General features: G+C 64.8%; 381 protein-coding genes and 6 pseudogenes (1 of these 387 only partly in view). 167 read left to right on the top strand and 220 right to left on the bottom strand.

The annotated features are described in order from the left end of the window. Positions 1–813 carry the 3' portion of an ABC transporter ATP-binding protein gene (locus tag PST29_RS15200; RefSeq protein WP_060843565.1) on the top strand. It extends 333 nt beyond the left edge of the window, so the window shows 813 of its 1,146 coding nt (coding positions 334–1,146); its start codon lies beyond the left edge, outside the window; its stop codon occupies positions 811–813. A 211-nt stretch (positions 814–1,024) separates the two neighbouring features. Here the strand turns inward: PST29_RS15200 and PST29_RS15195 are convergent, their stop codons facing one another. Together PST29_RS15195 and PST29_RS32185 are read right to left on the bottom strand one after the other, a co-directional pair. Further along, on the bottom strand, positions 1,025–1,606 hold the full coding sequence (locus tag PST29_RS15195; protein ID WP_232513246.1) for a GGDEF domain-containing protein: 582 nt from the start codon (positions 1,604–1,606) through the stop codon (positions 1,025–1,027). 20 nt (positions 1,607–1,626) lie between these two features. Further along, positions 1,627–1,782: a hypothetical protein gene (locus tag PST29_RS32185; protein ID WP_162492863.1), complete on the bottom strand. Its 156-nt coding sequence runs from the start codon at positions 1,780–1,782 to the stop codon at positions 1,627–1,629. 234 nt (positions 1,783–2,016) lie between these two features. On the opposite strand from PST29_RS32185, the gene PST29_RS15190 reads away from it, so the two are divergent. After that, entirely contained in the window at positions 2,017–2,997 is a 981-nt protein-coding gene (locus PST29_RS15190) for a response regulator (RefSeq protein WP_060839237.1), read from the top strand. Between the two features lie 20 nt (positions 2,998–3,017). Then, positions 3,018–3,935, top strand: a complete 918-nt coding sequence (locus PST29_RS15185) for a LysR family transcriptional regulator (protein WP_060839236.1) — start codon at positions 3,018–3,020, stop codon at positions 3,933–3,935. Here the strand turns inward: PST29_RS15185 and PST29_RS15180 are convergent. From PST29_RS15180 to PST29_RS15155, 6 genes are all read right to left on the bottom strand, one after another. Beyond that, entirely contained in the window at positions 3,932–7,153 is a 3,222-nt protein-coding gene (locus PST29_RS15180) for an ATP-binding protein (RefSeq protein WP_060843564.1), read from the bottom strand. The two genes, PST29_RS15185 and PST29_RS15180, sit on opposite strands and share 4 nt — an antisense overlap. Positions 7,154–7,231: 78 nt before the next feature. Beyond that, the gene (locus tag PST29_RS15175) at positions 7,232–8,677 is read right to left on the bottom strand and encodes a TolC family outer membrane protein (RefSeq protein WP_060843563.1); all 1,446 of its coding nucleotides are present in this window, start codon (positions 8,675–8,677) and stop codon (positions 7,232–7,234) included. 82 nt (positions 8,678–8,759) lie between these two features. Next, positions 8,760–17,738, bottom strand: coding sequence for a TcdA/TcdB pore-forming domain-containing protein (locus tag PST29_RS15170; RefSeq protein ID WP_060843562.1), 8,979 nt, complete (start codon positions 17,736–17,738; stop codon positions 8,760–8,762). A gap of 114 nt (positions 17,739–17,852) precedes the next feature. Then, complete coding sequence (locus tag PST29_RS15165) at positions 17,853–20,000, bottom strand: type I secretion system permease/ATPase (protein WP_060843561.1); 2,148 nt, start codon at positions 19,998–20,000, stop codon at positions 17,853–17,855. A 2-nt stretch (positions 20,001–20,002) separates the two neighbouring features. After that, complete coding sequence (locus PST29_RS15160) at positions 20,003–21,391, bottom strand: HlyD family type I secretion periplasmic adaptor subunit (protein WP_060843560.1); 1,389 nt, start codon at positions 21,389–21,391, stop codon at positions 20,003–20,005. After that, the gene (locus PST29_RS15155) at positions 21,388–23,529 is read right to left on the bottom strand and encodes a type I secretion system permease/ATPase (RefSeq protein WP_060843559.1); all 2,142 of its coding nucleotides are present in this window, start codon (positions 23,527–23,529) and stop codon (positions 21,388–21,390) included. The genes PST29_RS15160 and PST29_RS15155 overlap by 4 nt, the downstream gene beginning before the upstream one ends. 498 nt (positions 23,530–24,027) lie before the next feature. Between PST29_RS15155 and PST29_RS15150 the strand changes: the two genes are divergently transcribed. Continuing rightward, positions 24,028–24,795, top strand: a complete 768-nt coding sequence (locus tag PST29_RS15150) for a substrate-binding periplasmic protein (protein WP_060839230.1) — start codon at positions 24,028–24,030, stop codon at positions 24,793–24,795. 257 nt (positions 24,796–25,052) lie between these two features. On the opposite strand, the gene PST29_RS15145 is transcribed toward PST29_RS15150, so the two are convergent. Beyond that, positions 25,053–26,744 carry a SulP family inorganic anion transporter gene (locus tag PST29_RS15145; protein WP_060843558.1) on the bottom strand — a complete coding sequence of 564 codons (1,692 nt, stop codon included), beginning with the start codon at positions 26,742–26,744 and terminating at the stop codon, positions 25,053–25,055. A 261-nt stretch (positions 26,745–27,005) separates the two neighbouring features. Between PST29_RS15145 and PST29_RS31805 the strand changes: the two genes are divergently transcribed. After that, positions 27,006–27,215 carry a hypothetical protein gene (locus tag PST29_RS31805; RefSeq protein ID WP_148659639.1) on the top strand — a complete coding sequence of 70 codons (210 nt, stop codon included), beginning with the start codon at positions 27,006–27,008 and terminating at the stop codon, positions 27,213–27,215. Between the two features lie 88 nt (positions 27,216–27,303). Here the strand turns inward: PST29_RS31805 and pelG are convergent, their stop codons facing one another. The 8 genes from pelG to PST29_RS15100 all read right to left on the bottom strand — a co-directional run bounded on the left by pelG (position 27,304) and on the right by PST29_RS15100 (position 40,490). Next, entirely contained in the window at positions 27,304–28,674 is a 1,371-nt protein-coding gene (pelG, locus tag PST29_RS15135; protein ID WP_060839227.1) for an exopolysaccharide Pel transporter PelG, read from the bottom strand. Then, complete coding sequence (gene pelF, locus PST29_RS15130) at positions 28,675–30,207, bottom strand: GT4 family glycosyltransferase PelF (protein WP_060843556.1); 1,533 nt, start codon at positions 30,205–30,207, stop codon at positions 28,675–28,677. It abuts the gene before it with no gap. After that, positions 30,204–31,193: a HEAT repeat domain-containing protein gene (locus PST29_RS15125; RefSeq protein WP_060839225.1), complete on the bottom strand. Its 990-nt coding sequence runs from the start codon at positions 31,191–31,193 to the stop codon at positions 30,204–30,206. The genes pelF and PST29_RS15125 overlap by 4 nt, the downstream gene beginning before the upstream one ends. Next, positions 31,171–32,541 (bottom strand): PelD GGDEF domain-containing protein, encoded by a 1,371-nt coding sequence (locus tag PST29_RS15120; RefSeq protein ID WP_060843555.1) that lies wholly within the window; start codon positions 32,539–32,541, stop codon positions 31,171–31,173. Before PST29_RS15120 ends, PST29_RS15125 begins: the two co-directional genes overlap by 23 nt. Before the next feature lie 5 nt (positions 32,542–32,546). Continuing rightward, a complete protein-coding gene (locus PST29_RS15115) occupies positions 32,547–33,068 on the bottom strand; it encodes a hypothetical protein (RefSeq protein WP_060839223.1) in 522 nt (173 codons plus the stop codon). A gap of 28 nt (positions 33,069–33,096) precedes the next feature. Then, a complete protein-coding gene (locus PST29_RS15110) occupies positions 33,097–36,690 on the bottom strand; it encodes a tetratricopeptide repeat protein (protein ID WP_060843554.1) in 3,594 nt (1,197 codons plus the stop codon). Continuing rightward, positions 36,668–39,478, bottom strand: coding sequence for a bifunctional glycoside hydrolase 114/ polysaccharide deacetylase family protein (locus PST29_RS15105; protein ID WP_060839221.1), 2,811 nt, complete (start codon positions 39,476–39,478; stop codon positions 36,668–36,670). Before PST29_RS15105 ends, PST29_RS15110 begins: the two co-directional genes overlap by 23 nt. Before the next feature lie 79 nt (positions 39,479–39,557). Then, positions 39,558–40,490, bottom strand: a complete 933-nt coding sequence (locus tag PST29_RS15100) for an NAD-dependent epimerase/dehydratase family protein (protein ID WP_060843553.1) — start codon at positions 40,488–40,490, stop codon at positions 39,558–39,560. Between the two features lie 594 nt (positions 40,491–41,084). Between PST29_RS15100 and PST29_RS15095 the strand changes: the two genes are divergently transcribed. Both PST29_RS15095 and copC read left to right on the top strand, forming a co-directional pair. Continuing rightward, entirely contained in the window at positions 41,085–43,175 is a 2,091-nt protein-coding gene (locus PST29_RS15095; protein WP_082729246.1) for a TonB-dependent receptor, read from the top strand. A gap of 62 nt (positions 43,176–43,237) precedes the next feature. Then, complete coding sequence (copC, locus tag PST29_RS15090) at positions 43,238–43,627, top strand: copper homeostasis periplasmic binding protein CopC (RefSeq protein WP_060845129.1); 390 nt, start codon at positions 43,238–43,240, stop codon at positions 43,625–43,627. On the opposite strand, the gene mbnM is transcribed toward copC, so the two are convergent. From mbnM to PST29_RS15055, 8 genes are all read right to left on the bottom strand, one after another. Further along, positions 43,603–44,976: a hypothetical protein gene (gene mbnM / locus PST29_RS15085; protein WP_148659638.1), complete on the bottom strand. Its 1,374-nt coding sequence runs from the start codon at positions 44,974–44,976 to the stop codon at positions 43,603–43,605. The genes copC and mbnM overlap by 25 nt on opposite strands. After that, positions 44,963–45,541: a methanobactin biosynthesis protein MbnC gene (gene mbnC, locus PST29_RS15080; protein WP_082729245.1), complete on the bottom strand. Its 579-nt coding sequence runs from the start codon at positions 45,539–45,541 to the stop codon at positions 44,963–44,965. The genes mbnM and mbnC overlap by 14 nt, the downstream gene beginning before the upstream one ends. After that, on the bottom strand, positions 45,538–46,350 hold the full coding sequence (gene mbnB, locus PST29_RS15075) for a methanobactin biosynthesis protein MbnB (protein ID WP_060843551.1): 813 nt from the start codon (positions 46,348–46,350) through the stop codon (positions 45,538–45,540). Before mbnB ends, mbnC begins: the two co-directional genes overlap by 4 nt. A 62-nt stretch (positions 46,351–46,412) precedes the next feature. Further along, entirely contained in the window at positions 46,413–46,508 is a 96-nt protein-coding gene (gene mbnA, locus PST29_RS31035) for a methanobactin (RefSeq protein WP_016963189.1), read from the bottom strand. Positions 46,509–46,653: 145 nt separating this feature from the next. Next, complete coding sequence (locus tag PST29_RS15070; protein WP_060843550.1) at positions 46,654–47,790, bottom strand: methanobactin export MATE transporter MbnM; 1,137 nt, start codon at positions 47,788–47,790, stop codon at positions 46,654–46,656. Beyond that, positions 47,787–48,683: an MbnP family copper-binding protein gene (locus PST29_RS15065; RefSeq protein WP_060843549.1), complete on the bottom strand. Its 897-nt coding sequence runs from the start codon at positions 48,681–48,683 to the stop codon at positions 47,787–47,789. Before PST29_RS15065 ends, PST29_RS15070 begins: the two co-directional genes overlap by 4 nt. 16 nt (positions 48,684–48,699) lie before the next feature. Further along, entirely contained in the window at positions 48,700–50,781 is a 2,082-nt protein-coding gene (locus tag PST29_RS15060; RefSeq protein ID WP_232513243.1) for a TonB-dependent hemoglobin/transferrin/lactoferrin family receptor, read from the bottom strand. 126 nt (positions 50,782–50,907) lie between these two features. Continuing rightward, positions 50,908–51,339: a DUF2946 family protein gene (locus PST29_RS15055; RefSeq protein WP_060843547.1), complete on the bottom strand. Its 432-nt coding sequence runs from the start codon at positions 51,337–51,339 to the stop codon at positions 50,908–50,910. A 404-nt stretch (positions 51,340–51,743) separates the two neighbouring features. Between PST29_RS15055 and PST29_RS15050 the strand changes: the two genes are divergently transcribed. Both PST29_RS15050 and PST29_RS15045 read left to right on the top strand, forming a co-directional pair. Next, positions 51,744–52,031: a c-type cytochrome gene (locus tag PST29_RS15050; protein WP_082729244.1), complete on the top strand. Its 288-nt coding sequence runs from the start codon at positions 51,744–51,746 to the stop codon at positions 52,029–52,031. Positions 52,032–52,204: 173 nt separating this feature from the next. After that, the gene (locus PST29_RS15045) at positions 52,205–52,768 is read left to right on the top strand and encodes a fasciclin domain-containing protein (protein WP_060843546.1); all 564 of its coding nucleotides are present in this window, start codon (positions 52,205–52,207) and stop codon (positions 52,766–52,768) included. 59 nt (positions 52,769–52,827) lie between these two features. Here the strand turns inward: PST29_RS15045 and PST29_RS15040 are convergent, their stop codons facing one another. From PST29_RS15040 to PST29_RS15025, 4 genes are all read right to left on the bottom strand, one after another. Next, entirely contained in the window at positions 52,828–53,409 is a 582-nt protein-coding gene (locus PST29_RS15040) for a putative natural product biosynthesis protein (RefSeq protein WP_060843545.1), read from the bottom strand. A 159-nt stretch (positions 53,410–53,568) separates the two neighbouring features. After that, complete coding sequence (locus PST29_RS15035) at positions 53,569–53,964, bottom strand: DUF2946 family protein (RefSeq protein WP_060843544.1); 396 nt, start codon at positions 53,962–53,964, stop codon at positions 53,569–53,571. Positions 53,965–54,145: 181 nt separating this feature from the next. After that, positions 54,146–54,529 carry a DUF2946 domain-containing protein gene (locus PST29_RS15030; RefSeq protein ID WP_060843543.1) on the bottom strand — a complete coding sequence of 128 codons (384 nt, stop codon included), beginning with the start codon at positions 54,527–54,529 and terminating at the stop codon, positions 54,146–54,148. Between the two features lie 100 nt (positions 54,530–54,629). Next, positions 54,630–57,134: a phosphoketolase family protein gene (locus PST29_RS15025; protein WP_060843542.1), complete on the bottom strand. Its 2,505-nt coding sequence runs from the start codon at positions 57,132–57,134 to the stop codon at positions 54,630–54,632. 635 nt (positions 57,135–57,769) lie between these two features. Here PST29_RS15025 and gltS point away from each other — a divergent pair. Beyond that, entirely contained in the window at positions 57,770–58,981 is a 1,212-nt protein-coding gene (gltS, locus tag PST29_RS15020) for a sodium/glutamate symporter (RefSeq protein ID WP_060843541.1), read from the top strand. A 96-nt stretch (positions 58,982–59,077) separates the two neighbouring features. On the opposite strand, the gene PST29_RS32145 is transcribed toward gltS, so the two are convergent. Further along, positions 59,078–59,221, bottom strand: coding sequence for a hypothetical protein (locus PST29_RS32145; RefSeq protein WP_159426282.1), 144 nt, complete (start codon positions 59,219–59,221; stop codon positions 59,078–59,080). A 176-nt stretch (positions 59,222–59,397) separates the two neighbouring features. Between PST29_RS32145 and PST29_RS15015 the strand changes: the two genes are divergently transcribed. Genes PST29_RS15015 through PST29_RS31030 form a run of 3 tightly spaced genes read left to right on the top strand, consistent with a single transcriptional unit; the run spans position 59,398 to position 61,789 of the window. Next, entirely contained in the window at positions 59,398–60,108 is a 711-nt protein-coding gene (locus PST29_RS15015) for an SDR family oxidoreductase (RefSeq protein WP_060843540.1), read from the top strand. Beyond that, on the top strand, positions 60,102–61,649 hold the full coding sequence (locus PST29_RS15010; protein ID WP_060843539.1) for a cryptochrome/photolyase family protein: 1,548 nt from the start codon (positions 60,102–60,104) through the stop codon (positions 61,647–61,649). The genes PST29_RS15015 and PST29_RS15010 overlap by 7 nt, the downstream gene beginning before the upstream one ends. Next, complete coding sequence (locus PST29_RS31030; RefSeq protein ID WP_082729243.1) at positions 61,646–61,789, top strand: DUF2256 domain-containing protein; 144 nt, start codon at positions 61,646–61,648, stop codon at positions 61,787–61,789. The genes PST29_RS15010 and PST29_RS31030 overlap by 4 nt, the downstream gene beginning before the upstream one ends. 12 nt (positions 61,790–61,801) lie before the next feature. Here the strand turns inward: PST29_RS31030 and PST29_RS15005 are convergent, their stop codons facing one another. Continuing rightward, complete coding sequence (locus tag PST29_RS15005; RefSeq protein ID WP_060839211.1) at positions 61,802–62,143, bottom strand: hypothetical protein; 342 nt, start codon at positions 62,141–62,143, stop codon at positions 61,802–61,804. A 199-nt stretch (positions 62,144–62,342) separates the two neighbouring features. Here PST29_RS15005 and PST29_RS15000 point away from each other — a divergent pair, with 199 nt between their 5' ends. Beyond that, positions 62,343–62,606 carry a hypothetical protein gene (locus tag PST29_RS15000; RefSeq protein WP_060839210.1) on the top strand — a complete coding sequence of 88 codons (264 nt, stop codon included), beginning with the start codon at positions 62,343–62,345 and terminating at the stop codon, positions 62,604–62,606. Positions 62,607–62,633: 27 nt separating this feature from the next. Here the strand turns inward: PST29_RS15000 and PST29_RS14995 are convergent, their stop codons facing one another. Then, complete coding sequence (locus tag PST29_RS14995; protein WP_148659636.1) at positions 62,634–66,062, bottom strand: NACHT domain-containing protein; 3,429 nt, start codon at positions 66,060–66,062, stop codon at positions 62,634–62,636. A 218-nt stretch (positions 66,063–66,280) separates the two neighbouring features. Here PST29_RS14995 and PST29_RS14990 point away from each other — a divergent pair, with 218 nt between their 5' ends. Both PST29_RS14990 and PST29_RS14985 read left to right on the top strand, forming a co-directional pair. Beyond that, positions 66,281–66,661: a RidA family protein gene (locus PST29_RS14990; RefSeq protein ID WP_060839208.1), complete on the top strand. Its 381-nt coding sequence runs from the start codon at positions 66,281–66,283 to the stop codon at positions 66,659–66,661. Positions 66,662–66,785: 124 nt separating this feature from the next. Then, entirely contained in the window at positions 66,786–68,789 is a 2,004-nt protein-coding gene (locus PST29_RS14985) for a peptidase U32 family protein (RefSeq protein WP_060843537.1), read from the top strand. A 19-nt stretch (positions 68,790–68,808) separates the two neighbouring features. Here PST29_RS14985 and PST29_RS14980 read toward each other — a convergent pair whose 3' ends face one another. After that, positions 68,809–69,690 carry a LysR family transcriptional regulator gene (locus PST29_RS14980; RefSeq protein WP_060843536.1) on the bottom strand — a complete coding sequence of 294 codons (882 nt, stop codon included), beginning with the start codon at positions 69,688–69,690 and terminating at the stop codon, positions 68,809–68,811. 180 nt (positions 69,691–69,870) lie between these two features. Here PST29_RS14980 and PST29_RS14975 point away from each other — a divergent pair, with 180 nt between their 5' ends. The 3 genes from PST29_RS14975 to PST29_RS14965 all read left to right on the top strand — a co-directional run bounded on the left by PST29_RS14975 (position 69,871) and on the right by PST29_RS14965 (position 72,376). Continuing rightward, a complete protein-coding gene (locus PST29_RS14975) occupies positions 69,871–70,935 on the top strand; it encodes an SDR family oxidoreductase (RefSeq protein WP_060841941.1) in 1,065 nt (354 codons plus the stop codon). Positions 70,936–70,952: 17 nt separating this feature from the next. Further along, entirely contained in the window at positions 70,953–71,489 is a 537-nt protein-coding gene (locus PST29_RS14970) for a histidine phosphatase family protein (protein ID WP_173664435.1), read from the top strand. Positions 71,490–71,665: 176 nt separating this feature from the next. After that, positions 71,666–72,376 carry a peptidoglycan DD-metalloendopeptidase family protein gene (locus PST29_RS14965; protein WP_173664410.1) on the top strand — a complete coding sequence of 237 codons (711 nt, stop codon included), beginning with the start codon at positions 71,666–71,668 and terminating at the stop codon, positions 72,374–72,376. A 91-nt stretch (positions 72,377–72,467) separates the two neighbouring features. On the opposite strand, the gene PST29_RS14960 is transcribed toward PST29_RS14965, so the two are convergent. Next, on the bottom strand, positions 72,468–74,747 hold the full coding sequence (locus tag PST29_RS14960) for a KAP family P-loop NTPase fold protein (protein ID WP_060843534.1): 2,280 nt from the start codon (positions 74,745–74,747) through the stop codon (positions 72,468–72,470). Positions 74,748–74,759: 12 nt separating this feature from the next. After that, the gene (locus tag PST29_RS14955; RefSeq protein WP_060843533.1) at positions 74,760–76,169 is read right to left on the bottom strand and encodes a hypothetical protein; all 1,410 of its coding nucleotides are present in this window, start codon (positions 76,167–76,169) and stop codon (positions 74,760–74,762) included. A 177-nt stretch (positions 76,170–76,346) separates the two neighbouring features. On the opposite strand from PST29_RS14955, the gene fnr reads away from it, so the two are divergent. Next, positions 76,347–77,099, top strand: a complete 753-nt coding sequence (gene fnr, locus PST29_RS14950) for a fumarate/nitrate reduction transcriptional regulator Fnr (RefSeq protein WP_060843532.1) — start codon at positions 76,347–76,349, stop codon at positions 77,097–77,099. Here the strand turns inward: fnr and PST29_RS14945 are convergent. Then, positions 77,096–78,469: an MBL fold metallo-hydrolase RNA specificity domain-containing protein gene (locus PST29_RS14945; RefSeq protein WP_060843531.1), complete on the bottom strand. Its 1,374-nt coding sequence runs from the start codon at positions 78,467–78,469 to the stop codon at positions 77,096–77,098. The two genes, fnr and PST29_RS14945, sit on opposite strands and share 4 nt — an antisense overlap. 46 nt (positions 78,470–78,515) lie before the next feature. Continuing rightward, a complete protein-coding gene (locus PST29_RS14940; protein WP_060843530.1) occupies positions 78,516–79,427 on the bottom strand; it encodes a universal stress protein in 912 nt (303 codons plus the stop codon). Between the two features lie 256 nt (positions 79,428–79,683). Between PST29_RS14940 and PST29_RS14935 the strand changes: the two genes are divergently transcribed. After that, a complete protein-coding gene (locus PST29_RS14935; RefSeq protein WP_060843529.1) occupies positions 79,684–80,247 on the top strand; it encodes a GNAT family N-acetyltransferase in 564 nt (187 codons plus the stop codon). A gap of 24 nt (positions 80,248–80,271) precedes the next feature. Here the strand turns inward: PST29_RS14935 and PST29_RS14930 are convergent, their stop codons facing one another. The 3 genes from PST29_RS14930 to PST29_RS14920 form a co-directional block, all read right to left on the bottom strand. Beyond that, entirely contained in the window at positions 80,272–81,195 is a 924-nt protein-coding gene (locus PST29_RS14930; RefSeq protein ID WP_060843528.1) for a universal stress protein, read from the bottom strand. A gap of 121 nt (positions 81,196–81,316) precedes the next feature. Further along, entirely contained in the window at positions 81,317–82,555 is a 1,239-nt protein-coding gene (locus tag PST29_RS14925) for an MgtC/SapB family protein (protein WP_060839197.1), read from the bottom strand. A 169-nt stretch (positions 82,556–82,724) separates the two neighbouring features. Continuing rightward, on the bottom strand, positions 82,725–83,630 hold the full coding sequence (locus tag PST29_RS14920; RefSeq protein ID WP_060843527.1) for a helix-turn-helix domain-containing protein: 906 nt from the start codon (positions 83,628–83,630) through the stop codon (positions 82,725–82,727). Between the two features lie 163 nt (positions 83,631–83,793). On the opposite strand from PST29_RS14920, the gene PST29_RS14915 reads away from it, so the two are divergent. Genes PST29_RS14915 through PST29_RS14905 form a run of 3 tightly spaced genes read left to right on the top strand, consistent with a single transcriptional unit; the run spans position 83,794 to position 87,598 of the window. Further along, positions 83,794–85,152: a glutamine synthetase family protein gene (locus PST29_RS14915; RefSeq protein WP_060839195.1), complete on the top strand. Its 1,359-nt coding sequence runs from the start codon at positions 83,794–83,796 to the stop codon at positions 85,150–85,152. Between the two features lie 47 nt (positions 85,153–85,199). Further along, positions 85,200–86,288, top strand: a complete 1,089-nt coding sequence (locus tag PST29_RS14910) for a polyamine ABC transporter substrate-binding protein (protein WP_060843526.1) — start codon at positions 85,200–85,202, stop codon at positions 86,286–86,288. Then, the gene (locus tag PST29_RS14905; RefSeq protein ID WP_060843525.1) at positions 86,285–87,598 is read left to right on the top strand and encodes an NAD(P)/FAD-dependent oxidoreductase; all 1,314 of its coding nucleotides are present in this window, start codon (positions 86,285–86,287) and stop codon (positions 87,596–87,598) included. Before PST29_RS14910 ends, PST29_RS14905 begins: the two co-directional genes overlap by 4 nt. A 126-nt stretch (positions 87,599–87,724) precedes the next feature. Here PST29_RS14905 and PST29_RS14900 read toward each other — a convergent pair whose 3' ends face one another. Both PST29_RS14900 and PST29_RS14895 read right to left on the bottom strand, forming a co-directional pair. Next, positions 87,725–88,672 carry an alpha/beta fold hydrolase gene (locus PST29_RS14900; protein ID WP_060843524.1) on the bottom strand — a complete coding sequence of 316 codons (948 nt, stop codon included), beginning with the start codon at positions 88,670–88,672 and terminating at the stop codon, positions 87,725–87,727. A 133-nt stretch (positions 88,673–88,805) separates the two neighbouring features. Further along, positions 88,806–89,561, bottom strand: a complete 756-nt coding sequence (locus PST29_RS14895) for a TetR/AcrR family transcriptional regulator (protein ID WP_060839191.1) — start codon at positions 89,559–89,561, stop codon at positions 88,806–88,808. 364 nt (positions 89,562–89,925) lie between these two features. On the opposite strand from PST29_RS14895, the gene PST29_RS14890 reads away from it, so the two are divergent. The 4 genes from PST29_RS14890 to PST29_RS14875 are packed head-to-tail and all read left to right on the top strand — an operon-like array spanning position 89,926 to position 94,594. Next, the gene (locus tag PST29_RS14890) at positions 89,926–90,630 is read left to right on the top strand and encodes an ABC transporter ATP-binding protein (RefSeq protein ID WP_060839190.1); all 705 of its coding nucleotides are present in this window, start codon (positions 89,926–89,928) and stop codon (positions 90,628–90,630) included. Beyond that, positions 90,627–91,826 carry an ABC transporter permease gene (locus PST29_RS14885; RefSeq protein WP_060843523.1) on the top strand — a complete coding sequence of 400 codons (1,200 nt, stop codon included), beginning with the start codon at positions 90,627–90,629 and terminating at the stop codon, positions 91,824–91,826. Before PST29_RS14890 ends, PST29_RS14885 begins: the two co-directional genes overlap by 4 nt. Continuing rightward, positions 91,819–93,318, top strand: coding sequence for a TolC family protein (locus tag PST29_RS14880; RefSeq protein WP_060839188.1), 1,500 nt, complete (start codon positions 91,819–91,821; stop codon positions 93,316–93,318). Before PST29_RS14885 ends, PST29_RS14880 begins: the two co-directional genes overlap by 8 nt. Beyond that, positions 93,299–94,594, top strand: a complete 1,296-nt coding sequence (locus PST29_RS14875) for an efflux RND transporter periplasmic adaptor subunit (RefSeq protein WP_060843522.1) — start codon at positions 93,299–93,301, stop codon at positions 94,592–94,594. The genes PST29_RS14880 and PST29_RS14875 overlap by 20 nt, the downstream gene beginning before the upstream one ends. Before the next feature lie 199 nt (positions 94,595–94,793). On the opposite strand, the gene PST29_RS14870 is transcribed toward PST29_RS14875, so the two are convergent. The 10 genes from PST29_RS14870 to PST29_RS14825 all read right to left on the bottom strand — a co-directional run bounded on the left by PST29_RS14870 (position 94,794) and on the right by PST29_RS14825 (position 108,380). After that, a complete protein-coding gene (locus PST29_RS14870; protein ID WP_060839186.1) occupies positions 94,794–96,497 on the bottom strand; it encodes an AMP-binding protein in 1,704 nt (567 codons plus the stop codon). A 19-nt stretch (positions 96,498–96,516) separates the two neighbouring features. Further along, positions 96,517–97,815, bottom strand: coding sequence for an acetyl-CoA C-acetyltransferase (locus PST29_RS14865; RefSeq protein WP_060843521.1), 1,299 nt, complete (start codon positions 97,813–97,815; stop codon positions 96,517–96,519). Then, positions 97,812–98,705, bottom strand: coding sequence for a MaoC family dehydratase (locus PST29_RS14860; protein WP_060843520.1), 894 nt, complete (start codon positions 98,703–98,705; stop codon positions 97,812–97,814). The genes PST29_RS14865 and PST29_RS14860 overlap by 4 nt, the downstream gene beginning before the upstream one ends. Before the next feature lie 3 nt (positions 98,706–98,708). Continuing rightward, entirely contained in the window at positions 98,709–100,061 is a 1,353-nt protein-coding gene (locus PST29_RS14855) for a 3-oxoacyl-ACP reductase (protein ID WP_060843519.1), read from the bottom strand. A gap of 30 nt (positions 100,062–100,091) precedes the next feature. Continuing rightward, a complete protein-coding gene (locus PST29_RS14850; protein ID WP_060843518.1) occupies positions 100,092–102,641 on the bottom strand; it encodes an acyl-CoA dehydrogenase in 2,550 nt (849 codons plus the stop codon). A 277-nt stretch (positions 102,642–102,918) separates the two neighbouring features. Continuing rightward, on the bottom strand, positions 102,919–104,355 hold the full coding sequence (locus PST29_RS14845) for an outer membrane protein transport protein (RefSeq protein WP_060843517.1): 1,437 nt from the start codon (positions 104,353–104,355) through the stop codon (positions 102,919–102,921). A 124-nt stretch (positions 104,356–104,479) separates the two neighbouring features. Next, complete coding sequence (praB, locus tag PST29_RS14840) at positions 104,480–104,971, bottom strand: alkane oxidation protein activator PraB (RefSeq protein ID WP_060839180.1); 492 nt, start codon at positions 104,969–104,971, stop codon at positions 104,480–104,482. Positions 104,972–105,176: 205 nt separating this feature from the next. Then, positions 105,177–105,668, bottom strand: coding sequence for an alkane oxidation protein activator PraA (praA, locus tag PST29_RS14835; protein WP_060843516.1), 492 nt, complete (start codon positions 105,666–105,668; stop codon positions 105,177–105,179). A gap of 129 nt (positions 105,669–105,797) precedes the next feature. Beyond that, entirely contained in the window at positions 105,798–107,090 is a 1,293-nt protein-coding gene (locus tag PST29_RS14830; protein ID WP_060843515.1) for an alkane 1-monooxygenase, read from the bottom strand. Between the two features lie 294 nt (positions 107,091–107,384). Continuing rightward, positions 107,385–108,380, bottom strand: a complete 996-nt coding sequence (locus tag PST29_RS14825) for an alpha/beta fold hydrolase (RefSeq protein WP_060839177.1) — start codon at positions 108,378–108,380, stop codon at positions 107,385–107,387. 267 nt (positions 108,381–108,647) lie between these two features. Between PST29_RS14825 and PST29_RS14820 the strand changes: the two genes are divergently transcribed. Genes PST29_RS14820 through PST29_RS14810 form a run of 3 tightly spaced genes read left to right on the top strand, consistent with a single transcriptional unit; the run spans position 108,648 to position 111,985 of the window. Then, complete coding sequence (locus PST29_RS14820) at positions 108,648–110,207, top strand: flavin-containing monooxygenase (protein WP_060843514.1); 1,560 nt, start codon at positions 108,648–108,650, stop codon at positions 110,205–110,207. Further along, positions 110,204–111,103 (top strand): SDR family NAD(P)-dependent oxidoreductase, encoded by a 900-nt coding sequence (locus PST29_RS14815; protein ID WP_060843513.1) that lies wholly within the window; start codon positions 110,204–110,206, stop codon positions 111,101–111,103. Before PST29_RS14820 ends, PST29_RS14815 begins: the two co-directional genes overlap by 4 nt. A gap of 42 nt (positions 111,104–111,145) precedes the next feature. After that, positions 111,146–111,985 (top strand): metal-dependent hydrolase, encoded by an 840-nt coding sequence (locus PST29_RS14810; RefSeq protein WP_060839174.1) that lies wholly within the window; start codon positions 111,146–111,148, stop codon positions 111,983–111,985. Between the two features lie 31 nt (positions 111,986–112,016). Here the strand turns inward: PST29_RS14810 and PST29_RS14805 are convergent, their stop codons facing one another. Further along, positions 112,017–112,790 (bottom strand): AraC family transcriptional regulator, encoded by a 774-nt coding sequence (locus tag PST29_RS14805; protein WP_060843512.1) that lies wholly within the window; start codon positions 112,788–112,790, stop codon positions 112,017–112,019. Positions 112,791–112,941: 151 nt separating this feature from the next. On the opposite strand from PST29_RS14805, the gene PST29_RS14800 reads away from it, so the two are divergent. Together PST29_RS14800 and PST29_RS14795 are read left to right on the top strand one after the other, a co-directional pair. After that, entirely contained in the window at positions 112,942–113,340 is a 399-nt protein-coding gene (locus PST29_RS14800; RefSeq protein ID WP_060839172.1) for a DUF3224 domain-containing protein, read from the top strand. Between the two features lie 35 nt (positions 113,341–113,375). Beyond that, on the top strand, positions 113,376–114,155 hold the full coding sequence (locus tag PST29_RS14795; RefSeq protein ID WP_060843511.1) for a type 1 glutamine amidotransferase domain-containing protein: 780 nt from the start codon (positions 113,376–113,378) through the stop codon (positions 114,153–114,155). A gap of 69 nt (positions 114,156–114,224) precedes the next feature. Here PST29_RS14795 and PST29_RS14790 read toward each other — a convergent pair whose 3' ends face one another. The 5 genes from PST29_RS14790 to PST29_RS14770 are packed head-to-tail and all read right to left on the bottom strand — an operon-like array spanning position 114,225 to position 118,666. Beyond that, positions 114,225–114,989: an ABC transporter permease gene (locus PST29_RS14790; protein WP_060843510.1), complete on the bottom strand. Its 765-nt coding sequence runs from the start codon at positions 114,987–114,989 to the stop codon at positions 114,225–114,227. Continuing rightward, positions 114,989–116,188 (bottom strand): ABC transporter substrate-binding protein, encoded by a 1,200-nt coding sequence (locus PST29_RS14785; RefSeq protein ID WP_060843509.1) that lies wholly within the window; start codon positions 116,186–116,188, stop codon positions 114,989–114,991. Before PST29_RS14785 ends, PST29_RS14790 begins: the two co-directional genes overlap by 1 nt. Further along, positions 116,154–116,993, bottom strand: coding sequence for an ABC transporter ATP-binding protein (locus PST29_RS14780; RefSeq protein WP_060839168.1), 840 nt, complete (start codon positions 116,991–116,993; stop codon positions 116,154–116,156). Before PST29_RS14780 ends, PST29_RS14785 begins: the two co-directional genes overlap by 35 nt. Further along, the gene (locus PST29_RS14775) at positions 116,990–118,057 is read right to left on the bottom strand and encodes an acyl-CoA dehydrogenase family protein (RefSeq protein WP_060843508.1); all 1,068 of its coding nucleotides are present in this window, start codon (positions 118,055–118,057) and stop codon (positions 116,990–116,992) included. Before PST29_RS14775 ends, PST29_RS14780 begins: the two co-directional genes overlap by 4 nt. Positions 118,058–118,105: 48 nt before the next feature. Next, positions 118,106–118,666, bottom strand: coding sequence for a carboxymuconolactone decarboxylase family protein (locus PST29_RS14770; RefSeq protein ID WP_060843507.1), 561 nt, complete (start codon positions 118,664–118,666; stop codon positions 118,106–118,108). Positions 118,667–118,770: 104 nt separating this feature from the next. On the opposite strand from PST29_RS14770, the gene PST29_RS14765 reads away from it, so the two are divergent. Next, a complete protein-coding gene (locus PST29_RS14765; RefSeq protein WP_060843506.1) occupies positions 118,771–119,682 on the top strand; it encodes an AraC family transcriptional regulator in 912 nt (303 codons plus the stop codon). 20 nt (positions 119,683–119,702) lie between these two features. On the opposite strand, the gene PST29_RS14760 is transcribed toward PST29_RS14765, so the two are convergent. The 5 genes from PST29_RS14760 to PST29_RS14740 are packed head-to-tail and all read right to left on the bottom strand — an operon-like array spanning position 119,703 to position 123,479. Further along, the gene (locus PST29_RS14760) at positions 119,703–120,374 is read right to left on the bottom strand and encodes a methionine ABC transporter permease (RefSeq protein ID WP_060843505.1); all 672 of its coding nucleotides are present in this window, start codon (positions 120,372–120,374) and stop codon (positions 119,703–119,705) included. Further along, positions 120,371–121,348: a methionine ABC transporter ATP-binding protein gene (locus PST29_RS14755; protein ID WP_060843504.1), complete on the bottom strand. Its 978-nt coding sequence runs from the start codon at positions 121,346–121,348 to the stop codon at positions 120,371–120,373. Before PST29_RS14755 ends, PST29_RS14760 begins: the two co-directional genes overlap by 4 nt. After that, a complete protein-coding gene (locus PST29_RS14750) occupies positions 121,345–122,154 on the bottom strand; it encodes a MetQ/NlpA family ABC transporter substrate-binding protein (protein ID WP_060843503.1) in 810 nt (269 codons plus the stop codon). The genes PST29_RS14755 and PST29_RS14750 overlap by 4 nt, the downstream gene beginning before the upstream one ends. A 30-nt stretch (positions 122,155–122,184) precedes the next feature. Then, the gene (locus tag PST29_RS14745; protein WP_060843502.1) at positions 122,185–123,222 is read right to left on the bottom strand and encodes an isopenicillin N synthase family dioxygenase; all 1,038 of its coding nucleotides are present in this window, start codon (positions 123,220–123,222) and stop codon (positions 122,185–122,187) included. Between the two features lie 41 nt (positions 123,223–123,263). Beyond that, entirely contained in the window at positions 123,264–123,479 is a 216-nt protein-coding gene (locus tag PST29_RS14740; protein ID WP_011061476.1) for a TOBE domain-containing protein, read from the bottom strand. Positions 123,480–123,723: 244 nt separating this feature from the next. Here PST29_RS14740 and PST29_RS14735 point away from each other — a divergent pair, with 244 nt between their 5' ends. From PST29_RS14735 to PST29_RS14710, 6 genes are all read left to right on the top strand, one after another. Continuing rightward, positions 123,724–124,545: an aldo/keto reductase gene (locus PST29_RS14735; RefSeq protein WP_060843501.1), complete on the top strand. Its 822-nt coding sequence runs from the start codon at positions 123,724–123,726 to the stop codon at positions 124,543–124,545. A 202-nt stretch (positions 124,546–124,747) separates the two neighbouring features. Then, a complete protein-coding gene (locus PST29_RS14730) occupies positions 124,748–127,582 on the top strand; it encodes an ATP-binding protein (protein WP_060839159.1) in 2,835 nt (944 codons plus the stop codon). After that, positions 127,569–128,759 (top strand): EAL domain-containing response regulator, encoded by a 1,191-nt coding sequence (locus PST29_RS14725; protein ID WP_060839158.1) that lies wholly within the window; start codon positions 127,569–127,571, stop codon positions 128,757–128,759. Before PST29_RS14730 ends, PST29_RS14725 begins: the two co-directional genes overlap by 14 nt. 109 nt (positions 128,760–128,868) lie before the next feature. After that, the gene (locus tag PST29_RS14720) at positions 128,869–132,072 is read left to right on the top strand and encodes a hybrid sensor histidine kinase/response regulator (protein ID WP_060843500.1); all 3,204 of its coding nucleotides are present in this window, start codon (positions 128,869–128,871) and stop codon (positions 132,070–132,072) included. Between the two features lie 74 nt (positions 132,073–132,146). Further along, the gene (locus PST29_RS14715) at positions 132,147–132,794 is read left to right on the top strand and encodes a response regulator (protein WP_060839156.1); all 648 of its coding nucleotides are present in this window, start codon (positions 132,147–132,149) and stop codon (positions 132,792–132,794) included. A 23-nt stretch (positions 132,795–132,817) separates the two neighbouring features. Next, on the top strand, positions 132,818–133,231 hold the full coding sequence (locus tag PST29_RS14710; RefSeq protein WP_060843499.1) for a TIGR03067 domain-containing protein: 414 nt from the start codon (positions 132,818–132,820) through the stop codon (positions 133,229–133,231). A 26-nt stretch (positions 133,232–133,257) separates the two neighbouring features. Here the strand turns inward: PST29_RS14710 and PST29_RS14705 are convergent, their stop codons facing one another. Together PST29_RS14705 and PST29_RS14700 are read right to left on the bottom strand one after the other, a co-directional pair. Continuing rightward, the gene (locus tag PST29_RS14705; protein ID WP_060843498.1) at positions 133,258–135,570 is read right to left on the bottom strand and encodes an ATP-dependent DNA helicase; all 2,313 of its coding nucleotides are present in this window, start codon (positions 135,568–135,570) and stop codon (positions 133,258–133,260) included. Beyond that, positions 135,567–137,219 carry a VRR-NUC domain-containing protein gene (locus tag PST29_RS14700; RefSeq protein ID WP_060843497.1) on the bottom strand — a complete coding sequence of 551 codons (1,653 nt, stop codon included), beginning with the start codon at positions 137,217–137,219 and terminating at the stop codon, positions 135,567–135,569. Before PST29_RS14700 ends, PST29_RS14705 begins: the two co-directional genes overlap by 4 nt. 202 nt (positions 137,220–137,421) lie before the next feature. Here PST29_RS14700 and PST29_RS14695 point away from each other — a divergent pair, with 202 nt between their 5' ends. Continuing rightward, positions 137,422–137,646: a YgdI/YgdR family lipoprotein gene (locus tag PST29_RS14695; RefSeq protein ID WP_060839152.1), complete on the top strand. Its 225-nt coding sequence runs from the start codon at positions 137,422–137,424 to the stop codon at positions 137,644–137,646. A gap of 15 nt (positions 137,647–137,661) precedes the next feature. Here the strand turns inward: PST29_RS14695 and PST29_RS14690 are convergent, their stop codons facing one another. The 11 genes and pseudogenes from PST29_RS14690 to PST29_RS14640 all read right to left on the bottom strand — a co-directional run bounded on the left by PST29_RS14690 (position 137,662) and on the right by PST29_RS14640 (position 154,908). Next, a complete protein-coding gene (locus tag PST29_RS14690; protein WP_060843496.1) occupies positions 137,662–138,045 on the bottom strand; it encodes a hypothetical protein in 384 nt (127 codons plus the stop codon). A gap of 186 nt (positions 138,046–138,231) precedes the next feature. Next, the gene (locus PST29_RS14685; RefSeq protein WP_060843495.1) at positions 138,232–140,085 is read right to left on the bottom strand and encodes a polyurethane esterase; all 1,854 of its coding nucleotides are present in this window, start codon (positions 140,083–140,085) and stop codon (positions 138,232–138,234) included. Positions 140,086–140,193: 108 nt separating this feature from the next. Beyond that, positions 140,194–143,286, bottom strand: a complete 3,093-nt coding sequence (locus PST29_RS14680; protein WP_232513241.1) for an autotransporter serine protease — start codon at positions 143,284–143,286, stop codon at positions 140,194–140,196. Positions 143,287–143,808: 522 nt separating this feature from the next. Further along, entirely contained in the window at positions 143,809–145,491 is a 1,683-nt protein-coding gene (locus PST29_RS14675) for a polyurethane esterase (protein WP_060843494.1), read from the bottom strand. A gap of 30 nt (positions 145,492–145,521) precedes the next feature. Continuing rightward, positions 145,522–146,883: a TolC family outer membrane protein gene (locus PST29_RS14670; RefSeq protein ID WP_060839148.1), complete on the bottom strand. Its 1,362-nt coding sequence runs from the start codon at positions 146,881–146,883 to the stop codon at positions 145,522–145,524. A gap of 2 nt (positions 146,884–146,885) precedes the next feature. Further along, positions 146,886–148,202 (bottom strand): annotated as a pseudogene (locus PST29_RS14665) (HlyD family type I secretion periplasmic adaptor subunit). A 14-nt stretch (positions 148,203–148,216) separates the two neighbouring features. Further along, positions 148,217–149,998 carry a type I secretion system permease/ATPase gene (locus PST29_RS14660; protein WP_060845124.1) on the bottom strand — a complete coding sequence of 594 codons (1,782 nt, stop codon included), beginning with the start codon at positions 149,996–149,998 and terminating at the stop codon, positions 148,217–148,219. A 209-nt stretch (positions 149,999–150,207) separates the two neighbouring features. After that, entirely contained in the window at positions 150,208–150,591 is a 384-nt protein-coding gene (locus tag PST29_RS14655; RefSeq protein ID WP_060843493.1) for an AprI/Inh family metalloprotease inhibitor, read from the bottom strand. Between the two features lie 94 nt (positions 150,592–150,685). Further along, the gene (locus PST29_RS14650) at positions 150,686–152,134 is read right to left on the bottom strand and encodes a serralysin family metalloprotease (protein WP_060839144.1); all 1,449 of its coding nucleotides are present in this window, start codon (positions 152,132–152,134) and stop codon (positions 150,686–150,688) included. Between the two features lie 299 nt (positions 152,135–152,433). Next, entirely contained in the window at positions 152,434–153,534 is a 1,101-nt protein-coding gene (locus tag PST29_RS14645) for a DmpA family aminopeptidase (RefSeq protein WP_060839143.1), read from the bottom strand. A gap of 9 nt (positions 153,535–153,543) precedes the next feature. Further along, positions 153,544–154,908: an APC family permease gene (locus PST29_RS14640; RefSeq protein WP_060839142.1), complete on the bottom strand. Its 1,365-nt coding sequence runs from the start codon at positions 154,906–154,908 to the stop codon at positions 153,544–153,546. A 205-nt stretch (positions 154,909–155,113) separates the two neighbouring features. On the opposite strand from PST29_RS14640, the gene PST29_RS14635 reads away from it, so the two are divergent. Continuing rightward, positions 155,114–155,917 (top strand): helix-turn-helix transcriptional regulator, encoded by an 804-nt coding sequence (locus PST29_RS14635; RefSeq protein WP_060839141.1) that lies wholly within the window; start codon positions 155,114–155,116, stop codon positions 155,915–155,917. A 175-nt stretch (positions 155,918–156,092) separates the two neighbouring features. Here the strand turns inward: PST29_RS14635 and feaR are convergent, their stop codons facing one another. The 4 genes from feaR to PST29_RS14615 form a co-directional block, all read right to left on the bottom strand. Then, positions 156,093–157,031, bottom strand: coding sequence for a transcriptional regulator FeaR (gene feaR / locus PST29_RS14630; protein WP_060839140.1), 939 nt, complete (start codon positions 157,029–157,031; stop codon positions 156,093–156,095). Between the two features lie 150 nt (positions 157,032–157,181). Then, positions 157,182–157,775 (bottom strand): DUF3156 family protein, encoded by a 594-nt coding sequence (locus PST29_RS14625; protein WP_060843492.1) that lies wholly within the window; start codon positions 157,773–157,775, stop codon positions 157,182–157,184. Next, the gene (locus PST29_RS14620; RefSeq protein WP_060843491.1) at positions 157,741–159,261 is read right to left on the bottom strand and encodes an APC family permease; all 1,521 of its coding nucleotides are present in this window, start codon (positions 159,259–159,261) and stop codon (positions 157,741–157,743) included. Before PST29_RS14620 ends, PST29_RS14625 begins: the two co-directional genes overlap by 35 nt. A 210-nt stretch (positions 159,262–159,471) precedes the next feature. Then, positions 159,472–160,959, bottom strand: coding sequence for an aldehyde dehydrogenase family protein (locus PST29_RS14615; RefSeq protein ID WP_060843490.1), 1,488 nt, complete (start codon positions 160,957–160,959; stop codon positions 159,472–159,474). 225 nt (positions 160,960–161,184) lie between these two features. Between PST29_RS14615 and PST29_RS14610 the strand changes: the two genes are divergently transcribed. From PST29_RS14610 to PST29_RS14590, 5 genes are all read left to right on the top strand, one after another. Next, entirely contained in the window at positions 161,185–162,519 is a 1,335-nt protein-coding gene (locus tag PST29_RS14610) for an aspartate aminotransferase family protein (RefSeq protein ID WP_060843489.1), read from the top strand. Positions 162,520–162,687: 168 nt separating this feature from the next. Continuing rightward, positions 162,688–163,362 carry a helix-turn-helix transcriptional regulator gene (locus tag PST29_RS14605; RefSeq protein WP_060843488.1) on the top strand — a complete coding sequence of 225 codons (675 nt, stop codon included), beginning with the start codon at positions 162,688–162,690 and terminating at the stop codon, positions 163,360–163,362. 87 nt (positions 163,363–163,449) lie between these two features. Beyond that, positions 163,450–164,265, top strand: a complete 816-nt coding sequence (locus PST29_RS14600) for a molybdenum cofactor biosynthesis F family protein (protein ID WP_060843487.1) — start codon at positions 163,450–163,452, stop codon at positions 164,263–164,265. 75 nt (positions 164,266–164,340) lie between these two features. Continuing rightward, positions 164,341–165,723 (top strand): aspartate aminotransferase family protein, encoded by a 1,383-nt coding sequence (locus PST29_RS14595; protein WP_060843486.1) that lies wholly within the window; start codon positions 164,341–164,343, stop codon positions 165,721–165,723. Next, entirely contained in the window at positions 165,720–166,481 is a 762-nt protein-coding gene (locus PST29_RS14590; RefSeq protein ID WP_060843485.1) for an SDR family oxidoreductase, read from the top strand. The genes PST29_RS14595 and PST29_RS14590 overlap by 4 nt, the downstream gene beginning before the upstream one ends. A 220-nt stretch (positions 166,482–166,701) precedes the next feature. On the opposite strand, the gene PST29_RS14585 is transcribed toward PST29_RS14590, so the two are convergent. Genes PST29_RS14585 through PST29_RS14570 form a run of 4 tightly spaced genes read right to left on the bottom strand, consistent with a single transcriptional unit; the run spans position 166,702 to position 170,516 of the window. Further along, positions 166,702–167,796: a polyamine ABC transporter substrate-binding protein gene (locus tag PST29_RS14585; protein ID WP_060843484.1), complete on the bottom strand. Its 1,095-nt coding sequence runs from the start codon at positions 167,794–167,796 to the stop codon at positions 166,702–166,704. Positions 167,797–167,844: 48 nt separating this feature from the next. After that, positions 167,845–168,186 (bottom strand): cupin domain-containing protein, encoded by a 342-nt coding sequence (locus PST29_RS14580; RefSeq protein WP_060839130.1) that lies wholly within the window; start codon positions 168,184–168,186, stop codon positions 167,845–167,847. A 56-nt stretch (positions 168,187–168,242) separates the two neighbouring features. After that, complete coding sequence (locus PST29_RS14575; protein ID WP_060843483.1) at positions 168,243–169,649, bottom strand: NAD(P)/FAD-dependent oxidoreductase; 1,407 nt, start codon at positions 169,647–169,649, stop codon at positions 168,243–168,245. A gap of 51 nt (positions 169,650–169,700) precedes the next feature. Further along, on the bottom strand, positions 169,701–170,516 hold the full coding sequence (locus PST29_RS14570) for a helix-turn-helix transcriptional regulator (RefSeq protein WP_060845123.1): 816 nt from the start codon (positions 170,514–170,516) through the stop codon (positions 169,701–169,703). A gap of 278 nt (positions 170,517–170,794) precedes the next feature. On the opposite strand from PST29_RS14570, the gene PST29_RS14565 reads away from it, so the two are divergent. Continuing rightward, a complete protein-coding gene (locus PST29_RS14565) occupies positions 170,795–171,064 on the top strand; it encodes a DUF1652 domain-containing protein (RefSeq protein ID WP_042941150.1) in 270 nt (89 codons plus the stop codon). A 44-nt stretch (positions 171,065–171,108) separates the two neighbouring features. Here PST29_RS14565 and PST29_RS14560 read toward each other — a convergent pair whose 3' ends face one another. Beyond that, on the bottom strand, positions 171,109–173,574 hold the full coding sequence (locus tag PST29_RS14560) for a UvrD-helicase domain-containing protein (protein WP_060843482.1): 2,466 nt from the start codon (positions 173,572–173,574) through the stop codon (positions 171,109–171,111). A gap of 274 nt (positions 173,575–173,848) precedes the next feature. Here PST29_RS14560 and PST29_RS14555 point away from each other — a divergent pair, with 274 nt between their 5' ends. After that, positions 173,849–174,544, top strand: coding sequence for a pirin family protein (locus PST29_RS14555; protein ID WP_060843481.1), 696 nt, complete (start codon positions 173,849–173,851; stop codon positions 174,542–174,544). Positions 174,545–174,639: 95 nt separating this feature from the next. Here PST29_RS14555 and pgm read toward each other — a convergent pair whose 3' ends face one another. Continuing rightward, positions 174,640–176,286: a phosphoglucomutase (alpha-D-glucose-1,6-bisphosphate-dependent) gene (gene pgm / locus PST29_RS14550; RefSeq protein WP_060843480.1), complete on the bottom strand. Its 1,647-nt coding sequence runs from the start codon at positions 176,284–176,286 to the stop codon at positions 174,640–174,642. A 226-nt stretch (positions 176,287–176,512) separates the two neighbouring features. Continuing rightward, entirely contained in the window at positions 176,513–177,535 is a 1,023-nt protein-coding gene (locus PST29_RS14545; protein ID WP_060839125.1) for a zinc-dependent alcohol dehydrogenase family protein, read from the bottom strand. 270 nt (positions 177,536–177,805) lie between these two features. On the opposite strand from PST29_RS14545, the gene PST29_RS14540 reads away from it, so the two are divergent. After that, positions 177,806–178,720: a LysR family transcriptional regulator gene (locus tag PST29_RS14540; RefSeq protein WP_060839124.1), complete on the top strand. Its 915-nt coding sequence runs from the start codon at positions 177,806–177,808 to the stop codon at positions 178,718–178,720. A gap of 397 nt (positions 178,721–179,117) precedes the next feature. Here the strand turns inward: PST29_RS14540 and PST29_RS14535 are convergent, their stop codons facing one another. After that, entirely contained in the window at positions 179,118–181,244 is a 2,127-nt protein-coding gene (locus PST29_RS14535) for a TonB-dependent siderophore receptor (RefSeq protein ID WP_060843479.1), read from the bottom strand. Between the two features lie 277 nt (positions 181,245–181,521). Between PST29_RS14535 and PST29_RS14530 the strand changes: the two genes are divergently transcribed. The 3 genes from PST29_RS14530 to PST29_RS14520 all read left to right on the top strand — a co-directional run bounded on the left by PST29_RS14530 (position 181,522) and on the right by PST29_RS14520 (position 185,398). After that, a complete protein-coding gene (locus tag PST29_RS14530; RefSeq protein ID WP_060843478.1) occupies positions 181,522–182,412 on the top strand; it encodes an amidohydrolase family protein in 891 nt (296 codons plus the stop codon). 47 nt (positions 182,413–182,459) lie between these two features. Further along, a complete protein-coding gene (locus PST29_RS14525) occupies positions 182,460–183,689 on the top strand; it encodes an MFS transporter (RefSeq protein ID WP_060839121.1) in 1,230 nt (409 codons plus the stop codon). A 98-nt stretch (positions 183,690–183,787) separates the two neighbouring features. After that, positions 183,788–185,398, top strand: a complete 1,611-nt coding sequence (locus PST29_RS14520; RefSeq protein WP_060843477.1) for an amidohydrolase family protein — start codon at positions 183,788–183,790, stop codon at positions 185,396–185,398. Between the two features lie 91 nt (positions 185,399–185,489). Here the strand turns inward: PST29_RS14520 and ydiJ are convergent, their stop codons facing one another. Continuing rightward, positions 185,490–188,555, bottom strand: coding sequence for a D-2-hydroxyglutarate dehydrogenase YdiJ (gene ydiJ / locus PST29_RS14515; protein WP_060843476.1), 3,066 nt, complete (start codon positions 188,553–188,555; stop codon positions 185,490–185,492). 159 nt (positions 188,556–188,714) lie between these two features. Between ydiJ and PST29_RS14510 the strand changes: the two genes are divergently transcribed. Then, entirely contained in the window at positions 188,715–189,608 is an 894-nt protein-coding gene (locus tag PST29_RS14510; RefSeq protein ID WP_060843475.1) for a LysR substrate-binding domain-containing protein, read from the top strand. 60 nt (positions 189,609–189,668) lie between these two features. Here PST29_RS14510 and PST29_RS14505 read toward each other — a convergent pair whose 3' ends face one another. From PST29_RS14505 to PST29_RS14485, 5 genes are all read right to left on the bottom strand, one after another. After that, entirely contained in the window at positions 189,669–190,325 is a 657-nt protein-coding gene (locus tag PST29_RS14505; RefSeq protein WP_060843474.1) for a VOC family protein, read from the bottom strand. Between the two features lie 232 nt (positions 190,326–190,557). Further along, positions 190,558–190,929: a DUF4156 domain-containing protein gene (locus tag PST29_RS14500; protein ID WP_060839116.1), complete on the bottom strand. Its 372-nt coding sequence runs from the start codon at positions 190,927–190,929 to the stop codon at positions 190,558–190,560. Positions 190,930–191,138: 209 nt separating this feature from the next. Further along, complete coding sequence (locus PST29_RS14495; protein WP_060843473.1) at positions 191,139–192,137, bottom strand: LacI family DNA-binding transcriptional regulator; 999 nt, start codon at positions 192,135–192,137, stop codon at positions 191,139–191,141. A 101-nt stretch (positions 192,138–192,238) separates the two neighbouring features. Then, on the bottom strand, positions 192,239–193,714 hold the full coding sequence (locus tag PST29_RS14490) for a glycoside hydrolase family 32 protein (RefSeq protein ID WP_060843472.1): 1,476 nt from the start codon (positions 193,712–193,714) through the stop codon (positions 192,239–192,241). 13 nt (positions 193,715–193,727) lie between these two features. Then, positions 193,728–195,017 (bottom strand): MFS transporter, encoded by a 1,290-nt coding sequence (locus PST29_RS14485; RefSeq protein ID WP_060843471.1) that lies wholly within the window; start codon positions 195,015–195,017, stop codon positions 193,728–193,730. Between the two features lie 377 nt (positions 195,018–195,394). Between PST29_RS14485 and mexE the strand changes: the two genes are divergently transcribed. The 7 genes from mexE to PST29_RS14450 all read left to right on the top strand — a co-directional run bounded on the left by mexE (position 195,395) and on the right by PST29_RS14450 (position 207,408). Then, entirely contained in the window at positions 195,395–196,642 is a 1,248-nt protein-coding gene (gene mexE, locus PST29_RS14480) for a multidrug efflux RND transporter periplasmic adaptor subunit MexE (RefSeq protein ID WP_060839112.1), read from the top strand. Between the two features lie 15 nt (positions 196,643–196,657). Continuing rightward, positions 196,658–199,837, top strand: a complete 3,180-nt coding sequence (locus PST29_RS14475; RefSeq protein WP_060839111.1) for an efflux RND transporter permease subunit — start codon at positions 196,658–196,660, stop codon at positions 199,835–199,837. After that, positions 199,834–201,255 carry an efflux transporter outer membrane subunit gene (locus PST29_RS14470; protein ID WP_060843470.1) on the top strand — a complete coding sequence of 474 codons (1,422 nt, stop codon included), beginning with the start codon at positions 199,834–199,836 and terminating at the stop codon, positions 201,253–201,255. Before PST29_RS14475 ends, PST29_RS14470 begins: the two co-directional genes overlap by 4 nt. A gap of 700 nt (positions 201,256–201,955) precedes the next feature. Next, a complete protein-coding gene (locus tag PST29_RS14465) occupies positions 201,956–202,855 on the top strand; it encodes a bestrophin family protein (protein WP_060839109.1) in 900 nt (299 codons plus the stop codon). 74 nt (positions 202,856–202,929) lie between these two features. After that, positions 202,930–203,985, top strand: coding sequence for a HEAT repeat domain-containing protein (locus PST29_RS14460; protein ID WP_060839108.1), 1,056 nt, complete (start codon positions 202,930–202,932; stop codon positions 203,983–203,985). Positions 203,986–204,238: 253 nt separating this feature from the next. Beyond that, on the top strand, positions 204,239–205,741 hold the full coding sequence (locus PST29_RS14455; RefSeq protein WP_060843469.1) for an ATPase domain-containing protein: 1,503 nt from the start codon (positions 204,239–204,241) through the stop codon (positions 205,739–205,741). Continuing rightward, positions 205,738–207,408 carry an ATP-binding protein gene (locus tag PST29_RS14450; RefSeq protein WP_060843468.1) on the top strand — a complete coding sequence of 557 codons (1,671 nt, stop codon included), beginning with the start codon at positions 205,738–205,740 and terminating at the stop codon, positions 207,406–207,408. Before PST29_RS14455 ends, PST29_RS14450 begins: the two co-directional genes overlap by 4 nt. Positions 207,409–207,416: 8 nt before the next feature. Here the strand turns inward: PST29_RS14450 and PST29_RS14445 are convergent, their stop codons facing one another. The 5 genes from PST29_RS14445 to PST29_RS14425 form a co-directional block, all read right to left on the bottom strand. Beyond that, positions 207,417–207,794 carry a response regulator gene (locus PST29_RS14445; RefSeq protein ID WP_060839105.1) on the bottom strand — a complete coding sequence of 126 codons (378 nt, stop codon included), beginning with the start codon at positions 207,792–207,794 and terminating at the stop codon, positions 207,417–207,419. Positions 207,795–208,038: 244 nt separating this feature from the next. Beyond that, a complete protein-coding gene (locus tag PST29_RS14440; RefSeq protein WP_060839104.1) occupies positions 208,039–209,220 on the bottom strand; it encodes a hybrid sensor histidine kinase/response regulator in 1,182 nt (393 codons plus the stop codon). Beyond that, positions 209,214–209,819, bottom strand: coding sequence for a chemotaxis protein CheB (locus PST29_RS14435; protein WP_060839103.1), 606 nt, complete (start codon positions 209,817–209,819; stop codon positions 209,214–209,216). The genes PST29_RS14440 and PST29_RS14435 overlap by 7 nt, the downstream gene beginning before the upstream one ends. Then, entirely contained in the window at positions 209,816–210,631 is an 816-nt protein-coding gene (locus PST29_RS14430) for a CheR family methyltransferase (protein WP_016964143.1), read from the bottom strand. Before PST29_RS14430 ends, PST29_RS14435 begins: the two co-directional genes overlap by 4 nt. After that, on the bottom strand, positions 210,631–214,125 hold the full coding sequence (locus tag PST29_RS14425; protein WP_060839102.1) for a response regulator: 3,495 nt from the start codon (positions 214,123–214,125) through the stop codon (positions 210,631–210,633). Before PST29_RS14425 ends, PST29_RS14430 begins: the two co-directional genes overlap by 1 nt. Positions 214,126–214,379: 254 nt before the next feature. Between PST29_RS14425 and PST29_RS14420 the strand changes: the two genes are divergently transcribed. The 8 genes from PST29_RS14420 (at position 214,380) to PST29_RS14385 (ending at position 223,096) form a co-directional block, all read left to right on the top strand. After that, positions 214,380–214,739 (top strand): response regulator, encoded by a 360-nt coding sequence (locus PST29_RS14420; protein ID WP_060839101.1) that lies wholly within the window; start codon positions 214,380–214,382, stop codon positions 214,737–214,739. A 68-nt stretch (positions 214,740–214,807) separates the two neighbouring features. Continuing rightward, entirely contained in the window at positions 214,808–216,106 is a 1,299-nt protein-coding gene (locus PST29_RS14415) for a glycosyltransferase (protein WP_060839100.1), read from the top strand. A gap of 164 nt (positions 216,107–216,270) precedes the next feature. Further along, positions 216,271–217,176, top strand: coding sequence for an AraC family transcriptional regulator (locus PST29_RS14410; RefSeq protein ID WP_060841937.1), 906 nt, complete (start codon positions 216,271–216,273; stop codon positions 217,174–217,176). A 263-nt stretch (positions 217,177–217,439) separates the two neighbouring features. Then, positions 217,440–218,288 carry an iron uptake transporter permease EfeU gene (efeU, locus tag PST29_RS14405; protein WP_060843467.1) on the top strand — a complete coding sequence of 283 codons (849 nt, stop codon included), beginning with the start codon at positions 217,440–217,442 and terminating at the stop codon, positions 218,286–218,288. Between the two features lie 9 nt (positions 218,289–218,297). Continuing rightward, positions 218,298–219,497, top strand: a complete 1,200-nt coding sequence (gene efeO, locus PST29_RS14400; RefSeq protein WP_060843466.1) for an iron uptake system protein EfeO — start codon at positions 218,298–218,300, stop codon at positions 219,495–219,497. Positions 219,498–219,512: 15 nt separating this feature from the next. Next, on the top strand, positions 219,513–220,823 hold the full coding sequence (efeB, locus tag PST29_RS14395) for an iron uptake transporter deferrochelatase/peroxidase subunit (RefSeq protein WP_060843465.1): 1,311 nt from the start codon (positions 219,513–219,515) through the stop codon (positions 220,821–220,823). Between the two features lie 34 nt (positions 220,824–220,857). Then, the gene (gene efeO / locus PST29_RS14390) at positions 220,858–221,682 is read left to right on the top strand and encodes an iron uptake system protein EfeO (protein WP_060839096.1); all 825 of its coding nucleotides are present in this window, start codon (positions 220,858–220,860) and stop codon (positions 221,680–221,682) included. Between the two features lie 214 nt (positions 221,683–221,896). Next, positions 221,897–223,096, top strand: a complete 1,200-nt coding sequence (locus PST29_RS14385) for an MFS transporter (RefSeq protein ID WP_060843464.1) — start codon at positions 221,897–221,899, stop codon at positions 223,094–223,096. A 120-nt stretch (positions 223,097–223,216) separates the two neighbouring features. Here the strand turns inward: PST29_RS14385 and pssA are convergent, their stop codons facing one another. Beyond that, a complete protein-coding gene (pssA, locus tag PST29_RS14380) occupies positions 223,217–224,560 on the bottom strand; it encodes a CDP-diacylglycerol--serine O-phosphatidyltransferase (RefSeq protein WP_060843463.1) in 1,344 nt (447 codons plus the stop codon). A gap of 322 nt (positions 224,561–224,882) precedes the next feature. On the opposite strand from pssA, the gene PST29_RS14375 reads away from it, so the two are divergent. Together PST29_RS14375 and PST29_RS14370 are read left to right on the top strand one after the other, a co-directional pair. After that, positions 224,883–225,446 carry a TetR/AcrR family transcriptional regulator gene (locus PST29_RS14375; protein WP_060839093.1) on the top strand — a complete coding sequence of 188 codons (564 nt, stop codon included), beginning with the start codon at positions 224,883–224,885 and terminating at the stop codon, positions 225,444–225,446. 58 nt (positions 225,447–225,504) lie between these two features. Beyond that, complete coding sequence (locus PST29_RS14370) at positions 225,505–225,984, top strand: nuclear transport factor 2 family protein (RefSeq protein WP_060843462.1); 480 nt, start codon at positions 225,505–225,507, stop codon at positions 225,982–225,984. A gap of 438 nt (positions 225,985–226,422) precedes the next feature. Here PST29_RS14370 and sfnG read toward each other — a convergent pair whose 3' ends face one another. Next, on the bottom strand, positions 226,423–227,517 hold the full coding sequence (gene sfnG, locus PST29_RS14365) for a dimethylsulfone monooxygenase SfnG (protein WP_060843461.1): 1,095 nt from the start codon (positions 227,515–227,517) through the stop codon (positions 226,423–226,425). Positions 227,518–227,896: 379 nt separating this feature from the next. Here sfnG and PST29_RS14360 point away from each other — a divergent pair, with 379 nt between their 5' ends. Continuing rightward, a complete protein-coding gene (locus PST29_RS14360) occupies positions 227,897–229,132 on the top strand; it encodes an acyl-CoA dehydrogenase family protein (RefSeq protein WP_060843460.1) in 1,236 nt (411 codons plus the stop codon). Positions 229,133–229,661: 529 nt separating this feature from the next. Next, positions 229,662–230,441 (top strand): TSUP family transporter, encoded by a 780-nt coding sequence (locus tag PST29_RS14355; RefSeq protein ID WP_060839089.1) that lies wholly within the window; start codon positions 229,662–229,664, stop codon positions 230,439–230,441. On the opposite strand, the gene nudC is transcribed toward PST29_RS14355, so the two are convergent. The 4 genes from nudC to PST29_RS14335 form a co-directional block, all read right to left on the bottom strand. Then, a complete protein-coding gene (nudC, locus tag PST29_RS14350) occupies positions 230,409–231,239 on the bottom strand; it encodes an NAD(+) diphosphatase (RefSeq protein WP_060843459.1) in 831 nt (276 codons plus the stop codon). The genes PST29_RS14355 and nudC overlap by 33 nt on opposite strands. Positions 231,240–231,245: 6 nt before the next feature. Then, on the bottom strand, positions 231,246–232,058 hold the full coding sequence (locus PST29_RS14345; RefSeq protein WP_060843458.1) for a crotonase/enoyl-CoA hydratase family protein: 813 nt from the start codon (positions 232,056–232,058) through the stop codon (positions 231,246–231,248). 273 nt (positions 232,059–232,331) lie between these two features. Next, on the bottom strand, positions 232,332–233,636 hold the full coding sequence (locus tag PST29_RS14340; protein ID WP_060843457.1) for an ATP-binding protein: 1,305 nt from the start codon (positions 233,634–233,636) through the stop codon (positions 232,332–232,334). Positions 233,637–233,640: 4 nt separating this feature from the next. Then, complete coding sequence (locus tag PST29_RS14335; protein ID WP_060839085.1) at positions 233,641–234,342, bottom strand: response regulator transcription factor; 702 nt, start codon at positions 234,340–234,342, stop codon at positions 233,641–233,643. A 202-nt stretch (positions 234,343–234,544) separates the two neighbouring features. On the opposite strand from PST29_RS14335, the gene PST29_RS14330 reads away from it, so the two are divergent. Together PST29_RS14330 and PST29_RS14325 are read left to right on the top strand one after the other, a co-directional pair. Then, positions 234,545–235,699, top strand: a complete 1,155-nt coding sequence (locus tag PST29_RS14330) for an efflux RND transporter periplasmic adaptor subunit (protein ID WP_060839084.1) — start codon at positions 234,545–234,547, stop codon at positions 235,697–235,699. 10 nt (positions 235,700–235,709) lie between these two features. Beyond that, positions 235,710–238,808, top strand: a complete 3,099-nt coding sequence (locus PST29_RS14325) for an efflux RND transporter permease subunit (RefSeq protein ID WP_060843456.1) — start codon at positions 235,710–235,712, stop codon at positions 238,806–238,808. A gap of 68 nt (positions 238,809–238,876) precedes the next feature. Here the strand turns inward: PST29_RS14325 and PST29_RS32525 are convergent, their stop codons facing one another. Further along, positions 238,877–239,002 (bottom strand): hypothetical protein, encoded by a 126-nt coding sequence (locus PST29_RS32525; RefSeq protein WP_258230278.1) that lies wholly within the window; start codon positions 239,000–239,002, stop codon positions 238,877–238,879. Between the two features lie 258 nt (positions 239,003–239,260). Next, positions 239,261–239,722: a DUF6196 family protein gene (locus PST29_RS14320; protein ID WP_060839082.1), complete on the bottom strand. Its 462-nt coding sequence runs from the start codon at positions 239,720–239,722 to the stop codon at positions 239,261–239,263. A gap of 124 nt (positions 239,723–239,846) precedes the next feature. Between PST29_RS14320 and PST29_RS14315 the strand changes: the two genes are divergently transcribed. Beyond that, entirely contained in the window at positions 239,847–240,755 is a 909-nt protein-coding gene (locus tag PST29_RS14315) for a LysR family transcriptional regulator (protein WP_060843455.1), read from the top strand. A 115-nt stretch (positions 240,756–240,870) separates the two neighbouring features. Next, positions 240,871–241,410, top strand: coding sequence for an AAA family ATPase (locus PST29_RS14310; RefSeq protein WP_060843454.1), 540 nt, complete (start codon positions 240,871–240,873; stop codon positions 241,408–241,410). Between the two features lie 188 nt (positions 241,411–241,598). Here PST29_RS14310 and PST29_RS14305 read toward each other — a convergent pair whose 3' ends face one another. From PST29_RS14305 to PST29_RS14285, 5 genes are all read right to left on the bottom strand, one after another. Beyond that, on the bottom strand, positions 241,599–241,778 hold the full coding sequence (locus PST29_RS14305) for a hypothetical protein (protein WP_060839079.1): 180 nt from the start codon (positions 241,776–241,778) through the stop codon (positions 241,599–241,601). A 155-nt stretch (positions 241,779–241,933) separates the two neighbouring features. Next, positions 241,934–243,109, bottom strand: a complete 1,176-nt coding sequence (locus PST29_RS14300) for a lactonase family protein (protein WP_060839078.1) — start codon at positions 243,107–243,109, stop codon at positions 241,934–241,936. Next, on the bottom strand, positions 243,096–243,389 hold the full coding sequence (locus PST29_RS14295) for a DUF5629 family protein (RefSeq protein WP_060839077.1): 294 nt from the start codon (positions 243,387–243,389) through the stop codon (positions 243,096–243,098). The genes PST29_RS14300 and PST29_RS14295 overlap by 14 nt, the downstream gene beginning before the upstream one ends. Positions 243,390–243,604: 215 nt before the next feature. Next, positions 243,605–245,980, bottom strand: coding sequence for an efflux RND transporter permease subunit (locus PST29_RS14290; RefSeq protein WP_060839076.1), 2,376 nt, complete (start codon positions 245,978–245,980; stop codon positions 243,605–243,607). A 32-nt stretch (positions 245,981–246,012) separates the two neighbouring features. Continuing rightward, a complete protein-coding gene (locus PST29_RS14285; protein WP_060843453.1) occupies positions 246,013–247,062 on the bottom strand; it encodes a WD40/YVTN/BNR-like repeat-containing protein in 1,050 nt (349 codons plus the stop codon). A gap of 423 nt (positions 247,063–247,485) precedes the next feature. Between PST29_RS14285 and PST29_RS14280 the strand changes: the two genes are divergently transcribed. After that, positions 247,486–249,117: a SulP family inorganic anion transporter gene (locus PST29_RS14280; protein WP_060845122.1), complete on the top strand. Its 1,632-nt coding sequence runs from the start codon at positions 247,486–247,488 to the stop codon at positions 249,115–249,117. Positions 249,118–249,279: 162 nt separating this feature from the next. Here PST29_RS14280 and pepN read toward each other — a convergent pair whose 3' ends face one another. From pepN to PST29_RS14250, 6 genes are read right to left on the bottom strand one after another with little or no spacing between them, the layout of a single operon-like run. After that, positions 249,280–251,937, bottom strand: a complete 2,658-nt coding sequence (gene pepN, locus PST29_RS14275; RefSeq protein ID WP_060839073.1) for an aminopeptidase N — start codon at positions 251,935–251,937, stop codon at positions 249,280–249,282. Between the two features lie 12 nt (positions 251,938–251,949). Beyond that, positions 251,950–252,780 carry a DUF2797 domain-containing protein gene (locus PST29_RS14270; protein WP_060843452.1) on the bottom strand — a complete coding sequence of 277 codons (831 nt, stop codon included), beginning with the start codon at positions 252,778–252,780 and terminating at the stop codon, positions 251,950–251,952. Next, entirely contained in the window at positions 252,777–253,037 is a 261-nt protein-coding gene (locus PST29_RS14265; RefSeq protein WP_060839071.1) for a YeaC family protein, read from the bottom strand. Before PST29_RS14265 ends, PST29_RS14270 begins: the two co-directional genes overlap by 4 nt. A 15-nt stretch (positions 253,038–253,052) precedes the next feature. After that, positions 253,053–253,922, bottom strand: coding sequence for a rhomboid family intramembrane serine protease (locus PST29_RS14260; RefSeq protein WP_060839070.1), 870 nt, complete (start codon positions 253,920–253,922; stop codon positions 253,053–253,055). Then, positions 253,919–254,893, bottom strand: coding sequence for a metallophosphoesterase (locus tag PST29_RS14255; RefSeq protein ID WP_173655942.1), 975 nt, complete (start codon positions 254,891–254,893; stop codon positions 253,919–253,921). Before PST29_RS14255 ends, PST29_RS14260 begins: the two co-directional genes overlap by 4 nt. Further along, complete coding sequence (locus PST29_RS14250) at positions 254,890–255,780, bottom strand: NAD(+) kinase (RefSeq protein ID WP_007920913.1); 891 nt, start codon at positions 255,778–255,780, stop codon at positions 254,890–254,892. The genes PST29_RS14255 and PST29_RS14250 overlap by 4 nt, the downstream gene beginning before the upstream one ends. Before the next feature lie 162 nt (positions 255,781–255,942). On the opposite strand from PST29_RS14250, the gene PST29_RS14245 reads away from it, so the two are divergent. Then, positions 255,943–256,920: a DUF1853 family protein gene (locus tag PST29_RS14245; protein WP_173664409.1), complete on the top strand. Its 978-nt coding sequence runs from the start codon at positions 255,943–255,945 to the stop codon at positions 256,918–256,920. 90 nt (positions 256,921–257,010) lie between these two features. Here PST29_RS14245 and PST29_RS14240 read toward each other — a convergent pair whose 3' ends face one another. Both PST29_RS14240 and PST29_RS14235 read right to left on the bottom strand, forming a co-directional pair. After that, the gene (locus PST29_RS14240) at positions 257,011–258,297 is read right to left on the bottom strand and encodes an arsenic transporter (RefSeq protein ID WP_060843450.1); all 1,287 of its coding nucleotides are present in this window, start codon (positions 258,295–258,297) and stop codon (positions 257,011–257,013) included. A gap of 148 nt (positions 258,298–258,445) precedes the next feature. Next, on the bottom strand, positions 258,446–259,003 hold the full coding sequence (locus tag PST29_RS14235) for an NADPH-dependent FMN reductase (protein WP_060843449.1): 558 nt from the start codon (positions 259,001–259,003) through the stop codon (positions 258,446–258,448). Positions 259,004–259,219: 216 nt separating this feature from the next. Here PST29_RS14235 and PST29_RS14230 point away from each other — a divergent pair, with 216 nt between their 5' ends. Both PST29_RS14230 and PST29_RS14225 read left to right on the top strand, forming a co-directional pair. Beyond that, on the top strand, positions 259,220–259,456 hold the full coding sequence (locus PST29_RS14230) for a hypothetical protein (RefSeq protein ID WP_060839066.1): 237 nt from the start codon (positions 259,220–259,222) through the stop codon (positions 259,454–259,456). A gap of 116 nt (positions 259,457–259,572) precedes the next feature. Continuing rightward, positions 259,573–260,466 (top strand): LysR substrate-binding domain-containing protein, encoded by an 894-nt coding sequence (locus PST29_RS14225; RefSeq protein ID WP_060843448.1) that lies wholly within the window; start codon positions 259,573–259,575, stop codon positions 260,464–260,466. On the opposite strand, the gene PST29_RS14220 is transcribed toward PST29_RS14225, so the two are convergent. The 3 genes from PST29_RS14220 to dnaQ all read right to left on the bottom strand — a co-directional run bounded on the left by PST29_RS14220 (position 260,463) and on the right by dnaQ (position 264,515). After that, positions 260,463–261,050 (bottom strand): GNAT family N-acetyltransferase, encoded by a 588-nt coding sequence (locus PST29_RS14220; RefSeq protein ID WP_060843447.1) that lies wholly within the window; start codon positions 261,048–261,050, stop codon positions 260,463–260,465. The two genes, PST29_RS14225 and PST29_RS14220, sit on opposite strands and share 4 nt — an antisense overlap. 14 nt (positions 261,051–261,064) lie before the next feature. Beyond that, positions 261,065–263,320, bottom strand: coding sequence for an Orn/Lys/Arg decarboxylase N-terminal domain-containing protein (locus PST29_RS14215; protein WP_060843446.1), 2,256 nt, complete (start codon positions 263,318–263,320; stop codon positions 261,065–261,067). Positions 263,321–263,762: 442 nt separating this feature from the next. Beyond that, positions 263,763–264,515 (bottom strand): DNA polymerase III subunit epsilon, encoded by a 753-nt coding sequence (dnaQ, locus tag PST29_RS14210; protein ID WP_060839062.1) that lies wholly within the window; start codon positions 264,513–264,515, stop codon positions 263,763–263,765. A 181-nt stretch (positions 264,516–264,696) separates the two neighbouring features. Between dnaQ and PST29_RS14205 the strand changes: the two genes are divergently transcribed. Continuing rightward, positions 264,697–265,032 carry a DUF2388 domain-containing protein gene (locus PST29_RS14205; RefSeq protein WP_060843445.1) on the top strand — a complete coding sequence of 112 codons (336 nt, stop codon included), beginning with the start codon at positions 264,697–264,699 and terminating at the stop codon, positions 265,030–265,032. Between the two features lie 5 nt (positions 265,033–265,037). On the opposite strand, the gene rnhA is transcribed toward PST29_RS14205, so the two are convergent. Further along, on the bottom strand, positions 265,038–265,487 hold the full coding sequence (rnhA, locus tag PST29_RS14200; RefSeq protein ID WP_016964267.1) for a ribonuclease HI: 450 nt from the start codon (positions 265,485–265,487) through the stop codon (positions 265,038–265,040). Between the two features lie 108 nt (positions 265,488–265,595). Beyond that, positions 265,596–266,354: a methyltransferase domain-containing protein gene (locus PST29_RS14195; RefSeq protein ID WP_060843444.1), complete on the bottom strand. Its 759-nt coding sequence runs from the start codon at positions 266,352–266,354 to the stop codon at positions 265,596–265,598. A 65-nt stretch (positions 266,355–266,419) separates the two neighbouring features. Here PST29_RS14195 and gloB point away from each other — a divergent pair, with 65 nt between their 5' ends. The 9 genes from gloB to PST29_RS14150 all read left to right on the top strand — a co-directional run bounded on the left by gloB (position 266,420) and on the right by PST29_RS14150 (position 278,137). Next, positions 266,420–267,187, top strand: a complete 768-nt coding sequence (gene gloB, locus PST29_RS14190) for a hydroxyacylglutathione hydrolase (protein ID WP_060845121.1) — start codon at positions 266,420–266,422, stop codon at positions 267,185–267,187. A 99-nt stretch (positions 267,188–267,286) separates the two neighbouring features. Beyond that, positions 267,287–268,717 carry a transglycosylase SLT domain-containing protein gene (locus tag PST29_RS14185; protein WP_060839059.1) on the top strand — a complete coding sequence of 477 codons (1,431 nt, stop codon included), beginning with the start codon at positions 267,287–267,289 and terminating at the stop codon, positions 268,715–268,717. Between the two features lie 172 nt (positions 268,718–268,889). Continuing rightward, positions 268,890–270,719, top strand: a complete 1,830-nt coding sequence (locus tag PST29_RS14180; RefSeq protein WP_060839058.1) for an extracellular solute-binding protein — start codon at positions 268,890–268,892, stop codon at positions 270,717–270,719. Continuing rightward, positions 270,716–272,566 carry an extracellular solute-binding protein gene (locus PST29_RS14175; protein WP_060843443.1) on the top strand — a complete coding sequence of 617 codons (1,851 nt, stop codon included), beginning with the start codon at positions 270,716–270,718 and terminating at the stop codon, positions 272,564–272,566. Before PST29_RS14180 ends, PST29_RS14175 begins: the two co-directional genes overlap by 4 nt. A gap of 1 nt (position 272,567) precedes the next feature. Then, entirely contained in the window at positions 272,568–273,641 is a 1,074-nt protein-coding gene (locus tag PST29_RS14170) for a microcin C ABC transporter permease YejB (protein WP_060839056.1), read from the top strand. A gap of 1 nt (position 273,642) precedes the next feature. Next, positions 273,643–274,662, top strand: coding sequence for an ABC transporter permease (locus tag PST29_RS14165; RefSeq protein WP_060843442.1), 1,020 nt, complete (start codon positions 273,643–273,645; stop codon positions 274,660–274,662). A gap of 1 nt (position 274,663) precedes the next feature. Then, positions 274,664–276,274, top strand: coding sequence for an ABC transporter ATP-binding protein (locus PST29_RS14160; RefSeq protein WP_060843441.1), 1,611 nt, complete (start codon positions 274,664–274,666; stop codon positions 276,272–276,274). A 22-nt stretch (positions 276,275–276,296) separates the two neighbouring features. Next, positions 276,297–277,091, top strand: a complete 795-nt coding sequence (fabI, locus tag PST29_RS14155) for an enoyl-ACP reductase FabI (protein ID WP_060839053.1) — start codon at positions 276,297–276,299, stop codon at positions 277,089–277,091. 113 nt (positions 277,092–277,204) lie between these two features. After that, positions 277,205–278,137, top strand: a complete 933-nt coding sequence (locus PST29_RS14150) for a hypothetical protein (RefSeq protein WP_232513240.1) — start codon at positions 277,205–277,207, stop codon at positions 278,135–278,137. Positions 278,138–278,199: 62 nt separating this feature from the next. Here the strand turns inward: PST29_RS14150 and PST29_RS14145 are convergent, their stop codons facing one another. Both PST29_RS14145 and PST29_RS14140 read right to left on the bottom strand, forming a co-directional pair. Continuing rightward, positions 278,200–279,168: a GGDEF domain-containing protein gene (locus PST29_RS14145; protein WP_060843440.1), complete on the bottom strand. Its 969-nt coding sequence runs from the start codon at positions 279,166–279,168 to the stop codon at positions 278,200–278,202. Between the two features lie 92 nt (positions 279,169–279,260). Then, a complete protein-coding gene (locus PST29_RS14140) occupies positions 279,261–280,439 on the bottom strand; it encodes an NnrS family protein (RefSeq protein WP_173664408.1) in 1,179 nt (392 codons plus the stop codon). 275 nt (positions 280,440–280,714) lie between these two features. Between PST29_RS14140 and PST29_RS32520 the strand changes: the two genes are divergently transcribed. Further along, the gene (locus tag PST29_RS32520; RefSeq protein WP_060843439.1) at positions 280,715–283,159 is read left to right on the top strand and encodes a sulfite exporter TauE/SafE family protein; all 2,445 of its coding nucleotides are present in this window, start codon (positions 280,715–280,717) and stop codon (positions 283,157–283,159) included. Positions 283,160–283,168: 9 nt separating this feature from the next. On the opposite strand, the gene PST29_RS14130 is transcribed toward PST29_RS32520, so the two are convergent. Next, a complete protein-coding gene (locus tag PST29_RS14130; RefSeq protein ID WP_060843438.1) occupies positions 283,169–285,256 on the bottom strand; it encodes an EAL domain-containing protein in 2,088 nt (695 codons plus the stop codon). 331 nt (positions 285,257–285,587) lie between these two features. Between PST29_RS14130 and PST29_RS14125 the strand changes: the two genes are divergently transcribed. The 5 genes from PST29_RS14125 (at position 285,588) to PST29_RS14105 (ending at position 291,147) form a co-directional block, all read left to right on the top strand. Then, the gene (locus PST29_RS14125) at positions 285,588–286,112 is read left to right on the top strand and encodes a sigma-70 family RNA polymerase sigma factor (RefSeq protein ID WP_060843437.1); all 525 of its coding nucleotides are present in this window, start codon (positions 285,588–285,590) and stop codon (positions 286,110–286,112) included. 6 nt (positions 286,113–286,118) lie between these two features. Continuing rightward, positions 286,119–287,096 (top strand): FecR domain-containing protein, encoded by a 978-nt coding sequence (locus tag PST29_RS14120; RefSeq protein WP_060843436.1) that lies wholly within the window; start codon positions 286,119–286,121, stop codon positions 287,094–287,096. 113 nt (positions 287,097–287,209) lie between these two features. Beyond that, complete coding sequence (locus PST29_RS14115; RefSeq protein WP_060839046.1) at positions 287,210–289,690, top strand: TonB-dependent siderophore receptor; 2,481 nt, start codon at positions 287,210–287,212, stop codon at positions 289,688–289,690. A gap of 83 nt (positions 289,691–289,773) precedes the next feature. Next, positions 289,774–290,277, top strand: a complete 504-nt coding sequence (locus PST29_RS14110; protein ID WP_060841934.1) for a VOC family protein — start codon at positions 289,774–289,776, stop codon at positions 290,275–290,277. 36 nt (positions 290,278–290,313) lie between these two features. After that, complete coding sequence (locus PST29_RS14105; RefSeq protein ID WP_060839045.1) at positions 290,314–291,147, top strand: AraC family transcriptional regulator; 834 nt, start codon at positions 290,314–290,316, stop codon at positions 291,145–291,147. On the opposite strand, the gene PST29_RS14100 is transcribed toward PST29_RS14105, so the two are convergent. From PST29_RS14100 to PST29_RS14075, 7 genes and pseudogenes are all read right to left on the bottom strand, one after another. After that, entirely contained in the window at positions 291,144–291,728 is a 585-nt protein-coding gene (locus tag PST29_RS14100; protein ID WP_060843435.1) for a LysE family translocator, read from the bottom strand. The genes PST29_RS14105 and PST29_RS14100 overlap by 4 nt on opposite strands. 92 nt (positions 291,729–291,820) lie before the next feature. Next, on the bottom strand, positions 291,821–292,150 hold the full coding sequence (locus PST29_RS14095; protein WP_060839043.1) for a DUF6388 family protein: 330 nt from the start codon (positions 292,148–292,150) through the stop codon (positions 291,821–291,823). A gap of 61 nt (positions 292,151–292,211) precedes the next feature. Continuing rightward, a complete protein-coding gene (locus tag PST29_RS14090) occupies positions 292,212–293,144 on the bottom strand; it encodes a chemotaxis protein CheV (RefSeq protein WP_060839042.1) in 933 nt (310 codons plus the stop codon). 69 nt (positions 293,145–293,213) lie between these two features. After that, the gene (locus tag PST29_RS14085) at positions 293,214–294,383 is read right to left on the bottom strand and encodes a methyl-accepting chemotaxis protein (protein WP_442963170.1); all 1,170 of its coding nucleotides are present in this window, start codon (positions 294,381–294,383) and stop codon (positions 293,214–293,216) included. Between the two features lie 81 nt (positions 294,384–294,464). Next, positions 294,465–294,779, bottom strand: a pseudogene (locus PST29_RS32775) (PAS domain-containing protein); the annotation flags it as partial. A gap of 279 nt (positions 294,780–295,058) precedes the next feature. Further along, a complete protein-coding gene (locus tag PST29_RS14080) occupies positions 295,059–299,507 on the bottom strand; it encodes a PAS domain-containing hybrid sensor histidine kinase/response regulator (protein ID WP_060843433.1) in 4,449 nt (1,482 codons plus the stop codon). A 52-nt stretch (positions 299,508–299,559) separates the two neighbouring features. After that, entirely contained in the window at positions 299,560–301,251 is a 1,692-nt protein-coding gene (locus PST29_RS14075; RefSeq protein ID WP_060843432.1) for a putative bifunctional diguanylate cyclase/phosphodiesterase, read from the bottom strand. 231 nt (positions 301,252–301,482) lie between these two features. Here PST29_RS14075 and PST29_RS14070 point away from each other — a divergent pair, with 231 nt between their 5' ends. From PST29_RS14070 to dapA, 6 genes are all read left to right on the top strand, one after another. After that, a complete protein-coding gene (locus PST29_RS14070; RefSeq protein ID WP_060843431.1) occupies positions 301,483–301,956 on the top strand; it encodes a GNAT family N-acetyltransferase in 474 nt (157 codons plus the stop codon). Positions 301,957–302,136: 180 nt separating this feature from the next. After that, positions 302,137–302,682: a GNAT family N-acetyltransferase gene (locus PST29_RS14065; protein WP_060843430.1), complete on the top strand. Its 546-nt coding sequence runs from the start codon at positions 302,137–302,139 to the stop codon at positions 302,680–302,682. Between the two features lie 113 nt (positions 302,683–302,795). Further along, positions 302,796–303,335, top strand: a complete 540-nt coding sequence (locus PST29_RS14060) for a DUF3455 domain-containing protein (RefSeq protein ID WP_060843429.1) — start codon at positions 302,796–302,798, stop codon at positions 303,333–303,335. Positions 303,336–303,442: 107 nt separating this feature from the next. Then, positions 303,443–304,000: a sigma-70 family RNA polymerase sigma factor gene (locus PST29_RS14055; protein ID WP_060843428.1), complete on the top strand. Its 558-nt coding sequence runs from the start codon at positions 303,443–303,445 to the stop codon at positions 303,998–304,000. Beyond that, positions 303,997–304,716: an anti-sigma factor gene (locus PST29_RS14050; protein ID WP_060843427.1), complete on the top strand. Its 720-nt coding sequence runs from the start codon at positions 303,997–303,999 to the stop codon at positions 304,714–304,716. Before PST29_RS14055 ends, PST29_RS14050 begins: the two co-directional genes overlap by 4 nt. A gap of 349 nt (positions 304,717–305,065) precedes the next feature. Continuing rightward, positions 305,066–305,929 (top strand): 4-hydroxy-tetrahydrodipicolinate synthase, encoded by an 864-nt coding sequence (dapA, locus tag PST29_RS14045; RefSeq protein ID WP_060839033.1) that lies wholly within the window; start codon positions 305,066–305,068, stop codon positions 305,927–305,929. A gap of 200 nt (positions 305,930–306,129) precedes the next feature. Here dapA and PST29_RS14040 read toward each other — a convergent pair whose 3' ends face one another. Next, positions 306,130–306,786: a ribonuclease T2 family protein gene (locus PST29_RS14040; RefSeq protein WP_060839032.1), complete on the bottom strand. Its 657-nt coding sequence runs from the start codon at positions 306,784–306,786 to the stop codon at positions 306,130–306,132. 180 nt (positions 306,787–306,966) lie between these two features. Further along, positions 306,967–308,322, bottom strand: coding sequence for an HD domain-containing phosphohydrolase (locus PST29_RS14035; protein WP_060839031.1), 1,356 nt, complete (start codon positions 308,320–308,322; stop codon positions 306,967–306,969). A gap of 199 nt (positions 308,323–308,521) precedes the next feature. Here PST29_RS14035 and PST29_RS14030 point away from each other — a divergent pair, with 199 nt between their 5' ends. Genes PST29_RS14030 through PST29_RS14015 form a run of 4 tightly spaced genes read left to right on the top strand, consistent with a single transcriptional unit; the run spans position 308,522 to position 314,638 of the window. Further along, positions 308,522–310,438, top strand: coding sequence for a GGDEF/EAL domain-containing response regulator (locus PST29_RS14030; RefSeq protein ID WP_060839030.1), 1,917 nt, complete (start codon positions 308,522–308,524; stop codon positions 310,436–310,438). Further along, a complete protein-coding gene (locus PST29_RS14025) occupies positions 310,435–311,421 on the top strand; it encodes a cytochrome-c peroxidase (RefSeq protein WP_060843426.1) in 987 nt (328 codons plus the stop codon). The genes PST29_RS14030 and PST29_RS14025 overlap by 4 nt, the downstream gene beginning before the upstream one ends. Continuing rightward, the gene (locus PST29_RS14020) at positions 311,418–313,232 is read left to right on the top strand and encodes a DAHL domain-containing protein (RefSeq protein WP_060843425.1); all 1,815 of its coding nucleotides are present in this window, start codon (positions 311,418–311,420) and stop codon (positions 313,230–313,232) included. Before PST29_RS14025 ends, PST29_RS14020 begins: the two co-directional genes overlap by 4 nt. Next, positions 313,220–314,638: an ATP-binding protein gene (locus PST29_RS14015; protein WP_060839027.1), complete on the top strand. Its 1,419-nt coding sequence runs from the start codon at positions 313,220–313,222 to the stop codon at positions 314,636–314,638. The genes PST29_RS14020 and PST29_RS14015 overlap by 13 nt, the downstream gene beginning before the upstream one ends. Before the next feature lie 43 nt (positions 314,639–314,681). On the opposite strand, the gene PST29_RS14010 is transcribed toward PST29_RS14015, so the two are convergent. The 7 genes from PST29_RS14010 to PST29_RS13980 all read right to left on the bottom strand — a co-directional run bounded on the left by PST29_RS14010 (position 314,682) and on the right by PST29_RS13980 (position 323,409). Continuing rightward, positions 314,682–317,252: a bifunctional diguanylate cyclase/phosphodiesterase gene (locus tag PST29_RS14010; RefSeq protein WP_060843424.1), complete on the bottom strand. Its 2,571-nt coding sequence runs from the start codon at positions 317,250–317,252 to the stop codon at positions 314,682–314,684. 219 nt (positions 317,253–317,471) lie between these two features. Then, positions 317,472–318,431: a GDP-mannose pyrophosphatase NudK gene (nudK, locus tag PST29_RS14005; RefSeq protein ID WP_060839025.1), complete on the bottom strand. Its 960-nt coding sequence runs from the start codon at positions 318,429–318,431 to the stop codon at positions 317,472–317,474. Then, positions 318,428–319,417 (bottom strand): SMI1/KNR4 family protein, encoded by a 990-nt coding sequence (locus tag PST29_RS14000; protein WP_060843423.1) that lies wholly within the window; start codon positions 319,415–319,417, stop codon positions 318,428–318,430. The genes nudK and PST29_RS14000 overlap by 4 nt, the downstream gene beginning before the upstream one ends. Before the next feature lie 67 nt (positions 319,418–319,484). Continuing rightward, positions 319,485–319,796 (bottom strand): AzlD domain-containing protein, encoded by a 312-nt coding sequence (locus PST29_RS13995; protein WP_164990737.1) that lies wholly within the window; start codon positions 319,794–319,796, stop codon positions 319,485–319,487. Next, positions 319,796–320,494, bottom strand: coding sequence for an AzlC family ABC transporter permease (locus tag PST29_RS13990; RefSeq protein ID WP_060839022.1), 699 nt, complete (start codon positions 320,492–320,494; stop codon positions 319,796–319,798). Before PST29_RS13990 ends, PST29_RS13995 begins: the two co-directional genes overlap by 1 nt. Positions 320,495–320,903: 409 nt before the next feature. Continuing rightward, positions 320,904–322,100: an enoyl-ACP reductase FabV gene (gene fabV / locus PST29_RS13985; protein ID WP_060839021.1), complete on the bottom strand. Its 1,197-nt coding sequence runs from the start codon at positions 322,098–322,100 to the stop codon at positions 320,904–320,906. A 277-nt stretch (positions 322,101–322,377) separates the two neighbouring features. Beyond that, positions 322,378–323,409: a lysozyme inhibitor LprI family protein gene (locus tag PST29_RS13980; protein ID WP_060843422.1), complete on the bottom strand. Its 1,032-nt coding sequence runs from the start codon at positions 323,407–323,409 to the stop codon at positions 322,378–322,380. 173 nt (positions 323,410–323,582) lie between these two features. Here PST29_RS13980 and PST29_RS13975 point away from each other — a divergent pair, with 173 nt between their 5' ends. From PST29_RS13975 to PST29_RS13960, 4 genes are all read left to right on the top strand, one after another. Further along, a complete protein-coding gene (locus PST29_RS13975; RefSeq protein ID WP_060839019.1) occupies positions 323,583–324,332 on the top strand; it encodes a substrate-binding periplasmic protein in 750 nt (249 codons plus the stop codon). After that, positions 324,329–324,922 (top strand): hypothetical protein, encoded by a 594-nt coding sequence (locus PST29_RS32420; protein ID WP_060843421.1) that lies wholly within the window; start codon positions 324,329–324,331, stop codon positions 324,920–324,922. Before PST29_RS13975 ends, PST29_RS32420 begins: the two co-directional genes overlap by 4 nt. 22 nt (positions 324,923–324,944) lie before the next feature. Then, a complete protein-coding gene (locus PST29_RS13965; protein ID WP_060839017.1) occupies positions 324,945–325,214 on the top strand; it encodes a hypothetical protein in 270 nt (89 codons plus the stop codon). 138 nt (positions 325,215–325,352) lie between these two features. Continuing rightward, positions 325,353–326,165: a DeoR/GlpR family DNA-binding transcription regulator gene (locus PST29_RS13960; protein ID WP_060839016.1), complete on the top strand. Its 813-nt coding sequence runs from the start codon at positions 325,353–325,355 to the stop codon at positions 326,163–326,165. Between the two features lie 179 nt (positions 326,166–326,344). Here the strand turns inward: PST29_RS13960 and PST29_RS13955 are convergent, their stop codons facing one another. The 6 genes from PST29_RS13955 to ltnD form a co-directional block, all read right to left on the bottom strand. Then, a complete protein-coding gene (locus PST29_RS13955) occupies positions 326,345–327,412 on the bottom strand; it encodes an alpha/beta fold hydrolase (RefSeq protein WP_060843420.1) in 1,068 nt (355 codons plus the stop codon). Positions 327,413–328,010: 598 nt separating this feature from the next. After that, positions 328,011–328,808 (bottom strand): 2-oxo-tetronate isomerase, encoded by a 798-nt coding sequence (gene otnI / locus PST29_RS13950; protein ID WP_060843419.1) that lies wholly within the window; start codon positions 328,806–328,808, stop codon positions 328,011–328,013. 21 nt (positions 328,809–328,829) lie between these two features. Further along, positions 328,830–330,293 carry a GntT/GntP/DsdX family permease gene (locus PST29_RS13945; RefSeq protein WP_060843418.1) on the bottom strand — a complete coding sequence of 488 codons (1,464 nt, stop codon included), beginning with the start codon at positions 330,291–330,293 and terminating at the stop codon, positions 328,830–328,832. 186 nt (positions 330,294–330,479) lie between these two features. Next, positions 330,480–331,118 carry a 3-oxo-tetronate 4-phosphate decarboxylase gene (gene otnC, locus PST29_RS13940; RefSeq protein WP_060839012.1) on the bottom strand — a complete coding sequence of 213 codons (639 nt, stop codon included), beginning with the start codon at positions 331,116–331,118 and terminating at the stop codon, positions 330,480–330,482. Next, the gene (otnK, locus tag PST29_RS13935) at positions 331,115–332,407 is read right to left on the bottom strand and encodes a 3-oxo-tetronate kinase (RefSeq protein WP_060839011.1); all 1,293 of its coding nucleotides are present in this window, start codon (positions 332,405–332,407) and stop codon (positions 331,115–331,117) included. The genes otnC and otnK overlap by 4 nt, the downstream gene beginning before the upstream one ends. 10 nt (positions 332,408–332,417) lie before the next feature. After that, positions 332,418–333,323, bottom strand: coding sequence for an L-threonate dehydrogenase (gene ltnD / locus PST29_RS13930; RefSeq protein ID WP_060843417.1), 906 nt, complete (start codon positions 333,321–333,323; stop codon positions 332,418–332,420). 559 nt (positions 333,324–333,882) lie between these two features. Here ltnD and PST29_RS13925 point away from each other — a divergent pair. From PST29_RS13925 to PST29_RS13890, 7 genes are all read left to right on the top strand, one after another. Next, entirely contained in the window at positions 333,883–334,233 is a 351-nt protein-coding gene (locus PST29_RS13925; protein WP_060839009.1) for a hypothetical protein, read from the top strand. Positions 334,234–334,640: 407 nt separating this feature from the next. Then, entirely contained in the window at positions 334,641–334,928 is a 288-nt protein-coding gene (locus PST29_RS13915) for a hypothetical protein (protein ID WP_060843416.1), read from the top strand. A 285-nt stretch (positions 334,929–335,213) separates the two neighbouring features. After that, on the top strand, positions 335,214–337,925 hold the full coding sequence (mgtA, locus tag PST29_RS13910) for a magnesium-translocating P-type ATPase (protein ID WP_060843415.1): 2,712 nt from the start codon (positions 335,214–335,216) through the stop codon (positions 337,923–337,925). A gap of 124 nt (positions 337,926–338,049) precedes the next feature. Next, positions 338,050–338,250, top strand: coding sequence for a hypothetical protein (locus PST29_RS13905; RefSeq protein WP_060839005.1), 201 nt, complete (start codon positions 338,050–338,052; stop codon positions 338,248–338,250). A 27-nt stretch (positions 338,251–338,277) separates the two neighbouring features. Further along, the gene (locus PST29_RS13900) at positions 338,278–339,993 is read left to right on the top strand and encodes a Na/Pi cotransporter family protein (RefSeq protein WP_060843414.1); all 1,716 of its coding nucleotides are present in this window, start codon (positions 338,278–338,280) and stop codon (positions 339,991–339,993) included. Further along, positions 339,981–340,331, top strand: a complete 351-nt coding sequence (locus tag PST29_RS13895; protein ID WP_060839003.1) for a DUF2493 domain-containing protein — start codon at positions 339,981–339,983, stop codon at positions 340,329–340,331. The genes PST29_RS13900 and PST29_RS13895 overlap by 13 nt, the downstream gene beginning before the upstream one ends. Positions 340,332–340,405: 74 nt before the next feature. Next, the gene (locus tag PST29_RS13890; RefSeq protein WP_060843413.1) at positions 340,406–341,191 is read left to right on the top strand and encodes a hypothetical protein; all 786 of its coding nucleotides are present in this window, start codon (positions 340,406–340,408) and stop codon (positions 341,189–341,191) included. 603 nt (positions 341,192–341,794) lie between these two features. Here the strand turns inward: PST29_RS13890 and PST29_RS13885 are convergent. The 13 genes from PST29_RS13885 to PST29_RS13825 all read right to left on the bottom strand — a co-directional run bounded on the left by PST29_RS13885 (position 341,795) and on the right by PST29_RS13825 (position 359,589). Next, positions 341,795–342,499, bottom strand: a complete 705-nt coding sequence (locus tag PST29_RS13885) for an NAD(P)H-dependent oxidoreductase (RefSeq protein WP_060843412.1) — start codon at positions 342,497–342,499, stop codon at positions 341,795–341,797. Between the two features lie 9 nt (positions 342,500–342,508). Continuing rightward, positions 342,509–343,717, bottom strand: coding sequence for a pyridoxal phosphate-dependent aminotransferase (locus PST29_RS13880; protein ID WP_060843411.1), 1,209 nt, complete (start codon positions 343,715–343,717; stop codon positions 342,509–342,511). Between the two features lie 27 nt (positions 343,718–343,744). Beyond that, a complete protein-coding gene (locus PST29_RS13875) occupies positions 343,745–345,352 on the bottom strand; it encodes a 5-guanidino-2-oxopentanoate decarboxylase (RefSeq protein ID WP_060843410.1) in 1,608 nt (535 codons plus the stop codon). 10 nt (positions 345,353–345,362) lie between these two features. Then, positions 345,363–347,462, bottom strand: coding sequence for an acetate--CoA ligase family protein (locus PST29_RS13870; RefSeq protein WP_060843409.1), 2,100 nt, complete (start codon positions 347,460–347,462; stop codon positions 345,363–345,365). Positions 347,463–347,483: 21 nt separating this feature from the next. After that, on the bottom strand, positions 347,484–348,644 hold the full coding sequence (locus tag PST29_RS13865; protein WP_060843408.1) for an acyl-CoA dehydrogenase family protein: 1,161 nt from the start codon (positions 348,642–348,644) through the stop codon (positions 347,484–347,486). A 217-nt stretch (positions 348,645–348,861) separates the two neighbouring features. After that, entirely contained in the window at positions 348,862–349,653 is a 792-nt protein-coding gene (locus PST29_RS13860) for an enoyl-CoA hydratase/isomerase family protein (RefSeq protein ID WP_060843407.1), read from the bottom strand. Between the two features lie 1,441 nt (positions 349,654–351,094). Continuing rightward, positions 351,095–352,498 carry an amino acid permease gene (locus tag PST29_RS13855; protein WP_060843406.1) on the bottom strand — a complete coding sequence of 468 codons (1,404 nt, stop codon included), beginning with the start codon at positions 352,496–352,498 and terminating at the stop codon, positions 351,095–351,097. Positions 352,499–352,706: 208 nt separating this feature from the next. Continuing rightward, positions 352,707–354,962, bottom strand: a complete 2,256-nt coding sequence (locus tag PST29_RS13850; protein WP_060843405.1) for a hybrid sensor histidine kinase/response regulator — start codon at positions 354,960–354,962, stop codon at positions 352,707–352,709. Further along, on the bottom strand, positions 354,959–355,756 hold the full coding sequence (locus PST29_RS13845) for a substrate-binding periplasmic protein (RefSeq protein ID WP_060843404.1): 798 nt from the start codon (positions 355,754–355,756) through the stop codon (positions 354,959–354,961). The genes PST29_RS13850 and PST29_RS13845 overlap by 4 nt, the downstream gene beginning before the upstream one ends. Before the next feature lies 1 nt (position 355,757). Continuing rightward, on the bottom strand, positions 355,758–356,474 hold the full coding sequence (locus tag PST29_RS13840; protein WP_060838992.1) for a response regulator: 717 nt from the start codon (positions 356,472–356,474) through the stop codon (positions 355,758–355,760). Between the two features lie 82 nt (positions 356,475–356,556). Continuing rightward, a complete protein-coding gene (gene betI / locus PST29_RS13835; protein ID WP_060843403.1) occupies positions 356,557–357,195 on the bottom strand; it encodes a transcriptional regulator BetI in 639 nt (212 codons plus the stop codon). 450 nt (positions 357,196–357,645) lie between these two features. After that, complete coding sequence (locus tag PST29_RS13830) at positions 357,646–358,440, bottom strand: class II aldolase/adducin family protein (RefSeq protein ID WP_060843402.1); 795 nt, start codon at positions 358,438–358,440, stop codon at positions 357,646–357,648. A gap of 87 nt (positions 358,441–358,527) precedes the next feature. Beyond that, the gene (locus tag PST29_RS13825; protein WP_060843401.1) at positions 358,528–359,589 is read right to left on the bottom strand and encodes an ABC transporter substrate-binding protein; all 1,062 of its coding nucleotides are present in this window, start codon (positions 359,587–359,589) and stop codon (positions 358,528–358,530) included. 215 nt (positions 359,590–359,804) lie between these two features. On the opposite strand from PST29_RS13825, the gene PST29_RS13820 reads away from it, so the two are divergent. Both PST29_RS13820 and PST29_RS13815 read left to right on the top strand, forming a co-directional pair. Further along, on the top strand, positions 359,805–361,757 hold the full coding sequence (locus PST29_RS13820; protein ID WP_060843400.1) for an oxidoreductase: 1,953 nt from the start codon (positions 359,805–359,807) through the stop codon (positions 361,755–361,757). Between the two features lie 73 nt (positions 361,758–361,830). Continuing rightward, entirely contained in the window at positions 361,831–362,463 is a 633-nt protein-coding gene (locus tag PST29_RS13815) for a cupin domain-containing protein (RefSeq protein WP_060843399.1), read from the top strand. A gap of 153 nt (positions 362,464–362,616) precedes the next feature. Here PST29_RS13815 and PST29_RS13810 read toward each other — a convergent pair whose 3' ends face one another. Beyond that, the gene (locus tag PST29_RS13810) at positions 362,617–363,393 is read right to left on the bottom strand and encodes a hypothetical protein (protein ID WP_232513239.1); all 777 of its coding nucleotides are present in this window, start codon (positions 363,391–363,393) and stop codon (positions 362,617–362,619) included. A gap of 192 nt (positions 363,394–363,585) precedes the next feature. Beyond that, positions 363,586–364,041: an SMI1/KNR4 family protein gene (locus PST29_RS13805; protein WP_060843397.1), complete on the bottom strand. Its 456-nt coding sequence runs from the start codon at positions 364,039–364,041 to the stop codon at positions 363,586–363,588. Positions 364,042–364,253: 212 nt separating this feature from the next. Here PST29_RS13805 and PST29_RS13800 point away from each other — a divergent pair. Then, positions 364,254–364,664 (top strand): annotated as a pseudogene (locus PST29_RS13800) (cupin domain-containing protein); the annotation flags it as partial. Positions 364,665–364,974: 310 nt separating this feature from the next. Here the strand turns inward: PST29_RS13800 and PST29_RS31795 are convergent. From PST29_RS31795 to PST29_RS13795, 5 genes are all read right to left on the bottom strand, one after another. Continuing rightward, a complete protein-coding gene (locus tag PST29_RS31795; RefSeq protein ID WP_148659634.1) occupies positions 364,975–365,397 on the bottom strand; it encodes a hypothetical protein in 423 nt (140 codons plus the stop codon). Beyond that, positions 365,394–366,104 (bottom strand): sensor histidine kinase, encoded by a 711-nt coding sequence (locus tag PST29_RS31020; protein WP_082729240.1) that lies wholly within the window; start codon positions 366,102–366,104, stop codon positions 365,394–365,396. Before PST29_RS31020 ends, PST29_RS31795 begins: the two co-directional genes overlap by 4 nt. After that, a complete protein-coding gene (locus tag PST29_RS31015) occupies positions 366,105–367,001 on the bottom strand; it encodes a restriction endonuclease (RefSeq protein WP_148659633.1) in 897 nt (298 codons plus the stop codon). A 149-nt stretch (positions 367,002–367,150) separates the two neighbouring features. Further along, a complete protein-coding gene (locus PST29_RS31010) occupies positions 367,151–368,500 on the bottom strand; it encodes an SIR2 family protein (protein ID WP_082729238.1) in 1,350 nt (449 codons plus the stop codon). Positions 368,501–368,847: 347 nt separating this feature from the next. Beyond that, entirely contained in the window at positions 368,848–369,141 is a 294-nt protein-coding gene (locus tag PST29_RS13795) for a DUF3077 domain-containing protein (protein ID WP_060843396.1), read from the bottom strand. Positions 369,142–369,571: 430 nt separating this feature from the next. On the opposite strand from PST29_RS13795, the gene PST29_RS13790 reads away from it, so the two are divergent. Continuing rightward, a complete protein-coding gene (locus PST29_RS13790) occupies positions 369,572–370,240 on the top strand; it encodes a phytanoyl-CoA dioxygenase family protein (RefSeq protein ID WP_060843395.1) in 669 nt (222 codons plus the stop codon). 47 nt (positions 370,241–370,287) lie between these two features. Here the strand turns inward: PST29_RS13790 and PST29_RS13785 are convergent, their stop codons facing one another. Both PST29_RS13785 and PST29_RS13780 read right to left on the bottom strand, forming a co-directional pair. Continuing rightward, on the bottom strand, positions 370,288–370,476 hold the full coding sequence (locus tag PST29_RS13785; RefSeq protein ID WP_232512107.1) for a DUF6360 family protein: 189 nt from the start codon (positions 370,474–370,476) through the stop codon (positions 370,288–370,290). A 2-nt stretch (positions 370,477–370,478) separates the two neighbouring features. After that, on the bottom strand, positions 370,479–370,742 hold the full coding sequence (locus PST29_RS13780) for a hypothetical protein (RefSeq protein WP_060843394.1): 264 nt from the start codon (positions 370,740–370,742) through the stop codon (positions 370,479–370,481). A gap of 214 nt (positions 370,743–370,956) precedes the next feature. Here PST29_RS13780 and PST29_RS32770 point away from each other — a divergent pair, with 214 nt between their 5' ends. Beyond that, positions 370,957–371,085: a transposase gene (locus tag PST29_RS32770; RefSeq protein ID WP_082729237.1), complete on the top strand. Its 129-nt coding sequence runs from the start codon at positions 370,957–370,959 to the stop codon at positions 371,083–371,085. 95 nt (positions 371,086–371,180) lie between these two features. Beyond that, positions 371,181–371,846, top strand: a complete 666-nt coding sequence (locus PST29_RS32415; protein ID WP_060843393.1) for a DUF7716 domain-containing protein — start codon at positions 371,181–371,183, stop codon at positions 371,844–371,846. 41 nt (positions 371,847–371,887) lie between these two features. Here PST29_RS32415 and tnpB read toward each other — a convergent pair. Both tnpB and PST29_RS13770 read right to left on the bottom strand, forming a co-directional pair. Further along, a pseudogene (gene tnpB / locus PST29_RS32410) lies at positions 371,888–372,142 on the bottom strand (IS66 family insertion sequence element accessory protein TnpB); the annotation flags it as partial. Between the two features lie 49 nt (positions 372,143–372,191). Then, positions 372,192–373,106 (bottom strand): SGNH/GDSL hydrolase family protein, encoded by a 915-nt coding sequence (locus PST29_RS13770; protein ID WP_060843392.1) that lies wholly within the window; start codon positions 373,104–373,106, stop codon positions 372,192–372,194. Between the two features lie 234 nt (positions 373,107–373,340). On the opposite strand from PST29_RS13770, the gene PST29_RS13765 reads away from it, so the two are divergent. Then, complete coding sequence (locus tag PST29_RS13765) at positions 373,341–373,769, top strand: hypothetical protein (RefSeq protein ID WP_060843391.1); 429 nt, start codon at positions 373,341–373,343, stop codon at positions 373,767–373,769. 134 nt (positions 373,770–373,903) lie between these two features. Here the strand turns inward: PST29_RS13765 and PST29_RS32245 are convergent, their stop codons facing one another. The 3 genes from PST29_RS32245 to PST29_RS13750 all read right to left on the bottom strand — a co-directional run bounded on the left by PST29_RS32245 (position 373,904) and on the right by PST29_RS13750 (position 375,842). Next, positions 373,904–374,476, bottom strand: a complete 573-nt coding sequence (locus PST29_RS32245) for a DUF1963 domain-containing protein (protein ID WP_198419651.1) — start codon at positions 374,474–374,476, stop codon at positions 373,904–373,906. A 121-nt stretch (positions 374,477–374,597) separates the two neighbouring features. Next, complete coding sequence (locus tag PST29_RS13755; protein ID WP_060838979.1) at positions 374,598–374,861, bottom strand: hypothetical protein; 264 nt, start codon at positions 374,859–374,861, stop codon at positions 374,598–374,600. A 36-nt stretch (positions 374,862–374,897) separates the two neighbouring features. Next, positions 374,898–375,842 carry a helix-turn-helix transcriptional regulator gene (locus PST29_RS13750; RefSeq protein WP_060843390.1) on the bottom strand — a complete coding sequence of 315 codons (945 nt, stop codon included), beginning with the start codon at positions 375,840–375,842 and terminating at the stop codon, positions 374,898–374,900. A gap of 178 nt (positions 375,843–376,020) precedes the next feature. Between PST29_RS13750 and PST29_RS13745 the strand changes: the two genes are divergently transcribed. The 3 genes from PST29_RS13745 to PST29_RS13735 all read left to right on the top strand — a co-directional run bounded on the left by PST29_RS13745 (position 376,021) and on the right by PST29_RS13735 (position 377,782). After that, positions 376,021–376,449, top strand: a complete 429-nt coding sequence (locus PST29_RS13745) for a hypothetical protein (protein ID WP_060838977.1) — start codon at positions 376,021–376,023, stop codon at positions 376,447–376,449. A gap of 66 nt (positions 376,450–376,515) precedes the next feature. Beyond that, positions 376,516–377,136, top strand: coding sequence for a hypothetical protein (locus PST29_RS13740; protein WP_060838976.1), 621 nt, complete (start codon positions 376,516–376,518; stop codon positions 377,134–377,136). Then, the gene (locus PST29_RS13735) at positions 377,129–377,782 is read left to right on the top strand and encodes a hypothetical protein (RefSeq protein WP_231979031.1); all 654 of its coding nucleotides are present in this window, start codon (positions 377,129–377,131) and stop codon (positions 377,780–377,782) included. Before PST29_RS13740 ends, PST29_RS13735 begins: the two co-directional genes overlap by 8 nt. Positions 377,783–377,843: 61 nt before the next feature. Here the strand turns inward: PST29_RS13735 and katG are convergent, their stop codons facing one another. The 3 genes from katG to PST29_RS13720 form a co-directional block, all read right to left on the bottom strand. Further along, positions 377,844–380,024 carry a catalase/peroxidase HPI gene (gene katG / locus PST29_RS13730; RefSeq protein WP_060843389.1) on the bottom strand — a complete coding sequence of 727 codons (2,181 nt, stop codon included), beginning with the start codon at positions 380,022–380,024 and terminating at the stop codon, positions 377,844–377,846. Between the two features lie 256 nt (positions 380,025–380,280). Next, positions 380,281–380,853 carry an HD domain-containing protein gene (locus tag PST29_RS13725; RefSeq protein ID WP_060843388.1) on the bottom strand — a complete coding sequence of 191 codons (573 nt, stop codon included), beginning with the start codon at positions 380,851–380,853 and terminating at the stop codon, positions 380,281–380,283. Positions 380,854–380,978: 125 nt separating this feature from the next. Next, positions 380,979–381,536: a helix-turn-helix domain-containing protein gene (locus tag PST29_RS13720; protein WP_060843387.1), complete on the bottom strand. Its 558-nt coding sequence runs from the start codon at positions 381,534–381,536 to the stop codon at positions 380,979–380,981. Positions 381,537–381,725: 189 nt separating this feature from the next. On the opposite strand from PST29_RS13720, the gene PST29_RS13715 reads away from it, so the two are divergent. Continuing rightward, positions 381,726–382,067 (top strand): low molecular weight protein tyrosine phosphatase family protein, encoded by a 342-nt coding sequence (locus tag PST29_RS13715; protein ID WP_060845117.1) that lies wholly within the window; start codon positions 381,726–381,728, stop codon positions 382,065–382,067. A 426-nt stretch (positions 382,068–382,493) separates the two neighbouring features. Here PST29_RS13715 and PST29_RS13710 read toward each other — a convergent pair whose 3' ends face one another. Further along, on the bottom strand, positions 382,494–383,690 hold the full coding sequence (locus PST29_RS13710) for a PrpF domain-containing protein (RefSeq protein ID WP_060843386.1): 1,197 nt from the start codon (positions 383,688–383,690) through the stop codon (positions 382,494–382,496). 232 nt (positions 383,691–383,922) lie between these two features. Here PST29_RS13710 and PST29_RS13705 point away from each other — a divergent pair, with 232 nt between their 5' ends. The 5 genes from PST29_RS13705 (at position 383,923) to PST29_RS13690 (ending at position 386,529) form a co-directional block, all read left to right on the top strand. Beyond that, the gene (locus tag PST29_RS13705) at positions 383,923–384,552 is read left to right on the top strand and encodes an alpha/beta fold hydrolase (RefSeq protein ID WP_060843385.1); all 630 of its coding nucleotides are present in this window, start codon (positions 383,923–383,925) and stop codon (positions 384,550–384,552) included. A gap of 50 nt (positions 384,553–384,602) precedes the next feature. Further along, the gene (locus PST29_RS32140) at positions 384,603–384,755 is read left to right on the top strand and encodes a hypothetical protein (protein WP_159426281.1); all 153 of its coding nucleotides are present in this window, start codon (positions 384,603–384,605) and stop codon (positions 384,753–384,755) included. A gap of 21 nt (positions 384,756–384,776) precedes the next feature. Continuing rightward, complete coding sequence (locus PST29_RS13700; protein WP_060843384.1) at positions 384,777–385,349, top strand: AidA/PixA family protein; 573 nt, start codon at positions 384,777–384,779, stop codon at positions 385,347–385,349. A gap of 170 nt (positions 385,350–385,519) precedes the next feature. After that, on the top strand, positions 385,520–386,140 hold the full coding sequence (locus PST29_RS13695; RefSeq protein WP_060843383.1) for a LysE family translocator: 621 nt from the start codon (positions 385,520–385,522) through the stop codon (positions 386,138–386,140). A 107-nt stretch (positions 386,141–386,247) separates the two neighbouring features. Beyond that, positions 386,248–386,529 carry a ribbon-helix-helix domain-containing protein gene (locus PST29_RS13690; protein WP_060843382.1) on the top strand — a complete coding sequence of 94 codons (282 nt, stop codon included), beginning with the start codon at positions 386,248–386,250 and terminating at the stop codon, positions 386,527–386,529. 151 nt (positions 386,530–386,680) lie between these two features. Here PST29_RS13690 and PST29_RS13685 read toward each other — a convergent pair whose 3' ends face one another. After that, positions 386,681–387,394 carry an RNA polymerase sigma factor gene (locus PST29_RS13685; RefSeq protein ID WP_442966404.1) on the bottom strand — a complete coding sequence of 238 codons (714 nt, stop codon included), beginning with the start codon at positions 387,392–387,394 and terminating at the stop codon, positions 386,681–386,683. Between the two features lie 116 nt (positions 387,395–387,510). On the opposite strand from PST29_RS13685, the gene PST29_RS13680 reads away from it, so the two are divergent. The 3 genes from PST29_RS13680 (at position 387,511) to PST29_RS13670 (ending at position 389,348) form a co-directional block, all read left to right on the top strand. Continuing rightward, a complete protein-coding gene (locus tag PST29_RS13680) occupies positions 387,511–387,912 on the top strand; it encodes a hypothetical protein (protein WP_060843381.1) in 402 nt (133 codons plus the stop codon). Positions 387,913–388,007: 95 nt separating this feature from the next. Then, positions 388,008–388,562, top strand: coding sequence for a UPF0149 family protein (locus PST29_RS13675; protein ID WP_060838964.1), 555 nt, complete (start codon positions 388,008–388,010; stop codon positions 388,560–388,562). Between the two features lie 99 nt (positions 388,563–388,661). Then, positions 388,662–389,348, top strand: coding sequence for a hypothetical protein (locus tag PST29_RS13670; protein ID WP_060843380.1), 687 nt, complete (start codon positions 388,662–388,664; stop codon positions 389,346–389,348). A 57-nt stretch (positions 389,349–389,405) separates the two neighbouring features. On the opposite strand, the gene PST29_RS13665 is transcribed toward PST29_RS13670, so the two are convergent. The 5 genes from PST29_RS13665 to PST29_RS13645 form a co-directional block, all read right to left on the bottom strand. Further along, positions 389,406–391,013 (bottom strand): alpha/beta hydrolase, encoded by a 1,608-nt coding sequence (locus PST29_RS13665; RefSeq protein ID WP_060843379.1) that lies wholly within the window; start codon positions 391,011–391,013, stop codon positions 389,406–389,408. A gap of 473 nt (positions 391,014–391,486) precedes the next feature. After that, a complete protein-coding gene (locus PST29_RS13660) occupies positions 391,487–392,074 on the bottom strand; it encodes a hypothetical protein (protein WP_060843378.1) in 588 nt (195 codons plus the stop codon). 10 nt (positions 392,075–392,084) lie between these two features. Next, positions 392,085–392,696, bottom strand: coding sequence for a hypothetical protein (locus PST29_RS13655; protein ID WP_041117820.1), 612 nt, complete (start codon positions 392,694–392,696; stop codon positions 392,085–392,087). Between the two features lie 107 nt (positions 392,697–392,803). Next, entirely contained in the window at positions 392,804–393,154 is a 351-nt protein-coding gene (locus PST29_RS13650) for a hypothetical protein (RefSeq protein WP_060843377.1), read from the bottom strand. Between the two features lie 39 nt (positions 393,155–393,193). Beyond that, a complete protein-coding gene (locus PST29_RS13645) occupies positions 393,194–393,487 on the bottom strand; it encodes a hypothetical protein (RefSeq protein ID WP_060843376.1) in 294 nt (97 codons plus the stop codon). 89 nt (positions 393,488–393,576) lie between these two features. Between PST29_RS13645 and PST29_RS13640 the strand changes: the two genes are divergently transcribed. After that, a complete protein-coding gene (locus PST29_RS13640; protein ID WP_173655894.1) occupies positions 393,577–394,005 on the top strand; it encodes an N-acetyltransferase in 429 nt (142 codons plus the stop codon). A gap of 10 nt (positions 394,006–394,015) precedes the next feature. Here PST29_RS13640 and PST29_RS13635 read toward each other — a convergent pair whose 3' ends face one another. From PST29_RS13635 to PST29_RS13620, 4 genes are all read right to left on the bottom strand, one after another. Next, positions 394,016–394,486 carry a surface-adhesin E family protein gene (locus PST29_RS13635; RefSeq protein WP_060838959.1) on the bottom strand — a complete coding sequence of 157 codons (471 nt, stop codon included), beginning with the start codon at positions 394,484–394,486 and terminating at the stop codon, positions 394,016–394,018. After that, positions 394,483–395,130, bottom strand: coding sequence for a hypothetical protein (locus PST29_RS13630; protein ID WP_060843375.1), 648 nt, complete (start codon positions 395,128–395,130; stop codon positions 394,483–394,485). The genes PST29_RS13635 and PST29_RS13630 overlap by 4 nt, the downstream gene beginning before the upstream one ends. A gap of 112 nt (positions 395,131–395,242) precedes the next feature. After that, positions 395,243–396,028 carry a PhzF family phenazine biosynthesis protein gene (locus tag PST29_RS13625; RefSeq protein WP_060845116.1) on the bottom strand — a complete coding sequence of 262 codons (786 nt, stop codon included), beginning with the start codon at positions 396,026–396,028 and terminating at the stop codon, positions 395,243–395,245. Between the two features lie 5 nt (positions 396,029–396,033). Further along, positions 396,034–396,729 (bottom strand): helix-turn-helix transcriptional regulator, encoded by a 696-nt coding sequence (locus PST29_RS13620; protein ID WP_060838957.1) that lies wholly within the window; start codon positions 396,727–396,729, stop codon positions 396,034–396,036. Between the two features lie 181 nt (positions 396,730–396,910). Here PST29_RS13620 and PST29_RS13615 point away from each other — a divergent pair, with 181 nt between their 5' ends. From PST29_RS13615 to PST29_RS13595, 5 genes are all read left to right on the top strand, one after another. Continuing rightward, entirely contained in the window at positions 396,911–397,603 is a 693-nt protein-coding gene (locus PST29_RS13615) for a response regulator transcription factor (protein ID WP_060843374.1), read from the top strand. Beyond that, positions 397,603–398,940: a HAMP domain-containing sensor histidine kinase gene (locus PST29_RS13610; protein WP_060843373.1), complete on the top strand. Its 1,338-nt coding sequence runs from the start codon at positions 397,603–397,605 to the stop codon at positions 398,938–398,940. The genes PST29_RS13615 and PST29_RS13610 overlap by 1 nt, the downstream gene beginning before the upstream one ends. 110 nt (positions 398,941–399,050) lie before the next feature. Beyond that, entirely contained in the window at positions 399,051–401,285 is a 2,235-nt protein-coding gene (locus tag PST29_RS13605; protein ID WP_442966411.1) for a TonB-dependent siderophore receptor, read from the top strand. A gap of 20 nt (positions 401,286–401,305) precedes the next feature. Beyond that, positions 401,306–402,220 (top strand): alpha/beta hydrolase, encoded by a 915-nt coding sequence (locus PST29_RS13600; protein ID WP_060843371.1) that lies wholly within the window; start codon positions 401,306–401,308, stop codon positions 402,218–402,220. Between the two features lie 115 nt (positions 402,221–402,335). Continuing rightward, positions 402,336–402,953 carry a DNA-3-methyladenine glycosylase family protein gene (locus PST29_RS13595; RefSeq protein WP_060843370.1) on the top strand — a complete coding sequence of 206 codons (618 nt, stop codon included), beginning with the start codon at positions 402,336–402,338 and terminating at the stop codon, positions 402,951–402,953. 258 nt (positions 402,954–403,211) lie between these two features. Here PST29_RS13595 and PST29_RS32765 read toward each other — a convergent pair. After that, positions 403,212–403,451, bottom strand: a pseudogene (locus PST29_RS32765) (TRAP transporter large permease subunit); the annotation flags it as partial. A gap of 70 nt (positions 403,452–403,521) precedes the next feature. On the opposite strand from PST29_RS32765, the gene PST29_RS13585 reads away from it, so the two are divergent. From PST29_RS13585 to PST29_RS13570, 4 genes are all read left to right on the top strand, one after another. Beyond that, positions 403,522–404,553, top strand: a complete 1,032-nt coding sequence (locus PST29_RS13585) for an AraC family transcriptional regulator (RefSeq protein ID WP_060838950.1) — start codon at positions 403,522–403,524, stop codon at positions 404,551–404,553. A 106-nt stretch (positions 404,554–404,659) separates the two neighbouring features. Next, entirely contained in the window at positions 404,660–405,781 is a 1,122-nt protein-coding gene (locus PST29_RS13580; RefSeq protein WP_060843368.1) for a polyamine ABC transporter substrate-binding protein, read from the top strand. A gap of 105 nt (positions 405,782–405,886) precedes the next feature. Further along, complete coding sequence (locus PST29_RS13575) at positions 405,887–407,344, top strand: amidase (protein ID WP_060843367.1); 1,458 nt, start codon at positions 405,887–405,889, stop codon at positions 407,342–407,344. Positions 407,345–407,397: 53 nt separating this feature from the next. After that, positions 407,398–407,727: a hypothetical protein gene (locus tag PST29_RS13570; RefSeq protein ID WP_060843366.1), complete on the top strand. Its 330-nt coding sequence runs from the start codon at positions 407,398–407,400 to the stop codon at positions 407,725–407,727. Positions 407,728–407,763: 36 nt separating this feature from the next. On the opposite strand, the gene PST29_RS13565 is transcribed toward PST29_RS13570, so the two are convergent. Continuing rightward, the gene (locus PST29_RS13565; RefSeq protein WP_060838946.1) at positions 407,764–408,195 is read right to left on the bottom strand and encodes an HD domain-containing protein; all 432 of its coding nucleotides are present in this window, start codon (positions 408,193–408,195) and stop codon (positions 407,764–407,766) included. 273 nt (positions 408,196–408,468) lie between these two features. Here PST29_RS13565 and PST29_RS13560 point away from each other — a divergent pair, with 273 nt between their 5' ends. After that, positions 408,469–409,035, top strand: a complete 567-nt coding sequence (locus PST29_RS13560; RefSeq protein WP_060838945.1) for a GNAT family N-acetyltransferase — start codon at positions 408,469–408,471, stop codon at positions 409,033–409,035. Positions 409,036–409,162: 127 nt separating this feature from the next. Here the strand turns inward: PST29_RS13560 and PST29_RS13555 are convergent, their stop codons facing one another. The 4 genes from PST29_RS13555 to PST29_RS13540 are packed head-to-tail and all read right to left on the bottom strand — an operon-like array spanning position 409,163 to position 415,535. Further along, positions 409,163–412,171 (bottom strand): bpX6 domain-containing protein, encoded by a 3,009-nt coding sequence (locus PST29_RS13555; RefSeq protein ID WP_060843365.1) that lies wholly within the window; start codon positions 412,169–412,171, stop codon positions 409,163–409,165. Beyond that, positions 412,164–414,008 (bottom strand): hypothetical protein, encoded by a 1,845-nt coding sequence (locus PST29_RS13550; RefSeq protein ID WP_148659631.1) that lies wholly within the window; start codon positions 414,006–414,008, stop codon positions 412,164–412,166. The genes PST29_RS13555 and PST29_RS13550 overlap by 8 nt, the downstream gene beginning before the upstream one ends. After that, entirely contained in the window at positions 413,983–414,420 is a 438-nt protein-coding gene (locus PST29_RS13545; RefSeq protein WP_060843363.1) for a bpX5 domain-containing protein, read from the bottom strand. The genes PST29_RS13550 and PST29_RS13545 overlap by 26 nt, the downstream gene beginning before the upstream one ends. After that, the gene (locus PST29_RS13540) at positions 414,417–415,535 is read right to left on the bottom strand and encodes an AAA family ATPase (RefSeq protein ID WP_060843362.1); all 1,119 of its coding nucleotides are present in this window, start codon (positions 415,533–415,535) and stop codon (positions 414,417–414,419) included. The genes PST29_RS13545 and PST29_RS13540 overlap by 4 nt, the downstream gene beginning before the upstream one ends. 174 nt (positions 415,536–415,709) lie before the next feature. Between PST29_RS13540 and PST29_RS13535 the strand changes: the two genes are divergently transcribed. Further along, complete coding sequence (locus tag PST29_RS13535) at positions 415,710–417,530, top strand: serine hydrolase domain-containing protein (RefSeq protein ID WP_060843361.1); 1,821 nt, start codon at positions 415,710–415,712, stop codon at positions 417,528–417,530. A gap of 6 nt (positions 417,531–417,536) precedes the next feature. After that, positions 417,537–418,337 (top strand): MipA/OmpV family protein, encoded by an 801-nt coding sequence (locus PST29_RS13530; protein WP_060838943.1) that lies wholly within the window; start codon positions 417,537–417,539, stop codon positions 418,335–418,337. Positions 418,338–418,413: 76 nt separating this feature from the next. Here PST29_RS13530 and PST29_RS13525 read toward each other — a convergent pair whose 3' ends face one another. The 3 genes from PST29_RS13525 to PST29_RS13515 form a co-directional block, all read right to left on the bottom strand. Continuing rightward, positions 418,414–419,703 (bottom strand): ATP-binding protein, encoded by a 1,290-nt coding sequence (locus PST29_RS13525; RefSeq protein ID WP_060838942.1) that lies wholly within the window; start codon positions 419,701–419,703, stop codon positions 418,414–418,416. Further along, positions 419,704–420,414, bottom strand: a complete 711-nt coding sequence (locus tag PST29_RS13520; protein WP_060838941.1) for a winged helix-turn-helix domain-containing protein — start codon at positions 420,412–420,414, stop codon at positions 419,704–419,706. Positions 420,415–420,585: 171 nt separating this feature from the next. After that, complete coding sequence (locus PST29_RS13515; protein WP_060838940.1) at positions 420,586–421,191, bottom strand: tRNA-(ms[2]io[6]A)-hydroxylase; 606 nt, start codon at positions 421,189–421,191, stop codon at positions 420,586–420,588. Between the two features lie 291 nt (positions 421,192–421,482). Between PST29_RS13515 and PST29_RS13510 the strand changes: the two genes are divergently transcribed. Beyond that, a complete protein-coding gene (locus PST29_RS13510) occupies positions 421,483–422,346 on the top strand; it encodes a universal stress protein (protein ID WP_060838939.1) in 864 nt (287 codons plus the stop codon). A gap of 93 nt (positions 422,347–422,439) precedes the next feature. Here PST29_RS13510 and PST29_RS13505 read toward each other — a convergent pair whose 3' ends face one another. After that, positions 422,440–422,907, bottom strand: a complete 468-nt coding sequence (locus tag PST29_RS13505) for a DUF1289 domain-containing protein (RefSeq protein WP_060838938.1) — start codon at positions 422,905–422,907, stop codon at positions 422,440–422,442. A gap of 409 nt (positions 422,908–423,316) precedes the next feature. On the opposite strand from PST29_RS13505, the gene acnB reads away from it, so the two are divergent. Then, a complete protein-coding gene (gene acnB, locus PST29_RS13500) occupies positions 423,317–425,917 on the top strand; it encodes a bifunctional aconitate hydratase 2/2-methylisocitrate dehydratase (protein ID WP_060838937.1) in 2,601 nt (866 codons plus the stop codon). 147 nt (positions 425,918–426,064) lie between these two features. Here acnB and PST29_RS13495 read toward each other — a convergent pair whose 3' ends face one another. From PST29_RS13495 to PST29_RS13485, 3 genes are all read right to left on the bottom strand, one after another. Continuing rightward, positions 426,065–427,747, bottom strand: coding sequence for a SulP family inorganic anion transporter (locus PST29_RS13495; protein ID WP_060838936.1), 1,683 nt, complete (start codon positions 427,745–427,747; stop codon positions 426,065–426,067). Next, positions 427,737–428,354, bottom strand: coding sequence for a ParB-like protein (locus PST29_RS13490; RefSeq protein ID WP_060838935.1), 618 nt, complete (start codon positions 428,352–428,354; stop codon positions 427,737–427,739). The genes PST29_RS13495 and PST29_RS13490 overlap by 11 nt, the downstream gene beginning before the upstream one ends. 189 nt (positions 428,355–428,543) lie before the next feature. Further along, positions 428,544–429,824: a serine/threonine transporter gene (locus tag PST29_RS13485; protein WP_060843360.1), complete on the bottom strand. Its 1,281-nt coding sequence runs from the start codon at positions 429,822–429,824 to the stop codon at positions 428,544–428,546. Between the two features lie 511 nt (positions 429,825–430,335). Here PST29_RS13485 and PST29_RS13480 point away from each other — a divergent pair. From PST29_RS13480 to PST29_RS13455, 6 genes are all read left to right on the top strand, one after another. After that, on the top strand, positions 430,336–430,875 hold the full coding sequence (locus tag PST29_RS13480; protein ID WP_060838933.1) for a cysteine hydrolase family protein: 540 nt from the start codon (positions 430,336–430,338) through the stop codon (positions 430,873–430,875). A gap of 133 nt (positions 430,876–431,008) precedes the next feature. After that, positions 431,009–431,404 carry a VOC family protein gene (locus tag PST29_RS13475; RefSeq protein ID WP_060843359.1) on the top strand — a complete coding sequence of 132 codons (396 nt, stop codon included), beginning with the start codon at positions 431,009–431,011 and terminating at the stop codon, positions 431,402–431,404. A gap of 17 nt (positions 431,405–431,421) precedes the next feature. Next, a complete protein-coding gene (locus PST29_RS13470) occupies positions 431,422–432,372 on the top strand; it encodes a 2-hydroxyacid dehydrogenase (protein WP_060843358.1) in 951 nt (316 codons plus the stop codon). 254 nt (positions 432,373–432,626) lie between these two features. Beyond that, entirely contained in the window at positions 432,627–433,694 is a 1,068-nt protein-coding gene (locus PST29_RS13465; RefSeq protein ID WP_060843357.1) for a phosphotransferase family protein, read from the top strand. Between the two features lie 39 nt (positions 433,695–433,733). After that, positions 433,734–434,501, top strand: a complete 768-nt coding sequence (locus PST29_RS13460; RefSeq protein WP_060838929.1) for an SDR family oxidoreductase — start codon at positions 433,734–433,736, stop codon at positions 434,499–434,501. Between the two features lie 231 nt (positions 434,502–434,732). After that, positions 434,733–435,842, top strand: coding sequence for a Gfo/Idh/MocA family protein (locus tag PST29_RS13455; protein ID WP_060843356.1), 1,110 nt, complete (start codon positions 434,733–434,735; stop codon positions 435,840–435,842). A 436-nt stretch (positions 435,843–436,278) separates the two neighbouring features. On the opposite strand, the gene PST29_RS13450 is transcribed toward PST29_RS13455, so the two are convergent. The 11 genes from PST29_RS13450 to PST29_RS13400 all read right to left on the bottom strand — a co-directional run bounded on the left by PST29_RS13450 (position 436,279) and on the right by PST29_RS13400 (position 447,941). Further along, a complete protein-coding gene (locus tag PST29_RS13450) occupies positions 436,279–437,715 on the bottom strand; it encodes an FAD/NAD(P)-binding protein (protein ID WP_060843355.1) in 1,437 nt (478 codons plus the stop codon). A 13-nt stretch (positions 437,716–437,728) separates the two neighbouring features. Next, a complete protein-coding gene (locus PST29_RS13445) occupies positions 437,729–438,496 on the bottom strand; it encodes an ABC transporter ATP-binding protein (RefSeq protein ID WP_060838926.1) in 768 nt (255 codons plus the stop codon). Between the two features lie 3 nt (positions 438,497–438,499). Continuing rightward, complete coding sequence (locus PST29_RS13440; protein WP_060843354.1) at positions 438,500–439,834, bottom strand: ABC transporter substrate-binding protein; 1,335 nt, start codon at positions 439,832–439,834, stop codon at positions 438,500–438,502. Between the two features lie 28 nt (positions 439,835–439,862). Beyond that, a complete protein-coding gene (locus tag PST29_RS13435) occupies positions 439,863–440,912 on the bottom strand; it encodes a branched-chain amino acid ABC transporter permease (protein ID WP_060845115.1) in 1,050 nt (349 codons plus the stop codon). A 4-nt stretch (positions 440,913–440,916) separates the two neighbouring features. Beyond that, the gene (locus tag PST29_RS13430) at positions 440,917–441,798 is read right to left on the bottom strand and encodes a branched-chain amino acid ABC transporter permease (protein ID WP_060838924.1); all 882 of its coding nucleotides are present in this window, start codon (positions 441,796–441,798) and stop codon (positions 440,917–440,919) included. Then, complete coding sequence (locus PST29_RS13425) at positions 441,798–442,574, bottom strand: ABC transporter ATP-binding protein (protein WP_060843353.1); 777 nt, start codon at positions 442,572–442,574, stop codon at positions 441,798–441,800. The genes PST29_RS13430 and PST29_RS13425 overlap by 1 nt, the downstream gene beginning before the upstream one ends. After that, entirely contained in the window at positions 442,571–443,560 is a 990-nt protein-coding gene (locus PST29_RS13420) for an AMP-binding protein (protein ID WP_060843352.1), read from the bottom strand. Before PST29_RS13420 ends, PST29_RS13425 begins: the two co-directional genes overlap by 4 nt. A 533-nt stretch (positions 443,561–444,093) precedes the next feature. Beyond that, positions 444,094–445,497, bottom strand: coding sequence for an LLM class flavin-dependent oxidoreductase (locus PST29_RS13415; protein WP_060843351.1), 1,404 nt, complete (start codon positions 445,495–445,497; stop codon positions 444,094–444,096). Continuing rightward, entirely contained in the window at positions 445,497–445,961 is a 465-nt protein-coding gene (locus PST29_RS13410) for an acyl-CoA dehydrogenase (protein WP_060843350.1), read from the bottom strand. The genes PST29_RS13415 and PST29_RS13410 overlap by 1 nt, the downstream gene beginning before the upstream one ends. A gap of 12 nt (positions 445,962–445,973) precedes the next feature. Next, positions 445,974–447,176, bottom strand: a complete 1,203-nt coding sequence (locus tag PST29_RS13405; protein WP_060843349.1) for an SfnB family sulfur acquisition oxidoreductase — start codon at positions 447,174–447,176, stop codon at positions 445,974–445,976. Between the two features lie 201 nt (positions 447,177–447,377). Further along, positions 447,378–447,941: a helix-turn-helix domain-containing protein gene (locus PST29_RS13400; RefSeq protein WP_060843348.1), complete on the bottom strand. Its 564-nt coding sequence runs from the start codon at positions 447,939–447,941 to the stop codon at positions 447,378–447,380. On the opposite strand from PST29_RS13400, the pseudogene PST29_RS13395 reads away from it, so the two are divergent. Beyond that, positions 447,936–448,950: pseudogene (locus PST29_RS13395) on the top strand (DMT family transporter). The gene PST29_RS13400 and the pseudogene PST29_RS13395 overlap by 6 nt on opposite strands. Before the next feature lie 145 nt (positions 448,951–449,095). Here the strand turns inward: PST29_RS13395 and PST29_RS13390 are convergent. After that, on the bottom strand, positions 449,096–449,437 hold the full coding sequence (locus tag PST29_RS13390) for a hypothetical protein (RefSeq protein ID WP_060838916.1): 342 nt from the start codon (positions 449,435–449,437) through the stop codon (positions 449,096–449,098). Between the two features lie 223 nt (positions 449,438–449,660). Here PST29_RS13390 and PST29_RS13385 point away from each other — a divergent pair, with 223 nt between their 5' ends. The 6 genes from PST29_RS13385 to PST29_RS13360 are packed head-to-tail and all read left to right on the top strand — an operon-like array spanning position 449,661 to position 455,733. After that, entirely contained in the window at positions 449,661–452,579 is a 2,919-nt protein-coding gene (locus tag PST29_RS13385; RefSeq protein ID WP_060838915.1) for a monovalent cation/H+ antiporter subunit A, read from the top strand. Beyond that, positions 452,579–452,923, top strand: a complete 345-nt coding sequence (locus tag PST29_RS13380; protein ID WP_011060906.1) for a Na+/H+ antiporter subunit C — start codon at positions 452,579–452,581, stop codon at positions 452,921–452,923. Before PST29_RS13385 ends, PST29_RS13380 begins: the two co-directional genes overlap by 1 nt. Beyond that, positions 452,920–454,608 (top strand): monovalent cation/H+ antiporter subunit D, encoded by a 1,689-nt coding sequence (locus PST29_RS13375; protein WP_060843347.1) that lies wholly within the window; start codon positions 452,920–452,922, stop codon positions 454,606–454,608. Before PST29_RS13380 ends, PST29_RS13375 begins: the two co-directional genes overlap by 4 nt. Further along, on the top strand, positions 454,605–455,093 hold the full coding sequence (locus PST29_RS13370) for a Na+/H+ antiporter subunit E (RefSeq protein ID WP_060838913.1): 489 nt from the start codon (positions 454,605–454,607) through the stop codon (positions 455,091–455,093). The genes PST29_RS13375 and PST29_RS13370 overlap by 4 nt, the downstream gene beginning before the upstream one ends. Further along, positions 455,090–455,368, top strand: coding sequence for a K+/H+ antiporter subunit F (locus PST29_RS13365; RefSeq protein WP_016962858.1), 279 nt, complete (start codon positions 455,090–455,092; stop codon positions 455,366–455,368). The genes PST29_RS13370 and PST29_RS13365 overlap by 4 nt, the downstream gene beginning before the upstream one ends. After that, complete coding sequence (locus PST29_RS13360; protein ID WP_060838912.1) at positions 455,365–455,733, top strand: Na+/H+ antiporter subunit G; 369 nt, start codon at positions 455,365–455,367, stop codon at positions 455,731–455,733. Before PST29_RS13365 ends, PST29_RS13360 begins: the two co-directional genes overlap by 4 nt. Positions 455,734–455,863: 130 nt before the next feature. On the opposite strand, the gene PST29_RS13355 is transcribed toward PST29_RS13360, so the two are convergent. Next, positions 455,864–456,301 (bottom strand): DUF3995 domain-containing protein, encoded by a 438-nt coding sequence (locus tag PST29_RS13355; protein WP_060838911.1) that lies wholly within the window; start codon positions 456,299–456,301, stop codon positions 455,864–455,866. A 96-nt stretch (positions 456,302–456,397) separates the two neighbouring features. Here PST29_RS13355 and PST29_RS13350 point away from each other — a divergent pair, with 96 nt between their 5' ends. Both PST29_RS13350 and PST29_RS13345 read left to right on the top strand, forming a co-directional pair. Then, complete coding sequence (locus PST29_RS13350) at positions 456,398–456,784, top strand: DUF2946 domain-containing protein (RefSeq protein WP_173655893.1); 387 nt, start codon at positions 456,398–456,400, stop codon at positions 456,782–456,784. An 88-nt stretch (positions 456,785–456,872) separates the two neighbouring features. Next, positions 456,873–459,008, top strand: a complete 2,136-nt coding sequence (locus PST29_RS13345; protein WP_060843346.1) for a TonB-dependent receptor — start codon at positions 456,873–456,875, stop codon at positions 459,006–459,008. Between the two features lie 145 nt (positions 459,009–459,153). Here PST29_RS13345 and PST29_RS13340 read toward each other — a convergent pair whose 3' ends face one another. The 3 genes from PST29_RS13340 to PST29_RS13330 all read right to left on the bottom strand — a co-directional run bounded on the left by PST29_RS13340 (position 459,154) and on the right by PST29_RS13330 (position 460,978). Next, positions 459,154–460,167 (bottom strand): ABC transporter substrate-binding protein, encoded by a 1,014-nt coding sequence (locus tag PST29_RS13340; RefSeq protein WP_060843345.1) that lies wholly within the window; start codon positions 460,165–460,167, stop codon positions 459,154–459,156. A gap of 137 nt (positions 460,168–460,304) precedes the next feature. Beyond that, on the bottom strand, positions 460,305–460,508 hold the full coding sequence (locus tag PST29_RS13335; RefSeq protein ID WP_016962864.1) for a hypothetical protein: 204 nt from the start codon (positions 460,506–460,508) through the stop codon (positions 460,305–460,307). Continuing rightward, a complete protein-coding gene (locus tag PST29_RS13330) occupies positions 460,508–460,978 on the bottom strand; it encodes a hypothetical protein (protein ID WP_082729236.1) in 471 nt (156 codons plus the stop codon). The genes PST29_RS13335 and PST29_RS13330 overlap by 1 nt, the downstream gene beginning before the upstream one ends. Between the last annotated feature and the right edge of the window lie 395 nt (positions 460,979–461,373).

The raw sequence follows: 461,373 nt of genomic DNA, 5'->3' as shown, positions 1-461,373 counted from the left end.
GAGCGGGTGCTGAAAACGGCGCAAATCCTGCAGTTGGACAAACTGCTGCAACGCAAGCCAAAGGAACTCTCCGGAGGGCAGCGTCAGCGTGTGGCCATGGGCAGGGCCATGGCGCGGGAGCCGGACATCTTGTTGTTCGATGAGCCGCTGTCAAACCTGGACGCGTCCTTGCGGGTGCAGATGCGCAACGAAATCGCCCGGCTGCACGCTCGACTCAGCTCAACCATCATCTACGTCACCCACGATCAGGTGGAGGCCATGACCCTGGCCGACAAGATTGTCGTGCTCAATGGCGGTCACGTGGAGCAGGTCGGCTCGCCTCGCGAACTCTACGAACGCCCGGCCAGCCGCTTCGTCGGCGGTTTTCTCGGCTCGCCCAGAATGAACTTTCTGGCGGCGCGCCTGCACGCTCCCGGCGAAACCAGCCGGGTGGAGACCTCGGTGCTGGGCATGACCGCCCTGCCCTTCGACAGCTCGAACCTGACGGCCGGCACGCCCCTGAGCTTGGGGGTTCGCCCGGAGCACATGTCGCTCAAGGCCGCGCAAGGAACCGGCGGCCTTGTCGTGGCCGGGGTCGAGTACCTGGGGAGCGAAACCTACGCGCACCTCGAAACCGATCAGGACGAGCCGCTGGTCTGTCGCTGCGAGGTCAACGCCGGATGGCAGGCAGGTGATCGAGTCGAGCTGCAGCTGGAAATCGACAACCTGCATCTGTTCGATGCCGACGGCACGGCCTTGAAGCGGCACCCGCAGGCCATTGAGAACCTGCCGAATGACCGCTCTCGACGCTCTGCCCAAGCACGCGCCCTATGACCTGGCGACCCGATGCCTGCTTCTCCGGACCTTGCGCGGCGCACTGAGTGACGGCCTCATCCAGGCTCATCCACCCGGCGATCATATTGCTCCACCAGCAGGCTGATCGCCTTGCACTGCAGCGACCCTGGTCGTCAAGCCACCCTGCTTTAGGTTGCCGGGGCGCTGCGGCCTCTGGTGCCTGATCCTGGTCGCCCGGGCTGCCGAGCGTCTAGCGGTCGGCCGCCTGGACTTGGTCCCGGCCCATTGCTTTTGCACGGTACATCGCGGTATCGGCACGCCGAATGAAGGAGTCGAACGACTCTGACGCAATCCATGTGGCAACGCCGAAGCTGCAAGTCACCCGGCCACTATCCTCAAAGGGCTGGGTGTTTATCAGCGCCCGAAGCTTTTCTGCCAGCAGCCTTGTATGGTCCAGCTCGCTATCCGGGCAGATCAACGCAAACTCCTCTCCGCCTGTTCTGCACAGCAGATCGGTTTGCCGTGTTGCCGAACCTATTCGGGCGCACAACGCCTGCAGAACCTTATCGCCACATTGATGGCCCCAGCGGTCGTTGATGTGCTTGAAGTGATCAACGTCAAACATGATCAGCGACAGCGGGCGGTGTTGCACGTTCGCCTCGACGAGCAGGCGCGCCATCAACTCTTCGAAGTATCGGCGGTTATAAACTCCGGTCAGGTGATCGGTGATGTTCAGCACGCGCAGGTCTTGCGTGCGTTCATCCACCAGCGACAGGGCGCGGGCGCGCTGGGTAATCAGCAAGTACACCATCAAGGTCAACAGCAGCGACAACCCTGTTCCGAACACGACAATCAGGCTGACTCCAGTTGAAAGGCAACGCTGACGGTACGCTGCTCTGCCCCGACAAACAGGATCAACACCAATAGCGTGATGGCCACCCCAGCCAGGCACACCAGGGCGCAAAGGGTCACGTCCGATGCTTTGAGCACATTCCCACGAGTAGACATTCGTTTGTGTTCCTTGCTCATCGCCAAAAACAGCATGCCGTGACCTGAAGTACTGTCGAAGTATCGGCATGCTTGTCGTGATCTTTATCAATCTGGCGTGAGAGCAAGGGGCTTACACCTGGAATAAGGCCCCGGGCCGGCCGCGGCCGCGGCCGTGACCTTGCCGGCGGCGCGCTAGGCCTGGATCGGCCAAATACGCTAGACTGCCGGCCTCTTTTTTCCAGGCCCCTCGTCATGCCCGCAGAGCATGCTCCCAAGCCCTATACCCTCCTGGCGATCGACGACGATCCGCAATCGTTGATCCTGCTGTCCAATGCCTTGACCAGTGAATACGAGGTGCTGCTGGCCAAGGACAGCCAGCGCGGCCTGGCCCTGGCGCGCAGTGCCAGCCCCGACCTGATCATCCTCGATATCCTGATGCCCGAAATGGACGGTTTCCAGGTGCTCAGCGAGCTCAAGAGCCACCCGGCGACCGCCGCCATCCCGGTGATTTTCCTGACCTCGCGCAGCAGTGTCGAAGACGAGCGCCTGGGCCTGCTACTGGGGGCCGCCGACTACATTGCCAAGCCGATTTCGCCGCCGGTGGTGCTGGCCCGGGTCGCCACGCAACTGGGATACCGCAACAAGCCCCTGCATGGCCCGCAAGCGGGCAGCGGCCCCTCGGCCGGCACCGACATGCGCGACGGGTTCATCGGCGCGCTGGCCCTGCAACTGGCCGACAACCGGCAGATCCACCTTGAGGCGCTGCTTGAGACCCTGGCGATCGTGCTGGACAGCAGTGTGACCCAGAGCGACCCCGCGGCCTTTCGCAGTGCCGCCTGCCTGGCGCTGATGGGCCTCAACCCGCCCGGCAGCGCGATCGATCAGGCCCTGGTGCGCAGCCGCTTGCTGATCGAGGAGATTCTCGCCCAAGCCGAGCCCGAGGACCCGATCCTCAACCTGGCCTGGCAACTCACCCACGCCGATGCACTGCTGCGCGGCTCCGCCAGCCAGGACAGCACGGAGCCGCTGCCCCTGGCGGCCCGGCTGTTCGCCCTGGCGCTGGACTACCACCTGAGCCTGCTCCAGGCCAGTGCCGAAGCCCTCCCCGCGCGGCACGCCCGGGCCATGGCGCGGATGCTCCGGCAACCGGGGTTCGAGCCGTGCATCGCCGGTGATCCGCAAGCGCTTTCGGCGGCCTTGCTGAATGCGGCACAGACCTTTCATGCCCCTTGAACGGACTGTGACCCTCGCCCATGCCTAACTTCGCAGACCTGGAGCTGTTCATTCTGATTGCCGAGCTGGAGGGCCTGTCCCCCGCCGCTCGCGTCCTGTCGATCACTCCGGCGGCCGCCAGCCTGGGGCTCAAGCGCCTGGAGAACCGACTCGGCGTGCGCCTGTTCACCCGCTCGACCCGGACCATGAAGCTCACCCCCGAAGGCGCCCGCTACCTGGAAAGCGCCCAGCACGCCCTGAAGATTCTCGCCGCCGGCAAGCGCTCCCTGAGCCACGACGACGGCATGCTGGAACTCACGGTGTCCTCCGACCTGGGGCGCAACCTGCTGCTGGAGATGCTGGCCCGGCTCAAGCAGGAGCGGCCGCAGATGTACATCAAGCTGGCGCTGAGCGACAAGGAAGAAGACCTGCTCAAGGGCCGTTTCGACGCCGCATTGCGCTACGGCAAGAGCCTGGCGCTGGACCTGGTGGAATTGCCGGTGCTCAAGCAGCACTCGTTCATCGCCTGCGCCGCGCCCGCCTACCTGGCGGAACATGGCGCGCCCACCTCGCCGCAACAGCTGAGCGAACACGAATGCATCATCTGCCACAGCATCGGCCGGCCGGAAAGTCGTTGGCGCTTCCATGCCCACGGCAGCGTCGAGGACGTCCCGGTGCAGGGACACTTCTGCTGTGATGACGGCGACGTGGCGCGGCGCTGGGCGCTGGCCGGCCAGGGCGTGGTCAACCTGCCGCTGCTCAATGTGGTCGAAGACCTGCTCGCCGGTCGCCTGCGCCCGCTGTTGCCCGGCTGGCAGTCCGATGCCGCGCCGCTGAGCCTGGTGGTTTCGCACCGCTCGCACATCACCGCGTCGCTGCGCGCCTTGCATCAGTGCCTGGTCGAGCACTGCAGCGACCGCATGGCCCGCTATCAGGCCCTGACCCGGGACGCGGGCTAGGCCCGGGTAGCGCGCCAGTCCAGCAGCAGGTCATGGGCCTGCTGGAACTCCAGCCGGTAGATCTGCTCCTGAATCGCCTGCAAGCCGCTGCCCGGGTGCTGCGCGCACAGCGCATCGATCAGCGCCAGGGCCTGGGCATTGTGCTCGCGCAGCACGCTGGCCAGCCGCTCCACCTGCAGAAGTTGCTCGGCGCTCAGCGCCTGATGGGGCGGTGCCGGCTGACCGTCGGAAACGGGCGGCAGCTCCTGCAGGTCGGCCAGTAGCGGTGCCAGGCACTGCGCCAGGTGCTCGATCGGCGGTCGAAGGTCGGCCCGTGCCGCGCACTGCTCCTCCAGTTGCCGGGCGGCGTGCCTGACCGCCGTAGCGCCGATGCTGCCGGCCGACCCTTGCAGGCTGTGGGCCAAAAAGCCGATGGCTTGCCAGTCCCCGGCCGCCTCGGCAAGCCGCAGGCGTTCGATGATCGACTGCTGGCTGTGGCGAAAACCGGCCAGCAGCTTGTGCTGCAGCGCCAGGTCCTGGTTCACCAGCGCCAGTCCCAGCACCGGGTCGACGCCTCGATAGACCCGCCCCGGGCCGTTGTCGGGCAGACGGGCCGGGGGTGGCGCCGGCGGCAGGTCCAGCTGCCTGATCCAGCGCACCAGCGTGCGATAGAGTTCGTCGACGTCCAGCGGCTTGCTCAGCAGGTCGTTCATTCCCGCCGCCAGCGCCCTGCCCTGCACATCGGCCGGACTGCAGGCGGTCACGGCAATGATCGGCAGCGCCTGCCAGTGCGGACAATCGCGGATCTGCTGCGCAGTGCCGAAGCCGTCCATGACCGGCATCTGGCAGTCCATCAGCACCGCGTCGAAGTGCGGCGCGGCGCGCAACAGGCGCAAGGCTTCGGCGCCGTTGGCTGCCAGCACCGCCTGCACCCCCACCTGCCGCAGCAGGCCCTGCAACACATCCCGGTTCAACGGGTTGTCCTCCACCACCAGCACCCGGCTGCCCGCCAGCAGCCGGGCATGTTCACTGACCGGGCGCGCTCCCGGTGCGCGGCTGGGCGCGCCATTGCTACCGGCCAGCGGTGCCTGGGGCAACTGCAACTGCACGGTGAAGTGGAACGCCGCGCCCTGCCCCAGCTGGCTCTTGACCTCGATATCGCCCTGCATCATCTGCACGATTTTCTTCGCGATGTTCAGCCCCAGGCCGCTGCCGCCGTAGCGTCGGCTGATGGAGCGGTCAGCCTGGACAAAGGCATTGAACAGCCGGGCCTGCTGCTCGTCGCTCAATCCCACCCCGGTGTCGGTGACGCTCAGGCGCAGCAGCACCCGGTCGTCCCACTGGCGCATCAGGCACACGCCGATACAGACCTGGCCTGCCTCGGTGAACTTGATCGCGTTGTCCACCAGGTTGGTCAGCACCTGGGCCAGGCGCAGCGGGTCACCAAGGTAATGGCTGGGCAGCGCCGGGGGGATCTCCAGCAGCAAGCGCAGGCCCTTGTCCGCGGCGCGCTGGCGCACCAGCAGCAGCACGTCATCCACCAGTTCCCGCAGGTTGAAGCCGACTTGCTCCAGGCTCAGCTTGCCGGCTTCGATCTTCGACAGGTCGAGCACGCCGTTGATGGTGCCCACCAGCTTTTTGGCCGCCCGGTCGATCTTCTCCAGGTAGTCCCGGGGCTGGCGTTCCAGGGGCAGGTCCAGGGCCAGATGGGCCATGCCGATGATGGCGTTCAGCGGGGTGCGGATCTCGTGGGACATGCAGTCGAGAAACTCCGACTTGGCCTGGGTCGCCAGCTCGGCGTCGCGGCGGGACTGCTGGATCTGGGTTTCCACGGCCTTGCGCTCGCTGATGTCGTGCAGCACCCCGGTGACCCGCGCCGGGGCACCGTGGGCGTCACGCTGCATGATCTTGCCGATGTCCAGCACCCACAGCCATTGGCCGTTCTTGTGGCGCATGCGGTATTCGGCGCGGTACTCGCCGACTTCATCGTTGAGGTGGGCCTGGAGCCGGGCCATGACCGGCCCATAGTCGTCCGGATGCACCAGGCACACCCAGCGCTCCAGGCCATGGCCGAAGGTCTGCTGCATTTCCTGCTTGCTGTAGCCGAGAATCTGCAGCCACACATCGTTATTGATCACCGTCCCCTGGCTGATGTTCCAGTCCCACAGCCCCAGCGCGCCGCTTTGCAGGGCCATGTCCAGGCGCTGTTCGCTCTCTTCGATCTGCGCCACGTCGCGCTTGTGCCGCCGGGCATCGGCCAGCCGCCGCAGGCCGCCCCAAAGCAACAGCAGGAACACCAGGGTGCTCAAGGCTTCGAGCAGCAGCACCTGTTCCACCGGCAACAGCGCATCCAGGTCGCCCAGGGAGATCAGGCTCCAGGGGCCGCTGGGGTCGTTCCAGTCGAACTCCACCCGGGACAGGCCGTAGCGCCGGCCGTCCAGCGTGACCACGCGCTGCCGGGCATCGAAGGGCAAGCGTTCGGGCACGCCGTTGGCAAACGGATAGTCGCTGAACTGGCGGCGGATCTCGCCGGTGAAGCAGTTCCACGGCCAGGCCCGGTCGGACTTGAGCACCAGGGCCGGGGCGCTGGCGGCCAGCACCACGCCGCTGGGCGAGAGGATCATCTTCAGGTCGTCGCTGTGGGGCTTGCCCAGGCTGTCATCGAGCATCTCGCCGTCAAAGCGCGCCACCAGCACGCCGATCACCTGGTCCTGTCGGGTGCGCGACTCGAAGATCGGCACCGCCATGTAGAACATGCGGGTGCCGGTGGTCACGCTGATTGCCCCGTAGACACTGGTGCCGCCCTTGAGGGCCACCTTGAAGTAGGGCCGGAAGGCCACGTTCTGCCCCAGCGGCAGGCGCCCCTGATGATCATGGGCCGCCACCACCACCCCGTCCCGGTTGAGCACGAACGCGTGGTTGGCCCCCACCACCATGGACAGGGTCTTGAGGGGAATGCTGGCCCGCTCCATCAGCTCGGCCGAGGGCCGGGGCTCCAGCACCACCCGCTTCAGCGCCGGGTTGTGACGGCCCAGGATCGACAGCGCGCCAATGGCAAAACCGCTGGATTTCCATTGCTCCAGGTCCTGGGCGCGCTCCCTTGTCTGCAACTGCAGGCTGGCCTGGTAGACGTCCTCGACCTGCAGCCGGTAGTAGTTGCCCAGCGCCACTGCCGCAGCCACCGCGAGCACCACGCCCAGGGCGTAGCAGCACCGTCGGTGACCGTCGAAGAACTCCAATAACCTGTACAACCGCTTGCCCCTTTGACTGCTGAATCCCTGTGCGTCGACGCTGGCCCGGCCTGCTGCCCTGCCCCTTCAGCGTCTTGCCAGCCGGCGTGGAAACTCCGGCGGCAGAAAATCGCGGTCCGGATCGTAGTCGGCCTTGAGGTAATCACCAAGCGCCTTGAGGTCCTGGGGCGACAGGGTGCCCACCGCTTGCTTGAGCCGCAGGGTGTCGAGGATGTAGTCATAGCGGCTGTCGTTGTACTGGCGCACGGCGTTGTACAGCTGGCGCTGCGCCTCCAGCACGTCGACGATGTTGCGGGTGCCGACCTGAAAGCCCAACTGCGAGGCCAGCACCGCGCCCTGGTTGGAGATGATCGACTGGCGTCGCGCCTGGACCTGATCCACCGCGCTGTTGAGGCCGCGATGCAGGTTGCGGGTCTGCTCCACCACCTGACGCTGCAAGTTGTCGTTGAGGTACTCGCGCTGATTCATCCGCTGGTGGGCTTCGCGCACCTGGGAGCGGGTCTGGCCGCCACTGAACAACGGAATATTCAACTGCAGCCCGACACTGCGCTGCTGCACCGTGCCGCCATAGCCGTTACCGCGAATGTCGCTGTTGCCGTAGCCCAGGCTGTCGTTGTCGCCGGTCTGGTAGCGCACCACCGCGTCCAGGGTCGGGGCGTGCCCGGCCTTGCGCGCGCGCAGGGTCTGCAGGGTCGCGTCCAGGGCGTGCTGGCTGGCCAGCAGGGTCAGGTTCTGGCGCACCGCGGTGTCGACCCAGCGCCGCGCCTCGTTGGGCTCGGGCAAGAGCACCGGCATGTCGTGCCGCACGCCCTGGATCGCCTGGTACTGCTGGTGCGTCAGGGTGTCCAGGGCTTCGAAGGCATCGTCGGTGTGCTTTTGCGCGACGATCCGATTGGCCCGCGCCGTGTCATGCCCGGCCTGGGCCTGGAGCACATCGGTACGGTCCGACAGGCCCAGTTGCAGGCCCCGCTCGGCCAGTTGCTGCTGGCGCTTGAGCGCTGCTTCCTCGGCCTTGGCCGCCGCCAGGGCGTCCTGGGCCTTGAGCAGGCCGAAATAGGCCTGGGCGCTGTCGAGCATGAGTTTCTGCTCGGCCGCGGCCAGCTCCAGCCGGGCCTGCCGGTCTTCGGCTTGGGCCGCCTTGAAGGTGAACCAGCGATCGACGCGAAACACCGGCTGGTTGAGCACCGCCTGATAGCTGGTGCTGCTGCGCTGGGTGTCCTGCCGCGGTTGTTGCAGGGAGGAGCTGGTGCTGTTGAGGTCGGCGCTGGCCGACAGCGTCGGCAGCAGCCCGGCCCGGGCCTGGGGCAGCGCCTCGGCGCGGGCGGCCTGGTCGGCCCGGGCCGCCGCCAGTTCACTGTTGTTCTGCCGAGCATCCAGGTACACCCGCCACAGGTCGCTGGGCAGCGCCTGGGGCGGCGGTTGAACGGCCTGGGCCGGGGCAACGGCCAACAGCACCAAGATAGGCAGCCAGCCGGCAAGGGCGCGCTGCCGCGAAATCATCGGATTGATCATGGTGGGTTCTACATAGGGAAGTGATTCGGAGGCCGGGAGACAGGAGAGGCTGGGCGCCCCTCCTGTGGTAACTCCCCTGCGGTCAGCTCAACGGTGGCACCAGCACCGCCTGCGCCGCCTGGCGATCATGCGGCAGCGGCTCACGGGCACCGCCGGTGTCGGCAAAGGCCGCCATGGCCCCGCTCAGCTTGGCCAGGCTGGGGCCTTCGACGGTCGCCAGTGCGGCGTTTGCAGCCTTGTCCGGCACGGGCTGGCGCTCGCGCGAGGACAGCTCGAACACAGCGTCCTGGGACAGCCCCGCCTGGGCAAAGCCCTTCAACAGATAATCGACACTGATCACCGATGAATCGCCTTGCAGCTCGATCTGCAGGTGCCGGTGCGCCGCGCCCTGCTCGCCCAGCACCTGACGCAGCACCAGGGCATTGCCGTTGTCGACGTCGGTCAGCAGCACATCCTGGCCCCGGCGGCTGACCAGGACTTTGCCGGCGTCGGCCACCGGCAGGATCAGGCGGTCCAGGGCCTGGCCGGGGTCCTCGTTGTCGACCACCACCGTGCGGTAGTGCGCCCACATCGCCGGGCTCAGGCGATAGGTGTCGTCAGCGCCGCCGCCGTGCAGCACCAGGCTGTCGACCCCGGCCAGCAATGGCGGCGCCAGTTCATCCCGGCGAGCACCGCCCCCGCCCTGCAGCAGCAGCGAGCTGCCGATACGCTGGACATTGCCGTAATGGCCGAGCTTCTGCGCCGCCCCGCCCTTGACCTTGTACAGCGCCTGCTCCGTGGGACTGAAGACGTAGGCCGAGCGCGACGACTCAGCCGCAACGCCGATAAACCGCAGCTCGCTGGCGTTGGCAATGCCGCTGCTGGCGAACACCTGGCCGCTGGCGATATCGAACCAGCCCTGGGCGCCGCGGTCCTGCAAGGTCAACACGCCCTGGGCGCCCCAGTGTCCGGCGACTGCCGCCAGCGCCTGGGGCAGCGTGGCCAGGTGCGCCTGCTGCCAGCCCTTGTCGAGCGCCACCAGTTGCACCTTGCCATCGTGGCCGCGCAAGAGGATTTCCCCCTGCACCGTGGTCAGGCGCAAGCCGGCATCCACCTGCACCGCCGAGCGCAGCGGCACCTCGGGCATCAGCCGCGTGGCCGCCGGCAGTTGCGCCGCGGCCTCCAGCACCTGGTCGCCGGCAAAGGCCGACGCCAGCGCTTGCGGACTCATCGGCGCCTGCAGGTACAGCGAGCCGCTCTCGGGCTCGAACAGCCGCGCACTGCCACTTGTGCTGTCGAAGCCGAGGAACTGCAGCGGCTTGCCTTGCAGCGCGGCCTCGGCCACCACCACCTGGCCGTTGTGGTACCACACCGCCAATGCCGTCTTGCCGTCCGCGGCCTTGACCCCGAACACCGCCAGGGTGGCGTTGCGGCCGTTGACAGTGGCCAGCTCCTGCCACCAGTTGGCGTGGTTCTTGAGCCAATGCTCGTTGACCGCTTCATAGCTCAGGCGTCCCGTGGCCTCGATCCGTGCCACCCGCCCATCCTCGGTCACGGCCAGCAGATGGCCGTTGAGCTGCAGCACATTGGCCAGGGTCGGCGTGGCCAGGCGCAAGGCGCTCGGCTGGCTGGCGTCGAGGACCTTCTGCCCCGGCCCTTCCTGGCGGAACAGCGCCTTGTGCTGCTGGCTGTAGAAGAAGAACACTTCCTGGCCAGCGCTCTGCATCAGGCTGCCGGCGAACACCAGGTCCGCCGGGATCGGCCAGGCGCTCCGGGGTTTGCCCTGGGCATCCAGCAGCGGCTCCTGAGCGGACGGCGGTGTCAGGTTCGGCTTGATCAGGGTGCCGTCGCTGGTGCGGACCCAATAGCGGTGCGCGACCTTGTCCTGGTCGAGGCCAAACAGCGTCACCAGCGCCGCGGGGCTCGGGTCCGTCAGTGGCGCGCCAAGGCTGTATACCGGGGTGTCGCGCTCCGTGGCCTGTGCCTTGTAGCCCTGCAACAGGGTCGTGAGAGGGTCGCCATGCTGGTCGGTGCGGGCCGAGAGCTGCAGCAGCGCTTCATCGCCCACCACCCCCACCAGTTCCATGCGGTCGCCGAGGATGCGGAAGTTCAGCTCGGCCTCGCGCTCCTTGAGCTGATAACGCCGGGCCAGATAGACCGCGTCGCCCTCCTGCCAGAAGCGGCTGATCCGCCCGGCGCTGTGGTTGAACGGCGGGTTGAACTGGACATCGACCTTGCCCGTGGCGATCTCCACCCGCCAGGCCGCGGCGTTCTCGGCGTCGACGAAGTAGGCGTGCTCGCCGATCACCGCGCCCAACTGGGCGTTGCGGGCCTGTTCCAGCGCCGTGTCGGTGAACAGCATGCGGTCCTTGGCCACGTCGTAGTAGGCCCGGCCGACGTTGCGCCCGGCATGGCTGTAATTGTCCACGACCACGTACTGGCCGTGCAGTTGATGGGCCTTGGCCAGCTCGCTCAGGTGCTGCTCGATGCGCTGGCCGGGCAACTGCCAGTGCTTCGCGTCTTCTTCCACCACCTGGGCCGTCATGCCGACGAAGTCCACCTCGCGCACTTCGCCCCTGGCGTTGACCACCAGCACCTGGCCATTGCTCGCCGGGTCGAGCTTGACCACCACCCCGCCGACCGTCAGTTGGTCCTTGGACACGCTGATGGTTTCGCTCTGCAGCTGGCTGCTGTCGATGATCCAGCGCGACGGCGTGCTGCCGGCCTCGCTGGCAAGCTCGACCCGGGTGCCCTCGTTGAGCCCCACCAGATAGCGCCCGCCAGCGCCCTTGATCTGGTAGTTGAGGTAGCCGTACAGCTCCTTGGGCAGCTCCGGGATCACCAGTTGCCGGTCATGGCCATCGAGCAGTACCTGGACCGGGGTGTCGACGTATTCCTGGTGAATGCGCCGGATCGTCTCCTCGCTGGGGAAGATGTAGAAGTCGTAGTCGAAGCGCCGGTCGTTCTCCAGCCGGCGGATCACGTCGAAGCCGGTGTCATGCCGGGTGGTGGCCCCCGGCAGGATCATGTACTCGTAGCTGATGTAGGACTTGGGCGTGCCCGGCAGAATCACCGCCGAGCTTTCGCCATGGGCCAGGGCCTGCGACGCCTGGGGGTAGCCGATGCCGCTGCGCACCTCGATCGCCTGGCTGCGGTCGTGGATCATCCGCGGGAAATCCCCGGCCCAGAAGAAGTAGTTGATCGCCCCGGAACCGGTGGAACCGTGGTGGGTACGGTAGATGTACTGGCTGTCGAAAGCGATCTGGTTGTTGCGCAGGTCCAGGGTCTTGACCACCGCGCCGGCCAGGGGCACCAGCACCTGTTTGTCGGCGTCGTAACGGTAGCCGTTGCCCTTGTAGGCCTGATCCAGCGTGTCGAAGTAGCGCCCCACCGCCTTGGCGTCTTCGGCCACCGCGCCAAAGGCCTGGGCCAGCGCGGTGAAACCCACCGCCAGGCCGCCGAGGATCACCCCCGCGCCGCCCAGCACCGCGGCCGCCGTCGAGGCCCCGAGCAGGCCGGCGCCGACCCCGGCCGCGCCGGTGACGAAACTGGCCGAGTCGAACGCCAGCTGGGTGCCGAACACGGCCTTTTGCACGTCGTTCTCGGCATGGGCCAGTTCATAAGCGTCCAGGCCCACCATGGCCCCGCCAAACAGCAGGCCGGCGCCTTCGTTGACCGTATGCCCCAGGGTCGAGGCAAAGTCCTTGAGGGAGGTTTCGGCGGCCAGGGCCTCGCCGCGCAACGCGGTCTGCACCAGCTCGGTGACCTTGGCCACATCCTGCACGGTGCCATGGCCGATCTGCACCAGGCCCAGGTAGCTGTGGATCTTCAACGCCGTGGCCAAATCCGCCGAAGTGCTGCCCTGGGCCGCGTCCTGGCGGTGCTTGTCGGCAAACCACTGGATCAGCGTCTGCACCGCGAAGCCGGCGTTCAGGCCGTCCACCGCCGGCGCCTCGCCGACCCCGGCCCGCGGCCGGATCTGGCCGTGCTCCAGGGTGAAGTGTTCGGTGAATACGCGCATGTGCTCATCGACGAAACGGCGGAACTCGACAAAGGTGCCGTCGTCGGTGCTCAGCCAGCGGGTGTGCTCGGGCTGGTCGCGGTTGATGAATTGCACCCGATAGCCGCCCTCCTTCCGCTCCTCGGTGGTGGCGATGATCGGTATCCACTGGCTGCCCAGCTGGTGCTCCCGGGCCAGCCGGCTGCTGGCGGCGTCGAAGCGCGCGCCCCACTGCTCGGCGTCGAAGGTGGTGAGTGCCGCGCCCAGGCGCAGGTCGTCACTGATGCGCTGCCGGGCGTCCAGCGCCTGCTCGACCTGACGGCGCTGGCCGATGACCCCGGCCAGTTCCTCGGGACGGGACAGGTCGGCGACGTTCAGGCCGTTGCCCACCGGCACCTCGGCCATCTTGCCGGTGTCGATCTCGATCAGGTTGAAGGCCGGCAGCGACTGGCTGCCAAACGCGCCGTAGTGGGCGGCCAGCTTGCGCTTCACCAGGTGCTGTTGCATGGCCTGGGACAGGCCCTGGGTGGAATCGAAGGCAAAGATCCCCACGTTGGGGTCATAGAAGTAGTAGCGCTGCCCCTCTGCGGTCGTGGTGCTGCCCACCATCATCGAGTGGTTCTGGGTATTGAGGGCGAACATCGCCGGGCCCTTGCTGGCGGCCAGCCGCGCCACCACCTCGGTCAGTTTGAGCTGCCCCAGCGGCGTCGACGCCTGCACCGCCTCGACGTTGGAGTGCAGGCGGATCAGGCTGTTCTTGAGCAGGGTCGAGCTGCCCGCCTGCGGGTCGGCGGAGGCCAGGAACAGCTTCTGCACCAGGCTGTTGACCCCCGCCTCGCCGCCATTGGCCAGGGCCACGGCCATGGCCCGCACCAGCGGGTAGCAACGGCCGCCGGAGCGGTCCCCCACCAGGGACAGGTAGAAATCCTGGGGCGCCAGCTGGCCGAAGACGCTGCCGGCGCTCTGGAAGTCTTCGCTGAACACCGCGGTCTGGCGCAGCACCTTGTCGATGTACTCGGCCTGGGCGGTCTCGCTGATGCGGCCACTCAGGGCACCCCGTTGCTGGGGCGTGAGCGAGCCGTCGAGGAACAACCGCTTCATGTCCAGTGAGGACATCTTGTCGTCCACCCCGGGAATCTTGATCTGGCGAAAATCCCGCAGGCCGTCGCTGAAGGCCGTGCCCCGCGCGCCGCGCTGGTAGGCCTCGGCCGTGGCATAGCGCTCGCCGATGCTGCTGGCTCGCTCCTCGCCACCGCCCTGGATGGCCGTGTCGTCGGTGCGCACCACGGCGGCGCTGCCCTCCTTGGCCCTGATCTGCTGCCAGAGCCAGGTCTTTTCCACCGAGCCGGCTTCGCGCAGCACCGGCTCGTACTGCGCCCGGTAGTAGTCCTGGGTCAGGTTGATCTGCCGGATCTGCTGGTCGATCAGCGCCTTGTCGCCGGCGGTGCGTCGCTGCTCCTGCAATTGGTAGCGCCGGTCGCTCAGGTGCTGGATATCGGCGTTGACCCGGGCCTGCACGGCTTCACGCAGCTGATTCCAGGCGGCGATCGCCGGATGCTCGGGAGAGAAGGCGCCACTGTCGTAGACACCATCAGCCACCCCGTCGACCGGCACCCCGAACTGGGCCGCGACCTTTTTCAGGTTCTGCTGCACCTGCTCGCGGTAGGCGGCGAACTCGGCCCGGTTGCGTTCCATCACCTGGGTGTCGGCGGTCTGGATCGCCAGGGGCTCGGCGCCATCGCGCAACTTCGGCCAGACCATCGGCCCTTGGCGCTGGTACTCCTGGCGCTGGAACACCAGCTGCCACTGGCCATCGACGTACTGCATGTAGGCCGCGGCCAGGCCCTCGGCGGTGCCGGCGACCTGATAGTCCTTGTAGTCCACCGCCATCACCACGTTGTCGTACAGCAGCGAGCTGTTGACCCGGCCGTCGTGATAGACCCGGTAGGTGTTGGCGTCCAGGCTGGTCACCACCAGCGAGCAGCCCGACAGGGTGCCGGTGAACAGGAAGCTGCCCGCGGCCCCGTGCTTGGGAATGTCCACGTAGGCCGGCGCGGCATTGGCCTGGTTGGGGCCGTTGTAGCCGAGGAAATACGCCGGCGCGCTGTTGCCGGCCACCTCATTGGCGCCGCGCTCGGTGTATTCGAGCTCGTACAGGTCCGGCGCGACCTTGACCAGTTGCACTCGGCCCTGGGCCGGCAGGCGCCCCGACTTGACCAAGGCCTCGGCACTCAGGGTGTGGCTGCGGGCGAACTGCACCGGGTCGGCGACGAATTGGCGGATGTCGGCGCTGCCCTGGCGCGCTTCAAAACCGGCCCCCTGCAACGCCAGCCCCCCCTTGAGCTGCCGATCCTGCAGCGCCTGTCCCTGCAATGCGGGCAGCGGGCCGACGCTGGTGAAGCGTGGCGGATGGAACTCCTCGCTCGCCGCCCGGCCCTGATTGACGATGGGCAGGACCCGGGCCATCACCCCGTCGTACAGCTTGCCGTGCAATGCCTCCCGGCTGCCCTCGGTGCGGTAGCGGTCGAACATCTGCAGCAACTGCGGGCCGATGCTGCCCGGGCCCTGGGGTTCATAGCGGGCGGCGACATACAGGGTCTCGAAGAACGAGTGATAGCCGTTGCGGATCATGAACGCCGCATTGGCCATCTGGAACTGCCAGTACTGCTTGACGCTCAGCCCTTGGCCGAACAGTTCCGGCAAGGCATTGCTGACGGTCTGGGTGGTTCCGGAAATGCCGCCCACGAACGGCGTGTCCAGGTCATTCATGTAGCGCGTGGCGGAATTGTCCGGGTCGGGACGGAACTGGCTGTAGCTGCGGTACTTGTCGTCCGCGATCAGCAACGGCGCATCGGCCTGGGCCCGCTCCGGCTGGGTGTTGAGGATCAGGTAGGGGTCGGGCTGATTCAGCCGATTGTTGATCACCAGCTTGTTGGCGCCATCGGGCGATGCCAGTGCGGCGTGGCCATTGACCGGCACCGCGGCCTTCGAAAGGCTGTCGGCCACCGGGCGCAGGGCATGGAACAGCGCCTGCTTGCGCAGGCTGCGGCCCTGGTCGCTGGACAGCTGCGCCTCGACGCTGGGGCGCAGGGCGGCATCGCCCGGCTGCAGCCCGGCGGGGCCGCGCAGCAGCAGGTTCAGCAGCTGGCTGTCCAGGGAGCGCTCCACGGCCACGTGATCGAAGGTGTGCCGCTTCGGGTTGCTCGAATGCAGGGCGGCGTTGGCGTTGGCGACCCGCTGGTTTTCCGCCGTGACCGCCTGCTCCCGCCATTGCTCGTAGAGCGGCGCCAGCAGCAGCTTGGCCTGGGCAATGTCGCTCTGCAGGTAACCGCCCTGCAGGACCCTGGCCAGCGCCGGGCTGTGCACCAGTTGGTCGGCCAGGCCGAACAGCAAGGCATCGTTGTCCCGGCTCTGCCACACCGACGCGGCAAAGGCCTGTTCCCAGAGCACCTTGTTCAGGTTGTTGCCCTTGATATCCCGCAGGCTGTCGCGGCTGTGCTGTGGCAGCAGTATCCCGGCCGGGGTCAGGTGGTTGCGTTGCAGCAGGCGGGTCAGTTGCTGCACGAAGGTGGCGCGCTCGCGGCTGCCTTCGAACAGGCGGCTGGCTTTGATGCCGTCGTTGCGCAGCTGTTCCAGGGTGTCGAAGAACGCCGCGTTGTACTGGTACAAGGCGGCGGTCTGGGCCTTGCTCAGGTGGCTGCTGCTGACCTTGTCGCCCTCGACGGTCATCAGCGCAAACGGCGTGGCCGCGCGGAACTCCCCGCCCTGGGGCATCTCCAGCAGGTACTGGCGCTCGGCAAAGCCCACTGCCCGCTCCAGTTCGTGGATGTTGACGAACACCCCATCGCGGTCCGGCTGGTAGCTGTTGTGCCGGAAGTCTTCCAGGCCGATGGTCTGGAAGCTGGTGATGTCGGCGTTCTGGTTGATCAGTTCGCCCAAGGCACTGCCCAGGGGCACTTCGCGGGGCACGCTGGTGCTGGGCGACTGGCCCGAGACCTGGATCCCGATCTGGTTGGGCACCTTGCGATCGACGTTGGTCAGCAGCAACCGGTGGCCGTCATTCAGCAACTGGGCCTTGAAGCCTTCGCGCAGGTCGCTTTCCGACACCAGGTGGTGGGCGAAGTACTGTTCGACGAAGCCGGTCTTGACCAGCACCGAGCGGATCGGCGCATAGGTCGGCGAGCGCATGGACGGCGGCTCGCTCTTGAGCCGGTACTGCTGCTGCCAGGCCAGGGAGCGGGCCGCGGTGCCGAAGGAGAAGTTCAGCACGCCGTCGGTGGGCACCACCAGCCGGCCGTGGTCCAGGTAGAAGTCCTTGAAGCGCCCGTCGGTGCTGGCATTGACCAGCGCCACGTTCATGCGGATGTAGCCGGGGCGCTCCTCCATCATCAACAGGGAAATGTTCAGCGGCAGGTCGTCGGAGGCCCGGGGCGCCTTGGCCAGCGCCCCCAGGCTCGCGGCCTGCTGCTTGGGCCCGGCCTTGAGCAAGGCGTCGTAGCGGCTGCTGACCTCCTTGTAGGCCTGCAACTCGGCGAACAGCGTGACGTAGGCCTGGTTGAAGGTGGAGTCGGCCACCTGGGCGCTCAGTTGCTGCTCCAGACGCTTGATCCGCCCGCCAAGCTTGTCCTGCTTGGCCAGCGCATCGGCCTTCAGGCCCTTGACGTCCAACGGCTGGGCGCCATTGGGGCTGAGCATGTTCAGCGCCTTGCTCCAGGTCTTGTCATAGTGGCTGAGCGCCGCGTCCTGGCGCCTGTACAACAGGATGTCCCGGTCCAGTTGCTGCTTGTAGGCGCTGGTGGCCGGGGTGTCGGGGACCGCGTCCATCTCTTTGCGCCGCTGTTGCAGGGTCTGCAACTGGTCGGCGACCGACACCGGGTTGTCCTGCATCTGGAAGTGCTGGGCGGCCAGCACGCTCAGGGTGCTCTGCTGCATCTCCAGCAGGCGGTCGCCGACCTGGGCGAGGTAGGAGGCGCGCTCGTCGGCGCTCATGTTGAACCATTCGGTTTGCCGGCCTGAAGCCTGGATCTGTTGATCGATCAGGGAGTTGAGCAGGCGCGTGAAATCCTTGGACAGGAAAGCCATTGCAGTGATCCTTTGTCTGTGTTGCGCGAAGCCCTTCGCGTTGCGAAAGGCCGCCTGGGGGAATGCGGGGTGGGAGACGTGACGGGTGGGCGGGTCCTCCTGCCGTGGGTGGGGTCAATCCTTCATCTGCAGGGCCCACTGCCGGGCATACAGCCCGTCAAGGTCGAGCAGCTGTTGGTGTGTGCCTTGTTCCAGCACCCGCCCCTGGTCGATGACCAGGATCCGGTCGGCATGACGCAGGGTGTTGAGGCGATGGGCGACGCTGATCACCGTGCGGCCCCGAGCGATGTCCTGCAGGTTGGCCATCACCGCCGCCTCCGACTCGTAGTCCAGGGCGCTGGTGGCCTCATCCAGCAGGAGGATTCCGGGGTTGCAGAGCAGCGCCCGGGCCAGGGCAATGCGCTGGCGCTGGCCGCCGGAAAGCTGGCCGCCGCGCTCGCCCACCTGGGTTTCGTAGCCCTGGGCCAGGGCCTCGATAAAGGACGCCGCCCCCGCCAGGCGGGCGGCGTCCTGCACCTCGGCATCGCTGGCCTGGGGCCGGCACAGGCGGATGTTCTGCGCCACGCTGCCGGCGAACAGCACGCTTTCCTGCAGCACCACGCTCATGTTGCGGCGCAGGGCCACCGGGTCGGCGATGGCCAGGTCGATGCCGTCCACCATGACCTGGCCGTGCTGCGGTACGTAGAGGCGTTGCAGCAGGCGGGTCAGGGTCGACTTGCCGGAACCTGAGGGCCCGGTAATGCCGACGAACTCCCCCGGGCGGATCTCCAGGTCAAGCTGGCGCAGCACCTCCTGGCCGTCTTCGGCGTAGCGAAAGCGCACCCCCTGGAAGCTCACCCCGCCCTGCAGCGCCGGCACCGAGGCCAGGCCGCTGCTGCCGCTTTCACACTCGGTGTCGAGGATGTCGCCCAGGCGCCGCAGGGAAATCAGGGTGTGCTGGAAGTCCTGCCAGACCTGGGCCAGACGCAGGATCGGCTCCACCACATGCCCGGCCAGCATGTTGAAGGCCACCAGCTGGCCGGGGCTCAACTGGCCGTCCAGCACCAGCATCACCCCCCACCACAGCAGCAGCGCCGCGGTGAGTTTCTGGATCAGGCCGATGCCCTGCCCGGCCCAGATGCCGACGATGCGGGTGTGGAACGCCGCGCGCACATAGGCCGCCAGCTGGCGCTGCCACTGCTGCTGGAAGCCGTTTTCGATGGCCCCGGTCTTGATCGTCTCGATGCCGGTCACCGCCTCGGTGAGAAAAGCGGTGTTGGCCGCGTTCAACTCGTACTCGCGCAGGGCGCGGCTGCGCAGCAAGGGCCCCACACAGAGCCAGAACAGGAAGTACAGGGCCAGGGAGCCCACCACCACCCAGGTCAGCAACGGCGCGTAGCTGTACATCACGGCGATGAACAGCCCGCAGAAGGCCAGGTCCAGTACCAGGGTCAGGGCCGAGCCGGTGAGGAACTGGCGGATCTGCTGCATCTCGCCGACCCGGGCGATGATCTCGCCGGTCTGGCGCCCCTGGAAATACCCCAGGGGCAGCTGGATCAGGTGCTGGTACAGGCGGGCTGACAACTCGGCGTTGATCTTGCTCGCCACGTTGCTGAACAACCAGGAACGCACCAGGCCGAACAGCGGTTCGAACAGGGCCAGGGCCAGCATGGCCATGCCCAGCACCTGCAGGCTCGACAGGCCGCGGCTGACCAGCACCCGGTCGATGATGTTCTCGAACAGCAACGGGGTCACCAGGGCCACCCCTTGCAGCATCAGCGACACCAGCAGCACGCTGCGAAACTGCCGCCCGTGCTTGAGGATCGACGGCAGGAACCAGCCCACCCCGAAGCCCCGGGCCTTGGGCTGCACATGCTGCTCGGCCAGCAACAGCACCTGGCCCCGGGCCGGCCAGCACAAGGCCAGTTCCGCGCGGGTCAGGGTCTGGCATTGGCCCTGCAGCGGCCAGTAGATGCGCAACTGGTCGCCGTCCACCGCGTCCAGCACCGCCCAGCCCTGGGTGGTCTCCAGCAGGGCCGGCAACGGCAGGTGTTGCAGGCGCTGCACCTGGCTGTGCACGGCCCGGGCGCGCAGGCCGATCCAGCCGGCGCAGCGGCGCAGGTCCAGGCTGTCGGCCAGGCCCTCGACCCGCCCCAGGCGGTGCGCCAGCTGCGCCACGCTGATGCTCAGGTCAAAGCGCCGGGCGGCCCAGGCCAGGGCGTGCAGGCCGCTGTCGAGCAGGGTCGGCGAGGGTTCGCCGGTCAGGTGGCAGGCTGTGGTCATGCTCAACGCTCCCGCAACGCTTCGGACTGATACTCACGGATCGGGCTCAGCAGGTAATTGATCACCCGCCGCTCGCCGGTGCGGATCTCGCCGGTCACGCTCATGCCGGCCTGCAAGGGCATCCAGCCCTGCCCCGCGGCGATCGCCGCCCGTTCCAGGCGGATACGGGTGGGGAACACCAGCCCCAACTGCTCATCCTTGATCGCATCCCCGGAGACATGGGCCACCGTGCCGCGCAAGGTGCCGTAGCGGGTATAGGGAAAGGCATCCACCTTGATCTCCACGGGCTGGCCGGCGCGAACGAAGCCCACGTCCTTGTTCAGCACCATGACCTCGGCATCCAGCTCGGCGCCCTCGGGGACGATCACCAGCAACTGCTGCGCCGCCTGCACCGCGCCGCCCAGGGTGTGCACCGCCAGTTGCTGGACCACCCCGTCCACCGGTGCCAGCAGGGTCTGCAGGCGCTGGCGATCACGGCCGCGAATCAGTTGCTGCTCCAGCACGGCGATGTCCTGCTGGCTGCGGTTGAGCACTTCATGCTGTTCACGCTGGGTGCGGGCCAGGAAGCTGTCGCGCTGCTCGCGGCGGTTGTTGGCCTGGGCCTTGAGCACTTGCAGCTCGGCCTGTTGCTGGGCCAGTGAACGCTCCACCTCCAGTTGCTCCTTTTCCTGCTCAAGCAATTCGACCAGGGGCATCAATTGCTCGGCGGCCATTGCCCGGCGCGCATGCAGCCGTTTGCGCACGTTGTTGGCCAGCTTGCCCAGGGCACTGATCTCGCTGCCCCGAGCACGCTGGCTGGCCTGATTGATGGCGATTTCGGCGTTGAGGCTGTCGAGGTTGGCGCTGATTTCCTTCCAGGTGCTGCGCAGCTGTTCCAGGGCCGCCTCGGCCTGCTCGGCGTCCAGGCCCGGCGGCGCCTGGTAGCTGAGCAGCGGCTGCGGGGTCAGCAGCGCCCGGGCCCGGGCCAGTTCCAGGCGCTTGAAGGCCAACTGCGCCCGCAGCTCGCTCAACTCGGCCTCGATGCCGATCGGGTTCAGCGCCACCAGCACCTCGCCGGCCTTGACCCGCTGGCCGTCGCGCACATGGATCGCCCGCACTTCGCCCGCCTCGTGGGCCTGGATCACCTTGGTGTAGCTGGAGACCATCAGGCGCCCGGCGGCGCTGGCATGGATGTCGAGAAAACCGAGGGTGGCCCAGCCCAGGGCCAGCAGGATGCTGAAGATCAGCAGCAGCGCGGTGGCCCGGGCCCAGGGCGCCGGTGGACGCTCGACAATCTCCAGGTAGCCGGGCTGGAACTCGTATTCGTCGCGATTGCGCTTGAGCCGTGCCGGGGCTTCGCCCAGGCGCTGACGGGCACGACGCAAGGCGGACAGCAATGAACCGAACATCATGCGTCCTCCTTGCGCAGCGCCTGTTGCAAGGCCCACAGCCGCGCGTAGCAACCGCCGTTGGTCAACAGTTGCTGATGGCTGCCCGATTCGCTGATGCGCCCCTGCTCCAGGGCGATGATCCGCTGGCAATGGCGCACCGCCGACAGGCGATGGGCAATGATGATCACCGTGCGACCCAGGGCGATGCGCGCCATGTTGTCCTGGATCAGCGCCTGGGATTCGTCATCCAGGGCGCTGGTGGCTTCGTCGAAGATCAGCAGGCGCGGGTCGCCCATCAGCGCCCGGGCGATGGCGATGCGTTGCCGCTGGCCACCGGACAGCGAGCTGCCGGCTTCGGCCAGTACCGTGTCGTAGCCCAGGGGCAGGCGCAGGATGAAGTCGTGGGCCCCGGCCAGGCGCGCCGCGTCGATCACGCTTTCCAGGGACGCCGTGGGATGGCGCAGGGCGATGTTGTGCCGCACGCTGCGGTTGAACAGGTAGTTTTCCTGCAGCACCACGCCGATCTGGCTGCGCAACCAGGCCGGCGGCAACTGCGCCAGGGGCACGCCGTCGATCAGGATGCGCCCGGCATCCGGGGTGTAGAGCTTCTGCAACAGGCGGGTCAGGGTGCTCTTGCCCGAGCCGGACGGCCCGACGATGCCCAGGGTCTGCCCGGCGGCGATGTGCAGGTCCAGGCCGCGCAGCACCAGCGCCAGCTCCGGGCGGTAGCGGAAGGCCAACCGCTCGATGCGCACCTCGCCGCGCAACGGCTGCTGCGGGCGCTGATCGTCCTCGGCCTGTTCCACCGGCAGGTTGAGCATGTCCCCCAGCTTGTCCACCGATACCCGCACTCGCACGAACTGCTGCCAGACCTCGATCAGCTTGGCGATGGGCTGGCTGACGTGGGACAGCATCATGTTGAAGGCGATCAATTGGCCGATGGTCATCTGCAGTTCGATGACACGGCTCGCGCCCCAGCAGATCACCGCCACCGCGGTGATTTTCTGCAGCAGCGTCACGCCCTGGCTGATGGCGCTGCCCAGGGTCTGGCTGGCAAACCCGGCCTCGACCATTTCCGCGGTCTGGGATTCCCAGCGCCGCTGCATGCGTGGCTCCACCGCCAGGCTCTTGATGGTTTCGCTGCTGCTCACGCTTTCATTGAGAAAGGCGGTGTTGCGCGCCGCGCTCTGGAACTGGTGCTCGATGCGCTGCTCCAGCGGCCCGCTGCTGCACCAGGCCAGCAGCCCGTAAAGCGGCAGGGTCAGCAGCACCAGCAGGGTCAGGGGCCAGGAGATCCAGGCCATGACCGCGAAGAACACCAGGGTGAAGGCCACGTCCACGCACAGGGTCAGCAGGGAACCGGTGAGGAACTCGCGGATGCTGTCCAGCTCCTGGACCCGGGTGATGATCGCCCCCACCTGCCGCTGCTTGAAGTACAGCAGCGGCAGGCCCAGCAGATGGCGGAACAGCTTGACCCCCAGGCCAATGTCGATGCGGTTGGCGGTGTGCGCCGAGAGGTATTCGCGCAGGCCCTTGAGCAGCACCTCGAACAGCCCTACCAGCACCAGGGTCATCACCAGCACATCCAGGGTCGACAGCGCCCGGTGGACCATGACCTTGTCCATCACCGCCTGGAAGAACAGCGGCGTCGCCAGGGCCAGCACCTGCAGCAACAGCGAGCACAGCAGCACCTCGCCGAGGATCCGCCGGTGGCGCAACAGCTCCGGAATGAACCAGGACAGGTCGAAGCGCAGGCCGCCCTGGCGCAGGCGGATCACCTCCCCGCTCCACTGTTCGGCCAACTGCCGGCGATCGAGCATGTCCGGGGTCGGCATTGAGGGGCGCTGCACCAGCGCCTGGGTGTCCGAGAGCCGCGCCAGCAGCCTGAAATCGCCGCACTGGCTGCGCCAGACCAGCGGCAGCATCTTCGGGGTCAGTCGGGCCAAGGCCAGGCGCTCCAGACGCAGATCAACGCCGGCGTTGCGCCCATAGTCCCTGAGGGCCTGGCGCAGGTCCTGCGAGGGGGACGGGGCCCGGGATGGCGGCTGCGCCGTTGGCGCAACGCGCTCCCCAGTCAGTTGCAGCAGCAGATGGCAACAGGCCAAGGCCGAGTGAACGGCCGTACCGGCCGCGGATGAGGTGGCAGACAGCGTCGTCATAGCGGCGCGTCCGCTGAAGACAGGCTGCGGGAGGGTGCAATATTGACTGGCATAAACCGCTCGTTGCTGGCTCCGGGGAGCGTGGAGGCACGAACGCAGTCTGAGTCAGCCAATTGCGAATGATAATCAGCAGTTTGATTAAAGCGTTTTAACTAAAACTTAAGGCTGTCCCGCAAATGCCCCGCAGGCCCGGGCCGCGCTTGCAGCGGGAACGGGGCTCGGGCAGGACAAGCCGGGGGGCGATGGATGGGGCGCTGCCCACGGCTGTGCAACCCGAGTGTCAGCGCCTGCCCGTCGCGGCCCTCACCGCTGGCGTCGGGCCTGAACGGTGATGGCGATCAGCGGTCAAAATAATCCGGCAAATCCGTCCATCTCTGCACATAACCCTCTAATCTTGGCGGCACGTTTTGCAGGTCGTTGCGGGTCGGTCTTTGCAGGTGTCGAATACGCAGCGTTAATCCGAGAGCATGAAATGCCACTGTTTGTTGAGTTACTGCCATGACTCAAGTGAGTCAATCGTTGCGCCAGTGGGGGGCGCTGATCCTGACGACGCTGCTCGCGGCGGTGGTCTGGATGCCCTCGGTGTCTGGCGCAGAGCCCCGTAGCGTCGACCTGTACTTTGCCGAAGCGCCGCCTTTATCGATGCTGGACCAGTCCGGCCTGCATGGCATCGTCGGCGACGTGACACTGAAAGCGGCGACCCGGGCCGGATATGCGCTGAACTTTGTGCAAGTGCCTTGGGCACGGGCCCAGCAAAGCGTGCGCAAGGGCGTCGACAAGCTGATCATTCCCCTGACCCGCACGCCGGAAAGAGAGGCCGATTACACCTGGATCGCGCCCATCATGACCATGGACCGCGCCTTCTTCAGCCTCCACAAGCGCGTGGAAACCCTGCAGCAGGCGCGGGAAACCTATGCCCGGATCGCCGTTGGCCGTGGCAGCGCCCAAGAGCAGAAGCTCCGGGCCGAAGGCTTCAGCGACAACCAGATCTATCCGTTTGAAATTGGCGAGAACCCGGCGCAATTGCTGCTGATGGGACGGGTCGACGCCTGGTTCAACGGCATTCCCGAAACCCAAAGCATCTGGCGCAAGGTGTCAACTCAACCGCTGCAGGTCAGTCCGGCCTTCATGAGCAGCGATCTGTACCTGGCCTGCTCCCGAGACTGCGACGCGGCCTTGGTGCGCAAGCTGAGCGCGGCGGTCGAGGCGCTGCGCAAGGACGGCTCGCTGGAGAGAATACGAAAATCCTACTTCGACGCGCCCTGACCCACGGCCGCCCTCTTCTCCCTTGAATCTGGCGCATGCCCGCAGAGCCGGTTTCCCGGTCCTGCCCGCTTCTGGCAACCGCCGCAGCGTGCGGTAGCCCGGGGGGCAGCAGCGAATGGGCCGGGCCGACCCGGGTCGCCATCGGGGGGGCAGGCCTTACGGCGCCCAGGTGGCGCTGAGCGTCAATTGCCAGGCCCTGCGCTTCGGCGCCATCGGCACGCCGGCGGTGGCCTGCGTGCCGCTCAGCGTCCTCTGCTTCATTGCTTGCCGCGCATGCTGTTGCGCCATATGCGGTAGGTCCTGATCCCCGAACGCACCGAACCGAACAGCAATTGGCTGTCCATTTCCCGGGTCATCCCCGAGCGTTCCAGCATCGCCAGGAAAGTGCCGCGAGCACGGGCGATCGCGAAGTAGATGCCTTGGGCGGCCAGGGTCTCGCGGATTTCCCGCAGCACCGCGATGCCGCTGACATCGATATCGGTCACCGCCTCGGCATCGAACAACACCACCTCGGCTTCGCTCTCGCGCTGCACGGTGTCGAGCAGGCGCATCTTGAAGTAGTCGGCGTTGAAGAACAGGATCGCGTCGTCGAAGCGATACACCACCAGGCCGGGCACCGTGCGCGCTTGCGGGTATTGCCTGATATCCACCTGGCCTTCGATGCCCGGCATCCAGCCCAGCACCGCGTCGGTGGGTTGGTAGATGCTGTACAGCAGGCGCAGGATGGCCAGGGTCACGGCGAACATGATGCCCGGCAGCACGCCCAGCCCCAGCACGCTGACGGTGGTCAGCAGGCACAGCCAGAACTCGAAGCGGCTGAGCCGATAGATTTGCTTCAGGGACTTGACGTCGAGCAAGCCCCAGCCCGCCATCAACAACACCGCGCCCAGGGCCGGCTGCGGAATCCACGCCATGGGCGCGGTGAAAAACAGCAGAATCAGCGCGATCGCCAGGGCGGCGATGATGCCCACCAACTGGCTCTTGCCTCCGGCCATGTCATTGACCGCGGTACGCGAATCCGCGCCGCTGATGGCAAAGCCCTGGGAGGCGCCGGCCGCCAGGTTGCTCAGGCCCAGGGCGATGAACTCATGATTGGCGTTGATCGCGTAGCCATGGCGCGCGGCGAAGCTGCGGGCAGTGAGCATGGCGCTGCAAAAGCTCACGGTGGCGATGCCCAGCGCGTCGCGCAGCAGGCTCTTGCTTTCCTCCAGGCTGGTCTTGGGCCAGGACAACTCGGGAATCCCGGCCGGCACATGCCCGAGGATCGCCACTCCGAGGCGGTCGAAGCCCAATAGCCCGGCCAGCAAGGTGAACAGCGCCACCGTCAGCAGCGCCGCCGGCAGCCGCGGGTAACGTCGCGGCAGCCAGATCAGAAGGCCCAGGCTGGCCAGGCCAACGGCCAGGGTCAGGCCGTGGATTTCCCCCAGACGCTGGAGAAAGTCCGCCAGCCCGAGAATGAAGCCGTCGCCTTCGATCTTGAAGCCCACCACCTTGCCCATTTGCCCGGCGATCAGGCTCAGACCGATACCGTTGAGGTAGCCGATGAGGATCGGCCGCGAGAAGAAGCTGGCGATAAAACCCGCCCGGGCGATCCCGGCGGCGATCAGCATCAGGCCCACCAGCACGGTGACGATCATCGACAATTCGACGGTTCGCTGCAGATCGCCCATGGCCAAAGGCGCCACGGCCCCGCCGAGCATGGCGCAGGTGGCGGCATCGGGACCGACCATCAGTTGCCGCGAGCTGCCGATCAAGGCATAGACGATCATCGGCAGCACACAGGCGTACAGCCCGTACTGCGGCGGCAGGCCGACAATCTGCGCATAGGCGATGGCGATCGGGATCTGGATTGCCGCCACGGACAACCCGGCCCGCAGGTCGGCGCGGAACCATTCGCGGCGGTAGTGCAACAAGTTGGACAGGCCAGATAGACAGCGCGATAACGACATGCCGAGTCCTTTCGAAATAGTGCGTTGTATGTTTGGGCTGCGCTCTGGCGACCCTCTATTGTTTGGCCAGGCGACGCGAGGGCGCGTATTCAAGCGAATCGAGCCGCTGATCGCCATGAGCTGGAGCAGCTTTTGCGTCGATCGAAGGGGTTATGTACTTTCGCCAGTCATTTCCCCCCCTAGGTAGGCTCCGTTTTTTATTGCCGACCACTGATACCGGAGAGCCAGCCCACGCCTTTGCTGCGCAGGCGCGGGCATAGGGTGCACGAATACCTCGGACGCTCGCCGTTGCGCTGCGACCTGGCGATCAGTGAGGCCAATGGCGAACAGTTCAGCCTCGGCGCGCTGCTGGACAGTGACGCGGCGGCCGCGGCCAATGCGGGTGAGCCTTGGCAGATCCTTGTTCATCACCCTTGCTCAGCGCCCCGCTGGCAGGTCGCGGGCTCTCCAGCACGCGAAAGCACCGGGTGAGAAGCTAGCGCTGGCCAGGGATCCAGGCCGGTGACTCAAAGGCCTCACGCCGCGGTGGGGAGTGGCGCCGGCCCTGCTCTGCCGAGCCTCAACGCGAGAGCATGAAGGTCTCGTACTCCAGGTCATCCAGCGCCGTCGACAACCGCGCCAGTCCCAGCAGCACGCAGACCAGCAGCGACAAGGTGAAGCCATAGCCGAAGTAGCTCGGCCCCAGGTGCAGGCTGAGCAGGGTCAACCCGGCGTTGAGGGCGACGAAGAACAGGCACAGCTCCAGCACGATCGCCCGTTTGTCGAGGTAGAAGAACACGTTGAGGATCGCCATGAACACCACCTGGATGCTCACCCCGATCAGGTCGATGTAGAACAGCGGCAGGTAGTAGCTGGACATCCCCAGCCACTCCAGCAGGCGCGGCCCGAAGAGAAACAGCAGGACCACGGTCAGGCCCTGGACCTTGCAGATTTCCAGCAGGCCCTGGCGGATCGAGAAGGTCATCTCGGCTTTCAGCGAACCGATGTGCTGCAGGGTTTCGCCGTCGCGCACGGCGCGAAACAGCCGGTCGTACCACTCGGCGAAGTCGGTTTCGATCCGCACCAGGAACACCGCCATGCCGGGAATGATCGCCAGGTAGGCGAGGAAGATCGGCAGGTCATACAGGATCGACGCCCGCAGCGGCCCGATCACCTGGCTGGAGGTGTCCGGGTTGAACCAGAAGATGAACTTGTCGATCCAGATCCCCAGGTTGTAGCAAAGCCCGGTCAGCAGCAGGCTGACAAACACCTGGCGGCGGTCGAGGAAGTCGAAGGCCACCAGCTTTTCCGCGCGGTACTCGCGCAGGATGTCGTACAGGAACAGGAACAGCAGCGAGCTGTGCCCCAGTAACAACGCCAGCAGCAGCCCTTCCATGCCCATGTGCCGCAGGAAGAACGCGCTGCCCACCATCAGTGCGTAGCCCGCCAGCATCACCAGCAGGATGCGGTTATAGGCCTTCATCCCCGAGAGGAAGATGATCACCAGCCACAGATTGCACAGCACCACGAAGTTGGCCAGGGTCATCAGGCGGTAGATCAGCGGCTGGTCGAACAGGGTGACCAGCAGCAGGATGCCCAGCACGCCGGAGCCCAGGGTCACCAGCAACAGCACACCGATCAGGTTCGGCAGGATCTGCTCGTACTTGCGCTCGAACAGGCGGTCGGAGACGAAACGGGTGAAAAACAGCTGCAAGCCGCCGGTGAGGATCAGCGAGGTGGCCATCAGGTAGGTCACGGTGATCAGAAACTGGCGGATCAGCACCTCCGGCACCACCAGCCCGAGGCTGATCACCCCCACCAGCATCACGCTGAGAATCGACAGCACCCAGGGCCCGGAACTGATCAGGCCGGCGTAGACATAGGCATGCAGGGTCGCGGTGTAGGAGTCGCGGGAGAGAATCTTGCGCAGTTCGAAACCGATGCCGGCCATTTACCCAGCCTCCTTGTGTGTGGCGCCCATGGCGTTGTCATACAGCGTGCGATAGCGCTCGATCATCAGGGTTTCGCTGTAGTAGCGGTGCACCCGTGCCAGGCCGGCGGCCTGGGCCGACTGCCAGCGTTCGGGGCTGCGCAGCAGATCGATGATCGCCTGGGACGTGGCCTGGGGATCGGCGATCGCCACCACCTCCCCGGCCAGCCCCAGATCGCGGTCGGCCGCTGCGCCGCCCTCGATCAGCTCCCGGCAGGAGCCGACGTCGCTGCTGACCACCGGCGTGCCGGCGGCCCAGGCTTCGAGAATCACCAGCGGCTGGGCCTCGCTGATGGAGGTCAGGACCATCAGGCCCAGTTGCGGCAGGATGTCCTGGATTTTCTGGAAGCCGAGGAACAGCACCTTCTGTTCCAGGCCGAGACTGGCCACCAGGCTGCGACACTCGGCGACGTACTCCGGGTCTTCCTCTTCCGGGCCGACGATCCAGCCCTCCACCTGGGGCATGACGCTGACCACGCCGCGCATGGCCCGCAGGAAGGTCTTCACGTCCTTGATCGGCACCACCCGGCCGATCAGCCCGACCACCGGCGCGATGCCGGCGGCACGGGACTCAAGGGCCTGGGTCCAGAGCTGCAGGTTGATGCCGTTGGGAATCACCTGGGTGCGCTCCGGCGGCGCGCCGTCCTTGATCTGCCGTTGGCGATTGCCGTCGTACAGGGCAATGATCTGGTCGGTGCTCTCGTAGACCAGATGACCGATGCGCTCGAAAAAGCGCACCCAGAGCATGCGGATATAGCCCGAACCGCTGTCCATGCTGTCGTTGAGCGCCTGATTGCTGCTTTCGGCGATCCAGCTGGCCTGGGCCAGGTCGATCTTGCGTTCCTTGGTGTAGATGCCGTGCTCGCTGAGCAGGAACTGGCAGCCCCACAGCTGCTTGAGCAGGCAGCCCACCAGCCCGGCGTAGCCGGTGGAAATCGAGTGCAGGACCCGGGCCCGCGGCATGCGCCGGGCCGCGGCGGCCAGCATCAGCAGCGGCGATTGCATGGTGCGCAGGGTCCAGAAGTAATTGACGAAGGACGGATCGGCGCAATGCTGCTCGTAGCCTTCGGTCAGCGCCTCCCAGCTGGGGCGGCTGTAGAGCACGTCGTCCAGGGTGATCCGCGCCTGGGCCAGGGAATCGAGCACGCGGATGCCCAGCTCGGCGGGCGGTTTCTCCGGGTTGTGCAGGTACCGGTAAAGGTTGCTCAGCTCTTCCAGCGAGGCGCTGTGGGCCACGCGCTTGTGCCTGGGGTTGCGCCACGCCTCCTCCAGGTAGACCTCCTCGATGTGCACCACGTTGGCCGGAATCTCATAGCGGCGCTGGCCATAGGCTTCACGCTGGCCACCGATGAACAGCACGGAAAAGGTCAACTGCGGCAGGCCGAGGATCATCTGGTGGATCCAGCTGGAGACGCCACCGCGCACATAGGGCCAGGTGCCTTCGAGGAGCAGGCAGACATCGGCAATGGGGGTCGGGTCGACGGCGCTTTTCATGTCCAGGTCCTTACCAGCCCGGCAAAGGGCGGACGTTGCTGCATTTGCGGCGGCAGGCTCTTCAACAGCCCGGGAATCTCGGCATAGTTGCCACTTTCAAAGGCGATCTCGGCCTGGAACGGCAAGACCTTGCCCGGGTCCATGCCCGCCTCCTGGGCCTGGTGCATGTGCAGCCGGGCCTTGCCGATATCGCCGCGTTCAAGGGCGATGCGTCCGGCCAGCAACAGCAGTTCGCCGCCCTCGCCCGCCTGCAGCGCCAGTTCGGCATGTTCACCGGCCTGGCCCAGCACGTGCTGCTGCACGCTGCCCTGGGCCAGCCCCAGGTAAGCCAGCTCCCAGTACCAGCGCGCCAGGGTCGCGTGCAAGGCGCCAGCCTTCTTCGGCGCCGCGCCGGGCAACTGCGCAAGCGACGCCTGGATCCGCTGGTTGATGTCGGTTTCCTGTTTGTCGAGCATCGAATACGCCAGCAGGCGCACATCGTCGCTGGGGTCGCCCAGGGCCAGCTTGAGAATCGGCACCGCTTCCTTGCCCGGCATCCTGCGGGTGGCGAGCAACGCCGCCAGGCGCTGGTCGGGGTCCGGGGCGTGGCGCAGCACATCCTGCAAGCCGCTGTCGCCGAAGGTCGGCGAATGCAATTGGGTCTGGGCGCGAAACGGCAGGTCGGGAATGCCCACCGCCTGCCACATCTGCACCTCGCGCTTGCGCGGCAAGTACAACGCCGGAAAGATCGCCGCGATCACCCCGACCGAACCCAGCAGCGGAACAAAGAACGCCAGGCTGAAAATGAACAGCGGGCTCCAGGGCAACGGCCGCCGATAACGCGCCGGCAGCAGCAGCCAGACCGCCGCGGTGAGCAGCGCGCAGGCGATGGCGTGACTCATTGCATACAGCAGCGCGACCTGCAGGTCGGGCAACTGCGCCGTCAGGCTGGCCCAGCTCCCGACCTCGAAAAACAGCGCTCCGCTAAACAGCCACTTGCTGATCATTCAGGCCACACTCGTTGTACAGAAAGTTACGCAGTCCATCCCGTTGCCGGGCCGACTCCAGGTCATAAGGCAACACCTTGACCCCCAGGCTCGCCAGTTCCACGCTCATGCCGAAGTGCTCGTGCACCAGCTTGCCCAGGCGCGCCAGATAACCCTGGGCGCCCTCGCTGCTGGTCAGGGGCAGGAGCACCAGCAGCAGCCCGTGCCCGCGGTCGTTGACCAGGCTCAGGTGCAGGTCCAGTCCGCGCTGACTGCGTTCGAACAGCCGCGTCAGTTCGTCGTTGGGCTGGATCAGTTCGAAGGCATAGAGGCAGCCGGACAGGCCGTGGCGCTCGACATCCACCAGCGAACGCTTGAGCTGGCGCGTGAACTGCTGACTGTCGGCGTCCTGCAGTTGCAACACCTGGGAATCGGCGTGCAGCAAGTCGGCGATGTGCCCGGCCAGCAGGGCCAGCAGGCTGAGGGTGCGCTCCTGGAAGGCGAAGAACGGCATCTGCCGCACCGCCAGCACCGCCAGCACCTGCCCCTGGGTGTCCACCAGCGGGATGCAGGCCTGCAACGATGACACCGAGGCTTGTCCGCCGCTGTCGAGCAGCTCCTCGCGCACGCTCACCAGCTCCTCGCGCTCCAGGCATAGGCGCACCAACAGGTCCTTGTCGTCCAGGGCGGGCATGGTGCCGATGGAGGCCAGCAGGCTCAGCTGGGGAGCCGCGCTGGCGCCCTGTTGCACCCGGTACAGCCCGGCGACCCGCAACGAACCGTACTGGCCCAGCAGGGTCAGCACCGGCTCGGCCAGCAGGGTCAGGGCATCGTCGCCATTGGGCGCCGCCCGCAGCCGCTCACGCAGCCCCAGCAACGAGCTGCGCAGGCTCTGGTCGCTGCCGGCCAGGCGCTGCTCCAGGCGATCGTGAGACACCCGCAGAATCTGATGGGCCCGGGTGAAGTCGTCGAGCCGGTACTGGCGATACTCGTTGGCCATCTGCAAGCGCAGCAGCCGCCGCTCCCACAGGTCGCGCACCTCGCCCACCAGCATGCCGCAGACCAGCACGCCGACGATGTAGGACGGCGCGATCTGGGCGTAGCCCGGCAGTCCGTTCTGACGCAGGACGAAAAATGCCGCCACCAGCAGGCTGGCGCTGATCAGACCGCGGACAAAGCCGTAGCGCACCCCCAGCAACAGCGGCGCCAGCACCGACCAGGGAAACTCGCCCTGCACCTGCAGCGGGTCCTGGGGCGCCAGCCACAGGCCGACGCCGATGACCAGGGCGGTCACCAGGAAGGTTTCCAGCCATGACGCCGGACCGCTGGCCCGGGGCGCCAGCGCGTAGTCCATGTGTGGAGAGTTCATGGCCGTCACTCGATCCGCAGGCCGCCGACCAGTTTGTCGAGGACCTTCTGCGCCGCACCGGCCAGGCTCTCGCGCGACCAGCCGGCACGGGCGCCGCTGTTGCTCCACAGCACCTTGCCCGTGCCCGCCTCGACGACCCGCAGGCTGATGCCCACTGCCGGTTCGCCGTCCAGGCCGTTCTTGTACTGCCACTCTTCGACACTGCCGGACACCACATAGTCGAGCTTCTGCTCGCGGGCCCAGTCCATGGCCCCGGCCAGACGTTCGCTATCGTCCAGCAGGGCCGGCTCGCCCTGCCCCGGCGCGCCGCTGTAGACCTGGGGTTGCAGGCCACGACTGCTGAGCACGCTGAGCAGGATCTGCTCACTGCGCTCGCCGGCCTGGGGCGTCTGCGAATAGTTGACCAGCGGCAACACGCCCCAGCGGGCATTTTTCGACAGTTCCGGGCTGCTTTGACCGGTAAAGCTGGTGCACCCGGCCATCAGCAAGGCGGCCATCGCCAGACTCACGCAACGAAGGGATTGCATAAGGTTCACTCCTCTTTGAATTCCATGATCAGCGTCCAAAACGCACGCTGTAGCTGACACCTGCAGTGCCGCCGGATTTGCCGGTTCCGCCTTGCGGCGCCGACTGGTAACCGAAGGTCACTGCCAATTCGTCATCCCCTATCACCTCGGTGCCGATACCGGTACTGATGGCGTAGTTGATGGTGTTGTCGGTCCACTGCCAGCCGGAGCTGACGTCCACCAGCCAGGTGTACTGCCCGCGCGTGCGGTTCAGCGCCCCAGGGAAGCCGCGGCGCCAGGCGCTGCCGAAGAACAGCTGGCCATAGCGTTTCTGCAGCAGGGTCTGGCTGTTGATCTGGTTCGGGTCGTCGAGCTGGATGCCGGCCAGATCGATGCCTCCGCCCAGGGTATTGGCCAGGTTGGGCAGCGCCCGGTTGTTCAGGCTGTTCTGCTGGTAGTCGATGCCGCTGCGCAGTTCCCAGTTCGGACCTTCGAACTGCAGGGTGTGGTCGAACTCGATCTTCAGTGCCTGACCGCTGCCCAGGTCATCGCCGCCGCGGGTCGAGAACCAGCGCTGGGCCAGGTTCCAGGACAGCTGGTCGCGGGCCGAGTAGCGATGCCGGCCACCGACCCAGAGATCGTCCTGCTGGCCGAAGGCACGCATCAGGCCGCTGTCTTCGTTCTTGCGGTGCCAGTCGGCGCCCAGGTCCAGCTCGTTGCCGCTGTCCACCTGCCAGCTGCGACTGATGCCCAGGCCGTTGCGGTCATCGTCCTTGCGCAGGCTGCTGTCGACAATCAGCTTGTAGTTGCCGTTCTCCACCTGACGCTGCAGGGTCAGCTCGGTATTGGTCTCGTTGCCCAGGCGCGCGGTATCGAGGGTGTCGCCACTGTAGCGGCCCTGCTCCAGCACCAGCTTGGCGTACCAGTTGTCGTTGAGGTAACGCGCGGCAGTCAGCCGCGGGCCGTTGAACACCAGTCCGCCGTAGTCCTGGCGCTCCCAGGCCAGTTGCACGCCCTGGGGCGTGCGCTCGGTCATCTCGATGGTCTGGCGCCGCAGTTGCTCACGCAGGGATGCCGGCTGGTCGTCACCCAGCGCCGACAGCCCGGTGGCCAACGCTTCGCCGCCGCGCCCGAGGCTGTTCAGGGCCTCGACCTGCTGCGCCGGATCAAGGCTGCCGCCGGCCACCAGACGCTCCAGGGCCTGGCGGTTACTGCCGCGCAAGGCTTCCTGGATCTGTTCGTAGCTGCTGATCTTCAGGCCCCGGCTGCGGGCCCAGGCCAGCCACTCGTCCTTCTGCGCCGACTGATTGAGGTCATCCAGGCGCGCAAGGAACTGATCGAACCACAGCTGCAGCATCGGCTTGGAACCGTCCTGCCATTGCATGGCCTTGTTCTGCGCCTTGCGCGACGAATAGCTGCTGGCCAGCAGGCGCAGCCAGGTGGCATAGCCCTGTGGCGTGGCGCGGATCTGCTCCGCGGTCACCTGGCGATCGAGCTTGAGCCGCAGGCGCTGGGCCGAGTCGGCATAACCTGCACTTTCCAGGGCATCGGCATAGGCAGCCTGGACCATCCAGTCCTGCGAGTTGCCCTGCAGGTACAGGCGATACCAGGCCAGGGCCTCGGTATTGCGCCCCACCAGCTGGCTGGCGGCGGCAAATGGCAGCCACAAGGTGCTGTCGCTGCGGGCCAGGGAGCGCCATTGCTGCAACAGCGGCTTGATCTCGGCACTGCGCCCCAGGTCGACATACAGCCACAGCAGGCGTTCGCGGAAGGTGTTGTCATCCGGGAACCGGCTCAAGCCCAGGCGATACAGGCGCAACGCCTCGTCGCTGTTGCCCTGCTGCACCGCCAGGGCGCCGCGGGCGGCCAGCACCTGGGACTGATCGGCGGCGTCCGGGTACTGCTCGGCTTCCTTGAGCAGGTCGACCACCAGCGGCCAGTCCTGAAGCTCCTGGGCCAGTTGCAGGGCGGCCACCAGACGCTGGGGATTGTGCCCCTGGCGCCAGCTGTCGACGGTCAACTGCAGGGCCTTGCGCGGATCGCGGGTGCGATACAGGGCGATCAGCTGACTCTCGTCACCGCTGTTGAGCGAGCCCTTGATCGCTAGCATCCTCTCCAGCGCCAGCTGCAGCTCATCGTCCAGCTCCAGGTCCCAGGCCAGGGAGGCGCGGGACTGCCAGTAGTTGAGGTCGTCGATCTTGTTGCCATCGACCGCGGTGATCACCTTCCACGCCGACTGGCTGTCAAACAGCTTGAGGTAGTTGTTGGCCCAGTCCACCCGTTCGGTGCTGGTCAGCGGATACCGCTTGGCGAAGTTCTTCCAGACCGCCAGGCGCTCCGGGTACTGCTCGGTGTTTTCCAGGTTCTGCAACAGACGCACCCAGGCCAGCCGGTGCTTGGGGTACTTGGCGACGTAGCGGCGCAGCCATGCTTCCGCCTGCTCGGGGGTGCCGCGGGACTCTTCGGCGTACACCAGGGCGTCGAGCTCGACGTTACTCAGGGCCCGGGTGTCCATGATCCCGGCCAGCAACGGAATGCCACGGTCGAAGTCGTAGGTCTGCATGGCCAGGCGCCAGGTGTGTTCGAACTGCGCCGGGTCGTGACGCAGCTTGCTCAGGCTGATCCAGTAGCCCAGCGCCGAGGCCGAATCGCCCTGCCACTCGGCGAGATGGGCCATCTGCTCCAGCAGTGCCGGATCCTCCGGGCGCAGTTCCAGCAGTTGCACGCCTACCGCATGGGCGCCGTTGAGGTCGCCAAAGGCCAGGCGCTGCTTGAACTCCTTGGCCAGGACCTCCGGGCTGTCGGGCTGCAACTTGCGCCAGGCGCTGAAGAACTGCTCGGCCAGGTCCGCACGGTTGTGGGCAATCGCCACATCGACGCCCTGGTCCAGCAGTCCGGCATCGAATTCAGCCTCGGGCTGGGTCGCCAGTTCCCGGGCCAGCAGCTCGGCGGCCTGATCGCCACGATCCGCCGCCACCAGGGTGGTGAAGGCTTGCTGCAGGAGCTGGCGGCGCACGTCGGGGGCCTGGCTGGCATCGAGCAGTTGCACATAAAGGTCGGCGGCGCGTCCGGGCTGTTCGCTGGCCTGGTACCAGCGCGCCGCCTCGGGCAGCCAGTGCTGCCCCTGCTTGGGATCGCGACGCGCCAGCTCGGCGTAGGCATCCGCTGCCAGCCCCGGGGCCTGGGCCGCCAGGGCCAGGGAAGCCAGGCGCTCCAGCTGCGGGCTGGGCAAGGAACGGTAATCGAAGGCCTTGAAGCGCTCGGCCAGGGCCTGCAAGGCGGCGCTGTCGGTGCTGTTGTTCAGCGCCAGGGCATCGAGCTGCAAACGGTAGTAGGCCTTGAGCGCCGGGTCGGGTTGCGGCCACTCGGCCAGGTGTTTTTCCGCCTTGGAGTAGTCGCCCAGCTGGATCAGCAGATCCAGCAGCTGGGTGCGCAATTCGCTGTTTTCCGGGTGCGCGGCCAGCAGCACTTCGGCATAACTGGCGGAAACCTCGTCCGGTTGCCCGCCCTTGGGCCGGAAGGCGTCTTCGTTGCGATAGGTCGCCCACAGCAGCACGCCGACGGCAATCGCCACCAGCAGCAAGGCCCAGGGATTGAGCAGCCGCGCCCGCGGGGCCTTGTCAGTTGCAGAAGAGTTGGCCATCACTCACCTGCTTCAAAGGAAGTTGGAAATGCCACAGGCCCTGTTCGGACTTGCCGGCGTAACGTTGCCCCTGGACCTCGACCCGGCAGGCGCTGGCCGACCGCACCGAGAACTCCAGGTTGAACTGGCCGGCAAAGGAGAACGTCACTTGCCGGTCATTCACATAACGCCAGTCGCGCAGGGGAATGTTCGCCAGCTCCAGGGCCGGACGCGGATCACGCTCGGGACGCAGGGCCAGCAACGGATGATCGCTGCTCAAGGCCACATAGCGCCCCTGGGGCAGATCACGGACCCCGGCCACGCCTCGGGAGCGACCCAGATCCGGCCAGCCGAGCTCAGGGTCCAGGCGCAGGGTGCGCAAGCCATCCAGGCCGCGCACCTGCCAGTCGCCTTCGGCGGTACGGGCCAGGCTGGCCTGGTACAGACCGTGGACCCGGTCCAGGTAGTCGCTCATCCACAAGGACAGCGGCTGCTGGCCACGCATGAACCGGTAGATGTCGGTCATGGCCTTGATCGAGGCCTGCTTGGTGCCCGAATAGAAGTGGTAGTACAGGTGAATGCCGCGCAGGCGCCGCGGGCTGTCGGTCAGCTCGAAGGTGTCGATCACATCGCGGAAACCGTAGTACGGGCCCTTCCAGAGGTTGGTGTACATGTTCTCGTTGATCACCGGCGCGTAGTACTGCAGGCCGCCTTCAGTGGGACGCAGCAAGGGATAGAGGCCGGTCAGCGACGGGTTGGCCTTGGTCAGGATGGTCTGTCCGCCGTTGACGTTTTTCAGCCCGGCGGCGTAGGCCATCTTGATGGTGTCGGCGCTGGGCAGCGCGTCCCCCGGCCAGAAGATCAGCTTCACCGGCTTCTGCGCGGTGGTCAGACGGCTGTTGATGTAGTCCCGCGAGCCGTAGATCTCGCGCTTGTAGTCCAGGGTCTTGTACCCCGGGATGTTCAGGCGCAGGCCGTATTCGGCGTGGAAGTCCTCGTCCTTCTTGGCCTTGTCCGGCTGCATGTAGAACGGGTGGCTGTAGGTGTGGGTGGCCACCTCGACCTTGGGATCGGCAAAGATCTCCTGGGCGATCGGCTCCAGTTCCCGGGCGAGGAACGGCGACATGCCCTTGGGCCCGATCTCCCCTTCGATGATCGACACCGAGGTCAGGTACGGGTTGGGCCGGATGTAGTCATCCAGCACCTGGCGCCCGGAATACGGGGTGCCGCGCACTTCGGCGTGGGACGGAAAGCCGTCGCCGTCGATGTGCACCGTGGCGATCCGCCGGCCGTTCTCGGTGGTGGTGTCCGGGCGCGGTTGCGCCGGCAGGCGCAGGGCCTTCTGGATAAAGGCGAACGGGTCGAGCATCCAGCGGCTGCGCTCGACATTGGCCTCCACCACATAAGGGGCCAGGGCCATGCCGCCCCAGGTGCCGATGACCACGGGGGCATATTTGCCGCCCTTGTCGTCCCCCAGCAGCAAGGCCGGTTTCGGTCCGTCGGGCAGCAGCGTGACCCGGGTCAGTTCACGGGTCCGCGCCACCACCGGTGCTTCAAAGGCACCGATCAGGCTCTTGTCCTGGCTCAGCACCTGCAGGTTTCCACGGGTTCCCGGCGCCGCCAGGCCCAGTCCCAGGCGCTTGAGCAGTGCACGGTCTTCGATCGGCAGGCCGGCCATGATGGCCAGTGGCACCTGTTCGTCCAGGCGCTGGCCGATCCAGTGGCTGAAGGCGCGGCTGTCCTGGGGCGGGCCGCTGGTCATCCACACCACCACCCCGGCGTACAGCCCGGCGAAGCTGTAGGACGGCAGGCTGTCGTCGGCCGGCAGGTAGTCCACGCGGTAGCCCAGGTATTCCAGCAGACCGCCGAGCATCCGATGCCCGGCGTGATCGTAGAGTTCGCCTTCACGCGGGTCGTAGAGCATGGCGATGCGCCGCGGCTGCACTTCCACGGTGCTCAGGCCGATGGCGTTGAGGTCCGGGGTGGTGACCACCGGGATAAAGCCTTCCTGACTCAGTTGGCGGGCCAGCTTGCGCGCTTCTTCGCGGCGGTTGGGTGGCAAGTAGTCGATGGCCACCAGGGGAATGTTTTTGGCCCGCAGTGGCTTGAGTTCACCTTCGAGCCAGTTGCGATCGGACTCGGAAACCGGCCGATAACGCTTGGCCGCGGCATCCCAGCCGGCATGGATCGATTCGACGGCCACGGCCGCGGCCACGCCGTCCAGCTCCCCCAGCACCTCGAAGCCACGGTTGAAGAACAGCTTGAGGTTGGGCAGACGGCTGTGCAGCTCCCGCAGGAACGAGGCCAGGGCCTGGCGTTGCGCTTCGCGCTGGGCTTCAGGCAGCAGCTGGAAACTGTCCAGGGTATCGAGGAACAGGCCGGCATAGCCCTGGTCCTGCAAGGCCTTGGCGCGCTTGAACAGGTGTTCGCGCCAGGCCGGGGTGGCGATGTCCATCACCTGGCTGTCCCAGGCCTTGTTGCGGATGGCGCTGGCGCCCTGGGTCAGGGCCTGCTTGTCCAGCGCCGCGCGGTCACCGTCGAACTCGCCCACCGACAGGTAGGCGAACGGCTGGCTGCCCAGCTTGCGCAAGGTGGCGACATCCGCAGTGCTCATATGACCAGGCTCGACCACCGCCCACTCGTACTGCGCCAACTCCTCCAGCGGAGGTCGTTCGGCGTACCAGAAGCCGACGCTGGCAGGCGCCGCCGGCGCGGCCTGTACCAGCGAAGGGGTTGCACACAAGGCCAATGCGGTAAACAGGCGCCGAACCATGTTGAAGACACGCCCCCTGCGAAACTCGATGTCCATAACTCACTCTTCAGTAGATCAATCGGCACACCATCAGGCTGTCGAGCTCCGGCTCGCCGGAACGCTCAAGGCCAGGAAGCTAGAGACTGCGGTACAGCTGCGCCAGGCCCTCCCCGAGGCGGGTCGGCGTCCCCAGATCGAAGCGCTCGCGCAAACGTCGGTTGTCGGCCTTCGAATGGCGGATATCACCGGATCGCGCCGCGGCATGATTCACCTTCAGCGGCTGGCCGCTGATCTGTTGCAGGGTCGCGATCAGGTCGTTGAGGCTGGTCACGCCACCCAGGCCGACGTTGGTGGCATCGATCGCGGGCGCAGGTTGCTCCAGACCCTGGACCAGGATCTTCACCAGGTCGGCGACATAGACGAAATCCCGGGTCTGCCCGCCATCGCCGAACAGGGTGATCGGCTGCTGGCTCCTGGCCCGTTCGCTGAAGATGCTGATCACCCCGGAGTACGGCGAGGAAGGGTCCTGGCGCGGTCCGAAGATGTTGAAAAAGCGCAGGATCACCGGCTCCAGGCCATGCTGACGGCGGTAGAAATCCAGGTAGTACTCGCTGGCGAGCTTGTCCGCTGCGTAGGGCGTGAGGGGCGACTTGGGCGTGTCCTCGCCAATCGCGGTGCCCTCGCCGTTGTTGCCGTACACCGCCGCGCTGGAAGCGAACACCACCCGGCGGATGCCCGCCGCGACCATGGCCTCGCAGACCCGCAGCGTGCCGATGAAGTTGCTCTGGTGGGTGCGTACCGGGTCTTCGACCGAGGCCTGCACCGAAGCCACCGCCGCCAGGTGCACCACCGCGTCGCAGCCGCTCATGGCCGTGGCCAGGAGCGTGGCATCGGCGACATCACCGACCGTGAGTTTCAGGCCGTGATGGGTCAGCGGCAGATTGCTGGTCTTGCCGGTGGACAGATCATCCAGAACATGAACGGCATAGCCTTTGGCCAACAACGCATCGACCAAGTGGGAACCAATGAAACCGGCGCCACCCGTAACCAGTATCCGTTCAGAAGACATAGATCATCCCAAGGAAAATTTCGTCGCTACGCCGATTCAAGCTAGCACACCGGTTGAAAACACCCTGGCTAATAGCTGCCATGGGCGTCATTTTCCGGGGAGCTGTGGTTTGCCGAAGGCTCTAGCGCCTTGGCCCGAGCCGATCCAATGATGTTGGCGTCAAAAAAACATCAATAAAATCAATTGCTCAGCGAGCGCATACTGGGGTGAAAAAGCCATTACGTCAATATTACGTCTAGTTCTGGCCATTTCTAAAAAACAACGAACTTTTAGCCAATATGTTGACGTAGAGCCTCGGCAGCCCTCCCCGACCATTGAGCGCGGAAAACCACGCCTGCGACATTCTGCCGCAGCGCCAGTGGCCCGGGTCCGCGGGCCAGAACGGCGAGCACCAACGCGGCGGGCTCCAGGCGGCCAACGCCCAACCGGGCCACATACTGCGTCAGCCTGTCGCAGGCAGGCCGCGCCGCCCCTGGCGAGACTTTCGTTTCATGCCTGCGGAAAATACGTCTCCCTTACCCCTATCTCCCTTCCCCAAGGGGCCCGGCGGGCCGGCGATGGCCTCGGGGCATCCTGGCTGTCTGGAAGTTGCCTATGCCTGTTCTTGTCACTTTGCTCCGGGCAAAGAATCTGTACCCCTCCCCTGCCCTGTGGCCATTGCTGGGCTGCGGCCTGCTCGTCCTGGGTCCGTCGTCCGTGGCCCTGGCCGAAATCGCCCCGGTCGAGAGTTCGACCCTGACCCTGGGCACCGTTACCGTCCAGGGTGGTGATGCCGCCGGCAGCGGCCCCTTGAGTACCCGCAGCGTGCTCAGTTCGGTGGACATCCTCGGCGGCGACATTCTGGAAAAGATGCCGGTCAACTACAGCTGGGAACTGTTCAGTCGCGCGCCGGGGGTGATGCTCACCGAGTTCAACCAGGGCACGACGTCCGGCAAGATCTCCTTTCGCGGGTTCAACGGCGAGGGCGAAGTCAATGCGGTCAAGCTGCTGATCGACGGCATTCCGAGCAACAGCAACGACGGCAACATGCCGTTCATGGACATGATCTTCCCCATGGAGCTGGACAGCATCGAAGTGGTGCGCGGCACCAGCGATGCCCGTTACGGCCTGAACAACATCGCCGGCAACGTCAATATGCTCACGCGCAGCGGCGGCGACTACACCAAGGCCCGCCTGCGCTACGGCAGTTTCAATACCCAGGAAACCCAGCTGGCCAAGGGCATCGAAGGCAGCAACTGGACCCAGAACTATTTCTTCGCCTACCAGAAGGCCGATGGCTATCGCGACCATGCCCAAGCGGACAAATTCTCCCTGTCCGGTAAATGGTTCTACGCACCGGACGACGGCCGCTACCGCCTGGGCCTGATTGCCCGGCACTACGAAACCGAGGCCCAGGAGCCGGGTTACCTGAGCCAGAGCGATGCTCGCCAGCACCCGACCATGAGCAACAGCTACAACGCCACGGACAAAGGCACGCGGCGCATGAACCAGCTCAGCCTGCATCTGGACACGGACCTGGCCGACACCCTGGCCTGGTCGGCCAAGACCTACGTCAACACCTTTGATGACCGGCGCTGGACCCAGTACTGGCGCACCAGCTCGCAGCAGGAGCGCGACACCTACGAGACCCAGTACGGCGCCCTCACCTCCCTGACCTGGCGCCCGCAAGTCAGCTGGCTCTACGCTTTTGCGCTGGAAGGCGGCGCGGATGTGCAACAGCAGCAAAACCGCAGCGAGCGTTACCGCACCCAGAACCGCGCCCGCCTGGCCCAGACCCGGGATCAGCAGTTCGACTTCGACACCTACGGCGCTTACCTGCAGGCCGAGATCAAGCCGTTCGAGTCGCTGAAGATCGTGCCGGCGTATCGCGTCGACAAGATCCAGGGCGATTTCACCAACCAAATGACCGGCCTGGACTACGACATCAACGACTATGGGCTGATCAAGCAACCCAAACTCAGCGTGGTGTATTCGCCCTGGACCGTGGCCAGCCTGTACGCCAACTGGGGCCGCACCTTTCAAGTCGGCACCGGCGCGGCGGCTTACAAGATCCCGCCCCGCGACACAGACCTGGCGCCGTCGATCAACGAAGGCTGGGAAACCGGGGTCAAGTTCACCCCAACCGATTGGGTTGACGGCCGAGTGGCTTACTGGCGGCAGGATGCCAGTGGCGAAGTCAGCCGCCGGCTCAACGACCCCAGTGGCGAGTCGGACAACGTCGGCGAAACCCGGCGCTGGGGCTACGACCTGCAACTCAACCTGCACCCCGACGAACGTACCGACCTGTGGCTGGCGTACTCCTGGCAGTACTCGAAAATCCTCAAGCCCAGTGCCACCCTGCCCAACAGCCAGGGCCAGGAAATCGACCACATTCCCCATCACCTGTACAACGCGGGGGTCAGCTACCACCTGACCCCAGCCCTGCAACTGACCGCCTGGATGAACGGCCAGACCCACTACTACCTGGAGCGGGAAAACACCCAGGGCACCTATGGCGGTTACGTGCTGATGAACCTCGGCGCCACTTACAAGGTCACTGAGTCAGTGAGTGTCGACCTGCAGTTGAAGAACCTCACCAACCGCTACTACGAATACGTCTGGTACGACCCGGACGGCGCCAAGGCCTCGCTGCACTCGCCGGGCGACGGCCGCGCACTCTATACCGGTATCACCCTGGACTTCTGATGAACCACCCTGCCCGGGCGCAGGTCGCCCGGGTCAAGTCGCCCATTTGTACCCACCCCTTGATGAGAGGCACCGCCCATGACCGCCTACGGTTCAAAAAAATCCTCACCACCCTGGCCCTGCTGGCTTCCCTGACCAGCGCCGGTTCGGCGTTCGCCCATGCTCATCTGAAGAGCGAAACCCCGGCCGCCGACACCACCGTCAGCGCGCCGAAGGAATTGCGCCTGGTGTTTTCCGAAGGTGTCGAAGCGCAGTTCACCCAGGTCAAGGTCAGCACCGCGGGCACGGACGTGGCGATCAAGAGCATTGCCAACGCTGCGGGGGATCAAAAAACCCTGATCGTCACCCCACAACAGCCACTGGCCCCCGGCGAGTACAAGGTGCAGTGGCATGCGGTGTCGGTCGATACCCACAAGAGTGATGGCGCCTACGGTTTCACCGTCGGCAACTGAGCCTGACCGTCGCCCATGGCTGCAGTGAGCCCGCCCGGTTGCGGGCTCGTTGCGCGGATGCACTGAATGCGCCTGGCCAGCCAAAGCAGGGCCAGCACTTCCGGCACCAGCACATAACCATAGGCAACGACGGGTATGTCCAGGCGCAACCCGAGCACCAGGAGCGGCAGGCCAACCGCCCATCCCAGCAGCGCATCCACTTTGGCAATGGCGACAAATTCACCCAGGCTCTGCAAAGCCGCGCGCAACGCATTGGTGGCCAAACGGACCGGCAGCGACACCCCCAGCATCAGCAGAAAGCTGCTCCACCACCTGCCCTGCTGGGCATACACCCATTGCCCCAACCAGGGGCCGAGCAGAATCAGTAGTCCACCCAGCAATGCCATGCCCGGTATGCCCAGGCGCAACAGCTGCTTGAGCAGTCGCGACACCTCGTGCGGGGCCAGGCCGGCAAAGCGCATGGCCAGAAAGCGGATCAGCGCCACCAACGGCGCAAACACCAACAGGGCCAGAAAGCTTGCGGCCGCGAAGGCATCCAGACGCTGGGTATCGACCGGGGCAATCTGCGGCGCCGCGAACAGCACCAGGGTCATCAGCCCCAGCAGTTGCATGGACAGTAGTCGCAACCCTTCCCAGGCACTCTGACGCAGCACCGCTCTGGCCCAGTCCGCTGCGGGCAGCCAGCGCCCCCACCCCATCAGCGGCTGCAAGCGCCGTAGCACCCAGGCGCAGGAACCCAGGTGCATCAGCAGCGATGCCTTGAAGCAACCGGCGAAGCCAAACCCCAGACACTCGATGAACAACAGGTTGAGCACCACCTTGGCCAGCAGCTCCCAGAGTTTCCAGCGCACCACCAACGACCCCTGTTGCGAGGCGTGCAGGATGAACGCCGCGCAGCCATTGAGCAGGCGCAACGGCGCCGTCGCCGCGAACCAGGGAATGGCGCTGAGCAGCAATGCTCGCAGTGCGGCATCGTCAGCGCTGAGGCTGGCCGCCAGCGGCGGATAGGCCAGCAAGCCGACAAGGCTCAGTAGCCCCCCGAGGGTTGCCGCCAGCGTCAATGCACCACGTATCACCGGCCCCGCTCGCCCCTCGCGGAGCGCTCGGGCGACCCGGACCGAAACCACCGATCCCAGCGCCATGCTGACCAGCAGATCGAGCAGCGCCAGACGCGCCAGCATCACGTAGGCCGCCGGCATGCCCGGGGCCTGGTGCGCCAGCATGCCGAGGTCGATCTGGGCCAGCATCTGCGCCACCGCGAAGGCCAGCACCAGGGCCGCAAAGCCGGCCCAGAACGCCCGGCCATGCACCGTCAGCGCTGTCCTGTCCTGTTGTTCAACGCGGGACATCGGTCCAACCGGGAAAGCCGTCTTGCAGATGCCGGCTGTGCACCGTGAAATAGCCAAAGGCGGCCTCTGGTGCCGGCAGTGGTTCGGCCAGCTCGATCTGCTCGATGTCCCTGGCGCCCTCCAGGGTCTGGGTTTTCCAGCCACAGACCAGATCCGGCAGGTCCGCGGCGGCGAGGAAGATGCCGTTGGCCTCGCTGCGGTCACCGGTGGCCCAGCGCGCCGCCGAGGCGCCCATCAGCTGGTAGCGCAAGGCCGGAGTCACTTGCCGGGCAAAGGCCGAATGCTGCAACCAGACATCCAGCCACAGGTAATAGGTCCAGTTCAGCGATAGCCGCTGCTGCGCCGCCCAGCTCATGAACGGGCGAAAGATCGCCAGCCCGTCGGGCCCGGACAGCTCCAGCAAGCCCGGGCAGATATCGAACAGGGTGTGCCAGTAGACCCGCAGGCTGCTGTCGATGCGCACGAAGGCTCGGGAGTCACGGGGGTAATCGCCCTGGCGTTGCGGCACGCTCAAGGCATGCAGCAGTTGGCTGTCGGTCCTGGGCAATGGGTGCTCGGTCTTCATGTCCGCGGCTCCACAGGCGAGGAGGGAAAAATGCCCCGCAGCCGTTGCAGGTCGCCGATGATTTCGGCCTCGTCGAAACGGCCGTCGCGTTCGTAGGTCAGGGTTGCCTCGGGACCGTCGAACAGCCCGCGATAGCGTTGCAAAAACCCCAGGGTTGCCTCGGAAAGCACCTGGTCGTGGGTGTCGAGAATCAAATGCGGCTGCAGGATCGACAGGTTGTAGCCGGCGGTATGAAAGTGCGATGAGTGTTCAATCACGCCCTCCCAGGCCTCCAGGGGCACGCCGCAGTTGAGGTGGGCACAGACTGCGTTGGAGGCGTCGAACAACACCCCGGCGCCGGTATCGCGATAGAGCCGCTCATGAAAGGCCGGTGCGTCGTGGCCACCGTCCATGATCGACGGGTAGTTCTCCAGCAGCAGCTGACAACCCAATTGCTGCTGCCACCAGTCGACGCGCTCGCGCACCTGCGGGTAATCGCCCACATAGTCGATTTCCGCCAGGTGATACAGCTGACGCCCGTCATGACTGAACCGCGCCACGTGATCGGACACATACAGCGGCCGCAAGCGCTCGATCAGCTCGCGCAAACGCCGGGCCAGGCTTTCAAGGGCCGGCGTGTCGTTTTCAATGAACTTGGAAAACATGATGTGAAAGCCCACCGGCGCGGCAAAGCCAGCCTCCAGTTCGTCGATGGGCACGGTCAGAAAGTTGTCGATCAGCAGCTCGACATAGTCGATGTGACCGGCCTCCAGCAGCTTTCGTACCAGGGGCGCGGTGTCTCCCAGGGTGTAGTTGAAGCCGATACGCATGGTCCTGCACCTCCTTGCTCAAGACCCGCCACGCCCGCCGTGCGGGCGTGGCGGGAAGGCTTTTAGTTGACCCCTACCGGAGCGCAGCACGAGGCGCAGCAGGCACCGGCGCGACCGGCGATGTGCAGGGTGTGTTTTTTAGCGATCTTGATGCTCATGGGTATTGCTCCTTGCTTGATTGAATGGGCGCAGGCGCCCGGGGTTTGGCGAATTCGCCGTTGAGGTAACGCGGTGCAGCGGATGGTTTTCTTAAGAGCAGCCTCCTTGCTCCCGACGGGAACACGCGTGGTGATGGGGATCGGATCAAGGCCGGCGCTTCCACGGGTCTTGCCAGCGCGGGTCGTGGAGCAGCGAGTCGTCGGTCAGGGCCTTGAGAAAGGCCAGCAGGTCGCGTTTTTCTTGCGCGGTGAAATCGATGCGCGCAATCAGCCCGCTCTTGTACGGATTCAAGCGGCCATCGCCGCGCTGCGGGCCGCTGGCGATCAGGCGGCCGCCCTCGGAGTAGAAGTCGATGACCGCTTCCAGCGTGGCCAGGCTGCCGTCGTGCATATAGGGCCCGGTGACCGCGACGTTGCGCAGGCTCGGGGCGCGAAAGGCGCCCATGTCCTCGGGCTTGCCGGTGCTTTCATAGAGCCCGCGATTGGGGAAGGGAAAGCCGCCGGCGCCGTCGATGTTGTACAGCCCGGTGTTGTGAAACGGGGTGTCCACCACCCGGCTGCGGGCATGCACCACCTGATCGTTGAAGTTGAAGCTGCCGTGACAGTGATGGCATTCGGCACGCTCGCCAAAGAACAGCGCCATGCCCCGCTGCTCGCTCTCGCTCAGTTGCTCGCGGCCCTGCAGGTAGCGGTCATAACGGCTGTCCACCGAGACGATGGAACGCTCGAAGGCCGAGATCGCCAGGATCACCGAGGCCATGCTCAACGGCTGCGGCTGATCGGCGAAGGCCTGGCGGAACAGCAGCGGGTACAGCGGATCGGCCGCCAAGCGCGCGAGGATCTGCTGGCGATTGCCATCATTGACCCCCATCTCGATCGGGTCGTCGCCAAACAGCGGCACCTCCATCTGCCGCTCCAGGCTGACGATGGCCGGCGCCGCCCAGTTATAGGTGGCGTTCCAGGCGCTGTTGGCCAGTCCGGGCGCATTACGGTGGGTCAGTTCACCGGTGGCGCCCACCGCCAGCGCGCGACCGTCGCTGAAGGCCCGCTCCTGCAGGTGGCAGGAGCTGCAGGAGCGGTTGCCCGTGGCCGACAGTCGCGGGTCGTAGAACAGCCGCCGGCCCAATTCGACCTTGACCGCCGACATCGGGTTATCCTCAGGCACCCGCGGCTGCGGCACATGGGACGGCAACTGCCAGGCCCACTCCTGAGCCACCGCGGCCCCGGCCAGAACCGCGCTCAACAGCAGCCCCGCAGCCCGCAACAGTCCCAGGCCGCTCATGGCTTGGGCCGTGCGGCGAAGGCCGGCGAATACCCGGGTTGCAGCGGCTGGCCACTGTTCAAATCCAGGCCCAGGCGCGGGAACAGGGTCACGCACTCCGGATCGCTGGGGCCGCTCATGCAGCCCACTGCCGCGCCCTGGTCTGCGCCCAAGGCGCTGTCCTGGAACAACGCCGTCAGGTCCAGGGCCACCTGCTGCCTGGCCGGGTCGAAGTCCGGCAGCGTCAGGGCAATGCGGTTGGCCCGCTGGCACGCCACCGTCTCACCGGTCACCGGGTTGCCGTTGCAGCCAGTGGCGCCCAGGTGCAGGTACCAGGTGTTGGCCCTGGCGCCGTCGGCCTTGGTCACGCCGCCGACAGGATCGACCTCGACCTTGATGAACTTGCGCCCGGCCTGCCAGCTCCAGCCCATGGCGGCCAGGTCCAGGGGCGCGCCCTGCAGTTCGGTGCTGGTGTGGTTCAACGCCTCCGGCACGCCCAGGGTCAGGCTCAGCCCCCGGTAGTGCCCCGGCGGTACGTGGCCGGATACCTGGGTGTGGGTGCCTGGCGTGCCACCTGCGCAATGCCCGCTGCCGTCTTCGAAGTCGAGCAAGGCCACCTGAGCGTCCTGCCAGTCATTGATATCCAGGCGTAGGGGCACCTGCTGGCCCGCCGCGTCGATCAGCGCCACCTCCTGTACATAGAAGCGCGCATCGTGCAGCGCCAGCCTCTTGCGGTCGCGGCCCAGTGGGCCAAAGGGTTGGCCGCAGTTCACCGGCTGAGCGCCGGCCACCAGGGCGAAATCCACGGTGACCGCCTGCTCGGCAGGGGGCACCGGCTCTTTCGCGGCGCACCCGGCCAGGCCGGCCAGGGCGATCAGGGCGATCAGGGCAAGGCGTGAAGTCAAATAACCCATCGTGAAGCTCCCGAGGTCAGAAACGCGCGCTCAGCGTGAGGTTCACGCTGCGGCCTTCTTCATAGGTAAAGGTGTTGGCCAACGACTGCTGATAGGTGCTGTAGGCCTTGTCGAACAGGTTGCTGACGCCCAGGTCGGCGCGGTATTGGCGGTACTCGAAAGCACCTCCGATGTCGTGGATCACATAGCCCTTGCGCCGCCGCAGCAGGGTGGCGTCGTAGTCCTGGGCCAAGACGTACTGGCCCTGGTAGTTCAGGGACCAGTGCTCATCCAGGCGGTACTGGCCGCCGAGCACCAACTTGTCCGGCGGTGCATACAACTGCGCCCCGGTGTCGGCATTGCGCGAACGCAGCCGCGAATAGCCGGCGCCCACGGACAGGCGCTGCCATTGGTAGCTCAGTTGCGCCTCACCGCCATGGCGCTCGGCCTGGGCCACGTTGACCCGCTGGAAAATCATCCCGGTGCCGGCAAACGGCGCCTGGCGCGCATAGCGGCCGACCACCTGCTGATCGATCAGGTCGTCGACGTCCTCGCGAAAGTAGGTGAGCTTGGCCTGCAGGCTGTCACCACCGGCCAGCAGATCATTGAACGCCAGCGTGGTGCCGACCTCACGGGTCTTGCTGGTTTCCGGCTTGAGGCCGGGATTGGGGCGAAAATTGAACAGCGCCCGGCGAGTGTTCAGGTTGCCGAACATCTCGGTCATGGTGGGCGCGCGGAACGCCTCGCCGTAGCTGACGAACACCCCGAGGAATTCCCAGGGCTGATACTTGAGCGCCACCTTGGGCGAAAGCCGGCTGTGGCTGGAGTCGTCCTGGCCGGGGGATGTCAGGCGATAGTCGTCATGGCGCAGGGCGGCAATCAGGGTCCAGTCGTCGAGAAAGGCCATCTCATCCTGAACAAAGCCACCCAGGGCGCGCATGTGCCCATTGGGCAGGACACTGTTGGACTGACCGTCGGAGGCGTTTTCGTTGCTGTCGCGGTAGCCGTCCACGCCGTAGGTCAAACGGTGGGCTCCGGCGTTTCCAGCCTCGATCCGGCTGGTGTTCTGCAGGCTGGCACCCAGGGTCTTGGTCTGGGTCGCCGTGGTGGGTTGACGTGGCACCGAGCGGCTATCGCCGTCGAGGGTGAAGCGCGTCTGGTAAACCGCCAGCTTGCCGTCCAGCAAACGCTGCTCGGCATCCTCGAAGGCCCAGCTGGCGTTGTACTGCTCCTGTTCGCGCTGGAGCTTCTGCGAGAACGGAAACAGCAGGTTGCCGCCAGGGTTGGTCGGGCCGACCATCACGTCGGCAAAGCGCTGGTAGCCCAGTTCGAAATGGTTCAGCTCGTTGGGCGAAAAACGACTCTTGAGCAGGCCGCTCTGCAGATGGCCATCGTTGGGGTACTGGGCATCGCTGCCGCTGGCCCCGGTGTGAATGGTGCCGTAGTCACGGTAGGTGCCGCTGGCCAGAATGTCCGAACGCTCGCCCCGCGCGGCCAGGATCAGGTTGCTCGACGACTCGCGGTTGGCACTGCGATAGCCGGCCTTGATCCGGCCACCACTGCTTTGGCTCGGGTCGAGAATATCGTCTGCATTGAGCGTCTCGATGGCCATCACCCCGCCCAGCCCGCCGCTGCCATAGGCGGCGGACATTGGCCCGCGGACCACATCGATCTGCCGGATCAGGTCCGGATCAATCAGCAACGGTGTGTTGACCCCGCCATCATTGTTGCGCCGCGCGCCATCCACCGTGAGGATGATCCGCGGTCCTTGCAGGCCGCGGATCGCCGGGCTTTGCGCGGCGGCCCGCGGGCCACCGCCGTAGTTAACGTTGGGCAGGGTGCGCAGCGCCGTGGACAGGGTATTGGCCTGGGCTTCATCCAACTGCTGACGCTCAACAATGGACACCGAGGCCGGCAGTTCAAAGCTGCTGTTGGCGGTACGGGTGGCGGTGACGGTGGTGGTGTCCAGGGCGAAAGGCGACGCGGCCTGGTCCGCGGCGGAGGCTTGTCCATAAGCACTGTTGATGGCCAGCGCGCAGGCAATCGTCAGCAGCGACAATGGCCAGCGGCGCCGGCCCGGCCCGCCATGGGCGGCGCCAGTGTGATGAAAAGAATGCACGGAAAAAGGTTCGGCAACGCGTAAGGCGGCCGCTACCGGGGTCATAGCAGGCATGACAGGACGTCCAAAGGTGATCACGAAAGTGCACCAGGCCCAGAACTTCAGGGCTGGCGTGATGACAGGCGTTCAGCCGATGGCCGGCGGCGCCCTGGCCTGGGGCGTGTCGGCGCTATCGCTGACGGGGGGACGAGTGTTTTCAGGGGCGCCAGGGACCTCATGGCCGACGCTGGCTGTCGACAACCAGGGCCAGGCCGGCGGCAGCGCCACACCGCCGACAAAGGGGCACAGGGCGCAGCCTTGCGCAGCCCCGTGCCCCTGGCTGTCGTCTTGATCCTGATCCTGATTCTGATTCTGGCCAGCACGGGCCTGGAACTCGGCAAGAGACACCCGCTGCATGCCCTGTGCGGTGCACACCAGCAGCCACTCACCGGTGGCGCTGGAGCCCGAGGTGGGCATCGGCATGCTGGCCCAGGTCACCGCCTGCAAGACCATGGCCAACAGGCAGACCAGCAGGTCGAGCGTGGGCCGAGCGTGTCGCCGGTGCCGGTTGAAGATCATGCAAGAGTCCCTGCCGTTTGGGTGTATCAGCGATGCCCGGTGAAGGGGCATGTTCCGTGCTTGAGTGCCTGATCGTTGGCGTCGATGCCTGCAAGGCGCGCCCCGTGAAATCTGTAAAAGAGTGCCGGGCTCCTCGCGAAACACCGGCACTCAGTGACGTGATGTAACCCTGCCTGGAGAAAGCATCCCGTCGGCCGGCAATCTAGCACGCAGGCTTTGCCGGCCTGATGTGCGACAACCTGCCACAGATTGCCCGCCGCCGGCCGGTGGATCGCCTAACTCAGCGCTGGCGGCCGGCACCTGCGGCGGGCGGTCGCAGTGGGGGTGTAAAAACCCCCTCCCTACACTGCGTCGATCGCGCCCGTGCGCGACAACCTGATGATAAGAACACGATGAGGACCATCATGAAGACGCTACTGGCTGCCGCCTGTTTACTCGCATTCACCAGCGCCCACGCCGCCCAGGACCCGGAGGCGGTGTTCAACCGCGCCTGCACCGCCTGCCACAGCGGGCAGTTGCCCATGGCGCCGAAAAAGGGCGATCAGCAGGCCTGGAAACCGCGCCTGGCGCAAGGCACTGACCTATTGGTCAAGCACGTGACCGAAGGCTTCAATGCCATGCCGCCCCGGGGCCTGTGCATGGATTGCAGCGCCGAGGACTACAAGGCGGTGATCGATTGGATGTCGAAGTAAGGCGCCGCGCGCCCTGCCCTGTTCTGCCCTTGCAGTGCAGGCCGGGCAGCCACTGCCGAGTCGCTTGAGCGAGCGCTGCCGAGAAAAATCGACCAGCGCCGCATCCGTTTGCCGATGGGCCCCGTACATTCAGCACCCTCATCAGGAGGGCCGAATAATCGAGGAGCTGCATCATGCACACGTTTAGCAAGCGCCTGGCCGCTGTCTGCTTTGCCGTATTCTCCGTCACTGCCCCGCTCAGCGGATTCGCCGCTGATTCGGTGATGGTCGGCGGCGCTGCGATGTACCCGAGCAAAACCATCGTGGAGAACGCGGTCAACTCCAAGGACCACACCACCCTGGTCGCGGCGGTCAAGGCCGCGGGGCTGGTGGACACCCTCAACAGCAAAGGCCCGTTCACCGTGTTTGCCCCCACCAACGAGGCGTTCGCCAAGCTGCCGGCCGGCACCGTCGACACCCTGCTCAAGCCTGAGCACAAGGCCGATCTGAGCAAGGTCCTGACCTACCATGTGGTGCCCGGAACCCACACCGCCGGGCAACTGCTGATCGAGGCCAAGCAACATGGCGGACAGGTCATGCTCAAGACCGTCCAGGGTGAAGCCCTGACGGTCAAACCCTATGAAGGCAAGCTCTGGGTCATCGACGCAAAAGGCGGCAAATCCGCGATCAGCATCGCCGATGTCATGCAGTCCAATGGGGTGATTCACGTGGTGGACAGCGTGCTGCTGCCGCGGTAACCCAAGGTGCCCGGCAGACCCTGGGTCTGCCGGGCATCAGCCCTGGGCGGATAGCCGTCTCAGGGAATCGGCAACCAACGACGAAAGCCCGCGCCGCCCTTGGCGCTCAACGGGCACCAGGCAAAGTCCCAGGGCACCGGCGGGTACTCCTCCGGCCCGCCCTCGGCCTGCGGCACCAGACGCGGCGCCACCTTCCAGTCGAACACCCAGTCCGCAGATTCGCGCCAGGCCAGTACCAGCCCACGGGCCTGACTGTCATCGGTGTTGATCCAGCGCGCGGCCGCGGCGCTCATGAACGCCTCGATATGCTCCGCATTGATCCGCGCTGCGTAGCGCGACCCCAGCAGCCAGCGGCACAGGCTCAGGTAATAGGTCCAGTTCAGCGGCGGATGATTGCGGTAGGCCCAGGTCATGAAGCCACGAAAGATGTTCAAGCCGTCCGGCGGATCGAGCTTGAGCAGCCCCGGGCAGACATCGAACAAGGTGTGCCAGTACGGCAGCAGGCGCGCATCCAGGTGCACGAAGCTGCGAGCGTTGCTCGGGTAATCGGGAAACGGCAGCAGAAAGTCGCCGTGGTTGGGGCCCCGCGTGCTTTTACTCAGCAGACGGCTGACGCCAGAGGGGATCGCTAGTGCGCGCATGCCAGCCTCCGGCGACCCTTGTCCAGATTGGCGGCTACGGGCCGTGGCGGCTGTCGCCGGCCGTGAATGATTCGAGCCATGTGGTGCTCCTTTGCATCTTTGCAATAACCATGAACACGTCCTCGGCCACCGGCCGTGGGGACGCGCGAATGACAACGGTCATGCATCAGCGTGGGGAGAAGCCCGGGGATTGATCGACGGCCAGCGTTGGCGAGGCGTCAGCCTCAGCGGCCGGCCGCTCGGCAGGCGCGGTGCCAGGCCGAGGAAGACCGGCAAGACCGGGGAAGACGCCCCCAGCGGCGCAGCGCCGATCGACTGTGAGCAGCAGCAATGGGCCGAATCGCCCTGCACCGCCGAACTGGCCGGCTCTTTGTCCAGGGCCACGGCAAGCCGCACGCCGCCGGACGAACAGAAACTGCCCGCCAGCAGTTGCTCCAGGCTCAGGGTGCCCATGGCACTGGCCATGGGCAGCGCCGTGATCTTCAGCACAATGGCCAGGAACGCGGCGACCCAGGCGTTCTGCCGGCTGGCATTGCGCAGCCCGCACCCGAACATCAGCGGCGCGCGCCCAGGTCAGGGAGCCCGCGTTGAAAAGCGTTCATGCCACGCCCTCCACATCTTGAGAATCGAACGGCCTGCATTCAGCCACGCAGCCACGGCCGCGAACGGCAGCCAGAGGCAGGAGGGATACAGGCTACCGGCGGTCAGCGGCGAAGGCGGCTGTCCGCTTGCGAGCTCAGATCAGCGGGGAGGCTCGGGGATTGGCCGAGGGCCAGGAGTAGCGCGGGGGCGCCTTGCAGCGCGGTTCAAGGCTATGGCGCCGGAACTGGCCGATACGCAGCAGCCAGCTCAGGCAGAACAGCAGGACCAGACTCAGGGCCGCTCCCGAACAGACCGGGCAGGAGAAGCTGCCGGCCCAGGTGCTGGCGCTCTGGTCGCTGAAGTCGGACTGCTGCAGCGGGGCCTTGCTGCCCAGGGAGGAGCAGAACTGCCCGCCCACACCGTTGAGGGCCAAGCCCATCATCTGGCCGTGCCCCAAGCCGCAGGCGAACACATTGAACAGGACGCAAAAATACAGGGTCCAGGCAATCAGCGAGCGGTCGGGGCGGGACAATTTCATGGGGCGCGACTTTAACACCGAACAACCCGGCGGATGAAGCGTGACCTGGCTGCTGGCAGCGGGCCCTGCGCCCGGGTCAAGAACCTCGGGCGCAGCGCACTCAGGTGTCGCTGTACGCTGGCCCCCTGAGCTGCCCTTGAGCCAGCGGCGGCGGGCTGTGCCGCTCGCTGAAATCCGCGGTCCAGCTCCAGTTGCGGATTTCCGGCAGGTCTTCGAAATGCTCGCGGATCCACAGCTGGTGGCGGCGCAGCTGGCTCTGGAAATGCTCCACCGCCGGCCGCGCCTGCTCCTGCAGGCGCGGCACATGGGTCAAGGCGTCCAGCGCCAGTTGATAGCGGCTCATGTTGTTCAGCACCACCATGTCGAAAGGCGTGGTGGTGCTGCCGCGATCGCTGAAGCCGCGTACATGGAAGCGCGCTTCGTTGGCCCGGCCATGGACCATGGAGTGGATCACCCAGGTCGAACCATGAAAGGCGAACATCACCGGCACATCGCCGGTGAACAGCGCTTCGAACGCCAGATGGTCCATGCCGTGGGGCCGGTCCTGGGGCGCGGCGAGAATGCCCAGGTCCACCACATTGACCAGCCTGACGCGGATGCCCGGGACATGCTTCTGCAGCAGCCAGCTGGCCGCCACCGCTTCCGCCGTGGGCACATCGCCGGCGCAGGCCAGGACCACATCGGGCCGCTGCCCGTGGTCATTGCTGGCGAACGCCCAGATCGAAGCGCCCTGGGAGCAGTGCTGCAGCGCCGTAGCGAAATCCAGCCACTGAAAATCCGGCTGTTTGCCGCAGGTCACCACGTTGATGCAGTCGCGGCTGCGCAGGCAGTGATCAAACACATTCAGCAGGCAATTGGCGTCCGGCGGGTAGTACACCCGTACCACGTCGGATCGGCGCTGCAGCACATTGTCGACAAACCCGGTGGACTGATGGCTGAAGCCGTTGTGGTCGTTGCGCCAGGCATGACTGGTGATCAGGATGTTCAGCGACGCCAAGGGGCGCCGCCAGGCAAACTCCTTGCTCTGCTGCAGCCATTTGGCGTGCTGGGTGACCATTGAATCCACCACCTGGGCGAAGGCCTCGTAGGTCGACCACATGCCGTGGCGACCGGTCAGCAGATAGCCCTCCAGCCAGCCTTCGCACAGGTGCTCGCTGAGCACCTCCATGACCCGGCCGTCCGGCGCCAGCCGATCGTCGATCGACAGGCACGGGCCGCAGGCGGTGCGCCGGTCGGCTTCGAATACCGCATTGAGGCGGTTGGAGTTGGTTTCATCGGGGCCGAACACACGAAAGTTGCGCGGGTTGTTGCGCATCACGTCCCGCAGGTACTCGCCGAGCTTGCGCGGTGCCTCGGCAATCACCTGCCCGGGGCCTGGGACCTGCAGCCCGTAGTGGGCGAAATCCGGCAGCTCCAGGGCGATCAGCCGCCGGCCGCCATTCACATGGGGCACCGCGCCCATGCGCAACTCGGCCGGTGGCGTCAGGGCCTGGAGTTCGGGCAGCAACGCCCCGCTGTCACTGAACAAGGTGGCCGGCGCATAACTGCGCATCCAGCTCTCCAGCTGCTGCAGGTGCTCGGGATTGTCGCGGACATTGGCCAGGGGCACCTGATGCGCGCGGAAGGTGCCCTCCACGGGCAGGCCGTCCACCACTTTCGGACCGGTCCAGCCCTTGGGGCTGCGCAGGATGATCAGCGGCCAGCGCGCCCGTACCGGCGAGCCGAGGGTCCTGGCCTGCGCCTGGATCGACAGGATCTGGTCGTGACAGTCATTGAGCGCCGCGGCGAAGCGTTGATGCATCCCGGGCGGATCGTCACCGGCGACGATCTGCGGCTGATAACCGCGCCCGCGATACAGCTCCAGCAAGTCTTCATCGGCCAGGCGCGCCTCCACCGTCGGCCCGGAAATCTTGTAGCCGTTGAGGTGCAGGATCGGCAGCACGGCGCCGTCACGCCGCGGGTCCAGAAAGTGCACGCTCTTCCAACTGCCCTCCAGCGGGCAGGTCTCGGCTTCGCCGTCACCGACGACACAGGCCACCAGCAAGTCCGGGTTGTCGAACACCGCACCGAAGGCGTGCAACAGCGAATAGCCCAGCTCGCCGCCTTCGTGCAGTGAATTGGGGGTGTGCGGCCCGCAGTGGCTGGGTATGCCACCGGGGGTGGAGAAGCTGCGAAACAGCCGCAGCATGCCGGCTTCGTCCTGAGTGACGTCGGCGTGCACCTCGCTGTAGGTGCCCTCCAGCCAGGCGCAGGCGTTGAGCGTGGGGCCGCCATGGCCCGGCCCGGAAATGAAGACGGTCTGCACGCCGCGCTCGCTGATCAGCCGGTTCAGGTGCACGTAGATGAAACTCTGCCCGACCGATGTCCCCCAGTGCCCCAGCAGCCGCGGCTTGATGTGCTCGGGGCGCAAGGGTTCACGCAGCAAGGCGTTGGCCTGCAGGTAGATCTGGCCGACGCACAGGTAGTTGGCCGCGTCCCAGTAGCGCTGCAGGCGTAGCAGCAGTTCGGGCGCCAGCGGCCCGGCTGGCTCGGCAGCGCCGGCCTGGACCGGCAACGGGGTATCGACCAGCTCAGCGCTGGAAAGCCGTGCATTGAAGCGATACATAGCGACTCCACTGAATGCGTTGCCAGCCAGGTGGTGGCTGGCGAAACGGGGCTTGAGGCGCTGGACACTCGCAACAGAATGAGCCGCGCGGCCTCTTCCCTATGCCCTTATGCGCCCGGTATTGACAGATTTGAGTCCGGCGCCCGTCAGTCTGGGCGTCGCTGAGTCGAATGTGCTGATCTGGATCAGAAAGCACCGACCTGGATGGAGGAAAAGACCGGCGCTACCCGGCGGCTCTTTAGGACATTTCTTAAAAAGCCGGTTTCCAGCCGCGCCTGTCCCACTGTTAATCCGTGCTTAACGCTGTGGCGCTGAACTCCGCGCTTCATTGCCGGGGTGAAATACCCGGTGAATCAACGGTTTGAACACGACCCACGCAAAGCACCAAAGCTCCGGCCGGCGACAACGCGACCGCAGCGACCGCAGCGACCCCAAGCATTGCCGCTCATGACGCCGATCCGCCGCTCCGGCCCGATCGGTCGGCACCGGGCAATGCGCGCAAATCATGCTTGAGGCAGGCAAGCCAGTGACGGCCGCCCTTGCCCCCTAATCCATCGGGTTGAGGCTTCTCAACCCAATCCGTCGACGCCGCAGGCAGGCAGCGCGTCCGGGAACCCAGACCGAGGAGTGTGCGAATGGTCCAACTGGACTTCTATGGAACCCTGGTGGCCGCGTCATTGGTGCTGTTGCTGGGACGGGGCCTTGTCACCCGGGTCGGTTTCCTGCGGGCCTACAACATCCCCGAACCGGTGGCGGGCGGCCTGGTGGTGGCCGTGCTGCTTCTGGCGCTTCGAGTTTTTGCAGACATTGAGGTCAGCATCGACAAATCACTGCAGGCGCCCTTGATGCTGGCCTTCTTCGCCACCATCGGCCTGAGCGCGGACTTTGCCAGCCTGAAAAAGGGCGGACGCAAACTGGCGATCTTCCTGCTGGTGGTGACCGCTTTTCTGTTGGTGCAGAACGCCATGGGCATCGGCCTGGCCAAGGCATTGGGGCTTGATCCGTTGATGGGGCTGCTGGCCGGCTCGGTGACCCTGTCCGGCGGTCACGGTACGGGCGGCGCCTGGGGGGCGGTATTCAAGGAGCAGTACGGCCTGGCCTCGGCTCCGGAAATTGCCATGGCCTCGGCCACCTTCGGCCTGGTACTGGGCGGTTTGATCGGCGGACCGGTCGCCCGCCTGCTGGTCAAGCGGGTGCAGACTCCCGGCCTTGCCCAAGCCGAGCCGCGCCTGCCCAGGGGCTATGAGCAGCCGTACAAGGAGCGGCAGATCACCGCGCTGAGCTTCATCGAAACCCTGGCCCTGGTTGCCATCAGCCTGCAGGCCGGGAGCTTTCTCGGTGACTTGATTCAGGGCACGGCGCTGGAGTTGCCGACCTTCGTCTGCGTGCTGTTCGTCGGGGTGGTGTTGCGCAACGGCCTGTCGGCACTGGGCTGGCACCAGGTCGTCGATCAGGAGGTGTCGCTGCTGGGCAACGTCAGCCTGTCGCTGTTCCTGGCAATTGCCTTGATGTCGCTGCGGCTGTGGGACCTGGCCACCCTGGCCCTGCCGATCCTGACGCTGCTGGCCGTGCAGACCCTGGTGATGGCGCTGTTTGCGATCTTCGTCACCTTCCGCGTCATGGGCCGCAACTATGACGCCGCGGTTCTGGCGGCCGGCCATTGCGGCTTCGGCCTCGGCGCGACCCCGACCGCCATCGCCAACATGCAGGCGGTGACCCAGCGCTACGGGCCGTCGCAGATGGCGTTTCTGGTGGTGCCCATGGTCGGCGCCTTCTTCATCGACATCAGCAACGCCATCGTGATCAAGCTGTACCTGGCGCTGCCCTGGCTCGGCGTGGCCGCTTGATCGAGCGCTCCGCCCGCCCCTGACCCGGGCCGGCGGGCAGCTCCTGCCCAGCCCAGCCCCAGGGCAAAGCTGTACAGCAGACTCACAACGTACAACCTAATCCCCCGGGTACGACTCTTCGCCGCCCAGACAGGCACTGGCCCTGTGCCGCTGGCCCGTCCCCCTGAGCTGGCGTCGGCGCAGGCACAGGAACAGCGCCATGACCGCAACCAGGCTCAACAGCAGGTAGATCCCCCACATGGCACTCTCCTGGGTTCGCAGAAGCCGGCAATGGCTTGTGCCGGTAGATTTTTAGCAGGCAATTCTGCAAATAACCTGTACAAAATCAAATTTTATGTACAAATATTACCCATGGATTTTCACGGTGTGAGCAGGGAGTCAGGCTCGCTGCCACGTCAATCGGTGGGTAACACACAATGAGCAATACCTTGAACATGCAGTCCCTGGGCGCGGGCTACCGTGCGCTGGTGATTGGCGCCAGCGGCGCCCTGGGTTCGGCCTTTTGCCAATGGCTCGAAGAGGACCCGCACTGTGCGGGGGTCCGCCCCCTGTCCCGCGGCACGCTTCCCGGGCTCGACCTCGAACGGCCCGAGAGCATTGCCGCGGCCGCCGCCGCATTGGCGGATGAGGCGCCCTACCAACTGATCGTGCATGCCGCCGGCCTGCTGCATCGCGCCGACGTCAAGCCGGAAAAAACCTACGCCGCCCTTGAGGACGAGACACTCAAGGCAGTGTTCCAGGTCAATGCCGTGGGCCCGGCCCTGGTCATGCGTCACTTCCTGCCCCTGCTGGCCCCCCAGGGCGCGATGGCGCTGCTGTCGGCCAAGGTCGGCAGCATCGGCGACAACCGCCTGGGCGGCTGGTACGCCTATCGTGCCTCCAAGGCCGCGCTGAACATGCTGGTCAAGACCGCGGCCATCGAACTGGCGCGAACCCGGCCCGGCGCCCGCCTGCTCAGCCTGCATCCCGGCACCGTGGTTTCGCAGTTGTCGCAGCCGTTCCGCGGCTCCGCGGCGGCGCGTCCGGCCAGCGTGGCGGCCCGGGAGCTGCTGGCGCTGATCGACCGCCTGAGCGCAGCCGACAGCGGCCAGTTCTTTGCCTACGACGGCGAGCGTCTGCCATGGTAAGCGCCGCTACTGGCGGTCGACTGGGGCTGGTGCTGGGCGACCAGCTGTCGTTCGACCTGGAGTTGCTCAAGGTCCTGGACCCGGCCCACGACACGCTGCTGATGGCCGAAGTCGACAGCGAAGCGCGTTATGTCCGGCATCATCCGCAGAAAATCCTGCTGATCTTCAGCGCCATGCGCCACTTTGCCGCGCGCCTGCGCGAGCAAGGCTGGCAGGTGATCTACGTCACCCTGGACGACCCCGACAACAGCGGCAGCCTGCCCGGTGAGCTGCGGCGCTGGCAGGCGGCCCTCGGCGCGACGCAGCTGCATGTCACCGAGTGCGGAGAATGGCGACTGGAACAGGCGCTGCGCGATGCGGGCCTGCCCCTGACCTTTCATGTGGACCGGCGGTTCCTGTGCTCCCGCGAAGCCTTCGGCCGGTGGGCGGCCGGGCGGACGTCGTTGCGCATGGAATATTTCTACCGCGAGATGCGCAAGCAAAGCGGCCTGCTGCTGGAGCCCGACGGGCGCCCCTGCGGCGGCACCTGGAACCTCGATGCCGACAACCGCAAGGCCCTGCCCCGGGGCCTGCGCGGGCCCTTTGCGGCGCGCTTCGGCCACGACGCCATCACCCGCGACGTGATGCAGCTGGTGGGCCAGCGCTTCAGCGATCACTACGGCGACCTGGCAGGCTTCGACTATCCGGTGACCCACGAGCAGGCGCAGCAGCTGTGGCAGCACTTCCTGGACTTTTCCCTGGCCGCCTTCGGCGACTACCAGGACGCCATGGCCGAGGGCGAGCCCTTTCTGTTTCATGCGCGGATCAGTGCCGCGCTGAATATCGGCCTGCTGGATGTGCGCCAGCTCTGCGCCGATGTCGAGCGTGCCTACCGCGAGAACCGGGTGGCACTGAATGCCGCGGAGGGCTTCATCCGCCAGCTGATCGGCTGGCGTGAATATGTCCGCGGCATCTACTGGCTGCGCATGCCCGACTACGCCGAGCTTAACGGCCTGGGCAATAGCCGGGCCCTGCCGGAGTTCTACTGGAACGGCGCCACCGACATGCGCTGCATGGCCCAGGCCATCGGCCAGACCCTGGAACTGGGTTACGCCCACCATATCCAGCGATTGATGGTCACCGGCAACTTCGCCCTGCTGGCCGGCATCGCCCCCAAGGCCATCTGCGACTGGTACCTGGCGGTCTACCTGGATGCCTTCGACTGGGTCGAGTTGCCCAACACCCTGGGCATGGTGATGCACGCCGACGGCGGCTACCTGGGCTCCAAGCCCTATTGCGCCAGCGGCCGCTATATCCAGCGGATGTCCGACTACTGCGGCGGCTGCCGTTACCGGGTGGACCAGGCCACGGGCAACGATGCCTGCCCGTTCAATGCCCTGTACTGGCATTTCCTGATGCGCCACCAGGAGCAACTGGGCGGCAATCCGCGGCTGGCCCTCACCTATCGCAACCTGCAACGCATGGACGCCCCGCGCCGGGACGCCATCTGGCAACGGGGCGAGGCGTTGCTGGCGCGCCTGGACGCCGGAGAGGCCCTGTGAAGAAGTCCGAACTGCCACGCAAGGACTGCGCCGCCTGCGGCCGGCCCTTCACCTGGCGCAAGCGCTGGGCGCGTTGCTGGGATGAGGTGCGCTGGTGCTCCGAACGCTGTCGCCGCAGCGCCCGCGCCAGGCAGCCATGAGCCCTGGGTAGGCTACAGGCAGTCTTGCGCGGCCTTTTCGAAATGGGACGGGGCAAAGCTGGAGGCCAGCAGATGCCGCTCATAGAGGAACACCTTACCGCCATTGGGGGCCTTGTAGGCTTCCAGTACGTTGTCCGCGGCCACCTTGCTGGTGACCACGATCCGGTAGCCGCGCTGAGACTGCGAAACGGTCGCGGTCTGGTCGCTGCTCTGCAGCTTGGGGATCACGCAATCGGCGTACTGGGCAGGTGTTTTGCGGGTCTGCATGACCAGGCTCGGGTCGTTCGGCGCGGAGGCACAGCCGGCCAGCACGAGAGCGGCAGAAGTCATGGCAAACAGGGGTAAAAGGCGCATCGGACAAATCCTGGAGTCAAGAACGCGGGTACAGGGCGCCACGGGTCGAATCTGGCGGGCGCTATCGAGGGCGGCGATTTTCCACGGTTAGTGCGCCGAGCAAAATAGCTGTTTTTTGATTGTCACTATTACTTGAACCAATAGTTGCCCTCCGGGCAGACTGCCCGGCAGTCCAACTACAACTAAAAGGGATTCTTGCGTGCGAACTTTTGACCTGATCCGTGATGCCGTCCTGCCCGAGTTCCGCGACCGCGTCGCCGACTACCTGATCGAGTACGAAAGCGTGCTCGGCGACCCCAGCGCCGACCCGCAGCTGCTGCTGGCCGTGGCCTACCAGCTGCGCGGCTACCTGCGCGGCCTGAACACCACCCGGGTACTGGGCATGGCCGATTGGGAGGAGCTGGACCGGCGGGTGCTGGCGACCTGGTTGAGCCCTGTCCAGGACGCAGCCGACGCCGATTGAGCGCCGCTACGCCGCCCCGTCCAGCCCTCAGCGCCCCGAGACATCCAGCACAAAGACCTTGATGTACGCCCGCTGCGGCTCGGGGACGCTGGCCTCGAGCAGGCTCAGCATCTGCTCCGCGCTCTGCGGCACCACGCCCCCGGGGCCGGCCCGGACCTTGGCCCGCGGTCCATGCCAGAACACACCGTAGATGCCGTAGCCACGGGCTCCGGGATCGGGGGTATAGAGCGCAATCAACTGATCCTGGATCGCGCTCCAGACGTCCTTGTGTGAACTGCGCTTGAGCTCGATCACCAGCTTGATGGGCCCGCTTTGCACCGCGATATCCACGCGTTTTTCATCGGCCATGTGCGCCTCGGGCTCGGCCGTGATCTGGCGTGCCTCCAGTCGCGGACGCAACAGGCTCAGCAGCACGTCGCGGCAGCTTTCCTCCCATTTGGGAGTGCTGATCCGGCCCTTGACCTCGTTCCAGAAGAACTTGTGCACGTCGAGGTTGCTGCGCAGCAGGCCGGCAATCCCTTGCAGCTCATCCAGCACCAGCGCCTGCATCTGCTCGATAGTGCCGGGCACGCCGTTATTCAGGACCTGCGCCACCTGTTCCCAGCCATGCCGGGTGTGCCGGGCATCACGCCGCCGGGCGTCGTTGAGCAGCAGCGCGTGGTTCAGGTAGGGGTGCCACGAGGCCAGATGCGGATGACCTTGCAAGCTGAGCAGATGACGCCGGGAGTCGTCGCAGGTCTTGCTCGCCAGATAGCTGATCAGTCCGGCCAGGAACTCATCGGCGTCCTCGGCCCCGGTGTTACTGGGAGCAAACCAATCGAAAGCCTGCGGCGTGGCGGGGTATTGGTCGGCGACCAGGCGGCAGAAACAGAACGCCTGCTCGGCGGACAGGTGCATGGGGCCGTCGAATCCGCGCACCAGCCCGGTCAGGTCGCGCAGGTACCAGACCACCTCATTGCGGGTGGCGGTATCGCTGGCTTGCAGCACAGGAGCGAACGACTCCAGCGACAGCAACAGCCCCAGGGTGATGATGAAGGCCTGATGTTCCAGGCCTGCACCGCTGCTCAGCAGTTGACTGATGCAGGGGCCAAAGCGTGGCAGGTCGAGGTGCCGGCAGAGCGGTCGCACCACATCGTACAAGGCCGTCTTGTCCAGCGACGCGGCGCTATTGAGGACCTGGAACACCACATCGAGCTTGTCCGCCAAGGCGATTTGCCGGGTGGCTTTCCACGACAGGCAACTGCGCTGCCTGAAATGGTCCGGCAGCACCAGAAAGTGCAGGACGATGCAATCGATATAGTCCGCGTACTGCGCTTGGCGAAAGGCTGAGAACCAGGCCTGCCCGGCCAGGGTCTCGCGTTCGATACAGTCGAAGATCACGAACCCCAGCAGGAAAGCGTCACAGGTGCGCGGCGCCTCAGCGGCTTGCAGTTGCTGGCGCAACGCTGCAACCGCAGGTTGATATTCCTCGGGGCACGGATAGCCGCTCTCCTGCGGCTCGTCCTGCAGCTCGTCCGCGCTTGGCAGCTCTTGCTCAAGAAACTCGCAGCCCGCCAGCCCAGGATGGCTGGCGGCCCTGTCCAACAGGCCTTGGGCCGTCTCCGGACGTTGCTGCAGCGCCGCGCGCAGCCCATTGAACAGCCACGGATGCGGGTCGACCACGCCGGCATTGATAAACGCCAGCCATTGAAACACTCGGGGCTCGTCCAGCACGGCCACGGTGTTGAGATACCGCACCAGCAAGTACAGGACGAACCTGAGCACCTCGCCCCTGGGGTTGTCCTCAGCGATTTGCGGCCACAACTCGACCATGCCGTCCAGGCAAGCGGTCATCTCGGGCTCGGCCACCACCTCATGCAAGCTCCAGCGCGCCAGCGAAGCGTAGGCGGCACCCTGGGCATCGGCGCCTTGGCGGTACAGCTCCAGCAGCTGGTCATAGTGGACCTGGCCTGCCAGGCGGTGACTGAGGATGTAGCCACACAGGCTCCTGGCGTGCTTGTCGCCCACCAGGTCTTGGTAGGCCCGGCGCACCACCTGAGTTCCCTCCTCGCCCCAGCGGGCCAAGGCCTGCGCGGCGTAGGCACGCTCGTTCAGGTGAGTGCCCGCAGCGGCCAGCAATTGGGTCAAGGGTTGCAACATCGCCGGCAGTGGCTGGCCGGCGCGCAACAGGTCCAAGAGCAGCAAGCGCAGCTCGTGGGGCAGGCCCGGGTCGGACAACAGGCGTTGAAAACAGGGCTCCAGCCCCGGCTCGGTGAAGCCCGCCAGGTTCAATGCCGGAGGCTCCTGACCACGGAACCAGGGATCGGCCAACGCCAGCGTGGCCAGTGCCTGCAGCAACTGGATCTTGCTCTGCACGCTCAGCGAGGCAGCGTCGCCATAGACCAGGACTCCATAAGGGTCCGCCTCGATGAACGGGCTGGCCTGCGCCCCGAGAAATACCGCCAGCCAGGCATGCACGCCGCGCAGGTACGAAGCCGGCTTGCCCTCGACACAGAGCAACAGGCGGATTCTGCTCAGCGGCAACCCGGCATGGAACTGCCCGGCAAGGTAGCGCGCCGCCAGGTACTCGGCGCTGGCCTTGTGGCCGTAGTCGAACACCCCGGGCTCGCGGGTCGAGGTAAAGACCCGGCTGGCCAGGGCCGCACGCAGCGCGGCAGTGCCAAATGCATGCAACTTGCGCAGGGGCGGATAGCGCCGGTCGTAGCGCTCGTCCGTGCTGAAACCGTCGATATCGGCCAGCAGGCGCAAGGCGCACAACAGGCCTGCCGCTTCCAGCATCTGCTGTTCCGAGAGTTGCGCATGGGGCTGACGATCATCGCGGTGCGCCGCATTGAGCTCGTCCAGCAACAGCACGCTGGAACGCTCGAACAGCTCCCTGCGGGTCAGGGGCCAGTGATCCTGGGCAACCACCTGGGCCAGCATCAGCAAGGTCAGCGGGTTGCCGAGCATTTCGCCCAGGCCGCGCTGGCGCGCCTGCTGCAGAAAGTCCTTTGGCGTGCCGCCATGCTGCTCCAGCACCTGCTGCTGTTCCTCTTCGCTGAGCGCCAGCAAGTGCAGCTCTTGCACCTGGTCCTTTCCCGGAAAGCAGCTGGACAACAGCTTCAGGTCATTGAGCCCCGCCCAATCGGCACTGCGACAGGCAATGCGCACCCGGCACGGCGGCAAGCGCCCGAGGTGGCGAATCAGGTCGTCGAAGGCGGGCCGCTCGCCATACTGCGCGCGATGTTCATCCAGGGCATCGATGAACAAGGTGCTGCCCTCGGCGATCAGCGCGGGATCGCGCAACAGGAAGCCGCGCAGCGACATGGCCCGGCCGCCCGCCTGCTCGGCCCAGTGCTCGAACAGATGACTCTTGCCGGCTCCGGGATCACCCAGCAGCACCAGGCAGGTCACGGATTCAAAGGTGGAAAACGCGCCAACGCTGCCATCAGCCGTCAACACCATGCGATCAGTCAAAGCCTGTTCCTTACCTGGATAGATGAATCGTCAAGCGCCGCACCGGCCAGCCTGCGGCGCGGCTGCAAAGAGTAGCGGCAAGTCGCGGGAATGTAACCCGCAGCAGCCCACGGCGTTCAGCGCCGCCGTCGCCACAGGCCACGCATCGGCGCTGACAAGGGCGCAGGGCCGCCCCTATACTCCATGGCTTTTTGAACCCTTGGACACCAGAGCCCCCCATGACCCAGCCAGACCTGATCTTCACCCCCGACCCGGACGCCGATTCCATTTCCTCCGACGTTGCCGCGTTCAACGGCATCCTGGTGTCGACCCAGATCCCCACGCGCGCCGACGGCAGCCTGGAACTGGGGGACATCACCCTGCAGAGCGAATGCACCCTGCAGGCGCTGAAAGTGGCTCTGGAGCGCGCCGGCAGCTCCATGGACCGGGTCATGCACCTGACCATCTACCTCACCGACATGGCCGACCGCGCCGCGTTCAACGAGGTCTACCAGCGTTTCTTCGCCAAGCCCTGGCCGGTGCGCGCCGCGGTTGGCGTGGCCGCCCTGGCGGTGGAAGGCATGCGCGTGGAAGTCACCGCCATGGCCGCCAAGGCCTGACGCAACGGCTGTAACCGGCGGCTGCGCGCAAGGCGTGGCCGCCACCGGGCAGCACACGGGTGCCGGGCACGCGTTTCGCCGCTACAATGCGCGCCTTGACCCTGATAAGCCTGACTAAAAAAACATGTCCTTGCCCAAACATCACCTGGAACTGCTCAGCCCTGCCCGCGACGTGGCCATCGCCCGCGAAGCCATCCTGCACGGCGCCGACGCGGTGTACATCGGTGGCCCGAGCTTCGGCGCCCGCCACAACGCCAGCAACGAGGTGGGCGAGATCGCCCAGCTGGTGGAGTTCGCCCGCCGCTATCACGCCCGGGTGTTCACCACCCTCAACACCATCCTCCACGACAACGAACTGGAGCCGGCGCGCCAGCTGATCCACCAGTTGTACGACGCCGGTGTCGATGCGTTGATCGTCCAGGACCTGGGGGTGATGGAGCTGGATATTCCGCCCATCGAGCTGCACGCCAGCACCCAGACCGATATCCGTACCCTGGAGCGGGCCAAGTTCCTCGACCAGGCCGGTTTCTCCCAGCTGGTACTGGCCCGCGAGCTGAACCTCAAGGAAATCAGCGCCATCGCCGCCGAAACCGACGCGGCCATCGAATTCTTCATTCACGGCGCGCTGTGCGTGGCGTTTTCCGGGCAGTGCAACATCTCCCACGCCCAGACCGGGCGCAGTGCCAACCGCGGTGACTGCTCCCAGGCCTGCCGCCTGCCCTACACCCTCAAAGACGAGCACGGCGGCGTGATCGCCTACGAGAAGCACCTGCTGTCGATGAAGGACAACAACCAGAGCGCCAACATCCGCGCCCTGGTGGAAGCCGGCGTGCGCTCGTTCAAGATCGAGGGGCGCTACAAGGACATGGCCTACGTGAAGAACATCACGGCCTACTACCGCCAGCGCCTGGACGCCGTGCTCGAAGACCGTCCGGATCTGGCCCGCGCTTCCAGCGGCCGCACCGCGCACTTCTTCGTCCCCGATCCGGACAAGACCTTCCACCGTGGCAGCACCGATTACTTCGTCAGCGAGCGCAAGATCGACATCGGCGCCTTCGATTCGCCGACCTTCACCGGGCTGCCAGTGGGCACCGTGGAAAAAGTCGGCAAGCGCGACCTGCAAGTGGTGACCTTTGAGCCGCTGTCCAACGGCGACGGCCTCAACCTGCTGGTCAAGCGCGAAGTGGTGGGTTTTCGCGCCAACATCGCCGAAGCCCGCGGCGAGTTCGAAGAAGACGGCCAGAAGCGCTACCGCTATCGGGTCGAACCCAACGAGATGCCCGAAGCCCTGAGCCGACTGCGGCCCAACCATCCGCTGAGCCGCAACCTCGATCACAACTGGCAACAGGCCCTGACCCGCACCTCCGCCGAGCGGCGCATCGGCCTGTCGTGGCTGGCCCGCCTGCGGGAAGAACGCTTGGAACTGACCGCCACCAGCGAAGAAGGCATCAGCGCCAGCGTCGCCCTGGAGGGCCCGTTCGGCGTGGCCAACAAGCCGGAACAGGCCCTGGGGCAACTGCAGGACCTGCTCGGGCAACTGGGCACCACCCTCTACCACGCCACGAACATCAAGCTGGATGCACCCCAGGCCTACTTCATCCCCAATTCCCAGCTCAAGGCGTTGCGCCGGGAAGTCATCGAAGCCCTGGACGCCGCACGCATCGCCGCCCATCCGCGAGGCGCGCGCAAGGCCGAGAGCAACCCGCCGCCGGTGTACCCGGAGTCGCACCTGTCGTTCCTGGCCAACGTCTACAACCAGAAGGCCCGGGACTTCTACCACCGCCACGGCGTGCAACTGATCGACGCCGCGTTCGAGGCCCACGAAGAGCACGGCGACGTGCCGGTGATGATCACCAAGCACTGCCTGCGCTTCTCCTTCAACCTGTGCCCCAAGCAGGCCAAGGGCGTGACCGGAGTGCGCACCAAGGTGGCGCCGATGCAACTGGTGCACGGTGACGAAGTGCTGACCCTGAAGTTCGATTGCAAGCCCTGCGAGATGCACGTGGTGGGCAAGATCAAGGGCCACATTCTCGACCTGCCGCTGCCCGGCAGCGCCGCCGCCGAAGCCGTCGTCGGCCACATCAGCCCCGAAGACCTGCTCAAGACCATCCCCCGCGCACCGCATTGAGTGCCGGGCCGGCGCAACCCTAAGGGGTTGCGCCGGTTGCCGCACCCGAGAGCCGCCCAATCAACACCTGCTCCAGCAAGGCAAAAAAGTGCCTGATGTGGGCCTGTTTCAGGGCCTGTGGACGGGTCACCAGATAGACATCCAGCGCCGGAAACGTCATGGGCGCAAACACCTCCAGCAGATCCCCGGCCAATAGCCGGGGCATCACCGCCACCCCCATCCCCTCGCGTACCGCCTCGACCTGCGCGGTGAACGAATTCACCCTGATCTGCTTGCCCTCAAGGCCTGCGGCCCTGGCTGCGCGTATCGGCGGCAGGTTGTCCAGGGGCGGCAGCAGACCGATGGTGGTGGCCGTGGCCGGGGTGATGGCCGGGCAGCGGCGCAGCAGGTCCGCACTGGCGAACACCCCGTATTCGATCTTGCCCAGGGCTCGGTAGATCAGCGACGGTTCACCCAGATGCGCGGTCCGCACGGCGATATCCGTGACGCCGCGGGCCAGCTTGTGAAACTCGGCACTCACCTGCAATTCCACCGAGCATCCCGGGTGGGCCGCAATCAAGTGCCGGGCCGCTTCGAGCACACAGGAGGCAAACCCCTCCCCGGCGCTGACCAGGATGCTGCCCTGCAGTTCGCTCGGTCGCGGCGGGTGGCCCAGGGCCCGCTGTCGCCTGAGCCCGGCCTCCGCCGCCAGGGCCACGTCCACCAGCGCCTGGCCCCGAGGGGTCAACCAGCAGCCTTCGACGCCCCGCTCCAGCAACGGCTCGCCCAGGGCCGCCTCCAGCTGGCTCAAGCGCCGGGACACCGTCGACGGCGCCACCTGCAGCAACTGTCCGGCCTGTAGCAAGCTGCCCCGTCGCCAGACCGCCAGCAACAGGCGCAGATCATCCCAATTGGCTTCCAAAGTGCTACTCCCTGCCGTCAGCTGTGCAAATTCGCAAAGCCATTATGCAGGACTCGCCATTTTTCCAGGGGCTCGTCCAAGGTATATCTAGCGCCCTCGCCTCCCCATGGAACGGATTGAATGAGCAACGCCCCCGAACACCCTGTACCCACTGACACCGATAGCGGCTATGGCCCTGAAATGCACTGCACCTTTGTCACCGGTGCCACCGGCCTGCTGGGCAACAACCTGGTACGCGAGCTGCTGGCCCGAGGCTGCAAGGTCAAGGCCCTGGTGCGCTCCAGGGCCAAGGGCGAACAGCAGTTCGGCCCCCTGCACGGCCTGGAACTGGTGGTCGGCGACCTGGCCGATGTCGACGGGTTCGCCGCCGCGTTGCAGGGCTGCGACACGCTGTTTCATGCCGCGGCGTTCTTTCGCGACAATTACAAGGGCGGCAGCCACTGGCAGCAGTTGCACAAGATCAACGTCCTGGGCACGCAGCACTTGCTGGAGCGGGCCTACGGCGCCGGCATCCGCCGCGTCGTGCAGACCTCGTCGATTGCCGTGCTCAACGGCGCGCCCGGCAGCCTGATCGATGAAACCTGCCTGCGCGACCCGGCAGGCGCAGACCACTACTACCGCAGCAAGATCCTCGCCGATCGCGTCCTGCTGGCCTTTCTCGACAGCCATCCACAGATGCAGGGGTGCATGGTCCTGCCCGGCTGGATGTGGGGCCCCGGCGATATCGGGCCGACCTCCGCCGGGCAATTGCTCATGGACGTGGTGCGCGGCCGCTTGCCGGGACTGGTTCCCGGCAGCTTCTCCCTGGTCGACGCCCGGGATGTGGCCCTAGCGCAGATTGCCGCTGCCCGCTACGGACGCCGCGGCCAACGCTACCTGGCGGCGGGCCGGCACATGACCATGGCCCAGTTGGTGCCCATCATCGGGCGTATCGCCGGGGTCGCCACGCCGACACGCCCGCTGCCGGTGCCCTTGCTCTATACCCTGGCCGCCGTGCAGGAGGTCTATGCGCGCCTGACCGGCAAGCCGGTGTTGCTGAGCCTGGCGACCGTGCGCCTGATGCTCCGGGAAGCGGACCGCAGCCACTTCGACCCCCGCAAGAGCGAACAGGAACTCGAGCTGAATTTTCGCTCCCTGGAACGCACCATTGGCGATACCCTGGCCTGGTACCGGGATCACGGCTGGATCGCCCAGGCTGCCCCCGCCTCCTCAAGCAGCACCAACAAGGACGTAGAAAGCCGTTGAACAACACCATCATTCTCATGCGTCACGGTCAGCCCCAAGGTATCGCCACCCGGAAAGTTTCCGCCCTCGACATGCAGGGCTGGATACAGGACTACGAACGTTCCGACATCGGCGGGCAACCGGCCCCGCCCTCCAGCCTGCAACTGGCCGCCAGCGCCGGGGTGATTGTCTCCAGCAACGCTCCGCGGGCCCTGGCGTCCGTCCAGGCGCTCAGGAGGGAGCCAACCCTGGTGGACCCGGTGTTCGGCGAGGCGCAACTGCCCTACACACGCTGGAGACGACCACGCCTGTCGCCCTTTACCTGGGCCGCGATCCTGAGAATCCTCTGGGTGTGTGGTTACTCAAGGCAGGTCGAATCGGCCGCTGCGGCCCGCCAGCGCGCCGCTGTCGCCGCCCGTCGATTGCAGTCCCTGGCCGGACAACAGCCGGTGCTGTTGCTCGGTCATGGCTGGATGAACCGCCTGATCGGCAAGCAGTTGGCTGCGGCCGGCTGGAAACGCCAGCACAGCGACGGCAGTCGCTACTGGAGTGCGACAGTCTATCGACGGCAATAGCCCGCCCGGGGCGGCCCGGGAAATCCGCCATGCCCTGAGTCCTGATGGAATTTAACGGCACCGAACACTGTCTATTGCGCGCCGGTTGTCCGGCAAACGGGTATAGTTGCCGGCTTGCCCGGCGCGCTACAGGCAGCTTGGGCTACAGGACTTGGTCAGGACTTAATGGTTGCCGCGTGTTGGTAAGACTTCTATTGATTGCACTGCTGCTGGCGGTATCGGCCTGCAGCTCCCATTCCACCGATCCTGGCGGCAATGCGCCGCTCAAGGCCGGTGAATATCGGGTCAAGCGGGGTGACACCCTGTACTCGATTGCCAGCCGCAACGGCACCAGCTGGAAGGAAGTGGCGCGGCTCAACGGCCTCAAGGCGCCCTATACCGTGGAAGTCGGCCAGGTGCTGCGGGTAGGCGGTGCGGCCAAGAGCACCCGGGTGGCCAGCAGCTCGCGCAGCAGCGCCAGCAAGAGCAAGAGCAAGGCCAAGGCCGCCCCGCCTGCCCCGCCCATGCCCAAGGTCACCCTGCAGGGCTGGAGCTGGCCGCTGCGCGGGGTGCTGATCGGCCGTTTCTCCCCTACCGGCAAACTCAACCAGGGCATCCGCATCGCCACCACCGAAGGCCAGCCCATCCACGCCACCCTGGGCGGCAAGGTGGCGTTCGCCGGTTACATGCGCGGCTACGGCAACCTGATGATTCTCCAGCACGGCCCTTCCTACACCAGCACCTATGCCTACAACAGCAAGCTGCTGGTCAAGGAAGGCCAGATGGTGATCAAGGGCCAGAAGATCGCCGAAGCCGGCTCCCAGGACACCGACCGCGCCCAGCTGTACTTCGAGATCCGCGCCAATGGCGTACCGGTGGACCCGTTGCGGTTGCTGCCGCCGGGGTGAGTGCACCAAGCCCCCTGCGCCCAGGGCCAAGGCACGTCAACGAAACCCGGGGCAATGGCCTCTCGCGCTATTGAGCGGAGGCCGCGCGGAGTCAAATGCCTCGCAGTTCGTGCTCGATGTCATCGGGCTTGCCACTCCACCAGTCGGGAGTGTCAAGCAACCCCGGGCTTGCCACCTGCTTTTCAAGCTGCGACTTCAACTTCTTCAGATACACCCGGGTCTGGATGGTCGGCTCCAGCTGGCAGAGGGCTTGCCAAGCCAGCTGGATATATTCCAGGTAGCGCGTGGCCTGCTCTGCACAGGTAGAGGAAGACTCCCATCGATCAGTAAACGCACCAAGGTAGGACAAGGCGTTCTTCGCCAATATTTCCCTGGCGCCCAGCTCCTGGGTGCTGCCGATCAGTTCCTTCAAGGCTGCGCATCCCAAGTCTTTGCTGGCCTGGGTATACAGGGGTGAGCGCTCTTCAGTCAGTACCCACTTCAGTCGCGCATCATCCTGGCCCAGTGCATTCGCTACGCCATTGGGCAAGGCGAACACCTGGATGGCACTGTGTATCAGAGGCGGCGCGAGCACCGTCCGCAACGCATCCACATAGTGCTCATATGCTCGGGCAACTTCCCAGGCAGGAACACGCAGCGTGCCCTGTATAGGCTCGGCATCCAGATACAGGCGCTGTGGATCATCGCACTGAGCGGCAATGATCGCCGCCAATCGCAGCTCGCGTTCACGGAGCGCTCTTTCAGGTGCGCTAGCGTCTTTGGCAACGCTTGCAAAAAAGCTCCTGATAAAACCGATGCACACTTCATAGTCGCCGCGCGCCGTGGACATGGCCCCTTCAATCTCGGTCGAGTAACAGAACTCGATCAATCTCAGGAGCTCTGCGGCGCTGCGCATCGCTCGTTCGAACGCCTCCCGTGAGTAGAGGGACGCGGTTCTGCCCAACTGCTCGCCATACTGGAAATTCGCCATGTTGAGCATCGCGCTGGCCACGGCAACCTCACCTTCATCGCTACGACTGGCCGCCTCACGAATGAAGTCGTTGAGGGTCTGGGCACTCGGGTATTCCCCCCAGGATTTCACCAACCGGGAAAACTCGGGAATGGTGAACTCCACCTCGCGGAACGCAAGGCTCATCTCATAGTGAATGTTTGCCAAAGACAGTTTGCTTCTGGCATGGCCCAGCTCTTCGATCAACTTCCACAGACGCTTGTTATTGACTTCATCCTTGGGACATTGCGCGGCGTTGAGCGCTGCTTGCTTGTGCTGCTCCTGTTTGGCGTTATTGGCATTGCCGAACATGCTGGCACCGAAGTCCGAGTGGACACCCAGCATGTGCTCTTCTACCACCTGGGCCACCTTGGGTTCGGTCTCACGCAAGAGGGTCTGCAGGATGATTCCGCGCCAGTCCAGTTGGCCCTCGGCATGCCGATCAGCCGCCGCGCCAAACACCGACAAACTGCGGCAGATGCGCTTGGCCTGGCGCGGATTGGTGGGAAACCACTCAGCGGTCTGCGCGATGGCCGTGTCCGGCAGGAATGGGCAGCAGTCTTTCAGGTTCCTGGCGACCATTCGCTGCACCTGCTTCGGGCTTGGCTCGGGCAACGTCACCGGCACATCGATGATCTTGTCCAGGAAGTGCTGGGCCGACTCGCCGAAGGCTTCGGAATAGGAGCGAAGTGCCTTGCCCACCACGTCCTTGTCGAAGGCCAGGACAAAGACGAATCCCGGCCAGTCCAGAAGGTCACGTAGCGTCAACAGGGTCGTCGGGAGCATCCGCGGATCGGCACGGTCGAGGTCGTCGACAAAGACAATGATGCGTCTATCGCCCAGTTGCCCGCGCAGGGCATCCAGGTCGCTTTTTTCCAGTTGCAGTATTTCGCTCAGTTTCTCGAAGACCAGCCCTGCCGCACCGGCGGCCAAGGTTACGATTTCGCTGTAGCTGGCCGATTCGGGAAGCTTGAGGTCAGCGGTTTTCCTGGCGGCTTTTTCCAGGATATCGGCGATCTTTTTCGACTGGCGCTTGGTCCAGTGCTTGAAGGGTTCACCAACGCCTGAACGTTGCAATGCTTCTGCCAGCGCCAGATAGAACTGCACGATGAACTCCTGCTCGCCGCTGGTCCGCCACGCCGGAAGCCGCACTATGATGTCGCCCTTCTCCTCGGCTATAAGCTGCAAAAAATTCAGCACGCTGGTCTTGCCGCTGCCCCACGGGCCATACAGACCGAGCCGGGTCGACCAGCCCAGGGGCGTCGCGGTGATCATGCGATAGACCAGCTTGGCCACCGGCCAGCGATCCAGAAGGTCGTCGTCGCGCCGGGTCAGCGCCGCATCGTGTCCGCCCGGGGCGGTAAAAGCCTGTGTCACCGGCATCTGCTGGGGTCCTTATTGCTGCTGCGGCTTGATCAGGTCGATGGAGATCATCTTGTACATGCCGCTGAGCGGCACCATGCGCTTGATGTCCATCTGGTAGAAACCGGCCACCGGGCTGATCGAAGCCGGCATGGCCGGGGTGCAGCCGGTCAGGCTGTAGAGGTTCATGTAGTCGGCATTGGGGTCGCCCACGGTGCCCTGGCGCATGGACAGGCTGCAACGCAGGCTGCCCTTGAGCCCGGGGCCGCCATCCCCCTGGACTTCCAGGCGCAACGGGCAGACACCCATGCGCCGCCCACCCATCCAGGGGTCCTGGGCCTGCGGGCATTCCTGGTCGCCGACGGTGGCCATGACCTGGCCCACCAGCTGGCGCAGGTCCTTGTTCTGGTCGGGCCAGACTTCGCCGTTGTCGACCATGCGGTCCTTGATGAACAGGGTGTAGCGCACCGGGAAGCCAACCTTGTTGCTGAGCATGAAAGCGCCCTGGGAATAGGCCAGCTTGTCACCGGCCTTGCATCCGGCGCGATCGGTGACGGCGAACTCGGTGGTGTTGAGGTTCTTGATCTCGGTGCCGCCGTTGAGCCTGATCAGGCACTGGGCCTGCCGGCCGTCGCGGCAGCCGTTTTCCACCAGGCGCAGCCCCTGGCTGGCCACCGCACTGTCATCGATGACAAAACCGTTGAAATTGCTCATGTCGCTGGGCAGCACGCGGTTGATCCGCAAGTCGACGAGAAAGTCGCCGTTGGGCGCCAGCGAGGGCTCCAGGCTCATCGAAAAGCGTGCATTGCATTGCTGCTTCAGGGTCACCTTGAAGTTCTGCGCATCCGGCAGGCCACCGATCATGCCACCCGCACCGATCGGCAGGCCGAGTACGCTGCCCAGGGTGGTCAGAATGCCCGAGATCATGGCCTTGGTCTTGGCATAGGCCTCCAGCTCGTCGTTGGTCATATCGCTGACTTGGGCTTGGCTGAAGTTGTTCGACTGCTTCCAGTTGAAGCTGGTGGTGGAGCGGATGGTGCCGCTGAGCCGGGCTTCGTCACAGGCCCCACGCTCCTGGCAGAACTTGAGGTTGAACCCCCAGTCCTTGCTGAAGATATCGAGGATGTTGAACATCGGCTTGCTCAAGGCCATCACCAGCATGCCCTGCTGGCGCGCGCCGATCACCACGGGACCGGACTCCAGGCCCTTGGCGGTGGCGTATTTGGGCGCGCTTACCGGGTATTTGCGCTCGAAATCCGAAGAGTCGACGTGGAACGGCGGCTCGAACGTGATGGGATAGTCGCCTTCGTTCTCGATCACCAGGGTGATGAAATCAGGCTCCGCTGCCTGAGTCTCAAGGCTGAGAATGGCCAGCGGCAGGCCGAGCAGGCAACTGGTCAGTACGGCGGTTTGGCAGCGGGTCCAGAATCCGGTTGGGCGCATCGTCAATCCTTGAACGAGGGTGGGGGACGCTCACTTTAATGGCTTTATGGCCCATTGCCATCCCCTTGCTGAAGACTTCCGATCGACATCAAGCAGCACCGATCGCATCGGTCTACAGTTAACTGTCAGGCTTGCCCTCCTCCCTTGCCGAGCCGGCTCAACCGTCGAGAGCCCCCCATGCCGCCATTCGAAGCACGCCCGATTCAGGTACAGCACCTCAAGACCGCCTGCTCAAGTTGCAGCGTGCAGGAGTTGTGCCTGCCCATCGGCCTCAGCCACCAGGAAGTGGAGTGCCTGGACACCTTGATCCTGCAACGGTTGAAGGTGAAGAAAGGCCATGCGCTGTATCACGCCGGCGACCCCTTGCATTCGCTGTACGCCGTGCGCCTGGGGTTCTTCAAGACCTGCGTGCTGTCGGTGGATGGCCGCGAGCAGGTCACCGGGTTCCAGATGGCCGGCGAGATTCTCGGGCTGGATGCCATCAGCACCAACCAGCATGCCTGCAGCGCCTTTGCCCTGGAGGATTGCGAGGTCTGCCCGATTCCCTTTGCCCAGCTGGAGCACCTGTCCCAGGCCCTGCCTTCGCTGCAGCACAACCTGAACAAGATCCTCAGCCGGGAGATCGTGCGTGACCACGGCATGTTGCTGCTGATGGGCAACATGAACTCCGACGAGCGCCTGGCGGCATTCCTGCTCAATCTGTCCCAGCGCCTGAGCCTGCGGGGCTATTCGTCCCGGGCCTTTATCCTGCGCATGCGCCGCGAGGAAATCGGCTCCTACCTGGGGCTGCGCCTGGAAACCGTTTGTCGGGGCATAGCCCATCTGCGGGACCAGGGCCTGGTGACCATCAACGGCAAGCAGGTGGAGATCCTCGATCTGGAGGGCCTGAAGCAGCGGGTCGCGGGTTGCCAGAACGCGGCCAGGGACTAGGTCGCCGGGCCCGACTGCAACTCCACGCTGTCCCGGTATTCCGGCACCGACACCGACCAGCCCAGTTCCAGGCTGATGCGCCGGCGCAAGGTGTCGGCGGCATTGGCCTCGCCGTGGACCACATACGTGTGTTTCGGCGGGCGCTTGAAGCCTCGCAGCCATTGCATGATCTCGTCGGCATCGGCATGGGCCGAGAGGTTCTGCATGGCCGTGACTTCGGCGCGGATCGGCACCTCCCGGCCATGAATGCGCACCGACTCGGCGCCGGCGATGATCTGCGCGCCGCGGGTGCCGCCGGCCTGAAACCCGGGAAACAGCAGGCTGTTGGCCGGATCGGGCGCCAGCACCTTGAGGTGGTAGAGCACCCGGCCACCGGTGGCCATGCCGCTGGCCGCAATGATCACCGCCGGGCTCTTGAGCTGGTCCAGGGCCATGGACTCCTGGGTGCTGCGCACGATGTGCGCCACATGGCACATGCCTTCGCACTCCTCCCGGGACAGTCGATGGTCACTGCGAAAGCGCTGGTACAGATGGGTGGTGTCGGTGGCCATGGGGCTGTTGAGGTAGATCGGCAGGTCGGGGATCACCTGGCGCTGGCGCAGGCGATACAGGTGGTACATCAGCAGTTGCGCGCGTCCCACGGCAAAGGACGGCACCAGGGTGATGCCGCCACGCTCGGCGGTGCGGTTGATGACATCGGCCAGTTGCTGCTCGGGGTCGTCCCGGGGATGCAGGCGGTCGCCGTAGGTCGACTCCACCAGCAGATAATCGGCTTGCTCGATGGTTTCGGGGGCGAACATCAGCGGGTCCTGCATGCGGCCCAGGTCACCGGAAAACACCAGGCTCATGCCCGCGGCGTCGACCTGGACCGTGGCGGCGCCGAGAATGTGCCCGGCGCCGCGCAACTGGATGTGCAGCCCCGGCAGCACTTCCACCCGATGGTGCAATTGCAGCGGATGCAGGAGTTTCAGGGCCTGCTCGGCATCGCGCTCGGTGTACAGCGGCAATGCCGGAGAGTGCTTGGAGAAGCCATGGCGGTTGGCATAGGCCGCCTCCTCTTCCTGCAGGCGCGCACTGTCGCGCAGCAGAATCCTGGCCAGCTCGCAGGTGGCCGCCGTGGCATACACCGGCCCGCGATAGCCATTGCGCACCAGCAGCGGCAGGTAGCCGCTGTGATCCAGGTGAGCATGGGTCAGCACGATGGCGTCCAGCTCGCGCAGCGGCAGGCCGAAGGCTTCCCAGTTGTGCTGGCGCAGCTGCTTGTAGCCCTGGAACAGCCCGCAGTCCACCAGCACATGCCGGTCCTCATGCTGCAACAGGTATTTGCTGCCGGTGACGGTGCCGGCGGCACCGAGAAAGCTCAGGCGCATCTCCATCTCCTTCGTGTCGGGCGAGGTTGCGGGGCATGGCCGGGCCTCACTCCTGGGGCTCCACCAGCATCAGGCTGCAGGGCGTGTGATACAGCAGTTGCTCGGCGCTGCCGCCGACAAAGCGTTGCAGGCCCCGGCGATGCGCGCGCCCGAGGATCATCAGGTCGAAGTCGTTGTCGGCGGCAAAGCGCGCGATGACCTGATGCGGCACGCCCTCCAGGCGATAGCAGTGCTCCGGGGCTATGGCGTAGCGCTCGGCCAGAGTTTCGAACGCTTCCTGCTGCGCGTCGTTCACCGCATCGCGCATGCTGAGGTCGTTGTCGGGACTGTAGATGGGCAGGCCGGTGGCGTTTTCCGTGGCCCAGTCCACCACGTTCAGCAGGTGCACCCGGGCGCCGCAGTATCTGGCCAGGGTCGCGCCCATCTCCAGAATCCGCTGGTTCAGGCCCTGGGTCAGGTATTCCAGATGGGACAGATCCAGGGCCGCCAGCACCTTCAACGGCAAGGGATGGCGGCTGTCGGTCACCAGGTGCAGCGGCTGGCGCAGGTCGCGCAGCAGCAACCAGTCCAGGGGCTTGTAGAAAATGCGCCGCAGGGCCGGTACTGGCTGGGCGTCCTTGATCACCAGGTCCGGGTGGTAGTCGGTCACATAATCGAGGATGTCCTGCAGCCGGGCCTTGGCCCACAAGACTTCGGTGGTCACCCGCAGGCCATTGGCCCGTTCGAAGCGAGCCTGTTGCTCCAGCCACTGCCGATGCACCTGCAGGTAGCCTTCCCGGGCCTGGGCCATGGCCTGGTGATCGAACAGCCCGGCGACCTCCAGCACTTCGATGAAGTCGAAGGCGACGATGTGCAGACTGGCGCCCATGGCCCGGGCCAGGGCACTGGCCCGGTCGAAAGCCGGCGTACGAGACAGCGCCGTGGGGGCGATCAACAACACGCGTTGCAGTGTGGACATGGGCACCTCCCGGGCGGCGCACTGGACAACGGCCCGGGAGTCCCGAGCCGATGCGCCGATGATGCGCGCCGCTCGGGCCGCCGATTTGACAAAAGTCACAAAGCCTCGGGTTAAGCCCGCGCCGACAGTCAATATCCGCGGCGGTGGGCCGCATCTGATCCAGATCAGATCCTGTCCCGGGCAACAGGGGTAAAGGATAGTCAGCACGCGGCCGCGGGTCGCGGGCCCACCTTCATCGTCCCCAGAGGATCGCCCCATGTTCAGCATCAAGGAACACAACGATCAGGCCGCCGCTGCCTACGGCGCCGTGACCGGCCTGCACTGGATCGAGGCGCTTAACGACGGCCGCCATGTGCTGATACGGCCCTTGGCCGAGAAAGACCGCGAGCGCGAGTACAACTTCATCAAGCGCCTGTCCCCGCAATCGCGACACATGCGCTTTCTGGCGCAGATCAAGGAGCCCGACGCCGCCATGCTCGAGCAGTTGATGGATGTCGACGGCAAACAGCGTCTGGCCTACATCGCCCTGGTGCATGAACAGGGCCAGTTGATCGAGATCGGTGTCAGCCGCTATGCCGCCACGTCCCACGATGAATGCGAGTGCGCCGTCACCGTGGCCGATCAATGGCAGCATCTGGGTCTGGGGTCATTGCTGATGACCCATCTGATCCGCGCCGCCCGCCAGCATGGGTTTGTGCAGATGTATTCGGTGGACAGCGTGAACAACCAGGCCATGCGCGAGCTGGCCGCGCACCTGGGTTTCACCACCCACACCGACCCGGACGACGCCCATCAGGTGGTGCATCGTTTGCTCCTGTGATCGGCGGTGCCACGCCGGTGCGGCTCATGGCAAGGGGTCACGCGGCGGCTTGACCGCCCAGATACTGCAGGGTGCCTGCAACAGCAGATGTTCAGCGGTGCTGCCCAGGCGCTTGTGCAGGCCGCGGTGCTGGGTGGTGCCCATGACGATCACGTCGCTCTGGTGCTCCTCGGCGAAACGGCAGATTTGCTGCAGCGGCATGCCCTCGATGAAGTGGCTGCGTTGCGGGGGCACGCCGTGGCGCTCCGCCACGGCGCGATACACGTCGCGTTGCGCCTCCCCCAGGGCTTCGTACAAGCCGCTGGCCAGGGACAGCGCGCCGACCCCGGCGTCCTTGGCGTAGACCGCCACCCAGTCATACACATGCAACAGGTCCAGCTCGGCGTCGCACTGCTCGGCCAGCTTCACCGCGGCGTCGATGATCTGATCGTTGAACTGCAGGTCCTGCACTTCGCTGCGCAGTACATCGATGATGGCCAGCACCCGGCGTGGCCGTGGGTGCCGGGCCTCGGTCACCAGATGCACCGGCAGCGCGCAATCGCGCAGCAACTGCCAGTCCAGCGGGGTATAGAAGATCCGCCGCATCGCCGACTCGGCATGGGCGTCCTTGATGATCAGGGCCAGGGGCATCTCGTTGGCGAACAGCTGGATCTCCTGATACGGCTGGCTGGCCCAGCGCGCTTCGCAGGTCACCGACAGGCCACGCTCGCGCATGCCTTGCGCCTGCAGCTCCAGCCATTGCCCGTGCTGTTCCAGGTAGGCCGCCTGTAACTGCTCGGCCTCACGGCTCTCGAACAGCCCGGCCAGCGTCAGGGCCTGCAGATGGTCCAGGGCGACGATATGCACCGGCAATTGCATGGCCAGGGCCAGTTGCTCCGTGCGTTCGAACGCCGGCGTGCGCTGCATCTGCTGGGGCGCGATCAAGAGTAAACGCGGGGTTTGCGACATGGTTCACCTCGGCACTGGAGCTTGAAGAAACCGCTAGGGGGTCATTCAAGACTGAGCGCAATGGCCAGGCACGAGTTGATCTTTATCAGGCGGCGCGGCTTTTTTTCGACCTGGCAGCCGCTTATTGCAGCCAGACACCGACCCACATCGCCAGGGTCAGCAGTGCCTGCCCGGGCACGACGTACAGCGCAAAGCGCCATCCACCGCTGAGGGCCGCCAACATGCACTTGCTCAGGGAGTTGCTGCTGACCGCCAGCATCACCGCGCTGCCGATGGCACTGCCGGGCAGTTGCCCGGACTTGACCAGTGAAGCAATGGACGCCGTGGACGCATGGGCATCGGCAAAGCCGCTGATCAAGGCGCTCAACATCAGGCCCAACTGCCCGAAGTAATTGAGCATCAGCGAACAGGCGAAGGTAATGGCGCTCATGGTCAGGGCCACGATCAAGGCCAGCTTGGGATTGAACGCGCCCTTGTCGCTGACCGGTTCGACGCTGCTGGGCTGGCTGCGGGGAAACACCAGGCAAGCGGCATACAGCGCGGTGCAGAGCCCCCCCAGCACCAGGGGCAGCCACATGGTTTGCAGCAGTGCGCTGTCGACCGTTACCAGGATCAGAGCGATCTGGGTCACCGTGGCCAGGTTGGACAGCAGCGCCGCGGCGGCCAGAACCCTGACCTGCCCGGGCGCCTTGGCGACCCGCTGGCCCATGGAGGCGATGGTCAAGGTGCTGGAAACGAATCCCGACGCCACGGCGCTGAGGGCATAACCGTAATGGGCGCCCAGGGTCCGCACCGCGACGTGGCCCAGGGCCCCTACCGCCATCAGCAATACGGTCAGGGTGCCGATGGTGCGCAGGTTGAACGCCTCATAGGGGCCGATGAAACGATCCGGCGCCAGGGGCAGGATCACCAGCGCCGCCACCAGCAGCGTCAGACCGTCGGCGATTTCCCGGTCGCTCAACTGACTGCGCACAAAGTGATGGAGCGTCTGTCGATAGGCCAGCAAGGCGGTCATGACCACGGCGATGGCCAGCGCCAGCTCCGGGGCCGTGCCACACAAGGCCCCGAGGATCAGCACCGCCAGCAGCGCCACTTCGCTGGTGACTCCCGGGTCCTCTTGCTCGTTGCGCCAATAGGCCACCGTCACCAACCCGGCCACAGCAATGGCCAGCGAGGCCAACAGCAGCGGACCGCCGACTCGCTGGCCGATGAACCCCAACAGCGCGGTGATGGCGAAGGTACGCAACCCGGCGCTGCCACGCTGAGGCCCCTGCCCTTTGCGCCGCTCGCGCTCCAGGCCCACCAGCATGCCGATCCCCAGGGCCGCGGCGGCGTTGGTCAGGTCGATGGTTTCAAGCATTGCACGCCCCAGGAAGACAGCCCACACCGAGAATAGAGCGCTGCCGGCGCTTTCGCGAATCGGCCGCCCAGCGCCTTGCAGGAGCCGGCTTGCCGACGAAGGCTGAGAGTGATGCGGGGTTTGCGGGCCTCTTCGCTGGCAAACCAGTTTCTGCGGCCAGTGCTGCCGATCAGCTCGGGCGACGTTTCAGGGTCTGGCTGGGCAACTCCTTGAACAGCGCCCGATAGCTGCTGGAAAACCGTCCCAGGTGCCAGAACGACCAGTGCATCGCCACCTCGGCCACGGTGGTCTCGCTGGGCCCGCGGCTGAGCAGTTCGCGGTGCGCGCTGTTGAGCCGGCGCAAGCGCAGCCACTGGCTGGGGGCCATGCCGGTAAAGGCCTTGAACGCGCTTTGCAACTGACGCAGGGAAACCCCGGCCACCTGGGACAGCTCCAGCAGATTGAGGGTTTCCTCAGGGACGTCGGCGGCCCATTGCGCCACCCGCTGCATGATCACCCGCTCTTCGCTGCGCCGTTGCAGGCTGCCCGGGTCCAGGCGCACGCAGGCGTTGTCGAGGATGTACAGGCAGTCGTCCAGCAGTTGCTGGGTCAGGGCTTCGCGGCTGGGGGGATCGAGGGTCTGGGACAGGCGGGTCAAGGTGGCGCTCAGCCAGCGACAGAACAGCGCGTTCTGCTGGCTGCCCAGCGGCGCCATGAACAGGCCGTCCAGGCGCTCCAGCCTCAGGCCCTGGCCCTGGACGAACTCGGGGCCGAACACCACCGCCACTTCCTGGTAGTTCTCCGGGGTGATCCAGATATTGCGGCTCTCGCCATTGAGCAGGTACAGGGCGTTGTCGCTGCGGTCGAAACAGAACGCCAGGGCGCCTTGCGGGGCGCTGAAATTCTGCTCGACCCGGGTGTTCATGCACTCCTCGTAGATCTCCACGCCCTGCAGGTCGAGGTAGCGCACCAGGCCGTTGAAATGCCCGGGGGACATCTGCTGGTAATGCTGGACCCAACCCGGGGTGGCACGGATCTGATCGGCGACATCGAAGGTGTTGAACGCTTGAACCTGAAGCGGATTGGACGCTGTCATCGGGGGACCTTGCGCACTCTTTTGGTGCGCTTTGGTGCTGCTTAAAGTGGATAGATGGAACAACAAGGCTCGCCCAAGATAGTCGCCAATGCGCCGCAGGGGAAGCCTTGCCGGGATACTCCCGCTCACCTCGGTGCAGACAAGAACAATCATCGAGGTCTTTATGAACGCCCCTTTCGATCAGCTGTCCTCCTGGCTGAAAGATCACAAGATTACCGAAGTCGAATGCGTGGTCAGCGACCTGACCGGCATTGCCCGCGGCAAGATCGCGCCCACCAACAAGTTCCTGCACGAGCGCGGCATGCGCCTGCCGGAAAGTGTCCTGCTGCAAACGGTAACCGGGGATTTTGTCGACGACGACCTGTACTACGAACTGCTGGACCCGGCGGACATCGACATGGTCTGCCGCCCCGACTCGTCATCGATCTACCTGGTGCCCTGGGCCATCGAACCCACCGCCATCGTCATCCACGACACCTTCGACAAGTTCGGCAACCCCATCGAGCTGTCGCCGCGCAACGTGCTGAAAAAGGTTCTGCAGCTGTACACCGACAAGGGCTGGCAGCCGATCGTCGCCCCGGAAATGGAGTTCTACCTGACCCAGCGCTGCGAGGACCCGGACCTGCCGCTCAAGGCCCCGCTGGGCCGTTCCGGTCGCGCGGAAAGCGGCCGCCAGTCGTTCTCCATCGACGCCGCCAACGAGTTCGACCCGCTGTTCGAGGATGTCTACGACTGGTGCGAAGCCCAGGGCCTGGACCTGGACACGCTGATCCACGAAGACGGCCCAGCGCAGATGGAAATCAACTTCCGCCACGGCGACGCCCTGGACCTGGCGGACCAGATCACCGTGTTCAAGCGCACCCTGCGCGAGGCGGCGCTCAAGCACAACGTCACCGCCACCTTCATGGCCAAGCCGGTGGCCGACGAACCCGGCAGCGCCATGCACCTGCACCAGAGCGTGGTGGACATCGCCACCGGCAAGCCGATCTTCGTCGATGCCGACGGCCAGAAGAGCCAGCTGTTCCTGCACCACATCGGCGGCCTGCAGAAGTACATCCCCAAGGTGCTGCCGATGTTCGCCCCCAACGTCAACTCGTTCCGCCGCTTCCTGCCGGACACCTCGGCCCCGGTGAACGTCGAATGGGGCGAGGAAAACCGCACCGTCGGCCTGCGCGTGCCGACCGCCAGCCCGGAAGCCATGCGCGTGGAAAACCGCCTGCCCGGCGCCGACGCCAACCCCTACCTGGCGATCGCCGCCAGCCTGCTGTGCGGCTACCTGGGCATGGTCGAAGGCATCGAACCCAGTGCCCCGGTGGAAGGCCGGGCCTATGAACGCCGCAACCTGCGCCTGCCGATCACCATCGAGGACGCCCTGGCGCACATGGAGGACTGCCCGACCATCGAGCAGTACCTGGGGCGCAAGTTCGTCCGTGGCTACGTCGCGGTCAAGCGCGCCGAACACGAGAATTTCAAGCGCGTGATCAGCTCCTGGGAACGCGAGTTCCTGCTGCTCAGCGTCTGATTCCCCAGCGTCTGCAACCCATAAAAACAACCCGAAGAGGTGTCGATATGCGTCTTTTGCAAGCAGTGATCCCGGCAGCACTGGCGGCCTTGATGAGCGCCGCCGTCCAGGCACAACCCAGTGTCAGCGTGTACAACTGGACCGACTACATCGGCCAGACCACCCTCGCCGACTTCCAGGGCAAGACCGGGGTCAAGGTGATCTACGACGTCTTCGACTCCAACGAAACCCTGGAGGGCAAGTTGCTGGCCGGGCGCACCGGCTACGACGTGGTGGTGCCCTCCAACCATTTCCTGGCGCGCCAGGTGAAGGCCGGCGCGTTCCTCAAGCTGGACCGCTCGCAGTTGCCCAACTGGCAGAACCTGGACCCCAAGCTGCTGGCCCTACTGGAGCAGAACGACCCCGGCAACCAGTATTCGGTGCCCTACCTGTGGGGCACCAACGGCATCGGCTACAACGTCGACAAGGTCAAGCAGGTGCTGGGCATCGACCACATCGACTCCTGGGCGGTGCTGCTGGAGCCAGAAAACCTGAAGAAGCTCCAGCAATGCGGAGTGTCGATGATGGACTCGCCGGATGAAGTGTTCCCGGCGGTGCTCAACTACCTGGGCCTGGACCCGCGCAGCGAAAACCCCGAGGACTACCAGAAGGCCGAGGCCAAGCTGCTGACCCTGCGCCCGTACATCACCTACTTCCACTCCTCCAAGTACGTCTCGGACCTGGCCAACGGTGATATCTGCATCGCCTTCGGCTACTCCGGGGACGTGTTCCAGGCCGCCAACCGGGCCAAGGAAGCCAAGAACGGGGTGAACATCGCCTACTCGATTCCCAAGGAAGGCAGCAACCTGTGGTTCGACCTGCTGGCGATTCCCGCCGATGCCGGCAACGTCAAGGAAGCCCACGCCTTCATCAACTACCTGCTGGACCCGCAGGTGATCGCCAAGGTCAGCGCCTACGTCGGCTACGCCAACCCCAACCCGGCCTCCCAGCCGTACATGGACGCCGAGCTGGTGAACAACCCCGAGGTGTATCCGCCGCAGGCCGTACTCGACAAGCTGTACATCTCCAGCACCCAGTCGCCGGCCATCATGCGCTTGATGACCCGTTCCTGGAGCAAAGTGAAGTCCAACAAATGAATCAGCCACGACACTCGGGCAGCGCCAGCGAGCATGCCCGCTCCTACTACGCCGCCTCCGCCGGGCCCCTGCCCGGCTACCCGGCCCTCAGTGGCGACCTGCAGGCCGATGTGTGTGTCATCGGCGGTGGTTTCACCGGGGTCAACGCCGCCATCGAACTGGCCCAGCGCGGGCTGTCGGTGATTCTCCTGGAAGCCCGGCGCATCGGCTGGGGCGCCAGCGGGCGCAACGGCGGCCAGCTGATTCGCGGCATTGGCCATGACGTCACGGGCTTTGCCCGCTACGTCGGCCAGGATGGGGTGAAATACCTTGAGCGCGCCGGGATCGACTCGGTGGAACTGGTGCGCCAGCGCATCGCCACGCACGGCATCGATTGCGACCTGCGCTGGGGTTTCTGCGAACTGGCCAATACCCGGGCCCAGTTCGCGGCGTTCCAGGCTGAACAGGATCACCTGGCGAGCCTGGGCTATCGCCACCCGACCCGCCTGGTGGGGCCCCAGGACATGGCGCAGGTGGTGGCCTCCTCGGTGTATGCCGGGGGCCTGGTGGACCTGGGCTCGGGGCATCTGCATCCCCTCAAGCTGGTGCTGGGGGAAGCGCGGGTTGCGGCGTCGCTGGGGGTACGGGTGTTCGAGCAGAGCCCAGTGCTGGAGTTGACCCACGGCGACAGCGTCACCGTGCGCTGCGCGACGGGCACGGTCAGCGCCGGGCACCTGGTGCTGGCCTGCAATGCCCACCTGGAGGATCTGGAGCCGCGGCTCAGTGGCAAGGTGCTGCCGGCCGGCAGCTACATCATCACCACCGAGCCCCTGAGCGAAGAGCGCGCCCGCGCGCTGATCCCGCAGAACCTGGCGCTGTGCGACCAGAAGGTCGGCCTGGACTACTACCGGCTGACCGCCGACCGGCGCCTGCTGTTTGGCGGTGCCTGCCACTATTCGGGACGCGACCCGGCGGACATCGCCGGCTACATGCGGCCGAAGCTGCTCAAGGTGTTCCCGCAGTTGCAGGATGTGGCCATCGACTTCCAGTGGGGCGGCAAGATCGGTATCACCGCCAACCGCTTCCCCCAGGTCGGACGTCTGCGCCAGTACCCCAACGTGTATTACGCCCAGGGGTATTCCGGGCATGGCCTGAACGTCACCCACTGGACCGCCCGGCTGCTGGCCGAGGCGATCGAGGCCGGCCACAGCCAGGGCCTGGACGTGTTCAGCGGCGTGCCGCACATGACCTTTCCCGGTGGCCCTGCGCTACGCGCACCGCTGCTGGCCCTGGGTATGCTCTGGCACCGGATGCGCGAAATGCTCGGTTGAGCGACCTCCTTCGCCGGCCGCATCCGCCGCCGTGGGAGCCGGCTTGCCGAACAGGGATCGCCGCCTTGCGCCGCCCCTGCCGAGGCCTTCGCTGGCAAGCCAGCGTCCGAGGAACCGGCGGCTGCTCTAGGTGAACCGTCGCTGCAGAAAATCCAGCAACAGGGCATTGACCCGCTGCGGCTGCTCATTCTGGATCCAGTGTCCGCAGTCCGTCAGCAGGTGCTGTTCCAGGTCGGCCACCTGACCGGGCATGCGCTTGAGGGTATGGGCTTCGAGCACGCCCACCGGATCACGGTCGCCCAGCAGGAACAGGGTCGGCTGCTGCACCCGGGCCTGGGCCAGGAACTCGGTGCGCTGCCAGGTGCGCTCGAAGTTGCGGTACCAGTTCAGGGCACCGCGAAAGCCGCGCCCGGCAAAGGTCTGGCGATAGGCCTGGAAGTCCTCCTCACTGCACCAATGCGGCAATTCTCGTGGCACCCTCACCCCGTCGAACAGCCGGGCATCGGCCGGTTTGGGCTCGAGCAAGGCATGCACATTGCCCATGAACAGCCGCAGGCTGGCGTCGATATCGGCGTCCAGTTCCGCCTCGGCCACCCCGGGCTGCTGAAAGTAGAGGATGTAGTTGAAATGCCCGCCATGCACCTCGCGCATGATCTCGCTGGCCGGCCGTTTCGGACGCCCGGCAAAGGGCACGGAAAGGGTCGCCAGCGCCGCCACCCGCCGCGGCTCCAGCAATGCCAGGTGCCAGGCGACCGGGGCGCCCCAGTCGTGGCCGACCATGCACACCCGCTGATGACCAAAGGCGTCCATGGCCTGCTGGATGTCCGCGCACAGGGTCAGAAGATCGTAGGCCTCCACCGCTTCCGGCGCCGAACTGCGACCGTAACCGCGCATCTCCGGCACGAACACGCGAAACCCGCCGCGCACCAGGGCCGGCACCTGATGGCGCCAGGAGTGCCAGCACTCGGGAAAACCATGCAGCAGCCACACCGGGGCTCCGTGCTCCGGTCCGGCGACCTGGACACTGAGTTCGATTCCGTTGACGGCCAGAAGATGCTGTTGATAGGCAGGCATGCCGGGCACTCCAGGGCAGTTGCGAGGAGCAGAACCTAGCAGATGGTGGCCGCAGCCTTGAGCAATATTGATGGTTTGAATGAGGGTGCCACGCCCGCCGGCACCCTGAGGTGCGGGCAGGCGTGGCGTCCGCTCAGGCGGGAATCATGCCGGCCAGGGACTGGCTGTGCTGACGAATCAGGCGCTGGGTGTTCAAGACCTTTTCCAGGGCCTGCTCGGAATCGGGATCTTGCATGGGGGCGCGAATCGCTGCCGACACCAGGCTGATCAGCTTGGCCATGACTTCGGCATCGGTGGCCGGACGCCCCAGGCTCATGGCCTGCATCAGCAGGCGCAGTTCGGTGCCGGCCATGACCCCGGAAATCGCCTTGAGGGCGAACTGCAAGCGCACCCCCAGTTCGTTGCGCGGCAGGTCCGGCAGCGCCAGGGCAAAAGCCTTGAAGAAGCGCTCGAACACCGGTTGATAGTGTTCCTTGAGGTATTCCTGAATGAATGGCGAGGTATCGCTGTACACCCGGCCGAGGAAACGAATGAACGACCGGCCTTCCAGGCCACCGCTTTCATCACTGCGCTCCAGGCCCATGGCGGGAGCGAAAAGCACCCCCAGCAGGGTCTCGCAATCCAGCGGTCCGTCGGCCTGCTCTTCGCACTTGGCCAAGAGTTCCAGACGTTGATCGTTGAGCGGCCCCAGGCGTTGCATCAGCAGGGCCTTCATCAACGAATCCTTGTCGCCGAAGTGGTAGTTCACCGCCGCCAGGTTGACCTTGGCGCGCTCGGTGATCTGACGCAGCAGCACGGCGTCGTAGCCGTACTTGATGAACAATGCCTCGGTCGCTTCCAGCAGTCGGGTCTTGGTGACATTGGGGGCACTGAGTTTCTTGGCGACCATGGAGGACTAACCTTTGCTGGGTGAAAAACTGACCGTTCGAACAGTGTTTTAAAAAAAAATTTGATTTTTTATACCCGCGAGAAGCCCTAAAAGCAAGCGCCCCAAGGACCCACGCCGGCCTGCAAGAACCTTTTATGACCCACGGGTCCCCGTGTTTCAGTCGCCGCGAAAAAACCTCGAAAAGCCCCCAATTAGCCGGTTCAGACGGCTGGCGCACCAGGATGAACGCAGTTACTATTCAAACAATTTTTTAAAACAATAAATAAAAACCAGAGCTTGGCCTTGCCCCTGGACCCCGCGCAACGCGACGCCTGCGCACCGTGGATATTCAAGCAAGCAGTCGAGCCAGCCGGCGCGGTAAGCGATGACAGCGACGATAATCGACTCAGGTTTTATCTCCCTGCAAGGCATAGGCAAGAGCTATCGGCTGGCGGAGCAACCGCTCCACATTCTCAAGAACGTCTCCCTGTCCATCGACTCCGGCGAGAGCTGCGCCATCCTCGGTGCCTCGGGTTCCGGCAAAAGCACCCTGCTCAATATCCTCGGCCTGCTGGACCTGCCCGACAGCGGCGAGTACCGCTTCGCCGGCCACGATATCTTCCGCGCCAGCCCCGACCAACTGGCGGCCATCCGCAACCGGCAGATCGGCTTCGTGTTCCAGAGCTTCAACCTGCTGCCGCGCCTCAGCGCCCTGGACAACGTCGCCCTGCCCCTGAGCTACCGCGGCGTGGCCCGGCGTGAATCCCTGGAACGTGCCCAGCACATGCTCGATCAGGTGGGCCTGGGGCAACGGGCTCAGCACCGCCCCGCCGACCTCTCCGGCGGCCAGCGCCAGCGCGTGGCGATCGCCCGGGCCCTGGTGGGCGAGCCATCGGTGATTCTCGCCGACGAACCCACCGGCAACCTCGACAGCCACACCGCCCGGGACATCATGGACCTGCTGCTGGCGCTGAACCGCGAACGCCAGGTGACCCTGATCATCGTCACCCACGACCCGGGCATCGCCCAGCGGCTGGAGCGGCAGATCCGCGTGACCAACGGCGTGGTCCAGGAGGTCTGCCCGGCATGAGCCTCAAGGTCGAGCAGAGCGCCAGCCAGCTGCTGCACGAAGCCTTCGTCAGCCTGCGCACCCTGGGCAAGCGTTCGATCCTGGCCCTGCTGGGCATCGTCATCGGCAGCTCATCGGTGGTAGCCCTGATCAACATCGGCCACAACGCCGCCCAGGACGCCGCGGCGATCTTCCAGGACATGGGCACCGACACCCTGGCGGTGCAATTTCCCGATTCCTCGGCCAGCCGCGCGCCCATGCCGCCGCTCCTCGACCTGGCGGCCCTGCACCAGGCCCTGCCGCAGTTGCTGGACATCGCCCCGGTGGCGCTGTTCAGCGGGCCGGTGGTGTACCGCGGACGCTCCAGCAACGCCAACCTGGTGGGCAGCACCCCGTCCCTGGCCAGTGCCATGCGCCTGCAGGTGCAGCAAGGGCGCTTTCTCTCGGCGTTCGACAGCGGGCAAACCTACGCGGTGGTCGGCGCCCAGGTCGCCGAAGCCCTGAGCACGCCCCACGACCCGTTGCGCCTGGGGGAGCGGATTCGCATCAACGACTACCTGTTCCAGGTGATCGGCATCCTCGCCAGGCAACCGGCGGCGGTGCTGATCCCGGTGCAGACCAACGAATCCCTGTTCATCCCCCTGGAAGGCATGCGGCGGATTTCCTCGAGCCCGCAGATCAGCAACCTGATCGCCCGCGCGGCACCGGCCCAGGACATGAACCGGCTGGCCGCGGCCCTGGGCGACACCTTGAAGCAGCACCTGCCCGGGCGCAGCGTCGAGGTGCAGGTGCCACAGAAGATCATCGACGGCATGACCCGGCAAAGCCGCACCTTCGGCTACCTGCTGATGGCCCTGGGGGGCATCTCCCTGGTGGGCGGTGGCGTCGGGGTGATGAACGTGATGCTGATGAACGTCTCGGAGCGGCGCCGGGAGATCGGCATCCGCATGGCCCTGGGCGCGCGGCGCCGGGACATCCGCAACCTGTTCCTGCTCGAAGCGGTGACCCTGACCGCCGTGGGCGCGCTGTCCGGTGCGGTGCTGGGCATGAGCGCCGCCTACCTCTATGCCCGCCTCTCCGGCTGGCAGTTTTCCCTGGCCGGCGCCTCCCTGCCCCTGGGGATCGGCAGCACCCTGCTGATCGGGCTGTTCTTCGGCCTGTACCCGGCCGTCTCGGCCTCGCGCCTGCAACCGGTGGAGGCGCTGCGGGATGAATGATCGCCAACGCGCCGCGCTCTTGCTGCTGTGCCTGCTCAGCCCCCTGGGCCAGGCCGGCTCCCGGGACATGGACGTGGCCCGCCAGGCGTCGGCCCCGACCCTGCGCAGCGCCTACGAACGCAGCGTGCTGCTGAGCCAGCAGCAGACCGAGCTGACCCTGGCCGATGCGGTCTACCTGGGCCTGCGCAACAACCGTGGCATCCGCAGCGCCTACCTGCAGCGGGTGGCACAAAAGTTCGACCTGCGGGTGTCGGAGGACACCTTCAACCCCAAGCTGCTGCTCAGCGGCACCTACCGGGCCAACAAGGGCAGCAACGACGGGGTGCGCAACACCACCCTCAATCCCAGCTCCAGCCTGCTGGGGGAATACGGCACACGCCTGAACATGGCCTGGCACCAGGAACTGAGCCAGGCCAACCGGGCCGGCTACTACCGCCGCGACGGCCTGGACCTGTCGATCATCCAGCCGCTGCTCAAGGGCGCCGGCTGGGACGTGACCACCGCGCCGCTGCGCCTGGCGCGGATCAACGAACAGGCCTACCGCCTCAACCTCAAGGCCAACGTGGCGCAGACCATCAGCGACATCATCGGCGCCTACCGCGAACTGCTGCGGGCCCAGGAACAGCTGGCGATCGTCGAGGACGCCCTCAAGCGCGCCAATGCCCTGCTCCAGGTGAACAAGGCGCTGATCGCCGCCGGGCGCATGGCCGAGTTCGAGATCGTGCAGACCGAAGCCGACATCGCCAGCCAGGAGCTGGGGGTGGAAGAGGCACGCAATCAGGTGGACATCAACCGCCTGTCGCTGCTGCGCCTGCTGGCCCTGGACCTGTCGACCCGGATTCGCGCCAGCGACGGCCTGCAAGCGGCGAAAGTCAGCATCGACCAGCAGGACGCCCTGCGCCTGGCGCAGATCCAGCAACCCACCTACCTGGCGACATTGCTGGGCAGCCAGCAGGCCGACCTCAACCTGATCATCGCCAAGGACCAGAGCCGCTGGGATGTGTCCCTGGTGGCCGGCGCCAATCAGGTGCGCAACCGTTACGACAACGACGGCGGCAACGGCGCGGGACGGACCTGGGACAGCTATGCCGGCGTGCAGGTGCAGATTCCCATCGGCGACTTGAGTACCCGTCAGGCCGAGGTGCATGCCCGGGTCGACGTGGAAAACCAGGCCCTGGTGCTGGCCGATGCCCGCCAGGCCCTGGAGCGCAGCGTCAGTGACGTGGTGCGCGACCTGGGCACCCGCTGGCGCCAGTACGAGATCGCCCAGCGCGCCGTGGAACTGTCCAGGCGCAAGCTGGATATCGAACGGGAAAAACTCAGCGCCGGGCGCTCCAGCAACTTCCAGGTGCTGAGTTACGAAAGCGATTTGCGCACCAGTGAAAACGCCCGCCTCAATGCACTGATTGCCTACCTCAACGCCCAGACCCAGCTGGATCTGACCCTGGGCACGACCTTGGAGACCTGGGACATTGCGCTCAACGACTTCTGAGCAGAAAAACTGGCGCAAGCGCGGCCTCCTCGGCGGCACGGCCCTGATCGTGCTGGCCGTGGCCGGCGTCGCCCTCACCCACTACCGCGCCGTGGACGATCCGGCGCTGCAACAGGGTCGCTGGATCGAGGTCAGCACTACGCCGCTGATTCATCAGATCGGCCTGGTGGGCAAGATCGAGCCCCAGCGCACCATCAGCCTGACGGCGCCGTTCGACGGCAACGTTCTGGCCAGTCTGGTGGAACAGGGCCAGCGGGTGGAGGCCGGTCAAACGCTGCTGAAGATGGACCCCAGCCTGATCGAGATCCAGGTGCGCGAAGCCTTGTCGGCCCAGCTCAAGGCCCGGCGCAGCGTTCAGGAACTGCAGAACTGGGACAGCAGTGCCCTGGTGACCCGGGCCCGGCGCACCTTGCGCGCCTCGCAGATGGCGGTGAGCAATTCCGAACGCAAGCTCAGTGAAAGCCAGAGCCTGTTTGCCCGGGGCATCATTCCCCGCAACGAACTGGACGATCTCAAGCAACTGCTGCAGAGCCAGCGCCTGGACCTGACGGCGGCCCAGGGTGAACTGCAACAGGCGCTGGATCAGGGCAAGGGTGAATTCCGCCAGATTGCCGAGATGGAGCTGACCAATGCCACGGTCAAGTACGAAGCCCTGCGCGCGCTGCTGGCGGGCAAGGACGTGGTCGCCCCCTTTGCCGGAATCGTGGTCCCGGCGCCGGGGCTCAACCTGACACCCATCGCGTCGGCGGCGGCCTCGGGGCCGGTGCAGACCGGCAGCAAGGTCGGCCAGGGCCAGGCCCTGTTCGGCCTGGCCAACATCGAGCAACTGAAGATCGTCAGCAAGGTGTCGGAGCTGGACATCAACCAGCTGCGCCAGGGCCAGAGCGTGGAAATTCTCGGTGACGGCTTTGACGGCGAGCGCCTCCAGGGCCAGGTGGACATCGTCAGCAGTCTGGCGCTGCCGGGGGACGCCAGCGGTGCCAGCGCGCAGTTCCCGGTGACCCTGTCGGTGCCCAAGCTGACCCGCGAACAACAGCAGCGCGTCCGCCTGGGCATGAGCGCGCGATTGAGCATCATTACCTACCGCAACGATCAGGCAATCGTCATCCCGCCGGCAGCGATCCAGCGCGGCGCAGATGGCATGAGTGTGGAATATCGGGCGAGCGCCGATCAGCCGGCACAACGGCTGCCGGTGAGCGTCGGCCAATCGACGGCGGAGGGTATCGAAGTGTTCGGCCTGCAGCCGGGCCAGGTCCGCCTGCCCAACGCCTTGTAGGTTCAGGCTTGCTTGGCTATCACCCGAAGAACCTCTAGCGCACTCGGGACGCTTGCGCCCCTGCGGGCCGTTCGCAGCCTTCGGCAGCGGCTACAGTGATCGCCGTGGAGGTAGCCGCTGCCGAGCCCCTGCGAGGCTGCGAAAAGGCCCGCAGGGCCTTGCTTGACGGTCTTCAGAAGAACCTCGGACGCCCTCGGAACTAACGCAGGGCGCGGCGCAGGACCTTGCCGACGGTGGTCTTGGGCAACTCTTCGGTACGGAACTCGACGTAGCGCGGCACCTTGTAGCCGGTCAGGTACTCGCGGCAGTGGGCCAGCAACTGCTCCTGAGTCAGGTTCGGGTCCTTGCGCACCACGAAGATCTTCACCTTCTCCCCGGTCACCCCATCCTCGACGCCAATCGCCGCCACCTCGGCGACGCCCGGATGCAGGGCCACCACGTCCTCGATCTCGTTGGGGTACACGTTGAAACCCGAGACCAGGATCATGTCCTTCTTGCGGTCCACCAGACGGATGAAGCCCTGCTCGTTCATCACCCCGATATCCCCGGTGGACAGCCAGCCGTGGCGGTCCAGGACCTTGGCGGTTTCTTCCGGACGCTGCCAGTAGCCCTTCATCACCTGGGGCCCGCGCACCTGCAGCTCGCCCTCCTCGCCCAATTCCGCCAGCTCGCCGTCCTCGCGCACGAAGCGCACCCAGGTCGACGGCAGCGGCACGCCGATGGTCCCGGTGAAATCGCCCTCGCGCATGCGCGCGATGTCGATCGGGCTGATGCTCACCACCGGCGAGCACTCGGTGAGGCCGTAGCCTTCGATGATCGGCACCCCGGTGACCTCCTTCCAGCGCCGGGCTACGGCGGTGTGGGTGGCCATGCCACCGGCGATGGCCAGTTTCAGGTCGGAGAAGTCCCGGCCGCGAAACTCCTCGTTTTCCAGCAGGCCGTTGAACAGGGTGTTGACCCCGACGATGCCGCTGAACTTCTCCTTGCGCAGGATCATCTGCACCCGCTTCACGTCCCGCGGGTTGGCGATGAGGATGTTGCGCCCGCCCAGGCACATGAACATCAGGCAGTTCACCGTCAGCGACAGCACGTGATACAGCGGCAGCAGGGTGACGTTGGTTTCCTGCTGGTTCTCGTCCAATTGATCGCCGACCCAGGCCTTGGCCTGCATCAGGTTGGCGAGGATGTTGCGGTGGCTGAGCATCGCGCCCTTGGCATCGCCGGTGGTGCCGCCGGTGTATTGCAGGAAGGCGATGTCATCCTGCTTGAGCTCCACCGGCCGGTGCTCCAGCACACTGGCCAGCTTCATCATCGCCGGGAAGCGGATCGAGCCCGGCAGGTTGAACTTGGGCACTTGCTTCTGCACGTGGCGCAGGGCGAAGTTCAGCGCCGCGCCCTTGAAGGTCCCCAGCAGGTCACCGATGGCGGCCACCACGATGTTCTTCAGGCGGCTGCCCGGCATCGCCTGCTCCAGGGTGTGGGCGAAGTTCTCGAAGATCACCACCGTCTCGGCGCCGCTGTCCTTGAGCAGGTGCCGCAGTTCATGGGCGGTGTACAGCGGGTTGACGTTGACCACCACCGCCCCCACCAGCAGGGTGCCGAACAGGCAGATCGGGTATTGCAGGCAGTTGGGCATCATCAGGGCCACCCGGTCGCCCTTCTTCACCCCTTTGGATTGCAACCAGGCGGCGAAGGCGAACACCCGCTTCTCCCACAGGTCGTAGCCCATCTCGGTGCCAATGCTGACGTAGGCCACCCGGTGGCGGTACTTGTCCACGTGTTCGAGGAACACTTCCCGCAGTGACGGGTAGCGGTCGATGTCGGCTTCGATATCGCTGGGCACCCCCGGCAGGTAGGCGTTCAGCCAGATACGCTCGGCGGGTTGCAGGCTCACGACACTCATTGGCAGTCTCCTTGTTATTTTATTTTTCGACGATGGCGGTGACACCCAGCCCGCCTGCGGCACAGACGGAAATCAGTCCCCGACCGGAGCCACGCTGGTGGATCGCCTTGGCCAGGGTCGCCAGCAAGCGTCCGCCGGTGGCGGCAAACGGATGCCCACAGCCCAGGGAGCCGCCGTTGACGTTGAGCTTGCTGCGCTCGATGCTGCCCAGCGGCCCTTCGAGGCCGAGTTTTTCCCGGCAGTAATCGGCGTCTTCCCAGGCCTTGAGGGTGCACAGCACCTGAGCGGCGAAGGCTTCGTGAATCTCGTAGAAGTCGAAATCCCCCAGGCCCAGCCCTTCCCGGGCCAGCATGCGCGGCACGGCGTAGGCCGGGGCCATCAGCAACCCTTCGCTGCCGTCGACAAAATTCACCGCGGCGGTTTCCCCGGTGCGCAGGTAGGCCAGCACCGGCAGGTTGTTGGCCGCGGCCCAGTCTTCGCTGGCCAGCAGCACCACCGAGGCACCGTCGGTGAGCGGGGTCGAGTTGCCGGCGGTCAGGGTGCCGTTGTGGCGGTCATAGGCCGGGCCCAGGCCGGCGAGCTTCTCCAGGCTGGCATCGGCTCGCAGGTTGTTGTCCCGGGTCAGGCCGCGATACGGGGTGATCAGGTCGTCGAAGAAGCCGCGCTGATAGGCGGCATGCAACTGCTGGTGGCTGGCCAGCGCCAGTTCATCCTGGGCCAGGCGCTTGATGTGCCAGCGCTTGGCCATTTCTTCACAGTGCTCGCCCATGGACAACCCGGTGCGTGGCTCGCCGTTGCGCGGCAGCAGCGGCTTAAAGAACATCCCCGGGCGCACCTTGAGCAGACTGCGCAGCTTGTTGCCGGGGCCCTTGGCCCGGTTGGCCTGGAGCAGGATCCGGCGCAGCCCTTCGTTGATGCCGATCGGCGCGTCGGAGGTGGTGTCGGCACCGCCGGCAATCCCCACCTCGATCTGCCCCAGGGCGATCTTGTTGGCCACTAGCAGCGCCGCCTCAAGCCCAGTGCCGCACGCCTGCTGCACGTCGTAGGCCGGGGTCTGGGGCGCCAGGGTGGTGGACAGCAGGCTCTCCCGGGCCAGGTTGAAATCCCGGGAATGCTTGATCACCGCCCCCGCGGCGAACTCCCCCAGGCGCTGGCCGGACAGGCCGTAGCGATCCACCAGCCCCTGCAACGCCGCCACCAGCAGGTCCTGGTTGCTGTCGTTGGCATAGACCGTGTTGGAGCGGGCGAAGGGAATCCGGTTGCCGCCGATGATCGCCACCCGGCGCACCGGCGCCGGATTGAAACTGTACTCAGTCATTGCCCAGCTCCCAAGATAAATAGGCCGCGCATGTGGGGCTTGTCCCCCGCGTTGTTGCGCACTTCGAACTCATGGCGCGAACCGTGCGGCAGACGGTTCCACAAGGTCACCGCCGCCGGCAGCAGGATCGGCAGCTTGAACTCGCAGTCCAGCTCCGCCGCCGCCAGCGCATGAGGCGGTTGCTGGGCCGCCAGGGCCCGGCCCAGGGTCCACATGCCGTGGGCGATGGGGCGGCGGAAACCGAACAGCCGGGCGCCGAGCCAGGAGGTGTGAATCGGGTTGAAGTCGCCGCTGACCTGGGCGAAACGCCGTCCCAGGTCGCCCCCCAGGTTCCAGCGCTGGGTGCGAATCAGTGGCGCTTCATCCTGCTTCAGCGCGCCTTCCCAGGGCTCGCCGATGGGGCTGGACACGCCACGGCGCAGGTACAGGCTGTGGCTTTCCCAGACCAGGCTGCCACCGCTGTGGCCCCGGGTGGCGATGGACAGCGCCTGGCCCTTGGGATGGGCCAGCCAGCGTTCGGCGAACACTTCCAGGCGCAGGGCCTGGCCCTCCTCCAGCTTCTGGTACTGGCGAATGCGATTGGCCAGGTGAACCATGCCGCTGGCCGGATAGGGAAACCTGCGGTCGGTCAGCAACAACAGGTGCAAGGGAAACGCCAGGGTATGGGGAAATGCCAGCGGCACCCCGTGTTCCCGGCGAAAGCCGCAGGCCTGGGCGTAGCGGGCGATCCCGGCGGCCTGCAACTCCACCGCCGGACGCACCAGGCGCTCGGCGGGCAGCGCCGGCGCGGCGTCCGGCTTGGGCTTGCGCAGGCTGCGGATGCCGTCATAGAGCAGTTGGCCCCGGGACGGTGGCGGTTCGATGATGCGAATGGCGCTGTCGCTATTCATGGCTCAGGCCCCCAGCAGGCTTTGCCCGCAGACGCGGACCACCTGCCCATTGATCCCGCCGGAACCCGGATGGGCCAGCCAGGCGATGGTTTCCGCCACGTCCACGGCCTGCCCGCCCTGGTTCATGGAGTTCATGCGCCGTCCCGCCTCGCGGATCAGCAGCGGGATCTTCGCGGTCATCTGGGTTTCGATGAACCCCGGGGCCACGCCGTTGACGGTGATCTGCTGGCGCGCCGCCAGGGGCGCCAGGTTCTGCACCAGGCCAATGACCCCGGCCTTGGAGGTGGCGTAGTTGCTTTGCCCGAGGTTGCCGGCGATTCCGGAAATCGACGACACACAGACGATCCGCCCACCGGGGTTCAGGCCCTGGCCCGCGAGCAACGCCTGACTGAGCAGCAGCGGCGCTTCCAGGTTGACCGCCATGACCTTGCGCCACGCCGCCTCGGTCATCTTGGCCAGGGTCTTGTCCTGGGTGATGCCGGCGTTGTGCACGACGATATCGAACGCGCCGTGCTCACCGACGAACTCCAGCAAGCGTTGCCCGGCCCCGGCGGCAGTGATGTCCAGGGCCAGGGCATCGCCCTTGAGGCCGGCTGCGGCCTGCTGCAACTCGGCCTCGACCTGGGGAATGTCCAGGCACACCACCTGGGCGCCGTCCCGGGCCAGGACCTTGGCAATCGCCAGGCCGATGCCGCGGCAGGCACCGGTGACCAGGGCTCGCCGTCCGCTCAAGGGCCGCTCCCAATCGATGTGCCGGGGCACGTCCACCGGCTCGCCGATGCGCACCACCTGGCCCGAGACATAGGCCGAGCGCCGGGACAGGAAGAAGCGCAGGCTGCTGTCCAGTTCGGCTTCGGCACCGGGCTCGACATACAGCAACTGGACGGTGATGGCCCGACGCAGTTCCTTGCCCAGGGAGCGCACGAAACCTTCCAGGGCCCGCTGCGCCACCGCCTGCTCCAGCGCCTTGCAGTGTTCCGGCGGCGTGCCCAGCACCAGCACCCGAGCATGGGCGCCCAGGCGCCGGACATTGGCGTGAAAGCAGCGGTACAGCTCATCGAGCTGGGCGATATCCGCCAGCCCGCTGGCGTCGAACACCAGGCCCTGGACCTTCACCGTCGAGGGTGCATTGATACTCGCGGCCTGGGCCGCCACGGTGTCGGTGGCGGCGAAGATCCGTTGCAGCTCGCCCAGCAGGCGGCCTTCGGGCGCCGCGGCGAGGATCACCGGGTTGATCAGGTTGCCGCCCTGCCCCTCGCGGTGGCGCTGGAGCGGCACCGGTTGCGGCAGGCCGGTACGCTGGGCCAGCCAGCGGCCCCACCCGGAATTGACGAACGAAAGATAACCGTCAGACATAAAGAGATCCCGATCCAATCCAGTAGAGGGTCAATAGGCCGAATCGCTGGCGACCACCGCGTCTTCGCTGCTGGCCGTACGTTTGCGCGAGGCCGGCCTGGCGCCTTGCTCGAAGTGCGCCTGACGCTGCTGCAGGGCTTCCAGCAGACCGAAGTCCTGAGGGAAGTCGTCGACCTGGATCGCGTGATCGCCGTATTCCACGTAGCGCCCCAGCAGCTCGTCCTCGTCCGCGCTGATCAGTTGCAGTTCCAGGGCCTTGACCCGCCAGATCACGAAGGCCTCGCGGGAGATCGGCAGCGGCGCCAGGACGCCCTGCTTGATCGCCGGCTTGAGCCGCGCCTCGATCAGGTCCACCTCCGGCTGCAGGCGGAACGCCAGTTCGCCATAGGCCAGCTTGTCGATGTCCGGCTGCGGGATGTAGGAGTCGGCCAGCAGGCGGTCGCGGGTCGGGCCCGGGGTTTGCACCAGCTCGGCCACTTGCGCCAGCAGGCGATCCGAGGGTTTGCGCTGGGCAATGCCCAGGGGAAAGCTCAGGCCGCGAATGATCCGCGCAGCCGCCTTGGACGGGTAGTTGTCCAGCACTTCGGCCAGGGCTTCATGGGCTCGCAGCAGGGAGTCTTGAGCAGCCCAGTGCACCAGGGGCAGATCGGCCTGGGGCCGGTCGTCGTCCTCGAAACGCTTCAACACGCAGGACAGGATGTACAGCTGGGACAGAATGTCCCCCAGGCGCCCGGTGATGCTTTCCTTGCGCTTGAGGGCACCGCCCAGCACGCCCATGGAAATGTCCGAAGCCAGGGCTAGCACCACCGACAGGCGCTGGATCTGCCGGTAATAGCCGGCCAGGGCCTTGTCGGTATTGGCCGGGGCCTTGATCAGACGGCCGCCGGTCAGCGCATGCACGGCGGCACGCACGGTGTTGGCGAAGACAAAGCTGATATGACCGAACATCGCGCTGTCGAACGCTTCCAGGCCCTTGCGTCCGGTGTCCCGCGCCGCTTCCATTTCGCGGAACACGTAGGGATGGCAACGGATCAGCCCCTGACCGTAGATGATCAGGCAGCGGGTCATGATGTTCGCGCCTTCCACGGTGATGGCGATCGGGCTTTGCTGGTAGGCCCGGGCCAGGAAGTTGTTGGGGCCCATGCAGATGCCCTTGCCGGCGACGATGTCCATGCCGTCGTTGACGATGGCCCGTGCGCGCTCGGTGACGTGGTACTTGGCGATGGCCGAGATCACCGACGGCTTCTCGCCAGCATCCAGGGACGCCACCGAGACCTTGCGCACCGCGTCACAGGCATACAGATGCCCGGCCATGCGCGCCAGGGGCGCCTGCACCCCTTCGAACTTGCCGATGGGCAGGCCGAACTGCTTGCGCATCGCCGCATACGCCGTGGTGCCGCGCACCGCCACCTTGCCCAGGCCGACGTTGGCCGACGGCAGGGAAATAGCGCGCCCGGCGGCCAGGCATTCCATCAGCATGCGCCAGCCATTGCCCACCTGGGCGCCACCGCCGATCACCCATTCAAGGGGAATGAACACATCCTTGCCGGTGGTCGGGCCGTTCTGGAACACCGCGTTCAGCGGCCAGTGGCGACGCCCGGTATTGACCCCTGGATGGGTGGTAGGAATCAGCGCGCAGGTGATCCCCAGGCTGCCCTTGCTGCCCAGCAGGCCGTCCGGGTCTTCGGCGCGAAACGCCAGCCCCAGCACCGTGGCGATCGGGCCCAGGGTGATGTAGCGCTTGTCCCAGGTGACGCGAAAGCCGAGCACTTCCTGGCCTTCGAACTGGCTCTTGCACACCACCCCGACATCGGGAATCGCCCCGGCGTCGGAACCGGCATAGGGGCTGGTCAGGGCAAAGCAGGGAATGTCTTCGCCGCGAGCCAGGCGCGGCAGGTAATGCTGGCGCTGGGCCTCGGTGCCGTAGTGCAGCAGCAGCTCGGCCGGACCCAGGGAGTTGGGCACCATCACCGAGATCGCCGCCGCCGAGCAGCGGGTCGAGAGCTTCATCACCACTTGGGAATGGGCGTAATGGGAGAAGCCTTTGCCGCCGTACTGCTTGGGAATGATCATCCCCAGGAACCCGGCGTCCTTGGTGTATTGCCAGGCCTTGGGCGACAGGTCCTGCCAGACCTGGGTGGTCTCCCAGTCGTTGGCCATGTCGCACAGGGTTTCCACTTCGTTGTCCATGAACGCCTGTTCCTCGGCGCTCAAGCTGGCCGGAGCGCTCTGCAACAGACGCGGCCAATCCGGCTTGCCGCTGAACAGCTCGGCGTCCCACCAGACCGTGCCGGACTCGATGGCCGCACGCTCGGTGTCGGACATGGCCGGCATGATCTTGCGAAACATCGCCAGGGCGCGGCGGGTGAGCAAGGCGCGGCGCAAGGGCTTGATGCACAGCAGCGCGGCCGGCGCCAGCACCAGCAACACGCCGAGGGTCAATCCCAGGGTGCCCACCAGGCTGAACAGATACGCGACCGCCAGCCACACCACTGCGGCGCCCAGCCACAGGGCAGCTGTCGCCTGTCGATAAGCCAGCGCGAGCGCTGCGGCAAGTCCCACCAATAACCAGACCATCATGGAATACCTCTCTTGTTCTAACGAGACGACCACCAGGGCCCTGGGCGTTGTGCCGGCCCCCTGCAGATCACCCTACAAAGGAAAGAAGCATGTTTCAAATTTTATTTTTAAATATTGTTTTGAGTGAATTCGCCAATGCATAACGGCTGAACAGCGTCAGCCCGGGGTTGAAAAAAACAGGTTGAAGACGGGTCTGGAGCCGACCCGTGCAGCCAACGGCAGTAGCGCAATCCCTTTGTACTGCCGTTAGACCAGGGCACGGCGATATAGCCGGCGATCAGAAATGATAGGTCGCGGAAAGACTCACCACCTCGCCCGACGATTCAACCTTGCCATCGATGCTGGAACCACCGAGGCGATCCTGGTTGACGGTCTTGAGCTTGGCCTCCTTGACGAACTGCCGCGAGTACGCGCCGTCGATGGTCAACCCTGGAATGGCCTTGATGTCATAGCCGAATCCCAAAGAGGTGAACCAGCGATCGTTGTCCGGGATCCGTGGGTCACGTGTGGAATTACGGGTTGGGGTTTCATCGAAGGCCACACCGGCGCGCAGGGTCAGTTGGTCGGTGAACTTGTAGTCGCCTCCTAACGAGTACATCACCGCGTCCTTGTACTTGTAGGGAATGGCGACCAGGACATTGCCGTCGGACTTGAGCGTCAGGTCCTTGAACGACGACCACTGGGTCCAGAGCACACTGGCGCCGAGGGTGAAGCGGTCATTGAACACGTGCACCCAATCCAGCCCGGCGGTGGCGGGAATATCCAGTTGGGTACTGGCGTTGGCACCATCGGGGAAGAGCTTGAGGCCTGGATACGCCAGTTCCGTCAGGGTCTCGCCATTGGGGCCTGCCGGCAGAGTGGTGAAGTTTCGACCCAAGGCATCGACGCGAATGTTGTACTTGCCCTCCATCTTGTTCTTGATCTTGGCGTGATAGTTCAGGCCCACGGTGTCCTGTTCGGTGGGTTTCCAGGTGACGCCGGTGAACCAGCCGACCGAGGTGTTATCCACCTTGACTCGCATCAGGTCCGAACCGGCGCCGGAAGGCGCTCCAGGCAGTACGGACATGCCAGCTGCGCCGCTGAGGTTGAGGTTCTGGCTGACGAAGCCCTTGCTGTGCTGCACGATTAGACCAGCACCGATGGAGAAATCTTCGCGAACCTTGAACGAAAGAGCCCCGGTCAGACCAACCGTTTCGATCTTGGTATCTACAGCGAAGTCGCGGCCCTTCCAGCCCTCATCCCAGGTGCTGCGCATGCCCAACGGCACCACCTGACTGAGGCCGAAGGCGAAGCGGTCGTTGATCGGCAATACCATGAAGCCGGTAGGTAGCCAGGCAGTGAAACCACCCTCCCCGCCATTTCCGGTCAGCGGCACGGGGTCTCCACTGATGCTGCCAAACTCGTCCACGGGAACGGTGGAGGCCGGATTGCCCTGATAGTCGTTGACATTGCCTTTGAATTTCATCTTGATCCGTGCGTAATCCACGGTCATCTGTGCCACGTTCTGATCGATGAACGCCATGGCCGCCGGGTTGTTGAAGGCCGCACTGGGATCATTCTTGAACAGCGAACCCCCACCGAACGCCCGGCCCCAGCCGGGAGCACCGTACGTTGGAGTAGAGAAACCACCCGCTTGAACCGACCCGGAACTGATCAAGCCACCCAGCACGGCCAGGCCGATGACTGTCTGGATCTTGTGTTTCTTATTATTCATGCCCCACTCCTTATTATTATCGACCGCGGTCGGTCACCACCGATCCGGGGGACTGCAACAGGCGCCTCTGGCGAGGCACCTGTTTTTTTCAGCAAGTGATCAACAGGCTGAAGTCAGATCAACTTCATGGAGTGACAGTGAACGCCGGGCTTGGGTTGACGCTCAGAGCCGTGATCTTGCAGCTGCCGACGGTTTGCGCCGAAGGAATGCTCAGGGTGTTGGTGGCGTTGTTCCAGGTGACGTTGATGGTCACTGGAGCGCTGCTGCAGTTGGAGAGGATCTTGAAGTTGACCCCGGTCACGGTACCCGCAGTGGCGCTGGACGCGGTCAGGGTCCAAGGCAGGCCCAGCAGCGACGGCACGCCGCACAGCGAGTTGCTGCCACTGACAGTGGCGCCGGTGATCGAAGCATTGGAGCCGTTGGCGGCCACGGTACCGGTGAAATTGATGTTGCAGTTGACCGGCACACCGAACGACGCCGGCGAAGACACCGAAATGGTGCCCGGTGCCGAGAAGGTCGCCCCGGCAGGCGCGATGGTTGCGGCGTTGGCCATCGACGCGGCGCCGAGGCAGATGGCGAAGGAAGCTACGGATACCAGAGTCTTGATGCTTTGCATTGTTGTTTTCCTCAAGATTTAGGCAACAGGCAGTTGCCAGGGGGTTATCAGCCTTGCCAGGGGGTCGATGACGCCATCGGCTCTCGGGCTCGACCGAATTCGGTACTGGAGCGCGCTAGGGCGATACCGACCCGGCTTGAACAACCGGTACTTCCGGACTCAATCGCAGTGTCATCAGCGTCCCTCCATGGATGGTGTGCTGGCTTCAGGGCGCCACCCGGAACGTGGGCGGCATCTGGATCGATACGGTCTTGATGGTGCAGCCGCCGTCGAGGCTGACCTGGGCCGCCTCGAGTTTTCCGGTGCTGTTGTTCCAGCTGCCCTCGGCGGTGCTCGGCCCGCATTCGCCGCCCACCAGGGGCGCGTGCACCGTGACCCGGATGCCGGACATGGCGCCGCTGGTTTCGTCCTTGGCGACCAGCTTCCAGGGCAGGTGCGTGGCCTCCACCTGGCCGCACTTGAGGCCACCGCCGAAGTCGACCTTGTCGACGCTGGCAAAGCTGCCGTCGGGGCTGACCTTGCCGCTGACCTGGATGGTGCAGTCGGCATTGATGATGCTTTTGGCAAAGCTGATGGGGCCCTTGGCACTGAACTCGGTATTGGCCGGTTCGATGCGCGCGGCTTCGGCGGCGTTCAGCAGTGACACGCCCACCAGGACCACGAACAGACGGGCAGCGAACAGAGGTGAAATAGACATCCGTGACTTCCTTGCAGTTGCTTATTGTTGTTGTCGGTCAACTTGGCGTAAGGACTTCGGTGTTGCCTCGCTGGCCCTTCAAGCGGATGCCCCGGACAGGCCACCGGCGCTTGAAGGCGAGCGGTACAGCTAAACGGCGGAGCCTGGATCGGTGTCGGTAAAACCGTATTGCCGCAGCAGTTCGGCACGCTTGGCCGGATGCAGATTGGCCAGCCGCACGTCCCCGGCGTAATGCGCCAGGACCCGGTGGTCCATCAGCCGCCGCCAGAGCACTGGCACATAGGCCCAGACGATCATGGTGGCGTAGCCATAAGGCAGCTGCGGCGACTCGTCGAAGTGGCGCAGGGCCTGGTAGGAGCGGGTCGGGTTGGCGTGGTGGTCGGAGTGCCGTTGCAGTTGGAACAGGAAGATGTTGGTGACGATACGGTTGCTGTTCCAGGAGTGGCGTGGCGAGCAGCGTTCGTAGCGGCCGTTGGGCTGCTTCTGGCGCAGCAGGCCGTAGTGCTCGACGTAGTTCACCACCTCCAGCAGGGAGAAACCGTAGATGCCCTGGATCACCAGGAAGGGAATCACCGCCGCCCCCAGCCAGACGATCAGCACGCCCCAGAGCACCACGCTGTAGAGCCAGGCGCTGAGCACGCCGTTCTTCCAGTGCAGGGTCGGCAGCCCGAGCTTGTGCAGGCGCTCGCTTTCCAAATGCCAGGCCGAACGCAGGCTGAACCACACGGTGCGCGGCAGGAAACTCCAGAACGACTCGCCAAGGCGCGAGCTGGCCGGATCTTCAGGGGTCGCCACGCGAACGTGGTGGCCACGGTTGTGCTCGACGAAGAAGTGCCCGTAGAAGGTCGAGGCCAGGGCCAGTTTGGCCAGGAACTTGGCCATACCGCGGTTCTTGTGCCCCAGTTCATGGGCGATGTTGATGGCGATGCCGGTGGCGGCACCGGTGGACATGGCCATGCCCAGGTAGGTGAACCAGCCGACGCTGCCGTGCAGTTGCGCACGCTCGGTAAGGAATGTGGCGAAGTTCGCCAGGCCGCCCTGCAGGTGTAGCTGCTGGCTCAACTGCAGCAGGCCGCCGGCGATGATCCAGTCCACCCCGCTGACCGCCATCCAGGCAGTGACCACCAGGGACAACACCGAGAGCACGGCGCAGCTGTAGACGATAAAGCGGTAGTAAGGCTGTTTCTCCAGATCGGGAACCGCGGATTCCGGCGGGTTGCTGGCGTCTTCCCCCAGCAGGCCGTCAATCAGTGGAATCAGGCCAAAGATCACCACCACGCCGCTCCACCAGAACACCTGGACACCGGTGGTGAGGGCAAACAGCCCGGCCAGCAAAGGGGTGATCATCGGCAAGGTGCCAAGCCACCAGAGGTGGCGCTTGCCATCGGTCCAGACGCCGGGTGCCGCCACGGAAACAGTCATGGCAGCCTCCGCACAGAGGCAGTGGACAGGGATGCTATAAAGGACAGCGCGATGACGCTGCATGGCGCGTGATTGGATGAAAAAACAAAAGCGTGAAATGGCGTTATTTTCATTATTTTAATCGCTCAATTGCACTTTCAAAAAAAACATTCAAAACATTTTTTTAAAAAAATAGCTCGGGTTCGTTAGCTCGTCAACTATTTTTTCGGCTTGTCCTGAATGTCGCCCGTGACGCATTTACAGCGGCTTGCAGAGGGGTTGGGGGGAGGCTCGAAACCGTCCCCGACCTCCCCTCTAGCTTGCTCGTGATGCCGCGAACGGTGGGCGCAGCACCGTGGCGCTGCGGTGCGGCGTCGCCCGGGAGGCGACCTCCTCAACCAGGGCCACCACCCGTTCGACGGCGCTGATCGGCAGCATGTGCCCCCTGCCCTGAACAATCTCCAGGGACAGCCCCGGCACCTTGCCGACCATCGCTTGCCCATGCTTGCGGTAATTGAGTACCGAGTCCGCCGAGCCATAGATCAAGCCGACCGGCAGCTTCAGACTGGGGTAGCGCTTGACCATCTCCGGCAAGGAACGGTTGACCACGGCGATCTCGCTGGAAGCGTTGTAGAAGTTCTGCGAACGCATGCCCAGCAAGCCCCCGCCGCGCTCGGCGAAGTCCTCGGGGACCGGGTCCGGGGCGAATATCGCCTTGACCAGCCCACGGCGGCCGAGCATGGCCATGGGCGCCGCCAGGGTCAGGGCCATCCAGCGGCGCAGCCAGGCCGGGCGCACGCCCAGGGACAGGAACACCAGCGGCAGCATGCGCTGCGGATGAGTCAGGGGCGCCACGAGGATCAGCCCGGACACCGATTGCGGATGATCCAGAGCCAACGACAGCGCCACCGCGCCCCCCAGGGAATGCCCCAGTACCAGCGGCTGCCCCAGATCCAGGGTACGTATGAATCTGGCCACCAGGGCGGCCTGGGCCGGCAGGTCCGCCGCCGCCCCGCGGGCCCGGGTGGAATAGCCGGACCCGGGGCGGTCCAGGGTGATGACCCGGAACCGCTCGCGCAATGAAGGAGCCAGGGAGTGGGTCAGGTTGCGCCCGCAGCCGGACAGGCCATGGATCATCAGCAATGCCGGACCGCGGCCTTCGTCGGTGTAGTGAATACGCTCGCCGCCGACCTCCAGAAAACGCCCGTTGATCGGAACCTGGCGTTCGATCCTGCGATTGATGCGGACGCTCACGCCCCAGAGCAGCGCACTGACCACCAGGAAGACTGCCGCCGCCACTAGCCATTCCATAACCCGCCCCCTCAGCTTCCCTGCACCGCACGCCAGGACCAGGATGATCCGGCTGCATGGCTGTCGCCTTGGCCTGGTGCCGCCTGTGGCGTCGCCGGCGCAGTGCGCAGGCGCCCGGTCAAAATCCACAAGCCGATGGCGTAGGTGACATTTCCAGGTGATTTATTTAAATTAATTTTTAAAACATTATTTTAAATTGTGCAATCCTGAGATTTCACTCACCGACGAAAGTCACCCAAGCGTCACCCTACAATCGAGGTACACACCATGAATGCGTACTCGCCACCCGACGACCCCGAGGTCGTGGACATCGCCATCATCGGCGCCGGCTTTGCCGGGCTGTGCATGGCGATCAAGCTCAAGGAAGCCGGGCTAGTGGATTTCTTTGTCGCCGAACAAGCCGCGTCCCTGGGGGGCACCTGGCGCGACAATCACTACCCCGGCTGCGCCTGCGACGTGCAATCCCATGTCTATTCCTATTCCTTTGCGCCCAATCCGCACTGGACCCGGCAGTTCGCGCCCCAGGCGGAAATCCGCGAATACCTGGAAAACTGCGCCCGGGATTTCGCCCTGGCACCCTGGCTGCGCTTCAACATGGGTTTGGAACAGGCGCGGTTCGATGAGGCCAGCGCGCGTTGGCAACTGCGCTTTGGCAACGGCCGCCAGGTCAGTGCCCGGGTGCTGGTGTCCGGCATGGGCGGCCTGTCGCGCCCCGCGCTACCGGAGATTGACGGGCTGGAAAGCTTCACCGGCAAGCGCTTCCACTCCCAGCAGTGGGACCATCGCTATGCCCTGCAAGGCAAGCGCGTGGCGGTGATCGGCACCGGCGCCAGCGCCATCCAGTTCGTGCCGAAAATCGCTCCGCGGGTGGCCCAGCTCAAACTGTTCCAGCGCACCCCGCCCTGGATCATGCCCAAGCCCGACCGCGAACTCAGCGCCCTGGAGCGCTGGGCCTTCAAGCACCTGCCATTCACCCAGCATCTGGTGCGTTCGGCACTGTACTGGGCCCTGGAAAGCCGGGTCATCGCCTTTGCCCGGCGGCCGCAACTGATGAAGCTGGTGCAGCGCGTGGCCCTGCGTCACCTGCGCAAGCAAGTGCCCGACCCGCTGTTGCGCCAGAAACTGACCCCTGACTACAGCATCGGCTGCAAGCGCATCCTGATCTCCAACGACTACTACCCGGCCCTGTCCCGGGGCAATGTCGGGGTCATCAGCGAGCCGATCCTGCGCATCGACGGCGACGCCGTGATCACCGCCGACGGCAACCGCCATGCGGTGGACTGCATCATCTTCGGCACCGGCTTCCAGGCCACCGACCCGTTGCCCCGCGGCCTGCTGTTCGGCCGCCAGGGCCAGGACCTGGCGGACAGCTGGTCACAGGGCGCCCATGCCTACCTCGGCACCTGCCTGCCGGGCTTTCCCAACCTGTTCATGATCGTCGGCCCCAACACCGGCCTGGGCCACAACTCGATGATCCTGATGATCGAGGCCCAGGTGGACTACATCCTCAAGGCCCTGGACCGAATGCGCCAGGACGGCCTGGCCAGTATCGAGGTGCGTCCCGAGGTCGAGCGCCAGTACAACCAGCGCCTGCAGCAGCGCCTGGCCGGCGCCATCTGGAGCGTCGGCGGATGTCGCAGCTGGTACCTGGACCCGCGCAGCGGCAAGAACACCACCCTGTGGCCCGGGTCCACCTGGAGCTTTCGCAGGACCGTGCAGCACTTCCGCCTCCAGGACTACCTGAGCACCCAGCTGCCCCAGCCCGGAACCGTCGCCGCCGCCGAAGCCGCCGCGCGCCCACTGAACCTCGAAGAGGCCGTCCGATGAAAAACTTTAACGGTAAAGTCGCCGCCATCACCGGCGCCGCCTCTGGCATGGGCCGGGCCCTGGCCGTCGCCCTGGCCCGCGAGGGCTGCCACCTGGCCCTGGCCGACAAGAACCCCCAGGGACTGGCCCAGACCGTGGCCCAGGCCCGGGCCGCCACACTGTTGCCGCTGCGCATCAGCAGCCAGGAGCTGGACGTCGGCGATCGCGAGGCGATGTTCGCCTGGGCCGCCGCCAGCGCCGCCGAACACGGCCAGATCCACCTGATCTTCAACAACGCCGGAGTCGCCCTGTCCAGCACCGTGGAAGGCTCCAGCCTGGCGGACCTGGAGTGGATCGTCGACGTCAACTTCTGGGGCGTGGTCCATGGCACCCAGGCCTTCCTGCCCTACCTCAAGCAGGCCGGCGAGGGGCACATCATCAACACCTCCAGCGTGTTCGGGCTGTTCTCCCAGCCGGGCATGAGCGGCTACAACGCCACCAAGTTCGCGGTGCGCGGCTTCACCGAGTCCCTGCGCCAGGAACTGGACATGCAAGGCCACGGGGTCTCCGCCACCTGCGTGCACCCGGGGGGCATCCGCACCGACATCGCCCGCACCAGCCGCATCAGCGACAACGTCAAAGGCTTTTTGATCGACAACGAACAGCAGGCCCGGGACGACTTCGAAAAACTCTTCATCACCAGCGCCGAAACCGCCGCCAAGGTGATCCTGCACGGGGTGCGCAAGAACAAGCGACGGGTGCTGATCGGTCGCGACGCGCACCTGCTCGACCTGTTCGTGCGCCTGCTGCCCAGTGCCTACCAGGGACTGGTGGTGTGGCTCAGCCGGCGCCTGGCGCCCAAGCCGGGCCGGGAGCGGCCGCCGCTCTACAAGCCCCAGGACGAACGCGGCCTCTGAGGCCGCCACCTTCACCGCCAAGTGTCTAGAGGAGCGCCAGCCATGCTGCCCATCCGCCGTGACATCAAGGTTGAACTGCCTGCCGAACGTGCCTGCGACTGGCACGAACAAGGCAGTCACGTCAGCCACTTCTTCAACGCTCTGTCCCTGCTGTTTCCCGCCGGCGAACTGTTCTTCATGGACAGCGTGCGCCACTACCGCGAGCAGATTCACGACCCCGAGCTCAAGCGCCAGATCCAGGGCTTCATCGGCCAGGAAGCCATGCACAGCCGCGAGCACCAGCACTACAACGACCTGTTGCAGAACGCCGGACTGCCGGCCCATCTGCTGGACCGGCGGCTGCGGATCATCCTCGACTTCCAGAAGAAACACTTTCCGCCGGCCTTCAACCTGGCGATCACCGTGGCCCTGGAACACTACACCGCGATCCTCGCCGACCTGCTGCTGCGCGACCCCAGCCGCTTCGGCCACTCGGTGGAAGGCTACCGGCAGATGTGGCTGTGGCATGCCCTGGAGGAAACCGAACACAAGGCGGTGTCCTTCGACGTCTTCAACCAGGTGATCCGCCCCGGGCCCAAACGCTACCTGCTGCGCAGCGCGACCATGCTCTTCACCACCCTGACCTTCTGGCTGGTGGTGTTCGACTTCCATGTGCGCATGCTGATCGCCGACCGCCGTCGCGGCGGCCACTGGCGCGGACTGTGGCGGGTGCTCAAGTACCTCTATGGCAGCCAGGGCGTGTTCCCGCGCATTGCCCTGCCCTGGCTGCAGTTCTTCAAACCCGGCTTTCATCCCTGGGACCACGACAACCGCGAGCAACTGCAACGCATCGAGGGCCTGGTGCAGGACATCCAGCGCACCCGCGCCGCCGCGGCCAAGTGACGGGGCAGCCGCCAGCCAGGCCGGCGCGGGCTCAGTCCCGCGCCACCTGGCTCCGCACATAGGCCGCCGGCGGCTGGCCCACCATGCGCTGGAAATCCCTGACGAAATGCGCCTGGTCGAAGTAACCCAGGCGCAGGGCCAGCTCGGCATCTGGCTGGGCCTCGCCGCGCTGCAGCAAAGCCAGGGCCTCGTGCAGGCGATAGCGGGCAATGACCCATTTCGGGCTCACCCCCACGTAATGGGCAAACAGCCGCTGCAACTGGCGCGGGCTCACGCCGGCCCGTTGCGCCAGGTCCTGCACGCGGGTCAGGTGCGGGTCGGCGGCGGCCCGCTCCACCAGTTGGTTGAGCCACTCCACGCGCTCATCGACCGCGGGCAGGTGGGCCAGCAGCCAGGCCGTGGCCCGCTCGCACATCGACGCCATGCCCGGCCAGGGGCCGGCCTCAAGCAGGCTGTCGGCCGCTCCCAAGACCTCGGCCGCAGCGAGCGAACGGTCGCGCAACAGTTCCATGGAGCGCCCCCAGAACGGCTGGAACGCCGCCGCACGAAACTTGATGCCGAACACCCAGCCGTGACCGGCCAGGGTCTTGCAAAAGCGTTGCCGGTGCGGCCCCCAGATCCGCGCCTGATTGCCCTCCAGCACCAGATGCACGTTGGGGTGGGGCAAGGTTTGCTGATGCTCGACCTGCGATTCGGGCAATGCCCAGCCCACGTACCAGAAGTGCTCCACCCAGGGCGCCAGGGCGGGCGGCGGTGCCTGCCGCAAGTGTTCGACGTGCCGGGCCGCCAGACGCTGATTGAGCACGCCCCGAGCCGGCCCGGGAGCGGTGGCGGCTGGCGGTCGCGTTTTTCCAATGCACTGCATGATGCGTGTGTTTTCATCCTTGTCCCCGAACCGGGGCCCAACGCCCCAAGGTCCGCCGCGCATTATCACCCAGCCGATACCGGAGAACAGCATGCTCGCCACAGGACAATTCAGCGTCAAACTGCCCGCCCACCCCGTAGCCCCGGGCACCGAAGCGGCCCAACTGGGGCGCATGGCCATTCACAAGACCTTCGAAGGCGACCTGCAGGGAACCAGCCTCGGCGAAATGCTCAACAGCCTCGGCACCGTGGCGGGCTCGGCAGGCTATGTAGCCCTGGAACGCGTCGAGGGCAGCCTGGCCGGCCGACACGGCAGCTTCGTGCTGATGCACTACGGGGTCATGGACCGGGGCCAGGCGACCCAGCATATCCAGGTGCTGCCCGACTCCGCCGGAGGTGAACTGCTGGGCCTGGCGGGCCGGATGCAGATCCGCATCCAGGATGGTCAGCACCACTACGAGTTCGACTACAGCCTGCCCGGCGACTGCTAATCTGCAGCGCACCTTTTGTGCTGCGAGCCCGCGCCATGTTCCTGATCCTGCTGCCCCACGCCGACTACGACCCCACTGAAAGCAGCCTGCCCTGGCAGGCCGCCCGGGACGCCGGGTTCCAAGCGCAATTCGCCACGCCGCAAGGGATGCCGGCCTACGCCGATTCGCGCCTGGTGAGCCTGGGCTTCGGCCCGCTCAATCCGCTGTTGATGACCCCGGCGGCGGATCTGCAGCGCTACCACAGCATGACCCGGGACGCGGAATTTCGCCGTCCGTTGAAGTACACCGAGGTCGATCCGCAGGCCTTCGAGGGCCTGCTGATTCCCGGCGGCCATGCCCGGGGCATGCGCAGCCTGCTGGAGTCCGAGGACGTGAGGCGGATCATCCTGGCCTTCTTCAAGGCCGACAAACCGGTGGCCGCGGTGTGCCATGGCCCCCTGGCCCTGGCCCGCTGCATCGATCCCGACACCGGGCGCTCCGTGCTCTATGGGCGCAAGGTCACCGCGCTGCTGGCCGGCCCCATGGAACTGGCGGCCTGGATCGTCACCGCGCCCTGGCTGGGGCGCTACTACCGCACCTACGACTGCAGCGTCGAGGCAGAGATCAAGCAGGCCCTGGCCAGCCCGGCGGATTTTCTGTCCGGACCCTGGCTCCCGCGCCGTGACTCAGCCGCCCATCCCGAACGCGGTTTTGTGGTGCGCGACCGCAATCTGCTGACCGCCCGCTGGCCGGGAGACTGTCACCGCTTCGCCAACGAATGGGTGACCCTGCTGCAACAGGCGCGGCAGGCTCAGCCGGAGCAAAACCCTGCTTGAAGGCGTGACCACGAGCGCCGCCGCATCAAGAGGCCCTCGTCATCACTGCGCCTGCACCTGGCTGCGGGCTCAGGCGTGGGACCAGCGACGGTGCAGGCCGCGGGCCAGGGCGTCGAGGGCAAAGCCCAGCACGCCGATCAGCAGGACCATGGCCATCAGTTCCGAGTAGGCCAGGCGGTCCCGGGTGTCGAGGATGAAGTAGCCCAGGCCGGCGCTGACCCCGAGCATTTCGCAGGGCACCAGGACGATCCACAGGATGCCGATGGACAGGCGCACCCCGGTCAGCACGTGCCCCAGGATCCCCGGCAGGATGATCTTGCGCAGGGTTTCCCAGCGGGTGGCGCTGAGGCTGCGGCTCAATTGCAGCCAGCGCGGGTCCAGCTGGCGCACGCCGGCCGCGGTGTTGAGCAGGATCGGCCACAGCGCGGCGAACGCCAGGAGGAAGTAGATCGGCTGGTCGCCCACGCCCATCAGCATCACCACCACCGGCATCCAGGACAGCGGCGAGATCATCCGCAGAAACTGGAACGCCGGGGTGGTGGCCGCTTCCAGGTGCCGGTAGCTGCCCACCAAGAGGCCCAGGGGCACGCCGATCAGCAGCGCCAGCAGCAGGCCCACCAGGATGCGCTTGAGGCTCACCAGCACGTGCTCATACAGCTCGCCACGCCCCAGCAGTTCCACCAGGCTGGCGAAGGTGGCCTCGGGCGAGAAACGCGCCGCCAGGCCGTTGCCGCCGCCCAGCAGGTGCACCCCCAGCCACCAGGCCAGCAGCAGGCTCGCCAGCCCCGCCAGGCCCAGGACCCAGTGGTTCAAGGAGGAAGGTTGCTTGCCCATCAGAGACCGAACTCCTCGCTACGCTCGAAACTGTCCGCCAGGCCGAAGGCCTTGAGCCCGCCGACGGCGGCGATGGCGTTGCGCACGAAGCGCTCGTCCACCAGGTCCTGGGCGGTGTGCGCCGGATCGAGGCCGGCGAGAAAACCCTTGTCGCCCTCGATCAGGGTGTCCTTGAGGCGCTTGACCAGCTCTTGGGTGTAGCTGGGGAACGGGTACGGCTGGAAGTCGATGCGCTGCTCGTCCCAGTGGCTGTGCCGGATCGCGCCGCTGGCCAGGTAGGCCTCGCGGTCCGTGGCCGCCGGAGCCAGCACCCGGTTGAGCACCTGGGGCGCATGGGGCGTGTAGCGGTTGGCACCGTCCTTGGACAGCAACTGGGCGGCCTCGGCGCGGTGGTCGCGGGTCCACAGCTGGGCCTTGACGATGGCGTTGACCACCTTCTGCGACCACTCAGGGCGGTTGTTCAGGTCGTGCTCGTGCATGAACACCACGCAGCAGGCGTGATTGCGCCAGACATCCCCGGTGAAGCGCTGCACCCGGCCGACCTTGAGCTCTTCAGCCAGGGCATTGAACGGCTCGGCGACGATGTAGCCGGCGATCCGCTGGCTGGCCAGGGCCGGCGGCATGTCCGACGGCGGCAGCACCAGCAGGTTGAACTCGTTGGCCCCCAGGGCACTGCCGGCGGCCTTGCTCACCGGCACCAGGCCGTTGTCACGGAACAGTTGCTGCACCACCACGTTGTGGATCGAGTACCAGAACGGAATCGCCACCGACTGTCCCGCCAATTGCTTGATCTCGGTAATGCCCGGGGCCACGGTCAAACCGGAGCCGCCGACGTGGTTCCAGGCCACCACCTTGGCCGGCACCCGGCTGCCGTAGCGAGCCCAGACGGTCATCGGCGACAGCAGGTGGATCACGTTGACCTGGCCGGAAATGAACGCCTCGATCACCTGGGCCCAGCTGCGCAGCAGCACCGGCCGCTCGGCCTTGATGCCTTCGGCCTCGAACAGGCCGTTGTTGTGGGCCACCAGCAACGGCGTGGCGTCGGTGATCGGCAGGTAGCCGATGCGCACCGGCGCGTCCGGCTCCTGGGCGGCGCGGGCCTGCAGGCTGTTGAGCAGCGGCATGGCGCCGCCGGCGGTCAGCAGCGCGCTGAGTTTGAGAAAATCACGCCGAGTGTGAGTGAAGTCGTCCAGGCACATGGTCAATCTCCGACGGTGCAGGCAATGGGGAAGTTGAGGGATTGCGGCTCGCCCGCCGAAGGGTCTTGAGAATCTCGATACGCAGGGCGCCCAGCTCCTCGATCCGCTCGGCGCGCGGCGCCGGCAGGTCGATGGACCACTGGCCGAGGGTGCGCGCCGGGCTGTGACCCAGTAGCAGGACCCGATCGGACAGCAGCAGGGCTTCGTCGATGTCGTGGGTGATCAGCAGCGCCGCGGTGCGCTGCCGACCGATGATCTGCAGCAGCAGTTGCTGCATGTCGGCCCGGGTCACCTCGTCCAGGGCGCCGAAGGGCTCGTCCAGCAGCAACACCTGGGGCTGCCGCGCCAGGCAGCGGGCCAGGGCGGTGCGCTGGGCCATGCCGCCGGACAGCTGCGCCGGGTAGCGCCGGCGGGCCTGCTCCAGGCCAACCGCGGCAATCGCCTGATCGACGCGTTGCTGGCGCTGCGCCGGGCTCAGGTGCGGCTGGCGGGCAAAGTCCAGGCCGAAGGCGACGTTGTGTTCCAGGTTCAGCCAGGGCAGCAGGCTGGGGTCCTGAAAGGCCACCGCGACCCGTGGATGGGGCCCGCTGAGCTCCTCGCCCAGCAGGCTGACCCGGCCCTTGTGCGGTTGCTGCAAGCCGGCCAGGACCCGCAGCAGGCTGGACTTGCCCACCCCGCTGGGGCCGAGGATCGACACCACTTCGCCGGCGTGCAATTGCAGGTCGAAGTCTTCCAGCACCGCGTGCCAGCCGTCGGCCCCGGGGTAGCCCAGGCTGATCTGTCGGGCATCGAGCACGCCACTCATGCCGCGCTCCGCCCTTGGCGTTGCAGTTCGGCGCGCAGTTGCACCAGGCTCGGGGTGACGATGGGCACGAAGGCCGATTCGCGCCAGCGCCGGGCGAAACCGCTGCCGAACTCGCTCAGGTAGGCCTTGCCGCCACTGGCCTGCAACTCCAGCTGCACGGCGTTGGCGGCGGCTTCGGCCAGGGCGATGCGCACCCGGAACAGCGCCGCCGGTTGGCTCAGGAAACGCCCGTCGAGCAAGCCGCTCTTGAGCTCGTCGACGCTGTGTTCCAGCTGCTGGCGTTGCTCCTGCAACGGCTCCTGGAGCACCGAGCGGGAGCCACCGAGGTGCTGCTGCACCTCGCTCAGGGCGCGACGCGCCAGACCGATGGCCAGGGCGCATTGCAGGCCGAGGAAGGCCGGGCGCACGGCTGGCAGGAATACCCGGGCGTCGTCGTGCAGCAGCCAGTCTCGCGGAACCTGCACCTGACTCAAGTCCAGGGCCGCAGTGTTGCTCGATTGCAAGCCCATCAGTTGCAGGTCGTCGGAGCGCTGCAGCCCGGGCAAGGCATCGGGGAGTGCCAGGATAAAGGGCGCACCGCCCTCCTCGTGCTCGATGGCCGCCGCCACCACAAAACCGCTCTTGCGCAGGTTGGTGACCCAGTGCAGGCGGCCGTTGAGGCTCCAGCCCTGGCCGTGGTCCCGCGCCTTGACTTGCAGCGCCTCGATCCCGGACAGGAACTTCATGGCGTTGGACAGCCCGGTGGCCCCGGCCAGCTCGCCACTGAGCAACGAGGGCAGCAAGCGCTCGCGCAGCGCCTGGTTGGGACTGTGCAGCAGGTATTCGATAAAGGCCCGCTGGCCCCAGAACACGAAGGCGGCCGCCAGGGAGTGACTGGCCACCGCGGCCATGACTTCCAGGGCATCGGTCAGTTCGCCGCCGCTGCCTCCCAGTTCCTGGTCGATGCCGACCCGCAGCACGTCGGCCCCGGCCAGTCGAGCGAGTACCTGCTGAGGATCGCAGTGACCCTGGTCCAGCGCCTGGGCCTGGGCATCCAGCCATTCACTCAAGTGCGCACTGAGCATGTGGTTTTCTCCTTGAAGGGGGCGCCGTTGGATAACCGGCGCCTTGAATCATTGACCCTGGGCCGACCAACGATACTGGGCCAGCTCGGGGTTCAGTTCGGTCCCGGCGAACACGTTGGCGAAGTTGCACAGGGTCGCCAGACTGATGCCCAGGATCACTTCCAGGGCATTGCCCTCGCTGTAGCCTGCGGCCTTGAACCGGGCATAGCCCTGGTCGCTGACCTTGCCGCGGGTGGCGATCACTTCCCGGGCGAAGGCCGCCAGGGCTTCCAGACGGGCTTCGGGCAGGGTGCTCTGCTCGCGCAGCGCACTGACCACCGGATCGGGGAGTCTGGCCTTGTTCAGGGCCACGGCGGTATGACCTGCGACACAGAAATCGCAGCCATGGGTGGTGGCGGCGATCAACTGCACCACTTCCCGCTCCGCCAGGCTCAGATCAGCCTTGGCGTTGAGGCCCGAGACGGTGACGTAGGTTTCCAGGGCCGCCGGGGCATTGGCCAGGATGCCCAGCAGGTTGGGAATGTAGCCGGAATTCTTCTGGGCGTTTTCAAGAAATGGCCGGGCCGCTTCTGGGGCAGTGTGCAAGGTGTGTAGAGTGACGCGGGACATGGAGTGGACTCCTGGTATGTAGGTGTGCGTCAAGTCTGTTGGTTATAAGAATTCCGATCCATATTCTAAAGTAGCGATTACTTGCTCCTGAGTGTTTCCCTTAGATGATTTCATCAAGCCCCTTGGTCGATTGGTTATTAGAAAGCCTGGAACTGGACGCCAGCCTGTTTCATGTCGGGCGCTACTGCGGTGGCTGGCACGCCAGCACCCAGGGGCTGGCCCGGGCCAGTTTCCACCTGATCGTGCAGGGCCATTGCTGGCTGCATATCGACGGCGTGCCCGAGCCCCTGCGCCTGAACGCCGGAGATGCGGTGTTCCTGCTGCGGGATCTGGGCTATCGACTGTCCAGCGCCCCGCAGCCTGAAGTGGCGCAGCAACTGCCACGCATCGCCATGAGCGCCCTGGATGCCGGCGCCCAGGATGGAGTCGGGCTGGTGTGCGGTTTCTTCCATTTCAAGCCCGGGTTGTCGTCGCTGATCATCGAGGGGCTGCCGGGCTGGCTGGTGCTGCGGGCCGGCGATCCGTCGCTGAGCGCTGCCCGGGCGCTGTTCCAGCTGATTCTCGATGAGTGCCAGCGCGCTCCCGCGCCCTCGTCGGCACTGCTGGAGCGCCTCAGCCACCTGCTGTTTCTCTATGTGTTGCGCCAGCAGGTCAGTGACAACCAGGACCTCGGCGGCCTGGTGGCCCTGGCCCGGCATCCGGGGTTCGCCCCGTTGCTGGAGCAGTTGATCCAGCACCCTGGCCAGGCCTGGCCCCTGGAAAGCATGGCGGCGTTCACCGGGCTGTCGCGCTCGGCGTTTTTCAAGCGTTTCAATGAACTGGCCGGGCAATCGCCGGGACAGGTGCTGCTGGCCCTGCGCATGCGCCATGCCTGCCAGCTGCTCAAGGCCAACCAGACGGTGGAACAAGTGGGGGCCGCGGTGGGCTATCAGTCGATTGCCGCGTTCACCCGGGCCTTCACCAAGGCGGTGGGGCTGCAGCCGGGGGCCTATCGCAAGCAGCATGAAGGACGCTGAAGCGCCCTTTCGCGCCGGACTCAGCGCCGATGGGCCAGGGCCCGCACCAGCCGGTCGCCGACGCTCTGCACCCCCTGGACCAGCAGCACCAGGATCAGCACCGTGGCCACCATGATCTGGTTGTTGAAGCGCTGATAGCCGTAGCGGATCGCCAGATCCCCCAGGCCTCCGCCGCCGATCACACCGGCCATGGAAGAGAAGCCGATCAGCATCACCAGGGTCAGGGTCAATCCGGCCAACAGCGCCGGCAAGGCTTCCGGCAGCAGGGCCTTGAAGATCACGTGGCCGATATGCCCGCCCATGGCCAGGATCGCCTCGATCCGGCCCTTGTCCACTTCATCCAGGGCGTTCTCGACGATCCGTGCAAAAAACGGAAAGGCGCCAATGGTGATCGGCACCACCGCCGCGGTGCTGCCCAGGGTCGTGCCCACCACCAGCCGGGTCAGGGGGATCAGGGCAATCAGCAGCACCACGAAAGGCAGGGAGCGTCCCAGATTGACCAGGGCGCCCAGCAGGCGATTGAGCCGGGGCATGGGCCGCAGGCCGCCCGGGCGGCTGACGAACAGCACCACCCCCAGGGGCAGGCCGATCAACAGGGTGAACAGCGAGGCCAGGAACACCATGTACAGGGTTTCGCCGGTGGCGGTGAGCAGCAGTTGCGCCAGCTCCGGCCAATCGAGGCTGCGGTTCACAGGCGTTCACTCCGAATCCCTCGCTGGGCCAGGGCCGTCAGCAGTTGTTGGAATTTGCCGGCATCGGCGGGGGCGGCGGCGATGCGCAGGCGCCCTACCCGCTGGCCGCCCACGGACTCGACACCAGCGGCCAGCACCTTGAGTGGCAGCCCCTGCTGGCGACTCAGTTGCTGCAACAGCGGCGCGGCGCGCTGGTTATCGAAAAAGGTCAGTTCGGCTTCGGGCTGGCTACCGTTGAACGGCAGGTTGTAGCCCGGCAGCAAGGCACGGCCCAGTGCCGATTGCGGGTCCGCGAGCAATTGGCCGATCGGGCCGCTCTCCAGCAACCGGCCCTGGGCCAGGGAAGCGGCGTGGCTGCAGATGGCCTTGACCACCGCCAGTTCGTGGGTGATCAGCACGATGGTCAGCCCCAGCTCGCGGTTGATGTGGGTCAGCAGTTGCAGGATCGAGGCGGTGGTTTCCGGGTCCAGGGCGCTGGTGGCTTCATCCGACAGCAGATAGCGAGGCCGCGCCGCCAGGGCCCGGGCAATCCCGACCCGCTGCTTCTGGCCGCCGGACAGTTGGGAAGGAAAGGCCCGGGCCTTGTCGCTCAACCCCACCAGGTCCAGCAGTTCCAGGACCCGGGCCTGGCGTTGCGGCCTGGCCAGGCCGGCGATTTCCAGGGGCACCGCGACGTTGTCCTCGACCGTGCGCGAATGCAGCAGGTTGAAGCCCTGGAAGATCATGCCGATGCCCTGGCGCTGCCGGCGCAACGAGCCCTCGGACAATGCGCCGAGGTCCTGGCCATCGATCAGGATGCGCCCGCTGCTGGGACGCTCCAGCAGGTTCAGGCAACGCAGCAGGGTCGACTTGCCGGCACCGCTACGGCCGAGAATGCCGTATACCGCGCCGTCGGGAACCGTCAGTGAAACCCGATCCAGGGCCGGAGGCTGGCCCTTGCCATAGACTTTGCTGACCTGCTCCACCTGGATCATGGCTGGCGGCCCGCGACCGGGATCACCGAGCCCGAGTAGGTTTCACTGATGTATCGGGCCACTTCCGGTGAATTGAGGTCCTTGGCCAACTGGCGGATGCGCGGGTCGTCCTGCAGGTTGGGGGTGGTCACCAGGATGTTGGCGTAAGGGTTGTGCTCGGCCTTCTCCAGCCCCAGGGCGTCCTTGGCCGGCACCAATCCGGCTTCCAGCGCGTAGTTGCCGTTGATCACGGCCAGGTCCACGTCCTCCAGGGCCCGGGGTATCTGCGGTGATTCGATTTCGAGGATTTTCAGCTGCTTCGGGTTGTCGGCGATGTCCTTGGGGGTGGCCTGGTCCCGGGCCGGGTCGCTGAAACCGGGCTTGAGGCGGATCAGCTGGTAACTCTGCAACAGGTACAGGGCGCGGCTGAGGTTGGTGACATTGTTGGGCACCGCCACGCTGCCGCCCTGAGGCACCTGGTCGAAGTTCTGGTGCCGCCGGGAGTAGATGCCCAGAGGCTCGATATGCACGCTGGCGGCCACCGCGAACGGCTGGCCCAGCGCCTGTTCCTGGGACTTGAGATACGGCAGGTGCTGGAAGTAGTTGGCGTCCACGTCGCCGTGGGCCAGCAGTTCGTTGGAATTCACGCCGTTGGGGATCTCGATGATCTTCAGTTGCAGTTGCGGGTCGAGCTTCTGCACATAGGCGAGAATCTGCGCGTGGGGCACCGGATCGGCGGCCACCCGCAACGGTTGCGCGGCGCTGGCCGGCAGGGTGTGTCCCAGGCTGGCCAGCAGCGCCAGGGCAAACAGGGGGGTCTTCAGCATGGCAATCATCCTTGGTTCGACGAATGAGGGTCAGGCGCTCAGGGCCTTGGGTATCAGGACATCGGCGTAGTAACGCTGGGCCACGTCGGGGTGCGAGCGCAGGCGGCCCTTGAGGTAGTTCCAGCCGACGTCGCGAAACAGCGGGTTGTGGGGGTCGCTGGCCGGGCCCCGGGCCTCCTGTCGCAGCGCCTCGGGCAAGGGGTACAGCGGCACCCGGGCATCGAGTTGGGCCCCCAGAAAGAAGGCGATGGACAGCCGCTCGCGGTCCGCCGGCGGCGACAGCACCCGGTGCACCGTGGCGCGCAGGTAGCCGTGGGTGGCCAGTTCCAGCAGTTCGCCGATGTTCACCACCAGGGTGTTGTCCCGGGGCGGCGCATCGATCCAGCGGCCCTCTTCCACCTCCACCTGCAGGCCGGCCTGCTGGTCCTGCAGCAGAAAGCTGAGAAACCCGGAGTCCTTGTGCGCGCCGACGCCCTGGTTGCTTTGCCCCGCAGCGCGGCCGGGGTAGCGGATCAGCTTGATGTGTTCATTGGGCCGTGCACCGTACAGAGAGTCGAACGCCTGCTCCGGCAGGGACAGGGCCTGGGCGAAAGCGCGCAGTAGCCGCAGGGACATGCGGGTCATTGCCTGCTGCCACTCCAGCAGCAGCGGCTTGAGTTGCGGCAGCTGCGCCGGCCACTGGTTGGGCCCTTGCAGGCGCGCCCAGGGCGGGCTGTCGGGGTCCAGCGGCAGGGCCTGGCGTTCGGCCCCCAGATCGAACTGCTCGCGCAGGTCCGGCTGGCCGCGGGTAATCTCCGAAGCCGCGCGGTTGTAGCCGCGAAAATGCGGCGAGTGGATCATTCCCACGGCGGCCTTGTCGGCCTCGGGCAAGGCGAAGAATGCCCGGGCCTGCTCCTGCACCCGGCGCAGCAGATCGCTGTCGATGCCATGCCCGGTGAGGTAGAAGAAGCCGACGTCCCGCGCGGCCTGGCGCAGGTTGAGCAAAAACGCCTGGCGCTGTTCCTGGCTCGCCTCCAGTTGGCTCAGGTCCAGAATCGGTAGTGCGGTGATATCCAGCGAGTGCGGCATGGTTCACTCCCCTGTGAGTTGACGATGTCCGGTGGTCGGGCTCAGAGCTTGGCGATGGACACTTCGGTGGATTTGACGAAGGCGATCACTTCGCTGCCGACCTTCAGTTCCAGGTCGCGCACCGAGCGGGTGGTGATCACCGAGGTCACGATGCCCGAAGCGGTCTGCACGTCGATTTCCGACACCACCTGGCCTTCGTGGATCTCCTTGATCACGCCTTTGAACTGGTTGCGTACGTTGATGGCTTGAATGGTCATGCTGGCAAATCCTCTGCGGGCACCGGACTCAGGAATTGAGCGGCTGGTGACAAACATGCACCTTTGGCCAAAGCCTTCAAAGGAATAAATAATTAGTATTTTATGCCTTTTAGATATATTGAATTGCCGCCCTCACCCCGGAATTTGCCGGTCTGGAGTCCGTACAGCGGAACTTGACCGCCGCCCATGGCTTTGTTTCCCTGTGCCCTTCCCATCCGACTCGCCACAGATCCCAGGAGGCAACATGCGCACGCTCGAGCTCGCAGACACCCAGGTTCCGGTCATTGGCCAGGGCACCTGGCGCATGGGGGAGGATCGTCGACTGCGGGATCGGGAAATCGCCGCGCTGCGCAGCGGGATCGAGCTGGGCATGACCCTGATCGACACCGCGGAGATGTACGGCGAAGGCTGCGCCGAGGAAGTGGTCGGCCAGGCCATTGCCGGGCGCCGCGATCAGGTGTTCCTGGTGAGCAAGGTCTATCCCCACAATGCCGGTCGCCAAGGCCTGCCCCTGGCCTGCGAGCGCAGCCTGCGGCGCCTGGGCACCGAGGTCATCGACCTGTACCTGCTGCATTGGCGCGGACACTACCCTCTGGCGGAGACCGTGGAGGCATTCGAGCGCCTGCGGGAGGCCGGCAAGATTCGCCGCTGGGGAGTGTCGAACTTCGATCTGGCGGACCTCGATGAACTCGACGCGCCAGCCTGCGCCACCAATCAGGTGCTGTACAACCTGGAGTCCCGGGGCATCGAGTTCGACCTGCTGCCCGCCTGCCAGCAGCGCCGGATGCCGATCATGGCCTATTGCCCGATCGGCCAGGCCGGCGCCCTGCTGGCCGAACCGCAGTTGCAGCGGATTGCCCGGGAACATGGCGCGACCCCGGCGCAGGTGGCCCTGGCCTGGCTGTTGCGTCAGGACGCAGTGCTGGTGATTCCCAAGGCCGTGAATCCGGAACACGTGCGCCTCAATGCCCGGGCCGGCGAACTGCAATTGCGGCCCCAGGACCTGCAGGCACTGGATCAGGTGTTTACCCCGCCTCGCCGCAAGCAGCCTCTGGAGATGGTTTAAACGTTATAGCGGAATCAGACATGTTCGATTGCAAGCGAAGTTACAAGAGATTAATTGCAAGAAAGTGACTACCCGCAAAGTTGCTCTTTCAGACAATTAACTTAGTGTCCGGAAAAGTTTCAACAGTATAAAAATCCTTTGCTTCCGGTTATTTAAGAATTGTCTGATCCCTGCTTGTCATGCCCCCAATTACAGTTGGCGGATGAGATTAAAAAGCTACCTGCATCAGATCAATCCCCTTTTTTCCAGTCCTGAAGCAGCCCGTCGGCTGCTTCGTGTCGTCGCGCTGATTTTCCTGATCGGCCTGCTCGGCGCCGTCTACAACTTCCTGCGTTCGAGCATCAACAACGAACTGTCGCAACGGCGCAGCTACATGAGCAGCGCCATCGCCGAAGCGCAGACGTTCTTCACCAGCCGCGAAGCCTTGCTGGAAAGCCTGAGCCTGTCGGCCGTGCACAAATCCCGGCAAAACCCCAACTATGAATCCAGCAGCGACCCCGAGGAGGAAATCCACCTGCAACTGGGCGCCCCCGGGGAGCATCAATGGGGGGTCTGGCTCACCCAGCGCATGCGCGACTACCTGAAAAGCAAACAGCTGAACCTGCTCTACGTCCACGACGGCGAACAACCGCCTGTCCAACGTCTGTTCAGTACCCAGCCCGAAGCCGCCTACCTGCCCGCACTGATGCTGGCCAAGCTGGCCAGCCTGAACTCCTCGCAGATCCCGACGGGGCAACAGTTGTGGCTGATGGATCACTCCTCGAGCAGCGCCCGCCTGTACATCTTCACCCGTCTCGACGAGCGCTACCCCAACTCCGGCTGGCTGGGCCTGGAGATGGAAGGCAACAGCGTATCCGCCGCCCTCAGCGATCAGAGCGCCGGGGACTTCATGATGTTCAACTCCCAGGGTGGACTGATCTTCAGCAGCACCCCCAGCGCCCAGCTGAGCGAGGAGGTCCGGCAAGTCCAGGGCGGCAGCTTCTTCGGGTTTCTCGGCGGCCGCTGGTGGCCCGATCACCTGGTGATCCGCAAACAGCTGGGGTCGTCGGACTGGCAACTGGTCTACGCCTTCGACCTGCACAATCTGCTCAAGAGCCTTTGGCCGCAATTGCTTGCGGCCTTGCTGATCAGCCTGTTCGGCATGGCCTTGATCGGCTTCCTGAGCCACTGGATCGAGGTGCGCCTGATCGCTCCGGCGCTGCACCGGATCCAGGCCCTGATCGAAAGCGAGGCATTCAGCCGCGATGTGATCCAGATCGCCCCGGTGGCGCTCTGCGTGCTGCGCCGCAGCGACGGCCAGGTGGTGCTGGAAAACACCCTGTCCCAGCAGTGGCTGGGCAACGGCACCGAGCGCGACCAGCTGTGTGCCGGCTGGATCGAGCAGGCTTTCGACCCCAATCGCCCCAACAGCTCGGACTACTTCGAAACCGCCGACGGACGCCATCTGTACCTCAGTTCGGCGCCGACCCGCTACAACGGCGAAGACGTGCTGTTCTGCGCCTTCAGCGACATCAGCGCGCGCAAGCAGATCGAAGCGGCGCTGGAGGAAGCCAAGCGCCTGGCCGATACCGCCAACGAAGCCAAGACCCTGTTCCTGGCCACCATGAGCCACGAAATCCGCACACCGCTGTACGGCGTGCTCGGCACCCTGGAGCTGCTCTCGCGCACCCAGCTGGACAACCAGCAGAAAGACTACCTGCGGGCCATCGAGGGCTCGTCCGGCACCCTGCTGCAGTTGATTTGCGACGTGCTGGATGTGTCCAAGATCGAGGCGGGTCAACTGGCCCTGGAACTCAGCGAGTTCTCCTCCCTGGATCTGGTGCACGAGATCATCCAGGGTTATGCCGCCGCGGCCCAGGCCAAGGGCTTGCAGTTCTACGCCTGCGTGGATCCGCATTTGCCCGAAGTGCTGCTCGGCGACGTCACGCGCATCCGCCAGATCCTCAGCAACCTGCTGAACAACGCGGTCAAGTTCACCGACTCCGGGCGCATCGTCCTGCGGGTCCGGGTGGACAGCCGCGACGGTGAGCGCAGCAATATCCTCTGGCAGGTTTCCGACACCGGCCGCGGTATCGCCCAGGACGACCAGACCCTGATCTTCGAGCCCTTCTACCAGACCGAGGGCAACACCAACGTGATCGCCGGCACCGGGCTGGGCCTGCCGATCTGCCAGCGCCTGACGCAGTTGATGAACGGCAACATCCGCATGGTCAGCGAACTCGGCCTGGGCAGCAGTTTCACCCTGACCCTGCCTCTGGAAGCCTCCTCCCTGGGGGCCAGTGCGCCACTGATCAGCCCGTTGCTGCCGGAGATGATCTACGTGGTGTCACCGGTGCGCGAACTGGCGGAGTCCGTGGCCGGCTGGTTGCGCCGCTGGGGCGCCCGGGCCCAGTTCAGCCTGCCGACCCAGTCGGATCGCAACCGCGGTCATGTGCTGATCGAACTGCATCCCGGCACCGTGGAGCAGCGCCTGGAGCCGGACTGGCAGGGCCCTCTGGTGCTGGCCAGCGGCGACGGCCACAACGAACCGCGGATTCGGGGCGGCTGCTGGCATGTCAACACCAACAACCTGCGGGCCATCCACCAGGCGGTCAGCCAGGCCCAGGGCGTCTGGGTGGTCGCGAGCGAGGAGCACCCCGACAGCCGAGAACTGAAAAAACTCAGCCTGCATGTCCTGGTGGCCGAGGACAACGTGATCAACCAGCTGATTCTCAAGGATCAGCTGGAAGAGCTCGGTTGCAGCGTGGAATTGGCGTCAAACGGCGAAGAGGCGCTCTGCATCTGGAGAGCCGGGCACTTCGACGTGATCCTGACCGATGTGAACATGCCCAAGCTCAACGGCTACGAACTGGCCAAAGAGCTTCGGCGTCAGGGCTGTTCGATCCCGATCATCGGGGCGACGGCCAATGCAATGCGCGGAGAAGAAGAGCTCTGTCTTGCAGCCGGGATGAACCACTGCCTGGTCAAGCCGTTTGCATTAAGAGCGTTGTTCAACTATCTGGCGCCCTATGAAAGAGCCCCTCATGAAGTCCTGTAGCATTTTGATCGTCGAAGATCAGCCGTTTCAGTACATGTACCTGCAACACTTGTTCAACGAGCTGGGCCCGTATCAGCTGGAGGTCGCAAGCAACGGCAGGGAGGCCCTGGAGCGTCTCAAGCAGCGGCACTTCGATCTGGTTCTGACGGACCTGCTGATGCCCGGCATGGACGGTGTGCAGTTCATCCAGGGCCTGGCCACCCATCGTGTGCGCCCGGCCCTGGCAATCATGAGCGCCTCTTCGCGGCGCATGCTCATGGGCGCCAGCCTGGTGGCCCGCAACCTGGGCCTGCGGGTGATTGGCCTGATCTCCAAACCGGTCAACCTGGCCGCCCTGCGCAGCATCACGGCGCAACTGCCGGGGCTTACCAGCAACGAACCGACGCCGGCGGTGTGGGTCGAGTGCAGCCGTGAAACCCTCCAGCACGCCCTGCGCGACGCGCAGATCCAAGCCTGGTTTCAACCCAAGAAGGCCCTGAACAACGGGCGCATCGTTGCCGCCGAAGCCCTGGTGCGCTGGATGCACCCGCAGCACGGCATGTTGCTGCCCTGCGACTTTCTTCCGGAGCTCACCGAGGCCGGCCTGGAGGAAGAACTGCTGTGGCTGATCCTAGATCAGGCCCTGGCGGCCCAGGTGTGCTGGCGCGAGGACGGTTATGACATCCCGGTCTCGATCAATCTGCCGACCCACCTGCTCAACAGCGCCGACCTGGCCGACCGCCTGTATGACTTTGTCATCCAGCGCAACGGCATACCGGGGAAGATCTGCTTCGAACTCATGGAATGCTCGACCCCGGAACACATCAGCAACTTCTACGCGGGCGCCTGCCGCCTGCGCATCAAGGGTTTCGGCTTGTCCCAGGACGACTTCGGCAAAGGCTACAGCTCCTACATGAACCTGGTGTCCACGCCCTTCACCGAACTGAAGATCGACCGGGCCCTGGTCCAGGGCTGCCACGCCAACGAAGAACTGGCCCAGGCCCTGACCAGCATCATCGCCCTGGGTCGGCAGTTGGGCCTGACGGTGGTCGCCGAGGGCGTGGAAAGCGCCCAGGAGCTGGCCCTGCTGAGAAAGATCGACTGTACCCAGGTGCAGGGCTTCCTCATATCCCACGCGGTGTCCTCGCAACAGTTTCAGCAACTGCTGGCCCAAGATGGACCGGCGACGGTGTACTAGCCGATGAACCCATTGCCCTGCTCCGCACCAGCCACTCATCGCTGACCGCCTTGCTTCAGAGAGAGGAATCTCGAACGCGGGGCCCTTCTACGTATCTGGGAATTCAGTGATGAAATACCGCAATACCTTGATGGAGAATCTGACTCGCAGTTCGATTCGCCTGAACAAGGGCCTGCTGACCCTGGCGGGCCTTGCGCTGCTGCTGTTCGCCCTACTGTTCTGGACCACCCAGCGCCTGATCGATGAACAGCACAACAGCGTCAGGCTGCATTTCGCGCGGTTGATGGAAAACATCCAGGAACAGGAACTGTTTCTGCAGAAGCTGGCTTCCCGTCAAGCGAGCGCAGCGCCGCTGGCTGCCGAGCAGCCCCTGCCCCATGACGCCAATGACCTCTCCCAGGCCCAGCCGCCGTTGCTGACGCCCTTCGACCCGAGCTTCGACTCTCAACCGCAGGCCGCCAACGAACTGCCCAAGGCCTTCGCCCTGGGCCTGCAGCTGTCGACCTTCTACAACGCCTTCTGGTCCACGTCGCCCTATCACGCGCCCCGCACCTTTCTGTTCAACAGCTTCGGCAACTACGACATCAGCCTGCCGGCGGCGCGCCAGGCGCGCGGCAATCCGTGGCAGGGCAACGGCTCCCATGACGTCGAAATGGAACAGGTGCTGCGGCAACTGAAGGTCAAGCACAACGACCCGCGGGATCAACAAGTGCATTGGCAAACCTACAGGCTCCCGGAGTCACTGGACGTCGCCCCCAAGCTGCTGGCCTACGTCAATCTGCACCTCGGACCGCAGCCGTTGCAGCTGCATGGCGCCAACAGCTGGATGATGGTGGCGTCGCTGCTCAATCTGGACAAGATCAACGACATCGAGCGCCTCATGGACTGGTCGATCTACGACGACTTCACCCTCATCGAACCTTCCGGCAGCATCCTCAGCGGCTCCCTGCCTGCGGCCAAGGCATTGCGCGAAGGCCCGAACTTCGGCTTGCGGGGCATGGTCTTCAAAGTCACCAGCCCGACTCCGGCGCTCTGGACCGGGCTCTACAGCATCAGCTACAAAAGTTATCTCGGTTATGCCCTGTGGCTGCTGCTGGGCCTCCCGGCACTGGCCCTGGGCGCGATCGTCTGTGGCTGGATCGCCAGCCGCTGGTACCGCGACCGGGTGGTGGCTCCGGCGCAACTGGCGCACCAGACCCTTGCCGAGAGCGAGGCCTTCAGCCGCGTGGTGCTCGATACCGCGCCCACCGGCCTGTGCGTGGTGCGCCGTGAGGACTTCAAGGTGCTGATGGAGAATCGCCAGGCCGTGCAGTGGCAAGGCACGACCCAGTTGCTGAGCATGCTGCAGCGCGACCCGCCCTTGAGCGACAGCGGCGAAACCTGCCTCGAGATCGAAGGCCGGCACTTGCAGGTGGGGCTGGTCGCCACCCGCTACCAGGGGCAGGACGTTCTGCTGTGCACCTTCTATGACATCACCGCGCATGTGCAGGACGCGCAACTGCTGGAACAGGCCCGGCTCGCGGCGGACGCGGCCAACCAGGCCAAGACTCTGTTCCTGGCCACCATGAGCCACGAGATCCGCACCCCGCTGTACGGCGTGCTCGGCACCCTGGAGCTGCTGGGCCTGACCCCGCTCGACGCGCGCCAGAGCGAATACCTGCAAACCATCCAGCGCTCTTCCAGCAACCTGTTCCAACTGATCAGCGACGTGCTCGACGTGTCCAAGATCGAGTCCGACCAGATGAGCATCGAACCCGTGGAGTTCTGTCCACTGGACCTGGTGGAAGACGCGCTGCGTAGCTATGCGGCCTTCGCCGAACGCCGCGGACTGCTGCTCTACGCGTGCATCGACCCGAGCCTGCCGAACCTGATGCGCGGGGATGCCGGGCGCATCCGGCAGATTCTCAACAACCTGTTGAGCAACGCCATCAAGTTCACCGACAGCGGCCGGGTGGTGCTGCGAGTCCGGGTGCTGGCGCAGCAGGACAGCCTGGCCAGCATCGAATGGCAAGTCACCGACACCGGGATCGGCATCTCGCCGTCGCAGCAGCCGCAGTTGTTCGACCCCTTCTACCAGGTCCGCGACGCCTCCAATGAGGCCGGTGCCGGGCTTGGGCTGGCGATCTGTCAGCGTCTCAGCGAGATGATGGGTGGACACATACAGGTGATCAGCGAACCGGGGCTGGGCAGCAGTTTCTCCCTGCGCCTGAGCCTGCCGTGCCTGGCAGGAGCCCTGCCCGGCGCCGCGCCGCTGCCCGAGGGGCCACCGGTATATGTCCGGGCGCCGGTGCCGGAGCTGCAGAAAAGCACCTGCGAATGGCTCAACCGCCTCGGCCTGCAAGCCTTTCCAGTGCCCTTGTGCGCGGACGACAAACCGCGCAATACGGTGCTGATCGACATGCTGCCCCGTGACAGTCAGCCCGGCTGGCCCGGTCCCTGTGTCACCGCCGGAGCGGCGGGTCACCGGGACCACCCGCAAGCGCAATGGGCGGTCGACGCCCACGATATCCGCGCCATCGCCCAGGCCGCGGCGCTGGCCCGCCAGGGACAACCCCTGGACCTGCTGCAACGCGCCCCCGGCACCTTGCGCCACCTGGCGCTCAATGTCCTGGTGGCGGAAGACAATCCGCTCAATCAGACGATCATCAAGGAACAACTCGAAGCCCTGGGTTGCCAGGTGACCCTGGCGTCCAACGGTGAACAGGCCCTGGAACAATGGCAGCCCCAGCTGTTCGACATTGCCGTCACCGACGTCAACATGCCGCTCATGAATGGCTACGATCTGGCCCGGGAGCTGCGCCGACGCGAGCCGAAGCTGCCGATCATCGGCGTCACCGCCAACGCCCTGCGCGAGGAAGGCAGCCGTTGCCTGGCCGCCGGCATGAGTGCCTGGATCGTCAAGCCCATGACCCTGCAGACCCTGCGCGGGCAACTGGAAAAACTCTGCCCGGTGCCTGACAGCAACACCGCAGCGCCCGCGACCATCAGGCCGGTGGAGCCGCCGCCCCGGGAGCCGGCTCCGGCCGAGCAGCGGATACAGGTGTCGGAGAAAATGCGACCGCTGTTCCTGAGCACCATGCGTGACGATCTGCAACGCCTGGCCAAGGCCCTGGAAACCGGCTCGGGCCGGACCGCCGCCGAGCGCCTGCACAGCATCGCCGGGGCCATGGGCGCGGTGCAGGCCGGCATCCTGGCCAAGGCCTGCGCCGAGCTGGAGTGCCAATTGCTGGAAAACACTTTGAATCCGATTCTGGAGGGCCAAGTCAGGCAACTGATGCAGCACTTGTCGGAACTTCTGCTGCCCCTTGAATAATGGGTGGCAGGGTTTAATGTACCGTCAGTCTTATGTTTCTTTACTAAATTGCGTATTACACGGGTGTGTTTGCCATGGAAAAACTGAAAGTAGTCATTGCTGACGATCACCCTATTGTTTTGCTCGGCGTGCGCGAGCTCATGGAGCGCGACGACCGCTTCGAAATTGTCGGTGAAGCGGTATGTTCCAAAGGCCTGATCCAGCAGCTGGAATCCCGGCCGGTGGACATTGTGATTACCGACTACAACATGCCCGGAGACTCGCCTTACGGCGATGGCCTGAAGCTGGTGGAGTACCTCAAGCGCAACTTCCCGCACTTGCAGATCCTGATCCTGACCATGATTTCCAATCAATTGATCCTCACCCGCCTGCGCGAGTTGGGGGTGGTGGGCGTGATCCAGAAAAGCCAGTTGCACGAGGAGATCCAGACCGCCCTCAAGGCCATCGCACAAAAAGGCGTGTACCGCAGCCTGGAGCCGGCCTCCCATTCGGTGATGGAATCCAATGTGGCGATCGACGAGCGAATTTCCACCCTGTCGCCCAAGGAGTTTGAGATCCTGCGGCTGTTCGTTTCCGGCAAGAGCGTCAGCGACATCGCCCGCAGCCAGAACCGCAGCTCCAAAACCATCAGTGCCCAGAAGATCTCCGCCATGCGCAAGCTGGACGTGCAGAGCGACCAGGACCTGCTGACCTACTGCATTGGCCGCAACATCTTCAACTGATCGTCATAAGGAAGCCCCCGAAAATGGATGGTTCGTCCCCCCTGAAGCACGCCGACCTGCTGCAGCTCGAGGCGCTACAAGGCGCCTGGGAACAGATCTCGATGGAAGACAGCGGCGTACTCGACCCACCGGACGAGCACAGCGCGCCAGGCGCCCTGACCCTGATCGAAGGCAACCGCTTTCGCGTGGTGACGGTGGCCGGGGACACCCTGCTGGCGGGGAGCTTCAGCCTCGACAGCAGCACCCAGCCCAAGTCCATCACCTGGGTCGATTCCATCGGCGCCGATGCCGGCAAGCCCTTGCCGGCCAGCTACCAACTGAGCGCCGATGAGTTCGTGTTCATCGCCGCCGACGAGGGGCAACCGCGGCCCACCCGTTTCAGCACCGGGCCGGGCCAGACCCTGCGCCGCTTTGTCCGCGTCCACCGGGGCCAGTGACAGCGCCATCCCCTCGCCGCTGATCATCAATCCCCGCCAAACCCTGCCGCCGGCTCCACCTCAGCCGGCCCCGCACCCTCGGCCTGGATCGCCCACCACCCCGGCAACAACTGCCGCACCCGGGACTCGGCGAAACGGTCGTCAATCAGCATCAGCACGCCACGATCGGTCTGGCTGCGAATCACCCGCCCCGCCGCCTGCACCACCTTCTGCAAGCCCGGATAGAGGTAGGTGTAGTCGTAGCCGGAACCGAACAACGCCGCCATGCGCTGTTTCATCTGCTCGTTCAGCGGGTTGAGCTGGGGCAGCCCCAGGGTGGCGACAAAGGCGCCGATCAGCTTCGTCCCCGGCAGATCGATGCCTTCGCCGAACGCCCCGCCCAGAACGGCAAAACCTATGCCCTGCCCCTCGGCGCGAAACTGCTGGAGAAAGTCCTGGCGCGAGGCTTCATCCATGCCCCGGGACTGCAACCACAGGGGGATGTGCCGGTGTTCCCGGGCCAGCAGCTCGGCCACCTGCTGCAGGTAATCGAAGCTGCTGAAGAACGCCAGGTAGTTGCCCGGCCGCGCGGCGAACTGGCGGGCCAGCAACTCGACGATCGGTGCCAGCGACGCCTGCCGGTGCACATAGCGGGTGGAGATGCGGCTGACGATCTGCACCTGCAACTGGGCGGCGGCAAAGGGCGACTCCACCTCCAGCCACACCGTGCTGTCCGGCAGGCCCAGCAGGTCACGGTAGTAACGCTCGGGATTGAGGGTGGCAGAAAACAGCACGGTGCTGCGGGCCGCGCTCAGTCGCGGGCCCAGCAACGCCGCCGGCACCACATTACGCAGGCACAAGCGCGACAGGCTGCGCTTGGCGCTCAGGGCGCGCTTGCTGATGTCGAAGATGAACTGCCGCTCATCGAACAGCTCCGCCACCCGGGCAAACTGCAGCAACTCGAAGTACAGCCCCTGCAGGCCGGCGTCCAGGCCCTGGGGCTGCTCGTTGAAGTAGTCACCCAGGGCCGCGACGCACAGGGCCAGGGCCCTGAGCAGCGCCGTGGGCAACTGGCTATAGGCCTGATAGGGCGCGAGCTGTTCCTTGTGCAGGGCATTCCATTCTCGATTCAGGCGTTGCAAGGCGCCTTTGAGCACCTGGGGCGCAGTGTGGCGCACGGCGGCCAGCTGTTGCTGATCCAGGCTTGCGCTGTACATGCCGCGCCCGCGCTCCACCAGGTTGTGCGCCTCGTCCACCAGCACCGCCAACTGCCACTGATTGGCCTGGGCCAGGCCGTACAGCAAGGCGCTGAAGTCGAAGTAGTAGTTGTAGTCGGCCACCAGCAGATCGCTCCAGCGGGCCATTTCCTGACTCAGGTAGTAAGGACAGACCTGATGCTCCAGGGCCACCTGGCGCAGCGCCTGGCGGTCGAGCATCGGCACCTGGCTGGCCGCCTGGCGCGCCGCCGGCAGGCGTTGATAGAAGTCCCTGGCCAAGGGACAGGACTCACCATGACAGGCTTTGTCCGGGTGTTCGCAGGCCTTGTCCCGGGCCACCAGCTCCAGGACCCGCAACGGCAGCCCGGCCTGTCCGGCGAACAGCACCCGCGCCGCATCCAGGGCCAACTGCCGTCCCGGGGTCTTGGCGGTGAGAAACAGCAGCTTGTCCAACTGCTGCGGGGCCATGGCCTTGAGCATGGGGAAAATCGTGCCCAGGGTCTTGCCGATGCCGGTGGGGGCCTGGGCCAGCAGGCAGCGGCCGGTGCTGACCGCCTTGTACACCGATTCGGCCAGGTGCCGCTGGCCCTGGCGAAACGTCGCGTGGGGAAAGTTCAGGGCGCGGGTCGCCTGGTCCCGGGCTTGACGGTGGGCCAGTTCCTGCTGCGCCCACTGCAGAAACACCGCGCATTGGCGCTTGAAGAACGCCTCCAGTGCCGCGGCACTGTGCTCCTCCACCAGGGCGGTTTCCTGTTCGCTGGCCACGTCGAAATACACCAGCGATACCCGCAGGCTCGGCAACTGCAGGCTCTGGCACAACAGCCAGCCATAGACCCTGGCCTGGGCCCAATGCAACTGCCGGTGGTTGTCCGGCATGCGTGCCAGGTCGCCACGGTAGGTCTTGATCTCTTCCAGCAGGTTCTGCGCCGGGTCGTAGCCGTCCGCCCGCCCCCTGACCAGCAGCTCACCGTATCGGCCCTCCAGGGGCACTTCGCTCTGGTAGTCGGGATTGCGCCGGGCCGCCACGGTGCGGTGCCCGAGCATGCCCTCCAGCGCACTGGGCGACGGGGTGAAGCGCAGATCCAGGTCGCCGGTCTTGGCACTGAACTCACACAGGGCTCGCACCGCGACGCGATAGCTCACGAGGACGGGTCCTGCCACTGCACGTAACACACCACCACCGGCATCTGGTGCTCCTGGCAGAAGTCCAGCCAGCGCAGCTGGTTGTCCTGCAGACGGTCCCCCGGGCCCTTGACCTCGATCATCCGGTAGCGCTTTTCCTCGGGCCAGAACTGGATCAGGTCCGGCATGCCGGCGCGGTTGGCCCGGATGTCCAGCAACAGCCGCTGGAACCAGTGTTTCAGGTGTTCGGCCGGCAGGCAGTCCAGGGCCAGTTCCAGCAGTTCCTGGCTCAAGACGCTCCAAAACACGAAAGGCGATTGCAGGCCCCATTTGGCGACAAAGCGCTGACGGATGCTGTCCCGGTAACGGCCATCCTCCAGCTCCTCCAGGCACGCCTGGAACAGCTCGCTGCGCCGCGGGTGAAAGTCCTCGCTCAACAGATCCACCGGCCCGCGCTGGAACGGGTGGAAGAACGCCCCCGGCAAGGGCGCGAAGATCGCCGGCCAGCACAGCAGCCCGAACAGCGAGTTGATCAGGCTGTTCTCCACGTAATGCACCGGCGCCTGGGGCTGATGCAGATGAGCCTGGACCTGCAGCTCCACCGTCAGCCCGGCGGGGTCCCGGGGCAGGCTCAGGTCCAGCCGCGCCACCTCGCGGCTGACCGCCCGGGACGCCGGCGGCCCGCCCAGCTTGCGCCGCAAGCGCGGCATCACCCGCAGCAACTGCTGGGCCTCGGCGGCGCTCTGGGGCGCTGCCGCGGCCTGTTCGGCCAGGGTCAGGGCCGCTCGATACTCGGCGCTGAGCTCCAGAACCCGGATCAGCCGCAAGCGCGCCCCGGGGTAGCTGCACTGCTGATAGATCTGCCGGGCCAGCGGCCAGTCGGCCTGGCGTTCGCAATGCTGCCCCAACAGGAACAGCAGCTTGGCGCGACGCTTCTCCAGCCAGGCGTTGGCGCTGCTGAACGCAACGATACGCGGCAGCACCGCCGGCAGCGGCTCGCCGGCCTCGAAGGCCTCCTGGCATTGCTGCAGGTAGATGAAACCGTCGACGTCGTCGCGACTGCGCAGGCCCCGGGCATCGGCGCTGATCTCGACTTTCTCGTAGCTGTAGATCCCCAGGTCCGCGAGCACGAACTCCGACCAGTCCTGATAGAGGTTGCCGAAGAACATCAGCCGCAACCGATCGCACAAGGGCATGACCGTCAGGCTCAGCAGCCGGTCGGCCAGTGCAGGACACCATTGGCCGAAAGCCCGAGGCTGCGGAGACAGCGCCTGCAGCGCTTCCAGCCACTGGCTCTTCTTGGCCTTGGCCGACAATCCCCGGTCGCTGAAGCACTGCAGGATCTCGGCCTTTTGCAACAGGCCGAACAGCTCATCCAGGGTCAGCGGCGCTTGCTCGTCGACCCAGCCCAGCGCCAGCAACGGCAACAGGGCCCCGGCGCTGTCGGCGATTTCCGGGTAGCTCAGCTTGCTCAGGCGAAAATGCCGGCCCTTGCGCATCACCATGCGCACCAGCAAGGCCTGGGACGGCTCGGCCAAGGCAGCGAAATCCGTGATGAAGCGCTGCTCCTCGGGGGTCAGTACATCGGCATAGCGCTGCTCCAGCCAGTTCAGCACTTGCTGGAAGTTGCACAGGTAATAGAGGGGGTTTTCGAGGGGGTTGGAAGTCACTGAACAAACACGCCACGGCTGGATCGATACTGGTTATGCGTACAGATAACAGCCAGCGCCCCGCTCTGGCAAACACTATTGGATAAATGGCGGGACGAAGATTTTTCCAATGACCCGGCGAACTTTCGTCGTCTTCACTACACCAAGGGGCCATGACTATAGTGTCCGCCGCAACGGGGACACCCCCTGATGAGAGGTCTGTATGAATGTGAAGAACCTGGGACTGCTGTTGACCGCCTTCGGCGCCCTGACCCTGGCCGGCTGCGCCTCGCCCACGGTGGTGACCTTGCAGAACGGCACCCAGTATTTGACCCGGGACCAGCCCAAGACCAGGACCGCGGATGGTTTCTATGAATTCCAGGACATTTCCGGCAAGACCGTACGGGTCAAGGCGGACGATGTGGCCACGGTCCGCCAGGAAAAATGATGCAGCTCCCGCGCTTCAGGGCGACCAGGGCAACGGGCCCTGCCCTGGCGTGCAGGAAATCCCCAGAGGCTTGCCTCGCTTGGACAACTGGTCACGCACTTGCTGGCAGCGCTCGCGCTCGCGCGCCTCGGCGTTGTCGATGCTGATGTTGCCGGTGCTCGGCGGCGCCGTGCCGTCCCCCAGGCGCAGATTGACCAGCGGTGGCTCGGGCTGCAGGTTGAAGCGGCTGGCAGGCGCCGGCTGCGACTGGGCAGGCGCCGGCTGACCGGCCGGCAACTGATCCACGCTCACCCCGTAACGTTGCAGAATCGAGCTGCGAGGCAACTCCTCGGCGGCGACCAGCCCCGTCCACAGGGCCATCAGCACCCCGGCACTCGCCCATCTCTTGGTGTTGCTCACAGTCAAAACTCTCCTGCCATTACCTTGAATCCGTTGCTGTCCGGCCCCCACAGAACCCTGGGTTGCTGTAATAACGGGTCAACCGGCGGCGGCTTTAAGGATATTGGAGTCGTCACTTGACCTGCAGGTCACTTTTTCCCGTCCGGACAGCGCGGGGCCCGTGCCGGCCCCCGCGCCGCGGATGCATCAGGCGATGGTGATGCCCGAGCCGTTGAGCTGCTCAAGACTGACGCCCACCAGGGTCACCGTGTCCTGGCCAAAGGTCAGCAGCGTGTCATGGCCGCTGCTGCTGGCGTGGGCCCGGTAGTCCTGGCCCGGCAGCACCCCGCTCACCCCCATGAACACCAGTTTGTCGCCGCTCTGGTAGCCGAGGATGCGGTCCTGGCCGAAATGACCGGTGAACAGGAAGGTGTCGTTGCCCCCTCCCGACTCCATCAGGTCGTTGCCGGCGCCACCGACAAACACGTCATTGCCCCGGCCACCGATCAGGTGATCGTTGCCGTCCAGGCCGAACAGCCAGTCGCCGCCGGCACCGGCCTTGAGCAGGTTGTCCCCGGCATCGCCTTTTACCGACGAGGCGTAGTGGGTCAGTTGAGCGCCCACCTGCAAGCCCTGGTCGGTCACCTGGTGCAGCACGTCGTCCTTGAACAGGCCCCAGAGAAACCCCGGCTCCTTGCTCTGGATCGCGCCGATGTCACGGGTGATGCTGATCCCGCCGTTGGCATCGCGCACGTACAGGGTGCCGGCGCCGTCGCTGGCAAAGCTGTAGTCGCCGATGGAGTGCTGCAGGTCCAGGGTGTTGCTGCCCTTGCCCCCGAGGATGATGTTGTAGCCGCCATCGTCGCGGAAGGTGTCATTGCCGTCGCGGCCCTCCAGGTAGTCGTTGCCGCGGCCGCCCTGAATCAGGTCGTTGCCGTCGCTGCCGATGATGAAGGTGCTGCCCTTGTGGGTTTCGGCGTTGCGGTTCAGGTCCTGGACCCAGGTGCTGCCCCGGGCCGGGTCCGACAGGTTGGCCACGACAATGGTCGAGTCCTTGCTGGTGAAGTCGTAGAACTTCGATTGCAGGACCCGGGTCAGGCCATCGCCGTAGCCGGTGGGCAGGTGGGAGATCCAGGTGGGGATGTTGAGGATCGAGAACGGCAGCACGTTCCACAGCGACGAGGCGTAGTGGTCGTTGAAGTTGACGATGTTGTTGGTGGCCGAATCCTGATGGACGTCGTGCACGCCAAGGGACGACAGGTTGAAACTGGAGCCGTCCAGGGCGCGGAACACCGGGTCGTTCTCATAGCCGATGTTCAGCACCTTGTCGCTGGCGCTCTGGGTCGGCGAGGCATAGGCGATGTAGTTGGCATCCTTGTAGAACCCGGACCAGCGATCGGCACTCAGGTCCGCCAGGCTGTTGACCGCGAGCCCGCCCAGGCTGTGGCCACTGACCAGGATGTCCTTGCCCGACAGGCCATTGGCCTGGGCAAAAGCCGCCACATCGGCGAACAGTTTGCCGAAGGCCTCACCGGCGTAGTTCTTCGCATAGTCCTTGGGTCCCAGGGCGGCCAGCAGGTCACTGATGACATCACCGATGGTGTCGCCGATCACCGACTCCCGTGGCCCGCTGGTGCCGCGAAAGGCGATGCCGATGGAGCTCAAATGCCCCTGGGCATCGTACTTGCCGAGGATCTCCACCTGGGCCGTGCCATAGCCATCCTTCTCGCCGAAGAAGGTGCCCCGGGCATCCACCTTGCCGCTGTAGCCCAGTTGCTGGGCACTGAGGGTGGACCACCCGGCCTGGTGCAACGCGTCCTTGGCAGCCTGTTCCGAATCCGGGTTCCAGGGAATGCCAGGGATGACGCCCTGGGAATCGCTGCTGCCGATCAATGCGCTGACCAGGGTTGCCGGCAGGCCCAGGCCGAAGCCGTTGTGCTGGTAACCCACGGCGAAGCCGTTATCGAGGTTGTGATAGGAGTACAGCGTGATCGCCAGCGCATCGGAAAACAGCGCCTTGGAATCGGCTGCGGTGAAGTTCTTGTAGTCAAAGACACCCATGGTATTGCCTCTCTTTTGTTGGAATTGTCAGAGAAAGCTCAGGCCCTCCAAGCCCGTTTCCGGGTCCGCAGGACCTGTACAACACCTTGCACATCCGTTGCCTGGGTCTTAGAAAGTCCAGTCCAGGGTCAAGCCGACCCCATGGTTCCGGTCACGGCTGCCCAGCAACCCGTTGTAATCCAGATTGACCCGGGTCTGCCGACCCAGGGCAATGCCCGCCCGTGCACCGACGACCGCTGCATCCCGGTCCAGTGACAGGCTCTGCACCTTGTAGCTTTGTCCACCGTCGGCAAACGCCAGATGCTGATCGGCGCCGGTGGCGCTCAGATTGTGCTGCCAGCCGAGGGTAGCGGACAGTTCCACAGTCTGCCCGGAAGACAACTGCAACTGCTTGCCGGCACGCATGCCCAGGGTCGAGAGCCAGGCCTCGCGATTGTCGCTATCGCCCTTGAGTGCCGTGGCGCCGCCGTGTTCCTTGAAGCGCTCGCTGTCCACCTGCACATAGGCCAGGCTGGCAAAGGGTTCCAGGGCCATGGGCTGCAGATCCAGGTGCCACGCCGCCTCGCCGAACAACTGCAGGCTGCGGGCATCACGCTTGCTCTTCTGGCGATCGGCAACCTCGTCGTATTGCAGCTCGCGCCGGGTCGCGATGCGGTGCCAGCTGTAGGAACCGCCCAGGCTCAGGCGCAGTTGTGCAAGCTCGCGTCCGGCGTAGGCACCCAGGTGGTAGCTGTCGATGCTGGCCGAAGAATGCCGGCCATCGCCCATGCTCAGCGAGCTGTCGCTGTAGCCGGTGAACACGCCCAGACGGGTGCTCGGGTCCACTTGCCCGTCGACACCGGCCAGCAGGCCGCCGATGGAGCTTGCATAGCCGGCTCGATCCTGGCCGCCGTCGGCCTTGCCCCAGGCGCCGAGGGTCTTGAGCCACAGCCCCTGCTCGCCACCCTCGACGGTAGGCACCGCGTCCCCGCCCTGCAGGCGCAGCCGCTCACCCATCGCGTCACGCAGGTAGCGGCTGTCATTGAGCAACTGGCTGCCAACGGCCGGATGAATTTCCCCGGACAGTTGCTCGAAGGCCTGTTGTGCACTGGCCGCGCTGGCGGCCAGCAGCAGGCTTTCATACACCGGGTTGCCCGCCCCCAGTTGCTCGGCAGCATCGGCCACCGAACGCTGGTTGGGGCTCAGGCCGATGCTGCTGAACGAGGTGGCATTGCGCGCCACCGCCAGCTGCACACCGCCGGCACTGTAATTGAGGTTGCCCCCCAGAAACAGCGAGTTGGACAGCACCGAGCCAAAGCTGCCCTGCAGGCCATTGGCGGCCTGGAGGATATCCAGCTGCCGCCCCACCAGGCTCGGGACCCGCTGCGCATTGAGGGACAACCCCGGGTTTTCCAGTTCCAGTGCCAGGCTGGCCCAGCCGAGGGTTGCCTGGCCGTCGCTGACGATCCGGTCGCTGCCGCTGGGGGACACCTCCACCGCGTAGGTCGAACCCGGGAGGAAGTTCACATCGGCGCTGACATGCAAGGTGCCGATAGAGTTGCCCGGGGCCACAATCGCGCCCGGGTTGGCGGTCAGTGCGCCCACGCGGCCCGTGCCGCCGAGGATGCCACCAGCGTTCACCGTCACCGCCGACAGCAGCGAGCCGTTGACCGCCAGCCGGCCCTGGTTGACCAGGGTCGGACCGGCGTAGGTGTTGGCGCCACTGAGCACCAGGGTGCCGACGCCCTGCTTGGTCAGGCCACCGTGGCCACTGATGTCGTTGCTCCAGATATCCAGCACACAGCTGATGTCATTGCAGCGCCGCTGGGTCGGCTTGCCGGCATCCAGCAACGCGCCATAGCCCGGCAGGTCAGCGACGAACTGGGACGAGCCGTAGCCGCCCTGGACCCGCAGCGCCTCGGGGATGTCCGCCTCGGTCACCAGCATCCCCGGCCCGCGAATGCCCTTGTCCAGATTGATCATCCCCCAGCCGTACAGCTCATCGACGCCCGGGGCCCCCAGGTCGGTGGCCGTGGTGCGCAGGACGCTGGCGACCTGGGCCGCGCTCATGTAGGGGAAACGCTCCATCAACACCGCCGCGGCACCGGCCGCATGGGGCGCGGCCATGGAGGTGCCGTTCTTGTTGGCATAGCCCAGGGTCATGTTCGCAAGGCTGGTGCCACCGATCACCGAGCTGTAGATCCGCGTGCCGGGGGCCGACACGCAAAAGCTCGCGGTGTAGCCGCAACGCGAGGAAAAGGTGCTGATGACGTAGGGATCGGCGCTGCTGGTGTCGGGGTTCTGCTGCAAGGCCGCCACGGTCAGCCAGTTGGGGGCGATCTCCGGTACGAAGTAGGCCAGCCCGGCGATAGCGTCGGGGTTGTTCAGGTTGTAATCGTTGCCGGCGGCGAAAATCGTCAGCACCCCGCTGCGGGCTGCGGCGATCGCCCCGTCGTAGGCGCCGCCCGGCAAGCTGCCCAGCAACGGCTGGATCTGCGCGAACTGTGCCCGGGCGTCATCCAGGGTGAAGTGCGGGAACGCCGGATCGCGCCCGCCTTTGCTGAAGCGATCGGTGATGCCGATGCCCCAGCTGTTGTTGATGATCCGCGCGCCGCTGGCCACCAGACCGTCCCAGCCGGCCTTGTACACCGCGCCATCGTTGCCGAGGATGATGCCGTCCTCGGGGCCGGGGTCACCGTTGTCGGCACTGATGATCTGGGCGTCGAAGGCCACCCCGTGCATCGCCCCACCGTCGCGGTTACCGGCGGCAATCCCGCCGACGTGAGTACCGTGAGAACCCAGCTTGCCGTCCGAGCCCACCGATGGGCGACCGTCATAGACGAAGGCATCGCCGGCCCGCACCGGAATATAGGGATCGGTGTACTGGCGAGTGCCGCTGGTGACCAGAGTCAGCACCTTGCCCGGGCTGGCGAACTCCGGATGCTGGGCATACACCGGCTGGTCGAAGATCCCCAGCTTGACGCCCTTGCCGCTGTAACCGGCGGCATAGGCACTGTCGGCATGAATCGCCCCCAGGCCCCAATCGGCCTTGAACTCGGCGCTGCGCCAGCTGCCAGCGTCGCCCCGACGGCCGTTCTCCACATAGGGCGCCGCCTGGGCCGTGCCCAGCAGCGCCACCCAACCCAACAGTGCCGGAGCCAGGGTCAACCATCCCCGTTCCCGCCCAAGCACAGCGCCATCCTTGCGTTTGACTTGCTTCACTACGACCTTCCTTAGTTGTGTTGCGAAATGGCCCTGGCAGGCTCCCTGCCCGCCGCTCGAATGACGTCGTGGAAACGCCATTGCAGATTGACTCCGACACCCTTGTGTCGCTCACCAACACCCCAGGCGCGCCAATGCCGCAGCACAGGCGCACGGGACTGGGCAGCACCTGCTGGGCTTGCTGGTTGTTCGAATAAGGGGAAGGTTCCATGGCCAGCGCCAGAGCGCCGATGGCATGGGGAGCGGGAACGCCCCGCTGGCCGGTGTTCCGAACGGCGTTGGGCGGCCGTCAACGGCAGGCCTGCGGTAAACGCCAGGCACACCGTGCCCGCCAGCCTGTTGAACTGATGACATCTGACATCCATGTTGATGACTTCTCGTTTTTTGTTGTTGTTCGATCGTCCATCCAGGACGGATCAGGATGTTGCCGGCGACTTCAGGGGAGCCACACCGACGTTCTCTGGGTTCAAGGTCCGCAAATCCCGGGGGAGCGAATCCTGCGCTCCCCCGGCCGAGGCTGAATCAGGCGAACACGATGCCTGAACCGTTGAGCCCCTCAATACCGACCCCCACCAGGGTCACCGAGTGCTCGCCCACCTTGAGCAAGGTGTCGTTGCCGCTCTGGGACAGGTGCTGGCGATAGTCGTACTGGCTGTCGATGCCCGGCACGCCCATGAACACCAGCTTGTCGCTGTACTGGTAGCCCTGGATCAGGTCGAGCCCGAAGTGACCGCTGAACAGAAAGGTGTTGGCCCCGCCCCCGGTGGAATGCATGACGTCGTTGCCGGCACCGCCGACGAAGGTCACGTTGGCCTTGTCGCTGCTGAGCAGGTCGTCGCCGCCATGGCCGAACAGCCAGTCGCCGTCGACGCTGGCCACCAGCGCGTTGCCATAGGCATCGCCGTTGAGGGAGTGGTTATAGGCGGTCCACTGGTTGCCGTGCTGCAGGCCGTCGGCGGTCACGCTGTAGCTGACATCCTTGCCGAACAGTTGCCACCAGCTCCCGGCCTCGTGGCTGACCAGGGCCCCCACGTCGCGGGTCATGCTGATGCCGCCATAGGCATCGCGGATATACAGGGTGCCGTCGCCGTCGTTGGCGATGGAGAAGTTCTGCAGCGGCTGTTGCAGCTCCAGGACGTTGTGCCCCTGGCCGCCATGGATGATGTTGTAGCCGCCGTCGTCACGAAAACGGTCATCCCCGGCACCGCCGTCCAGGTAGTCATTGCCCTTGCCGCCGTGCAGCAGGTCGTTGCTCTGGGTGCCGATGATCAAGGTGCTGCCGGTGTGTTTCTGCGCGTACAGATTGAGGTCCTTGACCCACACCTGATCACGCTGGCCCTCGGACAGGTTGGAGATCACCACCGTCGAGTCGCGGCTGGTCAGGTCATAGAAGTCCGAGCCGATCAGGCGGTTGAGGCCCGCGGCGTAATCCACTGCGCTGTGGGCCGACCAGGACTTGGGGTTGAGGATGCTCTGGGGAATCCACTGGCCAAGGAACGATGAGTAGTGATCGGTGAAACTGACGAGGTTGTTGGTCGCCGACTCCTGGGGCTTGTCGTGGGTGCCCAGGGACGACGCGTTGAAGTGGGTGCCGTCCAGAACGCGGAACACCGGGTCGTTTTCATAGCCGATGTTCAGCACCTTGTCGCCGGCGCTCTGGGTCGGCGAGGCGAAGGCCAGGTAGCTGGCGTCCTGGTAGAAGCCGCCCCAGTGATCGGTGCTCAGGCTCGCCAGGCTGTTGACCCCCAGCCCGCCCAGGCTGTGGCCGGTGACCAGCACGTCGCTGCCGCTCAGGCCCTGGGCCGTGGCGAAGGCGGCGACCTTGCCCAGCAGGTTGTCGAAGGCCAGTCGACTGTAGTTGTCGGCAAACCCCGAGACGAAGGCCGCCTGCAGGTCGTTGAGGCCGTCCTTGAGGCTGTCGGTGCCGCGAAAACTGATGCCGATGGACAGCAACTGCCCGGCGCCGTCGTACTTGCCCAGGATCTCGACCTGGGCATCGCTGACCACGGCCTGTTCGCCGGAAATGGTGCCCTGGGCGCTGACATGGCCCTGATAGCCCAGCTGCGAGGCGCTGATGGGCCGCCAGGACGTGCCCGGCAAGGCCTCGCCAGTGGGGTTCGATGCATACAGGGCCAGGGTGATGGCCTCGCTGTACTGGGCCTTGCCGGCACTGCCCAGCGCACTTTTGTAGTCGAAGATGCTCATGTGCGTTGCTCCTTTTTATCCTGCGGCCCGTCAGGGCCCGGTGCGCTGACCGAAGGCCTCATCGACCCGGGCCAGATCTTCTTCACGCAAGGTTCCCGCGTAGTAGTGCAACTTGGTCCAGGCCATGAGGTAGTCATAACGGGCCTGGGCCAGGTCCCGCCGGGTGGTGTAGAGCTGCTGCTCGGCATTGAGCGCATCCAGGTTGACCCGTTCACCACCAAGAATGCTCTGCCTGGTGGACACCACCAGGGCCTCGGCCGACGTCAGGGCTTTCTGGTAGGCGCGCAATTTGCTCACCCCCGATAGACAGGCACTGAATTGCCGCCGCAGTTCAATCAGGGTTTCCCGGGTCTTGCCGTCCAGTTCGTATTCGGCCTGCTCCATGGCGCGGCTGGCCTGGCGAGTGGAGGCCGACACCCCGCCACCGGCGTACAGCGGCAAGCTGACTTCGATGCCGATGGTGTTGGTGTCGTAGCGCTGGTTGTAGGTGTTGCCGCTTTCCGATTCGTTCTGCCGCACGCTGGCGTAGGCGCTGAGCTTGGGCAGGTGCCCGGCGCGGTTGCGCTCCACTTCATAGCGCGCCACCTCGACCCGCTGCCGCTGGGACGCCAGCACCGGGTTGTTGCTCAAGGCCATCTCGTGCCAGGTGTCGTAATTGGCCGGGCTCAGGGCGAAGGACTGGAAGTTTTCCTGCAGCGGATCGAGGTCGCGCACGTCGATGTCGGGCACGCCGATCAACGCCCCCAGCTCACGCAAGGCCGCGTCCTGTTCGTCCCGGGCCTCGATCTCTTCGGCGGTGGCCAGCTCGTAGCGCGACTCGGCCTCGAGGATGTCGGTGCGGGTGCCCTCGCCCTGCTGGAACATGTGCCGGTTCTGCTGGAACTGTTGCTCGAAGGCCTTCTTCTTGGCCTGGGCGATCTCGATCTGATCCTGGGCGAACAGGGCCTTGGTGTAGTAACTGAGCACCCGCACCAGCAATTCCTGGCTCTTGCCGCGAAAGTTCTCGTCGGCGAACAGGGCCTGGGCCACGCCCTTGCGGTAGTTGGCGTAGGCCTCGTAGTCGATCAGCGGCTGCTGCAGGGTCAGGGACGAGCCGTAGCTGTCGTAGTTGCGTTTTTCGCTGACGCTGCCGCGCACGGTGTCCAGGTAGGTGACCTTGGAGTTGTTGTGGCCCTTGTTGTAGCTGTAGCCCACCTTGGGCAGCAGACCGGCGCGGCCGATGGCGCGGTTCTCCAGGCCGGCGTCGCGCTCCTTGATGGCGCCGAGGAACACCGGGTCGTTGCGCAGCGCCTGTTCGTAGATCTGGAACGGGCCCATGGCCCGGGCCCCCTGGCACACCAGCAAGGACAAGGCGGCGGCGAGGATGGAAAGCTTACTCATACGACGCGACATCCTTATTCTTCGGTCAGTGCGGAGCCGGCCCGGTCGAGCAGAGGCTTGAACAGGTAATTGAGCAGTGAGCGCTCGCCGGTGCGCACGAACATCTCGGCCGGCATCCCGGGCTTGATCACCAGTCCGTTGAGCTTCTCCATGGCCTGGTCGCTGACGCTGCTGCGCAGCACGTAGTACGGCATGCCGGTTTTCTCGTCGACCATCTGGTCGGCGGAAACCAGGCTGACCTCACCGGACACCCTTGGCGTGCGGCTCTGGTTGAAGGCCGTGAAGAGGATGTCCACCGGCAGATGGGGGCCGACCTTGTCCACCAGGTTCACCGGCAGCCGCCCTTCCACTTCCAGGTGCGTGCCCTGGGGCACGATCTCCAGCAGGGTTTCGCCCTGGCGCACCACCGCGCCTTCGGTGTGCACCCCGAGGTTGACCGCGATGCCGTCGGCGGTGGCGATGATCTCGCTGTGCTGCAAGTCGAAACCGGCCGAGGTCAGTTGCTGCTCCAGGGTCTGGGTCTTGAGCTGGGCCTCGGCCAACTGGCTGCGCACCTCTTTCTGATATTCCTCGCTGTGCTGCTGCAGCTTGAGCCGGGATTCGAGAATGCCCTGCTCGATACGGCCGCTTTCGCCGGTGTTCTGCGCCAGTTCCTGCTGCACCTGGGACAGTTGGCGCTGGTATTCCAGCAGGCGGTTGCGGGGGATATAGCCGTTGTCCGCCAAGGGCTGCAGGTTGCTCAGTTGCTGGCGCAGGGACTCGGCCTGATTGCCCAGGTCGGTGCGTGCGCGACGCATGCCCGCCAGTTGCGCGGTGGCGCCTTCGATGTTGGCGCGGATGCCCGCCTGCTCGCGCAGGAATGCCTCGCGCCGACTGCTGAACAGCTGACGCTGGCCTTCCAGCACCAGGGCCAGGCGCGGGTCGTCACTGCTGCTCAGTTGCGCTGGAAAGTCCACCTGCTTGAGGTTGTCGCGCTCGCTACGCCAGCGCGCCAGGCTGGCCACCGCCATGCGGTACTGGGCCTGCAGGGATTGCACATCCGCGGCGACCTGGGTCTGGTCCAGGCGAAACAGCGGCTGGCCCTGCTTCACGCTTTCGCCCTCGCGCACCAGGATGCGGCTGACCACCCCACTGCTCATGGACTGCACCGCCTTGCGCTTGCCGGACACCACCACCGTGCCTTGTACCGGGATACCCTGGTCCAGGGGCGCCAGCGCGGCCTAGACAAAGAAACTGCCGGCCCCCACCAGGGCCAGAATCCAGCCCAGGCGAGCGAAAAAGCCGGCGTCGCGCTCCACGCGTTCGGGCGCGTAATCCTGTTCGATCATCATCTCGCGGTCCTTGCTCATGCGCCTTTATTCCGTGTCGGAGCCTGATACTGGCGGCTCATGCTCAAGCCGCCGGGAGCGGCCGCCACCGGCTTGGGGCTTTCCTGGGCGGCTGGCGACTGACCGCCGGACAGCGCCTTGAGCACCTCCTGGCTGGGGCCGAAGGCCTGCAAGCGCCCTTCGTTGAGCACCAGCAGCTTGTCGGCCAGGGCCAGCACCGATGAGCGATGGGTCACCAGCACCACGCTGGCACCCCGGGCCTTGAGCTGGGCAATGGCCGCCGCCAGGGCGCTTTCGCCCACGGTGTCGAGGTTGGAGTTGGGTTCGTCGAGCACCACCAGACTCGGGTTGCCGTACAGCGCCCGGGCCAGGGCCACCCGCTGTTTCTGCCCGCCGGACAGGCCGCTGCCGTCGTCCCCGAGCACGGTGTCGTAGCCCTGGGGCAGGCGCAGGATCAGTTCGTGCACCCCGGCCAGTTGGGCGGCCTGGACCACCCGTTCAGGGTCGGCCTCACGGAAACGCGCGATGTTCTCGGCGATGCTGCCGCTGAACAGTTCGATGTCCTGGGGCAAGTAACCGATGTAGGGCCCCAGCTCATCGCGATTCCAGCGGTGAATGTCGGCACCGTCCAGGCGCACCGTGCCACCCAGGGTCGGCCAGACCCCCACCAGGACCCGGGCCAGGGTCGACTTGCCGGAACCGGAAGCCCCCAGTACACCCAGCACTTCACCGGCATTGAGGTTGAAGGTCACTTGCTGCAGGGTGGCCATCCGCCGCCCGGGCGGCCCGGCGCTGACTTGCTCGAAGCTCACCTGGCCCTTGGGCGCTGGCAGCGACATGGCGCTGTCGCCCGGGGGAAACTCGCGCAGCAGCGCATCCAGGCGGCGGTAGGCCAGCTTGGCCGAACTCCACTGCTTCCACACCGCGATCAACTGGTCGATGGGGCTCAGCACCCGGCCCATGAGGATCGAACCGGCGATCATCATCCCGGCGGTCATGTCGCCCTTGATCACCAGCAAGGCGCCCAGGCCCAGCACCAGCGATTGCAGGCACAGGCGCAGGGTCTTGCTCAGGGAGCTGATCACCGAGCCGGTGTCGCTGGCCTGGTTCTGCATGCCGAGAAACCGCGAATGCACCACGAACCAGCGCTTGCGCAGGGCCCCGAGCATGCCCATGGCCTGGATGGTTTCTGCGTTGTGCAGATGACTGGTGGCCAGTTGGGTGGATTTCTGCGAAAACCCGCTGGCCTCGGCCAGGGGCTTTTTGGTCATGGCCTCGTTGAAGCAGGCCAGCCCGATCAGCAACAAGGCACCGGCGGTGGCGAACACGCCGAGCCAGACGTTGAAGGCGTAGATCACCAAGAGATAGATGGGAAACCAGGGAGCATCGAAGAAGGCGAACAGTGCCGGTCCGGTGAGGAACTGGCGGATATGGGTCAGGTCCCCCAGGGACTGCCCGGCATGGCCTTCGCCACGGGCCAGGTTGCGTTCGAAGGCGGCCTGATAGACCCGCAGGTTGAAACGCCGCTCCAGCTGGCTGCCGATGCGAATGACGATAAAGCTGCGCACCACTTCCAGCAGCCCGATAAACACGAAGAAGCCCACCACCATCAGCGACAGCATCACCAGGGTGGTTTCATTCTGCGAAGACAGCACCCGGTCGTAGACCTGCAACATATAAATGGAAGGCACCAGCATCAGCACATTAATCAAGGCGGTGAAACAGCCAACACTGATCAGAATGCCCTTGTATTCGCCCAATGCCTTAAACAGTGGTGCAGGATGACTATTGTTCAGCATCTTCAACATTTTCCCTGAGTCGACCCTGCGCGCCGAACGCGAGTACCTCATATACGGCGCAACTAAAGATGTGCGCCCCTTAGTCTCGAAGTCTGCGGACACACCCGAACCGGACAACTGGGTTAATAGCTATCCGGTTATAAACCTGTCGATTAAAAGAGTGGCAAGTTAAAGCCATCCAAGAATAAACGAACAACCTGCCGCATTAATTAGTCAGCACGCTGCAATATGATCAAACCGTCGCCTTTGAGGCGCGCTTCGTACAGGCCTTCTCTCTGTCGACTGAAAAAGATAATTCTTGAACCTTCGCGTCCGGTGATGGCAATACCGTCGGGCTCTGGAAACCAGCCCACCGCCGCCTCGCCGATCCACGTCGACAGGCACTCGGCGCCGTCTCCCAGGGCTGCGTTTTGCAACAGGTCCAGGGCACAGGCGGCGCCAGGTTCGCTCTGTTGCTGCAACTGCCAGTGTCCAACCAGTTCCGAGGGGTCCGCCAAGCGCAGGCTGCTTGCCATGGTTATTGCTCCGTAGAAGATCATCAGCGTCGCCAGCAGCCAGGTGGCCGCCTTGCGATGCAAGGTGTGTGGGGTCATGGGGGTGCTCCGTCCGCCCGGTAGACTGGCTCAGCCCCGGGGCCAATGCAACAGCGCAAGGCAGCGCCTGGACGCTGCCTTGCGCCTGTTTCAATCAGGCAATGATGTCGCTGACCGCTGCCTGGCCCACGGTGCTGACCAGGAAGTCCGCCACGCCATGCCCGGAGAAGTCCACGGACAAGGTGCTGACCCCACCGGAAGTGCTGAGGATCGCGTCACCCGCCGCGCCGGTGAAGGCATTGACGAAGTGCAGGCCCGCGCCCTTGGTGATCCCGGTCAGGTCGATCTTGTCCAGGCCGCTGACAAAATCCATGATCTGATCGGCCGCGCCCGGCTTGGAATCGCTGCTGGCACCGAACACGAAGGTGTCCGCGCCCGCACCGCCCCACAGCTGGTCCGCACCACCGGCGCCGTAGATGATGTCGTTGCCGGCACCGCCCTTGAGCACGTTGGCCGCCTCGTTACCGATCAGCAGATCGTTGCCCGAGCCACCGAAGGCGTTTTCCACGGTCACGCCCTGGGCGATGGAAACGTTGCCCACCATGCCGCCAACGTCGGAGAACGAACCGGCATTGAGGTTGATCTTCTGGTTCTGGGTGAAGCCGGAGAAATCCAGGGTGTCGTTGCCGCCACCGTCCCACACCGAGAACACCAGCTTGTCGGCGGAGGAACTGGCGCTGTAGAAATCGCGCCCGGTATTGGAGTTGAAACCGTAGGTGGTATCACCGGCACGGGTGCTGTAGTTGGCCCCGTAGAGTTTCTGGATGGCGGCGATATCGTCCATCAGCGGACCGGACGAATAGGCTTCGACCCCGCCCTTGCTGAAGTTCTGGCCGGTGTTGCTTTCACTCCAGTAGCTCATGACGCTGTAGCCACGGGTGTCCTGGCCGTAGCTGGCGTCTTTATAGCTGGGGTTGCCTTCGCCGGCGTTGTAGTCGCCAGGGTGAGCCAGGCCCAGGGTGTGACCGATCTCATGGGTCAGGGTCTGACGGCCATAGTTGTTCAGGTCGGGGTTCTTGTTCTGGGTGTAGCCACTGTTGATCAGGTACCACGAGGTGCCGTCGTAGCCGGCACCGGTGCCCGGCAGGTAGGCGAAGGCCGCCGCGCCGTCCTGGCCGCCGCTGTAGTTGCCGAAGGTCATGTGACCATCGCCACCCGAGGCTTTTTCGGTAAACACCACGTTGGCCACATCGGCCCACGACTGCATGGCCAGCACCGCCTGGGCCTTCTGTTGAGCGCTGAACTGGCTGAACCCGGTGATGCCATGCTTGTTCATGGTGCTCGAGGAGGCCGAGGTCAGGAAGGTATAGGTCAGGTCGATCTTGCCGTTACCGTTCAGGTCCTTGTAGGCAGCGCCGTCACGCAGCAGTTGCGTGGCGGCCTGATCGACCGAAAACGACGCTTTGCCATTGAGCGTGAGATTGCCGCCACGATCGTATTGATGACTGAAGCTATTGATCTGGTTATACGCCGAACTTGCTGCGGCCAAAGGCACCAGTTGCTGTTCAGCAGATGCAATAGCGTTCTCTGTTACTTTCGACATAAACACACTTCCTTGTAATCAATGGAACAGTTTTTGTCAGATAGCGACAATCCCTGGCGAGATCGTCCTATCACTCGCCCTAAGCAGGCGAAAGAAAGCTGACACAATTTGAAATCAGACGTCCACTATTTTTTTGGCGTCAAATTCCACTGTTCCGAGAAACTCCAGCAAACAATGACCGCGCAGTCGAAAGATTATTTTTAAACCGATTAACGGCTGATATTGTCAGACAATCTACAATTTAATTATTAAATATCCATTGGACTCAATATGCCGACCAGGTCGCACTTTCAAGTCGGTCAACTTATGTTCCAACCAGTTAGTTCCAATGCTTGCAGCAATACTTGCGGGGTCAGCGCCGGCACCTGCGCGCCGTCGTCACCGGTCATCGGTTCACCTGCCAGCAGAGCGTTGATGATGGCCTCCTCCACGGCCTCGGCGGCCGCGCTGAACAGCGGCGAGATGTGATCGTTGTTGAGCATCGCCAGCGGCGAGGTCAGTCCCAGGTCCTTGCGCGCGTAATCCGCAGTGGGCAGGTCCCGGTTTCCCGTGGCAAAGGCCAGGAAGATATCGCCACTGGAATCCTCGGTGCCGCCACCGGTGCGGGCGATGCCAATCGAGGCCCGTTGCGCCAGGCGCTGGCATTGATGAGGCAAGAGGGGCGCATCGGTGGCCAGGATCACCACGATCGAACCCATGCCCGGAGTCCCGCGTTCGGCAAAGGGCGAGACGATGCCCCCCAGCCGACGCCCCACCGGGTAACCGTCCACCCGCAACTCTTCACGCTTGCCGTGGTTGGCCTGGACCAGGGCGCCGACGGTATAGCCGCCCTGCTCCGCCGTCAGCCGCCGCGACGCCGTGCCGATACCGCCCTTGAACTCGTGGCAGATCATCCCGGTGCCGCCGCCCACCGCGCCCTCGGCCACCGGCCCGGATTCGGCGCTGGCCAGGGCCTGGCGCACCTGTTGCGGCCCCACATGCTGCCCCCAGATGTCGTTGAGCAGACCGTCGTAGGTTTCCATCACCACCGGCATGCACCAGTACACCGCCGGGTCCGCCAGGGCTTCGCGCTCCAGGGCGATCAGGGTGTCGCGGACCACGCCGACGCTGTGGGTATTGGTGATGGCCAGCGGCGTGGTCAGGGTGCCCGCTTCGCGAATCCACTCCAGGCCCGTGGCATCGCCGTTGCCGTTGAGCACATGGCAGCCGGCGAAACAGGGCTGCAACCGCGCATGCCCGTCCCGGGGCTGGACCAGGGTCACCCCGGTGCGCACCTGCTTGCCGCCCACGGTGGTTTTCAGGGTGCTGTGCCCTACCCGTACCCCGGGTACGTCGGTGATCGCATTGAACGGTCCCGGCGCCCCCAACCCCAGCTTGATGCCCAACTCACGTGCTCGCATATCCACTCCTTACAATTTCTGGAACGCCGGGCTGTACCGGCCATTAGTGCCATAGAGAATCACCGACAGCGCCAGCAGCCCGATGATCACCATGAGGTCCCGCACAGAAGCCTCAAGCAACAGTGTGATCAGCAAGTACCCGGCACCGAGCACCGCCAGCAGCGCCGGCAGCGGCCACAACGGCATGCGGTAGGGATGCTCGCGATCGCGCAGGCGCACCCGGCTCACCAATGCGCTGAGGGCGACGATCAGGTACACCAGCATGATCAACAGCACGCTGAAGGACGTGAGGTCCGCCAGATTCGAGCTAAAACTGAGTACTGCCGAAGGAATCGCCAGGAACAGCGTAGCCAGCCATGGCGAGTCCCAGCGCGGGTGGATCCGTGTGAACAGGCGGTTGATGCCGGGCGTCCACAAGGCGTCCCGGCCGCTGCTGAACACCACGCGGCCGATCTGGATAACGATGGCGACGATGGCGTTGAACACCGACAGGAAGATCCCGCCACTGACGACCCTGGCGAGGGTTTCGTTGCCATGGCTGGTGAGTAGGTAGCCGATGGGATCGGGGCTGGCCAGCAGGGTGCTCAGGGACGGCGCGCCAATCAGCAAGGCGGTGAGCGGCACCAGCTCGATGATCACCACCAGCACCAGGGACCAGAGCACCGCCTTGTGCACGCCGCGGCCCTTGCATTTCATGTCTTCGGCCAGCAGCACCGCCGGTCCATAGCCGTTGTAGGAAAACAGGCCGATGCCCACCGCCCCGATCACCAGGGCCCAGGGCGCCATCTGCAGCACGCCATGGTCGACGATCTGCGGTTGCAGGAGGATGCCGAGAGGCTGCGAGGCGTTGCCAAAGCCCAGCCAGACGATGACCAGCAAGGCCGCCACTTCCAGCAGCAGGCACGTGCCGGTAATCCAGGCATTGAGCTTGATGTTGAGAATGCCCAGCAGATAACTGCAGACCACGATCACCAGGGCCACGGTCTGGGAATCGAAGTTCGTGCCCAGGGCGTTGTTCAGGTACGTGGCGGCCCCCGTGGCCAGTACCGGCGGGATGAACAGCAGCATCACCAGCACCGTGAGGAAGGTGGCATAGCCGGCCATACCGCCAAACACCCGCTTGGCATACACGTACTCGCCCCCCGCGCTGTTATGGGCGCGGCCCAGCTCGGCGTAGCAGAAGGCAAACATCAGCGCCAGCAACCCGGCCATGACGAACGCCAGGAACACCCCGCTGCCGGCCTGATGGATGGCAAAGGGCGCAATCACGAACACTGAACTGGCGGGCGTCACACCGGACACGGTGATGGCCACCACATCGAACACACTCAAGGTTGGTTTCAGCGCGCCGTCAGGCGCTGCGGGAGAGCTCATATCGTTATCCTCGTGTTTATTGTTGGTCTGAGGCAGAAACGAAATCCATCGGGCGGGCGCATTCTGGGACGCGCTTGGTGGGAGCTACTCTAGGCAGTTGCAGCATCTTGCCCAATTCCCCTATTGGAGTACTCCCCTTGACGGCGACCGGCAAATCGACGAAACCGTGCCACGACACTTTCGCCGAATCAGTGGAGCAAGGCCTTTGAGTAATCTGTTCAGGGAAGTCGGCCTGCATGCCGGCCTGGGTCGCACCCTCACGCTGATCGGCAACCCGCGCTTCTGGAAACAGCTGGTGTTGCTGCTGCACCAGGCCACGCCGTTCGACAACGCCCTGGCGATCTTCTACCCGCGCGAAGGCCCGCCCCAGGCGCTGGAGGAATATGACGCCGAACCCAGCAGCAAGCCGGCCTCGATGCTCACCTACCTGAACGGCCTGTACCTGCTCGACCCGTTCTTCCAGGCCTGCCGCGAGGGCTATCCCAGCGGCCTGTATCGCCTGGAGGAAGTGGCCCCGGACCACTTTCGCCAGAGCGAGTACTTTCTCAGCTACTTCCACGACAACGTTCTGGAAGACGAAGTGCAGTTCATCCTGCAACTGCCCGATACCGGCACCCTGTCCCTGTCACTGGGCAGTCAGCGCGTGTTCAACAGCGAGGAAATCGGCCAGCTCACCACCTTTGCCGCCTGGGTGCTGCCGCTGATGCAGCAGCATTGGCAGCACAGCCAGCTCCGCCCTCAGCTTCCGGTCGCCGAAGAAATGGCCAGCCAGATTCGTGACGCCCTGAGTCATTTCGGCAGCGCCGTGCTGTCGGATCGCGAACTGGAGATCGCCCGCCTGATCCTGCGCGGGTTTTCCTCCAAGGCCATGGCCGAGCGCCTGAAGATTTCGCCGGACACCATCAAGGTCCACCGCCGCCACCTGTACGCCAAGCTGGACATCTCCAGCCAGCCGGAACTGTTTTCCCTGTTCATCCAGTCCCTGGGCCACGACCTGGAAAATCCCTGAAGCCCGCGCAGGGGATGCTATTGCCAGTGTTCTCGGGGGCTGTATTGCTGCCTGCTTGCCTTCCGTAGGAGCTGGCTTGCCAGCGAAAGCGTCCGCCGGGCAACGCAACATCCAAGGGCCCCTTCGCCGGCAAGCCGGCTCCTCCATGGCCGGCGCAGGCGTCAGACTCAGGTTGCTACGCGTTGAGGGAGCGGGCGCGGAAGTCACGGGGCGATTGTTCGAAATGCTTCTTGAAGGTCCGGCTGAAATGCGCCGAATCGGTGAAGCCCCACTTGAAGGCAATGTCGGTGATCGACTCATTGCGCAATTGCGGATTGCTCAGATCGGCGGCGCTGCGCTTGAGTCGCGAGCGCTGGATGAATCGGCATACGCTGTCGCCCTGCTCTTCAAACAGTCGGTACAGCTGGCGCACCGAGATGTTCAACTGCGCCGCCAGGGAGACCGGGGTCAGCCCCGGCTCGTTGAGGGATTGATTGATCAGTTGCCGGGCCTGGTCACGCAGGCAGTGGCCATGCAGGCCGTGGTCAAAGCCATCCAGGGTGCTGGCGGTCTGGCGCAAGGTCGGCCCGAGCAAGGCAATCAGGGCTTCCTGCAAGGCCTGCCCCTCCTGTTGCGCGGCACACCCCTGCAGATCACCGGCGCAGATCTGCTCCACCAGCAAGCGCATCAAGCGACCACTGGCGCAGTTCTGTGACAGCTTGCCGAACTTGCGTTGCTGCTGCGGCAGATGCCGGTAGACCTCTTCCCGGCACAGGTGGAACGAAGCGTGTTCGATCAAACCGTGGGGCACGATCTCACAGGCACCGGCGGAATCCAGCAGGGCCATGTCGCCGGGGCCCAGCTCGACACTCTCGCCGCCCTGGCTCAGGCGGGCGTGACCACTGCGCTGGATGATCAGGAAACAATGACGGTCGTCCTCCTGGTCGACCTTGGTGCTCTGCCGGGAAATCAGCCCGGCGTTGGTGCGGATCTGCGCCACTTCCAGGCCGGCGTAATCCTGCAGACCCACTTCACCGATGAACAGAGCGGGGTTGCGTGCCGGGCGGGCCTCGAATCGGCCGCAGACACCCTGCAAGGCGCCTACCCAGGAACTGAAACTATGCGAAGCAAGCACTGTGCACCTCCATAAGCCGGTTTCAGACCGCCTTTGTTGTTATGGCGATATCATTAACATGTTATCTATTTGCCAGGCAAGGCGCCTGACAGCATGGATAGTCTGTTATGGCTTAAGCAGGGTGTATGCCAGTACTTGCGGTTATGTCGGTCAGAATTCTCGCAGAAGCTTGTACAACTCGGTGAAGCTGCCCAACAGCGCCTGCCGCTGTTCGGCGCTCAAGCGAATATAGCGCCGGAACCCAGGCAGACGATTGACCACCTCGCTGGCGGCGAAATGCTCCAGGCGCACTTGCCACCCCTGGTCATCCCGCCACAGTTCCAGGCGCTTGAAGTCCAACGGCAGCAAGCTCTCGAGTAACTTGCGGTCGCTACTCAGCCGCTGCAGCAAGGGCGTCCATGGCCCAGTCTCTGCGGCCAGCAAACGGGCGGCGACACCCCGACGGCGGATCGCCCCGGTGTGGTGCAAATTGATTCGCACCTGTCCCACCCCCGCGGCGGGTATTCGCAAGCGCCATTCACAGACCACGATATGCATCAGAAACTGCGCCAGCGGACGCTCATGCACGGTGAACTCCAGCCCTGTTTGCGGACAGCGAAAGACAGCCCCGGCTGCGCCGCAAGGGGTGCAGTCGAACCCCGCCAGATCCCTTCGCAAGTGCCCCAGGGTCAGCCCGGGGCAATAGCCCGAAGGCGCCTGGCGCCACCAGTCAAAGAGGTTTTGTCGCCAGCTTGAAAGACTCATCGGCCAGATGCTCCCGAGGACGGTTGTCGGTATCCGCTGCAAGGCCCAGGGCCTGCTCCAGCACCTCCTCCACCGGCACGGGCCGGAACGGATTGACCTTCTGCACCAGCAGGGTCCAGACCAGGGCATAGAGGGCGGTCAGGCCGAGCATGCTGCCGAAGGGTACATAGATGTCCCGTGGGTTCATCCCCGGTGGCGTGATGAACCACATGCCCAGCAGGATCCCCACTGAAGACAGGACCTGCGGCAGGGGGAACCAGGGCGATTTGTAGGCACGGGGCAGATCCGGCCGGCGAATGCGCAGCACCACCACCGACAGGGTCACCAGCAGGTAGGCGGTGCTCCAGGCACAGACCGCCGCCAGCACCAGGTGCATGATGCTGTCCGTGCTGCCGCCCAGCCACCAGGCATGCAGGCAGGGAATCAGCACTGCCACGGCGATGCACAGCAAGGGAGTCTTGAAACGCGGGTGCAGGTAGGTGAAGACCTTGGGCAAGGCTCCGTCCAGCGCCATGCCGTAGAGGATTCGCGGCAGGCCGGCCATCAGGGTGTTGATGGTGGCGGCGCCGGCAAACAACAGGCCAATGCCCAGCCAGATACGGCCGAACGGCCCCATGATCTGTTCGGCGAAATGCGGAATGGCCATGGGCGTGTCCAGCAGGTGCACGCTGCCGTCCTCGCTCAGGGCGATGTTCTCCACCTGGCGCTTCATGGCCGCGCCATAGATGAACATGCACAGCGCCACCCCCACCAGCCCCAGGGCCATGGCCCGGGGAATGGTCCTGGCGGCCTTGCGGACATCCGGGGTCAGGGGCGTGACGAACTCGCAACCGACGAACATGAACATGGCCATGCCCACCAGGGACAGGATGGTCGGCAGGTCGGTCCCCACCATCGACGCGCCGAACCAGCCGTCGAGCGCCACCGCTGGCGCCTTGATCACCCCCAGCACGCCAAAGACCATGAGGGTGGTCCACATGCCGAAGGTCAGGATCACTTCGGCACGACTGAAGGCGGTGATCCCTACCGCGTTGAGCAGGCCGAAGAACAGCACCAGCCCCACGCCCACCAGCCAGGCGCTGCCACTCTGCTCCAGCAAGGTGTTGAGGGATTCGAAGTTCACCAGGGCCATGATGCCGCTGAGAATGGTTTCCGCCGTGCCGGCGAACACATGCACGATCAGGTAGGCGGACAAGGTGCCGGTGATGGCGAAGAAACGCCCCAGTCCGCAGGCCAGGTAGTCATAGACCGAACCGTTGGTGGGCAGCAGGCAGGCCGCTTCGGCGAAGGTGGTGGACTGCGCCAGCATCATCAGCAAGGCGATCAGCATCGCCGCGGCAAACGCGCCGCCGCCGATCCCGAATCCGGTGGTGGCCGTGAGGATCACCGGGCTGGCCATGATCAGCCCCACGGCGCTGGCCAGTGCCGTGGGAAAACCGACTACCCCCTGATCCAGGTGGCGCTTGAGTCTGTCGTTGAGCGACATGATGGTAAACCTCGAAAGCATGGGTTGATGATTGTTGTTCTAGGCATTTCAAGGGCACGCCTGATGGCGCAGTGCTTGGCTGTCTGACGCAGCTGTCGGCACATGTTCGGCCTGGTCCGCAGGAGCGGGCTTGTCAGCGAAGGTGTCCTCAAGGGCAACGCAAAACTCGAGGGCCTGCTCGCCGGCAAGCCGGCTCCTGCGGGGGCGATTTCAATAGGCGATGCACACCGACTTGTTCTCGGTATAGGCCTCGATGGCCGCATGGCCCATCTCACGGCCGATGCCCGACTGCTTGTAGCCACCGAAAGGCATCGACGGGTCCAGCATGTTGTGGGTGTTGACCCACACCGTGCCGGCCTTGATCTGTGGAATCAGTTGCATGACCCGCCCCAGATCGTTGGACCAGATGCTCGCCCCCAGCCCGTACTGGTTGTCGTTGGCCAGCCCCACCACGTCATCCAGGGTGTCGAACGGCGTGGCCACCACCACCGGGCCGAAGATCTCCTCGCGCACCAGTTGCTGGTCGGCACGCACATCGGCGATCACCGTGGGACGGACATAGAAACCCTGCTCGCCATGGGCGACACCGCCACACAGCAGCCGGGCCCCTTCTTCGACTCCGCGCCGGACCATCTGCAGCACGCGCTTCTGCTGCTTGGCGGAGATCAGCGGGTTGATCTGCGCCTGCTCGTCGAGCCCCGGCCCGATGCTCAGGGAGTCGGCGATGCCCACCAGCCGCTCCAGCACCTCGTGATAGATCCCGCGCTGGATGTACAGGCGTGACCCCGCGGTGCAGACCTGGCCCTGATTGAAGAAGATCGCCGCGGCAGCACCGGCGGCGGCGGTCTGCGGATCGCAGTCGTCGAGGACGATCACCGGCGACTTGCCCCCCAGCTCCAGGGAGAAGCGTGTCATGTTGTCCACCGCGGCATGGCCGATCAGCTTGCCGACCTGGGTCGAGCCGGTGAACGCCAGCTTGTCGATACCCGGATGGGCGGCCAGCGCCGCACCGGCCTGGGCGCCGCTGCCAGTCACCACATTGACCACGCCGGGCGCGATCCCCGCCTCCAGGCACAGCTGGCCCAGACGCAGCGCGGTCAGCGGGGTTTCGTCCGCAGGCTTGAGCACCACGGTGCAACCGCAGGCCAGGGCGGGAACGATTTTCCAGATGGCCATCAGCAACGGAAAATTCCACGGCACTATGGCACCGACCACCCCCACCGGTTCCGGCACCGTGTAGGCGCGGTACTGCGCCCCCGGCACCGCGGCGATGGAAACGTCCAGGCTCTTGCCTTCGATCTTGGTGGCCCACCCGGCCATGTAGCGGGTGAACTCCGCAGCGGCCCCTACCTCCAGGGCCCGAGCCAGGTGAATCGACTGACCGTTGTTGAGGGTTTCCAGCTGGGCCAGTTCCTCGCCATGGATCTCCAGCAGGTCCGCCAACCTCAACAGCAGGCGTTCGCGATCCGCCGGGCGCAGCGCCTTCCAGCTGCCCTCGAACGCCCGGCGCGCGGCACCCACCGCCAGATCGATATCGGCCTGGTCGGCGGCGGCAACCTGGGTCAACTGCTCGCCGCTGGCGGGGTTGTACACCGGCATCCGCGCCCCGGAGAGCGCCGGCTGGCTGTGACCGTCAATCAGCAGACCGTGCTGACTGTCTATGAATGCAGCGACACGTGGGTCGATGGCAACGCTCATCTTCAATCCTCGCAGTTGGACCTTGTTCGACCTGGACTTTGAGCCCAAAGCCGCATGCCGTCTTGATCCTGGCTGCCGCAAAACTTGGCCCTGGCTGCCAGTCGCGCCGGCTGCAGCGCCGCTGGCAGCCTGGGTCAAATGCCCTGGCACACAGAGGCAAGCCAGCCGCCGGCAAATGACGCACTAATAGCTCCACGCTGTCCGTGCGATTTCAGGAGACTCAACGTGAGCGAAGCAAGCCGTTTCTGGCACCCCATGCTGCACCCCAACGAAATGAAGCAACGCGAGCCGATCCGCATCGTTCGCGGTGATGGCTGCTATGTCTATGACGACCAGGGCCACCAGCTGGTGGATGGCGTTGCCGGGCTGTGGAACGTCAACGTCGGCCACAACCGCAAGGAAGTGAAAGCCGCCATCACCGCGCAGCTCGATGAGCTGGAGTACTTCCAGCTGTTCGACGGGGTCAGCCACCCACGGGCCGAGGAACTGTCCAGGGTGGTGATGAACCTGCTGGAGCCCGAGGACATGACCCGGGTGTCCTTCAGTTCCGGCGGCTCGGACGCCATCGAGAGCGCGCTGAAACTGGCCCGCCAGTACTGGAAGCTCGAAGGCCAGGCCGATCGCACCAAGTTCATTTCCCTGCGCCAGGGCTATCACGGCACCCATTTCGGGGGGGCCTCGGTCAACGGCAACACCGTGTTCCGGCGCAACTACGAGCCTTTGCTGCCCGGTTGCTACCACATCGACACGCCCTGGCTGTACCGCAACCCCTACAGCCAGGATCCAGAGGAACTGGGCAAGATCTGCGCCGACCTGCTGGAGCGGGAAATCCAGTTCCAGAGCCCGGACACCGTGGCGGCGTTCATTGCCGAGCCGATCCAGGGCGCTGGCGGCGTCATAGTGCCTCCGGCCAACTACTGGCCATTGATCCGCGAAGTCTGCGACAAGTACGGGGTCCTGCTGATCGCCGATGAGGTGGTCACCGGCTTCGGGCGCAGCGGCTCGATGTTCGGCAGCCGCCTGTGGGGCGTCAAACCCGACATCATGTGCCTGGCCAAGGGCATCACCTCGGGCTACATCCCCCTGGGCGCCACCGTGGTCAATCGCCGGATCGAGGCGGCCTTCGAAAAGAACACCAACTTCACGGGCGCCATCATGCACGGCTACACCTACTCCGGGCACCCCGTGGCCTGCGCCGCCGCCCTGGCCTGCCTGGACATCGTGGTCAAGGAAGACCTGCCGGCCAACGCGGCGAAAATGGGCGACTACATGCTCGGCAAGCTGCGGCCCTTCGTTGATCGCTTCGAAAGCGTCGGCGAAGTGCGCGGTCAGGGTCTGATGCTGGCCCTGGACCTGGTGGCGGACAAGACCACCCGCGAGCCCATCGACCCCATGAGCGGCTACGCCAGTCAGGTGGCGCAGATTGCCCGGGACAACGGCGTCATGGTGCGCCCGGTGGGCACCAAGATCATTCTCTCGCCGCCTTTGGTGATCCAGCAGGCCCAGGTGGACGCCATAGTCGACGCCCTGGCCGAAGGGCTGAGCCGGGCTCGCCGCTAACCCCGTCGCAGGCTGCGATCCATGAAGCACGGATCGCAGCCTGAATGGACCGAATACCTGCCAGGGAGACCACTTCCGTTTTTCATCGGTGGCGTGCATAAAGCACAGGCACAGATAACCAGCCCCATTCCCGAAGCCGCTGCCTCCACGGGCAGCCAGGAGACATCCATGACCGCGTCCGCTTCACTGCCCGGGGTCCATGAGCTGGGACAGCGTTGCATTGCCGCCTTCACCCGGGTGGTGCCCGCCACCCTCTGCGCCTTCTACCGCATCGACCCGCAATTGCAGGCCCGGGACTTTTCGCTGTACTGCATGCCCGAGCCGATGCACCAGGCCTACCTGCAACGCTACCGCCACTATGACCCGCTGCAACCGCGCCACTGCGCCGCCGCGGGGCGCCCGGTGCTGTCGCTGCACATGGGCATGGCCCACCAGGGCCGCCACGCTTCCGAGGTCTACCAGGGGTTTCTGCAACGCCACGGCGTGCTCGACGTGGTGGAAATCCTGGCCTGCGACGGCGAGCGCCCCATCGCCGGCCTGTCACTGCTGCGGAACCACGCCCTGGGACATTTCCGCGTTGACGAACTGCAGACCCTGCATGCCTTGCAGGGGCTGCTGGAAATCGCCGCCCTGGCACCCTACTCCCAGGTCGACCAGCGCCTGTCCACCCTCACGCCCCGGGAGCGGGAAATCGCCTGGCTGCTCCGGGACGGCGCCGACAACAAGACCATCGCCAGGCGCCTGGAGCTGGGCCTGCCCACGGTCAAGACCCACCTGATCAACCTGTTCCGCAAGGTCGGCGTCGGCAATCGCACCGAACTGGTGAGTTCGCTGTTCCTTTGAGCGCCACACCTCAACCATGTGGTTGATGGGCAGCGCCGCTGCACGGATCGAACATGGGGCTCTCCTTCGGCAGACAAGAGCCTTGCCATGAATCAGCAACCTGAATGGATCACCGTCGGCGCCCTGGCGGACGGTTTTGCCAGCGACAACCACATCCTTCCCCCGATCGATGATCTGGCCGGTCGCACCCTGACCCTGTACTTCGATAATGGCTGGCAGATCGAACACCGGTTCGACACCCAGACCCTCAGCTGGAACGCCCCTGGCGAACCGGCGAGCGCCGCACGGCCCTATCGCGCCACCTCGGTGCGCCCGGGCATCTACCTGGTGGACTTCCTCAAGCAGGAGCAAGGCCGGACCCACTCGGTGAGCCTGGTCCTGGACCTGCAACAACAGTGCTTCACCGCCGTCATCGGCCAGATGCCGACGCAGGCCGAGTGCAGCGTGGACCTGTTCAGCCGCGCCCTGTCCGGTGGCGAGTTGACCTCGGTCAAAGCCCAATTCCTGCATGGCAGCGTCGATGTGCCCGCCCGAGCCGAGACGCCGCGGCACTCGCCCAGCGATGAACTGATCGGCCTGCGCAACCAGTACATCTACAGCACCAGCGAGTCCTATGAGCATGTCTACCTCAACGCCAACTTCTACAGCTGGCAATGCCTCAAGGGCGTGGAACAAGGCCTGGCGGACACCGATCGCTGTCATTACTACAAGGTCGCCGAGCAGCTGTACCTGTTCGTCTGGCGCGAGAAGATCGTCCCGACCCTGGGCCTGGTGCTGATCGACCTGCAGGCCGGACGCAGCGACGGCAAGATCTTCGGCTATCAGGGCACAGACTTCAGCCATGCCGCCAACTTCCCGGTGGGGGCTCTGGCTCGGGTGCTCAATCGCACCCATCACGGCTGATTCCAGCGCCATGCAGGCCCAGCGCCGGCTCCACCGCCAGCAACGGCCCGCCCACCTATCGCACAGGACACACTCATGACTCTGGGTCTCGATCTGCAACGCGTCGCCAACAGCTACCAGGGCGAACTGCAACGGTTCGCCGAACAACACCCGCGCTCCGGCGCCTTCTACCAGCAAAACCTCCAGCATTGGCTGTACGGCGCACCATTGCACTGGATGCAGCAATGGCCCGGCGCCTACCCGATCATGGTGGCCGATGCCCGGGGCGCCACCCTTACCGACTGCGACGGCCATGAATACGTGGACTTTGCCCTGGGCGACACCGGCGCCATGTTCGGTCACGCCCAGCCGGCCGTGGCCGCAGCCATCGCCGAACAGGCGCTGCATGGCTCGACCCTGATGCTGCCCACTGCCGACAGCCTGTGGGTCGGCAAGGAGCTGAGCCGGCGCTTTGGCCTGCCTTACTGGCAGGTCACCACCTCGGCCACCGACGCCAACCGCTTTGTCCTGCGCCTTTGCCGGATGATCACCGGGCGGCAGAAGGTCCTGGTGTTCAACTGCAACTACCACGGCAGCGTCGACGAATCCCAGGTGGAATTCGACGCCCAGGGTCGGATGATTCCCCGCGACGGCGTGCACGCCAACGGCCTGCAGCACCAGGCCACCACCCGGCTGGTGGAGTTCAACGACCTGCCGGCCCTGGAGGCGGCCCTGGCCCACGGCGACGTGGCCGCGGTCCTCACCGAACCCTTCATGACCAACGTCGGCATGGTGCCGCCGGCAGCGGGCTTTCATGAGGGCCTGCGGGAACTGACCCGGCGCTTCGACGTGCCGCTGATCATCGACGAAACCCATACCCTGTCCTGCGGACCGGGAGGCTATTGCGGCGAACAGGGGTTGGAGCCGGACTTCTTCGTCCTCGGCAAATCCATCGCCGGGGGCATTCCCACGGCCGTGTGGGGCAGCAGCCGGGCCATGGCCGAGCGGATCTGGCAGGTGCTGCCGCATTTTCAGCCGGGTCAGGCCATCAATCACTTCGGCTTCGGCGGCACCCTGGCCGGCAACGCCCTGCAGATGGCCGCCATGCGCGCCACCTTCAGCGAGGTGATGACCCCGGAGAACTACGCGCGCATGTTCCGGCTGGCCGAACGCCTGCGGGCCGGGGTCGAAGCCATCATCAGCAAGCATCGCCTGCCCTGGCACGTGACTCGCATCGGCGCCCGGGTCGAGTACCTGTTCATGCAGCAGGCCCCGCGCAACGGCGGCGAAGCCCACCACGCCCGCCACGGGCTGATCGAGGCCTATCTGCACCTGTACCTGCTCAATCGCGGGGTCTTGCTGACCCCGTTCCACAACATGGCCCTGCTCTGCCCGGACGCCAGCGAGGAGCAGGTCGACCTGCATAATCGGCTGCTGGATCAATGCCTGAGCCAGGTCCTGCAAGGCCTGCCGTCATGAGCCTGGAACAGCGCGGACGCATTGCCCTGGTCACCGGCTCGGGCCAGGGTATTGGCCGGGCGATCGCCCAGGTGTTCGCCGCCGGGGGCGCCAAGGTCATGCTGGCCACCCGCAGCGCTGCGTCAGGCGCCGAAACCCAACGCCTGATTCGTCAGGCTGGCGGAACAGCGGAGCTGCTGACCCTGGACCTCGGCACCCGGGCAGCCGCCGAACAGGCGGTAGCGGCGACCTTGGACGCCTTTGGCGGCCTGGACCTGCTGCTGCACAACGCCGGGATCTTTCCGATGCAGAAGCTGGCCGAGCTTGAGGAGCAGACCCTCGACAGCACCTTGGCGGTGAATCTGAAAAGCTGCTTCTGGCTGACCCAGGCAGCCTTGCCGGCGCTACGCCGGGCCCGAGCACCGCGGATCGTCGTCACCTCATCGGTGACCGGCCCACGCACGGCAATTCCCGGACTGGCCCACTACGCGGCGTCCAAGGCGGGGGTCAATGGCTTCATTCGCGCAGCGGCACTGGAACTGGCGGAGTATGGAATCACCGTCAACGGCGTTGAGCCGGGGCTTATCGCCACCCAAGCCATGGACAACCTCGGCGACGCCGCGACCCTGGCCAAGGGCATTCCCCTAGGGCGCCTGGGAATGCCTGAGGACATTGCCTACGCCATGTTGTTCCTGGCCTCGCCACAGGCCGGCTACATCACCGGCCAGACCCTGATAGTGGACGGCGGCGCCCTGCTCCCGGAAAACAGCCAATTGTAGGCGTAGCCCTGCCAGCGAAGGCGCCCTCAAGGGCAGTGCTTGTCTCTGAGGCCTCTTCGCCGGCAAGCCGGCTCCTACAAAAATCGGCGGGGCTGATTCGTTGATACATCCCGTTCTCGTAGGAGCTGGCTTGCCAGCGAAGGCGTCCTCAAGGGCGGTGCTTGTCTCTGAGGCCTCTTCGCCGGCAAGCCGGCTCCTACGCAGCTTGTGGGTATGGGGATCAGTTGCCGCTGCGGATCTTGTTCCACAAGCGGGTGCGGATACGGTCGATGTCCAGCGGCATGGCTTGCAGGGCGAACAATGTGCCCATCATGGCCGGGCTCGGGTAAACCTTGGTGTCGTTCTTGATCGCTGGATCGACCAGAGCATCGGCTTGCTGGTTACCATTGGCGTAATGCACGTAGTTGCTGATGTTGGCCATTACGTCCGGGCGCAGCAGGTAGTTCATAAAGGCATACCCGGCCTTCTCATCCGGTGCGTCCACAGGCATGGCCACCATGTCGAACCAGATCGGCGAGCCTTCCTTGGGAATCGAATAGCCGATCTCCACCCCGTTCTTCGCTTCCCTGGCCCGGCTCTCCGCTTGCAGGATGTCCCCGGAGAACCCCACCGCCACGCAAATATTGCCGTTGGCCAGGTCGCTGGTGTACTTCGACGAATGGAAGTAGCTGACATAAGGCCGGACCGTCATCAGCAGCGCCTCGGCTTTCTTGTAGTCCGCCGGGTTCTTGCTGTGGTGTGGCAGCCCCAGGTAATTCAAGGCTGTGGGAATCAGTTCGGGGCCGTTGTCGAGAATCGCCACGCCGCACTTCTGCAGCTTCTGCATGTACTCGGGCTTGAAGATCAGGTCCCAGGAGTCCAGCGGTGCGTCATCCCCCAGCACTTCCTTGATCTTGGCCACGTTGTAGCCAATCCCGGTGCTGCCCCACAGGTACGGAAAACCGTGCTGGTTGCCCGGGTCATTGACCTCCAGCGCTTTGAGCAGCGCCGGGTTAAGGTTTTTCCAGTTGGGCAACTGGCTCTTGTCGAGCTTCTTCAACGCCCCGCCCTGGATCTGCCGCGCCATGAAATGGTTGGAGGGAAACACCACGTCGTAACCGGATTTACCGGTCATCAGCTTGCCGTCCAGGGTCTCGTTGCTGTCGTAGACGTCATAGGTGAAACCTGTCCCGGTTTCCTTCTGGAACTGCTTGGTGGTGTCGGGGGCGATGTAGTCCGACCAGTTGTAGATCTTCACCGTGTCGGCGGCCTGGGCCAGGGAGGCGCCGAACAACAGTGCATTGAATAACAGCAAAGCGGAGTTCTTGCGGATCATGGATCGTTACCTGTGGCTGGTTTTGTTATTGGCAGGCAATCAAGGGGATCAGTAAATCAGGACGTAGGTCTTGCGCACCGTTTCCTGGATGTCCCAGATCCCGGTGCTGTTGGCCGGCAACATCAGTGCATCGCCGGCTTCTATGTGCAGTGGCTCGCCATCGTCGGGGGTGAAGGTGCAACGCCCCTGGATGAAGTGACAGAACTCCTGGGCGACGATCTGTCGCCGCCAGCGCCCCGGAGTGCACTCCCAGATCCCGGTCTCGACCCCGTCGTCGCGCTCGACGGCGGTCACTGAGGTCATCGCCACCGGGGTGCCCAGAGGCACGGCGACCGGCGTCGAGGGGTCCAGGGTGACACTGGCGGTGTTCTTGAATTGCGTGATGCTCATGGGCTCTACCTTTCACTGGACATTCAAACGGACATCGTTCGCTACAAAAAACCGATTCAGTGCATCAAGCCTTCCATGAACCCGGCGACCCGGCTGGCCATGCGCCGCCGCCACGGGGCCGACGCGGGGTTGGCCAGGGTCTGGTCTTCATGGACGAAGCTGCGAATGATTGCGTTGTAACCCAGCCAGCGACAGGGCTCCGGCTCCCAGGCACGCAGGGCTTCCAGGCGGCTTTGCGGCAGCACCCAGGGTTGGCGGACCAGCGCGCTGTCGCGCTCGAGAATCAGGTCGGCCAGGGTCCGCCCCCCCAGGTTGCTGGCACCGACCCCCTCTCCGCCGTAACCGCCGGACAGCGCGATGCCCTTGTGCCGGTCGCATAGCATGTGCGGCTTGAAGTGCCGGGACATGCCCAGGTTGCCGCCCCAGGAATGGGTGATGCGCACGTTCTTGAGTTGCGGGAACAGTTCGCCGAACAGGTAGCGGCGCAGCTCCACTTCGTCCCGGGTCAGGTCGAAGTCATGGCGCAGCTTGCCGGCGAACTGATAGCCACCACGGGCGCCGAACACCAGGCGATTGTCCCGGGACCGCTGGCCGTAGGTGACCTGGCGACTGCTCTCGCTGAAGGCCTGGCCCTGGCTCAGGCCGATCTCGTCCCAGACCGACTCCGCCAGCGGCTCGGTGGCCACCAGCAGGCTTTGCACCGGCAGTTGATACCGGCCCAGGGGTGGCAGGGTCACCGAATAACCCTCCACCGCCGGCACTATCCAGTGACTGCGCACGGCGGCCCTGGCGGTCTTGAGGCTGCCGGACTGCCAGTGGCTCACCGGACTGTTCTCGTAGATGCTCACCCCCAGGCGTTCCACCGCCCGGGCCAGGCCTCGCACCAGCCTGGCCGGCTGGATGGTCGCGCAATGCTTGGCGTAGATGCCGCCATAGGGCTTGGCCACGCGGATCTGCTGGGCCAGTTGTTGCGGGTCCAGCCAGTGGTAGTCGTCCGGCTCCAGGCCCTGGGCGTAGAGCTTGTCCAGGTACTGGCGCAGGCTGGTTTCCTGCTCGGGATAGCGGGCCGCGCAGTACAGCACTCCGCCCTTGCGATAGTCACAATCGATGCCTTCGCGCTGGAGGACGCTGGCCACTTCATCGGGAATGCCATGCAGCAGCTTGTAGGAAGCCCGGCGCTGCTGCGGCGACAGCCCGGCCAGCAACCGGTCCTCCCCCAGCAGATTGCCCATCAGCCAGCCGCCATTGCGGCCCGAGGCGCCAAAACCCGCGGTCTGGGCCTCGATCACTGCGATCTTGAGCTGCGGTGCCTGGCGCTTGAGGTAGTAGGCGGTCCACAGGCCGGTGTAACCGGCACCGATGATCGCCACGTCCAGGTCCAGGTCCTGCTCGAGCGCCGGCCGCGGCAACAGCGGCTCGTCGAGCTGGTCCATCCACAAACTGATACTGCGCCACGCTGGCATGCAAGCACTCCGCAACCCGAATTTCGAATGCGGCGATCCTAGTGCCTGTATTCAGGGGTTGTCTTGCGCGCGGGCACGCAAAGAAATTTGCCTGACGTAGGCCTTGGGCGACTGCCCGGTGTGCTGGCGGAAACAGCTGTAGAACGCCGAGAGTGAATTGAACCCGGCAGCAAAGGCCAACTCGTCGACCCGCAGCGGCGGCGTCGCCTGGTCGAGGGCGCTCAGCACATGCTGCAGGCGCGCCTGATTGACATAGCGGTAGAAACTCTGCCCCAGCACCTGATTGAGCAGATAGGAAATCTGATTGCGGCTATAGCCGCATTCGCGGGCCACCCGCTGCAGGTCCAGTTCCGGGTCGAGGTACGGCTGCTGACGCTGAAAATACTGCTGCAGGTCCTCGGCCATGAACCCCAGCTGGCGCGGCGACAGGCCCAGGCGGCTGACGGCCGGGCGCTGGCTGCCGGAAGCCTTGCCCGCCCCGGGCGCATGCACCAGGGAGGCGTACTCATTGACCCGCCAGATCAGCCCGTCACGCACGGTGATGGCTTCGCTGGAGCGGAACGACACCAGCCCCTGGCCGCCACGCAAGGTCACCTGGTACTGAATGAAGGCCGTGTCGCCATCCAGGCGAATCCGGTCGCAATGCTCCAGGGCCTCGTCCGGGGCCCGGGGCATGCTGGCCTGCACATACTCGCGCAGCTCGTCGAGGCCCAGGGTGCGATTCTGGAAAAAGTCGTTGTACTGAATCTCGGGGTGATACAGCGCCATCACGCCATCAAGGTCGCGGTGCTTCCAGCACAGGTGATAACGCATCACGGTTTCACCGGTGGCCTGGGTCAGCAGCGGCCCGTCATCAGGGACAGACATAGGTTTCTCGAACAGGAAAAGGCGCAGCTTGCCGAACTTGCGCAGCGGCTTCAACGACCACCCGCGCGATGCGGATCGTGGCACGACGATGGCACTGCCCGCCAAGACATGACCTGCATCATGAATCCGACAGACAACTGCCGGACGGTGGGCAAAAAAACGCCGAGCTGTCATCAGCCGGTGCTACTTTTATAGCCTCAAGCGAGCAGATCAATGACGATCCGCTCGTCCCTACCGCGAGCACAAGGAAGCGCTCAATGAATCAGGGTGGGCCACCGATGAACAGAGTCTGGGCCAGTAAAGTCACCTTTCCCAACGCCTGCCAGCTGATGCGCTGGCATTTCCATCCCCTGGGCTTCGAAGCCAGCATGGATGCACCCGGCAGCATGATCGCCCGGCTGTTCGACCGTGCCAGCGGCGAAACCATGATTGCCATCGCCGGCATTCCCTGTGCCACGGTGATGAGCGCAGCGGATGTCGAACGAATAATCGAGGCTGTGGAGGACGAACTGGAGGCCTTTGCCCCCTCTCTGGCGCTCAAGGCCTGATACGCGGCCGCCTCGACTGAAGCCCGCCTGACCGGCGGGCTTTTTCATGCTCGCTGCCGCAGGTCGGAAAAATATGGCTTGTCGCCCGGCACCCGGTCCGAAGCCTTGGGCGCATTGCCCGCCGTCGACTCCTGGGGATCGACGTACCAGTAGCAATGCTTGACCGCGCGGGTGATGCCCACGTAGGCCAGGCGCAGGATCTCGTCCTTCTGCGCATTGTCGTAAGGCTCCGCGTCGCCATCCTTGCCCAGCCCGGCCTGCCGATAGACCTGGTTCTTGTAGGGTGAACTGCTCAGGTGCTGGCAATCGCCCAGCAGGAACACGGCATCCGCCTGCAGGCCTTTGGCGCTGTGATAGGTCAGTTGCTTGAGCCGGCGGGCCGCCGGCGGCAAGCTAGAATCAACATTAACTATTTGAGAAATATGCTGCTCAATCAACAACTTATCGCTTGTTTTTCGAAACAGCATCAAGATTGAATCACCCTGACGGTAATGCTCTGCCAGGCGCCGAGCCAAGTCCTGGTCGTCCCGATCCAGCACCTGCACCGGCCACAGCTCCCTGTCCTGGCCAACAGCCTTGGCCTTCTTGCCGGCAATGGCCGGGGCAGCGCGGACAATGTGCTCGGCAGCGTCGATCACGTGCTGGTGACTGCGGTAGTTCTCGCTGAGCATCACCCGCGTGGTGCCCGGCGACGGGAACTCCTTGTTGAATTCGATGAAGTACTTCGGCGAGCTGCCGCGCCAGCCGTAGATCGACTGCCAGTCGTCACCGACACAGAGCAAGGATGAATGCTGGGCCCCGCGCCCCAGGTTCAAGGCCGCGCCACGGCGGCGGATCTCGCCAAGGCTGGCCTTGATCCAGGAGACGATCTGCGGCGACACATCCTGAAATTCGTCGATCATCAGGTGCGACATCGGCCGCAGGCAGGCATCGCTGAGCAGCTTGAAGTTTTCCGGCGAGCGCTCGCTGAACAGGGCGAACATCCGGTTGTAGCTCATGATGGGCGGCGACTGGTCCAGCAGGTGGTCCTCCAGGGCCCGCCAGAACAGGCTCAAGGCCTCGAAGAAGAAACGATCCGGGTCGTCCTGGGCAAAGCTCATGCCGGCTACGGCGTCCCCGACCTCCAGTCCCAGGTTCTCGATAAAGCCGGCCGCCGCCACAAAGCAGTCCAGCAAGGGGGCCGAGGCCAGCTCGCCCTTGACCCGATAATCGAAACCCGGCCCCGCACTGACCTGGGCAGAAAAGGCCCCTGAGACGCGCCTTGCTCCTTCGTAACTATCAAGCCAAATCAAAGGCTTACGGCAGAAAGCTTGAAACAGGGTGCGCTTTACAGCGCACTCGGCGCGCACCGTCAGCTTGGCCCCGGGCCGGGTGATCTGGGGGCTCTCCCGAGGATCGAAGCCGAGCACGACCCAGGCATCCAGCTCGGCGGCATAACCATGGCAATAGAAGGTCGACCCGTTAATCAAGAAACTCTGGCGCCGGGGCTCGATCCCCTGAATCGGCCAGGCACCGGCACGCAGCCATAGGTCTTCCACGGTGTCGCACAGCTCTTCGTCACGCTTGGCCGCCAACTCGGTGACCGCCACGCGCTTTTGCACATCGGGGTGATCGCGCTCCAGCTCCCTGAGCTGCAGGGCGTGGCGCGCCAAGGGTTGCAAAGCCCGGCGGAAGCGCTCGTCACTGCGATACAGCGCCTGATAGCAGGCATTGAGGTGCTGGCGCTGGGCATCGTTGATGCGCAGATCGAAGGGGTTGCTGTCCACCTCGTCCTCGGCACCTGGCTGGCGCTCGCTGAGGTTCTCGAAGGCCTGCAAGCGCTCCAGCCCCGGCAGGCTGCGCACCATGGGCAGGATCCGCGAATGGAAGGTGCGCACCAGGTCCCGGGCTTCGCGGGGAGCCAGTACCCGTCCCCACAGGGCAAAGACTTCCACCAGCTTGCCGATGAAGTCCTTGCGCGACTCCCGGGTGAAGGTCACCACAGTCATCGAATCCAGCTCGAATCCCAGGTAGTGGCTGAGCAGCAACAGACGCAGCACCAGCGACGTCGACTTGCCGGCCCCGGCCCCGGCAATCACCGCCGTGGCCGGTGTGTCGCTGAAGATCATCTTCCACTGAGCGGCACTGGGCTGGGCCCGGGCCGGCAACAAGCGGGCGACATCGGCCTTGAAGCGCTTCTTCAGCTCGGCACTCAGCGGCAGGCGCCAGTCGTCGAACAACCGGTCATCCACCCCTGGCGGCCGGTGCTCGGTGTTGCGGCTGTCGCGGATCAACAGCACCTGACGGCCTTCTTCCAGCCCCTCAAGCCGGCCCTCCTGGTAGCCGTACTCCACTCCCGCCGTGTGACCGCTGCGAAAGCCGTCGGCCTGACCGTGCAGCCAGGAGGCCCGATGCTGGGCCCGCAGGCGGTTCAGGCCATGACCGAAGAAGCGCGCAGCCAGGCGCTTCAACAGGGGCATCTGGGCCAGGGGCAAAAGCTCGGGGGGCAGATCGGAATTGTGTTGCGACACGCGGACTCCAAGGGGGTGAGGCTGAGCGGTAATGGTCGCCGGATTTATTCCTGGTATCCAGCGAATTGCTTGCAGGTCATTAACTTAAGCGATGAACCGAAGGTTTAACACCAAGATTCCGACAAAATAATCATCTAATTTTACGATTGGATTACGGCATTTTTTGCGCTTTTTATCGATCTATGACTGATAGAAGATGCACGCCATCAACCAACGGTTATCGTTTTTGGCCCGGGTACAAGGCGCCATGGCGAAGCCTAATGAGGAGACGATCATGCTTGAACTCAGACCCTTCAGCTCCCTGGGCGGCGCACACCACGGCTGGCTGGATGCTCATCACCACTTTTCCTTCGCCGAGTACTACGACCCCAAGCGCATGCACTGGGGCAACCTGCGGGTCTGGAACGATGACGTGATCGCTCCCGGCACCGGTTTTCCCCAGCACCCGCACCGGGACATGGAAATCATTACCTACGTCCGCGAAGGCGCCATCAGCCATCAGGACAACCTGGGCAACAAGGGCCGCACCGAGGCCGGCGATGTGCAGGTCATGAGCGCCGGGACCGGGATCGCCCACAGCGAATACAACCTGGAAGCCACGCCGACCAAGATCTTCCAGATCTGGATCGTTCCCAACCAGGCCGGTTCTGCGCCGTCCTGGGGCGCCAAGCCTTTTCCCAAGGGGCTGCGCGAGGGTTTTGTGACCCTGGCCAGCGGCAAGGACGGCGACGAGGAAAGCTTGCGCATTCGAGCCGACGCACGGCTGGTGGCGGCCAACCTGAAGGCTGGGGAAACCGCCGAGTACCATCTGGACGCTGGACGCCGGGCTTATCTGGTGCCGGCTACCGGAGCGATCGAGATCAACGGCTTGCGCGCCGAAGCTCGAGATGGGGTTGCGGTCGAGGACGAGCGAGTGCTGCGAGTGAGCGCGCTGCAGGACAGTGAGATCGTGCTGGTGGATCTGGCGTGAAGCGCTGCGGCCAATAAAAGCGCTGTGGCAAAAAAAAGGGGCGACCGTGAAGGTCGCCCCTTTTTTATTGGCCGGCGAGCCGGCTTTGGCGTGAATCAGTTGCCGCTGATGGCGGCGTCCACCAGGGCCTGGGCTTCCTGCACCAGCTGCTTGAGGTGATCGTCACCGATGAAGCTCTCGGCGTAGATCTTGTAGATGTCCTCGGTGCCCGATGGCCGGGCGGCGAACCAGCCGTTCTCGGTCATGACTTTCAGGCCACCAATGGCCTGATCGTTGCCCGGGGCCTGACTGAGGATCTGCTGGATCGGTTCGCCGGCCAGCTGGGTCGAGGTCACCTGTTGCGGCGAAAGCTTGCTGAGCAAGGCTTTTTGCTGCGGGTTGGCCTTGGCATCGACCCGTACCGAGAAAGGTTCGCCCAGCTCGTCGCACAGGGCGCGGTAGGCCTGGCTCGGATCACGACCGGTACGAGCGGTCATTTCAGCGGCCAGCAGCGACGGGATCAGGCCGTCCTTGTCGGTGCACCAGACGCCACCGTCCTTGCGCAGGAACGAGGCACCGGCACTTTCTTCCCCGCCAAAGCCCAGGGAGCCGTCGAACAGGCCGTCGGCAAACCACTTGAAGCCCACGGGCACTTCGTACAGGCGACGGCCCAAACGCGCCGCCACCCGATCGATCAGGCCGCTGCTGACCACGGTCTTGCCCACGGCGGCGTCGGCGCGCCATTGCGGACGGTTCTGGAACAGGTAATCGATGGACACCGCCAGGTAGTTGTTCGGTGCCAGCAGGCCGCCGCTAGGGGTGACGATGCCGTGGCGGTCGTGATCGGGGTCGCAGGCAAAAGCCACGTCGAAGCGCTCTTTCAGGCCGATCAATCCTTGCATGGCGTAGCTGGAGGATGGGTCCATGCGGATCTGTCCGTCCCAGTCCACCGACATGAAGCGGAAGGTGGCATCCACTTGCTGGTTCACCACGTCCAGATCAAGACGGTAGTGCTCGGCGATGGCCGACCAGTAGCGCACCCCTGCTCCACCCAGCGGATCCACGCCCAGGCGCAGCTTGGCGTTGCGGATGGCGTCGAGGTCGATGACGTTGATCAGGTCGGCGACGTAGGTATTGAGGTAGTCATGGCGATGTGTGGTATCAGCCTTCAGCGCCTGCTCGTAGCTGATGCGCTTGACTCCAGCGAGCTTGGCCGCCAGCAGTTCGTTGGCCTTGGCCTCGATCCACTTGGTGATATGGGTGTCGGCCGGGCCGCCATTGGTGGGGTTGTACTTGTAGCCACCGCTTTGTGGCGGGTTGTGGGAAGGCGTGATGACGATCCCGTCCGCCAGGCCCGAGGTCCGGCCGCGGTTGTAGCAGAGAATGGCATGGGACACCGCCGGGGTCGGGGTGTACTCGTCACCGGCAGCGATCATCACGGTCACGCCGTTGGCCGCCAGGACTTCCAGAGCGCTGGCCCCGGCCGGGGTCGACAGGGCGTGGGTGTCGATGCCCACGAACAACGGGCCATTGATGCCCTGGGATTCACGGTACAGGCAAATGGCCTGACTGATGGCCAGGACGTGCCATTCATTGAAACTCAGATCGAACGAACTGCCGCGATGCCCGGAGGTGCCGAAAGCCACGCGCTGGGTAGGCACCGAGGCATCGGGTTGACCGGTGTAATACGCCGTAACCAGTCGCGGGATATCGACCAGCAATTCAACCGGTGCCGGTTTACCCGCAAAAGGACTGAGAGTCATGCAAAACCTCTGGAAAAGGATGGTTCGGGAATGGAGCGCAGTTTACTGGCAGTTTGACCGCAGCGCGACGGAATCTATCCCGCAGCGCCGCGCTTTTCTGCAGGCGTCGACTGGCCGGCAAAAGGGGCCGTGAGCCCCGTGCAGTTTTCCAGAGATTCTTCGCCAACCGGCCGCGAGCCCAGGGCGCAGAAACAAAAACGCCAGGCTAGGCCTGGCGTTGGAGTCATCAGGCCGGTTCGACCTGGAGCGCCACCCGTTCGCGGCATGGACACTCGTCCATGTAACGGTGCGCTTCGACAAACTCGCTGAAAGGAAAGACCCGGGTCTTCAAGGGCAACAGCACCCGGTCCGCGGTCAACTGGTTGATGTCGCGCAGCGCACGCTGCAACGCCACCTGGTCCTGAATGATCCCCAGCTCCGGCTTGCCGGTGAAGTTGCCGATGCAGTGGACGAAGAACTGAATATTCTTCTGGAACGCCGCACAAGCCGGGAACGGCGTCTGGTTGCCGCCTTGCAAGCCGTACAGCACCAGGCTGCCTCGGGGCGCCAGGACGTCACCAAGCATCGACATCTGTGGACCGCCCAGACCATCGAACACCACGTCGACCCCACGGTTGTCGGTGAGCTTGTTGATCTGCATCAGCAGGTCCTGCTCCTCGGTGACGATGACTTTTTCGGCTCCCAGGGACAACAGGTACTCACGCTCTTCTGCGGTCTTGGTGGCGGCAATCACCCGCACACCCAGGGCCTTGCCCAACTGAACGAAGGACGGACCGGCGCAGTGACTGGCGTCGGTCACCAGGGCGAACTGCCCGGGCTTGACCCGCGCTAGATCAACGTAGGCGAAATAGGCGATCAACAGCGGCGTGTAATGCACGGCCGCCTCGATGGGGCTCAGCACATCCGGGTAGCGGGTCAGGGCCGAGCGCGGCAGGACGATCAGCTCGCCGTAGACCGGATAATCATTGGGACTTTCGGCAGGAAAGCTGGCGACCTTGTCACCGACCGCGAGGTCGTCGACGCCCTCGCCCACTGCGGTGACCACACCGGCCATTTCATGCCCCAGGCCCGATGGCAGGCGGGCATGGGACGACGCCAGGTTCTGCCGCCAGAGCACGTCGTACCAACTGATACCAATGGCTTCGACTCGTACCTGCACTTCGCCTGGCGCAGGCAACGAGGCCGCATGCTCTTCGCATTTGAGCACCTCGGCCGGTCCAAACTTGTGAAAACGAATCGTGCGGGACATCGCAAACCTCGTCAAATTAACCTCTAATGCCGCGAACTTTATCCGGGCTTTGAAAGCAAGACTATCAGTGCCTATTAATAGTCGACATGTCTGTCATTGATTCCGTGCCCTTGATAAGCGGGGCGGACAGCGCTTCCCGTGCGCGGCCTGACTACAAACAAACAACATTTAGCCGGTGCAGAGTACCAGCCTTTACCCGTAAGATTCACGCCGACCTTTTTACCCCGAGGGTCGCTTCCGTCAAGTTCGCTGACTCTGCCAGGACTCCAGATGAATCGTAATGACCTGCGTCGTGTCGACCTGAACCTGTTGATCGTGTTCGAAACCCTGATGCACGAACGCAGCGTGACCCGCGCCGCCGAGAAGCTGTTTCTTGGCCAGCCGGCCATCAGCGCCGCCTTGTCGCGCCTGCGCAATCTGTTCGACGACCCCCTGTTCGTGCGCACTGGCCGCAGCATGGAGCCTTCGGCCCGGGCAGTGGAAATCTTCGCCCTGCTCTCGCCGGCCCTGGATTCGATTTCCACCGCCGTCAGCCGCGCCGCCGAGTTCGATCCCGCCACCAGCACCACCGTATTTCGCATCGGTCTTTCCGACGACGTGGAATTTGCCCTGCTGCCGATGCTGCTCAAGCGCTTGCGCGCCGAAGCCCCGGGCATCGTCCTGGTGGTGCGTCGGGCCAACTACCTGCTGATGCCGTCGCTGCTGGCCTCCGGCGAAATCTCCATCGGCGTCAGCTACACCGCCGACCTGCCGGCCAACGCCAAGCGCAAGGTCTTGCGCCGCAGCCTGCCCAAACTGCTACGGGCCGACACCGTGCCCGGCGCCCTCAGCCTGGACGACTTCTGCGCCCGCCCCCACGCCCTGGTGTCGTTCGCCGGGGACCTGAGCGGCTTTATCGATGAAGAACTGGAGAAACTCGGACGCAAGCGCCACGTGGTGCTCGCCGTGCCGCAGTTCAACGGCCTGAGCACCCTGCTGGCCGGTACCGACATCCTCGCCACCGTTCCGGACTACACCGCCGAAGCCCTGACCGCCGCCGGCGGAGTACGTGCTGAAGATCCGCCCCTGCCGGTGCGCAGTTTTGAACTGCACATGGCCTGGCGCGGCTCACAGGACAACGATCCAGGGGAGCGCTGGTTGCGTTCGCGGATTCAGATGTTCTTTGGCGATCCGGACAGTCTTTGATCGAAGCGGCTTGAGCGCATCAAGCAACGCTATGGCGGGCCAAGGCGATATGGGTGCCTGAGCGCCGGGCCGACGGATTGAGCAATCGGCGCCGTCGGACGCCCCGGCACCCGACTCAGTTGGCGCGAATCATCCAGCAGATCACCTTTGGCTGCGGCGTCAGAGTCCGCGAGCAACCCGGCAAGTCCCGCTGACAAGCCCATGCCAAGCGGTGCCGCTATGTATTGCTCGGGTATCTGCCAGCGCCTGCCCGGTGCCCCGGTGTTCGACTGCCAGGCCCACGCGCCGTCAGCGCGCGGGCGCCGGGTCAGCACCCTATCCCTGGTTTTTTCGAGGTGGCTGTGCAGGTCGCCGTAACATCAGGCCAAGCTCGGCCCCCGCCGGCAAAACACACTCGCTACAAGGTGTAGGCAATGCCCAATTGCAGCGTCCGCGGGGCCCCTGGGTAGGCGTAAACGTTGCCGAACGCGCCCTCTTCATATTCACGATCAAAGAGGTTTTTCAGGTCAAGATTGAGCCGCACCTTGTCATTGACCTTGTAGAAACTGAGCAAGTCGACAACGGTGTAGCTGCCCATCGAAAACCCGGTGTTGGCGGTTTGCCCGGCGCGCTCGTCGATGTACTTGAGTCCGCCACCCAGGCCCAGGCCCTTGAGGATGCCGTCCTGGAACTCGTACATGTTCAGCAGGCTGAAGCTGTTTTTCGGGATGTTCAACAGCCGCGTGCCAGAGCGCAGCACGTTGTCCTTGGTGACTTCGGCATCGACATAGGCGTAGCCGCCGATCACGCGCCATTCGGGACTGAGGTTGCCGGCAACGTTGACATCGAAACCACGACTTCGCACTTCACCGGCCGCAACGCTGAAGGTCGAATCAACAGGGTCGGCGGTCAACACGTTGCGCTTTTCGATCTGATAGATCGCCGCGTCGACACTCAACTGCTGGTCCAGTGCTTCCCACTTGATACCCATTTCATAAGACTTGCCCTTCTCCGGCGCAAATCCGCCACCGAGGCGGCTGGCGCCGGTGTTGGGCTTGAACGAGCGAGCGGTGTCGGCGTAGATCGCAAAGGTTTCGGTCAAGTCGTAGCTCACCCCCATGCGCGGTGTGACGGCATTGTCACTGGCCTGCCAACTCCTGCCGCCGGGTACATAGGTTTCGTAGTCATGTTCGAAGCGTTCGAAACGCGCCCCCGCCAGCACTTTCAGTTTGTCGGTCAGTGCCACTTGGTCCTGCACGAACGCGGCATAAGTCTTGAGGTTTTCCTGGTCATGAGTCGGCGTGCGGGTCAGGGCCGGACGCGGCTGGCCGTACACCGGATCGAAGAGGTCGATGGGGTACGCACCGACAGCGCCGCTGGAGCGTTGAATGATCGACTGGTAGTCGTAGTCTTCGTACTCGATGCCGGTCAGCAACGTGTGCTGCACACCGGCGGTATCGAAACGACCGGTCAGGTTGAGCTGAACATCCTGGTCGGTCCACTCCAGCTTGCGATAGTTGAAATTGCGCCCCAAGGTGCGGCCGTCGGCGGCAATACCGTTGGCCTCGACCGCGTTGCCCTTGAGCGAACCATCAAGCCACTGCACGCCACCGCCCAGGGTCCAGTCGTCGTTGAGCAGGTGGTCGAAACGCAGTTGCGCCATGTTGTTGTCGTTGTGCAACTTGCCCACGTCTTTTTCACCGAAAAAACTGTCGCGAGATGCGCTGCCAACCTGCTTCGCGTACCGGGTCATGCCTCGATCCAGAGGCGCGTTGTTACGCATGAAATCACCTTCGAACATCAGCCGGGTCGCATCACTGACCTGCCAGGTGAGCACCGGCGCAATGCCGTAGCGCTCGGTGTCGACATGATCGCGGAAGGTGTCGCCGCCCTCGCCCACCACGTTCAGTCGATAGGCCAGGCGCCCTTCTTCGTCGAGCGGCCCGGAAGCATCCAGCGTGCCGCGCTTCATGCCCTGGTCGTTGAATTGACTGCCCAGGGTGACCGTGCGCTCGGGCAACGGCTGTTTGGAAACCACGTTGAAAGTACCGCCAGGATCACCCCGGCCGTAAAGCATGGTTGCCGGGCCGCGCAGCACTTCAAGGCGCTCAATGGTGTTGGCATCCGGCATGTTCGGATAGCCGCGGTTGATCGGAAAACCGTTGCGGTAAAACTCGCCCGTGGTGAAGCCACGAACGGTAAAGGTGGTCAGCCCCTGTCCGCCAAAGTTGTTCGCCCGCCCCACGCCCCCGGCGTAGTCCAGCGCGTCCTGCAAACGAGTGGCTCCGAGATCCTCGACCGCATCCTTCGCGACCACGCTGATCGACTGCGGGGTTTCATGGATCGAGGTATCGGTACGCGTGGCGCTGGCCGAGCGCGTCGCGCGGTAACCCTGCACCGGGCCGTCCGCCCGTTCATAAGTCGCGGTGCCGATGACATCGGCCGTGTCCAACTCAAGGCTTGAGGGCTTTACCTGCGCTTGTTCAGCCCATGAAGTAGACGACAACGCTTGCAGCACACAAATGGAAAGCAGGGTTCGACGCATGGAGAGGAAAACCTTTACGAATAGGCCAATACAAGCGGTGAAACCGCCAAAAAACGCCCGCGAATGCTATACAAAACTATTCGCAATTAATACAAATTCCCATTAGCTCACAAATCGCCATTTCTCCGCCGGGCGAAATCCGCACCTGCGCGCATTGACAAGGCCATGGCAAAAATTCAACATGCCAGCACTTGTTGGACAACCTACAACCAACAACCAACAAGTACCGCTTTTCAGCCGCCAAGGCGTGCGAAGAGCTGTCGAGGAGATGAAATCCATGTCTCACCCCAAATCCGCCACAGCATGGCCGCCCTCCTGTGCCGCCCCGAGAGAAAAGATCCGAGCGCCCAGCTTCGTGCTGCCGGCAGGTGCGTGCGACACCCATGCACATGTGATCTGCGCCGATTTCGCGCGCTATCCCCTGGTATCCGACCGCAGTTACACCCCGCCTCCCGCACCTGAGGCGTTGTATCTGGACATGTTGCGGGCGACGGGAATGCAGCGAGGGGTGTTGGTGCAGCCCAGCGTCTATGGCACCGACAACCGCTACATGCTCGAGGTGTTGCAACGTCATCCCGATCAACTGAGGGGGGTCGCGGTCGTCGACGAACGAATCTGCGATGACGAACTGGCGCACATGCACGCCTTGGGTGTGCGTGGAGTGCGCATCAACGTTCTGTTTCGTGGCGGAGTAAATCTGGACTTGATGGAGCGTCTGGCCCATCGAGTTGCCGACCTTGGCTGGCACATGCAGTTTTTGATTGATGTCCGGCTTTTAAGCGAGCTGCAGGCGCGGATAGCCAAGCTGCCCTGCCCTGTAGTGATCGATCACTTCGGACACTTCCCGGCCCACTTGGGCGTCAAGGAGCCGGGCTTCGAGCTGCTGCTGAAAAACGTGGCGGAACAGGGTTGGTGGGTCAAATTGTCGGGCGCTTATCGCCTGAGTGAGCAGCCTCCGGACTATGCCGATACGGATGCCCTGGCCCATGCCTTGCTGGGCGCCGCACCCGAACGCATGGTTTGGGGCAGCGACTGGCCTCACGTCGCCCTCCAAAGCACGCCCGACACCGGTTCATTACTGGATCGCTTGCACTCATGGGCGCCCGGTGAACGCCAACGACAGAGCATCCTGGTCGACAACCCAGCCGTTCTGTACGACTTCAAATAACAAAAACAATAACCCAGCAGCACCGAGGTGCTGCACGGAGAACAATAATGAGTTGGTTTAGCGAACTTAATACCGTTGAAAAACGCACCTTCTATTCGGCATTTGGCGGTTGGGCTTTGGACGCCCTGGACTTCATGGTGTTCACCTTTGTCATCGCCTCGCTGATGACCCTCTGGCACATCGATAAGGGATCAGTGGGATTGCTGAGCACCGTGACACTGCTTTTTTCGTCCATTGGTGGATGGGGAGCGGGGATTCTGGCGGACCGCTACGGTCGGGTGCGGCTGCTGCAGATCAGCATTCTGTGGTTCTCGATCTGCACGGTGCTGATCGGCTTCGCGCAAAACTTCGAACAGCTGTTTGTTCTTCGCGCGCTGCAGGGCCTCGGGTTTGGAGGCGAGTGGGCCGTGGGCTCGGTGTTGATCGGCGAAATGGTCCGAGCGGAGCATCGCGGCAAGGCCGTGGGTATCGTGCAGAGTGGATGGGCCGTCGGCTGGGGCGCGGCCGCGCTGCTTTACACAGTGGCCTTCAGCTACCTTCCGGAAGACCTTGCCTGGCGCTCGCTGTTTTGGATCGGCATCGCACCTGCACTCCTGGTCCTCTACATTCGTAAATACGTGCCAGAGCCCGAGGTCTTCCTGCAGACCAAAAAGCACCAGAGCGAAACAGGCGACACGGTGGCTTTCTGGCACATTTTCTCCCCTTCGCTGCTGCGCACCACCCTGTTGTCGGCTCTGCTGTGCATGGGTGTGCAAGGTGGCTACTACGCGATCACCACATGGCTGCCGGCCTATCTGAAGCTGGAGAAGGGCCTGTCGGTCTTCGGCACCGGAAGTTATCTGCTGGTCGTCATCATGGGGTCGTTCTTCGGTTACGTCTGCGGCGCCTTCCTGTCCGACCGGCTGGGACGCCGCGCCAACTTCATCATCTTCGCCGTTCTGTCGGCCGTCAGCGTGATCTGCTACATGCAGCTGAACCTGACCAATACCCAGATGCTGATTCTCGGCTTTCCCTTGGGTTTCGCCGCTTCCGGTATCTACAGCGGCATGGGGGCCTTTCTGACAGAGCTCTACCCTTCGGCAGTGAGGGCCAACGGCCAGGCGTTCTCCTATAACTTCGGGCGGGCGGTGGGTGCTCTGTTTCCAGGGCTCGTCGGTTTCATAAGTGCCCAATACAGCCTGGGCACCGCGATCGCGATGTTCGCCGGAGGTGCCTACTGCCTTGTCCTGGTGGTGACCTGCTTCCTCCCGGAAACCAAGGGCAAGCAATTGCACTGAGCGAGCCATCATTTGTTAGAGTAACGCCCGCGTATCGTTCGTTACGCGGGCGTTCTACGTTTCAAGCTTTTGAAACTGACATTCGATGACTGAGTAAAATGACTATAAAAGCAATTGGCCGACGTGATCACTTCTCGGTTGAAATCTTTCGTTATCTGGAAAGTGAAATACGTGAAGGCCGACTCCGTCCCGGTGATCGCATCCCCACCGAAAGTCGCTTGGCCGAAGCCTTCGCTGTCAGCCGAAATGTAGTGCGTGAAGCCGTGGCCCGGCTCAATTCGGCCGGTCTCGTCATCAGTCGCCAAGGGCTTGGGGTGTTTGTTGCCACCGAAGCCAATCAGAGCAGCTTCCGCATCACTCAAGAGGAACTGACCGACAGCAACAAGCTGCGTCAGCTGTACGAACTGCGCCTGGACCTCGAAGTCGCCGCCGCCGCCATGGCCGCCCGACGCCGCTCGCGCAATCAGTTGAACAAGATCGCAGCGGCCCTGGACACCCTGCGCACCGGCCTACAAAACCGTCAGGACATGCTGGAGCACAGCCTGCAGTTCAAGCGGGCAATTGCCGACGCCACAGGCAATGACTACTTTCGCAACTTCATCATCTTTCTCTGCAGCCACGTCTACGAAGCGGCCTTGCTGGAGAACCGCCTGGTTCGTTCGAGCGACCTCGGCGAAACGCTGCTGGCCGAACACCAGGCGATCTTCGATGCCATCAAACTCGGCGACCCCGACCTCGCCAGACGCGCCACCTGGCAACAAATCATCAACTCCGCCGAGCGCAATGGATTGCGCGGATTGCAAGGCTGGGAAATCACGCGGATGAGTTCGCTGGGCGAAACCTATGCGCCGCAATGCGCAGGCCCGGATCCCGAGCCTCGCCAACTGCAACGCACCTTGCCGGAGGGCGCATGCGACTGCCACTTCCACGTCTTTGGTGACGAGCATGGGCAACCGTTCTCCCCTCACCGCTCCTACACGCCGCCGCCCGCTCCCCTGGAGGCCTTTCAGCGTGTCCAGAAAACCCTCGGGTTGAGTCGCGCAGTCATCGTCCAACCCAGTGTCTATGGGGCCGATAACAGCACCACCCTGGCGGCGCTGAAAGAAGGGGGCAGTGCACTGCGCGGCGTGGTGGTGATCGATACCGACACCGATCCACACACCCTGTCGTCGATGCATCGCCTCGGGGTCCGCGGCGTGCGCGTCAACCTGATCTTCAAAAGTGGCGTTGAGGTATCGGATGTTGCGGCCCTGGCGGAAAAAGTCGCACCCCTTGGCTGGCACCTTCAGTTGCTGATCGATATCACCGAATTCGCCGACTTGTATGAAACCGTGGCCAGCCTGCCCGTGCCGGTCGTCATCGACCATATGGGGCACATGCCCACCAGTTGCGGGCTGAACCACCCGGGCTTCATCGACCTGCTGCGGCTGCTGAAAGAAGGCCGTGCGTGGGTCAAGCTTTCCGGCGCCTATCGCTTTACCGCGTCGAAGGACTTCCCTTACGACGACGTAACGCCCTACGCCCGGGCGCTGATCGAGGCCAACCCGAACCGCCTGCTATGGGCAAGCGATTGGCCACATCCGTGCATACCGGTGCCGATGCCCAACGACGCCAGCCTGCTGGAGATGCTGTTCGACTGGGTTGAAAACGATGACGCGCTGATCAAGCAGATCCTGGTGGATAACCCGGCACAGCTCTACGGCTTCTGATGCCCCCCTGACGCGCCGGCCACCCACCGATACACGCCAGTCCACAGCGACAGACACCCGAGGCCGTCACAGCGCCTCGGGCCCGTGCCACTCAAGCTCCTGAAGATTGGGCGGCGGCGCGCATCAGCTTCAGCAACGCCTGCAGCGGATGCTCAACCGTCTGTCCGTCCTTGCGCTTGACCTGGCTTCGACACGAATAGCCATCCGCCAGCAGGCGCCCTGCCCCATTGAGACGGGCCACCAGCGGCCCCCAGGACTGACTGTAAATGACGTCGGACGTCTCGGCGTTCCGGGCTTCGTGGCCGTAGGTTCCGGACATCCCGCAGCAGCCGCTGGCTTGTACCTGCAACGTCAGGCCGACTCGCGCGAAGATCGTCTGCCACAGGGCCACGCTGCCCGGTTCGTTGGTTTTTTCGGTGCAGTGCGGCAGAAAGTAGTAAGTCCCCTGATCGGCGCCCAGCGCCGATGGCGCCAGTACCTGCGCCAGCCACTCCTGCGGCAGCAGCACCGTCGGCGCTTGATCCTGCCCCAGGGTCTTGGCGTACTCCTGCCGATACACCAGGGTCATCGCCGGATCCAGCCCCACCAGGGGAATCTGATATCGGTGCAGCTGGCGAAGGGACCGGCCGTTGAAATGCGCGGCCTTTTCGAAGGCTTTCAAGAAGCCCTGGACCTGCAGCGGCTTGCCATTGGCCGCGAACGGCGCGATGTACACCTCGAACCCCAGCCTGGAAATCAATTCGATCCAGTCAGCCAGCAGCGGTGTTTCGAAGTAACGGGTAAAGGCGTCCTGCACGAGAATCACGCTGCGAGCACGTTGCGCCTCGTCCAGCCCCTCAAGCCGTGCGGGCGACGCCACGCGCACGTTCCACCGGCGGCAAACCTCATCGAAATTCAGCAAGCTCAGCAGCGGGCTGTCGATCATCCCGGCCACCCGCCGCAGCAACGCCCCCACCATCCGCGAGCCGAGGATGCCGTTGTACAAGCGCGGCACGCGGGCGAAGTAGGGAATCGTGTACTCCAGGGAGCCGATGAGGTAATCCTTCAGCGGGCGCAGATAGCGGCTGTGGTACAGCTCCAGGAATCGCGAACGAAAGTCCGGCACATTGACTTTCACCGGGCACTGCCCCGCACAGGACTTGCAGGCCAGGCACCCGGCCATTGCATCGTAGACCTCATGGGAAAAGTCTTTCTGGCCCATCTTCTGCGCAAGCGTATTGACCGCACGTCGCGGCAGGCCGAGAAGCGCGGCCCCGGACGAGAGCCCCCCTTGGCAAGCCAGCACATCGACACCTTGCTGCCCCTGCAAGCGCAGCCATTCACGCACCAGGGAAGCCCGCCCCTTGGGCGAGTGCACTCGGTTGCGGGTGCCTTTCCAGGAAGGACACATGGCGTCATCGGGATCGAAGTTGTAGCAGGCGCCGTTGCCATTGCAATGCACGGCGGCGTCATAGTGCGACCAGACCCGCTCATCAATGGTGCGATCCAGCTCGCCCCGCAACTGGACTTCATCCACCCGGGTCAACCGGGCGCCGGGCAGCGTCTTTGGCGTGGCGATCTTGCCCGGGTTGAGCTGGTTGTTCGGGTCAAAAGCCGCCTTGAGTTCCTGCAGGGCCGGATAGAGTTCACCGAAGTAGTCGGGCACGTATTGCGAGCGCAGTCCTTTGCCGTGCTCGCCCCAGAGCAAGCCGCCGTGCCGTTGCGTCAGCTCGGCGACGGCGTCCGAAATGGGCCGGATCAGCGCCGCCTGAGCCGGGTCTTTCATGTCCAGGATCGGCCGCACATGCAGGACCCCGGCGTCCACGTGGCCGAACATGCCATATTCCAGGCCATGGCTATCGAGCAGCTCGCGAAATTGCCCGATGAAATCGGCCAGGTGCTCGGGAGGAACAGCGGTATCTTCAACGAACGGCTGGGGCCTGGCGGAACCCTTGACGTTGCCCAGCAGCCCCACCGCCCGCTTGCGCATCGCGTAGACCCGCTTCACTGCCTCGGCGCCGACGGCCAGGGTGTGCCCCAATCGCACCACGCGGGTGTCACGCTGCAGGTGCAGGACAAATTCATGCACCCGTTGCAGCAGGGCCGCCTCGTCGTCGCCACTGAATTCAATCAGGTTGATGCCCAGGGTCGGCACATCGAGGTCTTGGGGAAAGTATTCGGCGACGCCGTGCCAGACGATGTCGTTCATGGCCAGTCCGAGGACCTTGGAGTCCACCGTCTCGATGGACAGGGGCTTGAGCTCCATCAACGCCTTGGCGTCGCGCAATGCGTCCATGAAGCCGGCATAACGCACATTGACCAGGATCGAATACTGGGGAATGGGCAGCACATTCAGCGTGGCTTCGACAATGAAACCCAGCGAGCCTTCGGAGCCGCACAGGACACTGCTCAGATTGAGGCGTTCATCGGGCTCCTGCAGATGCGCCAGGTCGTACCCCGTGAGGCACCGGTTCAGCTTGGGAAACGTGTGTTCGATAAGCTCGGCATACTGCTGCACGATCTGCGACGCACATCGATACACCGCGCCAACCTTGTCTTCGCGACGGGCCTGCGCCTGCCACTGTTCAGGCTCCAGGGGCGCACTGTCGAGCCGCTCGCCACCGATGAGAATGGTGGACAGCGCCAGGACATGATCACGGGTTTTCCCATAGGTGCAGCTTCCCTGACCGCTTGCGTCGGTGTTGATCATGCCGCCGATCGTGGCCCGATTCGAGGTCGACAGCTCGGGCGCGAAAAACAGCCCGTGGGCTTTCAACGCCGCGTTGAGCTGGTCTTTGACCACGCCGCTTTGCACCCGCACCCAACGTTCCTCGACGTTGATCTCGAGGATGCCGTTCATATGCCGTGACAGGTCGACCACAACCCCACTGGTCAACGATTGACCATTGGTGCCGGTTCCGCCGCCCCGCGGCGTGAGCACCACCGAGCTGAATGGCGCCAGCGCCACGAGACGGGCCAACAGCTCGACATCCTGCACATTGCGCGGAAACACCGCGGCTTGCGGCAGGCGCTGATAGATCGAGTTGTCGGTTGCCAGCACGGTCCTGAGTCCATGATCGCGAGCGATTTCGCCCTGGAAACCCTCCTGTTCCAGGCGAGCCAGGAACAACTCACAGGCTGGGTTTTTGACTTCATGGGGAGACAACCGGGCAATCATGCTGGAATTCCTACTGGCGATACCGCTAATCTGAGCATTCTCGTTATGTATGCTTACCCCCCGACAGCTGATTCATGGCGAGGGGCACACCCCATATTTTGTGGGGCCAAGACGTTTCACACAAACGTAAAACCTGCAGCATTTGCATGAGCTTTATGAATGAACCCACGCCGACTGACCCCCTCGATGTCCCTGCTGGTCGCTTTCGAGGCCGCCGCCCGCCATTGCAGCTTCACCAGAGCCGCGGACGAGCTTGCCCTGACGCAAAGCGCAGTCAGCCGGCAAGTGCAAGCCCTGGAGTCGCAACTGGAGATCTCGCTGTTCAAGCGCGAGGGAAGAAAAATCGAGCTCACCGCCGCCGGCGCCCTTTACCAGCATGAGCTCACAGCCGCATTGGGCCGCATTCGCAGCGCCACCCTGCAGACCATCGCCTTCAAGGAAGACGATGGCCCGTTGAACCTGGCGGTGCTTCCAACGTTCGGCTCAAAATGGCTGCTGCCGAAAATGCATGAGTTTTATGCCCGTCATCCCAGGAACCTGGTGCATATCCACTCAAGGATCATTCATGCCGACAACCCCTCCAGCGTGGGCGACATGCAAGCCATCATCTGCGCGGGGAAAGGGGATTGGCCGGGCTACGTGTCGCACCTGTTGCTGCGAGAAAAGCTGATCGTGATCGCCAGCCCCAAAGCCCTGGCAGACACCCCCGAGCTGTCCCTCGACGACATCACCCATCATTTGCTGCTCAATGTGGTTTCGCGGCCCAACGGCTGGTCTGACTGGTTCGACTGCAACAACCTGGATCACCAGAAGATGCGCACGGGCCCCAGCTTCGAGCTCACCGCCCACCTGATCCAGGCGGTGGCCGCAGGCATAGGTATCGGGCTGGTTCCGGATATTCTGGTGCAGGATGAAATCGAGTCTGGGGCCGTGGTCAAACTGTTCGACCCCATGGAAAGCGGCCGCAACTATTACCTGACCTGCGCCGCGCGCTATCAGCATTTTCCGGCATTCAAGACATTCAGCGCCTGGCTGCTGTCCCTGCCCTCCTGAAGCGCCCGCTGCAAGCAGCGGGCTCAGCGGCAGCAATGACCGAGCGATCGGCGCAACGCATCACCAGCGCATGATCATCGGCAGCAGCGGACGAAAATCCCGGTGCTGGCCGCTGGCTCCATGATCGATTTCCACTTCGATCAGGTGCTCATCGCCCTGGACCATCGCAAAGCCCTGCAGCTGGTTTGCGCAGTGGGCAGCGGCTGAAAAAGCGTCGCGGGCGGGCGTGGTGATGCGCACCGCGGTCATCTCGCGAAAACCATTGGGATGTTCAAACGGCTGGGCGCGCTCAATCGGCGCCTCATCGGGTCTGTTGGCAAACGCCAGAAAAAACCACATCGGCTCGCTGAGCGGCGCATGCCCCACGTCGACTTTCAGGGCCGCGGGCAAATACTGGGGGCGATATTCCCAGACCGGAAACAGCGGCGCCTCGCCCTCGCTGGAGGGCCTGAAGCAGACGCCAAAGGGTGCGGCGTGTGCATCGTCACCCTTGAGGCGGTCATAGAGTCGTGTCGGCGCGGTCAACTGACTTTGCGCCTCGGCCTCATCGGTGAGATACAAAAGCTCGATGAACGCATTGCGCAAGAAGAACCGTCTGTTGGCAGTGCCTTGGCCCGGGTGGGTGTTCGGCGTCCCTTCAACCAATCCGAGGGCTTTCAATGCCTCAGCGCCTTGCCGGTGATCATTCACGCCAATAAAGATGTGGTCTGTTTGCATCGTCAATTCCCTTTGATCCCGATCGCCAGTAGCGGCCCTTTTGCCTGGGGCAAAAAAGCCGGCAAGCAGTCTGACATGGCCCCTTGCGGCCATCCACCAGCCATGCTCGAACGCACGTTGGCCAGCGATCCGTGGCACGCAGATGCCCCCAACCGAGGCCGACTTCGATAGCGCCGACAGGTCAGCTCTTGGCTGGGGAAAGATCTTCCGCGATCAAAGGGAGGGCGTCGGTTCAGGACTCAGGGCAGTGATAGACATTGCCCGAAAGCGTCACGTTGGTTTGCTCCAAGCGATTGTCCGAACCGGTCTGTCCGGCGCGCTGAGTGAGCAGATAAACCCGGTTGCCCCCCATCGCCGCGGCCTTGTTTTTCAGGTCGTTGCGGGCGCCGGTTTCGAGGTTGGCGTTGCCCGTGATACTGCCCAATAGAAAGTCGCCCTGACTGCCGGTGACATCGCCAAGAAACTTGCATTCACGTCCCGGTTCATTGTGGGTGATGCGCACATTGTTGGCCCCGGGTCCGGCGATTGAAGTGGGCGCGCAACCTGCCAGGACAAACAACGCGGCACACAGACCGATCCCCGTGAGCCTATGAGAGAGATACATCCGGATGATTCCTTTCGTGCATTTGGAGCGATACCCCGAGCGGAAAATCCTCCAGGGCGGTAGAGCGCGCAGTATCGAACTTTGCCAAAGCCGGAGTTGTATTAATCAGTGAATTTACAGTCAAAAAATGTAAAGGCAGGCCGACGATTGACCAGCCCCAGGATCATGGGCGCCCGCTGGCTGGCGCATTGTCCCGCCAGCCATGGCGTTCAGCAGGACTCGCGTTCCACCAGCGGGCATGCAACCCGGTGAATCATCGGCTGTTCCCTGCGTTCAATGAGGTATTGAGCAGCCCGCCGCCCCATCTCGTAATACGGCAATTGCACGGTACTGAGCGGCGGATAGAACAGCTCGGCAACACCGATCATGTTGTCGTACCCCAGGACCGCCACCTGATCCGGAATGCGCAGGCCGCGACTGAGCAAGTACTGGTAGGCGACCAAAGCGATCCGATCGTTACCGCACACCAGGAGATCGAACGCCGGCCGGCCTTGCAGCTCGCGCAACCGGCTCTCCAGCACGGTAATGGTTTCCTGATAGGCGTCGTCCTGGGACAGGTGGTATTGAGGCACATCGGCCACCGCTATCCCGGCTTCGGCGAAGGCGCGAGCCAATCCCAGCTGTCGCTGCTCCCAGGCCAGGCTGCTCTGCGGCAGGTTGATGCACAGCGGACTGCGGTAGCCCCGCTTGAGGGCGTAGCGCACCGCCTGATACTGACCGTCTGCGTCATCCGGCACGTAGCAGGCCACGCCGGGCTCCAGGCTCACGCAATTGCTCAGTACCAGCGGCAGGCTGCGCAGTACCGGGGGGATCTCGACGGTGCGCAGCTGCATGGCGCTGAAGATGATCCCGTCAGGCTGATGGGACAGCATCAGATCGATGGTCTGCTGGTTCGGCGGCACTTCAAAGACGTTGACGATGAACAGGTTCCAGCCGCTTTCGCGGGCGGTGCGCTCCATGGACAGGAGCATTTCCACAGCGAAGGGCGTGGTGGCGGTATCCAGGGCGAAGACGCCGATCGTCTTGCCACCCGAGGAGCCGCCGCGGATCTTTCGCGCAGAAAGGCTGGGGACATACCCCAGGGTCTCCACCGCTTGCAGAACTTTCGCCAGGGTTTCCTGATTGACCTTTTCCGGGGTATTGAGCGCCCTGGACACTGTCATGAAGGAAACCCCTGCCAGGCGCGCGACATCTTTAACTGAAGCCATTCGCAGGTGCCAATGCTGATAGGGCCGGGCATCATGTCATGCCTGGCAAAAGCATGACAACACGCCGCCGCAAGTCGTGCCAGGCGCGTCCCGCCCGCGCCTCAGAGGCGCAGATCGGCCAGGTGCCAGAGCGAAACGTCGCCGAAAGCACCGCGCCCATTGATGGCAAACGCCGTGACCGCCTGACTGTCGGGACCAGGATAGATACGGCTGCTCAAGCTGTAGGCGCCATCATCGACAAACACCTCGATAGAGGAACGATCCAGAAAAATCCGCAGGGCGATCCGGGTTTGCCCCCAGGCAATCGGCACGCTGCGTACCCCGCTCACACCGGCGCCCGAATGCTGCCGGTCAAGCACCAGACGGCGCGCCATGGCATCGAAATACACCAGGGTCCGCTCCTGCCGGTCCTCGCTGCAACGCAGGGCCAGACCGAAGCGCTCGGCGGTACTGCCAGCCAGGTCCAGGGTCAGTTCGAACTCCAGCAGCGTGCCTCGCTCATCGAGCAGGCAATCGGCGGATTCCACCGCGCCAATCGGCAAGGTCCGCAGCGACCGGCGCAAGGCCGTCAACTCGCGGGCCGGCCGCATGCGCAGCCGCTCGCCGTCGCGGCTCAACTCCCGAGGCAGCGACAGCGCTCCACACCAGTGATGCGCCTGACTCGGCATCGGGCTGTCCCACATGTCCATCCAGGCCCATAGCAGGCGGCGCCCGTCCGGCGCCAGCAGGGTCTGCGCAGCATAAAAGTCATGACCGTGATCCAGCTCGCGCAGCGTGCCGCACTCGCTGAAAAAACCCCGGTCGTCCAGCAGGCCCATTCGGTAGCTGTTCTGGAACTTGTTCCAGTTGTCATAGCCGCTGGGTTTCAGGCCCTGGGGCGAATAGAGAAACACGTCGCAGCCATCGAGTTCGAACAGGTCCGGACACTCCCACATGTAGCCGTCCGGCTGACGCTGCCCTTGCAGGGCGCAGCTCAGGTACTCCCAGTGCTGCAGATCGTGCGAACGATAGAGCAGCAGCTGCGGGTCGTCGCCGCAACGCGCGCCAAGGGCCATCCACCACTGCCCTGCCCGTCGCCACACCTTGGGATCGCGAAAATGCATGATGCCCGGCTCCGGCGCCGTCTCGATCACCACCCCGTGCTTGTGAAACGACACGCCATCGGTGCTGCTGGCCAGGCACTGGACCTGACGGATGTTCTGGTCGTCGCCCGGCGCGCCCAGCCACACATGCCCGGTGTAGATCAGGTACAGCCTGTCGTCCGCGACCACTGCAGACCCCGAGAAGCAGCCGTCGCGGTCATAGGCAGCGCCAGGCGCCAGCGCGATGGGCAGATGCTCCCAATGCACCAGGTCACGGCTCCTGGCATGTCCCCAATGCATCGGCCCCCATTGCGCCGAATAGGGATGATGCTGGTAGAACACGTGATATTCACCGCGAAAAAACACCAGGCCGTTGGGGTCGTTCATCCATCCCGCCGGCGGCGCAAGATGATAGGCGGGGCGAAAGTCGTTGCCCCGCTCAGCCAAGGTTTTTTCGATAGCGCGGTGCGCTTGGTCCAACAGTGCCGCGTGCATGGCTGGTTCCTGTCTAGGGTTCATAACGAAGGGCGGATTGAGAGATGGCGGGCAGCTCCGGCGAATCGCCAGGCCCGTCTTGGGAGGTGCCGCGCGCGGGGTCCTTGCGCAACAAGGTCCATGACAGCAGCAGGCAAGCGCCGACCAGGGCTGCCATGAGCACGTAGACGTTGGCGAAGCCGAAGCGGTCGTAGCCGTAGCCCACCAGCGGCGACAGCAGCATGGCGGTCAATTGCTGGGCGAACTGAAAGCCCACCAGGTAGATCGAGGCAGACAGCCGGGAGTCGAAATTGAGGGAAATGTATTTGAATATCGAGACCAGCAAGAGGGGCACTTCCAAGGCGTGCAACATCTTGCAGGTGGCGATGGTCCAGGCCTGCGTTGCCAACCCGGAACCGAGGATGCGCACGAACATGATGCCGCCCGCCAGGATCAGCCCGTATTTGGCGCCTGTGCGGCTGACCACCCAGGGGGCAAACAGCATCAGGACCGCCTCGACCAGCACCTGGGACGAGTTCAGGTAGCCATAGGCGCGGGTGCCCTCCTCCGGGGTCGGGAAAAACGAGGAGAAATACACCGGGAACTGTTGCTCGTAGATCATGTAGATCCCGCACACCCCCGTCAGGTAAAGGCTGAAGGCCCAGAATCGCGGGAGGACCAGCAACTTCCCGAGATCGTTCAGCTGCACCGGGCGGGCCGCCATGCCCGCCTGCGCCGCCGGTTGGTTCAAGCGGCTCAGGTCCAGGCGCGACAGGATCAACAGGAACACGATGCCGGCGGCGCTGCTCATGTAGAACGTGATGTCCGGATTGATGTTGAACACCACGCCGACCGCGCCCGTTGCACTGGCCCAGCCCAGCGATCCCCACATCCGGGTGGTTCCAAACTCGAAACCGGCATGCCGCGACAGGCGCTCGGTGTACGACTCGATCACCCCCACGCCGGCCAGCATCGCCAGTGCCAGGAACGCGGCACCGACCAGCGCCCCGAGCACCACGTTCTGCGCCAACAGGCCGGCATAGACATGAATCGCAAAGGGCGCGGCGGCACACAGCAGGATGCCAATCCACACCAGGAGCTTTTTGGACAGCCCGAGGCGGTCCTGGAGCGCGCCATAAAATGGCTGGACCAGCAACGCCGCAATGGCGTTGGCGGCAAAGATGAAGCCGGTTTCCGTGCCATTCAGGCCGATGACTCGATGCAGCCAGATAGAGAACAGCGAATAGCTGGACGACCACGAAAAGAAGAAGAAAAACAACAGGCCACTGATAAGCCAGTACTCGCGTTTGGCGGCAAGCTGCATGTGACGATCCTTTTGTTCTTATTTAGGTTAACGTTAACATAGCAACACATTACGCGTCTTCAAAGGCTTTGCTGTCAAGTGGGAGCCGCTGCAAAAAGTCTCCGAAGCGCCCTGCCTGGCCCGCTCAAGGTTCCTCCCCGAGCGCAGCTCAACCACCTCGCTGCCGATGGCGACCTGCGCCGACCAATGTTGCGTGGCGAGCAACAATGAATTGCGCGCGAGGGGATTGATAGCAGCCTAACGACAGGCGCAGGCTAGAGGGCTCGCTCGGGGCTTATATCATTCCGAATGATAGTTACCTTCGCTTCATTCGATTCGTGAGATACAGACCTGCCGAGCATCATCCGCCCATCTCAAATTACCTTGGCGGATGAACCATGGACCAGTCAGTCAAATTCTTGCGTTACCCCTTAGCCGCCCTCGCCGTTCTGGTCATGAGTGCCTGCGGCAAGGCCCCGGAAACCGCCTCCGCTCCGCCCGCCGCCAAAGTCAGCGTGGCCAAGGTACTGGAGCAGCCGGTCAACGAGTGGGACGAGTTCACCGGGCGCCTGGAAGCCCCGGAAACCGTGGAAGTCCGTCCACGGGTATCGGGCCAGATCGATCAGGTGGCCTTCACCGAAGGCGCCCTGGTGAAGAAAGGCGACCTGCTGTTCCAGATCGACCCGCGTCCGTTCCAGGCTGAAGTCCGCCGTCTCGAAGCCCAACTGCAGCAAGCCCGGGCCACCGCCACCCGCAGCGCCAACGAAGCCCAGCGCGGCCAGCGCCTGCTGACCAGCAACGCGATTTCCGCCGAGTTGGCCGACACCCGCAGCAGCGCCGCCCAGGAAGCCCGGGCCGGGGTCGATGCGATCCAGGCCCAACTCGACCTGGCCAAGCTCAACCTGAGCTTCACCCGGGTGGTGGCGCCCATCAGCGGTCGCGTCAGCCGTGCGCAGATCACTGCCGGCAACCTGGTGACCGCCGATGTCACCCCGCTCACCAGCCTGGTGTCCACCGACAAGGTCTACGCCTACTTCGACGCCGACGAGCGCGTGTACCTCAAGTACACCCAACTCGCCCGCCAGGGCCAGCGCGGCCAGACCACCCCGGTGTACCTGGGCCTGTCCAATGAAGAAGGCCACCCGCACCTGGGCCAGATGAACTTCGTCGACAACCAGGTCAACCCCAAGACCGGCACCATCCGCGGCCGCGCGGTGTTCGACAACCGTGACGGCAGCTACACCCCGGGCCTGTATGCGCGCCTGAAACTGGTGGGCAGCGGCACCTACTCGGCGATGCTGATCAACGACGAAGCCGTGGGCACCGACCTGGGCAAGAAGTTCGTGCTGGTGATGGACGCCGACAACAAGCCGGCCTACCGCGCCGTGGAACTGGGGCCGAAGATCGAAGGCCTGCGCATCGTGCGCAGCGGCCTGAGCAAGGACGACACCATCATCGTCAAGGGTCTGCAGCGGGCACGTCCCGGCGCCCCGGTGACGCCTGAAGTGATCCCCATGGCCAGCCAGGAAACCCTCGCCGCCCTGGCCCAACAACGCCAAGCACTGGAAGCCAGCAACCTGCCGCAGGTCACCCCTGCCAAGGCGGCTCCGGCTGTGAAACTCGCCGCTGCGACTCCGCGCGGTTAAGGGACGACTCTCAAGATGAATTTTTCCCAGTTCTTCATTTCAAGGCCGATCTTCGCCGCGGTGCTGTCGCTGCTGATCCTGATCGCCGGCGCCATCTCGCTGTTCCAGCTGCCCATCAGCGAATACCCGGAAGTGGTGCCGCCCACCGTGGTGGTACGCGCCAACTTCCCCGGGGCCAACCCGAAGGTCATCGGTGAAACCGTGGCCGCGCCGCTGGAACAGGCGATCACCGGGGTCGAGAACATGCTCTACATGTCCTCGCAATCCACCGCCGACGGCAAGATCACCCTGACCATCACCTTCGCCCTGGGCACCGACCTGGACAACGCCCAGGTGCAGGTGCAGAACCGCGTGACCCGCACCCAGCCCAAGCTGCCGGAAGAAGTGACGCGCATCGGCATCACCGTGGACAAGGCCTCTCCGGACCTGACCATGGTGGTCCACCTGACCTCGCCGGACAAACGCTACGACATGCTCTACCTGTCCAACTACGCCCTGCTCAACATCAAGGATGAGCTGGCGCGCCTGGGCGGCGTGGGCGATGTGCAGCTGTTCGGCATGGGCGACTACTCGCTGCGGGTCTGGCTCGATCCGAACAAGACCGCCTCGCGCAACCTGACCGCCACCGACGTGGTCACCGCCATCCGCGAACAGAACCGCCAGGTCGCCGCCGGTGCCCTGGGCGCGCCGCCTGCGCCCAGCGCCACCAGCTTCCAGCTGTCGGTCAACACCCAGGGCCGCCTGGTCACCGAGGAAGAGTTCGAGAACATCATCATTCGCTCAGGCGAAGACGGTGAGATCACCCGCCTGAAGGACATCGCCCGCATCGAGCTGGGATCGAGCCAGTACGCCCTGCGTTCGCTGCTCAACAACCAGCCGGCAGTGGCGATCCCGATCTTCCAGCGCCCGGGCTCCAACGCCATCGAGATCTCCAACGAAGTGCGGGCCAAGATGGCCGAACTCAAGCAGAGCTTCCCGCAGGGCATGGACTTCAGCATCGTCTACGACCCGACCATCTTCGTCCGCGGCTCCATCGAAGCGGTGGTGCACACCCTGTTCGAAGCGCTGATCCTGGTGGTGCTGGTGGTGATCCTGTTCCTGCAGACCTGGCGCGCCTCGATCATCCCGCTGGTGGCCGTACCGGTGTCGCTGATCGGCACCTTCGCGGTCATGCACCTGTTCGGTTTCTCCCTCAATGCCCTGTCGCTGTTCGGCCTGGTGCTGGCCATCGGCATCGTGGTGGACGACGCCATCGTGGTGGTGGAGAACGTCGAACGGAACATCGGACTGGGCCTCAACCCGGTAGAGGCCACCAAACGCGCCATGCGTGAAGTGACCGGCCCGATCATCGCCACCGCCCTGGTGCTGTGCGCGGTGTTCGTACCGGCAGCCTTCATCAGCGGCCTGACCGGGCAGTTCTACAAGCAGTTCGCCCTGACCATCGCCATCTCCACGGTGATCTCGGCCTTCAACTCCCTGACCCTGTCGCCGGCCCTGGCCGCGGTACTGCTCAAGGAACACCATGCGCCCAAGGACCGCTTCTCGAAGATCCTCGACACGCTGCTGGGGGGCTGGCTGTTCAAGCCGTTCAACCGCTTCTTCGACCGGGCCAGCCATGGCTACGTCGGCACCGTGCGCCGAGTCATCCGCGGCAGCGGCATCGCCCTGTTCCTCTATGCCGGGCTGATGGTGCTGACCTGGTTCGGCTTCGCCCACACCCCGACCGGTTTCGTGCCGGCCCAGGACAAGCAATACCTGGTGGCCTTCGCCCAACTGCCGGACGCCGCCAGCCTGGACCGCACCGAAGACGTGATCAAGCGCATGTCCGACATCGCCCTCAAGCAACCCGGCGTGGAAAGCGCGGTGGCCTTCCCAGGCCTGTCGATCAACGGCTTCACCAACAGCCCGAACAACGGCATCGTCTTCGTCACCTTGAAGCCCTTCGATGAGCGCAAGGACCCGAGCATGTCCGCCGGCGCCATCGCCGGTGCCCTGAACGGCAAGTACGCGGACATCCAGGACGCCTACATGGCGATCTTCCCACCGCCGCCGGTACAGGGCCTGGGGACCATTGGCGGCTTCCGCCTGCAAGTGGAGGACCGCAGCGGCCTGGGTTACGACGAGCTGTATAAAGAAGTGCAGAACGTCATCACCAAGAGCCGCAGCGTGCCGGAACTGGCCGGGCTGTTCACCAGCTACCAGGTCAACGTGCCCCAGGTCGATGCCGCCATCGACCGGGAAAAGGCCAAGACCCACGGCGTGGCGATCTCCGACATCTTCGACACCCTGCAGGTCTACCTGGGTTCGCTGTATGCCAACGACTTCAACCGCTTTGGCCGCACCTACCAGGTCAACGTCCAGGCCGAGCAGCAGTTCCGTCTCGAACCCGAGCAGATCGGCCAGCTGAAAGTGCGCAACAACAAGGGCGAGATGATCCCCCTGGCGACCTTCATCAAGGTCAGCGACACCGCCGGTCCCGACCGTGTGATGCACTACAACGGCTTCGTCACCGCGGAAATCAACGGCGCGGCGGCCCCGGGCTACAGCTCCGGGCAAGCAGAAGCGGCGATCGAGAAACTGCTCAAGGAAGAACTGCCCAACGGCATGACCTACGAATGGACCGAGTTGACCTACCAGCAGATCCTGGCCGGTAACACCGCCCTGTTCGTCTTCCCGCTCTGCGTGCTGCTGGCCTTCCTGGTACTGGCCGCGCAATACGAGAGCTGGAGCCTGCCCCTGGCGGTGATCCTGATCGTGCCGATGACCCTGCTGTCGGCGATTACCGGGGTGATCGTTTCCGGTGGCGATAACAACATATTCACCCAGATCGGCCTGATCGTACTGGTGGGCCTGGCCTGCAAGAACGCGATCCTGATCGTCGAGTTCGCCAAGGACAAGCAAGAGGAAGGCCTCGATCCGCTGGCTGCGGTGCTGGAAGCCTGCCGCCTGCGTCTGCGGCCGATCCTGATGACCTCCTTCGCCTTCATCATGGGTGTGGTGCCCCTGGTGATCTCCAGCGGTGCCGGCGCGGAAATGCGTCATGCCATGGGCGTCGCGGTGTTCTCCGGGATGCTCGGGGTGACCTTCTTCGGCCTGCTGCTGACCCCGGTGTTCTATGTCCTGATCCGCAATTACGTGGAGCGCAGCGAGGCCCGCAAGGCCGCCCGCGCCCTGCAACTGGAGGCGCAACAATGAGTGCCAAAGTCTTCCTGCCCAGCCTGCTGGTACTGGCCCTCGGCGCCTGCGCCGTCGGCCCGGACTACGAGGCCCCGACCACCGAGGCGGCGCACATCAGCGCCGCCACCGACGGCGCCGCAGGCCAGAAGAACTTCGACCGCGCGCGTTTCGAAGGCATCTGGTGGCAACAGTTCGATGACCCGACTCTCAACCAGCTGGTGAGCCAGTCCTTGCAGGGCAACCGCGAACTGCGGGTGGCCTTCGCCCGCCTGCGGGCCGCCCGGGCAATTCGCGATGACGCCAGCAATGACGCCATGCCCACCATCACCAGCCGCGCCAGCAGCGACCTGGCCAAGGGCCAGATCCCCGGCCAGACCACCAAGCGGGTCAACAGCGAGCGCTACGACCTGGGCCTGGACATGGCCTGGGAACTGGACCTGTTCGGGCGCATCCAGCGCAACCTGGAAGCCACCGACGCCGACCAGCAGGCCGCCGAGGCCGACCTCTACCAACTGCAGGTGACCATGATCGCCGAGCTGGTGGACGCCTACGGCCAGCTGCGCGGCGCGCAACTGCGGGAAAAGATCGCCCTGGCCAACCTGGACAACCAGCAGGCCTCGCGCAAGATCACCGAAAGCCTGCGCGATGCCGGGGTCGGCGACCAGCTCGACGTGGTGCGTGCCGACGCCCGCCTGGCTTCGGTGGAAGCCAGCGTGCCGCAGCTGCAGGCCGAGCAGACCCGCCAGCGCAACCGCATCGCCACCCTGCTGGGGGAACGGCCGGACAAGCTCAGCGTCGACCTGTCCCCGGCGCAACTGCCAGCGATTGCCAAGGCCCTGCCGATCGGCGACCCGGGCGAGCTGCTGCAGCGCCGTCCGGACATTCTCAGCGCCGAGCGCAAACTGGCCGCCGCCACCGCGCGCATCGGCGTGGCCAAGGCCGACCTGTTCCCGCGGGTCAGCCTCAGCGGCTTCCTTGGCTTCACCGCCGGGCGCGGCTCGCAGATCGGCTCCTCGGCGGCCAATGCCTGGGCCCTGGGCCCGAGCATCACCTGGGCGGCCTTTGACCTGGGCAGCGTGCGGGCCCGCCTGCGCGGCGCCGACGCCAACGCCGACGGCGCCCTGGCCAACTATGAGCAGCAGGTGCTGCTGGCCCTGGAAGAGTCGGAAAACGCCTTCAGCGACTACGGCAAGCGCCAGCAACGGCTGATCTCGCTGATTCGCCAGAGCGAGTCCAGCCGCGCCGCTGCGGACCTGGCCGAGATCCGCTACCGCGAAGGCACCGTGGACTTCCTGGTGCTGCTGGACGCCCAGCGTGAACGCCTGGCGGCCGAAGACGCCCAGGCCCAGGCCGAAGTCGACCTGTACCGCGGCATCGTCGCCATCTACAAGGCCCTGGGCGGTGGCTGGCAGCCAGCGACGGTGGCCAGCCGCTAAGGCATAGCAACGAGCTCCTTTGGTTGGCCGCAACCAACCAATGTTTGGCCCCGCGACGCATTCGGTCGCGGGGCTTTTTTTTGCCACGACATCGCCAAGCAAGGTCCTGCGGACCTTTTCGCAGCCTCGCCGCAGGCTCGACAGCGGCTACACAACGCCCTGTAGCCGCTGCCGCAGGCTGCGAACGGCCCGCAGGGACGCCAGGATCGCAGGGCCACTGAAGGTTCAGACGGCAATCGTCAGGCAAGGCCCTGCGGACCTTCGCGCAGCCTCGCCGAGGGCTCGACAGCGGCTACACAACGCCCTGTAGCCGCTGCCGCAGGCTGCGAACGGCCCGCAGGGACGCCAGGATCGGAAGGCCACTGAAGGTTCGGATGGCAATCGTCAGGCAAGGTCCTGTGGACCTTTTCGCAGCCTCGCCGCAGGCTCGGCAGCGGCTACATAACGCCCTGTAGCCGCTGCCGCAGGCTGCGAACGGCCCGCAGGGACGCCAGGATCGCAGGGCCACCTAAGGCTCCGCGGGCAATCATCAGGCAAGGCCCTGCGGGCCTTTTCGCAGCCTCGCCGCAGGCTCGACAGCGGCTACAGGGTCGTTGGCCGATAGAGGCAGTCGATCATTCGGTCGATCGTTGCGATTGGACAGCCCTGCGGCGCGCTCCTACTCTTCACTCGCCGCGTAATCGCCCTGGCCTCAGCCCTCATGATCGTCCGCCCCAAGCCGAACCTGATCAGCATCCTCTTCGCCCTCAAGGGCTCGATCGCCAAGCGCATTGCCTTGCGCTGCGTGCTGATCACCCTGCTGGCCTCGGTCATCGTGCTGGTGGAAACCCTGCAACCCACTTACTTTTCCAAGGTCAACGCCACGCCCTTCACCCTGCTGGGGCTGTCGCTGTCGATCTTCATGAGCTTTCGCAACAACGCCTGCTACGACCGCTGGTGGGAAGGCCGCAAGCAGTTGGGTCAACTGATCATCGAGGTGCGCTCGCTGATCCGTGAAAGCCTGGTCATCGACGGCCACCCCGAACGCGAGGGCCTGCTGCGCGACCTGTGCGGCTTCGCCCACAGCCTGATTGCCCGCCTGCGCCATGAAGACGAAGCCCGCGCCCTGCAACCCTGGGCCCAGGCCGGCCTCGACCCGCAGCACCCGAACCTCACCGATGCGCAGTTGCAACGCATCGGCCAGCGCTGCTCGCAGTGGGCGCAGCAGGGACTGATCAGCGAATGGCGCTACACCCAGATGGAAACCCGGCTGGTCAGCCTGAGCCTGGTCCAGGCCGCCTGCGAGCGGATCCAGAACACCCCGCTGCCCTTCCCCTACACCTTGCTGCTGCACCGCACCATCTACCTGTTCTGCATCCTCCTGCCGTTCGCCATGGCCGAGCCCCTGGGCTGGCTGACGCCGATCTTCACCGCCATCGTCAGCTACACCTTCCTGGGCCTCGACGAGATCGGCAACGACCTGGAAGACCCCTTCGGCTACGACGACAACGATTTGCCCTGCAACGCTCTATTGCGCGGCCTGGAGCGCGAAGTCCTGGCAGCCCTGGGGCAGCGCGAACTGCCGCCGCCGCTGGAACCGGTGGAATACGTGCTCAGCTGATTGCGGGTTTGACTCGGGCCGACTCCTGACCGAAGCTTGCGCCTTGCAAAAGTCGCCAGCTTCCGGATTCCCCCATGTCACTGCCCCGTCGCTACCTGCTGATCAGCCTGTCGCTCGTCATTGCCCTGGCCCTGGCCTGGAACTTCCTGCGCAGCAGTCCGCCGGTGATCCCCGAGGCCATCAAGCACGGCTATGGCCCGGCCCTGGAAAAAGCCCGCAACGGCCAGCCCGGCGCGGCCCGGGTGCTGTACCAGCAATTGGCGCGCCCCGACCTCAGCGACTCGCAGCGCATCCGTCTGCTGGCGGTGCTGCCCAACTACCCCAGCCCGCAAGCCCTGAAACTGGCGGACGCCGATCTGCACCACCCCTCGCCGCCCGTGCGCAAGGCCGCGATCAACAGCGTGCTGGGCCTGGTGCCCAGTGGCCAGCGCAGCCTGTTGCTGGGGCCGCTGCTGGACGATCACGAGCAAAGCGTGCGCTTTGCCGCGGTGGACGCTCTGCTGGGCCTGTCCCCGGATGATCAGGGCCTGTACTTCGGCCCGCTGCAGCAGGTGATCGACGAATACACCCAGGTGCTCAAGACCCAGGGGGACAATGTCGAAGCCCAGTACCAGCTGGCGCGCCTGTACCTGCACAACGCCGATCTGGTCAAGGCCCAGCAGACCCTGGAACAGGCCCTGCGCCTGGCGCCGGACAACCTGCAGGCGGTGGTGCTGCAGATCGAGGTGCTGGACAAGCAGGGCCAGAGCGACGCCGCCCGCCAGTTGCTGGCCAAGCAATTGCAGGCCCAGCAGGACTCGGCCTACCTGCAACACGCCCTGGGCCTCTGGCTGCTGCACCATGGCCAGGGCGAATTCGCCCTGCTGGGCCTGTCCCGGGCCGTGGAACTGGAGCCCAACAACGCCGCCTATCGCTACGACCTGGCCACCACCCTGCACGGCCAGCAGGAGCAGGAGGCGGCGCAGAAGCAGCTGGAAGAAATCGTCCAGCGCCAGCCTTACAACCGCAAGGCGCGGGTGCTGCTGATCAACTACTGGAAAGAAAGCGGCCAGTTGCAGAACGTCCAGGTGCTGCTGGCCCAGCTGGAGCAGCAGAACCCAGACGACCCGGCCCTGCAACAGGGCCTGTAGCCGCTGCCGAGCCTGCGAGGCTGCGAAAAGCCCCGCAGGGCCTTCTGGCGATCCCCAGCCGAACCTTTGCCGCCCTTGAGCCCCCAGCGTCTGCTGCGTCGGAATGCCGCCCAAGCCGTTCGCAGCCTGCGGCAGCGGCTACACAACAAAAGGTTGAACCGTGCCGACGGCAGGCGGTCAAGTGATTTATCGGCGATATCAAGGCGTTCGACGCCATCGCCGATCACCTGGACCCATTGTGCGAGGGCATTGTTTGTCGACCTCATGTGCGTTGCTCAGCGAAAAAGCCGCCACCGGCATCGAAGGCCTGGATGACATCCTCAACGGCGGATTGTCACGCGGCCATGTGTTTCTCCTGGAAGGCCAACCCGGCACCGGCAAGACCACCGTGGCCTTGCATTTCCTGCGCGCCGGCGCCGCAGCCGGTGAGCGCTGCCTCTACATCACCCTCTCGGAAACCGAACGTGAATTGCGCCAGGGCGCAGCCTCCCATGGCTGGCAGCTCGACGAGCACATTCACATCTTCGAGCTGATCCCGCCGGAAAGCCTGCTCAATGCCGAGCACCAGCAAAGCCTGCTGTACGCCTCGGACCTGGAGCTGGGGGAAGCCACCCGGCAGATCTTCGAAGTGGTGGAACGGGTCAAGCCGACCCGGGTGGTGCTCGACAGCCTCTCGGAAATCCGCCTGCTGGCCCAGAGCTCGCTGCGCTACCGGCGGCAGATCCTGGCGATCAAGCACTACTTCGTCCGCTATGACGCCACCGTGCTGCTCCTGGACGACCTGACCACCGAAGCCCTGGACAAGACCGTGCACAGCGTGGCCCACGGGGTGGTCCGCCTGGAGGAACTGACCCCCAGCTACGGCGCTGAACGTCGGCGCATCCGGGTGGTGAAGTACCGCGGCCAGAAGTACCGCGGCGGCTTCCACGACTTCACCATCATGGGCGACGGCGTGCATGTGTTCCCGCGCCTGGTGGCCGCCGAGCACCGCGCCCGCTACCCGCGCCAGACCCTGTCCAGCGGCATCGACGAGATGGACGCGCTGCTGGGGGGCGGCATCGAAACCGGCTCCAGCACCCTGATCCTCGGTCCGGCCGGCACCGGCAAATCGCTGATCTCGCTGATCTTCGCCGCCGCCGCGGTGGCCCGGGGGGAAAAGGCCGCGCTGTTCATCTTCGACGAAGAGCTGGGGCTGCTGTTTGAGCGCCTGCGCAACATGGGCATCGACCTGCAGGCCCTGCAGGCCGGAGGCGATCTGGTGATCGAACAGGTGGACGCCGCCGAACTGTCGCCGGGCGAGCTGTCCCACCGGGTCCGGCGCTGCGTCGATCAGCAACGGATCAAGACCGTGGTGATCGACAGCATCAACGGCTATCAGGCGGCGATGCCCGAGGAAAACGCCCTGGTGCTGCACATGCACGAGTTGCTGCTGTACCTCAACCGCCAGGGAGCGGCGACCTTCATGACCGTGGCCCAGCATGGCCTGGTGGGCGACATGCAGACCCCGGTGGACATCACCTACCTGGCCGATACCGTGGTCCTGCTGCGCTACTTCGAGGCCTTGGGCAAGGTGCGCCGGGCCATTTCCATCATCAAGAAACGCACCGGCCGCCACGAGTCGACCATCCGCGAATACCGCATCGGCGAGCGCGGCCTGACCATCGGCGCCCCTCTGGAAGCCTTCCAGGGCGTGTTGCGCGGCGTGCCCAGCTACCAGGGCGAGAGCGCACCGCTGCTGCAGGATGAGGGCACATGAGCCGGCCTCCGGCATTTTCCGAACGCGCCCTGGTGCTGACGCCCTACGGCCGCGACGGCCAGCTGGCGCAGATGATGCTCAACGAAGCCGGATTCAGCAGCCTGATCACCCCGCACCTGGCGGCCCTGTGCGACGAGCTGGATCAGGGTGCCGGGCTGGCGATCATCGCCGCCGAAGCCTTGCGCGGGGCCGATCTGCAGCCCTTGCTGCGTTATCTGGAGCAGCAACCGGCCTGGTCCGACCTGCCCATCGTGCTGCTGACCCAGCACGGTGGCCCGGAGCAGAACCCGGCCTCGCGCCTGGGCGCGCCCCTGGGCAATGTCAGCTTTCTCGAACGGCCCTTCCATCCGGCGACCCTGATCAGCCTGGTCAGCGCAGCCCTGCGCGGACGCCGCCGGCAATACGAAGCCCGGGACCGACTGATCGACCTGAGCCAGAGCGAACTGCGCCTGCAGCGCACCCTGGAAACCCTGGAGCAGCAGGTGCAAGAACGCACCGCGCAACTGCGGCACAACGAAGAGGCCCTGCGTCAGTCGCAGAAAATGGAAGCCGTGGGCCAGCTCACCGGCGGCATCGCCCATGACTTCAACAACATGCTCACCGGCATCATCGGCAGCCTGGAGCTGCTGCGCCGGCGCCTGGCCCGGGGCCGCACCGAGGACCTGGACAGCCTGATCGACCTCGGGGTGACTTCGGCCAACCGCGCTGCCGGCCTGACCCATCGTCTGCTGGCCTTTTCCCGGCGCCAGTCGCTGGATTCCAAGCCGGTGGAGATGAACGCCCTGGTGACCTCCATGGGCGAACTGCTGCAACGCAGCCTGAGCGAAAGCATCCAGCTGGACATGCGCCTGGACCCGCAGCTGTGGGTGGCCGAAGCCGACCCCAATCAACTGGAAAGCGCCCTGCTCAACCTGGTGCTCAATGCCCGGGACGCCATGCCCAACGGCGGCCGGCTGCTGGTGGAAACCCTCAACCAGCGCCTGGAAGCGGACGTTACCCAGGCCCACGACAACCTGGCGCCCGGGGAATATGTGCTGCTGCGGGTCAGTGACAATGGCTGCGGCATGCCCGAGGCCATCATCAACCGGGTGTTCGACCCCTTCTTCACCACCAAGCCCATCGGCCAGGGCACCGGGCTCGGGCTGTCGATGATCTATGGCTTCAGCAAGCAGTCAGGCGGCCACGTCACCCTCAACAGCACCCTGGGCCGCGGCACCGAGGTCAGCCTGTACCTGCCGCGCTTTCGGGGCGGCCTGGCGCAGGACGAACCGCCGCCGGCGCAACAATCGGCGAGCGCGCAACAGGGCGAGACGGTGCTCATCGTCGAGGATGATCCGGCGGTGCGCGTGCTGGTCAGCGCGGTGCTTGGCGAACTGGGCTACGCCTATCTCGAAGCCGGCGATGCCCGTAGCGCCATGCCGATTCTCGATTCGGCGCAACGTATCGACCTGCTGATCAGCGACGTGGGCCTGCCGGGCATGAACGGCCGGCAACTGGCGGAGATCGGGCGGCAGATCCGCCCGCAATTGAAGGTGCTGTTCATCACCGGCTACGCCGAGCACGCCGCCGCCCGTGGCGGCTTCCTCGATCCCGGCATGCAACTGATCACCAAGCCATTCACCTTCGACCTGCTGACCGCCAAGGTGCGGGAAATGATCGGCGACTGAGGCCCGGTTCAGGCCAGCAGTTGCTGGATCTGTTCCTGCAGGCTGTTGAGGTCGAACGGCTTGGCCAGAATCGGCGCCTTGCGGGTGATGGGGCTGGCGCATTCAAGGATTTCGTTGGGGTAGCCGCTGATGAAAATCACCTTGAGGTCCGGGCGCAGCTTCACCGCCGGCTCGGCGATCATCACCCCGGTAATCCCGCCCGGCAGACGGTAATCGGTGATCATCACGTCCAGGTGCGGCTTGCTGGCGAGGATCTCGAACGCCTGCTCGCCATTCTCGGCCTGCAGAACCCGGTAGCCCAGGCCCGACAGGTAGTCGGCCAGAAGCATCAGGATCACCGGTTCATCTTCGACGATCAGTACGACGTCTTGTGCATCTTCACTCATGGAAAACCTTTGCTGGGTCAATTGCTGCAAGGGGCTGTTGATGTTTGGTGACCGACTGCGTTGCCGGGCCGCGTTTCTCGGAGCGTATCTGGAACAACCAAACCGCGCTCCTCGCGCCCTGCCCTGTGCTCAGTGGGTCACCGTCGTGGCAGGTCACCAAACGTCAGCAGCCCCTTCGACCATTGGGTCACACAGAGGTTGCGTAAGCATTACGCTTTTAGTCACTCGCCGCTCGTCCGACCGTCTACAAGGGCAGGCTGACGCGAAACCGCGCGCCCTGGCCCAAGCGACTCTCGACCGTGATGGTGCCGCCGTGGGCGGTGACGATCTGTTCGGAAATAAACAGCCCAAGCCCGAGGCCCGCCGCCACGTGGCTGGCGCTGACCCGCTCGAACTGCTGAAAAATGCGTTTCTGGTTGTCCTCGCTGATGCCGATGCCGTGGTCCCGCACCTCGACCCGGGCCTCGCCGTCCTCGGCATAGACCCTGACTTCGATGGGGCTCTTGGCCCCGTAACGCAGGGCGTTGGTCAGCAGGTTGGAGATCACCTGCTCGATACGGAACTCGTCCCATTGGCCTTCCAGGGGCTGCTCGGCCTGCAGCGTCAGGGACGACTGAGCCGCTTCCACCTGAGGCGCGAAATTCTCCACCAGCCCGCGCACCAGTTGCGCCAGGTCGAACCGGGATGGCCGGATCGACAGCTTGCCGGTACGAATCCGCGAAATGTCCAGCATGTCCTCGATCAGGCGGATCAGGCTTTTGATCTGCCGCTCGTCGCGATCGACCATGGCGTGCATCTTGTCCAGGCTGAAGGCCGCGGCGTTTTCCCGGGCCAGGTGCATCTTGCGCAGCTGGGTTTCCAGGATCAGGCCATTGAGGGGCGTGCGCACCTCGTGGGCGACGATGGACATGAAGTCATCGCGCATGCGCACCGCTTGCTCCAGCTCGTTCTGGGTGGCCTGGAGCTTGTTGAGCAGCGCCTCCTGTTCGCGCCGGCTCTGCTCCAGGGCCTCGACCTGCTGCTTCATGGCCTTGCTCTGGCGGTACAGGTCGACGAAGACATTGACCTTGCTCTTGACCGCATGGATGTCCAGGGGCTTATGCAGGAAGTCCACCGCCCCGCTCTCGTACCCCTTGAACGCATAGTTGAGTTCACGCCCGGCGGCGCTGACGAAAACGATGGGAATGTTCTTGGTCTTCTCGGTGCCGCGCATCAGTTCGGCCAGCTCGAAGCCGTTCATGCCGGGCATCTGCACATCGAGAATGGCCATGGCGAATTCGTGCTGGAGCAGCAATGACAAGGCTTCGTCGGCCGACAGCGCCTTGTACACCGTGCGGTCCTCGCGCTTGATCAGCGCTTCCAGGGCCAGCAGGTTCTCCGGCAGATCGTCGACGATCAGCAGCTTGGCTTGAATATTACTTAACATGCGATTCGTTCCAGCTCGGCGAGCAGATGGCTGATGCCGCGCAAAGGGAGGATGTGGTCCGGTTGCTGCAGGGCCAGGGCTGCTTCCGGCATGGTGGGGACACGGGCTTCGCCGGGGTCCTGGACGATGGTCAGCCCGCCCTGGCGCTTGACCTCGACCAGGCCCTGGGCGCCGTCCTGGTTGGCCCCGGTCAGCAGCACCGCCACGAGGTGCTCGCCGTAGGCGTCGGCGGCGGACTCGAACAGGTAATCGATGGCCGGCCGCGAGTGATGCAGGCGCTCCTCCTGGCTCAGGGACAGGGTGCGGTCCTGCTCCACCGACAGGTGATAACCGGGGGCGGCGAAGTACAGGGTGCCCGCAACGATCGCTTCCTTGTCGTCGGCCTCCTTCACCCTCAGCGCCAGGCGCCGGTCGAAGACGTCGGCCAATTGGCTGCGACGCTCGTCGGGTAGGTGCAGGACCACGATCACCGGCAGGCTGAAGCTGGCGCTGAACTCATTGAACAGGCTCAACAAGGCCTCGACGCCCCCCGCGGAGGCGCCTACCACGACAGCCTCGATCCGAGGCCGGCGATGCGGCGCGACACTTTCCTGGCTCATGTCTTGCGGTAGATCCGTTCTTGTTTGACCAAGGGTTCGAAATGCTTGCCATAGGCGGAAAATTCCAGGGTTTCCTTGCTGCCCAGCACCAGGAAACCACGGTGGCAGAGCGACTCATGGAACAGCCCAAAGGCCCGATCCTGCAACTTTTTATTGAAATAAATCAATACGTTACGACACGAAATCAATTGAGTTTCGGAGAAGACGCTGTCGGTCGCCAGGCTGTGATCGGCAAAGGTCACGTTCTCGCGCAGGGTCTTGTCGAAGATCGCGTAGTCGTAGGCGGCGGTGTAGTAGTCGGCAAAGGAGCGCTGGCCACCGGCCTGCTGGTAGTTGTGGGTGTAGGCCCGCACGTTCTCCAGGGAGAAGATGCCCTGCTTGGCCTTCTCCAGGGAGCTGGGGTTGATGTCGGTGGCGTAGATGATGGTGCGTTCCAACAGCCCCTCTTCGCGCAGCAGGATGGCCATGGAGTAGACCTCTTCCCCGGTGCTGCAGCCAGCGATCCAGATCTTGATCGACGGGTAGGTCTTGAGCAGCGGCACCACCTCCTGGCGGATCGCCAGGAAGTGCGACGGGTCGCGAAACATCTCGCTCACCGGAATGGTCAGGAACTGCAGCAGTTGCATGAACGCGGTCGGGTCGTGCAGCACCCGTTCCTGCAACGCGGAAATGGTCTTGCACTCGAACTGACGCAGGGCATGGTTGACCCGGCGCTTGATCGAAGCGCCGGAATAGTCGCGGAAGTCGTAGCTGTATTTCAGGTAGATAGCTTCGATCAGCAAACGCAGTTCGATCTCGGTATTACGCTCCACTAAATTCTTTCCATCTTCGGTAGCCACACACGGATAAGGGAAAACAGCCGGTCAAGGTCGATGGGCTTGGCCAGGTAATCGTTGGAACCGGCCTGCAGGCAGCGCTCCTGGTCGTCCTTCATGGCCTTGGCGGTCACGGCGATGATCGGCAGCTTGCGCCAGCGCGGGTCCTTGCGGATCTGCACCGTGGCTTCAAAACCGTCCATCTCCGGCATCATCACGTCCATCAGCACCAGGTCGATATCCTCCACCTCGTTGAGGCGGGCAATGGCTTCATGGCCGTTGCGCCCGATCACCACCACCGCGCCCTTGTGCTCCAGGGCGCTGGTCAGGGCGAAGATGTTGCGCACGTCATCGTCCACCAGAAGAATCTTGCGCCCCTCGAACACCTTGTCGCGGCTGCGGGCGGTCTTGAGCATCTTTTGCCGCTCATGGGACAACTGGGATTCGACTTTGTGCAGAAAAAGCGTCACTTCATCCAGCAGGCGCTCCGGCGAGCGGGCGCCCTTGATGATGATCGAGCGCGAATACTTGCGCAGCTCGGCCTCTTCGTCCCGGGTCAGGTTGCGCCCGGTATAGACGATCACCGGCGGGAAGGAGCAAATGTCCTCGGTGGACATGCGCTTGAGCAGGTCGTTGCCGAGCATGTCCGGCAACTTGAGGTCGATGACCATGCAGTCGTAGACGTTCTCGCGCAGCAGGTCCAGGGCATCCTGGGCCAGGCCCACGGCGGTGATCTCGATGTCGTCGTCACCGATCAGGCGGGCAATGCTGTCGCGCTGCAGATCGTCATCCTCCACCAGCAGCACGCGCTTGACCTTCTGGGTCAGCTTGGCTTCGAGGCGGGCGAACACGTCCTTGAGCTCCTCGCGGGTGGTGGGTTTCACCGCGTAGCCCACGGCGCCCATGTGCATGGCCGCTTCCACCCGGTCTTCCACCGAAATCACGTGCACCGGGATGTGCCGGGTCTGGGGGTGCTCCTTGAGCCGCTGCAGCACCGTGAGCCCGGAATGGTCGGGCAGGCGCATGTCCAGCAGGATCGCATCGGGGACGAACTGCTCCGCCAGGCTGAAGCCTTCGTCGGCGCCGTGGGCCACCAGGCAGTGATACCCCAGCTCGTGAGCCAGATCGAAGAGGATGTGCGCGAATTCGAGCTCGTCCTCCACCACCAGGATGCAGCGGCCGCTGAACGGTGCCTTGTCCCGATCATCGGCGAACCGCGGGATCTCGGCCGCCGGTGCCTCTACCGGCGTCGGCGCCATGCTCGCCGGCTGCACCGGTGCTGCCGGCAACAGCGCAGGCGGGGCCACTATCAACGGCTGCGCCGCCTCGTTGTAGTGCTCCGGCAGCACCAGGGTGAAGATGCTGCCACGCCCCGGCTCGCTGCTGACGCTGATGGAGCCGCCCAGCAAGGTGGCCAGATCCCGGGAGATCGACAGCCCCAGGCCGGTGCCGCCATAGCGCCGGCTGGTGGTGCCGTCGGCCTGGCGAAAGGCTTCGAAGATGCTCTCCTGCTGGTCCCGGGCAATGCCGATGCCGGAATCCTGCACGGCAAAGGCAATGCCCGTGCCGGGCTGTGCGTAAACGCTCAGGCTGACCTGGCCCTGCTCGGTGAACTTGATCGCATTGGACAGCAGGTTCTTGAGAATCTGCTCGACCCGCTGGCGGTCGGTGAACAACATCTGCGGCACCCCGGGCTGCAGTTGCACCCGGAATTCCAGGCCCTTGTCCACGGTCAACGGCTGGAACAGGTTGCGCAAACCGTCCACCAGGCGCGGCACGCTGGCGTTTTCCGGACGCACTTCCAGCTTACCGGCCTCGACCTTGGAAATGTCGAGGATGTCGTTGATCAGGTTCAGCAGGTCATTGCCGGCGGAGTAGATCGATTCGGCGAACTTGACCTGCTCGGCACTGAGGTTCTCCTGGGGGTTTTCCGCCAGCAGCTTGGCCAGGATCAACGAGCTGTTGAGGGGCGTGCGCAACTCGTGGGACATGTTGGCGAGGAATTCGGACTTGTACCGGCTGGAACGCTGCAACTCCTCGGCGCGCTCTTCGAGCTGGGTCTGCGCCTCGTTCAACTCGTTGTTCTTGCGGTCCATGGCGTCGCGCTGCTCGGCGAGGATCTGCGCCTGTTCGGCCAGGCGTTCGTTGGTCTGCTCCAGCTCCACCTGCTGGGTTTCCAGGTGCACCTGGGATTCCTTGAGAATCCGCGACTGCTCCTCCAGCTCTTCGTTGGCGGTCTTCAACTCTTCCTGCTGTACCTGCAGCTCTTCGTTGAGCTGCTGGGTTTCGGCCAGCACTTCCTGCAGGCGCTGGCGATAGCGCGCGGCCTCGATGGAAGTGCCGATATTGCCGGCAATCAGCTCCAGCAACTCGACATCGCGTTCGCTCAAGGCCCGCAGGAAGCCCAGCTCGATCACCCCGTTGACCCGATCGTCATCCCGGGTCGGCACCACCAGCACGCTGTGCGGCGCGCCTTCGCCCAGGCCGGAACTGACCTTGAAATAATCCGCCGGCACGTTGTCCAGGCGGATCAGGCGCTTGTGCTGCGCGGCCTGCCCCACCAGGCCTTCATCGCCATACAGCGACTGCTCCTGCTGCTCCTGCTCCCGGGAGAAGCCGTAGGACGCCACGCGCTTGAGGCCGCCGTGGTCTTCGCGCACATACAGCGCCGCCACCGGCGTCCCCAGGTACTGGGCACAGAAGTGCAGGATGTTGCGCCCCAACAGGTTCAGGCTCAGTTGCCCGAGCATCTGTTCGGCCAGCTCGGTCTGGCCGTTGCGCAGCCAGGCTTGCTGCTCCAGGCGACGCGCGCTCTGGTCCTGGGCCTCGAGGTTGTCGCTGTAGCTTTTCGACAGCGCCAGCAGGTCGCGGCGGCCGATGTAGGCCAGCAGGCCACTGATGCCCACCACGAACAGCAGGTACAGGATCACGCTGAAAATGGTCGTGCGACTGACGTCTTCATTGCGCTCCAGGCGCAGTTGCTGCTCCATGGTCACCGCGTCGTCGTATTCCTTGCGGATCTCGTCGGTCAGGCGCTTGCCGCGGCCGGCCTGTACCGCGCCACGGTAGTCGCCGTTCTGCCGACGCAGCTCGATCATGCCCTGGGCGAAGTTGTTCCACTCGGTCTGCAGGGCTTCCAGGCGCTTGAGCCGATCCACCTGCTGCGGGTTGTCCTTCACCAGTTCCTGGAGGCTGCGCAGCTCACTGACGATGCGCGGCTTGGCCACTTCGTAGGGATCGAGAAAGTGCTCGTCGCCGGTGATCAGAAAACCGCGCATGCCGGTTTCCAGGTCAATGGTCAGGCGCGCCGCCTCGTTGATGTTATTGATCACCCGGTCAGTGTGCTGCACCCACTGGATCACCGAGAGCAGGTAGGTGATCAGGGACACGAAAAAAACCGCGCTGAGCACGCCCACACCCAGGGGCAGGCTGATGTTGCGGGTCAGCAGCTTGCGAAAACTCTGTTCATCAATCGAAGTCGGACGAATCATTTGATGGACCTGGACGCCGGAAAAAAAAACGAAGTTTGCCCCACATTCGGCCATTGCAGCTATTTTTTATAACCTGTGGGTTCACAACTGCAATTGAAGCTGCGCTGGGACAAAGGAAGCGGTTATTCTTGCCGACGCTTGTACAAGAGCATTTTTTTGTACAGCTTCGGGAACTTGTGGCCAGCTGCCACTTACTGATGCACAGGGCCGCCTGTCACGCCGCCCCACCGAATTCATTTCTTGAGAGTGTCCCTATGCCCGCCAGCGCTACCACCATCCTAGTCGTCGAAGACGATGCCATCGTGCGCATGTTGATTGTCGATGTTCTCGAAGAACTCGAATTCAATGTCCTGGAAGCCGATGGCAGCGACGCCGCGCTGCACCTGCTGGAAGAGACGGGGCAAGGCATCGACCTGCTGATGACCGATGTCGGCCTGCCCGGCATGAACGGCCGCGAACTGGCCGAGCGGGCCCGGCAGTTGCGCCCGCAATTGCCGGTACTGTTCGCCAGCGGTTACGCCGAATCCATCGAGGTGCCGGCCGGCATGGCGGTGATCGGCAAGCCCTTCTCCATCGATCAGTTGCGGGACAAGGTGCGCAGCATCCTCGGCTGATCCGGTGGCGGCCGGCTGTGGTTTAATGGCGACCTTTTTTTGCCCCCGCCTGCCAGGAATACCCGCTCATGAGTCCCACCGCCGCAACCAAAGTCCTGATCATTGGTTACGTCTGGCCAGAACCCCGCTCCTCCGCTGCCGGCGGGCACATGATGCAGATCCTCCAGAGCTTTCTCGATCAGGGTTGGGAGCTGACCTTCAGCAGCCCGGCCAACGAGGGCGAGCACAAGGAGGACCTGGCGGCGCTGGGCATCCGCGAGTGCCCGATCGAACTCAACAACAGCAGTTTCGACCGCTTCGTCGCCGAACTGGCGCCGGATATCGTGCTGTTCGACCAGTTCATGATGGAAGAGCAGTTCGGCTGGCGCGTCGAGCAGCACTGCCCGAATGCCCTGCGGGTCCTGGAAACCTCGGACCTGCAATGCCTGCGCCACGCCCGCCACCAGCGACTCAAGGATCAGCTCAAGGCCGGCGCCGACGAGGATGACTTCAGCGCCCTGTTCCGCCGGGCGCCGCTGGAAGAATTCCGCCACATGGCCGACACCGACCTGGCCAAGCGCGAGATCGCCGCCATCTACCGCTGCGACCTGAGCCTGATGATCTCCGAAGTGGAGATCGACCTGCTGGTGCAGCAGTTCCGCCTGCCCCCGGCCTTGCTGCACTGGTGCCCACTGATGCTGGACCGGTTGCCGGGCCAGTTCCCGCCCTTTGAACAGCGGGCGCACTTCCTCAGCATCGGCAATTTCCGTCACGCGCCGAACTGGGACGCCGTGCTGTGGATGAAGAACCGCGTGTGGCCGCTGATCCGCCAGCAACTGCCCGGCGCGCAACTGCACCTGTATGGCGCCTACACCCCGCCCAAGGCCGCGGCTCTGCACAACCCGGCCCAGGGCTTTCACATCATGAACTGGGCCGAAGACGCGCTGCAGGTGATGAGCGCGGCGCGGATCTGCCTGGCGCCCCTGCGTTTCGGCGCCGGGATCAAGGGCAAGCTGCTGGACGCCATGCTCTGCGGCACCCCCAGCGTGACCACCCCGGTGGGCAGCGAATCCATGTCCCAGGACGACCTGCCGTGGCCCGGGGCGGTGGCCGAATCCGCCAGCGCCCTGGCCTCGGCGGCGGTGCGCCTGTATCAGGATCAGGCCTTGTGGAACCAGGCCCAGGCCGCGGGCGCGCGCCTGCTGGAGGCGCGCTACCGCCGGCAGATTCACGGCCCGGCGCTGATCCAGCGCCTGCAGCAGTGCCGCCAGCACCTGGAACAGCTGCGCCGCGACAACTTCACCGGCGCCATGCTGCGCCACCATCATCACAAGAGCACCCAATACATGGCGCAGTGGATCGAGGCGAAGAATCGCCCCGCCTCCTGACCCCGGCGCCCTCGCAGGAGCCGCGGGTGGTTGCAGGGCCGGCGAATAGGGTCGCAAAGGCGTTGAATGGGTGGGCGCCTTCGCTGGCCAGCCAGTTCCTACTGGTGCACGGGAAGGCCGCGAGGCATTATCGGGCGGGCCAACAACAAGAACTGTCTCCCGCCATGAGCCGACCCGGCAAGATCACCGACCCTTCCTATGAATTGATGGACGACCACAACGGCTTGTCGATCATCTATCGCCAGCACGGCTTCCCCAGCCCACTGGTACGCTGGCATTTCCACAAGGAGTACGAGCTGCACCTGATCGTCGCCAGCGCCGGCAAGGTGTTCATCGGTGACTACATCGGCAACTTCTATCCGCACACCCTGTTCCTCACCGGCCCCAACCTGCCCCACAACTGGATCAGCCAGGTGGCCGAGGACGAAGTGGTGCCCAAGCGCGACATGCTGGTGAACTTCACCGACGAGCTCTTCGACAGCGGCAGCCAGATCTTCAGCGAACTGAAGAACCTCAGTCCCCTGCTGGAGCGGGCCCAGTACGGCATCGAGTTCCGCTGCCCGCAGACCATCGCCCAGGCCATGCCGCTGATGCAGCGTATCGCCGACTCCAGCGGCATCACCCGGCTCGGCCACTTCTTCATCCTCATGGAACTGCTGGCGGCCTGCGACGACTACCAGTTGCTGTCCAGCGCCACCCGCGGGCAACTGGCGGATGAACACAGCGTCGACCGCACCAACCGCGCGGTGGACTATATCTTTGCCCACTACGCCCGGGAGCTGCCCCTGGAGGAAGTCGCCGAGTACCTGGGGATGAAAGCCAGCTACTTCTCCCGAGTGTTCAAGCAAGCCACCGGCCGCTGCTTCATCGAGTTCGTCAATCGCCTGCGCATCAGCAAGTCCTGCGAACTGCTGGCCGCTGGCGACAAACCGGTGACCGACGTGTGCTTCGAATCGGGCTTCAACAACATCTCCAACTTCAACCGACGCTTCCAGCAGCTCAAGGGCATGACCCCTTCCCATTACCGGCGCCTGGCGGTGCAACGCCTGACCGAACAGAACCGCGGCTGAGCCGCCCGCGCCAAAACCTGCATCTCCCTCCCCCCGTAGGCGCTGGCTGGCCAGCGATTGCGCCAGCCTATTCAACCCATCTCTCGCGCCTCTCTGCGCCGCCCAGCCGGCCCATGCCGGGTGGGGGATGGGCGCCAAACCCCGCCGTAGAAGTAAACAAATCTCGTTCAGCTCAGGTTCAGCGGATGCCAATCATCTTCATTTAGCAATGAGTATCATTATGTTACAAATTAGCTCCCTACCCATTGCCCCGCCGGTGCTGAATGCTCGTTCCATTTCTGATCATGCTGCGCGAAGGGATTGAAGCCGCGCTTATCGTTGGCATCATCGCCAGTTACCTGAAACAGACCGGCCGCGGCCAGTGGATGCCCGCGGTGTGGATCGGGGTGTTTCTCGCCGCGGCCCTGGCCCTGCTGGTGGGCGGCGGCCTGGAGCTGATGAGCGCCGAGTTCCCGCAGAAACAGCAGGAACTGTTCGAAGGCATCGTCGGCCTGGTGGCCGTGGGCATCCTCAGCTCCATGGTGTTCTGGATGCGCAAGGTGGCCCGCTCCATCAAGCACTCCCTGCAGGCGTCCCTGGACCAGGCCCTGGCCGGCTCCCGGCATCAGGTCATGGCCCTGATCGCCATGGTGTTCTTCGCCGTTGCCCGGGAAGGCCTGGAAACCGTGTTCTTCCTGCTGGCGGTGTTCCAGCAGAGCGAAGGACCTGGCGCGCCCATCGGTGCCCTGCTGGGCCTGATCGGGGCAATCATCGTCGGTTGGCTGATCTACACCGGCAGCATGCGCCTGAACCTCGGGGCGTTCTTCCGCTGGACCGGGCTGTTCATCCTGGTGGTGGCCGCCGGCATCCTCGCCAACTCGGTACAGGCCCTGCACGAAGCCGGAATCTGGAACCACTGGCAGACCGTGCTCTTCGACTTCAGCGCCAGCCTGCCCATGGACAGCCCGCTGGGCTCGGTGCTGGCCGGCATGTTCGGTTACCAGGACGCGCCCACCCTCAGCACCCTCGGCGCCTATGGGCTGTACCTGGCGGTGACCCTGGTGCTGTTCTTCCTGCCCGCCGGCAGCGCGGCCAAGGCGCCCGCCCCGACCTCTTCCGTTTCCCGTCAGTAAGGCTCCCCCATGACCCAGCAAGCCTCTCCCCAGGCCTCGCCCCCTCGCGCCTTGCGCTGGGCGGTTGCCGGCTCGGTGATCGTGATGATCGCCGCCGGCGGGCTGTTCTATTACGCCGCGCAACTGGCCGCCGACAAGCGTCAGGCGCACCAGGGCGAAATCACCCTGACCATCCACCCCAAGGGCTGTGAGCCCAACGCCCTGACCGTTGCGGCCGGGCGTGCCAGCTTTCGCATCGTCAACCGCTCCGAGCGCGCCGTGGAATGGGAAATCCTCGACGGCGTGCTGGTGGTCGAGGAGCGGGAGAACATCGCTCCGGGCCTGAGCCAGGTGATCAACGCCAACCTGCAACCGGGTGACTACGCCATGACCTGCGGACTGTTGAGCAACCCGCGGGGCACCTTGCACGTGACGGCCACCGCCGAGTCCGACGCCCAGGCCAAGGCCGGCCCCTCGCTGCTGGCCTTTGTCGGGCCGCTGTCGGAGTTCCGGGTCTACCTCAGTGTTTCCGGCAGCGCCCTGGTCAAGGCGGTGAGCGCCTTGCAGCAAGCCATCGACGCCGGCGACCTGAAGCAGGCCCAGGCCCTGTACCTGCCGGCCCGTGCCGCCTATCAGCGTCTGGCGCCGGCGGCCCAGCGCCTGGCCGAGCTGGACAACGCCATCAATGCCCGCGCCGACTACTTCGAGCAGCGCGAACAGGACCCGGGCTTTCGCGGCTTCCATCGCCTGGAATACGGCCTGTTCGAGCAACGCGACCTGGCCGGCCTGGCCCCGGTGGCGCAAGGCCTGTCCAGCGATGTGGCCCGTCTCAAGGAACAGTTGCTGGCCCAGACCCTGGCGCCGCAACAGCTGGTCGGCGTGGTGGCGCGCAACATCCGCAGCCTGGCCGAGCAGCGAGCCGGCAGCGGTGAAGAGGAGCGCTACAGCCACAGCGACCTCAACGGTTTTGCCGCCAACCTGGACACCACGCGCAAGGTCGTCGACCTGCTGCGCCCCTTGCTGAGCAAGTCGGCCGCCCCCTTGTTGAACCAGGTGGACGGCGCCACCCAGGCCCTGGCGGCCCGCCTCGACAGCCTGCGCCAAGGGTTTGGCTATGTGGACTACGACCAGGTCAGCGCTGCACAACGCCAAGAGATCGCCGACAAGGCCAAGGCCCTGGCCGACGCCCTCGACGCCATCGACCCCGCACTCGGCCTTTCCGGCCTGTAACCAGACGAGCCTTCCATGAACGATTCAGATCAAGCCAACACCTCCTTCAGCGCCCAACGCCGGCGCGTACTGCTGGGCATGGGCGCCGCCGGCGTGGCCCTGGCCGGCAGCAGCCTGAGCTGTCCGGCCATGGCCGCCGCGCCGGCCCAGGTCGCCGAAGCCCCGAGCAGCGACCGGACCCTGGACCGTCACGATTTCCACGGCCGGCACCAGAGCGGCATCGTCACCCCACGTCCGGCAGCCGGCATGCTTGTGTCCTTCGATGTCCTGGCCCGCAACCGCGACGAGCTGGAGCGGCTGTTCCGCACCCTCAATGAGCGCATCGCCTTTCTCATGAGCGGCGGCCCGGTGACCCAGGTCGACCCGAAACTGCCGCCCCTGGACTCCGGCATCCTCGGCCCGGTGGTGACCCCGGACAACCTGACCATCACCGTCTCGGTGGGCGCCTCGCTGTTCGACGAGCGCTTCGGCCTGGCCGCCGCCAAGCCCAAGCGCCTGATACGCATGGCGGGATTCCCCAACGATGCCCTGGAGCCGGCCTGCTGCCACGGCGACCTGAGCCTGCAGTTCTGCGCCAACACCGCCGACACCAACATCCACGCCCTGCGCGACATCGTGAAGAACCTGCCCGACCTGCTGCTGGTGCGCTGGAAACAGGAAGGCAGCGTGCCGCCCCAGGCCCCGGCCAAACCCGGCGAACCGGCGCAGAGCGCGCGCAATTTCCTGGGCTTTCGCGATGGTTCGGCCAACCCCGATTCCAATGACCCACAGGCCATGCAGCAGATCGTCTGGGTCCAGCCCGGCAGCGACGAACCGGCCTGGGCGGCCCATGGCAGCTACCAGGCGGTGCGGATCATCCGCAACTTCGTCGAGCGCTGGGACCGCACCCCGCTGCAAGAGCAGCAAAGCATCATCGGCCGGATCAAGACCACGGGCGCGCCCATGGACGGCCAGAAGGAAAGCCAGGTGCCCGACTACGACAAGGATCCCCACGGCAAGCTCACCAAGCTCGACGCCCACATCCGCCTGGCCAACCCGCGTACCGCGCAGACCCGGCAGAACCTGATCCTGCGCCGGCCGTTCAACTACTCCAACGGCGTCAACAAGAACGGTCAGCTGGACATGGGCCTGCTGTTCATCTGCTACCAGGCCGACCTGGAGAAAGGCTTCATCGCGGTACAGACCCGCCTCAACGGCGAACCCCTGGAGGAGTACCTCAAGCCCACCGGCGGCGGTTACTTCTTCACCCTGCCGGGGGTCACCGGCGCCGAGGATTTCATCGGCCGCTCGCTGCTCGATGCCACCCGAGCGACAGCCACGGCCTGACACCCCAACACCACCACCCCCACGGAAACGTCCCATGAAAAAGTCGCCTCTCGCTGTGTTGCTGACCCTTGGCTTGCTCCACGCTCCGCTGTCGGCGTTCGCCGCCACCGCGCCCCTGGAACTGGTGGGGCCAATCTCCGACTACAAGATCTACGTCACCGCACAGCTCGACGAGCTGGCCAGCCATACCCAGCAGTTCACCGACGCGGTGAAACAGGGCGACCTGGCCACCGCCCGCAAGCTCTACGCGCCGACCCGGGTCTACTACGAATCGATCGAACCGATCGCCGAACTCTTCAGTGACCTCGACGCCGCCATCGACTCCCGGGTCGACGACCACGAGCAAGGCGTCAAGGCCGAAGACTTCACCGGCTTCCACCGCCTGGAATACTCGCTGTTCGCGGAAAACAGCACCGCCGGCCTGGGCGCGCTGGCCGAGCGCCTGAACAAGGACGTCAAGGACCTGCAGACCCGCGTCGCCGGCCTGACCTTCCCGCCGGAAAAGGTCGTGGGAGGCGCCGCCGCGCTGCTGGAAGAAGTGGCCGCGACCAAGATCTCCGGCGAGGAAGACCGCTACAGCCACACCGACCTCTACGACTTCCAGGGCAACATCGACGGCGCGAAGAAAATCGTCGATCTGTTCCGCGGCCAGATCGCCAGGCAGGACCAGGCCTTTGTCGCCAAGGTGGACAAGAACTTCGCCACGGTGAACAGCATCCTGGCCAAGTACAAAACCGCCGACGGCGGCTTCATGACCTACGACAAGGTCAAGGAAAGCGACCGCAAGGCCCTGGTGGGCCCGGTCAACACCCTGGCCGAAGACCTCTCGACCCTACGCGGCAAACTGGGCCTGAACTGAGCTCGACGCCCAGGCGCCAACACCGGTGGCTCATCGCAACACTCGTAGCAGTGGGCTTGCCGGCGAAAGCGACCTTGAGTCCAACCCCCGTCTCAAGGCCCTCTTCGCCAGCCGATCCCGGGCCAACCACAGCATCGCTGTGCAGATAAGGCTGGGCTGTGACGCGTTATCCCGCTAACGTTCACGGCCCAATCGCTTTCATGGAAGACCCCGCATGTCTCGCCCCTTAGCTGCCGGCGCGCCGCTGACTGCCACGCCCTTCTCGCTGCTGCCGCTGATGGCCGCCTACATGGCCTGCACCATGGCGATGATGGCGTTCGTCTCGCTGATCGGTCCAATCACCCGGGCGCTGGGCCTGGAGACCTGGCACGCCGGCGCCGCGGTGACCGTTTCCGGCGTGATCTGGATGCTCCTGGCGCGCCCCTGGGGCCAGGCCAGCGACCGCTTCGGCCGGCGCCGGGTACTGTTGCTGGGCACCGCCGGCTTCACCCTCGCCTACTGGGCCCTGTGCCTGTTCATCGATCTGTCGCTGCAAAGCGTGCCCAGCGTTGCCATGGCCTTTTTCGGCCTGATGCTCGGCCGCGGCCTGATCGGTGCCTTTTATGCGGCGATTCCGGTGGGCGGCTTCGCCCTGATCGCCGACAACGTCGAACCCGAGCATCGCGCCCGGGCCATGGCCACCCTCGGCGCGGCCAACGCCGTGGGCCTGGTGGTCGGTCCGGCAATTGCCGCGCTGCTGGCCCGCTACAGCCTGAGCCTGCCGTTCTACGCCATGGCGGTGCTGCCGTTTCTGGCGCTCCTGGTGCTGCGCTACAAGCTGCCGCGCCAGGAACTGCACCTCAGGCACACCCCCAGCCAGGTCCGCTTGAACGACCCACGGTTGGTGCGCGCGATGACGGTGGCCTTTGTCGCCATGCTGTGTGTGTCCATCGCCCAGATCACCGTCAGCTTTTATGCCCTGGATCGCCTGCAACTGGACCCGGCCGCCGCGGCACAGACCGCCGGGGTGGCCCTGGCCATGGTCGGCGTGGCGTTGATCTGCGCCCAACTGCTGGTGCGCAAGCTGGAATGGCCGCCCTTGCGGATGATCCGCTACGGCGCGCTGCTCTCGGCCCTGGGGTATGCCGGCAGCATGCTGGTGGACAGCGCCTGGGGCCTGTGGCTGGCGTTCTTTGTTTCGGCGGCGGGCATGGGCGGGGTGTTTCCGTCGTTCTCGGCCCTGGCGGCGAATGCCGTGGAAGCCTCGGAACAAGGCGCGGCCGCCGGCAGCATCGGCGCCGCCCAGGGCCTGGGCGTGGTCATCGGCCCCATGGCCGCCAGCCTGATCTACGCCATCGAACCGCGCCTGCCCTACCTGCTGGCAGCGATCCTGCTGGTACTGATCGCCATCTGGCCACAGCCCCGATCCCTGTAACCGCGGCCGCAGGCTGCGAACGGCTTGGGCGGCATGCCAACGCAGGCAATGGCGCCCCTCTGATCGCTGCAGGTCCTGCGGGCCCTTGCGCAGCCCCGCAGGCTCGGCAGCGACGCCGAGTTACAGCATGCGGTAAAGCAGACGCTCGATACGCACGCGACTGACCCGACGCAGGAACTTGCTCACGGCCTCGGGGTAGTCCACCAGGCTTTCCAGATACTGGAAGTGCTCGATGCGCCGGGTGTGGCGATAGATCAACGCCTGCTCGGCGCTGCGCGCTGGCAGCAACTGGCCCTTGGGGTCGTCCAGCAACAGGGCGTTTTCCAGGTCCAGGCGAAACGCCCGGGGGTTGAGGTTGTTGCCGGTGAGCAAGGTGTAGCGCTCATCGACCCACATGCCCTTGAGGTGATAGGTGTTGTCGCCGTCACGCCACAGGTGCAGGTTCAACTGGCCGCTGTCGATCACCTTCTGATGCCGCTTGGCGAAGCGCCGCAGGCTGATCTCGTACAGGTACGGCAGCGCCGCGATCACTTTGAACGGCTCGCTAGGGGGGATATAGAAGTCGTTGGCGGTCTTGTCGCCGACGATGATGTCGATCTTCACCCCACGCTCCAGGGCCCGGTTGATTTCCCGGGTCACCGGCAGCGGCAGGTTGAAATACGGGGTGCAGATGGTCAGCTGGCGCTGGGCGCCGGCGATCAGCTCGCAGATCACCCGGTTCAGCGGGTTGCCCTTGCCGACCCCGAGCAATGGACTGACCGAGAGCTCGCTCTTGTCCAGGCTGCCGGCGGTGGTGTCGTAGGTGGCGTGCTTGAGACGGCTGCGCAGATCGCCGATGTCGTTGCGCAGGCTGCGGGTGCTGGGCAGGTTCGGCAGGTCCAGGCGATGCACCGCCCGCGAGGCCACCAGGCCGTGCTGCACCAGGTGCTGCATGGAATCGGCCAGGGCCTGGTTGTGCAGCAGGTGGTAACGGTCGAAGCGGTATTTGTCGAACTTGTGCAGGTAGACGTTATTCAGGCTGGCGCCGCTGTAGAGCACGCAGTCGTCGATGACGAACCCCTTGAGGTGCAGCACCCCGAACAGCTCCCGGGTCTGCACCGGCACGCCGTAGATCGGCACTTCGCTGGCGTGGGTGCGGGTCATGTGCTGGTACCAGGCCGAATTGCCCGGCTGCTTGCCGGCACCGATCAGGCCGCGCTGGGCGCGCAACCAGTCGACCACGACCACCACGTCCAGCTCCGGGCGGGCGGCCTTGGCGGCGTGCAGGGCATCAAGGATCTCCTGGCCGGCTTCGTCCTGTTGCAGGTACAGGGCAACGATGTAGATACGCCGGGTGGCCTGGGCGATTTGCTCCAGCAGCGTGCGGCGAAATTGTGCAGCACCGGTCAGCGTGGTGAAGGCCTCGGCAGCCAGCGGAAAGCTGCGCAGCTTGGGCAGCAGGGAACGTTTGAAAAGCGACGGCATAGGGCTCGCAGTGGCTCAAATCCAAAGAGCGCAAGAGCTTACACCATGGAACAGGCTGAGTCCCCTGCCCGACCTGTACAAGACCATTCCCCGCCCTGAACGGCGAGATACTGCGCAGCCTTCACTGGCAGCCAGCGCCTGCATAGGCAACCGCAGCCCCTGATTCGGTAGGAGCCGGCTTGCCGGCGAAGAGGCCTGCGGATGCTGCGCAAGACCCGGTGACGCCTTCGCTGGCAAGCCAGCTCCTACATGGCAGGGGAACTTTGATGGCCAACGAAATAATTATTTGACCAAGGAGAACGATCATTCTACTCTTTGCTCCATGAACGAAATCACTCCCTCTGAAACACGCGACATTATCCTCGACGTCACCGAGAAGTTGATCTACAAGAGCGGCATTGCCGCCACTGGCATGGATCTGTTGGTGAAGACCGCCGGGGTGTCGAGAAAGAGCGTCTATCGCTATTTCAGCAACAAGGACGAACTGGTGGTGGCCGCCCTGGAGCGTCGCGACCAGCGCTGGATGCACTGGTACAGGACCGAAGTGAACCGGGCCGAAGGCTCTGCGCAGCGGCTGCTGGCGCTGTTCAGCGTGCTCAAGGGCTGGTTCGAATCCGAAGGTTTTCGCGGCTGCGCCTTTATCAACACCAGCGGTGAGACTGGCGATCCACAAGACCCGGTGCGCCAGGTGGCGAAACAACATAAACAGAAACTGCTCGATTACGTGACCGAGCTTTGCCAGGAACATGGCGTGCAACATCCCGAGGGACTGGCAGCGCAACTGCTGATCCTGATCGATGGCGCCATTACCGTTGCCCTTGTCATGGGCGATCACAGTGCTGCTGATAATGCGCAATGCATGGCGCGAAAGTTATTGGACCTCTGATTGTTTTAAACAAGAGCAACTTCTTTGTTTGAACAGCAACTTTCATTGGAGACAGATCATGTCGTCTAACGCTCAAGTGCGCCCGCCCCTTCCGCCTTTCACTCGCGAGTCGGCGATTGAAAAGGTCCGTCTGGCCGAAGATGGCTGGAACTCCCGGGACCCGGAGCGGGTATCCCTGGCCTACACCCTGGATACCCAATGGCGCAACCGCGCCGAGTTCGCCCACAACCGCGAAGAGGCCAAGGCCTTCCTCACCCGCAAATGGGCCAAGGAGCTGGATTACCGTCTGATCAAGGAACTCTGGGCCTTTACCGACAACCGCATCGCCGTGCGTTACGCCTATGAATGGCACGACGATTCCGGCAACTGGTTCCGCTCCTACGGCAACGAGAACTGGGAGTTCGACGAACAAGGCCTGATGGCCCGGCGTTTCGCCTGCGTCAACGACCTGCCGATCAAAGCCAGCGAACGCAAGTTCCACTGGCCCCTGGGCCGGCGCCCGGATGACCATCCAGGCCTTAGCGACCTGGGCCTGTAACCCGGCCCAAGGTTCTTTTACCTAGCGCACCCGTAGGAGCTGGCTTGCCAGCGAAGGCATCCTCAAGCCTTGCACCAGACCCAGAAGCCCTTTCGCCGGCAAGCCGGCTCCTACAAGGCAATCTCGCGCAACACCTTCCCGTAGGAGCTGGCTTGCCAGCGAAAGCGTCCGCAAGCCCTGCACCGAGGCCAAAGGCCCTTTCGCCGGCAAGCCGGCTCCTACACAGCAACCTCGCGCAACACCTTCCCGTAGGCGCTGGCTTGCCAGCGAAGGCATCCTCAAGCCCTGCACCAGACCCAGAGGCCCTTTCGCCGGCAAGCCGGCTCCTACAAGGCAATCTCGCGCAACACCTTCCCGTAGGAGCTGGCTTGCCAGCGAAAGCGTCCGCAAGCCTTGCATCAGGCTGGTGAACCGCTTCGCCGGCAAGCAAGGCACCGTTCACGCCGCCGCTTCTTGCTCCTTGAGCCGGGCCTGGGCTTCCAGCTCCCGCACCAGGGGCAATACCCGCTTGCCGAAGTATTCGACCTCTTCCTGGAAATGCAGGAAACCCGCCAGCACCAGGTCCACCCCCACCGCCTTCAGGTCGACGATGCGCTGGGCAATCTGTTGCGGGGTGCCGATCAGGTTGGTCTTGAAGCCGTCGTTGTATTGCACCAGGTCCTCGAAACTGGACTTGGCCCAGTTACCCTCGCCTTCGGGCGAGGCCTTGCCGGCCTGCCTGGCGGCGTCACCAAAGGCGTTCACCGCCTCCGGATCGGCCTTGTCGATAATCTCCGCCAGCACCGCCCGGGCTTCTTCCTCGGTGTCCCGGGCGATCACAAAGGCGTTGACGCCGATTTTCACCGAATGCTGGTTGGCCGCCGCCTTGCTGCGGATGTCGTCCACCTGGGCCTTGATGCCTTCAACGCTGTTGCCATTGGTGAAGTACCAGTCCGACACCCTGGCCGCCATGTCCCGCGCCGCCCGCGAACTGCCGCCCTGGAAGATCTCCGGCCGGCCCAGGGGCTTGGGCTTGAGGCTGTAGTTGTCAAAGCGATAGAAGTCGCCTTTGAAGGTGAAGTGGTCCTGGCTCCAGATGCCCCGCAGGGAACGGATGAATTCCTCGGACCGGCGATAGCGCTCGTCGTGTTCCAGCCAGTGTTCGCCGATGGCCTGGAACTCGCCCTTGAACCAGCCGCTGACGATGTTCACCGCGATCCGGCCGTTGGTCAGTTGATCGATGGTGGCCAGCTGCTTGGCCGCCAGCGCCGGTTGCCAGGGCCCGGGCAGAATCGCCGCGATCACCTTGAGCTTGCTGGTGGCGGCCAGCAGTGCGTGGCTGAAGGCCACCGACTCGTGCTGGTACTCGGCGCCGTATCCGGCAGTGAAGCGGATCTGGGTCAGGGCGTATTCGAAGCCGGCCTCCTCGGCGATCTGTGCCAGTTTGCGGTTGTAGTCGATGCCCCAGTGGGTGCGCTGCTCGATCTTGCTCACCACCAGACCACCGCTGACGTTGGGCACCCAATAGGCAAATTTGACGGCTTGCTGACTCATGGCTCGGTCCTCGGGACAGGTAAAGGTGCAAGGACCAGAGCAGCAAGCGTGCCAGTCACCGTCGGGGCCCCGGCTCGACCGGCCCAAGACGCTTCGCGGCCCCCGGCCAAAGCGCGCCGGGCCGGGCTCCGGTCCCCTGGCAGGCGACGCCGGCGCCCTGGCTGCTGCGGGTCGGCCACGGCCCCTGCCCGCCGCGAGCGGGCCGTCGAAACACCGCGCAAACAGACGATTTGTTGATCAAGTGTTGTCCGGGCAACAGTTGACTGGCCTTCCCCTGGGCCCATCCCCAGGCAGACCGGGCTGCGGGATGTCGGCATGCTGTGTGCAGAGACCCGCCCAGACACCCATTGTTTTTTCTGCCGAACCCAGGAGCTACACCATGACTGAACACCAGGTAATCAATCCATTGTCCTTGGGGGTCGATTACGAGCCTCTGGCCGAGCGCTTCCGACCGATCTTCCAGCGCATCGCCGCCGGGGCCGTGGAGCGCGAGCACAGTCGCACCTTGCCTTATGAACCCATCCAATGGCTCAAGGAGGCCGGCTTCGGTGCCCTGCGAGTGCCGGTGGAATATGGCGGCGGCGGTGCCTCCCTGCCCCAGCTGTTCCAGCTGCTGATCGAGCTGGCCGAAGCCGACGCCAATGTGCCCCAGGCCCTGCGCGGCCACTTCGCCTTTGCCGAGGACCGCCTCAATGCTCCGCCCGGGCCGGGTCGGGACCTGTGGTTCAAGCGCTTTGTCGAGGGCGATATCGTCGGCTGCGCCTGGACCGAAATCGGCGCGGTGGAGATTGGCCAGGTGATGACCAAGGTGACGCCGGAGGGCGAAAAATGGCGCCTCAACGGCGAGAAGTTCTACAGCACCGGAAGCATTTTCTCCGACTGGATCGACGTCTATGCCCAGCGCAGCGACACCGGCGGCGATGTGATCGCGGCGGTGCGCACCCGCCAGCCGGGCATCCAGCAGAGCGATGACTGGGACGGTTTCGGCCAGCGCACCACCGGCAGTGGCACCTCGCGCTTCAACGACGCCGAAGTCGAGGCCGAGAACATCATCGACTTCGCCACCCGCTTCAAATACCAGACGGCCTTCTACCAACTGGTGCTGCTGGCGACCCTGGCCGGGATCGGCCGCGCCGCGCTGCGCGATGTGGCCCACGAAGTGCGGGTGCGCAAGCGCATCTACAGCCACGGCAACGCGCCTCAGGTCAGCGCCGACGCCCAGGTGCAGCAAGTGGTGGGCGAGATTGCCGCCTTGGTGTATGCGGCCGAGGCCGCGGCGGTCCGCGCGGCGGCACCGGCCCAGCAGGCCTACCTGGCGCGCTTTGCCGGGGATGAGGTGAAGGAACGAGCGGCCAATGTGGCGGCGGAAATCGAATCGGCCACGGCACAGGTGGTGGTCACCGAACTGATCCAGCGTGCCACCAGCGAACTGTTCAACGCCCTCGGGGCCTCGGACATTCGCCAGGGCAAGGCCCTGGACCGGCACTGGCGCAACGCGCGGACCGTGTCTTCGCACAACCCGGTGATCTACAAGGCGCGGATCGTCGGTGACTGGCAGATCAACGGCACCGAGCCGCCCTTTGTCTGGCAGATCGGCAACGGCCCGCAACGCTGACCCTTCCCTGCACCGTCCGTAGGAGCTGGCTTGCCAGCGAGGTCGTCCTCCGATCGTGCGCAAGGCTCAAGGGCCCATTCGCCGGCAAGCCGGCTCCTACGCTTTCCGGGCCCTGCGCTGTCCGTAGGAGCTGGCTTGCCAGCGAGGGCGTCCTCTGATCGTGCGCAAGGCTCAAAGGCCCATTCGCCGGCAAGCCGGCTCCTACGCTTTCCGGGCCCTGCGCCGTCCGTAGGAGCTGGCTTGCCAGTGAGGGCGTCCTCCGATCGTGCGCAAGGCTCAAAGGCCCATTCGCCGGCAAGCCGGCTCCTACGCTTTCCGGGCCCTGCGCCGTCCGTAGGAGCTGGCTTGCCAGTGAGGGCGTCCTCCGATCGTGCGCAAGGCTCAGAGGCCCATTCGCCGGCAAGCCGGCTCCTACGATAGGGGTACCAGACCAAGGTCGAGGCGGTCGCGCAGCGGGCGGGGTTGCAGGTAAGATGGCGATCTTTCGCGCAGCCCCCTTTGCGCTTCCGCCGAACAATAAGCCGAATCCATGCCCTTCGAACTCAGCGTAGACCTGACCACACTCGCCATCCTTGCCCTCGTGGCCTTCATCGCCGGTTTCATCGACGCCATTGCCGGCGGTGGTGGCCTGCTGACCACGCCCGCCCTGCTGACCGCGGGCTTGCCGCCGCATCTGGTACTGGGCACCAACAAGCTCAGCTCGACCTTCGGCTCGGCCACCGCCAGTTTCACCTTCTATCGGCGCAAGCTGTTCCACCCGCGGCAGTGGATGCACGCCATCATCGGCACCCTGGTGGGGGCGCTGACCGGAGCCATCGTCGCCCATTACCTGCCGGCCGAGTGGCTGAACAAGATGCTGCCGGTGATCGTCTTCGCCTGTGGCCTGTACCTGCTGTTCGGCGGCACGCCCAAGGCGCCGCTGGACAGCGATGCACCGATCAAGAAGAAGTGGCAGTCGAGCCAGGGCTTCAGCCTGGGCTTCTATGACGGCGTGGCCGGGCCCGGCACCGGGGCGTTCTGGACCGTGAGCAGCCTGCTGCTCTACCCCATCGATCTGGTCAAGGCCAGCGGTGTGGCCCGCAGCATGAACTTCGTCAGCAACATCGCGGCGCTGTCGGTGTTCGTGTTCTCCGGGCAGGTGGACTGGATCATCGGCCTGTGCATGGGCCTGTCGGTGATGGTCGGGGCCTTCTTCGGGGCACGCACCGCGATCAGCGGTGGTGCCAAGTTCATTCGCCCGGTGTTCATCACCGTGGTTCTCGGGTTGACCGTGCGCCTAGCCTGGCAGCACTGGTTCAGCGTGGCCTAGGCGACGCGCCACGTAGAGATCGATCAGGTAGCGGGCAATCGAGCGCGAGGCCGGCAACGGCGGTAGCGCATGGACGTTGAACCACTGGGCGTCCTCGATCTCGTCTTCCTGAGGCACGATCTCGCCGCCGGCGTATTCGGCATGGAAGCCCAGCATCATCGAGTGCGGGAACGGCCAGCACTGGCTGCCCACGTACTGGATGTTCTTGACCTCGATGCTCACCTCCTCGCGCACCTCGCGAATCAGGCAGTCCTCCGCCGACTCACCGGGCTCGGCAAAGCCGGCCAGGGTGCTGTAGACCCCGGTGACGAAACGCGGCGAACGGGCCAGCAGCACTTCATCGCCACGGGTGACCAGCACGATCATGCTCGGTGAAATGCGCGGGTAGGCCCGCAGATCGCAGGACTCGCAGTACATCGCCCGTTCCCCGGGCACCTGCACATTGGGCCGGCCGCAACTGCCGCAGAAACGATGTTCCCGGGCCCAGGTGCCAATCTGGGCGGCGTAGCCCAGGACCTTGTACAGGGTGTGATCGCCCTCCAGCATGAAGGCCCGCAGGCCTTTCCAGCCGCAGCCGGGCACCTCGGCGCGGCCACTGAGCTCCAGCAGGTACACCGGCTCGCCATCGAGGTGGCCGATGCCGTGCTCGGCCAGCAGCGGCAGGTCCTGGCCCTTGAGCCAGTGCCGGGGAAACAGCGCGCCGTTGTCGTCATAGAGAAAGCCGTCCGGGCCACGGGCCACGGCCCAGCCGCCGGGAAGTTCGGTATCCAGTACTGCGGTGGTCCAGCGTTCAATCATCGTCTATCAATCCAGAAATTCGGGTTTCTGTTTGCTCATGTGGGCGGCAATGGCCACACGCAAGTCGGTGGATTGCAACATGGCGGCGTTCCAGGTGGCGACATATTCCAGGCCGTCGTCGATCCGGTGGTCACGCATGTAGCTGAGCATTTCCTTGGTGCCGCTGACGGCGATCGGCGACTTGGCGGCAATCTCCCGGGCAATCTCCATGACCCCGTCCAGCAGGCTTGAGGCATCGCTGTAGGTGCGATTGACCAGGCCGATGCGGCGCGCCTCCTCGGCACCGAAGGTGCGCCCAGTGTAGGCCAGCTCGCGCAGCATGCCGTCGCTGATGATACGCGGCAAACGTTGCAGTGTGCCGACATCCGCCGCCATGCCGATGTCGATTTCCTTGATCGAGAACTGCGCGTCATCGGCGGCATACCGCATGTCGCAGGCGCTGATCAGGTCGATGGCGCCGCCCAGGCAGTAGCCCTGGATCGCTGCCAGCACCGGCTTGCGGCAGTTGTCCACGGCATTGAAGGAGGATTGCAGCTGGAGAATCTTGCGCCGCAGCAGGCGCGCATTGCGGCCCACGTCCTTGCCCAGTTCGTTGGCCACCCCGGCCAGCATCATCAGATCGATGCCCGAGGAAAAATGCTTGCCGGCGCCGCTGAGCACCACCACCCGCACCGCGTCGGTGTCGTCGATCCAGCGGAAGATCTCGACGATTTCGCTCCAGAACGCGGCGTTCATCGCGTTGATCTTCTCCGGGCGATTGATCTGCACATGGGCGATGTTGTCAGCGAGTTCGACGCGAAAGGCTTGGTATTCGGACATGGCAGTGATCCTTTACTGGGCGGAAAATGAGGCCCGAACTATAGCAAGCGACGGTGACGAGCCGTAAGGCAGCGCATTGGCCAAAAGCGGGACTGGCCGCAGGCTGGCGCGCGCCCTTGAAGGCACGCCGGTTTGTGTAGCCGCTGCCGCAGGCTGCGAACGGGCCCTAAGGGTACGCTGGAGCAGACGCCGCGTTGTTGCAGCTTTGCGCCGACTGCGTCGGCGATCGCAGCCGCGCAGGTTCGGCAGCGGCTACAAGGCGGTGGGCGCCGTTCAGCGAGTGGTCGGGGGCGGCAGGCTCAGGCGAAAACGCGCGCCCCCCAGGGGCGAGGCCTCGACGGTCAGGGTGCCGTCCTGGGCTTCCAGGGCGCGGCGGCTGATGGCCAGCCCCAGGCCAAAACCGCCGGTGGAGCGGTCGCGGCTGCGATCCAGGCGATAGAACGGCTCGAACACTCGTTCGCGCTCATCGTCGGGAATGCCAATGCCGTCATCGTCGACCCAGATTTCGCAGCGCTCGTCGCTCACCAGCACCCCGACCTGGATGCGTTTTTCACAGTAGCGGGTGGCGTTGCGCAGCAGGTTCTGCAGGGCCCGGGCGGTGAGCCGCGGGTCCAGGGTGAAGCGCTCCAGGGTGCCGTGCAGCAGCACATCGATGACCAGCTCCGACTCCAGCTCGTCATCGACGCTGCCGAGGATGCTGTCGATGAACTCGTCCAGGGACACCTCGACCTGCTCCGGCAGGCAGGCCGGGTTCTGCAGGCGGCTGTAGGACAGCAGTTCCAGCACCAGTTCATCCAGCTCGCGAATATGCGCCACCAGCCCCTGCAGGCGCTCGCGGCTGGCCGCGGGCAGATCGTCGGAGAGCACCAGGGCCAGGCCGAAATCCAGTCGGGTCAAGGGGGTGCGCAGCTCATGGGACACGGCGTTGAGCAGGTCCCGCTGCTGATTGAGCAACTGCTCGATGTCCCCGGCCATGGTGTCGAAGACATGGGCCAGGCTGCCGATGTTGGAACTGCCGGGCAGCTGCGTACGCTCGCTCAGGTGCCCCTTGCCGAAACGCTCGGCGGTGCGTTTCAGGCGCTCCAGGTCGCGCCAGTGCGGCCTGACCCAGAGCAGCAGGCAAGCCAGCAGCACCGCGACGATCAGTACGTTGATGCTCCAGTACAGCAGGTTGACGTCCAGCGGATCCGGCGGCACCACCAGCTTGACCGCCAGTTGCTCGTCCAGCGGCGACACCGCCAGGGTGCGCCAGCCCCAATCCCCCAGGCGGACCACCTTTTCGCCGCGAGCCAGGCGTTCGCGCTCGTACAGGCTGAAGTCCGGGTCGTCGATGCGCACCAGGGCCACTTGCAGCGGATGGAATTCCTGGTCCATTTCCTTGACCAGATCCGGCCACTGCGCGGCGGGAACTGCGCGGAACTGCTTGACGATCAGGCCTTGCAGGCCTCGGGACTGTTCCAGGTTGTAATCCACGAAGCGCTCGTGGAAGACCTTGATCACCAGGTCCGGAATCAGGTAGATCGCCGCGCTGAAGGCGACGATGGTAATCAGGTACAGCCGGACCAGGATGCGCAGCATGGAATCAGCATTCCCACTCGGAACGGCTGAACAGGTAGCCCTTGCCCCACACGGTCTTGATCTTGCGCGCTTCGCCGGCGTGGTCGTCGAACTTGCGCCGCAGCTTGGAAATGGCCACGTCCACCGAGCGGTCGGTGCCGTTGAACTCGATGCCCCGCAGCCGCTGGAGGATCTGGTCGCGGCTCAGCACTTCGCCGGCATGCCGGGCCAGCACCACCAGCAGGTTGTACTCGCCACTGGACAGCTCCACCAACTGCTCGCGCCAGGTCACGGTGCGCTCGCACAGGTCGATGCACAGGTTGCCCATGAGGATCTGGTCGCTGGCCGCCTGCGGCTCGCCGAGGCTGCTGCGGCGCAGCAAGGTGCGCACCCGGGCCAGAAGCACTCGCGGTTCGCAAGGTTTTGTCACATAGTCGTCGGCGCCCATTTCCAGACCCAGCACTTGATCATGGCTATCATCGCGGGCGGTCAGCATCAGGATCGGCAAGGTGGCCGAGTCGGCACGCAACAAGCGACAGACCTGCAGACCATCCAGGCCCGGCAGCATCAGGTCGAGGATCACCAGATCCGGCGGGCTGGCCTTGGCCCGTTCGCGCACCTGATCGCCGCGACTGATCACACTGACCTGATAGCCATTGCGCTCCAGGTAGCTGGCAATCAGCTCCGAGAGCGCGGTGTCGTCTTCGACAAGAAGAATATTGGGCATGACAAGAGGTCTTTATTGAAGAAATACAGAGTAGCGGCGTTCCTTATAGAGCACCGGGCCACCGCAGCAAGGCGCCAAGGATATACAACACTCATCGCGCAAGCGCGCCCGCTTCACACTTTTTCACACAGCACCTACACAGCTTCACAGCGGGCCTTGACCCATGCCCTTAGCATGCCGAGGTCATTATTGGGGTATCAGCATGTCGAATAAACTCCTCGCGCCACTCTGCCTGCTGGTTCTGGCGACGGCGTTGAGCGCCTGCAGCAAGACCGAAGGCGAACAGGCACCGCCAACCGCCACCGTGCGGATCGAGACGGTGCAGAGCCAGGCCCTGTCCATCACCAGCGAACTGAGCGGACGCATCGCCGCGCCGCGCAGCGCCGAAGTGCGCGCCCGGGTGGCCGGCGTGGTGTTGCAGCAGACCTTCCGCGAGGGCTCGGACGTCAAGCAGGGCGATGTGCTGTTCCGCATCGATCCGGCGCCCTTCCAGGCCGACCTGGACAGCGCCCGGGCCAACCTGCGCAAGGCCGAGGCCAGTGCCTTCCAGGCGCGCCTGCAGGAACAGCGCTTTGCCAAGCTGATCGCCGACCAGGCCATCAGCGGCCAGGAATACGACAACGCCCGGGCGACCCGGCGCCAGGCCGACGCCGAGGTGGCGGCCAATCAGGCCGCGGTCAAGCGCGCCAAGCTCAACCTGGACTTCGCCACCGTCACCGCACCGATTTCCGGACGGGTCGGCCGGGCCCTGGTCACCGAGGGCGCCCTGGTGGGCCAGAACGAATCCACCCCCATGGCGCTGATCCAGCAGTTGAACCCGATCCACGCCGACCTGACCCAATCCACCCGCGAGCTCAACGAGCTGCGCCGGGCCTTGCGCGCCGGGCAGTTGCAGCAGGTTGGCAAGGACCAGGCCAAGGCCACCCTGATCCAGGACGACGGCAGCCTCTACCCGTTGCCGGGCAAGCTGCTGTTCGCCGATATCAGCGTCGACCCGGGCACCGGGCAGATCATCCTGCGCAGCGAGTTCCCCAATCCGGACCTCGACCTGCTGCCGGGCAGCTTCGTGCGCGTGCGCCTGGAACAGGCCGTCAACCAGCAAGGCATCAGCGTGCCGCAACGGGCCATCCAGCGTGACAGTGCCGGTATCGCCCAGGTGCTGCTGGTGGATGCCGAGAACCGCGTGGTGCAGCACCCGGTGCAACTGGGCGGGGTGCAGAAAGACCGCTGGATCGTCACCGAGGGCCTCAAGCCCGGTGACCGAGTCATTGTCGAAGGCTTGCAGCACGCCCGTCCCGGCGAGCCGGTGCAGATCGACACCACTCCCCTTGCACTCGCCCAGCCCGCTGGCCAGTAGGTAGTACGACATGCCGCAATTCTTTATTGACCGCCCGGTCTTTGCCTGGGTGGTCGCCTTTTTCATCCTCCTGGGTGGCGCCCTGGCAATTCCCCAGTTGCCGGTGGCGCAGTACCCCAACGTGGCGCCGCCGCAGATCGAGATCTACGCCGTCTATCCCGGCGCCTCGGCGCAGACCCTGGACGAATCGGTGGTCAGCCTGATCGAGCAGGAGCTCAACGGCGCCGATCACCTGCTGTACTTCTCCTCCCAGAGCAGCCTGGGCAGCGCCACCATCACCGCGACCTTCCAGCCCGGCACCAATCCTGAGCTGGCCCAGGTCGATGTGCAGAACCGCCTCAAGGCGGTGGAGCCACGTCTGCCCCAGGCCGTGACCCAGCAAGGCCTGCAGGTGGAGAAGGTGTCCGCCGGCTTCCTGCTGCTGATCACCCTGACCTCCAACGACGGGCGCCTGAGCAACGTCGGCCTCAGCGACTACCTGGCGCGCAACGTGATGAACGAGATCCGTCGCGTGGACGGCGTCGGCAAGGCCCAGCTGTACGGCGCCGAACGGGCCATGCGCATCTGGGTCGACCCGCAGAAACTGGTCGGTTTCAACCTCACCCCGGCGGACGTCAATGCCGCGGTCGCGGCGCAGAACGCCCAGGTCCCGGCCGGCAGCATCGGCGACCTGCCCAACCCGTCCAGCCAGGAAATCACCGCGACCATTCTGGTCAAGGGCCAGCTGACCACCCCCGAGGAGTTCGCCGACATCGTGCTGCGGGCCAACCCGGACGGCTCCACGGTGCGCATCGGCGATGTGGCGCGGGTGGAAGTGGGCAGCCAGGAATACCAGTTCGGCACGCGCCTGAACGGCAAGCCGTCCACCGCGGTCGGTGTGCAGCTGTCGCCCGGGGCCAACGCCCTGAGCACCGCGACCCTGATCCGCGCCAAGATGGACGAGCTGTCGCGCTACTTCCCGGCGGGAGTGGAATACAAGATCCCCTACGACACCTCGCCGTTCGTCAAGGTTTCGATCACCAAGGTGATCTACACCCTGCTCGAAGCCATGGCCCTGGTGTTCCTGGTGATGTTCCTGTTCCTGCAGAACATCCGCTACACCCTGATCCCGACCCTAGTGGTGCCGGTGGCGCTGATGGGCACCTTCGCCACCATGCTGGCCCTGGGGTTCTCCATCAACGTGCTGACCATGTTCGGCATGGTGCTGGCCATCGGCATCCTGGTGGACGACGCCATCGTGGTGGTGGAGAACGTCGAGCGGATCATGGCCACCGAGGGCCTGTCGCCCAAGGACGCCACGCGCAAGGCGATGAAGCAGATCACCGGAGCCATCATCGGCATCACCCTGGTGCTGGTGGCGGTGTTCATTCCCATGGCCTTCATGCCGGGCTCGGTGGGGGTGATCTATCAGCAGTTCTCCCTGTCCATGGCCACCTCGATCCTGTTCTCGGCGTTCCTCGCCCTGACCCTGACTCCGGCCCTGTGCGCCACCCTGCTCAAGCCCATCGCCGCCGGCGAGCACCATGAGCGCAAGGGCTTCTTCGGCTGGTTCAACCGGCGCTTCGAACGCCTGAGCAACAGCTACGAGGGCGGCGTGAGCTACGCCCTCAAGCGCACCGGCCGCTACCTGCTGATCTACGTCGCGCTGCTGGCGATCATGGCGCTGCTGTTCAGTCGCCTGCCCTCCTCCTTCCTGCCGGTGGAGGATCAGGGCTACACCATCACCGATATCCAGCTGCCGCCCGGCGCCAGCCAGAACCGCACGGTCAAGGTGGTGGAGCAGATCGAAACGCACAACGCCGGCGAGCCGGGCGTGGGCGACAGCACCGTCATCCTCGGCTTCAGCTTCTCCGGTAGCGGACAGAACGCGGCGTTGGCCTTCACCACCCTCAAGGACTGGTCGCAACGGGGCAGCGACGACTCGGCCATGGCCATCGCCGACCGGGCCAACGCGGCGCTGAGCGCAATCAAGGACGCCGTGGTCTACGCCGTGCTGCCGCCACCGATCGACGGCCTGGGCACCTCCAGCGGCTTCGAGTTCCGTCTGCAGGATCGGGGTGGCGTCGGCCATGCCGCGCTGATGCAGGCCCGGACCGAGCTGCTGGCGGCCACGGAAAAGAGCCCGATCCTGGCCAACGTCCGCGAAAGCGCCCTGGCCGAAGCGCCCCAGGTGCAACTGGAAGTGGACCGCAAGCAGGCCAATGCCCTGGGCGTGTCCTTCGCCGATATCGGCAACCTGCTGTCCACCGCCCTGGGCTCGGCCTACATCAACGACTTCCCTAACCAGGGACGGATGCAGCGGGTGGTGGTCCAGGCCGAAGGCGACCAGCGCAGCCAGGTCGAGGACCTGCTGCGGATGCAGGTGCGCAACAGCGCCGGCAAGATGGTGCCGCTGTCAGCCTTCGTCCGCGCCAGCTGGACCCTGGGCCCGGCCCAGCTGACCCGCTACAACGGCTACCCGGCCATCGCCATCTCCGGCGAGCCGGCTCCGGGCCACAGCACCGGTGAAGCCATGCAGGAAATCGAGCGACTGGTGAGCCAGTTGCCCGCCGGCCTGGGCCTGGAGTGGACCGGCCTGTCGCTGCAGGAACGCCTCTCGGGCAGCCAGGCGCCGCTGTTGCTGGGACTGTCGCTGCTGATCGTGTTCCTGTGCCTGGCGGCGCTGTATGAAAGCTGGTCGATTCCGACCTCGGTGCTGCTGGTGGTGCCCCTGGGGGTGCTGGGCGCGGTGCTGGCGGTGAGCATGCGCGGGATGCCCAACGACGTGTTCTTCAAGGTCGGCCTGATCACCATCATCGGCCTGTCGGCGAAGAACGCGATCCTGATCATCGAGTTCGCCAAGAGCCTGTACGACGAAGGCCACGACCTGATCGACGCCACGGTGCAAGCCGCGCGCCTGCGCCTGCGGCCGATCGTCATGACCTCCCTGGCCTTCATCCTCGGCGTGGTGCCCCTGGCCATCGCCACCGGCGCCAGCTCCGCCAGCCAGCAAGCCATCGGCACCGGGGTGATCGGCGGCATGATCACCGCGACCCTGGCGGTGATCTTCGTCCCGGTGTTCTTCGTGGTGGTGATGAAGCTGGTCAAGCGCGGCTCGACCAAGGGCTGAAGCCCTCACGGCGGGCCCCATCACGGGGCCCGCACCTTCTACCCTGAGAGCCCCTGCTAAAAAGCGCTTCAGTCCTGCAACAGGCTGGCCAGGCGCTCGCGGGAAGTTTCCGGCTCACCTTCGACAGGCTGCGCAGAAGACAGGATGGGAGTGGAATAGAGCAACAGCAGCACCACAGCCAGACGCATTACCATGCTATCGATCCTTGCTCGGGAAAGAGTCAATAATTCAGCGTCAAATTTAAACATATGGCTATGTGATACTACCAAGCAAAATTTGCCACGCATGCGGATTGCGTCGCAAACGCACCACCCATTTGCGTCATCACTGGCGGCACATGCCTTGGGGGCCTGTTTGCCGGCAAGTGGAACACCGCCCAACAAGCCCCCTAGGGGAGAAGGCCCCGAGCGAAAGGTCGTCGACCCCGGCTCTGGCTCTGACGAACGGAGCCGCTATAGGGAAACGCCCTCCTCACCGTCCACTTGGCCATCCACCAAGGCCTGGATCTCTGCGAAGACATCTGCCCCCAGGCTCGCCGGGACGCCCCAATAATCAAAGATCCCGCCCTCCTCTCGATGCTGGCCACAAGTCACAAAAACACCGGTCCCAAACCTCTGCTTCAGGCGCATTGCCAACCAGCCAACGAACCCGCTGTTGTCGGCGCCGTCGGGAAAATGGAACCGGAAGACCGCGAACAGCTCTTGCTCGACGTCCGCACAGGGGACTAGCTGACTCCATACCTTGTCATCTCTTACGAGCGCCAGTGCATCAGGGCGTGCGGCACCAGGAAACGACGACAAAGGAAACTCCAGAAACGCGTAAGTGCCGGGGAAGAACCGGACACGCGCCTCGGTCATTACGTGCAACAGTCTGCGCTGCGTATCCTCTGCCGTTTCGTGGGAAATGTTCACCATTGCATACCCTCCATTGTGTAAAGCGCGCTGCGCTTCTTTTTATTGACCCACGAAATGCTAAGCATGAAGATCTTGAAGATAAATGTTCAATATCAAATAACATTGACAACCAAAGGTTGTAGATATGGATAAGCTGAAAAGCATGGCGGCGTTCGTTGCAGCAGCGGAGGCAGACTCCTTCTCGGCAGCGGCTGCGGTGTTAGGCGTGACGCCACAGCTGATAGCCAAGCAGGTCGGCAATCTGGAATCTCAGCTAGGAATCAAGCTGATCACCCGAACCACTCGCCGCCAAAGCTTGACCGCCGTGGGCAGGGAATATTACTCGCGCTGCAAGGCTATCCTCAGTGACGTTGAAGACGCCGATGAACTGGCGCAGTCAGCAAACTCGACTCCCCGCGGCAAAATCAGAATCAGCGCGCCCTACAATTATGGTTCCCACAGACTCATCCCGTTCCTGACCCAATACCTGACGCGTTACCCGGAAACGGAAATCGAGCTGGAGTTGACGGACAGGTTCGTGAACATCGTGGAAGAGGGATACGAAGTCGTGTTCCGGCTGGGCAAACCCCAGCTGGCCGACAGCGCGACCTTGGTTCAACGCGGCTTGAGACCTTTCAGGATGTTTGCTTGCGCATCCCCCGCTTACCTGTCGCGCAAAGGGACCCCGCTCCATCCCGAACAGCTCGTGGACCATGATTGCCTGGGCTATCTCTTCTCCGATCGAATGACGGACAAACTCTGGCGATTCACCAAAAACAGGCAGACGTTCACCATCCCCATCACGAGTCGACTGAAAGTCAATAACACCCAGGCCAAGGTGAACGCCGCACTGTCGGATTTCGGCATCACGCTCTGCGTCGAGGATGTCCTGATGCCCTACGTGCAACGGGGTGAACTGGTCGTACTCTTCGAGGAGTTCGAAGGGCCCACGTATCCCGTCAATCTGATCTACCCCTTCGACCGTCGCCCCTGCGCCAAGCTCAGGCACTTCATAGACGAAGTCGTCGAAGCCTTGGGTGCACCGCAGGCCTGACAGAGCAAGGGCCGGTTGTGGCCGGTCGTGCTGGCCGTCGGTGGTTGACCGAGGTCAGCATTGACGTAGAATCGCCCGCCCCAAAAAACAGCGTGCATAGCGAGAAGGAGCTTCGATGCAACGGGTGATGATTATTGGTCAACCTGGGTCAGGCAAAAGCACCTTGGCGCGTGAGCTGGGTCGGCGCACGGGCTTGCCGGTCGTGCACATCGACACCATCCACTGGCAGCCAGGGTGGATCGAACGCAGCCCGGACGAGAAGACGCGGCTTTGTCTCGATGTAGAGGCTCAAGATCGCTGGATTTTCGAAGGTGGCCATTCGGTCACCTGGCACAACCGGGTGGCCCGTGCAGATCTTTTGATATGGATTGATCGTTCGGCGACGCTTCGATTCTTGCGCGTAATGCGCAGAACGCTGCTGCAACGCGGTCAGTCTCGGCCCGACTTGCCGGAAAACTGCCCCGAACTGCTGGCGAACCTGCCGGCGTTTTTTAGATTCATGTGGCGGACGAAAAAATCGGCGCGAGAAAAAATGCAGCAACTTGTGGCAACAGCGCCATCGGCTTGCCGCGTGGTTTGTCTGCGGTCCAATCGGGATATCGGCATTTTTCTCGCCCGTATTGGACGTTCGACTGTCCAGGCTCCGCAAGATTGATCGACGGCTGACCAACACCGGACCAACCTTTCCCCTTGCGCCTTCGCCTATGACCTGGAGCAGACCCTGTCGCTCATAAGGTCGGCCAACCAGTCAGGCTTGGGCGCAAAGGCTATGAGGAACTCAGTGGCTAAGGGGCACGCTGGAACTGCCAGCCGGCTCGCCCGCATAGGCGTGAAGCGACCCGATCAGCCGTGGCTCTTGTGGTCCAGGGCGGCGTAGAAGTGGGCGCTTTGTTGCAGGTACTTCTGGGTGTAGGTGTTGGTGCCGGATTTCTTCTGGCTGATTTCCACGTTGGCGCTGGCTGGCAGGGCCACGCTGGCGGAAATGGCGGAGGCGGCGATCACGGAGAAGAGATTGAAGTTCATCGGTTTAACCCTCGGATTCAGTTGGCTGACTGGCCCTGGTGGGCCGTGGAGCAAACTTACTCCCGAGGGTTGGCGGGAAAAAATGCTTTGCAGCAGTAGCGATTATCAGCGTCATTGATAGAAGCAGTCAGGCCCCGGAACACGGGGCCTGCGGCTTATTGACGCACCAGGAACTTGATGTCGCTGGGGGCTTCGAAAGGCAGTTTCTGCACGGTCTTGCCAAGGAAACCGGTTTTGGCGTCACGTTCGATCACCACGATTTCGTTGCTCTTCTGGTTGCCGATCAGCACGTAGCGGTTGCTCGGATCGAGGCTGAACTCACGTGGGTGATCGCCTTCCACGGAGCGGCGCTGGATCTCCTTGAGCTGGCCATTGCTCTGATCGATGGCGAACACCAGCAACTGGTTGGCGGTGCCACGGTTGCTGACATAGAGGTACTGACCGTCCTTGGAAGCGTGCAAGGCCGCCGCGGACTTTTTCTCCTTGTTGCCACTGGCCGCCAGGTCGACCAGCTGACGCTGGGTCAGCTTGCCGTCCTGATAGTCGAAGACCGCCACCTGGGCGCTCATCTCCAGGGTCAGGTAGGCACGCTTGCCATCGGCACTGAACAGCAGATGGCGCGGGCCGCTGCCCGGGGGCAGCTGGACAAAGGCCGGTTCGGCGGGCGTCAGCGGATGTTCCGGGTTGGCCTTGGGGTCATAGCGGTAGACGAAGATCCTGTCCGCGCCCAGGTCGTTGGCGAACACAAACCGGCCATCCGGGGATGACACCGAGGAATGCACGTGGGCCGACTGCTGGCGTTCGGGGTCGACCCGGCTGGCCGGATGGCTGGTGAGCTGCACCACCGGCGACAGATGACCGTCGGCACTGACCGGCACCACCGCCAGGCTGCCGCCCGGGTCCACGTCCACCGAGTAGTTGCTGACGAACAGGTAGTTGCCGTCAGCGCTCAGGCTGGAGTGCGTAGGCTCGTTGCCCTGGCTCTGCACCTGGTTGATCAGGCTCAGTTGATGGGTCTTGGGCGCCAGGCTGTAGCTGCTGACACGGCCGATGGGGTCGGTCTGTCCCGGGCTGTTTTCATTCACCGCGAAGACGAATTTCAGGTCCTTGGACAGGGTCAGCCAGGACGGGTTGGAGCTCTTCACCACTTGCAGCGGCTTGGCATCGATCTGCCCGGTGCGCTCGTTGAAATGCAGGCGATACAGGCCCTGGCTCTGGCCCTGGGTGTAGGAGCCCACGAGCAACTCCTGGCTGTCCGCGGGAGCCGCCTGGACCGCCATGGCGCCAACACTGCCGGCCATCAGCAGCGGCCAGAAATTACGCATCTTCATGTTCACCCTCCTCTTCGTCGCGGGCACTGAACGCACTCATGCACACCAGGCGGTGCTCGCCGGCATCGTCGGCCAGGGTCCAGCTCTGCAGTTCCTGGTCGAAGGTCGCGGCCTGCACCTGGGCCAGGGTGAAGCTCCAGCGCTTGGCGGCGCGACCATCCATGCACTCGATCAGCAGGCGCTGCTCGTCGAGGGTGAAGTCGAAGGCGTGCAGGCCGTCGATTTCCAGCATGTCGCAGGCTTCAAGGGCGGTGAGCAAGGTGTCGGTAGCAGCGGTCATAGCGATCAATCATCAATTGGAAAGGCGCAATCATAGCTGATCGGCGCCCTGGGATCGGGCCCGTATTGCGCGCAATCATCGCTTGCCGTCGGTGCGGCAAGCGGGCGCTGGCGCAAGGACTTGAAAATGCTGTGCGGCGCCAGCCTGTCGATGCCCTGGAGCGGGCATGAAAAAGCCGCACCCGAGGGCGCGGCTTGGTGTTCAAAACGCCTGGATCAGTGAGCGAACAGTGAGTTGCCCTTCTGCCCGGCGAGCTTTTCCGGCTTGATCAGGAACCGCGCCAGGGCCGGCAGCAGCCACAGGGCGCCGAACATGTTCCACAGCAGCATGAAGGTCAGCATCAGGCCCATGTCGGCCTGGAACTTGATGGCCGAGAAGATCCAGGTGCACACGCCGATGGCCAGGCACAGACCGGTGAACAGCACCGCCTTGCCGGTGGAGCGCAGGGTCTGGTAGTAGGCCTCCTGCAACGGCAGGCCGGCGCGCAGGAAGCTTTCCAGGCGACTGTAGATATAGATGCCGTAGTCGACACCGATGCCCACCCCCAGCGCCACCACCGGCAAGGTCGCCACCTTGACCCCGATGCCCATGAAGGCCATCAGCGCATTGCCCAGCACCGAGGTCAGCACCAGCGGCAGGACGATGCACAGGGTCGCCGCCCAGGAGCGAAAAGTGATCATGCACATGCCGGCCACGCAGATGTACACCAGGATCAGGATGGTCAGCTCGGACTCCTTGATCACCTCGTTGGTGGCCGCCTCGATCCCGGCGTTGCCGGCGGCGAGAATGAACTCCAGGCCGTCCCTGTTGTGCTGCGCGGCGAATTCCTGCACGGCATGCACCGCGCGATCCAGGGTCGCGGCCTTGTGGTCGTTGAGGAACACCAGCACCGGCGCCAGGGAGCAGTTGTTGTTGTACAGGCCGTCGGCCCGGGCAATGGAGTTGTTCAGCACGTCAGGGTTGCGCGACAGGGTTTCCCATTTCAGGTTGCCCTCGTTCATGCCCTTGATCATCTGCTTGGACACGGTCACCAGGGAGATCGCCGACTGCACGCCCTCGGTGTTCTGCATCTTCCACATCAGCTCGTCGATCGGCGCCATGGCCTCATAGCGCGAACAGCCTTCGGCCGCGGTCTTGACCATCACCACCAGCACGTCGGAACTGGTGGAGTAGTTGCTGATGATGAAGTTGTTGTCCTTGTTGTAGCGCGAGTCGGGACGCAGTTCCGGAGCGCCCTGGTCGAGGTCGCCGATCTTCAGGTTCTGGCTGTACCAGAGGCCGCCGCCAAAGGCCACCAGGGCCAGGGCCACGGAGATCGGCGCAACCTTGGGGCTGGCGAAGTTCGACAGCAGGCGCCAGAACGGATGCTCGCGAGAAGCGTCTTTCTTGCTGCGCTCGATCGCGCGCTTGCTGATGCCGACGTAGGAAATCGCCACTGGCAGCAGGATCAGGTTGGTGAACACGATCACCGCCACACCGATGGAGGCACCGATGGCCAGCTCGCGGATCACCCCGATGTCGATGATCAGCAGGGTGATGAAACCCACGGCGTCGGCGAGAATCGCGATCATCCCCGGCAGGAACAGTTGGCGGAAGGTCCGCCGGGCCGCGGTCAGGGCGTTGTCGGCATCACTGGACTGCAGGGCGATGCCGTTGATCTTCTGCACCCCGTGGGAAATGCCGATGGCGAAGATCAGGAACGGCACCAGCATCGAGTAAGGGTCCAGACCGAAGCCGAAGGCGTGCATCAGCCCCAGCTGCCAGACCACCGCCACCAGGGTGGTGATCAACACCGCGATGGTGCTGCGGATGCACCAGGTGAACCAGTACAGCAGCACCAGGGTGATGATGAAGGCCACGCCGAAGAACATCACCACCATGATCAGGCCATCGATCAGGTCGCCGACCTTCTTGGCGAAGCCGACAATGTGGATCTTCACATTGGGGTTCTGCGCCTCGAACTTGTCGCGGATCTTTTCTTCCAGCTGGTGGGAGAACTTCTGATAGTCCAGGGCCAGCAGCTTGCCCTGGTCCTGTGGGTCCGGGTAGGACTCCAGCAACGGGATGTCGACGATGCTGGATTTGAAATCGTTGGCCACCAAACGCCCGACCTGACCGGACTTGAGGACGTTGTTGCGCAATTTGTCGAGGCTCTCGGCCGAGCCGTTGTAGCTCTGGGGGATCACCTCGCCACCGGCAAAGCCTTCTTCGGTCACCTCGGTCCAGCGCACGCTGGGGCTCCACAGCGACTTGAGCCCGGAGCGGTCGACGCCGGAGATGTAGAACACCTCGTCGTTGATCTGCCTCAGCGTCTCCATGTAGTCCTTGGTGAAGATGTCGCCGTCGCGGGCTTCCACCGAGATGCGCACGGTGTTGCCCAGGTTGGCCAGGTCGTTGCGGTGCTCCATCATCCGTTCGATGAACGGGTGCTTGAGCGGGATCATCTTTTCGAAACTGGTGGACGGGCGGATCAGGGTCGCCTGCCAGAACAGGAAAGCGCTGACCAAGAGGCAGATAAAGATCACTGCCGGGCGGTTGTTGAAAATCAGGCGTTCGAGAAAGTTCGCCTTGTCCTGGTGATGACTGCTCATGGAATTCCCCACCTTCTTATTATGTGCCCGGCCTACTTGCCGAGTTCAGCGCCGCTTGCCGCAGAAACCCGCACCCCGCCCTGCCCGGCCAGGATCAGGTTGCCATTGCCGGCGGCGGTCACCGCCGACAACGAGAGGCGGTCCGGGCGGTTGAACACGCTGAACGTCTGGCCGTGATCGGTGCTGCGGATCACGCTGCCGCCGTTGCCGACGATCACCAGCGAGCCGTCGTCCAGCAAGGTGGCGCCCGAGAGACCGAACTCCAGGGCGCCACGGGCCGCCTTCAGCTCCACCTGCTCCCAGGTGCCGCCGAAATCCGTGGAGCGATAGAGATTGCCGCGCAGGCCATAGACCAGCAGCGTCGCCGGCTGGCCGGTGCCGATCACGCCGAACAGCGAGCCTTCATAGGGGCCTTCGAGGCGTTCCCAGGTCTGCCCGCCATCGGCCGAGCGGAACATGCTGCCCTGCTCGCCGACGATGAACAGGCCGGCGTCCTTGACCTCGGCGATGGCGTTGAGGTGGTACTGATCTTCGTTGTCCAGGCGATCGCTGGCGTCCTCCCAGTGCTGGCCGCCGTCGGTGGTTTCCAGCAAGGCGCCGTAGGCCCCCACGGCAAAGCCGTTGCGGGTGTCCTTGAACCAGACATCGAGCAACGGCGCTTCACGCTTGAGGTCCTGGAACTGCTGGGTCCAGGTGACACCGCCGTCGGTGCTGGCCAGGACCTGGGCATCGTGGCCCACCGCCCAACCATGCTGGTCGTCGACGAAGTACACCGCCGTCAGCAGCTGCCGGGTTGGCACCTTGGCCTGGACCCAGGACGCCCCCTGATCGTCGGAATAGAGAATGTGCCCGCGATCCCCCACGGCCACCAGGCGCTTGCCGGCGTGGACCACATCGAGCATCAGGCTTTTCGCCGCTTTGGGCGATTCGATGGAAAAGACCGTATCCGCTGCGGAGGCAGCGGCCAGGACCGGTGTCGACAGCGTCACGACACCCAACAGCGAGAGCGCTGTAGCCAGCAGTGCGAACGTGCGCAGCGCCGGCGGGCGGCCAACAACCACGCCCATGACAGGCTCACTCATAGACCATTCCCCCATTTATTATTGTCAGGTCACTTGACCTCTCAGGGCGCCTTCCGGGGTTTGCCTGGCCTGGATCGACCCTGACGATCGTCCTGAAACCTGCAATCTAGAGCCCCTTTGGCTGCGAGCTATCCTATCGGGCTTTGGAAAGGTCTGACAATCAACGCCACGTTATCTTTTGTTAATCAACGCGCCTGGTCAGGCCCCTGAATACTCGGGCATTCGCTGGGCTGATCGATGCCGCTGGGGGCCACGGATCGAGGCCACGGACCGCGACGAAGCTTTCGCTGCTGCGACTGACGGCTTGGCCCGGGCCAGCCGTCACTCGACCAAAGACTGATCCAGCGCATGCATCCCCCGCCCCCGCCGTTGACTATGATGAGCGGCATGGGGCGCCAGCCGGACGAGCTTGAGGAGTGCAGCATGATTGCCATACGCGAGGCGTGGAAAGCCGGGCTGCTGGGCCGCGCCCACTGGGCCCGCAACCTGGTGTCCGGGGTGATAGTCGGCGTGGTGGCCCTGCCCCTGGCCATGGCCTTCGCCATCGCCTCCGGGGTCAAGCCCGAACAGGGGATCTACACCGCCATCGTCGGCGGCCTGCTGGTGTCGCTGTTCGGTGGCAGCCGCTTGCAGATCGCCGGTCCCACCGGGGCCTTTATCGTGATTCTCGCCGGGGTCACCGCCCAGTACGGGGTCGACGGCCTGCAACTGGCGACCATGATGGCCGGCATCATCCTGTTCCTGCTGGGCATCAGCCGCCTCGGCGCCCTGATCAAATTCATCCCCGACCCGGTGATTCTCGGTTTCACCGCCGGCATCGGGGTGATCATCTGGGTCAGCCAGTGGAAGGACTTCTTCGGCTTGCCCGCGGCCCAGGGCGAGCATTTTCACCAAAAGCTCTGGCACCTGTTGCAGTCACTGCCCGGGCTGCACCCGGCCACCACCCTGCTGGCCCTGCTCAGCCTCGGACTGTTGCTGTGGGTACCGAAGATCCCCTGGCTCAAGCGCCTGCCCGCGCCCCTGGTGGCCATGACCCTGGCCACCGCCCTGCAGTCGCTGTTCCAGTTCGACGGCGTGGCCACCATCGGCAGCGCCTTTGGCGGCATTCCCCAGGGCTTGCCGAGCCTGCAACTGCCACAGATCAGCCTGCCGCGGGTGCTGGACCTGATTGGCCCGGCCTTCGCCATCGCCATGCTCGGGGCCATCGAGTCGCTGCTGTCGGCGGTGGTGGCCGACGGCATGGCCGGCACCCGGCACGATTCCAACCAGGAACTGATCGGCCAGGGCATTGCCAACCTGGCCACGCCGCTGTTTGGCGGTTTTGCTGCCACCGGTGCCATCGCCCGCACCGCCACCAACATTCGCAACGGCGCCACCAGCCCCCTGGCCGGCATCGTCCATGCCGGGGTGCTGACGCTGATCATCCTGTTTCTCGCCCCGCTGGCGGCCAATATCCCGCTGTGCGCCCTGGCCGCCATCCTGTTCGTGGTGGCCTACAACATGAGCGAACTGCACCACTTCAAGCGCATGCTGCAGCGCGCGCCGCGGGCGGACGTGGCGATCCTGCTGTGCACCTTTGTGCTCACGGTGTTCAGCGACCTGGTGATCGCGGTGAATATCGGGGTGATCCTGGCGATGCTGCATTTCCTGCGGCGCATGGCCTCCTCGGTGGAGGTGCAGCAGGTCGTGGGAGAGGATCTGGAGAACGAATTGCGCGGCAAAGGACGCGGGCAGCTGCCTGCCGGGGTGCTGATCTATACCATCGAAGGCCCCCTGTTCTTTGGCGCTGCCGAAACCTTTGAACGGGCCCTGGCCCAGACCCACAGCGATCCCAGGCTGCTGATCATCCGCCTCAAGCATGTGCCGTTCATGGATATCACTGGGCTGCAGACCCTGGAGGAAGTGATAGGTCAGCTGCACAAGCGCGGGATCGTGGTGAAACTGTGCGAAGCCAACCTGAAGGTGCATGCCAAGCTTGAGCGAGTGGGCATCCTGCACGCCATTGGCGCGCAGAACTATCACCGCGACTTGAGCAGCGCACTGCCCCCCCTGTAGCCGCTGCCGCAGGCTGCGAACGGTCTGGACGGCTCTGCGTCGCAGGGACGCATCAATCTCAAGACCGACAGAGGTGTGACAGCGATCGCCAAGCAAGGTCCTGCGGACCTTTGCGCAGCTTCGCAGGCTCAGTAGCGGCTACAGGTGTAGCCGCTGCCGCCGTCAGGCGAGGCTTTTGCTGACCACTTCGAACACGTCGCTGGACAGCTCGCCGGAGGCGCGGATGCGCTCCAGTTCGCCTTTCATCAGCGCCTGGCGGGCGCTGTCGTACTTGCGCCAGCGGGTCAGCGGCGCCAGTTGCCGCGAGGCGATCTGCGGGTTGAAGCCGTTGAGCTGGATCACCAGATCCGCGAGGAAGCGATAGCCGGAACCATCGGCCGCGTGGAAGTTGATCAGGTTCTGCCCGGCAAAGGCACCCACCAACGCCCGCACCTTGTTCGGGTTCTTGAGATTGAACGCCGGGTGCTGCATCAGCGCCTTGACCCGCTCCAGGCCGCCCGGCAACGGGCTGCCGGCCTGCACGCTGAACCACTGGTCCATGACCAGGGCGTTGTCCTTGAAGTGCTCGGCAAACACCGCCAGGGCCTTGGCCTTCTCGGCCTCGAATGGCGAGTTGACCAGCACCGCCAGGGCGGTCAGGCGCTCGGTCATGTTGTCGGCGCTGTCGAACTGTTCGATGGCCGCCGCCAGCACTTCGGGCTTGTGGGTGAGCATCAGGTACGACAGGGCAATGTTCTGCAGCGCGCGACGGGCGAAATGCTCGGACTCGGCCACGTAGGCCGTGGCCTTGGACACTGCCCGGTTGGCCTGATAACGCTTCCACAGCGCATCGAACAGGCTGTCAGCCAGTTGCTGGCGAGCAAACTCGCGCGCCGCATGGATCGCCTCGACATCCGCCACTTCGCTGATTTCGGTGAGGTAGGCCTCGCCCGGCAGGGACAGCATTTCCGCGACCATGGCCTGGTCCAGGCTGCCATCCGCCAGCACGGTGCCCAGGGCGGTCACCAGACGTTCGTCCATCACCAGCGCCTGACCCTGCTGATGCTGGGCAATCAGTTCTTGCAGCACTTGCACGGCCAACTGCTGGCCGGCGTCCCAACGGTTGAAGCCGTCGCTGTCGTGCTGCATGAGGAACATCAACTGGTCGCGGCTGTAGGGGAAGCTCAGCTTCACTGGCGCCGAGAAGCCGCGCAGCAGCGAAGGCAGCGGCTGTTCGGTGATGTCGACGAAGGTGAAGGTCTGCTCGGCCTCGGTCACCGAAATCACCCGGGACGTGCCCTGGGCCGCGCTTTCGCCGGACAGGCGCAAGGCCATGCCCGCCCCTTTGGAATCCAGCAGGCCCAGCTCCACCGGGATCACGAACGGCAGTTTTTCTACCTTGTCCGGGGTCTGCGGGCAGCTCTGGCGGAAGGTCAGGCTGTAGGTTTTCGCCGCCGCGTCGTAGGCCTCGCTGACCGCCAGCCGTGGCGTACCGGCCTGGCTGTACCAGCGCTTGAACTGGCTCAGGTCGACGCCGTTGGCGTCTTCCATGGCCTTGACGAAGTCGTCGCAGGTCACCGCCTGGCCATCATGACGCTCGAAGTACAGGTCGCTGCCCTTACGGAAGCCTTCGGCGCCGAGCAAGGTGTGGATCATGCCCACCACTTCCGAACCCTTTTCGTACACGGTCAGGGTGTAGAAGTTGGAAATCTCGATAAAGCTTTCCGGGCGCACGGCATGGGCCATGGGGCCGGCGTCTTCGGCGAACTGGTGAGTACGCAGGTAGGCCACGTCCTGGATGCGCTTGACGGTGCGCGAGTTCATGTCGGCGGAGAAACCGGCATCGCGGAACACGGTGAAGCCTTCCTTGAGCGACAGCTGGAACCAGTCGCGGCAGGTCACGCGGTTGCCCGACCAGTTGTGGAAGTATTCGTGGGCAACGATCGCCTCGACCCGCTGGTGCGCGGCATCGGTGGCGGTTTCGGCGCGGGCCAGCACGGCGCTGGAGTTGAAAATGTTCAGGCCCTTGTTTTCCATGGCACCCATGTTGAAGTCGTTGACCGCAACGATCATGAAGATGTCCAGGTCGTATTCGCGACCGTAGGTTTCTTCGTCCCAGCGCATGGACTTCTTCAGGCTGTTCATCGCGTGCTGGCACTTGTCGATGTTTTCCGGCTCGACATAGATGCGCAGCGCCACGTCGCGCCCGCTCTGGGTGCGGAAGCTGTCTTCCACGCACCACAGGTCGCCGGCCACCAGGGCGAACAGGTAGGCCGGCTTCATGAACGGGTCTTCCCAGGTCGCCCAGTGCCGGCCGTCTTCACCAGGACCGCTGGCGATCGGGTTGCCGTTGGAGAGCAATACCGGGTAGCGGTGCTGCTCGGCCACCACGGTGGTGGTGAACTTGCTCATCACATCCGGGCGATCGAGGTAATAGGTGATCTTGCGAAAGCCCTCGGCCTCGCACTGGGTGCAGAACATGCCGCTGGACTTGTACAGGCCTTCCAGGGCGGTGTTGCTTTCCGGGTGGATCTTCACGCTGGTGTCCAGGGTGAAGCTGGCGCTGGTCGGGTGCAGGGTCAGGTGGCTGTCATCGAGCTGGTAGTCGCTGGCGCTCAGCAACTGGTCGGACAGGCTCACCGACAGCAGCTCCAGCTGCTGGCCGTCCAGCACCAGCGGCGGCAGGCCGGCGCCGCGTGCGGGGTTGCGACGCATCACCAGCTGCGCATGGACCAGGCTGTGGTCCTCGAACAACTCGAAGGTCAGGTGGGTCTCGTCGATCAGGTACTCGGGGGCCTGATAGTCCTTCAGGTAGATCATCTTCGGTTGTTCGGTGCGCATGGCGAATTCCTTCTACTGATGCACGGCGAGCTGATAGGCCGTGTATTTGCGAATGTTGATCACGCCGGTATCAAAGATCAGGTACTGGCCCTTGATGCCCAGCAGCGTGCCTTCGGCGATCGGATTCTTGTCCAGGTTGAAACTGACGATCTTGCTCGGGTACTGCTCGACCGGGTAACGGATTTCCAGGGGTTCGATGTCACTCACCGGCTGGATCGCCTGCAGGCCGAAACGCTGCTGCAGCGCCAGCAGGCCCTCGGCGCAGGATGCGAACAGCTGGTCGCGCACCGCCACCAGGTCCACGGCCTGGGCATCGCCCTTGAGCAGCGCGCGCCAGTTGGTCTTGTCGGCCACCTGGGAACGGAACAGGTCCTCGACGAAGCCCGATTGCTGGCGGGTCGCCACGCGCATGATCGGCAGCGCCTGGCTGGCGCCCTGGTCGAGCCAGCGGGTCGGCAACTGGGTGGCGCGGGTGATGCCGACCTTGATCCCCGAGGAGTTGGCCAGGTAGACCACGTGATCGGTCATGCAGAACTGCTCGCCCCAGGACGGCTCACGGCAGGTGCCGGCGTCGTAGTGGCAGCGTTCGGGGCTCATGATGCACACATCGCACTGGGCCAGCTTGGTCATGCAGGGGTAGCAATAGCCCTGGCTGAAGCTGGTCTTGGTCTTGCGTCCGCAATGGGTGCAATGGATCGCCCCCAGGTACTCCAGGCGCACCTGAGTGCCGATCAGGGGGTTGACCGGCACCTCGCTGTCACCCAGGCGAAAGGCGTACTGAACATTCGGCCCGTCCAGGCGTGCCGACATTTTGCTGATGGAACCGCGGCCAATCTCGATCAATGGATGGCATCCGACTTGAACAGGATGTTCGGCACCGGTGCCGACTTCGAGGCGCATTCCTGCGGCCCCATGTAGCCGGTGCGCTGTTCCTCGGGCAGGTTCTGCATCTCCCAGGCGATCATGGCCTGCAGGGACAGTTCACGCTGCTCGGCGGTGAGCTTGCGGCCATCGGCCCATTTGCCGATCTCTACCGCCAGCTTCAGGCTCTGGTAGATCTCGGGGGTGATGTTTTCGATCATTTCGACAAAGGACGACATACACGACTCCAGCGTTTAAAGGGCCAGTTTATGGCGGCTGTAGAGGCCACCCAACAAGCCGGTGAGGCAACCGATGAGCAGCCCGCCGACATGGGCGGCGTTGGCGATTTCGCCGAAGCCGATCATCGACACCAGCCCGGACAGGCACAGCAGCAGCCACACCAGCATCATCACCAGCACGCCCCGGGGCAGGCGGTAGATGGGGTTGGGGGACAGTAATTGATAGATCCAGCAATGCCCGAGCAGGCCGTAGAGCACCCCGGACAGGCCACCGAACAGGGTTGGGCCGCTGAAATAGTATTGCGCGAAGTTGGAAACCAGGCTGAACAGCAGGGTCAGCCCCAGCAGGTTGATGCTGCCCTGGCGCAGTTCGATGCGCCGCCCCAGTTCCCAGTACCACATGCCGTTCATGGCGATGTGCAGGATGCCGAAGTGAATCAGCATCGGCGTCACCAGGCGCCACCACTGCCCCGCCGCCAGGCTGTCGGCCAGGGAGCTGAACTGGATGTAGTCGCCCACCACGCGAAACTCGAGGAAGGTGAACCAGCCGAGGGTCTGCAGGTTGTCACCGAGCAAGGTGATGCCGCACACCGCCAGGCTCAGCAGCAGGATCAGCGCGGTGACCGGGCTGCGGCGCAACTGCTGCACCAGGCCAACCCGCGCCGGCGAGGCCGCCTGCGGGATGTCCAGTTGCTGCTCGGGATCGCCCTGGGGAAAGCGCTGGTACAGGCCCCGCACATCCTCACTGATGGATTCGGGCACCCAGAGCACTTGCTCGCCGGCCTCTTCACTGACCCGGTGGGGCACCTGCATGCGCTGCAGCAGCTTGACGAAGCCACTCAGGTCGGTGGCCAGTGGCAGACGCAAAACCGCTACTGCGCTCATCGCAACACCTCGGGCCGCTCGACGTCGACCCAGACAAATTTATTCGGATCCAGGCGGGTTTCCTGGTCCAGGCGATAGGCGGCAAGCTTGCCGTAGAGCACGGCGCTGTAGTCCAGGCACGCCAGGTTGGGACGGATCGGCGCCGGCTTGCCGCTGCGCCAGTAGTGGCCGACAAACAGCATCGGTTCGTCAGGGCCGTAGCGCAGCAGGCTGTTTTTCTCGGCCGGGGACAACGGCGTGCGCGCCACCGGATCGGGCAAGGCATCGGGCTGAAAGACGATGTCGCCGTAGGTCTGCGGGTCGTCTTCCCAGAATTTGGTGCGGAAGAACGCCCGGGTCAGGCCGTCGCCGCTGGTCATGGTCAGGCCGTGGGGCAGGCGCATGTCGGTGCCGCGCAACAGGCGATCGAAGGCGGTGCTGGCAAAACTGTCGGGCAGCGCCGAGGCCTGGAGGAACTCGCGGTCGATGCAGCCATTGGGGTACTGCTGGCGCAGCGGGGCGATCAGGCCCGCATCCCAGCAGGCGTGCACCACGCGAAAGCGCCCGGCGTCGACGAACAGCGGCAGTTCATAGAACCACTCGAGGAAGTCGTGCCAGTCGCCCGGGTGGTGTTCGAACTGGGTCAGGGTCTCGTGGATCAGCCGGGCATGGCGCGGCGTGTGTTCACGCACGAACTGCTTGCCACTGCCGGCCGCCGCCGGAGTGCTCCAGCCCAGGGCGTTGAACTCATGGTTGCCCATGATGCACAGCGCCTGACCGGCTTCGACCATGTCGTGGACGATATGCAGGGATTCACGGATTCGCGGGCCGCGGTCGATGATGTCACCGAGGAACACCGCCATGCGCGACGGATGCCGCCAGACGCCGCCCTGCTTGTGGTACCCGAGCCGATCCAGCAAGTGCTCCAGGGTCAGGGCGCAACCGTGCACGTCACCGATCAGGTCGTAGCTACGCGCGGGATCGAGCATCAGTCGCCTCCACCGCCCAGTCGGCTGCCCCAGCCAAGCTTGGTCCGGCAGACCTCGTAGTAGTTGTGGTCCAGCGGGTGAATCAGGCGCAGTTTCTGCGCCTTCTTGCTGACCGTGATGGTGTCGCCCGGTGCGCAGGTGAAATGGTTCTGCCCGTCACAGGAGACTTGCGGATAGATCTGCATATCTTTGGACACGACGATTTTCAGCTCACTGTTGCCGTCGACCACAATCGGCCTTCCGGACAAGGTATGGGGGTACATCGGCACAATCACAATGGCATCCAGCTTGGGATGCATGATCGGGCCGCCGGCGGACAGCGCATAGGCCGTGGAGCCGGTGGGCGTGGCGACGATCAGGCCGTCAGCCTTCTGACTGCAGACGAACTGGCCGTCGATGTAGATTTCGAACTCGATCATCCGCGTCGACTTGCCCGGGTGCAGCACCACGTCGTTCAGCGCATCGCCCTGGCCAATGGCCTCGGCGTGACGGCGGACTTCGGCCTGCAGCAGGAAGCGGTTTTCCACCAGGTAATGGCCGTCCAGCACTTCGGCGACCTTGACCTCCAGCTCATCGGGGCGGATGTCGGTGAGAAACCCCAGGCTGCCACGGTTGATCCCCAGCACCGGAATATTGTGCCGCGCCAGGGCCCGGGCGGCGCCCAGCAGGCTGCCGTCGCCGCCGACCACGATGACCATGTCGCAGACCTCGCCCAACAGCTTGCGCGAGGAGGTCTGCAGGCCGTGGCCCGGCAGCACTTCGGCGATGGTGTCTTCGAGGATCACGTGCAGGTGGCGTGCCAGCAGAAACTTCTTCAGTCGGCGAACTGTGTCCAGCACCTGGGAGCTGCCCAGGCGACCGATAATGCCGATATTGCGAAATTGCTCCATGGGGCTCCTGCGAGGTTCGGGTACGGGCGAAACGGAGGATTATGGGCGAAACCCGGCGTTAGACAAAATCCTTTCAGCCACGCGGGCTTAGGAACCGCGGCGAGAGCACCGAGCGACACGCATTTATCGCGAAGCGCAAGGGTTTGCGTCTATGCTCGCAGCATGCTCCTGTTCCCGGATCTGCTCAGCCTTCCACGCCAGTTGCGTCAACCTGAAGTCCGCGACCTCGCCTGGGTCATCCTCGCGCCGCCGATGCTCAGCCACACGCCCTGGCCGCAGCGCCACCCCCTGTCCGGCAGCGACTGGGTGCAGGCGCCGCAATTGCTGGCGCACTGGCTGCGGCGCCTGGACCTGGACCCCAGCGCGCTGCGCCACTGGCTCGACCGCAGCCAGACACGGCGCCTGGGCCTGTACTACGAACGCCTCTGGCAGTTTGCCGTGCAGCACGCCCCCGGCGTCGAACTGCTGGCGGCCAACCTGCCGATCCGCCGTGGCGGCCAGACCCTGGGCGAGCTGGACATGCTGCTGCGCGACCGCGAAGGCGTGCATCACCTGGAACTGGCGATCAAGCTCTACCTGGGCCCGCAACGGGGCAACGGCAGCGACAGCGCGCAATGGCTGGGGCCGGGCTGCCACGATCGCCTGGACCGCAAGCTGGCGCACCTGGACGAACACCAACTGCCGATTTCCGCCCGCGATGAAAGCCGCGAGGCCCTGGCAGCGCTGGATATCCAGCAGTTTCGCGCCCACCTGTGGCTGGGGGGCTACCTGCTCTATCCCTGGCCGGGCCACGCCGAACCGCCCGAGGGCGCCCATCCGCAGCACCTGCGGGGGCGCTGGCTGCATCAACGGGACTGGCCGGCCTACCTGGCCCTGGGCGCCCCGGGGCGCTGGCAGCCCCTGCCCCGCCACGCCTGGCTGGCCCCGGCTCACTATCCGGCGGAACAGGCCTGGACCGCCGGGGAACTGGGGCAATGGCTGAGCGCCCTCTCCCCCCACGCCCCGGCGCAATTGCTGGTGCGACTGGAGGAAACGGCCGAAGGGGGCTGGGAAGAAGCCGAGCGCCTGTTCCTGGTGGCCGACCTGTGGCCCAACCTCCCCGTAACCCAGCCCTTCCCGCCCAGAGACCAACCTGCGTAGCCGCTGGCTGGCCAGCGAAAACCTCTCCACGAATGGCGCAAGGCTTGCGGGCCTTTTGGCCGACAAGCCGGCTCCAGCCGTGGGGTTTCGCTATGCCAGGGAAAGCCGCAACGCCAGGGCCGCCAGGGTCACCAGCAGCACCGGCACGGTGAGCACGACGCCGACCCGGAAGTAATAACCCCAGCCGATATGAATGCCCTTGCGCTCCAGCACATGCAGCCAGAGCAAGGTGGCCAGGCTGCCGATGGGGGTGATCTTCGGCCCCAGGTCGCTGCCGATGACGTTGGCGTAGATCATCGCCTCCTTGACCACCCCGGTGGCTTGGCTGGCATCGATGGACAAGGCACCGATCAGCACCGTTGGCAGGTTGTTCATCACCGACGACAACCCGGCGGTCAACAAGCCGGTGCCCAGGGCCGCCCCCCAGATTCCGCCGCCGGCAAAGGCGTCGAGCCAGGCGGCCAGGTGCCCGGTCAGCCCGGCATTGCGCAAGCCGTACACCACCAGGTACATGCCCAGGGAAAAAATCACGATCTGCCAGGGTGCTTCCCTGAGCACCTTGCGGGTGGAGATCTTGTGTCCACGCGCCGCGATCACCAACAGCAAGGTGGCGCAGACCGCGGAAATGGCGCTGATGGGAATCCCCAGCGGCTCCAGGGCAAAGCAGCCCAGCAGCAGAATCAGCAGCACCCACCAGCCGGCCATGAAGGTCGCCCGGTCATGGATGGCACTGGCCGGCTCGGCCAGTTGCCGCGGATCGTACTGCTCAGGGATGTCCCGGCGGAAAAACCACAGCAGCACCGCCAGGGTCGCGGCAACGCTGACCAGGTTGACCGGTAGCATCACGGCCGCATAGCGGTTGAAGCCGATCTTGAAAAAGTCCGCAGAGACGATGTTCACCAGGTTTGACACCACCAGCGGCAGACTCGCGGTGTCGGCGATGAAGCCGGCCCCCATGACGAATGCCAGGGTGGTGGCGGCAGAAAAGCGCAAGGCCAGCAGCATGGAAATGACGATGGGGGTCAGGATCAGCGCCGCACCGTCGTTGGCGAACAGCGCCGACACCAGGGCACCGAGCAACACCATGAAGGCGAACAGGCGTCGCCCCCTGCCCCGTCCCCAGCGCGCTACGTGCAGGGCAGCCCAGGCGAAGAATCCGGCCTCGTCCAGCAGCAGGCTGATGATGATCAGCGCGACGAAGGTGCCGGTGGCGTTCCAGATGATCTGCCACACCACCGGGATGTCGGCCAGTTGCACCACGCCGCAGAACAGCGCCAGGAGCGCGCCGAACACCGCGCTCCAGCCCACGCCCAGGCCTTTGGGCTGCCAGATCACCAGGGTGATGGTCAGCAGGAAGATCAATACTGCAATCAACATGATTTAAGGAATCTTGAATAAAGAGCTGACCGCCAAAGGAACCGGCTTGCCAGCGAAGCTGCCCCCGAGGCCTCCATGAGCCTCAGGAACCCGCTCGCCGGCAAGCCGGCTCCTGCAACAGCAGGGGAATGTGGAGGGAGGAAGGCGTTCAGGCTTTCTTCTGTTGCTCGACCCATTGGCCGTAGGCGTTGATGAAGCCCTGCAGGAACGGCCGGGTGGCCTCCGACAGCTTGCCCGAATCATCGAACGCCGCACCGGCGCCGCCCAGGTAGGCTTCCGGCTGCTGCATGCACGGCACATTGAGGAACACCAGGGACTGGCGCAGGTGGTGGTTGGCCCCGAAGCCGCCAATGGCCCCCGGGGACACGCTGATCACCGCACCCGGCTTGCCGCCCCAGGCACTCTTGCCATAAGGACGCGAACCGACGTCGATGGCGTTCTTCAGGGCCGCCGGCACCGAGCGGTTGTATTCAGGGGTCACGAACAGCACCGCATCGGCGGCCGCGATCTGTTCGCGAAAGCGGGTGTAGGTCGCCGGCGGCGTCACATCGATGTCTTCGTTGTAGAGCGGCAGATCGCCGATCTCGACGATGCCCAACTGCAGGTTCGCCGGGGCCAGCTCGGCCAGCGCCAGGGCGACCTTACGGTTCAGGGACTGCGCTCTCAGACTGCCGACCAGCACTGCAACCTTGTAGACATTGCTCATTGGAGTTTCCAACCCTTGGCGTGAAGAAGGTGTTAGTTATAGATGAGCCCGGGGGGGTGCTGCTACCCCGCGAGCGCCATTTGCTCAGATAAATCCTGCCGCACCCCACGGCCGGCGGCGGCCGTGGATTATTTTTTCCAGGCGGCAAAACTTACCCGGCACCCACCGGGTCTACAGCAGCGAAATTTGCGTGTTTTATCTCCAGAGGCTCTAAAGATGGCTGCAGTACTTGTCGGACAATTCCATGCAAGAGATGCCGAAGGACGGGTGTATTCAGTGCACGAGTTCCAGGAATCCATGCCCGCGCAGGACGGTACGACCGGCTCGGAACCCGTCACCACCTATCGCCTGGCGATTGGCGACCGGGTGCGCAAGCTCGACGACAATCAGTTCCTGCTGGTGCAATCGGATGTGACCATCGTCCGCGAGCCCGAGACCTACGTCACCGAATAGGCGCAACCGACCCCGGCGGTCCGGTGCGGCCAAGGGTGGCGACTACAGATTCCGGACCTGCAGTTGGGGTAGGATTCGATGCTTGACCGCCCAACGGCTGGAGATGGACTTCAAGCATGCGTCTACGTCATATCGAAGTGATTCAGGCCCTCCTGCAAACCGCCCACCTGGGCACCGCCGCCGAGCTGCTGCAGCTCTCGGTGGCCGAGGTCGAGGCCTTGCTGCGCGATGCCGAAAGCCACTTGGGGTTCATGCTGTTCGCCAGCGTGCGCGGACGCTTGCAGGCCACCCGCGAAGCCCGGGAACTGCAACCGGCGATCACCCGGGTCTACGACGCCTTCGAGCCGTTGCAACGCCTGGCCGACAGTTTGCGCTTTCACCAGGCACCGCCGTTGCGCATCATCGGCACCCCGCCGCTGGTCCAGCAACTGCTGCCCCAGTGCATCGCCGCGCTGCGGCGGCGCTTTCCCGAGACCCCTTGCAGTCTCCTCAGCCACGGCACCCGGGACATGGTCGAGCGCCTGCTGCTGCGCGATTGCGACCTGGGCCTGAGCCTGCATGACCCCGAACACCCGGACATCCATAGCCAGGCTCTGGCCCAGGGCAAGCTGTTCCTGCTGGCACCCCACGGCTGGCTGCAGCCCCGGCAGAAATACGCTGCCCTGCAGGATCTGGCCGGCCAGGCCATGCTCGGCCTGGAAGGCCAGGACCCGCTGAGCGTGATGCTCGCCAGTAAATTGCAGAATCTGCGGCCAAGCCCGGTGATCCAGACCCGGGTGCAGACCTATCAGATGATGCGCAGCCTGGTGGAAGCCGGTGAAGGGCTGGCCATTGTCGACCCCTTCACCGCCGTCGGCGCCCGCAGTGCCGGGCTCGATGCATGCCCGCTGTCGCCGCCGATCGGCGTCACCCTGTACGCCCTGCGCCGCCAGGGCAGCGAAGTCTCGCCCCTGCTCAATGCCCTGCTGGAACTGCTGACGCAACAGGCCGAGGCCCTGTTGGCGGGCTAAGGCTGGCGGACCTGGGGTTCATCGGCAAACAGGCAATACCAGAAGATCGCCACTTCGCGGGTCTGCGGATCGATGCCGCGATAACGCAGTTGATCCACCCCGCCCACCACATAGCCGCACTGCTCGTACAGGCGACAGGCCCCCAGGTTGTTGTTCTGGGTTTCCAGCATCACCCCCGGCAGTTGCTTCTTGCGACTCCAGAACTGCGCCACCTCCAGCAGTGCCCGGGCTACGCCGTGACGCCGGGCCGGCGCATGCACCGCCAGTTCGTCGACATGCCCGTAGCCGTTCCAGTTGGTGCTGACCACCACATGCCCCACGGGCTGGTCATCGAGATAGGCCATGAAGATCTCGCTGTCCGCGGCATTGCGGTAGCTGCCGAATTCCTCCGGATCGATGCCATAGCACTTGCGATACGGCACCACCTTGCGCAGCGGCCAGTCCGCTACCGCCAGGCCTGGCGCAGGCTCGGCGTAGGCGCTGACCTCGAAGCTGAAATCGCTGCCCCAGACATAGGCGGCGAACCCCTGGTCGGCCACACGGATCGCCAGCCCCGGGTGCACGGGGTTCACAACAGGCTGCATAGCGGGAAAACTCCTCATGCCTTGATGCAATCGACGGTGTAGTGGCGCCCGTCGCCCAGATCCTCATGCTGCAGACCGTGCACATCGGCGACAAAGCCCGGGAAGCTGCTGTCGAAGGCCCGGGCGAAAGCCAGGTAATCGATGATCGAGCGGGTCGACTCGGTGAAGCGCTCGCCGGGCATGATCAACGGAATGCCCGGCGGATACGGCACCAGCATCACCGCGGCGATACGGCCCTGCAACTGATCGATGGACACCGCCTCGACTTCGCCGCGCACCAGTTGGTCGTAGGCATCGGCAGGCTTCATCGCCACCTCCGGCAGCACGGTGTACATGCGCTTGAGGTGCTTGGCCGTGGCGTTGCTGCGGTAACAGGCATGCAACTGGTCGCACAGGTCCTGCAAACCCATGCCCTGATAGCGCTGCGGGTCCTGGCTGGCGACGCTGGGCAGGCAACTGGCGAGGCTGACGTTGGCGTCGTAGTTGCGCTTGAACTCCAGCAGCTCGGTCAGCAGCGTGCTCCACTTGCCCTTGGTGATGCCCATGGAGAACAGCACCAGGAACGAATAGAGCCCGGTCTTTTCCACCACCAGCCCGCGCTCCCAGAGAAACTTGCTGACCACCGCCGCCGGAATCCCGTGCTCGCTCAGGGCCCCGCCTGCGGTCAGCCCGGGCATTACCAGGGTCACCTTGATCGGGTCCAGCAGCACATAGTCGTCGGTGACGCCGGCAAAGCCGTGCCACTCGCCTTCGGGTTCCAGCAGCCAGTCCCCGGTGCGCACCTGATCGATGCCTTCGACGCGCTCCGGCTGCCAGATCGAGAACCACCAGTCATCGGCGGCGATGTGCTGCCGCAGGTTGGCCAGGGCCCGGCGGAAGCTCAGGGCCTCATCGAACATTTCCTGCAGCAGCGAGCGCCCCGCCGGCCCTTCCATCATCGCCGAGGCCACATCCAGCGAGGCGATGATGCTGTATTGCGGCGACGTGGAGATATGCATCATGAACGCTTCGTTGAAACGGTCCCGATCCAGTTGTCGGGCGCCGCCATCCTGGACATGGATCATCGACGCCTGGCTGAAGGCCGCCAGCAGCTTGTGGGTGGAATGGGTGGTGAACACCAGCGGGCTGTCGGCGCTGCGCGAGGTGCCCATGCCATAGCGCCCGGAAAAGAATTCGTGGAAAGCGGCGTAGGCATACCAGGCCTCGTCGAAATGCAGCACCTCGACACTGTTGCCCAGGCTTTGCTTGATCAGTTCGGCGTTGTAGCACAGGCCGTCATAGGTGGAGTTGGTGACCACCGCCAGCTTGACCTTGGGCGGCCGGCCACGGGTCAGCGGACTGGCGTCGATCTTGGCCTGGATCGACTCGGGGCTGAACTCGCTCAAGGGAATCGGCCCGATAATCCCCAGTTCATTGCGTTCGGGACACAGGTACAGGGGGATGGCCCCGGTCATGATGATCGAGTGCAACACCGATTTATGGCAGTTGCGATCCACCAGCACCAGGTCATCGCGCCCCACCATGGAATGCCAGACGATCTTGTTGGCGGTGGACGTGCCATTGATCACGAAAAAGGTGTGATCGGCGCCGAAGTTGCGTGCCGCCCGCGCCTCGGCTTCCGCCAGGGGCCCGGTGTGGTCCAGCAGCGAACCCAGCTCCGGCACTGACACCGACAGGTCGGAACGCAAGGTGTTCTCGCCGAAGAACTGGTGGAACGCCTGCCCCACCGGGCTCTTGCGATAAGCCACGCCACCGCCGTGCCCCGGGGTATGCCAGGAATAGTTGGAATCGGCGGTGTGCTGCACCAGAGCCTTGAAGAACGGCGGCAGCAGGCCGTCGAGATAATTGCGCGCGGCCCGGGCCACTTGCCGGGCCAAGAACGGCACCGTGTCCTCGAACAGGTAGAGAATGCCCCGCAGCTGGTTGAGCTCGCTCATGGCATCGGCCGGAGCGTTCTCCAGGGTCATCTGCTCCCCCAGGGCGAAGATCGGCAACAGGGGCGCGCGCACCCGGGCCAGGCGGATCAGCTCCACCATGTTTTGCAGCAGATGGGTGTTTTCCCCGGCGCCCTCGGCGGCGATCAACATGCAGGCCAGGCCGTGGTGGGTAGCGGCCACCAGGCGCCCTTCGGCGTAGTTGACCGCCGAAAAGATGCTGAAGCCGTCCTTCTCCAGCTCCCGGGCGATGCCCCGCACCCGGTCCCCGGCCACCGTGTCGGACTTGATATCGCGGTGCACGATCAGGATCGGAAACTGCAGGTCTTTGTACATGGGGCTGGGCATCCTGAGGCGGCGGGGATGCCCCGCCAATGGACTCAGGGTAGAAGCTCCTGGCGTCGCCTGTCACCCCGAGCACAGACTGGATGTAACAAAAGGTCGCACAGGCACAATTGCCGGCCCACGCCCCACACACCTGTAGCCGCTGCTGAGCCATGGCGAAGCTGCGTGAAGGCCCACAGGGCCTTGCTTGGCGATCTCCCGGCAAACCTCTGTCGCCTTCGGAGCCGTTCGCAGCCTGCGGCAGCGGCTACAACACTCTCGGCTCGGCATTACCCTGTAGCCGCTGCCGCGCCACGGCGAGGCTGCGAAAAGGTCCGCAGGACCTTGCTTGACGATCTCCCGCCAAATCTCCAGCGCCCTCAAGAGCGCCGCATCTCCTAAGGAGTCGTTCGCAGCCTGCGGCAGCGGCTACAGGGCCACGGACGACAACGGCTTAGTGTTGGTTTTCGAGCAACTGGGTCCACAGGGCCGGGCCGCCGGCAGACTTGGCGATGATTTCCAGGCGCGTCTGGTGCTCGGCCAATTCGGCTTCGCTGGCCTGGATGATCCGCCCCCGTGGACGATCGGCCGGCAGACGGCGGATTTCCGTGGCGCGGTTGCCCGAGCCTTCGCCTGAACCGTTGCCGTCCGAAGCGTTGCCCGCCAGGGACAGGCTGGTCTGGCCACCGGTCATGGTCAGGTAGACGTCGGCCAGGATCTCCGAGTCGAGCAAGGCGCCGTGCAGTTCACGACCGGAGTTGTCGACGCCATAGCGCTTGCACAGGGCATCGAGGCTGTTGCGCTGGCCCGGGTGACGCTCACGGGCCATCAACAGGGTGTCGAGGATGCTGCAGTGCTGGGTGATGTCCGCGCGGTCGTGGCGCCCCATCAGGGCGAATTCGTTGTTGATGAAGCCAACGTCGAACGCCGCGTTGTGGATGATCAGCTGAGCACCCTGGATAAAGTCGAAGAACTCGTCGGCGACTTCGGCAAAGCGCGGCTTGCCCACCAGGAACTCGTTGGTGATGCCGTGGACGCCGATGGCGCCCTCATCGCTCTCGCGATCCGGTTGCAGGTAAACGTGGAAGTGCCGCCCGGTCAGGCGCCGACCGATCAACTCGACGCAGCCGATTTCAATGATCCGGTGGCCGTCGGTCACCGGCATACCGGTGGTTTCGGTATCGAGTACAACAGATCTGTTGGCCATCAGTGGTCCGTTCTCAATCTGGCAAAGGGCGGGATTTTAGCATGCCCGGCCCAGGGACAGCGCGCCGCAGGGAACAGGCCGCTGCCGCGCACTTTTTAACAGTTATTCGCAAAGCTGATGAGGTTCGCCCAAGGCCCGGCTGCTAGGGTGCCGCCGATCTTTTCCAGGGAAACTCGCGGTCATGAAGACTCTCCGGCGCCGTCTGCAAAACCTGCTGTTCATCGCCCTGCTCATTGCAATGTTCAGCAGTTCCAGCCTTGCCACCAGCCTGGTGATCAGCACCGACCTGAGCATGAGCGGACTGCTGAGCAGCAGCCAAGGCACGGCCAAGATCAGCAGTTCGTTCAGGGATGACAAGCTTGTCCTGGAAGCCCGCAGCGACGCCGCGGCCTTCGTCGCCAGCGACGGCGCGATTCGCGGGGCGCGACTGGAATCGGCGTTGCAGCACATTCGTCGGACACTGCACAACCCGCCCTACAGCGACGAACAACTGGCGGCGGCGATTCTCACCCTGTAACGCCCTCAGCCCTTGTAGCCGCGAACCTCATCCACGCCACGGTTGGCCAACTGGTCGGCCCGCTCGTTGCCGTGGTGACCGGTGTGGCCACGGACCCATTTCCAGGTGACCTTGTGCCGGTTGACCTGCTCGTCCAGCTGCTGCCACAGGTCGGCGTTCTTCACCGGCTCCTTGGCCGCGGTCTTCCAGCCGCGCTTCTTCCAGTTGGCCATCCACTCGTTGATGCCCTTCATCACGTACTGCGAGTCGGTCACCAGCAGCACGTCGCACTCGCGCTTGAGTTCTTCCAGGCCGCGAATCGCCGCCATCAGCTCCATGCGGTTGTTGGTGGTGTTGGCCTCGCCTCCCCAGAGCTCCTTCTCGACGCCCTTGAACACCAGCAACGCGCCCCAGCCACCCGGGCCGGGATTGCCCTTGCAGGCACCGTCGGTAAAGATTTCTACGCTATCGCTCATCCACGCCTTCCATCAGAAAATTGCCAGTGGCCTGCCGATTGCGGTCGACAGCGCCCAAGGCCGAGGTCACTCGGCCGGTCTATATAAAAAGAAGGTTGCTGCAGGTCATCAGGGTTCGCTGTTACGGCGATTGACCTTGCCCATGGGCAGCGGCACCAGCTTGCCCATGGGTTCGCGTCGCACCTGGCGCACCGGGCGCAGGCCGACGGCGATCTTGCGCGCCACCAGCAGGTAAAAGCCGCCGCCGGCCAGTTGCCACTGCCCGGCCTTGCGCTCCCAGCCGGCCAGTCGCGCCTGCCATGCCTGTGAGGCAAGCGGCGGACGATAGCACCCGAAGCGGCGTTTCTCCAGCGCGAAGCCCAGCAGGTTGAGCCAGTCGCCAACCCGCGAAGGCGAGATGCAACGGGCCTGGCGCAAGGCGTCGTGGGCGAACACATGGCGCAGGCCCCAGGTGCTCCAGGGGTTGATGCCGACAATCAGCAGATGACCACCGGGGCGCACGCTACTGGCGGCCTCGCGCAGCAGGCCGTGGGGCGACAGGCAAAAATCCAGGCCATGCTGCAGCACCACCACATCGGCGGCATGCTCGCTCAGGGGCCAGGCTTGTTCCTCGCAGACGATCTCCACCCCCGGCAGCGGTGCTCCCAGGCGCACGTTGCGCTGCACCTGAGGCGCCACCGGCGGGTTTTGCGCCGAAGGCCCGTAATGCACCAGGTAACCGCCGAAGAAACGCCCCAGTTCCTCTTCGAGCATGCGCCGCTCTTCGTCCAGCAAAAATTGCCCCAGGGGACCGGACAGCCAGTCCCGGGCCGCACTGATCAGGGCCAGCCAGTCGGGATCTGCCTGAGCGAAGGCTTTATCGGTCATTGCATTCTCCAACACGCCAAGAAGCTCTAAGATGCGCCATTGTTTTCCGCTTGGCGAATCCGAAGATGATACAGATCAGTGCCCTGCCCGCCTTCACCGACAACTACATCTGGTTGTTACAAGATCATCGCAGCCAGCGCTGCGCGGTCGTCGATCCGGGCGATGCGGCGCCGGTCCTGGCCTGGCTGGAACAGCACCCGGGCTGGGTCCTGAGCGACATCCTGGTGACCCATCACCACCACGACCACGTCGGTGGTGTCGAGCGTCTGAAGCAGCACAGCGGCGCCACCGTGTATGGCCCGGCGCAGGAAAAGATCCCCGGTCGCGATGTGGCCCTGGACGACGCCCAGCGCATCAGCGTCCTCGGCTGGGAATTCCAGGTGCTGGCCGTCCCCGGCCATACCCTGGGGCATATCGCCTACTACCATCACGGCCTGCTGTTCTGCGGCGACACCCTGTTCGCCGCCGGATGCGGGCGCCTGTTCGAAGGCACCCCGGAACAGATGCACCAGTCCCTCGGCCGTCTCGCCGCACTGCCGGAGGACACCCTGGTCTACTGCACCCACGAATACACCCTGAGCAACCTGCGCTTCGCCCAGGCGGTGGAGCCGACCAACCCGGAGATCGCCCAGCGCCTGGAGAAGGTCACGCAATTGCGCGAGCACGGGCGCATGACCCTGCCTTCGACCCTGGCCCTGGAGAAACTGACCAACCCGTTCCTGCGGACCGGCGAAACATCCGTTAAACAAAAAGTGGACGAACAGACCGGCTCGGATAACCCGTCGCGGAGTGCGGTCTTTGCGGCCCTGAGGGCTTGGAAAGATAAATTCTAAGCAAGCTATCTATTGGTACAAAAATTCTGAATGGTTGACCGCACCCCGGGTGCTTTCTAGAATCGCCCGACATTTTTGCCCGGAACTTACTTCCAGCCAATGTCGTCATCTATTCGTTATTCCATCAGTTCAGACGCATTGACGCGCTTGGCCCAGGCCATCGCGGTAGCTGTGTCAGCGACTCTTGCGGGCTGCCAAAGCACCGGCCATGCCCCGCAGAGCGACGCGACACACACCCAGAATTTCAACGCCCGCATCAAGCAAAAACCCATCTGGCTGAGCAACAAGCCAAGTCCGCAAGTGCCCCAGGATGTCTGGGAACGCATGCGCCAGGGGTTCCAATTGCAAGAAGGCCTGGGCGTCAACCCGCGTATTGAACAGCAGCGCCTGTGGTTCGCCAGCAACCCTTCCTTCCTGGAAAACGCCGGCGAACGCGGCAGTCTCTACATCCACTACATCGTCGAGCGTCTCGAAGAGCGCAACATGCCGCTGGAGCTGGCCCTGTTGCCGGTAATCGAAAGCGCCTACAACCCGCTGGCCTATTCCCGGGCCGATGCCGTGGGCCTGTGGCAGTTCGTCCCGGCCACCGGACGCTACTTCAACCTGCGCCAGACCCGCTTCTACGATGGCCGGCGCGACATCACCGCCTCCACCACCGCCGCCCTGGACTACCTGACCCGCCTGCACGACATGTTCAACGGTGACTGGTTGCTGGCCCTGGCCGCCTACAACGCCGGCGAAGGCACCGTGAGCCGGGCCATCGAGCGCAATGACAAGCTCGGCCTGCCCACCGACTACTGGAACCTGCCGCTGCCGGCCGAGACTCAAGCCTACGTGCCCAAGCTGTTGGCCCTTTCCCAGGTGGTGCTGGCCCCGCAGGCCTACGGCGTGAACCTCAACCCGATCGCCAACGAGCCGTACTTCCAGGTGGTGGAAATCAACCAGCGCATGGACCTGTCCAAGGTCGCGGCGGTGGCCAACATCGACGAAGACGAGCTGTTCCAGCTCAACCCGGCGTTCAAGCAGCGCACCACCGTCGATGGTCCCCAGCACCTGCTGGTGCCCACGTCCAAGGCCCAGCTGCTGACCACCAGCCTGTCCACCATGAAACCCGAAGAGCTGATCAGCAAGCGCTCCCTCAAGCCGGTCTTCGACCGCGACGATGGCCGCGACTCGCTGCGGCCCAAGCGCATCTACCGGGTCAAGAACGGCGACAACCTGACGCTGATCGCCAAGGCCAACAAGGTGGATGTGCAGGACCTGCAACGCTGGAACAAACTCAGCGGCAAGGACCTCAAGGTCGGCCAGACCCTGGTGATGCAGGACACCCGCAAGAGCGCCGGCAAGAAAACCACCGTGGCCAGCAGCGGCAAACAGAAGTCGACCCGCTACAAGGTCAAGCAAGGCGACTCGCTGTACATCGTGGCCAAGCGCTTCAATGTCGAGATGCAGCACCTCAAGCGCTGGAACCCTCGGGCGGCCCAGGCCCTCAAGCCCGGCCAGATGCTCACGGTCTACCTGCCGCACTGAAATCCGCCCCTGTAGAAGCCGGCTCGCCAGCCAACAACCTTCGCCGACAAGCCGGCTTCTACAGCAGGTTTCAATTGCAAGAAGCTCGCGCCAGCGAGCTTTTTCCTGCTGATACAAGCTGTTACTGTACGGAGCATTAAGCCCAAGCCGCCTGGAACGGATCTCTGACTCGATGCGTCCCCTCCTTCTGCTCTTCTTCAGTCTGGCCTTGAGCTTTCCCGCAAGCGCGACGATCACCGAAAGTCATGGTTATGCGCAGTTTGGCACGCTCAAGTACCCGGCCAAGTTCACCCACTTCGACTGGGTCAATCCCGCTGCGCCCAAAGGCGGCACCTTGCGGGTCATGGCCTTTGGCACCTTCGACACCCTCAACCCCTACACCTTCAAGGGCACCAGCCCGGTCGCCACGCCGAACTTCCTGCAATACGGGGTCAACGAACTCAACGAACCCCTGATGGTAGGCACCGGCCTCTACGCGCCCTCCGGCGACGAGCCCACCTCCAGCTACGGCCTGATCGCCCGCTCCGTGGAATACAGCGAGGACCGCAGCTGGGTGGTGTTCAACCTGCGGCCCGAGGCACGCTTTCACGACGGCCAGCCGATCACCGCCTATGACGTGGCGTTTTCCTACCGCCTGCTGCTCAAGGAAGGCCACCCGCAATACCGCACCAACCTGCAGGAAGTGCAACGGGTGGACATCCTCGGCCCGCAGCGCATCCGCTTCGTGTTCAAGCGCGCCGGCAACCCGCTGCTGATCCTGCGCCTGGGGGAGTTGCCGGTACTGCCCCAGCACTACTGGAAAGACCGCGACTTCAAGGCCACCACCTTCACCCCGCCCCTGGGCAGCGGCCCCTATCGCATCACCCAGGTCCAGCCCGGACGCCAACTGGTGTTCGAACGGGTCCAGGACTACTGGGGCAAGGACTTGCCGGTCAACCGCGGCTTCAACAACTTCGACCGGGTCGAGGTGGAGTTCTACCGCGACAGCGATGTGGCCTTCGAAGCCTTCAAGGCCGGCGAGTTCGACATCTACATCGAGCACCAGGCCAAGAACTGGGCCAACGGCTACAACTTCCCCGCGGTCAATCGCGGCGAGGTGATCAAGGCCCAGGTGGCGCACCAGATCCCCACCCAGACCCAGGGCCTGTTCATGAACACCCGGCGCAGCCTCTTCGCCGACGTGCGAGTGCGTGAAGCCCTGGGCCTGATGTTCGACTTCGAATGGACCAACCGCACCCTGTTCAGCGGTGCCTACCAGCGCGCCCTGAGCTACTACCCCAACAGCGAATTCTCCGCCACGGGCCTGCCGGTGGGACACGAATGGCTGCTGCTGTCGCCTTACCGCGACCAGTTGCCGGCCAGCCTGTTCACCCAGGCCTTCGGCCTGCCCCGCACCGAGGGCCGCGGCATTCCCCGGGAAACCCTGCGCCGCGCCCTGGGGCTTTTGGCCGACGCCGGCTGGAAGCTCAACGGCCAGCGCCTGCAGAACAGCACCGGGCAGCCGCTGCGTTTCGAGCTGATGCTGGTCAATCCCAACCTGGAACGGATTCTCCAGCCCTATGTGGAGAACCTGGCGAGCATCGGCATCGAGGCGCGCCTGCGCACCGTGGACCGGGCGCAATACAAGCAGCGCCTGGACCAGTTCGACTACGACATGATCCTCATGACCCTCAACCAGACCCTGAGCCCGGGCCTGGAGCAATGGCAGTACTTCCACTCCAGCCAGGTTTCGGTCAAGGGCAGCAAGAACTATGCAGGCATCAACAACCCGATCGTCGATCACCTGCTGGAGCAACTGCTGGCCGCCCAGAGCCGCGACGACCAACTGGCCGCCGGCCGCGCCCTGGACCGGGTGCTGCTGTGGCAGCACTACATGATTCCCAACTGGTACCTCAACTATCACCGACTGGCCTACCGAAACCGGTTCGCCTTCGTCACCACGCCGCCCTACAACCTGGGCCTGAACGCCTGGTGGCTGAAGTCCCTGGAGACTCCCCAATGATGCCTCTGCGAGCCCTGCTCCTGCGCACCGGCTGCCTGTTGTTCGGCGTCATCGCCTGCTGTGCCCAGGCTGCGCCGCAACATGCCCTGACCCTGTACAACGAAGCGCCGAAATACCCGGCGAGCTTCCAGCACTTCGACTTCGTCGATCCCCAGGCCCCCAAGGGCGGCACCTTCCGCATGGCCGGCTTCGGCAGCTTCGACAGCCTCAACCCCTTCATCAGCAAGGGCGTGCCCGAGCAGAACATCGGCCTGATCTACGACACCCTGATGACCCAGAGCCTGGACGAACCCTTCACCGAATATGGACTGGTGGCGGGCAAGATCGAGAAAGCCCCGGACAACAGCTGGGTGCGTTTCTACCTGCGTCCGGAAGCGCGTTTCAATGACGGCCAGCCGATTCGCGCCGAGGACGTGGTGTTCAGTTTCCAGACCCTGATGAGCGCCGGCTCGCCGCTGTACCGCGGCTACTACGCCGACGTCGACCAGGTGATCGCCGAAGACCCGCTGCGGGTGCTGTTCAAGTTCAAGCACAACAACAACCGCGAGTTGCCGCTGATCCTCGGCCAGCTGACGGTCCTGCCCAAGCACTGGTGGGAAAGCCGCGACTTTGCCAAGAGCAACCTGGAAGTCCCCCTGGGCAGCGGCCCCTACCGGGTGACCGCGGTCAAGGCCGGGCGCTCGATCCGCTACGAGCGGGTCAAGGACTACTGGGGCCGCGACCTGCCGGTGAACCGCGGCTTCTACAATTTCGACGTGATCACCAGCGACTACTACCGCGACAACACCGTGGCCCTGGAAGCGCTCAAGGCCGGCCAGTTCGACTACTGGCTGGAAATCAGCGCGAAGAACTGGGCCAACGCCTACAACATCCCGGCCGTGGCCCAGGGCCGGCTGATCAAGGAACAGATCGCCAACGGCAACCCCACCGGCATGCAGGGTTTCGTCTTCAACACCCGCCGGCCGATGTTCCAGGATGTGCGGGTGCGCCATGCCCTGAGCCTGCTGCTGGACTTCGAGTGGAGCAACAAGCAGCTGTTCAACGGGGCCTACACCCGCACCCGCAGCTACTTCGAGAACTCGGAGATGGCCGCCACCGGCCTGCCGGGCCCGGAGGAGCTGGCGATCCTCGAACCGCTGCGGGGCAAAATCCCGCCACAGGTGTTCGACCAGGCCTTCTCGCCTTCGGTGTGCGACGGCAGCGGCATGATCCGCGCCCAGCAGCGCCAGGCCTACCAATTGCTGCAAGAGGCCGGCTGGCGCATCGTCGACGACAAGATGGTCGACGCCCAGGGCAAGCCGGTGGTGATCGAGTTCCTCCTGGCCCAGACCGAGTTCGAGCGGGTGCTGCTGCCGTTCAAGCGCAACCTGGCCGACCTGGGCATCGACCTGGTGATCCGCCGGGTCGACGTGTCCCAGTACATCACCCGGGTGCGCTCGCGGGACTTCGACATGATCGTCGGCAGCTTTCCCCAGTCCAACTCCCCGGGCAACGAGCAGCGCGAGTTCTGGATGTCCTCCAGCGCCGACAAGCCCGGCAGCCGCAACTACATCGGCCTCAAGGACCCGGCCATCGACAGCCTGGTGGAAAGCCTGATCAACGCCGATTCGCGCAGCAGCCTGGTGGCCCACGCCAAGGCCCTGGACCGGGTCCTGCAATGGGGCTACTACGTGATCCCCAACTGGCACATCAAGACCTGGCGCGTGGCCTACTGGGACCACATCGGCCACCCGCAAGTCGCGCCCAAGTACGACATCGGCATCAACACCTGGTGGATCAAGCCCGATGCCAAGCCCGCCGTAGAACCGGCCCCGGACCAGGCGGCCCCGGCCGACAGGGAGCAATGACATGCTGGCCTATATCTTTCGCCGACTGCTGCTGATCATCCCCACCCTGCTGGGCATCCTGCTGATCAACTTCGTGATCATCCAGGCCGCCCCCGGCGGCCCGGTGGAGCAGATGATCGCCAAGCTCGAAGGCTTCGACGGCGCCACCAGCCGCATCGCCGGCGGCGGCGCCGAAGTCTCGGTGGCCGGTTCCAGCTACCGTGGCGCCCAGGGCCTGGACCCGGCGCTGATCAAGGAAATCGAGCACATGTACGGCTTCGACAAGTCGGCGCCGGAACGCCTGTGGATCATGATCAAGAACTACGCCACCCTGGATTTCGGCAACAGCTTCTTCCGTGACGCCAAGGTGGTGGACCTGATCAAGGAGAAGATGCCGGTGTCCATCTCCCTCGGGTTGTGGAGCACCCTGATCATGTACCTGGTGTCGATCCCCCTGGGGATCGCCAAGGCCACCCGCCACGGCAGCCACTTCGATGTCTGGACCAGCTCGGCGATCATCGTCGGCTACGCGATCCCGGCCTTCCTGTTCGCCATCCTGCTGATCGTGGTGTTCGCCGGCGGCAGCTATTTCAACTGGTTCCCGTTGCGCGGCCTGACCTCCAACGACTTCGACCAGCTGAGCTGGGGGCGCAAGATCCTCGATTACTTCTGGCACCTGGCGCTGCCGGTCACCGCCCTGGTGATCGGCCACTTCGCCACCATGACCCTGCTGACCAAGAACAGCTTCCTCGACGAGATCAACAAGCAGTACGTGGTCACCGCCAAGGCCAAGGGCCTGACCCAGCGCCGGGTGCTCTACGGCCACGTGTTCCGCAACGCCATGCTGCTGGTGATCGCCGGCTTCCCCTCGGCCTTCATCGGCATCTTCTTCACCGGCTCCCTGCTGGTGGAAGTGATCTTCTCCCTCGACGGCCTGGGCCTGATGAGCTTCGAGGCGGCGATCAACCGCGACTACCCGGTGGTGTTCGGCACCCTGTTCATCTTCACCCTGCTGGGGCTGGTGGTGAAACTGATCGGCGACCTGACCTACACCCTGGTCGACCCACGCATCGACTTCGACAGCCGGGAGCATTGAGATGAACCTGTCCCCCCTCAATCGCCGGCGCTTCGAACGCTTCAAGGCCAACAAGCGCGGCTGGTGGTCGCTGTGGCTGTTTTTGGTGCTGTTCATCCTCAGCCTGGGCGCCGAGCTGATCGCCAACGACAAGCCGCTGGTGGTGCACTACGAAGGCGGCTGGTACTTCCCGGCCCTCAAGCGCTACCCGGAAACCACCTTCGGCGGCGAATTCCCCCTGGAAGCCAACTACAAGAGCCCGTACATCCGCGAGCTTTTGGCACAGAAGGACGCCTGGGTGCTCTGGGCACCGATCCCCTACAGCTACCAGAGCATCAACTACGACCTGCGGGTGCCGGCCCCGGCGCCGCCTTCGGCGGACAACCTGCTGGGCACCGACGACCAGGGCCGCGATGTGCTGGCCCGGGTCATCTACGGCTTTCGCATCTCGGTGCTGTTCGCCCTGACCCTGACCATCCTGAGTTCCATCATCGGGGTCATCGCCGGCGCCCTGCAGGGCTTCTACGGCGGCTGGGTGGACCTGGCCGGGCAGCGCTTCCTGGAAATCTGGTCCGGGCTGCCGGTGCTCTACCTGCTGATCATCCTCGCCAGTTTCGTGCAACCGAACTTCTGGTGGCTGCTGGGGATCATGCTGCTGTTTTCCTGGATGAGCCTGGTGGACGTGGTGCGCGCCGAGTTCCTGCGCGGGCGCAACCTGGAATACGTGCGCGCGGCCCGGGCCCTGGGCATGCAGAACGGCGCCATCATGTTCCGCCACATCCTGCCCAACGCCATGGTCTCCACCATGACCTTCATGCCCTTCATCCTCACCGGGGCCATCGGCACCCTCACCGCCCTGGACTTCCTCGGCTTCGGCCTGCCACCGGGGGCGCCGTCCCTGGGCGAGCTGGTGGCCCAGGGCAAGTCCAACCTGCAGGCGCCGTGGCTGGGCATCAGTGCCTTTGCCGTGCTGGCGATCATGCTCAGCCTGCTGGTGTTTATCGGCGAATCCGCCCGCGATGCCTTCGACCCGAGGAAATGACATGACCCAGGACACTCTGATCGAAGTCCGCGACCTGGCGGTGGAATTCGTCGCCGGCGCCCAGTGCCAACGCGTGGTGGAAGGCATCAGCTTCGACATCAAGCGCGGCGAAACCCTGGCCCTGGTAGGGGAAAGCGGCTCCGGCAAATCGGTGACCGCCCACTCGATCCTGCGCCTGTTGCCCTACCCCCTGGCCCAGCACCCGTCCGGCAGCATCCAGTACGCCGGGCACGACCTGCTGACCCTGAAGGAAAAGACCATTCGCCACATTCGCGGCAACCGCATCGCCATGATCTTCCAGGAGCCCATGACGTCGCTGAACCCGCTGCACAGCATCGAGAAGCAGATCAACGAAGTGCTGGGCATCCACAAGGGCCTGACCGGCAAGGTCGCCAGCAGGCGCACCCTGGAACTGCTGGAACTGGTGGGCATTCCCGAGCCACACAAGCGCCTCAAGGCCCTGCCCCACGAACTGTCCGGCGGCCAGCGGCAACGGGTGATGATCGCCATGGCCCTGGCCAACGAGCCGGAGCTGCTGATCGCCGACGAGCCGACCACCGCCCTGGACGTCACCGTGCAGTTGAAGATCCTCGAACTGCTCAAGGAACTGCAGGCGCGCCTGGGCATGGCCTTGCTGCTGATCAGCCACGATCTGAACCTGGTGCGGCGCATTGCCCACCGGGTCTGTGTCATGCAGAAAGGCCGCATCGTCGAGCAGGCGTCCTGCGAGGAGCTGTTCCGCGCGCCGCAGCACCCCTACACCCGGGAACTGCTGGCCGCGGAGCCCAGCGGCTTGCCGGCAAGTAATGAAGTCGGCCCGCCGTTGCTGCAAGTGGACAACCTCAAGGTCTGGTTCCCGATCAAGAAGGGCCTGCTGCGCCGCACCGTGGATCACGTCAAGGCGGTGGACGGCATCCACTTCAGCCTGCCCCAGGGCCAGACCCTGGGCATCGTCGGCGAGAGCGGCTCGGGCAAGTCGACCCTGGGCCTGGCGATCCTGCGCCTGATCGCCAGCCAGGGCGGCATTCGTTTCGAAGGCCAGCAGCTCGACGCCCTGAGCCAGCAACAGGTACGGCCGCTACGGCGGGAAATGCAGGTGGTGTTCCAGGACCCTTTCGGCAGCCTCAGCCCGCGCATGAGCGTGAGCCAGATCGTGGGCGAAGGCTTGCGCATCCACAAGATCGGCAGCGAACAGGAGCAGGAACAGGCGATTATCGAAGCGCTCAAGGAAGTGGGCCTGGACCCGGACACCCGACACCGCTACCCCCACGAATTCTCCGGCGGGCAACGCCAGCGCATCGCCATCGCCCGGGCCCTGGTGCTCAAGCCGCGACTGATCCTGCTGGACGAGCCGACCTCGGCCCTGGACCGCACCGTGCAGCGCCAGGTAGTGGAGCTGCTGCGCAACCTGCAACGCAAGTACAACCTGACCTACCTGTTCATCAGCCACGACCTGGCGGTGGTCAAGGCCCTGAGCCACCAGTTGATGGTGATCAAGCACGGCCAGGTGGTGGAACAAGGGGACGCCCAGGCAATCTTCGGCGCCCCGCAACACCCTTACACACGGCAATTGCTGGAAGCCGCCTTCCTGGCTCCGGCACACACCCAATAACCTGCAACAGGAGTAGCCACTTATGGGTTTTCTCGCTGGGAAGCGTGTCCTGATCGTCGGTGTCGCCAGCAAGCTGTCGATCGCCTCCGGCATTGCCGCCGCCATGCACCGTGAAGGCGCCGAGCTGGCCTTCACCTATCAGAACGAAAAACTCAAGGGTCGGGTCGAGGAATTCGCCGCCGGCTGGGGTTCCAGCGCCGAGCTGTGCTTCCCCTGCGATGTGGCCAGCGACGAGCAGATCGCCCAGGTGTTCAGCGAGCTGGGCAAGCACTGGGACGGCCTGGACTGCATCGTCCACTCCGTGGGCTTCGCCCCCGGCGATCAGCTCGAAGGCGACTTCACCGACGCCACCACCCGCGAAGGTTTTCGCATCGCCCACGACATCAGCGCCTACAGCTTCGTGGCCCTGGCCAAGGCCGGCCGCGACATGATGAAGGGCCGCAACGGCAGCCTGTTGACCCTGTCCTACCTGGGCGCCGAGCGCACCATGCCCAACTACAACGTGATGGGCATGGCCAAGGCCTCGCTGGAAGCCGGCGTGCGCTACCTGGCCGGTTCCCTGGGCCCGGAAGGCACCCGGGTCAACGCGGTCTCCGCCGGGCCGATCCGCACCCTGGCCGCCTCGGGCATCAAGAACTTCCGCAAGATGCTGGCGGCCAACGAAGCCCAGACCCCGCTGCGGCGCAACGTCACCATCGAGGAAGTCGGCAACGCCGGGGCTTTCCTCTGCTCGGACCTGGCCTCGGGCATCAGCGGCGAGATCATGTACGTCGACGGCGGCTTCAACACCACCGCCATGGGCAACCTCGACGAATGACTCTCGGCTGTGGCGAGGGCCCTCAGGCCCTCGTCACAGCGCCGCGACACCGGCTGATCGCCGATCCAGGCTCACCGGCCGCAGTGCAGATACCTGCCCCTCACGGATGCCCGATGCAAAGAACCCCATGGAAAACCCGGCCGTCTGCTCGCCCGCCGAAACCGCCCGGCATCAAGCTGCCGTGCCTGCTGTTGGTGATCTTTCTCGCCGGCTGCGACAAGCCTCAAGACACCCAGCCCAATCGCCTGACCGACACAGTCGCCAGCCTGCACATCCCGTTGGCCGCAACGGTTGACGAGGTCATTGCAAACAGCCCGGTACGCTTTGGCGCCGACTGCCTGGAGGCGGTCGACATGTGCTGGTATGAAGCCGATCGCCAAGGCGCGCTCCTTGACCTGAGCCTTTCCCAGCCCGAGGGCACGCTGGAGCTGGATCAAGTGTCCGGGCTGAGCATGGCCGTGGATGGCCGGGTTTCGAACAACATCCAGGCATTGAACATCGACCTGCGCGGCCTGCCGGACAACAGTACGCACAAGCAGAACAAGGACCTGATCTATCGCCTCATCGGGAACTTGAAGAGCGCCGGCTGGCAAACCTACTACTTCCCTTCAGACCCGCGGATACCCGGCACGCAATGGCACAAACTCGACGGGCAGGAGAGCCTCCTGGGCATGACCCCGCTCAGCCATCCCCTGTTCGATGCCAAGCGTGAAATGAGCCTGGAAGAATGGCTCGGCGTCGGCACCTTCTATGACTGGTATCTCTACCAGGGCAACTTCATTGCCCATGTCCGGGCCCTGCGCTACGACTCGAAAAGCGCGCCCCTGGAAACCGCTGTCTACCTGATCAGCGTCAACCTGATGTCCCTGGACAGGTTCTGGGCGAGTCATTTTGCCGAGCACCAGCGAGCACACTGGAAAACCCTGCTCCCGGCTCAATTGCAAGCCCTGCTGCAGCGGCGCTCGCAAGCGGAAACCCGCGCCAGGGCCGCCGGGGTGACCCTCGAGGAAGGCTATGCGCCACCGGCCATCGAGCGCGGCCCGTAGCGGCCGGCCAGCGCCTTGGGTTGCAGCCCCGCTCCACGCTGCCGGCCTTGCCGGCAGCAGATTCAGTGGCTGCGCTTGCCGGCCTGCTTGTGCAGGTACATGGCCTGGTCGGCATCGGCCAGCAGCGCTTCGATACCGGCGTGGCGCTCGGGGTCGTATGCGATCTGGCCGACGCTGAAGCGGATGTCGTAGCCGCGTTTCAGGGAAGCGTTGCGCTCATCGAGGATCTCCCGCAGGCGCGCCATGATCGCCGACGTCTCGACGTCATCGGTCCCGGTCAGCAGGGCCACGAACTCATCGCCGCCCAGGCGGCCGATCACATCACTCTCGCGAAAGGCAATGCGCAGCACATCGGCAAAGGTCTTCAAGGCCCCGTCCCCTTCAGCATGACCGTAGCTGTCGTTGATCCGCTTGAACTCGTTAAGATCGAAAAACAGCAGGGTCGCCGACTTGTCCAGACGCGTGCACGCCGCCAGGGCATGCCGGGCCAGGGCTTCGAAGCCGCGCCGATTGGACAGCAGGGTCATCTCGTCCATGCTGGCCATCTGCACGGCCGCCAGTTCCTGCTCGGCCATGCGGGCCAGGTCTCGCAGCAGGGCACGCTCTTCGTCGTCCAGGTCCCGGGGCCGGGTATCGATCAGGCACAGGGTGCCCAGCTTGCTGCCATTGGGCACGCTCAGGGGACAACCGGCGTAGAAGCGGATCCGCGGTTCGCCGGTGACCAGTGGGTTGTCCTGGAAACGTTCGTCGCACTCGGCGTCGCGGACCATGAAGATCTGGTCATCCAGGATCGCGTGGCCGCAAAACGAAATGTCCCGGGAGGTCTGGCTGGCCTCCAGCCCCGCGGCGGACTTGAACCACTGGCGATCGCTGTCCACCAGGCTGATCAGGGCAATGGGCACATTGAACAGGCGCTTGGCCAGTCGGGTCACCCGGTCGAAACGCTCCTCCGGCAAGGTGTCGAGCACATTCAGCTCGCGCAGGGTCTGGACTCGCCGGGCCTCATCACTGGGTTTGCGGGGATACAACATCGCGGACTCCATTCGCGGCTAAGACCGCAAGCGTAGTCCAGTTTCACCGCCAGCCCCTGGCGAGGCGGCTGGCGGTCCTCGATCGCGGCCTGTCACAGCCGCGCGGTCAACAGGATCCGCGCGTAGCCGCCGACGAACAGGGCAAAGGCCAAGGCGCCCAACAGCGCCGAAATTCCCAGGCCCAGGGCGCTGAATGGCACCAGCAGCACCCGGCACAGGGCCGCCAGGAACAGCAAGGCAAAGGCCCCGACCATGGCCCGGGTCACCTGCAGCGGCCGGCCGCTATGGCCCAGGCTGACCCGGGCGATCATGCCCAGCACCAGCCCGCCGAGGCCGCCTAGCGCCAGGGCGTGGGTCACCAGACTCTGCGACGACAGACTGCCCAGATGCCACAGCGCCATGCCCAGGGTGGCCAGCGCCAGCCACAGGTAGCCCAGGTACAGCGACCACAGCAGCGGCAGCCGCCACAGCCCCGGCTGGTGCCAGCGCCACAGGCGCCACAGATGCAGGGCCGCCAGCACTGCGAACAACGCTGCCAGCCAGGGCCGTGGCGCGTCACCGCCGCCCAGGGCCATGGAGATTGCCGCCAGCAGGCTGCCCAGCAGCAACACCCGGGTGGGCCAGGGCGAAGCCAGTGGCGCCGGCGGCCGATTGAGCCCGCGCTGGATGAAGAACGGAATGACCCGGCCGCCGATCACCGTCATCAGGGCCGCCACCAGCCACAGCGCCCCCAGCTCGCCGTGGCGCTGCCAGAGTTCCTGCGCCGCCAGCAGGCCCAGCAGGGTCTGCCCCTGAAACAGTGTCAACAGGCCCAGGATCAGCACCATGGGGTAGTTGTCGCGCTTGCCCGCACGCCACAGCTCATGCCCCACCACCGCGGCCAGCGCCGGCATGAAGGCCAGTTGCAGCACCAGGAACAACGGCAGCGGCAGCGCCAGCCACCAGGCCAGCCGCGCCAGCAGCCAGAGCAGCCACAACAGGATCAACGGCGTGCGACTCAGTGCCGGGCGCCCGGTCCAGTTGGCCACCGCCGTCAGCAGAAACCCGGCGATGATCGCCACGGCGAAGCCGAACAGCATCTCGTGCCGATGCCACGCCAGCATGCCGCCCAGCGGCTGGCGGCCGCTCCAGCCGCCGTGCAGCCACAGGCCCCAGCCCAGCAGGGCGAGGCAGGCAAACGCCGCTCCGGCGAGGAAAAACGGCCGGAAGCCCAGGCTCCACAGCGGCTGCGCGGCCCATTGCCGCCAACGTTCAGGCAGCGACACAGGCATCCCTCCCCTGGCTCGGGACAGGCAACGGCGAATTGCAGCGACGAATCATGCTCGGAACTCCTTGGCCAATCAGCGATGCATCAGCCCCATCAGGTTTCATGCCAAGACCGCCGCCCGGCAAAACCGCGGCCGCCAGCCGCACCGAGTCTTTATGACCCGAAAAAATCAGGTCATAACGACCGCACAACAGGTCAATTCGACTCGGTTTTGCGAGCTGCGTTTTTCCGCCCAAGGGCGTAGATTGGCAGCCCTTGCCATCCCCCTACGCCACAAGGATGTCCCCGGTGCCCTCCCGTCCCAGTGCCCCGTCCGAAAAAAGCCTGTCGCGCCTGTTGCTGGAACTGCTCTGGCAATTGAGCGCCCTGCTGATCCCGATCTTCCTGGTCACCGTGCTGCCGCCGCCCCTGGCCCTGGCCGTGGTGCTGGGCTGCGCCGCCGGCATGGCCCTGGCGGCTCGCCTGGGCTGGCCCCGCACCGGCCGCGCCATGGCCCGGCTGATGATCAGCGCGGTGTTCGGCCTGGGCTTCAGCCTGGGGCGGGCATTGCCGGCGTACTGGGACATCGCCGCGGCCTTCGCCAGCATCCTGGTTGGCATGGGCACCATCAGCCACCTGGAGCGCCGCCTGGGCCTGGTCCAGGCCCCCGCGGCCAGCACCAGCGCCTGGGGCGGCAGCGAACCGCAGAGCACCCCGGAAGGCCTGCCGATCCGGGTGTTCAACCAGGGCGAGATCGCCATGGGCGGCCCCACCTATTGCGATTACCTGTTTCCGGACGGCGTGTTGCTGCAAGGACTGGGGTCGTCGGCGCGCTTCTCCAGCGATGGACGCTACTTCGCGGCGCCCTTGCCATCGCGGCAACGCTGGGGCCTGGCGATCCTCGATCGCTCGCTGCGCCGGCTGTACCGCTGCGACCACAGCGAGTTCTGGGAGCTGGACGCCTTCAGCGAAGAGCGCCTGAGCGGGCGGCACAGTCCCCTGGTGGACAACGGCTCGCGCCACGCCAGCCTGGCCACGCTGCTGGAGGGCGCCGAAGCGATCGACCTGCTGGCGGTGGCCGATCTGTGGCTGGAGCCCGGTGCCTGGGTCGACAGCCTGGCCCGGCAGTGCTTCGAGGAACAGTCCCCGGACGGACGTCACCGGCTCCAGGCGCGGATGCTCCTGCCCCGTTGCTTGCGAGACTTGCCCCAACCCCTGGAACCCCTGCGGGCACCGCCTTACCAACTGAGCCTGGACGGCCAGCCCACTGGCCTGCTGATCGGCGCCGACAGCCCCCGCTGCTGGAGCCGCGACAGCCGCTCCCTGGCCTGCAGCGCCCGCGAGGAACAACAACCCGATCTGGCCGCGACCTGGCTGTGGCAGGCAGACCACGGCTGGCGCCCGCTGCCGGCGCCCTGGGTCGCCAGCCCGGCGGAACCCTCCTTTTACCCCGGCCCCCTGCTGGAGCTGGACAGCCACTACCTGCGCCACGCGGCCTACCTGGACTGCGCCGAAGCCGACCGGGGCCGCTACGGCTATCGCCTGCACAGTATCCACAGCGACACCGAGACCGGCGTCGGCCACGACCCCGAAGGTTGCCTGCAGGTCGCGCCGCTGCCCCTGGTGCGGACGCGAGTGCGCCAGCCCCTGGACAGCGGCGGCCAGCGCGGTGACAGCCAGATCGAGTCGGAGCCGCTGCTGGACGGCCAGCGGGCGCTGTTCAGCTGGCTGGCCGACGATGAACACGGCCTGGGCGCCTACGCCTGCCGGATCGGCGACTGGCAACTGCCCGGGCGCTGGCGGCTGGACCATCGGGTTTCCGACTGCCGGCGCTACCTGGCCCTGCTGCCTGTTGCCCGGCTTCCCCTGGTCAGCGACCGGGCGGTGGTGGCCGACCTGCAACAGCGACGCCTGCTGCACAGCCCGCCGCTGCTGGCGGCGCGCCTGCTGGACCTGCGCCATGGCCAGTTGAGCCTGGCGGTGATCGTCGGCCGCCTCGACCAGGACCTGCCAAGCAGCCCCCTGCAACGCTTCAATCAGCCCGCGCCGGCACCCGACGACGCTGCCGCGTTCTGCGCCGAGCAAGACGGCTCCCAGCTGTGCTATCAACGCCAGCGCTTGCAGATCACCGAGCAGCAGCTGCTGCCGCTGGCCGACTGGCGCCTGGTGGACCGGCCCCAGGCCGCGGTGGCTGAAGGCGACTTCATCCAGCCGGCCCCCGACGGCCGGGATGCCGCGTGGCTGTTCGGCAGCGAAACCGAATACGCCGACAGCTGGCTGCGGGAAGGCAGCCCGCGCCTGGGCGGCCACTTGCTCACCGCCAGCGGCTGCGCCCTGACGGACCTGGCACCGTCGCTGATCTGGTCCGCCGATGGCCGTTACCTGGCCCTGACCCGGCTGCGCCTCGACGTCGAGGACGGCCACCGCGCCTGGCAGCTGTTGCTGCTGGACGTGCACCAGCGCAGCCTGCGCATCGCACCGCAATGGCTGCGCCACCGGCCGCTGTTGCGGCACTTCGACCACCAGGACCTGGAGTTGCGCCTGTTCGAACGGGATTGGCAGGCCGCGGACGACGCCGATCCGGGCCGCAGCCTGCGCCTGCCCCTGGCCGAGCTGCTCGCCCTGCCCGCCCAGGCCCTGGAGCCCCATCAGGGCCTGTGGCTGCTCGCCGCCGACGCGCACCTGGCCGGCGCCTGGCAGGCCCTGGCGCGCCCGGAACATCCGGCGTTTGGTCCCGCAGCCTGAAGCGCCGCCTCAGTCCTCGCGGGCGGCCAGGGCACTGTGCGCCCGCTGGCTGACAAAACCGGGGATCTGCTCCCCGGGCAGGGACTTGCTGTAGTACCAGCCCTGGATGATCAGCTCCGAGCTCGATTGCAGAAAGTCCAGTTGCTCCCGGGTTTCCACCCCTTCCACCACCACCTTGAGCTTGAGCGTCTCGCAAAAGCGCAACAGACCGTTGAGCACCTGGGCGCCCCTGGGCTCGCGCTGGGCCAGGACGAAGCTGCGGTCGATCTTGATCCCGTCCACCGGAAACTGGTGCAGGTAGCTCAAGGCGGAAAAACCGGTGCCGAAGTCATCGATGTAGACCCGCGCCCCCAGGGCGTGCAGCTTGCCGATCCATTGCTGGGTCAGCAGCGCATCGCCCACCAGCGCGTCCTCGGTGATCTCCACCGACACCTGCCCCTGGGCCCAGGCGAGAATCTCCAGCAGGCGCCGACCATGCTCCGCCGAGGCCAGGGTGGCACTGGAGATATTGATGGTGATGGGCAGTTGGAAACCGCTCTTGCTCCAGGCCAGGTGCTGGCGCACCGCCTGGGAGGCGACCCAGAAATCCACCTCGGGCATCAGCCCGGCCTGCCCCAGCCATTGCAACAGCTCCCAGGGCGACTGCACCTTGCCCTCGCCGTCCCGGGCGCGGATCAGCGCCTCGCAGCCGGTGCACAGGCCACTGCCCTTGGCCACCTGGGGCTGGTACTCCAGGTGAAAGTCGTAGCCGCTCAGTTGCTGGATCCGCGCCAGTTGCAGGGACTGCTGCGCGGCCTGTCGGTAGGCCGCCACCATCGGGTCCAGCTCGAACAGCCTGCCGCGCTCCTCCAGGCCGCGGAAGGTGGTGTCGAAGGTTTTCAGGTAGACCTGCCCGGCGCCTTCGCCCTGGCGCTGGATGCTGCGCACATAAGGCAGGTAGATCAGGGTGCCGATCCCCAGCAACAGCAGTTGCAGAAGCACCGCACCCCAATCGCCCTGGGTGCTCAGGTAGGCATTGAGCAGCACCGGCGAGGTAAAGGGCAGGCTGACCAGCGCCGGACTGACCCAGCCCAGTTGCACCACCAGCAGGGCCAGGCAGGCATTGACCATGGGCACCAGCATGAAGGGCACCAGCAGCCGCGGGTTGAGGATGATCGGCAAGCCGAACAGCAGCAGTTCGTTGACGTTGAACAGCGACAGCGCCAGGCTCGCCATGGCCAGCAGGCGCATGGAACGGCTCTTGGAAAAGCCGAGGATCGCCAGCACCAGGGCCAGGGATCCGCCGGAACCACCGATAAAGGCGAAACAGCCCAGTAGCCCGCTGTTGAGGGCATAGCGCAGAGGTTGCCCGGCGGCATGATCGGCGGCATTGAGGGCCACCGCCTGATCCATCACCTCCATCAATGGCTGCATGGCGTAGGTGCCGTGAATGCCGAAGAACCACAGCAGGGAGTTGGTCGAGGTCAGGAGAATCGCGTTGAGGTAGGGGTGATCCAGGCTGTCGATGTCGAGCGGGCGCTGGATGTAGGCAAAGTCGTGGACCTGCAACAGCAGCTGCAGCACCGCCACCAGCGCCAGGCAGGTCAGCCCTCCCGGCAGCACCATGTTGATGGTGCCCTTGAGGTTGTGCCCCACCAGGCCTTCGTCCACCAGCCGGGTCCAGCGTCGGCGGTGCAGCCAGGCCATGACCGGGACATTGACCAGGGGCGAGGCGATGGCGATGAACAGCACGAAGGTCGCCGACGCCAGCGGATAGTCCCGCAGCAGGTAGATGGCGATCACCACATGGGCCAGGCAGAGAAAGGCCACCGGCAGCTGGGGCAAGCGGTGCTGGATCGCCAGCATGTAGCCGATGGACGCCGCCACCAGCAGGGGAATGATCGAACTGATGCGGTTGTGCAGCCCGGTCAGCAGGTCCACCAGAGAGCCGGGGGCGCCCAGGGCCTGGGCGCATTGCGCGAGGATCAGGAACAGTGCCGACACCAGCAGGCAAGGCAATAGCCAGAGCAGGCCTTCGCGAATCGAGCGCAACGACTCGGCGCCCGCCAGCAACGCCAGGCGGTGGGTGAAAAACAGCTTGAACCCCAGTTGCCGCATCGGCCTCTCCCCTCTGCCAGCACACGTCCGTCCCCCGCAGACGGCCCCCGCCACGGCCGCCCGGCGTCTGGCGGCGCCGTGGGGCAAACAGGGGGTGCAGGCGAAGATACCACTGTAGAAACCCTGGTCGGCAAGCACTCGATGGCACTGCCTTGAGTGTTTTATCGCCCCGGTGGCGCCAGACTTGACCCCGACGCCGCGCCTCGGGCCCGGCTGCACCCCGGTATAACGGCGAATCAATATCATTTGCAGCGTATCAGGGGTTTTGCTTTAATCGCGAGCAATTCCCATTTGCAACGCCACCCGCCACCGGACCACGCCCTTGCCTTCCATGCCGCCCGCCAGCCCCGCTCTGGTCCACAACCTCTATGACGCCCATCACCCCTGGCTCTATGAACTGTTGCGGCGCCGCCTGAACCACGCCTGGGATGCCGCCGATCTGGCCCACGAAATCTTCGTCCGGGTACTCAAGCGCCCGCCGCAGCTGGACGGCGAGGTGCAGCAGCGCTCCTACCTGGCCACCATCGCCCGGGGCCTGTGCATCGATCACTGGCGCCGCCGCCAGCTGGAACAGGCCTGGCTGCAGGCCCTGGCGGCGCGGCCCCAGGCGTTGCAACCGTCCCCGGAGCAACGGGCGATCATCGTCGAGACCCTACACGAAGTGGACGCCATGCTCGGCCGCCTGCCCCAGCGGGTGCGCGAGGCCTTTCTGCTGGCGCAGTTGCATGGCCGTCCCTACAAGGCCATTGCCGAAGAACTGGGGGTCTCGGAGCGCATGGTGAAGAAATACCTGGCCCAGGCCCTGGTGCATTGCGCGCTGCTGGAGGCCGAACTCGACGGCCTGCTGATCGAGTAGAGCCCCATGAGCGAACACGGCGCCCAGCGCTTGAGCCACGCCAGCCTGCAACAGGCCGCGCACTGGTACGTGCAATTGCAGGACGAGGCCGTCAGCGACGAACAACGCCGCCACTGGCAGGCCTGGCTCGAACAGCACCCGGAACACCGTCGGGCCTGGGGCTACGTCGAGCGGGTCAGCCAGTGCCTGCTGCCGTTGCAGGAGGCCGGCGCCCAGCAAGCCGCCGGCCAGGCCCTGCGCGGTGGCCGGCGGGCGCCACTGGGGCGGCGCCAGGTGCTCGGCGCCTTGCTGCTGCTCGGCCTGGGCTGGGGCACCTGGCGCGGTACGCCGCTGCCCCAGGCTCTGGGTCGCTGGCGGGCCGACTACGCCACCGGCACCGGGGAGATCCGCGAGGTCCGGCTCAGCGACGGCACCCACCTCTGGCTCAATGCCCTGAGCGCGCTGGATGTGCGCTACAGCGCCCGGGAGCGACTGTTGCAACTGCACCAGGGCGAAATCCTCATCGACACCGCCAGGGATCCGCAGCGACCGCTGCGGGTGGACACCGAACACGGACGGCTGCAGGCCCTGGGCACGCGCTTCAGCGTGCGCCGGGAGGGCGCCCGCACCCTGCTCAACGTCTACGCCGGCGCGGTGCAAGTGCACAGCGCCAAGAGCGGCCGGCAGCAGCGGGTCGACGCCGGCCAGCAGCTGGCCTTCGACGCCGTCGCGCTGGGTCCGCTGCAAGGCGCCAGCGCCGCTCGCGAAGCCTGGAGTCGCGGGCTGCTACTGGCCGACAACCTGCCCCTGGCGCAACTGCTCGAAGAGTTGGGGCGCTATCGCCCGGGGCATCTGGGCTGCGACCCGGCCCTGAGTCGTTTGCCGGTCATGGGCGCCTTCCCGCTGCACGATTCCGACCAGGCCCTGGCCCTGCTGGAAGCCGCCCTGCCGGTGCGGGTCCAGCGCCTGACCGCCTGGTGGGTGACCCTTGAGCCTCGGGCCTGAACCCCGCGCCTGAACATCCGGCGAACATTTTTTAAGGTTGCGGTTCCCTTTTGCCTGTCTGGTTCGGTTAACCGGGTAACAGCACTCACATTGCCGATCCACAAGGGAACTCCATGCCAACCCCCAACCGTCCCCGCTTGCGCCCGTCCCTGCGTCCCCTGACCCTGTGCAGCGCCCTGCTGTGCCTGCCCGCCCCCTGGGCCCAGGCCACCGAAAACCCCGCCAGCCAGCAGGCGGACAGCCAGCGCCGGAGCTACGACATCGGCCCCGGCCCACTGGTCAGCGTGCTCAATCGCTTCGCCGAACAGAGCGCGGTCTTTGTCGCCGGGCACAACGACCTCGCCGCCGGCAAGCAGAGCCCGGGGCTGCGGGGCCGCTACAGCGTCGAACAAGCCCTGCAGCAGCTGCTCAAGGACAGCGGCCTGCAAGCCCAGGCCGTCAGCGGCGGGTATGTGCTGCAAGCGCTGCCGACCGCCAGCGGCCCGTTGCAGCTGGGCACCACCCAGGTGTCCGCCCAGGGCCTGGGCAGCGTCACCGAGGACAGCCGCAGCTACACCACCGGGGCCAGCGCCTCGGCCACCGGCCTCAACCTGTCGCTGCGGGAAACCCCGCAATCGGTGACGGTGATCACCCGCCAGCAACTGGACGACCAGGGCAGCAACAGCATCGCCGATGCCCTGCGCCGGGCCCCGGGGGTCAGCGTGCAGAACTACGACAGCGAACGCTGGGAGTTTTCCAGCCGCGGCCTGCCGATCACCAACTTCCAGTACGACGGGGTCAACGTCACCTACGACGGGGTCTACGACTACGGCACCACCAGCACCGACATGGCGACCTTCGACCGGGTGGAAATCATCAAGGGCGCCACCGGCCTGATGACCGGCTCCGGCGACCCCTCGGCCACCGTCAACCTGATCCGCAAGCGGCCGACCAAGGACTTCAAGGCCTCGGTTACCGGCACCCTCGGTTCCTGGGACAACTACCGCAGCGAAGGCGACATCTCCGGGCCACTGACCGAGACCGGCAACCTGCGCGGGCGCTTCGTCGGCGTCTACCAGGACCGCAGCTCGTACCTGGACCACTACCAGAACAGCAAGGACATCGCCTACGGCGTGCTGGAGGCCGACCTGACCCCCGACACCCTGCTGACGGTGGGCCTGGACCAGCAGAACACCCGCTCCCGGGGCGCCACCTGGACCGGCTTCCCGATGTACTTCAGCAACGGCTCGCGCACACACTTTTCCCGCTCGTTCAACCCGGCCACCGACTGGAGCCGTCGCGACTTCAAGAACCAGACCCTGTTCACCTCCCTGGAACAGCAACTGGCCCATGACTGGACCCTCAAGGTCAGCTACGACCACCTGCGCCGCGAGCACGACACCCTGCTGGGCTCGGCCAGCGGCGGCAACCCGGACCAGGCCAGCGGCGACGGCATGTTCATGTACATGGGCAAGTTCAAGGGCGAGCAGACCCAGGACAACCTCGACATCAACCTGCACGGCCCCTTCAGCCTGCTGGGCCGCGAACACGAGCTGATCGCCGGCTTCATGCTGATGAACGCCAAGCAGGACATCCCGGTCCACGGTTCGGTGTACCCGCCGGTGGGCGGCAGCATCTATCAGTGGCGCGGCGAATTCGCCAAGCCGGACATCCCGCAGATCGGCGACAACGACATCCTCCAGCGCCAGACCGGTGCCTACCTGGCCACCCGGCTCAAGCCCAGCGACGACCTGGCGGTGATCCTCGGCACCCGGGTCAGCGACTTCAAGGGCATCGACAACACCCGCTACTTCGAGCCCGGCCGCGCCGACGCGCGCCAGCGCTACCAGCAGACTGGAGTGGTCACGCCCTATGCCGGGCTGGTCTATGACCTCAACGACCGCTACTCGCTGTACACCAGCTACACCAGCATCTATCAGCCGCAGATGAGCAAGGACGCCGACGGCAGGATCCTCGACCCGGTGCAGGGCGACAGCTACGAAGCCGGGATCAAGGCTGAATACCTGGACGGCCGGGTCAATGCCAGCTTCGCGGTGTTTCATGTGCAGCAGGACAATGTCGCGCAACTGGTGGACGGCTGGGGCACCGATGCCGTCTACCGCCCGACCAAGGGCGCAACCACCAAGGGCTTCGAGGTCGAGGTGGCCGGCGAGCTGCTGGACGGCTGGAACCTGTCCGCCGGCTACAGCTACAACCACACCCGCGACGCCAATCACGACTACGTCTACGGCTCGGTCCTGCAAACCACCGAGCCGCAGCAGGTGGCGCGGCTGTTCAGCAGCTACCGCCTGCCCGGCGCCTGGGACCGCCTGACCCTGGGCGGCGGGGTCAACTGGCAGAGCCAATTCTTCGGCAAGGTCTACCAGCCCGACCCGAGCGACGCGGTCAACGGCGGGCATGACTCGCGCATCACCCAGGACGGCTACTTCCTGGTGGACGCCATGGCCCGCTACCAGTTCAGCCAGCACCTGAGCTCGACCCTGAACGTGAAGAACCTCTTCGACAAGAAGTACTACACCGGCATCGGCAACTTCGGCACCGGTTTCTACGGCGAGCCACGCAGCCTGCAACTGGCGACCCGCTGGGACTTCTGAGCGCGCCGATCCACGGTCGCGCTGCGCGGCAGCGGGTTGACTACGCTTGAGCCAGCGTGATCAACCCGCAGAGGACCGACACCATGCCACGTATCCAGACCATCACTCCGTGCCTGTGGTTCGACCACCAGGCACACGAGGCGGCACAGTTCTACTGCTCGGTCTTCGAACAGTCACACATCACCCACATCAGCCACTACGGCAAGGCCGGCTTCGACATTCACGGACGCCCCGAGGGCTCGGTAATGAGCGTGGCGTTCGAACTCGACGGCCAGGGTTTCACCGCCCTCAACGGTGGCCCGCTGTTCTGCTTCAACGAAGCCATCTCCCTGCAAGTGCATTGCCGCAGCCAGGCCGAGCTGGATCACTACTGGAACGCCCTGGGTTTTGGCGGCCCGCCACAGGCGCAGCGCTGCGGCTGGCTCAAGGACCGCTTCGGGCTGTCCTGGCAGATCGTGCCGCAGTGCCTCACGCCGATGATCTGCGACCCCGACCCGGCCCGTTCGCAACGGGTGATGCAGGCCCTGCTGGGGATGAAAAAACTCGATATCGCGACGCTGCAACGCGCCTTCGACGGCCAGAGCTAATACAATCGCGCCAGCTTTCGCAGACGGACAACCTCAATGAAGCCTGCCCTCACCGCCGACCAGGAACCGCAGTTCTGGCGCGACCCTGCCCTGCCGTTCATCGAAGCCCGCTCCATCGCCGATGGCCGCAAGGTCTGCTACAGCCGCCATGCCCACCAACAGTTCTCCATCGGCAGCATCACCGCGGGTGTCAGCACTTACCTCAGCGGCCACTCGCAGTGGCGGGTCAGCCGCGGCACCGTGGTGCTGATGAACCCGGGGGTGGTGCACGCCTGCAACCCGATCGACGATCAGCCCTGGTCCTATCGCATGCTGTATGTCGACACGCCCTGGCTGACCGCCCTGCAGCACGACCTGGGCTTTTGCGCCGAGCTGGGCTTTCGGCCGTTTCGCGAGACTCACAGCCGCGACCCGCAGCTGTTCGCCGAGCTGGAGCAGCTGTACCGGACCCTGGTGGCCGCCGAGGCCGAGCCCCTGCTCAAGCACAGCGCCGTGGTGAGCTTTTTCAGCGACCTGCAGCAGCGCCTGAACCCCGCCGAGGCGCCGCCCCGGGGCGACAACCGCAAACTGCAGGAAGCCGCCGACTACATCCGCCGGCATTGCACCCAGGCCCTGAGCCTGGACGACCTGTGCCAGGCGGCGCAGCTGTCACCGTCCTACCTGATCCGCGCTTTCAAGCAGCAGTTCGGCATGCCGCCCCACGCCTACCTGGTGAACCAGCGGGTGCAGTTCGCCCAGGCCCGCCTGCGCAGCGGCGCGCCGATCGCCGAGGTGGCGCTGGAGGCCGGCTTTGCCGATCAGGCGCATTTCCAGCGCGCCTTCAAACAGCACCTGGCGGCCACTCCCGGCCAGTACCGCGGCCAGCGCTAGAACAGCAGATAAGCCGCGCTGGCAGCCAGCAACGCCGCCATGCTGCGGTTGAACAGACGCACCCCCGGCGGATGACTCAGGTAGTGGCGCAGGCAGCTGCCGACATAGGCCCAGCAGGCAATCGACAGGTAGCAGATCACCAGGTACACCGCGGTAAACAGCCACACCTGGCGCAGCTCGCCGTCGGCGGCAAAGGCCCCCATGCCGGCCACGCAGGCCAGCCAGGCCTTGGGATTGAGCCACTGCATCAGCGCGCCATACCAGGCCGAAGGCGCCCGCGCCTGGTCCTGGGTGTCGAGCCGGCCATCGTCGCTGGCCAGTTTCCAGGCCATGAACAGCAGGAAGGCCACGCCAAACAGGCGAATGCCCTGGGTCAGGATCGGCCATTGGCGCAGCAGTTCGTGCAGCCCCAGGCCGATCAGCACCAGCAGCCCGACGAAGCCCAAGGTGGCTCCGGTCACATGGCGCATGCTGCTGCGGAAGCCGAAACGCGCGCCGCTGCTGAGGGCGACGATGTTCACCGGCCCCGGGGTGATGGAAGCGGCCAGGGCAAAGGCCGCCATGGAAAACACCAGGCTCATGTCTTGTTTCTCCAATCTGGGTCGGATTGACCGCCGCCCAGATTAGGGAGCCAGGATCGCGGCGTATTGAAGAAAACTGCCCTCGTCGGCCTCTAGCAGTGCAAGTGATTGAGCTGGCAATACTGGTCCCACTCCATGTCCACCATCTCGGCGATTTCCCGATGTGCCTCGAGGGTCATCCGCTTCAGTTCCTGGGGCGTGCGGGCAATGAACGACAGCGCCAGCTCCCAGTTGCCCATGCCGCGCAAGCGGGCTTCTTCGTCAAACAGCCGACTGGCGTGCTGGATCTGCAACTCGCTCAAGTCCCCGGGTTGCCAGGGGCGTCCCGAGGATGGGCCAAGCCCCAGCTGGGCCGCGAGCTCCGGACGTTCGGCGAGGTAACGCAGCAAGGCTTGCTGATAGTCGAGTTCAGACATTTGCATGACGCTCACTCCCACCATGAAGTCAATCCCGGGCACTGCCTCACTGCCCCGGGGGGCCGGCTCACGCCGGCGTCAGGCTGGCGATCCGGTCCACCACCCGCCCGGCCAGATCGTCGGGGCGGAACTTGGCGAGAAAATCATCGGCACCGACCTTCTTCACCATGGCCTGGTTGAAGGCCCCGGACAGCGAGGTATGGAGCACGATGTAGAGTTGCCTCATGCGCGGGTCGTTGCGCACTTGCGCGGTGAGGGTGTAGCCGTCCATTTCCGGCATTTCGATATCGGAGATCATCATCAGGAACTCCTCGTCCGGGCGCTTGCCCGCGTCGAGCAGGGCCTGCAGGTACTCCAGCGCCTCGCGGCCGTCCTTCAACGACACCACTTGCACCCCGACGCTCTCCAGGCAGCGGGTCACCTGCTTGCGTGCCACCGCCGAGTCGTCCACCGTCAGCACCCGCCAATGGGCCGCAGCGACCTGGGTCTGCGGCGGGATCACCCCCTGGGAGATGTCCTCGCAGACCGGCGACACCTCGGCCAGGACCTTCTCCACGTCGATGATCTCCACCATGCGCTCGCCGACCCGGGTCACCGCCGTCAGGTAGTTGTCCAGGCCGCTGCCTTTGGGTGGCGGGTGAATTTCCTCCCAGTTCAGGTTGACGATGTGCTCCACTGCACTGACCAGGAAACCCTGGGTCTTGTTGTTGTACTCGGTGATGATCACGTAGGCGTTGTCGATATCCTCGACTCCGGGCAAACCGGTGGCCAGTGCCAGATCAAGTATCGGAATGGATACACCGCGAACATTGGCCACGCCACACACCACCGAATGTGACATGGGCAGTACATTCAACTTGGGGCACTTGAGAACTTCTCTGACTTTAAAGACGTTGATGCCGTACAACTGTGACTCATTAAAACGAAACAACAATAGTTCCAGACGATTCTGCCCGGCCAACTGAGTACGGCTATTCACCGCTTCCATCACACTGGACATATGAACCCCCTGCCCTGATCTAGTTGATCAATCGGCGATTAAATGAAAGTTGCTGACTGCTGTTGGCGTTCAACTATTGAAACGGGTCACCAAGGCGTTCAGTTCGTGAGCGGTAGACTCCAGATCGCCGCCCACGGTGGACGAATGCACGGCAATCTCGGCGTTCTGATCCGAAACCCGGGCAATCTTGGTGATCTGCTCGGAGATTTCCTCAGCGACATGGGCTTGCTGCTCCGAGGCGGCGGCCATTTGCTGGCTCATCTGGTGAATGCGTTCCACCGCCGAGTTGATGCCATTCAGGGCTTCCTGGGTGCTGATCACCTGGGCTACGCCGGAACGCGCTTCGACACTGCCCTGGCGCGCCACTTCCACCGCCTGGGTGGCCACTTCCTGCAGGGTGACGATGATGCGCTGGATGCTCTGGGTCGACTCCTGGGTCTTGGAGGCCAGGGCCCGGACCTCGTCGGCCACCACCGCGAAACCGCGGCCCTGCTCACCGGCCCGGGCGGCCTCGATCGCCGCGTTGAGGGCCAGCAGATTGGTCTGCTCGGCAATGGAGCGGATCATGTTGGCCGCCTGCTGGATCGACTGGGTTTCCGCGGCCAGGCCCTCCACGGACTGGCTGACCGCATCCACGGTGTCCGCCAGCTTCTCGATCACCACCCGGGTTTTCTGGGCTTCCTCGGAGCCCACCTGGGTCAGGTTGTTGACCTGATCGGCGGCCGAGGCGGTGTCGTGGATATGCACCGACACCTCGGAAATCGACGAGGCCATCTGGTTCATCGCGGTGGCCGCCATGTCCGCTTCGTCGCGCTGCTTGCCCAGGGCGGTTTCCGCCTGCTTGGACAGACTCTGGCTGGTGGATGCCAGGGACGCCGCCTGGTTGGCGTAGTCGCCAAGCCGGCTGAGGGCGGTGCGGATTTTCGCCGATTCGCTGATCAGGATCATCTGCAACTGGGCCACCGGGCCGTGTTCGTCGGTGTAGGTGCGCGCGATCAGCTCGCTGTCGAAACTGCCCAAGGACACCGAGCTGATGCGTTGCAACATCTGCCGCGCGCGATAGAAGGCATACCCCTGTACCGCGAAATAACCGGGAACCGCCGCCCCCAGTGCCGCCCAGGGGCCACCCAGCCAATAGGCCCCGGCCGTAGCCGCGAGGGCCAGCAGCGGCGGCAAGGCAAAGCCGCAGACGCTGGCCACCCGGTAGCTCCAGGGCAAGGCCAGGTTGTCGCTGCGCATGCGTTGATAGAGGGCGCCGGCGCGTTCCACCTGTTCGCGCTCGGGCTTGACCCGCACCGACTCGTAGCCGGCAATCACGCCCTTGCTGAAGATCGGCGTGACGTAGGCGTTGACCCAGTAGTGGTCACCGTTGCTGCTGCGGTTCTTGACGATGCCCATCCAGCTCTTGCCGTCCTTGAGGTAGGACCACATGTGCGCGAACACCGCTTCGGGCATGTCCGGATGGCGCACGATATTGTGCGGGCTGCCGATCAGTTCTTCGCGGCTGAAACCACTGACCGCAACAAACTCGTCATTGCAGTAAGTGATCTTGCCGTGAACATCAGTGGCGGAAATCAGCCGCTGTTCGGCGGGAAACACCAGCTCGCGCTGGGTCACAGGAAGATTGTTTCTCATCTAAAGAGCCTCGCAGGAAAGTGTTCATTTTCCATTCGGTATCAAATAAAGATTTCCGCATCCTGCGATGACTCGAAGACTTCCTCTGCCGACTTGCAGAACTTTTCAGAGCCAAGTGGATTATTGCAAATGGCCATTATCAATCCAGTCGAGGCAAGTCTAGATTCCGGCGTCAAAAAAAGTGTGAAAATTTCATAAAGCCATTCAACTTAGAGGGCAAAAAATCAAAGATTTTCTGATGTAAATCAACAATTGAAGCCAGAATAGAAAGCTAGCTTTCTAGTTGTTGAGAAGCATTCTTTCCAAAACACTTTGCGCCCGCACAAACTCCATCCGCTGAACATGGGCCACGAACTCGTCGAACGTCGTTCTATCGACCGGCAACGCATGTTGCGCCAGGGCTTCAGTGAGCGTCAGGGCCTGCAAGTTGCTCTGCCGCAACAGCGGCAGAATCTCCTGCAGGGCGCTCTGGAAAAGCGCCAGGTGCAAAATGTCTTGAGAGGCGCGGGCCATCTCCGGTGAAGCACGGCCGAACTCCACCTGCAAGCTCGCCAACGTGCTGGCCAGCAACCGTTGCAGTTCATCCAGATGGCCCTCGGTGAGGGTCAGCTGCAGCGCCGCGCCGTCTCGCAGGGGCTGTTCCAGCTCTGCGCAGTAGAGCGCGAACCCGCGTCCCCCGAGGTTGCCGGCAGCGCCCTTGAGGGTATGCAGCAGGTAGCAGGCGTCCTTGGCGTTGTCCTGGACAAGACTCTGGCGCAGCCGTTCGAGCAGTTCTCCCAGCGTGGCCTCCGAGCCCTCGAGCACCTGCTTGAGCAAGTCACGGTTACCGCCGAAGCGTTCGAGAATCAGCGTCGGATCCTCGAGCAGGCCGGTGTCCGTGGAGGGCTCGGCAACCTGCGCGGCCCGCACCGCACCACCGGTCCAGAACAACAGGCTGTTGACCAACTGCGGCAGGTTGATCGGTTTGCCGACGTGGTCATCCATGCCCGCGGCCAGGCAGCTCTGGCGGTCGGCCTGGGAGGCATTGGCGGTCATGGCAATGATCGGCAGGCGGGCAAAGCGCGCATCGGCGCGGATCCGCCGGGTGGCTTCATAACCATCGATATCAGGCATCTGGATGTCCATCAGCACCGCCGAAAAGGGCTCTTGGGCATCAAGGGCCATCTGCACCCCCTGCAGCCCGCCGTCGGCCAACTGCACCTGGGCCCCTTCCAGGGTCAGCAGTTCCCGGGCGATCTGCCGGTTCAGGGCGTTGTCTTCCACCACCAGCAACCGCAGGCCACTAAGGGTCGAGCGCCGTACGGGCGTCTTGGCCGGCGGGTCATCGAGGGCGGCAGTGCGCTCGGCCAGCAGCGCCTGCGCCAGTTGCCGGGGGGTAAAGGGCTTGCTCAGGTAGTGGGCAAAGGGCGCCTCGGCACAGTCCAGCCGGACCAGCAGCGCCGTGGCATCGTGGTGACTGAGCATCACCACTGTCGGCGGTGCTTCAAGTCTCATGTCCTTGATCAGTTGGGCGGCGTGCAGGCCGTCCATGCCCGGCATCAGCCAATCCAGCAGGACCAGATCGAACGCCTCGCCCCGGGCCGCAGCGGCATCCACGACGAGCAAGGCCTGAGCGCCGCTGGCGGCGTGTTCGACGCTCCAGCCGAAGTTGCGCAAGGTGCGCACATTCAGCGCCAGCGCCAGGGGGTGGTCATCCACCACCAGTACCCGCAGGGCCTTGCCGCCCAAGGGCAGGGTTTCGGCGACACAGGCGCCGTCCAGCCCCAGCTCCAGTTCGAAGCTGAAACAGCTGCCGGCGCCAAGCTGGCTGCGCACCTGCAACTGCCCGCCCATCAGCCGCACCAGGTGCTTGCAGATCGCCAGCCCCAGGCCGGTGCCGCCAAAACGCCGGGTGGTCGAGGCCTCGGCCTGATGGAAGCCTTCGAAAATCACCTGCAGGTGTTCGGCGCTGATGCCTATGCCGCTGTCACTCACCGCCACTTGCAAACGCACGCTGTGCTCGCGCTGTTCAAGCAGCTTCAGGGCCACCACCACCTGGCCCTGGGCGGTGAACTTCAGGGCATTGCCCGCCAGGTTGATCAGCACCTGCTGCAGGCGCAGGCTGTCGCCCACCAGGTTCAGCGGCAACTGCGGGTCGAGATCGAAGATCAGCTCGATATCGCCCACGCCCTGGTTGCCGGCCAGCACCACCGCCAGATCGCGCAGCAGCTGGTCGAGGTCGAAGGCGTGTTCCTCCAGCTGCAACTTGCCGGCCTCGATCTTCGAGTAGTCGAGAATGTCGTTGAGCAGCCCCAGCAGCGACTTGGCGGCGGTCTGCGCCTTGGTCGCGTAGTCCAGCTGGCGCGGCTCCAGGCCGGCCAGCTGCAGCAGTTGCAGCATGCCCAGCACGGCGTTCATCGGCGTACGGATCTCATGGCTCATGTTGGCCAGGAACGAAGACTTGGCCTGGCTCGCGGCATCCGCCTGCTCCTTGGCGTAGAGCAACTGGGACTGCAGTTCGCGCTGGGCGGTGATGTCCAGGTTGATCCCGGTCACCCGCAGCGCCTTGCCATCGGCGTTGCGCTCCACATAGGCCCCGGACTGGATGAAACGCACCTGCCCGCTGGGACTGACCACGCGAAAGATCGGATCGTAGATACCCTGGCCCGCCACCGCCTCTTCCAGCTTGCGTTGGGTCAGCTCCCGGTCCTCCGGGTGCACCCGGGCCAGCCAGTGCTCATAGTTCAAACCGTTGCCCCGCAGTTCCAGCGGCTGCTCGTAGAGCTCGAACATGCGCTCGTTCCAGTCCAGCGAGTGGTCATCGAGGTTCCAGGACCAGATCCCCAGCCTGGCCACTTCGGCGGCCATCAACAGTTGGTCGCGGGCGGCAGCCAGGGTCTTTTCCGCGGCCTTGCGCTCGGTGATGTCCACTGCGATGCCCAGGTAGCCGGTCAGTTGCCCGCCTTCATCACGCAAGGCACTGACCACCAGGGTCGCGGCGAAGTGCGAACCGTCCTTGCGCACCATGGTCCATTCGCGGGTTTGCGCCCCTTCGGTTTCCGACTGCTGGACGAACACGCGAAAGCCTTCGATGGGACGCTGATGCTGGGCACTGAGTTCGATGCCGCGCTGGCGGACCTCTTCCGGCAGGTGGATCACCTCCGGGGTGTGCAGCCCCACCAGCTCCTCGGCCAGGTAGCCCGACAGGCGCTCGGCGCCGCGATTGAACACACGGATGATGCCGTCGCGGTCGGTGGCGATGATCGCCACCTCCGAGGCCGAGCGCAGCACGCTGGAGAGCAGCAGGTTGATCTGCCCCAGTTCGGCGGTGCGCGCCGCCACCTGGTCCTCCAGGCTGGCGTTGAGCTCCAGAATCCGCGCCTCGGCGGCTTTCTGCGCGGTGATGTCACGGACCGTCTTCGAGGCGCCGATGACCTGACCGCGCTCATTGAGAATCGGCGAAGCGTTGATCGATACCTCCACCCGGCTGCCGTCCCGACGCAGGCGTTGGGTATCGAAGCTGTGCACCCGTTCGCCATTGCGCAGCTTGCGCAGGATCTGCTGTTCTTCCTGCGCCAGCTCCGGCGGCACGATCAGTTCCAGGATCAAGCGCCCCCGCGCCTGTTCGGCGCTATAGCCGAAAATCTCTTCGGCACCGCGGTTCCAGCTGGTGACGCGCCCTTCCAGGGTCTTGCCGATGATGCCGTCGGTGGAGCTCTCGACGATGGCCGCGAGCCGGGTCTGGTCACGGCGCAAGCGGTTCTGCCGGTTGACCCCCAGGGCGATGATGGTGCCCACCACCACGAGAAACAGGGTCAACAGGCCACCGACCCACAGGACCCAGGCCAACGAGGTCTGATGCAGCGGCTCGACGAACCCCGGCCCCACGCTGAACTCGAAGGCCCAGCGCCGCCCGAACACCTGTTCCTCACGGGTCCGCAAGGCCAGCGTGTCCTGCAACGGCTGGGTCGAGCTGGCAAAAAAACTGCCGGCGTCGGCGTCATCGGTGATGTCGCGCAACACCAGGCGCTGGCTGGCAGGATCGAACGACAGATCCTTGAGCACCTGGTTCATCACCAGGGGCGCAAAGGTCCAGCCAAGGAGCAGGGCCTCACGCTCCTGCGGCGAGGGCGGCACTTCGGCGCTGCGGTATACCGGCAACAGGAACAGCAACGAGCCCATCACCACGCCGGGCTCCTGGCGCAGCGACAAGGGCCCGGTCAGCCGCGGCTCGCCACTGCGCATCGCGGCCACCGCGGCCGCCCGGCGCACCGGCTCCGACGCCAGGTCCAGGCCCAGGGCCGACTGGTTCGGCGCCAGCGGTTCGATGTACTGCACCACGTAACGATCACCGTGGTGGGGCTGCCATTGCTGCAGGTGAAAGCCTGGCGCGCCGTCGAGTTGCGCCGCGGCCAGGAACGAGCTCTCCTGCGCCTCGGGCACACGCCGGACAAAGCCGAAACCGTGGGCGCCGAAAAACTCCCTGTGCAAGTCCCGACCCTGGCTATAGCGATAGAAGATCTCCCGGCTCACGCCATCTGCACCGGCCGTGACAATCACCCCGCGGGCGCCGCGCAAGCCGTACTGGTACAAGGTCATGCGCTCCAGCACATGGTGCGCGGCGTCCTCGGCGGCCCGCGACACCGCCTGTTCCAGCTGATGGGCGTTGACCCGTGCCACCAGCCAGTAAACCGCGGCGGTGGCGCTGCTACCCAGGACACTGATCAGCGCCAGGTAGACAAATCCCATTTGCACAGTGCGTCCAGGCTTCACGGGCGATCCTCGTCGGGGCCGGCAGGGTTCAGGGCAGCGCCGGCAGGCGGCCCGCGGCCAGGTACTCACTCATGTTGGGGTACGACAGCGGACGGCAGTACAGAAAGCCCTGCATCACGTGGCAGCCCTGGGCGGACAGGGCCCGGGCCTGTTCCTCGGTCTCCACGCCCTCGGCGACCAGCTGCAGGCCCAGGGCCAGCCCCAGCTGGATGATGGCCCGGGTAATCGCCGCGTCACTGGGATCGCTGACCATGTCCCGCACGAAACTCTGGTCGATCTTCAGCACATCGATGGGCAAGCGCTTGAGGTAGGCCAGGCTGGAATAGCCCGTGCCGAAATCATCAATGGCGATGCTCACCCCCAGGGCCTTCAGGTCGCTGAGCAAGTCGCAGCTGTGCTCGCCGTCCACCAGCGCCAGCACCCCTTCGGTGATTTCCAGTTCCAGGGTCCGGGGTTCGATGGCGCTTTCCGCGAGCGCCTGCTTGACCAGATCGAGAAACTGCGGATCGGAAAACTGCAGCGGCGAGATGTTCACGCTGACGCTGATGGCATGCCCCTGTTCGTTCCATTGGCGGATCGCCCGACACGCCTGGCGCAGCACCCAGCGCCCCAGGGGCACGATCAGCCCGCAATCCTCGGCCAGGGGAATGAACTCGGCGGGGGAAATCATCCTGCCGTGCTCGTCGCGCAAACGCAGCAGGGCTTCGACGCCAACCACCCGCTGCAGGCGCAGATCGACCTTGGCCTGATAGAACACCTCGAAGCGCTCCTGCTCCAGCGCGGTGCGCATCTCCTGTTCCAACTGATGCCGGGCACGGACCCGCTGATGGGTCGGGTGGTCGAAGAAGCGGTACTGCCCGCGCCCCGCCTGCTTGGCCTGATGCGCCGCGGCGTCGGCGTGCTGCAGCAGGGACTCGGCGTCCAGGCTGTCATCGGGATAGACACTGATGCCGATGCTGGCGGTCAGGTCATAGCGCGACGAGCCGATCACCAGCGGCTGGGCGATGGTCTGCATGACCCGCTCGGCGCATTCGCTCAAGTCGTCCACGGTGTTCAGCTCGGGCACCAACAGCATGAACTCATCGCCGCCCTGGCGGCTCAGGGTGTCGGTCAGGCGGCAGCAATGGCGCAGGCGCAGGGCGATTTCCTGCAGCACCGCGTCGCCTTCGCGATGGCTGCTGGTGTCATTGATGACCTTGAAGTGGTCGATATCGATCGACAGCAAGCCGACCAGCCCCTGGCCCGCGGCGGCCTGGCGAATGGCCTGTTCCGTGCGGTCGTGCAGCAATTGACGGTTGGGCAACTGGGTCAGGGGGTCGTAGTTGGCCAGGCGCCGGGACTCTTCGCCCAGCTTGATATGGGCTTCGACCCGCGCCCGGGCAATGGGTACATTGATCGGTTTTTGCAGAAAATCGGCGCCGCCCAGGCGCAATGCGCGCAATTCGTGCTCGGTCTGGCGGTGCGAGGTGACGAAGATCACCGAGGCCTGGCACAGCCGCGGGTCGGACTTGATCAGCTCGCACACCGAGTAGCCGTCCATGTCGGGCATTTCGATGTCCAGCAGGACAATGTCCGGGTGGCATTGGCGGGCCACTTCCAGGGCCTGGCTTCCCTGGGTGGCGACATAGACCTCGCCCAGGTCCTGAAGCGCCTGACCGAGTATCCGCAGGTCATTGACCTGATCGTCCACGATCAGAATGATCGGCTTGTGATTGAGCATCGCGCTGGTCCCTCTGCCCGATTCTCCGAGATGAATATCCTCCCCCGGCCAGAGAATCCTAGACCAAGATCCATGAGCACAATGCCACTACCTTGGTATAGGCCTGCAAGCCAGCATTTTAACGGTTCAAGCCAATGGGACGCAGTTGCACATACCCTGTCCACGCCCCGGACCCCGGCGCTGCCGGCGTCCCACAACGCCCCGGACCGACCGGAGCTGGAGTGACCGTTGATGGAACACCTTGAACTGCGCCCGGCCGCTCGCGACGACTGGCCCTGCCTGGAAAACCTCATGCAGTTCTATCTCTATGAGCTGAGCCGGTGGCTGCCCATCAAACTGGCGGCCCAGGGGCTGTATGCCCTGCAGTCCCTGGACGACTATTGGCGCCACCCGGCCACCCATCCCTGGCTGATCCTGGTGGGGGGAGAGCTGGCGGGCTTTGCCGTCGTCGACCAGCAACGCTGCGACAGCGATGCCCGCCACAATCTCGGCTACCTGTTCATTGCCCGACGGTTCCGGCGCCTGGGCGTCGGCCGGCAGGTGGCGCAACAGCTGTTCGAGCAGCACAAGGGGCCCTGGCAGGTGATGCACTTCGAGGCCAACCTGCCCGCCCGGGATTTCTGGCAGGCCATGCTGGCGGAGCAAACCCCGACCTCGATCGTCGCCCAGGGCTATCCCGCCAGCCTGTACCGTTGGCCGGGCTGACGCCGCACCGGCACCCGCGCCGGGTTGCCCAGGCTGCGCCGGCGCGCGGCTTCCGGCACCGCGCCCTGACGACAATGGCAACGTCCGCGCCGATCACCTACCTTCTCCGGGACCACCCGCACAGGCCCGCCCCCCCGCCGCCTGGTGCTCCACCTGCGCTTGATGCATAGAGCCTCGTCCATGTCATCGTCCACCACCCGCACCACACGCCTGCTGTTACGCCCGCCGACCCTGGCCGACCTGCCGCAGGCCTGCGCCATCCACGGCGACCCGCAGACCCACCGCTTCAACCCCAGCGGCCCCGACAGCGCCGAAGCCACCAGCGACCGGCTGCACAGCTGGATTGCCCATTGGCAGCAGTACGGCTTTGGCTACTGGGCCATCGCCCGGCTGGACGCACCGCAGCAGCTCATCGGCTTTGGCGGACTCATGCGGGCGCACTTCGGGCAGGAGGCCGGACTGAACCTGTACTTTCGCTTCACCCCCCAAGCCTGGGGCCAGGGTTTCGCCAACGAGATGGCCCAGGCGGCCCTGCAACTGGCCTTCGGCGAACTGCTGGCGCCCCGGGTCACCGGCCTGGTACGGCCCGACAACCTGCCGTCCCGGCGGGCCCTGGAACGCCTGGGAATGACCCTGGACGGCGAGCTGGAGGATTTTCCCGGGCAGCCACCGAGCCTGCTGTACCGGCTCAACGCCGAGGATCACCGGATGATCCGCAGCGGATGAGTGTTGGCTGCGCGGAATATTTTTTCTCGGCGCTGCATCCAGATACGTCGCTCAGGGGTAGTACCCATAGCAGTCCTGAAAACTGCCGAACCGATCCCCAATGGAGAGCCACCATGCACGCCAGACAACGTCTTCTCTGCCTCAGCGCAACCCTGACCATCGCCTGCCTGGGCGCCCTGCCTGTGGCCCAGGCGCAGAGCGCATTGCCCGACAGCATTAAGGTGCCAGAGGGCCACAAAGTTGCCCTGGAAACCGTGGGCACCGGTGAAATCACCTACGAATGCCGGGACAAGGCCAACGCACCGGGCGAGACCGAGTGGTTCTTCGTCGGTCCCAAGGCGGTGCTCAGCGATCGCGGCGGCAAAGTGCTGGGTGACTACTTCGGCCCACCGGCCACCTGGCAGGCCAAGGACGGCTCGAAGATCACCGGGACCCAGGTCGCCGTGGCGCCGTCCAGCCCCGGCAACCTGCCCTATCAACTGGTCAAGGCCAATCCGGCCGAAGGCAAGGGGCTGATGAGCGGCGTCAGCTACATTCAGCGAGTGGCCCTCAAGGGCGGCGTGGCCCCCGGCAGCGCTTGCACCGCGGCCAACAAGGGCACCCGCGAAACAGTGAAATACCAGGCGGACTACATCTTCTGGGCGGCCCGCTGACTCGCCCCGCAAGATGCCAGTACCGGCACCGGCAACTGGTCTACGCTGCTGACAGCCACCGCGCCGCCAGGGTGGCGGTGGCTGTCATCTGTCGCAGGTAAACGCCCTTGTCTCTACCCGAATCCCTGTTTGACCACGCAGGCTGTATCGCCGCTTGTGCCCGAGGCGAGCGCCAGGCCCTGGAGGCCCTCTATCACGAGGAAGGGCCGCGACTGCTTGGCGTCGCCAGACGCCTGGTACGCGACACGGCCCTGGCTGAAGACATCCTGCACGACGCCTTCATTCGAATCTGGCAAGGCGCAAGCGGTTTCGACCCGGAACGGGGCAGTGCCCGCGGCTGGATGTTCAGCATCACCCGGCATCTGGCGCTGAATTTCCTGCGGCGCCATGGCCGTGAGGTGCCCATTGATGAACCCTATCCCGAATACCCCCAAGCCCTTGATGTGCTGGCCATGAACACGGCGCCAGCCACCGCGCTGGCTGATGCCGGACGTCTTGAGCATTGCCTGGGGCAACTGCCCTCGCAACGCCGCGAGTGTCTCCTGCAGGCCTATCTGGACGGTTATTCACACGGGGAGATTGCCGCCAGGATGGCCACCCCGCTGGGGACGGTCAAAGCCTGGATCAAACGCAGCCTCAGTGCTTTACGGGAGTGCCTGGGATGAAGATCGCTCCACGGGACGACAGCGATCCCGCGCTCCAGGCACTGGCCAGTGAATATGTCCTGGGCACCCTGGACGCCGAACAACGGCGCCTGCTCGAACAGCGCCTGCCCCATGACCCCGCCTTGCGTAACGCCGTGCACAGCTGGGAACAACGCCTGCATCCACTCACCGCTTTGGCCGCTCCCGTCACGCCGTGGCCCCGGCTCTGGCGGCGTATAGAACGCAGCCTGGAGCAACTGGCTGAACCTGGGCCGGTTTCGGCTTCCGGCAACCCCGGGCGCTTCAACTCCCTGGCGCTATGGCGCGGACTGGCCGCTGCCGGCCTGGCCGCCAGTGTCCTGTTGGCCAGCCTGCTGATGCTGCGCCCCCCTGCCCCGCCCGGTTACCTGGTGGTGCTGGTCGCCCCTCAGGACAAATCACCCGGTTGGGTGGTGCAGGCCAATGACACCCGGGAGTTGCAGTTGATTCCACTGGGCAGCATCGAGGTTCCGGCGGACAAGGCCCTGGAGTTCTGGACCAAGGCCGACGATTGGCAGGGCCCGGTGTCTCTAGGACTGGTCAAGCCCGGTCAGCCGCTGCGTGTGCCGCTTGATCACCTGCCGCCCCTGCAAACCAATCAGTTGTTCGAATTGACCCTGGAGGACCGCCAAGGCTCGGCGCTAGGAAGGCCCAGCGGCCCGGTGCAGTTCATTGGGCGCGCGGTAAAAACCCTGTAGCCAGGGTCAATCCCGTCTCGCCCCGGCGTGGCCACACCCTGGCAAGCGAGTCGGGTTCGAGGATTGACAAAGCCCGCGCCGGCTTTTACAACTGTGCACCTGATTTCAGAGTCTGCCGAACCATGTCACAAGCCCCGACCCTCGATTCTCGCGCCATTGGCCTGCTGGCCAAGGCCGGAGCCTGGGTGGCTTGCAACTCTAAATCGAAGAAACAGTCGCTCATGTGACCGGGGCGCTGTGTCCCGTCAGATGAGCTGACAGGACATCAAGCGCGACGGACCTCCCCCCTGCTTACCGCCCTTCTACTCTTCTGACGACGACCCGACGGTCAACCATCAGGAGAACACGCATGTCATCGTTTCAAGGAATCTGGGTCCCCATCGTCACGCCCTTTCACAATGGCGCCATCGACTTTGCCGCCCTGCGCCGGCTCAGCGCCCATCTGCTGGAAAGCGGCGTGGCCGGGCTGGTGGTCTGCGGCACCACCGGCGAGGCCGCGGCCCTGGACAAGGACGAGCAACTGGCGGTGCTCGACGCCGTGCTCGAACAGGCCCCCGCCGGGCGCGTCATCATGGGCCTGGCGGGCAACAACCTGAAATCGCTGCTGAGCCTGCAGCAGGAAATCCTCAAGCGCCCGGTGGCGGCCCTGCTGGTGCCCGCGCCCTATTACATCCGCCCCTCCCAGGCGGCCCTGGAAAGCTTCTTCCACAGCGTCGCCGATGCCTCCAGCGTGCCGCTGATCGTCTACGACATTCCCTACCGCACCGGGGTCAACCTGGACAAGGACACCCTGCTCAACATCGTGCGCCATCCGCGGATCGCCGCCGTCAAGGACTGTGGCGGCAGCCTGGACAAGACCCTGGCGCTGCTGGCCAGCGGCGCGGTAGAGGTGCTGTGCGGCGAGGACCTGCAACTGTTCAATGCCCTGTGCCTGGGGGCCAGCGGCGCCATTGCGGCGGCGGCGCACATTCGTCCGGAGTTGTTCGTGCAGTTGCAGCGCCAGGTCATGGACCAGCAGCTGGATGCGGCCAGGGCCAGCTTCCGGCAACTGGTGCCCTTGATCCAGGCGCTGTTCGCCGAACCCAACCCAGCGCCGGTGAAGGCCCTGCTGGCCCATCAGGGTCTGATCGAGCCACACCTGCGGGCCCCGATGCAGGATTGCAGCGCTGCCACCGCCGCCCACCTGCAACACCTGCTGGCCGGCCTGCCCTGAAGGGCTTGCCCTACGGATCATCGGCATTGCCGTGCCTGCGGCCCGTAGGAGCTGGCTTGCCAGCGAAAGCGTCCTCAAGCCCGATGCAAGGTGCGAGGGCCTCTTCGCCGGCAAGCCGGCTCCTACAGAGGCGGGGGGGGCACAGTGGCGCGGCAATCCCGATGCCCGCAAACGCCGATCGCTGCGGCGCGCGGGCGCTCTCAGCGGATCGGCGGGATGCGGATGTCGCCGGCCCGACACTGGGTCTTCACCCCTTTGCCGCACGGGCCGAACTCCAGGTCCCGGGTCAGGCACACGCGCACCTCGGACAGCTCGGGACCGCTGCAGAGAATGGCGACGCCGTTTTCACCGATGCCCGGGTTGCTCTGGCGCAACTGCCGGGCAATTTCAGTGGCGGGCAAGTAGCGCACCGTGGTCGAAGGCTGCAGGACCTCGGGAATCTTGACCGAGCCCAGGGCCCTGTCCGCCGCGTCCAGGTAACCCATGCCCCCCAAGCCGCTGCAGGTGCCGTGCTTGGTCCACTCATGGTTCATCAGCTTGGCGGTGGGAAACAGGGTCAGGCCCTTGGCCCGCTCTTGCGGGGTCAACGGGGTCAGGGGTGGACAGGATTCGGGCCAGCCGCCCTTGGCGTACTGCGGCCACAGGCCGTGGAGGACCAGGCCGTAGCCCTTGCCCGAGCATTGCTCGTTTTCCGGGTGCATCAGGCAGAAGGTCGGCGACCAGGACAGGGTCAGCAGGTAGTAGTCGAAGGTCCCCGCCACCGAGTCCCGCTGCTGTTTGGGCTGACGTGCGTCGCTGATGCCCACCAGCCCCAGGGTCAGCACCAGGGCCGCCATCAGGGCAAAAAACTTTCTCATCGTGACCTCTCCTTGTGGAATCGAATCGTCCTGGCCCCGCCATCGGGGTGGAGCCGCCGGCACACCGCTCCACCTTCTTGGCATGCCGGGGTTGCAGGAACATGACATGCGCCGCGCCTGTCCCGGCAAAGCCGGCCAGGCGCGGCGGCGACAATACAACAGGCAGGCGCTCAGGCGCGATCAGTGACCAACATCCAGTGCCGCGACCTGCTCGGGCACGCTGACAAAGACGCTGTAGCGGGCCCCTTCCATGGCCTCGAAGGCGATCAGCTTGTGCACCAGCGGCTCGCTGAGCACCTTGCCGGCATTGAGCAGCAACATGCCGTTGTCGGCATTGAGGTTGCGACGCAGGACCATCCCGGCCTGCAACTCCCGGGTGCCCAGGACCCTGACGCTTGGATCATCGACGGTCACGTCACTCAGATAGGCCGCGCAGACCTGGACGAAGCTTTCCACCAGATTGGGGTCGTACAGGCGACCGGCGTACTTGCGAATGAACAGCAGGGCTTCGTCGCTGTTCATGTGGCGCTCCAGGATCAGCCCGCACTGCAACTCGATGAAATCCACCGCCAGCTTGAGCAGGCGCGAGCCCCAGGGAATCGCCTCGCCCTTGAGGTGCCGGGGAAAACCGCTGCCGTCCCAGCGTTCCTGGTGATGCAGGATCAGGCGTGCCGCGTCCTGCATCGGCTCCAGGGCCATCAGCACCGACTCGCTCTGCTCGGGATAGGCCCGGTAGCGCTCCTGTTCGGTATGGCGCAACAGGTCCGCGGGGGCGACCAGCATGGCATCGCTCCAGCTCAGCTTGCCGATGTTGTACAGGGCGGCGGCCATGGCCAGGTCGCGGCTGGCGCTCTCATCCAGGCCATGGGCTGTGCAGCAGGCGCGCACCAGCTCGATGATCTTGCGGTTGGTCTGCTTGTCCGCCGGCAGGCGCAGGTTGGCCAGCAGCGAGAACACCTCGGTGGCGGTGACGTAACTGTGCTTGAGCTCCTCATAGGCCAGGTCCAGCATGTCGGCGGTCTGCTGCAGCTCCGCGGTGCGTGACGCCACCCGCTGTTCCAGCCCGGCATTGCTGGCCTTGAGCTGGCGGTTCTGCTCCAGCACCAGTTGCTGCAGGCGCTTGAGTTCACGTTCGGCCTGCTGGTGCTCCAGCCCCTGACGCAGGATCAGCAGCAGTTCTTCGTCATTCCAGGGTTTGCTCAGGTATTGGTGGATCTGCCCCTGATTGACCGCCTTGATGATGGTGCTCACGTCGGCGTAGCCGGTCAGCAGAATGCGCCGGGTGCCCGGGTAGCTCTCGCGCACCCGGGCCAGCAAGGTGGCGCCGTCCATGTTGGGCATGCGCGCGTCGCTCATCACCAGGTCAACCGGACGCTCGGCGAGCATCTCCAGGGCCCTGGCGCCGCTGTCGGCCAGTAGCACGTCATAAGGTTGGCCGCGCAGCAGGCGCCGCAGGCTGTTGAGAATCGATTCTTCGTCATCCACCAGCAACAGGCAGGGACGCCGGCCAGGTTCGACGGACTGCGGCTCTTCCATGTGATGCATCTCCCGGTGATCCCTTGGATTGGCCGGACACCCCTGACAGGCCACCGGCCAGTTGCTCGATTGCCTTGGCAATCCTAGTCATATTTTGCTTTTGCGCTCTGGCCCAACGTTGAAAAAACCTCCGCAGGTGCAGAACACAGTGACTATGCTCACAGCGTTGAACGCAGGCTCAGGGCACTAGGGACGGTCTATGGATACTGGCTGCGACCCGCAGACAACAGCGCAAGACACTCCGGGCCCGCCCTCTGCGCGGGTCAATCGGCGAGTGCTGATCGTCGATGACAGCCCGGAGATCCACGAAGACTTCTACAAGATCCTCGCCCCGCGGCAGGCACCGGACCTGGGCCCGCTTGAGGAGCAACTGTTCGGTCAAGCCGCGCCTGGCCCCGCGCCGACCTTCAGCCTGGACTCGGCATTCCAGGGCCGCGAAGCCCTGGCCAGGGTCGAGGCGGCACTGGCCCAGGGCACGCCTTATGCCATGGCCTTCATCGACATGCGCATGCCGCCGGGCTGGGACGGCCTGCAAACCATCGAACAGCTGTGGCTGGCCGACCCCGAGCTGCAGATCGCCCTGTGCACCGCCTACTCCGACTACTCCTGGGAGGCCCTGGCCGAGCGCCTGGACTTCGGCGATCGCCTGCTGATTCTGAAAAAACCCTTCGACAGCCTGGAAATCCGCCAGATGGCCAGCGCCCTGACCTGGAAATGGCAGATGGCCCAGGACGCACGGAACAAGCTCGACGACCTGCAACGGACCATCGAGGAGCGGGTCGCCGAACTGCTCAAGGTCTCGCACCTGCTGCACTACGATGCGCTCACCGGGCTGCCCTCCAGCACCCTGCTGGGCGACCGCCTGAGCCAGGCCATGGCCCGGGCCCGGCGCTATGGACAACAGCTGGCGGTGCTGTTCCTGGGCCTGGACCGTTTCAAGCGGATCAACCAGGCCCTGGGCTACCCGGCCGGCGATGAACTGCTCAAGCGTATCGCCCAGGGCCTGCAGCAAAGCATGCGCGAGTCGGACTCGGTCTTCCGCTACGGCTCCGACGAGTTCGTGGTGCTGGTGCATGACCAGCAGCCGCCGCCCCAGGTGCGCAGCGTCGCGCAAAAACTCCTGGCCACGGTGAACCAGGTGCACGACATCGCCGGGCACGAACTGCAGGTCACCGCCAGCCTGGGGATCAGCCTGTATCCCGAGGATGGCCAGGACGCCCTGACCCTGATCAAGAAGGCCGAGATGGCCATGCGCAACAGCAAGGACCAGGCACCGGGCCGCTACGGTTTCTTTACCGAGGACATGACCCATCGGGCCCGGGAACAGCAGCACCTGGAGTCGGGCATTCGCCAGGCCCTGGAGCATCGGGAGTTTGTTTTGCACTACCAGCCAAAAATCCACCTGGCCTCGGGCCAGGTGGTGGGGGCCGAAGCGCTGATCCGCTGGTTCAGCCCGCAACGGGGCTGGGTCAGCCCGGCCCAGTTCATCCCGGTGGCCGAGGACAGCGGCCTGATCAACGCCGTCAGTCGGTGGGTGCTGGGCGAGGCCACCCGCCAGTCCCGCGCCTGGCAACAGGCCGGGCTCGCACCGATCCGCCTGTCGGTCAATCTGTCGCCCAGCGATTTCCGCCAGCCGCAGTTGCTCGCCCAGTTGCAGAGCGCTCTGCAGGACAGCGGCCTGGACCCGACCCTGCTGGAGCTGGAAATCACCGAAGGGGTGCTGATGCAGAACGTCGAGGCAACCCTGGTCACCCTGCTGGCCATCAAGACCCTGGGGGTGCGCCTGGCGGTGGACGACTTCGGCACCGGTTACTCCAGCCTCAGCTACCTGCGCAAGTTTCCGCTGGACGTGCTGAAGATAGACCAGTCCTTCGTCCACGGCCTGAGCCACGACCCCAAGGATGCGACCCTGGTCAGCGCCATCATCCAGCTGGGGCGCAACCTCAACCTGAACGTGATTGCCGAAGGGGTGGAGACGGCGCAGCAGCTGGCCTTCCTGACCCAGCAAGGCTGTGAGGAAGGCCAGGGCTACTACTTCAGCAAGGCCCTGCCGGCGGCAGACTTCGCCCGGTTCCTGCAAGGGCGGGCCGCACCCGCCGGGCAGGGCCAGCCATGAACCGCGCAGCACCTGCGGGCCGGCCGCGGCGGCGCCACCTGGGCGTGGCGCTCTGGTTGTTGCTCGGCATCGCCCTGCCCGCCCTCCCGGCGCCCCTGGACGAACCCCTCAAACCCCTGCCCGCGGTCCCCGACCTCGACCCGGGGCGGGTGGAACTGGGGCGCCGGCTGTTCAACGAGCCGCGCCTGTCCCAGGACCACAGCCGCTCCTGCGCCAGCTGTCACCGGATGGACCACGGCGGCGCCGACACTCAGGCCAAGTCCCTGGGCATCAAGGGCCAATCGACCCTGGTCAACGCTCCCAGCGTATTCAACGCCGCGCTGAACTTTCGGCAGTTCTGGGACGCCCGCGCCGACAGCCTCGAAGCGCAGATCGACCAGGTGGTGCAAAGCCCGATCGAGATGGGCAACAACTGGCCCGACCTGCTCCGCACCCTGAGTGACGACCCCGACTACCGCCAGCGCTTCGCCGAGCTGTACCCGGATGCGCTGACCGCGGCCAACGTGCGGGACGCCCTGGCCAGCTACGAACGCACCCTGCTCAGCAGCGGCTCGCGCTTCGACCAGTACCTGCAAGGCAACACCGAGATCCTCAGCCTGGACGAGAAATACGGCTACCAGCGCTTCAAGGACTACGGCTGCATCGCCTGTCATCAAGGGGTCAACATCGGCGGCAACATGCTGCAGAAATTCGGCGTGATGGGCGACTACTTCGCCGCCCGGGGCAACCCCACCCAGGCCGACCTGGGGCGCTTCCTGATCACCGGCGACGAGCAGGACCGCAACGTCTTCAAGGTGCCGAGCCTGCGCAATGTGGCGGTCACCGGGCCCTACTTCCACGATGGCTCGGCGCAGACCCTGGAACAGGCGGTCGAGGTGATGTTCAAGTACCAGCTAGGCCGGACCCCAAGCCCCCAGGACACCGGCCTGATCGTCAAGTTTCTCAAGACCCTGACCGGGCAATGGCAGGACAAGCCCCTATGAAGCTGCCCCGCCTGCCCGTCACCCTGTTCACCCTGCTGATCCTGGGCCTGGTCCTGGCGCTGGCGTTCCTCTACGTGAAGACGGTCATCGTCCAGACAGCGAACTACACCCTGTCCCGGGACCTGATCGGTCACATCAAGCAACTGAATGCCCAGTGGGAAACCGAGGTGCTCAAGGCTCGCATCGCCATCACCCATGACTACGATCCACTGGTGCTGCCGGTGCAACAGATCAATCAGCTGTGGAGTCGCTTCGATCAGGTGTCGCAGCAGGAGCACATCGACCCCGAGGCGTGGCAGGCCAGTCATCAGGCCTTCCTCGCCGCGTTCAAGGAAAAGACCGACCTGGTGGAGCGCTTCAAGTCCCACAACTCGGTGCTGCGCAACTCCCTGGCCTTCCTGCCCACCGCCGAGGACGACATCCAGAGCCGCCTGGCCGGACTGGATGACAGCCAGCGCCTGTCGCAGCAGAGCATCGCCATCGACACCTACGACCTGCTGCTCAGCAGCCTGGAGTTCGCCCAGGTGTCCAGCGACGACAAGGCCGCCGACATTCTGGTGGGGCTGAACAAGCTGGAGGTGAACAAGGAGCGCCTGCCCGAGGCCATGCACGAACCGGTGGCCATCCTCAGCAACCACGTCTCGGTGATCCTGCGCGAACAGCCGGTGGTCAACCAGTTGCTGGAGAAAATCACCTCGATCCCAGTGGCCCAGCGCCTGGACGAGATCAACGCCCTGCTCAACCGCGACCAGCTCCAGGCCGACCTGCAGGACCAGAAGGCCCATCAGTACCTGCTGCTGTTTTCGACGCTGCTGGTGCTGTTGATCCTCTATCTGGTGATCCATCTGATGCGCAGCTACGGGGTGATCCGCCGGGTCAACACCGCCCTGCAGAGCGCCAATGAACACCTGGAGCAACGGGTCGAGGAACGCACCCACGAGCTCAAGGAAGCCCAGAGCGAACTGCTGCACGCCGCGCGCCAGGCGGGCATGGCGGAAATCGCCACCAATGTGCTGCACAACGTCGGCAACGTGCTCAACAGCGTGAACATCTCCAGCGAACTGCTGAGCCGTACCCTGCGCTCCAGCAAGGCTCAGGGCCTGGGCAAGGCGATGCAGCTGATCAACCAGCACCAGGACGACCTGGGGCAGTTCTTCACTGAAGACGAAAAGGGCAAGCTGCTCCCCGGCTACCTCAACCAACTGGTCGCGGCCATCGCCAGCGAGCAACAGGGCATGAGCGACGAGCTGGCCCAGCTCGGGCGCAGTATCGATCACATCAAGGAGATCGTCGCCACCCAGCAGTCCTATGCCGGCGCCTCACGGCTGATCGAACCCCTGCGGGTCAACGAACTGATCGACGACGCCCTGCGCATGAACGCCGGGGCCCTGGTCCGGCACCAGGTCACGGTGGTCAAGGACTACGTCGAAGTGCCCGCGGTGATGGGCGACAAGCACCGCATGCTACTGATCCTGATCAACCTGATCAGCAATGCCAAATACGCCATGTCCGACCTCGACGAGCAGTCCCGCACCCTGACCATTCGCGCCCGTGTGCTGGAGGGCCGGACCCTGCGCATCCAGGTTCAGGACCAGGGCGAAGGCATCGCCGCCGAAAACCTCACGCGGATCTTTGCCCACGGCTTCACCACCCGCAAGGAGGGCCACGGCTTCGGCCTGCACAGTTGCGCCCTGGCCGCCATGGAGATGGACGGCCAGCTCAGCGTGCACAGCGACGGGCCGGGACTGGGCGCCACCTTCACTCTGGACATCCCGCTGATCGACGCCGAGAACCCCACATGGACTCATTGATCAACCGCCGGATTCTGCTGATCGACGACACCCCCGCGATCCACGAAGACTTTCGCAAGATCCTCATGCCGCAGAGCCAGGACGCCGGCCTCGACGATCTGGAGGCGCAGTTATTCGGCGCCCCGACCCGCACCCGCCAGCAGCCCTTCGAACTGGACTCGGCCTACGGCGGCGAGGAAGGCCTGAACAAGGTCACCCAGGCCCTGGCGCAGCAGCGCCCCTATGCCCTGGCGTTCGTCGACATGCGCATGCCCCAGGGCTGGGACGGGGTGCAGACCATCGAACGGCTGTGGCAGGAGGACCCGCGCCTGCAGGTGGTGGTGTGCACCGCCTACTCCGACTATTCCTGGGAAGACCTGCTGGAGCGTCTGCAGGGCCACAACCGCCTGCTGATCCTGAAGAAGCCCTTCGACAATATCGAAGTCCAGCAGATGGCCAGCACCCTCACCAGCAAGTGGGAGATGACCGCCCGTGCCCTGCTGCAGATGCATCACCTGGAGAACCTGGTGGCCCGGCGTACCGCGGACCTGGAACGTGCCGGAACCGCCCTGCAACAGGAGATCGACGAGCGCAAGCAACTGGAGAACCAGCTGGTGCAGTCGGAAAAGCTCGCCTCCCTCGGGCAACTGGCCGCGGGCGTGGCCCACGAGATCAACAACCCCATCGGCTTCGTCGCCTCCAACCTCGGCAGCCTGGCCGGCTACCTGCAACAGATCGGCCAGATGCTCAGCGCCTACCGCCAGAGCGAAGAAGCCATCACCGCACCGCAAGTGCGCGAGCACCTGCAAAGCCTGCGCGAAAGCATCGACCTGGACTTTCTCCAGGAGGACATCCCGCTCTTGATCAAGGAATCCAAGGAAGGCATCGGCCGGGTCGAGCAGATCGTCAAGGACCTGAAGAACTTCTCCCGGGTCGACAGCGATCAGCAATGGCAACTGGCGGACCTGCAACAGGGCATCGACTCGACCCTGAACATCGTCGCCAACGAGATCAAGTACAAGGCCGACCTGGTCAAGGACTACCACGAGCTGCCGCAGATCGAGTGCCTGCCCTCCCAGCTCAATCAGGTGGTGATGAACCTGGTGGTCAACGCCGCCCAGGCCATCGGGCCGGAACGCGGCACCATCACCCTGCGCAACGGGGTGGACGGCGAGCATGTCTGGCTGGAGGTGAGCGACACCGGCTGCGGCATCGATGCACAGCACCTGCAGAAGATTTTCGACCCCTTCTTCACCACCAAGCCGGTGGGCAAGGGCACCGGCCTGGGCCTGTCGCTGTCCTACGGGATCGTCAAGAAGCACGGCGGGCAGATCAGCGTCCGCAGCCAACCGGGGGTCGGCAGCACCTTTCGCGTGGAGCTGCCGATCCGCCAGGCGCCCCGGACAGCGACCGAGCAAGCGCACTGAAGCACCGCGCCCCTCCCCGGCCAAACACCCGCAACCCTTGCCCTCAGCTCATCGAGCTTCCGGCCCGGGGCGCCTGGGCGCAGAGGTGCAACAGGGCGTCGCCATCCAGGGGCGGGCTCAGGTACCGCCCCTGAACCTCATCGCAGCGAATGTCCCGCAACGCGGCAAACTGCTCCGGGGTGTCCACCCCTTCGGCCAGCACTTTCAGGCTCAGGGCATGCCCCAGGTCGACGATCGCCTGGACGATCGAACGGCCGGCCGGACTGCGACCCAGACCGGCCACCAGACCGCTATCGATCTTCAGGCCGTCCAGGGGATAGGTCCGCAGGTCCTGCAACGCCGAACAGCCGCTGCCGAAATCGTCCAGCACCAGCTGCACCCCGAGGGCCTTGAGCCCGCCCATGATGTCCTGCACCGGGCGCCCGTCGTCCAGCAGCGCCTTGTCGGCCACCTCCAGCAGCAGACGCGAAGGAGCCAGCCCGCTCTGAGCGAGCACCGAGCGGATCCTGGCCACCAGCTGGCCGCGCTGGAACTCGCAGGCCGATAGATGCACCGCCAGCTGCAGGTGTTCGGGCCAGGCCCGGGCCGCGCGGCAGGCCGCCTGCAGCACCCAGTTGCTCAGCGGCAGGATCAGCCCGGTGTCCTCGGCGATGGGCATGAACACCTCGGGCCCCAGCAGCCCGCGCTGCGGGTGCTGCCAGCGCACCAGCACCTCGGCGCCCTGCCATTGGCCGTCGCCCAGCCGATAGCGCGGCAGGAACTGCAGGCTCAACTGGTCCTGGTCGATGGCGTGACGCAGGTCGCGCTCCAGGCCGCGGCGCTCGATGATCCGCGCATTCATGTCGGCGGCGTAGAAACGCCAGGTGCTGCGCCCCGCCGCCTTGGCCTCGTACAGGGCCATGTCGGCAAAGCGCAGCAGTTCTTCGGCCTGGCTGGCATCGGCCGGGGCCCGGGCGACTCCGATGCTGGCGCTGATGAAGACTTCATGCTCGCCAATGTAGAACGGCTCCTCGATACGCTGGATCAAGCGCCGGCACAGGCCGTCGATTTCCGACTGGGCCATCTGCCCGGGCACCACCAGCACGAATTCGTCGCCACCGACCCGGGCCACCAGGTCCTCGCTGCGCAGGCAGTGGGACAGGCGCTGGGACACCTCGTGCAGCACCTGGTCGCCGGCGGCATGCCCCAGCAGATCGTTCACCGGCTTGAAGCGGTCGAGGTCGACGCTGAGCATCAACAGCGGCTCGCGCAGCACCCGCGGAGCCGACAGCCGATCTTCAAGGTATTCGCGCATGCGCATGCGATTGGCCAGGCCGGTGAGTGCATCGTGCTGGGACAGGTATTCGATGCGCCGCCGGGCCGCGACCTCCTCGGTGATATCACTGGCGGTGCCACGGTAACCGCCGCCGTCCATGGCCCGTACCGAGAGGCGGCAGATCCGCGGCCGGCGCTGACCGTCCAGGTAGGCGCATTGCAGCAGGCTCTGGGAACGCCGCTGCGAGGCGCTCAGCCAGTGGCGCAGCGATCCCTGTTCGGCGCTCAGCAGCTCATGCATCGGCCGCCCCAGGGCCGCCTCCCGGGACAGGCCGGTAACCGCCTCGAAGCGCTCGGACAGGTAGGTGAAGCGCAACTGCGGATCCACTTCCCAGATCCAGTCGGAAGCCGCTTCGGCAACATCGCGAAAACGCTCCTCGCTGGCCTCCAGCGCGCCCCGACTGCTGCGCAGGGCCTGGACCTGATCATCGATGAGTCGCGCCGCCACCGCAGAGCGCCGCAGCAGCAGGATCGCCATCAGGCCCACCAGCAGCCCGGCCAGCAGCAACAGCGGGATCACCAGCACCAGCAACTGGTGCCCCGGTCGCGTCGGCTGCCAGTGCAGGGTTCCGGCACCGTCGGGCAGGCTCAGGGTCGGCTGCGGGCTCGGCGCCCCGGCGTCGACCCGCTGCAAGCGCTCGATGCCCGCCTCACGGCCCAGCACCAGCAAACGGCTCGGGTCCAGCCACACCACGAACACCAGCACCGACTGCGGGCCGTCATCGACCGGCACTTGCGGATCGTTGCCCGGGCTCAGCACGCTGGTGAACACCAGCGCCGGTGTCCCGCCGATCGCGTGATAACGGCTGAAGACCTTGCCATCGGGCGCCTGGCGCACCTGCGCCAGCCAGGGTTGCAGCGCATCGCCGAACCAGTCCCGGGCCTCCATCGCCTCCAGGCGACCGGACACCATCGCGTAGGCCGTGCGATCGGCCGGGTCGATGACGAACACCCCGTCAAAACCCAGGTCGCGGTACAGGGACGAACCGAAGTTGTGCCGGGTGTAGGCCCAGTCCGGATCGACCTTCAGGTGCAGGTGCTGATAGGCATCGCCCCACTGCGCATAGTCCTTGACGGTGCTACGGGCATGGTTTTTCAGCGATTGCAGGGCCTTTTCGATTTCCAGGCGGTTGTGCTGCTCGGCAGCCAGGTTCTGGTCGAGGGCGATGTACACCAGCAACACGCCGGTGAAGAGGAACAGCGCCAACAGCAATCCCGAGCATCCGAGCAAGGTGGCGCGGGCCAGCGCCTGATTCGAGATGCTGCGCACCGGCGTCAGATCAAGACCTAGGTTTTCCATAGTGCTCCAAGCGCCATAGCGAAAAACCGACCGGTGTGCTCCAAGCTCACGCGGCCCGAGATGAAGCTCCTGCTTGCCTATTAGACGATAGACAGTATTTCCCCCCCGGGCCTGAAGAAACGCCGGGGGCGAAAGCCGTGCAGCCATGGCGATGGGGTCAGGGCAGGACGCCGGCGACCGGGCAACGGGCCGGCGGCGTCCGACCAGAGGCGACCGGGGTCAGTCCCGGCCTGGGCGGGGAGTCACTTTGGGCAGTTGCTGCACCTGGTGATAGATGCTCAGGCCCAGCCTCTGGGCGATCTGCACCATGGCGTCGCAGCCGGCCGAGGCACCGCCGATGCGCAGCAGCGCGTCACAGCGCTGCAGCAGGCGCTCGGCATAGGCGTGGAAGCGCTGGTTGTAGACCTCATCGCCCACCGCCCGGGACCCGGCCAGACGGGTCATGGGCAAGGCCACCCACTCCCCCAAGAGCGGGAAATGCCCGGCCTCCAGCACCTGGGCGGCGCACTGCTCCATGGCCTCGACATTGCGCGCCAGCAACAGCGGATCGTCGCCGGTGCCGGAACGGTAGGGGCCGGCCACCAACACCGTCAGGCTGCGAGGCTTGAGCACATGCAACTGCAGGTACTGCAGGAGCATGATGGTCTTGCCGTCGGCGATCTCGCCGCTCTTGATCATGTCCAGGGCCTGGTCGATATCCAGCTCCAGGACTTCGATGTCCTCGCCTTCGTGCTCCAGCCCGCCGCCCTCATCGATGCGGTCTTCGGCCTGGTAATGGCCGATGAAGAAATGCACCCGTTCGGTCACCGAGCCCGGACTCATGAACGCGTCGAAGACCTTCTGCACCTCGCCCACCCGGCAACCGGTTTCCTCTTGCGCTTCCTGGCGGATGCGCACTTCCGGGCTGGCGTTATCCAGCAGCCCGGCGGCCGTCTCGATCAGGTAACCGCTGTGATCGTTGACGAAGGCCGGCATGCGGAACTGCCGGGTCAGCAGCACCGTGCGCCGTTCCAGGTTGTACAGCAGGATCGTCGCACCATTGCCGCGGTCGTAGACCTCACGCTCCTGGGCCTGCCAGCTGCCGTCGCGGCGGCGCAGTTCGAAGCTGTATTTCTTCAGCACGTACCAGTTGTCGGAGAGGGTCTTCTCGGCGGTGATGCGGATGGTTTCCTCGCTCATGGCTGCTCCTGAGTGTGTGGGCCGGCGGGGCGAAACCCCGACAATTGTTCCAGCAACTGCACGCGGTAGGCCGGGGTCAGGGCGAACCCGCCCGCCACCTGGTGCAGATGACCGTCCGCCAGCCGCGCGCGGAACCAGTCGCGGATGAAATCCGGGGCGTAGCCGCCGGTGCTGAAGCCCTTGGCGAAGGCGATCATGTCCTGATAGACCTCCAGGTAGGCCTCTTGGCTGGGGACCGGGTAGCGGTTCTGGTACAGCCAGAACTGCAGGTCGTACAGCAGGTGCGACAGCGGGTCGGCGTGCAACGCAAAGTAGCGTTTGTCCTGGACGATGCGCAGGGCGATCTGGCGGATCAGCGGCCCCAGGTCAGGCACGTCCGGGCAGTGTTCAAGCAGCTCCTGCAGCAGTGGCGAGAACGGCGCGCTGGCGACCGTGTCCAGGTCGTCGAGGTAATCCTGCTCGGAGGTGTCATACACCTCCCAGGACACCAGACTGCGGACAAAGGCCTCGAAGTTCGGCGCCAGGACAGTCACCTCGTAGTCGCCCTCCTGGTCCACGTGCACCACCCGGGGTTCACCCTCGGGGCCGCACTCGCGGTAGTCCAGCGCGATCATGTCATGCCCGGCGGAGGGGCAATTGCAGATGTACACCCCCAGGTCCGGGTAGCCCCACTCCTCGATCATGAAGCGGCTGCCCAGGTCGCCGCCCAGGGAGTAGCGGCTGTCGCGACCGATGCTCAGGAAACTGTCGATCGCGCAGTGGTCCTCGGCCCAGGAGGTGCCCTGCTCCGTGGGGCAACAGCACAGGTGCGGGCAGCCACCGTTGTAACGCTGCATGAACGCCACATAGGACGGCGGCAGTCGATAGCCCAGCTGGGCTTGCAGCTCGGCGATCATCGCGGCGCTCGCCGGTGGCTGGTTGATCTTGCGGCTGCTGTCGTGGTCCCAGAACGCGTCCAGGTCGATATCGTGGGGGAAGTTGCTCATCCGATGCATCCGTTGCGGTTGAAGGTCGGCCTGTGCCAAAAGCTGCACAGGCTACCGCAATCCTGCCTCAGAGCCACCAGCGCAGAAGGAAAAAGAACCCCATGCTCAGCAGCATGCTGACCAGGGTATTGCGGGTGTAGATCACCAGCACGATGGCCACCAGGGAGCTCGAAAGGTAGGGATTGTCCCAGTGCAGGTTCAACTGCTGATCGGGCATGAACACGATCGGCCCGCAGATCGCCGTGAGCATGCCCGGCACGGCAAAACCGAGGAACTGCCGCGCGTTGCTGCTCAGGCGCAGCGGCAGGCGCGGTTCGAGAAACACGTAGCGATTGAGAAAGACCAGCAGGCCCATGCCGAAAATCACTGCCCAGACCATCATGCGCGCCCCCGATACAGCTTGTTGCAGACAAAACCCGCACTCATCCCCGCCAGCCCCGACAGCACCAGGGCCGAGCCCCAGTGCCAGTAGCTGAAAAGCACCGAGCAGAACAGCGACACCGCGACACAGACCACGGTGGGCACATTGCGCACCAGCGGCGTGATCAGGGCGATGAAGGTGGCGGCGATGGAAAAATCCAGGCCCAGGTGTTCCAGGCCGGGAATGCTCTTGCCCAGCACGATGCCCAGCAGGGTGAACAGGTTCCAGGCCACGTAGAAGGTCAGGCCCACGCCCAGGGCGTACCAGCGGTCGAACTGCTGCTTGTCGTGGGCGCTGGTCAAGGCGAACAGCTCGTCGGTGAGCAGAAAGCCCAGGCCCACCCGCCAGCGCCCGGGCAAGGGCGAGATCACCGAGCGCATGCTCATGCCGTAGAGCAGGTGCTGGGAGGTCAGCAGCAGCGTGGTCAACAGGATCGAGAAGATCCCCGCCCCGCCCTTGAGCATGCCGATGGCCACCAGTTGCGCGGCACCGGCGAAGACGATGCTCGACAGCCCCTGGCCCTGCAGCGGCGTGAGATTGGCCTCGATGGCCATGGAACCGGCCAGCAGCCCCCAGGGCGCGGTGGCCAGGGACAGCGGCATGATGGCGATGGCACCGCGGATAAACGCGGCGCGGGGCAGAAGAACGCTGGACATAACACCCTGCACACAGATGACGGACGCTGACTGTGCCAGCTGGCACGGCGCCTGGCTTGAACGATCTTGCGCAATTGCCCACCGCCGCGCTTTTTTTGCAACCACCAAGCAACGCAGGAGCGAGCTTGCTCGCGATGCACTCAAGAACGCCGCGTTGCCCCCGTGAACGCGGCGTTTTCGTTGACCACCATCGCGAGCAAGCTCGCTCCCACCCTTGATCAAGCGCCCGGACTGATCACGCTGGCGGCGCGAACCGCAGCGGCCACTGGCTTGCCAGCGAAGGCGTCTCCAAGACCAGCACAAGACCTGCGGGCCTCTTCGCCAGCAAGCTGGCTCCTACGGGAAACAGGGGGATGCAAACGACAACGCCCCTCACGAGGGAGGGGCGCTGGCTGATGCTAGACGCGGATTACAGCTGGATCAGGTTGCTGATCTTCACGTCCGGATCGACGTCGGCTTCGTAGTCGACCCCTTCGATCTCGAAACCGAACAGGCGCAGGAACTCATGCTTGTAACCGACGAAATCGGTCATTTCGTAGAGGTTCTCGCTGGTGACCTGGTCCCACAGCTGCTTGACCCGATCCTGGACTTCGGGTTGCAGTTCCTTGTAGTCGGCACGCAGGCGGCCTTCCTGGTCGATCACCGGCTCGCTGTTGTACAGGCTGTCCTTGTACAGGCCGTAGACCTGCTCGATGCAACCTTCGTGGCTGCCCTGCTCCTTCATCACCTTGAACAGCAGCGACAGGTACAGCGGCATGATCGGGATCGCCGAGCTGGCCTGGGTGACCACGGCCTTGAGCACCGACACCCGAGCGTCGCCGCCCAGGTCGGCCAGTTGCTGGCGCATGCCGATGACTTTCTGGTCCAGGTCCTTCTTGGCTTCGCCAATCGAACCGTTCCAGTAGATGTCGTGGGTCAGCTTCTCGCCCAGGTAGGTAAAGGCGGTGGTTTTCGCGCCTTCGGCCAGGACACCGGCGTCGTGCAGGGCGTCGATCCACATCTGCCAGTCTTCGCCGCCCATCACCGCCACGGTGCCGTCGATCTCTTCCTGGGTCGCCGGTTGCAGGGTGGTTTCCTTGACGATTTCCTTGTCAGTGTCGACACCGCGCAGGGTCACGGACTTGCCCAGGGGCTTGAGGGTCGAGCTCAGCACTTCACCGGTCTTGGGGTGGGTGCGGCGCGGCGCGGCCAGGCTGTAGACCACCAGGTCGATCTTGCCCAGGTCGCGCTTGATGGTTTCGATGGTTTCGGCCTTGACCGCGTCGGAGAAGGCGTCACCGTTGATGCTCTTGGCGTACAGGCCCTTTTCTTCGGCGAACTTGTGGAACGCCGCGGTGTTGTACCAGCCGGCGGTGCCCAGCTTGCCGTCAACGCTGCCGCGCTCGAAGAACACACCCAGGGTGTTGGCACCGCAGCCAAAGGCGGCGGTGATCCGCGCGGCCAGGCCGTAGCCGGTGGAGGCGCCGAGTACCAGTACGTTCTTCGGCCCTGCGTCGATGGCGCCCTGCTGGGTGACGTAATCGATCTGCTGCTTGACGTTGGCTTCGCAACCCACCGGATGGGTCGTCACACAGATAAAGCCGCGAACGCGGGGTTTGATGACCATTCACAATCTCCCAATTTCAATGTGCCAGGCGCCGGTAACGGCGGCGGCAGTGTCACTTGCTAAGGTCGTAGACGCTCACAATGGCTTCGCGTCACCAACTGATGGAATTTGCCCGGCAGGCCGAGGCTTGGCGCCCCCGTGCCAGCACCCTCGGGGCGACATCCAGGCGGCCAGGGCCGAGACTCTAGCAGCTGCACCGGCAGGCTTGTGCATCCACTCTGCGAAATTTCTGCGGCCACGTTCATCAACAGATGATGAAGTCCGGTCGGCCTGTGCTTCAGGGCATCCTGTCCAGCGGCAGTTGCTGGCCCTGGCTGCGCGCCTCGTACCAGCGCTGTACCACGTCCGGCAGGCGCTGCTTCCACGCAGGCTCGGTGGTGTAGTAGCGCACCCGCACTTCATCGGCGGGGCCCACCACTGCCAGCAGCGCGACCCACAACTCACCCTGGGCACCGCGCACGAAAATCGCCGCATGGGTGGTAGCCAGCCCCTGCAGCCACATATCGGTGACCTCGGCGCCCGGAAGCTCGGCCGAGGTGTCCTGGGAGAACACCGAGCCGCTGTCGAGCAGGGTCTGGTAATCCTGTTGCAGCAGCTTGCGGGCGCGCTGGTCTTCTGCCTCGGTACGCACCAGCGCGGTGGACAGCAAATCGTACTGGTTCTCCAGGATTTGCCGGGAGGCCACATAGAGCCCGTCGTAATACACCCCCGAGCCGGCGCCGCAGGCATAGGCATCGCCCTCCTGGGTCACCTGCAACAGACCGTTGCGCGGGGTGAAGCGCAGCTTGCAGCCCTCGACGCCGTAGCGGGCTTCACCGTCCTTGAGCTGCAGCTTGCCCGCCAGCGCACCGGAATTGGCACCGCCCATGGCCGACAGGTCGAAACTCAGACGATCCTCGCCGCTGCGCCGGATCACCAGTTCACCGCCGTAGAACGGGCTGACCGAGACCCGCTGCCAGGTGCCCTGCCAGCTGAACGGAATGTTCACATAGCGCAGCACCGTCAGCCGGCTCAGGTATTGGCTGCGCAGGCAGCCCAGATCGGCCTGGCACTGGTCGCGCTGCTTGAGCCATTCACGCTGGCCCAGGCGCAGCGCCTTGGGGTCCTTGGCCTCGGCCAGGGCGGCCGTCCAGGCCTTGCCCAACCGGCTGTCCAGCCCGGCGGTATAGGGGTCGGCGCAGATGGCCTTTTCACTGGCACTGGCGGCCTTGGCGCAGTCGAAACTGCTGGCCTGGGCGCCCTGGCCACAGGCCAGCAGCGCCAGCAGCAAGCCACTGGCTCGCAGGGGATGAACAAGGGGGGCGAACATGGGTCGATTCCATTCAACGAAGGCCGCGCCAGGATACCTGCAGCAGAGCCATCTGCCGACGACAAAATCGCCCCGGCATGGCCCGCCAAGGCACGCGGCAGGCCCACAGTTTTAGCGCGACAGGCGGCAACCAGTCGTACTAAGCTCTGGTTTTTATCCCCCAAGGGCACTGCATGAAATGGATGCTGCAGGCACTGTTGCCGCTGTTGAGCCTCACCGCTCAAGCCGGTGAGTTGCGCATGCTGACCGACAACCACCCGCCGCTGCACTTTCAGCAGGGCCCGCACATGACGGGCTTCGCAGTGGAGGTGGTGCAAGCCCTGGCGCAACGCACCGGCGACCCGGTGCAGGTGCAGCAACGCCCGATGCTGCGCGCCCTGCGCGATGCCAGCGAGGACGCCGACACCGCGGTGTTTACCATCCTACGCACCCAGGAGCGTGAATCCCGCTACCAATGGGTCGGCCCGCTGATGCGCACCGAAACCGCGCTGTACACCCGCAGCGGCGACACTCCGCCGATCAGCGACCTGAGCCAGGCCCAGGGCCAGATCGCCGTACCGCGCAAATGGCTGGTCTACAGCTACCTCAAGCAGCAGGGCCTGGACAACCTGTGGGGCGTCGACAGCCCGGAAATCATGATGCGCCTGCTGCAGATCGGCCGCGTGCAGTACGTGGTCGCCGACACCATGAGCGTCAGTACCTTCGCCAGCAATGTGGGCCTGCCCTTCGAACAGTTGCGCTACCAGATGCCGCTGATGCACCAGGACGCCTACATCGCCTTCTCGCCCAAGGTCGATGCGGCCCAGGTGGCCCGCTGGCAGCGGGCCCTGGACGCGATGAAAGACGATGGCAGCCTGCAAGCGTTCATGCAGCGCTGGCATATCGATCGCACGCCCCCACAGGTGGGTGAATTCAAGCCATGACCCGCCTTGTCCAATGGAGCGCCATGCCCCATCAACTGGCACTCAACTGCCCGCAATGCGGGGCCCAGGCGCGCTTCGACTTCGTCGTCTCCAGGCCCATCGCGCGCAAGGTCGATGGGCCGTTCTTCGCCGACCATCCACTGCTGGACTATCGGCAAGAGCAGGACAGCTGCGGGCACTACCGTCACTACGCCCTGTACTTTCCCGGCCTGCACGGCGACCCGACTCACAGCCTGGGTCCGCTGCCCGAAGGCTACCTCGCCAGCCACTGGCAGTGTTCACCCTACTGGTATCGCGATCACGGCCTGGACCTGGGCTCGCTGGCCTGCGAACACTGCCGGTACTCAGCGCGTCACACGCTCAACTGGCCGAGCGAGGCCTATTTTTCCGTGGTCTACAAAGGCCAGATGCTCTGGGCCTTCAACCGCGAGTCGGCGCAGGCCCTGCACGACTACCTGGAGTCAGCGCAACGCGATCCCGGCGGCTATCCCTGGCGCAGCTTCCTGCTGCACATCCCGGGGGCCTTCAAGCACCGCAAGGCGCGCCAACCGCTGACCCGCCTGCTTAAACGACTGCTGATGCCGGGCTGAGCCCCGCGCCAAGGAATGTTCCATGCCGACCTTTACCCCTGCCCGCCCGCTGCATCGCCTCCATTGCGCCGGCTGCGGCTGGCACCTGGCGATACTCGGCCAGAGCGAGGCCAGCGTGCGCAAATGCCCCTGGTGCGGCAGCCATGAATTCAGCGACCAGCCCCCCAGCCGCAGCGGCGCCGGGCAGGTCCTGCAATGCAAACACCATGGCCCGGTGGTGGTGCAGGTGCTTGACGACAACATCGACAGCCAGGACTTTCTCGACAATCTGTATTGCCCGTTCTGCCCCTGACCCGTAACGAACTGGCTCGCTGATTCTGCGAAGCGTTTTCTGACGCGCGCACGGCACTAAATCTCGTCCACGGCAGCTACATTCGCTACTATGGCGTGCCGATTTCTGCCTTTGCCGACCCGCCAAACCGGAGCTTCAATGCCTACCCCCAAGGACCTTGCCAGCGACAGCGGCGCGCCGATGATTCCCGAGCAGCGCCGCGAGCAGATCCTGCGCCAGTTGCGCAAGCATCAGGTGCTCAGCGTGCATCAGTTGATGGAGATGTTCGACTGCTCGCACATGACCGTGCGCCGGGATATCGCCCTGCTGGAACAGGAAGGCCGCGCCCACTCGGTGACCGGTGGCGTGCGCATCGCCAGCCAGTTGCACAGCGAGCCCAGCCACCAGTCCAAGGCCGTGGTGGAACTGCCGCAGAAGCAGGCCATGGCCAAGCTCGCGGCGGGCCTGTTGCACGCGGACATGACGGTCTACCTGGACGCCGGCACCAGCACCCTGGAGATCGTGCCCTACATCAAGGCGCTGTCGGGGATGACCGTGATCACCAACGATTTCGGCGTGGCCCAGGCCTTGATGGAGGCGCCCCAGGTCACGGTGATTCACACCGGTGGCCAGTTGGATCACTCCAACCATTCCTGTGTCGGCGGGCTGGCGGTGGCCACCCTGCGTCAGGTGGTGACGGACATCGCCTTTATCTCCACCAGTTCCTGGGACCTGCGCCGGGGCATCACCACGCCCTCGGCATTGAAGGTCGAGGTCAAGCAGGTGGCGATGCAGTCGGCGACCCAGGCGGTGCTGGTGGCCAGCAGCTCCAAGTACGGCACCTTCGGCATGTACAAGATCGCCGAGCTGGAGCAGTTCGACATCATCATCAGCGACGCCGCCCTGGCCCCGGCGGCAGCGGACGGGATTCGCAAGCACGGGGTGGAATTGCTGCTGCCGGCACAATCCTGAGTCAGCGGTAACCCCCAACACGTGCAATCCGTGGCGACGGAGCGTGCTCCCGCGCGTCTGCGCAGCAGACGCAATGCCTGATGCCCCTCAACGCCTGAAAGGTTGCGCCGTCCGGGTTTGGGGCGGCTGCGCCGCCCAGCGGGAGCAAGCTCCCTCGCCACCCAGAGCGTGCATGGCCGCTAGCGGGGTTTCTCGGTTTCGGCCATGAACTGCCCCAGCTCGCGGGCGTAGAACCGGGCCATGCCGGTGGTGCCATGCCCGCGGGTTTCGGCGCTGGCGGGAATCAACAGCAGGCGAGCATCTTTCACTTGCTTGAGCGCCGCTTGCAGGGTGCCGGTTTCCGGCGGGTTGCGCTCATCGTCCGCCGAGTTGATCACCAGCACCGGGGCCTGGATCCGGCCCAGGCCCGGCGCGGCGTTGTAGTCCGCCGAGGACTGCCACTGGTAGATAAAGTCGTTGGCATCGGCGCTCTGTGGCGCCTTGAGGCGCTCATCCACCAGCTTGTCGGCCTGGGCCCGGGTCGGCGCCAGCGCCTGATAGGCCAGTGTGCCGCCGCTGGTGCCGGTGGCGAACAGGGCGTTGGCCAGGCGCAGGGACGGCGGCTGGACCCGATAGTTGCCGTTGTCCCAGGCCGGATCCTGCTTGATCGACTCCACCAGCAGGCGGCGCATCATCCAGTTGCGCGACGCCATCTCGGTGGGCTGAGAGGCCATGGGCACCAGGGCGTCCATCATCTGCGGCCAGTTCTGGCCCCAGAGCCAGGTCTGCATGCCGCCCATGGAATTGCCGATGATCAGCCGCAGGTGCTTGATCCCCAGCCCCTCGGTGACCAAGCGGTACTGGGCCTGGACCATGTCGTCGTAGTTGTACTGGGGAAAGCGCGCACGCAGGCCATCGGAAGGCTTGCTCGACTGGCCGACACCAATGCCGTCGGTGGCAATGATGTAGTACTTGCTCGCGTCCAGAGGCTGCCCCGGGCCGAACAGTTCACCGCCAAAATCCTTGCTCAGCAGGTCGCTGGCCGGCCGGTAGGTGCCGTGCAGGTAGAGGATCGCCGGGTGCTGGGGGTTGCCCAGGGTGATGTAGTGCAGTTTCAGGTTGGCCAGCTGTTCGCCGTTGTGAAAGGTGAATTGCGGGGCGACCCAATCACCCTCGGTGGCCGGCGGCAAGCTCGCGGCCGCGGCCAGGGACATACCACCCAGGGACAGAATCAGGCCGAACGCGGCCCGGCAGACAAGACGCTGCATGAAAAAACTCCTGTGTTTATCGCTACGAATCATCGCAAGCCGTTCGTGGCCTGCGTACCCTCTGTAGCCGCTGCCGCAGGCTGCGCAAGGCACCGCAGGGGCCTCGGTGGCCGGGGAATCGCTGCGAGCCTGCGGCTCGTTCGCAGCCTTCGGCAGCGGCTACATAAAGCGATGCGCGAAGGCCCGCAGGGGCCTCGGTGGCCGGGGAATCGCTGCGAGCCTGCGGCTCGTTCGCAGCCTTCGGCAGCGGCTACATAAAGCGATGCGCGAAGGCCCGCAGGGGCCTCGGCGGCCGGGGAATCGCTGCGAGCCTACGGCTCGTTCGCAGCCTTCGGCAGCGGCTACATAAAGCGATGCGCGAAGGCCCGCAGGGGCCTCGGCGGCCGGGGAGTCGCTGCGAGCCTACGGCTCGTTCGCAGCCTTCGGCAGCGGCTACATAAAGCGATGCGCGAAGGCCCGCAGGGGCCTCGGCGGCCGGGGAATCGCTGCGAGCCTACGGCTCGTTCGCAGCCTTCGGCAGCGGCTACATAAAGCGATGCCCGCAGGGCCTTGCGCGACGTTCCCCAGATACCTTTTCCTGCGCAACCTGCAGCAGCGGCTACACCGCCGAGCCTTGGCGCGCCTGCCAGTCCCGCAGCCATTGCAGGCCGGCGGAGGTATCGCCACGCGGGCGGTATTCGCAACCGACCCAGCCGTCATAGCCGAGCTCGTCCATCAATTGGAACAGGTAGGGATAGTTCAGCTCGCCAAGGTCCGGCTCGTGACGATCCGGCACCCCGGCGATCTGGATATGGCCGATGCCCGGCAGATCCCGCCGCAGCTTCACCGCCAGATCACCTTCGACGATCTGGCAGTGGTAGCAGTCGAACTGCACCTTGAGGTTGGCCGCACCGACTTCCTTGCAGAGGGCCTGGGCCTGGTCCTGGCGATTGAGGAAGAACCCCGGCATGTCCCGGGTGTTGATCGGTTCCAGCAGCACGGTGACTCCGACCTTGGCCGCCTGGGCCGTGGCATGGGCCAGGTTCTCCAGGTACACCCCGTGATGCCGGGCGCGGTCGCTTTCCGACGGCAGCAGGCCGGCCATCACGTGGATCCGTGAATTGCCCAGCACCGCGGCGTACTCCAGGGCCTTGTCGAAGCCCTGGCGGAACTCCTGCTCGCGTCCGGGCAGGGAGACGATGCCGCGCTCCCCCGCCGCCCAGTCACCGGGCGGCGCATTGAACAGGGCCTGCTGCAGGCCGTTATCGTCCAGGCGCTGTTTCAGTTGCGCGGGGCTGTAGTCGTAGGGAAACAGGTATTCCACCGCGCTGAAACCATCGGCCGCCGCAGCGGCAAACCGCTCAAGGAAGTCATGTTGCGGGTAGAGCATGCTGAGGTTGGCAGCAAAACGAGGCATGGGAACTCCTGGGACAAAGGGTCAGACAAACGGCCAGATCAGCAGGGTAATACAGAACCCCAAGGTGCCGAGCAAGGTGGTAATCACGGTCCAGGTGCGCAGGCCATCGGCGACGTTGAGCCCGGCCAGCTTGGTGAAGATCCAGTACCCGGCGTCGTTGATATGGGACATGGCCAGCCCGCCACCGCCCATGGCCAGGCACAGCAGGGCCATGTGGTTGGGGCTCAGGTTAAGGGTGGCGATCAGCGGCGCGATGATCCCGGCCGTGGTCACCAGGGCCACGGTGGTGGAGCCCTGCACAGCGCGCAGCAGCATGGTCAGCAAGAAGCCCAGGGCCAGGACCGGCAGCCCGGTGGTGCGCAGCAGGTCGGAGACCACCGCGCCGATCCCGGTGTCCACCAGGACCTTGCCGAACACCCCGCCGGCCCCGGCAATCAGGATCACCATGGCCACCCCGGGCAGCGCCGAGCCGATCACATCGGACACCTGGCTGCGGCTCCAGCCACGGCGCGAGCCCAGCAGCCAGGCACACAGCAAGGTGTCCAGCAGCAGCGCCACCAGCGGCGCACCCAGTACCGTGAGCACCCCGCGCAGGGCGGACTCCACCGGCAGCAACGAGGTGGCCAGGGTGCCCAGCAGGATCAGCACGATGGGCAGCAGGATCAGGCCGACGATCAGGCCGAACCCCGGTGGCGGCGCCGGCGGCAGCTTCGCCGCCAGAGTGCCGGTGGACTCCTCCAGGCCCATATGGGCCACCGCCGCCACCGCTTGCGGGCTGGCCGGCTGTGCAGCGCCGTTGTTCCAGGCCGCGAGGTCTTCATTGGTGACGTGCGGGCCATAGACTTCAGCACGGATATCGTCGGTCATCGGGTAGTTGCGCCGGGTCATGCGCCCCGCCACGCGGTAGCCGACATAGCACAGCAGCGCGGTCAGCGGCAGGCCGAACATCAGCACCCGGCCCAGGTCCGCCCCCAGCTGGCTGGCCGCCGCCACCGCGCCCGGATGGGGCGGCAGGAAGGCGTGCACGGTGAGCAGCGCGGCGCACATCGGCAAGGCGAACACCAGCAGCGGCTTGCGCGCACTGCGGGCCACGCCGTAGGCCAGGGGCATGAGGATGATCACCCCGACTTCGAAGAACACCGGCACGCCGATGATGAAGCCGGCCATGGTCAGGGCCAGGGGCGTGCGACGGTTGCCGAAGCGTTCGATCAGGGTCTTGGCCAGGGCCTCGGCACCGCCGGACAGCTCGATGATGCGGCCGATCATGGCGCCCAGGGCAATGATGATGGCGATGTGGCCAAGGGTCTTGCCCATGCCGCCTTCGATGGTGGCCACCAGTTCCGCCGGTTTCACCCCGGCCACCAGCGCCACCAGGATGCTCACCAGCATCAGCGCGACAAAGGGCTGGAACTTGTACTTGAGCACCAGAAACAGCAGCAGGGCGATACCGGCCCCGGCGGTGATCATCAGAATCAGCGGGCTCATTGGCCAAGCCCTCCACACAGTGGCTGGCAGGTGTGGCAGGTGACGCTGGAACCCGTAAAGCACATGCAGTCATTCATCTCGGGAAGTCCTGTTGTTATTGTTTTTACCGGCAAGCCGCTCCCCACGGGAGTCCTGTCAAGGCTCCCGGGGACAGGCTTGCATCAAGCGTTGGCAGTCGTGCTGCGTTTACCAGGCGGCGCCGAAGGCGTCCCGCAGTTCATCCAGCGCGGTCTGGTCCAGAGGCGCCGGGCGCGGCTGGGTGAGCAACCACAGGCGCGCGGTTTCCTCCAGCTCCTCCAGGGCGTAGCTGGCCTTGGACACGCTGCTTTCCCAGACCACCGGGCCCAGGCGTTCGAGCATCACCCCACGCACCCGGTTGGCCAGTTGCGCCACCTGCTCGGCGACCTTGGGCGAACCCGGGCGCTGGTAGCCGATCAGTGGAATGTGCCCGACCTTCATCACCTGGTACGGGGTCAGCGGCGGCAGGATGTCGTCGTCGCGCCAGACCCCGGCCAGGGTCAGTGCCACCAGATGGGTGGAATGGGTGTGCACCACCCCGCCCACCCCCGGATTGCGGTCATACACCTGACGATGCAGGGCCAGGGTCTTGGACGGCTTGTCGCCGCTGACCCACTCCCCCGCCAGGTTGACCTTGGCAATCGCCGCCGGATCGAGGCGCCCGAGGCAGACGTCGGTGGGGGTGATCAGCCAACCATCGTCGAGCCGCGCGCTGATGTTGCCGGCGCTGCCCACGGTGTAGCCGCGCTGATAGAGGCTGCGGCCGACGTCGCAGATCTCTTCGCGCAGAGCGTTTTCCCGGCTCATGGCTGACCTCCGGCCAGTTGGCCCAGGGCCTTGCTGAAAAAGTCGCGACCGCCGAAGTTGCCGGACTTCAGGGCCAGGGCCAGGGGCTCGCCGCCGCTGCTGACCGTGGCCGGCACCCCGGGGTCGATCTGCGCGCCGATCTGCAACAGGCGCACGCCCAGGGCCTTGACCACTGCCCCCGAGGTTTCGCCACCGGCCACCACGAAGCGGCGCACGCCGTTATCCCGCAGGCCCCGGGCGATCTCGCCCAGGGCGTTCTCCACCAGGGCCCCGGCGCGCTCCACGCCCAATTGCCGCTGCACCGCCTTGACCTGCTCGGGGGTGCTGGTGGCGTAGATCAGCACGGTGTCCTGCTGCGCCTGGACAAAGGCCAGGGCCTGGGCCACCACCGGTTCACCGGCCGCCAGGGCCAGGGGATCGATGCGTAGGGCTGGACGCTCGGCTTCCAGCCAGGCGTCCACCTGGGCATTGGTCGCCGCCGAGGCACTGCCGGCCAGCACCACTTCGCCACCGGCCACCGGCGGCAGGCTCGCGGCGTCCAGGTCCCGCAGCTTGCCGGCGCGGCGGAAGTTCTCCGGCAGGCCCAGGGCCAGCCCGGAACCGCCGGTCAACAGCGGCAGGTCGGCGCAGGCCGCGCCGAGGGTATAGAGGTCGGCATCGGACAGCGCATCGGCAATCGCCATGGCGACGCCCTTGCCCCGCAGTTCGGCGATCTTCGCCCGCACCGCGTCCACGCCCTGGGCGACGCTGTCGTAACGCAGCAGGCCCACCGGCAGCACAGTCTGCGCTTGCAGCACCCGCACCAGGTTGGCGTCGGTCATCGGCGTCAGCGGGTGATGCTGCATGCCGGACTCGTTGAGCAACTGGTCCTGGACGAACAGGTGGCCACGGAAAATCGTCCGGCCGTTCTCCGGAAACGCCGGGCAAGCCAGGGTGAAATCGCTGCCCAGGGCCTTGAGCAAGGCCTCGCTGACCTGACCGATATTGCCCGCCGCGGTGGAGTCGAAGGTCGAGCAGTACTTGAAGAAGATCTGTTCGCAGCCCTGCTCGCGCAGCCAGTGCAGGGCCGCCAGGGATTCGGCCACCGCCTCGCCCACCGGCGTGGTGCGGGACTTCAGCGCAATCACCACGGCGTCGGCGTCCAGGCCGGCGGCCACTTCGGCGCTGGGAATGCCAATGCTCTGCACCGTGCGCATGCCGCCGCGCACCAGCATGTTGGCCAGGTCGGTGGCGCCGGTGAAGTCATCGGCGATGCAACCCAACAACGGGCGTGGAGTGGAAGTCGTCATCACAGGCTCCTCAAACGGCATCAGGCTTGGCCACGGGCAGCTCGATGCCCGGGAAGATCTTGATCACCGCCGAGTCGTCCTCGCGGCCGAAACCGGCGCTGGAGGCCTGCATGAACATCTGGTGCGCGGTGGCCGACAGCGGCAGCGGGAACTTGCTGGCCCGAGCGGTATCCAGCACCAGGCCCAGGTCCTTGACGAAGATGTCCACCGCGGACAACGGCGTGTAGTCGGCCTTGAGGATATGCGGCACGCGGTTCTCGAACATCCACGAGTTGCCGGCGCTGTGGGTGATCACCTCGTACAGGGCATCGGCGTCCACCCCTTCGCGCAGGCCCAGGGCCATGGCTTCGGCGGAGGCGGCAATGTGCACCCCGGCCAGCAACTGGTTGATGATCTTGACCTTGGAGCCCAGGCCATGGGCATCCCCCAGGCGGTAGACCTTGCCCGCCATGCCGGCGAGGATCGCCTCGGCCTTGGCGTAAGCGCCGGCCGGGCCGGAGGTCATCATGGTCATCTCGCCGGCGGCGGCCTTGGCCGCGCCCCCGGAGATCGGTGCATCCAGATAGAGCAAGCCCAGGGCCTCCAGCCGCTGGCCCAGGTCCACGGCGTAGGTCGGGGCCACGGTGGCGCAACCGATCACCAGGCTGCCAGGGCGCAATGCCGCCACCGCCCCGCCCTCGCCAAACAGCACGCTCTCGGTCTGCTCGGCATTGACCACCACGGTGATGATCACCTCGCACTGCTCCGCCAACTGGGCGGCCGAGGCACAGGCCACGCCGCCTTCAGCGGCGAACTGCTCGGTGACGGCGGCACGCACGTCACAGGCATGCACCTTGAAACCGCTGCGCAGCAACGACCGGGCGATGCCCAGGCCCATGGCGCCAAGACCGATGACACCGACATTGTTGTTATTCATGGGGGACTCCAGTGAAAGACCACGGCCGGACCACGCCAGACAGGCGACGGCCAGCAACCGGGGAAGGCAGGGAAACCCGGGCAGCGGGCCCGGCAGACGAAGGTGAACAGGCAGCAACAGGCACTGCGCCCGAATGGGCAGCGTGGCGGCACAGGGCACCCTGGGCGGGTGCGCTGGAAGGCAGGAGCGAATCGATCATCGTGGCCATCCTGTTGCTGTTGTTATCAGGTTGAACGTTGGCTGTGAACGATCATCCACCAATGAACGGATTATGTGAAGATATTTTTCAATCTAACATTTTTTAACATCATCATTCCCCGCCTCCCCGCCCCGGCTGCGTGACCGCCACTGGTCGGAACGACGCGGTCCGGGCGCCGCGGACTGCTACAACCATTCACAGCCCTGATCTGGATCAGCATTGAGCGCAAGATCCTGGCCGAGGCTCAGGACAGGTGAAGGCGGACTGGTGGTAGCACCCTTCATCGCAACCCCGTTGACGCCCCCCATGACCAGGGGCTCAATGGCCCATCTGGTTATGCTTGGACAAGGATGATTCAACATGGCAAAGATCGAAGTTCTATCGGGCGATTTTCTGCAAGGCGCCGGCGAGTACCGGCACGGCACCTTCAGGCTCAAGACGGTATTCAACAGCTCCGGTGTCGAGGTCAAGGCGTCGGCGTTCAAGAGCCTGGAGATCGCCACTGAAAGCCCCGTCGCCAACAAGGACGCCTTCGGTTATGGCGTGGCCGGCGCCATGCTGCTGGGGCCGGTAGGCGCCATTGCCGGTTACCTGATGGCGGGGACGGAAAACGAAGTGACCTTCATCGGCACCCTCAAGGATGGCCGGCAACTGATGGCCGCCACCGACAGCGACACGTACAAGGACATCTCCCGGCACGTGTTGAATTGATCATCGGCAAAGTTATATCAAGTGCTCATGTCATCCGGTCTCTGGCATGAGCACTTTTTCATTACCCCTCGTTATATAAGCTCGGCTGTTGCAGCACTGAACTTAGTCTCTTAGCTGAACCTCACCTGAAACTTCATCGCCAAATACTCTTTCAAGACAATTTGACCTTGACTCCCGGGACCCTCCTGAGTAAATTGCGCGGGCCGGTCAAACCGGCCTTTTTTCAACTCACTAAAGAAGCCAATGGACACAGTATCTAGACGCTGTCTGGTCACTGCCGCTGCGCAGCGCCAGGCACCCCTGAACAATGACGGGACTCGACTCCGCGGTCGGGTAAGCTGCGCTAGGGCTTGACGCTCCAACGTAACTTGCCTCCCCGGAACCAGTCCGGTCACGAGGCAAAAGTTATGCACTTCACATCTTCCGTACTGCCAGGCGTACGCGCCTTCGCTGCGACCATGCGGGTCCGGCTGTGCCGTGAGCCCAAGGCTCTGGCGCGCTCCCCCTTCTCCTCTTGCGTGCCCACCGCCAGCACCGCCCTGCGGGCCAATTGGCGCGTCTGCCCGATGACCGGCCAGCTCCAGCAACGCTGGAGCCTGGACGACAGCCAGGACCCGCAGAGTCGGGGCGCAGCCCTGCTGCGGCAGGCCGGACTGATCTTCGGCCTGTACCTCGGGGCGCGCACTTCCGCCTGATTCGACGGTCATTCACCGTTGTTTACCCACGAACTTTCAAGTTTGAAGTTCGACGGTTTCTTATTGCCTGTTAGTTAACTAATTCTGTTGGAGAAAGTTATGGAAGAGGCCAGTAGTAGGTTCGCTGCCCATTCAACTTCACTGTTTGGACAGCGAACGTTAAAACCTGAAAAACGCCAAGATCCTAATCGATCGCCAACCTGCGATTCGACATACTTTCGCTCGTCTTTAATTAGTTGAGTTGTCGGTGTGTCGTGTCGCAGTCAGGCGGCAGGAGCACACGCAATGACTGTAAAAACCGCAACTTCCCGCAACACCAGCGCCAGCCGCGACAGCAACAAACTGTCGATGCGCGCCGCCCGCGAAGCCCAGAACGGCCTGGCCGTGACCCTGGCCAATGTCAACTCCAGCACCGCCGGCCTGACTGAACTGGACGCCGAAGGCCGCCTGCAACGCGACGGCCACAACGAAGTCGCCCACGACCGTCCGCCTCACGCCCTGGTGCAATTGCTGCAAGCCTTCAACAACCCCTTCATCTATGTGCTGATGACCCTGACCGGTATCAGTTTCTTCACCGACTTCTGGCTGCCGCTGCAAGCCGGCGAAGAAACTGATCTGACCGGCGTGATCATCGTCCTGGTGATGGTGCTGGCCAGCGGCCTGATGCGCTTCTGGCAGGAACACCGTTCGGCCAAGGCCGCCGAAGCCCTCAAGGCCATGGTCCGCACCACCGCTGCGGTGCTGCGCCGCGAGCAGATGGGCATGCAGGCCCGGGTTCGCGAAGTCCCCATGCGCGAGCTGGTGGTGGGCGACATCATCCAGCTGTCGGCCGGCGACATGATCCCGGCGGACATCCGCCTGATCGAATCCCGCGACCTGTTCATCAGCCAGGCGGTGCTCACCGGCGAAGCCCTGCCGGTGGAGAAATACGACACCCTGGGCGCCGTGCAGGAAAAATCCGCCCAGGCCCTGGCCGCCGACCAGCAGGACCTGCTGGACCTGCCGAACATCTGCTTCATGGGCACCAACGTGGTCAGCGGCACCGCCACCGCGGTGGTGGTGGCCACCGGCGAGCGCACCTACTTCGGTTCCCTGGCCCGTTCCATCGTCGGCTCGCGCTCGCAGACCGCCTTCGACCGTGGGGTCAACAGCGTCAGCTGGCTGCTGATCCGCTTCATGCTGGTGATGGTGCCCATCGTCCTGCTGATCAACGGCTTCACCAAGGGCGACTGGGCCGATGCCTTCATGTTCGCCCTGGCGGTGGCGGTCGGCCTGACCCCGGAAATGCTGCCGATGATCGTCAGCGCCAACCTGGCCAAGGGCGCCGCGGCCATGGCCAAGCGCAAGGTGGTGGTCAAGCGCCTCAACGCGATCCAGAACTTCGGCGCCATGGACGTGCTGTGCACCGACAAGACCGGCACCCTGACCCAGGACCGGATCATCCTCGAACACCACGTCGACATCAGCGGCAGCCGCTGCGACGCGGTGCTGCAACTGGCCTGGCTCAACAGCCACCACCAGAGCGGCATGAAAAACCTGATGGACCGCGCCGTGGTCGCCTTCGCCGAGGGCAACCCGCACTTCACCCCGCCCGCCGCCTGGCGCAAGGTCGATGAACTGCCCTTCGACTTCGTCCGTCGGCGTCTGTCGGTGATCCTCGCCGATGCCCGTGGCGACCACCTTTTGGTGTGCAAGGGCGCGGTGGAAGAAATGCTCGAAACCGCCACCCGGGTCCGCCAGGACGGCATCGTCGTGAGCCTCGACGCCGAGCGCCGCGCCGCCCTGCTGCAACTGGCCGAGGACTACAACCGCGACGGCTTCCGCGTGCTGCTGCTGGGCACCCGGGACCTGCCCAAGGGCCAGACCCGCAACCAGTACAGCGCCAGCGATGAGCGCGAGCTGGTGATCGAAGGCTTCCTGACCTTCCTCGATCCGCCCAAGGAAACCGCCGGCCCGGCCATCGCCGCCCTGCGTGACAACGGCGTGACGGTCAAGGTGCTGACCGGCGACAACCCCATCGTCACCGCGAAGATCTGCCGCGAAGTGGGCCTGGAAGCGGGCGAGCCGCTGCTGGGTCGCGACATCGAGCACATGGATGACCAGGTGCTCGGGCGCCTGGTGGAAGAACGCACGGTGTTCGCCAAGCTCACCCCGCTGCAGAAGTCCCGGGTGCTCAAGGCCCTGCAGGCCAACGGTCACACCGTGGGCTTCCTCGGCGACGGCATCAACGACGCCCCGGCCCTGCGCGATGCCGATGTCGGCATCTCGGTGGACAGCGGCACCGACATCGCCAAGGAATCGGCGGACATCATCCTCCTGGAAAAGAGCCTGATGGTGCTGGAAGAAGGGGTGATCAAGGGCCGCGAGACCTTCGGCAACATCATGAAGTACCTGAACATGACCGCCAGCTCCAACTTCGGCAACGTGTTCTCGGTGCTGGTGGCCAGTGCCTTCATCCCCTTCCTGCCGATGCTGGCGATCCACCTGCTGCTGCAGAACCTGATGTACGACTTCTCCCAGCTGGCCCTGCCCTGGGACAAGATGGACAAGGAATACCTGGCCAAGCCGCGCAAGTGGGACGCCAACAACATCGGGCGCTTCATGCTGTGGATCGGGCCGACCTCGTCGATCTTCGACATCACCACCTTCGCCCTGATGTGGTACGTGTTCGCCGCCAATAGCGTGGAAATGGCCGCCCTGTTCCAGTCCGGCTGGTTCATCGAGGGGCTGCTGTCCCAGACCCTGGTGGTGCACATGCTGCGCACCCGCAAGATCCCGTTCATCCAGAGCACCGCGGCCCTGCCGGTGATGCTGGCCACGGGACTGGTGATGGCCCTGGGGATCTACGTGCCCTTCTCGCCCCTGGGCAGCATGGTCGGCCTGGTGCCGCTGCCGTGGGAATACTTCCCGTGGCTGGTGGGCACCCTGCTCAGCTACTGCGTGGTCGCCCAGACCATGAAGACCCTGTACATCCGCCGCTTCAAGCAGTGGTTCTAAGGGCCTGACCCTGGCGCGGCCGCCCTCGGACGGCCGCGCCCGATACACCTGACCAACGATGCCACCGTCGGCGCGGCCAGCGCCCTGCCGACGGCGACGCTGTTCGCCCGAAAGGAGCATCGCCATGTATCTCAAGCCTTTTTCCATGGTGCAACGCGGCCTCCAGGCCCTGCTGGTCTGCTGCCTGTGCACCAGCGCCCGCCTGCTCACCCGCGTGAGCATCCGGCTGTATGTCCGCGGCCTGCTGAGCGCGGTTGAAATTCGTTTTCTGCTGGGTTTCAGCGCCACCCTCACCCGCGCCTCGCTGCGGGTGGCGATCGCCTGAACCCGTTACCGACCCGGGAGCACACTCATGTCGGGCACCACACTTCTGATCAACCTGGCCGGGGCCATCGCCCTGCTGCTCTGGGGCTCGCAGATGATTTCCGGATCCCTGCTGCGCGGCTTCGGCAGCCCGCTGCGGCACTGGCTCGGACAACACCTGAACAACCGCTGGCTGGCGCTGCTGTGCGGCGTCGGCATCACCGGCGTGCTGCAAAGCAGCACCGCGGTGAGCCTGATGGCCAGCTCCTTTACCGCCGCCGGCACCCTGGGCCTGGCCCCGGCGCTGGCGGTCATGCTCGGGGCCAATATCGGCTCGACCCTGGTGGTCCAGCTGCTCAGCCTCGACCTGTCGCTGCTGGCCCCGGTGCTGTTGCTGACGGGTTTCCTGACCTTGCGCCTGCGGGACGACTCGCGCTTTGAAAGCATCGGCTGCGCGCTGATCGGCCTGGGCCTGATGCTGCTGGCCCTGGGCATGCTCGGCGCCACCCTGGGCGCGGTGGAAAGCACCCCGGTGTTCCAGTTGGTGATGACCAGCCTCGACGGCGACCTGCTGCTGGCGCTGCTGGTGGCCATGCTGCTGACCTGGATGTGCCACTCCAGCGTCGCGGTGGTGCTGCTGATCGCCTCCCTGGCCGGCACCGGCCTGCTGTCGCCGGCCACCAGCATGGCCCTGGTGCTGGGGGTCAACCTCGGCGGCACCCTGCCATCCCTGCTCAGCGCCAGCGGCAACGTGGCCCGGCGCCTGCCCCTGGGCAACCTGCTGGTGCGCCTGCTGGGCGTGGCCCTGGTGCTGCCGTGGATCACCGCCCTGGCCCGCCTGGAGGCGGTGCAGGCCCTGGCACCGGAGTTGCTGGTGGTCTACCTGCACAGCGCCTTCAGCCTGGTCCTGGCCCTGCTGTTCATTGGCTTCACCCAGCCCCTGGGCAAACTGCTGACCCGGCTGCTGCCGGCCCCCGCCCCGGTCACCGACCCGGGCATGCCGCTGTACCTGGACCAGGCCGGCCTGGAAGTGGCCAATATCGGCCTGGCCAACGCCGCCCGCGAAGCCCTGCGCATGGCCGACATGCTTTCGAGCATGCTCGACCGGGTGCTGCAGCTGTTTCGCACCTCAAGCATCGCCCATGCCGAGCAGGTGCGGCACATCGATCAGTCCCTGGACCTGCTCAGCGCGGCCATCCGCGCCTACCTGGCGGACGTCGGCAAGGAAGGCATCAGCGACCAGGACGCCGACCGCTCCCAGGAGATCCTGCTGCTGGTGATCAACCTGGAGCACGCCGGCGACATCCTCGCCACCAGCCTGGCGCAACTGGCGGTGCGCCGCCTGCGCCGAGGCGAAGCCTTCTCCGAGTTCGAGCTGGGCACCCTGTACCCGCTGCACCAGGAGCTGCTGGACAGCCTGAGCCTGGCCATCACCGTGTTCCTGCGCGAAGACCTGCCCACCGCCCACCAGTTGCTGGCACGCAAGGAAAACGTGCGGCGCCTGGAAGCCGCCGCCGGCCGCGAGCACTTTCGCCAACTGCGCGAAGACCAGAGCGCCTGGGCCGAATCCGGGGACATCTTCCAGCGCCTGCTGCGGGACTACCGCCGGGTCCACCACCACATCGCCGCCCTGGCCTACCCGGCCCTGGAGCGCGCCGGTGAGCGCGACATCGAGCACGGCTACCTCAGCGAGCCGCTGGCCGAAGCGCCGGGCGCCGAGCATCCCGTGGCCGGGCTCAAGGAGGACACCCCATGCGCGTCCTGATCTGCGCCGGCCGCTACTACGCCGACAGCCGCCTGTGCCGCCGGGTCCTGGAAGCCTTCCAGCGCCTGCACGAAGTGCGGGTGGTGATCCACGGCGGCAGCCAGTTCCTCGGTGCTCACATCGAGGACTGGGCCCGGGAAACCGGGGCCCACATCGTCCGCTACCCGCCCAACTGGCAACTGCACGGCAAACACGCCGAGCGCCTGCGCAACAGCTTCATGCTGGCCGACAGCCGCCCGGACATCGTCCTCGCCCTGCCCGGCGGGGAAGACACCGAAGAGCTGCTGGCCCAGGCCCGGGTCCGCGGCATCCAGACCCTTTCGGTGGACGCCCAGTAAACACCCCACGCAGCACCCACCCGCGCCGGCTCCCCAACCAAACGGTCCGGCGCCCCAACAGAACGAGACCTGCCATGTCCAAGCACCGCCCACATCGCTCCTCGCGTTGCGCCTCCTGGGGCCACACCCTGCCTGCCGCGAAAAGCCGCATGCTCAAACGCAACCTGCTGTTCCTCGCCCTCACCGCCGGGGCCACCGCGACCCTGGCCCTGTGCTCCAAGGCCCAGGCCGCCGGCGGCGCCTACGTGGTGGATGACGGCGCCATCAACGCCCCCGGGGAATGCAACGTCGATGCCTGGTACCAGAGCACCCGGCACCAGGGCTCCAGCCACAACAGCGTGATTGCCCCGGCCTGCACCTTCAGCCAACTGCCCTGGGTACAAGTGGGAGCCGCGGTACAGCGCCAGCAGGCCGACGATCACGGCGAAACCCAGCTCAGTCCACAGATCAAGGTCCAACTGCTGAACCGCGAAGACCTGGGCCTGCAACTGGCCCTGGCCGGCTCCGCCCACTGGGCCCTGAACCGCCACCACAGCTTCGACGGCGGCGACCTCGCCCTGCCCCTGACCTTCAGCGCCAGCGACAGCCTGCGGCTGAACCTGAATGCCGGTTGGACCCACGCCTACGACGATGGCGAGCAGAACCACCGCTGGACCTGGGGCACCGGTGTGGAATACGACCTGATGCCGAGCCTGACCCTGATTGCCGAGCGCTACGGCCAGCGCGGTGGCGAACAAGGCTGGCAGGCTGGCCCACGCCTGCACGTGGGGCAGCACCTGGACCTGGACCTGATCCTGGGCCAGCACCTGACCGAAGACCGCGACCGCTGGCTGACCACCGGCGCAACCCTGCGCTTCTGAGCGCCCCATAGAGTCGCCGCCCCTGTAGACGCTGCTGAGCCTGCGAAGCTGCGCAAAGGCCCAAAGGGCCTTGCCTGACGATCTTGGGCAGCCTCAAGATCCCCGCGTCTCCTACGGAGCCGTTCGCAGCCTGCGGCAGCGGCTACACGAAACGCGGCGAATCCTGTAGCCGCTGCCGAGCCTTAGCGAGGCTGCGAAAAGGCCCGCAGGGCCTTGCCTGACGATCGCCTGCCAAACCTCTATCGCTGTTGAGAACCCTGCGTCTCCTGCGGAGCCGTTCGCAGCCTGCGGCAGCGGCTACACGAAACGCGGCGAATCCTGTAGCCGCTGCTGAGCCTTAGCGAAGCTGCGCAAAGGTCCGCAGGACCTTGCCTGACGATCACTTGCCAAACCTCTATCGTTCTTGAGAACCCTGCGTCCCTGCGGGCCGTTCGCAGCCTGCGGCAGCGGCTACACGAAACGCGGCGAATCCTGTAGCCGCTGCTGAGCCTTAGCGAGGCTGCGCAAAGGTCCGCAGGACCTTGCCTGACGATCGCCTGCCAAACCTCTATCGTTCTTGAGAACCCTGCGTCCCTACGGGCCGTTCGCAGCCTGCGGCAGCGGCTACAGGGGCAGTGGATGCAGGGCTTCGTCGAATTGGTCCAGGCGCGGGAAGACCAGGGGTTGGTCGTTCGCCAGGTGCTGCAGGCGTTGACGGTAGCTGTGCAGGAAATCTTCTCGGGCTTCCTGGCTGATGTAGGGCACATGCCAGGCCACGAACGGTTCCAGCACCTCGCACCCGACATAGGCCAAGGTACCCCGCAGCAGCGGGCGCAGCATGTCCTCCAGCGGTCCATGGATCGCGCCTTCGCCAAACATGTGCTCGCGTCCGCCCAGGGTCAGGGTCACCAGGGCTTTCTTGCCCGCCAGCCCGCCCTGGTCATAGAAGCGCTTGCCGCCATAACACACCCCGGACACCAGCACCCGGTCGATCCAGCCCTTGAGCATGGCCGGCACCGAGAACCAGAACACCGGGAAGTTGAGGATCAACAGGTCGGCCCACAGCAGCTTGTCCAGCTCGCCCTGGATGTCGGCGGCGATGCTCTGGTTCTTCACCCCCAGGCGTTGCTCCAGGGCGTACACCAGGTACTCCGGATTATCCCGGGCGGCAAAGTCGGCGGCGCTGGCCACCGGGTTCCAGTTCATCGCGTACAGGTCGCTGACCTGCACCTGGTGCCCCTGGGCCTCCAGGGTGCTGCGGGCCTGGTCGCGCAGGGCGGCGGTGAAGGATTGCGGTTCGGGGTGGGCGTGAACGATCAGTACCTTCATGAAGACTCCTCAAACGGTGGGCAAAGTGGCGGGGGCAACGCGGCGGCTCAGGCAGTGTTCGGCGCACAGGGCAATGCGCCGGCAGGCTTCGCGCAAGTCATCCGGCTGCAGCACCAGCCCCAGGCGGATATGCCCGGCGGCGCTGGGGCCGAAGGCTTCGCCGGCCAGTACCGAGACGCCCTGCTCGTCCAGCAGGCGCTGGCTGAAGGCCTGGGCGCTGAGCCCGGTGGCGCGGATGTCGACCATGACGAACATGCCGCCATCCGGCTTCAGCGGCCGGGCACCGGGGCAATCGGCCAGGCAGTCGCAGACCAGATCGCGGCGCTGGCGATAGGCCTCGGCCATCTCCCGCAACTGCGGCAAGGGTTGCTCCAGGGCCACGATGGCGGCGTCCTGGATGAATTCCGGCGAGCCGTAGAGCATGCACAGGGCGAGGTTTTCCAGGTGCGCGGCCAGGGCCGTCGGCGCCACCACCCAGCCCAGGCGCCAGCCGGTCATGGCGTGGGACTTGGACAGGCTGTTGAGGGTCGCGGTGCGCTCGGCCATGCCCGGCAGGCTAGCCGGGCTGACATGTTCGCCCTCGTACAGCAGCTCGCTGTAGACCTCGTCGCAGATCAGCCACAGGTCATGCTCGATGCACAGCGCCGCCAGGGCCTCCCAGGTGGCCCGGGGGATGCTGGCCCCCGTGGGGTTGTGCGGGCTGTTGAGCACCAGGGCTCGGGTCTTGCCGGTGATGCGCGCCGCCACCGCCTCGGGCTGCACCCGAAAACCGTCCTCGGCCCGCACCGGCAGCGGCACCACCTGGGCATTGCAGGCGCCGAACACCGCTTCATAGGTGACGTACATCGGCTCGGCCACGATCACCTCGTCGCCCGGGTCCAGCAGGCACTGGGCCACGCTGTACAGGCCGCACTGGGCGCCGGCCAGCACCACCACCTGCTCGGCCTCCACTACTTGCCCGCTGCGCTGCTGATGACGGCGGGCAATGGCCTCGCGCAAGGCGCGCTTGCCGCGCACATCGGCGTAATGGGTATGGCCGGCCTGCAGGCTGTCGATGGCCGCCTGGACGATGGGTTGCGGCGTGTCGAAATCCGGGTCGCCCACCGACAGCAACCAGACCTCTTCGCCACGTTCGCGTTTGGCCAGGGCCCGGTAATGAATGTCCCAGGCGGCGGCGCCGTCTCCGGCAATACGTTGGGTCAGTTGAGAAAAGCGCATGCTCAGGCTCCAGGCAAAAAGGGATGGTCAGCGCGCACAGGCGTGCTTGAGTTCGATCAGGCTCAGGCCGTTGCGGGCAAAGCCGTCGCGCAGTGCCTGCTGCAACTCGTCGAGGCTGGCGGGTTGGCTGACGCTGCAACCGAAGGCTCGGGCCAGGGCGGCAAAATCCGGGTTGCGCGGCAGCACGCCAATGGGCTCGATGTTCAGATCCAGCATGTCGTCGCGGATCTGCCCCAGGGCGTCGTTGTTCCACAGCAAGACCACCAGCGGACTGTCCAGCTCCTCCACCGCCGTGGCCAGCTCCTGCACCGTGTAGAGAAAACCGCCGTCGCCCACCAGCACCAGCCCCGGACGCTCGGGGGCACCGAGCTTGGCGCCGATCCCCGCCGGCAAGCCATAGCCGAGGGTGCCGTAGCCGGTGGGGTGCAGCCAGCTGCGGGTGGCCCGGCTCGGGTACAGGTAGTTGCCGCTGTAGGCCAGCTGGGTCATGTCGCTGGCGATAAAGCCGTGTTCCGGCAGCTCGGCGGCAATGCGTTGCAGGATCGAACGGTGAATCTGTTGCAAGGGCCCCTGCCCGTTGTGCACCGCCTGACGCAGATCGGCCACCGCGTGAATCGCCGCCCCGGCTTCGGCCGGTGTGGCTGGCAAGGCCTGGAGCAAGGCATCCAGGGTGGCACGGGCATCACCGTGCAAAGCCACCGCGCACGGATAGAAGTCATTGAACTTGCGCGGGTCGATGTCCAGGCGCAGCAGCTCGCCGTTCAGTGGCAAGCGTTCGCGCCAGTAGTCGGTGTCGGCCATCTCGGTGCCCACCGCCAGCACCACATCGGCCTGGCTGATCAGCTGCCAGCCGGGCTCCACGCACAGGGTCGCCCCGGCATTGAGCGGCGCCTCGTCCGGCAGCAGGCCCTTGCCGGCGACGCTGCTGAAAAACACCGCGCCCAGGCGCGTGCTCAAGGCCCGCAACTGCTCGGCCGCATGCAGCGCGCCGCCGCCGGCAATGATCATCGGCCGCTTGGCATTGCGCAGTGCGTCGGCCGCCTGCTGGATATCTGCCGCCGCGGCCGGGCCACGGGCGGGACGCCGGCGCACCTCGCCGGTCCAGTCCCGGGCGACCCTGGCCGCCAGCACATCCAGGGGCACGCTGATGTGCACCGGGCGCGGGCGCTCGCTGTCGAACACGGCAAAGGCCCGGGCGATCAGCTCCGGCAGGTCTTCCGGGCTCAGGGCCAGGGCCGAGAAGGCGGTGATAGGCGCGGTGATGGCGCGCTGGTCCTGGGTTTCATGCAGCGAGCCCCAGCCCTTGCCCAAGCTGGCGCTGTGGTTGACGCTGGAAATCACCAGCAGCGGAATCGAGTCGGCGTACGCCTGGCCAATGGGCGTGGCGACGTTGGTCACCCCCGGGCCGCTGATGACGAAACACACCCCGGGCTTGCCACTGACCCGGGCGTAACCGTCGGCCATGAAGCCCGCGCCCTGCTCATGCCGGGTCAGCACATGGCGAATGCCGCTGCCGGGCAGGCCGCGATACAGCTCCAGGGTGTGCACCCCGGGAATGCCGAACACCGTGTCGACGCCGTAGCCGGCCAGCAGGCGCACCAGGGCCTGGCCACCGGTCAAGGTCTGATCGTGCATGTCTCTCTCCTCAAGCCTGGCCAAGGCGAATCAACGCATCGACCGCGACGGTGCCCTGGGCACCGACCAACAATGGGTTCACATCCAGTTCCAGCAATTGCCCGGCGTGTTCGCAGGCGTAGTCCGCCACCGCGCCGATGGCCGCCACCAGGGCATCGAGATCGGCCAGCGGGCGCCCGCGAAAGCCCTGCAGCAAGGCAGCGCTGCGCAGGCTGAGCACGGCCTGGCGGATCGCCCCTTCAGTGGTGGGCAGCAGCAGGCTGCGGCTGTCCTTGAGCAATTCCACCAGCACCCCGCCAGCACCGATCACCAGGGCCAGGCCGAAGTCGTTCTCGCGCTTGATGCCAACAATCAGCTCCGCCAGGGGTGGCGCGGCCATGGGCTCCAGCAGCACCCGCTCAAAGGCCACGCCCGGCGCATGCTCGGCCACCCGCGTGCGCATCAGGCGCAGGGCTGCGCCCAGGGCTTCAGGGTCCTTGAGATTGAGGGCCACCGCCCCGGCCTCGGTCTTGTGCGGCAACTGCGCGCTGACTGCCTTGAGCACCAGCGGATAACCGACCGCAGCCGCCGCGCTCAGGGCCTGCTCGGGGCTGCTCAGCACCCCGTCCGGGATGCTCAGGCCGAAGCCGCGCAAGGCCTGCTTGGACTGCCACTCGTCCAGCAGCACCCCGGCACCGGGCAGGGCCTGCGGGCACAGCGGCACCAGGGCCGATTCGCCCAGGGCCAGCAACGCTGGACGCCGCCGTTGATAGGCGACGATCCGGCCCCAGGCCGCCAGGCCATCCTCCACCCCTTGCAAGGCGGGAATGCCATGGGCATGCAGACGCTCGCGGGCGCTGGCCGGCAGCAGCTCGGGAAAGGCCGAGGTGACAAAACCGCGCTGGCCGTGGCGTTGCAGCGCGGCGCAGAACAGCTCCAGCAGCAGGTCGCATTCCTTACGCTCGCCGGTGAACTCGGCCGGGTAATCCAGCACCAGCATGGCGCTGTCGGCCTCGGTACGCAGGGCCGTGTCGAGCATGGCTTGCAAGGCCTGGGCGTCGCCCCAGATGGCGGTGGTGAAATCCAGCGGGTTGACCAGATTGGCGTAGCCGGGCAGCACCCGGGCCAGCTCGGCGCATTGCCCGGCCGCAAGCTTGGGCAGCTGCAGGCCGTTGCGTTCGGCGTAGTCGGCGATCAGCCCGGCATCGCCCCCGGAACAGGCCAGGGCCATCAGCTGCGGGCCGGCCGGCAACTGCCCGCAGGAGGCGGCCTTCAAGGTCTCGACAAAACTCACCGGGCCGCTGACCCGGATCACCCCCAGGCGCTGGAACAGTGCGTCGTACAGCGCGTCCGATCCCGACAGCGAACTGGTGTGACTCAAGGCCAGCTCGGCGCCGATCTGCGACACCCCGGTCTTCAGGGCGATGATCGGAATGCCCTTCTCCAGGGCCTTGTGCGCCGCCCGGGCAAAACCCGGCACATTCTTCAGGCCTTCCAGGTGCAGGCCGATGGCGGTGACCCGGGGTTCGTCCAGCAGCACGTCCATCAGCTCGGCAATGCCCAGCTGCGCCTGATTGCCCACCGAGGCCATGTAGGCCACCGGCAGCGAGCGGTCGCTCATGGACAGGTTGTAGGCAAAGTTGCCGCTCTGGGTCAGCACCGCCACGCCCCGCTCCACCGGCTTGCCACCATGGGCCACCGGCCACAGCGCGGCGCTGTGCAGGTAGTCCAGCAGGCCGTAGCAGTTGGGGCCCAGCAGCGCCATGTCGCCGGCGGCCGCAAGCAGTTGCCGTTGCAGGGCCTGGCCCTGAGCGCCGGTTTCGGCAAAGCCCGAGGCGTAGCAGATCGCCCCGCCCGCGCCCTTGGCCGCCAGTTCCCCGACGCAAGTCAGGGTCAGCTCACGGTTGGTGGCGACGAATACCGCGTCCGGGCCGCAGGGCAGTTGGTCGATGCTGGCCACGCAGGGCACGCCATCGAGCTCGGCATGCTGCGGGTTGACCAGCCACATGGGCCCGGCAAACCCGCCTTCGGCGCAGCGCTTGAGGGCCCGGGCCATGCTGCGCCCGCCGACAAAGGCCAGATGCCGTGGCGCCAGCAGGCGCTTGAGGTTGTCACGAAGAGTCTGGGACATGACGGCAGTTCTCCAGGGCGCTCAGCGCATCAGCGGCCGCAGCAGTTCACGGGAAATGATGTGGCGCTGGATCTCCGACGTGCCTTCCCAGATGCGCTCGATCCGCGCATTGCGCCAGATGCGTTCCACCGGACCTTCGTCCATCAGGCCCATGCCGCCGTAGATCTGCACCGCCTCGTCGGCCACCCGGCCCAGCACTTCACTGGCAAACAGCTTGGCCATCCCGGCCTCGCCGTCGGTCATGCTGCCCTGGTCCATCTTCCACGCGGTGTGCAGGGTCAGCAGCTCGGCGGCGCGGATCTGCGTGGCCATGTCCGCCAGCTTGAACGACACCCCCTGGTAACTGCCGATGGCCTGGCCGAACTGCTTGCGATCCGCCGCCCATTGCAGGGAGGCATCCAGGGCGCGCTGGGCCTGCCCGACGCAGTTGGCCGCCACCATCACCCGCCCGGCGGTGAGCCAGGCGTTGGCCACGTCCCAGCCCTTGCCCACCTCCCCCAGCACCTTGTTGGCCGGCACCCGGCAGTCGTCGAAGAACATCTCGAAGGTGTGGTAGCCCCGGTTGCTCACGCACTTGGGGCCACGGCGGATGGTCAGGCCCGGGGTGTCGCGGTCCACCAGGAACGCGGTCACCGCGTTGCGCTGGCGGCCGTTGTGCTCATAGGTGCCGGTGACCGCAAAGACAATGGCGAAATCCGCATGCCCGGCGTGGCTGATGAAGTGCTTGCTGCCGTTGAGCACGAAGTCGCCAGCGTCACGCACGGCGCGGGTCTTGATCGCATTGGCATCGGAACCGGCGCCGGGTTCGGTCAGCGCAAAGCAGTCGACCTTGCGCCCCTGCACGCAAGGCAGCAGGTAGTCGCCGATCTGCGAGCCGGTGCAGGCCATGAGGATTTTCGACGGCCGGGCAACGAACACATGCAGGGCCCAGGAACACTTGGCCAGCTCGCGCTCGATCAGCGCCTGGGACAGGTAATCCAGGCCACCGCCGCCCACCTCCTCCGGCATGTTGAAGGCATAGAAACCGGCGGCGATGGCCTTGCTGCGGATCTCCCCGGCGAGGTCGGCGCTGACCTCATCGGCGCGGTCCACTGCCTCTTCGTGGGGCAGCAACTCCTTGCTGACAAAACTGCGAACCGCGTCCACCAGCATTTCTTGTTCTTGGCTGAGTTGGAAATTCATGGCGCTACCTGTGAGTGAGTGACGGTGCAAAAAAACAGTGATCGGGCAGGACGGCCTGCCGAAAAACTCCTTCCCGTAGGAGCCGGCCTGCTGGCGAACAGGCCCTTGAATGAGGCGCTGTTCTTGCGGGTGCCTTCGCCGGCAAGCCGGCTCCTACAAAATGGGCGCATGGCCCAGGGGCCCTTTCGCCGGCAAACGGAGCGCCGCCCGGCCGCTCCTACATGCCCTGGAAACGTGGCGGGCGTTTTTCCGTGGCGGCGCGCAGGGCTTCGGCGCCATCGGCACTGCGCCCACACAGCAGGCCGGCGGCCAGCTCGGCCGCCAACTGCTGCGGCAAGCTGCGCTCGGCCCCCTGGCGGATCAGCTTCTTGGTCTGGGCAAAGGCAAAGGTCGGGCCCGCCGCCAAGCGCGCCGCCAACTCGCCGACGTTGCCGATCAGTTGCTCGTCGGCGCACACCTCACCCACCAACCCGGCGGCCAGGGCCCGTTCGGCGCTCCACAACTCATCGAGAAACAGCAGGCGCTTGGCCTGTTCACTGCCGATCAGGCGCGGCAGGTGCCAGCTGGCCCCGGCATCCGGCGAGTAGGCCATGCTGGTGTAGCCGGCCTTGAACCGCGCCGACTGCGCCGCCACCCGCAGATCGCAGCACAGACTCAGGTCCATGCCCGCGCCCACCGCAGTGCCGTTGATGGCGGCGATGGTGGGTTTGTCCAGGCTGTGCAGGCGGGTCATCAAGGCGTGGGCGGTTTCGGTCCAGCCGTAGCTTTCCAGGGCGCCGCGGGCTTCGGCTTCGGCCCACTCCGCCAGATCGGCCCCGGCGCAGAAACTGCGGCCGCTGCCGGTGAGTACCACGGCTCGGACGCTGGGGTCGCTGTTGCAGGTGTCCAGCAGGCTGTGCAGCGCTTTGAGGGTCGGGATGTCCAGGGCGTTGCGTTGCGCCGGCCGGTTGAGGGTGATCCAGGCTACGCCGGCTTCGATCCGGCTGAGCAGCGACGATGAAAGGGTCATGGGCGTCCTCGAATTATTGTGGTTGGCGTGAGGGGGTGGCTTGAGGGTGATACTAAACGAGTGTTCAACAAGGCGGCAATTGGGGGGCTTGGGGGGAGTTTTGGTCGATTTTTTGAAGTATCCCTTTGTTTTTATTAGGTAAAAATCTGGGCATTGGAGGTTGTTGCGTGGGGGTTGTTACAACTTCGAACAAGCCTCGACAAAAGTGCGAGCGGGGAGGTTTTTGTGGCGAGGGAGCTTGCTCCCGCTCGGGCGAGTGGCGGCCGTAGAACCTGAGGGTGCGGTCTGATTGGTGGGCATATCCGTTGCTGCGGGTGCGACGGCTTATGGTTTCGCTTTTACAGCGGGGGTTGGGTACATATCCGTTCCTGCGGGTGCGGCCGCTTACGGTTCCGCTCTTACAGCGGCTCACTTTTGAAAATCCGGAATGCCGGCCCAGACAAAAGTAAGCAAAACGCTCTGCCCCTCCACTCGGTGCCTCGCTTAGGCTCGGCATGCCCTCACTCCGGCATTGATCCGTGGGCCGCCGCCACCGGCCATCCATGGCCGGGTGGCGGCTAACCCGGCATCCCTGCCGGGTTACCCACGGATCAATGCCTGCGTTCGGCCATCGTGTTTAAGGGGGCAGAAAGATCAAAAGCCAGATCAAAATCAAAATCTGACGGCGGCCTGCCGGCCTTGTTTCATTTGTCCTTCACAGGGCGATGCTGCTCTTGGGGTGGTCGAAGGTCCTGCGGACCTTTTCGCAGCTTCGCAGGCTCAGCAGCGGCTACAGAACGCACGTACTCTGTAGCCGCTGCTGAGCCTGCGAACGCTCTGGGCGGCACTCCGTCGCAGGAGACGCTAAACCCGCCTCCCCGATATTCCTGACCTATCGCGCCGCCTGGTTTTGCGAGCGCGAGCGCTCGTTCGCAGCCTGCGGCAGCGGCTACAGGGAACCGGCCTGCGCACCTTGGCTTTTGATCTTGATCTTCAGGCCCCTTCCCAGCAGGCCGAGCGCAGGCGTTGCGTAGGGGGCAGCTCGGCAGGGATGCCGAGCTAGCCGCCACCCGGCCATGGATGGCCGGTTGGCGGCGGGCCCCCGAAGCAATGCCGAAGGGAGGGCACCCCGAGCCCCAGCGAGGGGCCGTATGGAGGGGCAAGCGTTTTTGCTTACTTTTTTGGCGTTTGAAAAAAGTAAGTCGCCGTAAGGGCGAAACCCTAAGTGGCCGTAACCGCAGCAACGGATATGTACACAGCCCACCGCTGTAAGAGCGAAACCCTAAGCAGCCGCGACCGCAGCAACGGATATGCCCCCCACTCCCCGCCATAAAAGCAAAACCACCAACGGCTACACCCGCACGAATGGATATGTACCCCGCCTCTCTAGCCGCAAAGACCAACAAAGGCGTCCGCCCAGGCGCTGCATGTCTCCCGCCCCCCTTCGCCGGCAAGCCGGCTCCTACACGGCGGCGGCAGGTTGCAGTTGGCGTTTACGCTGCATCAGGTAATAGGCGCCATAGCACAGAGCAATAAACCCCGACCCCCAATACAACGACGGCCGCTGGGTTTCATCCAGCGCCAAAAACACAAACAACGAGCTGCACAGCACGATGCACAACAACGGCACCAGCGGAAACCACGGCGCGCGGTACTTGAGCTGCTCCAGTTGCCCCCCGTCACGCAGGAACTGGCGACGAAAGCGGTACTGGGCCAGGGCAATCACGATCCAGGTCACGGTGCCGGCCATACCGCTCACGGCCATCAGCACCATGAACAGGGTGTCGGCGGCGATAAAGCTGGTCATCAGCGAGATCAGGGCAAAGCACAGGGTGATGGCCAAAGCCCGCAGGGGCACGCCCTGTTTGCTCAGTGGCGACAAGGCCTTGGGCGCCATGCCGGATTTGGACATGGCCCAGAGGATGCGCGTGGAGGCATACAACCCGGAGTTGCCCACCGAAAGAATCGCCGTGAGGATCACGAAGTTCATCAGGTCGGCGGCATAGGGAATGCCCACCATGTCGAACACCTGGACGAAGGGGCTTTCCACCAGCCCGGCCTGCTGCCAGGGAATGATCGCCGCCAGCACCATCACCGCCAAGACGTAAAAGATCAGCACGCGGAACACCACGTTGCGCACGGCCCGCGGAATGCTTTTTTCCGGCTGGTCGGTTTCGCCAGCGGCCACGCCCATGATCTCGCAGCCCTGGAAGGCGTAGACCACGGTCATCATCACCGCGAACACCGCCGGCAGGCCGTTGGGGAACAGGGAGTCGCCCTTGAGGTTGTCGAACATCGGCGCCGGGGCGCCGCTGGGCAGGTCGATGACGCCGAAGATCACCAGCGCGCCCACCACGATAAAGCTCAGGATCGCCAGCACCTTGACCCCGGCGAACCAGTATTCGGCCTCGCCAAAGGCGCGGGTGGCCAGGGCGTTGATGCCGAACAGCAAGGCCACGAACAGCGCCGACCAGTACCAGATCGGCACGTCGGGGAACCAGCGCTGCATCAGCATGCCGGCGGCGGTGAACTCCAGGCCCACGGTGGTGGCCCAGCTCATCCAGTAGACCCAGCCGATCATGAAGCCGGTGGCCGGGCCAATGTACTTGGTGGCGTGGGCCTGGAACGAGCCGGACACCGGCATCTGCACCGACAGTTCGCCGAGGCAGACCATCACCAGGTACATCAGGAACCCGGCCACCAGGTAAGAGAGGATCGCCCCCCAAGGGCCGCCCTGGTTGATGGTGACCCCGGAGCCCATGAACAGCCCGGTGCCGATCACCCCGCCCAGGGACAGCATGAAAATGTGCCGGCTCTTCAACGAGCGGGTCAGGTGGATGCCTTTACGTTCTGTGGTGGTTGTCATGGCGCACCTCAGCAGTCAGTGAGGCGCAGGGCGCGGGGCGAAGGGGTGTGGCGGAAGGCGGAAGCAGCTTGCAGGCAGTTCATTATTATTATCTCCAATAAGCTTCGAAGACCGCGGCGGGCGCGGCTCAAGCGATTATTGGAAAGCCATGTAAGTTCGGATTGAACGCCAGGATCGAAGATGTAAAAAGTCGTAAGGATTTTGTACGTCAGGCCGCCAACAGCTGTTGCAGCAAGGCCCGGGACTGCTGCCAGGACGCTTGCAAATCTGCCGCCAGGGCCGCCAGCGTCGGGCGATCGGCCTGCTCTGCCGCAGCTTCCAGCTGGCGCAATACCTGGGCCAGGGCGCAGAAGCCCAGGGAGTCGGCGCTGCCCGCCAGGCGATGGGCCAGGTGCAGGACTTCGGTGCAGTCTTCGGCGGCCAGGGCGTCGACCAGCCGTGGTCGTTGCTGATCCAGGGCATCGGCCAGGACCTGGAGCAGGCTGTGCAATTTCTGCTCGCCCAGCAGGCTGCGATGGGTGTCCAGCACGCTCTGATCGAGCAAGCCTTGCCGGGTGTCGGCCGGCGGCACCTGGACCTGCCCGGCCAACACCTGCCGCAGGCTGGCCAGCTGCAACGGCTTGCCGAGAATGCCCTGCATGCCGGCCTGCAGATAACCGCGCACCAGCGACGGCTGCACGCTGGCGGTGAGGGCGAAGATTCGCGCCTGCCGATTGGGCCCGGGGCGGCGGCGGATTTCCCGACACAGCTCGACCCCACTGATGCCGGGCAGGTGCACATCCAGCAGCAACAGGTCGAAGGCCTGCTGCCGGCACAGGGCCAGGGCGCTTTCACCGTCTTGCGCCAGCCACACCTGATGGCCGTCACGCTCAAGCAGGCCGCTGGCCACTTCGCGGTTCAGGGCCACGTCTTCCACCACCAGGATGTTCAAAGCCTGCATCGGCAACTCAAGCGCGGGCACCGACAAGGGTTCCTGGCCGATGCCCAACGCCAGTTCGAACCAGAAACAACTGCCCTGCCCCAGCTCGCTGTCCACACCGATGCGCCCGTCCAGTTGCTGCAGCAGGTGCTTGCAGATAGCCAGTCCCAGGCCGGTGCCGCCATAGCGCCGGGTCACCTCGTCACTGGCCTGGACGAAACGCTCGAAGATCTTCTCGCGCATCGACGCGGCAATGCCGATGCCGTTGTCGCGCACGCAGCAGCGCAGGCGCTGGCCCTCGGCGCTGCTGTGCAGCACTTGCACTTCGACCCGCACCCAGCCGTCTTCGGTAAAGCGAATGGCATTGGCCAGCAGGTTGCTCAGCACCTGGCGCAGGTACTGCTCGGCGCCCTGCTGACGCGGCGCCAGTTGTTCGTCGATGTGCAATTCCAGACGGGTGCGGTTGGCCTCGGCCCGGGGCTGCAACAAGGTGGTGACTTCTTCCAGCAACTGACGCAGGGAGAAGTCCCGCACTTCCGGGCGGCTTTCGCCCTCTTCCAGGCGGGCAAAGGACAGCACTTGGTTGAGGATGCTCAGCAGGCCCTCCCCGGCTTGATGCAAGGCCTGCAAACGCTGGCGGTCCTGCTGATCCAAAGGCGCCTGGCGCAGCAGTTCGGCCATGCCGAGGATGCCGTTCAACGGGGTGCGCAGTTCATGGCTCATGGTCGCCAGAAAGCGCGACTTGGCCAGGTTGGCGGCTTCGGCCTCGTCCTTGGCGTGCATCAGGCTGGCGGTGCGGCGCTGGACCATTTTCTGCAATTCGTCGCGTTTGTCCTGCAAGGCCAGGCGGTCGGCTTCGCGGCGCTGCACATCGTCGAGCACCGCCCGGCGCATGTCGTCCAGGGCCCGGGCCACGGTGTCGATCTCGTCGCCGCCGGGGCGCTGGCGCTTGTCCAGGTGCAGGGGCTCATGCAGCTCGCCGGCCGCCACGCGCCGGGCGAAGTCGGCCATCACTTGCAGGTGCCGGGTCACCAGCCGGTAGAACAAACCGGACAAGGCCACCGCCAGCCCGCAGAGAAACACGCTCATCCACAACAGGCTGGCCAGCCCGGTGGCGTACAGGCGCCGGTACACCGCCCCCAGATCGGTGCTGACCTGCAATTCGCCGAGCTGGCGCAAGGGCCCGGACGGCGGTTGATAGCTCAAGGGAAAACGCTCCACCCGCAACGGCCCGATCAGCTCGGTGCTGCCCTGCTGCAAGTCGAAATCGTTGCTGATCAGGTGCACCCGGGCCACGTCGGAAAAGTCCACAAGCCCCTGCAACTGCACGGTCAGTTGCTCCTGGTTGAGGTCCCACAGGTTGCGTTCCAGGCTGCCCAGGTAACCGGCGCGGATCAGCTCCATGCGGCTGTCGATCTCGCGCATTTCCCGGCGGTATTCGAAGTACAGCTGCACGCTGCTGGCGAGCACGGTGAAGCACAGGCTGAACAGCAAAATAAACAGCAACAGACGGCGCAACAGGCCGGCGGAACGCAGGGGGATCATGGCGCCGTTCCCCGTTGCGCCTTGAGCATGGCGCGGTAGTCGTCCTGGCTTTGCGCCAGCCAGCGCTGCACCGCGCCGCTGTCCACCTGCTGCTGCAACCGCGCGTCGATCTCGGCCATGCGCGGCGCCAGGGGCGAATGGCGCGACACCGCCAGGCGCAGGTAGTCGACGCTCACCGCCTGGGGCAAGGCGACTATGTCCTCGGCCCCCGGCAGTTGCTCGATGAACAGCTGCCCGGTGCGCCGTTCATGGGGGATGAAATCGATGCGCTGGCGGATCAGCTTGCCGAAGTTCTGCTGGCTACTGGAGACCCATTCGATGTTGCCGTGCTGCACCACTTCGCGGTCGAAATCCTGGCCGTAGCTCTCGCCGAACAGCAGGCCGCCGCGGTAGGCGCGCAAATCCTGCAAGTGGTTGAAACGCGGCAGCTGGCGGCGGTTGACGAACAGCGCGACTTCTTCGCGCAGCACCGGCACCCGGGAAAACAACAGGTCCTGCTGGCGCTGGCTGGTGCTGTAGGCCAGCACCACATCCACCCGGCCGGCGGCGGCGTCCAGCAGGCAGCGCTTCCAGTTGCCCAGCACCACCACCTGCACCTGATACCCCAGGTCCCCCAGCACCTGCCGCACCAGGGTCGGCGCCAGCCCGCGCACCTGCTGGCCGTCGCTCCAGGAAATCGGCGGGTACACCGGGTAGTCGCAATAGCGCAGCACGGGCCGGGGTTCAGCGAACGTCGGGCCGGCCAGCAGGATCAAGCACAGGCTCAGGCACAGGTTCAGTGCGCGACGCAGCAATTCAGGCGGCCACGCTGGCGGTGAACAGGTAACCGGCACCGTGGATGGTGATGATCAGCTCCGGCTCGGCCGGGTCGTCGTGCAGCTTGCGCCGCAGGCGGCCCACCAGCACGTCGATGGAACGGTCGCTGGGCACCCATTCGCGGTTGCGGATCTGGTCCATCAACTGGTCGCGGCTCAGGGTGTGGCCGCTGTTGCGCAGGAACACGCTGAGCAACTGGTACTCGCCGTGGGTCAGCAGGGTTTCGCCGCCGCGCGGGTCGATCAGCCGGCGGCGGTCGGTGTCCAGGGCCCAGTCGGCGAACTGCTTGACCGGGCTCGGGCAGCCGGCCTGGGGCTGGGACTGGCGCGCATGGCGTACCCGCCGCACCAGGTTCTTGGCTCGCGACACCAGCTCGCGGGGGTTGAGGGGTTTGATCACGTAGTCGTCGGCACCGCATTCCAGGCCGACGATGCGGTCGATGTCGTCGTTGCGCCCGGTGATCAGGATGATCCCCACTTCCGAACGCACCCGCAGCTCACGGGTCAGGGTCAGGCCGTCCTTGCCCGGCAGGCGGATGTCCAGCATCAGCAGGTCCACCGTGTGCTGGCCGAGAAAGCTCTCCGCCTGCTCCGCGGTGGCGGCGCAATGCACGTCGTAGCCTTCCTGAGAGAGATAAGCCTGAAGCAGTTCGCGAATCAGCGGATCGTCGTCGACGATCAAAACCCGAGGAGTCATCGCCTGTTTCCTGATTATTTTTATTGGAAAAGGAACCCTGTGCGCAGCAGCCTAGCCATTACTGAACAACCGATCAACAGCCCTATGTCGGCCTGACGAAACCGCGCCCCTGGCTGGCCAGCAGCCCCTCGACCCAGGCTTCGCAGATCTGCACGCCCTGCTGCGGGCTGAAGGTCCCGGGGTTGAGCCCGGACTCCAGCCACAGGCCGTCGAGCAAGGCGCTGAGGCTGATGGCCGCCAGGTCGGCGTCGAAGCGTTCCCAGCCCTGCTCCCCGGCCAGCCGGGTCAGCAGGCTGGCCAGCTCGTTGCGGTACTCGCCGTAGGAATGTTCATGGGCCAGATTGATCGCCTCGGCGGTCTTCACCGCGCCCCAGAACGCCAGCCAGGCGTCCAGCAGCTTCGGGTCCAACAGTTCGGCGCAGAACGAGGCGCGAAAGAACGCCGACAACCGCTCCCGGGGATCGGGCGCGGCCTGCTCCATGGCCTCGCGCAGCAGGTTCATGACCCGCCCGGTGACCGCCCGATAGGCCTGGGCCACCAACTCGTCCTTGCCGGCGTAGTGGTGACTGATCAGCCCCACCGACACCCCGGCCTCGGCGGAAATCTTGCGGATCGACGCCCCCTGAAAACCGTGGCGCTTGAGGCACGTCAGGGTCGCCTCGATCAGCTCGGCCTTGCGCAGGTCGGGTTCCAAACGGGAAAAGCGCGCTTCCTGGCTCATGGGGCGGGTTCCTTGGACAGTGGCGGGAAATTGAAACTGAACGACTGTACAACAGGCCTTTCGTGGCGATCCAGCGATTGCGCGACCGCCAGCCTCACCGCTTCCTGTAGCCGCTGCCGCAGGCTGCGAACGGCCCGCAGGGACGCAACGATCTTGAAGACGACACAAGTTCGGCTGGAGATCGTCAAGCAAGGCCCTGCGGGCCTTTTCGCAGCTTCGCCATGGCTCAGCAGCGGCTACACATGACAAAGCCGGGAGCACCGTGACAAAGACAACAAACGGCGCGGTCCCTGTAGCCGCTGCCGCAGGCTGCGCACGGCCCGCAGGGACGCAAAGATCGTGAAGACGACACAAGTTCGGCTGGCGATCGTCAAGCAAGGCCCTGCGGGCCTTTTCGCAGCTTCGCCAGGGCTCAGCAGCGGCTACAGGTAGATACAAAACCAGGTGTGGTCAGGCGCGGTAGTCGGGGGCGATGCGCTCCAGCAGGCGCAGCAGCGCCGCCCAGGCCAGTTGCATGGCGTCCGGGTCGTTGAGTTCGCCTTCCTGCAGTGGCCGGCCCGGGTCGTTGAACTGGCGTTCGGTGTGGGCGCAGACCGCGTCCGGCGGCAGCACGATCTCCCCCGCCGCCTGGGCCGCCAGCTGGATCTCGCAGGCCTTCTCCAGGTAGTACATGCGCAAAAACGCCTGGCTCACGGTTTCGCCCACGGTGAGCAGGCCATGGTTGCGCAGCATCAGCACGCTCTTGTCCCCCAGGTCGGCCACCAGCCGTTGCTGTTCGCCCAGGTCCAGGGCTACGCCTTCGTAGTCGTGGTAGGCCACGCGGCCATAGAACTCCATGGAAATCTGGTTCACCGGCAGCAAGCCGCATTTGAGCGCCGCCACCGCGCAACCGGCCTTGGTGTGGGTGTGCAGCACGCATTGGGCGTCTTCGCGGGCGCCATGAATCGCGCTGTGGATCACGAAACCCGCCGGGTTCACCGGATACGGCGACGGCTCCACGGCCTCGCCGTTGAGGTCGATCTTCACCAGGTTGGAGGCGGTGATTTCCTCGAACATCAGGCCGTAGGGGTTGATCAGAAAGTGATGCTCGGGCCCGGGCAGGCGCACCGAGATATGGGTGAAGATCAGGTCGGTCATGCGAAAGTGCGCGATCAGCCGGTAGCAGGCCGCCAACTCTTCGCGCAGGCGCTGTTCGGTGGCGCTGCGCTCGGCGCTGGTGTAGGGGCTGGGAGCGATATTGTTCATTGTTGGAGTCCTCCAGGCGGGTGGGTGGGGCAATCTGGGCGGGCAAACAATAGGACCGGACGCCCGCAGGCGTCCAGCCCGGTGCGCTTACTTGCTGGCCCAGGCGTTGAAGCGCTCTTCCAGCTCTTCGCCATGGTCGACCCAGAACTCCACGTTCATCGCCAGGGCGTCCTTGAGGTTCTGTTCCGAGGTCGGCACCCACTGCGCCAGGGCCGGGTCGAGCTTGGCCGCGGCCAGGGTGTTGGTCGGGCCATAGGGGATCTGCTTGACGTAGTCGACCTGGACCTCGGGGCGGTTGGCGAAGGCGATGAAACGCTTGGCCTGATCCACGTGTTTCGAGCCCTTGATGATCGCCCAGTAGTCCATGCCGTACAGGCTGCCGGGCCAGACCACCGCCAGCGGGGCGCCGGCCTGGGCGGCCACGGCGATGCGGCCGCTGTAGGTCGAGGTCATCACCACATCACCGGCGGCCAGCCACTGCCCCGGCTGGGCCCCGGCTTCCCACCACTGGATGTAGGGCTTGAGTTCGGTCAGCTTGGCGAAGGCCCGCTCCACCCCTTGGGGCGTGGCCAGGACCTTGTACACGTCCTCGACCTTGACCCCATCGGCCATCAGCGCGAACTCCAGGTTGTACACCGCGCGCTTGCGCAGGCCGCGCTTGCCGGGGAACTGCTTGACGTCCCAGAAATCCGCCCAGGACGCCGGGGCCTTGGCCAGCTTGTTGCGGTCGTAGGCGATGGCCACGCTCCACACCAGCACCGCCGAGCCGCAGGGCTGGGCGGCATCGGCAATCAGCTGCTCGGCACGGCCCAGGGCCTTCCAGTCCAGGGGCTCGTACATGCCCTCCTCGCAGCCGCGCATCAGGTCCGGGCCTTCGATCTGCACCAGGTCCCAGTCGACGTTGCCGGTGTCGACCATGACCTTGATCCGGGCCATTTCGCCGTTGTATTCGCTCTGGATCAGCTTGCTGCCATCGGCCTTGCTGAAGGGTTGGAACAACGCCACGTCCTGGGCTTTTTGTCCGGCTCCGCCGTACGCCACGACCACCATGTCGGGGGCTGCCTGGGCAGTGCCCTGGCCCAGGGACAAACCCAGGGCCAGGCTCAGGGCCAGTAAAGAACAACCGTGCTTGCGGGTGAGCGCTTTCATCTGTGAATCCTCGTCGCGGTGCCACACCGGCAGGCGCCGGCACGGCCCTTTTTTATTGTTGTGAGGTTCGCGCCAAAAGCGGGCGCAGATCGAAACTACTGCAAGCATAAGTAAAAAAACAAGTTGATTTTTTACTGTCGGTAAATTTTGATAGGCCAACAATAACAACGCCAAGGCTGTGCTCCCCTGCCCTTGGCCCGCCTGGAGTCACCGCAATGACCAGCGCCTTCCCGCACCTGTTCGCACCCTTGCAGATCCGTGGCAAACGCCTGAAGAACCGCATCATGTCCAGCGGCCACGACACCTCGATGCCCACCGACAACCTGGTCAACGAACAGCTGATCGCCTACCACCGCGCCCGCGCCGAAGGCGGCGTTGGCCTGATCGTGCTGCAGGTGGCTGGGGTTCACGACAGTGCGCGCTACACCAGCCACGTGCTGATGGCCACCGACGACGCCTGCATCGACGGCTACCGGCGCCTGGCCGAAACCTGCCACGCCCACGGCACGGTGGTGCTGTCGCAGATCTTCCACCCAGGGCGGGAAATCATGGAGTCCGCCGACGGCCTGCTGGCCGTGGCCTACGCCCCTTCGGCGGTGCCCAACGAACGCTTCCGGGTCATGCCCCGGGCCCTGGACCAGGACATGATCGACGAGATCATCCAGGGCTACGCCGACGCCGCCCGGCGCCTGCATCAGGCCGGGCTGGACGGCGTGGAACTGGTGGCCAGCCACGGCTACCTGCCGGCGCAGTTCATCAACCCGCGGGTCAACCGCCGCACCGACGGCTACAACGGCGAACTGGAACAGCGCCTGCGCTTTATCCGGGAAATCCTCGACGCCATGCGCGCCAGCACCGATGCCGAGTTCATCATCGGCCTGCGCATTTCCGCCGATGAACGCGACCCCGAAGGCCTCACCGAAGACGAATCCCTGGCTGCCGTGCAATTGCTGCAAGGGCAACTGGACTACGTGCACATCGTCGCTGGCACCTCGGCCTCCCTCGGCGGCGCGGTACACATAGTCCCGCCCATGGCGGTGGAAGCGGCCTATCTGGCCCGGGAAGCCGGCACCTTCAAGGCCCAGCTGTCGATCCCGCTGTTCGTCACCGGGCGCATCAACCAGCCCCAGGAAGCCGAAGCGATCATCGCCAAGGGCCAGGCCGATGTGTGCGGCATGACCCGCGCGCTGATCTGCGACCCGCAGATGCCCAACAAGAGCGAGCGCGGCCACAGCGATGACGTGCGCGCCTGCATCGCCTGCAACCAGGCGTGCATCGGCCACTTTCACAAGGGCCTGCCGATCTCCTGCATCCAGCACCCGGAAACCGGCCGCGAACTGCTCTACGGCCAGCCCAAGCCCAGCGCCCGCGGCAAACGCATCCTGGTGGTGGGCGGCGGCCCGGCCGGGATGAAAGCCGCTGCGGTGGCCGCGCAACGCGGCCACCAGGTCACCCTCTACGAAGCCAGCGCGCACCTGGGCGGCCAGATTCAACTGGCGCAACTGCTGCCCCGGCGCAGCGAATTCGGCGGCGCCAGCACCAACCTGCAACGGGAAATGCAACTGGCCGGAGTCGAAGTGGTGCGCAACACCCGAGTCGACCGCGCCCTGATCGAGCGGGAAAACCCCGACCACGTGATCATCGCCACCGGCGCCCAGCCCTACTGGCCGAACTTCGAACGCGGCGGCGAGCTGCAAGTGGTGGACGCCTGGCAAGTACTGCGTGACGAAGTGCAACTGGGCCGCAGCGTGGTGGTGGTCGACTGGCGCTGCGACTGGATCGGCCCTGGCATCGCCGAACGCCTGGTACGCGCCGGGCACCAGGTGCAACTGGCGGTCAACGGCACCCACTGCGGCGAAAGCCTGCCGCTGTACGTGCGCGACCAGATGGCCGGCGAACTGCACAAACTGGCGATCCCGATCATCCCCTACGCCCGCCTCTACGGCTGCGACGACAGCACCGTCTACCTGCAACACACCGCCAGCGGCGAACCCATGCTCCTGGAAAACGTCGACAGCCTGGTGCTGTGCCAAGGCCACCAATCGGTGGACGACCTCGGCCAACAACTCAAAGGCCTGGTGCCCTTCCAACGCATCGGCGACTGCCTGGCACCGCGCACCGTGGAAGAAGCCATCCATGAAGGCTTGAAAGTCGCCTGGGCGCTTTGAGGCTGCTTTATACTCCAGGGCTTTTGCAGGACGGGCGCCTGGAAGCGCCCGTTCACCTGGTCCGGAGCCCGCCATGAACCCCAGCAGCAAGACGCCGCCCGCGAGCCGCCCTCCCGCCCCGGAGCCCGGCACCGACAACCAAGCCCCTGGCGGCCCACAGTTTCTTGGCACCCGCATCCGCGGCCTGCGCAAACGCCGCGGCCTGACCCTGAGCGAACTGGCCCAGCAGAGCGAACTTACCGCTGGCTACATCAGCCAACTGGAACGCAACCTCGCCTACCCCTCCATCCCCGCCCTGTTCAACATCGCCCGCAGCCTGGGCGTGACCATCCAATGGTTCTTCGCCAGCGAAACCCAGACCGCGCCCGAGGATCAGGGCTATGTAGTGCGCAAGAAACAGCGGCTGCAAGTGAATTATGAGAACGGGATTATCGATCAGCTGTTGACCCCACAACCGACCCGGCAGCTGGAGTTTCTGCACTCTCGGTTTCCGCCGGGGACGTACAGCAAGGAGAGTTATAGCCATGAGGGTGAGGAAGCCGGGTATGTGCTGTCGGGGCGCTTTGAGCTGTGGGTGGGCGAGCGGTATTTTCAGTTGAGTGAGGGGGATAGCTTTAGTTTCTCCAGCCAGGAACCGCATAAATATGGGAATCCTGGGGAGGAGGATGCGGTGGTGTTGTGGGTGATAACGCCGCCGACGTTTTGAGCAAGCTACCGAGCGGAAGCGCAATGCACCGCTCTTTCGTTTACTGAAAACTAGCTGTCACGGACTGGGAAGTAGAACTGCTGCCGCAACCACTCGCTGAACTGGGCCTCGGTCAGCGGAGCGTGGTGCTCGCCCATTTCATTCCAGGCGCGGTTAATCATGTGTTCCCAGTTTAGGGTGAGCTCCATTAGTGGCGCTGCTGAGCTTTAGCCTTTCTATTGCCCTGACGCATCCATGCTCGGCAGCTTTATTGAGAAACTGCACCTGCTCTTGCTTAAGGTTTTGCGTCAACATTTGAGTCGCCATACTCATATAAAGGTTGGCGCGAAAACTTTTTTCGTCGAGCAACACGATTGGATTGCTGTCAGAGCGACTATTTCTATCGCAACTCGGCATCATCGTTGGCTGGGGGTAGTACCTGCCATACAGGGTTTCATCATTAGGCAATGCGTCGACAAGTGACCGATACCCAGGTGTTTTAACCTCATCGAAGCAATAGAAAAGCATCTGCAAACCCGCTGGAGTAAATCCGTTACTGAAACTGGACTTTAGGAGAGTGCAGACTTTTTCGGCGACTTGATCGCGAGATTCAAAAGTCGACAACATCAACGCTAGACGGTACTGCGCTGCTGGGTTGCCTTCCTCAGCTGAACGCTTGAGCAAAGGCATTCCTTCTTTTACAAGCGGAAGCATTTCGTCTCTATATTGTTCTTTTTTTTGGTCGGGAACCTTTTCGTTGACTGCTAACTGTTTTCGAAAAGTGAACATATCGTTTTGTACTTCATCGATTTTCTCTAGGTAAGGCAGCGCTTTGAAGTACAGCGCTTCACTTTCTGCGGATACTTTTAGATTGTTTTCATTCGCGCTTGCGAATGTGGCTAAAAAAACAGAAACAATAGCCAAAAAACTCTTAAGAGAAGCTTTTTCCACTGGGAACGTCCTTTGTATCTTCGTTGTGATTACGATTGCGGCTGAATCGTGCATACGTTGGTAGAGAACAGAATTAGCGCTTCCAACGGCCCTACTGCCTTTCATCACAGCGACTATAAGCAGCCGAATACTGCATCATCTGAATGGGTCTCGGTGCGAACCAGAGGGTTAATACTTTCATTGGTTATTCTTTTAGTTTTCTTCCTTTAACATAGAAAGCAAATCTGAAAACGAGTCGGCCACATAAAATATTCCTTCTTCTACTTCCAACTCATGAAAATAGAAAACCACTTTTGGAAATAGAGGACTTTCAGAGTAATCAAAGCACAGATAATCACCGCCACCACCCACGACAATAGGCAGATAGTAATTTGGTAGCTGATGGTGATTTCGCAACGAAAATAGAGCGGTAACGATATTCTCGGCGCTGTGTAAAGGGTCAAGAGTCAAAAGCATGCCGAAGCCGATATTCCATGTTTTACCACCAACCTCAATGGACAGGCTTCGGTCTTTCGGCTGTCCACCATGAAAGCGTTTTACGCATTCAACGTAATCTTCAGGCAGCGTGAAACGGATAACTTTTTCGATGCCTGCAATCAAATCATCGGACAACGGCTCATGCGCGTCTGAATAGACATCCCACTCCATCAGCGAACCTCCATTTAACTATTATCAGGCGACACTGCCAGTGCAGCATATTACTAATATTCTAACATTCACATTAAGCATATCTTTTTTTGCATAACATCCAAAGCGATGTTCAATCACTTCTGAATGTCCTCTATTGGCAGAAAGCAGCCTCAGCAACCAAAAAATTCCTCCTATCATCTAACTGGAGCGCATCCTCCGCCCACACCGAACTATTTAACTTCGCCGGCAGCCTGGGCGTGACCATCCAATGGTTCTTCGCCAGCGAAACCCAGACCGCACCCGAAGACCAAGGCTATGTGGTACGCAAGAAACAGCGGCTGCAGGTGAATTATGAGAACGGGATTATCGATCAGCTGCTGACCCCGCAACCGACCCGGCAGCTGGAGTTTTTGCACTCGCGCTTTCCGCCGGGGACCTACAGCAAGGAGAGTTACAGCCATGAGGGCGAGGAAGCCGGTTATGTGCTGTCGGGGAGTTTTGAGCTGTGGGTGGGGGAACGGTATTTTCAGTTGAGTGAGGGGGATAGCTTTAGTTTTTCCAGCCAGGAACCGCATAAGTATGGGAATCCTGGGGAGGAGGATGCGGTGGCGTTGTGGGTGATTACGCCGCCGACGTTTTGAGGGGGATGTTGAGGGGGGAGCAACCGAACGGCTGCTAACGGCCAAAACAAGACGGTCGCAGAAGTGTGCTTTAGTCCAAAATTTGTCACTCTGGAAATGACCAAACCTTGGGGCGATTCTTGGGGGCTGCGAGCCAACTGAAGAGAATCGCATCACCATTGCCGGCGTGGAAGCGCAGGTAGTTTGAAAGTGATCGGCTTACTGGATTAAAAACGGTCAGTCCTCTCACCCCCCTATCCGTCACGCGACCGGCTCAGGTGTATTAAAGCTGCGACCTCTGAGCAATAAAAATATTTTCGTCAGCGTCTATTCACGCTCTCGTCAATATTGATGCAAGCCTATCTTTTAACGCTCTTGCTCGACCTTTAGGTATATATGAAACATTTAATCTTTGACACATGTCTTCGACTTCTGGCTTGTCATGAACCGAGTAGACTATTATTCTATTACCGTTAATCCCTTTCGTTCGAGCTTGCTGCGCTATAAAGAGACCTCTGAACTCTTGAAATAGTTTTCCCCTTTGCTCCAATACGCTTTCAAACTCAGAAGAGGCGGGCACATTGAGATCAAAAATCAGTGCTGCATAGTCATCTACGCTGGCGCCCGCTAGCTTTTTATTTGCATCATCTATCGAGGTTGAAAAATCCACGCTGAAACCTAGTGACTCGACATAGTCCTCTAGCCAATCCAAAAACATAGGTTCATCATCAAGAATTAGAATTTTTGCGCTCATTTTAAAAACCCATTTGGAATTCTGATTTCAAATTTTGTAATTCCAGAAGATGAATGACTCCCGTCAATCGTCCCCTGAAATGCATTCTCAACGATTAGTTTACAAATATGAAGCCCTAAGCCGGACCCGGAAGATGTTCTTTCTTTTGCACTTTTTGCCCGATATCCGATTGCGAAAATATCGTCTTCGTTAGAAAATGCCTCGCTTTGTCCTTCAAACGTTATAATTAGGTTGTCAGTTTTTTTCTGTATCCAATTTTTTATTGTCAAAGTCGAGCCGGCTTTGCCATATTTAACTCCATTATCGATGAGATTCATGAAGACCTGTTTAAGTAAATTCGGGTCACCCTTTACGCAGTTTTGAGTATTCCGATCCTCTAGCTCTACCTTTACCTTACTATTCACCCCTTGTTCCTGAAAGAACTGCGCAGATTCGATAATCGCCTGTGGTATAACAGTAGTTTTGATGGAGGAGTTCGAAATTGACTCAGTATTTCCCGATGCGTATTCTGCAAAATATGAAAGGTTTCTTATCAGCGAAACTGTATACTCTAGTTGTGCCCTAGCGCGTGCTAATCGCTGAGCCTTTTTATGCTCTGGAATTACGTCACTTATTAAATTGTCGAGTGTTCCAATCACGCCACTCATTGGATTTATTGCCTGGTGAGTAATATTTTGAATGAGGAATAAGGTTTCTTTGTTATCCATTTATACGGCCTTTTTAATTACAGATAAGCTAATGTTTTCAGCCCCCAGCTGAGCGCTAAAATTTGACAGACCTGAAAGCGCTTGGATGTGATTTTCTTCCGACTCAATTAAAGCTCTAGGCAATTCAATTACCAAGTCAAGTTTTTGGCCTTGCGTGATTACTGGCGCCCCTTTAAAAATAAATAACAAGTATGCAAATAGCGCTCTAATAGAAAACCTATCATAATATTTGACACACAACCCTGAATAATCTATCCACTCGAATTGATCTTCAGTATTGTGAGTTCGAAAATAAAACTCATCTAAAACTTTTACATCTGACATCCTGGTTGATACCAGTTCGCTGACAGAATGAGCCAGCCATAGTTTTATTTCAGGTATCGGCCCGGTGTCCGGCGAAAGAGCATTAGATGTTTTAATAAGCAGTAAAATTGAAGGGTAAAATATATCTAGCTTAGATGCTACCTCTGATTTCAGCCCATACTTCCTTGCGAGTTCGGGATAAAGATTTAATTTTGCAGCAACTTCCACTGCTCCCCAGAATCTAATAGTTGGTTTTTTTCGTGATTCATTCCAGATTCTAACCTGATCAACTGCTTGCGGCGTTAGGGAAGAGCTTGTTACGAACAAAAGCATATCAGCGCTTTGCGCTTCGGCATATGATATCTTATTCCACACTGTAGGCCAGTCAACAGAACCTGTATATCTTTTGCATTCAACATACCACTTTTGGCGTTGATACTGACCGGATAAATCCGAAATAAAATAATCACCTTCAATGTCCCTTCCAACATCGCTTCCAGGAGTTCTCCATACTGTATTTCTCAATCCGAGCATAGTCACAATATCAAATGCCATACTTTCAAATTGCTCTGGGGAAAGACTTAATAAATTCAATGCTCCTCCTTGAAACCCCTAGTAAATTAATGATAATGATTCCATGATAGTACTTTAGCCCTTTGGAAACGAAACCGCTTCTGGCCAATTTCAGTCACTCGTGATGAGCTGTTAAGGCACCAAGCTCATTGAGATTTAACCATCAAAGGTTATGTGGGCAAATCCAAAGTATATTCCTCTCCGTTTTTTATTTTCTCAAGCAACTGTCGCAGCAAGTTAGAGTATCGATGCGCCTGAACCTCATTGCCGTTCATTACAGCACAATGGTATTTATTGTCGAACGACTTTATATCTACACCAGTAGTGTTCTTCAAAATCTCGAGCAGCTTATTCGCGTCGTGCCATCCTTTGAAACCCAAACTTACACCTAAAGTTGATGGCGTGTGTGGGAAATTGACGTTAAAAGCTAGACCATCAGAGGCATCAGCTATTCCGTAAAGTTTAGCTAATGCTCCCTCTGACTCAGAGACGTTTGCAAGTACAGTATAATCAACTTGAATGGGGTTTTTCGGAATGTCAGAACGCACAAGCTCATAGGTTCTTGCCAGTAGCGCGCGCAGTAACTTTGGGTTGACATTGTCCAGTGCTTGGTTCGCACCAAAAGCCCTGTATACCCAGCTATAGTCATGTGCAACGATACTTTTTATACGTATGCTTTTATTCTCTGATACCGATATCAGGCGTTCACGCCTAGGATATTCGGTGACCTCCTTGCTTGACCACTCTAAATGGTAAATATTTGGAATTAACGCGCCATTTTCGGAAAGAATCTCATCAATATCCGACAGTATAGCTCTAATGTTTGGATCTTCGGCGCTGTAACCAACAAAAACAAGAGGATGCTCCGCAAAAAAAGCAAGCATTTTGGCGCTGAGATACTTTTTCTTTTTCAGGAAATTATCATAATCCTCTCGTGTGATTACTACACTCCTAGAATCAGAAGCACATCCATGTATCTTAAATATTTCACCTATGCTTGAATGATTTGCATAGAGAATTCGCTGCCCAATGATTGGAGCGTAATCAGGAAAAATGCTCTCAAGCAAACAATCATAGTTGGTTGTTATTATTGAGTGAGGATGAATCTTTTTTAGCAGTTCAATTTCTTCTTTATCCGTGGTAATTGCTTCACTCAATAACTTCTTAAAAATCTCACATACTGCATGTTTGAAGTAAATATCGGATTCATTGCCTGAGCCAAATAATTCAGCGGGAAACTCATTTTCGCCGCCACTCCAAGCCCAGTCATTAAATTTTTCGGAGAATACGGTCCCAATATCGACAAGATTAGGATAACGCTGCAAATAATAAGCAAATTTTTTATCGATCTCGGGACACATCTCACTAAGCGAGTGCAGTAACTCCTCCCAGCTAGGACCGTTAAGGTACCTTTTAGTTAGGCCTGACCCTACGAAAAGTATAGGCTGGCAGCCCATCGCTTCAATACAGGTTTTAATATCATCCGTCACATCGTCTTTATACTTATCATAATCGCTCATATGTGCTCCCTAGTGTTTTTGTGCCTGCTGAGCGAGGAGCGGTTACGTGACGGGATTCGTCAAGGATCTCAGCCCCCCAATGAGCAATGTCAGAATAGCCACTAGCCATCTCTGGTGGCTAGTGGCTTGATCAAGATCGACGATTTTCATTTCTTTGATAACGACTACAGAGTCCTAGCAAGCAGAATCTGGCGCATCCAGCTCAGTGATTCGGATGGTAGCTTTTGGCCGAAACCGGCCTGTCACGAACGGCAGCTAGTGGCCGAAAGCTTCCTCCTCAAATCATAAAAATGCCGCTTATCAACCAACAATAAGCGGCGTTTCTATCTACTTAGTACAGTTTAGCTCTAACTCAGAGCCCCTCCCTCAGCCGCTCTTCCACCCAACCCCAAACAAACATCATCAATCACCGCCTTACCCATCTCCGCCAAAAAGTGCGAAGCCCAAGCATACCGCTCGCCCTGCTCTTCCATAGCAGCATCTAGCGCTAGCTTCTTGGCGTAGTAAAGCAAAGTAGAAGCGTGCTCCAACGCCTGCTGCAAAGGCACGTCAGCATTCACGCGAAACAGCTCTAGTTCAGGATCGGCACAACTGCCAAAGGTGACGAAACCCAGTGTCTTGACTGAGGCTGAAGTGCTCATCGGATACCTCCTATAACAGCCAGGAGACGGGTATTACGAAGGGAAGATCCACACAGATTACGGGCGTACATGATTGAAACTCCCATATCGGTAATGAGAGCTGCCACCTTCGTTCTCAGGCGAGTGGGTGGCAGCTGTGCGCGGGCTGAGAAACCGGAGATACAGGAACCCGGCAGACCCGAAGGTCTCCCACGCACAGCCGCCATAACACGAACAGACGGGCACAAAAATGCGCCTGCATTCATGGGCGGGCGCTTGTGCGCCTGCATCTTACCGGGTTCTCAGGCCCGGTCGCTGATTTTGCAGCGACCGCAGCAGACTAGGCGGTCTGCTCAGGGTCCGGCAACCGCTAAACCGTAGCCGGTTATGTCGTTCGGATTAGCGAGCCGTTATGCTCTCCCCCACCCCGGATAAGGACATCTGCCCCCTCATGATCGACCGCGAACACCTCCATCAAAACGGTTACCTGTTGCTGCGTCAGGCGGTGCCCGCCGACTGGCTGGATGAGCTGCGGACCACCTTTGATGCGGGGGTGATTGGGCCTGAGCAATGGCCGGTGCCTAGGGGCCACGATTGGCGTCATGCGCTGGTGGATCTGGATACACGGGTGCAGGCGGTGTGTCGCTTGCCGGCGATGTTGGCGGTAGCCGGGGCGTTGATCGGGGAAGGCTTTTTTCTGGCGCAGGTGGAGGGCCGCGAGCCGTTGGCGGGGGGCGGTCATCAGGTGTTGCACCGGGATCTGTCGGAACAGCGCCTCGGTGACCGGGTCACGGCGCTGGTCTATCTCGATGACTATGGGCCGGCCAATGGCGCGACGCGCATCGTGCCCGGCAGTCATCGCCCCGGGGAGCGGTTGGCGCCCTTTGATTTCAGTGATGAATCCCGGGTGGTGCCGTTGGCGGGCAGTGCGGGGGACGTGCTGCTGTTCGATGCCGATCTGGTGCATGGGGCCAGCCTCAACCCCAGTGGTGCGCGCCGTCGCAGCTTGCTGATCAGTTATTGCGCCCTGGGGCTGTATGAGTCCCATCTGCAGACGCTGGGCCTGCGTGCTATCCGCATGGACACCAGCGAGCGCTTCGAGCCTGCGGATTTTGCCTGAGTGGGCTCGGGCGCCAGGGGTGCGTCAGCCACAGCATGGCTGCTCATTCAGTCGGCCAGGCGGCTGGCCAAACGTTGCAGTGCCTGGGCCAGTTCCAGGGCCTGTTCTGCCGTCAGCTCCACCGGGTCGTTGTGCGGGCTGATGGCCTTGAGATGAATGGCACTGCCCTGCTCTATCCATAGGCGCACGGCGCCCTCGCTGCTCTCGACATAATCCGTTGTGCGCTCAGCCGGCATGTTCATTCACCTTGTGCGTAGGCGGTGGCCAGTTCCAGCAGGCGGGTGAAGTTGGCGATGGCGAAATACAGGTCATCGCGGGTGTCGCCGTCCCATTCTTCGACGGCTTCGCGGGCGGCCTTGAGTGAGGCAATGCGGGTTTTGATCTCGGCGATTTCCGCCGCGCCGCACTGGGTGGCGATGGCCTCCCAGCGCTCCTGGGGAATGTTTTGCTGGACCGACAGCCCGGCTTGGGCTTGGGCGATCAGTGCGGTGAGTTGGCTCATAGGGGTATTCGTCCTGAAAATGCAGCCTTTGAATCGGGGCGCGATCGCGGGCTGGAATGTGCAGAGGCGCAGCTTGTGCGTCAGGCGCTTTGAGGTGGGTCACTTTATCGGTAAGCGTCTGTGCAACACATCTTCCTGACCCCGACGCCAAAGGCGATGGTGTACACCTCAATTTAAGTGGACACCCTCTCTAGCCTTTTAAGCGGGTCTTTCCATGCAGCCACAACGCCGTTCCTATTCCAAATCCTTCAAGGCCCAGGTTGTCCAAGAATGCGCCCAACCCGGCGCTTCGATTGCCAGCGTCGCGCAGAAGCACAGTATGCGTCTGGCCGTCCCACCCTGATGGCATTGTCAAGGCATGAACAACCTTCAGAGAGCTGTGGGACACCTTAATTGGCTCTGTAGAATATGGTGCATTGGGTGGAGGGAATTTTTAAAATGCTTTTACTTTTGAGTCTTCGTGACGTTATCGAAGCCCTTGCGACCTGTGATGGCAATAACGATGTCTGGAGCCGCTATTCATGGGTCTATGTCAAGGACGGGGCACCGCTGATCGAAGCTCGCTTTTACCTTTCTTCGCCCGAGGAAGAATCGAATAGCGTACCCGGCGAGAACGGTGAGCAAATGCCGACCTTTGCCGTAGCACACGGCCTTTCGTATTGCCTTGAAGCTGCCGACTTTGTAGATGTACTGAGCGTACAGAAGCGTCAGCAGCCGCTCTCACAACTTGAGGACTATGCCGCTGCGCTTGAACACTACGCCGAGCGAGACGCCTTTCTAGATCGGGGTGAGTTCTACAGTGGTCGGTGCGTGGATCAACAACCGTTGCCAGGCATTTCACGCGACTTTTTTCCCGAATACGATCTTCAGCTGGATACGTGTCCGGCTGATCGCATCCGAGATGCTGCGCGCGTCATCGCTAAATTGCTGCACATAAGTGTGGCTGATGCTCTCGCGCGTTGCAGGAGGCTGCCGGTGATTCTAGGGGAACGCACCGACTCACAGGGGCGCGTGCGGATTGAGACACAATTCATCGCTCTTTCGTTGCCGCTGCAAATAACGACACACTGGCCCCTTGCCTGGCTTCCCGGAGTTGATCCGTAGGAAGTCGATGAACGCGTACCGCCACTGCCCATGCGTTGCCAGGGTAAACCCAACACCAACGCCTGAAGTTGCTCGGTATTCAACTCGAGTTCAGGGCCTTGGCGAATGCCTGGCCAGTGGAACTTGCCTTGGTTCAATCGGCGAGCAGCCAGCCAGATGCCAAACCCATCATGCACCAGCACTTTCATGCGATTGGCGCGGCGGTTAGCAAACAGATAAGCACAGTGCGGTTGCGCCGCACCGAACACGGCAACCACCCGGGCCAGCGTAGTTTCAGTTCCGGCGCGCATGTCCATGGGCTCGATAGCCGGGCAGTGCTGACCGGCTATGGGCGGATAGCGAACCTCAACGGCTCGCTTTTAACGTTTCAAGCATCGCCTCGGCGGCCAGGCTGTGGACTTTGCGGGTCGGGTGCCACTCATCCCAGTAGTAATGGCTATCCGGATCCGCACACACGGGTTTGACGTCCGGGTAGGTGGCTTGGCACGGGGTATCCAGATCCTTCAGGCCCGCCACCTCGGGTGCCGCGCGAAGCGCGTTGCTGAAGGCCAGGTGGTCGAAGTAACCAATGCTCACGTGATGGGCGTTAGCCAGTGTTGCCAGCACGGCGGGCAGTTTTTGTTCGAGTATCTGCTGGTATTGCGTTGCGTTCTTGACTTGATTGCCCTGCACCACAGCCGGCACATGGCTCAAATCCGTGGTCCCCACCACCAGCACGTGTTTCGCCCCTGCTGCGATCAGCGTCTCGGTGCTCTTCTGTATGTTCGCCACGCTGTTCTGGCCAAGCACGTCAATCGTTTCTGGGTGCGAGAAGTCGGCCCACTCAAAAAAATCGTTGGCTGAGACGAAAATGAAATACAGCGCATCCGGATCCGCTTTGTGTGTTTTAGCAGCTTTCAGGTGATCGGCGATTTGCCCGAAAACCCCAGTGTCGCGAGAGGGCTGCATCCAGGCGTAGTAGTTGCCGTTGCCGCTTTTGGCGCCGCCAATGGCGTAGTCGGTCAAGGGGATTTTCAAGGCCTGCGCCAAGTGCTCGACGGCGGTGGGGCCATTGCTCCAGCGTCCCTGCCAATACAACGAACCGGGTAGCGCCTGTGCATCTTTGACCTTCTGCGCGGCCATGGTTCGAGTGAAGGCTTCACCCGCACCGTTGTCGGAGTAGCTGTCACCGAAAGCATAGAGATGATCGTAGCCAGGGCCGCCAAAGGCGGTTGAAGCAGTCATTGTCAATAGAGCGGCCAAGCACGCGCGTCGAATCATTGAAAGTCTCCCGGGTGGTGCTCTTAGACTACCGGTGGCGACGCTTTGCCTCGCCACGCTTGCGACCTGTATTTAGCCGAGGGCGCAAAGTGTGTGCTGTTCGCGACAGGTCGGTGGCGGGTGAGTCCAGCGAGTGCGCCGGTTTTTTTATCCCGCCTGTTGCCTTGGGTGCTTGGCAGCGCCGCACGGGTCGGCTTCAATGAGCGCCCCTTTTTATGTTCAGGAGCTAGAAGGATGCAGCTTTATTACCGTTGGGCGGCCGCATGGGTCATGGCGTGGGTACTGGGAATCGGGCTGGTCCAGGCCGAGGAACGGCCACAGGTCGCGGACAAGATCCTGGCCTACACCGGGCCGCACGGGGTGAAGGTCTGGACCCTGCGCATCGGCGAGCGCAGCGCCCATCAGGCGCTGGTGCAGGTGGAAGACGCCGACCACGACTGGAATATGCGCATTCAGAAAATGAACGTGGAGCAAACCGATCGCGACACCCGTTACTTCACTCAGGTGGACGGGCAGAAGTTCGTGGTGCTGCTGCTTCAGGAAGGCTATGGCGAGTTGCATCTGCCGGGTGAGGCCAAGCCGCTGAAGGTGGGTTATGACAGCAACCTGTCCAGCTATGGCGATGCCCAGGCGTTTCTCAATGAGTACCTCAAGGCGCAGTAAAGCGTCTGGCGGCCGCGACCGCTCTGCAACAACGCCTCCCTAGGGAGGCGTTGTCGTTTTACTCGGTGTGCCCCCCTCTCAACGCAGATCAAACCGGTCCAGGCTCATGACGCTGAGGACCCGCCCCCCCTTTCTTATGAACTCTGGATGATCAGGACCCCGGCCATCAGGTCTTCGTCATCAATGCCTTGCTTCAATAGCAGATAGCCGGTTCCGCCGACCAAAATGCCCTTGTGCCCTGGAGCGGCCCTGTTCAGCCGGGAGTTGTTGATCTGCAGCACATAGTTCAAGCCTGGGCGTGTCTCTTGACCCTGAATCCAGGCAGGTATTCCGGCGATCTTGGCCAGGCCGTTTTCGTCGCTGTCCTGCCCCGGATTTTCAACCACTGCGATTCGCCGCGCCGGGGTGATGGGCTGTCCGTAACCATCCACCTGTCGCGCCGCGGGCCTGTAGGCCAGCACCTTGCCGCCCTCTTGCATGGCTTGCTCGATGTAGGCATCGCTGACGATTGAGTAAGGCGTAAACAGCGAAACCACCAGCTCCTCATTCAATTGCATGCCGGCAAGGTATCGATTGATAACGCTGGCCGGCAGGCTGGCAAGGTGCAGCAAGGGGACGCCCATCGAGTCGGTGGGCCACGGGATGGACTCAGGCAGGTAGGGGTTGCCGCCGAGGTAGGCGGAGCCCTGGTCGGGGCCTTCGGGCAAAAACACTAGTTCGTTAAACAGGGGCTGTTCCTCTCAGGTGTGCCGTTGCCTAGATGGTTGCGTGGGCGCACGGCGCCCTCGCTGCTCTCGACATAATCCGTTGTGCGCTCAGCCGGCAGGTTCATTCACCTTGTGCGTGGGCGGTGGCCAGTTCCAGCAGGCGGGTAAAATCAGCGATGGCGAAGTACAGGTCATCCCGGGTGTCGCCGTCCCAGTCTTCCACCGCTTCGCGGGCGGCCTTGAGTGAGGCGATGCGGGTTTTGATTTCGGCGATTTCCTCGGCGCCGCACTGGGTGGCGATGGCCTCCCAGCGTTCCTGGGGAATGTCTTGCTGGACCGATAGCCCGGCTTTGGCTTGGGCAATCAGTGCTGTCAATTGGCTCATGGGGGTTGTTCCTCAAGGGGCTGGGGTGCGCCTGCGCTAGCCTTCCGCGCCGGGCGGATGGCCAAAGTGGGCCTTGTAGGCGTGGTTGAAATTGGCCGGGTTGGCGTAGCCCAGGCGGTAGGCGATCTGCGCCACGTGCCATTTGCGCTGGCGCAACAGGGTGCGCGCCAGCTCCATGCGTTGGCGCCGCACATACTGCAGCATCGACTGGCCGAATACCTGGGCAAAGGCGCGGCGCAGGGTGGTCTCCCCTACCCCCAGTTGCTGGGCCAACGCCTGGCTGCCGGGCGGGTCCAGCAGGTGGGCGTCGAGCTGGCGGCGGGCTTCGTGGGCCAGGTCCAGTTGCCCGCGCACCGTGGGCGCCGCAGGGCGCTGGCCCTGGAGGTGCACCGCCAGTTCCACCAGCACCGCCAGGCTCAGGCTTTCCTGGTGCAGGTGTTGCAGGGCGCCCTGGTACGGCGCTTGGTAGAGCCGCTCCAGCAAGCTGCCCAGCGCCCGGCAGCGTTGAAACTGGCGAAAGCGGATGCCGTCGTCCAGCAGGCTAAGCAAGGGCTGCAGCGTCGGGTCTTCCTCGGCCAGTTCCCGCAAATAGCTGCCGGCGATGCGCAGGCCGGCCATGCGGGCGTGGCTGCCGGCGGGCATCTGGTCCAGCGCTTCCATGGTCTCGCTCAGGCCCAGGGCCTGAGGCGCGCCGGGGGTGTAGTGGTGGAGCTGGCCGTCGATCCGGTGCTGCCATTGCCCGGCCAGCACCTGGACGATGCACAGGCTGTCGGGCAACACCTTGTGGATGCGCAGCGGATCGGGGAATTGCAGGTTGCAGTCGAAGTACTGCAAGTGCGGGCGCACGGTACGGGCGCGATAGTGGCCGACGGCGCTGCCCATCACCCGCCGGGCACTGGGGTCGAACACCCCGGCGCGGGCCAGGCCAACCGGCCGGTCGAAGCAGAATTGTGTATCGAGGTAGGGGTTCCAGCATTCCATCGGCAAAGCGGGTCCATGGGTGGGGTTGCTACGGCGGCCAATGGTAACTCACTCACACTTTGCGCAGCGGTGGTTGTGAGCGTCGGAATTTTTCTTGTGAATGACGGCCAAAGCGCTTGGCAGGGCCGCAGGTGCCGACTTCAATGAGCGGCTTTTTCAGATGTCAGGAGTTTGAACCATGCAGTTTTATTGCAAATGGACGGCCGTGTGGGCCATGGCGCTGGCCCTGGGAAGCGGTCTGGTCCAGGCCGATGAGCGGCCCCAGGTGGCGGATAAACTGGCGGCCTATGTCGGCCAGCAGGGGGTGAAGGTCTGGACCTTGCGCATCGGTGAGCGCAGTGAGCATCAGGCCCTGGTGCAGGTGGCGGACGTGGATCACGACTGGAACTTGCGCATCCAGAAAATGGCCGTGGAAAAGACCGCAAAGGATACCCGCTACGCCACGACCGTCGACGGGCAGAAATTCGTGGTGCTGGTGCTCCAGGAGGGTTGGGGCGAGCTGTACCTGCCGGGTGAAGCTGCGCCGGTGCGGGTGCGCTATGACGAGAACCTGTCGAGCCAGGGTGATGCCCAGGCGTTCCTTACCGACTACCTCAAGGCCCGGTGAGCCCTGGGGGAGCGCCGGCACCCAGGCGCTCGACCGCTTTGTTTTCTGTGAATCAAGGACTTGTTTATGACTTCATCGCTGCAACCCGATGCATCTCGCGACGCTCAGCGCGAACAGGTGATCACCCAGCTCCAGCAGGTGATCCAGCGTGTGCCCGAGCAGAGCGAATTCACCAATACGCGCCGTTATCAGGTGCTGGGGCCGCTGTTCACCCTGATTTCCCTGGCGATGCTGGCCTGGGGCATCCACCAGGGCAAGACCGGCATGCTGCTGTGCGGGCTGTTTCTGACCGCCTTGTTCGCCCTGGTGACCTGGCAGCATCGCCACGCTGGCCAGCATGCCTTCATGCGCTTGACCCGACGCCAGCTGTTCGTGGATTCCCTGAGTGCACCGGTCAACCTGACGGACGTGGTGGATGTCCATGTCAAGGATGAGGGGCTGCTGACCCTGCAGCAGCTGACCCTGCGCCCGGGCTGCCCACTGCCGACCCACAGGCCCGTGCGCCAGGTGTTCGGCAACCAGGCCATGGCGTTCCACAGCCCCGAACCCCACATTCGCATTCATTCCGCCGGCTTGATGAGCGCGGGGCGCAAACTGGCCATCGATGACATCGCCGCGCTTCTGGATGCCTACTGCCAGGCGGCTAATGCACAACAGCAGCTGGATGAGTTGCAAGGCCGTGGATAACGCCGAAAAAGAAGCCTTGCTGCTGCAACTGCAGGCCGATGCAGATGGCCCCCAGCGCCGTTGCGAGATTCGTGAGCGCTCTCTTGGGCAAGCAGTCATGCTGGCCCTGCTTTCCCTGCTGCTGGTGCTGGTGGGCGGTTGGCTGGCCAGCCTGCCTTCGGCCTGGCAGTTGCGCTCTGCCCAGCTGTGGTTCTGGCTGCCCGGGGCGCTGATGCTGGGCGCCGGGCTTGTGGGCCTGGCGGCGGCCGAAGCCCTGCGTCGGCGGCATGGCCAGCAGGTGCTGGCGCTGACCCCCGACACCCTGCAGTTCGCCAATGCGCCCGAACCCACTCCCTGGGTATGTTTCGATGGTTTCGAACTGGAGCAGCGCCACCTGAGCCTGGGGCTGGTGTTCTCGGTGATGGCCGGTAGCCGTGCACCGACCCTGGCGCCGGCCTGCTTCAAATCCCTGGCCGCGCCCCACGCCTGGCCGGTGGCCGCCGGCATGCGCGTGCGCTTGTGGCTGTTCAACCCGATGCTCGATGGCCAGCGCCTGGATTTCCAAGCCCTGACCGACCTGCTCTACGCCTACCTGAATGCGGCCCAGGCCCGCAGCACCCTGGGCCAGCTGTTCCCGGAGGTGCAACGGGTGGGTGCCGGGCAGTAGCCGGGCCATGAAAAACGCCTCCCTAGGGAGGCGTTGTCGTATTACCCGGTTTGCTCCCCTTTTAGCGCAGATCGAACCGATCCAGGTTCATCACCTTGTCCCAGGCGGCGACAAAGTCCTTCACGAACTTCTCTCCCGCATCCGCCGCTGCATACACCTCGGCCAAAGCCCGCAGTTGCGAGTTGGAGCCCAGCAGCAGGTCGACCCGGGTACCGCTCCATTTGTATTGCCCGGTGGCGCGGTCGCTGCCCTCGTACAGGTCGCGGGCCTCGGACTGGGGCTTCCATTGGGTGCCCATGTCCAGCAGGTTGACGAAGAAGTCGTTGCTCAAGGTGCCCGGGCGCGCGGTGAACACGCCGTGGGGCGCTTGCCCGACGTTGGCCCCCAGCACCCGCAGGCCGCCCAGCAGCACAGTCAGTTGCGGGGCGGTGAGGGTCAGCAGCTGCGCCTTGTCTATCAGCAGGGCTTCGGCGGTGACGCCGCTGACCGGCTTGAGGTAGTTGCGAAAGCCATCGGCCACAGGTTCGAGCACGGCGAAGGAGTCGACGTCGGTCTGTTCCTGGCTGGCGTCCATGCGCCCCGGGGCGAAGGGTACGCTGATGCTGTAGCCGGCATTGTTTGCCGCCAGTTCCACCGCCGCGCAGCCGCCGAGGACGATCAGGTCCGCCAGGGACACGCGCTTGCCAGTGCTTTGCGCGCTGTTGAAGGCGCTCTGCACCGCTTCCAGGCCTTGCAGCACCTGGGCCAGTTGTGCCGGTTGGTTGACCTCCCAGTCCTTCTGCGGGGCCAGGCGAATCCGTGCGCCGTTGGCGCCGCCGCGCTTGTCCGAGCCGCGGAAGGTCGAGGCCGAGGCCCAGGCGGTGGACACCAGTTGCGCCACGGACAGGCCCGAATTGAGGATCAGGCCCTTGAGCTGCTGGATGTCCTGGGCGTCGATCAGCGGGTGGTTCACGGCGGGAATCGGGTCTTGCCAGATCAGTTCTTCGGCCGGCACTTCCGGGCCCAGGTAACGGGCGCGCGGGCCCATGTCGCGGTGGGTGAGTTTGAACCAGGCGCGGGAGAAGGCGTCGGCCAGTTGTTCGGGGTGCTGGTGGAAGCGTCGGGAGATGGCCTCGTAGGCCGGGTCGAAACGCAGCGCCAGGTCGGTGGTGAGCATCGATGGCGTGCGGCGTTTATTCGGGTCGTGGGGGTCGGGCACGCTGTCGGCCCCGGCGCCGCCCTTGGGTTGCCATTGGTGGGCGCCGGCGGGGCTGGTGGTCAGTTCCCATTCGTAGCCGAACAGGTGGTCGAAGAAGTCGTTGCTCCAACGGGTCGGGGTGGTGGTCCAGATCACTTCCAGGCCGCTGGTGATGGCGTCGCCACCGACGCCCGTGCCGAAGCTGCTGCGCCAGCCCAGGCCCTGCTCTTCCAGGCCGGCGGCTTCCGGTTCCGGGCCGACGTGGGTCGCGGGGCCGGCGCCGTGGGTCTTGCCGAAGGTGTGGCCGCCGGCGATCAGGGCCACGGTTTCTTCGTCGTTCATGGCCATGCGGGCGAAGGTTTCGCGGATGTCCCGGGCCGCGGCCAGGGGGTCGGGGTTGCCGTTGGGGCCTTCAGGGTTGACGTAGATCAGGCCCATCTGCACCGCCCCCAGGGGGTTCTCCAGCTCGCGGTCGCCGCTGTAGCGCTGGTCGCCAAGCCAGGTGGTTTCACTGCCCCAGTAGACGTGGTCGTCCGGCTCCCAGACGTCCTGGCGGCCACCGCCGAAGCCGAAGGTTTTAAAACCCATGGATTCCAGGGCGACGTTGCCGGTGAGGATGATCAGGTCGGCCCAGGAGAGCTTGCGTCCGTATTTCTGCTTGATCGGCCAGATCAGCCGCCGCGCCTTGTCCAGGCTGACGTTGTCCGGCCAGCTGTTGAGCGGGGCGAAGCGCTGCTGCCCACCCCCGGCGCCGCCGCGGCCATCGGCGATGCGGTAGGTGCCGGCGCTGTGCCAGGCCATGCGGATGAACAGCGGGCCGTAGTGGCCGAAATCCGCCGGCCACCAGGGTTGGGAGTCGGTCATCAAGGCCAGCAGGTCGCGCTTCACCGCGGCCAGGTCCAGGGTCTTGAATTCGGCGGCGTAGTCGAAGTCCTCGGCCATCGGGTCGGACAGCTGCGAGTGCTGATGGAGGATCTTCAGGTTCAGTTGGCCGGGCCACCAGTCACGGTTGCTGGTGCCTTCGCCGGCGGTGTGTTTGAACGGGCACTTGGATTCATTGGACATGGATCACTCCTTCGGTCATCGAAAACCTGCCGCTCGACGTTGGCCCCGGGTTGGACAACCGTGTGAAAAGCGTAGTGAAGGACAAGCGAAGGTAAAAATAGCTTCGCTTGATGACCCTGCCAGAAAAAAACCATGACCCGTGCCAGGCCCCAAGCGGGCGCCCTGCCCCCTGCCGGAGCCTGTTCATCCTTTTGCGAGTGCTGCCCGGGCATGCTCAACGGCGCCTGAGCCAGGCACCGCGATCGTGAACCGCTGCTCAGTCCTGGGCGTCGAGGCGGCGCCGAGTGTCGGCATCGATCTGCTGGCGCAGGGCCTGGAACAACGGGCTGGCGTCGGTGTAGCGGCGGCCGTAATCGAGGTTGAAGCCGTAGTCGAAATCCGCCGGGTTCTGGCCCTGGGTGTGTTGCAGCAGGGCTTCCAGCTTGTCCAGGGCCTTGACCGCGCGCGCCTCGGTGCTGGCGGCGCCTTCGTATTCATCCCACAGCTCCAGCAGGCGCTGGCGGGCCGGGGCGTCCAGGGCCCGGGCGAGGTATTGCAGGTCGTCGCGTTCCTGCTGGCTCTTGTCCGGGTGGGCGGCCTGGGCCACCGCCGGGATGTCGCCATGAATGGCTTCCCCCAGGTCGTGGACGATGCACAGTTTCAGCACCCGCAGCAGGTCCAGGTCCCCCAGTTGGTCTTCGAACAGCAGCGCCATCAGGCACAGGCGCCAGCTGTGCTCGGCGGTGCTTTCCTGGCGGCCGCTGGAGGTGTGGGCGCTGCGCAGCACGTCCTTGAGCTTTTCCGCTTCACGGAGAAAGTCGAGACGGCCGCTGAGGAGTTCGGGGGTCATGGACAAGCCTGCTGCACGTGAATGAGGCCCGCGCCGTGGGGCGGCGGGCGAAGGCTTGCCAGACTAGCCAGCGGGCAGCAACCGGTCCACGGATAAAATATGCGTGGCGTGCCTCGACAAGCGCGTCAGAGGGTTTCCACCAGCCGCACGGCGTTGCCGTCGGACAGGTTGAGGCGGGTCCAGCGGCACTGGCTGGGGGCGATGGGCACGATGGCCGAATCGTTGTGGCCGCTGAAGAACTCCAGGGACGGCGGCGCCAGCACTTCGCGCCAGCCCAGGTCATCCAGGGCGGCTTCCTTGCGCACGATTTCCTCGGTGCAAAAGCCCCACAGCGATTGGCCCAGCAGCTCACTCAAGGGCACGCCGAATTGTGCGGCGCGGGTCGGCGAACAGGCCAGCAGGCGGTGGGTCAGGTCGCACACCAGGTGCACGGCGCGCGGGCTGTCATTCACCAGCCGCGCCAGAGCCTGATCGGCAGCGGCGCTGAGGTTGGCCGCCAGCAGGTGCTCCAGGCGCGCACGCTCCGCCGGCTCCATGGCTTGCCGGCCGTTTTCCCAGCGGGAAATGCTCGACTGCGCCACGCCGAACAGCTCGGCGGCGTGCTGCTGCTTGACCCGGTGCAACAGGCGCCAGCGCCTGAGGGCCAGGCCCAGATGGGGTGAGGTGAACAGGGCTGCGGACATGGCGTGAGCGATGCAAGTCAAGGGGCTGGCAGTTTCGCAGCCACAGCCCTTGGCGGGCAACCGGTGCTGACCAACGCCATTGGCCCGGCCCGTCACAAGTTGCTGGACAGCGCGGCCAAAGCCCCGAAAAATCAGCGCCTTTGCCCCGCCCTTTACGGGCTGGGCGTCTGTGCCAAGGAGTTCGGCCCAATGCTCAATGTCTTGTTTGTCTGCAGCCAGAACAAGCTGCGCAGCCCCACCGCCGAGCAGGTGTTTGCCGACTGGCCGGGGATCCAGACCGCCTCCGCCGGGCTCAATCACGATGCCGAAGTGCCCCTGGGCCCGGAGCTGGTGCAATGGGCCGGGTTGATTGTGGTGATGGAAACCCGCCACCGGGAAAAACTGCGCAAGCGCTTCAAGGCGCTGTTGAACAACCAGCAGATCGTGTGCCTGAACATTCCCGATGATTACGACTTCATGGACCCGGAGTTGATCCAGTTGCTGCGGCAGAAGGTGCCGCCGTTTCTTCCCGATGGCGACGCGGCTCGCTGATATGCCTTTGGCATTCAGGGCCCCGCCCGAGCTGCGGCTGGAGCTGCGCAAGACCCCGCAGGGGCCTCGGCGGTTGCGAGAGCGCTGGCGAGCCTGCGGCTCGTTCGCAGCCTTCGGCAGCGGCTACACGAAGCGGATGCTAGCGCTGGCGTCACGGGCTCCTCTGTAGCCGCTGCCGCAGGCTGCGCAAGGCACCGCAGGGGCCTCGGCGGTAGTGAGATCGCTGGCGAGCCTGCGGCTCGTTCGCAGCCTTCGGCAGCGGCTACACGAAGCGGATGCAGACGCTGGCGTCACGGGCACCCCTGTAGCCGCTGCCGCAGGCTGCGCAAGGCACCGCAGGGGCCTCGGCGGTTGCGAGATCGCTGGCGAGCCTGCGGCTCGTTCGCAGCCTTCGGCAGCGGCTACATGAGGCGGATGCGGGCGGGGTCAGGCGCGGTGTGCGGCGCCAAGGGCGGCGGTCAGTTCGGGGGAGGCGTTGTACAGCGGGGTGCTGCCCTGTAGCAGAATCTGCGCGCTGCGCCGGTAGGCGGCGCCGTCGATCAGTAGCTCCCCGGCCACCTGTCGGGCATTGATCAGGGTCTCCAGCACTCCGGCGGGGTTTTCAATCGCCAGCGGGTATTCGCCCTTCCCTTCGCCTATTGCCGGTGCCCGCGCCAATAGGGCATGGGCCACAGTGCCTTCGGCCAGGCAGGCCGCCGCCAGGCAGCAGCCGCCGGACACCGCCAGGGACGGGTGGGCGTTCTGTGGGGTGAAGTAGCGGGTGGCGATATCACCGCCTTCTCGCGCCGGGCTGACGATGCAGATTTTGGGGATGGTTTCGCTGCGCCGCAGGTCGTCGGCGCTCATCAAACGGCCGTCGCGCTGGCGCAGGCCCATGCGCAGCCCGCCCAGCACCATCAGCTCCAGCAGGCGCGCCTTGAACTGTGGGTCGGCATCCAGTTCAGCCGGGCTCTCCTGCCCGGTCTTGCCCAGGTCCGCCGCGCGCAGGATGACCATGGGCACCGCCACATCGATGCAAGTGGCGGCAATCCCATCCAGCAGGTCGACCCGTTGCCCGCTGGGAAACAGCGCGCCGGTCTTGGCTCCCACCGGCTTGTCGAGAAACAGGTCGACCCCGGGAAACACCCCGTTGACCCCGGGAATCCGCGTGTCGCTCAGCAGCCGACCGTCGCGCAGGCTCAGGCGCGCATACATCGTGGTCTGGGTGTTGCTGTTGAAGATCTCGATCTGCCCGCCGCCCTCCCCGGGCTGCAGCCAGCCGCGTTGCAGGGCGTACAGCGGCAGGGCCGCGGACATGTTGCCGCAGTTGACGCTCCAGTCGATGGCGCTCTTGCCCGCCGCCAGTTGCGCCAGGGTGCTGATCATCCGCATCTCGCCGGGGCGGCGTTCGACGATGAACACTTTGTTGCTGGTGGGCCCGCCGCGGCCCAGGCCGGTGATCTGGGTATTGCCCGGCCACTCGCCCTGCAGGGGCACGCCCATCAGGTGGCGCAGCAGTTCTTCCACCAGGGCTTCGTCCTGGGGCAGCGCTTCGCGGGCCAGGATCAGCCCGGTGGAGGTGCCGCCACGGGCGTGGCACACGGGGAACTCAGGGATAGCAGCAGGCTTTTGCAGATCGGGCATGGCGGGCGCCTCCACGGTGGGCGAAAGGGGCGGCCCCCGCTCGGGCGGGCAACGGGCCGCAGCGCCGCATGATAAACCCTGGCGGCGGGTCCCGGGGCGCCAGCTTGGCGCGCCGCGCTCGCCTGATGCGGCGCTTGCTCACCGTCCCCGAGCACCGTATTTTCTAGCGCCGCCCGGTGGCCCCTGTCCGCGCGAGGGTTCAACCCACCGCCCATGGACCCGGAGCTATGCCATGCCCCAAGCCCCCCAACAACTGCTGTTTCTGCCCGGCGCCTCGGGCAATCGTCAATTCTGGCAACCCCTGGCTGCGCAGCTGCGCCATCCGGCGCGGCAGGTGCACCTGGGCTGGCCGGGCTTCGGCGACACCCCGCCACAGCCAGACGTGCAGGGCATGGACGATCTGCTGGACCTGGTGCTGCAGCGCATCGACCGGCCCACCGCGCTGGTGGCCCAGTCCATGGGCGGCATCCTCGCGGTGCGGGCGGCCCTGGCGCGGCCGGAGCTGATCACCCATCTGGTGTTGAGCGTCACCTCCGGTGGCGTGGACATGGGCGAGCTGGGCGCTACGGACTGGCGTGGCGACTATGCCGCGGCCTACCCGCAGTTGCCCCGCTGGTTCATCGATGACCACAGCGATCTCGGTCCGCGCCTGGGGGAGCTGGGCATGCCGGTGTTGCTGCTGTGGGGCGACTGCGACCCCATCAGCCCGGTGGCGGTGGGCCAGCGTCTGGCCAGCCTGCTGCCACAGGCCTGCCTGCGCATCGTGCCCGGGGCCGACCATGACCTGGGCCTGAGCCACGCGGCCCAGGTCGCCCCCTGGCTCGATCGGCACTTGAACGGCGAGTCGATCGGCGCCGACTAGCCGCGGCCGGCACCGCTCGTCTTGCGCCGCGTTTTTTTGCCAGGAGCCATTTGACTAAGCGTATCGAGGATCTAGATTCCACTCGCGACTGCATGCAAGTGCACCGCGCTCGCTGCCCGTTCGTCCAGGCCCCGAGCGCCGATGCCCAGCAGCCGCGCCATGGAAAACCGATGCAGGCTTGCCTGGGCATTCCAGGCGTCTAACGCGACAGCAGGGAGCTGGACATGAACGACAACATTGTGGACATCCTCATCACCATCGATGTGGACACCATCCTTGAAAGTGCCGAAAAGGGACTCTTCAAACTCAGCCAGGACGCTTCCAACCCTTCCCAGCTTTACAACATCTACGACGGCAACGACCGACTCTCGGACCTGGTGGTCTACATGGTGGTGCGGCGCAGCAATGCCGATGGCGCCGACGGCGGATCCGAGCTGGCGGTCAACCTGCGTCAGGGCGACCAGTTGCGCTGGCGCGCCACCAGCCTGTCCAAGGGCCTGTACTACTCGGTGATCCTCTACCAGTACACCCAGACCCACCCGCCGCTGAGCGAGGACCCCAACCCCTACCTGACCAACGTGGTGCCGACGGTGCTGCCGAGCACACCACTGCCCATCATCAACCGGGACAACCCCGCCGGTCAGCCGATCCCGCAGAACGTCAAGACCTTCTACTGGCAGGCCGACGCCACCCGCGTCTGCACCCGGGTCACCTACACCTGGTCCTTCATGATCGTCGACCGTGACAACAAGGTGCTGGGCTACTGCTCCTGGGACCCGTACTTCTCGATCCGCTAAGTCCGCCGCGAAGCACCCTCTCCCTGCCCGGCCAGGGAGAGGATGCACGGGCCCTCTTGCCCTACCCCCGGCCCTGCCACTATTTTTGTCCGTCCCGCCCCAGCAGCGTTCCGGTCATTTGCGCGACTCCCGATGCAGTGGGCCCCACCCCATGCCCTATTGGAGAGTTTATGGATCTCGCCACCCTGAGCCTGTTCATCCCCGCCTGCTTTGCCCTGAACATGGCCCCCGGCCCGAACAACCTGCTGTCGGTGAGCAACGCCACCCGCTACGGCTATCGCCACTCCTGCCTGGCGGGTGCCGGCCGGCTGCTGGCGTTCGCCGCCATGATCGCCCTGGCCGCCGCCGGCCTGGCGGTGGTCCTGCAAACCTCGGAGCTGTTGTTCCATGGGATCAAGATCCTCGGCGCAGGCTATCTGCTGTACCTGGCCTGGCAACTGTGGCGGGCCCATCCCGGCACTGAAGCGAGCGAGGACCGCGCCCGCGTCGGCCTCTGGGCCCTGGCCCGCCAGGAGTTCCTGGTGGCGGCGGGCAACCCCAAGGCGATCCTGATCTTCACCGCCTTCCTGCCGCAATTCGTCGATCCGGCGCAGTCGATGGGCCCGCAGTTCCTGATCCTGGGGGCGCTGTTCCTGGGGCTGGAGTGGATCGCCATCTGCGCCTACGCCTACATGGGCCTGCACATGCGCCGCTGGCTCGCCGAACCCCGGGGCAAGCGCCTGTTCAATCGCGGCTGTGCGCTGCTGTTGTCGGGGGCGGCGTCGGTGCTGCTGATGGCGCGGCGCGGCTAGAGGATCGTCCCTTCAGTCGGACGGGTACAGCCCATGGATGAGGGGTTCTAGGCATTTTGCTCGGTGCGAGGGCAGGATTAAATCCTATCCAGCTGGAGAAAGTCCCCATGCGTAGCACTCAGCAATTGAGCATCACGCTGCCAAACCAGAGGGCCAACGCGGTGAAGGCCAAAGTCGCGACTGGTGAATATGCCAGCGAAAGTGAAGTCATACGCGATGGCCTGCGGGCATTGATGGCCCGTGATCGAGCCGTGGAAAGCTGGCTCACCGGCCAGGTGGCAACCGCCTACGATGCCTTGAAAGCGGACGCTTCACACGCACTCAGTGCCGATCAGGTCCGTGCTCGGTTGTCAGCAGAGCACCAGAACGCCCGCAACAAACTGGAATGACGCACACCGTCGAATTTGCTCCAGAAGCTCTGGAGCAGCTAACCGCGCTTTATCGCTATATGGCCACGGCAGCCTCGCCAGACATTGCCCAACGCTATACCGACGCCATCGTGAGCCGCGGCTCCCGCAGGCGAATGAACACGCCCCGCACTCAAAACTCCCGGAACGTCGGCGCCTTGATGGCGGTCGAGCCCCGCCGCCGATGCCCGCCCGCGACAGGGTCGAAGGCGCCCATCTGATGGCGCTTGAGAGCGGCAAATAGCTGCAAGCGGGCGCGATGCAACAGCACGCGAACATGACTGCGCGAAATACCCAACTGCCCGCCGATGGCCTCAAGTGCGTGGCCCTGGCGCTCACGGGACAACAAGACCCGGCGTTGCAACAGCGGCAGGCTGTTCAGCGTCTGCTCCAGGCAGCCACGCAGTTGCTCGGCGCACAGCAAGGCTTCCGGGCTGTCTTCGTGCCACTCCAGCGGCGGCGCCCGGTCACCCTCCTCGGCGAAGCGCTGGTCGCCCGCCTGGGCCGGCCGCACGAAGCGACCCGCCTCGCGACGGTTCTGCACGTAGCAGCCCTTGGCCGCGTTGGCGGTGATGGTCAGCATCCAGGTCTTGAGGCTGGAGCGGTACTGGAAGCCGCCAAGGTTGTGCACAATCGCCAGCCAGGCGTCCTGCACCACGTCATCGACGTGCCGCTGACCGACAATCGCCAGGGCCACCGAGCGCATGGCGCCCTGATGCTGTCTGACCAGTTCGCGAAAGGCCTGCTGCTCGCCGGCCAGCAGGCGCGGCAATAACTGCAAGTCGTCGCTGACGGCGGTCAGCGGCAGGTGCTGCAAAGATTCCATGTCGAGGATCTCCATGCTCATCAGCTCGCCCCCTTTACCGCCGAGGCAACAATCCTACGAACAAGCCTAGGAAACGGATGCACACTCGTGCATATATTTCTCTGCGCGCCGCGTCCGGCTCGCTATGATGGTTTCCCATGAACCCCAGCCCCGCCCTTCGCCAACCCTGTCCGCCCGGCGCCTGCATCTGCGAGCGCGAGCAGTTGCTGGACACCCCCGGAGCCGACCTGCGCATCCTCTTGCTCACGCGCCAGGAGGAAAAGCGCCTGCTCCAACGCCTGGAAAACCTCAAGGACCTGGCGGACCTGGAACACATGCAACGCCAGATGCTGGAGAAACTCGGCATCCGGGTGCAGATCACTCCCAGCGACAACGAAGTGCGCAGCATGCGCGGCATCGCCATTTCCCTGGGCGAGTTGCCCGGGCTGTGCCGCAAGACCCGGCAAGCGATTCCGGCCGCCATTCGCCGGGCCATGGAGAACCGCCCGGAAATCGCCTACCGCCTGCTGGATGCCCAGGACCTGCTGCGCGACACCTGAACCCCGCTCGTTCAGGCCTCGCGCTGGCCGCTTGAGGCTTGCAGCCTGGCCCGTGAACCCGGAAACTTGCCGCTGCTTTTTCCAGGACTCCCCTCATGCAAAACACCCCACTGAACGCCGCCGACTTCGAACTGATCGAAGACACCCTGCTCAAGTACGGCGACGACCACTCGGTGCTCAATCCCTGCGAGCTGGACGGTTACTTCACCGCGCTGGTGTCGGGCCCGGCTCAAGTCGATATCGCCGAATGGTTCCCGGGTATCTGGGGCGGCGAAAACCCGGCCTGGGAAACCCCGGAGGAATGCCGGCAGTTCATCGACCTGTGCGTGCGCCACATCAACACCCTGGCCGTGCAATTGACCCAGGCCCCGCAAGCCTTCAAGGCGCGCTTCGAACACACCGAGCACCAGGGCCAGGACCTGCTACTGGCCGAAGAATGGTGCTTCGGCTACCTGCGCGGCGTGGCCGTGGGCAACTGGCCGGAGATGCCGGCGCCGCAGGTCCAGGCGCTGCAGTTGATCATCGACTGCGCCGAACAGGACAACTTCGAACTGCCGGCCGACCTGAACCTGGAGCAGCATCGCCAGCAAGTGGCGGCCATCGAACCGGCCGCGCGCACGCTGCATGCCTACTGGGCGGCGCAGCGCTGAGGCTAGCGACGCCAACAGCAACGCCCCTCTCCTCTGGGATTCAAAAAAGGCAGGTAGCCCATTCAGGGTTACCTGCCTGTCAAGGACGGATACTTCCCCATGCTCAAAGGCATCAAAAGACTTTTCACCACTTCTGCCCCGGTGACGAAACAGGCACAAGACACTCCCGTACAAGCCACCGCGCCAGCGACATTGGAGGAGTATCTAGCACGCTTGCCGACTTGCGATCATGAGCCCAGCGAGGATTTCTATTACAGGACAGAGGCCGCTGAAAAATGGCAGCAGTACTTCTCAAACGAGTTCAGAGTGACCTGTCGCAATCCAGCAGGAGGCCACTCTCAGGACCTCGACATGAACCCTGCAATGCAAAACTCCAGTGACCAAGGCCTGGTGCATGCTTTCTACTACTACACCCCCTTCACCTATGCGCAAGAGAAAATTGCCTCGCATCATGAGCAGTGCATCGAGTCGGATCTGATCTCAACTGATAATCACTGGATGACTCTCTGCTTTCTGACCCGTTATAAAAAAAACACGGCAACCTTGGCTGGTCGAACAAGCCATGTCGATGGGACCCAGAACAATAAAGGGTGCCAATACATCATTTGCGACCCCGACTGCCTGACCATTCCACGGCAGGACATCCAACTTCACTTGAATGGCCACTGGTATCCACTGCCGGCCATAACCGATGCAACTCTGAGGAACCTGCTGGTGACTTGGCGCGATGATGCATTGTTCCGCGAATCACGCGCCTCTTCCTTGCTCCAGGCCTTGAAGGTCTGATCAAGCTGGAGCATCCGCAGGTGCATTTCCACAGGGCTTAGCGCTAAAGCCCTCAAGTCATCGGGTAGGCGCATATTCTTCAATCAGCTTCCACAACAGACGGCCCATCGGCAGACGGTAGATATCGCTGTGGGCGCCTCCTCCGGATCCCGGTGAGTTGAATTGGGTAATACCGTTCGAGGCGTCGATATAGGCCACTTTCCTGTCGGGGCCGCTGCTCTTGAACGGCTCGGCACAACCTTGTTGACCGTACTTGCAGACTTCGAACCGGCCCCCTGGAACTGCGGACGTGTCAGAAGCCGTCATGCACTCAAATATGCGCTGGTACTGGGGTTCGGTCGTATCACAGGCCTTGTGGTACGAGCCTATCGATCCAGCAGGATCGGTCCAGACGATAAAGGGAGCGCCGGTCGCCAAATCGTTGGTGGCTGCCGTCAGCACGACCTTGGTCTTTTGAAGATGCCCGTAGTCCCGATAGGGAGCACCTTCACGTCCGAGATCCGGGGCAAAACGGTTGATGCTCATCGCCCCTTGCAAGCCGACTGCCAGATCAACCGGGCTGGTGACCATGGGCTGATCGGGGAACTGACTGTCCAGAGGGACCAGGGCCGGCGAACTGAACACCGCGCGAGTCATGGCCCGTGCACCGAAACTGTGGCCCAGCGCAACGACCCTGGCCTTGCTGCCAGAGGCCGCCAAGCTGCGCGGAATGGTTTCGTTGAGAATCTTGTTCAGCCAGGACAAGCCTATTTCGTCCGCATCATTGGCCTTATTGGAATAGCTGAATACGTTGCCAAAGGAGTTGGACCAATAAGACGGCCAGGTCACCCCAATGACCAAAGGGCGGAATTTGCCAGTCACCTGATCATTGGCCAGTGGTGTGATTGCCATCGTCCTGTTGATCGGACTTTCCTGTTGTCCTTTGGCCGCTTCCAAGGAGGCGGCCATCAAGTTACCGGCCAAGTCATTGAAATTTCGTATGGCTTCTTGTTGGGCAGTGTTCCAGCCCATGACAATCACCAGAACATGGGTATAACTACCTCGTCGAAGATCCTGGGTCAGATTATTTTCCAGCGATAGCAGCGCATACTTCCCATAATCGTAAAACTGATAGGCACGGGCATCCACCTTGTCTAGATTGGTGGATATGGAGCAGGCATGCCAGTCACTTATTTTCGCCAGATCATAGTTCTTTTGGATTAGTGATAATTGCTTTGCCGCGTAAGCGTTATATACAAAGCAATGACTCTTTGAAAGATAAGGATCACTCGCCCCAGCGTCCTCCTTGGCGATCGAGTTTTTTATGATGTGCGAGATAAACATCGCCTTAGAGTCACTTTCCTGAAATCTCCTGATCTGGCTTGGTGTTCCCCAGCGGCTTGGTTCTTCCCCGCTGATGTATTGACCGCTGCGGACGAAGCCAACCTGGGGATAGGCCTTAGGACCACCGACAATAGACTGCGGGCTTTTTTCAATGGCCACGACATACCCCGGGTAATGCAAGGCGGTTCCAGATGGGAAATACAGGCTGGAATGGAAATTCTTCGCATTGGTGCTTTCCAGTTGCAATGCCGACTCATAAGGTTCCATGACCGACCCGGGTCCGGAACAACCAGCGACTCCTATTCCCAAGGCAATCAGGCTCAACCATTTAAGACGCATCATAACTAACTCCCTGGATCATTCTTGACCCTTATGCTGACATTCGCGCCGCAGACACATTAACTAGAGACAAACTGGATGCCTTACCTAGTTACAACACCACTATAGTCAGCAAGCAACAATCAGCCAGCATCTCAACATATAAAAATTAGGACTTACCCCTAAAACCTTTCCCACATGGACCCCACTTCATTTCAACACGCCAACCTGTTCTCACCGCTAGTACAAACCAAATTTAAATCCAGCCCTTACTTGAAAAAAACTGTTCGATAGCAAACTTATAGTTAGCCGACAATCAACTTTCATTTAAGAAGCCCAGGAATAGCTAATGGATACAAGATTAACTACGCCGGGTTCAGGTCTGTGTAATGTCACGAGAACATGGGCTCCGCTGCTGGCACGGCCCATAAAAAACGCCGCTGCCCCTTCCCGGGCCAGCGGCGTTTTCATGCCTGCCATAACGTGCGGCGCGAGGCCTACAGCAATTTGCGCTGCACCGCCTCATCCAGGGTGCTGCGGGCCAGTTGCTGGACCACGTCGCGGGTGTCCGCCTGGAAGGGAATGGCGACGATCAGCAGCAACTGCATCCAGGTGCGCACCGATTCGCTCTTGCGAATCCGCCCCAGCTCCTTGCCGTCCTTGTCCTTGAACACCGTCTCCAGGGTGAAGGTGTTCTTCGCCGTGGACGGAATCACGAAGAAGGTGGCGCCGGTGATGATGGCCGAGGCAATGCTGAACTGTTCGTTGTTGTACAGGGTGGCTTCGGCGTACAGGTCCGATTCGACCTTGTCGGTGCTGACCCGGGCAAAGCGCCCGGACTGGCGGTAGGCATCGGCCACCACGGTTTCCCAGGCGGCTGCCGGAGCGCCGGCGGCGGCATTGGCCGGGCCGCCGTTGACCTGGTACATGGCGGTGGTGCGGACAAAGGCGCTGGGCTTTTGTTCGGCGGTCTGTGCCGCCGGCGGCCAGCTGCCGACAGCGCTCAGTTCGTGTTGCGAGTAGGACACGCAGCCGCTCAGCAGCAGCGCCGCGAGCACCAGGGTGTGCTTGATGAAACCCGACATGGGACTCTCCTTAGTGTTGCGCCAACCGGGCGGTGGCGTTGTCCAGCAACTTGGCAACCAGTTCGTTCAGCTGTTTGGCGCCCTGGGTCGGGGCCCAGTACTCGCGGCCATACAGGCCGACGTTGCGCTCGAACTTGAGCTGCTCCTTGGCACTGGCCAGTTCCTTGCCGTTGCGGTCGACGATCGACAGGTCGCCGGCCAGGTCGAAGGTATCGACGTAGATCGGACCGTTGACCCAGATCCACACGGTCAGGGTCAGCAAGGCCCCGGGCAGGTAGCCCGGATGGGGCGCGCGGTGGCCCTTGAGGGAGGTCATGTTGAATTTCAGCACCACGTCTTCCTCGCCCAGGCGGGTGGGGAATTCGCTGAGCTGGCGGAAGTAGCCGGCGCTCTTGACGTAGGGAGTCAGCTGGGCCGTGAGGGAACGGCTGATGGCGGTGCGCGTGGCGTCGTCGATACCGCTGGCGGTAACTTGCACATCGGCAATTTGCGCAGTGCGCGGGCTGCTGATGGGTGCAGGATGCAACGGCGCGCCCAGCGGGCCGGTGACGTTGTAGGAGACACAGCCGGTCAGCGCCAGGGTGGCGATGAGGGCGGCGGCCCCGAGCAGGGTTCTGAACACGAAATATCCTTATTGAAAGACGAACAGCACCAACGTCTCGACCCCGGCGCCCAGAACTTTAGGAAAACCGCGCATTGCGTCGGGCGGCACTGGCCCGCTTCCGGTCCCTATTGATAGCCCTCTTCATGGGCCTGGAGCAGATTGAACAAGTGCTCCTGGGGCATCGTGCAGTCCTGCAACGGTTCGGGCGCAACCCCGTTCCATTCCTCATCGGGGTCGGTCTCCACAATCAGCAGCGGCACCTGGGCGCTGTTGAAGAAGGCGAGGATGTCGCGCAGTTCCTGCTCGCGCTGCACATGGTCGTTGTGAAACAGCTTGGCGCTGTAGAAGAAGCCCTCGGCGCCACGGCGCAGATAGCCCTGGGCAGCGCTCAGGGACAGGCCCAGGCGCTGATGGAGAAACTTGACCAGCGCCAGGCTGGTGGTGGGCGTCGCCGTGGCGAGGCTGATGCGGGACATGACAGGCTCCTTGAAAAACCGCGGGCAATGACCGCGCGCCTACTCGGGGCGCCACAGGTCGAGCCCTTGCACATGACGCTCGATGTCATCCATGTCGTCCTCACCCAGGGTGTGGTCGAAGGGTTCGCTGAGGATCCTGCGCACCCGGGCCAGACGCTGGGTGACCTGCTGGTTGTCGATGAAATCGGTGGTGGCGCGCTGGTAGTCAGCCACGGGCTTGTCCCTGTAGTAGGCGCCCATCTTGTGCAGCGAGATCAACACGAACTCCAGTTCCGCCAGGGCCTCCAGGGCCTGCTCGCCCGAAAGGCTGAGGGTGCGGTTGCTTTCCAGCATCGAATACTTCCTTGGTTCTCAATCATTGGACAGACCGCCGCCACCTGGGTAGCGTGCGGCGCACACTTGAATCCGACAGGCCCCCAAACATGCTGATCAGGGACTTTCAAAACAGCGATATGCAAGCGTTGCTGGCGCTCTGGCTGGACGCCTCGATCCAGGCCCATCACTTTATCGATCCCGACTTCTGGCGCTCCAAGGTCGAGGACATGCGCCAGCTCTACCTGCCCCATGCCCAGACCCGAGTGGCCGAACGCGACGGCCAGCTCCTGGGCTTCTACTGCCTGCATGAGGATCAGCTGGCGGCGATTTTCGTCGCGGTGCCGCACCAGGGCCAGGGCGTGGGCACACAGCTGCTGGCCGATGCCCGCCAGCGGCGCTCACGCCTTGAGCTGGCGGTGTATGCCGCCAACCTGCCGAGCATCGGCTTTTACCGCCAGCAGGGTTTCCAGGTGATCGGCGATGGTATCGATCCCCACACCGCACAGGCCGAACTGATCATGGCCTGGCCGCAATGAAGGACCTGGCTCACGGCGCCTTGGCCGGAGCCAGCTTGAGCCGTGTCGGGTCGATGGCGCAGACCATGTTGCGCAACTCGCCCAGCAATGACTGGCGGGGAAACGCCGCCCATTGCGCCTGATCGGCCTTGCGCGTGACCTCCACGCCCTGAGCGAACGGCTCGGAGAAATACACCCGGCCGAACTGCGCCGACTCATCCTTCTCGCAGTTGATCACCCGGGTCGCCCGCGAGCTGTGGATCGGCGGCTTGCCCGCGCCCAGCTCGGTAGGCTTGGCGTAGTTGTTGACCAGATAGAACTGCCGCAGGTTCGGGTTGTTCTGGTAGAGGGCCAGCGAGTTGGCGGCAAAGTAGGTGGCCAGTTCCGGGCTTTCCAGCACCTTGAACATGCCGTCCGGACGCTGCGGCGCCGGGGCCTGGCTGCCCGAATGCGCGCACCCGGCAAGCACGAGCGCCGCGCTCAAGCCCAGCAGCTTGTTCATCGGCCCGCTCCCTGGGCCAGGTCCGGCCGCTCCTGGTCGAGCAATGCCTGATCGACCGTGCCCTGCAGCGAGCAGAGCAGGCGGGTCTTGCCGTCTTCGTCGCTGAGCATGAGGATTTTTTCCGCGGAACCCGGCGCCGGAGCGATGCCCGAGGCGGCGGCCGGGTTGTCCTGCCAGGGCGCCGTGGCGTTGAGTTTGATCTGTGGCCGGGAGATGAAGTACTCACCGGCTTCCTGCCAGCCGGCCTGGGGCAGCGCGGCCATCACCGCGGCGCGGCTGGCATCGATGTCGAAGCCCCAGAAGTGGAAGCTGCCCTGCTCGCCCAGGTCGAACTGACGATCGTAGTAGCCGGTCAGGCGCAGGCCGCCATCGCTCAACGGGCGAGAAAACGCCTGCGCTGCCGTGGCGCTGTTCAGGCGGTCGGTGACCGGCACCCAGGCGATGCCCTGGCGCTGATTCTCGGCCAGTTTCACCACCTGCCCGAGTTCGGCGCGCTGCTGATACAGGGCCTTGAAGAAACCCGGCTGGCAGTCCAGCAGGCTCTCGCTGAGGCTGGCGGCCTGGGCAGCGCCGGCACTCAGGCCCAGGAGCAGGGCCAACAGCGGTGAGGTGGCAAGGCGGGGCAAGGGGCGCGTCCGGTGCATGGTCTGGAACATCCTGAGCAGGCGAAAAAAACGCGACTCTACCTGCGCAGGCCGTGCCGAGACAAATCCGCTTGCAGGCGCCCGGCCTGCGCCGCAGAGCGGCGGCGCCGCGTCAGAGGAAAATGCTGCCCTTGAGGTACAAGGCGCCGTAGCCGCTGATGATCACCCGCCCGTTATCCAGCACCTGACACTCCAGCTGACCCTTGCGCGCCCCGCCCTGCTGCGCCCGCAACTGGTGCTTGCCCAGGCGCGCGGCCCAGTAAGGCGCCAGGGAGGTATGGGCGGAACCGGTGACCGGGTCTTCATTGACCCCGACCCGCGGGCCGAACCAGCGCGAGACGAAATCGAACGCCCGGGACGGTGCCGTCACGGCGATGCCGCGCACATCGAACGCGGCCAGTGCGGCGAAATCGGGCTTGAGCGCCTCCACCAGAGCTTCGTCGTCCACCACCAGCAGATAGTCGTCGGTACGGTACAGGGCCTCGGCCGCGGACAGGCCCAGGGCTTGCAGCAGGGCCGCAGGAATCGCCACGGCCTCGGGCTGCTTGGCGGGAAAATCCATGGACAGCAGGCCGCCCTCGCGGCTCACCCGCAACTCACCGCTGCGGGTGGCAAAACGCAGCACGTCGCGGCGCTCGCCCAGTTGCTCGAACAGCACCCAGGCCGCCGCCAGGGTGGCGTGCCCGCACAGGTCGACTTCCACCGTGGGGGTGAACCAGCGCAGTTCGAAGACCTCGCCCCGGGGCACGAAATAGGCGGTTTCCGACAGGTTGTTCTCCAGGGCGATGCGCTGCAGCACCGCGTCCGGCAACCAGGCGTCCAGGGGGCACACCGCCGCCGGGTTGCCACCGAAGACATGGGAGGTAAAGGCATCCACTTGAAAGATATCGAGCTGCATCGCGGTCATTCCTCGGCGCCTTCGGCGCGGATCTGTTCCAGGTAGTTGTAAACGGTGTAGCGGGTCACCCCGAGGGCCGCGGCGGCCTTCTCGATCCCGCCCTTGACGATGAACACCCCGCGCTCCTGCATCTGGCGCACGGCCTCCAGCTTGTGCGACTTGCTCATGCGCGTCGCGCTTGCCGGACAGGCGCCCTGGATGATCTGCGCCAGCAACTGCTCCATGTCGGGGGCTTCGTCGCGGCGCGGCGCAGGGGCGCTGCCCAGGCCCAGCAACTGGCCCAGGCAGGCGTGGGCGGCGGCGATGCCGCTCAGGTCGCTGTTGCTGCACAGGCTGGCGAAGGGCTGCCCGCTGCGGTCGCGAAAGATCACCGTGGAGCTGCGTAGCTCGCGGCCGTCGGGGGCCAGGGTCGGGTAGTTCTCCAGTACCAGCGGGGTACTCGCGGAGCGGTCCTGCAGGGCGCGCAGCACGGCGGCAAAACCCAGGTCCCGGCGCGGCCCGCCCAGCACCGGATCACCCACCCGGCGCCCGGTGACATGGCCGTTGGCGATGGCGACGATCGACGACTCCGGGCGATCAAGGTCATGCAGGACGATTTCCACATGCTGGCCCACCACGCCGGCGAGCATCTGCAAAGTGCTGCCCAGCACCTGCAGGACCAGTTGGCGCTCGGCAAGAAGGGTATCGGAAGGCACGTTCATTGGCGTTTACCAAACTGGGCGGCCGGGAAAAATATCAACACACTGTTGAATATTCAACTTTTAGTTGATTGCACTGCCCTGCCCGGTCAGCCGATTGCGGCAATTGCAGCGCCCGGGACATTGCGGCAATATTCGCAAATGTAAAACATTCTCATTAAATACTTTCCTTCAAGTGCCCCCCATGACCCCCACCCTGCTCCTCGTGGAAGACGACGCCCGACTGCGCGACGATCTGCACCGGCATTTCCACCAGCGCGGCTTTGCCGTCACCCCTTGCAGCGACGGCCGCCAGGGCTTGGCAGCGGTGCGTGCCGACCACTTCGACCTGGTGCTGCTGGACATCATGCTGCCGGGCATGGACGGCCTGGCCCTGCTGGAAACCCTGCGCCAGGAACAGGGCACGCCGGTGATGCTGATGTCGGCCCTGGGCGCCGAGCAGGACCGCATCACCGGCTTTACCCGGGGCGCCGACGACTACCTGCCCAAGCCTTTCAGCCTGGCCGAGCTGGATGCCCGCGCCGACGCCCTGCTGCGGCGCATGGCCCGGGTACAACAACCGTCGGCCACCCATCTGGACCGACTGCTGAGCTTCGACGAACACGCCCAGGACGTGCTGCTCCAGGGCCGCGCCGCGGGCCTCACCGGTTCCGAATACCGGCTGCTGGTGACCCTGCGCGAACACCCCGGGGAAACCCTGAGCAAGCCCTTTCTCTATCAGCACGTACTGCATCGCCTCTATACCCGCCTGGATCGCGGCCTGGATGTGCACGTGTGCAACCTGCGGCGCAAGCTCGCCGAGCTCGGGGTGCAGCACCTGCAGATCCAGGCGGTGCGCGGCGCCGGCTACATCCTGGTGGAAGCGGAGCGCCATTGATGCGCCGTCATCCCCTGCTGTGGAAACTGGCCGGCCTGCAGATCGGCTTCTGCCTGCTGCTGACCTGGATCATCTGGACCTGGGGCCTGTCGGCCGAGCGCAGCACCTACTTCCTTGACCCCGCCGATCGCCAGTACCTGGCCCGCTACGCGCAGCAGGCCGAGGCCGCCTGGCAACAGGGTGGCGCGGCGGCGGTGGATGCCTTCGAACAACGCCTGGCGGCCGAGGAGCACACCTGGGTCGCGGTGCTTGGCGAGCGCCTGCAACGCCTGGGCAGCACCCCGCTGAGTGCCGAGGACGCCAGCCACCTGACCTTCATGCGCAAGCTCGACTGGCCCATGAGCCGGCGCCTGCAGGACGAGCTGCCCTACGTCAGCATCGAATTTCCCGAGCACCCGGAACAGGGCCGGCTGGTGCTGCAATTGCCCGAGCGCCTGCTGCCCGGCGGCCTGACGCCCTGGACCCACCTGCTCAGCCATGGCGTGGTGCCGACCCTGCTGGCCGCCCTGCTCGGCCTGTTGCTCTATCGCCACCTGGTGCTGCCCCTGAACCGCCTGCGCGACCGCGCCGATGCCTTGCGCGCCGACCACCTGGACAGCCAGGGGCTGGGCACGCCGCTGGTGAAGCGCCACGACGAGCTGGGGGAGCTGGCGCTGGCCTTCGAGCACATGGCCGAGCGCCTGCGCCAGAGCCTGGCCCAGCAGCGCCTGCTGCTGCGCACCTTGTCCCACGAGTTGCGCACGCCCCTGGCGCGGCTGCGCATCGCCCATGACAGCCGCTTGCCGCCGGAGCAGTTGCGCCAGCGCCTGGACCGGGAAATCGCCGACATGCAGCGCCTGCTGGAAGACACCCTGGACCTGGCCTGGCTCGACACCGAACGCCCGCAACTGCCCACCGAAGCGGTGCAGGTGCTGTCGATCTGGGAAGCCCTGCGCGAGGACGCCTGCTTCGAAAGCGGCTGGCAGGCCGAGCGCCTGCCCTGTCTGCTGGACGCCGACTGCCGGGTCCAGGTGCACCTGGACAGCATCGCCCAGGCCCTGGAAAACCTGCTGCGCAATGCCATTCGCTATTCCCCCGCCGACGGCCGGGTGAGCCTGCGCGGCTGGCGTGAAGGCGCCTGTTGGCACCTGTGCCTGGAAGACCAGGGGCCGGGGGTCGCCGAGCAGGACCTGCAACGGATGTTCCAGCCCTACCAGCGCCTGGACTCGGCCCAGGGCGAAGGGTTCGGCCTGGGCCTGGCCATCGCCCGGCGCGCCGTGGAGCTGCACCAGGGGCGGATCTGGGCCAGCAATGGCAACCCCGGGTTGTGCCTGCACCTGCTGCTGCCCGCCGCCTAGGCCCGCGACCTGGAAGTGTTTAGAAAGTTAATGCGCTTTACTCGCAAATAGCATTCATTATCATTCGTGATCTTCTGTTTCTGCCTCTGCCCCGGAGATCACCGATGTCCATGCCTTCGCTGCGTCCTTTCGCCCCTTTCCTGCTGTCCGGCTGCTGCCTGCTCAGCCATGCCGTGCAGACCGCCAATGCAGGCGCTACCCAGCCGGTCCTGGAGCTGGAACCGCAGAATGTCATCGCCACCGCCAAGGAAGAAACCAAGCAGGCTCCCGGGGTCTCGGTGATCACCGCCGAGGACATCCAGAAACGTCCGCCGGCCAACGACCTGTCGCAGATCATCCGCACCATGCCCGGGGTCAACCTCACCGGTAACTCCACCAGCGGCCAGCGCGGCAACAACCGGCAGATCGACATCCGTGGCATGGGCCCGGAAAACACCCTGATCCTGGTGGACGGCAAGCCGGTGGGCAGCCGCAACTCGGTGCGCTACGGCTGGCGTGGCGAGCGCGACAGCCGCGGCGACACCAACTGGGTGCCGGCCGATCAGGTGGAACGCATCGAAGTGATCCGTGGCCCGGCGGCGGCCCGCTACGGCAACGGCGCCGCCGGCGGGGTGATCAACATCATCACCAAGCAGGCCGGCACCCAGCCCCACGGCAACGTCACGCTCTACAGCTCGTTCCCGACCCACAAGGACGAAGGCGCGACCCAGCGCGCCAGCTTCGGCCTCAACGGCCCGCTGACCGACACCTTGAGCTATCGGCTCTACGGCAATGTGGCCAAGACCGATGCCGACGACGCCGACATCAACGCCGGCCATGAATCCCTGCGCACCGGCAACCAGGTCGGCACCCTGCCCGCCGGCCGCGAAGGCGTGCGCAACAAGGACCTCAACGGCCTCTTGAGCTGGCAACTGACCCCGGACCAGAGCCTGGACTTCGAAGCCGGCTTCAGCCGCCAGGGCAACCTCTACACCGGCGATACCCAGAACACCAACAGCAACAGCACGGTGAAAAACCTGCTGGGCCACGAGACCAACCGCAGCTACCGCCAGACTTATGCCCTGACCCATCGCGGCGAATGGGACTTCGGCAGCTCCATGGCCTACCTGCAATACGAGAAGACCCGCAACACGCGGATCAACGAAGGCCTGGCCGGCGGCACCGAAGGCATCTTCAGCAACAGCGAGTTCTACACCGCGGTGCTGCGCGACCTGACCGCCCACGGCGAAGTCAACCTGCCGCTGCACACAGGCTTCGAGCAGACCCTGACCCTGGGCAGCGAATGGTCGCAGCAAAAACTCGACGACCCCAGCGCCAACACCCAGAGCACCAGCGAAGGCGGCGCGGTCAGCGGCCTGAGCAGCAGCAACCGCAGTACCCAATCCAGCGCGCAGATCTTCTCGCTGTTCGCCGAGGACAACATCGAACTGCGCCCGGGGACCATGCTCACCCCGGGCCTGCGTTTCGACCATCACAGCATCGTCGGCGACAACTGGAGCCCATCGCTCAACCTGTCCCACGCCCTGAGCGACACCCTGACCCTCAAGGCCGGCATCGCCCGGGCCTACAAGGCGCCGAACCTGTACCAGCTCAACGCCGACTACCTGCTCTACAGCCGCGGCCAGGGCTGCTACGGCCAGAGCACCAGTTGCTACCTGCAGGGCAACGACAAGCTCAAGGCGGAAACCAGCGTCAACAAGGAACTGGGCCTGGAGTACAAGGCCGACGGCTGGGTCGCCGGCCTGACCTACTTTCGCAACGACTACAAGAACAAGGTCGAATCCGGCCTGGCGCCAGTGAGCCGGGCCAGCGGCGGCAGCGGCGCCTACCGCAACGCAGCGATCTACCAGTGGGAAAACGTGCCCAAGGCCCTGGTGGAAGGCCTGGAAGGCACCCTGACCATTCCCCTGGCCAGCCAACTGACCTGGAACAACAACTTCACCTACATGCTGCAATCGAAGAACAAGCAGACCGGCGACTACCTCTCGGTGACCCCGCGCTACACCCTCAACTCGATGCTCGACTGGCAGGCCACCCAGGACCTGTCGCTGCAGGCCAGCGTGGCCTGGTACGGCCAGCAGACGCCGAAGAAGTACGACTACCACGGCGACCGGGTCACCGGCAGCGCCACCCAGCAACTGGCGCCCTACGCCATTGCCGGGGTCAGCGGCACCTACGCCCTGACCCGCCACCTGAGCGTCACCGCCGGGGTCGACAACCTGTTCGACAAGCGCCTGTTCCGTGAAGGCAATGCCCAGGGCGTGAACAACATCGCCGGGGCCGGCGCCGCCACCTACAACGAACCCGGGCGCACCCTGTACACCAGCCTGAGCGCATCGTTCTGAACCAATAACGAGAAAGCCTGATGAGCACTTTTTTTCTGCCCCTGGCCCTGGCCCTAACCCTGGCCTGGGGCCTTGCGGGAGCGGCGCTGGCCGCCCCCGCCCCGGACCAGCCCATGGACCGCAGCCTGCTACAGCGCCAGGACCTGCCCTATCGCTTTAGCAGCCTGCAACTGGATTCCGCCGACGGCCAGCGCCACTACCAGCTGTGGATCGGCCAGCCGTTGCAGGCGCCGCCGCCCCAGGGTTACCCGGTGCTGTGGATGCTCGATGGCAATGCCGCCATCGGCGCTCTGGACCCCGAGCAGCTCAAACGCCTGGACCGGGGCCCGGCGCCGCTGCTGGTGGCGGTGGGTTACCAGACCCCGCTGCGCATCGAGCGCAACGCCCGCACCTACGATTACACCCCGCAGCAGCCGGGCCTGGCGCAGCAGCAAGACCCGCTGACCGGGCAGCCTAGCGGCGGCGCCGAGGCCTTCCTGCAGGTGTTGCGCGAGCGCATGCGCCCGGCCGTGGCGGCGAAGGCACCGATCGATCCGGCGCAGCAGACCCTGTGGGGCCATTCCTATGGCGGCTTGCTGGTGTTGCAGGCGCTGTTCGCCCGGCCCCAGGAGTTTCGTCACTACGCCGCCGCGAGTCCTTCGCTGTGGTGGGGCGACGGCCTGATCCTGACTCAGGCCCAGGGCCTGGCCGGGCGCCTTCACGGCCAGCGTGCACAACTGTTACTGATGCGTGGCGGCGCCGAGCCGGGCAACCCGCGTCAGCCAGCGGGGCCCGAGGCCGACCAGCGCGCCCGCCAGTTGCAGGCGCAACTGGCCCAGGTGCCGGGATTGACCCTGGACTACCACAGCTTCGAAAAACTCGGCCATGGCGAAACCCTGGCGGCGTCGCTGCACTACGTGCTGCAGCGGCTCTATCTGCCGACGACCAAGGACTGAAAACCCTGCGCCCGGGTGCAAGGCCCGGGCGCCGAGTTCCAGCGCAAGAGACGGGGTGCAAGCCTTGGGACGGCGGGCTAATCTGCCGCTCGCCCCCCCTTGCCCCGGATCGCCAATGCCCACCTGCCCCGCCACTCGTTTTCTTGCCGCACTGGATGCCGACTGGGCCGCACTGATCGCCGTCGTCGGTCCCTGCCTGCACCAGCCCCGCCCGGAGCGCGAGCCTTATCAGGCGCTGGTGCGCGCGGTGGCCTACCAGCAACTGCATGCCCGCGCCGGCGACGCGATACTCGGCCGCCTGCGCGCTTTGTTTCCCGGGCAGGCCTTCCCCACGCCCCGGCAACTGGCCGATGCCAGCCTGGAGAGCCTGCGCGGCTGCGGCTTCTCCGCACGCAAGGTGGCGACCCTGCACGGCATCGCCCAGGCCACCCTCGACGGCCGCGTCCCCGATGCCGCCAGCGCCCGCGGCCTGGACGATGAACAGCTGATAGAGCGCCTGACCCAACTGCCTGGCATTGGCCGCTGGACCGTGGAGATGCTGTTGATCTACAGCCTTGAGCGCGAGGACATCTTGCCGGTGGACGACTTTGGCGTGCGCGAAGGCTACCGCCGCCTCAAGGGCCTGGAGCAACCGCCCAGCCCCCGCCAGCTGCGCCAGATCGGCCAGGCCTGGAGCCCCTGGCGCACCACCGCCGCCTGGTACCTGTGGCGCGTGCCGCCCCGCCAACCCTAACCCTGTAGCCGCTGCCGCAGGCTGCGAAAAGCCCCGAAGGGGCTTCAGGGGCCTCAAGAACGGCGCCTGCTTCGCAGTCGTTCGCAGCCTGCGGCAGCGGCTACAGATAGCCAGTGCAGCCAGTGCCTTGTTTACCTGCCTAGCCAGTTGGGCAAGGCCAGGGAGAATCAGGGGGACGTAAGTCACCAGGATCAGAAACAGCAGCACCTTGGCGCGGTGGCGCAGCCTCATGTCGCGGTACACGAACAGCGCGACTCAGGCCGAGTACACCAGCATGACGATCGACGGCGGAATCAGGATGCCCCGGGGGCCGGCGTTGCAGATGATCTCGGCGCCGAATGCCTTGGGGTAGCCTGAGCGCACCCTGCCCGCCACGACAATCGAGCCCACCGTCGCCACCGTGGCCGGCGACGAACCGGACAACGCAGCGCACAGCATGCAGGCCAGCACCGCGGCAATCGCCAGGCCGCCACGGATGTACCCGACGCCAGCGCCGGCGAGGGGGCAATTGAACCGCAGGCGCGGAACCCCTAAAGTCACGCCCCTCGATATCAATCCGAGGTCAACGATGACCGCACTGCGCCTGACGACCCTGCACACCACCCAAGCGGTGCTGGACGCCTTCCGCGGCAGCGAGGTGTCCGCCGAGGTGCTGCTGGAAGGCAGCGGCATCCAGTTGGCGGACCTGGAGCTGCCCAACAGCCTGATCAACATCAGCCAGGAAATGCGCGTGTTCAGCAACGCCGTGGCCTTTCGCCAGGACCTGGGGCTGGTGCTGGGACGCAACCTGCACATCAGTGCCTACGGCATGTTCGGCCTGACCCTGCTGACCAGCGCCACCCTGCGCGAGGGCTGGTCCCTGGCGCTGCGCTACCCCTTGCTGCTGGGCACCTTCTTCCACCTCGACCTGCAGATCCGCGACGGCCTGGCCTGGCTCACCGCCGACCAGTACAGCGAAACCGAGCTTGAGGTGTTCAACACCGACTTCTGCATGTCGTCCTACCGGGTTACCTGCCAGGACCTGCTGGGCTGCAAGCTGCCGCTGCGCGAGGTGCACCTCAAGCACCCGCCGCAACCCTATCTGGACAGCTACGAGCAGGCGTTCAATTGCCCGGTGCAGTTCAATGCCGGACACAACGCCATCGGTTTCGACCTGGAATGGCTGGACCGGCGCCTGCCCCTGGCGGACCTGGTGACCCAGAACGACATGCTGCAACGCTGCATCCGCCTCAACGAAGAGCTCAGCGCGCGGCCGACCTGGATCGATCAGGTGCGGCGCATCCTCAATGAACAGCTGCACGCGGTGCCGGACTTCGACAGCCTGGCGCGCCAGGTGCATTGCTCCCCGAGCACCCTGCGCCGGCGCCTGCGGGCCCAGGACACCAGCTATCAGCAGTTGCTCGATGAGCTGCGCTATGCCCGGGCGCAACAGTTGCTGGGCCAGCACAGCCTGCCCATCTACCGCATCGCCGAAGCCCTGGGCTTCAAGGAGACGGCCAGTTTCCGCCATGCCTTCCAGCGCTGGAGCGGCGTCGCGCCCGGACGCTTCCGGCAACTGGCCGGCCAGCTCGGTCCGCTCTCGGACCAGGCGCAAGATTGACGCTAAATATCCCCTATTGACCGTTGCCAACATTCTCTCAGGGGCCCATCCGGCCAAGAATGACTCCCCCGGAAGGTCCCGCTTATTTCAGACATGGAGTTGTCAGATGAAATTGCTGCATACCGCCCTCACCCGCCTGGCCCTGAGCTGCTCCCTGAGCGCCCTGGCCCTGAGCGCCAGCTTCAGCGCCCACGCCGCCCCCGAGCGCACGGTGAACATCTTCAACTGGTCGGAGTACATCGCTCCCAACACCATCAAGGATTTCCAGGCCAGCACCGGGATCAAGGTCAAGTACGACATCTTCGAAAGCAACGAAGTGCTGGAAGCCAAGCTGCTGACCGGCAACAGCGGCTATGACGTGGTGGTGCCTTCCAGCGGTTTCGTCAGCAAGCAGATCGCCGCGGGGGCGTTCCAGCCCCTGGACCGCGCGCAACTGCCGAACTGGAAGAACCTCGACCCGGCGGTGATGAAGCTGCTGGCCCAGAGCGATCCGGGCAACCGCTACGTGATTCCCTACATGTGGGGCACCAACCTGATCGGCTACAACCGCGACAAGGTCCAGGAACTGCTGGGCAGCGAGGCGCCAGTCAACAGTTGGGACCTGGTGTTCAAGGAAGAGAACCTGAAGAAGCTCAGCCAGTGCGGCGTGACCTTCCTCGACTCGCCAGCCGAAATGCTGCCTCTGGCCCTGCACTACCTGGGCCTGGACCCCAACAGCCAGAATCCCGAGGACTACCGCAAGGCCGAGGCCCTGCTGCTCAAGCTGCGTCCTTACGTGCGCTACTTCCACAGCGCCAAGTGGATGGGCGACATCGCCAACGGCAACATCTGCGTGGCCGTGGGCTACTCCGGCGGCTTCCTGCAGGCGGCCAACCGCTCCAACGAGGCCAAGAACGGCGTGCACATCGAAATGCGCATTCCCAAGGAAGGCACCCTGGTGTGGTTCGACACCGTGGCCATTCCCGCCGGCGCCAAGCACGTGGACACCGCCCACGCGGTCCTCAATTACCTGATGGAGCCCAAGGTCATCGCCTCCATCAGCAACTATGTCGGCTACCCCAATGGCATCACCGACTCCAAACCCTTCATCCAGCAGTCGCTGCTGGACAACCCGGACCTGTTCCCCAGCGCCGCGACCATGACCCGCCTGTTCCCCCTGGCACCGCTGCCGGCCAAGGCCGAACGCGTCCGCACCCGCACCTGGGTCAAGGTCACCAGTGGCCGCTGAGTCACTCACCGCGAAGGCTTGCCGGAGCGCCGCCCAGCGCGTTCCGGCAGCCCTTCCATGCCGTGGCGCAGCCTGCGCCCGGCGTGCCTGAACCCAGAGTCGAATATGTCGTTACCCAATTCCCGTCACGTGGCCCTGCACCAGCTGTCGATCGAGGCGCTGCTGCAAGGCTTCGCCAGCTTGCAGTTCACCCCGGTGGACCTGCTGCAGGCCGTCCTGGCACAGATCGAGCGCCACGAGCCGCAGCTCAACGCCCTGTGTGAACGCCAGGATCAGGCCGCGCTGCTGGCCGCCCAGGCGTCCACCGCGCGCTGGGCCGCCGGGCAGCCGCTGGGCCGGCTCGACGGCATTCCGATTCTGGTCAAGGACAACCACGACATTCGCGGCTGGCGCACCCGCAACGGCTCCAGAGCCCTGGCCGAGCGTGCGGCGCTGCCCCACGACTCATCCCTGGTGGCGCGCCTGCGCGAGGCCGGGGCGATCTTCATCGCCAAGACCACCCTGCCCGAGCTGGGCAGCACGCCGCTGACCGACAGCCCCCTGACCGGGGTCACCCGCAACCCGTGGAACCTGGCCCTGCATGCCGGTGGCAGCAGTGGCGGCAGCACCGCGGGGGTCGCCGCCGGTTATGCCCCGGCGGCCACCGGCAACGATGCCGCCGGATCGATCCGCACCCCGTCGAGCTTCTGCGGGGTCATAGGTTTCAAGCCCAGCCACGGGCTGGTGTCCGCCTGCCCGAGCATCGACCCCGGCGGCATGCCGGCCGAAGGGCCGATTGCCCGCCACGTGCGCGACATCGCCTTGCTGATGGAACTCATGAGCCAGCATGAACCCGGCGAACCCTTTGCCTGGTCCCATGGCCCGACGGATTTTCTCGCTGCCATCGAGGACGGTGTCAGCGGCCTGCGCATCGCCTTCAGCGCCGACCTGGGCTACGCCGCCCATGTCGACCCGCAGATCGCCGCGGCCTGCCTGAGCGCCGCCCAGCTGCTGCAACAGGCCGGCGCGACCCTGGTCCTGGCCTCGCCGGACATCGGCAACCCGGCGCCGAACTACCTGCGGGCCTGGCCGGTGGAAGTGGCCTGCGCGGTGACCCAGGAAATACCCGGTGAAAACCGCCACCTGGTCGGCGACTTTCTGCAGCAGGCTCAGGTCCGGGCACGCCAGCTCAACGCCCTGGACTACGCCTGCGCGGTGCAGGAACGGCATCAGGTGGCCCAGCGACTGCACGGGTTTCTCGGTGAATACGACCTGCTGCTGACCCCCACCGCGGTGGTCGAGCCGTTCGCCGTGGAGCGCCAGATGCCGCCGGATTGGCCGGAACACGTCAGCGCCATGTGGCAGCCGACCACCTTTCCCTTCAATTTCAGCCGCCAGCCGGCGCTGAGCATGCCCTGCGGCCTGAGCGCCGCCGGCCTGCCCATAGGCCTGCAGATCGTCGCCCGCTTCGGCCGCGACGCTCTGGTCCTGCGGGCCGCCCGGGCCCTGGAAAAACTGCTGCCTGCGGGAGTGTTCAGCCACCCCGCCGGGCTGCTCGACGCCCCCGGGCGCGAATTGCACTGAACAACCCGCTGACGCAGCAACAGCGCGTCGCTTTACGGACAAGGAGGTGGACCATGGACTCTTCAAGCAGTTGGTATCAAGACACCCAATTCGACCATGACATTTACGTGATGATCATCCGCGAGCCCAGCTCACCGAGCCTGTATGCCCACCAGTCCGGCCCCAGCTTCAGCTACGTGGGACGCCTCACCGGCCATGGCCAGCACCCGTGCTTTTCCGTGCACTTTGCCTGCCCGCCCTACGGCAACGACTACACCAGCACCGAAGCCGCGCTGCAGGCCGGCCTGGCCCATGGCCGCGCACTGATCGAACACTGGCGCACCCGGGGCAGCAAACCGCCGGCGCGCAACGCCGAAGTGGCCCTCTCCAGCTACAACAGTTGAATGCCTTGCAGGCCCCCGGCTGAGGGGCCGGGCCTGTCAGTCCGCCGCCAGTGAGTTCAGGTAGTGCATGGCCTGGCGGTACTTTTCCAGGCGCCGGAGGTCTTCGGCGCCCGGTTCGGGAATTCGCGACAGGTCGCTGTTATCCGCCAGGTCCGCAAGCTTGACCCGGCGAGCCAGGGGATTGGCCGCCGCGCGCCGGATGAAGGCCGGGTAATCCTCCCCCTCGACCTTGGTCAAGGCCGACAGCGCCGCCAGCACCGCCGCGGAAAAACCTTCGCCGCGCAGTTGCTCCAGGGTCACCGCGCTGTCCTCCAGCACATCGTGCAGCACCGCGACAATGCGCTCCTCGGGCCGCTGCAGACCCAGCATGACCCGCAGCGGATGCAGGATGTAGGGCGCACCGCCCTTGTCGACCTGCCCGGCATGGGCCTGGGCGGCGATGGCGATCGCCCGCTCCAGGCTGCTCATGAGCCGGTACCGCGGCAGGAAGAATGCACAAAGACCTGGGGCATGGCGGACCTCGAACGAAAAAATCGACCGCGCCATGATACCCCCCGGGCCGCGTACCAGGGCGAGCCCGCTCGGGTATCCGCGCAACCGGCCATTGATGCCGGGCCATGACCGATGATCGCCGGCCACCGCGCGACTGCAGCAGACATTGATGTCGATCAAGCGCCCGGATCGGCGCCGGGTTAAAGCTTGGAGCAATTGCTTGTCCTTTGCCTTTCCGGAGACTTGATCATGTCCAGCACTGCTCTCGATATCCTCGCCCAACCGCCCTTTCCGGCCCAGCAAGGCCAATACTGGATCGACGCCCTGAGTGACGGCAGCCATGTGCTGATCCGCCCGCTGCGCCCCCAGGACCGGGATCGGGAAAAGGCCTTTATCGAAAACCTCTCCCCCGTCACCCGGCACCAGCGCTTTCTCGGTGAGGTCAAGGAAGTCGGCGATCAGTTGCTGGATCAGCTGATGGACGTCGGCACCCCGCAACGGGTGGCCTACGTGGCCCTGGTCCACGACAACGGCGAACTGCGGGAAATCGGCATCAGTCGCTATGCCCAGGTCGACGACCAGCCCTGGCGCTGCGAGTTCGCCGTGACCATTGCCGACCAATGGCAAGGCAAGGGCCTCGGCGCGCTGCTGATGCAGCACCTGATCGACGAAGCCCGCGCCAATGGCTTCCAGCAACTGTATTCGGTGGACAGCGCCGCCAACTACAGCATGCGCCGCCTGGCCAAACAGCTGGGCATGCGCAGCAGCATCGACCCTGACGATGCGACCCAGGTGATCCACAGCCTGGCCCTGTAACCGCCCACGCACCGCGCCTCGGCTTGAGGCGCGGTTGCAGCGGCCAACGCCCCAAGATGCCATGACTCGCGCATACCGCGCTCAGCCCATACGGAACTCGTTCCCCTCGCGGTATCAGACCCGATGTTCAATACAGGCTCAGGTTACGCAACAGGCCAGTATCGACATCAACGTGAGCCAGCCTGCCGCGCCGATCGAACAGCAACCAGTCGCCCCCCAGGCAACGCACACCGACTGCACAGGACTCAGGCCAGATCAGGCTCGCCGCCAACTGTGCCCGAGGACGGTGAATGAAGTGCCACATCTGCTCACCCGATGCAGTGAAGTAGCCGGCAACCAGCCATTGTTCACTGAGCTGTGCTCGCGGTGACTGGTAGAGGTCGTCCCCCAGGCCAGGCACGCGCCAGCCCTGTCGATTGTTTGCCAACTCCAGTATCAGCACCGGTTCGGCCGCTTCGGAGGCCTTTACCCAGACACTGAATACGGCACCGTCTTGGCTCAAGCGACGCTGGGGCGACGGACCATCAACGTCCTTTGCAACCGCCTGCAAGCGGTCGCGGGCACACAGGCGTCGTTCCGGCAGCCGGTAGTGCCAGCATTCACTCTCACCTGACTCGCTACCGATCCACCACCATTCATTCTGCGCATCAGCCTGCAGTTGCAAGACCTGGCCCGGCAAATCGCCGACGTGCCACAGGGTCCTGAAACCATGGTCCACATCCACCACCCGTACCTCCTGTTCCAGGCCAATGGTCCAGGCCACACCATCGAACTCACGGGCAAACTGCTGCAGCATCAGCGTTCCCAGGTCCCTGGCCTGACGCTGCACCAGATCCAGCTTGCTGACACGCCAGACCTTGTCACGCCGGGCCAGCACCAGCGCTACCTGCCGCCCATGTGCCAGGACAATCTGCCAGGCTGGCAGCGCAAAATTGAACAGCACCCGCCCTTGCGCATCGACCACCGCCGCACCGGCCTCCCCGAGCGCCAGCAGATAACGCCCGTCGTCCAGGGGCACGGCATCGAGGATCGGACGAGCGCCGGCATCGCCCGCACGCCACTCAAGCGGCTCATTGCGCTCGGCCAGGGCCACAGGCCGGTGGCGCGGCAACAGCCTGGCGGGCAGGTCCTGCTGCAACAGCTTGTTCTGGCTCAGCTTGACCAGAGACAACAGCTGGGCCGTCTGCATCTGCCCCACGCCTTGAGCGGCGTCGGCCAGCAGCGCGTGCACCAGGGCGTTTGCCAGCCAGGCCAGCGGCTTGCTCTGCGACTTGTGCTGCAACAACGCCTCGGCCAGCGCAGCACGTTCGGTGCTGCGCTGCGGCTCGTCACGCAGTTGCATCAGATAGTCGGCATAGGCATCCAGGGTGTCCGGCAGCAGGATGGCACGCTTGACCAGGGCTGCCGCCGCCAGTCGTCCTCCAGCGGCCTCGGCGGCGAGCAGCCATTGAGCCGCCCGCTCACGCTCGGCTGGCAGGCTCCAGATCACATCCACCGCCTGCAGCCACAAACCTTGACGCGTCAGGTGATATGCCCATTCCAGGCGCAACTGCTCGGCCTGCTCTGGCCAGCGCTCTTGCAGCAGCACCACCGCATCGGCGAACGCGTCGTCACGCCGCGCGACATGCAGGGCTTGCTGCCAATCCCCGGCCAGGCACAGCAAGCGGACGATCACCGACGCCGGAGAGTCCCAGGCCAGGGCCAGACCGGCCGCCTGTTCGAAGCGCCCATGACGCTCCAGGTAGTCCAGGGCTTCCTGATGGGCGTTGAGCAGTTCGGCGAGGACAAACACGGCCTCCTCGATACGCCCCTCACGGTCCAGCCGGTTGAAGCTCTGGCGATAGACCTGGCGCAGGTGCTCGCGAATCTCATCGTTGAGCATCAGGTTGCGCGATACCGATTCCCCGCGGTTCAGGTCAAGGTCCTTGCGTGGTTGCGGGGTAGCAAAAGAAGGATCGCTCGGCATGCCGTCCTTCATCAGCGGAATCGCGTGGCGCAGGGCCTCGTCTAACTGGCCACGCTCGAACATGTCGAGCATGCGCTGCAGATAGGCCGCCTGGCGCCGACCATACAGGTCTTGCCAGACCACTCCCTGAACCAGACGCTGCAGCCACTTGCGCCAGACTGACGGCTTGAAGCGCCGTGCCTGGGCCCGGGGCTTGATCGCTGGCGCCTGCTGCCAGGCCGACTCCGCCGCCCAGGCCCCGCCCTCGGCACTGTTACCCGGCGTCCCCCCCTGGTCCTGGACAAGGCCTTGAGCAGCACGCTTGGTCGCCGAGTGCTGGGAGCCCTTGCCGCTCACGCCGGGCTGAACCCGCAACTGGCGGCCCAGCCATGCCAGAAACAGAGTAAACAGCACGGCACTGAGCAGTATCGATGCAATCCACAGCAGCAGATCCTCGGGCCCGGCTTGCGCGTCGATCTGCCGGGGCTTGAGCAGGCTGTGGCCCAGGTTGAAGAACAGCATCAGGCCCAACAACGCCAGGCCGCCATGCAGCAGCCAGCGCTGCTTGCCAGGCGCCGACATGGCTTGGACTGCCTGCCCCATGGAGAACTTGCGCGCCTTGCCGGTCGTCGATTGACGCGACTGCCGCTCGGCCAAAGCCCGCATGACCACCTCACGCTCCGGGTCCGGCGCGGCCACACAGTGACCCAGGATCTGACGGATGTCGCTCTGTAGCGGCTCTGGCTCAGGGAGCTGGGACGGTAGGCTCATCTGGCAGTCGAAGGTATCGAATAACGGGTAGTCGCCGAGCTCCAGCCAGCTTCCAGGCGCCAGCAAACGGGAAGATGCCAATTGCAGGGCCTGTACCTGACCACCACGGACCAACCAGAGATCGGCCTGTGGCAAGGCCTGACGCTCTTGCGGGTCCAGCGCTGCCGAGCACAAGACCGGCCCGAGACGTATCAACGGCCACCCCTCAAGCTGCTCACACACCCGCCACTGAGGCTGGGCGAACGACAATAGGTCACCGTCGGCAAAACGCCGGGCGCTGGCGCCGGGTTGCCATTGCTCAAGGATCATTCGCTGGCGCTGCGCTTCACTGAAGCGCTCATGGGCAAACCACAGAGCCGCCACCGGCTGCCTGCCCTGCAACAACGGACGACGGATCACCCAGGCGGTCGACTCAGGCATGGGATAGCTCCTCGCTGGGTTTCAGGTTGCAGTGGATCTGCAGGCGCATCCGCTCCTGCGCCAGGGAATAGACCAGCAGCTCGCGCGTTCCGGTGAGCACTGCAATCAATCCGCTGATGGAGCAGAAGCTGCTCTTGACGACTTCATCGCTGCAACTGAACAAGACCCGCTGCTCGCCCGAGTGATAAAGCGCAACGGTGCGTCTATCGGGTCCCAGTAAAACCAGTGAGTTGCCCTCGCGCACGGGGTCATGCCACAGGCCGAAGCCACGCCACCTCGGTGCCAGGCGCAGTTCCTGACTGCCGCTGCGCGTCAGCAGTTGCCAGCGCTCGCCCGCGGCACCTGGTGTCAGCAAAGCGCAGGCACCGAAGTCCTTTTGCCAATGCCCTCCGGCCGCCACCAGTATCTGTGTAACCCCGGCGGCGGCCCCTAGACGGTAGGTCTGGCGAATTTCGCCTCCTGCACAAGCGGTGCGTGCCAGTAATTGCCCGGCCTCTTCACGCACATACACCAAGGTCTGGGAATCGACCTTGGACAGGCCCAGAACATGGTCTGCCAGCAGCAGACAAGTGCCGGGGGGCTCATCGGGGGAGGCATGACGCAGCACTGACCATCTGGCCAGCCGCCCCTTACTGTCGAGAACAAAATAGCGCCCATGATTCTCATCGTGCAGCCAGGCGCAGGCCAGCAGCGTCGCGGTGCCCGACGGCAGCTTGAGCACATCTGGACTGGGACGCAAGACATCTGGCAGGCCGCCTACGTTCCAGAACGACAGGCGATCGTCATAGCTGAGCAACGCCCCCGGCTTGCGCCTCACGAAGCTCATGGCCAAGGGCCGGCAGCTGGATTTCCAGAGCTGCTGGTGAATCGTCGCAGGCCTCTTGTGCGCCGCACTCGGCAACCTGAGGATCAGGCATCCGGGCTGGTCCAGCAGCACCATGGCAATGTGGGTTCCGGCATCGGAAATGACCGGCGCCAGCGTCAGCAGCACCCGTGGAGCAGCAATCGCAGAGCGCCCTTCTACAGCCGCAGGCGTCTGGAACTCGCCCTTGAGCAAGCGCAGGCCGGCATTGACCGGGGGAATTGGCAAGCACGTCCTGGCCCGCCTGGCGCCGCTGATCTCGACCTCCAGGGAGCCACCGTCGAGGCTTTGCTGCACCTGCACCTGATAGCGACCGGCCAGGCCCATGTCGTCGATCGGCAGCCGCTGCCCGATCACCCAGCATTCAGCCCAAGGTTCGGACTGCGCGCTCAGCCATTCACTCCAGCGCTGCCCATGCTCCGGCTCCACGCACTGGAAGGTCCGTTGCCCCAGCAGGTGCCGTAACTGCACCGCCGTCTCCAGTTTGTGCAGCTGGTTGTCGGCATCCTGCAGGACGCCCCAGCGAAACTCCGCGCCTGCCGCACGCGCACGCTGCGCCAGGATGATCATCAGCGCCAGGTGAACCAGCCTTGGCGCGCCCAGCTGCAAGGGCCCGGCATCAAACAGCGCAATCAGCGTGCCGCTGGCCTGGTGGGTCCGGTATTGAGGCGCAACGAACAGATGCTCCGCGCTAACAGCACGCCGCAGAAATTCCTCCGGCAGCTCCTCGGCCAGCAGCCATTCGCTGGCAAGCAAACGCTCATAGGAGCCTCGTTGGTGCAGATCGCCCAGGCCATCGGGCTCCGGATCACCGCCCTGCAGTCGCCCGCTGAGCGGCCCCAGCAGCGGATGCAGGCGCCGCAGACAATCGCCCAGCACGGTTTGCAACTCGAGATCGAGCCAATGCAGCCAATCGCTCCAGGGTTGAAGGCTTTGCGGTAACTGCATATCAGCTCTGCGCCCAGTAGTCGGCAATACGTGCCAAATGCTCCTCGGTGACCGGCAATTGCCGATCCAGAGGAATCACTGCGGCGGGCTCTGGCCACAACAACAAGAGGGAACGCGCCTCTTTGTCGAGCAGTGCCTGCGCCAACAGGTCGATGGCGACCTCAGGTTCGTAACGGGTCGGCAGCCATAACGCGGGAGCCTGTTCATGACTGGCGGCATACTGGACGCCTTCGACCCAGGGCAAGTCGGATTCAGCTCCCAGCACCACCAGCACCCGAGCATTGGCGGTGGCCTGCAAACGCTCGGCCTGCGTGGCAGGCAACTGCTGCAAGCGCTGATGCAAACGCCGGGCAACCGCATCCCAGGCGACCGCCGCCCGCGGCGGCTGCGCCACCGCTCGTTCACGCCAGGCCCAAGTCAACGCCGGTACGCCACTCATGGCAGCACAGCCAGCAGGCCCACCAGTTGTGCCCGCACGATTTGCAGCGGCTCCGGGAGGTTCTGCGCGTCGAAGTTGGCGTCGATCTCGCGCAGCATGCTCTCTACGGAGGTGCCATCGAGCTCCGTTCGCTGCAACAGTTCCCGAGCGCTTTCCAGCAAGCGGTGGAGCCGGGACAGCGGTTGCAGGGTGGCCTCCTCGACCGCGCCGAACAGATGGCTGTTGCCTGACTTCGCCAGCAGCTCTCGCAACACCTCACGCCCCCGCTGTTGGCTGTCCTGGGTGGGCAGTGCATAAATCAGTGGCCAGAGATCCGCCTCCGTGGCCTGCACCCTGCCGCACAACAAGGTGGCCGCAGCGATCAGCCGCTGGGACTTGACGATGCGTCGATCGGAAAGGGTGATTCCCGCCTCGCGCAAGCACCTGATCGCATGGGCCAACACTGGCCGCACGCCCTCCAGATCGACATCCTTCAAAGCGCGATTGAGACCCTCGAGCTGACTCAAGTCGAGCATCTGCGCCACGGCCTGGCGCTCCACCTGCCAGCCACCGCTGAGCAGGGCTTCGAGTTGATTGTCCGGCACCGCATCGACAAACAGGTGCAGCAGGAATCGATCCCCGAATGCAGCCAGGGCCGGGTCTTCAGGCAAGGCGTTGGCGGCGCCGACACACACCCGCAAAGGGCATTGGATCTGAGTGTGGCCACGTCTGAAGCGACGCTCGTTGAGCACCCCGAGCAAGGTATTGAGGATGGCCGTGGAGCCTAGAAAGACCTCATCGAGAAAGACGATATCGGCTTCTGGAAGCATGCCGCTGACATCGGTTTCCACCGTTCCTTCGCGCAACTTCTTCAGATCGACCGTACCAAACAGCTCCGAAGGCTCGGTAAAACGCCCTAGCAGGTATTCGAAGTAGCGCCCGCCCATGGACTGCGCCACGCGACGCACCACCGCACTTTTTGCGGTACCCGGTGGCCCGATCACCAGCAAGTGCTCTTGAGCCACAGCCGCCAGGACAATCAGTTCAGCCAATTGCTCGCGACCGACCAGCCCCTGGGTAGCGACGCGAACCACACTACGAATCTGTGCAGCAGCACTTTGCAATGAGGTGGTCATCTTCGTCATCCCTGAATAAAAGCGTGGATTCTGCCTGAGTCCCTGACTCGAGCAAAGACTCGCCTCGGCAGCCTGGCACTTAACACTCTTTGACAGTTTCCCGACAAAGCTGCCAAAGACTCCGCAAACGCCCCTCCCTAGCATCCGCCCATCGAATTTCCGGTCGGTTGCGGTATGTCTCCCAAACTTCTTCACCTGCCATTGCTGGGCGTGCTTCTGGGCAGCCTGGGCTGCAATGGCCAACCCCCTGCGCCGCCGACCATCGGCCGCGGCGACTACGCCAGCATCATCGGTTACCTGAAGCAGTACATCCCCCGGGAAATGGCCGAGCATCGGGTGCCGGGGCTGTCCATCGCCCTGGTGGACGGTCAGGAGCTGATCTGGGCGCGGGGTTTCGGTTTTGCCGACCAGGCCCGCGGCCTGCAAGTGACGGAAAACACCGCGTTTCGGGCCGGGGCCCTGTCGCAGTTGCTGACCGCCACCGCCGTCATGCAGCTGGTGGAACAGGGCCGCCTGCAACTGGACGCGCCCCTGCAGGACAGCCTGCGGGAATTCTACGTCCGCTCGCGCTTTCACCAGGACCAGAACGTCGCCGACCAGGCCGTGACCCTGCGCCGTCTGCTCAGCCACCAGTCCGGCCTGCCCACCGAATACCTGCGCGACCGTTACACCACCCAGCCCCTGGGCGAGCTGCCGGGCAAGGTCAGCGGCGTCTGGCTGACCCATTGCCCCGGCACCCAGACCGCCTACTCCAACCTGGGCTACGCCCTGTTGGGCGCGGCGATCGAGCGCAGCAGCGGTCTGGACTTCGAGCGCCAGTTGCAGAAAAGCCTGCTGCGCCCGCTGGGCATGAGCCAGTCGAGCTTCCTCGGCACCAGCCAGGCCCAGCCCTACCGCGCCCGGGGCTATGTCGACGGGGTCGGCAGCGCCGACGAACCGCTGCGCGACCTGTCCGCCACAGGCCTGTGGAGCAGCCCGCGGGACCTGAGCCGCTTTGTACGGATGCTGTTTGCCCAGGGCCACTACAAGGACCGCCAGGTGCTGTCCCCGGCCTCGATCAGGGAAATGGGGCGGGCGCAGAACAACGGCAACCCGCTGGATTTCGATTGCCAGGTGGGCCTGGGCTGGTACCTCTCGCCCTGTGGCGAGGAGTGGGTCCGCCCGGGGATCCGCACCTGGCAGCACAGCGCGGTGGGCAGCGACTTCCAGGCCCGGGTCAGTGTGCTGCCGGAGCAGCAGCTGGCAGTGATCGTGATGAGCAATTCCAGTTCCGGCGAGGCCGTGGCCAAGCCGCTGGTGCCCAAGGTGCTGCGCATGCTGCTGCAGGCCCACGGTGCCCCCGCGGGCCAGAAGCGCGACGGCGCCCAGCCCCAGGAGCGGGTCACCGCGCGGCGCCGGGTTCCGGAAGCCGCCGACCGCCAGCACCTGGCGGGTTTCTATGCCACCGCCTGGGGCGTATTGCGCATTCGTGATCAGGACCAGCGGCTGTTCGGCGAACTGGCCGGCAAGCGCTTCGAACTGCTGCGCGACGAACAAGGCTGGCTGCGGGCCCAGAAAAAATTCCTCGGCGTATGGCTGCAGGACCTGGGTGACCTCGGCCGGGTGCAGCTGGACCTGGTGAACGTCCAGGGGCGCCGGGTGTTCACCGCCCGGCGTCACGGCCAGCTGCTGGCCATGGGCGAACGCGTCGATCCGGTTCCCCTGCCCGACAACTGGCTGGCCACGGTGGGCACCTACCAGGCCCTCAACGAGGACTCGGCCGCCCCCATCAGCGACATCAGCATCGCCGTGGAAGACGGCTTCCTGATGATCCGCAGCCTGCAACAGGGCCGCGTGCTCACCGATTACATCCTGGCCCCGCTGGACAACGCCCACGCCGTCATCGCCGGCCAGGGCCCGGGCCTGGGCGATACGGTGCGCCGCCAGATCAATGGCATCAGCGTCCTGGGCTACTCATTCAAGCGTTCCTACACCCACCACTACCTGAGGTTCTAAAGCCGTATGAAAACCCTGAAACGCACCACCTCCGTCACCCTCCTGGCCGGCACCCTGGGTTTGATCGGGGCGTCCCCCGCCTTGCACGCCGAGGACTGGAAGTTCAGCGTGCGCGGTGGTGCGGCCAGCGTGCCGCGCTACAGCGGCAGTGACGAACGCAGCATCGCGCCGATTCTCGGCGGCGAGATCGTCAGCCCCTACGGCTTCTTCCTGAGTACCGAAACGGGCCTGGGCTGGGGCAACGAATGGGGCGGCCTGTCCTTCAGCACCTGGGTCGGCGCCAGTGACGAGCGACGCGACAAGAACCACATGGGCCAGGGCTCCAAGCGCCTCAAGGGCATGGGCGAAATCAAGTCCCGGGCCCAGTTCGGCGCTCACCTGGGCTACGACCTGGGGCCGTTCGAGCTGGGGGCCACCGTGACTCACGCGCAGAAGAAAAATGACGATCGCGACACCGGCTCGGCCTACAGCCTGCTGCAACTGAGCATCGCCAGCACCCTGTACGAGGGCAGCCTGGGCAGCCTCGACGCCAGCCTCAGCAGCCTGTACGGCAACGCCGACTACATGCAGACCTGGTATGGCGTGAGCAGCACCCAGGCGGCCAACAGCCGCTTCAGCGCCTACCGCGCCAAGGGCGGCCTGGTGAGCAGCGGCGGCGACCTGACCTGGAGCCTGCCGCTCAATGAGCAGACCAAGCTCTCGACCCAGCTGTCGATGCAGTACCTGAGCAAGGAAGCCGGCAACAGCCCGATCGTCGACCGGCGCCTGCAGACGGTGCTGGGCACCCAGATCGAATACAGCTTTTGAGCTTCAAGCGGCAAGCTGCAAGCTGCAAGCGGTGGCGCTTGGCTTGCCGCTTGTAGCTTGCCGCTTGCAGCTGCCGTCAATCCACATGCGCCCAGGTCATGCGGAACGAAGCACCGCCCCATTCCGAATCCAGCACCTCGACCTTGCCGCCATGCCACTGACAGACCCGGCGCACCAGTGCCAGGCCCAGGCCGAAACCGCCGGTGCGCCGGTCACGACTGGCATCGAGGCGGGAAAACGGTTCGAAGATCTTTTCCCGCCCGTCCACCGGCACTCCGGGACCGTCATCGTTGACCCGCACTTCGTAGCCCTGCTCCAGGCGCACCAGGGACACCTCCACTCGCCGGTCGGCGTAGCGGATGGCATTGCGCAGCAGGTTGATCACCGCCCGGGCCATGAAGCGCGGCTCGATGCGCACGTAGTCCACCTGGCAGCAGCGGATCAGCAACTGCACCCCGGCGGCCTCGGCCTCCAGGGCCACGCTGCCGACCACGCTGTCGAGCCAGTTCTGGGCCTGGATGTCTTCGCGACTGATGGAGGCCGCGCCGTGCTCCAGGCTGGCGTAGGACAGCAGCTCGGAGACCATTTCCTCCAGTTCGCCAAGGTCGGCGTACATGTCGGCGATCAGTTCGCGGTTTTCATCCGGATCGGGCTGCTGCTGCAGCTGGTCCAGCTCGAAGGACAACCGGGCAATGGGCGTGCGCAACTCGTGGGACACCGCATTGGTCAACTCGCGCTGATTGGCGATCAGGCCCTCGATGCGCGCCGCCATGCGGTTGAAGTGCTGGGCCAGGTCGCGGATGTTCGAGCGCCGTGACAGGTGCAGACGGGTGCTCAGGTCATTGCCGCCAAAGCGCTCGGCGGCCAGGCGCAGGCGTTCCAGGTCGCGCCAGTGCGGACGGACCCAGAAGTACAGGACGATGGCCAGCAAGGTGCCGAGCAAGGCATAGGCGGCGATGTTGTAGAGCAGGGTCAGCGGCGGGTCTTCCGGCAGCTTGATGCTCAGCAGTTGGGAGCCGCCGTCGATGCTGGAGATGAACTGGTTGAAATCATCCCGGACCACCAGCTGGTTGGAGCTCAGCAGCGCCCGCTCGCGCTCGTTGAGGTCCAGCTCGCCGGCCTGCACCAGCTTGAGCGCCAGCCCGTAATGGGGCTTGAGCAACTCCAGCTGGTGCTTGCGCCCGGCCTCGTCGAAGGGCCGCAGTTGCTCACTGAGGCTGTAGGCCGGCCCGCGCACCGCGTCGCGGTTGTAGGCCTCGATCAGGTCGACCGCCAGGTAATTGAGGAAGATGTGTTGCACCGCGGTCATGGCCCCGGCAAAGCCAAGGGCCAGGAACAGGTAAAGCCCCAGAAACAGCCGCAGCATTCAAGCCTCCCAGGCGAATGGATTGAACAGGTAGCCCTTGCCCCACACGGTCTTGATGCACACCGGCTCGCGCGGATTGTCCTTGAGCTTGCCGCGCAACTTGCTGATGTAGACGTCGACGCTGCGGTTCAGGCCGTCGAACTCGATGCCGCGCATGCGATTGAGAATGTCATCCCGGGACAGGGTCTTGCCCGCCGCGCTGGCCAGCAGCCACAGCAGCTCGAACTCCATGGTGGTCAGTTCGATCGGATCGCCGGACAGGCGCACCTCGCGACTGCTGCGGTCGATGCTCAGCACGCCGAACTCCAGGGCGCCGCGCGAGGCGCTCGACTCCGGCACCTGGCGCCGTTGCAGGGCTCGCAGGCGCGCCAGCAGCACCGCCGGCTTGATGGGTTTGATCACGTAATCGTCGGCGCCGGATTCCAGGCCGAGGATGTGGTCCAGATCGTCTTCCTTGGCGGTGAGGATGACGATCGGGGTATCGGCCATGGCGCGGATTTCCCGGCACACGTGCAGGCCGCTCTGACCCGGCAACATCAGGTCGAGCACCACCAGTTTCGGTTTGAATTCGAGATACGCCGCCAAGGCCACATCGCCCCGGTGCACCGTCAACACTTCAAAGCCATGCTGGGACAGGAAATTGGCAATCAGCCCGGCGAGCTTCTCGTCATCTTCCACCAGCAGGACCTTGCCAAGCCCCAGGTTATCCATACCTACCCGTTCGCGAACGCAGAGTTTTGAGTGCGCGCATTATAGAGGGGCCAAGGTTAAAAAAAGGCTAAGGCCGCAGCAAAACCGGGGGCTTATCGCGGTTTTGCGCAAAGTTTCATTCTTTTAAGAGTTTTTAACAATTTGCCCCTGCTTTTACACAAGGGCAGTGCCTTACCAGGCCGGCACGCCACTATGGAAGCGAAACTCCGGGTCCGGGGACTCGATCAGTTCCTGCTCGGCGGCCCGCACCTTGTCGATCACCTGGGCGATATCCTTGGCGTCGCCGTACTGATAGGCCAGCTTCAGGTAGCCCTGGTAGTGCCGGGCCTCGCTTTTGAGCAGGCCGAAGTAGAACTTGCCCAGTTCTTCGTCCAGGTGCGGCACCAGGGCTTCGAAGCGCTCGCAACTGCGGGCTTCGATGAAGGCGCCGACCACCAGGGTGTCCACCAGCTTCACCGGCTCGTGGCTGCGCACCACCTTGCGCAGGCCGGAGGCATAGCGCCCGGCGTGCAACTGGCGCAGTTCGACCTTGCGTCTCTTCATCAGGCGCATGACCTGCTCGTGGTGCACCAGCTCTTCCCGGGCCAGGCGCGACATCATGTTGATCAGGTCGACATGGGAGTGGTACTTGGCGATCAGGCTCAGGGCGGTGCTGGCGGCCTTGAACTCGCAGTTCTTGTGGTCGATCAGCAGGGTTTCCTGATCGGCCAGGGCCGCCTGGACCCAGGCGTCGGGGGTCCGACAGCCGAGGAAGTCATGAATTTCCGGGAGGTTCATCGGTGCATTTCCGAACAATCCGCCAGCGCAAGGCGAGCAATGGCGGCACTATCAGTGATCGATAACATGAGGCTCACGAGACAAATAAGGCTTCACAGCGAAAGGCTGGCGATTATACCGGCCACGCCGCAGACCACCAGCGGCCGCGCTTGATATGCATCAACATGCAGCGCGGGCCCCAGCATCTATAGTTGTGCACGCCAGGGTCTGTTCCCGCTTGGTGACGAGCCGCGTTGCCGGGCCAAACGGGAACAGACCCTAGCCGTTCATCCCTCTCCTGGAGACCCGATCATGCAAAGTATCCGCAGCATCCTGGTGGTCATCGATCCCACGCCTGGCGAAAGTCTCGCCCTCAAGCGCGCCAAGCTGATTGCCGGGGTCACCCAGGCCCATCTGCACCTGCTGGTCTGCGACAGGAAGCACGAGCATTCGGCGCTGCTCAGCGTGCTCAAGAGCAGCCTGATCAGCGAAGGCTACAGCGTCACCACCGAGCAGGCGTGGAACGAGAGCCTGCATGAAACCATCATCGACGTGCAGCAAGCCGAAGGCTGCGGCCTGGTGATCAAGCAGCACGTTCATGAAAACCCGCTGAAGAAGGTCCTGCTGACCCCGGCGGACTGGAAGCTGCTGCGCTACTGCCCGACCCCGGTGCTGCTGGTCAAGACCGCCACCCCCTGGGCCGGCGGCGTGGTCATGGCGGCCATCGACGTTGGCAACATGGACGGCGAGCACCGCACGCTGCATGCCAGCATCGTCGACCATGGCTTCGACATCGCCAGCCTGGCCAAGGCCCATCTGCACGTGATCAGCGCCCACCCGTCACCGATGCTCTCGGCCGCCGATCCGGTGTTCCAGCTCAAGGAAACCATCGAGAAGCGCTATCGCGAAGCGTGCAAGGCGTTCCAGGCCGAGTTCGAGATCGACGACGCTCACCTGCACATCGAGGAAGGTCCGGCGGATGTGCTGATTCCCCATATGGCCCACAAGCTGGGGGCCGTGCTGACCATCATCGGCACCGTGGCCCGCACCGGGCTGTCGGGGGCCTTGATCGGCAACACCGCCGAGGTGGTGCTCGACTCCCTGGACAGCGACGTGCTGGTGCTCAAGCCGGCGGACATCATGGATCACCTGGAAGAAATGGCGGCCAAGGCCTGAGCCCTCCTCCCACCTGCAGCAGCCCGCTTGCTGGCGAACAGGCCCACCGCCTTCGCTGGCAAGCCAACCCCGACAGAACCATTGGCGAGTGACTCAGCCCAGCGCGTCCTTGAGAAAACCGGGGGCGATGTAGCGCTGGTAATGGGCTTCTGACAGGAGGAAGAATTCCCGATCGATGGCGTCGCGCAACTCCGGCAGGCCCCAGTCGCGGAACTCCGGCAACAGCACCATGCCGTAGGCGTCGAGCTGGTTGATCACCCGCGCGCCCCGGGCAATCAGCTGGTAGGCCCAGCAATACTCGGACTGGTGCGGCACGAAACGGATCTTGCGCTGTTCCAGCTGCCCGCGCAGGCGCGCCGGGTCGAAGACTTCCAGCTTGGCCGCCATCACCTGCACCAATAGTTGCTCAAGACGCAGCCAGACCGCGCGTTTCTCCTCTTCGTTGTAACCATTCCAGTTGATCACTTCGTGGTGGAAACGCTTGCAGCCACGGCACACCAGATCGCCGTAGACAGTGGAGCAGAGGCCGACGCAGGGGGTCTTGATGGTCTGATTGGGCATAGATAGACAGCACGCGCAAAAGCAAAACAGGCCGGCATGTTAGCCCTTTGTCTAAGATTGATCACCCCTCAAACTTTAATACGCCAACTTACGTTGAGACTTTTTTTGCCGTAGAATCAGCCAGCCTTTTTAGGCGCCAATGTCCGTTTGAAGCTGTTTTCAAAGCGTCACGAGCACAGTCGTTCCTTCAGAGCGGTGTTGGCGAGGGGTTTTTCCAGCGGGGAAAAATCCAGCGCCAACCCTCATCAGCTCCCCGTTCTGCAGGCGTAAAACTTTGAAAGCAGCTTCTGTAAGGAATTGTCGGTAATTCTGGCTAAGTGGCCCACAACGCCACGCAGCGCATGAGTACGGCAATTTCGGGATGAGCGTCCCGGACACCCATTTGGGACCACTGATGAGGGTAATAACTGTGCTTGAAGCCTACCGCAAACATATCGAAGAGCGCGCAGCACTGGGTATCGTTCCCCAGCCGCTTAACGCCGAACAAACTGCAGGCCTGGTCGAGCTGCTGAAGAATCCCCCGGCTGGCGAAGAAGCTTTCCTCGTTGACCTGATCACCAATCGCGTTCCACCAGGAGTCGACGAAGCCGCCTACGTCAAGGCCGGTTTCCTCTCTGCTCTGGCCAAAGGTGAAGCCACCTCTCCCCTGATAGACAAGAAGCGCGCCGTTGAACTGCTGGGCACCATGCAGGGCGGCTACAACATCGTGACCCTGGTGGACCTGCTGGACAACGCCGAGCTGGCGCCAGTGGCTGCCGCTCAACTCAAGCACACCCTGTTGATGTTCGACGCTTTCCACGATGTCGCGGAAAAAGCCAAGAACGGCAACGTTCACGCCCAGGCCGTGCTGCAATCCTGGGCCGACGGCGAGTGGTTCAAGAACCGCCCGGTACTGGCCGACAAGATCAGCCTGCGGGTGTTCAAGGTCACCGGCGAAACCAACACCGACGACCTCTCCCCGGCACCTGACGCCTGGTCCCGCCCGGACATCCCGCTGCACGCCCTGGCCATGCTGAAAATGGCCCGTGACGGCATCGTGCCGGACGTGCAAGGTTCCATCGGCCCGATGAAACAGATCGAGCAGATGCGCAACGACGGCTTCCCGATCGCCTACGTCGGCGACGTGGTCGGCACCGGTTCGTCGCGTAAATCGGCCACCAACTCGGTTCTGTGGTTCTTCGGCGACGACGTTCCTTACGTGCCGAACAAGCGTGCCGGCGGCTTCTGCTTCGGCAGCAAGATCGCTCCAATCTTCTACAACACCATGGAAGACGCCGGCGCCCTGCCGATCGAATTCGACGTGTCGAAGATGAACATGGGCGACGTGATCGACCTGTACCCGCACGCTGGCAAAGTCACCAAGCACAACAGCGACGAAGTCCTGGCCACCTTCGAAATGAAGACCCCAGTGCTGCTCGACGAAGTTCGTGCCGGCGGCCGTATCCCGCTGATCATCGGCCGTGGCCTGACCGAGAAGGCCCGCGCCGAGCTGGGTCTGCCACCGTCCGACCTGTTCAAGAAGCCTGAAGCCCCCGCTGAAAGCACCAAGGGTTTCACCCTGGCGCAGAAAATGGTCGGCAAGGCTTGCGGCGTGACTGGCGTGCGTCCAGGCACCTACTGCGAACCGAAGATGACCACCGTCGGCTCCCAGGACACCACCGGTCCAATGACCCGTGACGAACTGAAGGACCTGGCTTGCCTGGGCTTCTCCACCGACCTGGTGATGCAGTCGTTCTGCCACACCGCGGCCTATCCGAAGCCGATCGACGTCACCACTCACCACACCCTGCCCGACTTCATCATGACCCGTGGCGGCGTGTCCCTGCGTCCGGGCGACGGCATCATCCACAGCTGGCTGAACCGCATGCTGCTGCCGGACACCGTCGGCACCGGTGGTGACTCCCACACCCGTTTCCCGATCGGCATCTCGTTCCCGGCCGGTTCCGGCCTGGTGGCCTTCGCCGCCGCCACTGGCGTCATGCCACTGGACATGCCGGAATCGATCCTGGTTCGCTTCAAGGGCAAGCTGCAGCCTGGCGTCACCCTGCGTGACCTGGTCCACGCCATCCCTTACTACGCGATCCAGAAAGGCCTGCTGACCGTCGAGAAGAAAGGCAAGAAGAACGCCTTCTCCGGCCGCATCCTGGAGATCGAAGGTCTGGAAACCCTGACCGTCGAGCAAGCCTTCGAACTGTCCGACGCCTCGGCCGAACGTTCGGCTGCCGGTTGCACCATCAAGCTGTCCAAAGAGTCGATCGCCGAGTACCTGAAGTCCAACATCACCCTGCTGCGCTGGATGATCGGCGAAGGCTACGGCGATGCCCGTACCCTGGAGCGTCGCGCTCAAGCGATGGAAGCCTGGCTGGCCAACCCAGAACTGCTGGAAGCCGACAAGGACGCCGAGTACGCCGAAGTCATCGAGATCGACCTGGCCGACGTCAAGGAGCCTGTACTCTGCGCGCCGAACGACCCGGACGACGCTCGCCTGCTGTCCAGCGTCGCTGGCCAGAAGATCGACGAAGTGTTCATCGGTTCCTGCATGACCAACATCGGTCACTTCCGCGCGGCCGGTAAGCTGCTGGATCAGGTCAAGGGCCAGCTGCCAACCCGTCTGTGGCTGTCGCCGCCGACCAAGATGGACGCTCACCAACTGACCGAAGAAGGCTACTACGGCATCTACGGCAAGGCCGGCGCGCGCATGGAAATGCCGGGCTGCTCGCTGTGCATGGGTAACCAGGCACGTGTAGAGCCGAACTCGACCGTGGTGTCGACTTCGACCCGTAACTTCCCGAACCGTCTGGGCGATGGCGCCAACGTCTACCTGGCTTCGGCCGAGCTGGCGTCGGTGGCTTCGATCCTGGGTCGCCTGCCGACCGTCGAGGAGTACATGGAATACGCCGGCAAGATCGACAGCATGGCAGCGGACGTGTACCGCTACCTGAGCTTCGACCAGATCGCCGAGTTCCGTGAAGCGGCCGCCAACGCCAACATCCCGGTGGTGCAAGCCTAAGGCTGTAGCGTTGTAAAAAAGAACGCCGCGTATTCCACGATACGCGGCGTTTTTTTATGCCCCTGGCCGGTGCTGACGCCCCTGCCGGCTATTGCGCCCTGCGCTCCGGCGCCACAGGCCGGACACGATACGCGAAAGCGCCAAGACTCAATGCCAGAGTCCCGCCTGGGCCTGACCGCTCCAGCCCTGCAGGCTTTCCTGCAGGGTGTCGTCGACACTGGTGCCACTGAGCAACACCTGATACCCGACACTCGATGGCAAGGCCGCCAGGGCATCCTTGGCCCTGTGCTTGAGCCGGGCCAGGGCCAGATGCTTGTGCTCCAGGCTGACCTGGCGGAAGAACGCGTCCAGGGCTTCGATGCTGGTGCCGTCCAGGTCCGGCGACTCTTCCAGGCTGAGGATGACGGTGTGAATCGGCGCCTGCACCTGGCGGATCAGGCGCAAGGCACCGCCCAGGATGCGCTCGGCGTTGGCGAAGAACAGCGCCTCCCCCGGTCGCAGGATCAGCACGCCCGGCACTTGCCGCGCCTGGGGATGGCGGTTCAGGTCGACAAAGTCATGACCGCTGCCCAGTTGGCCGAGGATCTGGATATCCGCCGCCGACAGCTGGCGCAGCATCAGTAGAATGCTCACCCCCACCGATAGCAACAGACCGTCCAGCACTCCCAGCACCAGCACCGCGGCGACCGCGCAGATCACCAGGAAGCGATCCCGGCGCCAGATGAAGTAGCGCCCCAGAGGCTGCAGGCTCAGGCCATGGCCCAGGGCATACATGACGATCGCCGCCAGCACCGGCTCCGGAGTCAGCGCGATGTAGGGCAATACCGTCAGCACGATCAGCAGCATCACCGCCGCCGCGGTCAGCCCCGCCAACCGCGAGCGCGCCCCGGCCGCCTCGTTGGCGGAAGTCGCCGAGTAGCCGGCACCGGCCGGCATGCCGTGAAACAGCCCCGACACCAGGTTGGCGGCGCCCAGGGCCAGCAGGTCACGGTTGGACGACACCCGGTCGCCATGCTTGAGGGCCAGGGCACTGATGGAGCCGTAGGATTCGGCGTAGAGGATCATCACCAGGGCAAAGGCCAGCTCCCCCAGGCGCAGCCAGTCGGCAAAGGGCAGGTCCGGCAGGCTCGGCACCTCCAGCTTGAGCTCGATGACACCGATCAGCGCCACCCCGTGGGACGGCAGGTCGAGCCATTGTCCGGCGCCAATGCCAATCACCACCGCCACCAGCCCGCCGGGCACGTAGGGAATCCGCGAACAGATCGCCAGCACCAGCAAGGCCAGGGCCGCCACCGCCACGCCCGCCCAGTTCCACTGCGGCCATTGCTCGAGCAACTGCGGCAGGAAGCGCACCAGGTTGCCGGTGCTCAAGTGCACCCCGACCACGGTGGCGAACTGCTTGAGGATGATGGTCACCGCCAGGCCGAAGGCAAAACCGCGCAACACCGGCTTGGCAATGAACGCGGTGACGCCGCCCAGGCGAAACAGCCCCGCCAGGATAAAGAACGCCCCGGTGAGCAGCACCAGGGCGAACCCCAGGCTCAGGCGCAGTTGCGCATCGCCGTCGGACAGCGACAGGGTCGCCGCTGCCAGAACCGCCGCCGACGACGAGGTGGCCGATACGATGGCAAAGCGGCTGGTGCCGAACAGGCCGTAGCACAACAACCCGGCGAACAGGGCAATGACCCCGGCCTGGGGCGGCAAGGCGGCGATGCTGGAATAGGCCACCGCTTCGGGCAGCAACAGACCGGCGATGGACAAGCCGGCCAGCAGGTCGCGGCTGCGCCGCGGTGCAAGAGTGGCAGCGAGCTGCCCTGGATCAGTCGACAATCTGGCCCACCCATCCTGGCAAGTAACGTGCGTCCTGGCTGCGCGCCAGTTTCAGGGCCCGGGCCTGAACCTTGGCCCCCAGCTTGCCCAGCGCCTCGCGGTCGAGGCGCCGGCGAAAAAAGTCCGCCCAGAGAAATTCGCTGAACGGCGTGGTGTCCTTGGCAAAACCGCCGGCGCGCCGCAACAGGCCGGCCAGGCTGCGATAGGGATCATCCTGCAGGTCGAGGAGGCGCGCGGGAATCTGCTCGAAAGCGCGCCGCACGCCCTGGGCATCATAAGGATGAGCCCATTGGTTGAACGCCATCACCTCCCAGAAACTGCCCGCGTCGACAAAGGACAGGTCCTTGAGCACCAGCAACGGCACCTCCTTTACCTGTTCCTGCAGCAGGGCCATGCCGAAGTGATGATGGTCGACGATGTAATAGCGCTGCCGAGGGCCCAGCACGCAGGGGAACCAGTGATCCTCCAGGGCTGCCGCCCGCGCCTTGCGCTTGAGCTGCTGCCACATCCGGCGCTTGGCCTCGACTTCGGCCAGGCCCACCGTGAGTTGGGTCGGGTGCAGCGTATCCAGGCGGGCGCGAATCAACTGCGGGTGAGCACGGGCCATGCAATGACTCCAGACAGGCACAAAATCGTCAGCTTAGACCTTTATTCAAGGCCGCAGACGATCACGGTCAATGCCTTGAACGACAACGCCGCCGATGCTGTGAAGCACCGGCGGCGTTGTCTGTCGAAGCGGGCTTGAGCCCTCCCTTTCGCCGGCACGCCGGCTCCTACCGGGAGGGCACCGCGACACTCAGGAGAGCAGCGAGTACACCAGGGCGGTAATCGCCACCAGGCCCACCAGGGTCACGAACACGTTGGACGCCTGGCCGCGATAGCGTGCCATGGCCGGCACCTTGCGGATGGCGTACATCGGCATCAGGAACAGGATCGCCGCGATGACCGGGCCGCCGAGGGTTTCGATCATCCCCAGGATGCTCGGGTTGAGGGTCGCCACCGCCCAGCAGATCACCAGCATGAACGCCGCGGTCACGCGGTCCAGGGCCTTGGCCCCGGGACGCCGGCCGCTCTTGACGATCAGCCCCTTGAGGCCTTCGCTGGCACCGATGTAGTGCCCCAGGAACGACTTGGCAATGGCCACGAAGGCAATCAGCGGCGCGGCGAAGGCGATGGTCGGGTTGCTGAAGTGGTTGGCCAGGTAGGACAGGATCGACAGGTTCTGCGCCTTGGCTTCCGCCAGTTGCGCCGGCGACAGGGTCAGCACGCAGCTGAAGACGAAGAACAGCACCATGGCCACCATCAGCAGGTGGGCGCGGGACAGGATCTGCGAACTGCGCTCTTCGGCGTGCAGGCCGTAGCGACGCTTCTGGTCCACGGCAAAGGCCGAGATGATCGGCGAATGGTTGAACGAGAACACCATGACCGGGATCGCCAGCCACAGGGTGTGCAGGAAGGCCGAAGGTGCCGGCACGTCACTGGCGGTGGCGAGGATGCCGCCGTTCCAGTGGGGAATCAGGAACACCGCGAGGAACCCCAGGGCGACGATGAACGGGTAGACCATCAGGCTCATGGCCTTGACGATCACCTGCTCGCCGCAGCGCACCACGGCCAGCAGGCCGAGGATCAGCACCAGGGACAGGATCGCCCGCGGCGGCGGCGCGATGTGCAGCTGGTGCTCCATGAAGCTGCCGACGGTATTGGTCAGGGCCACGCTGTAGATCAGCAGGATGGGGAAGATGGCAAAGAAGTACAGCAAGGTGATCAGGGCACCGGCCTTGATCCCGAAATGCTCCTCCACCACCTCGGTGATGTCCGCGCCATCGCGACCGGACAGCACGAAGCGGGTCAGGCCGCGGTGTGCAAAGAAGGTCATGGGGAACGCCAGCAGCGCCAGGATCAGCAGCGGCCAGAAGCCGCCGAGGCCGGCATTGATGGGCAGAAACAGGGTACCGGCACCGATGGCGGTACCAAACAGGCCCAGCATCCAGGTGGTGTCTTGGCGGTTCCAGTTGCTCAGGGTCGCTGGGGCCGCCGTTTCAAAGCGTTGATCAACGCTGTTGGCCTGATCATTCATCCGGTGGGATCTCCACATTCCGGTCATTTGCCATTCGGTCAGGGCGCGTCGGAGTACCCGACAGACAGAACCCCGACCGAAACAGAGGGGGCGCGATTGTCCGGGATTCCGCAGGCGCTGCATAGACTCAGCTGAGGAACGGTTTGTGCACTGCAGATATTTTTTTACTGGATGGCGAAGCGTCTGGCCCGGCCCTCTCGCGCCACCACCCGGGTCCCGAAAGAGCGCTTTTGCCAGCGCCGGGGTCCGCCGGGGCGATGCAGGTCCGATGAATCCGCTCGCCGACGAGCCGGCCCCCGCGGGGTTGCGTTGACAGGGCTCATGGACAGACGGCATGATCGGACCCCATGAATATCTACGCGCTCAACCCTACCTCTACCACCACGACTGCTTCCGGCGGGTCGTGTGGTGGCTGTGCAGGGTAAGGCAAGCACAGTAAAACCAAGGCCCCGCCAGCAATGGACGGGGCCTTTTGTTTCTCCGTCCAACTGGCACTACAAGGAGAGACAAGATGCCTTTATCCAACGCCAAGCGTGCCCTGCTGGTCATCGACATGCAGGTCGGCCTGTTCAACGGACCGGACAAGCCCTACAAGCGCGAACAGACCCTGGAAAACATCAATCAGCTGATCCGCCGCGCCCGCCAGGCCGGGGCGCCGATCTTCGCCGTGCGCCATACCGGCCCCGCCGACTCGCCGATCGCCGCCGGCAGCCCGTTCTGGCAACTGCTGCCGACCCTGGAAGTGGATGAAGAGCTGGACTGCGTGCTGGACAAGACCCGCCCCAGCTGCTTTGTCGGTACCGGGCTGGCCGAGCGCCTGCAGGAGGCCCAGGTCCAGGAGCTGGTGATCGTCGGCATGAAGACCCAGTACTGCGTCGACGCCACTTGCCGCGCCGCCGGCGACCTGGGGTTTGCCGCGCTGCTGGTGGAAGACGCCCACACCTGCATGGACACCCCCGTGCTGGGGGCGAAAAAAATCATCGCCCACCATAACGCCACCCTGAACGGCCCCTTCGTGCGCCTGATCAAGACCCCTGACGTGAGCTTCTGATTCAAAGCGCTTCCGCCACTGCCCCGGGGACGCCGATGTGCGCGTTCGGCCCCGGGAACAGTGCCGGCCGATTGCCAAAATCCCCTGCAACCCCCACCCTTGAGCCCTCGCCCCTGCCCGTATGGAACCCTCCATGAGCGCCACGACGATCGCCGGCTGCCTGCTCTACAGCCTTGATCCACCTGCCCTTGCCCGCTTCTATGCCGAACTGCAGGGCTGGCCCATCACCGAACAGCAAGCCGATGACCAGCAACTGGCCCACCAGGGCTTCGAGCTGACCCTGGTCCAGGTGCCGCCAGCGATTGCTGCGCGCATCGTCCTCCAGGAACCACCGCTGCCCCGCAGCGATTGTGCCTGCAAGCCGCTGTTCCAGGTGGACGACCTGGCCCGGGCCCGGCAACGCGCAGCCAAGGCCGGTGGTTGGGTGTACGAGGCCGAGCGCGAATCGCAATTCAAGGACGCCCGGGCCTGCGACGGCATCGACCCGGAAGGCAACCTCTTTCAATTGCGCCAACCCCTGCCCCACTAACCCACGAGGAGTACGCCATGCGCGCCACCGTCCTGGTCCTGGTTGAAAACGTCAACGCCTACCTGCCGCACCTCGAAGACCTGGGTTTCAAGCTGATCCTGGCGCCCACTGCGCAAGCCCGGGCCCAGGCGATCCGGGACCACGCCGGGCAGATCGACGCCGTGCTGACCCGCGGCCCCCTGGGCCTGACCGGGGCGGAGATCGCCGCCCTGCCCCGGTTGCAGATCATCTGCGTGATCGGCGCCGGCTATGAACAGGTCGACCTGCAAGCGGCGAGCAACCGCGGGATCGCCGTGACCAATGGCGCCGGGGTCAACGCGCCCTCGGTGGCCGATCATGCCCTGGCCCTGCTGCTGGCCCTGGTGCGCGGCATTCCCCAGGCCGATGCCGCGGTGCGCCAGGGCCAGTGGCCAAAAGTCATGCGCCCGTCCCTGGCCGGCATGCGCCTGGGCATCCTCGGCCTGGGTGCCGTGGGTCAGGCTATTGCCCGGCGCTGCGCCCTGGGGTTCGACATGCCGGTGAGTTATCACAGCCGCCAGCCCCGCGCGGACCAGCCTTATCGCTTCTGCCCGACCCTGGTGGAACTGGCCCGCGACGTGGATGTGCTGGTGATCGCCACCCCCGGCGGCGCCGAGACCCGGCACCTGGTGGACCATCAGGTGCTGGAGGCACTGGGCCCCGAGGGCTTTGTGGTGAACATCGCCCGGGCCAGCGTGGTGGATACCCACGCCTTGCTCCAGGCCCTGCAGCAGCGGCGGATTGCCGGGGCCGCCCTGGATGTGTTCGACGACGAGCCCCAGGTCCCGGACGCCTTCAAGGTTCTCGACAACGTCGTCCTCACGCCCCACGTCGCCGGCCTGTCGCCCCAGGCCAGCCGCGACACCGTGGAGAGGGTCGGCCACAACCTGCAGGCCCACTTCGCAGGCCGGCCGCTGCTGACCCCACTGGTCCTGCCGCCCGCGAACTGACACCGCCCCGAACAGCGCCTATGCTCCCCCGCTGGCGGGTGTGGGAGCTGGACGCGATCTACCCGCCCGCCTCGACCGCCCTTGCTCCTGCGGGATTGGCGGCCGGGCGAGGCAAATTCAAACGCTTGTATCAAAAGCAATGATTGTCCGGCAACACGCGCACCTATAAAGGCCCGCGGCGATTGTGAGCGGCCGGTAGGCGCATTAGATTAGCCAATAATCTCTGGCCTCCAGAATAAGCAGAAGGGATAAGCATGGCGCTTACAGACCAGTCCACCCGTACTCGCTCCGGCGAGGAACTTGACGCCAACCTGATCGATCCGTACCTCAAGGCCCACATCCCCGGCCTCAGCGGCACGCCGCGGATCAGCCAGTTCCCGGGCGGGGCTTCGAACCTCACTTACCTGCTGGAATACCCTGACCAGGAGTTCGTCCTGCGGCGCCCGCCGTTCGGCCACAAGGCCAAGTCGGCCCACGACATGGGTCGCGAGTTCCGCATTCTCAACCAGCTCAGGGACGGCTTCCCCTACTGCCCCAAGGCGTACGTGCATTGCACCGACGAGTCGCTGATCGGCGCCGAGTTCTATGTCATGGAACGGGTCAAGGGCATCATCCTGCGCTCCGACCTGCCGCCGGAGCTGGGCCTGGACGCCGGCCAGACCGAGGCCCTGTGCAAGAGCTTCATCGACCGCTTCGTCGAACTGCACCGGGTCGACTACAACGCCTGCGGCCTCGGCGACCTGGGCCGCCCCGAAGGCTATGTGCAGCGCCAGATCAAGGGCTGGAGCGAGCGCTACGAGAAGGCCCTGACCCCGGATGCGCCGCACTGGGACACCGTCAAGGCCTGGCTCAACGAGAAGATGCCCGCCGACCACCCGACCTCGAGCATCGTCCATAACGACTACCGCTTCGACAACGTGATCCTCGACCCCGACAACCCGATGCAGATCATCGGCGTGCTGGACTGGGAGCTGACCACCCTGGGCGATCCGCTGATGGACCTGGGCAACAGCCTGGCCTACTGGATCGAAGCCGCCGACCCGGCGCCAGTGCAACTGATGCGGCGCCAGCCGAGCAACGCCCCGGGCATGCTCACCCGCCGGCAATTCGTCGACTACTACGCCGAGCGCTCGGGCATCGAGATCGGCAATTTCGACTTCTACTACACCTACGGCCTGTTCCGCCTGGCCGGCATCGTGCAGCAGATCTACTACCGCTTCTACCACGGCCAGACCCAGGACAAACGCTTCGCGCAGTTCATTCACATGAACAAGCTGCTGGAGCAGATGAGCCTGCAGGTCATCGACAAATCCAGCCTCTGACCGCGCCCCGGCGCTCGACAACCCAACCAGGGAAAAACCATGTCCAAGACTCAGTTGTTCGACCTCGACGGCAAGATCGCTTTCGTTTCCGGCGCCAGCCGCGGCATCGGTGAGGCGATTGCCAAGTTGCTGGCCCAGCAAGGTGCCCATGTGATCGTGTCGAGCCGCAAGCTCGACGGTTGCCAGCACGTCGCCGACGCAATCATCGCCGCTGGCGGCAAGGCCACCGCGATCGCCTGCCACATCGGTGAAATGGAGCAGATCAGCCAGGTCTTCGCCGGCATCCGCGAACAGTTCGGGCGCCTGGACATCCTGGTCAACAACGCCGCCACCAACCCGCAGTTCTGCAACGTCCTGGACACGGACCTCGGGGCTTTCCAGAAGACCGTCGACGTCAACATCCGCGGCTACTTCTTCATGTCGGTGGAAGCCGGCAAGCTGATGCGCGAGAACGGCGGCGGCAGCATCATCAACGTGGCCTCGATCAACGGCATCTCGCCGGGGATCTTCCAGGGCATCTACTCGGTGACCAAGGCCGCGGTGATCAACATGACCAAGGTCTTCGCCAAGGAATGCGCGCCGTTCGGCATCCGCTGCAACGCCCTGCTGCCGGGCCTGACCGACACCAAGTTCGCCTCGGCGCTGGTGAAGAACGACGCCATCCTCAAGACCGCCCTGGCGCAGATCCCCCTCAAGCGCGTGGCCGACCCCAGCGAAATGGCCGGCGCGGTGCTGTACCTGGCCAGCGACGCCTCCAGCTACACCACCGGTGTTGCGCTGAACGTGGACGGCGGCTTCCTCTCCTGAGGCCTGCTTGCACCTCCAGACAGGCAGCCCCCGGGCTGCCTTTTTCTTGTCCTGCGGGCGCTGACTGGCCAACGAACAGCCACTTGAACCCGGCGCTCGCCTCACGACGCCTTTTGCCGGCCAGCCGGCGCCTGCAGGGCCGCCTCGAAATTTTAATTCCAGCAATTGCAATTAAAGAATATTTATTCCATAACTAGCACTCCCTAGAACAATAATTCTGCAGGAGCGGTTATGGACGAACTTGGCATTGGCTTGATCGGCACCGGCTTCATGGGCCGGGCCCACGCCCTGGCGTTTCGCAGCGTCGGCGCGGTGTTCGAACTGCCGGTGCGCCTGCACCTGGCCGCCCTGGCCGATGCCGATGCGCAGCGCGCCGAACACTGCGCCGGGGCCTGGGGCTTTGCCCGGGCCCACGGCGACTGGCAAGGCCTGATCGCCGATCCCCGGGTCAATCTGGTGGCCATCACCACCCCCAACCATTTGCACTTCCCCATGGCCATGGCGGCACTGGCGGCGGGCAAGGCGGTGTACTGCGAAAAACCCCTGGCGGTCAGCGTCGAACAGGCCCGGCAGATGCACCACGCGGCCCAGACCGCCGCAGTGGTGACCCGGGTCGGCTACAACTACCAGCACAACCCGATGATCGTCCTCGCCCGGCAACTGATCGGCCAGGGTGAGCTGGGGCAGTTGGTGAGCTTCCAGGGCGAGTTCAGCGAAGACTTCATGGCCGACCCGGATTCGCCCTGGTCCTGGCGTTGCGACCCGCAGCACGCCGGTGGCGCCCTGGCGGACCTGGGCAGCCACCTGCTGGCCATGGCGCGCTTTCTCATGGGGCCGGTGCAGGCGGTGTGCGCCGACACCCAGACCGTGCACCGGCAACGCCCTGTTCACAGCGCCAGCCAGCAACGTCGCGGCATAGAAGTCGACGATCAGGCCCACGCCCTGCTGCGCTTTGCCAATGGCGCCCGAGGCTGCGTGAGCAGCAGTTGGATCAAGCACGGCTACAAGAACCACCTGAGCTTCGAGATCAGCGGCACCCTGGGCACCCTGGCCTTCGACCAGGAACGGCTCAACGAACTGCGCCTGTACCGTGTCGGACAGAAAGGCTTCCAGCGCCTGCTGGCCGGGCCGGACCTGCCCGGCTACGCCGCCTTCAGCCCGGCCCCCGGGCATCAACTGGGCTACAACGAACTCAAGACCCTGGAGGTTCACGAACTGATCATGGCCCTGTGCGGCCAGGGCCGGGACGGCACGGATTTCGCCGAAGCCTGGGAAATTGAACGCCTGGCCGCGGCAATCCGCACCGCCGCCCAGGAACAGCGCTGGGTCCCCCTCCTGTAGCCGCTGCTGAGCCCGCGAAGCTGCGCAAAGGTCCGCAGGACCTTGCCTGACGATCGCCCGCCGATCTTCGCCGGCCTCAAGATCCCCGCGTCTCCTGCGGAGCCGTGCGCAGCCTGCGGCAGCGGCTACACCCCCCGATCGGCTTTGCCTGTAGCCGCTGCTGAGCCACGGCGAAGCTGCGCAAAGGTCCGCAGGACCTTGCCTGACGATCACCCGCCGATCTTGGCCGGCCCAAGATCCCCGCGTCTCCTGCGGAGCCGTTCGCAGCCTGCGGCAGCAGCTACCCCCCCCCGATCGGCAGTGCCTGTAGCCGCTACTGAGCCACGGCGAAGCTGCGAAAAGGTCCGCAGGACCTTGCTTGGCGGTCGCCCGTAGCACCCGCAGCAGCCTTTAGTGCGCCGCGGCCCTGCGGGCCGTTCGCAGCCTGCGGCAGCGGCTACAAGGGCAATGCGGCCAGGCGCGCGGCCAGGGCCTTGGCTTGCAGGGCGACGTCGGTGACCGCGGTGCTTTCCCACCACAGGCCGCGCAACGGCGGGCCCAGGGCAAACAGGCGCGCGGATGCATGGCCCCGGGCATCGTGCACGGCGCCGTCCGCCGTGGCGCTGATGCCCAGGGCCAGCGGACCGGGGGTGACCAGGCCGCGAGCCAGCAGTTGCTGCGGCAAGGGCCGCGCCACCCGGCGCCAGTCGTATTCGATGCCGCTGGAGTTGATCAGGGCATCGCCCGGTACGCGCACGCTGTCCGGGCTGCCGCGATAGCGCAGGCGGATCGCCAGGCGGCCGTCGGCGCCCGCCTCAAGCCCCTGGTAGCACGCGGCATGCACCCGCAACCGGCCTTGCTCCTGCAAGCGCGCCACCAGCGCCGCGCTCAAGGGCGGCGAGCGATGGTGATGGCTTTCCCACCAGGGCCGCACATGACGCACGAACTGGCGTTTCTGCGCCTCGCTGGCCTGGCTCCACAAGCGCCCGATATGGGCCCGCACCGTGTCCAGCGGCGCTTGCCAGTCGATGCCCCGGGCCTGCGCCGCCTGGCACTGGCGCCGCAGCGCCCGGAACAACTGCCGGGGGCTGCGCAGGCTCGGGTCGGCGGCGAGAAAATCCTCCCAGGCCGGCGGCTGGCGACGCACGTGCGGCAACAGCCCATGGCGGGAGAACACCTCGATCGGCCCGCGATGCCCGGCCTGCTCCAGGGACACCACGGCGTCGACCATGGTCAGCCCGGAGCCAATGATCAGCACCGTCGCCCGGGGATCGAGGCGGGCCATGGCGGCCACGTCCCAGGGGTCCAGCGCGGCGGCGTTGAGGCCGCTGGACCGGGTCTGTGGCGTGCGCGCCGCGGGGAACATGCCCGTGGCCAGCACCGCCCGCGCGCCCCGCAGTTGCCGGCCATCGGCCAGGGTCAGGAGCACGCCGTCAGGTTCGATTTCCAGGTCGACCGCTTCGCCCTGCACATGGCTCACCGAGGAGCCCTGCCCCCGGCCCTGCGCTTGCGCCTCGGCCAGCCGCTGCTGGACATAGACGCCAAACAGTCCGCGGGGCGGAAACAGTTCGCTGACCGGCACATGCTGGCGATCCGACTCGGGCCAGCCGCCCTCGGCAATGTGCCGGGTCAGCCACTGGGTCAGGTCATCGGCGTTGTCCGGGTCGACGCTCATGCGCGCGGCGTTGCCGTTCAGGGTGTGCCCCAGCTCCACGGCGCTGTAGGCCTCGCCACGCCCCAGTTCGTTGCGCGGCTCGATCACCAGGATCCGCCGCCGGCCCGGCCGGCGCAGCAATTGCGCGGCCAGCAAGGCGCCACTCAGGCCACCGCCGACAATCAGAATGTCCGCATCAGGGTCGGCCGGGATGGTCGGTGGGGTGTGGTTATGGCTCATGGCATGCTCGCGGTCAGTGTTTGCCCAGGTAGAAATCCTGCAGATCGCCCCGGGCCAGCAACTGCTCGGCGGTGCCGGACAGGGCCACCCGTCCGTTGTCCAGCAGGCAGGCGTGGGACGCGTACTTGAGCGCCAGATTAATGCTTTGCTCGGCGATCAGAAAACTCACCCCCGCCTCGCGATTGAGCTGGGCGACGATCTGAAAAATCTCCTGGACGATAATAGGCGCCAAGCCCATGGAAGGTTCGTCCAGCAGTACCAAAGTAGGATGGGTCATCAACGCCCGGCCGATGGCCAGCATCTGCTGCTCACCACCCGAGGTCAGGCCGGCACGCACCCGGCGCTTGGTCAGCAGCCGCGGAAACCAGTGATAGATGCGCTCCAGATCCTCGGCCAACTGCCGACGGCCGAGGCCGCGGACAAAGCCGCCGCTGCGCAGGTTGTCCTCCACGGTCAGCTGGCCGAACACGTGTCGCCCCTCCAGCACATGGACCATGCCCTGGCGCACTCGGCGACTGGGATCGACCCCGGCCAGGTCCTGCCCGGCGAAGCGGATGCTGCCCCGCCCCAGTTGGGCCCGCTCGGCCCGGCCCAGGCCGGAGATGGCCTTGAGGGTAGTGCTCTTGCCGGCGCCATTGGCCCCCAGCAAGGCGACGATCGCCCCCCGGGGCACGTCCAGGGACACCCCGGCCACCCCGAGGATGGCGCCGTCGTAGATCACCTCGATGTCCTGCACCTGCAACAGGTGCTCGGCCGCAGTGGCCGTGGCGCTGTGGCTCATGCTTCAGTCATCCCCGTTGCAGGTGCGTGGCGTCAGTTGCTTTTCCTTGGCGAAGGCCGCGGCCTTCTCGTCGATCAGCGGCCGCAGCAGCGCGCGGTCGGCGGCGATCCAGTCGCTGATCAGGGTCCAGTTGGCCCCGTCCCATTGCTGCACCCGGGCCGCGCCGCCGCCTTCGTGATCGCGGCACGACAGCTGGAGGTTCTGCATCAGCCCCAGGTAACCCATGTCCTTGAGCCGGGCGTCGTCGATGTTCAGGTGCTCCAGGCCCCAGCGCCCTTCTTCACCGTTGAGCGGGCGCTTGCCGAACTTGCCCTGGGCGGTGCGGATCGCCTCCACCGCCACCGCGGCGTTCACCAGCCCGGAGTTGTAGTACACGCTGCCGAAGTTCTTCAGGTCCTTGAGGTCGCTCTTGCCGGTATCGAGGATGTACTGCTTCAGGCGCTTGTGGATCTCGAAGTCGCTGCCCGCCGGGTAGGGTGTCAGCGCCAGGTAGCCCTTGGCGGCGACCCCGGCCGGCAGCACGTCCTCGCTGGAACTGGCCCAGATGTCGCCGATGATGTGATCCACCGGGAAGCCGAAGCGCGCCGCGGTCTTGACCGCCACCGGGGTCGACACGCCCCAGGTGCGCAGGAACACCCAGTCCGGGTTCTGCTGGCGGATCTGCCGCCATTGCGCCGATTGCTCGTTGCCCGGGTCGGCCACCGGGATCTGGATGTTCTCGAAGCCGTATTTTTCCGCCAGCAGCTTGAGCGGCCCGAGGGTTTCCCGGCCATAGGCGGAGTCGTGATAGACCGTGGCGATCTTCTTGCCCTTGAGCTTGTCGAACCCGCCCTCGCGCTGGGCGATGTAGTTCACCAGGGTCGAGGCCTCGCTGTAGAAGGTCAGCATCACCGGGAAGTTGTAGGGGAACACCGTGCCATCGGTGGCTTCGGTACGCCCGTAGCCCAGGGTAATGAGCGGGATCTTGTCCACCTCGGCTCGCTCGCTCAGGGCATAGGCCGCCGGCGCTCCGTTGGGCTGATAGACCGCCACCGGCGCGCCGTCCAGGCCCTTCTTGAAGCGCTCGTAGCACTCGATGCCCTTCTCCGCGGTCCATTCGGTCTCGCATTCCTGCCACACCAGCTTGACCCCGTTGATCCCGCCTTCCACCTGATTGATGTAGTTCAGGTAGTCGATCATCCCGGCCCACACCTGCACCCCGCTGGAGGCATAGGCCCCGACCCGGTAGGTGGCCAGGGGGAAGAACTGCTGGTCCGGCGCGGCCTGGGCCTGCGGGGTCAGCGCCGCGGACAGCAGCAAGGCCGCACTGGCCAGGGAAGCTTTCAAGGATGCACGCATGTTGTCTCTCTAGGTCTTGAGTGGAATTTCAGAAGCGCAGCGGCCAGTGCCGCAGGCGCTCGCGCAGGTTGCTCAGCAGGCGGATCAGGCCCTCGGGCTCCTTGATCAGGAACAGGATGATCAGCACGCCAAAGATGATTTTCTGCAGGTTCTGCAATTGCCCGGCGTCCACCGCCCCGCCCAGCAGCCACTGCCCGGCGTGGCTGAGGAAGATCGGCAGCAGGCTGATGAAGGCCGCGCCGACGAAGTTGCCGGCCACGCTGCCCATGCCGCCGATAATGATGATGAAGAGGATCTGGAACGACCGATTGATATCGAAGCTGCTGGCGCTGGCGGTGCCCAGGTAGGCGAAGGCCCACAGCGCCCCGGCGATGCCCAGGTAGAACGAGCTGACGGCAAAGGCCTGGCGCTTGTAGCGGGCCGCCGGGATGCCGATCACCGCGGCCGCGGTGTCCATGTCGCGGATCGCCATCCAGTTGCGCCCGACCTGGCTTTGCACCAGGTTCTGCGCCACCCGGGTCAGCAGCAGGACCACCACCAGGGTCAACAGGTAGCGCCCGGTCGGGGTATTGAGGTCATGCCCCCACAGGCTCAACTGCGGAGCCGAGATGGTGCCCGAGGAGCCGTAGTTGTAGAACCAGGGAAACTTGACGAACAGCCACTCCAGGAAGAACTGCGCCGCCAGGGTGGTGACCATCAGGTAGAAGCCCTTGATCCGCGAGCTGGGCAGGCCGAACAGCCAGCCCACCAGGGCACTGATCAGGCCACCGCCGAGCAGCGCCACGGGCAGCCCCAGCTCTGGCAGGCGCAGCACGAAGCCGTAGGTGGCAAAGGCTCCGACCGCCATGAAGCCGGCGGCGCCCACCGAGGTCTGGCCGGTGTAGCCGGTCAGCAGGTTGAGCCCGAGCCCGGCCAGGGACAGCACCAGGAAGGGAATCAGGATCGCGTTGAGCCAATAGTCGTTGGCAACCAGGGGCACCACGCCGCAGGTCAACAGCAACAGGCCGCTCAGGCCCAGGGGCAGACGGCGCTGGACCAGCAGCAGCGGCGCGGTTTGCCGGGTCAGGGGAATGGACATCAATTCACACTCGCTCGATGGCCCGCTCGCCGAACAGGCCGGCGGGACGGATGTAGAGGAAGGCCAGGGCCAGGACATAGGCGAACCAGGGGGTGATGCCGCCGCCGATCAGCGGGCCGATATAGACCTCCGCCAGATTCTCGGCGGCACCGACAATCAGGCCCCCGGCAATCGCCCCGCCGATGGAGGTGAAGCCGCCGATGATCAGCACCGGCAGCGCCTTGAGCACCACCAGCGACAGCGAGAACTGCACCCCCTGGCGCGCGCCCCAGAGCAGCCCGGCCACCAGCCCCACGACCCCGGCCACGGCCCAGACGATCTGCCAGATGCGGTTGAGGTTGATGCCGATGGACAGTGCCGCCGTGGTGTCGTCGGCCACCGCCCGCAGGGAGATGCCGATGCGGGTCTTGTTGAACAGCAGTGCCAGCACCGTCACCAGCACCAGGGCGGCCGCGGCGGCGATCAGGTCGAACTGGCTGACCATCAGCGGCCCGAGGAACAGCGGCACGTCGTCGATGCCCAGGTCCAGGGCGCGCACCTGGGAGCCCATCAGTCCCTGGGCCAGGCCCTCGATGATGAACGACAGGCCCAGGGTGGCCATGAACAGGGTGATCTGCGAGCGATTGACCAGGGGCCGCAGCACCAGGCGCTCGATCAGCCAGGCACCGATGATCATCACCAGCACCGTCAGCAGCAGCGCCAGGGCGAAGGGCACACCCTGGTCGTGCAGGCTGACGAAGGTCAGGGCGGCGAACAGCAGCATCGCGCCCTGGGCGAAATTGAACACGCCGCTGGCCTTGTAGATCAGCACGAAGCCGATGGCCACCAGGGAGTACAGGGTCCCGGCCAGCAGGCCGCCGAGCAGGGTTTCGAGGAAGAAGTTCATCAGTGCACCACCCCCAGGTAGGCGGCGATCACGTCGGGATTGGCCTGGACCTCGGCCGGCGTGCCATCGCCCACCTTGCGCCCGTAGTCCAGGACCACCACGTGGTGGCACAGCTCCATGACCACCCCCATGTCGTGCTCGATCAACACCACGGTGGTGCCCAGGTCACGATTGATGTCAGCGATGAAGCCGGCCATTTCCTGCTTTTCCTCGGCGTTCATGCCCGCCAGGGGTTCGTCCAGCAACAGCAGGCTGGGCCCGGCGATCAGCGCCCGCCCCAGCTCCACGCGCTTTTGCAGGCCGTAGGACAGGTTGCCCACCGGGACATCCCGCAGTGCCTGCAAATCGAGAAACTGCAGGATGCCCTGGGCCAGTTGGCGGAAGGTCGCGGCCTCGCGCCGGGCCCGGGGCAAGCCCAGGGCCTGCTCGATCAGGTAGGTGCGCGAATGCCGCGACAGGCCGGTGAGCAGGTTGTCGATCACGCTCATCTTCTTGAACAGCGCATTGTTCTGGAACGTCCGGCCAATGCCACGGCGAGCGGCGCTCAGCGGGTCGATGCGCGAATAGCTCTGGCGGTCGAAGACAATCGCCCCGCTGTCGAAGCGATAGATCCCGTTGAGCAGGTTGAGCAACGAGCTCTTGCCGGCGCCGTTGGGTCCGATCAGGCCGCAGATTTCGCCACGGCGCACGTCGAACGACAGCTGGTTGATGGCCTTGACCCCCTTGAACGACAGGGACACGGCGCGCACTTGCAGGATGGGTTCGCTGGGGCTCATGCAATGTTCCGTTTGAATTCGGCGATCCAGGCCGGGGTTGAGGGGTGAGCATGCGACGGCGCCGGCTGCCAGATGAACTGCAAGCGGGCAAAGCCCAGCAACCGGCGCACCCGTTGCTTGAGCAGCCGGGGCAGTGGCCGGCGAGGATGGGCAATGACCCACTCGCACAGGCGCCGGCGCCAGCTGCCGGGAGGCGCCAGGCGGCTTTCGATTTCGTCCGCCAGCTGCTGCAGGCGCGGCGGCGACAGCAGCAGGCCGCTGGGCACCACGTCGCGGCGGTCGCGACTGGCGGATGCCGCGGTTTCGGGGAAGGCCAGGCTGTGGCCGCTGTTTAGCCAGTGCTCCAGCAACACCTGCAGACCCGCCGCCCATTGCGTGCCCTCTTCGCTCCACAGTTGCTCGGCAGTGGCCGGATGGCGCCAATAGAGCTGGCGCTGGGGCGCTTCGCTGGGGCCGAGCAAGTCGGCAAAGCACAGCAGCGGCTGGCGCACACCGGCGGGCAGGCGCGGCAAGGCTTGCCCGGCGATCAAAAGCCCCGGGGCCGGGCCCTGGTCCCCGGCGGCCACCCAGGCCAGGACCTGGCGCCGCGAGTGGACGAAGGCGTGGCTCGGCTGCAGGCGCCAAAGCGCCTGGCGCAGGGCCTCGGGCGCCAGCTCCGGGTCGAGGCTGAGCACTTCGGCGCCCAGGCTCCGGGCAGCCAGGGCCAGCAGCAACAGGTCCGGCTCGAACGGCCCGCTCAGGGCCAGCCGGGACTGCGAGTCGAGGCCTTGCTGGCGCAGGCCGTCGGCCAGACGCTCGACATCGCGCAGGGCATCGATCCAGCGCCAGGCGTACCAATGGCCGTGGCGCTTGTGGCGCAGGGCATTGTCCAACGGCCGGGCCTGGGCCCAGTGCCGCAACTGTTCCAGGGCACCGCTCAACTGCAAGCGGTCCTCGGGGGCTGGCGCATCCGTGGTGGGCGGACGCTTGAGTTCATGCACGCTCATGAATTGACCTCGACAACTTGGCAAACGCGTGCGGTGGTCCGCTGGCTGGAAATAAACGGGGCTGGCCCTAGGACGCAGGTCGTGCGGGCCTCTTCGCTGGCAAGCCAGCTCCTACCGGAATTGGACGGCTCCCTGGTAGGAGCCGGCTTGCCGGCGAAGGCGTTGCTGAATCCGGCGCCTGTCGTGCGGGCCTCTTCGCTGGCAAGCCAGCTCCTACCGGAATTGGGCGGCTCCCTGGTATGAGCCGGCTTGCCGGCGAAGGCGTTGCTGAATCCGGCGCCTGTCTTGCGGGCCCTTTCGCTGGCAAGCCAGCTCCTACCGGAATTGGACGGCTCCCTGGTAGGAGCCGGCTTGCCGGCGAAGGCGTTGCTGAATCCGACGCCTGTCTTGCGGGCCCTTTCGCTGGCAAGCCAGCTCCTACCGGAATTGGGCGGCTCCCTGGTAGGAGCCGGCTTGCCGGCGAAGGCGTTGCTGAATCCGACGCCTGTCTTGCGGGCCCTTTCGCTGGCGAGCCAGCTCCTACAGGGGTTGGGTCAGGCGCGGGCGCGTTGCGCGGGTGTTTGGCGTTGCCCGCCCAGGTTGCGCCAGGCGTTGCCCCGGTGGCTTTCGGGCAGGCGCGGGCCGGCGCCGAAGAGTTTTTCCCGCAGGGTGCCGGGGGCGTATTCGGTCTTGTACACCCCGCGTTTCTGCAGTTCCGGAACCAGCAGCTCAACCGCGTCGATAAAGGTTTCGTGAGTCAGGGCGTAGGCCAGGTTGAAGCCGTCGACATCCGTCTCTTCGACCCACTCCTGGAGCAGGTCGGCCACGGTTTCCGGGCTGCCGACGAACAATGGGCCAAAGCCGCCGATGCCGACCCAGTCGGCCAGTTCGTGGGGGGTCCAGACCTTGTTCGGGTCCGCCGTGGAGAAGGCCTCCACCGCCGACTGGATGGCATTGGTGTGCACGTGTTTGAGGGGCTCGTCGGGCTTGAAGCGGCTGAAGTCGATGCCGGTCCAGCCGGAAATCAGCGCCATGGCGCCCTCATAGCTGACCCAGGACTTGTATTCCTCGAACTTGGCCTTGGCCAGGGCATCGGTCTCGCCGAGGATCACCGTCTGCAGGTTGAAGATCAGGATCTTCGACGGGTCGCGCCCGGCTTCAGCCGCGCGGCGGCGGATGTCGGCCACGGTCTTTTTCAGCAGCACCTTGGACGGCGCGGCAACGAACACGCATTCGGCGTGCTCGGCGGCGAACTGCTTGCCGCGGCTGGACGCCCCGGCCTGGTAGAGCACCGGGGTGCGCTGCGGCGACGGCTCGCACAGGTGGATGCCCGGCACCTGGAAGTGTTTGCCGACGTGGCGGATCTCGTGGATCTTGCTCGGGTCGCTGAAGATCCGCCGCTCGCGGTCACGCAACACCGCGCCCTCCTCCCAACTGCCTTCCCAGAGCTTGTAGCAGACCTCCAGGTATTCCTCGGCGTAGTCGTAGCGGGCGTCGTGTTCGGTCTGGGCCTGCTGGCCGATGTTCTTCGCTCCGCTCTCCAGGTAGGAGGTGACGATGTTCCAGCCGGCACGGCCCTTCGTCAGGTGATCCAGGGTCGAAAGGCGCCGGGCAAAGGGGTACGGATGCTCGAACGACAGCGAGGCGGTGAGGCCGAAGCCCAGGTGCTCGGTGACCAGGGCCATGGGCGGGATCAGTTGCAGCGGATCATTGACCGGCACCTGGGCCGCCTGGCGGATCGCCGCCTCGCCATTGCCGTTGTAGACGTCGTAGATGCCCAGCACATCGGCGATGAACAGCCCGTCGAACTTGCCCTTTTCGAGGATCCTGGCCAGGTCGGTCCAGTACTCCAGGTCCTTGTACTGCCAGGAGCGGTCCCGGGGGTGGGCCCAGAGTCCCGGCGACTGGTGTCCGACGCAGTTCATGTCGAAGGCATTGAGGCGGATTTCACGGGACATCACACAGCACTCCTGAAACCTTGGGGCAGCACGCCGTTGAGGCGGTAGTTGCCGACCAATTGATACTTCCAGCGCAACGGGTCATGCAGGGCCGGGGGCTGGGGGCTGCGCTGGCCGGTGAGTTCGAACTCGGCGTTGCCCGCCGCCAGCAGGGCTTCGCCGGCGGCAATCGCCGCCTCGGCCAGGGCGACGGTGACTTCGGCCGGTTCCTGGCCTTGTTGCAGGCGCTGCCGGGCCCGCTCATGCAGGGCCGCGGCCACCTCGATGCGGATCTGCAGGTCGCCGAAGCGGCTGATGACATAGGGGTCGTCACTGGCCTTGCTCAGGCCGCTGCCGGACCAGGGCCGGGCCTGCTGGCGAACGAATTCCAGGGTCCGCTGCAACAGGTCGCGGGCCCGTTGCAGCTGCTCGCCGCTGGCGGCCAGGGCAGCCTGGGGGCTGTCGGGTTGGGTCAATGCGTTCATGGCGGTGTCCTTTCAGTTCCAGGCGTGACGGGGCGGCTTGACGCCGTTGAGCAGGAAGTTGCCGATCAGGTGGTATTTCCAGCGCGCCGGATCGTGCAGGGTGTGGGTGCGGGCGTTGCGCCAGTGGCGGTCGAGGTTGTACTTGGCCGACACCGAGCGGGTGCCGGCCAGCTCGAACAGTTTGCTGGCGGCGAGCAAGGCGTTTTCCGCCGACAGCACCTTGGCCTGGGCCACCACCAGGGAGGCCTGGGCGACGCTGTCTTCGCTGGGGCTGGCCAGGGCCTGATCAACCGCCTCGGCGGCCTTGACCAGGATCGCCTCGGTGCCGTGCACCCGCCATTCCAGGTCGCCGATGGCGGCGATGGTGAACGGGTCCTGCCAGCCGTGATCCAGGCCGCTGTCGATCCACGGCCGCGATTGCCGGGCGTAATGCTTGGCGTCTTCCAGGGCGGCGACGGCGATGCCGGTGTCCACCGCGGCCTGGATGATCTGCGAGATCGGGCCGTCGGCGGTGGGTTGGTCGAAGGCCCGGTGGGCCGGGATCACCGCGCTGCGCGGCACCTGCACCGCCTTGAGGCTGACCCCGCCGCTGGCGGTGGTGCGCTGGCCGAAGCCGTCCCAGCTGTCGATCACCGTGAGGCCGGGGTTGTCGCGCTCGATAAAGGCAATGTGCGCCTGGTTGTGCTCGTCCACCGCCACCGTCGGCACGATGTGGGCGAACAAGGCGCCGGTGCAGTAGAACTTCTCGCCGTCGATCTGCGCCTGCTCGCCGCTGAAGCGGATCCGGGTTTCAAAAGCGCCGACATGCTTGCTGCCGGCTTCGGAAAAGGCATTGCCGAAACGGTAGCCCTGCAACACCTTGGCGAAGTAGTGCTGCTTCTGCTCTTCGCTGGCGGTCTGCAACAGGATGTCCACCACCCCGAGGTGGTTCTGCGGCAGCTGGCCCAGGGACGGATCGGCGGCGGAGATGATCTTGATCACTTCGGTCAAGGTCACATAGGACACCCCGGCGCCGCCGTAGGCCCGGGGAATGGTGATGCCCCACAGGCCGCTGGCGGAGAACTGGTCCAGCTCGGCCCGCGGCAGGCGCCGTTCGCGGTCGCGCACCGCGGCCTCCACGGCAAAGCGCTGGGCCAGGTCCCGGGCGATACTGATGGCCTCGGCATCGCTGCGGATCAGGTGGGCATTGGGTAAGGGTTGGGCTGGGGCTGTCATGGGCCGACTCCACGTCCTGAAGATCAAGATGAACACCGCTCGGGCGCTCGCTATCAGGACAATTGCAGGAGTCGTGCCTAAATATAAAAACCTTTTATTTCAATGACTTGATGACGATTCCGAAGAAAAGGCATCAACTGAAAACAGGCAAAATGTCCAACCGCTGTTGGCTGGCCAACAGTGGCCGGCACGCCAGGGCGATCAGTACACCACGTTGCGCACGAAGCGCGTGGCCAGGGGGCCGTCGTTGCGATAGCCGTGGGGCACGTGACTGGCGAACATAAAGAAATCACCGCTTTCCAGGCGCCGCTCGGCGTCGCCGAAGAACAGCGTCAGGCAGCCTTGGAAGACATAGATCTGCTCGCTCCAGCCGACGGTGTCGCACTCGGAGTGATAGACCTCGCCGGGCTCCAGCTGCCACTCCCAGAGTTCCACTTCACGGCTGGCCTCGGCCTTGGCCAGGAGCAGCGCCTTGCTCCCGGGGATGACACCGGCCCAGGCCAGCTCGTTGATGCGACTCGGGTCCCGGGAATCCGGGGCCTGGATCAGGTCGCTGAACGCCACGTTCAAGGCCTCGGCGACCCGGTCCAGGGTGCCGAGACTGACGTTCTTCTCCCCGGCCTCGATGGCCACCAGCATCCGCCGGCTGACGGCGGATTTTTCTGCCAGGGCGCTCTGGCTCAGGCCTGCGGCATGGCGCAGGCGTCGCACGTTGAGGCTGACATGTTGCAGGACCGAAGCCCGTTGGACGTTATCTTTGTGCACTATATTGCTCGCTCTCCGGGCCTGCGCAGTATACTGCCCAGCTTCCGGCGCATTGTGCGTCCCCCCTCAGGTAGCACGCAAGGCCATGACTTCAACGCCCTCCCGCGCAATGCGCTTCCCACTCAGCAGGGCCGAAGCGGTGCTGGTGCTGATCACCATGATCTGGGGCGGCACCTTCCTGCTGGTGCAGCACGCCATGAGCGTCAGCGGACCGATGTTTTTCGTCGGCCTGCGCTTCGCCGCGGCGGCGTGCATCGTCGCCCTGTTTTCACTGCGCCACCTGCGCGGGCTGACCCTGTTCGAACTGCGCGCCGGGACTTTCATCGGCACCGCCATCATGCTCGGCTACGGCCTGCAGACGGTGGGCCTGCAAAGCATTCCCAGCAGCCAGTCAGCATTTATCACGGCCCTGTATGTGCCCTTCGTGCCGCTGCTGCAGTGGCTGTTCATGGGCAAGCGCCCGGGGTTGCTGCCGAGCCTGGGCATCATGCTGGCCTTTACCGGCCTGATGCTGCTGTCCGGCCCCAATGGCGCATCGCTGGACTTCAGCCCCGGGGAGATCGCCACCCTGATCAGCACCGTGGCGATTGCCGCGGAAATCATCCTAATCAGCAGCTTCGCCGGGCGGGTGGATGTGCGCCGGGTGACGGTGGTGCAACTGGCGGTCACCTCGCTACTGGCCTTTGCCATGGTGCTACCGACCGGCGAGGCACTGCCGGAGTTTTCCTGGCTGCTGCTGGCCAGCGCCCTGGGGCTGGGAGCGGCCAGCGCGGCGATCCAGGTGGCGATGAACTGGGCGCAGAAAAGCGTCTCGCCGACCCGCGCCACCCTGATCTATGCCGGTGAGCCGGTGTGGGCCGGGATTGTCGGGCGGATCGCCGGGGAACGTTTGCCGGGGCTGGCGCTGCTGGGGGGCGCCTTGATCGTGCTGGCGGTGATCATCAGCGAATGGAAGCCCAAGGGCCGGGCCACGCCGGCATTGACCGACCAGACAGCGGACGGTGTGTAGGAGACGGCTTGCCGGCGAAAACGGTCTTGCGGGCCTCTTCGCTGGCAAGCCAGCGCCTACGATTGGCAGGGATATCGCAGGGACATGTAGGAGCCGGCTGCCGGCGAAAGCGATCCGGCAGGTTCCCTCGCTGGCAATCCAGCGCCTAGAACACGGGGTCGCCGGGGGCGTAAAGCCAGGTCGGGGCGGTCAGCGAACCCCGGTGCTTGGGCTCAAGCCGTACCGGGTCATGCTCGGGCGTACCGTGGAAGTAGAAATAGGCGTGGTAGAGCGCATGACCCTCGGCCAGCGCGCGGTCGAAGTAAAGCACCGTGCCCGGCGGCAGCCGGTAGCTGGACTCATCGCCCAACGGCCCTTCGATGATCAGCGCCTGGCGGGTCTGGAGCATGTCGGGACGCTGGAGATAATGCTCCAGGCCAATGCCCAGCGCCGCGCCGAAGGCGGTGAACAGTAAAGCGAAACATCCGCGTCGAATCATCCGACCCATGGTCGTTCCTTGTATGAGGTGCACCGTTATCCATCCTTGCTGCAGGTTGACCTGGGCAGGGCGTTGGCCTTGCAGCACCCGGTGAGCGGGCACATCCGGCATTTGTCTCCTACCTTTGAAAGCGCATGTAACATTTCTTAGGGGGGCCGAGCCGCCCATGGCGGTTGGTGATCGGGGGCCTGGCACGTATTATGCGTCATACTTTTCCGCAGATTAGAAGCCTATGTCCCTGATAGTTCTACTGCTTCTGCCATTCATTGGCAGCTGTCTGGCGGCCCTGCTGCCGCACAACGCACGTAACACGGAATCTCTGCTGGCTGGCCTGGTGGCACTCATTGGCACCATCCAGGTGGCGTTGCTGTACCCGCAGATCGCCGACGGCGGGATTATCCGTGAGGAATATACCTGGCTGCCAAGCCTGGGCCTGAACTTCGTGCTGCGCCTGGACGGCTTCGCCTGGCTGTTCTCGTTGCTGGTGCTGGGCATCGGCAGCCTGGTGGCGCTGTATGCGCGCTACTACATGTCGCCGGAAGATCCGGTGCCACGCTTCTTCGCCTTCTTCCTGGCGTTCATGGGGGCCATGCTGGGCCTGGTGATCTCCGGCAACCTGATCCAGATGGTGTTCTTCTGGGAGCTCACCAGCCTGTTCTCGTTCCTGCTGATCGGCTATTGGCACCACCGCTCCGACGCCCGCCGCGGCGCCTACATGGCCTTGATGGTCACCGGTGCCGGGGGCTTGTGCCTGCTGGCGGGGGTCATGCTGCTCGGCCATGTGGTCGGCAGCTACGACCTGGATCAGGTGCTAGCTGCCGGAGACAAGATCCGCGCCCACGCGCTCTACCCGATCCTGTTGCCATTGATCCTGCTGGGCGCCCTGAGCAAGAGCGCGCAGTTTCCCTTCCACTTCTGGCTGCCCCACGCCATGGCGGCGCCAACACCGGTTTCGGCCTACCTGCACTCGGCGACCATGGTCAAGGCCGGGGTGTTTCTCCTGGCCCGCCTGTGGCCGTCGTTGTCCGGCACCGAAGAATGGTTCTACATCGTCAGCGGCGCCGGGGCCTGCACCCTGGTGCTGGGCGCCTACTGCGCGATGTTCCAGAACGACCTCAAGGGCCTGCTGGCCTACTCCACCATCAGCCACCTGGGGCTGATCACCCTGCTGCTAGGCCTCAACAGCCCCTTGGCGGCGGTGGCCGCGGTGTTCCACATTCTCAACCACGCCACCTTCAAGGCGTCCTTGTTCATGGCCGCCGGGATCATCGACCACGAGAGCGGCAGCCGCGACATCCGCAAGCTCAATGGCCTGATCAAGCTGATGCCCTACACCGCGACCCTGGCCATGGTGGCCAGCGCCTCCATGGCCGGGGTGCCGCTGCTCAACGGCTTCCTGTCCAAGGAGATGTTCTTCGCCGAGACGGTGTTCATCAATTCCAGCGCCTGGGTGGAAATCGCCCTGCCGGTGATCGCCACCATCGCCGGCACCTTCAGCGTCGCCTACGCCCTGCGCTTTACCGTGGATGTGTTCTTCGGCGAGCCGGCCACCGACCTGCCGCACACGCCCCATGAGCCGCCCCGCTGGATGCGCGCACCGGTGGAGCTGCTGGTGTTCACCTGCCTGCTGGTGGGCATGTTCCCGGCGCAGATCATCGGGCCGCTGCTGGCCGCCGCCGCGCGGCCGGTGGTGGGCGGCACCCTGCCCGAGTACAGCCTGGCCATCTGGCACGGCCTCAATGCGCCGATGATCATGAGCCTGATCGCCATGTCCTGCGGCATCGTGCTCTACCTGCTGCTGCACAAACCTTTGGTGGCGGGGCGTTTCCCCTACCCGCCGGTGGTGGGCCGTCTCAACGGCAAGCTGTTGTTCGAACGCAGCCTGGTGGGCATGACCCGCCTGGCCCGGCGTCTGGAGCGGCGGCTGAGCACCAAGCGCCTGCAGACCCAGCTGTTCCTGCTGATTCTGGCGGCGGTGATCACCGGTATGATTCCCATGCTCTACAGCCAGCTGACCTGGGGCGACCGGCCGAAGATCCCCGGCTCCATCGTCTTCGTGACCTTCTGGCTGCTGGCCATCGCCTGTGCCCTGGGCGCCGCCTGGCAGGCCAAGTATCACCGTCTCGCGGCCCTGACCATGGTCAGCGTTTGCGGGCTGATGACCTGCGTGACCTTCGTCTGGTTCTCGGCACCGGACCTGGCCCTGACCCAGCTGGTGGTGGAAGTGGTGACCACGGTGCTGATCCTCCTTGGCCTGCGCTGGCTGCCGCGGCGGATCGAAGAAGTCTCGCCGCTGCCCAGCAGCCTGCCCAAGGCGCGCATCCGCCGCCTGCGCGACCTGAGCCTGTCGATCGCCGTCGGCCTGGGCATGGCGGTGCTGTCCTACGCCATGCTGACCCGCCCCACGCCCAACGATATTTCCTCGTTCTACCTCAGCCGCGCCCTGCCTGAAGGCGGCGGCACCAACGTGGTCAACGTGACCCTGGTGGACTTCCGCAGCTTCGACACCCTGGGCGAGATCACCGTGCTGGCCGCGGTGGCCCTGACCGTGTTCGCCCTGCTGCGGCGCTTCCGCCCGCCCAAGGAGAGCATGCAGTTGCCGGCGCAACAGCGCCTGCTGGCCCCGGACGTGGTCACCGATCTGGTCAACCCGCGCCAGGCCAGCGACACCGCCCTGGGCTTCATGATGGTGCCGGCGGTGCTGGTGCGCCTGCTGCTGCCGATCGCCCTGGTGGTGTCCTTCTACCTGTTCATGCGCGGGCACAACCTGCCGGGTGGCGGTTTCGTCGCCGGGCTGGTGATGTCGGTGGCCTTCATCCTCCAGTACATGGTGGCCGGCACCCAGTGGGTCGAGGCGCAGATGAGCCTGCGGCCGCTGCGCTGGATGGGCACCGGCCTGCTGTTCGCCCTGGCCACCGGCCTCGGCGCCCTGGCCTGGGGCTACCCGTTCCTCACCACCCACACGGTGCACGTGGACCTGCCGCTGTTCGGTGATATCCATGTCGCCAGCGCCCTGTTCTTCGACATCGGCGTGTACGCGGTGGTGCTGGGCGCGACCCTGCTGATCCTCACCGCCCTGGCGCACCAGTCGGTGCGGGCCCACAAGCCGGCCAGCCAGTCCAAATCCCTGATCAAGAGCGGAGCCGCCTGATGGAAGAAGTCATCGCAATCGCCATTGGGGTCCTCGCTGCTTCCGGAGTCTGGCTGGTCCTGCGCCCGCGGACCTTCCAGGTGGTGATGGGCCTGTGCCTGCTGTCCTACGCGGTCAACCTGTTCATCTTCAGCATGGGCAGCCTGTTCATCGGCAAGGAGCCGATCGTCAAGGACGGCGTGCCCCAGGACCTGCTGCACTACACCGACCCGCTGCCCCAGGCCCTGGTGCTCACCGCCATCGTCATCAGCTTCGCCATGACCGCGCTGTTTCTGGTGGTGCTCCTGGCGTCCCGGGGCCTGACCGGCACTGACCACGTCGACGGCCGGGAGCCCAAGGAATGAGTTCGTTGTCGCACCTGATCGTCGCCCCCATCCTCCTGCCGCTGCTGACCGCGGCCATCATGTTGCTGCTGGGGGAAAAACACCGTCCGCTCAAGGCCCGGATCAACCTGCTCTCCAGCCTGCTGGGCCTGGGCCTGGCCTGCTACCTGCTGTACTGGACCCAGGCCCAGGGCGCCACCGGTTCCTTCGGCGTGTACCTGCCCAGCAACTGGCAGGTGCCGTTCGGCATCGCCCTGGTGGTGGATCGCCTGTCGGCGCTGATGATGGTGCTCACCGGAATCATCGGGGTCAGCGCGCTGCTGTTCGCCATGGCCCGCTGGGACGGCGCCGGGGCCAGCTTTCATGCGTTGTTCCAGATCCAGCTGATGGGCCTGTACGGCGCTTTCCTCACCGCCGACCTGTTCAACCTGTTCGTGTTCTTCGAGGTGCTGCTGGCGGCCTCCTACGGCCTGATGCTGCACGGCTCGGGCCGGGCGCGGGTGTCCTCGGGGCTGCACTACATCACCATCAACCTGCTGGCCTCGTCGCTGTTCCTGATCGGCACGGCGATGATCTACGGGGTCACCGGGACCCTGAACATGGCCGACCTGGCGATGAAGATCCCGCTGGTGCCGGAAGCCGACCGCGGCCTGCTGCACGCCGGCACGGCGATCCTGGCCATCGCCTTTCTGGCCAAGGCCGGGATGTGGCCGCTGAACTTCTGGCTGGTGCCGGCCTATTCCTCGGCCAGCGCCCCGGTGGCGGCACTGTTCGCCATCATGACCAAGGTCGGGATCTACACCGTGCTGCGCCTGTGGACCCTGCTGTTTTCCGGGCAGGCCGGGGCCTCGGCCTACTTCGGCAACCAGTGGCTGATCTACGGCGGCCTGGCGACGATCTTCTGCGCGGCCCTGGCGATTCTTCCGGCCCAGCGCCTGGAGCGCATGGCCAGCCTGAGCATCCTGGTGTCGGCGGGTATCCTGATCGCGGTGATCGGCTTCGCCCAGCCGGCCCTTACCGGCGCGGCGCTGTTCTACCTGTTCAGCTCGACCCTGGCGCTGTGCGCGCTGTTCCTCCTGGCGGAACTGATCGAGCGCTCGCGTTCGGCGGTGGAAGTGCCCCTGGAAGACGAAGGCGAAATCCTCCCGCGGCCCATGGAAGGCCTCCCCCCTCCCCGGGGCAGCAACCTCGACGACGAACAGCAAGTGGTGGTCGGCCAGGTGATCCCATGGACCATGGCCTTCCTCGGCCTGAGCTTCATTGCCTGCGCCCTGCTGATCATCGGCATGCCGCCGCTGTCGGGCTTTATCGGCAAGCTCAACCTGATCGCCGCCCTGCTCAACCCCACGGGCCTGGGAACCAGCAGCGACACGCCGATCCCGCTGGCGGGCTGGATTTTCCTGGCGTTGCTGATCCTCTCCGGCCTGGCCTCGCTGATCGCCTTTGCGCGCCTGGGCATCCAGCGCTTCTGGAGCCCGGAGGAGCGGCCTTCGCCGGTGTTGCGGCGTCTGGAATGCGTGCCGATCGTGGCGTTGCTGGGGCTCTGTGTGCTGCTCAGCTTCAAGGCCGAGCCGCTGCTGCGCTTCACCCAGGCCACGGCCGACAGCCTCAATCATCCGGAGCACTATGTGATGGCGGTACTGGGCACCCGCACCGTGCTCAGCCCCGAGGCCAAGGCCGCAGCAGCGACGGAGGTGCAACCATGAAGCGCCTGTTCCCCGCTCCCTTCCTGTCCCTGGCGCTGTGGCTGCTGTGGCTGGTGCTGAACCTGTCCGTCAGCCCCGGCAATCTGCTGCTGGGGGCCATCCTGGGCTTTCTCGCGCCGCTGCTAATGCGCCCGCTGCGACCGTTGCCGATCCGTATCCGCCGCCCCGGCACCATCCTGCGCCTGCTGCTGCGGGTTGGCTGCGACGTGGTGGTGTCGAACCTCATCGTGGCCTGGGGCGTGCTCAACGAAGGGCGCCGCCCGGTGCGTTCGGCCTTCGTCAAGATTCCCCTGGACCTGCGGGACGCCAATGGCCTGGCGGCGCTGTCCACCATTACCACGGTGGTGCCGGGCACGGTCTGGTCCGAGCTGTCGCTGGACCGCAGCATTCTCTTGCTGCACGTCTTCGATCTGCAGGATGAAGCGCAATTCATCCAGCACTTCAAGGTGACCTACGAGCGCCCGCTGATGGAGATTTTCGAATGAGCGTGCTGTTGACCAACGCGATCCTGCTGAGCCTGTTCCTGTTTTCCCTGGCCATGGTCCTGACCCTGGTGCGCCTGTTCAAGGGGCCCTCGGCCCAGGATCGGGTTCTGGCCCTGGACTACCTGTACATCCTGGCGATGCTGATGATGCTGGTGCTGGGCATTCGCTACGCCAGCGACACCTACTTCGAGGCGGCGCTGCTGATCGCCCTGTTCGGCTTTGTCGGCTCCTTCGCCCTGGCCAAATTCCTTCTGCGCGGCGAGGTGATCGAATGAACAGCCTGGAACAACTGCCCCTCTGGGTGGAAGTGCTGGTGGCCCTGCTGCTGGTGATCAGCAGCCTGTTCGCCCTGATCGGCGCCCTGGGCATCCTGCGCATGAAAAGCTACTTCCAGCGCATGCATCCACCGGCACTGGCCTCGACCATGGGCTCCTGGACCGTGGCCCTGGCCTCGATCCTGTACTTTTCGGCGCTCAAGTCCGGGCCGGTGCTACACGCCTGGCTGATCCCGATCCTGCTGGCGATCACGGTGCCGGTGACCACCCTGCTGCTGGCCCGGGCGGCGCTGTTCCGCAAGCGCATGGCCGGCGATGACGTACCGGCAGAGGTGAGCAGCAAACGCAACGAAAGCGGCAACTGAGCACACCACCCCATGTAGGAGCCGGCTTGCCGGCGAAGAGGCCTTTGAGCCTTGCAGCGAATCGGCTGGCGCCTTCGCTGGCAAGCCAGCTCCTACGCAAGCCAGCGCCCACAGTGGGCTGGCTGGCCCTTCAGGCCCAGGCCAGCACCAGCAGCCCCGCCCCCAGCACCACGCACAGGGGTGAGTAGAACAGGGTGTCGAGACGGGCGAACTTCGAGTCGCGCACTTGCTTGAAGAACCCCACCAGTTCGGAGTCGCCAATGGCCCGGGCGAACATCAGCAGGGCAATGGCGCTGATCACCCATTGCAGGGACGGATGGGTCACGCTGGGCAGGTAGAGCCCGACCCGCAGGCACACCAGCATGGCCACCAGCAGCAGCCCCACCGCCACCAGCAACGTGGCCAGCGCCGGAGGGCGGAAGGCCGGCTGGCTCTGCCCGGGAAGCGGCCCCGGGACTTCGGGGATCACCGCGCCGCTGCCACGCTTGCCGCCGGCGGCCCAGTACAGATGGATCAGGCTGATGAACAGGAAAGTCCCGGACATTCCCTGTGCGAGCAGAAGATTCATGTTCAGACGTCCTTGTAAAAAATTCGTAAAGAGAATGGACTCGATTTCAGGTTTTTGTAAGTACGTTCGTCGCCTGCGATGGTAAAGTGCCGCCCCATGAAATTGACCCGCGCCGACCGCTCGCTCGTTGCCTGGATGCTTTATTGCTGCGTCCTGTTCAACGTGTTCGCCTGCAGCATCGGTCACGGCCAGATGCTCGGCATGCAGCTCAACGGCATCGGCGGGCAGTTCTGCAGCATCGATTCCGAAACCCGGGCGCCGTCGCAGCAACCGGCCGACCAGGACTCCCTGCCGACCCTGTCCAAGGCCTTCGGCTGCCCGCTGTGCTCCAGCGGCGGCATGGGCCCGGCGCTCAACTCCAGCCTCAATCTGGCGCTGTTGCCGCAACCCCAGGCGCCGCCGCTGGCCCGCCAGCTCCAGCCCCCTCTCCCGACCCGCTTCACCTGGCCCGCCGCCCATCCCCGGGCGCCGCCCTACGCCTGATTCCTGCTGGTGCTCAACCCGCCCACTGCGCTGCTGCGTGGCGCGTTCTGGTGGGCTTTTTTCCTAGTCAAGAATTCAGGATTCACCCATGAAACAGCTTCCTTTGCTGGCGAGCCTGCTGGCCTGCCTGTCCGTCAACGCCTGGGGCCAATCCGCCCTGGAGCTGGCCCCCACCACCGTCAACGCCGAGGGCACGGACGTCGAGCCCGGCCTGAACCTGGAGCAGTCCAGCGGCATGGCCTCGCGCCTGGGCCTGAGCCTGCGGGAAACCCCGGCCTCGGTGGCCGTGGCCAGCCGCCAGGACCTGGAGCGCCGCGGCGCCCGGACCTTCCAGGACGCCGCCAATGCCCTGCCCGGGGTCAACGCCAGCGCGCCGCCGGGGTTCGGCGGTTTTGTCTCCTACCGCGGCTTCACCAGCAGTCAGATCACCCAGATGTTCAACGGCATCAATGTCGCCACCGGCCTGGCGCGGCCGGTGGACGCTTGGATCTATGACCGGGTGGAACTGGTGGGCGGGCCCTCGTCGCTGATCAATGGCGCCGGCTCCGTGGGCGGCTCGCTGAACTACGTGACCAAGCTGGCGGACCGCCGCGAACAGGCGGCCGAGGGCCTGCTCGGCTACGGCAGCTACGACACCACGCAAACCGCTTTCGGGGTCAATCACGCCCTGAGCCCGGCGGGTGCAGAGGTGCAGCACTACGCACGCCTGGATGTCAGCCACAACACCAGCAACGGCTACATCGACCGCCAGGAGCGGGACGCATGGAACCTGGCCTTTTCGCTGCTCAGCGACCTGACCCCGGACCTGTCCCACACCCTGGCCGTGGAATACCAGGACGAACACGAAGACAGCCCCTACTGGGGCACCCCGGTGCGCAACCCCAAGGCCGGCGAGCTGAAGATCGACAAGCACAACCGCTTCAACAACTACAACGTCGCCGACGGCCTGTATGAGCAGCGCACCGTGTGGCTGCGCTCGATCATCGACTACCGGATCAACCCCAGCACCAGCCTGCGCAACACCCTCTATCACCTGGACAGCCAGCGCGACTACCGCAACCTGGAAACCTACCAGTACAACGCCGACAACAGCCGGGTGAACCGCTCCACCGCCTACCTGGTGCGGCACCAGGGCCAGCAGGACGGCAACCAGTTCGAACTGCGCCATGACGATCAACTGTTCGGCCTCGACACCACCTGGTCCGGGGGCTTCGAGTACAAGGTCAACAGCACCACCAACTCACCGTGGAACGTGCCGGCCAGCAACAGCGTCGACCCGGACAACTTCCAGCCGGGGTACTTCTATGACCTCAAGGGCACCCGCCAGGGCTGGGCCAAGGACAAGACCAACCAGGTCACCACCCGCGCCCTGTTCATCGAGAACCGCCTGGCCCTGACCGATGAACTGTCCCTGCTCAGCGGCCTGCGCTATGACGCCATCGACCTGGACGTGACCAACCACCGGGCGCTCACCGCCAGCAACCCGCGCCACCTCAAGCGCAACTGGGAGCCGGTCACCGGGCGCCTGGGGCTGACCTGGCAGTTCCTGCCCAGCGCCAACGTCTACGTGCAATACAGCACCGCCGCCGAACAGCCCAGCGGCACCCAGAACTTCGAGGTATCCACCGGCAAGCAATGGGAAGTGGGCAGCAAGTTCGACTACCTGGACGGACGCGGCTCCGCGACCCTGGCCGCGTACCGCATCGAACGCAAGGACTTTGCCGTCACCGATCCCCTGGACCCGGCCAACAGCATTCCCGTGGGCCAGCAGACCTCCAGGGGCATCGAACTGGCCAACTCGCTGCGGGTCACGCCCAAGCTGCTGGCGGAAGCCAACTTCGCCTGGGTCAAGGCCGAATATGACGAGTTCAACGAGAAGATTGCCAGCGGCGCGGTGGTCTCGCGCCAGGGCAACACCCCGACCAACGTCCCGGCGCGGGTAGCCAACCTGTGGTTGACCTATGACCTGGCCCCGAGCTGGCAGACCGGTGTCGACGCGCGCTACGTGGCCTCGGTGTACGCCGACAACGCCAACACCTTGCGGATGCCCGCCTACACCCTGTACGGCAGCTTCCTGCGCTATCGGGTCGACAGCCACACCACGGTCACCGGCCGGGTCCGCAACCTGACCAACGAGGTCTACGGCCAGTTCGCCCATGTCTCCCCGGCTTACTACCTGGGCACCCCGCGCACCTTCGAACTGGCGGTGCAGACCCGCTTCTGACCCGCCTTGGGGGCCTCTTCGCCGGCAAGCGGCGCCTACGGGAACATCGCGCGGTGTCAGGGCGAGCGTAGGAGCTGGCTTGCCAGCGAAGGCGTCGCCATGGACGGTGCAAGGCCTGCGGGCCCTTTCGCCGGCAAGGCGGCGCCTACAACAGGGCAGCGGTGACTTTGGCGGCGACGTCCTGGGGCACCCAGTTGCGCCACAGATCAGGATGCTGCTTGAGGAAGGCCCGGGCCGCGTCTCGCGGCGTGCTGTGGTTTTCGCTCATCTGCGCCAGGGCCTGGTTGAGGGGCTCGATGGGCAGCTCGACCTGGCTGAAGAAGCTCACCAACTGCGGGTACCGCTTGTGGAATGGCGCAGACACGCCGATGGACAGTTTCGAGGCCAGGGAACGGCTCGGACGCGGGTTGGGGTTGCTGGCGTCGGTCAGGGTCTTCCAGGCTTCGGCATCAAAGGGCGGCTCTTGCAGCTGGACCAGTTTGAAGCGCCCCAGCAGCGGCGTCGGTGACCAGTAGTAGAACAGCACCGGCCGGCCCCGGCGGATCGAGGAGGTGATCTCCGCATCCAGGGCCGCTCCGGAGCCACTGCGGAAGTTCACGTAGCTGTCCTCCAGACCATAGGCCTTGAGCTTTTGCTGGTTGACGATCTCCGAGGTCCAGCCGATCGGGCTGTTGAGGAAGCGGCCCTTGCCCGGCGTTTCCGGATCCTTGAACACGTCCTTGTAGCGGGCCAGATCCGCGACGCTGCGCAACTCCGGCGCCAGCGGCTTGAGGCCTCTGGCCGGATCGCCCTTGATCACGTACTCCGGCACCCACCAGCCTTCGGTGGCGCCCTTGACCGTATCCCCCAGGGCAATCACCTTGCCCTCGGCCTCGGCCTTGACCCACACCGGGCTGCGCCCGGCCCACTCTTCGCCGATCACCTGGATATCGTTGCTGGCCAGGGCGGTTTCCAGGGTGATGGTGGTGCCCGGCAGGGTGTCGGTGGGCAAGCCGTAACCGCTCTCCACCACGATGCGCAGGATCTCGGTGATCAGGCTGCCGCTTTCCCAGTTCAGGTCGGCGAAGTGAATCGGCTCGGCGGCCACCGCCGACGGCAATGGGTTCAAGCCGGCCAGGATCAGCAGCCCGCTGGCCAGCAGCGCTCGGAAGCCTTTCATGGGTTACACCTCTCGGAGTCGGGACCAGGGCCAAAAGGGACAAGCTGCACGAATGCGCGCGGCCCCTGAAGCATTGAGTCAACTGACTGTAGTAGAGGTTCCGTATTTTCCACCGGAGGCGATGCCGGGATCGGCCATCAAGGGTCCGCCGGCTCCTGCAAGCGCTGCAACTCGCGGCGCACCATGCTGGCGTAGGCCGCCGGACGCAGGTGATACAGCTCGCCGGCCACCCAGTTCAGCCAGGCGCCCTGCAAGCGGGGCTTTTCGGCGAACAGGCGCCGTGCCTCTTCGGCGGCGGCCTGTTGATGCTGGCGATGAAACTCGGCGCGGCCCTGGCTCATCACTCGCTGGCCTTGAAACTCACCAACTCGCCCTTGCGGAATTTGGCGGCCTTGGCGGTGACGGCCTTGAGGGTCTTGGTCAGGCCTTCCTGCAATTGCTCGTTGGCGGCAAAGAGCGTCACCACCGAATGCCCTTCCTTGAAGACGATTCCCTGCCCCAGGGGACTGCTGACAAAGGCATAGTCGCCCAGGCCATAGACGGTGAGCTTGATCTCGCGAAAGCGGATCTCCAGCTTGCCGCCTTCCCGGCTGGGCAGCACGGCGGCGCGAAAATGATCGCCGACCTTGAGTTCCAGGCGTGGCTTGTCGTCCACCACCAGCGCCGTCTCGGTATCGATCTCGGCGACGTAGAAGCCTTCAGCGGATTGTTCGGTGATGTAGACAAAACGAGACTGGAACTGCTTGACCAACTTTGCGCGCAAATCACCCAACACGAACAACGCATGCATTTCAAGATTACTTACTGCCAAGGAACACTCCCCGATACTCAAAAGGGTGCCGCCCGAGAAAAAAGGACAGCACAAAAAACCGCCATGACGGCGTGATCACCCCAATCAGTTACCCAAAAAACACTCAAATGCAGCGGGTACTCCAGGCCACGGCGTTGGCGCCGGCGCTGAGCAACGGGCATTTCGCCGAAGCATCAGGCACAGGTCGAAGGCTGTAGGAGTAGGCTCTGACACCCCGAAAAGTGTGGCGGCGAATTATCTGGGGCGGGTACTGAAACAGGCCGGAAAGCCGGATATACCCTGAGATTGAATCCCCGGATCGGCAGCCACTTCGGGTTGCAGAGGCAATTCTAGAGCAACTTTGTGCATTTCGACCATTTAAAGCGAGCAATCCATGGCTGCCCGGCCGTTCATTA

It is taken from the genome of Pseudomonas sp. St29, from assembly GCF_001547915.1.
Taxonomy (GTDB): Bacteria; Pseudomonadota; Gammaproteobacteria; order Pseudomonadales; family Pseudomonadaceae; genus Aquipseudomonas.
Note: the sequence above shows the minus strand (reverse complement) of the source record. Positions and strands in the feature narration are given on the sequence as shown.

Excerpts from the sequence above, each read along its gene's own strand:
- PST29_RS15115 (WP_060839223.1), bottom strand. The coding sequence starts at position 33,068 with ATGCAATCCCTTCGTTGCGTGAGTCTGGCGATGGCCGCCTTGCTGATG.
- PST29_RS14710 (WP_060843499.1), top strand. The coding sequence starts at position 132,818 with ATGGATGGTTCGTCCCCCCTGAAGCACGCCGACCTGCTGCAGCTCGAG.
- fabV (WP_060839021.1), bottom strand. The coding sequence starts at position 322,100 with ATGGTCATCAAACCCCGCGTTCGCGGCTTTATCTGTGTGACGACCCAT.
- PST29_RS14095 (WP_060839043.1), bottom strand. The coding sequence starts at position 292,150 with ATGCAAATGTCTGAACTCGACTATCAGCAAGCCTTGCTGCGTTACCTC.
- PST29_RS13425 (WP_060843353.1), bottom strand. The coding sequence starts at position 442,574 with ATGAGCCCCAGCGAACCCATCCTGCAAGTGCGCGCCGTGTCCCTGTCG.
- PST29_RS13965 (WP_060839017.1), top strand. The coding sequence starts at position 324,945 with ATGCCGACCTTTACCCCTGCCCGCCCGCTGCATCGCCTCCATTGCGCC.
- PST29_RS13770 (WP_060843392.1), bottom strand. The coding sequence starts at position 373,106 with ATGATTCGACGCGCGTGCTTGGCCGCTCTATTGACAATGACTGCTTCA.
- PST29_RS14285 (WP_060843453.1), bottom strand. The coding sequence starts at position 247,062 with ATGAGTGAGCCTGTCATGGGCGTGGTTGTTGGCCGCCCGCCGGCGCTG.
- PST29_RS13925 (WP_060839009.1), top strand. The coding sequence starts at position 333,883 with ATGGCAAAGATCGAAGTTCTATCGGGCGATTTTCTGCAAGGCGCCGGC.
- PST29_RS13975 (WP_060839019.1), top strand. The coding sequence starts at position 323,583 with ATGAAATGGATGCTGCAGGCACTGTTGCCGCTGTTGAGCCTCACCGCT.
- PST29_RS14730 (WP_060839159.1), top strand. The coding sequence starts at position 124,748 with ATGAGATTAAAAAGCTACCTGCATCAGATCAATCCCCTTTTTTCCAGT.
- PST29_RS14830 (WP_060843515.1), bottom strand. The coding sequence starts at position 107,090 with ATGACTGTTTCCGTGGCGGCACCCGGCGTCTGGACCGATGGCAAGCGC.
- PST29_RS13995 (WP_164990737.1), bottom strand. The coding sequence starts at position 319,796 with ATGGTCTGGGCAGTGATTTTCGGCATGGGCCTGCTGGTCTTTCTCAAT.
- PST29_RS13915 (WP_060843416.1), top strand. The coding sequence starts at position 334,641 with ATGCACTTCACATCTTCCGTACTGCCAGGCGTACGCGCCTTCGCTGCG.
- PST29_RS13635 (WP_060838959.1), bottom strand. The coding sequence starts at position 394,486 with ATGAACAAGCTGCTGGGCTTGAGCGCGGCGCTCGTGCTTGCCGGGTGC.
- PST29_RS14850 (WP_060843518.1), bottom strand. The coding sequence starts at position 102,641 with ATGATGGTCTGGTTATTGGTGGGACTTGCCGCAGCGCTCGCGCTGGCT.
- ltnD (WP_060843417.1), bottom strand. The coding sequence starts at position 333,323 with ATGAATAACAACAATGTCGGTGTCATCGGTCTTGGCGCCATGGGCCTG.
- PST29_RS13840 (WP_060838992.1), bottom strand. The coding sequence starts at position 356,474 with ATGACTCCTCGGGTTTTGATCGTCGACGACGATCCGCTGATTCGCGAA.
- PST29_RS13480 (WP_060838933.1), top strand. The coding sequence starts at position 430,336 with ATGCCTTTATCCAACGCCAAGCGTGCCCTGCTGGTCATCGACATGCAG.
- PST29_RS15160 (WP_060843560.1), bottom strand. The coding sequence starts at position 21,391 with ATGATGTTCGGTTCATTGCTGTCCGCCTTGCGTCGTGCCCGTCAGCGC.
- PST29_RS13855 (WP_060843406.1), bottom strand. The coding sequence starts at position 352,498 with ATGACAACCACCACAGAACGTAAAGGCATCCACCTGACCCGCTCGTTG.
- PST29_RS13715 (WP_060845117.1), top strand. The coding sequence starts at position 381,726 with ATGCTCAATGTCTTGTTTGTCTGCAGCCAGAACAAGCTGCGCAGCCCC.
- PST29_RS14595 (WP_060843486.1), top strand. The coding sequence starts at position 164,341 with ATGACTCTGGGTCTCGATCTGCAACGCGTCGCCAACAGCTACCAGGGC.
- praB (WP_060839180.1), bottom strand. The coding sequence starts at position 104,971 with ATGCAAAGCATCAAGACTCTGGTATCCGTAGCTTCCTTCGCCATCTGC.
- PST29_RS13355 (WP_060838911.1), bottom strand. The coding sequence starts at position 456,301 with ATGAATCTTCTGCTCGCACAGGGAATGTCCGGGACTTTCCTGTTCATC.
- PST29_RS14050 (WP_060843427.1), top strand. The coding sequence starts at position 303,997 with ATGAAGATCGCTCCACGGGACGACAGCGATCCCGCGCTCCAGGCACTG.
- PST29_RS14250 (WP_007920913.1), bottom strand. The coding sequence starts at position 255,780 with ATGGAGCAATTTCGCAATATCGGCATTATCGGTCGCCTGGGCAGCTCC.
- PST29_RS14080 (WP_060843433.1), bottom strand. The coding sequence starts at position 299,507 with ATGGGATTTGTCTACCTGGCGCTGATCAGTGTCCTGGGTAGCAGCGCC.
- PST29_RS15155 (WP_060843559.1), bottom strand. The coding sequence starts at position 23,529 with ATGACGACGCTGTCTGCCACCTCATCCGCGGCCGGTACGGCCGTTCAC.
- PST29_RS14010 (WP_060843424.1), bottom strand. The coding sequence starts at position 317,252 with ATGGAAAACCTAGGTCTTGATCTGACGCCGGTGCGCAGCATCTCGAAT.
- PST29_RS13625 (WP_060845116.1), bottom strand. The coding sequence starts at position 396,028 with ATGCAGCTCGATATCTTTCAAGTGGATGCCTTTACCTCCCATGTCTTC.
- PST29_RS14570 (WP_060845123.1), bottom strand. The coding sequence starts at position 170,516 with ATGTCTGTCCCTGATGACGGGCCGCTGCTGACCCAGGCCACCGGTGAA.
- PST29_RS14360 (WP_060843460.1), top strand. The coding sequence starts at position 227,897 with ATGACTGAACACCAGGTAATCAATCCATTGTCCTTGGGGGTCGATTAC.
- PST29_RS15145 (WP_060843558.1), bottom strand. The coding sequence starts at position 26,744 with ATGTCGTTATCGCGCTGTCTATCTGGCCTGTCCAACTTGTTGCACTAC.
- PST29_RS13785 (WP_232512107.1), bottom strand. The coding sequence starts at position 370,476 with ATGCCGGCTGAGCGCACAACGGATTATGTCGAGAGCAGCGAGGGCGCC.
- PST29_RS13805 (WP_060843397.1), bottom strand. The coding sequence starts at position 364,041 with ATGGAGTGGGATGTCTATTCAGACGCGCATGAGCCGTTGTCCGATGAT.
- PST29_RS15070 (WP_060843550.1), bottom strand. The coding sequence starts at position 47,790 with ATGAGCGGCCTGGGACTGTTGCGGGCTGCGGGGCTGCTGTTGAGCGCG.
- PST29_RS14040 (WP_060839032.1), bottom strand. The coding sequence starts at position 306,786 with ATGAGAAAGTTTTTTGCCCTGATGGCGGCCCTGGTGCTGACCCTGGGG.
- PST29_RS14685 (WP_060843495.1), bottom strand. The coding sequence starts at position 140,085 with ATGGGTGTCTTTGACTACAAGAACTTCACCGCAGCCGATTCCAAGGCG.
- PST29_RS14030 (WP_060839030.1), top strand. The coding sequence starts at position 308,522 with ATGGATACTGGCTGCGACCCGCAGACAACAGCGCAAGACACTCCGGGC.
- PST29_RS15015 (WP_060843540.1), top strand. The coding sequence starts at position 59,398 with ATGAGCAATACCTTGAACATGCAGTCCCTGGGCGCGGGCTACCGTGCG.
- PST29_RS15055 (WP_060843547.1), bottom strand. The coding sequence starts at position 51,339 with ATGATCTTCAACCGGCACCGGCGACACGCTCGGCCCACGCTCGACCTG.
- PST29_RS14845 (WP_060843517.1), bottom strand. The coding sequence starts at position 104,355 with ATGAATAATAAGAAACACAAGATCCAGACAGTCATCGGCCTGGCCGTG.
- PST29_RS14355 (WP_060839089.1), top strand. The coding sequence starts at position 229,662 with ATGCCCTTCGAACTCAGCGTAGACCTGACCACACTCGCCATCCTTGCC.
- praA (WP_060843516.1), bottom strand. The coding sequence starts at position 105,668 with ATGTCTATTTCACCTCTGTTCGCTGCCCGTCTGTTCGTGGTCCTGGTG.
- PST29_RS14445 (WP_060839105.1), bottom strand. The coding sequence starts at position 207,794 with ATGAGTGAAGATGCACAAGACGTCGTACTGATCGTCGAAGATGAACCG.
- PST29_RS13790 (WP_060843395.1), top strand. The coding sequence starts at position 369,572 with ATGATCGACCGCGAACACCTCCATCAAAACGGTTACCTGTTGCTGCGT.
- PST29_RS13695 (WP_060843383.1), top strand. The coding sequence starts at position 385,520 with ATGGATCTCGCCACCCTGAGCCTGTTCATCCCCGCCTGCTTTGCCCTG.
- PST29_RS13825 (WP_060843401.1), bottom strand. The coding sequence starts at position 359,589 with ATGAAAGCGCTCACCCGCAAGCACGGTTGTTCTTTACTGGCCCTGAGC.
- PST29_RS15170 (WP_060843562.1), bottom strand. The coding sequence starts at position 17,738 with ATGGCTTTCCTGTCCAAGGATTTCACGCGCCTGCTCAACTCCCTGATC.
- PST29_RS15050 (WP_082729244.1), top strand. The coding sequence starts at position 51,744 with ATGAAGACGCTACTGGCTGCCGCCTGTTTACTCGCATTCACCAGCGCC.
- PST29_RS15125 (WP_060839225.1), bottom strand. The coding sequence starts at position 31,193 with ATGATCAGCAAGTGGCTGTTTAGCGGAGCGCTGTTTTTCGAGGTCGGG.
- PST29_RS32520 (WP_060843439.1), top strand. The coding sequence starts at position 280,715 with ATGTCCCCGGTGCCCTCCCGTCCCAGTGCCCCGTCCGAAAAAAGCCTG.
- PST29_RS14815 (WP_060843513.1), top strand. The coding sequence starts at position 110,204 with ATGAAAAACTTTAACGGTAAAGTCGCCGCCATCACCGGCGCCGCCTCT.
- PST29_RS14440 (WP_060839104.1), bottom strand. The coding sequence starts at position 209,220 with ATGTTAAGTAATATTCAAGCCAAGCTGCTGATCGTCGACGATCTGCCG.
- PST29_RS13555 (WP_060843365.1), bottom strand. The coding sequence starts at position 412,171 with ATGCCTGAGTCGACCGCCTGGGTGATCCGTCGTCCGTTGTTGCAGGGC.
- PST29_RS14540 (WP_060839124.1), top strand. The coding sequence starts at position 177,806 with ATGAATCGTAATGACCTGCGTCGTGTCGACCTGAACCTGTTGATCGTG.
- PST29_RS14100 (WP_060843435.1), bottom strand. The coding sequence starts at position 291,728 with ATGAGCCTGGTGTTTTCCATGGCGGCCTTTGCCCTGGCCGCTTCCATC.
- PST29_RS14300 (WP_060839078.1), bottom strand. The coding sequence starts at position 243,109 with ATGAAGATGCGTAATTTCTGGCCGCTGCTGATGGCCGGCAGTGTTGGC.
- PST29_RS14410 (WP_060841937.1), top strand. The coding sequence starts at position 216,271 with ATGAGCCGACCCGGCAAGATCACCGACCCTTCCTATGAATTGATGGAC.
- PST29_RS14175 (WP_060843443.1), top strand. The coding sequence starts at position 270,716 with ATGATGCCTCTGCGAGCCCTGCTCCTGCGCACCGGCTGCCTGTTGTTC.
- PST29_RS14795 (WP_060843511.1), top strand. The coding sequence starts at position 113,376 with ATGTTCCTGATCCTGCTGCCCCACGCCGACTACGACCCCACTGAAAGC.
- PST29_RS14865 (WP_060843521.1), bottom strand. The coding sequence starts at position 97,815 with ATGACTGAGTACAGTTTCAATCCGGCGCCGGTGCGCCGGGTGGCGATC.
- mgtA (WP_060843415.1), top strand. The coding sequence starts at position 335,214 with ATGACTGTAAAAACCGCAACTTCCCGCAACACCAGCGCCAGCCGCGAC.
- mbnA (WP_016963189.1), bottom strand. The coding sequence starts at position 46,508 with ATGAGCATCAAGATCGCTAAAAAACACACCCTGCACATCGCCGGTCGC.
- PST29_RS14065 (WP_060843430.1), top strand. The coding sequence starts at position 302,137 with ATGTCATCGTCCACCACCCGCACCACACGCCTGCTGTTACGCCCGCCG.
- PST29_RS14165 (WP_060843442.1), top strand. The coding sequence starts at position 273,643 with ATGAACCTGTCCCCCCTCAATCGCCGGCGCTTCGAACGCTTCAAGGCC.
- PST29_RS13520 (WP_060838941.1), bottom strand. The coding sequence starts at position 420,414 with ATGGATAACCTGGGGCTTGGCAAGGTCCTGCTGGTGGAAGATGACGAG.
- PST29_RS14970 (WP_173664435.1), top strand. The coding sequence starts at position 70,953 with ATGCGTCACGGTCAGCCCCAAGGTATCGCCACCCGGAAAGTTTCCGCC.
- nudC (WP_060843459.1), bottom strand. The coding sequence starts at position 231,239 with ATGATTGAACGCTGGACCACCGCAGTACTGGATACCGAACTTCCCGGC.
- PST29_RS14290 (WP_060839076.1), bottom strand. The coding sequence starts at position 245,980 with ATGAGCAGTCATCACCAGGACAAGGCGAACTTTCTCGAACGCCTGATT.
- gltS (WP_060843541.1), top strand. The coding sequence starts at position 57,770 with ATGGTCCAACTGGACTTCTATGGAACCCTGGTGGCCGCGTCATTGGTG.
- PST29_RS14870 (WP_060839186.1), bottom strand. The coding sequence starts at position 96,497 with ATGAGTGTCGTGAGCCTGCAACCCGCCGAGCGTATCTGGCTGAACGCC.
- PST29_RS13660 (WP_060843378.1), bottom strand. The coding sequence starts at position 392,074 with ATGTCGGGTTTCATCAAGCACACCCTGGTGCTCGCGGCGCTGCTGCTG.
- PST29_RS14625 (WP_060843492.1), bottom strand. The coding sequence starts at position 157,775 with ATGAGTCTTTCAAGCTGGCGACAAAACCTCTTTGACTGGTGGCGCCAG.
- PST29_RS14785 (WP_060843509.1), bottom strand. The coding sequence starts at position 116,188 with ATGTGCCTGGACGACTTCACTCACACTCGGCGTGATTTTCTCAAACTC.
- PST29_RS15105 (WP_060839221.1), bottom strand. The coding sequence starts at position 39,478 with ATGGACATCGAGTTTCGCAGGGGGCGTGTCTTCAACATGGTTCGGCGC.
- PST29_RS14385 (WP_060843464.1), top strand. The coding sequence starts at position 221,897 with ATGTCTCGCCCCTTAGCTGCCGGCGCGCCGCTGACTGCCACGCCCTTC.
- PST29_RS13490 (WP_060838935.1), bottom strand. The coding sequence starts at position 428,354 with ATGGCCCGTGCTCACCCGCAGTTGATTCGCGCCCGCCTGGATACGCTG.
- PST29_RS13445 (WP_060838926.1), bottom strand. The coding sequence starts at position 438,496 with ATGAGCCACAGCGCCACGGCCACTGCGGCCGAGCACCTGTTGCAGGTG.
- PST29_RS14495 (WP_060843473.1), bottom strand. The coding sequence starts at position 192,137 with ATGGCTTCAGTTAAAGATGTCGCGCGCCTGGCAGGGGTTTCCTTCATG.
- pssA (WP_060843463.1), bottom strand. The coding sequence starts at position 224,560 with ATGCCGTCGCTTTTCAAACGTTCCCTGCTGCCCAAGCTGCGCAGCTTT.
- PST29_RS14345 (WP_060843458.1), bottom strand. The coding sequence starts at position 232,058 with ATGTCCGAATACCAAGCCTTTCGCGTCGAACTCGCTGACAACATCGCC.
- PST29_RS32420 (WP_060843421.1), top strand. The coding sequence starts at position 324,329 with ATGACCCGCCTTGTCCAATGGAGCGCCATGCCCCATCAACTGGCACTC.
- PST29_RS14075 (WP_060843432.1), bottom strand. The coding sequence starts at position 301,251 with ATGCTCAATCACAAGCCGATCATTCTGATCGTGGACGATCAGGTCAAT.
- dnaQ (WP_060839062.1), bottom strand. The coding sequence starts at position 264,515 with ATGGCCAACAGATCTGTTGTACTCGATACCGAAACCACCGGTATGCCG.
- PST29_RS14590 (WP_060843485.1), top strand. The coding sequence starts at position 165,720 with ATGAGCCTGGAACAGCGCGGACGCATTGCCCTGGTCACCGGCTCGGGC.
- PST29_RS14650 (WP_060839144.1), bottom strand. The coding sequence starts at position 152,134 with ATGTCGAAAGTAACAGAGAACGCTATTGCATCTGCTGAACAGCAACTG.
- PST29_RS14330 (WP_060839084.1), top strand. The coding sequence starts at position 234,545 with ATGTCGAATAAACTCCTCGCGCCACTCTGCCTGCTGGTTCTGGCGACG.
- PST29_RS13665 (WP_060843379.1), bottom strand. The coding sequence starts at position 391,013 with ATGATGCGTCTTAAATGGTTGAGCCTGATTGCCTTGGGAATAGGAGTC.
- PST29_RS14225 (WP_060843448.1), top strand. The coding sequence starts at position 259,573 with ATGCGTCTACGTCATATCGAAGTGATTCAGGCCCTCCTGCAAACCGCC.
- PST29_RS13620 (WP_060838957.1), bottom strand. The coding sequence starts at position 396,729 with ATGAACGTGCCTTCCGATACCCTTCTTGCCGAGCGCCAACTGGTCCTG.
- PST29_RS14740 (WP_011061476.1), bottom strand. The coding sequence starts at position 123,479 with ATGACCATTCAAGCCATCAACGTACGCAACCAGTTCAAAGGCGTGATC.
- PST29_RS14245 (WP_173664409.1), top strand. The coding sequence starts at position 255,943 with ATGCTCCTGTTCCCGGATCTGCTCAGCCTTCCACGCCAGTTGCGTCAA.
- PST29_RS14725 (WP_060839158.1), top strand. The coding sequence starts at position 127,569 with ATGAAGTCCTGTAGCATTTTGATCGTCGAAGATCAGCCGTTTCAGTAC.
- PST29_RS14600 (WP_060843487.1), top strand. The coding sequence starts at position 163,450 with ATGAATCAGCAACCTGAATGGATCACCGTCGGCGCCCTGGCGGACGGT.
- betI (WP_060843403.1), bottom strand. The coding sequence starts at position 357,195 with ATGAGCCAGGAAGCGCGCTTTTCCCGTTTGGAACCCGACCTGCGCAAG.
- PST29_RS14955 (WP_060843533.1), bottom strand. The coding sequence starts at position 76,169 with ATGCGCCCAACCGGATTCTGGACCCGCTGCCAAACCGCCGTACTGACC.
- PST29_RS14930 (WP_060843528.1), bottom strand. The coding sequence starts at position 81,195 with ATGTCGCAAACCCCGCGTTTACTCTTGATCGCGCCCCAGCAGATGCAG.
- PST29_RS13360 (WP_060838912.1), top strand. The coding sequence starts at position 455,365 with ATGAACAGCCTGGAACAACTGCCCCTCTGGGTGGAAGTGCTGGTGGCC.
- PST29_RS13460 (WP_060838929.1), top strand. The coding sequence starts at position 433,734 with ATGTCCAAGACTCAGTTGTTCGACCTCGACGGCAAGATCGCTTTCGTT.
- PST29_RS31010 (WP_082729238.1), bottom strand. The coding sequence starts at position 368,500 with ATGAGCGATTATGATAAGTATAAAGACGATGTGACGGATGATATTAAA.
- PST29_RS13365 (WP_016962858.1), top strand. The coding sequence starts at position 455,090 with ATGAGCGTGCTGTTGACCAACGCGATCCTGCTGAGCCTGTTCCTGTTT.
- PST29_RS14420 (WP_060839101.1), top strand. The coding sequence starts at position 214,380 with ATGCCCGCCAGCGCTACCACCATCCTAGTCGTCGAAGACGATGCCATC.
- PST29_RS13510 (WP_060838939.1), top strand. The coding sequence starts at position 421,483 with ATGCAAAGTATCCGCAGCATCCTGGTGGTCATCGATCCCACGCCTGGC.
- PST29_RS13980 (WP_060843422.1), bottom strand. The coding sequence starts at position 323,409 with ATGTTCGCCCCCCTTGTTCATCCCCTGCGAGCCAGTGGCTTGCTGCTG.
- PST29_RS13645 (WP_060843376.1), bottom strand. The coding sequence starts at position 393,487 with ATGCTGGAAAGCAACCGCACCCTCAGCCTTTCGGGCGAGCAGGCCCTG.
- pepN (WP_060839073.1), bottom strand. The coding sequence starts at position 251,937 with ATGCGCACCGAACAACCGAAGATGATCTACCTGAAGGACTATCAGGCC.
- PST29_RS13385 (WP_060838915.1), top strand. The coding sequence starts at position 449,661 with ATGTCCCTGATAGTTCTACTGCTTCTGCCATTCATTGGCAGCTGTCTG.
- PST29_RS14545 (WP_060839125.1), bottom strand. The coding sequence starts at position 177,535 with ATGTCCCGCACGATTCGTTTTCACAAGTTTGGACCGGCCGAGGTGCTC.
- PST29_RS14090 (WP_060839042.1), bottom strand. The coding sequence starts at position 293,144 with ATGTCCAGTGTGATGGAAGCGGTGAATAGCCGTACTCAGTTGGCCGGG.
- PST29_RS13705 (WP_060843385.1), top strand. The coding sequence starts at position 383,923 with ATGCCCCAAGCCCCCCAACAACTGCTGTTTCTGCCCGGCGCCTCGGGC.
- PST29_RS15165 (WP_060843561.1), bottom strand. The coding sequence starts at position 20,000 with ATGACCACAGCCTGCCACCTGACCGGCGAACCCTCGCCGACCCTGCTC.
- PST29_RS14800 (WP_060839172.1), top strand. The coding sequence starts at position 112,942 with ATGCTCGCCACAGGACAATTCAGCGTCAAACTGCCCGCCCACCCCGTA.
- PST29_RS13900 (WP_060843414.1), top strand. The coding sequence starts at position 338,278 with ATGTCGGGCACCACACTTCTGATCAACCTGGCCGGGGCCATCGCCCTG.
- PST29_RS13440 (WP_060843354.1), bottom strand. The coding sequence starts at position 439,834 with ATGCGTGCATCCTTGAAAGCTTCCCTGGCCAGTGCGGCCTTGCTGCTG.
- PST29_RS14510 (WP_060843475.1), top strand. The coding sequence starts at position 188,715 with ATGAACCCACGCCGACTGACCCCCTCGATGTCCCTGCTGGTCGCTTTC.
- PST29_RS14640 (WP_060839142.1), bottom strand. The coding sequence starts at position 154,908 with ATGAGCTCTCCCGCAGCGCCTGACGGCGCGCTGAAACCAACCTTGAGT.
- PST29_RS15005 (WP_060839211.1), bottom strand. The coding sequence starts at position 62,143 with ATGCGCCTTTTACCCCTGTTTGCCATGACTTCTGCCGCTCTCGTGCTG.
- PST29_RS15150 (WP_060839230.1), top strand. The coding sequence starts at position 24,028 with ATGACTCAAGTGAGTCAATCGTTGCGCCAGTGGGGGGCGCTGATCCTG.
- PST29_RS14905 (WP_060843525.1), top strand. The coding sequence starts at position 86,285 with ATGAATCAGCCACGACACTCGGGCAGCGCCAGCGAGCATGCCCGCTCC.
- PST29_RS14735 (WP_060843501.1), top strand. The coding sequence starts at position 123,724 with ATGCGCACGCTCGAGCTCGCAGACACCCAGGTTCCGGTCATTGGCCAG.
- PST29_RS15110 (WP_060843554.1), bottom strand. The coding sequence starts at position 36,690 with ATGGCCAACTCTTCTGCAACTGACAAGGCCCCGCGGGCGCGGCTGCTC.
- PST29_RS14205 (WP_060843445.1), top strand. The coding sequence starts at position 264,697 with ATGAAGACTCTCCGGCGCCGTCTGCAAAACCTGCTGTTCATCGCCCTG.
- PST29_RS14775 (WP_060843508.1), bottom strand. The coding sequence starts at position 118,057 with ATGCTCAGTGCGCACTTGAGTGAATGGCTGGATGCCCAGGCCCAGGCG.
- PST29_RS14900 (WP_060843524.1), bottom strand. The coding sequence starts at position 88,672 with ATGCCTGCCTATCAACAGCATCTTCTGGCCGTCAACGGAATCGAACTC.
- pelG (WP_060839227.1), bottom strand. The coding sequence starts at position 28,674 with ATGGCCGGCATCGGTTTCGAACTGCGCAAGATTCTCTCCCGCGACTCC.
- PST29_RS14025 (WP_060843426.1), top strand. The coding sequence starts at position 310,435 with ATGAACCGCGCAGCACCTGCGGGCCGGCCGCGGCGGCGCCACCTGGGC.
- otnK (WP_060839011.1), bottom strand. The coding sequence starts at position 332,407 with ATGACGACTTCCACTCCACGCCCGTTGTTGGGTTGCATCGCCGATGAC.
- PST29_RS15045 (WP_060843546.1), top strand. The coding sequence starts at position 52,205 with ATGCACACGTTTAGCAAGCGCCTGGCCGCTGTCTGCTTTGCCGTATTC.
- PST29_RS13560 (WP_060838945.1), top strand. The coding sequence starts at position 408,469 with ATGTCCAGCACTGCTCTCGATATCCTCGCCCAACCGCCCTTTCCGGCC.
- PST29_RS13745 (WP_060838977.1), top strand. The coding sequence starts at position 376,021 with ATGCAGTTTTATTGCAAATGGACGGCCGTGTGGGCCATGGCGCTGGCC.
- PST29_RS13540 (WP_060843362.1), bottom strand. The coding sequence starts at position 415,535 with ATGACCACCTCATTGCAAAGTGCTGCTGCACAGATTCGTAGTGTGGTT.
- PST29_RS14485 (WP_060843471.1), bottom strand. The coding sequence starts at position 195,017 with ATGCAGCTTGCCGCCAAACGCGAGTACTGGCTTATCAGTGGCCTGTTG.
- PST29_RS14110 (WP_060841934.1), top strand. The coding sequence starts at position 289,774 with ATGCCACGTATCCAGACCATCACTCCGTGCCTGTGGTTCGACCACCAG.
- PST29_RS13600 (WP_060843371.1), top strand. The coding sequence starts at position 401,306 with ATGAGCACTTTTTTTCTGCCCCTGGCCCTGGCCCTAACCCTGGCCTGG.
- PST29_RS14910 (WP_060843526.1), top strand. The coding sequence starts at position 85,200 with ATGCGTCTTTTGCAAGCAGTGATCCCGGCAGCACTGGCGGCCTTGATG.
- fabI (WP_060839053.1), top strand. The coding sequence starts at position 276,297 with ATGGGTTTTCTCGCTGGGAAGCGTGTCCTGATCGTCGGTGTCGCCAGC.
- PST29_RS13350 (WP_173655893.1), top strand. The coding sequence starts at position 456,398 with ATGAAATTGACCCGCGCCGACCGCTCGCTCGTTGCCTGGATGCTTTAT.
- PST29_RS14820 (WP_060843514.1), top strand. The coding sequence starts at position 108,648 with ATGAATGCGTACTCGCCACCCGACGACCCCGAGGTCGTGGACATCGCC.
- PST29_RS14145 (WP_060843440.1), bottom strand. The coding sequence starts at position 279,168 with ATGTTGTATCCCCGCAAACCCAGTGATGAGGCCCGGCGAGTCCAGACC.
- PST29_RS13335 (WP_016962864.1), bottom strand. The coding sequence starts at position 460,508 with ATGAGCCAGGGCCGCGCCGAGTTTCATCGCCAGCATCAACAGGCCGCC.
- PST29_RS14340 (WP_060843457.1), bottom strand. The coding sequence starts at position 233,636 with ATGCTGCGCATCCTGGTCCGGCTGTACCTGATTACCATCGTCGCCTTC.
- PST29_RS32415 (WP_060843393.1), top strand. The coding sequence starts at position 371,181 with ATGCTTTTACTTTTGAGTCTTCGTGACGTTATCGAAGCCCTTGCGACC.
- PST29_RS13670 (WP_060843380.1), top strand. The coding sequence starts at position 388,662 with ATGCTCAAAGGCATCAAAAGACTTTTCACCACTTCTGCCCCGGTGACG.
- PST29_RS13505 (WP_060838938.1), bottom strand. The coding sequence starts at position 422,907 with ATGCCCAATCAGACCATCAAGACCCCCTGCGTCGGCCTCTGCTCCACT.
- PST29_RS14415 (WP_060839100.1), top strand. The coding sequence starts at position 214,808 with ATGAGTCCCACCGCCGCAACCAAAGTCCTGATCATTGGTTACGTCTGG.
- PST29_RS13405 (WP_060843349.1), bottom strand. The coding sequence starts at position 447,176 with ATGACAGCCCCAGCCCAACCCTTACCCAATGCCCACCTGATCCGCAGC.
- PST29_RS13580 (WP_060843368.1), top strand. The coding sequence starts at position 404,660 with ATGAAATTGCTGCATACCGCCCTCACCCGCCTGGCCCTGAGCTGCTCC.
- PST29_RS14750 (WP_060843503.1), bottom strand. The coding sequence starts at position 122,154 with ATGCTGAAGACCCCCCTGTTTGCCCTGGCGCTGCTGGCCAGCCTGGGA.
- PST29_RS14890 (WP_060839190.1), top strand. The coding sequence starts at position 89,926 with ATGACAGCGACGATAATCGACTCAGGTTTTATCTCCCTGCAAGGCATA.
- PST29_RS14810 (WP_060839174.1), top strand. The coding sequence starts at position 111,146 with ATGCTGCCCATCCGCCGTGACATCAAGGTTGAACTGCCTGCCGAACGT.
- PST29_RS32185 (WP_162492863.1), bottom strand. The coding sequence starts at position 1,782 with ATGTCTACTCGTGGGAATGTGCTCAAAGCATCGGACGTGACCCTTTGC.
- PST29_RS13415 (WP_060843351.1), bottom strand. The coding sequence starts at position 445,497 with ATGTCCCGTGAAATCCGCCTCAATGCCTTCGACATGAACTGCGTCGGA.
- PST29_RS13795 (WP_060843396.1), bottom strand. The coding sequence starts at position 369,141 with ATGAGCACTTCAGCCTCAGTCAAGACACTGGGTTTCGTCACCTTTGGC.
- PST29_RS14880 (WP_060839188.1), top strand. The coding sequence starts at position 91,819 with ATGAATGATCGCCAACGCGCCGCGCTCTTGCTGCTGTGCCTGCTCAGC.
- PST29_RS14780 (WP_060839168.1), bottom strand. The coding sequence starts at position 116,993 with ATGAGTGGCGTGCTCGATGCCCGACAGATCAGCCTGGGCTACCCCGGG.
- PST29_RS14660 (WP_060845124.1), bottom strand. The coding sequence starts at position 149,998 with ATGCTGAACAATAGTCATCCTGCACCACTGTTTAAGGCATTGGGCGAA.
- PST29_RS13895 (WP_060839003.1), top strand. The coding sequence starts at position 339,981 with ATGCGCGTCCTGATCTGCGCCGGCCGCTACTACGCCGACAGCCGCCTG.
- efeB (WP_060843465.1), top strand. The coding sequence starts at position 219,513 with ATGAACGATTCAGATCAAGCCAACACCTCCTTCAGCGCCCAACGCCGG.
- PST29_RS15040 (WP_060843545.1), bottom strand. The coding sequence starts at position 53,409 with ATGCGCGCACTAGCGATCCCCTCTGGCGTCAGCCGTCTGCTGAGTAAA.
- PST29_RS13830 (WP_060843402.1), bottom strand. The coding sequence starts at position 358,440 with ATGAACAATATCGCTCCCAGCCCCTACACCAGCGCCGAGCGCAGCGCC.
- PST29_RS13680 (WP_060843381.1), top strand. The coding sequence starts at position 387,511 with ATGAACCCCAGCCCCGCCCTTCGCCAACCCTGTCCGCCCGGCGCCTGC.
- PST29_RS13740 (WP_060838976.1), top strand. The coding sequence starts at position 376,516 with ATGACTTCATCGCTGCAACCCGATGCATCTCGCGACGCTCAGCGCGAA.
- PST29_RS13945 (WP_060843418.1), bottom strand. The coding sequence starts at position 330,293 with ATGAGCCCGCTGATTCTGATGATCACCGCCGGGGCCGGTATCGCCCTG.
- PST29_RS13380 (WP_011060906.1), top strand. The coding sequence starts at position 452,579 with ATGGAAGAAGTCATCGCAATCGCCATTGGGGTCCTCGCTGCTTCCGGA.
- PST29_RS13420 (WP_060843352.1), bottom strand. The coding sequence starts at position 443,560 with ATGAGCGTGCATGAACTCAAGCGTCCGCCCACCACGGATGCGCCAGCC.
- PST29_RS15025 (WP_060843542.1), bottom strand. The coding sequence starts at position 57,134 with ATGTATCGCTTCAATGCACGGCTTTCCAGCGCTGAGCTGGTCGATACC.
- PST29_RS14985 (WP_060843537.1), top strand. The coding sequence starts at position 66,786 with ATGTCCTTGCCCAAACATCACCTGGAACTGCTCAGCCCTGCCCGCGAC.
- PST29_RS13545 (WP_060843363.1), bottom strand. The coding sequence starts at position 414,420 with ATGAGTGGCGTACCGGCGTTGACTTGGGCCTGGCGTGAACGAGCGGTG.
- PST29_RS13650 (WP_060843377.1), bottom strand. The coding sequence starts at position 393,154 with ATGTCCCGCATCAGCCTCGCCACGGCGACGCCCACCACCAGCCTGGCG.
- PST29_RS14020 (WP_060843425.1), top strand. The coding sequence starts at position 311,418 with ATGAAGCTGCCCCGCCTGCCCGTCACCCTGTTCACCCTGCTGATCCTG.
- PST29_RS14580 (WP_060839130.1), bottom strand. The coding sequence starts at position 168,186 with ATGAGCATCACGCAATTCAAGAACACCGCCAGTGTCACCCTGGACCCC.
- PST29_RS14335 (WP_060839085.1), bottom strand. The coding sequence starts at position 234,342 with ATGCCCAATATTCTTCTTGTCGAAGACGACACCGCGCTCTCGGAGCTG.
- PST29_RS13820 (WP_060843400.1), top strand. The coding sequence starts at position 359,805 with ATGACCAGCGCCTTCCCGCACCTGTTCGCACCCTTGCAGATCCGTGGC.
- PST29_RS13515 (WP_060838940.1), bottom strand. The coding sequence starts at position 421,191 with ATGAACCTCCCGGAAATTCATGACTTCCTCGGCTGTCGGACCCCCGAC.
- PST29_RS13870 (WP_060843409.1), bottom strand. The coding sequence starts at position 347,462 with ATGTCCCAGACTCTTCGTGACAACCTCAAGCGCCTGCTGGCGCCACGG.
- PST29_RS14125 (WP_060843437.1), top strand. The coding sequence starts at position 285,588 with ATGCCGCCCGCCAGCCCCGCTCTGGTCCACAACCTCTATGACGCCCAT.
- PST29_RS13890 (WP_060843413.1), top strand. The coding sequence starts at position 340,406 with ATGTCCAAGCACCGCCCACATCGCTCCTCGCGTTGCGCCTCCTGGGGC.
- PST29_RS13710 (WP_060843386.1), bottom strand. The coding sequence starts at position 383,690 with ATGCCCGATCTGCAAAAGCCTGCTGCTATCCCTGAGTTCCCCGTGTGC.
- PST29_RS13465 (WP_060843357.1), top strand. The coding sequence starts at position 432,627 with ATGGCGCTTACAGACCAGTCCACCCGTACTCGCTCCGGCGAGGAACTT.
- PST29_RS14920 (WP_060843527.1), bottom strand. The coding sequence starts at position 83,630 with ATGACAGCGTCCAATCCGCTTCAGGTTCAAGCGTTCAACACCTTCGAT.
- PST29_RS14195 (WP_060843444.1), bottom strand. The coding sequence starts at position 266,354 with ATGACCGATAAAGCCTTCGCTCAGGCAGATCCCGACTGGCTGGCCCTG.
- PST29_RS14240 (WP_060843450.1), bottom strand. The coding sequence starts at position 258,297 with ATGTTGATTGCAGTATTGATCTTCCTGCTGACCATCACCCTGGTGATC.
- PST29_RS13815 (WP_060843399.1), top strand. The coding sequence starts at position 361,831 with ATGAACCCCAGCAGCAAGACGCCGCCCGCGAGCCGCCCTCCCGCCCCG.
- PST29_RS13615 (WP_060843374.1), top strand. The coding sequence starts at position 396,911 with ATGACCCCCACCCTGCTCCTCGTGGAAGACGACGCCCGACTGCGCGAC.
- gloB (WP_060845121.1), top strand. The coding sequence starts at position 266,420 with ATGATACAGATCAGTGCCCTGCCCGCCTTCACCGACAACTACATCTGG.
- PST29_RS13640 (WP_173655894.1), top strand. The coding sequence starts at position 393,577 with ATGCTGATCAGGGACTTTCAAAACAGCGATATGCAAGCGTTGCTGGCG.
- PST29_RS13570 (WP_060843366.1), top strand. The coding sequence starts at position 407,398 with ATGGACTCTTCAAGCAGTTGGTATCAAGACACCCAATTCGACCATGAC.
- PST29_RS13700 (WP_060843384.1), top strand. The coding sequence starts at position 384,777 with ATGAACGACAACATTGTGGACATCCTCATCACCATCGATGTGGACACC.
- PST29_RS14720 (WP_060843500.1), top strand. The coding sequence starts at position 128,869 with ATGAAATACCGCAATACCTTGATGGAGAATCTGACTCGCAGTTCGATT.
- PST29_RS13370 (WP_060838913.1), top strand. The coding sequence starts at position 454,605 with ATGAAGCGCCTGTTCCCCGCTCCCTTCCTGTCCCTGGCGCTGTGGCTG.
- otnI (WP_060843419.1), bottom strand. The coding sequence starts at position 328,808 with ATGCCTCGTTTTGCTGCCAACCTCAGCATGCTCTACCCGCAACATGAC.
- PST29_RS15030 (WP_060843543.1), bottom strand. The coding sequence starts at position 54,529 with ATGAAATTGTCCCGCCCCGACCGCTCGCTGATTGCCTGGACCCTGTAT.
- PST29_RS15065 (WP_060843549.1), bottom strand. The coding sequence starts at position 48,683 with ATGGGTTATTTGACTTCACGCCTTGCCCTGATCGCCCTGATCGCCCTG.
- PST29_RS14575 (WP_060843483.1), bottom strand. The coding sequence starts at position 169,649 with ATGCCAGCGTGGCGCAGTATCAGTTTGTGGATGGACCAGCTCGACGAG.
- PST29_RS13485 (WP_060843360.1), bottom strand. The coding sequence starts at position 429,824 with ATGAATGATCAGGCCAACAGCGTTGATCAACGCTTTGAAACGGCGGCC.
- mexE (WP_060839112.1), top strand. The coding sequence starts at position 195,395 with ATGGACCAGTCAGTCAAATTCTTGCGTTACCCCTTAGCCGCCCTCGCC.
- PST29_RS14325 (WP_060843456.1), top strand. The coding sequence starts at position 235,710 with ATGCCGCAATTCTTTATTGACCGCCCGGTCTTTGCCTGGGTGGTCGCC.
- PST29_RS14885 (WP_060843523.1), top strand. The coding sequence starts at position 90,627 with ATGAGCCTCAAGGTCGAGCAGAGCGCCAGCCAGCTGCTGCACGAAGCC.
- PST29_RS14925 (WP_060839197.1), bottom strand. The coding sequence starts at position 82,555 with ATGCTTGAAACCATCGACCTGACCAACGCCGCCGCGGCCCTGGGGATC.
- efeO (WP_060843466.1), top strand. The coding sequence starts at position 218,298 with ATGACCCAGCAAGCCTCTCCCCAGGCCTCGCCCCCTCGCGCCTTGCGC.
- PST29_RS14260 (WP_060839070.1), bottom strand. The coding sequence starts at position 253,922 with ATGAGCGCAGTAGCGGTTTTGCGTCTGCCACTGGCCACCGACCTGAGT.
- PST29_RS14935 (WP_060843529.1), top strand. The coding sequence starts at position 79,684 with ATGTTCAGCATCAAGGAACACAACGATCAGGCCGCCGCTGCCTACGGC.
- PST29_RS13605 (WP_442966411.1), top strand. The coding sequence starts at position 399,051 with ATGCCTTCGCTGCGTCCTTTCGCCCCTTTCCTGCTGTCCGGCTGCTGC.
- PST29_RS14525 (WP_060839121.1), top strand. The coding sequence starts at position 182,460 with ATGAGTTGGTTTAGCGAACTTAATACCGTTGAAAAACGCACCTTCTAT.
- PST29_RS14895 (WP_060839191.1), bottom strand. The coding sequence starts at position 89,561 with ATGGTCGCCAAGAAACTCAGTGCCCCCAATGTCACCAAGACCCGACTG.
- PST29_RS14655 (WP_060843493.1), bottom strand. The coding sequence starts at position 150,591 with ATGACCCCACACACCTTGCATCGCAAGGCGGCCACCTGGCTGCTGGCG.
- PST29_RS14490 (WP_060843472.1), bottom strand. The coding sequence starts at position 193,714 with ATGCACGCGGCACTGTTGGACCAAGCGCACCGCGCTATCGAAAAAACC.
- PST29_RS14280 (WP_060845122.1), top strand. The coding sequence starts at position 247,486 with ATGATTGCCATACGCGAGGCGTGGAAAGCCGGGCTGCTGGGCCGCGCC.
- PST29_RS14615 (WP_060843490.1), bottom strand. The coding sequence starts at position 160,959 with ATGAGCGTTGCCATCGACCCACGTGTCGCTGCATTCATAGACAGTCAG.
- PST29_RS14180 (WP_060839058.1), top strand. The coding sequence starts at position 268,890 with ATGCGTCCCCTCCTTCTGCTCTTCTTCAGTCTGGCCTTGAGCTTTCCC.
- PST29_RS14770 (WP_060843507.1), bottom strand. The coding sequence starts at position 118,666 with ATGTCCCGCGTCACTCTACACACCTTGCACACTGCCCCAGAAGCGGCC.
- PST29_RS13905 (WP_060839005.1), top strand. The coding sequence starts at position 338,050 with ATGTATCTCAAGCCTTTTTCCATGGTGCAACGCGGCCTCCAGGCCCTG.
- PST29_RS13585 (WP_060838950.1), top strand. The coding sequence starts at position 403,522 with ATGACCGCACTGCGCCTGACGACCCTGCACACCACCCAAGCGGTGCTG.
- PST29_RS13765 (WP_060843391.1), top strand. The coding sequence starts at position 373,341 with ATGCAGCTTTATTACCGTTGGGCGGCCGCATGGGTCATGGCGTGGGTA.
- PST29_RS14130 (WP_060843438.1), bottom strand. The coding sequence starts at position 285,256 with ATGCGGCAACTGGGGTTCAAGCTGTTTTTCACCCACCGCCTGGCGTTG.
- efeU (WP_060843467.1), top strand. The coding sequence starts at position 217,440 with ATGCTCGTTCCATTTCTGATCATGCTGCGCGAAGGGATTGAAGCCGCG.
- PST29_RS14860 (WP_060843520.1), bottom strand. The coding sequence starts at position 98,705 with ATGAATAGCGACAGCGCCATTCGCATCATCGAACCGCCACCGTCCCGG.
- PST29_RS13990 (WP_060839022.1), bottom strand. The coding sequence starts at position 320,494 with ATGTCCAGCGTTCTTCTGCCCCGCGCCGCGTTTATCCGCGGTGCCATC.
- PST29_RS14115 (WP_060839046.1), top strand. The coding sequence starts at position 287,210 with ATGCCAACCCCCAACCGTCCCCGCTTGCGCCCGTCCCTGCGTCCCCTG.
- PST29_RS13720 (WP_060843387.1), bottom strand. The coding sequence starts at position 381,536 with ATGTCCGCAGCCCTGTTCACCTCACCCCATCTGGGCCTGGCCCTCAGG.
- PST29_RS32525 (WP_258230278.1), bottom strand. The coding sequence starts at position 239,002 with ATGGTAATGCGTCTGGCTGTGGTGCTGCTGTTGCTCTATTCCACTCCC.
- PST29_RS13470 (WP_060843358.1), top strand. The coding sequence starts at position 431,422 with ATGCGCGCCACCGTCCTGGTCCTGGTTGAAAACGTCAACGCCTACCTG.
- PST29_RS13475 (WP_060843359.1), top strand. The coding sequence starts at position 431,009 with ATGAGCGCCACGACGATCGCCGGCTGCCTGCTCTACAGCCTTGATCCA.
- PST29_RS14675 (WP_060843494.1), bottom strand. The coding sequence starts at position 145,491 with ATGAGCATCTTCGACTACAAAAGTGCGCTGGGCAGTGCCGGCAAGGCC.
- PST29_RS14745 (WP_060843502.1), bottom strand. The coding sequence starts at position 123,222 with ATGCCGCACTCGCTGGATATCACCGCACTACCGATTCTGGACCTGAGC.
- PST29_RS14565 (WP_042941150.1), top strand. The coding sequence starts at position 170,795 with ATGAACAGAGTCTGGGCCAGTAAAGTCACCTTTCCCAACGCCTGCCAG.
- nudK (WP_060839025.1), bottom strand. The coding sequence starts at position 318,431 with ATGAGCGAGGAAACCATCCGCATCACCGCCGAGAAGACCCTCTCCGAC.
- PST29_RS14670 (WP_060839148.1), bottom strand. The coding sequence starts at position 146,883 with ATGTCGCGTCGTATGAGTAAGCTTTCCATCCTCGCCGCCGCCTTGTCC.
- PST29_RS14140 (WP_173664408.1), bottom strand. The coding sequence starts at position 280,439 with ATGCCTGTGTCGCTGCCTGAACGTTGGCGGCAATGGGCCGCGCAGCCG.
- PST29_RS13575 (WP_060843367.1), top strand. The coding sequence starts at position 405,887 with ATGTCGTTACCCAATTCCCGTCACGTGGCCCTGCACCAGCTGTCGATC.
- PST29_RS15175 (WP_060843563.1), bottom strand. The coding sequence starts at position 8,677 with ATGATCAATCCGATGATTTCGCGGCAGCGCGCCCTTGCCGGCTGGCTG.
- copC (WP_060845129.1), top strand. The coding sequence starts at position 43,238 with ATGAGAGGCACCGCCCATGACCGCCTACGGTTCAAAAAAATCCTCACC.
- PST29_RS14555 (WP_060843481.1), top strand. The coding sequence starts at position 173,849 with ATGCTTGAACTCAGACCCTTCAGCTCCCTGGGCGGCGCACACCACGGC.
- PST29_RS14295 (WP_060839077.1), bottom strand. The coding sequence starts at position 243,389 with ATGACCGCTGCTACCGACACCTTGCTCACCGCCCTTGAAGCCTGCGAC.
- efeO (WP_060839096.1), top strand. The coding sequence starts at position 220,858 with ATGAAAAAGTCGCCTCTCGCTGTGTTGCTGACCCTTGGCTTGCTCCAC.
- PST29_RS31020 (WP_082729240.1), bottom strand. The coding sequence starts at position 366,104 with ATGGATAACAAAGAAACCTTATTCCTCATTCAAAATATTACTCACCAG.
- PST29_RS14465 (WP_060839109.1), top strand. The coding sequence starts at position 201,956 with ATGATCGTCCGCCCCAAGCCGAACCTGATCAGCATCCTCTTCGCCCTC.
- PST29_RS13565 (WP_060838946.1), bottom strand. The coding sequence starts at position 408,195 with ATGAGCAGCCTGGAGCGGGCGATCGCCATCGCCGCCCAGGCCCATGCC.
- PST29_RS13610 (WP_060843373.1), top strand. The coding sequence starts at position 397,603 with ATGCGCCGTCATCCCCTGCTGTGGAAACTGGCCGGCCTGCAGATCGGC.
- PST29_RS31795 (WP_148659634.1), bottom strand. The coding sequence starts at position 365,397 with ATGAGCGCAAAAATTCTAATTCTTGATGATGAACCTATGTTTTTGGAT.
- PST29_RS14790 (WP_060843510.1), bottom strand. The coding sequence starts at position 114,989 with ATGGGCAAGCAACCTTCCTCCTTGAACCACTGGGTCCTGGGCCTGGCG.
- PST29_RS14015 (WP_060839027.1), top strand. The coding sequence starts at position 313,220 with ATGGACTCATTGATCAACCGCCGGATTCTGCTGATCGACGACACCCCC.
- pgm (WP_060843480.1), bottom strand. The coding sequence starts at position 176,286 with ATGACTCTCAGTCCTTTTGCGGGTAAACCGGCACCGGTTGAATTGCTG.
- PST29_RS14975 (WP_060841941.1), top strand. The coding sequence starts at position 69,871 with ATGCACTGCACCTTTGTCACCGGTGCCACCGGCCTGCTGGGCAACAAC.
- PST29_RS14160 (WP_060843441.1), top strand. The coding sequence starts at position 274,664 with ATGACCCAGGACACTCTGATCGAAGTCCGCGACCTGGCGGTGGAATTC.
- PST29_RS13345 (WP_060843346.1), top strand. The coding sequence starts at position 456,873 with ATGAAACAGCTTCCTTTGCTGGCGAGCCTGCTGGCCTGCCTGTCCGTC.
- PST29_RS14755 (WP_060843504.1), bottom strand. The coding sequence starts at position 121,348 with ATGATCCAGGTGGAGCAGGTCAGCAAAGTCTATGGCAAGGGCCAGCCT.
- katG (WP_060843389.1), bottom strand. The coding sequence starts at position 380,024 with ATGTCCAATGAATCCAAGTGCCCGTTCAAACACACCGCCGGCGAAGGC.
- PST29_RS14320 (WP_060839082.1), bottom strand. The coding sequence starts at position 239,722 with ATGGTGAACATTTCCCACGAAACGGCAGAGGATACGCAGCGCAGACTG.
- PST29_RS32145 (WP_159426282.1), bottom strand. The coding sequence starts at position 59,221 with ATGTGGGGGATCTACCTGCTGTTGAGCCTGGTTGCGGTCATGGCGCTG.
- PST29_RS13875 (WP_060843410.1), bottom strand. The coding sequence starts at position 345,352 with ATGCACGATCAGACCTTGACCGGTGGCCAGGCCCTGGTGCGCCTGCTG.
- mbnB (WP_060843551.1), bottom strand. The coding sequence starts at position 46,350 with ATGCGTATCGGCTTCAACTACACCCTGGGAGACACCGCGCCCCTGGTA.
- PST29_RS14915 (WP_060839195.1), top strand. The coding sequence starts at position 83,794 with ATGAACGCCCCTTTCGATCAGCTGTCCTCCTGGCTGAAAGATCACAAG.
- PST29_RS13410 (WP_060843350.1), bottom strand. The coding sequence starts at position 445,961 with ATGAACGCATTGACCCAACCCGACAGCCCCCAGGCTGCCCTGGCCGCC.
- PST29_RS15035 (WP_060843544.1), bottom strand. The coding sequence starts at position 53,964 with ATGTTCGGGTGCGGGCTGCGCAATGCCAGCCGGCAGAACGCCTGGGTC.
- PST29_RS14315 (WP_060843455.1), top strand. The coding sequence starts at position 239,847 with ATGGATAAGCTGAAAAGCATGGCGGCGTTCGTTGCAGCAGCGGAGGCA.
- PST29_RS32770 (WP_082729237.1), top strand. The coding sequence starts at position 370,957 with ATGCAGCCACAACGCCGTTCCTATTCCAAATCCTTCAAGGCCCAGGTT.
- PST29_RS13685 (WP_442966404.1), bottom strand. The coding sequence starts at position 387,394 with ATGAGCATGGAGATCCTCGACATGGAATCTTTGCAGCACCTGCCGCTG.
- PST29_RS14425 (WP_060839102.1), bottom strand. The coding sequence starts at position 214,125 with ATGATTCGTCCGACTTCGATTGATGAACAGAGTTTTCGCAAGCTGCTG.
- PST29_RS13955 (WP_060843420.1), bottom strand. The coding sequence starts at position 327,412 with ATGCAGCGTCTTGTCTGCCGGGCCGCGTTCGGCCTGATTCTGTCCCTG.
- mbnM (WP_148659638.1), bottom strand. The coding sequence starts at position 44,976 with ATGTCCCGCGTTGAACAACAGGACAGGACAGCGCTGACGGTGCATGGC.
- PST29_RS13450 (WP_060843355.1), bottom strand. The coding sequence starts at position 437,715 with ATGAGCCATAACCACACCCCACCGACCATCCCGGCCGACCCTGATGCG.
- PST29_RS13535 (WP_060843361.1), top strand. The coding sequence starts at position 415,710 with ATGTCTCCCAAACTTCTTCACCTGCCATTGCTGGGCGTGCTTCTGGGC.
- PST29_RS15095 (WP_082729246.1), top strand. The coding sequence starts at position 41,085 with ATGCCTGTTCTTGTCACTTTGCTCCGGGCAAAGAATCTGTACCCCTCC.
- PST29_RS13750 (WP_060843390.1), bottom strand. The coding sequence starts at position 375,842 with ATGGAATGCTGGAACCCCTACCTCGATACACAATTCTGCTTCGACCGG.
- PST29_RS14695 (WP_060839152.1), top strand. The coding sequence starts at position 137,422 with ATGAATGTGAAGAACCTGGGACTGCTGTTGACCGCCTTCGGCGCCCTG.
- PST29_RS15185 (WP_060839236.1), top strand. The coding sequence starts at position 3,018 with ATGCCTAACTTCGCAGACCTGGAGCTGTTCATTCTGATTGCCGAGCTG.
- rnhA (WP_016964267.1), bottom strand. The coding sequence starts at position 265,487 with ATGAGCGATAGCGTAGAAATCTTTACCGACGGTGCCTGCAAGGGCAAT.
- PST29_RS13690 (WP_060843382.1), top strand. The coding sequence starts at position 386,248 with ATGCGTAGCACTCAGCAATTGAGCATCACGCTGCCAAACCAGAGGGCC.
- PST29_RS14960 (WP_060843534.1), bottom strand. The coding sequence starts at position 74,747 with ATGCCGGTGACACAGGCTTTTACCGCCCCGGGCGGACACGATGCGGCG.
- PST29_RS14215 (WP_060843446.1), bottom strand. The coding sequence starts at position 263,320 with ATGTACAAAGACCTGCAGTTTCCGATCCTGATCGTGCACCGCGATATC.
- dapA (WP_060839033.1), top strand. The coding sequence starts at position 305,066 with ATGTCATCGTTTCAAGGAATCTGGGTCCCCATCGTCACGCCCTTTCAC.
- PST29_RS14070 (WP_060843431.1), top strand. The coding sequence starts at position 301,483 with ATGGAACACCTTGAACTGCGCCCGGCCGCTCGCGACGACTGGCCCTGC.
- PST29_RS13880 (WP_060843411.1), bottom strand. The coding sequence starts at position 343,717 with ATGCGCTTTTCTCAACTGACCCAACGTATTGCCGGAGACGGCGCCGCC.
- PST29_RS14370 (WP_060843462.1), top strand. The coding sequence starts at position 225,505 with ATGTCGTCTAACGCTCAAGTGCGCCCGCCCCTTCCGCCTTTCACTCGC.
- PST29_RS14645 (WP_060839143.1), bottom strand. The coding sequence starts at position 153,534 with ATGCGAGCACGTGAGTTGGGCATCAAGCTGGGGTTGGGGGCGCCGGGA.
- PST29_RS14060 (WP_060843429.1), top strand. The coding sequence starts at position 302,796 with ATGCACGCCAGACAACGTCTTCTCTGCCTCAGCGCAACCCTGACCATC.
- PST29_RS13675 (WP_060838964.1), top strand. The coding sequence starts at position 388,008 with ATGCAAAACACCCCACTGAACGCCGCCGACTTCGAACTGATCGAAGAC.
- PST29_RS13430 (WP_060838924.1), bottom strand. The coding sequence starts at position 441,798 with ATGAACTTCTTCCTCGAAACCCTGCTCGGCGGCCTGCTGGCCGGGACC.
- PST29_RS14715 (WP_060839156.1), top strand. The coding sequence starts at position 132,147 with ATGGAAAAACTGAAAGTAGTCATTGCTGACGATCACCCTATTGTTTTG.
- PST29_RS14235 (WP_060843449.1), bottom strand. The coding sequence starts at position 259,003 with ATGAGCAATGTCTACAAGGTTGCAGTGCTGGTCGGCAGTCTGAGAGCG.
- PST29_RS14035 (WP_060839031.1), bottom strand. The coding sequence starts at position 308,322 with ATGGAAGAGCCGCAGTCCGTCGAACCTGGCCGGCGTCCCTGCCTGTTG.
- otnC (WP_060839012.1), bottom strand. The coding sequence starts at position 331,118 with ATGAGCCGGGAAAACGCTCTGCGCGAAGAGATCTGCGACGTCGGCCGC.
- PST29_RS14265 (WP_060839071.1), bottom strand. The coding sequence starts at position 253,037 with ATGTCGTCCTTTGTCGAAATGATCGAAAACATCACCCCCGAGATCTAC.
- PST29_RS13375 (WP_060843347.1), top strand. The coding sequence starts at position 452,920 with ATGAGTTCGTTGTCGCACCTGATCGTCGCCCCCATCCTCCTGCCGCTG.
- PST29_RS14765 (WP_060843506.1), top strand. The coding sequence starts at position 118,771 with ATGATTTCATCAAGCCCCTTGGTCGATTGGTTATTAGAAAGCCTGGAA.
- mbnC (WP_082729245.1), bottom strand. The coding sequence starts at position 45,541 with ATGAAGACCGAGCACCCATTGCCCAGGACCGACAGCCAACTGCTGCAT.
- PST29_RS13630 (WP_060843375.1), bottom strand. The coding sequence starts at position 395,130 with ATGCACCGGACGCGCCCCTTGCCCCGCCTTGCCACCTCACCGCTGTTG.
- PST29_RS14475 (WP_060839111.1), top strand. The coding sequence starts at position 196,658 with ATGAATTTTTCCCAGTTCTTCATTTCAAGGCCGATCTTCGCCGCGGTG.
- PST29_RS15190 (WP_060839237.1), top strand. The coding sequence starts at position 2,017 with ATGCCCGCAGAGCATGCTCCCAAGCCCTATACCCTCCTGGCGATCGAC.
- PST29_RS14855 (WP_060843519.1), bottom strand. The coding sequence starts at position 100,061 with ATGTCTGACGGTTATCTTTCGTTCGTCAATTCCGGGTGGGGCCGCTGG.
- pelF (WP_060843556.1), bottom strand. The coding sequence starts at position 30,207 with ATGAAAAGCGCCGTCGACCCGACCCCCATTGCCGATGTCTGCCTGCTC.
- PST29_RS14150 (WP_232513240.1), top strand. The coding sequence starts at position 277,205 with ATGCAAAGAACCCCATGGAAAACCCGGCCGTCTGCTCGCCCGCCGAAA.
- PST29_RS14940 (WP_060843530.1), bottom strand. The coding sequence starts at position 79,427 with ATGTCCACACTGCAACGCGTGTTGTTGATCGCCCCCACGGCGCTGTCT.
- PST29_RS14470 (WP_060843470.1), top strand. The coding sequence starts at position 199,834 with ATGAGTGCCAAAGTCTTCCTGCCCAGCCTGCTGGTACTGGCCCTCGGC.
- PST29_RS13885 (WP_060843412.1), bottom strand. The coding sequence starts at position 342,499 with ATGAAGGTACTGATCGTTCACGCCCACCCCGAACCGCAATCCTTCACC.
- PST29_RS14530 (WP_060843478.1), top strand. The coding sequence starts at position 181,522 with ATGTCTCACCCCAAATCCGCCACAGCATGGCCGCCCTCCTGTGCCGCC.
- PST29_RS14520 (WP_060843477.1), top strand. The coding sequence starts at position 183,788 with ATGACTATAAAAGCAATTGGCCGACGTGATCACTTCTCGGTTGAAATC.
- PST29_RS13960 (WP_060839016.1), top strand. The coding sequence starts at position 325,353 with ATGCCTACCCCCAAGGACCTTGCCAGCGACAGCGGCGCGCCGATGATT.
- PST29_RS14220 (WP_060843447.1), bottom strand. The coding sequence starts at position 261,050 with ATGCAGCCTGTTGTGAACCCCGTGCACCCGGGGCTGGCGATCCGTGTG.
- PST29_RS14500 (WP_060839116.1), bottom strand. The coding sequence starts at position 190,929 with ATGTATCTCTCTCATAGGCTCACGGGGATCGGTCTGTGTGCCGCGTTG.
- PST29_RS13865 (WP_060843408.1), bottom strand. The coding sequence starts at position 348,644 with ATGAATTTCCAACTCAGCCAAGAACAAGAAATGCTGGTGGACGCGGTT.
- PST29_RS14375 (WP_060839093.1), top strand. The coding sequence starts at position 224,883 with ATGAACGAAATCACTCCCTCTGAAACACGCGACATTATCCTCGACGTC.
- PST29_RS13455 (WP_060843356.1), top strand. The coding sequence starts at position 434,733 with ATGGACGAACTTGGCATTGGCTTGATCGGCACCGGCTTCATGGGCCGG.
- PST29_RS14105 (WP_060839045.1), top strand. The coding sequence starts at position 290,314 with ATGAAGCCTGCCCTCACCGCCGACCAGGAACCGCAGTTCTGGCGCGAC.
- PST29_RS14585 (WP_060843484.1), bottom strand. The coding sequence starts at position 167,796 with ATGATCCGCAAGAACTCCGCTTTGCTGTTATTCAATGCACTGTTGTTC.
- PST29_RS15100 (WP_060843553.1), bottom strand. The coding sequence starts at position 40,490 with ATGTCTTCTGAACGGATACTGGTTACGGGTGGCGCCGGTTTCATTGGT.
- ydiJ (WP_060843476.1), bottom strand. The coding sequence starts at position 188,555 with ATGATTGCCCGGTTGTCTCCCCATGAAGTCAAAAACCCAGCCTGTGAG.
- PST29_RS13390 (WP_060838916.1), bottom strand. The coding sequence starts at position 449,437 with ATGGGTCGGATGATTCGACGCGGATGTTTCGCTTTACTGTTCACCGCC.
- PST29_RS14450 (WP_060843468.1), top strand. The coding sequence starts at position 205,738 with ATGAGCCGGCCTCCGGCATTTTCCGAACGCGCCCTGGTGCTGACGCCC.
- PST29_RS14990 (WP_060839208.1), top strand. The coding sequence starts at position 66,281 with ATGACCCAGCCAGACCTGATCTTCACCCCCGACCCGGACGCCGATTCC.
- PST29_RS13530 (WP_060838943.1), top strand. The coding sequence starts at position 417,537 with ATGAAAACCCTGAAACGCACCACCTCCGTCACCCTCCTGGCCGGCACC.
- PST29_RS14945 (WP_060843531.1), bottom strand. The coding sequence starts at position 78,469 with ATGCGCCTGAGCTTTCTCGGTGCCGCCGGCACCGTCACCGGCAGCAAA.
- PST29_RS14000 (WP_060843423.1), bottom strand. The coding sequence starts at position 319,417 with ATGAGCAACTTCCCCCACGATATCGACCTGGACGCGTTCTGGGACCAC.
- sfnG (WP_060843461.1), bottom strand. The coding sequence starts at position 227,517 with ATGAGTCAGCAAGCCGTCAAATTTGCCTATTGGGTGCCCAACGTCAGC.
- PST29_RS13755 (WP_060838979.1), bottom strand. The coding sequence starts at position 374,861 with ATGAGCCAATTGACAGCACTGATTGCCCAAGCCAAAGCCGGGCTATCG.
- PST29_RS13595 (WP_060843370.1), top strand. The coding sequence starts at position 402,336 with ATGCCCACCTGCCCCGCCACTCGTTTTCTTGCCGCACTGGATGCCGAC.
- PST29_RS14505 (WP_060843474.1), bottom strand. The coding sequence starts at position 190,325 with ATGCAAACAGACCACATCTTTATTGGCGTGAATGATCACCGGCAAGGC.
- PST29_RS14535 (WP_060843479.1), bottom strand. The coding sequence starts at position 181,244 with ATGCGTCGAACCCTGCTTTCCATTTGTGTGCTGCAAGCGTTGTCGTCT.
- PST29_RS14620 (WP_060843491.1), bottom strand. The coding sequence starts at position 159,261 with ATGTCGCTCAACGACAGACTCAAGCGCCACCTGGATCAGGGGGTAGTC.
- PST29_RS13780 (WP_060843394.1), bottom strand. The coding sequence starts at position 370,742 with ATGAGCCAACTCACCGCACTGATCGCCCAAGCCCAAGCCGGGCTGTCG.
- PST29_RS14305 (WP_060839079.1), bottom strand. The coding sequence starts at position 241,778 with ATGAACTTCAATCTCTTCTCCGTGATCGCCGCCTCCGCCATTTCCGCC.
- PST29_RS14825 (WP_060839177.1), bottom strand. The coding sequence starts at position 108,380 with ATGGAATGGCTAGTGGCGGCGGCAGTCTTCCTGGTGGTCAGTGCGCTG.
- PST29_RS13725 (WP_060843388.1), bottom strand. The coding sequence starts at position 380,853 with ATGACCCCCGAACTCCTCAGCGGCCGTCTCGACTTTCTCCGTGAAGCG.
- PST29_RS14170 (WP_060839056.1), top strand. The coding sequence starts at position 272,568 with ATGCTGGCCTATATCTTTCGCCGACTGCTGCTGATCATCCCCACCCTG.
- PST29_RS13435 (WP_060845115.1), bottom strand. The coding sequence starts at position 440,912 with ATGTCCATTCCCCTGACCCGGCAAACCGCGCCGCTGCTGCTGGTCCAG.
- PST29_RS14460 (WP_060839108.1), top strand. The coding sequence starts at position 202,930 with ATGTCACTGCCCCGTCGCTACCTGCTGATCAGCCTGTCGCTCGTCATT.
- PST29_RS15120 (WP_060843555.1), bottom strand. The coding sequence starts at position 32,541 with ATGAACTCTCCACACATGGACTACGCGCTGGCGCCCCGGGCCAGCGGT.
- PST29_RS14085 (WP_442963170.1), bottom strand. The coding sequence starts at position 294,383 with ATGCGCAGCGACAACCTGGCCTTGCCCTGGAGCTACCGGGTGGCCAGC.
- PST29_RS13850 (WP_060843405.1), bottom strand. The coding sequence starts at position 354,962 with ATGATCCCCCTGCGTTCCGCCGGCCTGTTGCGCCGTCTGTTGCTGTTT.
- PST29_RS14435 (WP_060839103.1), bottom strand. The coding sequence starts at position 209,819 with ATGAGCCAGGAAAGTGTCGCGCCGCATCGCCGGCCTCGGATCGAGGCT.
- fnr (WP_060843532.1), top strand. The coding sequence starts at position 76,347 with ATGCCGCCATTCGAAGCACGCCCGATTCAGGTACAGCACCTCAAGACC.
- PST29_RS14185 (WP_060839059.1), top strand. The coding sequence starts at position 267,287 with ATGTCGTCATCTATTCGTTATTCCATCAGTTCAGACGCATTGACGCGC.
- PST29_RS14230 (WP_060839066.1), top strand. The coding sequence starts at position 259,220 with ATGGCTGCAGTACTTGTCGGACAATTCCATGCAAGAGATGCCGAAGGA.
- PST29_RS14120 (WP_060843436.1), top strand. The coding sequence starts at position 286,119 with ATGAGCGAACACGGCGCCCAGCGCTTGAGCCACGCCAGCCTGCAACAG.
- PST29_RS13860 (WP_060843407.1), bottom strand. The coding sequence starts at position 349,653 with ATGACCCTTTCATCGTCGCTGCTCAGCCGGATCGAAGCCGGCGTAGCC.
- PST29_RS14310 (WP_060843454.1), top strand. The coding sequence starts at position 240,871 with ATGCAACGGGTGATGATTATTGGTCAACCTGGGTCAGGCAAAAGCACC.
- PST29_RS14605 (WP_060843488.1), top strand. The coding sequence starts at position 162,688 with ATGACCGCGTCCGCTTCACTGCCCGGGGTCCATGAGCTGGGACAGCGT.
- PST29_RS13340 (WP_060843345.1), bottom strand. The coding sequence starts at position 460,167 with ATGAAAGGCTTCCGAGCGCTGCTGGCCAGCGGGCTGCTGATCCTGGCC.
- PST29_RS13525 (WP_060838942.1), bottom strand. The coding sequence starts at position 419,703 with ATGCTGCGGCTGTTTCTGGGGCTTTACCTGTTCCTGGCCCTTGGCTTT.
- PST29_RS15010 (WP_060843539.1), top strand. The coding sequence starts at position 60,102 with ATGGTAAGCGCCGCTACTGGCGGTCGACTGGGGCTGGTGCTGGGCGAC.